This is a genomic window from Acidovorax sp. 62, from assembly GCF_002754495.1.
Taxonomy (GTDB): Bacteria; Pseudomonadota; Gammaproteobacteria; order Burkholderiales; family Burkholderiaceae_C; genus Acidovorax.
Window position 1 is genome coordinate 1,132,801 of the sequence record NZ_PEFJ01000001.1, and the last position, 454,283, is coordinate 1,587,083.

403 protein-coding genes, 3 tRNA genes, 2 pseudogenes and 3 riboswitches (2 of these 411 only partly in view) are annotated in these 454,283 nt (G+C 63.2%); of the genes and pseudogenes, 219 read left to right on the top strand and 189 right to left on the bottom strand.

Annotation, left to right across the window (positions count from 1 at the left end; genetic code table 11):
- The 5 genes from CLU86_RS05030 to CLU86_RS05055 form a co-directional block, all read left to right on the top strand.
- On the top strand, nt 1-690 hold the 3' portion of the coding sequence (locus CLU86_RS05030) for a LysR family transcriptional regulator (RefSeq protein WP_099743301.1). 264 nt of this gene lie to the left of the window's left edge; 690 of the gene's 954 nt are visible here — the last part of the coding sequence; the start codon falls outside the window, past its left edge; the stop codon is at nt 688-690.
- A 57-nt stretch (nt 691-747) separates the two neighbouring features.
- Nucleotides 748-1,980: a PA0069 family radical SAM protein gene (locus CLU86_RS05035; RefSeq protein ID WP_099740859.1), complete on the top strand. Its 1,233-nt coding sequence runs from the start codon at nt 748-750 to the stop codon at nt 1,978-1,980.
- Between the two features lie 256 nt (nt 1,981-2,236).
- On the top strand, nt 2,237-2,935 hold the full coding sequence (locus CLU86_RS05045; RefSeq protein ID WP_099740861.1) for an HAD-IA family hydrolase: 699 nt from the start codon (nt 2,237-2,239) through the stop codon (nt 2,933-2,935).
- Complete coding sequence (locus CLU86_RS05050; RefSeq protein WP_099740862.1) at nt 2,932-4,176, top strand: amidohydrolase; 1,245 nt, start codon at nt 2,932-2,934, stop codon at nt 4,174-4,176. Before CLU86_RS05045 ends, CLU86_RS05050 begins: the two co-directional genes overlap by 4 nt.
- A 68-nt stretch (nt 4,177-4,244) precedes the next feature.
- Nucleotides 4,245-4,598, top strand: coding sequence for a cupin domain-containing protein (locus CLU86_RS05055; RefSeq protein WP_099740863.1), 354 nt, complete (start codon nt 4,245-4,247; stop codon nt 4,596-4,598).
- 246 nt (nt 4,599-4,844) lie between these two features.
- Here the strand turns inward: CLU86_RS05055 and CLU86_RS23235 are convergent, their stop codons facing one another.
- Entirely contained in the window at nt 4,845-6,449 is a 1,605-nt protein-coding gene (locus CLU86_RS23235) for a methyl-accepting chemotaxis protein (RefSeq protein ID WP_304528976.1), read from the bottom strand.
- A gap of 247 nt (nt 6,450-6,696) precedes the next feature.
- Nucleotides 6,697-7,671 carry a LysR family transcriptional regulator gene (locus CLU86_RS05065; RefSeq protein ID WP_099740864.1) on the bottom strand — a complete coding sequence of 325 codons (975 nt, stop codon included), beginning with the start codon at nt 7,669-7,671 and terminating at the stop codon, nt 6,697-6,699.
- Nucleotides 7,672-7,956: 285 nt separating this feature from the next.
- Between CLU86_RS05065 and CLU86_RS05075 the strand changes: the two genes are divergently transcribed.
- The 4 genes from CLU86_RS05075 to CLU86_RS05090 all read left to right on the top strand — a co-directional run bounded on the left by CLU86_RS05075 (nt 7,957) and on the right by CLU86_RS05090 (nt 12,256).
- Complete coding sequence (locus CLU86_RS05075; protein WP_233195200.1) at nt 7,957-8,973, top strand: alpha/beta hydrolase; 1,017 nt, start codon at nt 7,957-7,959, stop codon at nt 8,971-8,973.
- Between the two features lie 10 nt (nt 8,974-8,983).
- Entirely contained in the window at nt 8,984-10,000 is a 1,017-nt protein-coding gene (locus CLU86_RS05080; RefSeq protein WP_233194806.1) for an aldo/keto reductase, read from the top strand.
- Nucleotides 10,001-10,106: 106 nt separating this feature from the next.
- Nucleotides 10,107-10,928 carry a carboxymuconolactone decarboxylase family protein gene (locus tag CLU86_RS05085; RefSeq protein ID WP_099740866.1) on the top strand — a complete coding sequence of 274 codons (822 nt, stop codon included), beginning with the start codon at nt 10,107-10,109 and terminating at the stop codon, nt 10,926-10,928.
- Nucleotides 10,929-11,113: 185 nt separating this feature from the next.
- Nucleotides 11,114-12,256 carry an aldo/keto reductase gene (locus tag CLU86_RS05090; protein WP_199175092.1) on the top strand — a complete coding sequence of 381 codons (1,143 nt, stop codon included), beginning with the start codon at nt 11,114-11,116 and terminating at the stop codon, nt 12,254-12,256.
- A gap of 390 nt (nt 12,257-12,646) precedes the next feature.
- Here the strand turns inward: CLU86_RS05090 and CLU86_RS05095 are convergent, their stop codons facing one another.
- Entirely contained in the window at nt 12,647-13,702 is a 1,056-nt protein-coding gene (locus tag CLU86_RS05095; RefSeq protein WP_099740868.1) for a sodium-dependent bicarbonate transport family permease, read from the bottom strand.
- A gap of 96 nt (nt 13,703-13,798) precedes the next feature.
- Between CLU86_RS05095 and CLU86_RS05100 the strand changes: the two genes are divergently transcribed.
- Nucleotides 13,799-14,698, top strand: coding sequence for a LysR family transcriptional regulator (locus CLU86_RS05100; RefSeq protein ID WP_099740869.1), 900 nt, complete (start codon nt 13,799-13,801; stop codon nt 14,696-14,698).
- A gap of 225 nt (nt 14,699-14,923) precedes the next feature.
- Here CLU86_RS05100 and CLU86_RS05105 read toward each other — a convergent pair whose 3' ends face one another.
- The 3 genes from CLU86_RS05105 to CLU86_RS05115 form a co-directional block, all read right to left on the bottom strand.
- Entirely contained in the window at nt 14,924-16,003 is a 1,080-nt protein-coding gene (locus CLU86_RS05105; RefSeq protein WP_099740870.1) for a porin, read from the bottom strand.
- Between the two features lie 202 nt (nt 16,004-16,205).
- Nucleotides 16,206-17,039: a substrate-binding domain-containing protein gene (locus tag CLU86_RS05110; protein WP_099740871.1), complete on the bottom strand. Its 834-nt coding sequence runs from the start codon at nt 17,037-17,039 to the stop codon at nt 16,206-16,208.
- Between the two features lie 68 nt (nt 17,040-17,107).
- A complete protein-coding gene (locus CLU86_RS05115; protein WP_099743306.1) occupies nt 17,108-18,082 on the bottom strand; it encodes a tripartite tricarboxylate transporter substrate binding protein in 975 nt (324 codons plus the stop codon).
- A gap of 103 nt (nt 18,083-18,185) precedes the next feature.
- Between CLU86_RS05115 and CLU86_RS05120 the strand changes: the two genes are divergently transcribed.
- Together CLU86_RS05120 and CLU86_RS05125 are read left to right on the top strand one after the other, a co-directional pair.
- Complete coding sequence (locus CLU86_RS05120) at nt 18,186-19,085, top strand: LysR family transcriptional regulator (protein ID WP_099740872.1); 900 nt, start codon at nt 18,186-18,188, stop codon at nt 19,083-19,085.
- Between the two features lie 211 nt (nt 19,086-19,296).
- On the top strand, nt 19,297-20,196 hold the full coding sequence (locus CLU86_RS05125) for a hypothetical protein (protein WP_233194807.1): 900 nt from the start codon (nt 19,297-19,299) through the stop codon (nt 20,194-20,196).
- 146 nt (nt 20,197-20,342) lie between these two features.
- Here the strand turns inward: CLU86_RS05125 and CLU86_RS05130 are convergent, their stop codons facing one another.
- The 7 genes from CLU86_RS05130 to CLU86_RS05160 all read right to left on the bottom strand — a co-directional run bounded on the left by CLU86_RS05130 (nt 20,343) and on the right by CLU86_RS05160 (nt 27,586).
- Nucleotides 20,343-21,527 (bottom strand): FAD-binding oxidoreductase, encoded by a 1,185-nt coding sequence (locus CLU86_RS05130; RefSeq protein WP_099740874.1) that lies wholly within the window; start codon nt 21,525-21,527, stop codon nt 20,343-20,345.
- Nucleotides 21,524-22,912, bottom strand: a complete 1,389-nt coding sequence (locus tag CLU86_RS05135) for an NAD(P)/FAD-dependent oxidoreductase (RefSeq protein ID WP_099740875.1) — start codon at nt 22,910-22,912, stop codon at nt 21,524-21,526. Before CLU86_RS05135 ends, CLU86_RS05130 begins: the two co-directional genes overlap by 4 nt.
- The gene (locus tag CLU86_RS05140; RefSeq protein WP_099740876.1) at nt 22,909-23,304 is read right to left on the bottom strand and encodes a (2Fe-2S)-binding protein; all 396 of its coding nucleotides are present in this window, start codon (nt 23,302-23,304) and stop codon (nt 22,909-22,911) included. The genes CLU86_RS05135 and CLU86_RS05140 overlap by 4 nt, the downstream gene beginning before the upstream one ends.
- A 124-nt stretch (nt 23,305-23,428) precedes the next feature.
- Nucleotides 23,429-23,923 carry an Lrp/AsnC family transcriptional regulator gene (locus CLU86_RS05145; protein WP_099658574.1) on the bottom strand — a complete coding sequence of 165 codons (495 nt, stop codon included), beginning with the start codon at nt 23,921-23,923 and terminating at the stop codon, nt 23,429-23,431.
- A gap of 96 nt (nt 23,924-24,019) precedes the next feature.
- Nucleotides 24,020-25,423 carry an aspartate aminotransferase family protein gene (locus tag CLU86_RS05150; RefSeq protein WP_099655145.1) on the bottom strand — a complete coding sequence of 468 codons (1,404 nt, stop codon included), beginning with the start codon at nt 25,421-25,423 and terminating at the stop codon, nt 24,020-24,022.
- A 276-nt stretch (nt 25,424-25,699) separates the two neighbouring features.
- On the bottom strand, nt 25,700-26,653 hold the full coding sequence (locus CLU86_RS05155) for a glyoxylate/hydroxypyruvate reductase A (protein WP_099740877.1): 954 nt from the start codon (nt 26,651-26,653) through the stop codon (nt 25,700-25,702).
- Between the two features lie 36 nt (nt 26,654-26,689).
- Nucleotides 26,690-27,586, bottom strand: a complete 897-nt coding sequence (locus CLU86_RS05160; RefSeq protein WP_099740878.1) for a GNAT family N-acetyltransferase — start codon at nt 27,584-27,586, stop codon at nt 26,690-26,692.
- A 300-nt stretch (nt 27,587-27,886) separates the two neighbouring features.
- Between CLU86_RS05160 and CLU86_RS05165 the strand changes: the two genes are divergently transcribed.
- From CLU86_RS05165 to CLU86_RS05205, 9 genes are all read left to right on the top strand, one after another.
- Entirely contained in the window at nt 27,887-29,368 is a 1,482-nt protein-coding gene (locus tag CLU86_RS05165; protein ID WP_099740879.1) for an aldehyde dehydrogenase, read from the top strand.
- A 210-nt stretch (nt 29,369-29,578) separates the two neighbouring features.
- Nucleotides 29,579-30,244 (top strand): haloacid dehalogenase type II, encoded by a 666-nt coding sequence (locus CLU86_RS05170; protein WP_099655149.1) that lies wholly within the window; start codon nt 29,579-29,581, stop codon nt 30,242-30,244.
- Nucleotides 30,245-30,294: 50 nt separating this feature from the next.
- Complete coding sequence (locus CLU86_RS05175) at nt 30,295-31,596, top strand: FAD-binding oxidoreductase (RefSeq protein ID WP_099740880.1); 1,302 nt, start codon at nt 30,295-30,297, stop codon at nt 31,594-31,596.
- Nucleotides 31,597-31,687: 91 nt separating this feature from the next.
- Nucleotides 31,688-33,307, top strand: a complete 1,620-nt coding sequence (locus tag CLU86_RS05180) for an ABC transporter substrate-binding protein (RefSeq protein WP_099740881.1) — start codon at nt 31,688-31,690, stop codon at nt 33,305-33,307.
- 37 nt (nt 33,308-33,344) lie between these two features.
- Entirely contained in the window at nt 33,345-34,301 is a 957-nt protein-coding gene (locus tag CLU86_RS05185; RefSeq protein ID WP_099655152.1) for an ABC transporter permease, read from the top strand.
- Nucleotides 34,302-34,381: 80 nt separating this feature from the next.
- Nucleotides 34,382-35,257, top strand: coding sequence for an ABC transporter permease (locus CLU86_RS05190; RefSeq protein WP_099740882.1), 876 nt, complete (start codon nt 34,382-34,384; stop codon nt 35,255-35,257).
- 10 nt (nt 35,258-35,267) lie between these two features.
- Nucleotides 35,268-36,914 (top strand): ABC transporter ATP-binding protein, encoded by a 1,647-nt coding sequence (locus CLU86_RS05195; RefSeq protein WP_099740883.1) that lies wholly within the window; start codon nt 35,268-35,270, stop codon nt 36,912-36,914.
- A 32-nt stretch (nt 36,915-36,946) separates the two neighbouring features.
- Nucleotides 36,947-38,035, top strand: a complete 1,089-nt coding sequence (locus CLU86_RS05200; RefSeq protein ID WP_099740884.1) for a tartrate dehydrogenase — start codon at nt 36,947-36,949, stop codon at nt 38,033-38,035.
- A 74-nt stretch (nt 38,036-38,109) separates the two neighbouring features.
- A complete protein-coding gene (locus CLU86_RS05205) occupies nt 38,110-39,597 on the top strand; it encodes an NAD-dependent succinate-semialdehyde dehydrogenase (protein WP_099740885.1) in 1,488 nt (495 codons plus the stop codon).
- Nucleotides 39,598-39,674: 77 nt separating this feature from the next.
- Here CLU86_RS05205 and CLU86_RS05210 read toward each other — a convergent pair whose 3' ends face one another.
- From CLU86_RS05210 to CLU86_RS05235, 7 genes are all read right to left on the bottom strand, one after another.
- Nucleotides 39,675-40,010, bottom strand: coding sequence for a hypothetical protein (locus tag CLU86_RS05210; RefSeq protein ID WP_143226660.1), 336 nt, complete (start codon nt 40,008-40,010; stop codon nt 39,675-39,677).
- Between the two features lie 293 nt (nt 40,011-40,303).
- The gene (locus tag CLU86_RS05215) at nt 40,304-42,061 is read right to left on the bottom strand and encodes a phosphoethanolamine transferase (protein WP_099743308.1); all 1,758 of its coding nucleotides are present in this window, start codon (nt 42,059-42,061) and stop codon (nt 40,304-40,306) included.
- A gap of 277 nt (nt 42,062-42,338) precedes the next feature.
- A complete protein-coding gene (locus tag CLU86_RS05220) occupies nt 42,339-43,745 on the bottom strand; it encodes an HD domain-containing phosphohydrolase (protein WP_099740887.1) in 1,407 nt (468 codons plus the stop codon).
- A gap of 48 nt (nt 43,746-43,793) precedes the next feature.
- The gene (locus CLU86_RS05225; RefSeq protein WP_099740888.1) at nt 43,794-44,765 is read right to left on the bottom strand and encodes an ATP-binding protein; all 972 of its coding nucleotides are present in this window, start codon (nt 44,763-44,765) and stop codon (nt 43,794-43,796) included.
- The gene (locus CLU86_RS05230) at nt 44,762-45,649 is read right to left on the bottom strand and encodes an HDOD domain-containing protein (protein ID WP_099740889.1); all 888 of its coding nucleotides are present in this window, start codon (nt 45,647-45,649) and stop codon (nt 44,762-44,764) included. Before CLU86_RS05230 ends, CLU86_RS05225 begins: the two co-directional genes overlap by 4 nt.
- Nucleotides 45,646-45,894 carry a hypothetical protein gene (locus CLU86_RS22545; protein WP_143226661.1) on the bottom strand — a complete coding sequence of 83 codons (249 nt, stop codon included), beginning with the start codon at nt 45,892-45,894 and terminating at the stop codon, nt 45,646-45,648. The genes CLU86_RS05230 and CLU86_RS22545 overlap by 4 nt, the downstream gene beginning before the upstream one ends.
- A 98-nt stretch (nt 45,895-45,992) precedes the next feature.
- Nucleotides 45,993-49,001, bottom strand: a complete 3,009-nt coding sequence (locus tag CLU86_RS05235) for an EAL domain-containing protein (RefSeq protein ID WP_158236309.1) — start codon at nt 48,999-49,001, stop codon at nt 45,993-45,995.
- A 285-nt stretch (nt 49,002-49,286) separates the two neighbouring features.
- Between CLU86_RS05235 and CLU86_RS05240 the strand changes: the two genes are divergently transcribed.
- Nucleotides 49,287-51,215, top strand: coding sequence for a PhoX family phosphatase (locus tag CLU86_RS05240; protein WP_099740891.1), 1,929 nt, complete (start codon nt 49,287-49,289; stop codon nt 51,213-51,215).
- 89 nt (nt 51,216-51,304) lie between these two features.
- On the opposite strand, the gene fghA is transcribed toward CLU86_RS05240, so the two are convergent.
- The 10 genes from fghA to CLU86_RS05290 all read right to left on the bottom strand — a co-directional run bounded on the left by fghA (nt 51,305) and on the right by CLU86_RS05290 (nt 60,118).
- Entirely contained in the window at nt 51,305-52,168 is an 864-nt protein-coding gene (fghA, locus tag CLU86_RS05245; RefSeq protein ID WP_099740892.1) for an S-formylglutathione hydrolase, read from the bottom strand.
- A gap of 114 nt (nt 52,169-52,282) precedes the next feature.
- The gene (locus CLU86_RS05250; protein WP_099740893.1) at nt 52,283-53,398 is read right to left on the bottom strand and encodes an S-(hydroxymethyl)glutathione dehydrogenase/class III alcohol dehydrogenase; all 1,116 of its coding nucleotides are present in this window, start codon (nt 53,396-53,398) and stop codon (nt 52,283-52,285) included.
- Nucleotides 53,399-53,548: 150 nt separating this feature from the next.
- Complete coding sequence (locus CLU86_RS05255) at nt 53,549-53,815, bottom strand: metal/formaldehyde-sensitive transcriptional repressor (protein WP_099655160.1); 267 nt, start codon at nt 53,813-53,815, stop codon at nt 53,549-53,551.
- Nucleotides 53,816-54,063: 248 nt separating this feature from the next.
- On the bottom strand, nt 54,064-55,374 hold the full coding sequence (locus CLU86_RS05260) for a citrate synthase (protein WP_099655161.1): 1,311 nt from the start codon (nt 55,372-55,374) through the stop codon (nt 54,064-54,066).
- 56 nt (nt 55,375-55,430) lie between these two features.
- Nucleotides 55,431-55,751, bottom strand: coding sequence for a succinate dehydrogenase assembly factor 2 (locus CLU86_RS05265; protein WP_099655162.1), 321 nt, complete (start codon nt 55,749-55,751; stop codon nt 55,431-55,433).
- A gap of 19 nt (nt 55,752-55,770) precedes the next feature.
- The gene (locus CLU86_RS05270; protein WP_099655163.1) at nt 55,771-56,475 is read right to left on the bottom strand and encodes a succinate dehydrogenase iron-sulfur subunit; all 705 of its coding nucleotides are present in this window, start codon (nt 56,473-56,475) and stop codon (nt 55,771-55,773) included.
- Between the two features lie 25 nt (nt 56,476-56,500).
- Nucleotides 56,501-58,309: a succinate dehydrogenase flavoprotein subunit gene (sdhA, locus tag CLU86_RS05275; protein WP_099655164.1), complete on the bottom strand. Its 1,809-nt coding sequence runs from the start codon at nt 58,307-58,309 to the stop codon at nt 56,501-56,503.
- Nucleotides 58,310-58,331: 22 nt separating this feature from the next.
- Nucleotides 58,332-58,697 (bottom strand): succinate dehydrogenase, hydrophobic membrane anchor protein, encoded by a 366-nt coding sequence (gene sdhD, locus CLU86_RS05280; RefSeq protein ID WP_099655165.1) that lies wholly within the window; start codon nt 58,695-58,697, stop codon nt 58,332-58,334.
- 63 nt (nt 58,698-58,760) lie between these two features.
- The gene (gene sdhC, locus CLU86_RS05285; protein ID WP_099655166.1) at nt 58,761-59,195 is read right to left on the bottom strand and encodes a succinate dehydrogenase, cytochrome b556 subunit; all 435 of its coding nucleotides are present in this window, start codon (nt 59,193-59,195) and stop codon (nt 58,761-58,763) included.
- 134 nt (nt 59,196-59,329) lie between these two features.
- Entirely contained in the window at nt 59,330-60,118 is a 789-nt protein-coding gene (locus tag CLU86_RS05290; protein ID WP_099655167.1) for a GntR family transcriptional regulator, read from the bottom strand.
- 203 nt (nt 60,119-60,321) lie between these two features.
- On the opposite strand from CLU86_RS05290, the gene CLU86_RS05295 reads away from it, so the two are divergent.
- From CLU86_RS05295 to CLU86_RS05315, 5 genes are all read left to right on the top strand, one after another.
- The gene (locus tag CLU86_RS05295) at nt 60,322-61,308 is read left to right on the top strand and encodes a malate dehydrogenase (protein WP_099655168.1); all 987 of its coding nucleotides are present in this window, start codon (nt 60,322-60,324) and stop codon (nt 61,306-61,308) included.
- 176 nt (nt 61,309-61,484) lie between these two features.
- Nucleotides 61,485-62,396, top strand: coding sequence for a CoA ester lyase (locus CLU86_RS05300; RefSeq protein ID WP_233194815.1), 912 nt, complete (start codon nt 61,485-61,487; stop codon nt 62,394-62,396).
- Nucleotides 62,397-62,424: 28 nt separating this feature from the next.
- Nucleotides 62,425-63,060: a hypothetical protein gene (locus tag CLU86_RS05305; RefSeq protein ID WP_099655169.1), complete on the top strand. Its 636-nt coding sequence runs from the start codon at nt 62,425-62,427 to the stop codon at nt 63,058-63,060.
- Between the two features lie 128 nt (nt 63,061-63,188).
- Nucleotides 63,189-65,780: a bifunctional aconitate hydratase 2/2-methylisocitrate dehydratase gene (gene acnB, locus CLU86_RS05310; protein WP_099655170.1), complete on the top strand. Its 2,592-nt coding sequence runs from the start codon at nt 63,189-63,191 to the stop codon at nt 65,778-65,780.
- Nucleotides 65,781-65,925: 145 nt separating this feature from the next.
- Nucleotides 65,926-68,484: an ankyrin repeat domain-containing protein gene (locus CLU86_RS05315; RefSeq protein ID WP_233194816.1), complete on the top strand. Its 2,559-nt coding sequence runs from the start codon at nt 65,926-65,928 to the stop codon at nt 68,482-68,484.
- Between the two features lie 102 nt (nt 68,485-68,586).
- Here CLU86_RS05315 and CLU86_RS05320 read toward each other — a convergent pair whose 3' ends face one another.
- A complete protein-coding gene (locus CLU86_RS05320; RefSeq protein WP_369803806.1) occupies nt 68,587-69,438 on the bottom strand; it encodes a helix-turn-helix domain-containing protein in 852 nt (283 codons plus the stop codon).
- Between the two features lie 135 nt (nt 69,439-69,573).
- On the opposite strand from CLU86_RS05320, the gene CLU86_RS05325 reads away from it, so the two are divergent.
- Nucleotides 69,574-69,975 carry a hypothetical protein gene (locus CLU86_RS05325; protein ID WP_099740896.1) on the top strand — a complete coding sequence of 134 codons (402 nt, stop codon included), beginning with the start codon at nt 69,574-69,576 and terminating at the stop codon, nt 69,973-69,975.
- Between the two features lie 96 nt (nt 69,976-70,071).
- Here CLU86_RS05325 and tolA read toward each other — a convergent pair whose 3' ends face one another.
- From tolA to CLU86_RS05375, 10 genes are all read right to left on the bottom strand, one after another.
- Complete coding sequence (tolA, locus tag CLU86_RS05330) at nt 70,072-71,091, bottom strand: cell envelope integrity protein TolA (RefSeq protein WP_099740897.1); 1,020 nt, start codon at nt 71,089-71,091, stop codon at nt 70,072-70,074.
- Nucleotides 71,092-71,114: 23 nt separating this feature from the next.
- Complete coding sequence (locus CLU86_RS05335; RefSeq protein WP_099655176.1) at nt 71,115-71,537, bottom strand: biopolymer transporter ExbD; 423 nt, start codon at nt 71,535-71,537, stop codon at nt 71,115-71,117.
- 9 nt (nt 71,538-71,546) lie between these two features.
- Nucleotides 71,547-72,251: a protein TolQ gene (gene tolQ / locus CLU86_RS05340; RefSeq protein WP_099655177.1), complete on the bottom strand. Its 705-nt coding sequence runs from the start codon at nt 72,249-72,251 to the stop codon at nt 71,547-71,549.
- Complete coding sequence (gene ybgC, locus CLU86_RS05345; protein WP_099740898.1) at nt 72,248-72,664, bottom strand: tol-pal system-associated acyl-CoA thioesterase; 417 nt, start codon at nt 72,662-72,664, stop codon at nt 72,248-72,250. The genes tolQ and ybgC overlap by 4 nt, the downstream gene beginning before the upstream one ends.
- A gap of 20 nt (nt 72,665-72,684) precedes the next feature.
- Nucleotides 72,685-73,869 carry a pyridoxal phosphate-dependent aminotransferase gene (locus CLU86_RS05350; protein ID WP_099740899.1) on the bottom strand — a complete coding sequence of 395 codons (1,185 nt, stop codon included), beginning with the start codon at nt 73,867-73,869 and terminating at the stop codon, nt 72,685-72,687.
- Between the two features lie 160 nt (nt 73,870-74,029).
- Nucleotides 74,030-74,611: a transcription antitermination factor NusB gene (gene nusB / locus CLU86_RS05355; RefSeq protein WP_099740900.1), complete on the bottom strand. Its 582-nt coding sequence runs from the start codon at nt 74,609-74,611 to the stop codon at nt 74,030-74,032.
- On the bottom strand, nt 74,608-75,072 hold the full coding sequence (ribH, locus tag CLU86_RS05360; RefSeq protein WP_099740901.1) for a 6,7-dimethyl-8-ribityllumazine synthase: 465 nt from the start codon (nt 75,070-75,072) through the stop codon (nt 74,608-74,610). Before ribH ends, nusB begins: the two co-directional genes overlap by 4 nt.
- A gap of 2 nt (nt 75,073-75,074) precedes the next feature.
- The gene (gene ribBA, locus CLU86_RS05365) at nt 75,075-76,196 is read right to left on the bottom strand and encodes a bifunctional 3,4-dihydroxy-2-butanone-4-phosphate synthase/GTP cyclohydrolase II (protein WP_099655182.1); all 1,122 of its coding nucleotides are present in this window, start codon (nt 76,194-76,196) and stop codon (nt 75,075-75,077) included.
- A 287-nt stretch (nt 76,197-76,483) separates the two neighbouring features.
- On the bottom strand, nt 76,484-76,774 hold the full coding sequence (locus CLU86_RS05370; protein ID WP_099740902.1) for a 2Fe-2S iron-sulfur cluster binding domain-containing protein: 291 nt from the start codon (nt 76,772-76,774) through the stop codon (nt 76,484-76,486).
- 72 nt (nt 76,775-76,846) lie between these two features.
- Nucleotides 76,847-77,473 carry a DUF938 domain-containing protein gene (locus CLU86_RS05375; RefSeq protein WP_099740903.1) on the bottom strand — a complete coding sequence of 209 codons (627 nt, stop codon included), beginning with the start codon at nt 77,471-77,473 and terminating at the stop codon, nt 76,847-76,849.
- Nucleotides 77,474-78,113: 640 nt separating this feature from the next.
- Between CLU86_RS05375 and CLU86_RS05380 the strand changes: the two genes are divergently transcribed.
- Nucleotides 78,114-79,022, top strand: a complete 909-nt coding sequence (locus tag CLU86_RS05380) for an SDR family NAD(P)-dependent oxidoreductase (RefSeq protein ID WP_099740904.1) — start codon at nt 78,114-78,116, stop codon at nt 79,020-79,022.
- A gap of 177 nt (nt 79,023-79,199) precedes the next feature.
- The gene (gshA, locus tag CLU86_RS05385; protein WP_099740905.1) at nt 79,200-80,723 is read left to right on the top strand and encodes a glutamate--cysteine ligase; all 1,524 of its coding nucleotides are present in this window, start codon (nt 79,200-79,202) and stop codon (nt 80,721-80,723) included.
- Between the two features lie 86 nt (nt 80,724-80,809).
- Here gshA and CLU86_RS05390 read toward each other — a convergent pair whose 3' ends face one another.
- Both CLU86_RS05390 and CLU86_RS05395 read right to left on the bottom strand, forming a co-directional pair.
- Nucleotides 80,810-81,055 carry an oxidoreductase-like domain-containing protein gene (locus tag CLU86_RS05390; RefSeq protein WP_233194817.1) on the bottom strand — a complete coding sequence of 82 codons (246 nt, stop codon included), beginning with the start codon at nt 81,053-81,055 and terminating at the stop codon, nt 80,810-80,812.
- Nucleotides 81,052-81,306 (bottom strand): hypothetical protein, encoded by a 255-nt coding sequence (locus CLU86_RS05395; RefSeq protein WP_099740906.1) that lies wholly within the window; start codon nt 81,304-81,306, stop codon nt 81,052-81,054. The genes CLU86_RS05390 and CLU86_RS05395 overlap by 4 nt, the downstream gene beginning before the upstream one ends.
- 178 nt (nt 81,307-81,484) lie before the next feature.
- Between CLU86_RS05395 and ylqF the strand changes: the two genes are divergently transcribed.
- Nucleotides 81,485-82,459, top strand: a complete 975-nt coding sequence (ylqF, locus tag CLU86_RS05400; RefSeq protein ID WP_099655188.1) for a ribosome biogenesis GTPase YlqF — start codon at nt 81,485-81,487, stop codon at nt 82,457-82,459.
- 125 nt (nt 82,460-82,584) lie between these two features.
- Nucleotides 82,585-84,867, top strand: a complete 2,283-nt coding sequence (locus tag CLU86_RS05405) for a bifunctional diguanylate cyclase/phosphodiesterase (protein WP_099740907.1) — start codon at nt 82,585-82,587, stop codon at nt 84,865-84,867.
- A gap of 165 nt (nt 84,868-85,032) precedes the next feature.
- Here CLU86_RS05405 and CLU86_RS22890 read toward each other — a convergent pair whose 3' ends face one another.
- The 3 genes from CLU86_RS22890 to CLU86_RS05415 all read right to left on the bottom strand — a co-directional run bounded on the left by CLU86_RS22890 (nt 85,033) and on the right by CLU86_RS05415 (nt 89,445).
- The gene (locus CLU86_RS22890) at nt 85,033-85,176 is read right to left on the bottom strand and encodes a hypothetical protein (RefSeq protein WP_162995987.1); all 144 of its coding nucleotides are present in this window, start codon (nt 85,174-85,176) and stop codon (nt 85,033-85,035) included.
- Between the two features lie 108 nt (nt 85,177-85,284).
- Nucleotides 85,285-88,578, bottom strand: a complete 3,294-nt coding sequence (locus CLU86_RS05410; RefSeq protein WP_099740908.1) for a hypothetical protein — start codon at nt 88,576-88,578, stop codon at nt 85,285-85,287.
- A gap of 63 nt (nt 88,579-88,641) precedes the next feature.
- A complete protein-coding gene (locus CLU86_RS05415) occupies nt 88,642-89,445 on the bottom strand; it encodes a pseudouridine synthase (protein WP_099740909.1) in 804 nt (267 codons plus the stop codon).
- A gap of 114 nt (nt 89,446-89,559) precedes the next feature.
- On the opposite strand from CLU86_RS05415, the gene CLU86_RS05420 reads away from it, so the two are divergent.
- Both CLU86_RS05420 and CLU86_RS05425 read left to right on the top strand, forming a co-directional pair.
- On the top strand, nt 89,560-89,895 hold the full coding sequence (locus tag CLU86_RS05420) for an ankyrin repeat domain-containing protein (RefSeq protein ID WP_099740910.1): 336 nt from the start codon (nt 89,560-89,562) through the stop codon (nt 89,893-89,895).
- Nucleotides 89,896-89,992: 97 nt separating this feature from the next.
- The gene (locus tag CLU86_RS05425) at nt 89,993-90,910 is read left to right on the top strand and encodes a DHH family phosphoesterase (RefSeq protein WP_099740911.1); all 918 of its coding nucleotides are present in this window, start codon (nt 89,993-89,995) and stop codon (nt 90,908-90,910) included.
- A gap of 168 nt (nt 90,911-91,078) precedes the next feature.
- On the opposite strand, the gene CLU86_RS05430 is transcribed toward CLU86_RS05425, so the two are convergent.
- The 4 genes from CLU86_RS05430 to CLU86_RS05445 form a co-directional block, all read right to left on the bottom strand.
- Nucleotides 91,079-92,065: an IS5 family transposase gene (locus CLU86_RS05430; RefSeq protein ID WP_099740912.1), complete on the bottom strand. Its 987-nt coding sequence runs from the start codon at nt 92,063-92,065 to the stop codon at nt 91,079-91,081.
- 151 nt (nt 92,066-92,216) lie between these two features.
- On the bottom strand, nt 92,217-93,428 hold the full coding sequence (locus CLU86_RS05435; protein ID WP_099740913.1) for a DUF1501 domain-containing protein: 1,212 nt from the start codon (nt 93,426-93,428) through the stop codon (nt 92,217-92,219).
- Nucleotides 93,429-93,537: 109 nt separating this feature from the next.
- Nucleotides 93,538-95,235, bottom strand: a complete 1,698-nt coding sequence (locus CLU86_RS05440) for a DUF1800 domain-containing protein (protein WP_099740914.1) — start codon at nt 95,233-95,235, stop codon at nt 93,538-93,540.
- Nucleotides 95,236-95,464: 229 nt separating this feature from the next.
- Complete coding sequence (locus tag CLU86_RS05445; RefSeq protein WP_233194818.1) at nt 95,465-96,766, bottom strand: MFS transporter; 1,302 nt, start codon at nt 96,764-96,766, stop codon at nt 95,465-95,467.
- A 474-nt stretch (nt 96,767-97,240) separates the two neighbouring features.
- On the opposite strand from CLU86_RS05445, the gene CLU86_RS23010 reads away from it, so the two are divergent.
- Together CLU86_RS23010 and CLU86_RS22555 are read left to right on the top strand one after the other, a co-directional pair.
- Nucleotides 97,241-97,438: a hypothetical protein gene (locus tag CLU86_RS23010; RefSeq protein ID WP_099740916.1), complete on the top strand. Its 198-nt coding sequence runs from the start codon at nt 97,241-97,243 to the stop codon at nt 97,436-97,438.
- Nucleotides 97,439-98,040: 602 nt separating this feature from the next.
- The gene (locus CLU86_RS22555; protein ID WP_143226663.1) at nt 98,041-98,325 is read left to right on the top strand and encodes a hypothetical protein; all 285 of its coding nucleotides are present in this window, start codon (nt 98,041-98,043) and stop codon (nt 98,323-98,325) included.
- Nucleotides 98,326-98,424: 99 nt separating this feature from the next.
- Here CLU86_RS22555 and CLU86_RS05460 read toward each other — a convergent pair whose 3' ends face one another.
- Nucleotides 98,425-98,829, bottom strand: coding sequence for a hypothetical protein (locus tag CLU86_RS05460; RefSeq protein ID WP_099740918.1), 405 nt, complete (start codon nt 98,827-98,829; stop codon nt 98,425-98,427).
- A gap of 580 nt (nt 98,830-99,409) precedes the next feature.
- Nucleotides 99,410-100,576: a hypothetical protein gene (locus tag CLU86_RS05465; protein WP_143226664.1), complete on the bottom strand. Its 1,167-nt coding sequence runs from the start codon at nt 100,574-100,576 to the stop codon at nt 99,410-99,412.
- Between the two features lie 518 nt (nt 100,577-101,094).
- Between CLU86_RS05465 and CLU86_RS05470 the strand changes: the two genes are divergently transcribed.
- Nucleotides 101,095-102,795, top strand: coding sequence for a flagellinolysin (locus CLU86_RS05470; protein ID WP_099740920.1), 1,701 nt, complete (start codon nt 101,095-101,097; stop codon nt 102,793-102,795).
- A gap of 29 nt (nt 102,796-102,824) precedes the next feature.
- Here the strand turns inward: CLU86_RS05470 and CLU86_RS05475 are convergent, their stop codons facing one another.
- Nucleotides 102,825-103,262, bottom strand: coding sequence for a thermonuclease family protein (locus tag CLU86_RS05475; RefSeq protein ID WP_099743315.1), 438 nt, complete (start codon nt 103,260-103,262; stop codon nt 102,825-102,827).
- A 407-nt stretch (nt 103,263-103,669) separates the two neighbouring features.
- Here CLU86_RS05475 and CLU86_RS05480 point away from each other — a divergent pair, with 407 nt between their 5' ends.
- From CLU86_RS05480 to CLU86_RS05495, 4 genes are all read left to right on the top strand, one after another.
- The gene (locus tag CLU86_RS05480; RefSeq protein ID WP_158236310.1) at nt 103,670-105,721 is read left to right on the top strand and encodes a DUF3857 and transglutaminase domain-containing protein; all 2,052 of its coding nucleotides are present in this window, start codon (nt 103,670-103,672) and stop codon (nt 105,719-105,721) included.
- Between the two features lie 387 nt (nt 105,722-106,108).
- Nucleotides 106,109-106,660, top strand: coding sequence for a DUF2242 domain-containing protein (locus CLU86_RS05485; RefSeq protein ID WP_369803874.1), 552 nt, complete (start codon nt 106,109-106,111; stop codon nt 106,658-106,660).
- Between the two features lie 129 nt (nt 106,661-106,789).
- Entirely contained in the window at nt 106,790-107,197 is a 408-nt protein-coding gene (locus tag CLU86_RS05490; protein WP_099740923.1) for a hypothetical protein, read from the top strand.
- 52 nt (nt 107,198-107,249) lie between these two features.
- Nucleotides 107,250-107,627, top strand: a complete 378-nt coding sequence (locus tag CLU86_RS05495; protein WP_099655201.1) for a hypothetical protein — start codon at nt 107,250-107,252, stop codon at nt 107,625-107,627.
- 226 nt (nt 107,628-107,853) lie between these two features.
- On the opposite strand, the gene CLU86_RS05500 is transcribed toward CLU86_RS05495, so the two are convergent.
- The 7 genes from CLU86_RS05500 to katG form a co-directional block, all read right to left on the bottom strand.
- Nucleotides 107,854-108,540 carry a pseudouridine synthase gene (locus tag CLU86_RS05500; RefSeq protein ID WP_099740924.1) on the bottom strand — a complete coding sequence of 229 codons (687 nt, stop codon included), beginning with the start codon at nt 108,538-108,540 and terminating at the stop codon, nt 107,854-107,856.
- Between the two features lie 74 nt (nt 108,541-108,614).
- On the bottom strand, nt 108,615-108,872 hold the full coding sequence (locus tag CLU86_RS05505) for a hypothetical protein (protein WP_233194820.1): 258 nt from the start codon (nt 108,870-108,872) through the stop codon (nt 108,615-108,617).
- Nucleotides 108,873-108,976: 104 nt separating this feature from the next.
- Nucleotides 108,977-109,864, bottom strand: a complete 888-nt coding sequence (locus CLU86_RS05510; protein WP_099743320.1) for a M23 family metallopeptidase — start codon at nt 109,862-109,864, stop codon at nt 108,977-108,979.
- 169 nt (nt 109,865-110,033) lie between these two features.
- Nucleotides 110,034-110,282: a hypothetical protein gene (locus CLU86_RS05515; protein WP_099655203.1), complete on the bottom strand. Its 249-nt coding sequence runs from the start codon at nt 110,280-110,282 to the stop codon at nt 110,034-110,036.
- 158 nt (nt 110,283-110,440) lie between these two features.
- A complete protein-coding gene (locus tag CLU86_RS05520) occupies nt 110,441-110,908 on the bottom strand; it encodes an SRPBCC family protein (protein WP_099740925.1) in 468 nt (155 codons plus the stop codon).
- Nucleotides 110,909-111,044: 136 nt separating this feature from the next.
- On the bottom strand, nt 111,045-111,365 hold the full coding sequence (locus tag CLU86_RS05525) for a DUF2322 family protein (protein ID WP_099655205.1): 321 nt from the start codon (nt 111,363-111,365) through the stop codon (nt 111,045-111,047).
- A gap of 163 nt (nt 111,366-111,528) precedes the next feature.
- A complete protein-coding gene (gene katG, locus CLU86_RS05530) occupies nt 111,529-113,757 on the bottom strand; it encodes a catalase/peroxidase HPI (protein ID WP_099740926.1) in 2,229 nt (742 codons plus the stop codon).
- A 230-nt stretch (nt 113,758-113,987) separates the two neighbouring features.
- On the opposite strand from katG, the gene CLU86_RS05535 reads away from it, so the two are divergent.
- From CLU86_RS05535 to CLU86_RS05545, 3 genes are all read left to right on the top strand, one after another.
- Nucleotides 113,988-114,770, top strand: a complete 783-nt coding sequence (locus CLU86_RS05535; protein WP_099740927.1) for a transporter substrate-binding domain-containing protein — start codon at nt 113,988-113,990, stop codon at nt 114,768-114,770.
- A 113-nt stretch (nt 114,771-114,883) separates the two neighbouring features.
- A complete protein-coding gene (locus CLU86_RS05540) occupies nt 114,884-115,858 on the top strand; it encodes a M14 family metallocarboxypeptidase (RefSeq protein WP_099740928.1) in 975 nt (324 codons plus the stop codon).
- Between the two features lie 393 nt (nt 115,859-116,251).
- A complete protein-coding gene (locus tag CLU86_RS05545) occupies nt 116,252-116,638 on the top strand; it encodes an SMI1/KNR4 family protein (RefSeq protein ID WP_158236311.1) in 387 nt (128 codons plus the stop codon).
- Nucleotides 116,639-116,832: 194 nt separating this feature from the next.
- On the opposite strand, the gene CLU86_RS05550 is transcribed toward CLU86_RS05545, so the two are convergent.
- Together CLU86_RS05550 and CLU86_RS05555 are read right to left on the bottom strand one after the other, a co-directional pair.
- The gene (locus CLU86_RS05550) at nt 116,833-117,354 is read right to left on the bottom strand and encodes a nucleoside deaminase (protein ID WP_099740930.1); all 522 of its coding nucleotides are present in this window, start codon (nt 117,352-117,354) and stop codon (nt 116,833-116,835) included.
- Nucleotides 117,351-118,370 (bottom strand): ABC transporter substrate-binding protein, encoded by a 1,020-nt coding sequence (locus CLU86_RS05555; protein WP_099740931.1) that lies wholly within the window; start codon nt 118,368-118,370, stop codon nt 117,351-117,353. The genes CLU86_RS05550 and CLU86_RS05555 overlap by 4 nt, the downstream gene beginning before the upstream one ends.
- Before the next feature lie 888 nt (nt 118,371-119,258).
- On the opposite strand from CLU86_RS05555, the gene CLU86_RS05565 reads away from it, so the two are divergent.
- Together CLU86_RS05565 and CLU86_RS05570 are read left to right on the top strand one after the other, a co-directional pair.
- Nucleotides 119,259-120,200: an isopenicillin N synthase family oxygenase gene (locus CLU86_RS05565; RefSeq protein WP_233195203.1), complete on the top strand. Its 942-nt coding sequence runs from the start codon at nt 119,259-119,261 to the stop codon at nt 120,198-120,200.
- 351 nt (nt 120,201-120,551) lie between these two features.
- Nucleotides 120,552-121,508 (top strand): transposase, encoded by a 957-nt coding sequence (locus CLU86_RS05570; protein WP_099740934.1) that lies wholly within the window; start codon nt 120,552-120,554, stop codon nt 121,506-121,508.
- A 91-nt stretch (nt 121,509-121,599) separates the two neighbouring features.
- Here the strand turns inward: CLU86_RS05570 and CLU86_RS05575 are convergent, their stop codons facing one another.
- From CLU86_RS05575 to CLU86_RS05610, 8 genes are all read right to left on the bottom strand, one after another.
- Nucleotides 121,600-123,303, bottom strand: a complete 1,704-nt coding sequence (locus tag CLU86_RS05575) for a diguanylate cyclase (protein WP_233194822.1) — start codon at nt 123,301-123,303, stop codon at nt 121,600-121,602.
- A gap of 333 nt (nt 123,304-123,636) precedes the next feature.
- Nucleotides 123,637-123,963 (bottom strand): hypothetical protein, encoded by a 327-nt coding sequence (locus tag CLU86_RS05580; RefSeq protein WP_099655214.1) that lies wholly within the window; start codon nt 123,961-123,963, stop codon nt 123,637-123,639.
- A gap of 164 nt (nt 123,964-124,127) precedes the next feature.
- Nucleotides 124,128-124,454, bottom strand: coding sequence for a hypothetical protein (locus CLU86_RS05585; protein ID WP_099740936.1), 327 nt, complete (start codon nt 124,452-124,454; stop codon nt 124,128-124,130).
- 284 nt (nt 124,455-124,738) lie between these two features.
- Nucleotides 124,739-125,539: a CPBP family intramembrane glutamic endopeptidase gene (locus tag CLU86_RS05590; RefSeq protein ID WP_199175093.1), complete on the bottom strand. Its 801-nt coding sequence runs from the start codon at nt 125,537-125,539 to the stop codon at nt 124,739-124,741.
- A gap of 140 nt (nt 125,540-125,679) precedes the next feature.
- Nucleotides 125,680-126,219, bottom strand: a complete 540-nt coding sequence (locus CLU86_RS05595) for a DUF924 family protein (RefSeq protein ID WP_099740937.1) — start codon at nt 126,217-126,219, stop codon at nt 125,680-125,682.
- A 2-nt stretch (nt 126,220-126,221) separates the two neighbouring features.
- A complete protein-coding gene (locus CLU86_RS05600; protein ID WP_099740938.1) occupies nt 126,222-126,935 on the bottom strand; it encodes a phospholipase D family protein in 714 nt (237 codons plus the stop codon).
- A gap of 111 nt (nt 126,936-127,046) precedes the next feature.
- The gene (locus CLU86_RS05605) at nt 127,047-129,248 is read right to left on the bottom strand and encodes a metallophosphoesterase (RefSeq protein WP_143226665.1); all 2,202 of its coding nucleotides are present in this window, start codon (nt 129,246-129,248) and stop codon (nt 127,047-127,049) included.
- 111 nt (nt 129,249-129,359) lie between these two features.
- Nucleotides 129,360-131,222, bottom strand: coding sequence for a glutamine--tRNA ligase/YqeY domain fusion protein (locus tag CLU86_RS05610; protein WP_099740940.1), 1,863 nt, complete (start codon nt 131,220-131,222; stop codon nt 129,360-129,362).
- 208 nt (nt 131,223-131,430) lie between these two features.
- Here CLU86_RS05610 and CLU86_RS05615 point away from each other — a divergent pair, with 208 nt between their 5' ends.
- The 5 genes from CLU86_RS05615 (at nt 131,431) to CLU86_RS05635 (ending at nt 135,352) form a co-directional block, all read left to right on the top strand.
- The gene (locus CLU86_RS05615) at nt 131,431-131,781 is read left to right on the top strand and encodes a hypothetical protein (protein WP_099655224.1); all 351 of its coding nucleotides are present in this window, start codon (nt 131,431-131,433) and stop codon (nt 131,779-131,781) included.
- A 224-nt stretch (nt 131,782-132,005) separates the two neighbouring features.
- Entirely contained in the window at nt 132,006-132,428 is a 423-nt protein-coding gene (arfB, locus tag CLU86_RS05620) for an alternative ribosome rescue aminoacyl-tRNA hydrolase ArfB (protein WP_233195205.1), read from the top strand.
- Nucleotides 132,429-132,568: 140 nt separating this feature from the next.
- Entirely contained in the window at nt 132,569-133,423 is an 855-nt protein-coding gene (locus CLU86_RS05625; RefSeq protein ID WP_099740941.1) for a class III extradiol ring-cleavage dioxygenase, read from the top strand.
- 178 nt (nt 133,424-133,601) lie between these two features.
- Complete coding sequence (locus tag CLU86_RS05630; RefSeq protein WP_099740942.1) at nt 133,602-134,276, top strand: alpha/beta hydrolase; 675 nt, start codon at nt 133,602-133,604, stop codon at nt 134,274-134,276.
- A gap of 173 nt (nt 134,277-134,449) precedes the next feature.
- A complete protein-coding gene (locus CLU86_RS05635) occupies nt 134,450-135,352 on the top strand; it encodes a DUF3014 domain-containing protein (protein WP_099743326.1) in 903 nt (300 codons plus the stop codon).
- A gap of 54 nt (nt 135,353-135,406) precedes the next feature.
- Here the strand turns inward: CLU86_RS05635 and CLU86_RS05640 are convergent, their stop codons facing one another.
- A complete protein-coding gene (locus CLU86_RS05640) occupies nt 135,407-136,672 on the bottom strand; it encodes an MFS transporter (RefSeq protein WP_369803807.1) in 1,266 nt (421 codons plus the stop codon).
- A gap of 75 nt (nt 136,673-136,747) precedes the next feature.
- On the opposite strand from CLU86_RS05640, the gene CLU86_RS05645 reads away from it, so the two are divergent.
- Complete coding sequence (locus tag CLU86_RS05645) at nt 136,748-137,779, top strand: AraC family transcriptional regulator (protein ID WP_099740943.1); 1,032 nt, start codon at nt 136,748-136,750, stop codon at nt 137,777-137,779.
- Between the two features lie 26 nt (nt 137,780-137,805).
- On the opposite strand, the gene CLU86_RS05650 is transcribed toward CLU86_RS05645, so the two are convergent.
- Entirely contained in the window at nt 137,806-138,276 is a 471-nt protein-coding gene (locus CLU86_RS05650; protein WP_099740944.1) for an Lrp/AsnC family transcriptional regulator, read from the bottom strand.
- A 102-nt stretch (nt 138,277-138,378) separates the two neighbouring features.
- On the opposite strand from CLU86_RS05650, the gene mdeB reads away from it, so the two are divergent.
- Nucleotides 138,379-141,063 (top strand): alpha-ketoglutarate dehydrogenase, encoded by a 2,685-nt coding sequence (gene mdeB, locus CLU86_RS05655; RefSeq protein WP_199175094.1) that lies wholly within the window; start codon nt 138,379-138,381, stop codon nt 141,061-141,063.
- 120 nt (nt 141,064-141,183) lie between these two features.
- Here mdeB and CLU86_RS05660 read toward each other — a convergent pair whose 3' ends face one another.
- From CLU86_RS05660 to CLU86_RS05685, 6 genes are all read right to left on the bottom strand, one after another.
- Nucleotides 141,184-142,014 (bottom strand): zinc-dependent peptidase, encoded by an 831-nt coding sequence (locus CLU86_RS05660; RefSeq protein WP_099740945.1) that lies wholly within the window; start codon nt 142,012-142,014, stop codon nt 141,184-141,186.
- Nucleotides 142,015-142,052: 38 nt separating this feature from the next.
- Entirely contained in the window at nt 142,053-142,844 is a 792-nt protein-coding gene (locus tag CLU86_RS05665) for a UDP-2,3-diacylglucosamine diphosphatase (RefSeq protein WP_099740946.1), read from the bottom strand.
- A gap of 20 nt (nt 142,845-142,864) precedes the next feature.
- Nucleotides 142,865-143,371 (bottom strand): peptidylprolyl isomerase, encoded by a 507-nt coding sequence (locus CLU86_RS05670; RefSeq protein WP_099740947.1) that lies wholly within the window; start codon nt 143,369-143,371, stop codon nt 142,865-142,867.
- A 45-nt stretch (nt 143,372-143,416) separates the two neighbouring features.
- A complete protein-coding gene (locus tag CLU86_RS05675) occupies nt 143,417-143,998 on the bottom strand; it encodes a peptidylprolyl isomerase (RefSeq protein ID WP_099740948.1) in 582 nt (193 codons plus the stop codon).
- Nucleotides 143,995-145,302: a L,D-transpeptidase family protein gene (locus CLU86_RS05680; protein WP_369803808.1), complete on the bottom strand. Its 1,308-nt coding sequence runs from the start codon at nt 145,300-145,302 to the stop codon at nt 143,995-143,997. The genes CLU86_RS05675 and CLU86_RS05680 overlap by 4 nt, the downstream gene beginning before the upstream one ends.
- Nucleotides 145,303-145,413: 111 nt before the next feature.
- Nucleotides 145,414-146,499: a tetratricopeptide repeat protein gene (locus CLU86_RS05685; protein ID WP_099740949.1), complete on the bottom strand. Its 1,086-nt coding sequence runs from the start codon at nt 146,497-146,499 to the stop codon at nt 145,414-145,416.
- A 214-nt stretch (nt 146,500-146,713) separates the two neighbouring features.
- Here CLU86_RS05685 and cysS point away from each other — a divergent pair, with 214 nt between their 5' ends.
- The 5 genes from cysS (at nt 146,714) to CLU86_RS05710 (ending at nt 151,284) form a co-directional block, all read left to right on the top strand.
- Nucleotides 146,714-148,090: a cysteine--tRNA ligase gene (cysS, locus tag CLU86_RS05690; RefSeq protein ID WP_099740950.1), complete on the top strand. Its 1,377-nt coding sequence runs from the start codon at nt 146,714-146,716 to the stop codon at nt 148,088-148,090.
- Nucleotides 148,091-148,135: 45 nt separating this feature from the next.
- A complete protein-coding gene (locus CLU86_RS05695) occupies nt 148,136-148,810 on the top strand; it encodes a DNA-3-methyladenine glycosylase (RefSeq protein WP_369803809.1) in 675 nt (224 codons plus the stop codon).
- 87 nt (nt 148,811-148,897) lie between these two features.
- The gene (locus tag CLU86_RS05700) at nt 148,898-149,875 is read left to right on the top strand and encodes an acetyl-CoA carboxylase carboxyltransferase subunit alpha (RefSeq protein ID WP_099655235.1); all 978 of its coding nucleotides are present in this window, start codon (nt 148,898-148,900) and stop codon (nt 149,873-149,875) included.
- Between the two features lie 138 nt (nt 149,876-150,013).
- The gene (tilS, locus tag CLU86_RS05705; protein WP_099740951.1) at nt 150,014-150,964 is read left to right on the top strand and encodes a tRNA lysidine(34) synthetase TilS; all 951 of its coding nucleotides are present in this window, start codon (nt 150,014-150,016) and stop codon (nt 150,962-150,964) included.
- Nucleotides 150,965-151,191: 227 nt separating this feature from the next.
- Nucleotides 151,192-151,284, top strand: a tRNA-Ser gene (locus tag CLU86_RS05710).
- Here the strand turns inward: CLU86_RS05710 and CLU86_RS05715 are convergent.
- Complete coding sequence (locus CLU86_RS05715; RefSeq protein ID WP_099740952.1) at nt 151,252-151,578, bottom strand: hypothetical protein; 327 nt, start codon at nt 151,576-151,578, stop codon at nt 151,252-151,254. The genes CLU86_RS05710 and CLU86_RS05715 overlap by 33 nt on opposite strands.
- 416 nt (nt 151,579-151,994) lie before the next feature.
- On the opposite strand from CLU86_RS05715, the gene CLU86_RS05720 reads away from it, so the two are divergent.
- The 28 genes from CLU86_RS05720 (at nt 151,995) to CLU86_RS05860 (ending at nt 178,568) form a co-directional block, all read left to right on the top strand.
- Entirely contained in the window at nt 151,995-152,294 is a 300-nt protein-coding gene (locus CLU86_RS05720; protein WP_099740953.1) for a hypothetical protein, read from the top strand.
- 215 nt (nt 152,295-152,509) lie between these two features.
- A complete protein-coding gene (locus CLU86_RS05725; RefSeq protein WP_158236313.1) occupies nt 152,510-153,382 on the top strand; it encodes a replication initiation factor domain-containing protein in 873 nt (290 codons plus the stop codon).
- Nucleotides 153,379-153,687, top strand: a complete 309-nt coding sequence (locus CLU86_RS05730) for a single-stranded DNA-binding protein (RefSeq protein ID WP_099740955.1) — start codon at nt 153,379-153,381, stop codon at nt 153,685-153,687. The genes CLU86_RS05725 and CLU86_RS05730 overlap by 4 nt, the downstream gene beginning before the upstream one ends.
- A 182-nt stretch (nt 153,688-153,869) precedes the next feature.
- On the top strand, nt 153,870-154,040 hold the full coding sequence (locus CLU86_RS22795) for a hypothetical protein (RefSeq protein WP_158236314.1): 171 nt from the start codon (nt 153,870-153,872) through the stop codon (nt 154,038-154,040).
- Between the two features lie 78 nt (nt 154,041-154,118).
- Nucleotides 154,119-154,337 (top strand): hypothetical protein, encoded by a 219-nt coding sequence (locus tag CLU86_RS05735; protein ID WP_143226666.1) that lies wholly within the window; start codon nt 154,119-154,121, stop codon nt 154,335-154,337.
- A 63-nt stretch (nt 154,338-154,400) separates the two neighbouring features.
- The gene (locus CLU86_RS05740) at nt 154,401-154,619 is read left to right on the top strand and encodes a hypothetical protein (RefSeq protein ID WP_099740957.1); all 219 of its coding nucleotides are present in this window, start codon (nt 154,401-154,403) and stop codon (nt 154,617-154,619) included.
- Nucleotides 154,620-154,843: 224 nt separating this feature from the next.
- Nucleotides 154,844-156,283 carry a hypothetical protein gene (locus CLU86_RS05745; RefSeq protein ID WP_143226667.1) on the top strand — a complete coding sequence of 480 codons (1,440 nt, stop codon included), beginning with the start codon at nt 154,844-154,846 and terminating at the stop codon, nt 156,281-156,283.
- A complete protein-coding gene (locus tag CLU86_RS22560; protein ID WP_143226668.1) occupies nt 156,284-157,885 on the top strand; it encodes a hypothetical protein in 1,602 nt (533 codons plus the stop codon). It abuts the gene before it with no gap.
- Nucleotide 157,886: 1 nt separating this feature from the next.
- Nucleotides 157,887-158,174: a DUF2523 family protein gene (locus CLU86_RS05760; RefSeq protein ID WP_099740961.1), complete on the top strand. Its 288-nt coding sequence runs from the start codon at nt 157,887-157,889 to the stop codon at nt 158,172-158,174.
- A gap of 3 nt (nt 158,175-158,177) precedes the next feature.
- A complete protein-coding gene (locus CLU86_RS05765; RefSeq protein ID WP_099740962.1) occupies nt 158,178-159,275 on the top strand; it encodes a zonular occludens toxin family protein in 1,098 nt (365 codons plus the stop codon).
- A complete protein-coding gene (locus CLU86_RS05770) occupies nt 159,272-160,618 on the top strand; it encodes a type II secretion system protein GspD (RefSeq protein WP_099740963.1) in 1,347 nt (448 codons plus the stop codon). The genes CLU86_RS05765 and CLU86_RS05770 overlap by 4 nt, the downstream gene beginning before the upstream one ends.
- Nucleotides 160,619-161,300: 682 nt before the next feature.
- Entirely contained in the window at nt 161,301-161,879 is a 579-nt protein-coding gene (locus CLU86_RS05780) for a recombinase family protein (protein ID WP_099740965.1), read from the top strand.
- A 223-nt stretch (nt 161,880-162,102) separates the two neighbouring features.
- Nucleotides 162,103-163,371 carry an HD-GYP domain-containing protein gene (locus CLU86_RS05785; RefSeq protein ID WP_099740966.1) on the top strand — a complete coding sequence of 423 codons (1,269 nt, stop codon included), beginning with the start codon at nt 162,103-162,105 and terminating at the stop codon, nt 163,369-163,371.
- A 173-nt stretch (nt 163,372-163,544) separates the two neighbouring features.
- Nucleotides 163,545-164,015, top strand: a complete 471-nt coding sequence (locus CLU86_RS05790; protein ID WP_099740967.1) for a Spy/CpxP family protein refolding chaperone — start codon at nt 163,545-163,547, stop codon at nt 164,013-164,015.
- 29 nt (nt 164,016-164,044) lie between these two features.
- A complete protein-coding gene (locus tag CLU86_RS05795; protein WP_099740968.1) occupies nt 164,045-164,353 on the top strand; it encodes a hypothetical protein in 309 nt (102 codons plus the stop codon).
- 9 nt (nt 164,354-164,362) lie between these two features.
- Nucleotides 164,363-165,049, top strand: coding sequence for a response regulator transcription factor (locus tag CLU86_RS05800; RefSeq protein WP_099740969.1), 687 nt, complete (start codon nt 164,363-164,365; stop codon nt 165,047-165,049).
- Nucleotides 165,046-166,542 carry a cell wall metabolism sensor histidine kinase WalK gene (locus CLU86_RS05805; protein WP_099740970.1) on the top strand — a complete coding sequence of 499 codons (1,497 nt, stop codon included), beginning with the start codon at nt 165,046-165,048 and terminating at the stop codon, nt 166,540-166,542. The genes CLU86_RS05800 and CLU86_RS05805 overlap by 4 nt, the downstream gene beginning before the upstream one ends.
- A 372-nt stretch (nt 166,543-166,914) precedes the next feature.
- Nucleotides 166,915-167,880 (top strand): ABC transporter substrate-binding protein, encoded by a 966-nt coding sequence (locus CLU86_RS05810; RefSeq protein WP_099743332.1) that lies wholly within the window; start codon nt 166,915-166,917, stop codon nt 167,878-167,880.
- A 21-nt stretch (nt 167,881-167,901) separates the two neighbouring features.
- Nucleotides 167,902-168,738: an ABC transporter permease gene (locus tag CLU86_RS05815; protein WP_099740971.1), complete on the top strand. Its 837-nt coding sequence runs from the start codon at nt 167,902-167,904 to the stop codon at nt 168,736-168,738.
- Complete coding sequence (locus tag CLU86_RS05820; RefSeq protein WP_099740972.1) at nt 168,735-169,514, top strand: ABC transporter ATP-binding protein; 780 nt, start codon at nt 168,735-168,737, stop codon at nt 169,512-169,514. The genes CLU86_RS05815 and CLU86_RS05820 overlap by 4 nt, the downstream gene beginning before the upstream one ends.
- A 14-nt stretch (nt 169,515-169,528) precedes the next feature.
- Nucleotides 169,529-170,410: a histidine utilization repressor gene (gene hutC / locus CLU86_RS05825; RefSeq protein WP_099740973.1), complete on the top strand. Its 882-nt coding sequence runs from the start codon at nt 169,529-169,531 to the stop codon at nt 170,408-170,410.
- 89 nt (nt 170,411-170,499) lie between these two features.
- Nucleotides 170,500-172,062 carry a histidine ammonia-lyase gene (hutH, locus tag CLU86_RS05830; RefSeq protein ID WP_099740974.1) on the top strand — a complete coding sequence of 521 codons (1,563 nt, stop codon included), beginning with the start codon at nt 170,500-170,502 and terminating at the stop codon, nt 172,060-172,062.
- A gap of 49 nt (nt 172,063-172,111) precedes the next feature.
- Nucleotides 172,112-173,854, top strand: coding sequence for a urocanate hydratase (gene hutU, locus CLU86_RS05835; protein ID WP_099740975.1), 1,743 nt, complete (start codon nt 172,112-172,114; stop codon nt 173,852-173,854).
- Nucleotides 173,855-173,934: 80 nt separating this feature from the next.
- Nucleotides 173,935-174,561: a HutD family protein gene (locus CLU86_RS05840; protein ID WP_099743334.1), complete on the top strand. Its 627-nt coding sequence runs from the start codon at nt 173,935-173,937 to the stop codon at nt 174,559-174,561.
- Nucleotides 174,562-174,632: 71 nt separating this feature from the next.
- A complete protein-coding gene (gene hutI, locus CLU86_RS05845) occupies nt 174,633-175,898 on the top strand; it encodes an imidazolonepropionase (protein WP_099740976.1) in 1,266 nt (421 codons plus the stop codon).
- Nucleotides 175,895-177,289 carry a formimidoylglutamate deiminase gene (locus CLU86_RS05850; RefSeq protein WP_099740977.1) on the top strand — a complete coding sequence of 465 codons (1,395 nt, stop codon included), beginning with the start codon at nt 175,895-175,897 and terminating at the stop codon, nt 177,287-177,289. The genes hutI and CLU86_RS05850 overlap by 4 nt, the downstream gene beginning before the upstream one ends.
- A gap of 26 nt (nt 177,290-177,315) precedes the next feature.
- Entirely contained in the window at nt 177,316-178,119 is an 804-nt protein-coding gene (hutG, locus tag CLU86_RS05855; RefSeq protein ID WP_099740978.1) for an N-formylglutamate deformylase, read from the top strand.
- Nucleotides 178,120-178,358: 239 nt separating this feature from the next.
- Entirely contained in the window at nt 178,359-178,568 is a 210-nt protein-coding gene (locus CLU86_RS05860) for a hypothetical protein (RefSeq protein WP_099658592.1), read from the top strand.
- A gap of 69 nt (nt 178,569-178,637) precedes the next feature.
- Here CLU86_RS05860 and asd read toward each other — a convergent pair whose 3' ends face one another.
- Nucleotides 178,638-179,483, bottom strand: a complete 846-nt coding sequence (gene asd / locus CLU86_RS05865; RefSeq protein ID WP_099658593.1) for an archaetidylserine decarboxylase — start codon at nt 179,481-179,483, stop codon at nt 178,638-178,640.
- 137 nt (nt 179,484-179,620) lie between these two features.
- Nucleotides 179,621-179,708, top strand: a riboswitch (cyclic di-GMP riboswitch).
- 140 nt (nt 179,709-179,848) lie between these two features.
- On the opposite strand from asd, the gene CLU86_RS05870 reads away from it, so the two are divergent.
- From CLU86_RS05870 to CLU86_RS05885, 4 genes are all read left to right on the top strand, one after another.
- On the top strand, nt 179,849-182,197 hold the full coding sequence (locus CLU86_RS05870; protein ID WP_233194828.1) for a S53 family peptidase: 2,349 nt from the start codon (nt 179,849-179,851) through the stop codon (nt 182,195-182,197).
- 381 nt (nt 182,198-182,578) lie between these two features.
- Nucleotides 182,579-182,833 (top strand): translation initiation factor IF-1, encoded by a 255-nt coding sequence (infA, locus tag CLU86_RS05875; protein WP_099655250.1) that lies wholly within the window; start codon nt 182,579-182,581, stop codon nt 182,831-182,833.
- A 179-nt stretch (nt 182,834-183,012) separates the two neighbouring features.
- Nucleotides 183,013-183,089, top strand: a tRNA-Pro gene (locus tag CLU86_RS05880).
- Nucleotides 183,090-183,244: 155 nt separating this feature from the next.
- Nucleotides 183,245-184,018, top strand: coding sequence for a heparan-alpha-glucosaminide N-acetyltransferase (locus CLU86_RS05885; protein WP_158236315.1), 774 nt, complete (start codon nt 183,245-183,247; stop codon nt 184,016-184,018).
- 173 nt (nt 184,019-184,191) lie between these two features.
- Here CLU86_RS05885 and CLU86_RS05890 read toward each other — a convergent pair whose 3' ends face one another.
- The 5 genes from CLU86_RS05890 to CLU86_RS05910 all read right to left on the bottom strand — a co-directional run bounded on the left by CLU86_RS05890 (nt 184,192) and on the right by CLU86_RS05910 (nt 187,837).
- A complete protein-coding gene (locus tag CLU86_RS05890; protein WP_099740981.1) occupies nt 184,192-184,977 on the bottom strand; it encodes a peptidylprolyl isomerase in 786 nt (261 codons plus the stop codon).
- Between the two features lie 67 nt (nt 184,978-185,044).
- Nucleotides 185,045-185,302, bottom strand: a complete 258-nt coding sequence (locus CLU86_RS05895; protein WP_099740982.1) for a BolA family transcriptional regulator — start codon at nt 185,300-185,302, stop codon at nt 185,045-185,047.
- Nucleotides 185,303-185,338: 36 nt separating this feature from the next.
- Entirely contained in the window at nt 185,339-185,878 is a 540-nt protein-coding gene (locus CLU86_RS05900) for a septation protein A (RefSeq protein ID WP_099740983.1), read from the bottom strand.
- 58 nt (nt 185,879-185,936) lie between these two features.
- Complete coding sequence (gene msrB / locus CLU86_RS05905; RefSeq protein ID WP_099740984.1) at nt 185,937-186,350, bottom strand: peptide-methionine (R)-S-oxide reductase MsrB; 414 nt, start codon at nt 186,348-186,350, stop codon at nt 185,937-185,939.
- Nucleotides 186,347-187,837: a YdiU family protein gene (locus tag CLU86_RS05910; protein WP_099740985.1), complete on the bottom strand. Its 1,491-nt coding sequence runs from the start codon at nt 187,835-187,837 to the stop codon at nt 186,347-186,349. Before CLU86_RS05910 ends, msrB begins: the two co-directional genes overlap by 4 nt.
- A 167-nt stretch (nt 187,838-188,004) precedes the next feature.
- On the opposite strand from CLU86_RS05910, the gene CLU86_RS05915 reads away from it, so the two are divergent.
- The 18 genes from CLU86_RS05915 to CLU86_RS06000 all read left to right on the top strand — a co-directional run bounded on the left by CLU86_RS05915 (nt 188,005) and on the right by CLU86_RS06000 (nt 208,650).
- Nucleotides 188,005-189,648, top strand: a complete 1,644-nt coding sequence (locus tag CLU86_RS05915) for a 3-(methylthio)propionyl-CoA ligase (protein ID WP_099740986.1) — start codon at nt 188,005-188,007, stop codon at nt 189,646-189,648.
- A 133-nt stretch (nt 189,649-189,781) separates the two neighbouring features.
- A complete protein-coding gene (locus tag CLU86_RS05920) occupies nt 189,782-191,014 on the top strand; it encodes a branched-chain amino acid ABC transporter substrate-binding protein (protein WP_099740987.1) in 1,233 nt (410 codons plus the stop codon).
- 68 nt (nt 191,015-191,082) lie between these two features.
- Nucleotides 191,083-192,036: a branched-chain amino acid ABC transporter permease gene (locus tag CLU86_RS05925; RefSeq protein ID WP_099655259.1), complete on the top strand. Its 954-nt coding sequence runs from the start codon at nt 191,083-191,085 to the stop codon at nt 192,034-192,036.
- 4 nt (nt 192,037-192,040) lie between these two features.
- Nucleotides 192,041-193,369 (top strand): branched-chain amino acid ABC transporter permease, encoded by a 1,329-nt coding sequence (locus tag CLU86_RS05930; protein WP_099740988.1) that lies wholly within the window; start codon nt 192,041-192,043, stop codon nt 193,367-193,369.
- Nucleotides 193,370-193,371: 2 nt separating this feature from the next.
- The gene (locus tag CLU86_RS05935; protein ID WP_099655261.1) at nt 193,372-194,157 is read left to right on the top strand and encodes an ABC transporter ATP-binding protein; all 786 of its coding nucleotides are present in this window, start codon (nt 193,372-193,374) and stop codon (nt 194,155-194,157) included.
- Nucleotides 194,158-194,160: 3 nt separating this feature from the next.
- Nucleotides 194,161-194,856: an ABC transporter ATP-binding protein gene (locus CLU86_RS05940; RefSeq protein WP_099740989.1), complete on the top strand. Its 696-nt coding sequence runs from the start codon at nt 194,161-194,163 to the stop codon at nt 194,854-194,856.
- 304 nt (nt 194,857-195,160) lie between these two features.
- On the top strand, nt 195,161-196,810 hold the full coding sequence (locus CLU86_RS05945) for an oleate hydratase (protein ID WP_099743335.1): 1,650 nt from the start codon (nt 195,161-195,163) through the stop codon (nt 196,808-196,810).
- A gap of 198 nt (nt 196,811-197,008) precedes the next feature.
- Nucleotides 197,009-199,108: a 3-hydroxyacyl-CoA dehydrogenase NAD-binding domain-containing protein gene (locus CLU86_RS05950; protein ID WP_099740990.1), complete on the top strand. Its 2,100-nt coding sequence runs from the start codon at nt 197,009-197,011 to the stop codon at nt 199,106-199,108.
- A gap of 39 nt (nt 199,109-199,147) precedes the next feature.
- Nucleotides 199,148-200,323, top strand: coding sequence for an acetyl-CoA C-acyltransferase (locus tag CLU86_RS05955; protein ID WP_099655265.1), 1,176 nt, complete (start codon nt 199,148-199,150; stop codon nt 200,321-200,323).
- A gap of 144 nt (nt 200,324-200,467) precedes the next feature.
- Complete coding sequence (locus tag CLU86_RS05960) at nt 200,468-202,339, top strand: acyl-CoA dehydrogenase (protein ID WP_099740991.1); 1,872 nt, start codon at nt 200,468-200,470, stop codon at nt 202,337-202,339.
- A 184-nt stretch (nt 202,340-202,523) separates the two neighbouring features.
- Complete coding sequence (locus tag CLU86_RS05965) at nt 202,524-203,321, top strand: SDR family oxidoreductase (RefSeq protein ID WP_099740992.1); 798 nt, start codon at nt 202,524-202,526, stop codon at nt 203,319-203,321.
- A gap of 171 nt (nt 203,322-203,492) precedes the next feature.
- Nucleotides 203,493-203,924: a PaaI family thioesterase gene (locus CLU86_RS05970; protein WP_099740993.1), complete on the top strand. Its 432-nt coding sequence runs from the start codon at nt 203,493-203,495 to the stop codon at nt 203,922-203,924.
- Between the two features lie 82 nt (nt 203,925-204,006).
- On the top strand, nt 204,007-205,023 hold the full coding sequence (locus CLU86_RS05975; RefSeq protein ID WP_099655269.1) for an NADP-dependent oxidoreductase: 1,017 nt from the start codon (nt 204,007-204,009) through the stop codon (nt 205,021-205,023).
- A gap of 142 nt (nt 205,024-205,165) precedes the next feature.
- The gene (locus CLU86_RS05980; protein WP_099740994.1) at nt 205,166-205,636 is read left to right on the top strand and encodes a GNAT family N-acetyltransferase; all 471 of its coding nucleotides are present in this window, start codon (nt 205,166-205,168) and stop codon (nt 205,634-205,636) included.
- A gap of 60 nt (nt 205,637-205,696) precedes the next feature.
- Nucleotides 205,697-206,629, top strand: a complete 933-nt coding sequence (locus tag CLU86_RS05985; protein ID WP_099740995.1) for a glutathione S-transferase family protein — start codon at nt 205,697-205,699, stop codon at nt 206,627-206,629.
- A 173-nt stretch (nt 206,630-206,802) separates the two neighbouring features.
- Nucleotides 206,803-207,711 (top strand): SDR family oxidoreductase, encoded by a 909-nt coding sequence (locus tag CLU86_RS05990; RefSeq protein WP_099655272.1) that lies wholly within the window; start codon nt 206,803-206,805, stop codon nt 207,709-207,711.
- 101 nt (nt 207,712-207,812) lie between these two features.
- A complete protein-coding gene (locus CLU86_RS05995) occupies nt 207,813-208,361 on the top strand; it encodes an MGMT family protein (protein ID WP_233194829.1) in 549 nt (182 codons plus the stop codon).
- A gap of 94 nt (nt 208,362-208,455) precedes the next feature.
- Complete coding sequence (locus CLU86_RS06000; protein ID WP_099740997.1) at nt 208,456-208,650, top strand: hypothetical protein; 195 nt, start codon at nt 208,456-208,458, stop codon at nt 208,648-208,650.
- A gap of 360 nt (nt 208,651-209,010) precedes the next feature.
- On the opposite strand, the gene CLU86_RS06005 is transcribed toward CLU86_RS06000, so the two are convergent.
- The 7 genes from CLU86_RS06005 to gabT all read right to left on the bottom strand — a co-directional run bounded on the left by CLU86_RS06005 (nt 209,011) and on the right by gabT (nt 216,488).
- Nucleotides 209,011-209,084: transfer RNA gene (locus CLU86_RS06005), tRNA-Gly, on the bottom strand.
- A gap of 68 nt (nt 209,085-209,152) precedes the next feature.
- A complete protein-coding gene (locus CLU86_RS06010) occupies nt 209,153-210,643 on the bottom strand; it encodes an NAD-dependent succinate-semialdehyde dehydrogenase (protein WP_099740998.1) in 1,491 nt (496 codons plus the stop codon).
- Between the two features lie 93 nt (nt 210,644-210,736).
- Nucleotides 210,737-211,555: an ABC transporter permease gene (locus tag CLU86_RS06015; RefSeq protein ID WP_099740999.1), complete on the bottom strand. Its 819-nt coding sequence runs from the start codon at nt 211,553-211,555 to the stop codon at nt 210,737-210,739.
- 42 nt (nt 211,556-211,597) lie between these two features.
- Entirely contained in the window at nt 211,598-212,860 is a 1,263-nt protein-coding gene (locus tag CLU86_RS06020) for an ABC transporter permease (RefSeq protein WP_099741000.1), read from the bottom strand.
- A 106-nt stretch (nt 212,861-212,966) separates the two neighbouring features.
- Nucleotides 212,967-213,998, bottom strand: coding sequence for an ABC transporter substrate-binding protein (locus CLU86_RS06025; protein WP_099741001.1), 1,032 nt, complete (start codon nt 213,996-213,998; stop codon nt 212,967-212,969).
- Between the two features lie 67 nt (nt 213,999-214,065).
- Nucleotides 214,066-215,163 carry an ABC transporter ATP-binding protein gene (locus CLU86_RS06030; protein ID WP_099741002.1) on the bottom strand — a complete coding sequence of 366 codons (1,098 nt, stop codon included), beginning with the start codon at nt 215,161-215,163 and terminating at the stop codon, nt 214,066-214,068.
- A 32-nt stretch (nt 215,164-215,195) separates the two neighbouring features.
- Nucleotides 215,196-216,488 carry a 4-aminobutyrate--2-oxoglutarate transaminase gene (gene gabT, locus CLU86_RS06035; RefSeq protein ID WP_099741003.1) on the bottom strand — a complete coding sequence of 431 codons (1,293 nt, stop codon included), beginning with the start codon at nt 216,486-216,488 and terminating at the stop codon, nt 215,196-215,198.
- Nucleotides 216,489-216,696: 208 nt separating this feature from the next.
- On the opposite strand from gabT, the gene CLU86_RS06040 reads away from it, so the two are divergent.
- Complete coding sequence (locus CLU86_RS06040) at nt 216,697-218,115, top strand: PLP-dependent aminotransferase family protein (protein WP_099655281.1); 1,419 nt, start codon at nt 216,697-216,699, stop codon at nt 218,113-218,115.
- Nucleotides 218,116-218,193: 78 nt separating this feature from the next.
- Here CLU86_RS06040 and CLU86_RS06045 read toward each other — a convergent pair whose 3' ends face one another.
- Complete coding sequence (locus CLU86_RS06045) at nt 218,194-219,558, bottom strand: CitMHS family transporter (RefSeq protein WP_099655282.1); 1,365 nt, start codon at nt 219,556-219,558, stop codon at nt 218,194-218,196.
- A gap of 325 nt (nt 219,559-219,883) precedes the next feature.
- Here CLU86_RS06045 and CLU86_RS06050 point away from each other — a divergent pair, with 325 nt between their 5' ends.
- The 6 genes from CLU86_RS06050 to CLU86_RS06075 all read left to right on the top strand — a co-directional run bounded on the left by CLU86_RS06050 (nt 219,884) and on the right by CLU86_RS06075 (nt 227,728).
- Complete coding sequence (locus tag CLU86_RS06050) at nt 219,884-220,687, top strand: response regulator transcription factor (protein ID WP_099655283.1); 804 nt, start codon at nt 219,884-219,886, stop codon at nt 220,685-220,687.
- A complete protein-coding gene (locus CLU86_RS06055; RefSeq protein ID WP_199175096.1) occupies nt 220,620-222,281 on the top strand; it encodes a sensor histidine kinase in 1,662 nt (553 codons plus the stop codon). The genes CLU86_RS06050 and CLU86_RS06055 overlap by 68 nt, the downstream gene beginning before the upstream one ends.
- Nucleotides 222,278-223,543, top strand: a complete 1,266-nt coding sequence (locus tag CLU86_RS06060; protein ID WP_199175097.1) for an ABC transporter substrate-binding protein — start codon at nt 222,278-222,280, stop codon at nt 223,541-223,543. Before CLU86_RS06055 ends, CLU86_RS06060 begins: the two co-directional genes overlap by 4 nt.
- Nucleotides 223,544-223,622: 79 nt before the next feature.
- Complete coding sequence (gene alaS, locus CLU86_RS06065) at nt 223,623-226,232, top strand: alanine--tRNA ligase (RefSeq protein ID WP_099741004.1); 2,610 nt, start codon at nt 223,623-223,625, stop codon at nt 226,230-226,232.
- A 158-nt stretch (nt 226,233-226,390) separates the two neighbouring features.
- Nucleotides 226,391-227,161, top strand: a complete 771-nt coding sequence (locus tag CLU86_RS06070) for a 2OG-Fe dioxygenase family protein (RefSeq protein ID WP_099741005.1) — start codon at nt 226,391-226,393, stop codon at nt 227,159-227,161.
- Nucleotides 227,162-227,290: 129 nt separating this feature from the next.
- A complete protein-coding gene (locus CLU86_RS06075) occupies nt 227,291-227,728 on the top strand; it encodes a universal stress protein (RefSeq protein WP_099655287.1) in 438 nt (145 codons plus the stop codon).
- Between the two features lie 370 nt (nt 227,729-228,098).
- On the opposite strand, the gene CLU86_RS06080 is transcribed toward CLU86_RS06075, so the two are convergent.
- The 4 genes from CLU86_RS06080 to CLU86_RS06095 form a co-directional block, all read right to left on the bottom strand.
- On the bottom strand, nt 228,099-229,088 hold the full coding sequence (locus CLU86_RS06080; protein ID WP_099655288.1) for a tripartite tricarboxylate transporter substrate binding protein: 990 nt from the start codon (nt 229,086-229,088) through the stop codon (nt 228,099-228,101).
- 70 nt (nt 229,089-229,158) lie between these two features.
- The gene (gene bktB / locus CLU86_RS06085) at nt 229,159-230,343 is read right to left on the bottom strand and encodes a beta-ketothiolase BktB (protein ID WP_099743341.1); all 1,185 of its coding nucleotides are present in this window, start codon (nt 230,341-230,343) and stop codon (nt 229,159-229,161) included.
- A gap of 89 nt (nt 230,344-230,432) precedes the next feature.
- Nucleotides 230,433-231,194: an SDR family NAD(P)-dependent oxidoreductase gene (locus CLU86_RS06090; protein WP_099655290.1), complete on the bottom strand. Its 762-nt coding sequence runs from the start codon at nt 231,192-231,194 to the stop codon at nt 230,433-230,435.
- Between the two features lie 94 nt (nt 231,195-231,288).
- Nucleotides 231,289-231,864, bottom strand: a complete 576-nt coding sequence (locus CLU86_RS06095) for a MarR family winged helix-turn-helix transcriptional regulator (RefSeq protein WP_099741006.1) — start codon at nt 231,862-231,864, stop codon at nt 231,289-231,291.
- 102 nt (nt 231,865-231,966) lie between these two features.
- Here CLU86_RS06095 and CLU86_RS06100 point away from each other — a divergent pair, with 102 nt between their 5' ends.
- A complete protein-coding gene (locus CLU86_RS06100; RefSeq protein ID WP_099741007.1) occupies nt 231,967-232,932 on the top strand; it encodes an EamA family transporter in 966 nt (321 codons plus the stop codon).
- Between the two features lie 157 nt (nt 232,933-233,089).
- On the opposite strand, the gene CLU86_RS06105 is transcribed toward CLU86_RS06100, so the two are convergent.
- Genes CLU86_RS06105 through CLU86_RS06125 form a run of 5 tightly spaced genes read right to left on the bottom strand, consistent with a single transcriptional unit; the run spans nt 233,090 to nt 238,158 of the window.
- Nucleotides 233,090-234,742, bottom strand: a complete 1,653-nt coding sequence (locus CLU86_RS06105) for a methyl-accepting chemotaxis protein (RefSeq protein ID WP_099741008.1) — start codon at nt 234,740-234,742, stop codon at nt 233,090-233,092.
- Nucleotides 234,743-234,796: 54 nt separating this feature from the next.
- On the bottom strand, nt 234,797-235,876 hold the full coding sequence (locus tag CLU86_RS06110; protein ID WP_099741009.1) for a sulfotransferase: 1,080 nt from the start codon (nt 235,874-235,876) through the stop codon (nt 234,797-234,799).
- A complete protein-coding gene (locus CLU86_RS06115) occupies nt 235,873-236,904 on the bottom strand; it encodes a hypothetical protein (protein WP_233194831.1) in 1,032 nt (343 codons plus the stop codon). The genes CLU86_RS06110 and CLU86_RS06115 overlap by 4 nt, the downstream gene beginning before the upstream one ends.
- Nucleotides 236,901-237,575 carry an adenylyl-sulfate kinase gene (cysC, locus tag CLU86_RS06120; protein WP_099741010.1) on the bottom strand — a complete coding sequence of 225 codons (675 nt, stop codon included), beginning with the start codon at nt 237,573-237,575 and terminating at the stop codon, nt 236,901-236,903. The genes CLU86_RS06115 and cysC overlap by 4 nt, the downstream gene beginning before the upstream one ends.
- Nucleotides 237,576-237,603: 28 nt before the next feature.
- Nucleotides 237,604-238,158, bottom strand: a complete 555-nt coding sequence (locus CLU86_RS06125; RefSeq protein ID WP_099655296.1) for an acyl-homoserine-lactone synthase — start codon at nt 238,156-238,158, stop codon at nt 237,604-237,606.
- A 232-nt stretch (nt 238,159-238,390) separates the two neighbouring features.
- Here CLU86_RS06125 and CLU86_RS06130 point away from each other — a divergent pair, with 232 nt between their 5' ends.
- Nucleotides 238,391-239,104 (top strand): autoinducer binding domain-containing protein, encoded by a 714-nt coding sequence (locus CLU86_RS06130; protein WP_099741011.1) that lies wholly within the window; start codon nt 238,391-238,393, stop codon nt 239,102-239,104.
- A gap of 87 nt (nt 239,105-239,191) precedes the next feature.
- On the top strand, nt 239,192-239,635 hold the full coding sequence (locus tag CLU86_RS06135; protein WP_143226669.1) for a DUF4902 domain-containing protein: 444 nt from the start codon (nt 239,192-239,194) through the stop codon (nt 239,633-239,635).
- A gap of 163 nt (nt 239,636-239,798) precedes the next feature.
- Here CLU86_RS06135 and CLU86_RS06140 read toward each other — a convergent pair whose 3' ends face one another.
- Together CLU86_RS06140 and CLU86_RS06145 are read right to left on the bottom strand one after the other, a co-directional pair.
- A complete protein-coding gene (locus CLU86_RS06140; protein WP_233194832.1) occupies nt 239,799-240,560 on the bottom strand; it encodes an RluA family pseudouridine synthase in 762 nt (253 codons plus the stop codon).
- Nucleotides 240,535-242,754 (bottom strand): ATP-binding protein, encoded by a 2,220-nt coding sequence (locus tag CLU86_RS06145; protein WP_099741014.1) that lies wholly within the window; start codon nt 242,752-242,754, stop codon nt 240,535-240,537. The genes CLU86_RS06140 and CLU86_RS06145 overlap by 26 nt, the downstream gene beginning before the upstream one ends.
- 412 nt (nt 242,755-243,166) lie before the next feature.
- Between CLU86_RS06145 and CLU86_RS06150 the strand changes: the two genes are divergently transcribed.
- On the top strand, nt 243,167-243,826 hold the full coding sequence (locus tag CLU86_RS06150; RefSeq protein WP_099741015.1) for an NAD(P)H-dependent oxidoreductase: 660 nt from the start codon (nt 243,167-243,169) through the stop codon (nt 243,824-243,826).
- Nucleotides 243,827-243,932: 106 nt separating this feature from the next.
- Here the strand turns inward: CLU86_RS06150 and CLU86_RS06155 are convergent, their stop codons facing one another.
- The 12 genes from CLU86_RS06155 to CLU86_RS22565 all read right to left on the bottom strand — a co-directional run bounded on the left by CLU86_RS06155 (nt 243,933) and on the right by CLU86_RS22565 (nt 257,291).
- Complete coding sequence (locus CLU86_RS06155) at nt 243,933-245,279, bottom strand: MFS transporter (protein WP_255408816.1); 1,347 nt, start codon at nt 245,277-245,279, stop codon at nt 243,933-243,935.
- A gap of 73 nt (nt 245,280-245,352) precedes the next feature.
- On the bottom strand, nt 245,353-246,399 hold the full coding sequence (locus tag CLU86_RS06160) for a MerR family transcriptional regulator (RefSeq protein ID WP_099741016.1): 1,047 nt from the start codon (nt 246,397-246,399) through the stop codon (nt 245,353-245,355).
- Between the two features lie 8 nt (nt 246,400-246,407).
- Nucleotides 246,408-246,809, bottom strand: a complete 402-nt coding sequence (locus tag CLU86_RS06165; RefSeq protein ID WP_099741017.1) for an FKBP-type peptidyl-prolyl cis-trans isomerase — start codon at nt 246,807-246,809, stop codon at nt 246,408-246,410.
- A 198-nt stretch (nt 246,810-247,007) separates the two neighbouring features.
- A complete protein-coding gene (locus CLU86_RS06170; protein WP_099741018.1) occupies nt 247,008-247,397 on the bottom strand; it encodes a hypothetical protein in 390 nt (129 codons plus the stop codon).
- 123 nt (nt 247,398-247,520) lie between these two features.
- A protein-coding gene (locus tag CLU86_RS06175) for an IS3 family transposase (protein WP_369803799.1) occupies nt 247,521-248,659 on the bottom strand; the annotation gives its coding sequence in 2 pieces (ribosomal slippage) (nt 247,521-248,410 and nt 248,410-248,659; 1,140 coding nt in all).
- A gap of 238 nt (nt 248,660-248,897) precedes the next feature.
- Nucleotides 248,898-251,810 carry an aminomethyl-transferring glycine dehydrogenase gene (gene gcvP, locus CLU86_RS06185; RefSeq protein WP_099741019.1) on the bottom strand — a complete coding sequence of 971 codons (2,913 nt, stop codon included), beginning with the start codon at nt 251,808-251,810 and terminating at the stop codon, nt 248,898-248,900.
- Between the two features lie 139 nt (nt 251,811-251,949).
- The gene (gcvH, locus tag CLU86_RS06190) at nt 251,950-252,324 is read right to left on the bottom strand and encodes a glycine cleavage system protein GcvH (protein ID WP_099655307.1); all 375 of its coding nucleotides are present in this window, start codon (nt 252,322-252,324) and stop codon (nt 251,950-251,952) included.
- Nucleotides 252,325-252,426: 102 nt separating this feature from the next.
- Nucleotides 252,427-253,584, bottom strand: a complete 1,158-nt coding sequence (gene gcvT / locus CLU86_RS06195) for a glycine cleavage system aminomethyltransferase GcvT (RefSeq protein WP_099741020.1) — start codon at nt 253,582-253,584, stop codon at nt 252,427-252,429.
- A 53-nt stretch (nt 253,585-253,637) separates the two neighbouring features.
- Nucleotides 253,638-253,768: riboswitch (glycine riboswitch) on the bottom strand.
- Between the two features lie 21 nt (nt 253,769-253,789).
- Nucleotides 253,790-253,881, bottom strand: a riboswitch (glycine riboswitch).
- A gap of 16 nt (nt 253,882-253,897) precedes the next feature.
- Nucleotides 253,898-255,175, bottom strand: a complete 1,278-nt coding sequence (locus CLU86_RS06200; RefSeq protein WP_099741021.1) for a TRAP transporter large permease — start codon at nt 255,173-255,175, stop codon at nt 253,898-253,900.
- A gap of 172 nt (nt 255,176-255,347) precedes the next feature.
- Nucleotides 255,348-255,842, bottom strand: coding sequence for a TRAP transporter small permease (locus CLU86_RS06205; RefSeq protein WP_099741022.1), 495 nt, complete (start codon nt 255,840-255,842; stop codon nt 255,348-255,350).
- Nucleotides 255,843-255,968: 126 nt separating this feature from the next.
- A complete protein-coding gene (locus tag CLU86_RS06210; RefSeq protein ID WP_099741023.1) occupies nt 255,969-256,940 on the bottom strand; it encodes a TRAP transporter substrate-binding protein in 972 nt (323 codons plus the stop codon).
- A gap of 51 nt (nt 256,941-256,991) precedes the next feature.
- A complete protein-coding gene (locus CLU86_RS22565) occupies nt 256,992-257,291 on the bottom strand; it encodes a hypothetical protein (protein WP_143226670.1) in 300 nt (99 codons plus the stop codon).
- Between CLU86_RS22565 and CLU86_RS06215 the strand changes: the two genes are divergently transcribed.
- Nucleotides 257,290-257,739, top strand: coding sequence for an Lrp/AsnC family transcriptional regulator (locus tag CLU86_RS06215; protein WP_099658598.1), 450 nt, complete (start codon nt 257,290-257,292; stop codon nt 257,737-257,739). The two genes, CLU86_RS22565 and CLU86_RS06215, sit on opposite strands and share 2 nt — an antisense overlap.
- 141 nt (nt 257,740-257,880) lie before the next feature.
- On the opposite strand, the gene CLU86_RS06220 is transcribed toward CLU86_RS06215, so the two are convergent.
- On the bottom strand, nt 257,881-259,581 hold the full coding sequence (locus CLU86_RS06220) for an electron transfer flavoprotein-ubiquinone oxidoreductase (RefSeq protein ID WP_099741024.1): 1,701 nt from the start codon (nt 259,579-259,581) through the stop codon (nt 257,881-257,883).
- Nucleotides 259,582-259,722: 141 nt separating this feature from the next.
- Here CLU86_RS06220 and CLU86_RS06225 point away from each other — a divergent pair, with 141 nt between their 5' ends.
- Nucleotides 259,723-260,505, top strand: a complete 783-nt coding sequence (locus CLU86_RS06225) for an SDR family oxidoreductase (protein ID WP_099741025.1) — start codon at nt 259,723-259,725, stop codon at nt 260,503-260,505.
- A gap of 91 nt (nt 260,506-260,596) precedes the next feature.
- Here the strand turns inward: CLU86_RS06225 and CLU86_RS06230 are convergent, their stop codons facing one another.
- Nucleotides 260,597-261,388, bottom strand: a complete 792-nt coding sequence (locus tag CLU86_RS06230) for a hypothetical protein (RefSeq protein WP_099741026.1) — start codon at nt 261,386-261,388, stop codon at nt 260,597-260,599.
- Nucleotides 261,385-261,966, bottom strand: coding sequence for a peroxidase-related enzyme (locus CLU86_RS06235; RefSeq protein ID WP_099741027.1), 582 nt, complete (start codon nt 261,964-261,966; stop codon nt 261,385-261,387). Before CLU86_RS06235 ends, CLU86_RS06230 begins: the two co-directional genes overlap by 4 nt.
- A 180-nt stretch (nt 261,967-262,146) precedes the next feature.
- Here CLU86_RS06235 and CLU86_RS06240 point away from each other — a divergent pair, with 180 nt between their 5' ends.
- A complete protein-coding gene (locus tag CLU86_RS06240) occupies nt 262,147-262,536 on the top strand; it encodes a carboxymuconolactone decarboxylase family protein (RefSeq protein ID WP_099741028.1) in 390 nt (129 codons plus the stop codon).
- Between the two features lie 29 nt (nt 262,537-262,565).
- Here CLU86_RS06240 and CLU86_RS06245 read toward each other — a convergent pair whose 3' ends face one another.
- Entirely contained in the window at nt 262,566-263,111 is a 546-nt protein-coding gene (locus CLU86_RS06245) for a PAS and helix-turn-helix domain-containing protein (RefSeq protein WP_099741029.1), read from the bottom strand.
- A gap of 114 nt (nt 263,112-263,225) precedes the next feature.
- Between CLU86_RS06245 and CLU86_RS06250 the strand changes: the two genes are divergently transcribed.
- The 6 genes from CLU86_RS06250 to CLU86_RS06275 all read left to right on the top strand — a co-directional run bounded on the left by CLU86_RS06250 (nt 263,226) and on the right by CLU86_RS06275 (nt 268,706).
- Nucleotides 263,226-263,933, top strand: coding sequence for a CoA transferase subunit A (locus CLU86_RS06250; protein ID WP_099741030.1), 708 nt, complete (start codon nt 263,226-263,228; stop codon nt 263,931-263,933).
- A 44-nt stretch (nt 263,934-263,977) separates the two neighbouring features.
- Nucleotides 263,978-264,619 (top strand): CoA transferase subunit B, encoded by a 642-nt coding sequence (locus tag CLU86_RS06255; RefSeq protein ID WP_099655319.1) that lies wholly within the window; start codon nt 263,978-263,980, stop codon nt 264,617-264,619.
- A gap of 173 nt (nt 264,620-264,792) precedes the next feature.
- Nucleotides 264,793-266,043 (top strand): MFS transporter, encoded by a 1,251-nt coding sequence (locus CLU86_RS06260; RefSeq protein ID WP_099741031.1) that lies wholly within the window; start codon nt 264,793-264,795, stop codon nt 266,041-266,043.
- 127 nt (nt 266,044-266,170) lie between these two features.
- On the top strand, nt 266,171-267,226 hold the full coding sequence (locus tag CLU86_RS06265; RefSeq protein WP_099741032.1) for a methionine ABC transporter ATP-binding protein: 1,056 nt from the start codon (nt 266,171-266,173) through the stop codon (nt 267,224-267,226).
- Between the two features lie 6 nt (nt 267,227-267,232).
- Nucleotides 267,233-267,898 (top strand): methionine ABC transporter permease, encoded by a 666-nt coding sequence (locus tag CLU86_RS06270; protein WP_099655321.1) that lies wholly within the window; start codon nt 267,233-267,235, stop codon nt 267,896-267,898.
- A 160-nt stretch (nt 267,899-268,058) separates the two neighbouring features.
- Nucleotides 268,059-268,706 carry a DUF1566 domain-containing protein gene (locus tag CLU86_RS06275; protein ID WP_233194835.1) on the top strand — a complete coding sequence of 216 codons (648 nt, stop codon included), beginning with the start codon at nt 268,059-268,061 and terminating at the stop codon, nt 268,704-268,706.
- 7 nt (nt 268,707-268,713) lie between these two features.
- Here the strand turns inward: CLU86_RS06275 and ybaL are convergent, their stop codons facing one another.
- A complete protein-coding gene (gene ybaL, locus CLU86_RS06280; RefSeq protein WP_099741033.1) occupies nt 268,714-270,450 on the bottom strand; it encodes a YbaL family putative K(+) efflux transporter in 1,737 nt (578 codons plus the stop codon).
- A 419-nt stretch (nt 270,451-270,869) separates the two neighbouring features.
- On the opposite strand from ybaL, the gene CLU86_RS06285 reads away from it, so the two are divergent.
- The 3 genes from CLU86_RS06285 to CLU86_RS06295 all read left to right on the top strand — a co-directional run bounded on the left by CLU86_RS06285 (nt 270,870) and on the right by CLU86_RS06295 (nt 275,393).
- The gene (locus CLU86_RS06285; protein WP_099741034.1) at nt 270,870-271,961 is read left to right on the top strand and encodes a DUF6817 domain-containing protein; all 1,092 of its coding nucleotides are present in this window, start codon (nt 270,870-270,872) and stop codon (nt 271,959-271,961) included.
- A gap of 104 nt (nt 271,962-272,065) precedes the next feature.
- Nucleotides 272,066-272,863, top strand: coding sequence for a MetQ/NlpA family ABC transporter substrate-binding protein (locus tag CLU86_RS06290; RefSeq protein WP_099741035.1), 798 nt, complete (start codon nt 272,066-272,068; stop codon nt 272,861-272,863).
- A 187-nt stretch (nt 272,864-273,050) separates the two neighbouring features.
- Entirely contained in the window at nt 273,051-275,393 is a 2,343-nt protein-coding gene (locus CLU86_RS06295) for a bifunctional diguanylate cyclase/phosphodiesterase (protein ID WP_099743347.1), read from the top strand.
- Between the two features lie 98 nt (nt 275,394-275,491).
- On the opposite strand, the gene CLU86_RS06300 is transcribed toward CLU86_RS06295, so the two are convergent.
- From CLU86_RS06300 to CLU86_RS06310, 3 genes are all read right to left on the bottom strand, one after another.
- On the bottom strand, nt 275,492-276,772 hold the full coding sequence (locus tag CLU86_RS06300) for a GGDEF domain-containing protein (RefSeq protein WP_099741036.1): 1,281 nt from the start codon (nt 276,770-276,772) through the stop codon (nt 275,492-275,494).
- A complete protein-coding gene (locus tag CLU86_RS06305; RefSeq protein ID WP_233194836.1) occupies nt 276,772-277,863 on the bottom strand; it encodes an ABC transporter substrate-binding protein in 1,092 nt (363 codons plus the stop codon). Before CLU86_RS06305 ends, CLU86_RS06300 begins: the two co-directional genes overlap by 1 nt.
- 308 nt (nt 277,864-278,171) lie before the next feature.
- Nucleotides 278,172-278,786 (bottom strand): FMN-dependent NADH-azoreductase, encoded by a 615-nt coding sequence (locus CLU86_RS06310; RefSeq protein WP_099658604.1) that lies wholly within the window; start codon nt 278,784-278,786, stop codon nt 278,172-278,174.
- A 227-nt stretch (nt 278,787-279,013) separates the two neighbouring features.
- On the opposite strand from CLU86_RS06310, the gene CLU86_RS06315 reads away from it, so the two are divergent.
- Complete coding sequence (locus CLU86_RS06315) at nt 279,014-279,961, top strand: LysR family transcriptional regulator (protein WP_099655325.1); 948 nt, start codon at nt 279,014-279,016, stop codon at nt 279,959-279,961.
- Nucleotides 279,962-280,132: 171 nt separating this feature from the next.
- The gene (locus CLU86_RS06320) at nt 280,133-280,999 is read left to right on the top strand and encodes an HDOD domain-containing protein (protein ID WP_233194838.1); all 867 of its coding nucleotides are present in this window, start codon (nt 280,133-280,135) and stop codon (nt 280,997-280,999) included.
- Between the two features lie 112 nt (nt 281,000-281,111).
- On the opposite strand, the gene argA is transcribed toward CLU86_RS06320, so the two are convergent.
- The 3 genes from argA to CLU86_RS06335 all read right to left on the bottom strand — a co-directional run bounded on the left by argA (nt 281,112) and on the right by CLU86_RS06335 (nt 284,938).
- Nucleotides 281,112-282,458: an amino-acid N-acetyltransferase gene (gene argA, locus CLU86_RS06325; RefSeq protein WP_099655327.1), complete on the bottom strand. Its 1,347-nt coding sequence runs from the start codon at nt 282,456-282,458 to the stop codon at nt 281,112-281,114.
- A gap of 115 nt (nt 282,459-282,573) precedes the next feature.
- Nucleotides 282,574-284,700, bottom strand: coding sequence for a peptidase M41 (locus CLU86_RS06330; RefSeq protein ID WP_233194840.1), 2,127 nt, complete (start codon nt 284,698-284,700; stop codon nt 282,574-282,576).
- Nucleotides 284,693-284,938, bottom strand: coding sequence for a hypothetical protein (locus tag CLU86_RS06335; protein WP_099655328.1), 246 nt, complete (start codon nt 284,936-284,938; stop codon nt 284,693-284,695). The genes CLU86_RS06330 and CLU86_RS06335 overlap by 8 nt, the downstream gene beginning before the upstream one ends.
- Nucleotides 284,939-285,284: 346 nt before the next feature.
- Between CLU86_RS06335 and hrpA the strand changes: the two genes are divergently transcribed.
- A complete protein-coding gene (gene hrpA / locus CLU86_RS06340; protein WP_369803810.1) occupies nt 285,285-289,382 on the top strand; it encodes an ATP-dependent RNA helicase HrpA in 4,098 nt (1,365 codons plus the stop codon).
- Between the two features lie 208 nt (nt 289,383-289,590).
- A complete protein-coding gene (locus tag CLU86_RS06345) occupies nt 289,591-291,282 on the top strand; it encodes a long-chain fatty acid--CoA ligase (protein WP_099741039.1) in 1,692 nt (563 codons plus the stop codon).
- Between the two features lie 88 nt (nt 291,283-291,370).
- On the opposite strand, the gene CLU86_RS06350 is transcribed toward CLU86_RS06345, so the two are convergent.
- Nucleotides 291,371-291,751 (bottom strand): PilZ domain-containing protein, encoded by a 381-nt coding sequence (locus CLU86_RS06350; protein WP_099655331.1) that lies wholly within the window; start codon nt 291,749-291,751, stop codon nt 291,371-291,373.
- A 582-nt stretch (nt 291,752-292,333) separates the two neighbouring features.
- On the opposite strand from CLU86_RS06350, the gene CLU86_RS23280 reads away from it, so the two are divergent.
- Nucleotides 292,334-292,477 (top strand): hypothetical protein, encoded by a 144-nt coding sequence (locus tag CLU86_RS23280; protein ID WP_158236316.1) that lies wholly within the window; start codon nt 292,334-292,336, stop codon nt 292,475-292,477.
- A gap of 112 nt (nt 292,478-292,589) precedes the next feature.
- Here CLU86_RS23280 and CLU86_RS06360 read toward each other — a convergent pair whose 3' ends face one another.
- The gene (locus CLU86_RS06360; RefSeq protein WP_099741041.1) at nt 292,590-293,660 is read right to left on the bottom strand and encodes an AI-2E family transporter; all 1,071 of its coding nucleotides are present in this window, start codon (nt 293,658-293,660) and stop codon (nt 292,590-292,592) included.
- 257 nt (nt 293,661-293,917) lie between these two features.
- Between CLU86_RS06360 and CLU86_RS06365 the strand changes: the two genes are divergently transcribed.
- From CLU86_RS06365 to CLU86_RS06385, 5 genes are all read left to right on the top strand, one after another.
- Nucleotides 293,918-296,794, top strand: a complete 2,877-nt coding sequence (locus tag CLU86_RS06365) for a 2-oxoglutarate dehydrogenase E1 component (RefSeq protein ID WP_099741042.1) — start codon at nt 293,918-293,920, stop codon at nt 296,792-296,794.
- A gap of 59 nt (nt 296,795-296,853) precedes the next feature.
- Nucleotides 296,854-298,116 (top strand): 2-oxoglutarate dehydrogenase complex dihydrolipoyllysine-residue succinyltransferase, encoded by a 1,263-nt coding sequence (odhB, locus tag CLU86_RS06370; protein WP_099655335.1) that lies wholly within the window; start codon nt 296,854-296,856, stop codon nt 298,114-298,116.
- Between the two features lie 102 nt (nt 298,117-298,218).
- The gene (gene lpdA, locus CLU86_RS06375; RefSeq protein ID WP_099741043.1) at nt 298,219-299,646 is read left to right on the top strand and encodes a dihydrolipoyl dehydrogenase; all 1,428 of its coding nucleotides are present in this window, start codon (nt 298,219-298,221) and stop codon (nt 299,644-299,646) included.
- A gap of 119 nt (nt 299,647-299,765) precedes the next feature.
- Nucleotides 299,766-300,863 (top strand): cell division protein ZapE, encoded by a 1,098-nt coding sequence (gene zapE, locus CLU86_RS06380; RefSeq protein ID WP_099741044.1) that lies wholly within the window; start codon nt 299,766-299,768, stop codon nt 300,861-300,863.
- On the top strand, nt 300,860-301,582 hold the full coding sequence (locus tag CLU86_RS06385) for a hypothetical protein (RefSeq protein ID WP_099741045.1): 723 nt from the start codon (nt 300,860-300,862) through the stop codon (nt 301,580-301,582). The genes zapE and CLU86_RS06385 overlap by 4 nt, the downstream gene beginning before the upstream one ends.
- 131 nt (nt 301,583-301,713) lie before the next feature.
- Here the strand turns inward: CLU86_RS06385 and CLU86_RS06390 are convergent, their stop codons facing one another.
- Nucleotides 301,714-302,511, bottom strand: coding sequence for a PP2C family serine/threonine-protein phosphatase (locus CLU86_RS06390; RefSeq protein ID WP_099655339.1), 798 nt, complete (start codon nt 302,509-302,511; stop codon nt 301,714-301,716).
- A 264-nt stretch (nt 302,512-302,775) separates the two neighbouring features.
- On the opposite strand from CLU86_RS06390, the gene CLU86_RS06395 reads away from it, so the two are divergent.
- Nucleotides 302,776-304,872 carry an ATP-dependent DNA helicase gene (locus CLU86_RS06395; protein ID WP_233194842.1) on the top strand — a complete coding sequence of 699 codons (2,097 nt, stop codon included), beginning with the start codon at nt 302,776-302,778 and terminating at the stop codon, nt 304,870-304,872.
- Here CLU86_RS06395 and CLU86_RS06400 read toward each other — a convergent pair.
- On the bottom strand, nt 304,835-305,635 hold the full coding sequence (locus CLU86_RS06400; protein ID WP_099741046.1) for an outer membrane protein assembly factor BamD: 801 nt from the start codon (nt 305,633-305,635) through the stop codon (nt 304,835-304,837). The genes CLU86_RS06395 and CLU86_RS06400 overlap by 38 nt on opposite strands.
- Nucleotides 305,636-305,818: 183 nt before the next feature.
- Between CLU86_RS06400 and dnaE the strand changes: the two genes are divergently transcribed.
- The 6 genes from dnaE to CLU86_RS06430 all read left to right on the top strand — a co-directional run bounded on the left by dnaE (nt 305,819) and on the right by CLU86_RS06430 (nt 317,584).
- Nucleotides 305,819-309,355, top strand: a complete 3,537-nt coding sequence (gene dnaE / locus CLU86_RS06405) for a DNA polymerase III subunit alpha (protein ID WP_099743353.1) — start codon at nt 305,819-305,821, stop codon at nt 309,353-309,355.
- Nucleotides 309,356-309,509: 154 nt separating this feature from the next.
- Complete coding sequence (gene clpS / locus CLU86_RS06410) at nt 309,510-309,878, top strand: ATP-dependent Clp protease adapter ClpS (protein WP_099655341.1); 369 nt, start codon at nt 309,510-309,512, stop codon at nt 309,876-309,878.
- Between the two features lie 59 nt (nt 309,879-309,937).
- Nucleotides 309,938-312,283, top strand: coding sequence for an ATP-dependent Clp protease ATP-binding subunit ClpA (gene clpA / locus CLU86_RS06415; protein WP_099655342.1), 2,346 nt, complete (start codon nt 309,938-309,940; stop codon nt 312,281-312,283).
- 564 nt (nt 312,284-312,847) lie between these two features.
- Nucleotides 312,848-314,158, top strand: coding sequence for a dicarboxylate/amino acid:cation symporter (locus CLU86_RS06420; protein ID WP_099655343.1), 1,311 nt, complete (start codon nt 312,848-312,850; stop codon nt 314,156-314,158).
- A 166-nt stretch (nt 314,159-314,324) separates the two neighbouring features.
- Nucleotides 314,325-316,241: an ATP-binding protein gene (locus CLU86_RS06425; protein ID WP_099741047.1), complete on the top strand. Its 1,917-nt coding sequence runs from the start codon at nt 314,325-314,327 to the stop codon at nt 316,239-316,241.
- A complete protein-coding gene (locus CLU86_RS06430) occupies nt 316,238-317,584 on the top strand; it encodes a sigma-54 dependent transcriptional regulator (protein ID WP_099741048.1) in 1,347 nt (448 codons plus the stop codon). Before CLU86_RS06425 ends, CLU86_RS06430 begins: the two co-directional genes overlap by 4 nt.
- 73 nt (nt 317,585-317,657) lie before the next feature.
- Here CLU86_RS06430 and CLU86_RS06435 read toward each other — a convergent pair whose 3' ends face one another.
- Nucleotides 317,658-319,049, bottom strand: a complete 1,392-nt coding sequence (locus tag CLU86_RS06435) for a lytic murein transglycosylase (protein ID WP_099743355.1) — start codon at nt 319,047-319,049, stop codon at nt 317,658-317,660.
- Between the two features lie 285 nt (nt 319,050-319,334).
- Between CLU86_RS06435 and sbcB the strand changes: the two genes are divergently transcribed.
- The 6 genes from sbcB to CLU86_RS06465 all read left to right on the top strand — a co-directional run bounded on the left by sbcB (nt 319,335) and on the right by CLU86_RS06465 (nt 325,926).
- On the top strand, nt 319,335-320,780 hold the full coding sequence (sbcB, locus tag CLU86_RS06440) for an exodeoxyribonuclease I (RefSeq protein WP_099743356.1): 1,446 nt from the start codon (nt 319,335-319,337) through the stop codon (nt 320,778-320,780).
- Between the two features lie 152 nt (nt 320,781-320,932).
- Complete coding sequence (locus CLU86_RS06445) at nt 320,933-322,177, top strand: cystathionine gamma-synthase family protein (protein WP_099741049.1); 1,245 nt, start codon at nt 320,933-320,935, stop codon at nt 322,175-322,177.
- 39 nt (nt 322,178-322,216) lie between these two features.
- Nucleotides 322,217-323,530: a protein kinase gene (locus CLU86_RS06450; RefSeq protein ID WP_099655349.1), complete on the top strand. Its 1,314-nt coding sequence runs from the start codon at nt 322,217-322,219 to the stop codon at nt 323,528-323,530.
- A gap of 129 nt (nt 323,531-323,659) precedes the next feature.
- Entirely contained in the window at nt 323,660-324,148 is a 489-nt protein-coding gene (locus CLU86_RS06455) for a hypothetical protein (protein WP_143226672.1), read from the top strand.
- Nucleotides 324,149-324,239: 91 nt separating this feature from the next.
- Nucleotides 324,240-324,863, top strand: a complete 624-nt coding sequence (locus CLU86_RS06460; protein ID WP_099741051.1) for a superoxide dismutase — start codon at nt 324,240-324,242, stop codon at nt 324,861-324,863.
- 67 nt (nt 324,864-324,930) lie between these two features.
- The gene (locus CLU86_RS06465; protein WP_199175098.1) at nt 324,931-325,926 is read left to right on the top strand and encodes a ZIP family metal transporter; all 996 of its coding nucleotides are present in this window, start codon (nt 324,931-324,933) and stop codon (nt 325,924-325,926) included.
- Nucleotides 325,927-326,027: 101 nt separating this feature from the next.
- On the opposite strand, the gene CLU86_RS06470 is transcribed toward CLU86_RS06465, so the two are convergent.
- Both CLU86_RS06470 and CLU86_RS22570 read right to left on the bottom strand, forming a co-directional pair.
- Nucleotides 326,028-327,257: a nucleoside recognition domain-containing protein gene (locus CLU86_RS06470; protein WP_099741052.1), complete on the bottom strand. Its 1,230-nt coding sequence runs from the start codon at nt 327,255-327,257 to the stop codon at nt 326,028-326,030.
- Nucleotides 327,258-327,412: 155 nt separating this feature from the next.
- The gene (locus CLU86_RS22570; RefSeq protein WP_143226673.1) at nt 327,413-327,667 is read right to left on the bottom strand and encodes a hypothetical protein; all 255 of its coding nucleotides are present in this window, start codon (nt 327,665-327,667) and stop codon (nt 327,413-327,415) included.
- On the opposite strand from CLU86_RS22570, the gene CLU86_RS06475 reads away from it, so the two are divergent.
- From CLU86_RS06475 to CLU86_RS06510, 8 genes are all read left to right on the top strand, one after another.
- Nucleotides 327,666-329,420 (top strand): methyl-accepting chemotaxis protein, encoded by a 1,755-nt coding sequence (locus CLU86_RS06475; RefSeq protein WP_099741053.1) that lies wholly within the window; start codon nt 327,666-327,668, stop codon nt 329,418-329,420. The genes CLU86_RS22570 and CLU86_RS06475 overlap by 2 nt on opposite strands.
- Before the next feature lie 404 nt (nt 329,421-329,824).
- A complete protein-coding gene (locus CLU86_RS06480) occupies nt 329,825-330,466 on the top strand; it encodes a peroxiredoxin (RefSeq protein ID WP_099655353.1) in 642 nt (213 codons plus the stop codon).
- A gap of 69 nt (nt 330,467-330,535) precedes the next feature.
- Nucleotides 330,536-331,132 (top strand): alpha/beta hydrolase, encoded by a 597-nt coding sequence (locus CLU86_RS06485; RefSeq protein ID WP_099741054.1) that lies wholly within the window; start codon nt 330,536-330,538, stop codon nt 331,130-331,132.
- 231 nt (nt 331,133-331,363) lie between these two features.
- Nucleotides 331,364-332,368 (top strand): sulfate ABC transporter substrate-binding protein, encoded by a 1,005-nt coding sequence (locus CLU86_RS06490; protein WP_099655355.1) that lies wholly within the window; start codon nt 331,364-331,366, stop codon nt 332,366-332,368.
- Between the two features lie 27 nt (nt 332,369-332,395).
- Nucleotides 332,396-333,265, top strand: a complete 870-nt coding sequence (cysT, locus tag CLU86_RS06495) for a sulfate ABC transporter permease subunit CysT (RefSeq protein ID WP_099655356.1) — start codon at nt 332,396-332,398, stop codon at nt 333,263-333,265.
- A complete protein-coding gene (cysW, locus tag CLU86_RS06500; RefSeq protein WP_099741055.1) occupies nt 333,262-334,167 on the top strand; it encodes a sulfate ABC transporter permease subunit CysW in 906 nt (301 codons plus the stop codon). The genes cysT and cysW overlap by 4 nt, the downstream gene beginning before the upstream one ends.
- A gap of 25 nt (nt 334,168-334,192) precedes the next feature.
- Nucleotides 334,193-335,317, top strand: a complete 1,125-nt coding sequence (locus CLU86_RS06505) for a sulfate/molybdate ABC transporter ATP-binding protein (protein WP_099741056.1) — start codon at nt 334,193-334,195, stop codon at nt 335,315-335,317.
- Between the two features lie 160 nt (nt 335,318-335,477).
- A complete protein-coding gene (locus tag CLU86_RS06510; RefSeq protein WP_099743358.1) occupies nt 335,478-336,014 on the top strand; it encodes a disulfide bond formation protein B in 537 nt (178 codons plus the stop codon).
- 301 nt (nt 336,015-336,315) lie between these two features.
- On the opposite strand, the gene CLU86_RS06515 is transcribed toward CLU86_RS06510, so the two are convergent.
- From CLU86_RS06515 to CLU86_RS06525, 3 genes are read right to left on the bottom strand one after another with little or no spacing between them, the layout of a single operon-like run.
- Nucleotides 336,316-337,548, bottom strand: a complete 1,233-nt coding sequence (locus CLU86_RS06515) for a GGDEF domain-containing protein (protein WP_099741057.1) — start codon at nt 337,546-337,548, stop codon at nt 336,316-336,318.
- A 14-nt stretch (nt 337,549-337,562) separates the two neighbouring features.
- A complete protein-coding gene (locus CLU86_RS06520; protein ID WP_099741058.1) occupies nt 337,563-338,258 on the bottom strand; it encodes a glutathione S-transferase in 696 nt (231 codons plus the stop codon).
- Nucleotides 338,255-339,271: a rhodanese-related sulfurtransferase gene (locus CLU86_RS06525; RefSeq protein ID WP_099741059.1), complete on the bottom strand. Its 1,017-nt coding sequence runs from the start codon at nt 339,269-339,271 to the stop codon at nt 338,255-338,257. The genes CLU86_RS06520 and CLU86_RS06525 overlap by 4 nt, the downstream gene beginning before the upstream one ends.
- A 112-nt stretch (nt 339,272-339,383) precedes the next feature.
- Here CLU86_RS06525 and CLU86_RS06530 point away from each other — a divergent pair, with 112 nt between their 5' ends.
- Nucleotides 339,384-340,988 (top strand): HD family phosphohydrolase, encoded by a 1,605-nt coding sequence (locus CLU86_RS06530; protein ID WP_099743359.1) that lies wholly within the window; start codon nt 339,384-339,386, stop codon nt 340,986-340,988.
- A 59-nt stretch (nt 340,989-341,047) separates the two neighbouring features.
- On the opposite strand, the gene CLU86_RS06535 is transcribed toward CLU86_RS06530, so the two are convergent.
- Nucleotides 341,048-341,701 carry a TetR/AcrR family transcriptional regulator gene (locus CLU86_RS06535; RefSeq protein ID WP_158236317.1) on the bottom strand — a complete coding sequence of 218 codons (654 nt, stop codon included), beginning with the start codon at nt 341,699-341,701 and terminating at the stop codon, nt 341,048-341,050.
- A 171-nt stretch (nt 341,702-341,872) separates the two neighbouring features.
- Here CLU86_RS06535 and CLU86_RS06540 point away from each other — a divergent pair, with 171 nt between their 5' ends.
- The 4 genes from CLU86_RS06540 to CLU86_RS06555 are packed head-to-tail and all read left to right on the top strand — an operon-like array spanning nt 341,873 to nt 348,337.
- The gene (locus tag CLU86_RS06540; RefSeq protein WP_099741061.1) at nt 341,873-343,093 is read left to right on the top strand and encodes an efflux RND transporter periplasmic adaptor subunit; all 1,221 of its coding nucleotides are present in this window, start codon (nt 341,873-341,875) and stop codon (nt 343,091-343,093) included.
- Nucleotides 343,094-343,114: 21 nt separating this feature from the next.
- Nucleotides 343,115-346,276 carry an efflux RND transporter permease subunit gene (locus tag CLU86_RS06545; RefSeq protein WP_099741062.1) on the top strand — a complete coding sequence of 1,054 codons (3,162 nt, stop codon included), beginning with the start codon at nt 343,115-343,117 and terminating at the stop codon, nt 346,274-346,276.
- A gap of 1 nt (nt 346,277) precedes the next feature.
- Nucleotides 346,278-347,702 (top strand): AdeC/AdeK/OprM family multidrug efflux complex outer membrane factor, encoded by a 1,425-nt coding sequence (adeC, locus tag CLU86_RS06550; RefSeq protein ID WP_099741063.1) that lies wholly within the window; start codon nt 346,278-346,280, stop codon nt 347,700-347,702.
- Between the two features lie 11 nt (nt 347,703-347,713).
- Nucleotides 347,714-348,337 (top strand): TetR family transcriptional regulator, encoded by a 624-nt coding sequence (locus CLU86_RS06555; RefSeq protein ID WP_099741064.1) that lies wholly within the window; start codon nt 347,714-347,716, stop codon nt 348,335-348,337.
- Between the two features lie 82 nt (nt 348,338-348,419).
- Here the strand turns inward: CLU86_RS06555 and CLU86_RS06560 are convergent, their stop codons facing one another.
- Nucleotides 348,420-349,349, bottom strand: a complete 930-nt coding sequence (locus CLU86_RS06560; RefSeq protein WP_099741065.1) for a LysR family transcriptional regulator — start codon at nt 349,347-349,349, stop codon at nt 348,420-348,422.
- A 138-nt stretch (nt 349,350-349,487) separates the two neighbouring features.
- Here CLU86_RS06560 and bla point away from each other — a divergent pair, with 138 nt between their 5' ends.
- Nucleotides 349,488-350,393 (top strand): class A beta-lactamase, encoded by a 906-nt coding sequence (bla, locus tag CLU86_RS06565; protein WP_099743360.1) that lies wholly within the window; start codon nt 349,488-349,490, stop codon nt 350,391-350,393.
- Nucleotides 350,394-350,494: 101 nt separating this feature from the next.
- Here bla and CLU86_RS06570 read toward each other — a convergent pair whose 3' ends face one another.
- The 5 genes from CLU86_RS06570 to CLU86_RS06590 form a co-directional block, all read right to left on the bottom strand.
- Entirely contained in the window at nt 350,495-351,544 is a 1,050-nt protein-coding gene (locus tag CLU86_RS06570) for a GGDEF domain-containing protein (protein WP_099741066.1), read from the bottom strand.
- Between the two features lie 33 nt (nt 351,545-351,577).
- Nucleotides 351,578-352,360 (bottom strand): tRNA (guanosine(46)-N7)-methyltransferase TrmB, encoded by a 783-nt coding sequence (gene trmB / locus CLU86_RS06575; RefSeq protein WP_199175099.1) that lies wholly within the window; start codon nt 352,358-352,360, stop codon nt 351,578-351,580.
- Nucleotides 352,330-353,319, bottom strand: coding sequence for a tRNA glutamyl-Q(34) synthetase GluQRS (gene gluQRS, locus CLU86_RS06580; protein WP_099741068.1), 990 nt, complete (start codon nt 353,317-353,319; stop codon nt 352,330-352,332). Before gluQRS ends, trmB begins: the two co-directional genes overlap by 31 nt.
- The gene (locus CLU86_RS06585) at nt 353,316-354,437 is read right to left on the bottom strand and encodes an NAD(P)/FAD-dependent oxidoreductase (protein WP_143226674.1); all 1,122 of its coding nucleotides are present in this window, start codon (nt 354,435-354,437) and stop codon (nt 353,316-353,318) included. The genes gluQRS and CLU86_RS06585 overlap by 4 nt, the downstream gene beginning before the upstream one ends.
- 87 nt (nt 354,438-354,524) lie before the next feature.
- Entirely contained in the window at nt 354,525-355,463 is a 939-nt protein-coding gene (locus CLU86_RS06590; RefSeq protein ID WP_099658614.1) for a LysR family transcriptional regulator, read from the bottom strand.
- A gap of 106 nt (nt 355,464-355,569) precedes the next feature.
- Here CLU86_RS06590 and CLU86_RS06595 point away from each other — a divergent pair, with 106 nt between their 5' ends.
- From CLU86_RS06595 to CLU86_RS06605, 3 genes are all read left to right on the top strand, one after another.
- Nucleotides 355,570-356,271 (top strand): pirin family protein, encoded by a 702-nt coding sequence (locus tag CLU86_RS06595; RefSeq protein ID WP_099655371.1) that lies wholly within the window; start codon nt 355,570-355,572, stop codon nt 356,269-356,271.
- An 81-nt stretch (nt 356,272-356,352) separates the two neighbouring features.
- Nucleotides 356,353-356,907, top strand: coding sequence for a flavodoxin family protein (locus tag CLU86_RS06600; protein WP_099655372.1), 555 nt, complete (start codon nt 356,353-356,355; stop codon nt 356,905-356,907).
- A gap of 95 nt (nt 356,908-357,002) precedes the next feature.
- Entirely contained in the window at nt 357,003-357,890 is an 888-nt protein-coding gene (locus CLU86_RS06605; RefSeq protein WP_099741069.1) for a pirin family protein, read from the top strand.
- 77 nt (nt 357,891-357,967) lie between these two features.
- Here the strand turns inward: CLU86_RS06605 and CLU86_RS06610 are convergent, their stop codons facing one another.
- The 4 genes from CLU86_RS06610 to CLU86_RS06625 all read right to left on the bottom strand — a co-directional run bounded on the left by CLU86_RS06610 (nt 357,968) and on the right by CLU86_RS06625 (nt 362,285).
- Nucleotides 357,968-358,726, bottom strand: coding sequence for a sulfurtransferase (locus tag CLU86_RS06610; protein WP_099741070.1), 759 nt, complete (start codon nt 358,724-358,726; stop codon nt 357,968-357,970).
- Nucleotides 358,727-358,900: 174 nt separating this feature from the next.
- Nucleotides 358,901-359,743 carry a MinD/ParA family protein gene (locus tag CLU86_RS06615; RefSeq protein WP_099743362.1) on the bottom strand — a complete coding sequence of 281 codons (843 nt, stop codon included), beginning with the start codon at nt 359,741-359,743 and terminating at the stop codon, nt 358,901-358,903.
- Nucleotides 359,744-359,753: 10 nt separating this feature from the next.
- Nucleotides 359,754-360,530, bottom strand: a complete 777-nt coding sequence (locus tag CLU86_RS06620) for a GGDEF domain-containing protein (protein ID WP_099741071.1) — start codon at nt 360,528-360,530, stop codon at nt 359,754-359,756.
- A gap of 69 nt (nt 360,531-360,599) precedes the next feature.
- Nucleotides 360,600-362,285, bottom strand: a complete 1,686-nt coding sequence (locus tag CLU86_RS06625; RefSeq protein WP_099741072.1) for a SulP family inorganic anion transporter — start codon at nt 362,283-362,285, stop codon at nt 360,600-360,602.
- 202 nt (nt 362,286-362,487) lie between these two features.
- Here CLU86_RS06625 and CLU86_RS06630 point away from each other — a divergent pair, with 202 nt between their 5' ends.
- The 4 genes from CLU86_RS06630 (at nt 362,488) to CLU86_RS23020 (ending at nt 365,505) form a co-directional block, all read left to right on the top strand.
- Nucleotides 362,488-362,988, top strand: a complete 501-nt coding sequence (locus tag CLU86_RS06630; RefSeq protein WP_099743363.1) for a BON domain-containing protein — start codon at nt 362,488-362,490, stop codon at nt 362,986-362,988.
- A gap of 67 nt (nt 362,989-363,055) precedes the next feature.
- A complete protein-coding gene (locus CLU86_RS06635) occupies nt 363,056-364,309 on the top strand; it encodes a PLP-dependent transferase (protein WP_099741073.1) in 1,254 nt (417 codons plus the stop codon).
- Between the two features lie 140 nt (nt 364,310-364,449).
- Entirely contained in the window at nt 364,450-365,268 is an 819-nt protein-coding gene (locus tag CLU86_RS06640) for a DUF2189 domain-containing protein (RefSeq protein WP_099741074.1), read from the top strand.
- A gap of 57 nt (nt 365,269-365,325) precedes the next feature.
- Nucleotides 365,326-365,505, top strand: a complete 180-nt coding sequence (locus CLU86_RS23020; RefSeq protein WP_099741075.1) for a hypothetical protein — start codon at nt 365,326-365,328, stop codon at nt 365,503-365,505.
- Nucleotides 365,506-365,648: 143 nt separating this feature from the next.
- Here CLU86_RS23020 and CLU86_RS06650 read toward each other — a convergent pair whose 3' ends face one another.
- On the bottom strand, nt 365,649-366,266 hold the full coding sequence (locus tag CLU86_RS06650) for an arylesterase (RefSeq protein ID WP_199175101.1): 618 nt from the start codon (nt 366,264-366,266) through the stop codon (nt 365,649-365,651).
- A gap of 72 nt (nt 366,267-366,338) precedes the next feature.
- Here CLU86_RS06650 and CLU86_RS06655 point away from each other — a divergent pair, with 72 nt between their 5' ends.
- From CLU86_RS06655 to CLU86_RS06670, 3 genes are all read left to right on the top strand, one after another.
- Nucleotides 366,339-367,034 carry an ABC transporter ATP-binding protein gene (locus CLU86_RS06655; RefSeq protein ID WP_099741077.1) on the top strand — a complete coding sequence of 232 codons (696 nt, stop codon included), beginning with the start codon at nt 366,339-366,341 and terminating at the stop codon, nt 367,032-367,034.
- Nucleotides 367,035-367,343: 309 nt separating this feature from the next.
- Nucleotides 367,344-368,093: a 23S rRNA (guanosine(2251)-2'-O)-methyltransferase RlmB gene (gene rlmB / locus CLU86_RS06665; RefSeq protein ID WP_099655382.1), complete on the top strand. Its 750-nt coding sequence runs from the start codon at nt 367,344-367,346 to the stop codon at nt 368,091-368,093.
- A 202-nt stretch (nt 368,094-368,295) separates the two neighbouring features.
- A complete protein-coding gene (locus tag CLU86_RS06670) occupies nt 368,296-369,462 on the top strand; it encodes an ABC transporter substrate-binding protein (RefSeq protein WP_099741079.1) in 1,167 nt (388 codons plus the stop codon).
- A gap of 129 nt (nt 369,463-369,591) precedes the next feature.
- Here the strand turns inward: CLU86_RS06670 and CLU86_RS06675 are convergent, their stop codons facing one another.
- Nucleotides 369,592-370,599 (bottom strand): DNA-binding protein, encoded by a 1,008-nt coding sequence (locus tag CLU86_RS06675; protein ID WP_099741080.1) that lies wholly within the window; start codon nt 370,597-370,599, stop codon nt 369,592-369,594.
- Nucleotides 370,600-370,689: 90 nt separating this feature from the next.
- Between CLU86_RS06675 and CLU86_RS06680 the strand changes: the two genes are divergently transcribed.
- A complete protein-coding gene (locus CLU86_RS06680) occupies nt 370,690-371,886 on the top strand; it encodes a tyrosine-type recombinase/integrase (protein WP_099655463.1) in 1,197 nt (398 codons plus the stop codon).
- A gap of 41 nt (nt 371,887-371,927) precedes the next feature.
- Here the strand turns inward: CLU86_RS06680 and CLU86_RS06685 are convergent, their stop codons facing one another.
- Nucleotides 371,928-373,361: a Shedu immune nuclease family protein gene (locus tag CLU86_RS06685; protein WP_099741081.1), complete on the bottom strand. Its 1,434-nt coding sequence runs from the start codon at nt 373,359-373,361 to the stop codon at nt 371,928-371,930.
- Nucleotides 373,362-373,429: 68 nt separating this feature from the next.
- On the opposite strand from CLU86_RS06685, the gene CLU86_RS06690 reads away from it, so the two are divergent.
- Complete coding sequence (locus CLU86_RS06690) at nt 373,430-374,482, top strand: DMT family transporter (RefSeq protein WP_099743364.1); 1,053 nt, start codon at nt 373,430-373,432, stop codon at nt 374,480-374,482.
- Between the two features lie 32 nt (nt 374,483-374,514).
- On the opposite strand, the gene CLU86_RS06695 is transcribed toward CLU86_RS06690, so the two are convergent.
- From CLU86_RS06695 to CLU86_RS06730, 8 genes are all read right to left on the bottom strand, one after another.
- Nucleotides 374,515-375,075 carry a hypothetical protein gene (locus tag CLU86_RS06695; RefSeq protein WP_099655482.1) on the bottom strand — a complete coding sequence of 187 codons (561 nt, stop codon included), beginning with the start codon at nt 375,073-375,075 and terminating at the stop codon, nt 374,515-374,517.
- Nucleotides 375,072-375,428 (bottom strand): hypothetical protein, encoded by a 357-nt coding sequence (locus CLU86_RS06700; protein ID WP_158235577.1) that lies wholly within the window; start codon nt 375,426-375,428, stop codon nt 375,072-375,074. The genes CLU86_RS06695 and CLU86_RS06700 overlap by 4 nt, the downstream gene beginning before the upstream one ends.
- Nucleotides 375,429-375,519: 91 nt before the next feature.
- Nucleotides 375,520-375,900, bottom strand: a complete 381-nt coding sequence (locus CLU86_RS06705; protein WP_099655484.1) for a hypothetical protein — start codon at nt 375,898-375,900, stop codon at nt 375,520-375,522.
- A gap of 63 nt (nt 375,901-375,963) precedes the next feature.
- Entirely contained in the window at nt 375,964-379,152 is a 3,189-nt protein-coding gene (locus tag CLU86_RS06710) for a CusA/CzcA family heavy metal efflux RND transporter (protein WP_099741082.1), read from the bottom strand.
- A 15-nt stretch (nt 379,153-379,167) separates the two neighbouring features.
- On the bottom strand, nt 379,168-380,784 hold the full coding sequence (locus CLU86_RS06715) for an efflux RND transporter periplasmic adaptor subunit (RefSeq protein ID WP_099655486.1): 1,617 nt from the start codon (nt 380,782-380,784) through the stop codon (nt 379,168-379,170).
- Nucleotides 380,785-380,786: 2 nt separating this feature from the next.
- A complete protein-coding gene (locus CLU86_RS06720) occupies nt 380,787-382,142 on the bottom strand; it encodes a TolC family protein (RefSeq protein WP_099655487.1) in 1,356 nt (451 codons plus the stop codon).
- Nucleotides 382,143-382,298: 156 nt separating this feature from the next.
- Nucleotides 382,299-382,658 carry a cation efflux protein, CzcI family gene (czcI, locus tag CLU86_RS23285; protein WP_099655488.1) on the bottom strand — a complete coding sequence of 120 codons (360 nt, stop codon included), beginning with the start codon at nt 382,656-382,658 and terminating at the stop codon, nt 382,299-382,301.
- Nucleotides 382,659-382,736: 78 nt separating this feature from the next.
- Nucleotides 382,737-383,075, bottom strand: a complete 339-nt coding sequence (locus CLU86_RS06730; RefSeq protein WP_099655489.1) for a DUF4148 domain-containing protein — start codon at nt 383,073-383,075, stop codon at nt 382,737-382,739.
- A gap of 158 nt (nt 383,076-383,233) precedes the next feature.
- Between CLU86_RS06730 and CLU86_RS06735 the strand changes: the two genes are divergently transcribed.
- The 3 genes from CLU86_RS06735 (at nt 383,234) to CLU86_RS06745 (ending at nt 387,921) form a co-directional block, all read left to right on the top strand.
- The gene (locus tag CLU86_RS06735; protein ID WP_099741083.1) at nt 383,234-383,920 is read left to right on the top strand and encodes a heavy metal response regulator transcription factor; all 687 of its coding nucleotides are present in this window, start codon (nt 383,234-383,236) and stop codon (nt 383,918-383,920) included.
- A complete protein-coding gene (locus CLU86_RS06740; RefSeq protein ID WP_099741084.1) occupies nt 383,917-385,254 on the top strand; it encodes a heavy metal sensor histidine kinase in 1,338 nt (445 codons plus the stop codon). The genes CLU86_RS06735 and CLU86_RS06740 overlap by 4 nt, the downstream gene beginning before the upstream one ends.
- 216 nt (nt 385,255-385,470) lie before the next feature.
- Nucleotides 385,471-387,921: a heavy metal translocating P-type ATPase gene (locus tag CLU86_RS06745; protein WP_255408819.1), complete on the top strand. Its 2,451-nt coding sequence runs from the start codon at nt 385,471-385,473 to the stop codon at nt 387,919-387,921.
- 65 nt (nt 387,922-387,986) lie between these two features.
- On the opposite strand, the gene CLU86_RS06750 is transcribed toward CLU86_RS06745, so the two are convergent.
- The 7 genes from CLU86_RS06750 to CLU86_RS06775 form a co-directional block, all read right to left on the bottom strand.
- A complete protein-coding gene (locus CLU86_RS06750) occupies nt 387,987-388,643 on the bottom strand; it encodes a thioredoxin domain-containing protein (RefSeq protein ID WP_099741085.1) in 657 nt (218 codons plus the stop codon).
- Nucleotides 388,640-389,041 carry a disulfide bond formation protein B gene (locus tag CLU86_RS06755; protein WP_233194846.1) on the bottom strand — a complete coding sequence of 134 codons (402 nt, stop codon included), beginning with the start codon at nt 389,039-389,041 and terminating at the stop codon, nt 388,640-388,642. The genes CLU86_RS06750 and CLU86_RS06755 overlap by 4 nt, the downstream gene beginning before the upstream one ends.
- Nucleotides 389,042-389,245: 204 nt before the next feature.
- A complete protein-coding gene (locus CLU86_RS23025) occupies nt 389,246-389,449 on the bottom strand; it encodes a hypothetical protein (RefSeq protein WP_099741086.1) in 204 nt (67 codons plus the stop codon).
- Between the two features lie 550 nt (nt 389,450-389,999).
- Entirely contained in the window at nt 390,000-390,590 is a 591-nt protein-coding gene (locus tag CLU86_RS06765; RefSeq protein WP_099741087.1) for an HAD domain-containing protein, read from the bottom strand.
- Nucleotides 390,591-390,682: 92 nt separating this feature from the next.
- Nucleotides 390,683-390,877 (bottom strand): antitoxin Xre/MbcA/ParS toxin-binding domain-containing protein, encoded by a 195-nt coding sequence (locus CLU86_RS06770; RefSeq protein WP_082836271.1) that lies wholly within the window; start codon nt 390,875-390,877, stop codon nt 390,683-390,685.
- Nucleotides 390,878-390,934: 57 nt separating this feature from the next.
- Complete coding sequence (locus CLU86_RS22810) at nt 390,935-391,111, bottom strand: hypothetical protein (protein ID WP_158236318.1); 177 nt, start codon at nt 391,109-391,111, stop codon at nt 390,935-390,937.
- 188 nt (nt 391,112-391,299) lie between these two features.
- A complete protein-coding gene (locus CLU86_RS06775) occupies nt 391,300-391,737 on the bottom strand; it encodes a helix-turn-helix domain-containing protein (RefSeq protein ID WP_099741088.1) in 438 nt (145 codons plus the stop codon).
- Nucleotides 391,738-391,917: 180 nt separating this feature from the next.
- On the opposite strand from CLU86_RS06775, the gene CLU86_RS06780 reads away from it, so the two are divergent.
- Nucleotides 391,918-392,355 (top strand): hypothetical protein, encoded by a 438-nt coding sequence (locus CLU86_RS06780; protein WP_233194848.1) that lies wholly within the window; start codon nt 391,918-391,920, stop codon nt 392,353-392,355.
- Here CLU86_RS06780 and CLU86_RS06785 read toward each other — a convergent pair.
- Nucleotides 392,352-392,654 carry a helix-turn-helix domain-containing protein gene (locus CLU86_RS06785; protein ID WP_082836262.1) on the bottom strand — a complete coding sequence of 101 codons (303 nt, stop codon included), beginning with the start codon at nt 392,652-392,654 and terminating at the stop codon, nt 392,352-392,354. The genes CLU86_RS06780 and CLU86_RS06785 overlap by 4 nt on opposite strands.
- 114 nt (nt 392,655-392,768) lie before the next feature.
- Between CLU86_RS06785 and CLU86_RS06790 the strand changes: the two genes are divergently transcribed.
- Nucleotides 392,769-393,221, top strand: coding sequence for an HAD domain-containing protein (locus tag CLU86_RS06790; RefSeq protein ID WP_099741089.1), 453 nt, complete (start codon nt 392,769-392,771; stop codon nt 393,219-393,221).
- A 247-nt stretch (nt 393,222-393,468) separates the two neighbouring features.
- Here the strand turns inward: CLU86_RS06790 and CLU86_RS06795 are convergent, their stop codons facing one another.
- The 5 genes from CLU86_RS06795 to CLU86_RS06815 are packed head-to-tail and all read right to left on the bottom strand — an operon-like array spanning nt 393,469 to nt 397,439.
- Entirely contained in the window at nt 393,469-393,810 is a 342-nt protein-coding gene (locus CLU86_RS06795) for a copper-binding protein (protein ID WP_099655467.1), read from the bottom strand.
- Between the two features lie 38 nt (nt 393,811-393,848).
- Nucleotides 393,849-394,334 (bottom strand): plastocyanin/azurin family copper-binding protein, encoded by a 486-nt coding sequence (locus tag CLU86_RS06800; protein WP_099655468.1) that lies wholly within the window; start codon nt 394,332-394,334, stop codon nt 393,849-393,851.
- A gap of 35 nt (nt 394,335-394,369) precedes the next feature.
- Complete coding sequence (locus CLU86_RS06805) at nt 394,370-395,782, bottom strand: multicopper oxidase family protein (RefSeq protein ID WP_099655469.1); 1,413 nt, start codon at nt 395,780-395,782, stop codon at nt 394,370-394,372.
- 17 nt (nt 395,783-395,799) lie between these two features.
- Nucleotides 395,800-397,233, bottom strand: a complete 1,434-nt coding sequence (locus tag CLU86_RS06810) for a TolC family protein (protein ID WP_099655470.1) — start codon at nt 397,231-397,233, stop codon at nt 395,800-395,802.
- The gene (locus tag CLU86_RS06815; RefSeq protein ID WP_233194850.1) at nt 397,230-397,439 is read right to left on the bottom strand and encodes a hypothetical protein; all 210 of its coding nucleotides are present in this window, start codon (nt 397,437-397,439) and stop codon (nt 397,230-397,232) included. The genes CLU86_RS06810 and CLU86_RS06815 overlap by 4 nt, the downstream gene beginning before the upstream one ends.
- Before the next feature lie 254 nt (nt 397,440-397,693).
- On the opposite strand from CLU86_RS06815, the gene CLU86_RS06820 reads away from it, so the two are divergent.
- The 4 genes from CLU86_RS06820 to fliE all read left to right on the top strand — a co-directional run bounded on the left by CLU86_RS06820 (nt 397,694) and on the right by fliE (nt 401,575).
- On the top strand, nt 397,694-398,380 hold the full coding sequence (locus CLU86_RS06820; protein ID WP_099655472.1) for a heavy metal response regulator transcription factor: 687 nt from the start codon (nt 397,694-397,696) through the stop codon (nt 398,378-398,380).
- Complete coding sequence (locus CLU86_RS06825; protein WP_099655473.1) at nt 398,377-399,783, top strand: heavy metal sensor histidine kinase; 1,407 nt, start codon at nt 398,377-398,379, stop codon at nt 399,781-399,783. Before CLU86_RS06820 ends, CLU86_RS06825 begins: the two co-directional genes overlap by 4 nt.
- The gene (locus CLU86_RS06830; protein ID WP_099655474.1) at nt 399,776-401,038 is read left to right on the top strand and encodes a type II restriction endonuclease; all 1,263 of its coding nucleotides are present in this window, start codon (nt 399,776-399,778) and stop codon (nt 401,036-401,038) included. The genes CLU86_RS06825 and CLU86_RS06830 overlap by 8 nt, the downstream gene beginning before the upstream one ends.
- A 228-nt stretch (nt 401,039-401,266) precedes the next feature.
- Entirely contained in the window at nt 401,267-401,575 is a 309-nt protein-coding gene (gene fliE / locus CLU86_RS06835; protein WP_099655475.1) for a flagellar hook-basal body complex protein FliE, read from the top strand.
- A gap of 142 nt (nt 401,576-401,717) precedes the next feature.
- Here the strand turns inward: fliE and CLU86_RS06840 are convergent, their stop codons facing one another.
- Nucleotides 401,718-402,242 (bottom strand): DUF4148 domain-containing protein, encoded by a 525-nt coding sequence (locus CLU86_RS06840; RefSeq protein ID WP_099658632.1) that lies wholly within the window; start codon nt 402,240-402,242, stop codon nt 401,718-401,720.
- Between the two features lie 1,004 nt (nt 402,243-403,246).
- On the opposite strand from CLU86_RS06840, the pseudogene CLU86_RS06845 reads away from it, so the two are divergent.
- The 8 genes and pseudogenes from CLU86_RS06845 (at nt 403,247) to CLU86_RS06875 (ending at nt 414,115) form a co-directional block, all read left to right on the top strand.
- Nucleotides 403,247-403,959, top strand: a pseudogene (locus CLU86_RS06845) (IS5 family transposase).
- Nucleotides 403,960-404,074: 115 nt separating this feature from the next.
- Nucleotides 404,075-404,314: a DUF2933 domain-containing protein gene (locus tag CLU86_RS06850; protein ID WP_233194853.1), complete on the top strand. Its 240-nt coding sequence runs from the start codon at nt 404,075-404,077 to the stop codon at nt 404,312-404,314.
- Nucleotides 404,315-404,352: 38 nt separating this feature from the next.
- Complete coding sequence (locus CLU86_RS06855; RefSeq protein WP_199173414.1) at nt 404,353-406,740, top strand: heavy metal translocating P-type ATPase; 2,388 nt, start codon at nt 404,353-404,355, stop codon at nt 406,738-406,740.
- Nucleotides 406,741-407,071: 331 nt separating this feature from the next.
- Nucleotides 407,072-407,413, top strand: a complete 342-nt coding sequence (locus CLU86_RS22575) for a DUF4148 domain-containing protein (RefSeq protein ID WP_143225942.1) — start codon at nt 407,072-407,074, stop codon at nt 407,411-407,413.
- A 211-nt stretch (nt 407,414-407,624) separates the two neighbouring features.
- Nucleotides 407,625-408,038, top strand: a complete 414-nt coding sequence (locus tag CLU86_RS06860; RefSeq protein ID WP_233194854.1) for a hypothetical protein — start codon at nt 407,625-407,627, stop codon at nt 408,036-408,038.
- A gap of 75 nt (nt 408,039-408,113) precedes the next feature.
- A complete protein-coding gene (locus tag CLU86_RS06865) occupies nt 408,114-409,439 on the top strand; it encodes a TolC family protein (protein WP_099741091.1) in 1,326 nt (441 codons plus the stop codon).
- 12 nt (nt 409,440-409,451) lie between these two features.
- Complete coding sequence (locus CLU86_RS06870; protein WP_099741092.1) at nt 409,452-410,969, top strand: efflux RND transporter periplasmic adaptor subunit; 1,518 nt, start codon at nt 409,452-409,454, stop codon at nt 410,967-410,969.
- Nucleotides 410,966-414,115 carry an efflux RND transporter permease subunit gene (locus CLU86_RS06875; RefSeq protein ID WP_099655479.1) on the top strand — a complete coding sequence of 1,050 codons (3,150 nt, stop codon included), beginning with the start codon at nt 410,966-410,968 and terminating at the stop codon, nt 414,113-414,115. Before CLU86_RS06870 ends, CLU86_RS06875 begins: the two co-directional genes overlap by 4 nt.
- A gap of 390 nt (nt 414,116-414,505) precedes the next feature.
- Here the strand turns inward: CLU86_RS06875 and CLU86_RS06880 are convergent, their stop codons facing one another.
- Both CLU86_RS06880 and CLU86_RS06885 read right to left on the bottom strand, forming a co-directional pair.
- Nucleotides 414,506-415,000 carry a hypothetical protein gene (locus CLU86_RS06880; RefSeq protein WP_099741093.1) on the bottom strand — a complete coding sequence of 165 codons (495 nt, stop codon included), beginning with the start codon at nt 414,998-415,000 and terminating at the stop codon, nt 414,506-414,508.
- Nucleotides 415,001-415,019: 19 nt separating this feature from the next.
- Complete coding sequence (locus CLU86_RS06885; protein WP_099655481.1) at nt 415,020-415,343, bottom strand: heavy-metal-associated domain-containing protein; 324 nt, start codon at nt 415,341-415,343, stop codon at nt 415,020-415,022.
- Nucleotides 415,344-415,605: 262 nt separating this feature from the next.
- Here CLU86_RS06885 and CLU86_RS06890 point away from each other — a divergent pair, with 262 nt between their 5' ends.
- A complete protein-coding gene (locus CLU86_RS06890; protein WP_099741094.1) occupies nt 415,606-418,644 on the top strand; it encodes a Tn3 family transposase in 3,039 nt (1,012 codons plus the stop codon).
- A complete protein-coding gene (gene tnpC / locus CLU86_RS06895; RefSeq protein ID WP_099741095.1) occupies nt 418,641-418,991 on the top strand; it encodes a Tn3 family transposase post-transcriptional regulator TnpC in 351 nt (116 codons plus the stop codon). Before CLU86_RS06890 ends, tnpC begins: the two co-directional genes overlap by 4 nt.
- Nucleotides 418,992-419,090: 99 nt before the next feature.
- On the opposite strand, the gene CLU86_RS06900 is transcribed toward tnpC, so the two are convergent.
- The 5 genes from CLU86_RS06900 to CLU86_RS06920 all read right to left on the bottom strand — a co-directional run bounded on the left by CLU86_RS06900 (nt 419,091) and on the right by CLU86_RS06920 (nt 423,014).
- Nucleotides 419,091-420,071 carry a hypothetical protein gene (locus CLU86_RS06900; protein WP_099743366.1) on the bottom strand — a complete coding sequence of 327 codons (981 nt, stop codon included), beginning with the start codon at nt 420,069-420,071 and terminating at the stop codon, nt 419,091-419,093.
- A 35-nt stretch (nt 420,072-420,106) separates the two neighbouring features.
- Complete coding sequence (locus CLU86_RS06905; RefSeq protein WP_099741096.1) at nt 420,107-420,712, bottom strand: chromate transporter; 606 nt, start codon at nt 420,710-420,712, stop codon at nt 420,107-420,109.
- Nucleotides 420,709-421,296, bottom strand: a complete 588-nt coding sequence (locus CLU86_RS06910; protein WP_099655385.1) for a chromate transporter — start codon at nt 421,294-421,296, stop codon at nt 420,709-420,711. Before CLU86_RS06910 ends, CLU86_RS06905 begins: the two co-directional genes overlap by 4 nt.
- Before the next feature lie 319 nt (nt 421,297-421,615).
- Entirely contained in the window at nt 421,616-421,903 is a 288-nt protein-coding gene (locus CLU86_RS06915) for a DUF6150 family protein (RefSeq protein WP_099655386.1), read from the bottom strand.
- Between the two features lie 151 nt (nt 421,904-422,054).
- Nucleotides 422,055-423,014, bottom strand: a complete 960-nt coding sequence (locus CLU86_RS06920) for a LysR substrate-binding domain-containing protein (RefSeq protein WP_099741097.1) — start codon at nt 423,012-423,014, stop codon at nt 422,055-422,057.
- A 92-nt stretch (nt 423,015-423,106) separates the two neighbouring features.
- On the opposite strand from CLU86_RS06920, the gene CLU86_RS06925 reads away from it, so the two are divergent.
- From CLU86_RS06925 to CLU86_RS06940, 4 genes are all read left to right on the top strand, one after another.
- The gene (locus tag CLU86_RS06925; RefSeq protein ID WP_099741098.1) at nt 423,107-424,528 is read left to right on the top strand and encodes a D-serine ammonia-lyase; all 1,422 of its coding nucleotides are present in this window, start codon (nt 423,107-423,109) and stop codon (nt 424,526-424,528) included.
- A gap of 74 nt (nt 424,529-424,602) precedes the next feature.
- The gene (locus CLU86_RS06930) at nt 424,603-425,586 is read left to right on the top strand and encodes a tripartite tricarboxylate transporter substrate binding protein (protein ID WP_099658619.1); all 984 of its coding nucleotides are present in this window, start codon (nt 424,603-424,605) and stop codon (nt 425,584-425,586) included.
- Nucleotides 425,587-425,605: 19 nt separating this feature from the next.
- Nucleotides 425,606-427,162 (top strand): amidase, encoded by a 1,557-nt coding sequence (locus CLU86_RS06935; protein ID WP_099743367.1) that lies wholly within the window; start codon nt 425,606-425,608, stop codon nt 427,160-427,162.
- Between the two features lie 14 nt (nt 427,163-427,176).
- Nucleotides 427,177-428,325: an FAD-binding oxidoreductase gene (locus tag CLU86_RS06940; protein WP_099741099.1), complete on the top strand. Its 1,149-nt coding sequence runs from the start codon at nt 427,177-427,179 to the stop codon at nt 428,323-428,325.
- 80 nt (nt 428,326-428,405) lie between these two features.
- Here CLU86_RS06940 and CLU86_RS06945 read toward each other — a convergent pair whose 3' ends face one another.
- Both CLU86_RS06945 and CLU86_RS06950 read right to left on the bottom strand, forming a co-directional pair.
- A complete protein-coding gene (locus tag CLU86_RS06945; protein ID WP_099655390.1) occupies nt 428,406-428,621 on the bottom strand; it encodes a YjfB family protein in 216 nt (71 codons plus the stop codon).
- 80 nt (nt 428,622-428,701) lie between these two features.
- The gene (locus CLU86_RS06950) at nt 428,702-429,298 is read right to left on the bottom strand and encodes a YigZ family protein (protein ID WP_099743368.1); all 597 of its coding nucleotides are present in this window, start codon (nt 429,296-429,298) and stop codon (nt 428,702-428,704) included.
- A 162-nt stretch (nt 429,299-429,460) separates the two neighbouring features.
- Here CLU86_RS06950 and CLU86_RS06955 point away from each other — a divergent pair, with 162 nt between their 5' ends.
- From CLU86_RS06955 to CLU86_RS07000, 10 genes are all read left to right on the top strand, one after another.
- Entirely contained in the window at nt 429,461-430,447 is a 987-nt protein-coding gene (locus CLU86_RS06955) for a LysR family transcriptional regulator (RefSeq protein WP_099741100.1), read from the top strand.
- Between the two features lie 13 nt (nt 430,448-430,460).
- Nucleotides 430,461-432,005: an NAD(P)/FAD-dependent oxidoreductase gene (locus tag CLU86_RS06960; RefSeq protein ID WP_099741101.1), complete on the top strand. Its 1,545-nt coding sequence runs from the start codon at nt 430,461-430,463 to the stop codon at nt 432,003-432,005.
- Nucleotides 432,002-432,979 (top strand): ABC transporter permease, encoded by a 978-nt coding sequence (locus tag CLU86_RS06965; protein ID WP_099741102.1) that lies wholly within the window; start codon nt 432,002-432,004, stop codon nt 432,977-432,979. Before CLU86_RS06960 ends, CLU86_RS06965 begins: the two co-directional genes overlap by 4 nt.
- Entirely contained in the window at nt 432,976-433,884 is a 909-nt protein-coding gene (locus tag CLU86_RS06970) for an ABC transporter permease (protein ID WP_099741103.1), read from the top strand. Before CLU86_RS06965 ends, CLU86_RS06970 begins: the two co-directional genes overlap by 4 nt.
- Nucleotides 433,881-434,900: an ABC transporter ATP-binding protein gene (locus tag CLU86_RS06975; protein ID WP_099741104.1), complete on the top strand. Its 1,020-nt coding sequence runs from the start codon at nt 433,881-433,883 to the stop codon at nt 434,898-434,900. The genes CLU86_RS06970 and CLU86_RS06975 overlap by 4 nt, the downstream gene beginning before the upstream one ends.
- Nucleotides 434,897-435,907: an ABC transporter ATP-binding protein gene (locus CLU86_RS06980; RefSeq protein ID WP_099741105.1), complete on the top strand. Its 1,011-nt coding sequence runs from the start codon at nt 434,897-434,899 to the stop codon at nt 435,905-435,907. The genes CLU86_RS06975 and CLU86_RS06980 overlap by 4 nt, the downstream gene beginning before the upstream one ends.
- 64 nt (nt 435,908-435,971) lie before the next feature.
- Nucleotides 435,972-437,540 (top strand): ABC transporter substrate-binding protein, encoded by a 1,569-nt coding sequence (locus CLU86_RS06985; protein ID WP_099743369.1) that lies wholly within the window; start codon nt 435,972-435,974, stop codon nt 437,538-437,540.
- Nucleotides 437,541-437,580: 40 nt separating this feature from the next.
- Nucleotides 437,581-438,900, top strand: a complete 1,320-nt coding sequence (locus CLU86_RS06990; RefSeq protein ID WP_099741106.1) for an acyl-CoA thioesterase/bile acid-CoA:amino acid N-acyltransferase family protein — start codon at nt 437,581-437,583, stop codon at nt 438,898-438,900.
- A 57-nt stretch (nt 438,901-438,957) separates the two neighbouring features.
- Nucleotides 438,958-440,163: a peroxidase-related enzyme gene (locus tag CLU86_RS06995; RefSeq protein ID WP_099743370.1), complete on the top strand. Its 1,206-nt coding sequence runs from the start codon at nt 438,958-438,960 to the stop codon at nt 440,161-440,163.
- Between the two features lie 307 nt (nt 440,164-440,470).
- Complete coding sequence (locus CLU86_RS07000) at nt 440,471-440,659, top strand: hypothetical protein (RefSeq protein WP_099741107.1); 189 nt, start codon at nt 440,471-440,473, stop codon at nt 440,657-440,659.
- A gap of 47 nt (nt 440,660-440,706) precedes the next feature.
- Here CLU86_RS07000 and CLU86_RS07005 read toward each other — a convergent pair whose 3' ends face one another.
- Together CLU86_RS07005 and CLU86_RS07010 are read right to left on the bottom strand one after the other, a co-directional pair.
- A complete protein-coding gene (locus CLU86_RS07005; RefSeq protein ID WP_099743371.1) occupies nt 440,707-441,219 on the bottom strand; it encodes a GNAT family N-acetyltransferase in 513 nt (170 codons plus the stop codon).
- Between the two features lie 18 nt (nt 441,220-441,237).
- A pseudogene (locus tag CLU86_RS07010) lies at nt 441,238-441,705 on the bottom strand (GNAT family N-acetyltransferase); the annotation flags it as partial.
- A gap of 197 nt (nt 441,706-441,902) precedes the next feature.
- Here CLU86_RS07010 and CLU86_RS07015 point away from each other — a divergent pair.
- Nucleotides 441,903-444,308, top strand: a complete 2,406-nt coding sequence (locus CLU86_RS07015) for a YgiQ family radical SAM protein (RefSeq protein ID WP_099741108.1) — start codon at nt 441,903-441,905, stop codon at nt 444,306-444,308.
- A 137-nt stretch (nt 444,309-444,445) separates the two neighbouring features.
- On the opposite strand, the gene CLU86_RS07020 is transcribed toward CLU86_RS07015, so the two are convergent.
- From CLU86_RS07020 to CLU86_RS07030, 3 genes are all read right to left on the bottom strand, one after another.
- Nucleotides 444,446-444,892, bottom strand: a complete 447-nt coding sequence (locus CLU86_RS07020) for a hypothetical protein (protein ID WP_233194857.1) — start codon at nt 444,890-444,892, stop codon at nt 444,446-444,448.
- 391 nt (nt 444,893-445,283) lie between these two features.
- Nucleotides 445,284-446,027, bottom strand: coding sequence for a DUF1294 domain-containing protein (locus CLU86_RS07025; RefSeq protein WP_099741109.1), 744 nt, complete (start codon nt 446,025-446,027; stop codon nt 445,284-445,286).
- Nucleotides 446,028-446,072: 45 nt separating this feature from the next.
- The gene (locus tag CLU86_RS07030) at nt 446,073-446,963 is read right to left on the bottom strand and encodes a CoA transferase (protein WP_099743373.1); all 891 of its coding nucleotides are present in this window, start codon (nt 446,961-446,963) and stop codon (nt 446,073-446,075) included.
- A gap of 148 nt (nt 446,964-447,111) precedes the next feature.
- On the opposite strand from CLU86_RS07030, the gene ygiD reads away from it, so the two are divergent.
- Nucleotides 447,112-448,014 carry a 4,5-DOPA dioxygenase extradiol gene (gene ygiD, locus CLU86_RS07035; RefSeq protein ID WP_099741110.1) on the top strand — a complete coding sequence of 301 codons (903 nt, stop codon included), beginning with the start codon at nt 447,112-447,114 and terminating at the stop codon, nt 448,012-448,014.
- Between the two features lie 73 nt (nt 448,015-448,087).
- Here ygiD and CLU86_RS07040 read toward each other — a convergent pair whose 3' ends face one another.
- Together CLU86_RS07040 and CLU86_RS07045 are read right to left on the bottom strand one after the other, a co-directional pair.
- The gene (locus CLU86_RS07040) at nt 448,088-448,717 is read right to left on the bottom strand and encodes a nucleotidyltransferase family protein (RefSeq protein WP_099741111.1); all 630 of its coding nucleotides are present in this window, start codon (nt 448,715-448,717) and stop codon (nt 448,088-448,090) included.
- Entirely contained in the window at nt 448,701-449,909 is a 1,209-nt protein-coding gene (locus tag CLU86_RS07045) for an amino acid aminotransferase (protein ID WP_099741112.1), read from the bottom strand. The genes CLU86_RS07040 and CLU86_RS07045 overlap by 17 nt, the downstream gene beginning before the upstream one ends.
- A gap of 105 nt (nt 449,910-450,014) precedes the next feature.
- Here CLU86_RS07045 and uvrB point away from each other — a divergent pair, with 105 nt between their 5' ends.
- From uvrB to iscU, 4 genes are all read left to right on the top strand, one after another.
- On the top strand, nt 450,015-452,105 hold the full coding sequence (uvrB, locus tag CLU86_RS07050; RefSeq protein WP_099741113.1) for an excinuclease ABC subunit UvrB: 2,091 nt from the start codon (nt 450,015-450,017) through the stop codon (nt 452,103-452,105).
- 245 nt (nt 452,106-452,350) lie between these two features.
- Nucleotides 452,351-452,887: a Fe-S cluster assembly transcriptional regulator IscR gene (gene iscR / locus CLU86_RS07055; RefSeq protein ID WP_099655408.1), complete on the top strand. Its 537-nt coding sequence runs from the start codon at nt 452,351-452,353 to the stop codon at nt 452,885-452,887.
- A 112-nt stretch (nt 452,888-452,999) separates the two neighbouring features.
- Entirely contained in the window at nt 453,000-454,220 is a 1,221-nt protein-coding gene (locus CLU86_RS07060) for an IscS subfamily cysteine desulfurase (protein WP_099741114.1), read from the top strand.
- Between the two features lie 27 nt (nt 454,221-454,247).
- A protein-coding gene (gene iscU, locus CLU86_RS07065) for a Fe-S cluster assembly scaffold IscU (RefSeq protein ID WP_099655410.1) crosses the window boundary here: on the top strand, nt 454,248-454,283 show its 5' end (the start). 360 nt of this gene lie beyond the right edge of the window; 36 of the gene's 396 nt are visible here — the first part of the coding sequence; the start codon lies at nt 454,248-454,250; its stop codon lies beyond the right edge, outside the window.

The following is a 454,283-nucleotide window of genomic DNA, read 5'->3' on the forward strand; positions in this document are numbered from 1 at the left end:
CGCGGCTTGCTGTCGGTGACGGCGCCCACGGTGTTTGGCAGGCAGCATGTGCTCAGTGCTGTGGCCAGCTTTTTGCACCGCTACCCCGACATTGAGGTGGACCTGCACCTGACCGACCAGATCGTGGACCTGACGGAACAGCGCATGGACGTGGCGGTGCGCATTGGCCTGCTGCCCGACAGTGACCTGTACGCCACGCAACTGGCGCAGGTGCGGCTGGTCACCTGCGCCAGCCCTGCCTACCTGGCCCACGCGGGCCGACCTGCCAGCGTGGCGGATTTGCTCAGCCACCAGTGCATCACTGGCGCAACCCCTGCGGCGCAAGGCATTGCCTGGCGTTACCCCGGCGTCAACCGCAACCAGCCGTTGCCGGTGCAGGGGCGGTTCCGGTCCGACGACAAAGACGCCATGCTGCAAGCAGCCCTCAAAGGCCTGGGGGTGCTGCACATCGCCACCTGGGTGGCGTGCAACCACCTGCGATCGGGGGAGCTGGTGGCACTGTTCCCGCAACAGGAGCGCACCGCACCGGCGCTGCCAGACATGCCATGCATCCACGCGGTGCGCTTGCCCGGCCGCAGCCATGCCACCAAGGCGCGGCTTTTCATGGATCACCTGCGCGCCGAGATCGGTGCCGAGCCGTGGTGGGACCGTTTGCTGCACGAGCCTGCTGTCAGCGGGGCTGCCGCCTGACACGGCTGGGCCATGGGTCTACCCATGGTTTTCAAATAACTGTATATTTATACAGTTATGAAAAGTCCTCCAGCACCTTCTGAATCTGCCGACTTCGCAGCGCCGGAGGAGATCCGCATCCCTGTGCAAGCCATTCGGGGGCGGGGCGCTGCATCGGCCCCGCCACACCGGTTTGCGCGCGATGTGCGTGAGGCCGTGGACGATGGCTGGGGCAACGTGGCAAGCCCGCAGGTGCAGGGGTTGCAGGCCCATGCGGGGGGCGAGGAGGGCGGGATGGCATCGACCTCTGCGTGGGGCGACGAGGGCGAAGGCGGCGCACCAGCCCTGGCCACCCGCGTGCACCTGGAGACAGCCCGCAGCGCTTTGTGCGCCAACGATTCGCCCGACATCTTTTTTGAACTCTCGGTGAATCCCTACCGGGGCTGCGAGCATGGGTGTGTCTACTGTTACGCCCGGCCCACGCACAGCTACCTCAACTTCTCTCCGGGGCTCGACTTTGAAACGCAGATCGTGGCCAAGCACAACATTGCGCAGGTACTGCGCCACGAGCTGGCCCAGCCCCGCTATGTGCCGCGTTTGCTCAATATCGGCTCGGCCACCGATTGCTACCAGCCCGTGGAGCGCGAGCTGCGCCTGACCCGCAGCGTGATCGAAGTGATGCGCGATGCGTGCCACCCGTTCTCGCTCATCACCAAATCGAGCGGGGTGGAGCGCGACCTGGACCTGCTCGCCCCCCTGGCCGCGCAGCGCCTGGCAGCGGTGTACGTCACCATCACCACGCTCGATGGCGACCTGGCCCGCCGCATGGAACCCCGCGCTGCGGCGCCCCACCGGCGGCTGCGCACCATCCGCACCCTGGCCGAGGCGGGGGTGCCTGTGGGCGTGAGCGTGGCGCCGCAAATTCCGTTCATCACCGAAGACATGGAGCAGGTGCTCGAAGCCGCCCGCGATGCCGGTGCCACCAGCGCTTTCTACACCGTGCTGCGCTTGCCGTGGGAGCTGGATGCGCTGTTTCGCGAATGGCTGCAGGTGCATTACCCGCAGCGTGCGGCCCGTGTCATGGCCCGTGTGCAAGACCTGCACAACCTGACGGATGCGCAGCGCAGCGCGGGCAAAACCTACGAAGCCGACTTTGCCACCCGCATGAAGGGCAGTGGCCTGTGGGCCGACCTGGTGCGCCAGCGCTTTGCCACGACCTGCCGCCGCCTGGGCTTGAACCGTGAGCGCGAGGGGTTGGACTTGGGCCAGTTCAGGCCTGGGTTGCTGCGAGGACAAGGCAGCTTGTTTTGACGCACTGGGTGCTGACGTGGTGGCACTGCGCAACGCACCATGCCAGTGATTGCACGCGCGCTTTGGTGAGCTTTGGCCTCACCTTGGTGCCTTTCTCACAATCTGCGCAGCAGGCCCCTGAAAACGCAATTCGCTGCTGCGCCAGCCCCTTGGTTCAGTGCCATGGCAAGGGCGCGCTCTCCTAAGCTTGGCATCTGATTTAGCCCCCGCTGCAGCCAGCCTGCAGCGCCCCCAATGCTGACTTGAGGAAACCCCCATGGCCCTGCGTGATTTCAAAGTGCTGACGTTTGATGTGGTTGGAACCCTGATCGACTTTGAGGGCGGCATGCTCGCCTACCTGCGCCAGGCCGTGCCTGGCAGCGATGTGACCGATGAGCAGTTTCTGGCCGCTTACCGCGCTGCCCGCAAAAGCCCCGACACCGACTGGTACCCCAACGACCTAGTGCGCTGCTGGCACGTGGTCGCCCCCCAACTGGGCCTGCCCGACAGCGATGCACTGGCCCAGGGCTTTCGCGACTCGGTCGCGCAGTGGCCCGCCTTCCCCGATTCCATCGAAGCGCTGGCCCGGCTGCGCAAGCACTTCAAGCTGGTCACCATGACCAATGCCCAGACCTGGGCGCTGCAGCACTTCCAGAAGACGCTGGGTTCGCCCTTTGACCTGCTGCTGGCTTGCGACGACGCCCTGTGCGAAAAGCCCGATGCCCGTTACTTTGCCTATGCCCGTGGCCGCTTTGAAGGCGCCTGGGGCTACAAGCAAGCCGACAACCTGCACGTGGCGCAAAGCCAGTACCACGACATTGGCATCTCCAAGAAGCTGGGTATCACCACCTGCTGGATCGAGCGCCGCCACGGCCTGGCCAGCTCCGGCGGCACCATCGAGTCCGAGCACACCGTGCCCGACTACCACTTCCACACCCTGGCCCAGTTGGCCGACGCGGTGGACGCAGGCCGATGAGCCAGGTGTTGAGTGCGGCCACCCTGGCCGCCGTGACCGCGCCTGTGCAAGACCTGCTGCCCGATTTGGTCGCGCTGCGGCAAGACCTGCATGCCCACCCCGAGCTGGCTTACGAGGAGCGCCGCACCGCAGGCATCGTGGCGCAATCCCTGCGCCTGCTGGGTTTGCAGGTGACCGAGGGCGTGGGCGGCACCGGCGTGGTGGGCACCCTGCAATGCGGCGGCGACAGCAGCGGTGTTGCAGGGCAGGGCCCCAGCGTGGGTTTGCGGGCCGACATGGATGCGCTGCCCATGGTGGAGCTGGGCCTGCGCAGCTATGCCAGCCGCCACGCGGGCAAGCACCACGGCTGCGGGCACGACGGGCACACCAGCATGCTCATTGGCACCGCCCGCCAGCTGGTGCGCACCCACCAGGCGCTGGGTTTGCGCGGCACGGTGCACTTCATCTTTCAGCCCGCAGAGGAAGGACAGGCCGGTGCGGCCCGCATGATCGAAGACGGGCTGTTTGAGCGCTTTGCGTGCGACAGCGTCTACGCCCTGCACAACTGGCCAGACCTGCCCCTGGGGCATGCGCAAACGCGCCCCGGCCCCATCATGGCGGCGGCCGACCGGTTTGACATCACCGTGCGCGGCAAGGGCAGCCACGCGGCCCAGCCCCAGCACACCCCCGATGCCATCCTGGCCGCCAGCCAGCTGGTGGCGCAGCTCAATACCATCGTCTCCCGGCGCATCGACCCGAGTGAATCGGCCGTGCTGTCGGTCACCCGCATCGAAGGCGGCCACAGCCACAACGTGCTGCCGGCCGAGGTGCAGATCACTGGCACCGTGCGCAGCTTTGATGCCACGGCGCAAGACCGCATCGAAGCCGCCCTGCGTGCCACCTGCCAAGGCATGGCCCTGGCCAGCGGTACCCAGGTGCTGGTGAACTACCAGCGCTACTACCCAGCCACCTTGAACACCGCAGCGCAGGCGGCCCTGGCTTTGGATGCAGCCCAGGCCGTGGGCCTGCAAGCCCAGGTGGCGCCCCGCGCCGCGTTCACGTCCGAAGACTTTGCCTTCATGCTGCAGCGCAAGCCCGGTGCTTACTTGTGGCTGGGCCAGGGCCGTGCAGACCCAGGCCCCGAAGGCGAACGGGCCTTGCACCACCCGTGCTACGACTTCAATGACGACGCGCTGCCTTTGGGCGTGCGCTGGTTTTGCGAAATCGCCGCCCGCGCGCTGGCTGCGCCTGGGCCCCGCTAAGGACGCATCACATCCTTGCTACGGGGGCGCCACGCCCCCGCTTCCTCTCCCCATTTCAGCACTGTCCCATGCGCATCACTGTCCTCAAAAACACCGCCACCCTGACGGACCTGCAGCCCCAGGGTGGCCCGGCACGCCCTGTCACCCAGCCACCTTGCGCCTTCAGTGGCATCGATGTGGATTTGGCTGGCGCAGCCCCGCACCAGACCGGCATCTGGGAATGCACCCCTGGCAAGTTCGAGCGCGTGCTGCCCAACGCCGAGGTCATGCACATCCTCACGGGCGCCTGCATCTTCACCCCCACCGAGGGCGAGCCGCTGCACATCCAGGCGGGCGATACGCTGTTCTTCCCGGCCCACACCACGGGGGTGTGGCACATCACCGAAACCCTGCGCAAGGTCTTTTTTATCGTGGCGCAGTGAGGGCGGTGGCCGCCTGCGCCTTCGGTGGGCGCCGCTGTGGAAATCTATCGGTCTTGAAATCGGGTTTGAAATGAAATAAGCCGCCAGGGCTTATTAAATAAGCGCTGGCAGCTATATTTTTGGTAGCGTTGTGCGAATGCCCGATGGGGCGGGGCACACTGCTTTGCTGGGGGCTCAGCCTTGTGCACGGTCGCGCATGCCGTCCACCGCCAAGCCCGGCGCGTGAGGGCGCAGGGCCTGCTGCGGTCAATGCCCCCCAGCGATGGCAAGCCGTGGTTCGTAGAGTCCCATCAAGCCGCCCGCATGGCTGTCCAGCTTGAAGGCGCGAACGGCCTCAATCAGTTGCTTGGACTGTGTCTCCAGGCTTTGCGCAGCGGCGGCGCTCTCTTCCACCAGTGCCGCGTTTTGCTGAGTGGTCTGGTCAAGTTGGTCGACTGCTTTGCCGATTTGCGACACACCCGTGCTTTGCTCGCTGCTGGCCGCGCTGATTTCGCCAACCACCTCCGACACGCGTTGGATCGCGCCCACCACCGCCGCCATGGTCTGGCCTGCCTGGTCCACCAGACTGGTCCCCGTGGCCACTTTTTCCACGCTTTCATGGATCAGTGATTTGATCTCCTTGGCCGCGCTGGCACTGCGCTGCGCCAAGTTGCGAACCTCAGAGGCCACCACGGCAAAACCCCGCCCTTGTTCGCCAGCACGCGCCGCCTCTACGGCCGCATTCAGCGCCAGGATGTTGGTCTGGAAGGCAATGCCATCGATCACACCAATGATGTCGGAGATCTTGCGCGAGCTTTCGTTGATGCCTTTCATCGTTTCGACCACCTTGGTCACGGCCTCGCCCCCTTGGGTTGCTACCTTCGAGGCATCCAGTGCAAGGTGGTCTGCCATCTTGGAGTTCTCGGCATTGTTGCGAATGGTGGCCGTGAACTGCTCCATGGTGGCTGCGGTTTGTTGCAAGGCGCTGGCTTGTTCTTCCGTGCGCTGGCTCAGGTCTGAATTGCCTATTGAAATTTCGGTGGCGCCGGTGGAAATGGAGTCAGACGCCCCACGCACCTTGACCACGATGTTGGACAGGTTCTTTTGCATCGTGCCCAAAGACTCCAGCACGCTGCCAGGGGAGGCGGTGTCGGCGCCAGGGATGTTGGTCAAATCACCTTCAGCCACTTTGTGTGCTGCATCGCTCAGGACGCTGGGCTCGGCGCCCAGTGCGCGCATCACGCTGCGAGTGATTGCCATGCCGCACACAAAGGCCAGCACCATGGCGACCAGGGCAAACCCGATCAACACATTGCGATGGGATTCGAAGTCTGTCTCTGACTCCGCAATCATCTGCTTGGTGGTGGCGTCCACCATGGCCTGGTAGCGATGGACGTCAGCGACCAGGGTTGCAAGCAAAGGGCGGCATTCGTCGTTGATCTTGGTGATCGCCTCGTCCCGCTGGTCACGCAACGCCAGGTCCACGATGCGCAAGGCCACGGGGCCATAGACTTTTTCTGTTTTTTCGATGGCCTCGAACTGCGCTTTCTCGTTGGACGGCACATTCGGTTTGCCCAACGCCGCCCTGAGCTGGTCCAGCCGCGACTGCACGTCTTCATGGGCCTTCGTTACCGCCAGTTTCTCCACATCGCGCTCGGCGGGCTTGGTCGCCAGCACCAGGTTGCGCGCAGCGATTGCCCGGCGGTCTACCGCAGTTTGAACCCCCCGCACCAACTCGGCGCGAGCACTGATGCCCGTGACAAAGTCGTGGAACTCCTGCTTCTCGTCGCTCAAGTCTTTGAGGGACAGACCCGATACGAACACGATCAGCAGCACCATCAGGCCGAAGGCAAGGCCCAGTTTTGCCTTCATGGTCATGGATTGGAGGTTCATCTCACACCTGATTAAATTGATACAAACGATATTTTTTGGTGCTCTGTATCTTTGTGTCAAATTTTTTTGTCGTTTTCAGGTTGAAGTTTTCAATTTTTTAAGATTTTCTTCAGGTTGGTGAAAATGGTTTGGTGGAGATTTGCGCTGGATGGCAGGCATGCGGGGGCAGATATCTTTTGGCCTTTCGACGGCGCTCGGCCGCGCACCAAGCTCGGCGTGTGGCTCGTTATCCCCTGCGTTGTGGCTTCCGTTTGGCGGTCAGCGCGGCTGTGGCGAGTTCTTTCGGGGACAGCACATAGTCCGGGCATTCAAGCAGCCGGGCGATGGCCAGGTCGATGAATGCCCGCACGCGCTTGGGCTGCGCCGTGCGGTTGCCGTAGTAGATGTGCATGCCAAGGTGCGCACTCAGGTGGGGAAGCAGCACGGGCACCAACCGACCAGCGCGGATGTGCTGGGCCGCATAGAAGTTCGCAAGCTGTCCGATGACCTGGCCGCTCAGCACGGCCAGCAGCTCTAATTCGGAATCGTTGGAGGCAAACGCCGGTGACATCTGCCGGTGCTCCACCTTCCCGTCGACGCTCAGATACCACGGCGAAACCCTTCCCGTCGTTGGGTGGCGATACACGCTGCACCGGTGGGCAACCAGCTCATCCAGCGAGCCAGGGACCCCATGCGCCGCAAGGTAGCTGGGCGCTGCACAGACGATCATCTGGATGGGAAACAGGGAGCGCCCAATGACGCCCTCGTTGGGAGACACACCAATTCTGAAACCCACGTCCACGCGGTCCTGCACCCAGTTGCCAATGCCATCATCGAGCTGGATTTCAGGCTGGATGCCCGGATAGGCCGTGCAGAACTCGTCCAGCAGCGGCATCAACAGGGGCGCAAATGAAGACTTGGGGCCGACGATGCGCAAAGGCCCTGCAATGCTCTCCTGGCCTTGCCGGGCCGATGCGAGCGCCCTGTCCAGTGCTGCCAATGCGGGCTGCGTGTTTTCAAGCAGGTTCTTGCCTTCTTCCGTCAGGGCCAGGTTGCGTGTGGTGCGGTGCAGCAGCCGCACCCCAAGGTGCTGCTCCAGTTGTGCAATCGTCTGGCTGGCGGCCTGCGGCGTCACACCCTGGGCAAGGGCCGCCTGCCGAATGCTCCCCAGCTCTACCGCTTTGGCAAAGGTGGAGATGGCTTTGAATTCATTGATGGGCATGGCGCGTAGGAAAGTGGGTATTTTTGGGGAGGATGGCCCGTATCAGTATCAACTTTTCATTGCGACTGGTGCAAGCTTTGTGTAGCTAGTAGCTTGCTGGTGATTTGCCTAAAGTGCGGGCCAAGGGCGATGGCCTGCGCCGCTAAAGCGCTGCAGCAGCGGCCTCTTTGAGCAGGTTCTTCGCCGCCGTGCCGCGTCGCCCGGATCTCCATCACCGTCAGGACAACCTGGACACAAACCATGCCCATGAAACACAAGGCTTTGGCGACCACCTTGGTCGCCGCGATGGTCGGCATTGCGGGGGCGGATGCCGCTGCCGCCGACTACAAGAAGAACCCATTCACTTTGGTTTACGAGGGCGCGATTGCCCGCAATGAGCCCGGCAAGGTGCAGATCCACCCCGTGCGCTACCAGCTCAATGGCCTGGACATTGCCGCCAACGTCTACACACCCGCGAACTACGACCCCACCAAGGCTTACCCCGCCTTGGTGGTTGCGCACCCCAATGGCGGTGTGAAAGAGCAGGTGGCCGGGCTGTATGCGCAGCGCATGGCAGAGCAGGGCTACATCACCATCGCCGCAGATGCCGCCTACCAAGGCGCCAGCGGCGGGATGCCGCGCAGCGTGGACAAACCGTCCAACCGCATCGAGGACATCCACGGCATGGCGGACTTCATCGGTCGCTACGCTGGCGTGGACGCGGCGCGCCTGGGCTTGCTGGGTTTGTGCGGTGGCGGTGGCTACTCACTGGCAGCGGCGCAGACCGACAAGCGATTCAAGTCGCTGGCGACGGTGAGCATGTTCAACAGCGGTCGGGTCCGCCGCAACGGCTATGTGGATTCGCAGCTCCACACGATCGGGGCGCGGCTGCAACAGGCCTCTGCGGCGCGGGCCCAAGAGGCCGCAGGAGGCGAGGTCTTGTACTCCGGCGATGCGAATCTGACGGACGAGCAGATCGCCCAGCTGCCGTTTGATCTTTACCGCCAAGGCTATGCGTATTACTGGAAGACGCACGCCCATCCCAACTCCACCTTCAAATACACCACCAGCAGCCTGATCGACCTGGTGCGCTTCGATGCCACGGACCACATCGAGCTGATCGAGCAGCCCCTGCTGATGATTGCCGGCAGCAAGGCCGACAGCCTGTACATGAGCCAGGACGCCATCGTCAAGGCCAAGGGCACCCGGGACAAAGAGCTGTTCACCATCGAGGGGGCCACCCACATCGAGACGTACTGGGTTCCCCGGTATGTGGACGCCGCCATTGGCAAGCTGGCCGCGTTCTACGCCCGCACACTTTAGGAGGATGGCCATGAACGAGAGCCAAACGCGCCACATGCTCCACCAGCGCGAACTGGGCCGGTCTGGTCTGCAGGTCTCGGCACTGGGCCTGGGCTGCATGGGGTTGAGCCACGGTTATGGCCCAGCCACGGACCGCAGTGAGGCCATCGCACTCATTCGTGCAGCGGTGGAGCGGGGGGTGACCTTCTTTGACACCGCTGAGGTCTATGGCCCATTCCTTAACGAGGACCTGCTCGGCGAGGCCTTGGCCCCCGTGCGCGACGAGGTCGTCATCGCGACCAAGTTCGGTTTCACCTTTGGCGACGACGGCAAGCAGCAAATCCTCAACAGCCGGCCGCAGCACATCCGCGAGGCGGTCGAGGGCTCGCTCCAACGCCTGCGCACCGATGTGATTGATCTGCTGTACCAGCACCGAGTGGACCCCGAGGTGCCCATTGAGGATGTGGCGGGCACCGTGAAGGACCTGATCGCAGAGGGCAAGGTGCTGCATTTCGGCCTGTCCGAGGCGGGGGCGCAGACCATCCGGCGGGCCCATGCCGTGCAGCCTGTGGCCGCATTGCAAAGCGAATACTCCCTGTGGTGGCGCGAACCTGAAGAGGCCATCCTGCCGACCCTGGAGGAGTTGGGCATCGGCTTTGTGCCGTTCAGCCCTTTGGGCAAGGGCTTTCTCACGGGAGCCATCGACCACAGCACGCACTTCGGCCAGGACGACTTCCGCAGCGTGGTTCCGCGCTTCAGCGCCCAGGCTCGGCAGGCAAACCAAGCGCTGGTAGATGCCTTGGGCACCATCGCAAAGACCAAGGGGGCGACGCCCGCCCAGGTGGCCCTGGCGTGGTTGCTGGCGCAAAAGCCGTGGATCGTTCCGATTCCTGGCACCACCAAGCTGCACCGCCTGGACGAAAACCTGGGTGCGGTTGATATGGCATTGAGCACTGCAGAGCGGGCCTCGATTGACCAAGTGTTGAACCAGGTGCCCATCCAGGGGGACCGCTACCCCGCTGCGCTGCAGGCGCGCGTGGGGCGCTGAGGCGCTTTGGTTCATCCCACACAAGCCATCCCGCGCGACCTTGGAACAAGGTCGTCGCACACGGTCGTCGCACGCGGCCATCCCACCCCCAACAAGGAACTTCACAATGAAACCATTCACGGTCGCTGCGCTCGCACTTTCGATGCTGGACGTTGCTGGTGCAGCAGAGTCCGAATTGCTCATCTCCCGCGCCGCATCGCGTCAGGTGCAGGTGGCGTCGGCGCAGAACTTCACCGGCAGCGTCAAAGTCGAGATGCTTCTCACGCCCACCGATGCCTCGCATCGCACGTCCGCTGGCAGCGTGACCTTTGCGCCGGGCGCACGCACCGCGTGGCACACCCATCCACTGGGGCAGACGCTGATCGTTACCTCGGGGGTGGGGCGGGTGCAGCGCCAGGATGGCCCGGTGCAGGAAATCCGAGTGGGTGATGTGGTGCACATTCCCGCGCACACGCGCCACTGGCATGGCGCAGCACCGGACAGCGCCATGGCGCACGTCGCCATTCAGGAGGCACTGGATGGCAAGACCGCAGACTGGTTTGAACAGGTCAGCGAAGCGGTCTATCAAGCTCCGCCCGCAGTGGCCGCGGCACCCCAAGCCGGTGCCGCTCAGCCATCGCGTGCCCAGCAACTGCTGGGGGACATAGCGCCCAAACTGGCCCAGTTGACCGATGACGTGCTCTTTGGAGACGTCTGGGCCCGGCCAGGCCTTTCGCCGCGAGACCGGAGCCTGGTCACCGTCAGCGCGCTCATTGCGATGAATCGCCCCGACCAGCTTCGCTCGCACATGGCCTTGGCGCGTCGCAACGGGGTGACCGAAGCTGAACTGGTCGAAGCCGTGACGCAGTTGGCGTTTTATGCCGGATGGCCCAACGCGGTGACAGCGGTGGGCGTGGCGCGGGACGCTTTCAAAAGCGATCCCCAATGATGGGAATGCGTTGTGCCTGCACGAAACCAATCTCCAGACCTGGCGTCACGATGCCCCGCGTTGGCAGCGGCTTTGATCAGGGTCTCAGCCCCAAGCTGCGATAGCGATGTGCTTTGGCTGCGGGCCAGGCGGCATACCGATAGAGCGATTGGCCCATTGAAACGTGAACTAGCAGAGGAATGAGCATGAACGAAACGAGTCAGCCTGGACGGCGCGGTTTTTTGTGGACAACTGGCTGTTTGGCCGCATTGCCGATAGCGGCGGGGACCAGTCAACCGGTGGCCGCCCACCCCTCCAACCCGATCTCAGCAGCAACGCCTGGACGGCGAAAGCTGGGCACACTCGATGTGTCCAGCATCGGCCTGGGCGTTCAGAACATGAGCCGTACGTACCAAACGACCCTCCCCAGCCGCCCGGAGATGCACAGGATCATCCAGGCGGCGTTCGAGCAGGGCGTTACCTTTTTTGATGCCGCAGAGGCCTATGGGCCGCACGAGGTGGAGCGCATCCTGGGCGAGGGCGTCCGGGCGTTTCGGGACAAGATCACCATCGCCACCAAGTTTGGCTGGAATATCGACTTACAGACCGGCCAGAGAATGCCAGGGCTCAATAGCCGACCAGAGCACATCAAGCGTGTCGTTGAGGGCATGCTGCAACGGTTGCGCACAGACCGCATTGATCTTCTCTACCAGCACCGTGTTGACCCCCAGGTGCCGATTGAGGAGGTGGCTGGGGCTGTGAAGGATCTGATGGCCCAGGGCAAAGTCCTGCACTGGGGGCTTTGCGAGATGGGGCAGGGCACGCTACGCCGCGCCCACGCAGAGCAGGCCGTGACGGCAGTCCAAAATGAATACTCGCTGCTTTGGCGCGGGCCAGAGCAATGGCTTCTTCCTCTGTGTGAGGAGCTTGGTATCGGCTTTGTGCCTTGGAGTCCGCTGGGTGTGGGTTTTCTCACAGGGGCCATCGATTCACAAACGCGATTCAGTGATGGCGATATTCGGAGGATCGAAAGCCGTTTCGCTCCTGAACACCTGCCTGGCAACCTGACGCTGGTAGACCTGGTCAAAGCCTGGGCGGCTCGAAAGAATGCCACACCCGCCCAGATTGCACTGGCTTGGCTGGGTGCTCGCAAGCCCTGGGTGGTGCCCATACCAGGCACCACCCAGATGGCGCACATGGTGGAAAACGTCGCCGCGGCCCAGGTGCAGTTCTCTGCAGCCGAACTCGCGCAGTTCGATGCCGCAGCATCTTCGATTGAAATTCGTGGCGCACGGTTGCCAGATGCGGTATTGGCTTTTTCTGATGTTGAGGCGCCGCCAAGGCGTTAGCGCGCCAGATGGTACGCGTGGAGACTACGTTGGCGGTTTCTTGGTGCGTGACGCACTTCGCTGCGCTGATTTGCACAGCCGCTGGGGTGCGTGTCCGCAAAGCCCACCGCATGCTGTTCTGCATCGCGGGGGCATGGACGGCACTCTAGAGAAATTATGTCTAGTTAGCGACTTGCCTCAGACGCTTTTTCTTCCCCACCCGTTCGGGCTGAGCCTGTCGAAGCCTTGCACGCACGCGGCAAGCCCTGGCTTCGACGGGCTCAGCCCGAACGGATGCAGGGGTATCTGAGGCAAGTAGCTAATCAGGAAAATATGCTGCTATCGCCTATGGATAAAGCGCTAGATGCTACGGAAGTAATAGCGTTTTGGCTGCGCGCCATACCACCTGTGCTATCCACCCCAGAGCCTCTGCACCGCCTGGGTATACGCTGGTATGCCCACCACGATGTTGAGCGGAAATGTCACCCCCAGTGAGAGGCTGACATACAGCGAAGGGTCGGCCTCCGGGATCGCATAGCGCACCACGGCAGGCACGGCGATGTACGACGCACTGGCCGCCAACACCATCAGCAGCACCGCATCGCCCGCCGGCACCGCGGCCAGCCATGCCAGTCCCAGGGCCAAGGTAGCGTGGGTGATGGGCGCCAGCACCGCGTAGGCCAGCAGCCAGGGCGACTGCTTGCGCACCGCAGGCAAGTTGCGTGCGGTAGACAGTCCCATGTCCAGCAAGAATAGGCACAGCATGCCCTTGAACAAATCGCCCGAAAACGGTTGCATGGCCGCCTTGCCCGCATCGCCCGTCACCAGGCCAATCACCATGGCACCGAGCAGCAGCAGTTGCGTGCCGTCGGTGAACGACTCGTGCAGGATCTTGCCGACAGACAGGTTGTGGGGCCCCTTGTTGCCCAGATGAGCGCCACCGCTGCCCATGCCCGCAACGCCCAGGGTGGCCGCGCCGCTGGCGGTCATGTCCACCACTTGCGTGGTGGCCACTGCCTGCTGTTGCCGCAGCGCATTGGCCAGCAGCACCGCCAGGATGATGGCGGGTGATTCCATCAACGCCATCGCGGCGGCCATGTAGCCGCCGTAGGCGATGTGTTGTGCCTCCAGGTACTGCGTGGCGGTCACAAAAGTCACCGCGCTCACCGATCCATATGTCGCCGCCACGGCTGCGGCGTTAAAGCCCGACAACACGCGCCGCAGCAGTGCATAGCCCACCAGGGGCACAACCACCGCGAGCAGCACGGCCAGCCCCAGGCTGCTGGCCACGCTGGGTGTAAAGCCCGATGCCGCCAGCGCAAAGCCGCCTTTCAAACCCAGTGCCATGAGCAGGTAAATCGACAGAAATTTGGAAATGGCTGCGGGCATTTCCAGGTTGGATCGCACCAGGCCCGCAAACACCCCCAGGGCAAAGAACAAGATCGCGGGGTCCAGCAGGCTTTGCATTTTTCTTCTCCGAAACGATGGCAGAAACCCGATGCTAGGGATGTCGCGATGCAAAGTAAAATCGATTTAAATGCAGTTATGTATAGATAAAAATCTATGAACATCACTTTTCGCCAACTGCGACTTTTCCTGGCACTGGCTGAGACCGGCAGCGTCAGTGCTGCCGCCAAGGTCATGCATGTCACGCAGCCCACGGCGTCCATGCAGCTGCGCGAGGTGACGCAGGCCGTGGGCCTGCCCTTGTACGAGGTGGTGTCGCGCCGCGTGCACCTCACAGAGGCGGGGCAAGCCCTGGCGCGTACGGCGCGCGCCATTGCGGGCGAGTGGGATGCGTTTGAGCAGCGCGTTTCAGGCGCCAAGGGGCTAACCAGTGGGCGCCTGAAGGTGGCCGTGGTCAGCACCGCCAAGTACTTTGTGCCGCGCTTGCTGGGCAGCTTTTGCAAGCTGCATCCGCACATCGACATCTCGCTCGAAGTGCTCAACCGCGACCATGTCATCACCCGCCTGCGTGCCAACCAGGACGACCTCTACGTGATGTCGATGCCGCCCAGCGACTTGCCACTGGAAGACCATATCCTCATGCCCAACCCGCTGGTCCTCATCGCCCCCGCAGGCCATCGGCTGGCCGCCAAAAAGCGCGTCCACATTGATCAATTGCAGGCCGAGCGCTTCATCTTGCGGGAGAAAGGCTCGGGCACGCGCATGGCCACCGATGCGCACTTGCGCCAGCTTGGCTTTGCGCCCAGCGCCGTGCTGGAGCTGGGCAGCAACGAAGCCATCAAAGAATCGGTGGAGGGCCAACTGGGCGTTTCCATCGTCTCGCGCCACGCCCTCGGGGCCCATCACGAGGGCCTGGCGGTGCTCAATGTGCAGGGCTTTCCCATCCAGTCGCAATGGCATCTGGTCTGGCCCAAGGGCAAGCAGTTGTCGCCGATTGCACAGGTGTTCAAGGGCCACTTGATGGAGGAGGCGGCGGGGTGGATGGAGGGCCGCTGAATGTGTGGGCCTGAGCTGGGGGCTGTCTCCGGTCGTGCGCTGCTTCGACTCCATTTGGATCGCAGTTGCTGCGTTCGCCATCTGCACTTACGCGGGTGTCCAGATCACAGAAATATATGAATGATTTTGGCTGCTGGCGCTTATTCTTTAAGCGCTAGCAGCTATTCTTTTGATAGTAATTTAGGCACATCAGCCACCGTGGCCAGGATGCCCCCGAGCCCGAAGTCAAAACGTGTGCAGCACCCCGGCCGTGATGCCCGTGGCGCGGTCGGGGTTGGCCGCCCCTTGGTAGCCCGCACGCCACTGGGTGCGGTCCAGTTCGGCATACAGCTTGGTGCGGCGCGACAGCTTGTACTCGGCAAACACCATGGCCCGGGTGTAGCCGTCGGCTTGCAGGCCGGTGCGCTGGCGGTTCATTCGGTACACAGCGGCGGTGAGGTCCACTGCATCGGTCACCGACCAGGTGGCGCCAGCGGAATGCACACGCTGCACCGTGCGGGCGGTGGCAGAGGTGTCGCCCTGGTGGCGTGCGGTGTTGACGGCCAGGCGCACGCTGCCCCACTGGTACGCCGCGCCCAGCGTGCTGGCCTGCAGCGGCAGCTCGCTGGCCGTTTTAAAACGCTGGTGCGCCCCGGAGACGACCCAGCCTGCTGCGGTGTAGGAGAGGCCTGCACCGACGGAGGACTGGGCCGAAGCGCGGCCGGTGTTTTCGCCAAAGCTGTACATCGCCCGGGCGGTGAGTGGGCCGAAGCGGCCGGTGTACTTGATTGCGTTGTCCAGTCGGTAGGAGCCGCTGGAGGAGCCTGCCGCACCGTACTCCACGCCCAGGCCATGGCTGCTCAAGGCAGCCGTGGCGATGTTGGGGTTGAACGAGGCGAAGCGCATGCCCACCGGGTCCACCGGGCTGATGGCGTCGGCCAGCAGGTTGGTTTGGCGCCCAGCGGTGACTTGCCCCCAGCCGCCGCCCAGCCCCACGGTGGACGCGCGGTCGAAGAACTTGTTGGCATTGGCGGGGCTGCCGGTGTCCAGGTTCAGCCCGGTCTCCAAATTGAAGAGCGCATGCAGGCCGCCTCCCAGGTCTTCTCGGCCGCGCAGGCCAAAGCGGCTGGTGTTGTTGACACCGCTGGCCACGCTGCTGACCGATGCGCTGCTGGGCGTGTTGGCTGCCGTCATGCCCGTGCTGTGGCGCACGCCGACATCGGCAATGCCGTAGAGGGTGAGGCTGCTCTGGGCGAGCGCGACAACAGGTGTGGCGAGTGCGGGTGTGGCCAGGGCGGCGGCCAGGGCCAGGTGCTTGGGGGTCATAGGTCTCATTGTTTTTGAATGTGGCTGCGGTCTGGGCGCAGCGCCGCACCAGGCTTTGCTGGTGCGCTGTGGCTGATCGGTTGGGCAATGGGGGGCGCCCACAGCGCGCCGGGTGATGCAGGTGCGCAGGACGTTGGCGCTGGGGATTGGGGGCAGGGCGCTTGGCGTAGGGCGCTAGGCACAATGGGGCCGCGCCCCAAGGTCAGCGGGCTGCCGCTGGCTCCATGCCGGTGCTGCGCACGATGGCGGCTGCTGCGGGGGCGGCCAGGAAGCGGATCAGGTGCCGGGCCGCCTCGGGGTTTTGCGCGCCCACGGCCACCCCGGCCGAGAAGAACACCCGCTGCTGGACTTCATCGGGCAAGGCACCCACGTAGTCCAGCTCCTTGAACGGCAGCAACTCGCTGACCTGCTGGAATCCGATCTCTGCATCGCCGCGCGCCACCACGGTGCCCACGCGCTCGCTGTAAATCTTGGTGGCCTTGTCCTTGATCTGCTCGGCCACGCCCAGGCGCTGGAACAGCTCGGTCGAGAGGTAGATGCCGCTGGCGCTGGCCGAGTAGGCGATGGACTTGGCGTTCAGCAGGGTTTGCTTGAGGGCTTCCACCGTGCTGATGTCGGGCTTGGGCGTGCCCTTGCGCACACTCATGCCAATCATCGACCGGGCCAGGTCCACACGGCTGCCGGGCTGCACCTTGCCCTGGGTAATGAGCGCTTCCAGCCCCGAGTCGGCCAGGATGACGATGTCGAACGCCTCGCCCCGGGCAAAGCGGCTGGGGATGGAATCGGGGGCGGTGCCCATGGAGGCGCCCCGCGCCGTGACCACCTTGTGGCCGGTGGCCTGCTCGTACAGCGGAATGAGCTGGTCGTAAGCGGCTGAGAAGCCGCCCGAGGTGATGACGCGGATCTCTGCTGCTTGCGCGCTGGACGGTGTGGCCGCGCCCAGGGCCAGGCCCAGGCTCAAAGCAGCGCCCAGCAGGGCTCCGATGACCCGACGGCGGGGCTGGGTGTGGGCGGTGGTGGTTGGAAGGGTTTGCATGGTTTGTCTCCGGGTCGTTGTTGTTGTCTGCGGGTTGGAATGGGCGGCGGGTAGCCGCCGCTGGGGAATCAGTCGGCGGTGATCTTGCGCTCGCGGATGATGCGGCTCCACTTGGTGTTCTCTGCCGCGATGAATTGGCCCAGCTCTTCGCGGGTGCCTGGGGCGGCCGTCTGGCCGTGCTTGAGCAGGTTCTCGCGCACCTCGGGGCTGTTGAGCACTTTCACCAGCTCGGTATTCCAGCGGTCCAGCAAAGGCTTGGGCGTCTTGGCGGAGGCCACGAACGCGTACCAGTTGGTGGCGTTGAAGCCTGGGAAGGTCTCTGCCACGGTGGGCACGTTGGGCAGGTAGGCTGGGCGGGTCAGGCCTGTGGTGGCCAGCGGGATGAGCTTGCCCGATTCAATGTGGGGCAAAGCCGTGGGGGGCGCCGCGTAGAACGATGCCAGACGGCCACCCAGCACGTCCTGCAGTGCGGGGGCGCCGCCCTTGTAGGGCACATGCACGGTATCGATCTTGGCCACGTCATTGAGCAGCTCGCCCGCCAGGTGGGCGGCGGAGCCGGGGCCGGTGGAGGCAAAGTCCAGCTTGCCGGGCTCGCGCCGGGCCTTGGCCACAAACTCGCCCAGGGTCTTGATGCCGGTGCTGGCGGGCACCACCAGCACGTTGGGGAAGGTCACGCCCATGGTGATGGGCGCCAGGTCCTTGAGCGGGTCGTAGCGAACGCTCATGAAATGGGGGGCAATGCTCAGGGGGCCGATGGAGCCAAACAGCAGCACCGTGCCATCTGCCGGGCCTGCTGCCACCTGGGCGTGGGCCAGGTTGCCCCCGGCGCCGGGCTTGTTGTCCACGATCACACTTTGGCCGATGTTTTCGCCCAGCTTCTTGGCGATCACGCGGGCAGCGATGTCTGCCGAGCCACCTGCCGCAAAGCCCACCACCAAGGTGATGGGCTTCTTGGGCGGGAAGTCTTGGGCTTGCGCGCCCGTGTGGGCCAGTGGGAGGCAGGCCGCAAGGGCGGCTGCCGCGATCAGGGGGCGTCGTTGCATGGTCAATTCCAGAAGGGGCCGAAACACGGTCGGCCGTGCGAAAGGCGCCAGTCTAGGTAGCGCGCAATAATCTGTGAATTGCAATTTATGAAGCGACTATTGCATGCAGCGCATTAAATTCGACCTGGGAGAACTGCAGGCCTTTGTGGTGACGGCAGAAAAAGAGAGCTTTCGGTTGGCGGCCGAGGCCCTGTGCCTGTCTGCCCCTGCCCTGAGCCGGCGTGTGGAGCGGCTGGAACTGGCCCTGGGGGTGCGTTTGCTGGAGCGCACCACCCGCAGTGTGGCGCTGACGGCCGTGGGGCAAGAGTTCTTGCTGGAAGCGCGTGCGGCCCTGGTGGGGCTGGACGAGGCGGTGCAGCGCGTGAGCGATCAGGTGCAACTGCGCCGGGGGCGCGTGGCGGTGGCTTGCATTCCCTCGGTGGCCACCCATGTATTGCCCCGCGTGCTGCGCGCCTTTGCGGTAGCCCAGCCCGAAGTGCAGGTGCATGTCATCGACGAAAGCGCCAGCCAGGTGCTGGACGCGGTGCTGCGGGGGGAGGCAGATTTTGGGCTGAGCTTTACTGGCAGCCAAGAGTCGGCGCTGCGCTTTGAAGCGCTGACCCGCGAACGCTATGTGCTCGCCATGCCACGCAACCACCGCTGGGCTGGGCGCGAAGATGTGGCCTGGTCAGAGCTGGCAGGGCAACGCCTGGTGTCGGTATCGCGTGACAGTGCCAACCGGCTGCTGCTAGACCAGGCCACCGCCGACTTGCCCGAGCAACCTGTGGCCTGGTACGAGTGCAACCATGTTGCCGGGGCCCTGGCGTTGGTGGAGGCGGGGTTGGGCCTGGCCGTGCTGCCGCAGCTGGCGTTGTCGTCCGATTCGCCACGGGTCTGCGGCGTGCCCATGACGGCACCTGACCTGTGGCGCACCTTGGGGCTGCTGCAGCGGCGCGACCGTGTGCTGGCCCCGGCGGCTGAAGCGCTGCGGCAGCGGCTGCTTCAACTGCGTGCGGTGGATTGAGGGATGGGCACAGGGCGCCATGGGGAGGCAGGCCTGGCGTGCATCGGTTGACCCTGCGTTAACGCATTCTTTACAAAATAGCCAGCGAATTTCCTGCCGAAATGCCTTTTGGTAGCCTCCGCGATACGCCGGTGTAACGGAGTGCAATGGCATGAGAATTTTGCGGCGCCTCGCATAGGCTACGCCCCTCTTTACACACAGAGGGCTTTCCGTGAATCTTCCAGAAACCAAAAATCCATCCAACATCTCTGGTCTCTTCATGTTCTCCAAAACCACCACTGCAGCGCTCTGCGCTGCCGCACTGTGCGTGCTGTCGGCATGCGGTGGTGGAGGCGGGGGCGGCGATACCAGCCCGACCACACCGGTCACGCCTGGCAATCCAGCCACCCCAGGGGACACCACCCCCGTGACCCCGACCCCAGTGGCGGATACCGGCTGTAGCGAAGACGGCCATGTGATGACGGTGGCCGGCAACACCGCCCAGATCGACGCCAACGTGTACCACACGGACGGCACCACGGTCATTGCCACCCAGCAGCGCAAGTTCGCAACGTCCAATGGCGCGAGCTTTCGCGGCAGGACGGGTCTCTTCCTGGTGAACCAGGTCAACACCACCACCTACAGCAATGTGGCCATCAACGGATCGTTTGGCGGCGCCGTCATGACGACGACCGAGAACAATTATTCGAGCGTGGTTGGCGATGTGCGGCAGACCTATGGATTGACCGTGTCGAATCTGTTCCAGGGCGCCACCACCACAGCCAGCAGCTATTTCACGCCGTATGCGTACACCGGCGGCCCGGTGAGCCCGGCTCTGAATACGCCTTATGTGGCCAGCTTCTCCACCACCACAGAAGTCGGCGGCGCCGCACAGCCTGCGCTGGCACAGACCAGCACTACCACCTACTCGGTCGAGTCGGTGACGGTGTTGGCTGGCACCTTCCCTGCGTGCAAGATCAAGGTCGAAGTCACGGGTGGTGCGACCACCGGCAACGTCAGCTACGCGTGGCTGGTGGCCTCGGGCCGATACAAGGGCTTGTTCTTGCGCTCGGCCAATGCCAACGGCGTGAAGACCTCAGAAGCCACGCGTCTGCTGCTGAACGGCCAGTAAGCCGATCAGCCCCCGGCATTGACCGGGCTTGCAGTGGCGCCTTGTGGTGGCTGCTGTGCCCTCAATCCAAAGCAAAAAGCCCCGCATGCACAGGCATGCGGGGCTTTTTTATGGGGGCTCTGGTCTGTCACATCATCCTGCCGTACTCAGGCGGCTTTGGCGGCCTCTGCCCTTTGCGCCCCAGGTCGGCCAATGAAGTAGGGCTCCAGCGGAATGTCGGTGCGTCCCGTTGCCATCAGCTCTGCCATGGTCTCGCCCACACCGGGGCTGATGGCAAAGCCCTCGCCATTGAAGCCAAACGCGTAATGCAGCCCCGGCACCTTGGCGCTGGGACCCATGATGGGCTGCCAGTCTGGGGTGTAGCCTTCAATGCCGCTCCACACACGGATCAGTTGCACATGCTCAAAAGCAGGCACAAAGCGGCGCAGTTCGCGCAGCTGGCGCAGGATGTTGTCAGGCTTGGAGTAGGCGCGAACGTGGTCTGCATAGGCCGGGCCTTTAAGGCCGCCCCCAAACACAATGTTGCCGCGCGATATCTGGCGGAAGTACAGCCCCTCGTGCTCGATGGGCGAGGACAGCCCGATGGACGGCCCGATGGCGTAGGGCAGGGGTTCTGTCACGCCCATCTGGGGGCCGCGCGGGTCCAGGGATACGCCTTCGCCAAACTGCTCGGCCATGCGGTTGGACCAGGCACCACAGGCCACCAGCATCTGCGGCGCACGGTAGCGGCGGCCGTCAGCCGTGTGGGCGGTGAACCCGTGGCCATCGTGCTCCACCTTCAGCACTTCGGCGTGCTCCACGATGTTCGCGCCTGCGCGGCGCGCAGCGCGGGCAAACGCAGGGCCCGCCAGGCGGGGGTTGGCGTGTCCATCTTCGGGTGAGTACGAGCCTGCCACCACCCCCGGTGCAAAAATGCCCCAGCGCTTGCGCAGTTGCTCGGCCGTCTGCATCTCCAGCCGCAGCCCGTAGGGCTTCACGTCGTGCGTGTGCTTTTCGATGATGGCGGCCTGCTTTTCGGTGTAGCACACGCGCAGGTGGCCGTAGGGCACAAACTCCGCGTCTTCGCCCAGCAGGTCCTTGATACGGCCCCACACCGCACGTGCGCGGTTGGCCAGGGGCAGCTGGTGCAGCTCGCGGCCCTGGCGGCGCACGTTGCCAAAGTTGGTTCCACTGGCCTGGCGGCCCACCAGCTCGCGCTCCAGCAGCGTGACGGACTTGCCATGCTGGCGCAGAAAGAACGCGGTGGTGGTGCCCATGAGGCCACCGCCCAGCACCAGCACGTCGCTTTCCTGTGTGGTGGATGGGGTCGTGTGAGGGTGTGCACTGCTCATGGCTGCACCTCGCGGGTGTTCATCATCAGGGGTTTGACGGGGGCTTGCGAGCGCAAGCGGCCCACTTGCTCCACAGGAATGTGGCAGGTGTGCGCGATGACCTCGGCGGCTGCATGGCCGCAAAAGCGCCCCTGGCAGCGGCCCATGCCCACGCGGCTGAAGGCCTTGGCGCGGTTGACTTCCTGGCTGTCCAGCTCGGTCGCGCAGCGGCGCAGCTCGCCCGCCGTCACGGCTTCGCAGCGGCAGACGATGGCGTCATCGGGCAACGCGGCGGCTTGCGCATGCGGCCAGGGAAAGGCATGCACCAGCCCTTGGCGGAAACGGTCCATGGTGGCCAGCGTGCCGCGCAGGCCAGGGGCCTGGTCGCGGTAGGCCGCTTGTCCTGTCGCGTGGCCTGCGTCACTCAGGGCGGCCAGTGCAGCCAGGCGGCCCGCCGCCTCGGCCCCATCGGCGCCCAGGATGCGCGTGCCGTCGCCCGCCAGGTAGACGCCCCTGGTGGTGCTGCGGCCATCTTCGTCGATGCGGGGCAGCCACTGGCGGCTCAGGGGCTCGAACGCAAATTCGCACTGGGCCAGATCGGCCAGTTGGGTTTCGGACCGCAGGTGCCAGCCCAGGCCCACAGCGTCGCATTCAAAGCGCTGCATGGCACCCTGCGCGGTGCGCACCGCCACGGCCCGTACGCCCAGGGCATCGTCACCGTCAATCTGCACCGGAGTGATCCCTTGCAGCACCGGCACGCCTGCAGCCCGCAGCCCGCGTATCAGCCCCAGACCACGCAAAGCCAGCGTGGGGCGGGCGAGCAGACCGGTGATGGCCTTCCAGGGTTTGCTTGCGGGCGCGGTGTCCAGCACGGCGACCACTTTGGCCCCGGCTTGCACGTACTGCGATGCCACCAGGTAAAGCAACGGCCCACTGCCCATGAAAACCACTTGCGAGCCAATGGCACAGGCCTGAGCCTTGAGGGCGATTTGCGAGGCGCCCAGGCTGTAGCAGCCCGCGCGGTGCCAGCCGGGCACAGGCATGAGCCGGTCGGTGGCGCCAGCGCACAGGATGAGTGCGTCATACGCCAGCGTAGCGGGCTCACCCTGGCTCACCACATGCAGCTCGCCTGCCGTGTGGTTCCAGGCCAGGGTGTCAGGCCGGTAATCGATGTGGGGGCGCAGGGCTTCAAAGCTGCTGTGCAGGGCCTGGGCTTTGGCCGCTTCGGTGCCGTAGAGCTTGCTGTAGGGGCGCTTGAACCCTTCAGGCTGGCGGCGGTAAATCTGGCCACCGTCGCGGCGGCTTTCGTCTACCACCGTGGGGCGCAGGCCTGCCTCGACCACCGCTTGCGCGGCGCGTACGCCGGCGGGGCCGGTGCCTACGATGACGATGCGGGGGGCTGTCATGCGGTGCCCTCGCTTGCCGATGTTGCCCGCACGGGCAGGGGTTGCCCATGGCGTTGCAGCGATTCGGCCAGGTCTTGCGTCACCGGCCAGTGCTGGGCCGGGGGCTGTGTCAGTACCGCCATGTTGGCGGCCACGGGGGTGGAGCAGGCTCGCAACCGTTCGCCCTGCGGTGTCCACACCCAGCAGTCCTGGCACGCACCCATCAGGCAAAAGCCCGCACGGGGGCCATCGCCAAATTCGCTGTCGCGGGCGCGGCGGCCGTTGCACATCAGGGCCACCAGCAAGGTGTCGCCCTCCAGTGCAGTGCAGGGCTTTGCATCGATGGTGAGAGGGACGGCGGGCCGGTTGGCCTCGGCCAGCCGCACAAAGCGCGGCGGTGGGGTGTATTCCATTTCTAAATCATCCGTGTCGTTGTTGCTTCGCCTTGCCGTGCTGCAGCACTGTCTGCGGCTTCGCGCCTAGACACAAATGATTTGGAAGTGGAATAGGCGGGTGCAGGCATGGGATATGGGCAAGTTAGCGCTGGTGCGGAAACAGGCGCTCGATAGGACAGTGCGTCTTGATGAAGGGTGACTTGATGACGATGTAGCTGAAGTACTTGGCAATGCCCAGGTTGCGCTCCAGCAGGTCTTCGATCACTTCCTGGTAGTGGTTGACGCCACGGGTCAGGAAGCGCAGCAGGTAGTCATACCCGCCGCTCACCAAGTGGCATTCCAGCACCTCGTCCACCTCGCGCAGCGCGGCCTCAAAGCGGGCAAAGTCTTCGCGGCGGTGGTCAGACAGGGTGACTTCGGTGAACACCGTGAGCGTGTCGCCCAGCTTTTCGAGCCGCAGGTGGGCACCGTAGCCTGCGATGTAGCCTGCCTGCTCCAGCCGCTTGACGCGGATGAGGCAGGGACTGGGCGACAGGCCTACTGCGTCGGCCAAATCCACATTGGTCATCCGGCCGTTCTTTTGCAACTGGCCCAGAATGCGCAGGTCCAGGCGGTCGATCTTGAAGGCTTCGTTCATCATGGTGTGCAGGGGCTTGAAGAAAAGAGTGCATCCATTCTGCGGCTGCGAAGGGGGCTGTAGCGATGTGGTTTACACGTGTTCTTTCGGTACGCTTCAGTCTTTCAAGGCGGCCCGCACATCGGGTGCGGCCAGCACATCGTCCAGGGTCTTCTTCAGGCGTTCAAACATCAGGCCGAAGTCCGACTCGGTGAACGTGAGCGCGGGCGCAAAGCCCAGGATGTTGTCGCCAAACGCACGGAACACGATGCCATTGCGGTAGGCCGTGGCGGCCATGCGGGTGGGCAGGTCCAGCGCGGCATCAAACCCCGTCTTGGTGGTTTTGCTGCTGACCAGCTCCAGTGCGCCCAGCAGGCCACGGTGGCGCGAATCGCCCACCAGCGGGTGGGCCAGCAAGTCGTCCAGCCCCTGGCCAAACGCGCGGGCCACGCGCTGGCCGTTGGCCAGAACGCCACCTTCCTCATACAGGCGCAGCACTTCCAGTGCCACGGCCGCGCTCACCGGGTGGGCCGAGTAGGTGGCGCCATGGCCAATGGGTGCACCCTTGGGTGCGCCATCGGCAATGGCTGCGTACACCTTGTCGCTCATCAGCGTTGCGCCCATGGGCACATAACCAGAGGTCAGGCCCTTGGCCACCGTCATCAGATCGGGTTCCACGCCTTCGGCATCGCAGGCAAACATGGGCCCCGTGCGGCCAAAGCCGGTGATGACCTCGTCCACCACAAACAAGATGTCGAGCGCACGCGCGGCCTCGCGCATGGCCTTGAGCCAGCCCTTGGGCGGCACGATGACGCCGCCTGAGCCCTGGATGGGCTCGCAAAAGAACGCGGCAACGTTCTCGGCACCCAACTCGGCCACCTTGGCCTTCAGGGCTGCGACGGACGCATCGATGATGGCTTGCCCATCGGCCGGATTGGCGGCGCGGTAAGGGTTGGGCGAGGGGATGTAGTGCTGCGTGGGCAAGGGCAGGTCAAACCCACGGTGGAACACTGGCAGCGCCGTGAGGCCTGCGCCGGTAGACGACGAGCCGTGGTAGCCGCGCTCCAGCGCGATGAAATGCTTCTTGCCCGGCTTGCCCAAGGCGTTGTAGTACTGCACGATGAAGCGCACGGCCGCATCCACCGATTCAGAGCCGCCCAGCGTGAGGTACACGTGCTGCAGCGACGCAGGCGAGATCTGCACCAGCTTGTCGGCCAGGCGAATGGCGGGCTCGCTGCTGAAGTGGAAATACCCTGTGGCATAGGGCAGCTTGCGCATCTGGTCGGCAGCGGCCTGCACTACGCTCTCTTGCCCGTAGCCCACGTTCACGCACCACAGGCCTGCGAATGCGTCCAGCAGTTGCTGGCCTTTGCCATCGGTCAGCCAAATGCCTTGTGCGGCGGTGAGGATGTTGGGGCCGCGCTCTTCGTGCGTGCGCCAGGGCGCTACCGGGTGGATCAGGTGGGCACGGTCCAGCGCGTCCAGCGCAGCGAGTTGGGGCAGGGCTTCAGAGTGGGTCATGGCATTGAAGGGTGGTGGGCAAGAGGCTTGCAAAGGTCTGAAATCAAGGGGCGCCGGGTGTTGCCAACGCGGCTTCATGAAGACAAAGGTTAGGCCGATTGCCCCTCAACTTGGTGCTGCAATGGGGGGCTTTGGCACAGCAGCCTGCGGTTGTTGCGGGCTCTACAGCAGATCGTTTGGTACGCCCAGGTGTGGTGCGCAGGCGCGTTGCATCGCCCCGAAATGCAGCAGCAGTGCACAAGGTTGAACGCCGATGGCTGCATGCCGTGGCCGCCTTCAGTAGCCGCGTGCGCGGTCCACCAGCCCTGTCATAGGCTGGCCTGCGTGAAAGCGGTGCAGGTTGTCGATCACCACCGCCGCTGCACTCAGGGGCTGGGTCATGCTCGCAATGTGGGGGGTGATTTGCACCTGGGGGTGGCGCCACAGCGGGTGCGCGGTGGGCAGGGGTTCGGGGTCGGTCACGTCCAGCACGGCTTCGCTGAGCTGCCCCGTGGCCAGGGCGGCCAGCAGGTCGGCGGTGACAAGCTGCGGTCCACGGCCCACATGCACCAGCGCAGCCCCTACAGGCAGACGGCTGAACAGGTCGGCGTTCAGAAAGCCGCGCGTGGCATCGGTCAGCGGCAGCAGGCACACCAGTACGTCGAGTTTTTCGAGAAACGCAGGCAATTCGTCGCTACCGGCGTAGCAGCAAATACCATCCATCTGGTGTTGTGACCGGCTCCAGCCTGCGCAGGCAAAGCCCAGGCCTTGCAGTGCCTGCAGCACGGCTTGCCCGAGCGAGCCCAGGCCCAGCACGCCGATGCGGCGCTGGCTGGCAGGGCGCACGGGCAGGGCCTTCCATTCGCCGCGCTGTTGTTGGCGGCGGTACTGGGGCATGTCGCGGTGCAGGTCCAGCACGGCGCGGGTCACGTACTCGACCATGCCTTGCACGATGCCGGGCTCCACCATGCGCACCACGGGCAGTGCGGGCGGCAGGGCGGCAAAGTTGAACTGATCGACGCCCGCACCCGAAGAGAACAACACCTGGAGGTTGGGAAAGCACTCCGAAATGTTCTCTGGCGGCTCCCACGCGGCCAGAAAGCGCACCTTGGCCGGATCGCCCATGTCGGGCCAGATGCGAAAGTCGATCTCGGGCGCCTGGGCACGGAAGACCTCGGCCCACTGCCGGCCTCGCACCGGGTCAGATTTGTAGACAAAGGTGGCGGCGGGCAGGGGGGCTTGGAGGCTCATGCGATGGTGTGCGGTAGCAAAGACGAAAAGGAGAAATCAGCCCACGGCCTGGGTGACGATGGCGAACAGCTTGGGTGCGTCTGTCGGGTGCTGCAAAGGCGTGCCACGCACCATGGTGGTGGGGGCGTCTACCCGCAGCAAGCCAATGCTTTCCAGCCATTCGGCCAAGCCCGAATCAAAGTCGATGTCAATGCGGGTGAAGTGACCCGCATTCATGCCCGCCAGGTGGGCAATGAGTGCCTTGGCGCTCTCGGCATCGGGGGCCACCACCGGGCCAATGGCGTGCCCTCGGCCAAAGCGGCGCAGCATGGCAAAGCCTTGTTGGGTGCCGTCATGGTCCAGCACCACGCAGGCATCGGCCTGGGCCAGCAGGTCTTCTATCAAGGCATGCCGGGGCATGCCACGCGCATCCGTGTCCAGTTGCTGCAAGGCGGCGGCTTCGTTCTGGCCTGCAGGGCGCAGGCGCCAGCCTGCGGGCAGGGCAATCAGCGGGGTGGGCTGCGCCACGCCCTGGTGTTGGCGCACTTCGCCCGTGCGCACAAAGCCCAGCCGTTCATACAAGCCCCGGCCTTCAGCCGTGGCGTGCAGCAGCACCGTGCAGTCGTCCAGGCCACCCAGCAGCGCGGTCATCAGCCGGTGGCCAATGCGGCGTCCCTGGCATGCAGGGGTGACGATCACGAGGCCAATGGTGGCGTGCGCGGGGCCCCAGCGCCAGCGCTGCGCGGTGGCCAGGATCTGGCCATCGCGCTCGGCGACCAGCCCCTCGGAGTGGGCAAACACCTGCTCCCAGTCGGTGGGGCGGTGGGGCCAGCGCAGCTCCGCTGACAGGGCATGGGCGCTGGGCAGATCGGCCTCGGTCATGGGGCGCAGCAGCACGCCGTCGTCGGCTGGAGCGGCGTTTTCCAGTGCCGAAAAAGGGGACTTCAAGTGCATGTACGGCAACCTCTTGTCAGTGAAATTGCTGCCTATCTTGGCCGACAACGCGCCAGCACACCAGCGCGAATAAGGGTTTGCCAGCAACTTGCAAGCTTCGTCTGTCCGGCCTGTGGCTTTTGCAATTCGCTGCGGCAGCAGGGTCGCTTACGGCGACAAATGCTGGGGCTTACTGCCTAGCATCAATGACGGATTCGGCCAGGGCTGAGGGGTGCGTTGCTGCAGCTCTTTTTGCCCCTGGCCTTGTGGTTGCTTTCCCTGCTATTTCGCTTTCTTTGCCTTCTCATTTTGGGTGCCCGTATGTCGTTATTTGATCCCCGCTCCATCGCTGTCAGTAGCGGCCACTTCATTGGTGGCCGCCTGGTGCAAGACACCCCACGCCTTGGTGTGCTGCGCCCCTCTGACGGGCAAATGCATGCCGATTTGCCACTGGCTGATGCCAGCACTGTGGATGCTGCGGTGCAAAACGCTTGGCAGGCCTGGCGCAGCAGCGACTGGGCGCGCCGAGCGCCGCGTGACCGTGCCCGCGTGTTGCGCCGCTGGGCTGATCTGATCGACGCCGATGTGGCCCTTTTGGCGCCGTTGGAGGCGGTGTGCTCTACCCGCCCGGTGCGTGACGCCACGGCTTGGGATGTGCCTTTTACGGCGGAGGGGTTGCGCTTTTTTGCCGAGTACGCCGACAAGCTGGGCGGCGACGTGGCTGCCACGCGGCACGACCACCTGGGGATGGTGGTGGCCGAGCCCTATGGCGTGGTGGGTGCCATCACGCCTTGGAATTTTCCGCTGGTGATGATGTCCTGGAAGGTGGGCGCCGCGCTGGCCGCAGGCAATGCGGTGGTGCTCAAGCCTTCAGAGATGACGCCATTTTCTGCTGTGCGTCTGGCTGAGTTGGCGGTGCAGGCCGGTGTGCCTGCAGGCTTGTTCAACGTGGTGCAGGGCGACGGGCGCACCACGGGCGATGCACTCACGCGCCACCCGCTCATTGCCAAAATGACGTTCACTGGCTCTACGCGCACAGGCGCGTCCATCATGGCCAGCTGCGCGCTGCAAGGCCCCAAGCCTGTGACGCTGGAGCTGGGTGGCAAGAGCCCGCAACTGGTGTTTGACGATGCCCCGGACCTGGACCGCCTGGCGGGGATCATTGCCGGGGCCATCACTGGCAATGCCGGGCAGGTGTGCGTGGCGGGCTCGCGCCTGATCGTGCAGCGCGGCATTGCAGAGGCCTTGGTGGATCGCATTGCGGCCAGGTTTGCCGCATTGCGCCCCGGGGCTACCTGGGATGCCGATGCCACGTTGCCCCCCATCATCTCTGCGCCCCAGGCAGCGCGCATCCTGGACATTGTGGAGCGCGCACGCGATGCAGGCGCGCAAGTGCGCTGCGGTGGTGGTCTGTTTGATGGTGGGCCGGGCGGTGCGTACTTCCAGCCCACATTGATGGAGGGCGTGACGGCCTCCAACCCTGCGGTGCAAGAGGAAATCTTTGGCCCGGTGCTCACGGTGCAGACCTTCGACACCGAAGAAGAGGGCCTAGCCCTGGCCGCGCATGAGCACTATGGCCTGGCCGCAGGCGTGCACACCGCAGACATCGGCCGGGCCCTTCGTGCCATGCGGGGCATCTCTGCGGGCACGGTTTGGATCAACCGCTACGGGCGCAGCGCCGACTTCGTCATCCCTACTGGCGGCTACCACCAGTCGGGCATTGGCAAGGACCTGGGGCGCCAGGCGGTCGAGGCCAATTTGCGCTTCAAAAGCGTGCTCATCGACTTTGCTGCAGCGCACTAATGGTGCGGGTCTGCACGCATGCAGTGCACACCGCACGGCATGCCGCAGCCCCCCACTCAAAGCGCAACTTTCTGGCGTGGACAGGGCCCATTTCCCAACATGTTCTGCGCCCTTGCATGCTCCAATGAAATTGTAATAACTCTGTCGCAAACGGTAATTAAGGGATGCGACCCGCTGCGGTCGGTGACCGTTCAAACTGGAATCGAGACCATGACTTTTCGCCCCAAGTACGTGACTTTTGACTGCTACGGAACGCTCACCCGCTTTCGCATGGGTGAGATGACACGTGAGTTGTTTGCAGACCGCATTCCTGCGCAGCACATGGAGCAGTTCATTGCCGACTTCACGGCCTATCGGTTTGACGAAGTGCTGGGCGACTGGCAGCCCTATGAGGTGGTGCTGAAGAACGCCGTGCGCCGCCTGTGCAAGAAGTGGAAGATCCAGTACTTCGACGCGGACGGCCAAAAGTACTACGACGCCGTGCCCACCTGGGACCCTCACGCAGATGTGCCTGCAGGCCTGGCCAAGGTGGCCAAGGAGATCCCGCTGGTGATTCTGTCCAACGCCGCTGACGACCAGATCCAGAAGAACGTGGCCATGCTGGGTGCCCCATTCCACCGGGTGTACACCGCACAGCAAGCCCAGGCCTACAAGCCGCGCCTCAAGGCCTTTGAGTACATGCTCGACTCGCTGGGTTGCAACCCGGAAGATGTGCTGCACGTGTCCTCCAGCCTGCGCTACGACCTCATGTCGGCCGACGACATCGGCATCAAGAACAAGGTGTTTGTGAACCGTGGCCACGGCCCTGGTAACCCGGCCTACGGATACACCGAGATCCAGGACATTGGCGGTCTGCCCGGTGTGGTGGGCCTCTGACGCCCGCAATGGCCCAGCCCCCTTCTTTGTATCGCTGACCTGCCCACACCATGAAGCTCGACTCGTACTGGAATGATGCCTTGCCCCTGTGGCCAGCAGGCGCTACGGGAGGCGCACGCAGCCTGCCTGACAAGGTCGATGTGGCCATTGTGGGCGGTGGCTTTACCGGCCTGTCTGCCGCACTGGCCCTGGCCCGCAAGGGCGCCCGTGTGGTGGTGCTGGAGGCTGGTCCCACCGTAGCGCCCGAGGCATCGGGCCGCAATGGCGGGCATGTCAACAATGGCCTGGCGGTGGACTACGCCGATGTCGCTGCCAAGGTGGGGGTGGAGAAGGCCCGCGCCTGGTACCACGCTTACGACGATGCGGTGAACACCGTGGCGCGCCTGGTGCAGCAGGAGTCCATCGATTGCGACTTTCTGCGCCACGGCAAGCTCAAGCTGGCCACGCGCCCCTACCAGATGGACGCACTGCAACGCAGTGTGGAACGCCTGGTGGCGGACGGTGTGGACACTGATGTGGAAGTGCTGAGCGCTGAACGTGTGCGCGCCGAGGTGCAAAGCGAGCGTTTTCACGGCGGCCTGCTGTACAAGCGCAGCGCGCAGATGCACATGGGCCGTTTTGCCCACGGGCTGGCCCAGGCGGCCGAGCGCCAAGGCGCCACCATTTGCACCAACACCTGTGTCAACCGACTGGAGCGCGTGCAAGGGCAGGTGCACCGCTTGCACACGGCGCAAGGCGTGGTCACGGCCCAGCAGGTGCTGCTGGCCACGGGTGCGTCGCGCCATGGCAGCTACGGCAGCTTTGGTTGGCTGCGCCGGCGCATCGTGCCCATTGGCAGTTTCATCGTGGTCACAGAGCCTTTGGGGGCGGAGCGTGCCCAGGCCTTGCTGCGCGAGCGCCGCACCTACACCACCATTGCCAACATCCACCATTACTTCCGCCTCACGGCAGACCACCGGCTGGTGTTTGGCGGGCGTGCGCGTTTTGCCATCTCCAGCCCGCAGTCAGACGCCGCCAGCGGCGAGATCCTGCGCGCAGGCTTGGCCGAGACCTTCCCGCAACTGGGCCCCGTGCGGCTCGATTATTGCTGGGGTGGTCTGGTGGACATGACCCAGGACCGCTTGCCGCAAGCGGGTGAGCGCGATGGCCTGTTTTATTCGATGGGCTACAGCGGCCATGGCACGCAGATGTCGGTGCACATGGGCGAGCGCATGGCCGAAGTGATGGCAGGCAATGTGGCGGCCAACCCCTGGCAGGGGCGCCACTGGCCCGCCATTCCGGGCCACTTTGGCCCCCCTTGGTTTTTGCCTGCTGTGGGCCTGTACTTCAGGCTCAAAGACCGTCTGGCGTGATGCCGCGTTTGCTGACAACCGTATTTGCCCCGCGTGATTTTTCAATAACCACAACCCTGACCCCCACCCCTTTTCAACCAGGAGAGCGACCATGAGCGATAGCCACAAACAGTTCGAGAACCTTGTCGGTCCCAGCGAGAGCATGCGAGTGATGGAATCGCTCAAACGCGGTGCGTCCCGCCGCGATGTGCTCACCATGCTCATGGCCTGCGGTATGCAGGCGGGCGCGGCGGGTGGCCTGGCAAGTTTGGCCACCTCGGCCCATGCGCAGACGCCCAAGCGCGGCGGGCGCATTCGCGTGGCCGGAGCCACGGCAGCCGCCACCGACACGCTGGACCCTGCCAAGCAGTCCAACCAGACCGATTACTCGCGCGGCAGCATGATCTACAACGGGTTGACTTCGCTGGACGGATCGCTCACTCCCCAGCCAGCGTTGGCTGAATCGTTCACCACGCAAGATGCCAAGACCTGGGTGTTCACCCTGCGCAAGGGCGTGGTTTTTCACGACGGCAAAGCCTTGTCACCGGCCGACGTGGTGTTCTCTATCCTGCGGCACAAAGACCCTGCCACGGCCTCCAAGGCCAAGGTGCTGGCCGACCAGATCGAGACGGTGCGTGCCAGCGGCCCCAATGATGTCACCATGGTGCTGTCCGCCCCCAATGCCGACCTGCCCGTGATCCTGGGTACCTTCCACTTTTGCATCGTCAAGGACGGCACCACCGACTTCAATGCAGGCATTGGCACGGGTCCTTACAAACTCAAGGAGTTCAAGCCCGGCGTGCGTTCATTGATGGTGCGCAATGAAGCCTACTGGAAGCCCGGCAAACCTTACCTGGACGAGATTGAGTTCGTCGGCATCGGGGATGAGACTGCCCGTGTGAATGCGCTGCTGTCTGGTGGCATGGACCTGGTCGCCTCAGTCAACCCCCGCTCGGTGGCCCGCGTCAAGAGCACGCCCGGCTACGCCATCTTCACTACGCAGTCGGGCCAGTACTCTGACCTCATCATGCGCAAGGACATGGGCCCCGGCATGAGCCCCGATTTCGCCCAGGCCATGAAGTACCTGTTCGACCGCGAACAGATGAAAAAGACCATTGCGCTGGATTACGCCGTGCTGGGCAATGACCAGCCCATCGACCCGACCAACCGCTTCCACTTCAAGGACCTGCCACAACGCAGCTTTGACCTGGACAAGGCCAAGTTCCACCTGCAAAAGTCCGGCGTCACGGGCAAGATTCCCATGGTGGTCTCGCCAGCGGCCATGTATTCGGTGGAGATCGCACTGCTGCTGCAGCAAGCAGGCCAGCGCATCGGGCTCGACATTGACGTCAAGCGCATGCCTGCCGACGGCTACTGGTCCAACCACTGGCTCAACAGCCCCGTGGGCTTTGGCAACGTCAACCCGCGCCCCAGCGCCGACACCATCCTCACGCAGTTCTTCAAGTCCGATGCGGCCTGGAACGAATCGCGCTGGAAGAGTGCACAGTTCGACCAGTTGCTGCTGGCATCGCGTGCCGAGACCGATTTGCCCAAGCGCAAGCAGATGTACGCCGACATGCAGACCATGATCCACAACGAGGCAGGCATCGGTATCCCGCTGTTCCTGGCCAGCATCGACGGGCATTCGACCAAGCTCAAGGGTTTGTCGCCCATTCCGCTGGGCGGCCTGATGGGCTACTCGTTCGCCGAGCACGTCTGGCTGGACGCCTGACGCGCGGGCCCCGGCACACTGCAATGGAAGGCTTTGCATGAACCGCGTGATTCTCTCGCTGCTGGCCAAGCGCCTGCTCATTGCGCTGCTGTCGCTGCTGGCGGTGTCGGTGATCGTTTTTTCGATCACCGCTGTGCTGCCCGGCGATGCTGCGCAGGAACAGCTGGGCCAAGATGCGACCCCTGAAGCCTTGGCTGCCTTGCGCACCCAGATGGGGCTGAATGTGCCCGCCCCTGAGCGCTACCTGAAGTGGCTGGGGGGCGTGGTACGCGGTGACCTGGGGCAGTCCGTAACCACGCAGATGCCGGTGGCCGAACTGGTCGGCAGCCGCCTGCCCAACTCATTGCTGTTGGCCGCAGTGACGGCGCTGTTCTCCGTGCCCATCGCCCTGGTGTTTGGCATTGCCTCGGCGGTGTGGCGCGGTTCGTGGCTGGACCGCATCGCGTCGAGCCTGTCGGTGGCCGTGGTCTCGGTGCCCGAGTTTCTGGTGGCCACGCTGGCGGTGCTGGTGTTTGCGGTGCAGCTGCGCTGGCTGCCTGCGCTGTCTTACGTGAGCGACATTGAATCGCTGGGCCAGATGCTGCGTGCGTTTGCCATGCCGGTGCTCAGCCTGTGCTGCGTGATCGTTGCGCAGATGATGCGCATGACCCGTGCCGCAGTGATCGACCAGCTGGAGGCCCCCTACATCGAGATGGTGCGGCTCAAGGGCGCATCGCCCATGCGCATGGTGCTGGCCCACGCACTGCCCAACGCGGTGGGGCCGATTGCCAATGCCGTGGCGCTGTCGCTGTCGTACCTGTTGGGCGGGGTGATCGTGATCGAGACCATCTTCAACTACCCCGGCATTGCCAAGCTGATGGTGGATGGCGTCACCCAACGCGATATGCCGCTGGTGCAAACCTGCGCCATGATTTTCTGCACGGGCTACCTGCTGCTGGTCACGCTGGCCGATGTGTGTGGCATTGTGGCCAACCCCCGTTTGCGCCACCGCTGATGAGCCCAGGAGCGAACCATGCGCACACAGAAACACCGGCACATGCCGCGCAATACAGTTGAAACAACGGGGACCTTTTGATGGACACACTTCCTTCTTTGCCCACCCAGGCTGCCCCCGCTTCACGCCGCAGCGGGGTGGGGCGTTGGCTGGCAGGCTTTGGCTTTTCCGGGTTGGTCGGGCTGGCCATTCTGGTGTTCTGGCTCGCCACGGCGCTGGTGGGGCCCGCGCTGCTGCCCAGGTCGCTGGTGGACTTGCAGGCGTCTGTGGTCTATGCCCCCATCGACGCAACCCATTGGCTGGGCACTGACTACCTGGGGCGCGACATGCTGGTGCGCGTGGTGCAGGGTGCCCGCTACACCGTGGGCCTGGCGCTGGTGGCCACGATGTTGGCCAGTGGCACGGGCACAGTGCTGGCGCTGCTGGCCGCGTCCAGCGGGCCGGTGCTGGATGCGGTGCTCAGCCGCATGCTCGACACCCTGACCTCCATCCCCAGCAAGATGTTTGCGCTCGTGCTGGTGGCGGGCTTTGGGTCTTCGGTGGGCATGCTGGTGTTTACGGCCGCGCTTATCTACGTGCCTGGGGCCTTTCGCATCGCCCGCTCGCTGGCCGTCAACATCAATGCGCTGGACTACGTGACGGTGGCCCGCACACGCGGTGAGGGCAAGCTCTACATCATGCTGCGCGAGATACTGCCCAACATCATTGGCCCCATGCTGGCCGACCTGGGGCTGCGCTTTGTGTACGTGGTGCTGCTGCTGGCCAGCCTGAGCTTTCTGGGCCTGGGCATCCAGCCCCCCGAGGCTGACTGGGGCTCTCTGGTACGCGAGAACATCGGCTCGCTGTCTGACGCAGGCGCTTCGGTGATTGCCCCCGCGCTGGCCATTGCCAGCCTGACGATTGCCGTCAATCTGGTGATCGACAACCTGCCGGGCCGTGCAGCCCGCGAACGCTAAGGAGCTAAGAATGGGTGCTTCCGTCATTGTCGAAGGCCTGCACATCACCGCAGGCGACCAGACCCTGGTCGATCATTTGAGCTTTGCCATCCAGCCCGGCGAGGTGCTGGCACTGATTGGCGAGTCGGGCTCGGGCAAGACCACCACGGCCCTGGCCTTGATGGGCTATGCGCGGCGCGGCTGCGCTATCTCCGGGGGCAGCGTGCGCATTGGCGATACCGATGTGCTGAAGCTCTCGCCCGCAGGGCAGCGGGCCATGCGCGGGCGCACCGTGTCGTACATCGCGCAGAGTGCAGCGGCGTCGTTCAACCCCTCGCGCACCATCATGGACCAGGTGGTGGAGCCTGCTGGCATCCACGGCACGCTGACGCGGCAAGAGGCCGAGCGCAAGGCCGTGGAACTGTTCCGCGAGCTGGCCTTGCCCAACCCCGACACCATTGGCCAGCGCTACCCGCACCAGGTATCGGGTGGGCAATTGCAGCGGCTGATGGCGGCCATGGCGCTCATCACCGACCCCGATGTGGTGATCCTGGACGAACCCACCACTGCGCTGGACGTGACCACGCAGATCGAGGTGCTGCGTGCCTTTCGGCGCGTGGTGCGCGAGCGGCAGGCCACGGCGGTGTATGTGAGCCACGACCTGGCCGTGGTGGCGCAGATGGCCGACCACATTCTGGTGCTGCGCGGCGGCAAGACACAGGAGGTGAACACCACCGCCCGCATCCTGGCCGAGCCCGCGCACGACTACACCAAGAGCCTGCTGGCCGCTGCCCGCCCCGCGCCGCGTGCCACAGAGCATTGCAAAGGGCAGGGCGAGCTGCTGCTCGATGTGCGCGAGCTGTCTGCGGGCTACGGCGCTGTGGACGCCAAGGGCCAGCCCGCCACGCTCATTTTGGAAGACATCAACTTCAAGCTGTACCGGGGCCAAGCCATTGGGGTGATTGGCGAATCGGGCTCGGGCAAGACCACGCTGGCGCGGGCGATTGCGGGGCTGATCGCGCCATGCAAGGGCTCCATGCTTTTCAACAACCGCGAGCTCAAACCTGACCTGGGGCAGCGCAGCAAGGAAGAGCTGCGGCAGATCCAGATCGTGTTCCAGATGGCCGACACGGCGCTGAACCCCTCACAGACCATCGAGCGCATCCTGGCGCGCCCACTGCAGTTCTACAAAGGCCTGCAAGGGCCCGCTTTGCAGCGCCGTATCCATGATCTGCTGGACCTGGTGCGCTTGCCACACAGCGTGGCCCAGCGACTGCCGGGCGGGCTCTCGGGCGGGCAAAAGCAGCGGGTGAACCTGGCGCGGGCCCTGGCGGCCGAGCCCGATTTGATCCTGTGCGACGAAGTCACATCGGCCCTGGACACGGTGGTGGGCGCTGCCGTACTGGATTTGATGGCCGACCTGCGCCGCGAGCTGGGCGTGTCCTACCTCTTCATCAGCCACGATCTGCACACGGTGCGTGCGGTGTGCGATGAAATCATCGTCATGCAGCATGGCCGCAAGCTCGACCAGGTGGCGCGTGCCGACTTTGACAAGGGCCCGCACCACCCGTACTACGAGCTGCTGGCTGCCTCGGTGCCCGAGCTGCGCCAGGGCTGGCTGGAAGAGCGTGACCCGCAGCGCCTGGCTGCCGCGCCTGCGCTGGCAATGGCTGCCTGATCCGTTCACAGGTCTTCAAAGAGGAGCACTCCATGATTCCCGCATTCCGCATCGCCGTACTGCCCGGAGACGGCATCGGCAAAGAAGTGATGCCCGAAGGCCTGCGCGCTGTTCAGGCCGCCGCCGCCCGCTTTGGCTTTGAGCTGCAACTGCACACCTTCGAGTGGGCCAGCTGCGACTACTACGCCCAGCACGGCAAAATGATGCCCGACGACTGGAAGGCACAACTGTCAGGCATGGACGCCATCTTCTTTGGCGCCGTCGGCTGGCCTGCCACCGTGCCCGATCATGTCTCGCTGTGGGGGTCTCTGCTCAAGTTCCGCCGCGAGTTCGACCAGTACATCAACCTGCGCCCCGTGCGTTTGTTTGAAGGCGTACCCTGTCCCCTGGCAGGCCGCAAGCCTGGCGACATCGACTACTACGTGGTGCGTGAGAACACCGAGGGCGAATACACATCGCTCGGCGGCATCATGTACGAAGGCACCGACCGCGAAATCGTCATCCAGGAATCGGTCTACTCCCGCCACGGCGCCAACCGCCTCTTGAAGTTCGCCTTCGACCTGGCCCAAAGCCGCCCCAAAAAGCACGTCACCCTGGCCACCAAGAGCAACGGCATCGCCATCAGCATGCCCTGGTGGGACAAGCGCGCCGACGACGTCGCCAAGGACTACCCCGAGATCACGCTGGACAAGCAACACATCGACATCCTGACCGCCCGCTTTGTGCTGCAGCCCGGGCGCTTTGATGTGGTGGCCGCCACCAACCTATTTGGCGACATCCTCTCTGACCTGGGCCCGGCCACCACCGGCACCATCGGTCTGGCCCCTTCGGCCAACCTGAACCCCGAGCGCAACTTCCCCAGCCTGTTCGAGCCCGTGCACGGCTCGGCCCCGGACATCTACGGCAAGAACATTGCCAACCCGATTGCGATGATCTGGTCGGGGGCGCTGATGCTGGACTTCCTCACGCAAGGCCAGGGTGCGGGGCGCCAGGCGCACGATGCGATCGTGGGTGCGATTGAAGAGACGCTCAAGGGTGGGCCGCGCACGCCGGACCTGGGGGGCACGGCCAACACCACGCAGGTGGGTGAGGCCATTGCAGCTTTGATTGCCCAAGGTTGATAGATTTTTACTCCTAAAACAATAGCTGCTAGCGCTTACTGGATAAGCGCCAGAGCCCCATTCCATTCAAACCCATGTCCGCCACTCCTTCCCCGTCTCTGCCCCTCACGCGCCCCGACCTGATCCGCAGCGCCAACTTCATCGCTGGCCAATGGACTGCCTTCACTGGCCCCCGCCTGGAGGTCACCAATCCCGCCACCGGCGCCGTCATCACCTCGGTCCCTGACTCGGGGGCTGCCGAAGCCCTGGCCGCCCTGAATGCCGCCCATGCTGCCTTTCCCACCTGGCGCAAAGTCCCCGCCAAGCAGCGCGCGGCCATCATCAAGCGCTGGAACGACTTGGTGCTGGCCCACCAGGATGATCTGGGTGCCCTGATCTCAATGGAGCAAGGCAAGCCCCTGGCCGAAGGCAAGGGCGAGGTGGCCTATGCCGCCAGCTACATCGAGTGGTTTGGTGAAGAGGCCACACGCATGAATGGCGAGGTCATTCCGGCCCCGGTGCCCGGTCGGCGCATGTTTGCTTTGAAGGAGCCCGTGGGCGTGGTGGCGGCCATCACCCCCTGGAACTTCCCCGCTGCCATGATCGCCCGCAAGATCGCCCCGGCCCTGGCAGCAGGGTGCACGGTGGTGTGCAAGCCTGCGGAGGACACGCCGCTGACGTCTTTGGCTTTGGTGCTGCTGGCCCATGAGGCAGGTGTGCCTGCGGGTGTTTTGAACATCGTCACTGCCTCACGCCAGAACACCCCTGCGGTGGTGGATGTGTGGCTGGACGACAGCCGGGTGCGCAAGATCACCTTTACCGGCTCTACTCCCGTGGGCAAGCACCTGGCACGGCGCAGTGCCGACACGCTCAAGAAGCTGTCTCTGGAGTTGGGGGGCAATGCACCTTTCATCGTGTTTGACGATGCCGATCTGGATGCGGCCGTGGACGGCCTGATGGCGGCCAAGTTCAGAAACGGTGGCCAGACCTGTGTGTGCCCCAACCGGGTGTTTGTGCACCGCAGCGTGTTTGACACCTTTGCCACCAAGCTAGCGGCCAAGGTGGCTGCCCTCAAGGTCGGCCCGGCCAGCGACCCGGCTTCGCAGATCGGCCCCATGATCAATGACCGGGCGGTGGAGAAGATCGAGCGGCATGTGCAGGACGCCGTGGCCAAGGGCGCCAAGGTGCTCACCGGGGGCCAACGCCTGGCGCACCTGGGCCCCAACTACTACGCACCCACGGTGCTCAGCGGGGCCGATGCCACCATGGCCTGTGCGTGTGAGGAGACCTTTGGGCCGGTGGCGCCGCTCACGGTGTTTGACGACGAGGCCGAGGTGGTGGCCCAGGCCAATGACACACCGTTTGGGCTGGCGGGGTACTTCTACAGCCAGAACGTCAAGCGCATCTGGCGGGTGGCCGAAGCCCTGGAGACGGGCATCGTCGGCATCAACGAAGGGGCGATTGCAGCAGAGGCTGCGCCGTTTGGGGGGGTGAAGGAGTCCGGCTACGGCCGCGAGGGCTCGACCCATGGGCTCGACGATTACCTGCACACCAAGTATGTTTGCCAGGGGCTGCTGGACTGAGACAAAGAGGCTGAAAAAAGGGGCCTCGCTGGCCCTTTTTTTGTGGCTGCTGCGATCAAGTGATGAGCCAGCTTTGGCTAGTTTGCATAGCTGATCTTGACTTCGCCGACCCAGGACTCCTGCTTGAAAACTTTTGCGGAACCGGAGCCCTCAATCAAGAGGCTCGAATCCGATATCCAACGCATTTGCAGTGGGGCTGATCCCTCAATCACAAGAGCATTGCCTCCTTCATCGGGCAATTGCGCTGCCATAGGCAATACAGAAACCTGTGTGTTGAAGCCCGTTGTCGCTCCGCAGTTTCTGTGAAATTCCACGGCCTTGGTCCTGCCAGATGGGGATGCGGTGTTCCCTGCGATCTCGTTTTCGCAGGCCGATTCACAGCCAGCGACCAACATCGCCAATGCGGCGCTCAAGAATATGACTTGGAAGACCCGCATGTGTACGAGCTACTGAATTGTGTTGGTTGCGAAATGCGCTTGAGTTTGGTGGCTGAGCGCCACCTTGGCGAGCGCATCGTCACTAGGAAGAGACTCCCACCATCATAGAACTGGCGCTGGGATACGCGGCTTTGCCGATACGGATTTGGGGCCTAGGTGTGATGCAGCGGGTTTCATATCGCCCAACCATGGTGGTTGGCGATGTAATGGGTGCAAGCCGTCCTGGTAGGCCGCGTGTTATGAGTGCGCTTTTTCGAGCAGCCTGCTTGCTAGCTCCGATGCGATCCCACGCTCTTGTTTGATGCCCCTGCCAGCGCCGCGTTCTTCTTGCAGCCCGCAAACATGTCCAGCTCAGGCTTGTACGCGCCGGTTTGCACGTCCATCAGCCCCAGCACCGAGTGGAAGTAGTTGTCGTGCGTGATGCGTTGCTCTGCCAGTTCTTTTTGCAGGCAAGGCGTGGTGGTGCCGTTGCGGGACTGCATGGCGGGCGAGAGCCAGGTGATCCAGGGGACGTGCTTTTGCACGTCTGGGGCGATGGAGTAGGGCAGGCCGTGCAGGTAGATGTTGTTTTCGCCCAGCGATTCACCGTGGTCTGCTACATAAATCATAGCTGGTTGCGCTTTATTTTCATGCCCTGCAAGCCAATTCAATACAGAATTCAGAAAGTGGTCGGTCTCCACGATGCTGTTGTCGTAGGCATTGATGACGGCTTGCTGTCCGCACTCTTGCAGCGCGGTGGAGTTGCATTCGGGCTGGAAGGGCTTGCGCTCGGGGGCTGAGCGTTTGGAGTATGCGGGGCCGTGGCTGCCCATCTGGTGCAGCACCACCACCGTACCGCGCTGGCGTTGGTCGGCGGGCAAGTTGGCCAGGCGCTGGTCCAGGTCTTTGAGCATGATGCTGTCCAGGCAGTCGCTGCCGGTGGGGCATAGCTCGGGGTCTTTTTGGGCCGATGTGTCGGCGTTGGGGATGCGGTCGCAGGTGCCTTTGCAGCCCGATTGGTTGTCTACCCACAGCACCGCCAGGCCTGCGTGTTGCAGCACATCCATCAGGCCTTCAAAGTTGGCGCTGCGCGATTCGTAGCCGCTGCGCCCCAGGTGCGAAAACATGCAAGGCACCGAAGCCGCCGTGCTGGTGCCGCACGACCATGCGTTGGGGGCGTTGACCAAGTCGTTGCGTGCCGAGAGGTGGGGGGTCGTGGGGCGGGCGTAGCCGTTGATGGCGAAGTTGCCCGCGCGCCCGGTTTCGCCCAGCACCAGCACCAGCAGCGGTGGCTTGTCTTGTTGGGCATAGCTGGCGCCCAGGCGGGCATCGCGGCCCAGGGGCAGGATGGTGCGGGTGTCCATGCGCAGCGGGCGGGTGGCAATGTTGCCAAGCGCGTACACGCTATTGAGCGGGTTCATCAGGTAGCGCAACTGGGTGTGGTTGCGCATGGTGGAGGCAAAGTCCTGGAACACCACCAGCACGCTGCACACCGCCACCAGCACGGCGGCCAGCAGCAGGACTGCGTTGTGCAGCACCTGGCGCAAAGGGGGCATGGCGCGCACGGGTTGGCGGGCCAGCCACACCAGCGGTGGCAGGGCCAAGGCGCCTACGGTCAGTGGCAGGCGCCAGTTCAGCAGGTCGCCCGCTTCCTTGACATCGGTTTGCAGCACGTTGGTGAGCATGCTGGCGTCAATGGCAATACCGTAGGCCAGCATGAAATAGGCGCCAAAGGCGGCCATCAGCACCAGCAGGGCCGCTACGGGCTTGAGTGTCCAGCGCCAGGCCAGCAGGCTGAGCAGCGCAGCATTGCCCGCCGTGACCAGCACCATGAAAGCCAGCATGAAAGCCCAGGAGCGCAAGCTGCCGTGCCCAGGCAGGTTCGCCAATTCGCGCCACAGGGGCACGTTGCACACCGCCGACATCCACACGCTGATCCACAGCACGACCCAACCTGGGTGCAATGCCTGTTGTGAAGCCTCTTGGGGGGAGCGCAGAAAACTAAAACGAGGGGCGTAGGGCAGCAGCCGTTGCAGGATCAGGGGCATGCTGACCATTGTTTTGAACCTCACTTAAAGCAACATTAAGGTGCTTGACTGGCTGCGGCGGCACGGGTAAGCCGAGCCAGAAATGGATGCTGCATTCACTGCTTCGTGCTTTAGAGCAAAGAACCCGGAGCCCTGGCATAGCGAGCAGAGGGCTGGCTGGGGTACGCGCCCCGAAAGCTCAGTAAGGATTTGTATCTGAATGTCTTGAGAATGTAAAGATTCTTGAAGCTATCGCTTTCCCCAGTTCTGCAATGGCTGGCCCTGGCTCGTGCCGCAATCAGTCGGCCGGGGGCACTCGAATGTCCAGGGTCAGGTTAAGTCCCTCGGTTTTCTCGTACTTGCGGATGCGGCTGATCATGTCGGCGGTCAGCACATGGCCTGCGGACAGCAGCAGCACGCCTTCTTTGGACAGCAGGTCTTTGCCCAGTGCCATGCCTGGCTGCAGGTGTTCTGGGGTGACGGGCTCTAGGCGCACCACCTTGGGTTTTTCCACCTGGGTGATGTGCAGGAAGACATCGATCACCTCGGGGTCGAACTGGGTGCCGCGCCCGTGTTGCAGCAGGGTGCGAGCTTCGGCTTCGGTCAGGGCCGCACCTGTGAGGTGCCTGTGGATAAGGTCGTCAAAGGTGTCGACCACCCCCAGGATGCGCGAGCCCAAGGGTATTTGCTCGCCCTGAAGTTGCTCTGGGTAGCCGGTGCCGTCAAAGCGCTCGTGGTGGGTGCGGATCAGGTCCGCGACACTCTGGTGGTCGTCCAGTGCCATGAAAGACTGTGCGCCCAGCGTCGGGTGGCGTTGGTAGCTGGCGAGGTCGGCGGCGGCCAGTTTGCCCACGGGTTTGCTCAAAATCGTGTCGGGCAGGGCCATGAAGCCCACATCGTGCAGCAGCCCCGCCACAAAGATGTCCTGCACCTCCTCCTCTGGCAACCCCATGGCGGTGGCTACTTTGCGTGCCCAGTGGGCGCAGCGCTTGCCGTGCCCTGCCAGCACGCCACTGCGAAGCTCCATGAGGTTGGAAAAGATCTTGATGCTGGTGAGGTAGTTGCGCCGCAGCTGGTCGTTGGCCTGGCGCAGCTCTGCCGTGCGTTCTTGCACTCGCGATTCCAGTCCCGTGTTCAGGGCTTTGAGCGCTTCGTTCTGGTGGGCTGTCAGGACTTGCAAGCGGTCACGCTCGCGGGCGAGCTGCTGGTGCTCTGCAGCCTGGCGCACGGTCAGGCGCAGCTCGGTTTCGTCCCAGGGCTTGTGGATATAGCGGTAGATGTGGCCTTCATTGATGGCGGCGACGGTGGCATTCATGTCGGCATAGCCTGTGAGCAGGATGCGCGCGGTGCCGGGCCAGCGGGAGCGTACCTGTGCCAGCAGCGCTGCGCCATCCATGCCAGGCATGCGCATGTCGCTCACCACCACATCCACGGCCTCTTGCGCCAGCATGGCCAGGGCCTCTGCGCCACTGCCCGCCTGTAGCACTTTGCAGTCCTCGGCACGCAGCACGCGCTTGAGGGCAGACAGGATGCTGGGCTCATCGTCCACGCACAGCACGGTCCAGGCGGGGGGGGGCTGCGGCCCAGCGGTCGAGCCAGCAGCAGATGCCTGACCTTGCTGGAGGGCATTGGGGGCCGGCGTGGGGGCTGGCGCATCGATGGATGCGTTGGCTGTTTCAATGGGGGCGGGGGTGAGGAATTCCATGGCAGACGGGTGGGTCAGGGTGGTGGCGTGCAGCGGTCTGCTTGACTGTCAGTGGGCTGGGGCGGTTGTCTGGTCTTGGGGCGGTTCGTGCTTGATCGGAATGGTGACGCGAAAGCGGGTGCCTACGCCCAGTTCGCTGCTGACTTCCATGCGTCCCCCATGTTTTTGCACGACGCCGTAGGACAGCGACAGCCCCAGCCCCGTGCCTTTGCCCACAGGTTTGGTGGTGAAGAACGGATCGAAGATGCGTTGCAGGTTTTCTGCCGCGATGCCTGTGCCGTTGTCAGCCACATCCACCCACACGTTCGGGCCTTCCGCCCCGGTGCTGATGGTGATGGTGCCGCGCTCCGCTGTGATGGCATGGGCCGCGTTGACCAAGAGGTTCATGAACACTTGATTGAGCTCGGATGGCAGGCATTGCACCTCTGGCAGCGGACCGTAGTGCTTGACTACATCGGCTTTGTATTTGATCTCGTTGTTGACGATGTTGAGGGTGGAGTCGATGCCGGCATGCAGGTCCACGCTTTCCCACTCTTGGCGCGCGTCAACCCGTGAGAAGTCCTTGAGGTCTTGCACGATCTTGCGCACCCTCTGGATTCCATCGCGTGACTCGTGCATCAGGTTGGGGATGTCTTCCTTGAGGTAGTCAATGTCCAGCTCTGCTTTGATGTTGCGAATGCGTGCCAGCGCTGCGGCATCGCTGATGCTGCCCTCGGCTTGCTCGTAGGTGTCCAGTATCTGAAACAGGTCTTGCAGGTATTGCTCTAGCGTGCCGAAGTTGGAGAAGATGAAGCCTATAGGGTTGTTGATCTCGTGGGCCACCCCGGCAGCGAGCTGGCCGATGGAGGCGAGTTTTTCCGACTGCATGAGCTTGCTCTGCGCTTCTGACAGTTTGGTGTTGAGTTCCTTGAGATCGTTGTTGGCCTGGATTAATTCGCCAACGATGACGCGGATCTGTTCGTCCGACATGTCTGCCAGTGTCTTGACGTGGGGCAGTGTCAGGAGTCCAGTTGGGGTCATACCACCTCCTTTGTTGGGCGCAATACGGCCAACAGATCATTGAATTCGTTCTCAATGTGCCCCAGCAATGCGGGCAGTTCATCCTCTTGCAAACTTATGCGGTTCCAGGCCATGGCGTGGATGCCGGGTACTGCTTCGGTGTTCGCCTTTGCTAGATCGAGGGCATGGGTGATGGCATCGGCCACATGCACTACGTCGATCAAGGAAACCCCACCCGCCGGAGGCGGCTTGTGATGGCACGCAATGGCCTCGATCACATCGCTGCTAAAGCGCCAGTGGCGGCACACCCACTCGCCCAGCTCTGTGTGGTCGATGCCCAGCAGGGTGCGCTCCGCTTCGCAGTGGGGCATGTCGTTTTGCTCTGCCCATGCAATGGCTTGGGCTGCCTCAAGGGGGTAGTGGCTGTCTACCACGAGCCGGCCCACGTCGTGCAGTAATCCCGCCGTGAAAGCGGCGGGCTCATCCAGCCCCGCACGCTGCGCTAACTGGCGCGCGGCAGCTGCGCAGCCAATGGAGTGGCGCCAGAAAGAGTCCATGTGCAGTGATTGGCCGTGGAGCTTTTCAAACTGCAGGGTGAGTGCTGCCGCAATCACCAGACTGGCCAGCTGGCGCATGCCCAGAATGTTGATGGCGTCGCGCACCGAGTCAATGCGGCCTGACAGGCCATAGAACGGAGAATTGGCCAGTTGCAGCACTTTGACGGACAGGGCTTGATCCAAGCGCAAGGTGTTGGTGACGACATCCAGCGGGGTATCTGCTTGGCGCACCAGCAGCATCAGCTCTTGCACCACCGTAGGCAATGAGGGCAGCGAACGGATATCGCGCGCCAACGCTTCACGGTCCAGTGCGAGTGGGGTGAGGGAACTGGGCAGGGGTAGTGTCATGGCAGCGCAACCCCCCGGTAGTCAAACAGCGCTTTCTTCAGTACATGGGTGTGCACCGTGGTGCTGCGCCTGAAAAGGTAGTGCAGGCGCTCTGCAGCCGCGCTTTGCACAGGATCGCTGGGCAAGGGCTCTGTAGCCGATGCACCTGTTGCTGACAACGCTGGGCTTGGCGTGCCGGGGGCTTGGGCTGGCAGGGTGCCGGACACAGGCGTTGGCCGTTGGCTTGATGGGGATGAGGTGTCCATGGCGTGTTCTCTGAGGCGGTGTGTGTTGGGTGGTGTCTGTGCGGTTGGGGTGCTTTCTCTGGGGTGGCTCTAGCGTGTCATTCAGAGGCATGCCTCGGCTACCCTGAAGGCCCCTTGGTGGGGGCTGGCCGTGAGGGCGGAGGTGCCGTGTGGCTTGTGTGCCGTTGTGTGAGCACGACCATGAGGCCGCGCGCTGGGGTCTTGCCCAGGGCTCTCAATTGCATGCTCCAGTGAGGACCTTGCCAGTGCAGGGGCGGGCTGTCGGGATCGGCGGACACCGCCATCGCCTGACCGGGCCACTGGCCCTGTGTTTCGTCGGAGATCGGTGGTAGCTCTTGCTGCAGCACGGTGCTGGCGGGCTCGCCCAACACGGCGGTGCTTCCACCCAAGGTGCGCTGGGCCTCCTGGTTGGCCAGCACAATGGTGCCATCAGGGTCTATGCCCAACAGGGGAACAGGTAGCAAGTCCACCATGTCGCGCACGGCGTTGGCACGGGCTGTTTCCTGGTCAATTTGCTGCTGCTGGCTACTGAGCACCAGCTCCAGCCTTTCGTTAGCGGCAGTCAGCGCTTCGCTGGCGGTGACCACCGCGGAGGCCAGGCGCTTGTTTTCGTCGGCCAACTCTTTGTGGGCAAAGGCTTCTTTCACGTGCACGGTCAGGCGCTCGTCGTCCCAGGGTTTGGTCAGGAAGCGGTAGATGGCGCCTTCGTTCACCGCGTCGGTGATGGATTGCAGCTCGGTGTAGCCCGAGAGCACCATGCGCACGGTGTCGGGGTACAGCTCTTTGGCGCGGCGCAGAAACTCCACCCCCGTCATGCCGGGCATGCGCTGGTCTGACAGCACCACGTCCACTTCGTATTCGGCCATGCGCTGCAGGCCTTCTGCGCCGCTGCTGGCCGTGACGATGCGATAGCCCTCGCGCCGGAACAGCCGCCGCAGGGCTGAGACGATGTTGGGTTCATCGTCTACCAACAGCAGGGTGCGCTCGCGCCGTCGGGCAAGCAAGTTGGCAGGCAGCCTGACGCGGCTGGCCAGCAGTTGGGCCAGGGTGTGGGCGTCCACCGGATCAGACAGTACGGGCCCCTGCATGCGGTCGCAGCCATTGGCGATCAAGAGTGTGAGTTGCCCGGCAGTTTCCACGCCATCGGCCAGCACCTTCATTTGCAGGCTGTGGGCCATGTTGATGATGGCGCGGGTGAGTGAGACGTCGCCCGTGGCTGCCGTCACGTCGGACACGCAAGAGCGGTGCACCTTGATCACGTCCACGGGCAGGCTGCGCAACAGCCCCAGGTTGGTGGCGCCAGCGCCGAAGTCGCTCAAGGAGATTTCAAGCCCAAGGTCTCGCAACTGCGTGAGGGTGCGCACCAGGGTGTGGGATGCATTGAACAAGGCCTGTTCACTGATTTCTATGCCCAACGATTGGGGCATGAGGCCGTGGCTGGAGATGCAGCGGCGCAGCTTGTCCAGCACATCGGGCTGCTGCAGCTCCAGCAGCGAAATGCGCAGCGCCATGCGGGGCGGGCGCACGCCTGCTTGCTCCCAGGCGCGCAGCTGGCGGCAGGCAGCGTCGCGCTTCCAGTCGCCCAGCATCACGATCAGGCCCGTTTGCATGGCCACGGGAACGAATTCGGAGGCGGGCACTTGACCCAGCTCCTGGCTGTGCCACTCCACACTGAGTTGCACGCCTGCGATGTCGCCCGTGGACAGGTCTGCCTGCAGCTGGAACGAAAGGCGCAGCTCGGCCCGCTCTGCAGCATGGCGCAGGCCCGATTCAATGGCCAGTTTGCGCAGTGCCGATGTGCGCGTTTCAGGGGTGAATACAGCAACCTGCTCGCCGCTGGTTTCAATGCCCATGCGTGCGGTTTGGGCGGCTTCCAGCAGCTCGCCTGCGGTTTGTGCGTCGGCGGGGAAGCGCGCCACACCCACGCGGGCGCCAGGCACGATTTCGGCGGCGCCAAGCCGCTCGGCCTTGGCCAAAGCCTGTACCACAGCGCGTGCGTGGCGGTGACCTTGGCTGTCCAGTGCACTGCTTTCGGGGCTGAGCAAGATGGCGAACTCGCCGCCATCCATCCGGGCGACGGTGTCACCCAGCTCGGCCAAGGCACACAGGCGCGCGGCCACAGCCATGGCCATGGCATCGCCCGCGCCGTATCCCATGGCTTGTTTGAGCTGGTCCACCTGGTCGACCTGAATGGACAGCAGCAGGAACGGCTGCGGATTCCACTTGGCGCTGTGCACCGCTGCGTCAATGCGGTCCAGCAACTGGGTGCGATTGGCCAGGCCGGTCACTTCATCGTGGTTGGCCAATTCCTGAATGCGCTGTTCGGCCTCGCGTTGTGCAGTGATGTCTTGCACGATGAGATAGCCATGGCGGCGCCCGGAAGGATCGGTCTCGACCATGCCGCGCTGCAATACCTCCAGCCGCGATCCATCACTGCGCACCAGCCGGTGCTGAAACTCAAACGGCTCATCGGGCAAGGCACCCCGCCAGATGGATGCGGCATAGCCGCGCTCCTTTGCGGGCAGCCAGCGCAGAAGGCGCCAAGTGGGCCGCGCTTCAGGATGAAAGGGCAGGCCCAGCAAAGCGTACAAGCCCTTGGAGAGCACCGCCTTGCCATCGTCCAGGTCCAGCTCCGCCGAGCCACTGCGCCCCATGGTCTCTGTCTGCTCCAGCATGCGGGCGCGCCAGTGCGAGGAAAAAGCGATTTGTGCGCGCTGCGGATCGTCGACCAAGGTGATGAGTTCTGCCCCCGGCCCGAAGACGGGCAGAGCGCGTGCATAAGCGCGGCCATTGAACACCTCTGCGGCCTGGTTGGTGCAACTCACGTGCCGCTGGCCCCGTCCAATGCCCTGGAGCTGCGGCCACAGCTCTTGCCACTGCTGCTGCAGCCATGCGGCAGGGCGGTCTGCATCGGTGGCGTTGGCACCCAGCAGTTCGGCAAACCGGGCATTGATGAGCTGCGGCACGCCGTGTACCAGCAAGCACAGGCCCATGGGTGTGGCGTCAAAGATTTGGCGCTTGAGATCGTCCACCGCCATGCCGGCGCCGGCTGCAGGCCCGCAAGGTGCCTGCGGGCCATCCGTGGGCAGGGATGGGATCGGTGTCATGCGTTCCTTTCGGTGCGGTGCGACCCTTGGCCGGTGCCTTGGGTGCCACGCACTGGTGCGTTGCATGCCCTCATTATGGAGATTGCCATTTTTTTATCAAGCAAATTTATCAAATAAATCATTTGAATGATAAAAATGTTTTTATGCATTGCCTTTGCATGCCACGGGGTAGGCCCGTCGCAGGGCGTATGCGGCGGGCTGTCACTGCGCCGTCACACGAAAAATCTACAAATGCGGCGCAGCTCTGCCATCCCTGGCAGCGCAGTTACAACCGAGAACAGCACGATGGCAAAAGACTTTTCCCTGATGGAAGACAGCAACACGTCTTCCAACCCCAGCATCCATGACGTGTCCGACCCCGCACGGCGTACCCTGTTGCGTGGTGGCCTGGGGGCCTTGGCTGGCAGCTTTTTGGCACCCTTGGGGGCCGTCGGTGGTGTTGCTGCGCTGGCAGGCTGCGCTACGGCGGGCGGTGCAGCGGGCCCGGCCCTGGGCTTTAAGAGCGTGGCCATTTCCACCGCAGACACGGTGACGGTGCCCGAGGGCTACACCGTGCAGGTGATTGCGCCCTGGGGCGACCCGGTGGGCATGTCGGGCGAGACGACGGCCTTCAAGGACGACGGCAGCAACACCACTGCGCACCAGGAAACCCAGTTTGGCATGCACCACGATGGCATGCACTACTTTGCGCAAGAGGGCTCGAAGACAGGGCTGCTGGTGATGAACCACGAGTATGTGGACCATGGCCTGCTGTTCCCCGACGGCACGGCGAACTGGAGCCTGGAGAAAGTGCGCAAGTCGCAAGCGGCCCATGGCGTGTCGGTGTGCGAGGTGCAGGAAACCAATGGCAAGTGGGAAGTGGTCAAGCCATCGCCCTGGGCGCGCCGCATCACGGCCAACACGCCCATGCAGCTCAGCGGCCCTGCCGCTGGCCATGCCCTGCTGAAGACCGCTGCCGACCCGCAAGGCACCAAGGTGCTGGGTACCTTCAACAACTGCGCTAGCGGCATCACGCCCTGGGGCACTTACCTGACGTCGGAAGAGAACTTCATCAACTACTTCAGCGGTGGCGACACGCTGAGCGCCCACGAAAAGCGCTGGGGCCTGAAGAAGGGCGGCGCGGGCTACCGCTGGCACGAGTTTGATGCGCGCTTTGACGCCACCAAGAACCCCAACGAACCCAACCGCTTTGGCTGGATTGTGGAGATCGACCCCAACAACCCCAGCTCTACTCCCATCAAGCGCACCGCCATGGGCCGGGCCGCGCATGAGGGTGCCACCGTGGCTGTGACGCGCGACAACCGCGCGGTGGTGTACATGGGCGAGGACTCGCGCTTTGAGTACATCTACAAGTTTGTGAGCCGCGACACCATCAAGCCCGGTGGCGCTGCCGCCAATGCCACGCTGCTGGACCACGGCACGCTGTACGTGGCCCAGTTCAATGCCGATGGCAAGGGCCGCTGGATTGCGCTGACCTACGGCCAGGGCCCACTGACGGCAGCCAATGGCTTTGCCGACCAGGGCGAGGTGCTGATCAAGGCCCGCCAGGCCAGCGACCTGCTGGGCGCCACCAAGATGGACCGCCCCGAGTGGATTGCCGTGGACAAGCAAGGCTGGGTCTACACCACGCTGACCAACAACAGCAACCGTGGCGCCGCCAACCAGCCGGGTGTGGATGCCGCCAACCCCCGCGTCAACAACACGCAAGGCAACATCATCCGCTGGAAGGAAGATGGCGACTTCAGCGGCCAGACCTTTGCCTGGAACCATTTCGTCATGGCGGGCGACCCATCGCTGGCGCGCGCAGAGGCCAAGGGCAACATCAAGGGCGATATGTTCTCGTGCCCCGATGGCCTGTGGGTGGACGGTCGTGGCGTGCTCTGGATCCAGTGCGACATGTCCACCTCGGCCATGGGCAAGGGCGACTTGAAGAACTTTGGCAACAACATGATGCTGGCCGCCGATGTGCACACGGGCGAAGTGCGGCGCTTTCTGGTCGGCCCCTCGGGTTGCGAAATCACGGGCCTCACGGCCACGCCGGATGGGCGCACCATGTTCCTCAACATCCAGCATCCTGGTGAGCCTGCCGACGAGATCAGCGACCCCAAGAACCCCCGTGCCGTGTCGAACTGGCCGGAGAAGAAGGCCAATGGCCGCCCACGCTCTGCCACGGTGGTGGTGCGCAAGGCCGATGGCGGTGTGATCGGCACCTGAGCCTGCGCCACTGGTTGATTGCGCAAGAAAAAAGGGCTGCCCTGTAGGGGGCAGCCCTTTTTCATAACAAGGTCTTGCGGCGATGTCGATCAGGCAGCAATGCCCAAACCCCGCGCGTGGTGCAGCAGGTGGTCGTCCATGAAGGTCTGGATGAAGTAGTAGCCGTGGTCGTAGCCCGCGTGGCGGCGCAGCGTGAGCGGCTGGCCGATGTGCGCGCAGGCGGCTTCAAACAGGTGGGGGTGGAGTTGCTCGGCCAGAAACTTGTCGGCCAGCCCCTGGTCGATGAGGATGCCGCCGGCATAGGGCGCCATGGGCTGGTTTTCCATCAGCACGGTGGCGTCGTGTTCGCCCCAGCTGGTGCGGTCTGCACCCAGGTAGCCCGTGAAGGCCTTCTCGCCCCAGGGGCAGCGGGTGGGCGCGCAGATGGGGGCGAAGGCGGACAGTGACTGGAAGCGGCCCGGATGGCGCAAGGCCAGCGTGAGTGCACCGTGCCCCCCCATCGAGTGGCCGAAGATGCCCAGGCGCTGGGCGTCGATGGGCAAGGCCGCTGTGCACAGGGGCAGCAGCTCGTCCATCAGGTAGCTCTCCATGCGCCAGTGGGTGGCCCAGGGGGTGGCCGTGGCGTCCAGGTAAAAGCCCGCACCCACGCCAAAGTCCCAGCTCTCGGCCTCGCCCGGCACATTGGCCCCGCGCGGGCTGGTGTCCGGGGCGATCAAGGCCAGGCCCAGCTCTGCGGCGCGGCGTTGGGCACCTGCCTTGATGATGAAAGTTTCTTCGGTGCAGGTCAGCCCGGCCAGGTACAGCACGGCGGGCACGGGGCCTTGGCTGGCCTGGGGGGGCAGGTACACCGCGAATTTCATCGGCAGGCCGATGGTGCTGGACGCATGCTGGTAAAAGCGCTGCTCTCCGCCAAAACTGGCGTGGCTGCTGAGCAGTTCGATGGATGTGGACATGAGTGCGCTCACAAAGTGATAGCTGGTCGCGCTTGTTTTAAGAGGGTTTTGAGATGTTTTGTTTCTCAAGTGCCGCCAAACCAGCGCAAGGCGCTTCTGTTTTGATAGTGGATGTCAGGCCGCGTACTTGACCACGGACCGGATCGACTTGCCTTCGTGCATCAGGTCGAAGGCTTCGTTGATGTCCTTGAGACCCATGGTGTGGGTCACAAAGGGCTCGAGCTGGATCTTGCCTGCCATGGCGTCTTCGACCATGCCGGGCAGCTCGCTGCGGCCCTTGACGCCACCAAACGCGGTGCCCAGCCACTTGCGGCCAGTGACGAGCTGGAAGGGGCGGGTGCTGATCTCTTGGCCCGCACCTGCCACGCCGATGATCACGCTCTGGCCCCAGCCACGGTGTGCGCATTCCAGCGCGGCGCGCATCACGTTCACGTTGCCAATGCACTCAAAGCTGTGGTCCACGCCCCAGGTCGTCATCTCGACGATGACTTGCTGGATCGGCTTGTCGAAGTCTTTCGGGTTCACGCAGTCGGTGGCACCGAAGGTGCATGCCAGGTCGAACTTGGAGGGGTTGGTGTCCACGGCGATGATGCGGCCCGCCTTGGCCAGCTTGGCGCCTTGAATGACTGCCAGACCAATGCCGCCCAGGCCGAACACGGCCACGGTGTCGCCCTCTTGCACCTTGGCAGTGTTCTTCACGGCGCCCAGGCCGGTGGTCACGCCGCAGCCCAGCAGGCAGACCTGCTCAGGGTTGGCCTTGGGGTTGACCTTGGCGAGCGACACCTCGGCCACCACGGTGTATTCGCTGAAGGTGCTGCAGCCCATGTAGTGGTAGATGGGCTGGCCGTTGTAGCTGAAGCGCGTGGTGCCGTCGGGCATCACGCCCTTGCCCTGTGTGGCGCGCACGGCCACGCACAGGTTGGTCTTGCCGCTCTTGCAGAACAGGCATTCGCCGCATTCGGCGGTGTACAGCGGGATCACATGGTCGCCCGGCTTCACGCTGGTCACGCCTTCGCCCACTTCCACCACGATGCCTGCGCCTTCATGGCCCAGCACCACGGGGAACAGGCCCTCGGGGTCGTCACCGCTCAGGGTGAAGGCGTCGGTGTGGCACACACCGGTGTCGGTGATCTTGATGAGCACCTCGCCCTTTTTAGGGGGGGCCACATCGATTTCGACGATCTGCAGGGGTTCTCCGGCTTTGAAGGCTACGGCGGCGCGGGATTTCATGGGGTGGCTCCTTGGCTAAAGGTGGGGTGGAAATAAAAAGGGCGTTGATCGGGGGGCTGGGCCTGCCTACTGCGGTGCTTCACCCCTGGCGTGGGTCAATGTCGTGACGCGGAGTGAGGGGCTCCCCGCACCCGAGGCGATGCACAGGGGTCATTTCAAATACGAACGCAGCAGGGCGAGGGTTTCGTCCACCGCTGGCTGGGAGGGGGCGGGCTTTTCAGACAGCACCTCGCGCACATGCCCGTCGAGCAGGTCGGCCATCAGGCCGTGCACCGCACCGCGCATGGCGGCCAGTTGCTGCAAGATGGGCGCGCAATCGCTGCCCGCCTCCACGGCGCGCTCCAGCGCCTCGGCCTGGCCTTTGATGCGGCGCAGGCGGGTGATGGCGCGCTGCTTGTCTTCTGCAGAGTGGGGCATGTGGGGCGGGGCTGTAAAGCCCTGCTGACGTTGTACTGGAGGGTAGTATAAAACGCTAGCGCAATGCTGGTAAGCGCTAGGGGTTTAAAAAATAGGCTACTAGGGGGGAGTATTGCCTATCATGCGACTCGGATGCACGCTATGCGCAGGTCGCATGCGCTGTCCGTCCACAAAGCAAAAAAGCCCACAGGCTGGGCCTGTGGGCTTTGTGTGCTGCCTGCGGGCGGGGCCGCGCAGGGATGAGTCGATCAGCGCTTGCCGATAGGCTGCACGTCGCGGCGCTCGGAGCCGGTGAACAGCTGGCGTGGGCGGCCGATCTTGTACTCGGGGTCGCCAATCATTTCGTTCAGTTGGGCAATCCAGCCCACGGTGCGGGCCAGCGCGAAGATGGCGGTGAACAGCGAGACGGGGATGCCGATGGCGCGTTGCACGATGCCCGAGTAGAAGTCCACGTTGGGGTACAGCTTGCGCGAGACGAAGTAATCGTCTTCCAGGGCGATCTTTTCGAGTTGCTTGGCCAGCTTGAACAGGGGGTCGTTTTCCAGGCCCAGTTCCTGCAGCACTTCGTTGCAGGTTTCTTGCATCAGCTTGGCGCGGGGGTCGTAGTTTTTGTAGACGCGGTGGCCAAAACCCATCAGCTTCACGCCGGAGTTCTTGTCCTTGACCTTCTCCATGAACTCACCGACCTTGGCCACGCCACCGTTGCGCTGGATGTCTTCCAGCATGTTAAGGCAGGCTTCGTTGGCGCCACCGTGGGCAGGGCCCCACAGGCAGGCCACGCCCGCAGCGATGGCGGCGAAGGGGTTGGTGCCCGACGAGCCGCACAGGCGCACGGTGGAGGTCGATGCGTTTTGCTCGTGGTCAGCGTGCAGGATGAAGATACGGTCCAGTGCGCGTTCGAGCACGGGGTTGACCTTGTACTCTTCGCAAGGCGTGGCAAACATCATGCGCATGAAGTTGCCAGCGTAGCTCAGGTCGTTGCGAGGGTAGATGTAAGGCTGGCCGACGCTGTACTTGTACGCCATGGACACCAGCGTGGGCATCTTGGCGATCAGGCGGATCGCGGCGATTTCGCGGTGCTCTGGGTTGTTGATGTCGGTGCTGTCGTGGTAGAAGGCCGACAGGCCGCCCACCAGACCGGTCAATACAGCCATGGGGTGCGCATCACGGCGGAAACCACGCAGGAAAAACTGCATTTGCTCGTTGACCATGGTGTGGTTGGTCACGCGGCTGGTGAAGTCCTTCTTCTGGGCTTCGTTGGGCAGGTTTCCATACAACAGCAGGTGGCAAGTTTCCAGAAAGTCGCAGTTCACGGCCAGCTGCTCAATGGGGTAGCCGCGGTACAGCAGCTCGCCCTTGTCGCCGTCGATGTACGTGATGGCGGATTGCGTGGCGGCTGTGGACAGGAAGCCCGGGTCATACGTGAACATGCCCGTTTGCGCATACAGCTTACGGATGTCGATGACGTCCGGACCGATGTTGCCCTGATAGACCGGCAGGTCCACGCTGGGGCTGCCGTTACTGAACGACAGGGTGGCTTTGTTGTCAGCTAGCTTCATTGTTACTTTCCTTAGGTTTGCCGATGTCAATCCGGTCTAGGGGCGCCCTGCGTTTGTCAGGCCCGCAGGGCAGGGGTGCCGCCGCTGGAGCGCAGCATGCTGAGTACTTCGTTCACTTCTGCGCTAGCCAGTGTCTCGTCTGGTTCGCGTCGGCAGAGCACCAGGTCCAGCAGATCGTTGTCCGCCAGCTCCATGAGCGCCGTCAGCCCTTGCGCGTGCCGCTGTGTCAGCTCGGGCTCAAAGCGTTTGAAGAACTGCTGAATGAACAGATCGTTCTCCAGCAAACCGCGCCGGCAGCGCCAGTGCAGCTTGCTCAGTTCGCGTTCGCTCAGCCGCTCGGAGGCAGCGGTGGGCGCAGTGATGACGGTGTCGCTCATGGTGTGTGCTCTGAAAAGATCAGACAGCGCGGCGCACCATCAGTTCCTTGATCTTGCCAATCGCCTTGGTGGGGTTCAGTCCCTTGGGGCAAACGTCCACGCAATTCATGATGGTGTGGCAACGGAACAGACGGTAGGGGTCTTCCAGGTTGTCCAGGCGCTGGCCCGTGGCTTCGTCGCGGCTGTCGGCAATGAAGCGGTAGGCTTGCAGCAGGCCTGCTGGGCCCACGAACTTGTCGGGGTTCCACCAGAAGCTGGGGCAGCTGGTGGAGCAGCTAGCGCACAGAATGCACTCGTACAGGCCATTGAGCTCTTCGCGCTCTTCAGGGCTTTGCAGGCGCTCGCGGTCGGGTGCCGTCAGGCTGTCGTTGATCAGGTAGGGCTTGATCGAGTTGTACTGCTTGAAGAACTGCGTCATGTCCACGATCAGGTCGCGGATCACTGGGAGGCCGGGCAGGGGCTTCAGAACAATCGTGCCCTTGAGGGTGTTCATGTTCGTGAGGCAAGCCAAGCCGTTCTTGCCGTTGATGTTCATGGCGTCGGAGCCGCAAACACCTTCGCGGCAGGAGCGGCGGAACGACATCGTGGGGTCTTGCTCCTTGAGCTTGACCAGGGCATCCAGCAGCATGCGTTCGTGGCCGTCGAGTTCGATCTCGATGGTTTGCATGTAGGGCTTGGCGTCCTTGTCCGGATCGTAGCGATAGATTTGGAATGTGCGCTTCATGATTCTGCTCTCGTGGGGCTACTGTTTAGAACGTCCGGACCTTGGGTGGAATGCTGTCCACTGTCAGGGGCTTGAGGTTGACCGGCTTGTAATCCAGACGGTTGCCTTCGCTGTACCACAGGGTGTGCTTCATCCACTCCTTGTCGTTACGGCCCAGAGGGAACTCTGCGTGGTCCGCAGGGTGCTCATAGTCGTACACGGTGTGGGCGCCACGGCATTCCTTGCGGGCTGCGGCAGACACCATGGTGGCCTGGGCCACTTCGATCAGGTTGTCCACTTCGAGGGCTTCGATGCGGGCCGTATTGAACACCTTGGACTTGTCTTGCAGCGTGACGCTGGACACGCGGGCGCGCAGTTCGGCGATTTTTTGAACGCCTTCGTCCATGCTGGCCTGGGTGCGGAACACGCCAGCGTGCTGTTGCATCGTGGCGCGGATGTCGCCTGCCAGGGCTTGCGAGTAGGTGCCGCCCTTGGAGTCTTCGAGCTGGTTCAGGCGCTGCAGCGTGCGGTCGGCCGCATTGGCTGGCAGGGTCTTGTGCTCTTTGTTCTTGTTGTTGAACTCGACGATGTGGCGGCCTGCGGCCTTGCCAAACACCAGCAGGTCCAACAGCGAGTTGGTGCCCAGACGGTTGGCGCCGTGCACGCTCACGCAAGCGCATTCACCCACCGCGTACAGGCCGTTGATCACGGAGTTGTTGATGCCGTCCTTTTGTTCCACGACCTGGCCATGGATGTTGGTGGGCACGCCACCCATCTGGTAGTGGATGGTGGGAACCACGGGGATGGGTTCCTTGGTGATGTCCACGTTGGCGAAGTTGACGCCGATTTCGTACACCGAAGGCAGGCGCTTGTGGATGGTTTCTGCACCCAGGTGATCCAGCTTGAGCAGGATGTAGTCCTTGTTGGGGCCACAGCCACGGCCTTCCTTGATTTCCTGGTCCATGCAGCGCGACACGAAGTCGCGGGGGGCCAAGTCCTTCAGGGTGGGGGCGTAGCGCTCCATGAAGCGTTCACCGTTGCTGTTGAGCAAGATGGCGCCTTCGCCGCGGCAGCCTTCGGTCAGCAGCACGCCAGCGCCGGCCACGCCGGTGGGGTGGAACTGCCAGAACTCCATGTCTTGCAGGGCGATGCCTGCGCGTGCCGCCATACCCAGGCCGTCACCGGTGTTGATGAAGGCGTTGGTGGAGGCGCCGAAGATGCGACCCGCACCGCCGGTGGCCAGCAGCACCGTCTTGGCTTGCAGAATGTGCAGATCGCCGGTTTCCATTTCCAGGGCAGTCACGCCGACCACGTCGCCGGACTCGTCGCGGATCAGGTCCAGGGCCATCCATTCCACGAAGAAGTTGGTCTTGGCCTTGACGTTTTGCTGGTACAGCGTGTGCAGCATGGCGTGGCCAGTGCGGTCGGCTGCAGCGCAGGCGCGTTGCACAGGCTTTTCGCCGTAGTTGGCGGTATGGCCGCCGAAGGGGCGCTGGTAGATGGTGCCGTCGGGGTTGCGGTCGAACGGCATGCCGAAGTGTTCCAGCTCGTATACCACCTTGGGGGCTTCGCGGCACATGAACTCGATGGCATCCTGGTCGCCCAGCCAGTCAGAGCCCTTGATGGTGTCGTAGAAGTGATAGTGCCAGTTGTCTTCGCTCATGTTGCCCAGCGAGGCAGACACGCCGCCTTGGGCTGCCACGGTGTGCGAGCGGGTGGGGAAGACCTTGGACAGCGAGGCCACGTTCAGGCCTGCGCGAGACAGTTCCAGTGCGGCGCGCATGCCCGAGCCGCCTGCGCCGACGATGACTACGTCAAACTTGCGCGTGGTGATGTTGGCTTTTGTATAGCTCATTTTGTACCTTCAATCGCGGGAATCAGAGACGCCACAGAACCTGGATGCCCCAGCCAGCGCAGCTGACGAGCCAGACAATGGTGAAAACTTGCAGGGCCAGGCGCAGGCCCACGGGCTGGATGTAGTCCATGAAAATGTCGCGGACACCCACCCACACGTGCCATGCCATGGCCACGATCACGGAGAAGGTCAGAACCTTCATCCATTGGGCGGAAAAAATGCCAGCCCACAGGTCGTAGCCAATCGGGCCCTTGGAGGCCACGAGTTGAACCAGAACCACAATGGTGAACAAAGCCATGAGGGCGGCGGTGACGCGCTGGCTCAGCCAGTCGCGCAGGCCGTAGTGGGCACCGACGACGGTGCGCTTGGAGCCGTAATTGACGGACATATCAGTTTCCTCTTTGGGGGTGGGGCGGTGCTGCCAGGTGCTGCACTTGCCTTATTGTTTGAATCAGTACAGACCGAACAGCTTGGCGCCAAGCACCAAAGCCAAACCAATGCTCACGGCCAAGGTGAAGACGGCGGATGACTTGCCGAATTCCTTGGTGACTGCTGCGTGGTTCACATCCATCAGCAAATGGCGCAGGCCTGCGATGAAGTGGTGCAGATAGGCCCAGATCAATGCCAAGGCCACCAGCTTGACGAACCAGCCGGGAACAAAATACAAACCGACATTGAAAGCCGCCTTGAATTTGGCGAAAGAGATTTCAGATGACAGAGACGTGTCAAACATCCAGAGGATGAAAGGCAGTAAAAGGAACATGATCACCCCGCTGGCGCGGTGCAGTATGGAAACCCATGCTGCTGGCGCCATGCGGTAGGTTGTCAGGTCCTTGAAGGCATTGATGTTGCGGAATTCAGGCCGTTTTTTGGCTAGTTCGGTCATGTCTGGTGCTTTCGTGGATGTAACTGCTCTGTAATTGGAAGATGCAAACAACACAAAATTCTATTGCAATGCAACAACCGGGGATTTGTGTTGGGTTGAATTTTTGACCTTTGCGCTCAGGTGCCAGCCTGCTGTCAGCTCAGTTCGTTACGGTAATGGTGCGTGTCTGTGAGGTACAAACCGCGGCGTAACTCCATCGGAACATCGTTGTAGGTGTAAGCGATGCGCTCTACGCTGAGCAAGGGGGTGCCGGTGGTTACTCGCAGCAAAGCGGCTTGGTCTGCGTCGGGCAAAACGGCCCGAATTTTCTCTTCGGCGCGCACCATGCGCACGCCAAAATCAATTTCAAACATGGCGTAAGTAGGGCCTTGGTAGTTCGCCATCTGCTCGCCCGTCAGGCCCTTGAAGGCATGGCCTGGCAGCCAGATGTCTTCCAAAATGGTAGGAACCCCGGCAAACGACAAAATGCGCTTGGCCTGTATCACGGCGTCGCCACTGCGCAGCGCCAAGGTCCGCGCAATTTCGGCAGAGGCGCGCACCCTGCGGCAGTCGATGATGTTGCGCTGGGCAGGGCCCTCTACGCTGGCATCGCCGGTGTCGGGCAGTAGCTTCAGAAATCGGTACTGCACATGCTGCTCGGCATGCGTTGCCACAAAAGTGCCTTTGCCCTGGCGGCGCATGACCAGATTTTCAGCGGCCAGCTCATCAATGGCCTTGCGGACGGTGCCTTGGCTTACGCGAAAGCGCGCCGCCAGTTCCATCTCGCTGGGGATGGCTTCGCCGGGCTTCCACTCGCCTTGCTGCAGGCTTTGCAGGATGAGCCCTTTGATTTGCTGGTACAGCGGGCTGAACGCAGGCGTGGACAGTCCGGTGGCGCTTTGCGGCGTGGCGGGATTGTCGGCGGCGAACGGGAGCGAAGACATGGCGCTGGTCGTGGGTGCTGTGGGGCAGGATGGCAATTTGAAGCTGCGCAATCATATCTTATATAAGACATAAGACAAATTGACCGAGGCCATGAAACAGGGGTAAACTCCAAGGCTGTTTGCGGGGCACGGGCTGCTGGTAACAGGCGCTGGTGCTTGCGTTGCACCTTTACCTGTTTTTGTCACTTCCTGGAGTTTTCACCATGAGCAAGAAGCCCGTCCGTGTTGCCGTTACAGGCGCCGCTGGTCAAATCGGTTACGCACTGCTGTTCCGCATCGCCTCTGGCGAAATGCTCGGCAAGGACCAGCCCGTCATCCTGCAACTGCTGGAAGTGCCGGCCGAAGGCCCCCAAAAGGCGCTCAAGGGCGTGATGATGGAACTGGACGATTGCGCATTCCCTCTGCTGGTGGGCATGACCGCCCACAGCGACCCCATGACTGCATTCAAGGATGCTGACTACGCTTTGCTGGTTGGCTCGCGCCCACGCGGCCCTGGCATGGAACGTGCCGAACTGCTGGCCGTCAACGGTGCCATCTTCACCGCACAAGGCAAGGCCCTGAATGCCGTGGCTTCGCGCAACGTGAAGGTGCTCGTGGTGGGGAACCCCGCCAACACCAACGCATACATCGCCATGAAGTCGGCCCCTGATCTGCCACGCAAGAACTTCACGGCCATGCTGCGCCTGGACCACAACCGCGCTGCCAGCCAGATCGCTGCCAAGACCGGCAAGGCTGTGGCTGACATCGAAAAGCTGACCGTCTGGGGCAACCACTCGCCCACGATGTATGCCGACTACCGTTTTGCCACCATCAACGGCGAAAGCGTTGCCAAGACCATCAACGACCAAGAGTGGAACGCCAACACCTTCTTGCCTACCGTGGGCAAGCGTGGTGCCGCCATCATTGAAGCCCGCGGCCTGTCTTCGGCTGCTTCGGCTGCCAATGCGGCCATCGACCACATGCGCGACTGGGCCCTGGGCACCAATGGCAAGTGGGTCACCATGGGTATTCCTTCGGACGGCCAATACGGCATTCCCAAGGACACGATGTTCGGCTTCCCTGTGACTTGCGAAAACGGTGAGTACAAGGTCGTTGAAGGTCTGGAAATTGATGCCTTCTCGCAAGAGCGCATCAACATCACGCTGGCTGAGCTGCAAGGCGAGCAAGACGGCGTCAAGCACCTGCTGTAAATCTGCCTGTGGTACCCGTGCCTGCCCCTTCTGAGTCCTCGGGTCTTGCGACCTCCGCTGCCCCAGCGGGCGGGGCAGGGCGGGCACAGGTGCATCCTCGCACCCTGCTGTTGGGTGCGCAGGCGCAAACGGGCTTATTGCCCGTTTGCGACCACTACAGCGGGGTTGAAGCGCGTATGCGCAAAAGCCTGCAGATGCAGGCCGAACTGACCCAAGAATTTGGCACCTGCGTGGTGGACGTCACCCTCGATTGCGAGGATGGCGCGCCGGTAGGGCTTGAGGCTGAGCATGCCCGCCTGGTGGGTGGGTTGGCTGCGCAAGCCCCTGCGGGCGCCCGTGTTGCGGCCCGGGTGCATGCAGCCAGTCACCCCGCTTTTGCCAATGATGTGGCCACCATTGTGGATTTGGCGGGTGATCGCCTGTGCCATGTGATGTTGCCCAAGGTCGAGTCCATTGACGATGTGTTGGCGGTGGACCGGGCGCTGGAGCGCGCAGGCGCCGCAGGCCTTCCTTTGCACGCACTGATCGAATCCCCCTTGGCCGTAAAGCATGCTTTTGACATTGCGGCCCACCCTCGGGTACAGAGCCTCAGCTTTGGCTTGATGGACTTTGTATCGGCCCACGGTGGCGCGATCCCTGCCCATGCCATGACATCACGGGGGCAGTTTGCCCATCCGCTGGTGGTGCGCGCCAAGCTTGAAATTGCCGCTGCTTGCCATGCCTATGGCAAAGTCCCTTCGCATTGCGTAGTGACCGAGTTCACCGACCCCGCCGCCATGCAGGCTGCCGCCACACAGGCATCGCAGGAGCTGGGCTACACCCGCATGTGGAGCATTCACCCGTCGCAGATTCGGCCCATCTTGCGTGCTTTCGCGCCCGCCATGGATGAGGTGCAGACGGCATCGCAGATTTTGTTGGCGGCTGAAACCGCGCAGTGGGCACCCATCAGCCATGGCGGGGTGTTGCATGACCGGGCCAGCTACCGTTTTTACTGGCAATTGCTGGAGCGCGCGCACCGCACAGGTGTGTCGCTGCCTCCCGCCGTCAGTCACTGGTTTGATGCTTGCGCATTGAACTCTTCTTTATAGCCTGACATTCCACAGGACCCACGACGCCATGAAAACTCTGATCGCTTCTGCAGTCATGCTGCTTGCTCCCGCATGGGTGATGGCGCAGGCCACTACGGCGGCCCAGCCCGCTTCCAAGACCGCATCCGCCAAGCAGGATGCGCCGGCAAAGGCCAAGCCAGCCCCTGCCGCCAAGGCCAGTGGCAATGCCAGTGCGCCCGCCAACAAGACCACGGTCGCCAAGGCACAGCAAACCAGCAGCCGCACCCAGCTCAAGAGCGCTGCCAACCAGGTAGCGACCGGCATCATTGCCGCAGAGGCCGCCCTGTCACCTGAAGAACTGGCCATTGCCGAGCGCGTGCATGTGGGCCGTATCCCCTGCGAATTGGGTGCTGTGGTCAATATCTCTGCAGACGCCGCCACGCCGGGTTATTTCCACGTGGAAGGCAAAGGCTTCAAGTACCGCATGACGCCAGTGGCTACCAGCACGGGGGCCGTGCGTCTGGAAGACCAGAAGGCCGGTGCTGTGTGGCTGCAGATTGCCAACAAGTCCATGCTGATGAACCAGAAGCTGGGCCAGCGCATGGCTGACGAATGCATGAGCCCTGAGCAGGTCGTGGTGGCCGAAGCCATCAAGAAGACTCCGCCACCCAGCGTGTTCGACGCGCCCAAGGGCAGCAAGTAAATCATCCGGGCAGTGCCTCTTGCCGTCTGGTTTGCCAGCACAAGACACTGCCTTAAAAACGTCGGTGCCGATTGCCTGAAAGGGCAGGCGCGCCATCGCCCCACTTTAGAAAACAACCGGAGAAAACCATGTTGAAAGCCTACCGTGACCACGTAGCCGAGCGCGCCGCCCTGGGCATTCCCCCGCTGCCCCTGGAAGCCAAGCAGGTTGCTGAACTGATCGAGCTGATCAAAAACCCACCTGCCGGTGAAGATGCCTTTTTGCTCGATTTGCTGACCCACCGCGTACCGCCCGGCGTGGACGATGCTGCCAAAGTCAAGGCCAGCTTTTTGGCCGCTGTGGCTCATGGTGACATCAAGGTAGGCCTGATCTCCAAGGCCAAGGCCACTGAGTTGCTGGGCACCATGGTCGGCGGCTACAACGTGCACCCGCTGATTGAATTGCTGGACGACGCCGAAGTGGCGGGTGTGGCCGCAGAGGGCCTGAAGAAGACCCTGCTGATGTTCGACTTCTTCAACGATGTCGCGACCAAGGCCAAGGCTGGCAATGCCAAGGCGCAGGAAGTCATCAAGAGCTGGGCCGATGCCGAGTGGTTCACCACCCGCCCTGAAGTCGAAAAGAAGATCACCGTCACCGTGTTCAAGGTACCCGGTGAAACCAACACCGACGACCTGTCGCCCGCCCCAGACGCCTGGAGCCGCCCCGACATCCCGCTGCATTACCTGGCCATGCTCAAGAACACCCGCGAAGGCGCGGCGTTCAAGCCTGAAGAAGATGGCAAGCGCGGTCCGATGCAGTTCATCGAAGACCTCAAGAAGAAGGGCCACCTCGTGGCCTATGTGGGCGACGTGGTGGGCACGGGCTCCAGCCGCAAGTCGGCTACCAACAGCGTGATCTGGGCCACGGGCCAAGACATTCCGTTTGTGCCCAACAAGCGCTTTGGTGGCGTGACGCTGGGTGGCAAGATCGCCCCCATCTTCTTCAACACGCAAGAAGACTCTGGCTCCTTGCCCATCGAAGTGGATGTGTCCAAGCTCGAAATGGGCGACGTGGTCGACATCCTTCCCTACGACGGCAAGATCGTGAAGAACGGCGAGACCGTGGTGGAGTTCAAGCTCAAGAGTGACGTGCTGTTTGACGAAGTGCGCGCTGGCGGCCGTATCAACCTGATCATCGGGCGTTCGCTGACCGCCAAGGCCCGCGAATTCCTGGGCCTGCCCGTTTCCGCACTGTTCCGCCTGCCAACCGCGCCTGTGGCCACAACCGCAGGCTTCACGCTGGCGCAGAAGATGGTGGGCCGTGCCGTGGGCTTGCCAGAAGGCCAAGGCGTGCGCCCCGGCACGTACTGCGAACCCAAGATGACCACCGTGGGCTCGCAAGACACCACCGGCCCCATGACCCGCGACGAGCTGAAGGACTTGGCCTGCCTGGGCTTCTCGGCCGATCTGGTCATGCAATCGTTCTGCCACACCGCGGCTTACCCCAAGCCTGTGGATGTGAAGACCCACCGCGAACTGCCTGCGTTCATCAGCAACCGTGGCGGCGTGGCCCTACGCCCTGGTGATGGCGTGATCCACAGCTGGCTCAACCGCCTGCTGTTGCCTGACACGGTCGGCACTGGTGGCGACTCGCACACCCGCTTCCCCATCGGCATTTCGTTCCCCGCTGGCTCCGGTCTGGTGGCGTTTGGTGCTGCAACGGGCGTGATGCCTCTGGACATGCCCGAATCGGTGCTGGTGCGTTTCAAGGGCGAAATGCAGCCTGGCGTGACGCTGCGCGACCTCGTGCACGCCATTCCTCTGTATGCCATCAAGGCGGGTCTGCTCACGGTGGCCAAGGCTGGCAAGAAGAACGTCTTCTCCGGCCGCATCCTTGAAATCGAAGGCCTGCCAGACCTGAAGGTTGAGCAAGCGTTTGAACTGTCTGACGCTTCTGCAGAGCGTTCTGCTGCCGGTTGCACCATCAAGCTCAACCCAGCGCCCGTCAAGGAATACCTCACCAGCAACGTCGTGCTGATGAAGAACATGATTGCCGACGGCTACGCCGATGCACGCACACTGCAGCGCCGTATCGAAAAGGTGGAAGCCTGGTTGGCCAACCCCAACCTGCTCGAAGCCGACAAGGATGCCGAATACGCGGCCGTCATCGAGATCGATCTGGCCGACATCAAGGAACCCATCCTGTGCTGCCCGAACGACCCTGATGATGCCAAGACCCTGTCGGATGTGGCTGGCACCAAGATCGACGAAGCCTTCATCGGTTCTTGCATGACCAACATCGGCCACTTCCGCGCTGCAGCCAAGCTGCTCGGCGGCAGCCGTGACATCCCCGTCAAGCTGTGGGTGGCACCACCGACCAAGATGGACGAAAGCGAGCTGATCAAGGAAGGCCACTACGCCAACTTTGGCGCCGCCGGTGCCCGTACCGAAATGCCAGGCTGCTCGCTGTGCATGGGCAACCAGGCCCAGGTGCGCGAAGGTGCCACGGTGGTGTCTACCTCCACCCGTAACTTCCCCAACCGCCTGGGCAAGAACACCAACGTGTTCCTGGCCTCGGCTGAGCTGGCCGCCATCGCGTCCAAGCTGGGCAAGATCCCCACGGTGGCCGAGTACCACGACGCCATGGGCATCGTGAACAAGGATGGTGCTTCGATCTACAAGTACCTGAACTTCGACCAGATCGAAGAGTACGCAGAAACCGCCAAGGGCGTGACCGCCTGATCCTTGCGTTCTTTGCGCAACACAAGCGGCCCTTCGGGGCCGCTTTTTTTTGCCCTGCCTTGGTTGTCATGCAGCTGTCATGAATTCGTCACTATGCTGGAGCCCAAAACAAGACATCCATAACAACAACAAAAAGGAGGCAAGCATGGACAACACAATGGGACGAGGGGTTTTGCTGGTTTTCTGCGCCATCTTTGCAGTGGCGTTTGGTGCCGGGGGGTACTGGGCAGGGCTGCGGCCTTTGGCTGAGACCGCGTCGGCGGCATGGGCTGTGCGCCAATGGCAGCCCGTGCCAGCCCAGGTGCTGGATGTGCAACTGAAGCAGCACGCGGGTAGCGAAGGCGGCACCACCTACCAGGTGCTGGCCCGGTACCGCTACACGGTGGCTGGGCAAGCTTACGAAGGGCAACGCGTGGGGTTGGACCTGCGCCCAGGCGCAGACAACGTGGGCGACTGGCAGGCGCAGTGGCACCGCACCCTGCGCCAGGCGCAGGAGCGGGGTGAACCCGTCACCGCCTGGGTCAATCCACAGGCTCCGGCCCAGGCACTGCTGGACCGAAGCATCCGCTGGCGGCTGCAAATTTTTCGACTTCCGTTTGCCCTGGTGTTCACCGGCGTCGGTGTGACGGCCGCATGGATGTTCCTGCGCATCTTGTTGCGCCCCAAGGAAGATGCGCAGGACCTTGAGCCGCGCCATTCCTTGGCCAAGGGGCAGGGGGCGTTGTGGTTCTTCGCGGTGTTTTGGTGTGGCATTGCTTTCCCCATGGCTGCTCTGTTCTGGTCGGATGGCAAGGCGCCGTGGTGGGGCAAGGGCTTCATGGGCATCTTTGTGGTGATCGGCGTGGGGCTGGTGGTGGCTGCTTGGCAGCACAGCCGCAAGGCCTGGCGCTACCAAGGCATGGGCATGACGGCCTTGCCATCACGGCCCACGGCGGGGCGGCCGGTCGAAATCACGCTGGTGTTGCCTGTGCGGGCCGTCCAGCAGGCGGGGGCCGAAAGCCTGCGCATGCAACTGGCGCAATACCGTGTGGACGAGTCCAGCTCGGGATCGCCCGAGCGCCGGGTGGAGGTGCTGGAGGCCACGGCGCGGCGCCAGCCGACGGGCGAGGGCGGCATGCGCCTGGTCGCGCGTTTTGAGCTGCCTGAGGATGCCCCCACCCATGGTGCGCGGCGCGGTGGTGAGCGGGTGGACTGGCGGCTGGAGCTGGTACGCGCTGAGGGCACGTTGGAACTGGCATATGACCTGCCGGTAGAGGCCGCAGCACCTTCGTGGTCTGAGCCCGCATCCGCGCCAGACCGCTTTGACCGGCGGGCACAGTGGACGCAAGAAGTCCCCATCGGGCCACCAGCCTTTGGGCAAGATGTCGCCCCTCCGGCCTTGGGTTCATTGGGCATGCTGGAGCCCGATGCGCTCCCGCGCTTTCTTCCCCCGGACATGCGTTTGACGGAGACAGCGGATGCCTGGTCGCTCGCGTTCGAGCAGACTGCGTGGCGCTGGTCTGCGGCTGTGGCGCTGGCTTTGCTGGCGCTGGAGTGGTGGGTGAACGACCGCATCCAGCCTGGCGCCCTGGTGCTGCCGAGCGGCTTTTGGGGCTGGTTGGCTTGGTTGGTTTTGCCTGCCTGGGCGTTGCATGCCGCCACCCGGCGGTGGACGCTGCGGGTGCAAGACGATGGCCTGGTGGTGCATCGCGGCTCTTGGGTGTGGTCTCGCGTTGCGTCGTTGCCGGGCGAATCCAGCCAGGCGCTGGTGCACAAGCTGCAGTTCACGGCTGGGACTCAGGCCTACCATGCGGTGTTGGGCAAGGATGCGTCAGGGCATCTGCAAAAGCTGACCCCGGGGCTGAACGGCACCGCCGCAGCGCAAGCCGTGGGCCAGGCGGTGGCCAGTGCCTGGCTGGACCGGCGGGGGCGCTTCACGCCGGGGGCGCAGCGGCCCCAGGTGGCTGCACATTCACGCCCAGCCTGGGGTGGCTGGGTTTGGCTCTTGGCCTTTGGGATGCTCGTGTGGTGGGCTTATGGCGGGCGCTCGGTGGTGGGCGCGGGGCGGCATGCTGTGTCGCAAGGCCCCGCCACGGTGGCGTCCTCGCGCATTTGGGCGCCTGCGGATGCCCGCTTGATGGATGCCCAGAATGCGGGCGATGCCAGCGCGCTGGTGCAGGCATTGCGCGATGGCGCCAACCCCAATTTGCTCGCGGACACGGGTTCCTCCGTGTTGATGCTGGCCGCCCATCGTGGGCAACTGGCACATGTCGAGGCGCTGCTGCAGGCCGGGGCCCAGCCCGATCTGCGGCAGATGGCCAAAGACAGTGAGCGCGGCGACACCGCCCTGCTGCGGGCTTTTTATGGTGGCCATCTGGCGGTGGCGCAACGCCTGGTGCAGGCGGGGGCCAGCCTGCAGGCACGCAACCGCTGGGACTGGGGCCCCGTGCACATGGCCGCGCAAAGCGGCTGCGTGCCTTGCCTCGATTGGCTGAAAGAACAAGGGCAATCCTTGACCGAACCAGCCCCCGCCAGCCGGGGCGAGACACCGGCCATGCTGGCGGCCGCCAAAGGCCACATCCCCGTGCTGCAATGGCTGGATCAGCAGCGTGTAGACCTGTGGGGCCGCGACCCGCATGGCAAGAATGTGCTGGATTGGGCGCGGTTTCGGCAGCAGCAGGAGACGGAGCAGTGGTTGTTGAAACGCCAGCCTGCGGGAACGTGAGCGTTGTTTCTTTCCGTGCCTCGTAGGCTTGCGGTTTGCTATTGAATTTATAGCTTGTTGCGCTTTGTCTGTAAGCGTTAGAGGCGATTTTTCATATGAATCTCAAACTTCGAGCGTGCTCTTTGCCGCCAGAGCGTGCAGGGTCTGCGCCGTGGCCTCGTCTCCAGGAAAAAACGTCTCCAGCGCCAGCTCTTGCAAGGTGATATCGGTGGGCGAGCCAAACACCGTGGTGGTGCTGATCAGGTTCAGCACGCCCCAGGGGGACTGGATGAGAAAAGGCATCAACACCCCCAGATGCTCTCCCGCCAAGTGGTGGGCTTGCTCGTCTGGCTGGCCGGGGTAACTTTGCAACTCGGTGAGCAGGGTTTGCAGTGAGGCGTCAAAGGTGTTGTGCAGTTGCTGCTGTAGGCGTGCAAACAGGTGCTCGCGCCATTGGTTCAGATTGACGATGCGCGGTGCCAACCCCTGGGGGTGCAGGCTCACCCGCAGCAGGTTGACGGGGGCTTGCAGCAGGGAAGGGTCCACCCCTTCGAGCAAGGGTTGCACCATGCGGTTGGCCAGCACCATGTTCCAGTGCCGGTCAAACGCCACGGCGGGCCAGGGGGCGTGGCGGTCGAGCAGGTGTTGCACGGCCTGGCGAGCGGCATGCATCGACGGGTCGTCGAGCGGCTGCTGGCGGTACATGGGGGCATAGCCCGCTGCGACCAGCCAAGCGTTGCGATCACGCAGGGGGACGGCCAAGCGCTCGCACAGGCGCAGCACCAGCTCGCGGCTGGGGCTGGCCTTGCCGGTCTCTACGCAGCTCAGATGGCGTGGCGAAAGGGCTGCGTCATCGGCCAGCTCCTGCTGGCTCAGGCGCCTTCGCAGGCGCCACTGGCGCAGGTGGTCGCCCACGGCCATCCGCCGGGTCGCGGCGAATGGGGCGGCGTTGGAAGGGTGTGTGTCGGATGCCATGGCCGTGATTGTGAGCAGGTTCGCTCCGCCATACCACCCCAAATGCCTGCGGTCTCATGACCTCCCAGGTCATCGACGCCATGACCGATGCTGCGGAACATGGGGCTCCTACTACTTGGTTCACAGGAGTCTCTTATGTTCACGATTCGTTCTTCTACCCTGCGCCGCGTGTTGTGGTTGGATGCCGCCTCTGGCTTGGGTATGTGCCTGAGCCATGGGCTGGGCAGTGCGCTCATCGCTCCGTGGATGGGTATCCCGGCCTACGTGTTGCAACTGGCTGCGCTGATCGTGCTTTCGGCTGCTTCGCTGGCGGCCTGGTTGGCATCGCGCCCGCAGTTGCCATCCACGGGTGTGCGCTTTCTGGCGCTTGGCAACTTTGCCTGGGTGGCTGCCAGTGCCTGGCTCGTCTGGGGTTCTGGCATGGCCCTGACCCCACTGGGGCAGGGTTGGGTCGTGTTGCAGGGGCTGGTGGTATTGGTGCTCGCCGAGTTGGAGTGTGCGGGTTCTAGCGTGTCCACGCCTCGCGCTGCGGTGTGATCTGTGTACAGGGGGGCTCTGGAATGGCTGAGGCCCCGCTTTCCACCCGGTCACGTGGTGACCGGGTGGGCGCGGTTGGAGAGTACAGGCTGTTTCTCAGTCCTGTGGCCGGAACCCGATTTCCAGCGACGAGGGGACGCGCCCATCTATGTCGCGCGGCAGTGTTTCGGTCTTGTCCAGCGCACGCAGCACGGCGTCATCCCAGGCCTTGTTGCCGCTGGACTGGATCAGCTTCTTGCCGACGATGGTGCCATCGGGGGCCGCACGCACTTCCACCACCGCGCGCGGGTTGCCCGAAATGGCATCGGGGTACACGATGTTGGGCTTGACCTTGGCCGCGACCTTGCCACCGTAGCTGCCCGATGGGCCTGAGGACACCTTGTCGCTACCCTTCGCGTTCTCACCGCCGGTGGCACCGGCCAGGCCTTGCATGCGGCGCAAGTTGGCTTCGCGCTGGGCCGCCATCTCTTTGGCCTGGGCGTCGGCGCGGCGCTTCGCATCGGCTTCTGATTTGCGCTTGGCATCCGACTCCGCCTCGGCCTTGCGTTTGGCGTCCGCTTCTTCCGCCTTGCGTTTTTCGTCGGCCTGCTTTTTCAGCTCGGCACGCTTTTGCTCGGCCTGCTTTTCTTTCAGCTCGCGCTCCTTGCGCTCTTGCTCCAGGCGTTCCTTCTTTTCCGTTTCCAGCTTTTCGCGGCGGTCGCGTTCACGTTTGTCGCGCTCTTGCTGCTCTGCGCGCTCGCGCTTTTCCTGCTCCAGCCGCTTCTTCTCGCGTTCGATGGCGATGTCTGCCTCGCGCGTGTCAGGCTTGTCCTGCGCGCGGGGCGGTGGGGGCGGCGGTGGAGGAGGGGGCGCAGGCACCGGCCTTGGAGGGGGCTCTGGCGGCGATGGTGGCTCGGGGGGCTGCGGCGGTGTGTTGTCTGCCGGGGCAGCCTGCTGCGGAACGGCGGACCACAACTCGGCTTCCACCGCCGGTTGGTCTACCGTGGTCTTCCAGTTCACGCCCAAGGTCAGGGCGCCCATCAGTGCGGCGTGCACCAGCACGGCCATGGCCACTGCGCGCAGGCGCCCTGGTGGCCGGGGGGGCGAAAACTGATCGCGGTCGTCTTGAGCGTGCATGGAGGATGGGGGCAGCAATGGGTTCAACCGCCTTGCTTGACGGACAGGCCAACACGTTGAACCCCCGCCTTTTGCAGGGCATCCATGGCCTTGACCACCGCTTCGTACTGAACGCCCTTGTCGGCGCTGATGATCACGGCGGTGTCCTTGCTCTGGTCTTTTTGCCAGCGCAGGGCCGCGTCGCCCACTTCGCGCTGGGTCACGGTGCGGGTGGCCTCGGGGGTTTTGAGCTGCAGCGATCCGTCCTTGTTCACGATGACCTGCGCCACCACCTTGGGCACGTTCTTGCCCTTGCCCACGCTGGGCACATCGATCATGCCGGGGGTGAGCATGGGGGCTGTCACCATGAAGATGATGAGCAGCACCAGCATCACGTCGATGAACGGCACCATGTTGATTTCATTGATGGTGCGACGGCCTTTGCCGCGAGACGCCATGGCGGGCATGCGGGCTCCTTAATGGCCAGAGGCCGATTGCGAAGGCTGTGCGCCCAGGTTGCGCTGCAGGATGTTGGAGAACTCTTCAATGAAGGTCTCCAGGTGCGTGGACACGCGGTCAATGTCGCGCGCAAAGCGGTTGTAGGCAATCACGGCAGGAATGGCAGAAAACAACCCGATGGCCGTGGCTACCAGCGCTTCGGCAATGCCGGGGGCCACGGTGGCCAGGGTGACCTGCTCCATGCCCGCAAAGCCTGTGAAGGCGTGCATGATGCCCCACACGGTGCCAAACAGGCCCACATACGGCGACACAGAGCCGACCGACGCCAGGAAGGACAGGCTGGATTCGACCACATCCATCTCGCGCTGCATGCTGGCGCGCATGGCGCGGCGGGCGCCGTCCAGCAGGGTGCCTGCGTCGGTGATGCGGCGCTCGCGCAGTTTTTGGTATTCGCGCATGCCGCTGGCAAAAATACGCTCCATGGGGCCTGCGTTCTTGGCGTTTTGCGCGGCGCTGGCGAACAAATCGTTCAGGCTGGTGCCCGACCAGAAGTCGCGCTCAAAGTCTTCGTTCAGCGACTTCACGCGCTTGAGCGCAATCAGCTTGCGAAAGATGGCGGCCCAGCTGGCGATCGACACGGTCAGCAGCAGCAACATCACCAGCTGCACCACCCAGCTGGCCTGCAGCACCAGGTTCAAGATGGACATGTTTTGATGGTTCATGAAAGTTGTTCCAGAAGGGTGCTCGGTATTCTTGCGGGGCGCATCGTTGCGGCGTCCACCCAGCCTATGCGGATGGTGCCTTCGCTCAGTAACGTGGGCTTGGCTTCGGTCATGTGCTCTGGTTTCAGGAGCGCTTGCTGCAATATTGTCAGCGATGCACGCCCCTTGTCTTGCAGGCTGGCGGTAACAATGAGTTCATCGTCCAGCCGCGCGGGCCGCAAGTAACGCAGCTGCGCGTCGGTTACGACAAACATGCCGCCGGTTTGTTCCCGCAATGTGTGCTGACCAATGCCCAAAGAACGCAGCCACTCGGTGCGGGCGCGTTCAAAAAACTTGAGATAGTTGGCATAGAACACGATGCCTCCGGCATCGGTGTCTTCCCAATAGATGCGGATCGGAAACTCAAAGGCCATGTGTGTGGATCCCACCCGCCTTAGGTCAGCAAGGTGCGCAGGCGCGCCACCGACTCTTGCAGCTGCGCCATGGAGTTGGCCGTGGAAAAGCGCACAAAGCGCTCGGGTTCGTGGCTGCCAAAGTCGCGCCCTGGGGTGATGGCAACGTGTGCGCGGCGCATCACCTCAAACGCGAAATCCCAGCTCCCAGTCACGCCCAGGCGCTGCGCCGCATCGGTGCAGTCGGCCCACGCATAGAAGGCGCCGTCGGGCATCACCGGCACTTGCAAGCCCAGTGATTGCAGCGCAGGGATGAAGTAGTCGCGCCGGGCCTTGAACTCGGCGCGGCGGCGCTCGTACTCGGCAATGCTCTCGGCCTCAAAGCAGGCCAGCGCCGCCATTTGCGAGACGGTGCTGGCGCAGATGAACAGGTTTTGCGCCAGCCGCTCCACCACGGGCACCATGGCCTCGGGCACCACCATCCAGCCCAGGCGCCAGCCGGTCATGTTGAAGTATTTGCTGAAGCTGTTGATGCTGATGATGTTCTCGCCGATGGCGAGGGCCGTGTGGCCAAACTCTTCTTCATACGACAGGCCCAGGTAGATCTCATCGATCATCGTGATGCCGCCATGGCCCTGCACCACCTCGTGGATGCGCCGCAACTCGCCCGGCGCAATCGAGGTGCCGGTGGGGTTGGAGGGCGATGCCAGCAGGACACCACGGGTTTTTTCGGTCCAGGCCGCGCGCACCTTGTCGCTGCTGAGCTGGTAGCGCTCTGCCGCCGTGGTGGGCAGCAGCACGGCCTTGCCCTCTGCCGCGCTCACAAAGTGGCGGTTGCAGGGGTAGCTGGGATCGGGCATGAGGATCTCGTCCCCTTTCTCGATCAGTGCCAGGCAGGCCAGGTGCAGCGCTGCCGATGCCCCGGCCGTCACCACGATGCGGCGGGCTGGCACCTGCACCCCAAAGCGGCTTTGGTACCAGCCGCTGATGCGCTCGCGCAGGGCGTCCAGGCCCAGGGCGTTGGTGTATTGCGTGGCGCCATCGCGCACGGCCTTGGCGGCTGCCTCTTGCACCAGGGGCGGGGCGGTGAAGTCGGGCTCGCCAATGTTCAGGAAGATCATGGGCTCGCGCGTGCCGGCCACTTCGCGGGCCAGGGCCTGTGCGGCCTTGGCCACTTCCATCACGTAAAACGGTTCGATCTGCTCTGCGCGGGAGGAAAACTTCATGGGGAGAGGTCCTGCGGCCCGCGCGGACGCGGGTGGGGCTCAAAAAAAGGGCGGGGCGGCGGGCTGTCGCCAGCCCAGTGCAGCGTGTGTGGCCACGCCTGCTTGGGCGTCGCCCGTTGTGTGAGGGGTCCTGCGTCGCAGCAAGCTTCGCAGGAGGGGCTCACTGGCCTTCGGCCTCGGGGGCTGCGGCGCTGTCCGCCGCGGGCTTGCCGGGGGCTTTCTCGGCCGATTTGTCCGAGGCCACTTCGGCAGCGCGCAGGCGCGGGGCCAGGCCGTTGAGCACGGCGTTCACATACTTGTGGCCGTCGGTGCCGCCAAACTCCTTGGCCAGCTCGATGCACTCATTGAGCACCACGCGCCATGGCACGTCCATGCAATGCTGAAACTCATACACGCCAATCCACATGGAAGCGCGCTCGATGGGCGAGATCTCGCCCAGCTTGCGGTCCAGCAATGGGGTGATCAGCGCATCCAGGTCTTCGGCCGTGTTGATGCAACCATGCAGCACGGCGTTGTAGTGGGCGGCATCGGCCTTGTGAAAGCCTGCCAAGTCGCGCGTGAACGAGTCGATCGCTGCCGCATCGTTGCGGCCCACAATGTGCTGGTACAGCGCTTGCAGGGCAAATTCGCGGGCGCGGCTGCGGTTGGACTTGGACGCTGCCTTGCGCGTGCCGTTGGCCTTGAGCCCGGTGCGCGATTGCTTGGGGGGGCGGGTATTGGACGAGGGGGTGTTTTCAGTCATGACAGGTCGTCCAGCAGGTTGGCCATCTCTACCGCAACGCGGGCGGCATCGGTGCCTTTTTCGGATTGGCGGGCGATGGCTTGCTCCAAGTTTTCGGTGGTGATGATGGCGTTGGCAATCGGGATTTGGTAGTCCAGCGACAGGCGGGTCACGCCCGCGCCAGATTCGTTGGCCACCAGTTCAAAGTGGTAGGTCTCGCCACGGATGATGCAGCCCAGGGCAATCAGCGCGTCAAAGTTGTCGCTCTCGGCCATGGCTTGCAGTGCCACGGGCACTTCCAGGGCGCCGGGCACTTGCACATGGGTGATGTTTTTCTCGGGCACGCCCAGGGCCTTGAGCTCGGCCAGGCAGGCGGCTGCCAGGGTGTTGGTGATGCTCTCGTTGAAGCGGGCCTGCACGATGCCGATGTGCAGCTTCTTGCCGTCCAGGCGGTCCGAGGTTCCTTTTTCTGCGCCAAACATGTTTATTCCTTGGGGATGAAGCCTGTGATTTCGAGTCCGTAACCGGTCATGCTGGGCATGCGGCGGGGCTGGCCCATGAGGGCCATTTTGTGCACGCCGCAGTCGCGCAGGATCTGCGCGCCGACACCGTAGGTGCGCAGGTCCATGCGGCCGCGCTCAGGCGCCTGAGAGGCACGGGCCGTGCCCTCAAACTGCGCCAGCAGTTGCGCGGCGGTTTCGCCGCAGTTCAGCAGCACGGCCACGCCTTTGCCTTGCTTGGCCAGGTATTGCAGGCTGGTGTCCAGGCCCCATGAGTGCATGGAGCGGTTGACTTCCAGTGCGTCAAACACCGACAGGGGCTCGTGCACACGCACGGGCACCACGTCGTCGGCCGTCCACTCACCCATCACCAGTGCCAGGTGCACGGCTTGGCTGGGTTTGTCGCGGAAGGCATGGGCGGTGAAGGTGCCGTAGGCCGTGTTCAGTGCGCGGCTGCCCACCTTCTCGACCAGGGACTCGTTGCGGCTGCGGTATTCGATCAGGTCGGCGATGGTGCCGATCTTGAGGCCGTGTTCTGCGGCAAACAGCTGCAGGTCAGGCAGGCGGGCCATGGTGCCGTCGTCTTTCATGATCTCGCAGATGACCGAGGCGGGGCTGCAGCCTGCCATGGCGGCCAGATCGCAGCCTGCTTCGGTGTGCCCAGCGCGCATCAGTACGCCGCCATCCACCGCCTGCAGCGGGAAGATGTGGCCGGGCTGCACCAGGTCGGTGGGCTGGCTCTTGCGGTCTACTGCCACTTGCACGGTGCGTGCGCGGTCGGCCGCCGAGATGCCTGTGGTGACGCCTTCGGCCGCTTCAATCGACACCGTGAACGCGGTGCTGTAGACGGTGCCGTTGCGAGCGGCCATTGGGGGCAGCTTCAGGAATTCGCAGCGCTCGCGGGTGAGCGTCAGGCAGATCAGGCCACGGCCAAAGCGGGCCATGAAGTTGATGGCTTCGGGCGTGACGTGGTCGGCCGCCAGCACCAGGTCGCCTTCGTTTTCACGGTCTTCTTCGTCCACCAAGATGACGATGCGCCCGGCGCGCATGTCGGCCACGATGTCTTCCACCGGCGAGATGGGCACTGGGGTCAGGGGGGTGTTCATGGGAGAGGGCTTTCGTTAGGGCCGCAGCAGGGTTGTGCAGCGCAAACCGCATGCCCCTCACTGGCCGGGGCGTTGAACGCCCCCAAAACCACCCAAAGAACATGCGATGCGGCGCTGCCGCACGGGGGGAGGCCAAGCGTGCAGCCTCCCGCAAAGCTGGCTATTTTAGTTCAGCCAACGGGCGCGGGCCGTGTGTTGCGTCAATGGCCTGCATATCCATATTCAGAATGTGCCGTTGCCCGGGGCGGCTCGCTGCCGTTCTGTGTCAGCGGGCGGTTTTGCAGCGATCAGATCGCAGAGCCTTGCAAAACGACGTCTGACTCGGGGTAGGCCACGCAGGGCAGCACGCAGCCTTCGGCCTTTTCTTCAGGCGAGAGGCCGGGCCATTCGATCTCGTAGCGCACTTGCCCTTGCACCAGTTGCCCGATGCAGGTGCGGCAGGTGCCGTTGCGGCATGAGCTGGGCCAGTCAATGCCGCCTTGCTCCATGGATTGCAGCAGGGGTTGCTGGGGCCAGGCATCGCACTGCATGCCGTCGGGCTCAATGTGGGCCGTGAAAAAGGGGGCGGCTTGGTTCATGTGAGGGAGGTTGTGGGAGGAAGGGCGGGCGCAGTGTAGCCAAAGGGGTGTTGTGCTTGAAGCGGTGGGGAATCACTGCGCGCGTTGCCACACCAGCAGCAAATTGTTGGCGGGCAGTGCGTGGCGCTGGGCCAGTTGCAGGCCTGCCGCCTGGGCCTCTGCCGCCACGTCTTCCACGGCGCGAATGCCCCAGCGCGGGTCTTGCGCGCGCAGGCTGGCGTCAAAGGCGAGGTTGCCCTCGGCCGTGGGCACGCCCTGTTCCAGGTACGGGCCGTAGGTGACGAGCACGCCCTGCGCGCCCAGGTGGCGGGCCGCGCCGCGCATGAGCCCGCCGCAGCACTCCCACGGAGCGATGTGCAGCATGTTGGCGCAATAGATCAGGTCAAACGGGGTGGTGAAGGCGGGGCCCTCGCTGGGCCATGGGCTCTGGGTCACATCCAGGCGCAGCGGCGCCTGCACATGGGTCGCACCCTGCTGCGCGCACCAGCCGGTGACGGAGGGGAACAGCGTGTCTTGCCAGTCAGTGGGCTGCCAGCGCCAGCCCGGCAGGGCGGCGCCGAAGCAGGCGGCATGCTGGCCGGTGCCACAGGCTATCTCCAGTGCAGAGCCGGTGGGGGCCAGCAGCGCGCGAAGCACCGCGAGGATGGGCGCCTGATTGCGCTCTGCGGCAGGGCTGTGGGCCAGTGGGGGTTGGTTCATGTTTTCATCAATAAAAATAGCCTCTAGCGCTGATTGGATAAGCGCTGGCAGCTATTGAAAGTGTAGCTAAATTGATGCTCGCTCCCGAGCAGAATGCTGCTTAAAAATTGGGCGTTATGTGCGAGTGCCTTGTAAATCAATCACTTACGCTGCCCATACAGCACTTGTCCAAGGTTATCCACAAGATTGTCCAGTGGCCTGCGGGATAAGTGGCACAAAAGCCGAGGGCTGCCGAGGTCTTGTGTTTTGCCTTTTATTTCAGCAGTGCGTTGAATGTTTATATAAATCAATGGGTTATGTGCTTCATACAGAACTTGTCAAAACTTATGCACAGGATTGTCCAGTGCCTTGCGGGATAAGTGCCGGTTTGTGAATAGATTCTGCTTAAAAATGAGGCGTCGGGTAGTCCTCCTTTGCAAATCAAGCACTTAGCAGTCCTATACAGGACTTCTCCACAGTTATCCACATGATTGTCCAGTGATGTCAGGGATAACCCTGAGGCTTACGCGTGGGCCTGTCTTGGTTGTCCCCCATGCAACCGGCGCGCCACCAGCCTTGGCTTACAGTGCTGCGCGCAGACGCAATTCAGCCCCTGGGCATTCCAGGGTGCGGCCACCAACCCATACAGGAGATCCATCGCATGACAGACATTGACTTCAAGGGCCGCGTGGCCATCGTGACCGGGGCTGGGGGCGGGCTGGGGCGCCAGCATGCGCTGGCCTTGGCGGCACGCGGTGCCAAGGTGCTGGTCAATGACCTGGGCGGGGCGGTGGACGGCAGTGGTGGCACGGTGGGCGCGGCCCAGAAGGTGGTGGATGAAATCCGCGCCGCAGGGGGTGAGGCACTGGCCAATGGCGCTTCGGTGACCGACTTTGCCGCCGTGCAGGCCATGGTGCAGCAGGCGGTGGACGCCTGGGGCCGTGTGGATGTGCTGGTGAACAACGCGGGCATCTTGCGCGACAAATCGTTCGGCAAGATGGAGATGGACGACTTCAAGCTGGTGGTGGATGTGCACCTCATGGGCGCCGCCCACTGCTGCAAGGCCGTGTGGCCCCACATGGTGGCGCAGCAATACGGGCGCATCGTCATGACGACCTCGTCCACCGGCCTGTACGGCAACTTTGGACAGGCCAACTACGGCGCGGCCAAGCTGGCCCAGGTGGGCCTGATGCAGACCCTGGCCATTGAAGGCGCCAAACACAACATCCATGTGAACGCGCTTGCCCCCACGGCGGCCACGCGCATGACCGAGGGGCTCATGCCCCAAGAGGTGCTGGATGCCCTCAAGCCCGAAGCCGTGGTGCCCGCCATGCTGGTGCTGGCACACGAATCCGCTCCCACGCGCACCATCCTGTGTGCGGGCGCAGGCACCTTCGAGGCGGCCCACATCACCCTGACTCAAGGCGTGCACCTGGGCGTGGGCAGCGACATCCCTGAGCAGCTGGCCGCGCGTCTGGCCGAGGTGGTGGACCGCACGGGCGAGCAAGTGCCGCAAAGCGGCGCGGCGCAGGGCACCAACGAAGTCGGCAAAGCCCTGGCGCGCCGCTGAGCGCGGGCCCCTGCAAAGGCCGACGGCGCCCGCTGCGCGGTAAAGCACAGCTGGCGCTATCGTGCGCCCCGCCGGGTTTTCAGCCGTTTGGGCTGAAGGACTTGCGCCCGGTCTGGGCGTGAGGCGCTGCGCCGTGCTAAGTTCCGGGCCAACGAGAAGATGGACCGGTATAACGATATGAGCAAATTGCAGGACAGACTGAGCGCATTCACCCCCGACGCCCTGCGCGGCATCCGCCGTGGGGTCGAGAAGGAGGGGCTGCGCGTGCAGCCCACGGGCGGGCTGGCACTCACCCCGCACCCCAAGGCCCTGGGGTCGGCACTCACGCACCCTCTCATCACCACCGATTACAGCGAATCGCAGCTGGAGCTGATCACCGGCGCGCACCGGGGCGTGCAGCAATGCCTGGATGAGCTGACCGAAGTGCACCAGTTTGTGCACCACACCTTGAAGGACAGCGGCGGCGAGCTGCTGTGGGCCTCCAGCATGCCCTGCGGTTTGCCCACCGATGAGACGATTCCGTTGGCCCGCTACGGTGGCTCTAACGTGGGGCGCGCCAAAAGCGTCTACCGCATGGGCCTGGGCCACCGCTATGGCCGCCGCATGCAGACCATTTCGGGCATTCACTACAACTGGTCGTTGCCAGGGGTGAGCAGCGAGCAGTATTTCTCGCTCATCCGCAACTTCCGCCGCCATGCCTTTGTGCTGCTGTATCTGTTTGGCGCATCGCCCGCGCTGTGCCCTTGCTTCGTGCAGGGGCGTGAGCACCGTTTGCAGCGCCTGAGCGACAGCGCCCTGTTCCTGCCGCACGCCACATCGCTGCGCATGGGGCGCCTGGGCTACCAAAGCGACGCGCAGGCCACGCTGGCCGTGAGCTACAACGGCCTGCAAGGCTATGCCAATTCGCTGCACGAAGCGTTGACCAAGCCTTACCCCGCGTATGAGACGGTGGGCGTGCGCAACCCGGGCGGTGACTACAACCAGCTGGGCACCAGCCTGCTGCAGATCGAAAACGAGTTCTACGGCACCATCCGCCCCAAGCGCACTGTGCGCACGGGCGAGCGCCCGCTGCACGCGCTGCGCGAGCGCGGTGTGGAATATGTCGAAGTGCGCCTGATGGACCTGGACCCGTTTGTGCCCGTGGGCATCACCGCGCCCACCATGCGGCTGCTGGACGTGTTCTTGCTGCACTGCCTGCTGTCGGACAGCCCGCCCGACACCCCTGCAGAAATCGCTGAGCTGCAGCGCAACCAGCACCTGACGGCCGAGCGCGGCCGCGAGCCCGGCCTGCAACTGCAGCGCAATAGCCAGAACGTGGCGCTGACCACCTGGGGCGACGAAGTGCTGGCCGCTTGCAAGCCCTTGGCCGCCGCGCTGGACGCCACCCACGGCACTACCGACTACAGCGCCGCGCTGCGCGACGCCCGTGCACTCATGCAGGCGCCAGAGCGCACCCCATCGGCCCGTGTGCTGGACACCATGGCCCAGCAGCACGCCAGCAGCTTCGAGGGGTTTGCCTTCCGCCAATCCGAGCACGCCCGCGACGCCTTGCTGGCCCTGCCTTGGAGCGCAGAGCAGCAGGCGCGTTACCTGGCCATGAGCGACGAATCCATCGCTGCCCAAAAAGCCATCGAAGCGGCCGACACCCTGCCGTTTGAAACCTGGCGCGAGCAGTACATGGCCGTGGAAGGCTTGGGCTGAGTCTGGATGTAGGGCGTTTTGCTATCGAATAAATAGCTGATAGCGCTTGCCAGTCAGGCGCTAGAGCCATTTTTTGCTTGAATCGGCTAGCCGTTCAGCGCCTGCAAAGCGTCCTGCCGCCAGTATTCGGCAGCGCTGAGGAACCCCTCCCACACACAGCCATTGCAGCCCCGGCCGCAACAGGTGGTGGGCTCTGACGGCGGCGGGCGCAGGGGCACGCCCTGGACCAGCGCCTGCGACTGCAGCACCGCAAACATCGCCAGGGCGCTGGGCCCGTCGGTGGCCTGGGCGGTGGTGCCAGCACCGGGACCGCTGGCAGGCAACGTGCTCATTGCCGATGGGCGCCGGCACGTACACGGCGCACCACGTATTGCACGATGAACGCCGCGCCCAGCACCAGCGCAAACCAGCCTACCGCAGCCACCTGGCCCATCAACTCGCGCACGCTGCCAGAGCGGGCAACGTAGGGCGCCAGCACAATCACCAGCCCGATCAGTGCGCAGGTGACGCCTTTGAACAGCATCTCCTTGTCGGCTTTGCTGGGGGGCGTTGGGGTGGAGGCAGAGGGCGGGCGTGGTGACATGTCGAACCTGAAGTGGGCGTGGGTGTGAGCGGGACGGGAATGAACGGTTTTCGCCTGGAACATGCCAGTGAATGGCCGGTGAACCCGGACCGCGATTATCCTTGCCCCCTTCTTCCAGGAGCCCGTTCAGTACCCTGAGCCGGCTTTTAGCCCCGAAAACACCAGAAAGTACCCCCGCATGGCCATCCAGTGGTTCCCCGGTCACATGCACCTGACCAAAAAAGCCATCACCGAACGCATCAAGGACATTGACGTGGTGATTGAGGTGCTGGATGCGCGCCTGCCGGGCTCCAGCGCCAACCCGTTGCTGGCCGAAATCACCGACCACAAGCCCAAGCTCAAGGTGCTCAACAAGCAGGACGTGGCCGACCCCGAACGCACCGCGCTGTGGCTGGACTGGTACAACGCCCAGAGCGAAACGCGCGCGGTGCCGCTTGATGCCTCTGACCCCGCGCCCGCGCGCAAGCTCATTGACGCCTGCCACCTGCTGTCGCCCAACCGGGGCGGCATGGCCAAGCCCATGCGCGTGCTGATCTGCGGCGTGCCCAACGTGGGCAAATCCACGCTGATCAACACCCTGAGCAACAAACGCCAGGCCAAGACGGGCGACGAAGCGGGCATTACCAAGCTGGAGCAGCGCATCACGGTGGCCGACGATTTTTACCTGTGGGACACCCCCGGCATGCTGTGGCCCCGCATCATCGTGCCCGAGAGCGGCTACAACCTGGCCGCCAGCGGCGCTGTGGGCCGCAACGCCTACGACGAGGAGCTGGTGGCGCTGGAGCTGCTGCGCCGCCTGCAGCAGCACTACGCGCCCTTGCTGGAGGCGCGCTACAAGCTCGGTCTGCCCGCGGGCGCTGTGGGCGAGATGCACGACGAAGAACTGCTCGAAGCCATCGGCCGCAAGCGGGGGGCCATGCTGGGTGGCGGCCGGGTCAACCTGCAAAAGACGGCCGAGATCGTGATGACGGACTTCCGCACCGCCACGCTGGGCCGCATTACCCTGGAAACCCCTGCAGAGTTTGAAGTCTGGCTGGCCGCCGGGCAGGCGCAAGACGCTGAACGCGCTGCCAAGAAGGAAGCCCGCACCAAAGCCCGGGGCAAGGGCACCGGCCGGCGCGACCCTCAATCGGGCGACGCTGCGACCGAGTAAGCCGCCCCTGCGTGGGCGGGCCAGCGGGTTGCTGCCGCGTTGCATCTCCACGTCACATCAGTGGATTCCCGGCTGCGGCCCTGGGGGGCGGCGTTAGGATGGAACGATTGTCCAAACCACGCACCATGGCAGACGTTTCACTCCTGAGCGCATCCGATCAGAGCGATCCCACCATCCGCAAACTGGTGCAGGTGACCGGGTGGGCGGTCACCCTGATTGGCTGTTTGGTCGCCTTGCTGCTGCTGCGAGACGATCCGGTGCAGTGGGGCAGGGTGGTCTTGAACCTGTGCGCCGGGCTTGTGGGGGTGGCGGCGCTGGCCCTGGTGCACCTGCGGCGCTGGCTGCTTGCCGCCCATGTGCTGGTGTGGGGCGTGTGGGTGTTTGTGTCGCTGGTGGCGGCGGGCAATGGGGGCGTCAAAGGCCCCAATTTGCTGAACTACCCCGTGCTCATCGTGCTGTCCGGCTGGCTGCTGGGTGGGCGGGCCACAATGTGCTTGCTGGCGTTGACGGGCGGGCTGTTTGGCTTCTTCCTCTGGGCCGACGCCCGGGGCGCACTGCCCGTCACACCGGCCAACAACCACTATGCCTATGCCGCCTATCTGGCGGGCATTGTGGGGCTCACGGCCACGGCCACGCTGCTGTCGCGGCGCAGCTACCTGGGCCGTGTGGGCGAGGCCCAGGACATGGCGGCCGACTTGGCCGCGCGAGACACCGAGCTGCGCAAACTGCTGCGCGTGGTAGAGCAAAGCCCCGAGAGCACCGTCATCACCGACCTGCAAGGGCGCATCGAATTTGTGAACGACGCCTTTGTGGCCCGCACCGGCTATGCGCGCAGTGAGGTGATCGGCCAGTTGTCCTCGGCCTTCTCGGGCAACGGGCTGGCCCCGGCGCAGCTTGCAGGCCTGCAAGAGACCCTGGCCCGTGGCGAGAGCTGGGCGGGCGAGCAGGCCAACGTGCGCAAGGACGGGGTCACCATCTGGGAGAGCGTGGTGGTGGCGCCCATTCGGCAGCCCGATGGGCGCATCAGCCACCACGTAGAGCTCAAGCAGGACATGAGCGAGCGCAAGCGCGCGGCCGAAGAAATCCACCGCCTGGCCCACTTCGACCCGCTCACCAGCCTGCCCAACCGCTCCATGCTGATCGAGCGGCTGACCGGCCTGCAGGCGCGCCACCAGCGCGCCCCGGATGCCTTGAATGCCCTGCTGTTGCTGGACCTGGACCGCTTCACCACCTTCAATGACGCGCGCGGCAGCGAGATGGGCGACCGGCTGCTGTGTGCGGTGGCGCTGCGCCTGTCGGAACGCCTGGGCGGGCAGGACCTGCTGGTGCGCGTGGCGGCGGACGAGTTTGGCATCGTGCTGCATGGCCTGAGCGCCGATGCCGCCGCCGCAGGCCGCCGCGCCCTGGTGTTTGCCGAGCAGGTGGCGCAGGCCCTGGCCCAGCCATTGCCCCTGGGGCTGCAGGCGGGCGACGCGGCCGAAGAGGCACAGCTGCAGGCCAGCATTGGCATCACCCTGTACCCACAGGGGGTGGATGACCTGCCACTGAACGCCATGGGGCGGGCAGGCACGGCGCTGCACCGCGCCAAGCACGGGGGTGGTGCCCGCGCGGCGTTTTTTGAGCAAGGCATGGGCGAGGTGGCGGCCCAGCGTTTTCACCTGGAGCGCGATTTGCGCCACGCCATCGGCGCGCAGGAGCTGCGGCTGTACGTGCAGCCGCAGGTGGATGGGCGTGGCGAGTTCACCGGGGGGGAGGCGCTGGTGCGCTGGCAGCACCCGCGCGATGGCTTGGTGCCGCCCGGCGTGTTCATCCCGGTGGCGGAAGAGTCGGATTTGATTGTGGGCCTGGGCGACTGGGTGCTGGCGCAGGCCTGCGCGGTGCTGGCCATGCCTGCCTTCAGCCAGCGGCGCTTGCGCATGTCGGTCAACCTCAGTGCGCGGCAGTTTCGCCAAGCCAGTTTTGTGCCCAACCTGCGTGCCTTGCTGGCCACCACGGGGGCCGACCCGACGCTGCTCACGCTGGAAGTGACCGAGGGTCTGGTGATCGAAGACTTTGACGACGCGGTGGCCAAGATGCGCGAGCTGGTGGCCATGGGCCTGGAGTTTGCGCTGGACGACTTTGGCACGGGCTACTCGTCACTGGCTTACCTCAAGCGACTGCCTATCCGGGAGCTGAAGATTGACCGCTCGTTCGTGACCGAGGCGCCCACCAATGCCGACGACGGTGCGCTGGTCGAAGCCATTTTGTCGGTGGCCAGCCACTTTGGCCTGCGCGTGGTGGCCGAAGGCGTAGAGACCCGCGAGCAGGTGCGATTTCTGGAGCAGCGCCAGCCTGACATGGTGTACCAGGGCTACCTGTTCGGGCGCCCCGAGCCCGTGGCGCAGTGGGTGGAGCGGCTCGCCCTGTGATGCAGGGGGGCGAGCGAGGCCTGAAGCAAAAATAGCTTCCAGCGCTTATTAAATAAGCGCTGGAAGCTATGTTTTTAGTAGCTATTTTCCGTTGCCTGGTGGCTGCTGACCGTTGGCTGAGGCTGGCTGCCTCTGCCGCCTTGTCTGGCGGCCACTCGCTGGGGGCTACTTGTTTTTGTCTTTGCCCTTGGGGAGCACCGTGGTGGTCGGTGGCATGGGGCGGTCGGAACCGCTGGATTCTTTGGGAAGGGAAGTGTCCTTTTTGGGTTTCTTCGCCATCTTGTTGCTGCGCTGTTCGCCTTTGGCCATGGGGCCTCCTGTAAAGGTCTCGGGATGGGACCGCCCCGGCATGGTAAGCCACAAATGCAGGCGCCCAGATGTGTTTTGCTCTTCCTTTGGGGTGCCGATGCAGGGCTGTTACCAGTGCAGTGGCGCGGCGTGGTCTTCCCAGAAAATCCAGCGGCCCACTTCGGCGTAGTCCGAGTTGCCGATGGCATAGGGGTCCGGGCCGGTTTCTACCCGCTGCAGCAGCACCAGATACCCGCTGTGGCTGGTGGCGATCAGGGTGCTGCCGTCCGGCGCCAGGTCGATGGCGGCCACCGCGCCGCCGATGTGGTGGTGCCACACGGGCTGCCCGGTGTCGTCCAGCCCGTGCAGCGTGCCGTTCGCATCGCCCAGCACCACCAGCCCGGCCACTGCGGCCGATGCCTCGATTCGCCACTGCGTCTGGATGGCTTGCAGGGCCAGATCGCCCCTTCCGGGCTGCATTCGCGTACCCAGGCTGTGGACTGGGGCCGTGCCGGTACTGCCTGCGTACAGGTGGCATGCGCTGGCCAGTAGCGTGGCCGATCCATGCGGGAAGGTGGTGTGCGTGAAGGTGGCGTGGCAAGGGTAGGCAGACAGGGGGGCGTAGCGCGCAAGCACCCTTGCCTCGGCCTGAATGGAGGTCTGGGTCTGAATCACGATATGCGCGCTGTCCTGGTCGCCCACGGCGATGTGTTGCTCGTCGGCAGACAAGGCCATGTGCACCATGTGCAGGCGCAGCATATGGCCGTCGGGGCAGGTCTGTTGATTCTTGGCCCAGGTGTAGGGGCCGTCTTCGTCCCATTGCAGGGGGTGCAGGCGCTGCACTGCATCTGGCGTGAGCAGGTATACGCCGGTGCTGTTGCGCAGCAGCACGCGCTGGCCGTTGTTGAAGGGGATGAGTTCGTCGCACGCCTGGCCCGTCGCACCAGCCGCCAAGCCCAGCGCAGGCGGTGTGCCCTCGTTGCCCTGGGGCAATGCAAAGCGGGCGATCACCGGGCCGTCCCACCCCGCGTGGGTGGTGATGTGGGTGCCGTCGCAGCGGGCAAAGCACTGGTGGTTGGGCGAGCGGCCTGCGCCATGCAGGCCGGGCAGGGGCTCGGCCTGCAGGCCCTGCAGCAACCACCACTGGGGTTGGCCAGACTGCACTGTGCGCACCACCACGCGGCTGCCGTTGGGCCCGCTGCCCAGCAGCAGCGCGGGCCCGGTGGCCTGGCCTGCGCGGTAGGCGTGCGCGGCAAACGCATCGGGCGCAAAGGCAAAGCGCTGGCGAAAGCGGGCAGACAGCTCCCCGTCTGCGTGCCGGTGCACCGCACGCGCCAGCTGCAGCACGGCATCGGCCAGCGGGGTGCGGGGGTCTTCGGGCAGGGCGGGGGCGTCATCCGCCACGTGAAAGGGTGACGGGAGGCTGGCCTGCCCGGCCACAGGGGCATCGCCCCTGGGCAAGGTGCCGTCCACCGGGCTTTGTGGGGCCTGCAGGTGCGCGCGCACGGTGCGCACATAGTCTTGCCCACGGCTTTGCCACAGGCCCGAGCATTCCATGCCTTTGGGGCCAAACACGGCGGTGTCGGGCAGGTTGAGCGGCAGTGGGGGCGTGGCCAGCAGCGGGAGTGCGGGCGCAGTGGTGGCGGGGCCAGCGGCTTGCAGCGCGGCCGAGCGGCTTTCAATGTGCGCCTGGGCCTGGCGGACCAGGCGCAGCAGCCGTGCCAGATGGTCTGCCGCGCAGGGGGGCAAGGGGCTGCGGTTTTCGCTTTGGCGCTGGGTGTACTGCACCAGAACCTGCGGTGGGCCTTCGCGTGCTTCGTCCAGGTCCAGCTGGTAAGCGGCGTGGGCATCGTCGGGCGGGTCGCCGGGGCCGTCTTCGCCGTTTTGCCAGCTCAGCTTGAAGGCGCGGCCCCAGGGCTCGCCTTTGTGCAGGCAAGGCTGGCGCGCCCCGATCCAGAGCTGCCCGGCCCAAAAGCCGTTTTTCTCAGCGTCCCACCAGTCGTTGTAGTGCTCAGTGAACAGGGGACCAGAGGTCAATGCCTCCAGCCGCGCCGGGGTGATCTCGGCCTGCAGCTGCGCCCACAGCGGGTAGCGTGCGCGGGCCTGGGCCGTGCCTTTGCGCACATAGTCCAGCACGCCGCGCCAGGCCTGTTGGCAGGCTTGCCAGGCCTGTGCGTTTTCAGGTGCTTCGGCAGCATCGGGTGGCAGCAAGGCTTGCCAGTCGCCGGGCTCGCCTTGGTGGTAAGGGCGGTACAGCAGGGTGAGCGGGCCTGCAGACGCCGCCTTGGTCAATGCCGTGGAAGGCACGTTGGGTGGAGCGCTGGGCGATGGTGGATGTTGCCTCCCCCATTTCAGCACCCCTTGCAGCGTGGCCAGTGCGCTGCCCAGCCAGCCTTGGTTGCGCTCGGGTCGGTCCACCGCCAGGTAAAAGTCCCACTGCTTCCACACCGTGATGAACACGCTGTCGTCGCGCGCATCGCCGTCGGCGTCCACATGCTGGCGGCACAGCGAAAAGTCGGTTTGCCCAAACCAGCCCGCTGCCGTGTGCTCTTTGTGCGCGATGAGGGGCGAGCGCACGGCGGCCAGGATGTTGGCGGCGCTGATGGTCTCGTCGGCGAACAAGCCAGGGGTGGGCAGTGGCGGCAGCAGTGCATGCACCAGCGCTGCGGGCTGGGTGAGGGGTTGTTGTGCCTTGGCGGCGCTCAGTACGGCGGCAGGGTCCAGCAGCTGGGCCAGGCTGCCGGTGCCCGTGTCGTCGGCGGCCAGGCAGTGTGGTGGCAGAAGCAGGCCCAGCGTTTCATGGTCTGCTGTTTCATGGTGCGCGTGCATGGGCTGTTCATGCTGGAGGCCCGGAGGGTCTTGCAGCGCAAATTCCAGATGGGGCGGCTTGTTCCAGTGCGGCGCGCTGCCCCGGGTGAACAGGCCCACCTGGGCGGTGCATTGCCCCAGCACCGTCAGCCCGCCTGGCGCGCCATCGCTCCACAGCAGCGTCTGCACGGCCAGGTCGCCCTGCACATGCAGATGCACGTCTTGCAGCACAGCGCTGGTCATGCGCGCATCGCCCATGACCAGCGCGTGCACGGGCAGCGGTGTGTGGGCAGGGGGGATACCCGCCATGGCCGTGGTCAAGGCGCCTTGCAGGTGCAAATGCCCGTTCACCCACAGCAAGGCCCCCTCGGGGTGCGGCGGGGTGGCGGGCAAGGCCGCTGCAGGGATGGGCGCTTGCCACTCGCCAGGGGGGCTGGTGCTGGGCTGGGCGCACAGCTCCAGCGCGGCCAGGTCCAGGTCGCCGTCCACCCACCACACGGGCAAGTCGGCCCAAGATGCCGCATCCCGCTGCAGTGCGGCAGCCAGCCAGCAGGTGGCAGGCAGGCGGTGGGCCAGTGCTGCCAGGTGGGTGAGGTGCACGGGGGGAAAGGGCATGGTGTGGAGCAAAGCGGGCTGGGCTGTGGGCTGGCGCGATGGTAGCCGTCCCGGGGGGGCGCGTCAGGCCGGGCCCGTGGCTGCGGCTTGGCGCACAGGTGGCAACCATTCCCACGGCCATTGGGTTTGCAAGTGCTGCCAGTCTGCCGTTGGCGTGGTGGCTGGCCCGCCAGGCTGGGGCGTGTCTTGCGCCATGGCAGGCAGTGCCAGCCCGCTGTGCAATTGCAGCCATTCGCCCGTTACCGGGTGCGGCAAGCTCAGCTGCCACGCGTGCAGCCACAGCCGCTGCTGGCCCAGGCGCTCGGCCCACCAGCGGTTGAGGGGGCCTTTGCCGTGCGTGGCGTCGCCAATGATGGGGTGTGCCAGGTGCTTGAGGTGGCGGCGGATTTGGTGGCGGCGGCCGGTGGTGGGCACGGCCTCGACCAGCGCGGCGCGGGTGGTGGCAAAGCGCGGGTCGCTGGCTTGCGGCAGGGTCAGCTGGGCCAGGGTGCGAAAGCGGGTGTGGGCGTCCTGCACGGGGGCGTCGGGCGGGGCGTCGTCGGGGCGCAGGGGGTGGTCTACCTCGGCCTCGGCGGGGGGCCAGCCGCGCACCATGGCCAGGTAGCGCTTGTGGGTGGCGTGCTGCTCAAACGCCTGCGACAGCGCCCGCGCCGCATCGCTGTGCAGCGCCATCACCAGCACGCCGCAAGTGCCTTTGTCCAGCCGGTGCACGGGGTACACATGCTGCCCCAGTTGGTCGCGCAGGGTCTGCATCACAAAGCGCGTCTCGCCTGCATCCAGCCCCGTGCGGTGCACCAGCCAGCCCGCAGGTTTGTAGACGGCCACCAGGTGCTCGTCTTGCCAGAGGATGTGCAATGGTGTGTGCATGGGCGTTGAAAAGGCGACGAGCGTTGCGGGCAAGTTATCAGGGAAGGCGCGGATTGTGCCGCACGCGGCGCTCACTACACTGACCCGATCGCGTTGCAGAAAGGATGCCCAGGGATGTCTGCCGGAGATTGGAAAGACATGTATGCCGCCGCTGTGGCGGGCGATCTGGCATTGGTGCGCCACCACATCAGTGCGGGCGTGAACCCCAACTACCAGCACCCCGAGATTTTGTGTACGCCACTGGTGGCGAGCCTCATCCATGGGCATCGCGAGATCGCGCACTACTTGCTGGCGCATGGCGCTGACCCCCAATTGCGCTCAGATTTTGACGACATGACCCCACTGGAAGCGGCACGCCGCTACCAGCGCAGCGAGTTCGTTGCGCTGCTGCAAGCGCGCGGCGCGAAGGAAGATCGCAAGCCCTTTTGGTGGCGCTGGCTGCCCGTGTAAGGCCTGGCTGCCTGGCATGCCCTGGCTTGCTGGCCTTGCCGCGCATAGTTTGCCTAAGGCGAAAACCAGGCAACGTGCAGGCGACAATCGCAGGGTCATGACGAAAAAAACCATTCTTCCCCTGCAACTGCTGGTTGCCCCCAGCCAAGACGACCCTTCTCCGCTGGTGCTCTACCATGGCCGCCGCTGCCCTGACGGCTTTGGCGCCGCGCTGGCCGCGTGGCTCTACTACGGCGACCGGGCCGAATATGTGGGGCTGGACCACGGCGACGTGCAGACCGTGGCCGACCTGCCTGCGCTGGCGGGGCGTGCGGTGTACATCCTCGACTTCTCTTTCTCCGCCGAGATCCTCACCGCCATCGACGCGCAGGCGGCCAAGCTGGTGATGCTGGACCACCACAAGAGCGCCGCAGAAAAGCTCACCGGCTTTGCCTGCCGCTGTGGTGTGGTGCATTTCGACATGAGCAAGTCGGGCGCCCGCCTGGCCTGGGAGTTCTTTCACCCCGAGCAGCCCGTGCCCGCGCTGCTGCAGTACGTGGAAGACCGCGACATCTGGAAGTGGGAGTTTCCGCAAAGCGCGGCCTTCCTCTCGGCACTCGATATGGAGGGCCAGGACTTCGCCCGCTGGAAGGAGATCGCCCATTTCACGCCCGAGCAGCTGGACGCCTTCATGGCCCGTGGCGGCGCCATGGACGAGAAGTACCGCAAGATGGCCCACGACATTGCCGAGGGCGCGCAGCCCCTGGTCTTCAACGGCATCACCGGGCTGATGGTGAATGCGCCGGGCATGTTCCATAGCCTGGTGGGCGACATTCTCTCGGCCAAGACGGGCACGTTTGCGCTGATGTGGAGCGCCAGCGACAAGGGCGTCAAGGCCGGCCTGCGTGCGCAGCGCAACTTTGACTGCATCGCCCTGGCCGAGAGCATGGGCGGCGGCGGCCACGCGCAGGCGTGCGGCTTTCGGATGGGGGTGGCGCGGTTGCCTGAGTTGCTGTCGGGCACCTTCAACGCTTGAGGGGCGTGTTTTTTCAATAAAACAGGCTCTAGGGAAACTCTGCACGAATCGGGTGTGGTTGTTCCACGGCGCAGAGCGAAGTTAAAAGCACTCACGTTGAGTAACTTCGGCCTGAGCAGTGCGCCCTCAGACGCTGCGCGGGGGCCATTGGCCCTTGATCTTTGGGCATCACGCCCCCTGCACACGCACCTGTCCCTGGCTGATCAGCAGTTTGTGCCTTGCCATCCACAGATTTGACAGCGCAAACAGCGTGACGATCTGCGCCGTGTTCTTCTTGAGCCCACGGTAGCGCACCTTCACGTACCCAAACTGCTGCTTGAGCACCCTGAAAGGGTGCTCTACCTTGGCGCGGATGCTGGCCTTGGTGCGTTCAAGTTGGTCGATCAGCGCCTCAAGAGGCTTGTCTTTGTCCAAAGCCCGACGCAGTCCTGGTCGCAGGGCCACATGCCAGCGGACACTCTTGTTAGCATCGGGCCGCTTGTCTACACCTTGATAGCCTGCATCACCAAAGGCATCCGTTTCTTGCCCGTGCAGCAGGCTGTTGGCCTCAATCACGTCGTTCACATTGCCACTGGTGCCGCGCACGCTGTGCACCAGCCCAGAGTCAGCATCCACCCCGATGTGCGCCTTCATGCCAAAGTACCACTCGTTGCCCTTCTTGCTTTGATGCATCTCGGGGTCTCGTGCTTTGCCTTCGTTCTTGGTGGACGTCGGCGCCGCAATCAGCGTTGCATCCACTACGGTGCCTGCCTTGAGTTGCAGCCCTTTGGCTTGCAGCAGTGCATTGATCGTAGCGAGTATCTGATCGGCCAGCTTGTGGCGCTCTAGCAGATGCCGAAAACGCAGGATGCTCGATTCACTGGGGATGTGTTCGTCCCAGTGAGACAGGCCGGCAAAGTCACGAAAGGCTGGCACATCGTGCAGCGCCTCTTCCATGGCTGGATCGCTGAGCTTGAACCACTGCTGCATGAAATGGATACGCAGCAGGGTCTGCACTGCAAAGGGCTGCTGGCCCCGGCGTCCGATCTCTGGGGCATAAGGCTCAATGAGCGAGACCAACTCGACCCAGGGCACCACCAACTCCATCGCATCAAGAAACTCACGCTTGCGGGTGCGCTTGGTGGTATTGCTCAGGCCCAGGCTGCTTTGCTTCATGAGCGTATTGTCCTCGCCTGCACACTGGCTCAAGCACATCTCAGAGGGATTCGTGCAGAGCATCCCTAGCGCTTTCATTACAAGCGCTAGCAGCTATTGAAAATATAGCAATCGGTGTCGCGCACCGTTGGGCGTGCAACCCCACGCCGCCTCAAACCAGCTGCAAATCCGTCCCCTTCATTCCCGGAAACACCCGCGCCACCGCCGCCGCGTTGAGCCCGTACAGGCGCGCAAACAGCCCGCCCAGAACGCTGCGGTAGTCGTTGAGCACGGGGTAGTCGCGGTTTTGGAACAAGGTGGTGGCCGTGAGGGCCTGCTGCTCGCCCGCGATACGCCCGCCCTGCAAGGCGCCGCCCAGCACCCAGAACACCGTGCCGTGGCCGTGGTCGGTGCCCCGGTTGCCGTTTTCGCGGAAGGTGCGGCCAAACTCGCTGACGACCACCACCACGGTGGACTTCCAGGCCGCCCCCATTTCGTCGGCAAAGCCTGCCAGGCCCTGGCCCAGCTCTTCCAGCCGGTTGGCCAGCGCCCCGGTGGCGGCCCCCTGCGCCACATGGGTGTCCCAGCCGCCCACGTCCACAAAGCCGATCTGGTAGCGCGCCTGCATCAGCCGTGCCATGCGCCGGGCCGTGCCCTCAAAGCCCTTGGTGCTCAGCGCGTTGCGGCTGGCGGCCTCCATCTCGCCTTGCATGGTGCGGGCCACTTCGTTGCGCGTGGCAAAGCCCTCGGCCACGGGTGTTGCCAGTGCCGTGCCTTGGTACATGGATGCGATGAGCTGGGCCTGCCGTGCATCCACGCCGCCCCGGCCAGCGCCTGCACTGAGCAAGGTGTTGGGCACATCGACCGCGCCGCGCAGCACCAGGGGCAGGGTGCTGGTGAAGGCCATGGGCTGCAGCAGCGCCGAGCGGGCACCGGCGCGTGGGTTCAGCTCGGCCACCAGCCGGTTCAGAAAGCCGGAGCGGTAGTCGCGCCGCCCACCCACGGGCTGGCCCAGTTCCATGCTGTCTTGCGTGTCGAAGTGGCTGCGCGAGAGATCGTCGGTGCCCGCAAAGGGCACAAACGCCAGCTGGCCCTGCTGGTACAGCGGCAGCATCGAGCCCGCCAGCGCAGGGTGCAGGCCCCAGTCGTGCGTGAGGGGCAGGGCACTGCCCTGCTGCCCTGGGCGGGCAATGGCGATGTTGGGCCGCGACTCGTAATAAAAGCTGCTGCCCGTGGGCACCAGCAGGCTGGCGCAGTCGTACCCACCACGCAAGAACACGAGCAGAAAGCGCACATCTTGTGCCTGTGGTGCGGCCAGCACGCCCGCGCTGCCAACGGCCAGCGTGCTGGCGCCCAGGGCTTGTAGAAGGTGCCTGCGAAGCATGGAACAGTCCTTTCAATAGCCGGGCGTATGGCTTCGATGGCGGCACATGGATTTGCACGCTCTGGCCCGGGGCGCTAAACGACTCAGGGGGATGTGCGCCATGGCGTCCTCACCCGTACATGAACTCAGGCGACGCGAGGAACAGCAGGTTCCATTCGCGCGGGGATGTGACTTGCTCCAGTGCCTGGCGCGTGGCGGCCGATCGGCTGGGCAGCATGGCCTGCACGTAGGCGCTTTGCGCCAAGGGTGGGGGCGTGCGGGCAGCAGCCGCAGGTGCAGACGCAGCCGCAGGTGCGCGCGACGGGGCCATGCCCATGTCCGGTGGTGCCGGGGCCGCCACGGCGGTGCCAGCACCTACGGCGCCCCCAGCCCCAATGGCCCGGGCGATGTCAAAACGGCTGGCCATTTGCCCTGACCCGGACCACGCGGCAGCGTCCAGCGGATAACCGTCGGGCATGACGCGGCCATACAGGGGCTCGGCCAGGCGCTGCAGCCAGCCCAGTGCGGGCTCCACGCTGGGCAGCACCGCGTCGCCGTGCGCCAGGCGCAGGCTGGCCAGCACGTAGTGCACCGGGTCGCGAAACCGCTGGCCCAGCGATGCGCGAAATTCTGCGGTGGCAAAGAGTGCTTGCAGCACGGCGGCAATGTCGCCATCGGTGCGCTCAAACGCGCGGGCCAGGGTCTGCAGCAGCGCGGGTGTGGGCTTGTCACCCACCATGAACAGCGCGATCTTGCGGGTGATGAAGCGTGCCGTGGCCGGGGCGCGTGCCAGCCGGTCCAGCGCCTCGTCCACCTCGGCCAGGCCCTCGGCTTTGAGGGGTTGGCCCAGCAGCGTCTTGGGGTCCCAGTCGTGGCGCTGGGGGTTGAACTCGAACAGGCCTTCGCGCACGTAGTAGCGGCGCAGTGCAGGCTTCATGCGCGGTGGCTCGTCGCCCAGCGGGCGCAGCGAGATGCCCACGCCGGTGAGCACGCGCGCCAGCTCTTGCACATCTTGCTGGCTGTAGCCGCCGTCCACGCCCAGGGTGTGCAGCTCCATCAGCTCACGGGCGTAGTTCTCGTTGATGCGGCCTGCGGCATTCTGGGCATTGTCCAGGTAGTGCAGCATGGCCGGGTGGCGCACGGTGGCGCCCAGCAGGTCGCGAAAGCGCCCCAGCGCATGCGGGCGCACGGCGCGCTCTTCGTAGTCGCCCACCAGGGCGCGCAGGTTGCCCTTGCCCGCGAAGACGTTGAAGTGGTTCATCCAGAACCAGGTCATCTTCTCGCGCAAGGGGGTGGGGGAGTACAGGGCGCGCAGCATGTGGCGGCTCGCGGCTTCTCGTTGCAGGGCGCGCATGTCCTGCTGCCAGGCATTCAAAGCCGCCTTGCGCTCGTCTTCGGTCGGTAGGGCTTTGGCCTTGCGTTGGCGGGCTTCCATATCGAGCGCCAGGGCTTCGATAGGCGTGCGCGAGATCACCATGGCGTCGATCTGCGCCTGGGCGGCAGCAGGCAGTGCCGCAGTGGTGCCCGCGCGCAGCTGCTGGGCCAGGTAGGCGCCGATGCCTCTGGCGCCCTGTGCGCCCAGGGCGTGCGCGCCCCGCGCCGTGCAACCCCAGGTGACACGGTCCAGCAGGCGCGCGGTGGTGCGCTCGTCGGCCACTCCCCAGGTGTCAGGGCCTGTGGCGCCGGCAGGCAGTGGCGCAGCGTGTGCACTGCGGGCGGGGCGTGGCGCGGTTGACGTGCACGATGCGCCCGAAGCTGCCAAACCCAGCAGGCTCACCAGCAAGCTGCGGCGGGCGATGGCGGTGGGGGGCGCGGAAGAAGGGGTCATGGGGCCTCACACAGGACATCTATGAACAGGTTCCAAGGGCTCTCAGCGCCTATGCTGCCGCACCTTGCCCGTGGCATGCAAGCCCGTGCCCACAGGCTTTACCTGCGCGACATGAAGGCAGCTGCAGCGGTTGCACTTTGATGCAGATGGGAGGGCTCTGGGCCCTGCTTGGGACCTGCGTTGTGGGACCCGTTGTGCGCCGCCTTCTGGCGACGGTTCTTTGTACCGCCTACGGTGCGTTGCCAGCCGCGCCAGCCGTGCTACTGGCGCCAGTCGCCTCGGCCGCTTCTTCAAAGCGATCCACCGTGCGCAGTTGCTTGAAGCCCAGCGTCCACCCGCCCACCACGCCCAGAGTGCACAAGCCGCCCAGCACAGCAGCGGGCACCACGCCCAGCCATGCGGCGCTGGTGCCTGCACGGAACTCGCCCAGCTCGTTGGACGAGCCGATGAACAGCATGTTGACCGCATTCACACGGCCGCGCATGTGGTCGGGGGTGGAGAACTGCACCAGCGCACCCCGGATGTAGACGCTGACCATGTCGGCCGCCCCCGCCACCAGCAGCGCGGCAAACGACAGCCAGAACCAGGTCGACACCGCAAACAGCAAGTTGGCCAGACCGAACACCGCCACGGCCACAAACATGGTGCGGCCCACCTTGCGGTTGAAGGGGCGCATGCTCAGGTACAGCCCCGCGCCCACCTCGCCCACCGCCACGGCGCTGCGCAGCGCGCCCAGGCCCGCCGGGCCCACGTGCAGCACCTCGCTGGCATAAATGGGCAGCAGGGCCACCACGCCGCCCAGCAGCACAGCAAACAGGTCCAGCGAGATGGTGCCCAGGATGATGGGGCGCGAGCGAATGAACTGGATGCCCGCGCCGAAGCGCTGCCACATGGTGCCCAGCGCGGGGCCCACGGGGCTGGCGTGGGCCGTGGCCACGCGCATCAGCAGCGCAGTGCCGATGGCGAAGCAGGCAAAGCACAGGGCAAAGGTCAGTTCACCACCGCCCAGGGCATACAGCACGCCCCCCAACAGCGGGCCGCCAATGCTGGCAGAGCGCATGAGCATGCTGTTGGCCGCGATGGCCTGGGCCAGCTGCTCGCGCGGCACCACCTGGGGCAGCAGGCTCTGCAGCGCGGGCCCCGAAAACGCCCGCGAGCAGCCAAACAGCACCAACACGGCGTACACGCCCGCCACGCCACTGGCGCCGTGGCCCGACAGCCACCACAGCCCGGCGCTGCACAAGGCCCCCACCGCCCAGCTGATGGCCAGGATGTTCTTGCGCGAGAAGCGGTCGATCAAATCGCCCGCAGGCAGCAACAGGCACAGCATGGGCAGGAACTGCGCCAGCCCCACGTAGGCCAGTGCCAGCGGGTTGCGCGTCAGGTCATACACCTGCCAGGCCACCACCACGGCTTGCACCTGGGTGGCAAACACCGCCATGAGGCGGGCGCTGATGAAGGAGAGAAAACCGGGGTGGCGGTAGATGCTGGCTGGTGCAGCCACAGGCGGGAGGGAGGTGGAAGACGTCACGTGAAGGGGCAGCACAAGCCGCGCATGAGATTGATTCGCATGCTAACGCTTTGTGGCGCAGCTTGCTGGGCGGGCCCTTGTGACAGAAATTGAGAAAACTGCCATCGCAGTGGGCTCGATTCGTCGGTATTTTCCGGGCTGAAGGGGAATATGAAGAAATGGCCTACTGCAAAGGCGTTTCAATCCTTACTAACCCATTGAGGCACCTTGCCTTGAATACCAGTTCTAGTTGCCCGCGCCAGCAAGTCAACCCGAATAGTTCTTTGTCTCTGTTTTCTGTGAGGCAGAATTCGGCCAAAAGCTGCCCTCCGAACCCGGACCAGAACCATGAAGAAGTTCAGACACCATTCGTACTTTGCTAAGCCGCGCCAAGAGCAGCAGTACCTGTTCCCGCATGTCTGCTTCTCGTGTTGTAAGTCCTTCAAAAAGCCAATGCGAGCGCTCCCTCGACTCTGCCCGCAGTGTCAAGGACCCATGGTGATGCTCAATCGCAAGTTCTCCGCACCCAAAATGACCGACGTTGACCAGTGGCGCAAGGTCGAGTATCTGGTCAGCCAGGGGTTCCGCTTTCAATCCATCCGAGAGCAGCCCAGCGGACTACTCGTGCAGTACCCTGCGACCTTGGCCGATGCGAAATTGTTCGTCAAGCGACACGCCGCCCAGGTCCGATAGCGGCCAAAACCGGCCCGTCACCGGCACCGCTCCGTTTGGCGAAAAGCGGTCACCCATCAAGGTCTGTCAAGGAACTGCCCCGCGTACTTTTGGAACTGTCTCTGAATGCACCTCGTAAAAATTGACCGAGAACGGCCGGACTTTAGAGTCTTCATTGATTTGTTATTCGGTCCTGGATGGAATGTCGATACGGAAGGAAACTCTCATCCAGTCAACAGCCGTACTTGGACTTCGCTCTACATCGCCGACCGAACAAACAATGAGCCTTCGGTCACGATTGAGGCGAGCGAAAACGACCTTGAACTCTTTGAGGTGGAGTCGGCATCCGCCCGACTTGAGGAACTAGCGGCCCTGTACCTCTTTTTGTGCAGCGGCTCCACCATATCCACGGCAGAGGGCGCGCTCGATAACTCCCGATGTATGGCACTGCAGGCACGTTACTCTGCCGAGCTTCAACGAGCGGCCTTGGCTCGATGGCACCAGTCATCCAATAGCAACCCGTATCCGAACTAGCAGCCTCCCGGCTCGACCTTGCTCGACCAACTTTCCCATTTGAGTTGCTCAATCAATAGGCTACAGTCGGCCATAACCATACTTTCGCCATGACGCCAGAAAATTACCCTGTTGTTGGCCGGTTCAAGAACGAGACGGCCAGCCTTCTGACGCTGTATCTTGAGATGGTTCCTGAGCAGGTAATACTTGAACCTGGCGATGAGGTTGAGCTTCTCGCGCGACCCGCTGACGACCTGCTGCCTCTCGATGTTGTGCGCGTGGACGATGGTCTTCACATACACGCAAACAAAGAGTGGGACCCGGATTGGCACGTCAGATTCCGGGGCCAAGTTATCAAAGCCGACCATCCGACCCGGCTTCTTGATTACCGCTGATGCTAAGTGTTTGCGATGCAGGCCTCACCACCGTACCGCGCCGGCCGAAATCGGCCACAAGCAGCCAGTGGTGGAAGGCGAAAACGGACACACAACGAGTTAGCTGAGCGGTGCGCTGCTTTTGCGCGTCCGCCTTGAACGTAATGTTAGGCCGACGACGGTACGAAGAACCACCGGATTGAGAACAAGAAATATGAACCAGTGCGTTGGAAACGCCCACCACGTGAGGAGCGTAGCGTAGCCTGCGCCGATAAAACCAGCCTGAACATGGGACGACGGTTTGTGCCATACCCGAAACAGCGTTTCGAGGGGTAGCGAAGCGGCTAGAACAACAACGAGAAGGAAGGGCGAGAAATAAAACGCGATTGCAGGATGCATGTTCGGTTCGTATTGCATGACGTCGTAATACTCAACGCGAAGGCCAATGAGCACCAGCAATCCAACGAATGCACCAACCGCAAGAGCAGGGAAAGACTTCCAGTATCCGAACGATTCGGTATGCATTAGTGGCCTAACGAATGAAAGGGACTTCCCCGTCCCGAGTGAACCGCACAGTTGCGCAATACGGCATCCAGGTGCCACGATGGGAAGTTCGATCTCTCATCAACTCACTCGTTTGTTGGAAGGGGAAGTCCATGACTGACATTGTCACTATCGGAATCGATCTGGCAAAGAATGTATCCCGCAAACCTTGCGGGACAAACTGGACCGCGCGGGATATTCTGGACATTGATTCCTCCTGAACGCGGCTTGCAGCTTGGGGTTGCAGGTCATGCGCTGTTCAAAAGTACAAGTGTAAAAATTCCGCGAAACCCGGTAAGTCTCACGTTGCCAAAATATAGCTTGCCAGCTGACAGGGACCGGACATTCCAACAGCACGTTTTGGACTGTGAGCCAGCGGGCCGTGAATCAGCGGCAGCTTCCGGGTGGCGCGGTTCAACGGCGGCTTCGGGCCCAAAGGCGCCGGTCCACGTGTCGATACCTCCCCTAGAACAGACATTTGAAGTCATACGCGAGAGAGGAGGGACTGTTGCCACAAAGCCATATGTTTGTCCTAATAAAAATCAGGAACCATGTAGATCTATTAGGTCATTGCATCAGGTAGTGAGGATGCAATTTTCTTTGCTTCTGGACCATTCCCCCATGTAATCACTTCAGCAATGCGCACTTTGAAAGATTCAGTAAAAGTCATCAAACCCAATTTTGAGCCGAAGCGGCGGAGCTCTTTAACTCTGGGCAACATTTCTTCCCAGCAGACTACAATCGGCTGTAGATATTGGAGAACGACTGGATTGGCGAGGAGGCCTTTGAGCAAGAACTGATTATCAAACTCGTGCTTCTCCGATTTAGTCGTTGACCAATACAACGTGGCCGAAAAAGCAGCTTTACCGCAAAGCAATACGAGTTCTCTGCGATCAAGGCCATGATCTACAACTTTCCCTATCAAGTCTAAGCTCTCGAAGATCTGAGGCACGATGATTTCCAATCGAACCAATGGATTTGGATGAGAGCCTTCGATGACCGCTGTCGGCAGTATTGGTTGATTGCCATTGAAGCGGAAGAAAATTAGAGAAAGACCACACACCATCAGGTATAGCAAGCCGGATAAAACTTCGGTTCGATTCTGGTCATCGACGGAATCTGAGTCTTTGACGTGTCGAATGAGATCGCTGACAAAGAGGTGCGTCGCTTCGAAGTCGGCTGCCAGTTCTGTAACATGAGAGACAAGCGCCTCTCTCCCAAAAAGACGTTTGTAGTTTGCAGCTTCAAAATCGTGAACGTCGGTAGCCGGCACTGAGTCGCTATGTCCCTCCGCGAACTCGGCGCGGATAACCCCATGCTCTTGCATGAGGTGGCCGATCTCGTGAAAATAAACCCATGTGATAGCCGCGAAGAATATGTTCTTGACTAGATCCTCATCTCGGAAGCCTTGGGGGAGCTTTACCCTATCGCCGAAAAAGTCATAGAGCTTATCAACGCCGGAATCTTTGGGAATACTTCGCAAGAACTTGCATAGATCCTCAGCATCGCGCCACACTTGGATTGCTAACCCATCGCAAATGGTTACTCGATGTTTCGGCGGTTCTCCCGCTTTACTTAACGAGGACGCGAAGGCGCCGAATCTTCTCTCCCCTCGCCAAGTAATCGTCAGCTCCCCTCCTAGTTTGGTGTATATGCTCTCATTGAGATCACGAGTGATATCTGCTAGGACTTGACTAGCTAATGCATTGATCTTGGCATCTTCCAACATGCACCTCCATATTGTGCAATTCACCCACTGGGGCAGGTCAAGGCAGTATTTTCTGCGACAAGAAGTACGCTCAAGACCTCCAAATTATGAATCGGCTGTCGTTCAGTCAGCTAGTGGATGTAATGCAGAGAGGGTGGAAAGCATCGGCTACACATCGGGCGGTCAGAAACGCGCCAAGGACCATGCAGAAAGCAGTCGCTCACGACCGACGGCTTATGGCCGGTTTCAGCCACTCGCAACCTTTGACCACTGGCGTGCGATCACGTCCTGCCGCTCCTACCGCCGCTCGTGACGCTTGAGTTCCGCCGCGCCATCGTCATGTCGGGTACCTGCACAGAAAAGTTGGTGCGACGCGTCCCTCACATTTCCCAGAAGTTTTCGCCCCAGCGTCCGATAACCCTCACAGAGCCGATCAAAGAGGGAGGTTCCACCGCTGCTGGCGCAGTGGAGCATGCGTCGTTGCGGGCCCCTGGCTGGAGCCCGCGCTGCCTGTCTGGAGACAAACCAAGAGAACTGCCATGGGGCTGAGCGTCAATACCAATGTGATGTCGCAGAGCGCGCAGCGCAGTCTGGGCCGTGTGCAGGGCGAGTTGGCCTTGTCCATACAGCGCCTGTCGTCGGGCCTGCGCATCAACAGCGCCAAGGACGATGCCGCCGGGCTGGCCATATCCGAGCGCTTCACCAGCCAGATCCGGGGGCTGAACCAGGCTGCGCGCAATTCCAACGATGCTCTGTCCCTTTTGCAAACGGCCGAGGGTGCGCTGTCTGGCGTCAGCGGCAATCTGCAGCGCATTCGCGAGCTGGCCGTGCAAGCGGCCAACGGCACCTACAGCGCCTCAGACAAGCAGGCCATACAGGCCGAAGTGGCGCAGCTGGCGGCAGAGATTGACCGGTCTGCCCTGGCCACCCAGTTCAACGGCATGGCGGTGTTTGACTCCAGCCGGGCCAGTGCGGTGGGGGACGAGAACCAGCTGGCTGTGTTTGATGGCATGACCAGCGTGGGCAGCTGGCTGGAGAGCAGCGAGCAGTTGATCTCCCGCCTGTATGGCATCCAGGCCGATGGGGCGGCGCTGGACATTCGCTACACCGGCTTTACTGACAACGCCGGGGGTGTGGCGGCCTACGTGCAGGCCACGGGCTTTGATGCCCAAGGCCGGGGCACCAATCTTGTCTTGCAGGTGGACATGGCCGACTTTGTGCCGCCCAACCTGCCCAACGGCGGCTCGGCCCCGTACTACAACGACCGCATCATTGCCCACGAAATGGTGCACGCCGTGATGGCGCGCGCCACCAACTGGCAGGACTTGACGGGCAACCACCTGTGGTTTGTGGAGGGCACGGCCGAGTTCATTCAAGGGGCGGAGGAGCGCGTCAAAGCCGACGTGGCCAGCTCCAGTGCCGCCGCTGTGGCGGCGGCCATCAATGGGCCGTCCAACACCAGCGCTTTTTACTCGGCCAGCTACTCGGCAGCGCGCTACATGCACAGCCGCATCAAGGCGGCGGGGGGCGAGGGCATCAAGGAGGTGCTCACCTACCTGAACAGCAACCCCGGCTCCACCCTGGACCAGGCGCTGGCCAACGTGTCCAGCGGGCAGTTTGCCAGCGCGGCCGATTTCAAAACCCAGTTTGCAGCGGCGGGTGCTGCGTTCATCGGCGCGTTTGACTTGAACAACGCAGACACCGGCGCCATCGGGGGGCTGGATGTGGATGGCGGGGATGTGAAGACCGCCACCAGTACGGTGCCCAACAGCGGCAGTAAATCGGGCACCAACGTGTTGGACGGCTTCACGGAGTCGTTCGAGGCGATTGCCACCTCGGGCGGCTCTACGACCAGCAAAGTGTTCCAGGTGGGGGCCAATGCCAACCAGACTTTGGAAACCCGGGTCGGCGCGGTCAACCTCAGTGCGCTGGGCTTGCGCAGCACGCTGGATGTGATGCTCTCGCCAGCCCAGGCCATCGTGGCGGTGGACCGGGCGCTGGACTACGTCAACGGCCAGCGCGCAGTGATCGGAGCCCAGTCTTCGCGACTGGAGACCACCCTGTCCACGCTGCAGAACACCAGCCAGAACCTGTCGGCCAGCCGCGCGCGCATTGTGGATGCTGACTTTGCGGTCGAGGCTGCAGCCCTGGCGCGCCAGCAGATCCTGCAGCAGGCGGGCTCGGCCATGGTGGCGCAGGCCAACCAGTTGCCCCAGGGCGTGCTGGCGTTGCTGCGCTGAGGGCCGCCGGGCAGGCCTGCAGATCTGAGTTAACGCGGGTGCTGCCGATGCCGGTACGTCCACGGCGCCTGGGGCCGCTTTTGCGACCACAGCCCCACATGCTGGGCCTGGGCGCGCTGTTGCAGCGGCTGCAGTTGCGGGTGTTGCTTGGCATACGGCGTGTACACCCAGGCCAGGCCCGCGCGCACCTGCGCGGCGGCAATGTCCTGGCCGCTGCAGCGCACATTGGCCACGGTGCGGCCGTAGTCGTCTTTTTGCAGGGGCTGCAGCATGGCTTGCTGCTTGAAGCACAGGCGCGCCAGGTTTTGCTTGGAGCGCAGGCCAAAGGCCTGCTTGCTCTCGGGCGCGTCGATGGCGGCAATGCGTACTTTCAGGGGGCGGTAGGCCCCGGCTTGGCCGCAGCGGGCGGTGAGGGTGTCGCCATCGCTGATGGCAATGACGAGGCAAAGCAGGGTCGTTACAGGCACAAAAATCCAAGTCTGTGGTGCCGTGCGGCAGCGGCGGCCCACATGCCAGCGCCTGCACCACCTGTTCAATTCAAAGGGCAAAGGGGCGCCACTATACGGGCTTCTTTCGTGGGGCCGCCCGTGCGCGTGAGGCCATTGTTAACGCTGCTTGCCGTTGTGTTTCTGGATGTTTCTTTGCGGCGTTTTTCGGGGTAAACGGCCCACTTCGCCACTAAGATGCCACCGCTTGCCTGGGCCCCTGACGGGCCTTGGGCGGGCTTTTTTGCGCAGGCACAAGGCGCCCCGCTGGCGAATGGGTATACCCGCGACAGCAGGAGTGACACCAGAAGCGATGGCTCGATCCATCCCGATGGATGCGTTCAGCGCCCCGGGCTGCCTCCAACCAATCACAGGAAACCGATCCGACTATGTTCAATTACCTCCAATGGGGTCGCCGTTGCTCGGCCGGGGCTTTGTGGGCCCTGGCGGTTTGGGGTGTGGGGGCAGGCGCCCAGACCACGCCGCCCAAGGCCGCAGCCGCTGCAGCGGGGGCCGCCGCTGGTGTGCCGGTGGTGTCGCAACTGTGGCATGTGGACTATGACGTGGCGGCCGATGGCAAGTCTTCGGTGTCTTACGCCACGCAGCACCAGGTGGCCCACGCCAGCGCGCTGGAGCGCATGAAGTCGTTCTCCTTCTCTTACAGCGCAGGCATCCAGTCCGCGCAGATTTTGGAGGCCTACACCCTCAAGGCCGATGGCCGCCGCATACCGGTGCCACCCACCAACTACCAGACCGTGGTGAGCGATGGCCGCGATGGCGCCAAGCCCCTGTTCTCTGACCGCACCCGCATCTCCGTGGTGTTCCCGGACCTCGCCGTGGGCGACTCGGTGGGCATGCGCTACCGCATTGATGACAAAGAGCCCATCTTTGCGGGCGCTTTTTCTGTCATGCAAGGCTTCTCGCCATACGGCGTGCACGAGGACAGCCGCATCACCATCCGCGCGCCCAAGGGCCTTAACCTGCGCTTTGAAGCCCACGGCCTGCAAGAGCAGCCCCCGGTGCAAGAGGGCGACGCCACCGTGCGCCAATGGCGCTACCAGAACACCACCCCCAAGGCCTGGGACGAGGCCGACGCCGGCATCTGGCGGCTGGACGAATCGCCCGTGCTGCTGGCGAGCACGTTTGCCGACTACGAGAGCATTGCCCGCGCCTATGGCGAGCGCGCCCTGCCCAAGGCACGGCCCACACCGCGCATTGAGGCGCTGGCCCAGTCCATCGTGGGCACGCAGACCGACCCGCGCGAGCGCGCCCGGCTGCTGTACGAGTGGGTGTCCACGCAAATCACCTACGGCGGCAACTGCATTGGCGTGGGGGCCGTGGTGCCGCGCGATGTGGACGTGGTGCTCGACAACAAAATGGGCGATTGCAAAGACCACGCCACGCTGCTGCAGGCCTTGCTGACAGCGGTGGGCGTGCGCAGCGAGCAGGTGCTGATCAATGCGGGCGAGCTGTACGACCTGCCCGCCACGCCGGTGGTGTCCACCGTCAACCACGTCATCAACTACCTGCCCGATTTCAAGATGTACCTGGACGCCACCGCCAAGCAGGTGCCCTTTGGCTACCTGCCCGGCAGTGCCTACGCCAAGCCGGTGATCCATGTGGGCGCAGACAAGGCGCTGGCCAGCATCCCGCCCGGCAGTGCCGACCTGACGGAGCAGCGTGCGCATACCAGCATCCAGATCGCCGCCGATGGCAGCGCCAGGGGCAGTCTGAAGGCCTCCTTCAAAGGCTTGGCTGCGGCCCAGATGCGCAGCTACATGGCCGATTTGCAGGGCGACGGCGAGCGCGACTTTGTGCGCAACATGCTGGCGAGCGGGGGCTTCAAGGGCCAGGGCGTGCTGGACCGGGGCGACCTGGCCCCAGCCAAGGAGCTGTCGGACAGCTACAGCTTTTCGATCACCTTCGAGATCGCCAAGTACCTGCAGGCAGGCAAGCGCGGCGCCTTTGTACTGGCACCGGTGCTGAACCTGCCCATGGGCATTGCGCGCCTGGCCGAAGCCGAAGAAAAGCACCTGCCGCGCCGCCGCACGGGCTGCTACGGCTACCACAGCTACGAAACCTATGACGTGGAACTGGGCGCGGGCGTGGCCTTCAACCGTGTGCCGCCCAACCTGCAAACCCGCAACCAGGCACTGAACTACAGCGCCACCTACCAGCGCACCGCCAATGGCTACCAGGTCAGCCGTGAGGTGCACGACACCACGCCGCAGGGCCTGTGCACGCCAGAGTACGCCGCGCAGTGGAACAACGAGGTCAAGCCCATCGCGCAAAACCTGCAAAGCCAGATTTTTTACCAGCGTGGCGAGCCCGCCAAAGAGCAGGCCAGAGGCCAGGCCAAGGGCCCCCAAAAGGGCCAGGCCAGGGGCGCCGCCAAGGGGCCAGCCAAAGCCCCGGGCAAGGTGCAACCCAAAAAGCGATGAAATGGGTTGAGGGTATTGAGAGTTTTTGGCCGCTAAGGCTTATGGATAAAGCGCTGGCAGCTATTGAAGTGATAGCGTTGATAGGCTGCCAGCCTGTGGCGCAGCCACGGCGGTGTGAACGGGCCGTGCGCAAAGAAGGGGAACTCCCGCCTCCCCTGGGGGCTCTGCCCTGGTGGGTTTCTTTGCTGTACGGCTGGGGGCTTTGGGGTGCGACAGCCCTAGGCTTCATGGGGCCGCCCCAAAAACAGGCTACCCTTTCACACCGGTGGGCCACGCAAGCCATCGGCAGGGCGCAGCACACGGCACATGCCCAGTTTGGAGAAAACGGTTTTGAAGCATCTTTTACGCGCACACGTTGGTGGCGCCTTGTCGGCTTTGGCGGGGCGACTGACGCCCTGGGCCGCCCTTGGTGTGGCGGCCCTGTTGGCAGGTTGCGCTGCCACCGGCCCTGCGCCCAAGTTCTATGGCCCGCAGGAGAAGTTTGGCTCGGTCGCCACCTATTCACGCCTGTTTGATGCCACGCCTGCGCAGACTTGCGAAGCCTCGCGCCGCGCCTTGCTCAGCCAGGGTTACCTCATCAACACCACCACGGCCGAGATGGTGGAGGGCAAAAAGAGCTTCCAGCCCAGTGCCGAGACCCATTTGCAAATGGTCATTCGGGTGGTGTGCGTGCCCGACTCTCCCAGCGGCAAGGTCAGCCTGGGCTTTGTGACGGCCCTGCAAGACAGCTACACCCTGCGCAAAACCAATAACTCGGCCAGCCTGGGGGTGGGGGCGCTGGGGTCGGTGTCCTTGCCCATTGCGGCCAGCAGCGACTCGCTGGTCAAGGTGGGCAGCGAGACCATTGCGGCTGACAGCTTCTACGACAGCTTTTTTGACCTGATCAAGCGCTACCTGGTGGCCGATGATGTGCCCGCCGAGGTCTCGGCAGGCAGTTAAAACGGATATTCGCCCCCTCCCCAGGGGCTCAACCCTGAACCCAGGCCAGGCGCGTTCACCGCCCTGGCCTTTACTTTTGGTGCCGATTGCGGGACGATTTGGTTTTCTGCACTGCAACAGGAGACAGCCATGGATTCCGTTCAGCCCCGCATCGACCCTGTGAGCCGCTACGGCGCGGTGAACCCCACCGACGGGGTGCAGCCTGCGGGCCGTGCCACGGTGGGCAACCGCAACGCATCGCAGGCGGCAGACACCACCGCCACCCCGGCCAGCACAACCACTGTGACCCTGAGCCGCCGAGCGCAAGAGCTGTCGGCCCAGCAGACCCGGGAAGAGTCCCGTGAAAACGTTCAGCAAGCCAGTGATGCTGCGCAGGCCCGCCAGGACGCTGATGACGCGGTGGCAGCCAGCGCGGTGGCCTCGCAGGGCAATGCCAGCGGCGCCAACAATGCCGACCGTGCCAGCGGCACCAACCCGCGCGATGCCCAAGTGCGCCGCGCCTACCAAGCCAGCGAGGGCGCGGCCTCTGTGGCCTGACCCATCCTGCCCCAGCCCCCACCGCACGCCACCCGCGCGTTAGGAGTTCACCATGGTCACCGCCGTCAGCAGCGCCGCAGCCGCGCCCAGCAACTCGTATGCCGTGCAGACCGCCCGGCGCGAAGCCCTGCAGGCTGAGCAAACGGCGCAAACCCTGCAAACCCAGGCCGAGGCCGCCCAGCGCAGCGCTGACCAAGAGCAGGCCCGGGCCGATGATTTGAGTGGCCAGTCGGCCGATGCGAGCCAGCGGTCGGTCAGTGCACGGCGCAATCTGGCGGCGGCCAACGACCCAGCCTCTCGCACGGCCAGCCAGTCCCAGACCCAGGCCGTGGCGCCTGCGGCACCTCCTGAAAATACCCGCTTGCTCAGTGCTTCCGGCCGCGTGGCCGGTGGCGTCAGTGCCGGGATGTTTGTGAACGTGTACGCCTGAGCGGGTTGCTACGGTCTTGCTGTGATGGATCCGGCACGGACCTTCTTAAGGCGTTCACGCTGAGCCCTTCGACGGGCTCAGGACAGGCTTGCCGAAGCGCTGCGCAGGGTTTCGACAAGCTCAACCCGAACGGATATTTCAAGTTCAAAGAAGCTCGCTCGATAGCACTGCAACACGCCCAAGGTCTTGTGGGGCCGTGGTCACTTTCGCCCCGGGGCCGTGCCTCTCACTCCATTCGCTGCACCGCCACCTGTTTCCATGCCCCCGGCGCCAGCCCTTCCAGCGTGTAGGGGCCCACGGCGGCGCGCACCAGCCGCAGGGTGGGGTGGCCCACGGCGGCGGTCATGCGCCGCACCTGGCGGTTGCGGCCTTCGCGTATCACCAGCTCCAGCCATGCGGTCGGAATTGACTTGCGCTCGCGGATGGGCGGCACCCGGGGCGCCAGGGCGGGGGCAGGGTCCAGCAAGCGGGCCTGGGCGGGCAGGGTGGGGCCGTCGTTGAGTTGTACGCCTTGGCGCAGTGCGGCCAGGGCAGCCTCGTCGGGCACCCCTTCCACCTGCACCCAATAGGTCTTGGCCATCTTGAAGCGCGGGTCGGCAATGTGGGCTTGCAGCTTGCCATCGTTGGTCAGCAGCAAAAGCCCTTCGCTGTCGGCGTCCAGCCGCCCGGCCACGTACACGCCGGGCAGGTCGATGTAGTCCTTGAGGCCCTGCCACTGCCCCTCGGGGGTGAACTGGCTGAGCACGCCGTAGGGCTTGTTAAAGCAGATGAGCTGTACCGCCTCGGGGGCGATGCGCTCGGTCACGGGCCTGCGCGCGGGCGCTTGGGACGGGCGCGTGGCTTTGGCCGGGCCTGTGCGCGGGGCGGCTGCAGGGCGCGAGAGTGTGGGGCGGCGTGGGGGCTGCGTCGTCATGCCGTTGCAAACGTGGGGCGTGCGGTGAGGGGCGTTTATTCCGAGCGAGGGGTGGCGCGGCAGGGTTGTAGCCCTCAGTCCTCGCCCTTGCCCACCACGGCCCGCACGCCTGCGGCGCCCACATCAACGGTCGTGCCCACCACAGTGGCACCCACCTTCACGGTGGTGCTGACCACTGTCACGGCGGCATCGGCCACGGCCACTACAGCGCAGCCGCTGCCCAGCAGGGGCGCGGCACATGCCGCGGCCCACAGCGCTGCACGGGGCCAGGGCCTGGCGGCGGGGGATACGGCTTGTGGTGTGCCTTTGGGGGCAGGGCGGGTGCTGGGCATGGTGGTGGCGGGTGAAGGGGGCGGAGCGGCAGGGGGCGAAACGTTGAAGGGCGTGAAGGACGTGAAGGACGCACAAAGCTGGCCCGAGGGCCGCTGCTGCATTGTCATTCAATGAACAGGGCCGGGTCCACCATGGTGCGGTTGAGCATCACGCCCCAGTGCAGGTGGGGGCCGGTGACGCGGCCCGTGGCGCCTACCTTGCAAAAGGCTTCGCCCGTCTGGACGGTGTCGCCCACGCGGACTTGAATGCTGCTCAGGTGGCAGTACATGGTGAGCAGGCCATGGCCATGGTCCATCCACACGGTGCCGCCGTTGAAGAAGTAGTCGCCCGTGTCAATGACGGTGCCAGGCAGCGGGGCCACGATGGGGGTGCCCGTGGCGGCTGCAATGTCCATGCCGCTGTGCGGGTTGCGCGACTGCCCGTTGAACACCCGCCGCAGTCCGAACGAGCTGGAGCGACGCCCCGGCACGGGCTGCTGCATGCGCAGCGATGGCAAAGCACCGCCTGCGGGCTCACTCCAGGTGGCCATCACGCGGGCCTGGTGGTCGCGCTCGCGTTCGTAGCGGGCCTGGTCTTCGGGCGCCAAATCCACCGTGCGGGGCGATACCTTGAGTTGCTGCTCGGCGTAGCGCTTGGGCGCCACGGTGTAGGGCAGTTGCCGGGCCTGCGCCAGCTGGGTGTCTGCTCCGCTGGCCAGCAGCGTGGCGTGGGCGCTGCCCACGGCGGCGGCCAATGGGATGCCCAGCACCGCTGTCCACTCGATGGCATCGCCCACCACCAGCACCGGCACGTCGGCATCACCCTGGCGCACCTGCACCCGGGGGCGCTGTGGTGCAGGCCCCAGCGACAGGCGTGCCACGCCGCCCGGCACCTGCAGCGCGTGCGGCCACACCACGGGCGCGGCGGGCTGCGGCTTGGCCGCCCAGCTGGCGCCCGGCAAAGACAAAAGACCCAGGGTGGTGAGCAGGGTGCGGCGGTGGGGGTAGTGCATGGAGTGCGAAGCGGTGAGGGTGCGGGAGAGCAGAGGTGGCTTCAAAGAAAAATAGCCGCCAGGGCGCATTTTATAAGCGCTGGCAGCTATCAATTTTGATGTGGTGGGAAGGCGCAGGCGCGGTGCACCGCATGGCATGCGGCACACCACCAGCCCCATCACAAGGACATCAGTGGGTGACGAACTCGTAGGTCACCGATTCGCTGTCCACCATGTCCAGCACGTCGTTGAGCACGTCGTCATCGTCAGTGCTGCTCCAGGTTTCTTCGGGGTTGGTGGCAAACAGGGGCTCGATGGCGACGTCCATGAAGGTGCCGTTGGGCAGCTTGAGCACAGGGGTGCCTTCCGAGGTGCCCACCAGCTCCCAGTCGTCGGGCACGGACATTTCAAGCTGGATGGTGACGTTGAGTTTTTTCATGGTGCATTCCTGAGGGTAAGGCGGCGAGGGTAACCGAATTTTGAATAAAAAGTGCCGCTAGCGCTCAAGGAATAAGCGCTGGCAGCTATAAAAAAAGGAGCTAATTAACCCAGGCTGCTTTGGGTGGGCGGGCTGCCTTGCCTTCGGTGCAGGCCGCTCTAGCCCGCAATGTTGGCCTCTACCAGCTGCGCCAGCAACTGCAGCGACTCTTGCCAGCCCAGGTAGCAGGCCTCGGTCGGGATCATGGCCGGGATGCCTTCTTGCACCGCCACCAGCTCGGTGCCCACCGATACGGCCTTGAAGGTGATGGTGGTGCGCATTTCACCCGGCAGGTGGGTGTCGTCAAAGCGGTCGGTGTGGACGATGCGCTCGCCCGGCACCAGCTCCAGGTAGCGTCCGCCAAACGCATGGGTGTGGCCCGAGGCCAGGTTGGTGAACTGCATGCGGTACACGCCGCCCACGCGGGCATCCATCTCCAGCACCCGGCCCGTAAAGCCATGGGGCGGCAGCCACTTGGCCATGGCGTCGGGGTCCAGAAAGGCGCGGTACACCCGCTCTGGCGGGGCGCGCAACACGCGGTGCAGGGTGACGGTGCCGGTGGATGCGGGGGCGTTGCTCTGGGTCATGTCGGGCCTTGGGTGGGGGGAGTGGTGGGGCGCCCATCATCCCCCAGCCCTGTGGCGCTGTAAACGCCTGCGCTTGCGGCTTTACAGGGTGTTTCCGATGGGCTGGGTTGGCCGCACAGCCATCGGGTCAATGCACTCAGGCCAGTGCCTGCACACGCACCGCGTAGCTCGTGCTGCCCTGGGCCCATTGCACCAGGCGGTCGATGTTGGGGTGCTTGCCAGGGTGGGCGTGGGCATCGGCGGTGTGCTCGGCATACCACTCCAGGCCCAGGCTGGCAGCGGCGGGCGTGATGTGGCCGCCGTACAGCGCGGCCAGTGCGGCATACAGCGCCAGCGAACCGGCCTGGCCGGGCTTGTTCTCCAGGGTGGCAAGCACAGCGCCGTCAGCGCCCAGCACTTGCAAGGAGGTGAGGTGGGCGGCAGAGGGCAGTTGCTTGAGGCGGTCAGCGAAGTTCATGGGTTCAGTTCCAGACGAAGAAAGGGCTGGCACATTGCTGCGCCAGCCCGGGTGATCCATTGGACTGCCTTTTCAGGGGCAGGCCAAAGCGCAGGGGCGTGAAGTTAACCCAATTTCGCGCCCTGCGCCGCATCCCTCACGGATGCCCGCTCACTTCTCCAAATCACTTCTTCAAGTCGAAGCGGTCCAGGTTCATCACCTTGGTCCAGGCGGCCACAAAGTCGCGCACAAACTTGGGCTGTGCATCGGCCTGGGCATACACCTCGGCCAAGGCGCGCAGTTGCGAGTTGGAGCCAAACACCAGGTCCACGCGGGTGCCGGTCCACTTCACGGCGCCGGTTTTGCGGTCGCGGGCTTCAAACACATCGTTGGCGGACGATGTGGGGGCCCAGGCGGCGCCCATGTCCAGCAGGTTCACAAAGAAGTCGTTGGTGAGCTGCCCGGCGCGCTGGGTGAACACGCCATGCTGTGCACCCCCCACGTTAGCGCCCAGCACCCGCAGGCCACCCACCAGCACCGTCAACTCGGGCGCGCTCAGGGTCAGCAGCTGCGCCTTGTCGATCAGCAAGGCCTCGGCGGGCACGCTGTAGGCCTTCTTCTGGTAGTTGCGGAAGCCATCGGCCACGGGCTCCAGCACGGCGAACGATTCCACATCGGTCTGCGCCTGGCTGGCATCGGTGCGGCCGGGGGTGAAGGGTACTTCCACCGCCTGGCCTGCGGCCTTGGCCGCAGCTTCCACACCGGCATTGCCTGCCAACACGATCAGGTCGGCCAGCGATACCTTTTTGCCGCCGCTTTGCGCCGAGTTGAACGCGGCCTGAACGCCTTCAAGCACCACCAGCACCTTGGCCAGCTGCTCGGGCTGGTTGGCTTCCCAGTCCTTTTGCGGGGCCAGGCGGATGCGTGCGCCGTTGGCACCGCCGCGCTTGTCCGATCCACGGAAGGTCGATGCCGAAGCCCAGGCGGTGGACACCAGCTCCGCCACCGACAGGCCCGACGCCAGCACCTTGGCCTTGAGTGCGGCCGCGTCCGTTGCGTCGATCAGTGCATGGTCTACGGCAGGCACGGGGTCTTGCCAGATGAGGTTTTCTGCTGGCACTTCAGGGCCCTTGTACAGGGCCTTGGGGCCCATGTCGCGGTGGGTCAGCTTGAACCAGGCGCGGGCAAACGCGTCGGCAAACTCGGCCGGGTTCTGGTGGAAGCGGCGGGCAATTTTTTCGTAGGCCGGGTCCATGCGCAGCGAAAGGTCGGCGGTGGTCATCATGGGCGCGTGCTTTTGGCTGGGGTCGTGCGCGTCGGGGATCAGGTGCTCTGGCTTCACATCCTTGGCCACCCACTGGTGCGCGCCTGCGGGGCTCTTGGTCAGCTCCCACTCGTAGCCGAACAGCATGTCGAAGTAGCCGTTGTCCCAGGTGGTGGGGTTGGGCTTCCAGGCGCCTTCAATGCCGCTGGTGGTGGTGTGCACACCCTTGCCGCTGCCCAATGTGTTGATCCAGCCCAGGCCTTGCACTTCAATGGCGGCGGCTTCGGGCTCGGCGCCCACCAGGGTCGGGTCACCCGCGCCGTGGGCCTTGCCGAAGGTGTGGCCGCCAGCCACCAGGGCCACGGTCTCTTCGTCGTTCATGGCCATGCGGGCAAAGGTTTCGCGCACATCGCGGCCGCTGGCCACGGGGTCGGGCTTGCCGTCCGGGCCTTCGGGGTTCACGTAGATCAGGCCCATTTGCACGGCGGCCAGCGGGTTCTCCAGGTCGCGCTCGCCGCTGTAGCGGCTGTTCGGCTTGTCGCTGGTGGCCAGCCACTGGGCTTCGGCACCCCAGTAGATGTCTTCTTCGGGTTGCCAGATGTCGGCACGGCCCCCGGCAAAGCCAAAGGTCTTGAAGCCCATGGATTCGAGCGCCACGTTGCCCGCCAAAATCATCAGGTCGGCCCATGAGATGGCGTTGCCGTACTTTTGCTTGATGGGCCACAGCAGGCGGCGGGCTTTGTCCAGGTTGCCGTTGTCGGGCCAGCTGTTGAGCGGGGCAAAGCGCTGGTTGCCCGTGCCCGCACCGCCACGGCCGTCGCCAGTGCGGTAGGTGCCTGCGCTGTGCCAGGCCATGCGGATGAACAGGCCGCCGTAGTGGCCCCAGTCGGCAGGCCACCAGTCTTGAGAATCGGTCATCAGTGCTGTCAGGTCGGCCTTGAGTGCTGCGTAGTCCAGTTTTTCAAAAGCAGCGGCGTAGTCAAAGTCTTCGCCCAGCGGGTTGGAGGCTGGAGCATGCTGGTGCAGGATGCCCAGGTTCAGCTGGTTGGGCCACCAGTCGCGGTTGGACTGGCGGGCCACGGCGGTCTTGGCGCCTGCCTGTGCGCCTGCGGCACTGTGGAAAGGGCATTTCGATTCGTTGCTGCTCATGGGGCTCTCCTTGGTAGTTGGCTTAAACAAGTGAACGAAGGATATTTCAATCAACTATCCATATCCATTGATTAAAACTAATCGCAGGCATGCACTGGCGCTATGCAATGGGGCGGCTGGCAAAGAGGCCTCCGTGGTAACCCCGCATTGGCATTCATCGTGCTTTGGCTTACGGTGCTTTCGCTATCGCGTTTTCCCTTCACCCTCGTCCTCTTCGGAGCCTTTTTGAAATGACCCCCCAAAAAATCCTCGCCATCGCCGCTGCCGCCGTCATCACCTGCCTGTCCTTCACCCAGGCGGCGCAAGCAGGCCCCCGGCTCGACAAGATCATGGAGGCCAAGACCATCCGCGTGGGCACGCCGGGCGACTACCGGCCCTTCGCCATCAAGACCGATGCGGGCTTTTCGGGCCACGACATTGATGTGATCGAAACCATGGCCAAAGAGCTGGGCGTGAAGATCGAATACGTGCAGACCTCCTGGCCCAACCTGGTCAAAGACCTGCAGGCCGACAAGTTCGACGTGGCCGTGGGCGGCATCACCCGCAACGTCACCCGCATGCGCCTGTTTGACATGCTGCCCGGCTACGCCCCGTTTGGCAAAGTGGCCTTGGTGCGCAGTGCTGACAAGGCCAAGTACACCAGCGTGGACGCCCTGAACCAGCCCACCGTGCGCGTCATCAAGAACCCCGGCGGTACCAACGAAACCTTTGTGCTGGCCAACCTCAAGGCCGCGCAGGTCAGCACGCACGACAAGAACGCCGAGATCCCTGCGCTGATCGCCGAGGGCAAGGGCGATGTGATGATCACCGAAACCTACGAAGCCCTGCACTACGCCAAGGCCGACCCGCGCCTTTACGCCGCGTTTGTGGACGCACCGCTGACGCCCAAGAACTACCTGGGCTTCATGGTGCCCACCGACGACGCCGACTACACCCGCGTGATGGGCTTTGTGTGGGGCTTGATCGAAAGCCGTGGCGCCATTCAGCAGGCCGCCACCAAGTGGCTGAAGTAACTTGCCCAGCGGGTGAGCTGCCGGCTTGATGGATCCCCGCCATACCCCTGCAAAATAAAGGCCCCGGCCACACGCCGCACACCCCTTCCGGCGTTGCCGCCGGGGCTTTTTTCATGACCGTACCCAGCACTGCGCCCACTACTGCACCCGCCTCGGCATTCCCTCCCGCTTCGTATCCCATTGGCACCCCCGGCCAGCCCTGGGGCGCTGCCGAGCTGGCCCAGTGGCGCGCGCGCCAGGTGCGCCAGCGCAGCTATGCCGACGACGTGCTGGCCGCCGTGGATGCGCTGCGCACCCGCTTTGATGTGACGAGCTATGGCGAAGTGGCCTACGGCGACGAACGCTATGCGCTGCAGGCCATTCGCCCCCGCGCCTGGGTGGCGGGCCTGCCCACCGTGCTGGTCACCGGCGGTGTGCATGGCTACGAAACCAGTGGCGTGATGGGCGCGCTGCGGTTTGTGGACCAGCACGGCGAGCGCTACGCAGGCCGGGTGAACTGGCTGGTGGCCCCCTGCATCAGCCCCTGGGGGTGGGAGCGCATCCAGCGCTGGAACCACGACGTCATCGACCCCAACCGCAGCTTTCGCCCCGGCAGCACGGTGCAAGAGTCTGCCGCGCTCATGGCGCTGGTGGCGCAAGTGGCCTCGCTCTGCGGCCCGTTTGCAGCGCACATGGACCTGCACGAAACCACGGATACCGACGAATCCGAATACCGCCCCGCAGTGGCCGCGCGCGACGGCAAGGCGTTTGAGCCCGGCAGCATCCCCGACGGGTTTTATCTGGTGGACGACACCGAGAACCCCCAGCCCGCCTTCCAACAGGCCGTGCTGCAGGCGGTGGCCCGCGTCACCCACATTGCACCGCCTGACGAGCGCAACGAAATCATCGGCTCGCCCATGACGGAGCCCGGCGTCATTCGCTACGAGCTGGCCGCCTGGGGCCTGTGCGCCAGCGTGACAGGCGCGCGCTACACCACCACCACCGAGGTCTACCCCGACAGTCCCCGCACCACGCCCGAGGCTTGCACCGCCGCGCAAGTGGCGGCGGTGTGTGCGGCGCTGGATTTTGTGCTGGCCAGTGGCCGCTGACCTGCGCATGGACGACGTTGCAAAGCACAAGCGCCAAGTGAGGGAAGCGCTGGCGCAGCGCGGCCTGGGCGCGTGGATGTCCTCCGTCGGCTCAGGGCCCTGGGCTGTCTGTTGGGAATGACACCCGTAAGCTGCCGTTGATTCAAAACAGATGGGTTGGTGCTAGAGAGCACGCAGTAGGTGAACGCGGTTGGGCTTACTGTCACGCTATAGTTCGCCGACTTAATGCTTGCCGGGTTTCATGAGAAATTTATACCTGATTATTTCCACAGCAACCAGGTTCGCAAGCCAACAGGCAAGCGGGTTGCGAGTCTTTGTCTCAAAAGATGTATCGTCACGCCCCGGATGTATCAACCGTGTTTTGCCGTCTACATTGAGTTGGGCGTCATTGAGATGAGTGAGATCGAACGCATTCTCCTTAACGGCAAGTCTGCGCGAGACGATGAAGTTAAGCCCGTACCCCCGAATGAATTGCGCGCGCTCGAAGAATTGCTGCGCTTCACTCTTCCGCCTAGTTACTGTGAGTTTGTAGCCTTAGGTGGCTTGGGTGAACTTCGGATCAACCATCGTGTGCTGAATCCGCAAGAAGTAATCGAGAGCATCCGCTATGTCGATGGCAGTCAGTATGTTCCGTTCGCCGACAATGGGTGCGGCGATCTTTACTGCTGGCCTCGCTCTGGTGAAGAGGAACCGATGGTCGTCTTCGCTGATCACGAAACGGATGAGTATTCCCAGGACGCCAAATCGTTTGCTGAATGGCTAGCCAAAAACCGGTTCTAACACGCCGATGACGCCCAACCCCTCCGTCAACCGGACCGCCTGCAAGCTGCGCTTGCAGGTTCGCTCCGGCCTTCGGCCTCCGCCGGCCGGTTACGTCGAACGTTGAGGTCAGCCAAAAATCAGGCTAAATAGGCTTCTGGCGCTTATGGATAAAGCGCTAGAAGCTATTGAAAACATAGCAATCTGCACCGCAGTCAAGCCTTCCATGCCCCCTGGTGCGATGCCGATGCCTCATCCACCAGCGCAGGCCCAATGCACTCGATGGCGTGGCCTGAGGTGTTGAACACATCGTGGCACGACAGCTCGGCATCGCGCTGGTCCAGCCGCTCGCCACGGAACACGCGCAGCCGCTCGGCGTCAATGCCGTACACCACGCGGCCAATGGCCGACCAGAAGATGGCACCTGCGCACATCACGCACGGCTCGCCCGACGAGTAGAGCGTGGCCTGGGTCAGCGCCTCGCGGCTGTGGCGCGGGCTGGCCAGGCGGATGGCCGAGGTCTCGGCGTGCGCCGTGCAGTCGCCCGTCTCGCCATTGGCGTTCCAGGCCTCGGCCAGCACCGTGTCGTCGGGCGCCACAATCACCGCGCCAAAGGGCCGGTTGCCGCGTGCGCGGGCCTGGTCGGCCAGCGCAATGGCGTGGCGCAGGTAGCGGCCATCGCGCTCGTGCAGCGGCACCTCTGCGGGCAGCGGGGGCTGTGCAGGCACTGCCGTCATGCCGCCACCTTGCGGTCTGCCGCAGTGGGCAAAAAGGCGGGGTTGAACACGCGCTCTGCCGCAGGCTTGCGCGCCAGGCCATACACGGCGGCCACCTCGTCCACTTGCTGGGCCAGCACGCTGGCCTGCACACCGCCCAGGCCCACGCTTTGCACCTCGGGCGCAGCCAGGTACTGGCGGGTGATGGCCCAGCGCTCGCGCTCCACATCCATGTTCAAGATGGGCTCACGCGCCTTGATGGCTGCCAGTGCGGCATCGGGGTTTTGCAGTGTCTCGCGCAGGGCGCGGTTGCTGGCGCGCAAAAAGGCTTTGGCCAGCTCGGGCTTGTCTTGCAGCAGCTTGCCCGCCAGCACGGCGTTGCCATACAGCTGCAAGCCCGCCTTGCCATATTCCAGAACCGCCAAATCCTTGGGCGGCATGCGCGCAAACAGCGACACGGCCGAGTCGTGGAAGTACGTGGCCGCGTCCACATCGCCGCGCACCATCACGTTGTCGCGCGCGCTGAAATCGGTGGTCACCCATTCAAACAGGTCGGGCGTGGTCTTGAGGCTGCGCGCCACCATGGGCCAACTGCGGCGGGTGGATTCCACCGCAGCCGCCGCCACGCGCTTGCCTTTGAGCGAGGCAAAGTCGCTGGTCACGCCACGGTCCTTGCGGCCAATGATGACGAAGGGCGCGCGGTTGTAGTACTGATAGATGGCCTGCACCGGCGTGTCGGGGTTTTGCGCGTGGAACTCGGTCAGCGAGCTGATGTCGCCCAGCCCCAGGTCATACGCCCCGCTGGCCACACGGGTGATGGAGGCCACCGACCCCGCCCCCACGTCAATGCTCACGTCCAGGCCTTCGTCCTTGTAGTAGCCCTTGGCCTGCGCCAGAAAGAAGGGCGATGTCTGGCTCGTCACCCGAAAGTCGAGCGTGAACTTGAGCGGCGTGAGCGGCCCCTGGGCATGCACCCACGGTGCCGCAAGGCTGATGGAAGAAGCGACAGAGGTCGAGAGAAACAGGCGTCTTTGCATGGCGGTGCCCCATTGAACAAGTGCTGCAGACCACCGACCGCACTCGCTGTGGGCGGGGCAGGGCGCGCGCCCCTGCACAAGGCAAACGGGCACCCGCACCAGCCTCCGGCACATGCCAGGCAGGTCGGCACGAAACTGAGCAATTTCCGGGCAACACAGGCGCGGGGCCTGTGTGCTGAACGCTTCTACTCAAGGGCATGCCAATGCATGAAGCGTGCCCGGCGCGCGACATGGTGGTGATGTTGCGGTGGTGATTCAGGTCGCTCTTGCTGCAGCGCAAAGGGTGCACGCTGCTTTTGTGGTGGCGGCTGCGCGGCCTGCTGGGCGCTTGCGTTGGCCTGAGCACACGGCGCTGCACCAGCTTGCGCACGCCGTTGTGGTGCAGCGCATCACCGAAGCGGGGCAGAGTATGGTGCTGCGCACCCTTGCATGGCACTTATGCGTTGTCTTTGCGGTGTCTTTGAGTGCTGTGAGTCGCTGGGAAGCCACCGCACTGCTGGCCCCTGAATTGCTTGGGTGAGGCCAAGAGTAGAAGCGTTCAGCGCTGCAGCGTCCGCCCACCAGGGTGCGGAGGCGGTAGGCGGGTCATTGCTCTTGAAGAGGGAAGCGGCCTGGCTCCGGCAGGGCCGTTGCCCCTGTCCACTTCAAGGGCGCCCAGGCGCATGCATGGGCCAGTGAACGTGTCTGCTGTGCGCCGCACAGAGATGGCAACGCTGGCCTGTGCAGGCCCAGCCCTTGTTGATTTTGTACTTTGGTACTTTGACAAGGAACACTGCCATGACCACCGCTATCGCTACCGCTGCTACCCAGCCACACAGCCTCTCCAACACGCCGTATTCCCCCTCCGTCGCGCCCGACGTGCTGGGCGAGCTGGCCAAAGAAGCCCGTATGGGCGACATGGGCCAGGAGACCCACGCGCGCGAAGTGCGCTGCATTGACCTGAGCGACTTTGAACATCGCAAGCGCGAGATTGCCGACGAGTTGTGGAGCGCGGCGGTAGACATTGGCTTCTTCCAGGTCAGCCACCACGGCATTGCGCTGCAAGACATTCGTGATGCCTTTGCGCGGGCCGAGGCTTTGTTTTCGCTGCCAGCCGAAACCAAAGCCCAGTGGCCCCTGTCCCGCAACGCGGGGTGGGAGCACAAGAGCCAGATCCGCCCCTCCACCCGCACGCCCGACCAAAAAGAGTCCTACCAAATCACCCGCCCCCGCATGCAGGGCCTGTGGCCCACCGATGCCGAGCTGCCCGGCTTTCAACAAGCCAGCCTGGCCTTTGAGCGCCAATGCTGGGGGGTCGCCATGCGACTGCTGTCGTGCTTTGCGTACAAGCTGGGGTTTGATGAAGGCTTCTTCACCCGCGCCCACAACCCCGAGGTGCCCAGCTACCAAAGCACGCTGCGCATGCTGCATTACTTTGCGATGGACCCGGCCCTCAAAGATGAACTGGGCCTGTGGCGCGCGGGCGCACACACCGACTTTGACTGCCTCACGCTGCTGTTCCAGCGCCCAGGGCAGGGCGGCCTGCAGGTGCTGCCCGGCAAAGAGATGGAAGGCCGCCAGTGGACGCCGGTGGAGCCCGCTGAAGGCGTCATCACCTGCAACATCGGCGACATGCTGACCCGCTGGAGCGACGACGCGCTGCCCAGCAACTTCCACCGCGTGCGCAACCCCCTGCCGCACGAATACCAGGGCGCCCGCTACAGCCTGGCCTTCTTCGCACAGGCCAACGAAGACGCCGTGATCGAAGGCCCCGGCAAAAAGTACCCACCCATCACCGGGGCGGAGTACCTGCGCCAGCGCATCAGCGCCAATTTTTCCAATCGGTATTGAGGCGGGCGGCAACGTCGGCTGCGACGTTATTGAGTCGGCATCTTTGAACTTGAAAAATCCGTTCGGGCTGAGCCTGTCGAAGCCCTGCGCAGCGCTTCGACAGGCTTGTATGGTTTAGCTCCCATCAACCAACCAGTAAGAAAGGGCGAGGAGCCGGGATGCAGGGACATCGACAGGCATCGGCAGTTGCTTCAGATCCAACTGACCGACCTACTGAGTCATTACCCCATCCCTGCGCCGAGCGTCGATAAGGAACCTGACGAGGGCAAGCTGCGCTTGGCAGCACCGATCGTCAATTCTTGCAAGCTCACGCCGACAGCAGGACACATCCCGGCGCTCGTATTTTGAGCGATGAACCCTCAACAAGCTACTGAGTTTGTCGGCGTGGATGTCGCCAGCGCCCATCTGGACGTGGCCGTGCAGGGCCAAGCCAGCGTGCGCAGGTTTGCCAATACACCCCAGGGCATTGCCCTGCTGCTGCGCACGTTGCGCCCTGCAAGCGTACTGGCGCTGGAGTCCACCGGCCGCTACCACGTGCCGCTTGCGCTGGCAGCGCACGCCGCAGGCCTGCATGTCTATGTCCTCAATCCCCTGGATGCACGCCGCTACGCCCAGTCCGTTGGCCAGCGCGGTAAGACCGATCGGATGGATGCGCTCGTGCTGGCACGCTATATTTGCCGTGAACACGCGCAACTGCGCCAATGGCAGCCACCCACCGCTTGCCAAGCCGCATTGCGCGAACTCCTCGCACACCGGGCAACTCTGGTGCGTCAGCGCAGTGCACTGGCTCAAGCCGGCTGCCACAGCAAGACGCTTGCACGCCTGGACGAGCCGGTGCTGGCAGCTCTGCAGCAAGCCATCGAACATATCGACGAGCAACTCGCCAGCACCGTTCAGGCCGATCCCGCAAGCCAAGAAACGTTCAAATGCATCACGTCTGTGCCCGGCCTAGGCCTGATCTGTGGGTCGCTGCTGGTAATGCTGTTTGGGCGTTTGCAAACACGCAGTGCGGATGCTGTGATCGCATTCACCGGGCTTGACCCGCGCCCCAATGACTCCGGCAAGAAGACGGGGCAAAGGCGCTTGTCCAAGAGGGGCTGGCCGGAGACAAGGCGTTTGATGTACGCAGCGGCCATGTCGGCGGCGCGCACAAAGACCTGGAACGGGTTTTACTGTGCTCAGCGTGACAAAGGCTTGAGCACGACCGCTGCACTTGTCGTGCTTGCCCGTAAGCTCTTGCGTGTGGCTTTCTCACTGTTCAAGCAGCAAGCTCTGTTCGATCCCGCGCTGGTCGCTGGCAGAGCTTGACGGGAACCATAGAACCTCAGCCCGAACGGTTCAAGTTGATTCAAGCCGACTCAATAGCTGCAACGAGGCGCGGTCCAGGCCCCGCGCCGCATCACCCCCCGGCGGTGTAGCGCACCACCCGGTTGCGCCCGTCGCGCTTGGCGCGGTACAGCGCGGCGTCGGCGTTTTGCACCAGCGCGTCGGCATCCTGCCCATCGTCAGGCATGCAGGCCATGCCCACCGATATGGTGATGGGCGGATGCACGTTGCCACCGTCAGCCACCGGGGGCATTTTCATCACCGCATCGCACAAGGCCTGGGCGCGCTCCAGCGCCACCTGCGGCGTGGTGTTGGGCAGCACCACAGTGAACTCCTCGCCGCCATAGCGCGCTACCAGGTCGCTCGCGCGCACCGTGTCGGTCAGGGTCTGCGCCACGCCGCGCAGCACCCGGTCGCCCAGCTCGTGGCCAAACTTATCGTTGAACTGCTTGAAGTGGTCCACGTCAATCATCAGCACCGCCAGCGGAGCATCGGGCTGCTCGGGGCCGCGCCGCTCGGCCCGCAAAATCTCGCGCGCCAGGGACTCGTCCAGAAAGCGGCGGTTGTACAGCCCCGTCAGTGCATCGCGAATGGACTGCTGGCGCAGCGACTCGCGCAGGCGCAGGTTGCCCAGCGACAGGGACACCTGCTCCAGCGCCGTCTGCCGCAATTGCGCCACCAGCGCATCGGGCAAGTCCACCCCTTGGCTTTGCGGGTCTAGCACCAGCATGCCGTTCAGGTCGCCGTGCGATGCCACCGGAAAGCACAGCGTGCCCGGTGGCGAGGGCACCTCGCACGCTTGCAAATGGCGGCAGGTGCTGGCGCTGCCTGCACCGGGCTGCGCGAAGGGCTGCCCCTTGCGAAGCGACCAGCACTCGTGCGGTTCGAAGAACTCTACAAAAGGCCGCTCACCCCAGGCCACGCAGCGGCGCAACTGGTTGCGCGAGGCCGCCATCAGGTACATCGCCCCAGACGTTGACCGCAGCAGCGCGGGCAGGCGCTCGGCCAGCAGGCCCTGGGCCTCTTCCATGTCTTCGCAGGTCTGCAAAAAGCGCCCCAACTCAGACAGCCGCTGCATGTGCGCGTTGTGCTCGTTGGTGCGCGCAGCCTGTGCCAGCAGCTCGGTGTTGCGGTTCATCAGGTCGCATTCGTTGGCGGCCGTTTTGCGCGCAAACGCCATGCTGCGTGCCAGCACAAACACTAGCAGCCCAACGCTGGTGAGCAGCGCCAGCCCCAGGGTGAGGTAGGTGTGGGTAATGGCCTGTGCATGCTCGGCCCGCAGGGTGCGAATGTGCTCCTCTTGTCCCGCAGAAAACTGCTGCGCCTTGGCACGGATGTCGTCCATCAGGTCGCGACCATGGCCGCTGCGCACAATGGCCGCCGCCTGGGCGCCTTGGCCGCTGGTGTGCAGGGCCACGGTCTCGGCCAGCTCTGCCAGCTTCTGGTCCACCTGCTGCATCAATGCCTCTAGCTGCAGGGTGTCTTGCGCATCGGGGCTCATGCGCTCTAGCTGGCGCCGCGTCTGTTTGATCTCAGACACCGCCACGTGGTACGGCGCCAGATACTCCGAGCTGCCCGCAATCAGATAGCCCCGCTGGCTGGTCTCCGCGTCTAGCATCTGCCGGATAAGCATGTCCTTGACGTGCACCGCGCGGTGGGCCTCGTCCAGCGCGCGTTGCGCACGCACCAGCTCCAGCAGGCTCTGCGCCGCAAGCCAGCCCGCCACCAAAATCGCCGCAAATACAGCGGCCAGCACTGTGCGTTGCACTCGGGACATTCCCGGTGTTGTTGGCATATTGTTTGAAGTCTCCGTGGGGGCGCGTGGCAAAAGTGCCGTCAGCTCGCCCCATTCTAAAAAGGCAGCGCCACCCCACAAGGCCACGCGCCCAAACCGCAGGGCCACCCAAGGTCTTTGGCCCCGCACTGGTGCAGGGGCCGCGAAACGGCCCGTACGTTTACATAAAAAACACCTGTAGCGCGCTCTGGATAAGCGCTATCAGCTATGAATATAGTAGCTAACTGTTGTTGCAGGCAAAGGGCAAATTTAAGCCCGCCCTCGGCGCACTTGTGTGGCTGCAAACCCTCATCCAGGGGGCCGCATCGCGCAACGTCAGGCCTGCCACACCCCAAACCCGGCCGATCGCAGGTCAATGCCTATCTCAATCTCCCGGTCCACCGCCTCTTCGTAGCGCATGGGGTTAAAGCCCTCGTACAAATCCGGCAGCAGCCACAGGCCATAGAGCATCACAAACCGGTTGGCCTGAATGCCCGCCTTGTGCTTGTCAAACCGCACATCCGGGTCCAGCCCCGTCATACCTACGTACACGCAAGGCTTGCCTTCGATGTAGCCGGGGTTGCAGCGGCGAAAGCGCGGTTCCAGCAGCACGTCTTTCGATAGTTCGATGACGTAGACGTGGTGGTGCGGGCGGCGGGGCATGGTGCGATTGAACGAAAAAAGTGGCCCTGCCGCAAGCGGATCAAGCGCTGGCAGCTACGGAAGTCATAGCGGCTTCAAGCGCAGCCTCTCTGGCTACGAGCCCTTAAGCCGCAGGCCCGTGGCAGCGCATGGCATGCACCCGCTTGCGTCCGCTGCTGACTGGTTTAGCCCGCGTGCCCCAGCGCCCCCAACAGCCGCGCGCTCACCTCGGCCGCATCCGGCGCGGCAAATGCCATGTTGTGCTGGTCCGTCAGCGGACCATGGCCGGGCTCCATGCGGCCTGCCGCGTCGTAGCCCATGGCCTTGAACTTCCACACCCCGCCTATCTTTTTGAGCGAACCCACATGCGCCCCCGTGGCCGTGTATACCGCCACCACCTCGGCGTTGACGGGCAGCAACTGCAGCGGCCCTGCCAGCGGGCCGGGCGGCACGGGGCCATAGGTGGGGGTGAATGGCGGCAACGGGGACGGCGTGGGTGGCGTAGAGAGCATGGCGGTGTTTGTATCGCAAATTGCGCAGCACCTGTCGCACTTGCAGTGCCGAGCGGATTGGGAGCCGCGCAGGCTTATCGCTGGCTATAGGTATGCCGGTATGCCCGCCGCCACGGTAGCTAGTCGGCACACCGGGGGCGGCATTGGCCCCATGCGGCACAGGTCAAATCAGCTTGTAGCGCATGCAATGCAAGCGCAGGCAGCTATGAAAAATGTAGCGGTAGAGTGGTGGATGGTGCAGCGAAGCCCCCATGACGGACCCATGGCCTGGCTTGAAAGCCCGCCTAAACCCCTGATGGGGTCCACAAAAGCGCACCCCCACTCAGCAAACCCATTCCAAACAGCGTCCAGTCGTTGATGATGTGCGCGCCCGTAGAAACCCAGAGGTTCTTGGTCATGATCCACGGCAGCGTCAGCACCAGCCTGGCGGTGCCGATGATGGCCAGGCACTGGACCACATTCCACCCATACGTAGGCAGATGCATTAGGCCAAACAGGGCCGCAGACAGGAGCCACGCTGCCACCACAGCGGTTTTGCGGCGGGCCCCCAAACGCTGGGTGAACAGCGCCATCAGCGCCAAAAAGGGCAGGATGGTGATCAGCTCCTCCCCCAGAAGCTGCGGAGCCATGTTGGCAAAGATGATGACGCGCTCCCACGGGCCGCTGGCCTGCAACATCGTCGCGCCAGGGTTGGTCGCCTGGGGCATCACCGATGTCAGCATCAACCCCACGGCCACCGTCACCACAATGTTGAGCAGCGCAAAGAAAAACATCCATAGCACATCGCGCGCAGACACCCTGGCAAACAAACTTTGCCAATGCCCCGGAGCCACCCAGCGCAGGCAAGCCAAGGGAATCAGCGCAAGCAGTACCGACGGAATCAGCCTGCCCGCAGGGGGCCAAGGCCAAGCAATTGGCAAAGTCACCACCAGCAACCCGGCAGCCGCCGCAGCCATCAGCAGCAGCCACTGCAGCCCAGAGATGCGGGCAGGCTGGTTGTTGAAGAAAGGAAACTCGCGCCCCGGCCGCTCAATCCAGCCAAAACGCTCCATCGCCACCGATGCTTGCCCGGTCGGTTTGTGCATTGCCACCCCCTCGTGAAAGCCAGCGAGCGCGCCCTCTGGCGGTTGAATACCCAAATTATGAGAGATATCTGGCTGCAGCGCATATAGATAAAGCGCAGGCAGCTATCAAAAGCATAGCGATTAGGCTGATGAGGGGCCGTTTAGAACGAAGACCCAGGCTCGTTCAAAAACGCCAGTTCTTCAGGCGTAGAGCTGCGGCCCAGGATGGCATTGCGGTGCGGGTAACGGCCAAAGCGGTCAATGATGGCCTTGTGGCGGCGCTCAAAGTCGAGATTGTTTTCCATGCCCGGCTGCGCAAACAGCTTGAGGGCTTGCTCGTGGATCACCGCCGATTCGCTGTGCATGTACGGCATGTAGGCAAACACGCGTTGCGCTGTGGGCAGGCTGCGGTCTTGCCCGCTGGCCACCAGCTCTTGCGCCAGGGCAAGGGCCAGCGCGTCTTGGGCAAAGGCGCGGACGGTGTCGCGGTGCACGTTGCGCGAGAACTGGTCCAGCACCAGGATTTCTGCCAGCCGACCCTCGGGCGTGGCGCGCCAGGGGAACAGTTCACAGCGGGCTGCGGCCTCTAGCGTGGGGGCGAAGCGGGTGCGGATGTTTTCGTCTAACGCTGCGTCTTTGGCGAAGTGCTGCTGAGGGGTTAGCTCGGTGAACCAGAAGTGGATGATGGACTGCGGCGCCATATTCAGACCAGATGGAAGTCTTGCGGCCACAAGAAGTACGGGCCGAACCGCGATTTGGCAACAAACTCCACGCCCGCCTTTTCGCCCTTGGGCGTGATGGTGTGTTTGTCGCCATCGGCAGCCAGATAGCCCAGCTCCGTTGCGCGATCCAAGAACTGTGCCGTTTTCAACCCTAGCTTTTGCCCAACCTTGGAGGACGTGAGCTTGTCTGTCGGCGCATCGGTCGCACTTTTATCGTCGTCTTTGCCACTTGCATCGCTGTCGCTGGTAATTCGTTCCAACGATATGCGCACCTCATCGCTGATGCGAATGATGCGCTGCGCCTCTTCGTAGGCGTCTTTGTAGAGCGGCCCGTCCTCGCTGCGCTGAATCAGGATGCCCATCTCGTTGTTATTCACCTGGCTGAATTCGTACAGATTCAGGCTGGTGATGATGCACATCTCTTCATTCATGTAGCACTTGGCATGCAAGTTCTTGCAGAAGCTGGTGCGTATGTAGGTCAGGCCGCGCAGCCATTCAATCTCTTGCGGCTGCAACTCGCTTTTGCCATAGACGATCCGGACGTCGATTTTTAGACGGTTTTTATCGGCCAGAAGTTCCTTCATCCGATCGTTGAGCTTAAGGAAAGGGCTGATCAGTATCAAGCGGTCTGATGCGCCTTTGATAAGTTCTTCAAGGTGGTAATTGGTGCCTGTTGTCGAAAGAAACTTAGCCATATATGTTATCTCCCATGAAGCGGAATGCGTATGGCCTATTGATTGCAGTCAGTATCGATAAAATTAAGAGAAGAATATTTTTTTAAATATTGGTGGATCCCGTTGATCAAATTATTCTTTATGCGCTTTTGAAACAGAGAAGGTTTTGGCGGGCTGTGCCTTCCATTCTTCCACGGCTGTATCGAAATAGTACTTTGTGACTTGAATTGCCACATTTTCCTTCATTAATTGAATCGCAATCCGATTGAATTGAAGAGGCTGGGAGCCGCGTTCAGGAACCACGACCGAACTACTTCCGCAACCAATAACAACTAGTGAATTCTCACCGTCACTCACCATCTCTTCGTGGCCTTGGTGTCGATGGCCATGCAGAGCCATGATGAACTTTGCTTTGTACAGCCGTTGTTTAACAGCAGGCGCATCGGTTAACAGAGCTTCTGCCCTGATCGTTGCTTCACCGGAATGCACAGGCACGAGATGGTGATGAAAAACTGCGATTCTTATAAATTGATTTAAAGGATCGAGTCGCGAGACTTCTTGCAGGGCATTGTCAAGTTGTGTTGTCCCGATATATCCTCGATCATCACCCTTCTTGATAAGGACGGCGGAGTTGAATGCCGCAACAATTACTCGAGCTCCATTGCTCTCAAACTGCCGAACTTCATACAGTCGCTCCGGGCTAATCGGAACGTCAATCCGGCTATGTGTAATCAATGCATTTCGAAAATTAATATAGGGTTGAAATGCCATCCCTGCGTCTGGATCTCCTTCTTGCAGGGCCCAGTTTACATCGTGATTTCCAGGTATTAATACAATATCTGGATTGCTGCCGTTTTCTGTGGCTGAGTTCAAGATGCCCGAAATTGCTGTCTTGGCAAGATTGAATTCCGTAGAGGTTCCCCTTTGAGTCAGATCGCCGCTGAATACGATGAGATTGGGTCTGAAATGCTCGCGTTCAATCGTTTGGCCTACGAATTTGTCCAATGACGGCTTATCTTCGTGCGGGATCGAATCTTGCGCGGAGGGCAATTTTGAAAAATAGTGCGCCTCGCCAAAATGCAAATCTGAAAAATGAAGAAGTTCAAATTCTTGCCCTGCTGCGCGTTTGAGAGTCGGGCTTGGGTCATCGCTTTTTTCGTGCGATAAGCGACGAGGGGTTGCCGAAACGTAGGCTTGGAAAAGTGAGTCTCGAAATGAGTAAACCTGCTCTTTGACTTTTCTCAAAGAACTGCCGAAGCTGTCTTTTTGCAGGTCTGCAACATAATAAGAAACGTTGGTTACTCCCTGTCCTTCGGCAATAGGGTAGGCCTGCGATGTATGAGCATTGGGACTGCAAGTGGCCGCAAATGCTCTAAGAACTATTTCTCGTTGATTAGAGTTTCCGATTGCCTTTAGGTATTGGTCCTCCAATACTGAATCAGTTCTTCGGAGTGCGATTTCGGATAGCGCGAAATTTAAATCTGTCAGTGAAATAACCTTCTTTTTTGATCGAAAGGCATTTAATAGTGATTCGCGGCCAATTAAATGAAGTAGGTATGGCTGGCCGGCAACTATGCGGATTAACTCTGTTTTTGCTTCGTCACTGTAGAGAATTTCGTGCTTAATTAGTCCTTCGGCTGTTGCCACAACTCTAAGCAGCTCATTTGGGGCCATTGGGCTGACAGGCAGTTTTCCAGTGGTTAGTTGCCGCTCAATTGATAGATGGTCGCGGACCAGCTCTCTTTCAGTAGTGGCAATCCCAGTAACAGCAAAGACGACCCCGTCAGGCGCTGCTTTGAGTAGGGATGAGAAGCCTTCATGTGTTTGAATTAGTTCGAATTCATCAATGAAAATAATTAACCCATCTTGAGATGATCCTGCAATCGCTTTGGCCCTTCGCCAAAAATCAGCAACTAACTTTGCATCAAGTTGGGCTCCTTGAGCATATTTTTGAACTTCTCCAAACTTTGAAAATAAAGAGTCAAATTTTCCAAAGCCTGTGTCATCGATCATTAATCGATATAGCAGTTGGTTTATGTTGTTGACTGATTCGTCGCGAGTTAAAAAGCATGTTGCAAAAGAGAACTGCATATCCTTTAGAGGAGAGTTAATTTCCTCGAGCAGCTCTGGGTTGCCTTTTGCGATTATTTCAAGTTGTCTGGCTAATGAGGATTTTCCAATGCCACGGGGTCCGTAAATAAAAACATGATTTTTGGCGGCGATTAATTCTGCGCCTGCCTCTAGCTCTTGACGTCTGCCTGCAAACCTCTTGGGGTCAGAAATCTCTTTTGCTGGCTGAAATGCAGTCAATATCCTCTTGTGATCAATGCTCACCGTTGACTCCCTTTGGATTTCGTGCCTGGTTGTTGACGTTGCAGATATCAAGATGCTTTAGCCTATTTGTTTTTCAGTCAGTTTCTATAAATTTCACGAATGCCCAAAGTTTTATTTCCCCCAACTATCCTTCAACCCCACCGCCAAGTTAAACACCGGCTTGCCCGCCGCGTGATTCACCCGGTCCGCCACAAAGTACCCGTGCCGCTCAAACTGAAACTTGTCGTCCGGCTTGGCATTGGCCAATGACGGCTCCACGATGGCGGTTACCACCTTCAGGCTGTTCGGGTTCAGGCTTTCGATGAAGTCTTTGCCGCCCGCGTCGGGGTGGGCGTCCAGGAACAGGCGGTCGTACATGCGCACTTCGGCGTTCACGCCGTCGGCCACGCCCACCCAGGTGATGGCGGCTTTCACCTTCACGGTGTCAGCGCCGGGGGTGCCGCTCTTGGTGTCGGGCACCACGGTGGCCAGCACTTCGGTGATGACGCCGTTAGCGTCTTTGGTGCAGCCGGTGCACTCAATCACATAGCCGCCCTTCAGGCGCACCTTGTTGCCGGGGAAGAGGCGCTTGTAGCCCTTGGGCGGCACTTCTTCAAAGTCTTCACGTTCAATCCAGACTTCTTTGCCGATGGTGAAGTGGCGCACGGGGCTTTCCACGCCTTCGGGTGGGTGGGGCAGGGCGGGCAGGGTGCAGGGCTCCAGGTGGCCGGCGCCCATCACTTCGTCCCAGTTGGTCAGCACCAGCTTGACGGGGTTGAGCACGGCCATGCCACGGTGGGCCTTCAGCTCCAGGTCTTCGCGCAGGCAGCCTTCCAGGGTGCTGTAGTCGATCCAGCTGTCGGACTTTGTCACGCCAATGCGGTCGGCAAAGGTCTGGATGGCGGCGGGCGTGTAGCCACGGCGGCGCAGGCCGACGATGGTGGGCATGCGGGGGTCGTCCCAGCCGCTGACCTTGTGGTCGTACACCAGCTGGGCCAGCTTGCGCTTGCTGGTGATGACGTAGGTGAGGTTCAGGCGCGCAAATTCGTATTGCTTGGGCGGGGGCGATGCCAGCAGGCCGCCCACAACGCGACCATCGGGAAGTGTTACCACTTCCGTCAAACGCTCCAGCAGCCAGTCGTAGAAGGGGCGTTGGTCTTCAAACTCCAGCGTGCACAGGCTGTGGGTGATTTGCTCTAGCGCATCTTCAATCGGGTGCGCAAAGGTGTACATGGGGTAAATGCACCATGTGTCGCCCGTGTTGTGGTGCGTGGCGCGGCGAATGCGGTAGATGGCCGGGTCGCGCATGTTGATGTTGGGGCTGGCCATGTCGATCTTGGCGCGCAGCACCATCGATCCGTCTTCGTGCTGGCCGTCGCGCATTTCGCGGAACTTGGCCAAGTTCTCGGCCGGGGTGCGGCTGCGGAAGGGGCTGTCTACGCCGGGCTTGCCAAAGTCGCCCCGGTTCACGCGCATTTCTTCGGGGGTTTGTTCGTCCACGTAGGCGTGGCCCGCTTCGATCAGGCTCTCGGCGGCGCGGTACATGAAGTCGAAGTAGTCGCTGGCCTGGTAGGGGGCTACGCTGTAGTCGCCCTGGCTGCCGTTCCAGTCAAAACCGAGCCATTTGACGGCGTCGATGATGCTGTTGACGTATTCGGTGTCTTCTTTTTCGGGGTTGGTGTCGTCAAAGCGCAGGTGGCACACGCCGCCGTAGTCGCGCGCCAGGCCAAAATTGATGCAGATGCTTTTGGCGTGGCCGACGTGCAGGTAGCCGTTGGGCTCGGGCGGAAAGCGGGTGCGGATTTTGGCCGGGTCGGGCTCGCCTGCGGTGTGGTGGGCGGCGTCGCCGGGGGTGCCAGCCCAGCGGCGGCTGGCGTAGGTGCCTTTGTCCAGATCGGCTTCAATGATCTGGCGCAGGAAGTTGCTGGGCTTGACGGATTCAGGGGCTGCGGCGGTGCCTGCAGGTAGGGTGTTGGCGGGGGTGGGGGTGCTCATTCGCCCATTTTAGGCGGCGGTTACAGGTTGGCGGGCCTGCGGGCGAACTTGGGCTTTGTGTGACGTATTTCTCTGGGCGCTAGTCAGTGTGTACTTCCAGAAACAATATTGCGGTGTTTTCATGACATCCTTTTGGTCACTTGGTGCGTTATGCACTGCAGAGGCCAACCCCACCCGTGGGCCGCCTCCCTTCAAAAAGGAGATTTCCATGACGAAAACCCGTTCTATCCAAGCCATGGCCGCTGCGGCTGGTGTGGCACTGGCGCTGCTGGCTGGCGCAGGCTCTGCCCAGGCGCGCGATGTCAATTGGTCGATTGGCGTGAATTCGCCCGGTGTGTCGGTGGGGGTGAGCAATGGTTATGGCTACGGCTACCCTGCTTATGTGGCCCCTGCCCCTGTGTATGTGGCCCCACGCCCCATTTACTACGCCCCCCCACCTCCACCCCCAGCGGTGTACTACGCGCCACCCGCACCGGTGTATTACGCACCGCCCCCCGGTTATTACTACCGTGAAGGGCACCGCCACCACCGGCACCACGGATACCGTGACTGGCGCTGATTGAGCGCTGGCGGTGGGCAGGCCCTGGCGGGCCGTGCCGCCACTTTCTGGTTCCCCTCGGCGCTTGTTTGCCCTGTTTCAGGGCTTCAGGCGCCTTCTCAACGCCCTGTGCATCGCGTATGCCAGGGCGTTTTTTTGCGCCTGCCTATGATGTGCCCCTTTGAACAGGTTCTTAAACAGGTGGTGGCGGAACACGGGGTGGGTATGAACAGAGTGGGGTGCGAATGATGCTGGCGGTGGCGCCTTTGCTGTGCGTGGATGAGCAGGAGGTGGAGTTTTCTGCCATGCGCGCCCAGGGGGCGGGTGGGCAGAACGTGAACAAGGTGTCGAGCGCGGTGCACCTGCGCTTTGATGTGCCCGCCTCTTCACTTCCTGAGCCGGTGAAAGAGCGCCTGCTGGCCCTGCGTGATACGCGCATCACCCAAGAGGGCGTGGTGGTGATCAAGGCGCAGCAGTTTCGCAGCCAGGAACAAAACCGTGCCGATGCGCTGGCGCGGCTGAATGCGCTGGTGCAGTCTGTGGCCGTGGCGCCCCGCACACGCCGCGCCACCAAGCCCACCTATGGCTCCCAGCAGCGCCGCCTGGCGGGCAAAAGCCAGCGGGGTGAGACCAAGGCGCTGCGGGGCAGGGTGCGGGGCGGGGATTGAGGCTGTGGCACTGCATGCAGTGTGCTGTTGCGCCTGCACTGCAGGATTGGCCCTGAAACTAGAACAATCCGTTGTGGGCGGGCTACTTTTTCGCTCGGGTGATCTCTTTTACAGTGGCTATTAGTTACCAAAGGTTCACCATGTCTACGTTGCCCTCCGCGCTGTCTGCCCCTCAAGCCATTTCTGCCAACGCCCCTGCCTTGGCTTTACCTGCGCTGTTTGTCTCGCACGGTGCACCGCTGTTTGCGGTGGATGCGGGCGAGACCGGGCCAGCATTGGGGCGCTGGGGGCAGGATTTGAAGGCGCAGTTTCCGGGCCTGCGAGGCGTGGTCATCATGTCGCCGCACTGGATGGCGCGCTCGCCCCTGGTCATGGCGGGCCCGCAGCCTGCCACTTGGCATGACTTTGGCGGGTTTCCGCCCGCGCTGTACCAGTTGCAATACCCTGCACCGGGCTCGCCAGCGCTGGCGGCCGAGGTGGTGGCGCTGCTCGGCGCAGCGGGCATGCCTGCGCAGGGCGATGCCTCCCGCCCGTTTGACCACGGTGCCTGGGTGCCGCTGATGCACCTGTTTCCGCAGGCCGATGTGCCGGTGGTGCAGGTGGCCTTGCCCGCAGCGGCTGGCCCGGCAGAGGTGTATGCCATGGGCGCTGCGTTGCGCAGCCTGCGCAGCCAGGGCGTGCTGGTGATGGGCTCGGGCAGCATGACGCACAACCTGTCGGAGTTTTTTGGTGGGGCCCGCGAGCCCGCGCCTTACGTGGTCGAGTTCAGCCGCTGGATTGAAGACGCCGTGGTGCGCGGCGACATGAAGGCGCTGCTCAACTACCGCAGTCAGGCACCCCACGCTGCGCGCGCCCACCCCACGGAAGACCACTTTTTGCCGCTGTTTTTTGCCCTGGGGGCGGCGGGCGACGATTTGCGCGCAAACTACCTGAGCCGCGAGGTGATGTACAGCATGCTGGCCATGGATGCGTTTGCCTTGCACCCAATTCACTGAGAGCGGCTCACAAAACTCCCCTGGCGTCGTTGTCTCGCCTTGTCGTACCGCTTGTACGGCCTGCGGCGAGACGCCTAGCCAGGGCCGCTTCGCTGAGTTTTGTTAGCTGCTCCAAGTGGTGCGTTTTTGCTGCACACACTTTTTTTGATCGATCCAAAATTGCCTCTGGCGCCTGAACATGCTTGATTTGCCGCTCACCTTTTTGCAGCGCCCCGCTGCCGCCTCCACTCCCCACCCCTGGCTGCTGGTGCTGATGCACGGCGTGGGCAGTAACGAGCAAGATTTGTTTGGCTTGGCGTCGCACATTCCAGACCATTTCCATGTGGTGAGCTTGCGCGCACCGTTTCGCATGGGGCCGGGTTCGTTTGCCTGGTTTGATTTTTCGATTGAGCCCAATGGCGAGCGCACCATCAACGAAGCCCAAGAATCGCAAAGCCGGGCCCTGGTGGCACAGGCTGTGGCCGCTGCGTCTGCCCAGCTCCACGTTGCCCCTGAGCGGGTGGTGGTGGGCGGCTTCAGCCAGGGCGGCATCATGGCGCTGTCGCTGCTGTTGACCCAGCCCGGCCTGTTGCATGCCGCCATGGTGTGGCACAGCCGCCTGCTGGCGCAGGTGGTGCCCCTGACGGCCCCGGCCGAGGCGCTGCACGGCCGCCAACTGTGGCTGAGCCACGGCACGCACGATAACGTCATCCCCATCGCCCATGCCCATGCTATTGCGCACCACATGGCGCAACTGCCGGTGTCGGTCACGTTCAAAGAGTTTCCGGGCGCGCACGAGATTCGCCCCGCAGAGCTGGCTGCCACGGTGGCCTGGCTGCAGGGACTGGGCAGCACGCCATCGGCCGTGCTGTAAAGCGGCGCATTCACCATGCCCCTTGCTGGTGGGCATGGGCCTGCCTGTGATTGGGCAACACGCTGTTACACCCCTGGGCAGGCTGTGCCCACCAACGTGTGTTCAGGCCGCTACATTGTTCGGATGCAAAAGGGCGCGTTGATGCTGCTCTTTTGAACCGATGAGGAATGCACATGCCTGACAAAGAAGACACCCGATTTCGTCCACCTCCGCGGCAAGCATCGCCCATGGTGCTGGCGGTGGGGGCTGGCGCCTTGGTATTGGCTGCGCTCGCGGGCGCCTGGGTGTGGTTCAAACCCGCACCGGCAGATGCCGTGCAGGCCGCAGCCCCTGCGCAAAGCTCTGCGCCTGCGGCGCCCAGTACAGCGCCGATCCCCGCAGGGGTGCAAAACCCCGTGGGCGTGCTGGGCCCGCCCGACACGGCCTTGCCCCCGCTGGCCGAATCGGACGTGATGGTGACAGAGTTGCTGTCTGAAGTGCTGGGTGCAGGCCAGGTGTCGTCGCTCTTGCAGACAGAATCGTTTGCGCGCCGCGTGGTGGCCACGGTAGACAGCCTTACCCAGGCCCACGCCCCCGTGCGTGTGTGGCCGGTGCACCCCACGCCCCAGCGCTTTTTGGTGGATGGCGAAGGGGCCGAGCTGGTCGCCGCCAAGCCCAATGCCGCACGCTATGCGGCCATGCTGGTGTTTGCCGAGTCAGTGCCCATGGACAACGCGGTGGCACTGTATGCGCGGCTGTACCCGCTGTTTCAGCAGGCGTATGAAGAGCTGGGCTACCCCAATCGCTACTTCAACGACCGGCTGGTGGCTGTGCTGGACCACCTGATCAAAGCCCCCGAGCCGCAGGGCCCGCTGCAGCTCAAGCTGACCAAGGTGCAAACCGAGCTGCCTGACCCGCGGCCCTGGCTGCGCTACGAGTTTGCCGACCCGGCGCTGGAGGCGCTGTCGAGCGGCCAGAAAATCATGGTGCGCATGGGCCCCGCCAACGAGGCCCGTGCCAAGGCCGTGCTGCGCGAGCTGCGCCGCCGCGTGGCGACGAGTGAGGTGGCTCGCAAGCCGGCCAAGTCAGCCCCCTGACTGCGGGGTGATGGGGCAGGGCGTGCCCCGCCCCAGGCTTGGCTCAGGCCTGTTTCAAGCTGCCACGGCGCGTGGCCCGCGCTGCCAGGTCAGCACCGTGCCCAGCACCATGGCCCCCAGGGCAAATGCAGGGCCGCCCAAGGCGCCCAGGTGGTCCACCATCAGGCCACCAAAGATGGCACCGCTGGCAATCGCAATCTGAAACGCCGCCACCAGCAACCCGCCCGCGCCCTCGGCCTGGTCTGGGGCGGCGCGCACCATCCAGGTCTGAAACCCCACCGGAAACGCGCCAAACGCAAAGCCCCACAGCGTGATGGCCACCGCCGTGATGGCCGCTGAATGGCCCGCAATGAGCAAGGTGGCCGCCAGCACGGCAATCACGGCGCCACCGGCCACGATGGCTTGGCGCTCGCTGCGCCCGGCAATCCAGCCGCCCACAAAGTTGCCGAAGAACCCGCCTACGCCATAGCCCAACAGCACGGCCGTGATGCTGGTCACCGACAGGTGCGTGACTTGCTCCATCAGAGGGCGGATGTAGGTAAAGCCCGCGAAGTGACCGGAGATGACCAGCAGCACTGCCAGCAGGGCCATGCGCACGGGTGGGCGGCGCAGCAGCTCGCCCAGCACCCGCAGGTTGGGGTTGTCACGCGGCGGCAAGGCGGGCAGGGCCAGCAACTGCACGGCCAGGGTGATCAGGCTGATGCCCCCGGCTGCAATGAAGGCGCTGCGCCAGCCCCACAGGTCGCCCATCCAGGCACCAATGGGTGCCGCACACACAGTGGCAACCGACACCCCGGTCAGGATGAAGGACATGGCCCGCGCAAACAGCGATGCAGGCACCAGCCGCATCGCCAGCGCTGCCGACATGGACCAAAAGCCGCCCAACGCCACCCCCAGCAGCACGCGTGCCACCAGCAGCATGGGCAGGCTGCTGGCCAGGGCAGACAGCGCGTTGGACAGCACCAGCAGCAGCGTGAAGGCGATCATCACGGCGCGCCGGTCCAGCTGGCGGGTGAGCAGCGGCAGCGAGGGCGCCGCCACGGCCGCCACCAGGGCCGTGACGGTGACAGCTTGGCCTGCTGCGCCGTCGCTCACCCCCAGGTCGGCGGCCATGGCCGTGAGCAGGCTGGCGGGCAGAAACTCTGCCGTCACCAGGCCAAACACCCCCAGTGCCATGGAGGCAACTGCCGCCCAGCGCGCCTGGATGGGCTCGTGGCTGGCGGGTTGCAGCGTGGTGTTTTCAGGGGCAGGGTGGGCGCCTGCCGCTGGGGCGCCTGTGGTGGCATCCAGGCAAACGGAGCAAGAAGATGGGGAAGACACAGGTAAAGGCCTTGGGATGAACGGACAGGCATCGTAGGGATAAGATGCAGGCGTTTCCATGCCATAAAAGCCTGAATGCTTGACTTTTTATCCAGCCCTGCCGAGGGGGCAACCCTGCCGCCTGCGGCCGTGGGCCCAGAGCCACCAGACCTGCTGACCCAGATCCTGCTGGGCCTGCGCCTGGACGGCGTGGAGTATGGCCGCTGTGTGATGCATGCGCCCTGGGCGGTGGCGTTCCCGGCGTTGCCGTCAGCGCGGTTCCACTTTGTGGGCAGCGGTGGCGCGTGGCTGCGCACCCGCAGCGCCGACTGGCAGCGGCTGCACCCTGGCGATGCGGTGCTGCTGCCCCATGGCAGCTTTCATGTGCTGGCCAGCGCACCCGATGTGACGCCGGTGGACATTGACTTGCTGGCACGCAGGCCGGTGTCTGAAAACATCTACCTGCTGGATGGACGAGACCCTGTGCACAGCGGCCATTTCGCAGGACAGGCGGGTGTACCGCAGGCACCCGGCCAAAGCCCGGACGTGGTGTTTTGTGGGGCCCTGCGCTTTAACCTGGACCCTTTGCACCCGCTCAGGGCCATGATGCCCGAGGTGATGCTGGCCGGTGACCTGGCCCGCCGCGATACCACCGTGCCCGTGCTGCTGGATGCCATGGAGCGCGAGGTGGCCCAGGACCGCATGGGCGCTTGCGCCATCCTGGCGCGCTTGGCCGATGCCCTGGCCGCCAGCATCATCCGTGCGTGGGTGGAGTGCAGCTGCAACAACCCCACGGGCTGGATTGCCGCCGTGCGCTGCCCGCGCATCGGCAAGGTAATTGCCGCCATCCACGCAGACCCGGAGCGCGACTGGAACGTGCCGCTGCTGGCCGACCTGATGGGCGCCTCGCGTTCACGCTTTGCCGAATCGTTCACGCGCACCATGGGCGAGAGCCCGGCGCGCTATGTGGCCAAGGTGAAGATGTCGCAGGCCCGCAGCTGGATTGCCCGCGATGGCATGCGCGTGGCCGTGGCGGCCCACAGGCTGGGGTATGAGTCTGAAGCATCCTTCAGCCGCGCCTACAAGCGTGTGATTGGGCAACCGCCCAGCACGGCCAGGGCGCAGTGAGCTTGGTGCAGGTTCTTGCTGCGAACCTAGCTTGCTTTGGGTAGTGGCAGCGCCGTTTTGTAGCGCACCTGCTTGAGCGCAAAGCTGGAGCGGATCTTCTCCACCCCCGGGATGGGTGAGAGCTGCTCCAGGATAAAGCGCTCCAGCGCCGCCATGTCGGCCAGGGCGACGCGGATCAGGTAGTCGCTGTCGCCGGTCATCAGGTAGCACTCCATCACCTCATCGTGCTCGGCAATGCGGCGCTCAAAGTCGGCGAGGGCCTCCTTGCTTTGGGTTTTGAGGCTGATGCTGATGAACACATTCAAGCCCAGCCCCAGCGCGGCGCTGCTGGCCAGTGCCACATAACGGCTGATGACGCCTGCAGCCTCCAGCGCCTTGACCCGCGCCAGGCATGGCGAGGGCGACAGGTGCACGCGCCGCGCCAGCTCCACGTTGGACAGGGATCCGTCGGCCTGCAGCTCGGCCAGAATACGCAAATCGATGGCGTCCAGTTTCATGTGCTGCAGTTTATGGTTTTTGCGGCACGCTGTGCTGGCACGTTCTGAATATAGAGCGATATCGGCAACTTATTTGGCGATGCCCTCACTACAGTGAACGGCATGAACGCCCCTACACCCCACACCCTGCTGCAAGCCGCTGATCCCGCCGCCCTCGATTGCACCCTGGGTGCGCCGGACGCGGATCCCCAAGAAACTGCCGAATGGCGCGACGCCTTTGTGGCCTTGGTGGCCACCGAGGGGCCAGAGCGGGCGCGCCACATTCTGGCCGAGCTGGTGCACCTGGCGCGCACCCAGCAGATTGGCTGGCAGCCCCAGCTCAACACGCCCTACGTGAACACCGTGGCGGCGCAGAACCAGCCTGCGTTTGCGGGGGATCTGGCGGTGGAAGAGCGGCTGGCATCCATCATGCGCTGGAACGCGCTGGCCATGGTGGTGCGGGCCAACCAGGCCTATGGTGAACTGGGCGGGCACATTGCCAGCTATGCCAGCGCGGCCGATTTGTTTGAGAGCGGCTTCAACCACTTCTTCCGCGCCCGCGAGGGCCTGGGCGAAGGGCAGCACCGGGGCGACTTGGTGTTCTTTCAGCCGCACAGCGCGCCGGGCGTGTACGCGCGGGCGTTTCTGGAAGGGCGCTTGTCTGAACAAGACCTGATGCACTACCGCCAGGAAATCACCGCGCCCGCCGCTGGGGCGCAGGGCCTGTGCAGCTATCCGCACCCTTGGCTGATGCCGGACTTCTGGCAGTTCCCCACCGGCTCGATGGGCATCGGGCCCATCAGCAGCATCTACCACGCGCGCTTCATGCGCTACCTCACGCACCGCAATTTGCTCAACTGCGAGGGGCGCAAGGTGTGGGGCGTGTTTGGCGACGGCGAGATGGACGAGCCCGAGAGCATGAGCGCGCTGACCCTGGCCGCGCGCGAGGGGCTCGACAACCTGGTCTGGGTGGTCAACTGCAACCTGCAGCGGCTGGACGGCCCGGTGCGCGGCAATGGCCGCATCATCGACGAGCTCGAGCGCCTGTTTGCCGGTGCGGGCTGGAACGTGGTCAAACTGGTGTGGGGCAGCGACTGGGACGGCCTGTTTGCCCGCGACCTGACGGGCGCGCTGGTGCGCACGCTGCAAGGCACGGTGGACGGGCAAATGCAGACCTTTGCCGCCAAGGACGGGCGCTTTAACCGCGACAACTTCTTCGGCCAAAGCCCCGAGCTGGCCGCGCTGGCCCAGGGCATGACGGACGAGCAGATTGACCGCCTCAAGCGCGGCGGGCACGACCTGGTGAAGATCCACGCGGCCTATGCCGCCGCCAGCGCCCACAAGGGCCAGCCCACCGTCATCCTGGCCCACACCAAGAAGGGCTACGGCATGGGCACAGCCGGGCAGGGCAAGATGACCACGCACAGCCAGAAGAAGTTCGACGATACGGATCTCATCGAATTCCGCAATCGCTTCAACCTGCCGCTCACCGACGCGCAGGCCACGGGCCTGGCCTTCTACAAGCCTGCTGAAGACAGCCCCGAGATGCAGTACCTGCGCCGCCACCGCCAGCAACTGGGCGGCTACCTGCCCCGGCGCGAGACGGTGTGCAATGCGCTGCCCGTGCCGCCCCTGGCCAGCTACGCGCAGTTTGCGCTGCAGGCCGATGGCAAGGAGATGAGCACCACCATGGCCTTTGTGCGCATGCTGGGCACGCTGCTGAAGGACGCCCAGCTCGGCCCGCGCATCGTGCCCATCGTGGCCGACGAGGCGCGCACCTTTGGCATGGCCAACCTGTTCAAGCAGGTGGGCATCTACAGCAGCGTGGGCCAGCGCTATGCGCCCGAAGACATCGGCTCGGTGCTGAGCTACCGCGAGGCGCTGGATGGGCAGATTCTGGAAGAGGGCATCAGCGAGGCGGGCGCGATTGCGAGCTGGACAGCCGCTGCCACCAGCTACAGCGTGCACGGCCTGGCCATGCTGCCGTTCTACATCTACTACTCGATGTTCGGCTTCCAGCGCGTGGGCGACGCCATCTGGGCCGCTGCGGACCAGCGCGCACGGGGCTTTTTGTTGGGCGCGACCTCGGGCCGCACCACGCTGGGCGGTGAGGGGCTGCAGCACCAGGACGGCACCAGCCACCTGGTGGCCGCCACCATCCCCAACTGCAAGGCCTACGACCCGGCCTATGCGGGCGAGATGGCCGTGATCATCGACGCCGGCATGCGCGAGATGGTGACCGAGCAGCGCGACGTTTTCTACTACGTCACGCTGATGAACGAGAACTACGCCCAGCCCGACCTGCCCGCCAATGCGGCCGAGGGGGTGCTGCGCGGTTGCTATTTTTTTAAGAGCTTTCAGCGCTTGCAGGACGGGCGTGAGCAGCCAATTACATCTAAATCAATCACCCTGATGGGCTCTGGCGCCATCCTGACCGAGGTGCTCAAGGCTGCAGAGCTGCTGGCCGCTGAAGGCGTGGAGGTGACGGTGCTGAGCGTGACCAGCTGGAGCGAGCTGGCCCGCGACGGCATTGCCTGCGAGCAGCGCGCCATGGACGGCGGTGCAGCCCCCGAGACCCCGTGGCTGGCGCAGCAACTGGCCGGCACCCAGGGCCCGGTGATTGCCGCCACCGACTACGTGCGCGCCGTGCCTGAGACCGTGCGCGCCTTCGTGCCCGAAGGCCGCCGCTACATCACCCTGGGCACGGATGGCTTTGGCCGCAGCGACACGCGTGCGGCGCTGCGCCAGTTCTTTGGTGTGGATGCGCAGGCCGTGGCCAAGGCGGCGCGCTTTGCGCTGGGTTTGTAGTCAAAATGGCTTCTGGCGTTTGAAATATAAGCGCTGGCAGCTATTGAAAATATAGCAATCTGGGCTTCGCAAGAAGGTGTGCTGGCCACCGTGGGCCCGCAGTCTTGCGGCGGGTGGGCCTCAGCCCGCCATCGCTTCGCGCCGGAAGAACGCATCCAGCACCGGCACCAGGCTGGCAAACTCTTGCGCAAACCGGGTGCGGTTCACAAAGTACGCCTCGCAGGCCACGGCAAAAAACTCGGACTGCGAGGTGGCTCCGTAAGCATCCAGCCAGGGCCGTTCGGCGCCAAAGCGCTCGGCCAGGATGACGCGTTCGCGGAACTCCTGGTAGGCGGGCTCCCACGCATTCCACCAGGCTTCATACGCCCCACGGCCTGTGCGGGCGCCCATGAAGCCTGCGGGCAGGGGCGGGCAGCCGTTGGCGGTGCCCGTGCGCATGTCCAGCTTGTGCACAAACTCGTGCACCACCACGTTGTGCCCGCGCGCGGTGTTCTCGTGGGCGTTGGCAATGTGCTGCCAGCTCAGCATCACGGGGCCGCGCTCCATGGCCTCGCCCAGCAGCACCTGGGTGTGTTCGTGCACCACACCGGCCTCGTCCACCGTCTGGCGGCGCGCCACGGCCTCGCCGGGGTGCACCACGATGGTCACGAAATCGTCGTACCAGCCCAGCGCCTTGGCGGCATCGCCCAGGTGCAGCAGTGGCAGGCAGGCCTGCGCCGCAATGTCGATGGCCATGGCATCGGTCACCGCAAGACCGTGTGCGCCGTGGAACTGTTTTTGGTCCAGAAACAGCGCGCTCAGTGCGCGCAGCTTGCTTTGCTCGTGCAGCGACAGCGCGGCCAAAAACGGGTAGCGCTGCAGCGTCTGCAGCCACAGGTCTGCCGAGATGTCGGGCACGGGCGCTACGGTGGCGCGCACATGGCGCCAAAGCCGGTTGAGGATGGGGGGCATGGCAGTGATCGGGCGGGGACGCGATCACGGCCCCTGAGTCAGGATGGCTGGTACATGGGGGCCAGGGCCACCCGTTCCAAGCCCGCTGCGGACAAACGCAGTGTTTCCAGCCGCGGGGGTAATGCGGCGGCGTCCCAGTCGCTCAGCACCACGCGCTGCAGGCCCGGGGCAAGGGTGTGGTCGGCAGGCCGGTGGGTGTGGCCGTGGATGAGGGTGTGGGCGCCTGCCGCCTGCAGCCAGGCGATGGCGCTCGCGTGGTCCACATCGGCATAGATGGCGCCGGACTGCTTGCGCGCCTCGCTCTCTTGCCGAATGCCGCGTGCCTGCGCGCGCCGCACGGCCAGGGGCTGGGACAAAAACTGTTGCTGCCAGGCGCTGCTGCGCGCCTGTACGCGAAAGCGCTGGTAGTCCGTGTCGTCAATGCACAGCAGGTCGCCATGGCTGAGCAGGTAGCGCTGGCCTGCAAAGGTCAGCACGGTGGGGTCTTGCAGGCCGGTGATGCCGCAGTGCTGCAAAAAGGCATTGCCCGCCAGAAAGTCGCGGTTGCCGTGCATGAAGTACAGCGCGCTGCGTTGTGCCGCGGCTTGCAGCTGGTCGCAGACCTGGGCCTCGAAGCTGCCAGGGTCTTGGAGGGCATCGTCGCCCACCCAGACTTCAAAAATGTCGCCGAGCAGAAAGATGGCATCGGCGGGAGTGGCCTGCAGGTAGTGCAGGCATGCGGCCACGGTGGCGGGCTCGCTGGCCTGCAGGTGCAGGTCCGAAATGAAATCGACCGTGCGCCAGTGCGCAGGAGCAGCAAGCTCCGCGAACGGGGGCACGGTCGGGGTCACGTGGTGACAGCGCGGCCTGCTTACAGGGCCACAGCCTTTTCGATGATCACGTCTTCCTTTGGCACGTCGTCATGGAAGCCCTTGCGGCCCGTCTTCACGGCCTTGATCTTGTCCACCACGTCGGTGCCCGAGACCACCTTGCCGAACACGGCGTAGCCCCAGCCTTGGGGGGTGGGGGAGGTGTGGTTCAGGAAGCCGTTGTCGGCCACGTTGATGAAGAACTGTGCGGTGGCCGAGTGGGGGTCGCTGGTGCGGGCCATGGCCACGGTGTAGTTCGCGTTCTTCAGGCCGTTCTTGGCTTCGTTCTCGATGGGGGCATCGGAGTTCTTCTGGTTCATGCCGGGCTCAAAGCCGCCGCCTTGCACCATGAAGCCGGGGATCACACGGTGAAAAATCGTGTTGTTGTAGTGGCCCTTGTTCACATAGGCCAGGAAGTTCTCGGTGGACTTGGGCGCGTTAGCAGCGTCGAGTTCGAGGGTGATGACGCCGTAGCCGGTGATGTGCAGTTCGACTTGTGGGTTGCTCATGGCAGTGCTTCTTTCAGAAAAAAGGTCTGGGGTAGGAATGCGAAATCACTTCACCACGGTGGCCGAAGTGATGGTGATGGGGGTGTTGGGCACGTTTTGGTGGCCGCCCTTGTTGCCGGTGGCCACGGCCTTGATCTTGTCGACCACGGCAGTGCCCTCCACCACCTTGCCGAACACGGCATAGCCATGGCCGTCGGGGTTGGGGGCATTGAGCATGGCGTTGTCCTTCACGTTGATGAAGAACTGCGAGGTGGCCGAGTTGGGGTTGCTCGTGCGCGCCATGGCGATTGTGTAGGTGTCGTTCTTGAGGCCGTTGCTGGCTTCCAGAGGGATCGGTGGCTTGGTGGGCTTTTGCACCATGTCGGCGGTGAAGCCGCCGCCCTGGATCATGAAGCCGTCGATCACGCGGTGGAACACCGTGCCGTCGTAGTGCTTGTCGTTCACGTAGGCGAGGAAGTTCTCAACCGACTTGGGGGCCTTGGCAGGGTCGAGCTGCACCACGATGTCGCCCATGGAGGTGGCGAGCTTGACCTTGGGGGCGGTCTGCGCGTGGGCGGGTGCTACTGAAACCATGGCTGCCAGCGCAATTCCTGCAAGCGTTAGCATCGATTTTCTTTTGGAAATCATCCAATCACTCCTTCAAAAAAGATTTGCCACTGCTGGCCGCGCCGCGTCCAGTACTGGCGTTTGATGGGGCCGGTGCGTGCGCCCTCGGCCACTTCGCCGAACGTTACCACCATGGTGTCGGCCGAGTCGGTCCAGCGCAGGTAGGCCTTGTCCTTGAGGTGGACGGTGCGGCCCTTGAGTGCCTGGGCCTCGGCTTGCAGCACGGCGGCCCATTCGCCCAGGGGCTTTTTCTTGTAGCTCTGAAAGTCGGGGGCGTAAAAGCCCAGCAGGCGGCTCATGTCGCCGTTGGACTTGGCAGTGCGCCAGGCGTTGAGCACTGTCTCAAACGACTGGCGCTCGGCCTGCATGCTCTGGGCTTGCACCCACTGCAGCTTCTGCGCGATGACCACGGGGGTGGAGCGTGGCTCCACCGTGCGCAGGATGCGCTCCAGATCGGGGTTGGCCAGGGCCACGCAACCATCGGTGGCCAGGGGCGCGCGCGAGAACTGGTCGGGCGGCGTGCCGTGCAGCCAGATGCCGCTGCCGGTCTTGCCCCGGCTCTGGTCCAGCGGGTTGGGGTAGTTGATGGGCAGGGCGCCCGCGCCGTAAAAGTCCTTGAGCGTGGCGGGGTCCAGGCGGCTGGTGATGAAGTACACGCCCAGGGGGGTGCGTTGGTCGCCTTCGGTGGCTTTTTCAATGCCCGACTTGCCCACCGAGGCGTAGTAGTCGGCCACCAGCTTCAGGCCCTTGTCCGTGTTCTCAAACAGGTACAGCCGCGAGCGCGAGGCGTCGATGGCAATGGCGTGCTTGTAGCGCGGGGCCAGCTCAACAAACTGCGCCGGGATGTGGGTGGAGGCCGGACGGGCGCGCTGGGCCTGCACGCGCTGGCGCGATTCGGTGCGCAGCTCATCGAGCGTGGCGGTCACTTCGGGCGGGTAGGGCAGGGCTGGCTCTGGTACATCGCCCAGCTGCTTGATGGGGCGCACGCGCGCGGCCAGCAAGTCGCCCACGGCCAGTTGTGCGAGTTGGAAATTGGGGTATTCGCGTGCCAGGCTTTCGGCCTGGGCCAGTGCCTCGCGGCCGCGCCCCTCGCTGGCCAGTTGGTATACCTTGAGCAGGCGCGTTTCGGCCTGACCGTCTTGCAGCGCCTTGGGGGCCACAGGGGTTGGGGCGGCGGGGCGCTTGCTTTTTGCGGCTGGCTGCGATGCTTGCGCATGCACCGGGGGGGCCGCTGCAGACTGCGCCGCCAAGGCGAACAGGGTCACGGCCGTGGCCGCGTGGCGAATCCAGAAGGGGGCTTGCACGCTGCAGTAAGGGGCTGGCACGCTGTGGCGCTGTATCAAGGGGCTGTCAGAAAAAACCGAAGAGCCAACGGCTTGCGCTGTCGGCCCTGTCAAAGGTGAGAGGTCTGGGTTGGAGTCAGGCGGCCAGTGGCATCAACCGCCTGTGGCTTCGCGCACGATGAGCCAGCGGCCGTTGGTCTCCACCAGGTCCAGCGTCTTGCGGCTGGTCACGTTGAGCGAGTCGGCGCTGTAGGCCTGGCGAAAGCGGGCCGTGGCCTTGCTGCCGTTCATCGACACGTTCAGGTCAGACACCTGCACGGTGATCTTGGACTTGCCCACGATGCGGGCTTCGCGTTCTTTTTCCCAGGCGGCGCGGGTTTGCTTGCCGGGTGGGTTGAATTCCTTGCCGTAGGCCGACAGGTAGCCCTTCATGTCCTTGGCAGCCCAGGCGGCGGCCCAGGCTTGCACGGCGGCAGAGACTTCCTTGGTGTCTTTGGCGGCCTCTTTCTTGGCCGTGTCGGCGGCGGGCGCTGCCGCAGGGGCCGCTGCAGGTGCGGGGCTGGCGGCAGGGGCCGCCGCTGCGGGCGCAGGGGCCGCAGTGGGGGCTACTGCTGGGGCTGGCGCCGGTGTTGCCGCAGGTGCGGGGGCGGGGCGCTGCGTGGCAATCACGGCAGGGGCTGGTGCGGTTGCGGCGGGTTTGGCGCCCTTGGCCGCGTCGGCGGAGAACAGTTCACGGATCAGCGCCAGCTTGGGCTTGAGCGATGTGGCGTTGGCCGCGTCCAGCTGCAGCGCCTTGTTGTAGGCCTGGCTGGCCAGCTTGGCATAGATGTCGCCCAGGTTTTCGTGCGCCGTGGCGTAGCTGGGGTTGGTGCGGATGGCCATTTCCAGCGCGGTGCGGGCCTTGTCCAACTGGTTCTGGTTGGCGTACAGCACGGCCAGGTTGTTGTAGGGCTCGGGCAGCTCTGGGTATTCCTCGGTGAGCTTGGTGAACGTGGCCACCGCGTCAGCGGGCTTGCCGGAGTCGGCTTGCGCCACGCCTTTGAGGAAGCGCAATTGCGGGTCGCGGGGGGTGGCGGACAATCGCTGGTCTGCCTTGGCAAGTGCTTCTGCGGCCTTGCCCGCCTTGAGCAACTGGGTGATGTCGGCGTAGTCGTTGGCCTGGGCTGCGCCGGTGCCGACAAGCGCCGTCAGTGCCAACAGGCGCAGGAGTCGGGGAAGGGTGCGGCGGACTTGCTTCATGGGGGTTCTGGAGGGGTTGAACGGCGTGAAACCCGGGCCGGGCTTATACTTCGGCGGATTGTAGCTGAGGGGGGTTGTCATGACGGTGCGCTGTTGCCGCTGGTGATTTCATAGGGTGTCCGGTGCCGGGCACCATCCCCCGCGTGGGGCTGTGCCTCCGCGCTGCAGGGCGATCCGCATCGCCCATCCTCCCCATTCCCGACACTGATACCCCATGAGTTTGCGCATCTACAACACGCTTTCGCGTGCATTGGAAGACTTTTCCCCGCTCGAACCTGGCCACGTCCGCATGTATGTGTGCGGCATGACCATTTACGACCTGTGCCACATCGGCCACGCCCGCATGATGATGGCCTTTGATGTGGTGCAGCGCTGGCTCAAAAGCAGCGGCTTGCGCGTGACCTACGTGCGCAACATCACCGACATTGACGACAAGATCATCAAGCGTGCGCTGGAGCGCGGCATCACCATCCGCCAGCTCACCGACGAGATGATTGCGGCCATGCACCAGGACATTGGCCTTTTGGGCATCGAGCCTCCAACGGTCGAGCCTCGGGCCACTGAATATGTGCCGCAGATGCTCTCGCTCATCAGCCAGCTCGAAGGCAAGGGCTTGGCTTACCGCGCTGGCAATGGTGACGTGAACTATTCCGTGCGCAAGTTTGACGGCTACGGCAAGTTGTCGGGCAAGTCGCTCGATGAGCTGCGTGCGGGCGAGCGCGTGGCCGTGCAAGACGGCAAGGAAGACCCGCTGGACTTCGTGCTGTGGAAATCCGCCAAGGCCGATGAGCCGGAAGACGCCAAGTGGGCCAGCGAGTTTGGCGCGGGCCGTCCTGGCTGGCACATCGAGTGCTCGGCCATGAGCTGCGCCACGCTGGGCGAAACCTTTGACATCCACGGTGGCGGGGCCGACCTGCAGTTCCCTCACCACGAAAACGAAATCGCCCAGAGCGAAGGCGCCACGGGCAAGCCGCTGGCCCATTTCTGGGTGCACAACGGCTTTGTGCGCGTGGACAACGAGAAGATGTCCAAGAGCCTGGGCAACTTCTTCACCATCCGCGATGTGCTCAAGCAGTACGACGCCGAGACGGTGCGCTTCTTCATCGTGCGTGCCCATTACCGCAGCGCCCTCAACTACAGCGATGCCCACCTGGACGATGCACGCCAGGCGCTCAAGCGCCTGTACACCGCGCTGAGCCTGGTGGAGCCCGCTGCCGTGGCGGTGGACTGGAGCAATCCCTACGCTGCACGCTTCAAGGCCGCCATGGACGAAGACTTTGGCACGCCCGAGGCGGTGGCCGTGCTGTTTGACTTGGCTGGCGAGGTCAACAAGACCCGTTCTGCCGAGCTGGCGGGCCTGCTCAAGGGCTTGGGCCAGTGCCTGGGCCTGCTGCAAGGCGACCCCAAGGCCTTCTTGCAGGCCGGTGCCGGTCTGGACGAGTCTGCCATCCAGGCCCAAATTGCCGCCCGCGCTGCGGCGAAGGCCGCCAAGAACTTTGCCGAGGCAGACCGCATCCGCCAGGCGCTGCTGGCGCAAGGCATCGTGCTCAAGGATTCAGCCGCTGGGACGACCTGGGAAGCTGCGCAGTGAACGTTTGTGTGAATAAAACCGCCATCAAGGCAGACTGGATGAGCGGTGGCAGCTACTAAAAAAATAGCATCAATCGATGCCCCTGAGGCTTCGCCCGTGCTGACGACGCCAGCTTACTGGGCCGAGGCGTGCAAGCACCTGGTCAAAAAAGACCGGGTGATGAAGCGCCTGATCCCCCAATTTGGCGATGCAGCGCTGCAAACCCGCCGCGATGCCTTCACCACGCTGGCGCGCAGCATCGTGGGGCAGCAGGCTTCGGTCAAGGCCGCACAGGCCGTGTGGGAACGGTTTGCCGCACTGTCGCGCCAACTGAGCCCGGCCAATGTGCTCAAGCTCAAGGTGGACGACATGCGTGCGGCAGGCCTGTCGGCCCGCAAGATCGACTACCTCGTGGATTTGGCGCTGCACTTTGACAATGGCAAGCTGCACGTCAAGGACTGGGAGTCCATGGACGACGAGGCGATCATTGCCGAGCTGGTGGACATCCGTGGCATAGGCCGCTGGACGGCCGAGATGTTCCTGATCTTCTATCTGCAGCGCCCCAATGTGCTGCCGCTGGACGACCCAGGCTTGATCACGGGCATCAGCCAGAATTACTTTTCTGGCGAATTGGTCAGCCGCAGTGACGCCCGTGAAGTGGCCGAGGCCTGGAAGCCTTGGTGCAGTGTGGCAACTTGGTATATTTGGCGGTCGCTGGACCCCGCACCCGTCGCCGATTGATGGTGGACAACTGACCGTTGCCCGGCATCGGTTACATTGCGTGCCATTTGTGGCCGCCCCGCAGTGCGCGACCTAAGGAGAAAAACGTTGGCGAAAAAAACCTTTCTGGATTTCGAGCAGCCGATTGCCGAACTCGAGTCCAAAATCGAAGAACTGCGCTACGTGCAGACCGAAAGCGCTGTCGATATTTCTGAAGAAATCGACCAGCTGAGCAAGAAGAGCCAGCAGCTCACCAAGGACATCTACAGTGAGCTGAGTCCCTGGCAGATCACCAAGATTGCGCGCCACCCCGAGCGTCCCTACACGCTGGACTACGTGCGCGATATCTTCACGGACTTTGTCGAGCTGCATGGCGATCGCCATTACTCGGACGATCTCTCCATCGTGGGCGGCCTGGCCCGTTTCAACGGCCACGCCTGCATGGTGATGGGCCATCAAAAAGGCCGCGACACCAAAGAGCGCGCCATGCGCAACTTTGGCATGAGCAAGCCCGAGGGCTACCGCAAGGCGCTGCGCCTGATGAAGACGGCCGAGAAATTCAAGCTGCCCGTGTTCACCTTTGTGGACACGCCCGGCGCCTACCCGGGCATTGATGCCGAAGAGCGCGGCCAGTCCGAGGCCATTGGCCGCAACATCTTCGAGATGGCGCAGCTGGAAGTGCCCATCATCACCACCATCATTGGCGAAGGTGGCTCGGGCGGCGCTCTGGCCATCAGCGTGGCTGATCAGGTCGTCATGCTGCAGTACGCCATCTACTCCGTCATTAGCCCCGAAGGCTGCGCTTCCATCCTCTGGAAGACCAGCGACAAGGCGCAGGAAGCGGCTGATGCCCTGGGCATCACCGCCCACCGCCTCAAGGCCTTGGGTTTGGTGGACAAAATCGTGAGCGAGCCCGTGGGCGGCGCGCACCGTGACCACAAGCAAATGGCGGCCTTCCTGAAGCGCGCGCTGGGCGATGCCTTCCGCCAAGTGGCAGACCTCAAGACCAAGGATTTGCTCGACCGCCGCTACGAGCGTCTGCAAAGCTACGGCCGCTTCAGCGATACCAAGGCCGACAGCCGCTGAGCGCACGCACATGACTGCGATGGGCTGTTTTCATCGCCCCCATGCCAAGGCCCCGCAAGGGGCCTTTGTATTTGTGTCGGCCTTTGTGGCTGTGTGGGTCAGTCCCTTGCTGGGCATGTCGGGAAGGGCGGGTTTAGCATGACGCTGTCTGTCGATGCGGCAATGGCCGCTTTCAACCCGGAGTTGCCCTTGGCTGTTGGACTGAGTGGCGGTGCGGACTCCACGGCATTGCTGGTGGCGGCGGCCCAGAAGTGGCCGGGCCAAGTGCGGGCAATCCACGTCAACCACGGCTTGCAGGCTGCGGCTGCGGTGTTTGAAGCGCATTGCGTGCAGTTGTGCAGCGCACTGCAGGTGCCCCTGGTGGTGCAGCGGGTGGATGCCCGCCACGCCAGCGGGCAGAGCCCTGAAGACGCTGCGCGCCAGGCGCGTTACCAGGCCTTTGACGCTGCATTGGCCGAAGATTCAGCGCTGGGTGCTATTAAATCGGTAGCACTGGCGCAGCATGCCGATGACCAAGTGGAAACGATGCTGCTGGCGCTCTCCCGAGGCGCAGGCGTCGCGGGCCTGGCCGCCATGCCCGCCCAGTGGCAGCGCGCAGGTCGGCCGTGGTACCGGCCCTGGCTGCAGGTGCCGGGCAGCGCAGTGCGCGACTGGCTGCGCCAGAGTGGGCAGACCTGGGTGGAAGACCCCAGCAACAGCGACGAGCGCTTTACCCGCAATCTGATCCGCGCACGCCTTTTGCCTGCGCTGGAGGCTGCCTTCCCCGCATTCCGCGACACCTTTGGCCGCGCCGCATCCCACGCCGCTCAGGCCGATGCATTGCTGCAAGAAGTCGCCCAGCAAGACTTGCTACTGATTGGCGCACCGCCACAGATCAAGGCCTTGCAAGCGCTGAGCCGGGCCCGGCAAGCCAATGTGCTTCGCCAATGGCTGCGTGTGCACCACCACACCACACCCTCAGCCGCCCAATTGGCCGAGCTGCTGGACCAAGTGGCCGCCTGCACCACCCGAGGGCATCGATTGCGGCTCAAGGTAGGGCGGGGCTTTGTTGTCCGTCAGGGGCCGATTCTGGATTGGTGTTGCACCTAGGCTTTGTAGGAGCGCCCGCAGGGGCGTGTGCTCATGGCCTGTGAGTGCGGGGTCAACGGCTGCAGAGGCTCTCGCTTTGGAAACTGCATCGCCAAAAACGATCAATGAAACACAGTCCGAGCAGATCGGATACGGGCTGCGCAACGCATTCGATCCAACGTCCGTCCGTTTGCCTGACGTTCGAGTTTCGCTGAGAGGCGCTAAAAATGAGGCATAATAGCTGGATTGGAAACGTGACCGAGTGGCCGAAGGTGCTCCCCTGCTAAGGGAGTATGGGGTGTAGAGCCTCATCGAGGGTTCGAATCCCTCCGTTTCCGCCAATCAGAAGGAAAAGCTGCAAGCATGGCCTCAAAACCATCTGCAGCTTTTTTTTCGTCCGCGTTCTCTGACGCGGCCAAGTCCTCGGCCATAGCAGCCACAAAAGCGTGAGTCGGGTCTTCACCCAGGATCACGCGCATATTTCCCCGCACCCTCCAGTTCGCGCTCCGTGTGCCTTGCTTCATCTGCGTGATGTGGCTTTTGTGCAGTCCTAGCAGTTCTGCCAGCTTTGCCTGGCTTCCTGCCGCTGCCGATGCTTCGTCTATCAGCGCTGCCAAGTTTTCAAGAGTTGCCATTTTGTAAACCTTTGGTGTACTATCCGGTTGCCAATTTGTGAACGTTTGCTTATTGGCAATTATCCATTGAGCCACCCGGTCAGCGCGCAGTGTTCAACAGCCCGACCTACCGCCAGAAGCAGGGCGGCTCCATGGATCACCTCTGGAGCCGCCATGTCAAACACCTATCCCCGCCACGGGGAACCCACTTGCCCGACCCCTGCCACTCAACAGCCCGGTGAAAGCTTGGCGGCTCCAGCCGACGCTGGGCAGGGGGCGGGCACCTTGCCTACAGCAGCAGACCCTGTTTATGGGCGTGCTGGCACTCCTTTCCTTGATGAGCTTGCCCAGCCTCTGGGCTTTTGGACTGTTGCTTGTTACGGCGAGTGCCTTGGCTACTACCACCCCTCGCGATCTGTCCGTGAGGCTCGCCGCGCATGAACCGCCGCCAGCTCGTCCAATCCGGCGCCGGGATGCTGTCCATGTACAGCGCCCCACGCAGCACCGCCCCCTATTGCTTCAACTGCAATTGCCCCATCGGTGACGACGCATGCAAGTGCACGGTGTTCACCGTTCACTGCCTGCCAGGCATGTTGGCCAACGGCCAGACCACGCGCACCTATACCAACCCCAAGGCCTTTAACGACTACGTCGCCGCCATTCGCGTGCTCGGCCTGGTCGTGTCCTTTGACTCCCCCCTGGTTGCTCGCGTGAGCAAACCAGCCGCCGCCCAATGACTACAGCCCAAGCCCTCCACGACTCCCCCCCATCCGCAGGGGCGGGGGTCTTGTCTTGGCGCCTGCGCCCGGTTTTTTCAGGCGCCGCAGCGCCTGCAACCCGTGCTGTAACACGGGTTGAAAGTTCTGTTTCCCGTGGCCTCGAAGGCACCACTGATGCGGCCCCTCTTGCCGCAAAGATCGACTGGTTGAACGCCACCTTCGACAAGCCCACGATGAGCCTCGCAGGCCTCATCAAGTTCATCAACGAACTGGTGAGCTGCACCATCACCACAGTGCTCGACGGCGGCCTATTCGGCTTCACAGAGCGCCACCGCCTGCAGGCGCGCCTAGACGATGGCGCGAAGGTCGAAATCGGCTCCATCGCCCTCGGCGGCGAATCACAGAAGGGCCGCTGGCTGCTCCAGCTCAACGGCAAAGGCTGCGGCATGGTCAACGACTGGCCCAGCCTCCAGGAGCTGCTGGAAGGCCTCGGCGCCACGCTCTCACGCGTAGACCTGGCAGTCGACTTCCTCAATGGCGAATACACCGTAGACGACGCACTCACGCTCTACGAAACCGGCGCATTTATCAACCGTGGGCGAAACCCTGAACTGGACACACAGGGCGCTTGGCACGAATCAGGCACGAAAGGACGCACCGTGTACGTTGGAAAACTCAAGAACGGAAAGACGCTTTGCGTCTATGAAAAAGGGCGCCAGCTCAACATGCCCGACAGCGACTGGACGCGCTACGAAGTGCGCCTCGGCAACCGCGACCGCGAAATCCCGCTGGACGTGCTCACCAACCCCGACAAGTACTTCACCGGGGCTTATCCAGCGCTCGCGCACATGCTGCAAGCAGCAGCCGAAGAAATCCCCACAGCACGCGAAGAAGCACGCGGCAGCCTGGCCCACGGCCTGTACCACGCACAGCGCTGCTACGGCAAATATTTCCACGCCGCCCAGGCGCAAACAGGCGTCAGCAGCGCCGACCTGGTCGAAGAAATCAGAGTCATTGGACTACCGAAAAAGGTAGAGCCCGCCGGAGCATCGTCCGGCCTCGCATGGCCCGAGTTGCAGGCCGAAATCAAGAGGAAAAAGCAATGAACGCAGCAGTATCCCCAGCCAAGATCGGCCCCATGCAAGTGCTCATCAAGGGCCGTATCGACGCCGTGCGCCGCCACGACAAGACCACCTACACGCGGATCATCACCCCCGCACCAGACCCTTACAGCCGCCCCCAAACCGTAGAGGTTCGCAGCAAGCAGCGCCTGGGCCAGCAAGGCGAAGAAGTGGCCCAGCTCGCCACCCTGGGCGGCTACGCCCGCAAGCCCTTCCGCAGCACCGACAAAGAGACCGGCGAAACCACGATGGTTACCCCCATCGACATGACCCTCGACGCTATCGAGTGACCAGGTGCCAGCCCTGCGCGCAGGGCTGTTGTATGGCTACTTGTATTTATTTCGAGGCTTCGGTCCCAGGCGGCGCTTCTGCTGCTGCTTCTGTGTCTGGCTATCGCGTGCTGCCTTGGTCGGTTGGTGATGCCACCTTGACGGCTGGTTCTTACCAATGCCCCACAGGTACACACCTGCTTATGACCACTGCCGAAGTTAACGCGATGCCAAAAACCGGCGTTCCTGATGCCGATTTGATGCGCGAAACCTTCTTTATGTCTTTCGGCCTGGTCATCGGCATCTGGTGTGCAGGCAAGTGCGTTGGCGCAGTGCTGCGGCTCATTAAGGGCGAAGAAAGCGAATTTTCTTGAACTGATCGGGGGTTTCAGATGTTGATGGATGCATTCACTACGTTGATTACAGGAGTGCTGCAACAGCACACCGCTTTGGTGATTCTGGCCGTTATGGCCGTGGCCTCCGTCATTGCCGGTTTACTTGTTTTTCAGCGTGGCGTCTCCGCCGTTTTGGACTTCATTTCCGGTGTGGACTCTTCGCGCCCTCGCGTGGGTTACCAGTACGAAGAGTACGACCAGGACGGTAAGGCCACCTACCGCACCTGGACCAAAAAAGACCAGTACTACTACGACAAATCGCGTAGTCGTCGGTAAAGCATTTGCGGCACCTGTCGCAAATTTCCCGCCCGCAAGGGCTTTCAACCTGGAGTTAGAAAAATGAAATTTCTCAAGCAAAGCGCCGTCCTGGCCGCTGTCTTCGGCCTGCTGTCTATGCTGGCTGGTCCTGCATCTGCAGCAAGTGCCTACGACCCGCTGACGTCCTCCGTCACCTTCGTGGAAGCTATCGCCGCCATGATGGCTGTGGCCGCTGTTGTCGCGGGTCTGTACGTGACCATGCGCGGTGTTCGCACTGTGCTTGGCTTCATCCGCCGCTGATCCACTCCCTCCCAAAACGACCCGAGCACCGAAGGCGCGCAGGGTTGATTTTGGGAGGGTTTTTTTTTGGACCTTCGCAATATGTACGACCTCTACATCATCAGCGCATGGGCCACTGGCCTGTGTGCCGCTGGCGCATTGATCAAGGGCTTGGAGTGGTGAAAGCCCTTGCTCTGTTGCTTGTGCTGGTTTGTTCTGCCTGGTCAGTTTTGGCACAGCAAACCATGCCCGAGCTGGACTCACAGCGCAAATACATGCCTTTTGGCGAAGCTGCAGAAAAGATCATCGCCGCCGCCGTCGCCAGGGCCAAGCCCGCACGAACCGAGAACATCGACCAGGCCGAGAGCTTCCGCCGCATCGTTCAATATGCCAAGCAGTCAGCCGTCAAAGCCAATGCCGATATTGGCGGCAATGCGTTTTCTTACATGTCCTTCGTGCCCCATTTGGCGGCGCAAAAAATCTACGGCGAAACCGTCTCCTACACCTTCGCCAGCGGCTTGCTCATGGTCGCCGTTGAGCGCGAAGCACGCGGCTTCACCTACCGCATGAAGCCCGCGTACAGCACCCCGTTCTATATCGGCCCACGCGGGGCGCCAGCTCGTATTTACGAGCCTGACAAGCAGTTTGCTTTCAAGAACCTACCTGCTCTTAAAAACGGGGTTGTTTCTTACACGAACCTCTGTACCAGCTCCACCGCCTCTTGCTCGGTACTCAGTAACTACACGCCAGGCACATACCGCTGGTTCTATCGAGATTCCGGCCAGCCCTGGATGGTCGCTTGCAATCAGGTCTCGGACTGTGTTCAAGCGGCTGTGTCCATGTTCTTTTACAACGCTACGTATAAGTACCGGCGCAGCGGTTACGACGACTTCGGCCAGTACTGGGGCAACTACAAGGTTTCCCCCTCCGGCACGTGCAACGACACCAGCGAATATGCATACCTGTCCTTTGGGATGATTACCGGCCTGACTTGCATCTATTCGCAGCAGTACGAATACACCACTTCCACGCTGTGGCACATGTTCACAGTGGCCGGGGACTTTGAAAGCTCTTTCCTCCGCTACATCTCGCTGAACCCCATCCCCATCACCTGCCCAGGCGCCACCAAATACCCGCAGTTCCTGGCCTGCGATCCACGCTTTGCAGACGATGTGCTTAGCCTCGATAGCCTGGTGCGCCTGGTTGACCGCATGTACTGGTGGGGCACCCAGCGCGACGGTTACCGGGGCGTCAAATACACCATCGTCAGCAAAGCCGACGCCCTGGCCGTGCTCGGCAACACGCTGGTGAAGGTATCCAGCCTGGCCGATCCGCTGGACCCTCCTGCGTCCACTGCACCAGCCGCGCCACCATCAAACCCAGGCAGCGGAACCGGTGGCAATGGCCTGGACCTCGGCCCTAATCCCGGCGTTCCAGCGCCAAGCCTTGAAGACATCAACGGCAGCACCGTGCTTGCCTCCCTCTGGAACCTTTTCCCGTCGCTCTCTGCCTGGTCACCTGGCAGCTACGCCATCAAGTGCCCCGAGTTCACCCCCTCGGTCTTCGGCTCCACGCTCCATGTCGATCAGCATTGCGCGCTGCTCGAAGGCCAGCGGGTAGCCCTTGGGGTGCTCTCCCTGTTTGCCTGGGCCTCTGCGGCCCTTCTCGTCGTTCTGAGGGCCTAAATGCTGCTCCTGCTCGCCTACCTCTGCCGCCGCTACTTCCGCCGCGTTTACCGTGGCTTCGTCGCCCACCTGGTGGCCTTCGCGCTCATCTGGAATCCGGTCATGCAGGCCCGTGCCGTTCCCGTGGCTGTTATCTTGATACCCGCCGCCACGATGATGGCCCGCGCTTTTGTCATCGCCGCTACTCGGGTTGGTGCACAGCTCACAGCAACCAATGTTGCAGCCGGTACCGGCCTGGCCTTGGTTGCCCTTGCTGGTGAGAACTGGACGGCAGTCGAGGGCTACACGATCAACGCAGCGGCCAACTTTCACGCGAACGTCACTGCAGGCGTCGCCACCCTGGCAAGCATGGCTAGCTCCGTTAACGTGAACACCATCGGTACCGACCTGGCTACGTTCTCGCTCTCGGCCACCTCCGGCAGTGTCTTTGCGAGTTACGGCAACACGCCCACCAAGCAATCGCTGCCCGCAGATCCGGGGGATACCTCGTTTCCCACCTCGCCCCGGTGGGATGGCCAGCCGGGTTACCTCCCCATCGCCGGGAGTAGCTTTTCGACGGTCTTCAACGCTTCGGGCTTTCGTACCTACCTCTGTCCGGTACTGAACGGCGGTACCGGCCCTGATGCATTGATAAACGCTTGCCGCAGCCTGCCGGAAATGCCTTCCAGCACTTTCAATTACGGCACGCAATATCAAAGTATTGGGGTGGGGTGCAACGACCCCAAGGAGTGCGCAAAAGCCTATGTCGCCGCCCGCCTGGTGGCCCTCTCCATGGTTACCACCAATCAGCCCGACGTGCAGGGCCGGGCCTTCTATGAAAGCATCATTTCCAACGTGTCCGTGGACTACGGCGGCTGCTACGACGCGCGATTTGCAGGCAGCTCGATTTTCAATAACTACCGCTGCCCCACTACCCTGAGATACCAGCAGCAGAGCTTTGACGGTGCCGGGTCTTACCTGTCTGCGCAGCCTGTCACAGAGAATTTCAACATCGATGTGGTCCTGAACCGCCCGACGTTCAGCCAAGCTCAGACGCTCAACGACTTTATCGAGCGGTATCCGCTCGCAGGCTCCCATCCGGTCACAGCGGCCAGCCTGGCGCAGATCGCTAACGCCATGTTCTCCGCAGCAGCCAACCGCGCAGGCTATCAAGGCATCAACTACTTCCCTATCACCGCCGCCGATTTCACCGCCGCCGCACAACCTGGTGAGGTGGTCCCCCTGTCGTCATTCATCACGCCTGTGAGCGCCGCGCCAGGCACCGGTACAGGCACTGGTACCGGCACAGGTACAGGAACCGGCACAGGCACAGGCAGCACCGTTGACTTAGGCCCTAATCCCGCCATTGCGCAGCCCACCTTAGAGGGCATCCCTACGGCCGCGCAGATCATGGCGCCCATCTTTGATTTGTTCCCCTCTCTGCGTAACTTTCAGGTGCCCGGACATACCTCGCAATGCCCGTCCTTTGTGGTTCCGTTCTTCGGCCAGGACCACGGAACAACCAAGCATTGCGAGCTGCTGGAAAGCCAACGCGGGCCGCTTGGCGCTGCCGCTCTGGTGGGCTGGTCCATCGCTGCGCTCATCATCGTTTTAGGGGCCTGACATGTACGGCATCTTGTTCTCGGCATTCAATGCCACCCTGTCGTTTTTGGTGCGCTCGGTCATCGCCAAGTTCTTCGTGTTCTTCGCGCTGTTCTTCGTTACCACCGAGTTTTTGTCTGTGTTGGTGGACCGCCTGCCCAACGGCCAGGCCATGTCCGGTGCCCTCGCTGGCATCCCGCCTGGCATGTGGTACTTCCTGGACCTGGTGCACTTCGACGTGGGCTTGCCCGCCATCATCAGCGCCTGGGTGCTTCGCTTCATGATCCGCCGCATTCCCGTGATTGGTTGACCCATGCCCATCAACGCATACACGGGCCTTATGGGCTCCGGCAAAACTTATGAGGTCGTTGGCTTCGTCATCCTCCCGGCCCTGCTTCGCGGGCGTCGTGTGGTCACCAACGTGGAAGGCCTGGACTACGAAAAGATCAGAGCCTATGTGCACGAGAAGCACCCAGACGCCGAGCTGGGTGAGTTGCTCCTGGTCACCAATGAACAGATCAGCTCCGATGATTTTTTCCCCTGCCGTGATGGCGATGAAAACGCTACGGTGAAGGGCGGCGACATGGTGTGCATCGACGAGGCCTGGCGCTTCTTCGGCACGTCCACCAAGATCAAGACCAGCACCCAAGTTTTCTTGCGTGAGCACCGCCATTACACGGACCCCGTAACCAAAGTGAGTTGCGACCTGGCGCTCATGCTGCAGTCCATTGGCGACCTGCACCGTACCGTGAAATCGGTGGTCGAGCTGTCATTTCGCACGCACAAGCTCAAGACCGTAGGACTGAACAAGCGCTATCGCCTCGACATGTTCGAGGGCACCAATCAAAAGATCAGCGCACGCGCTAACACCTGGCAGAAGGCCTACGACCCGGCTATCTTCGGCCTGTACAGCAGCTACGCCGCAGGGTCGGGCAAAGAGCTGGCGATCGATGGCCGCCAGAACATCCTCAAAGACCCCCGCAACTGGGCCATGGTCGCGGGTGTTTTTGTTCTCTTCGGGCTGGGTGGCTGGGGTATCAATCACCTTTATTCGAGGTACAGCCCAAAGAAGCCCGCACCCACTGAAGAGGCAACAGCCACGCCAGCAAACGGCCCTGCAGGCGCCGCAAAGACCACACCTGCACCCTCGGCACCACCGGCACCGCCCAAGCTCGTACAGAGCCAGGATTGGCGCCTCGCTGGCCGTATCGTTACAGCACGCGGCGAACGTGCCGTATTGACCGGCCAGGCTGGCCGCGTGCGCGTTGAAGACCCGGCCCTATTTGTCGGCTATGGATGGGATAGCCGCGCCATGGTCGAAGGCGAACAAATCAGCGCCTGGTCAGGTCCCGCAGCGGGCGCAGGTGGATCATCAGCAAATGAAAACAAAGCCTTCACGGTGGGCAAATGAAAAAGCGTGTTGCATCCCTTGTCTTTGGTCTGGCTGTTGCCTTTGGCGCAGCCGCCCAGACCACGCCACCAGGCGCACCCATTCCCCCGGAAAAGCTCCCTGTGGTCATCGACCTGCAGGCCGTCAGCCTGGCCCAGGTCGTGCACCTGGTCTACAAAGAAATCTCGCCCGCCAGCTATGTGCTCTCGCCTGACCTGGTAGCCGATCAGCGCCCCGTTTCACTGCGCTGGACTGGCCTACCTGGTCAGCTTCCCGGCTTCATGGATAGCTGGCTCGAAACCCTCGGCTACGCCACCAAAGACAAGGCTGGAACCCTCTTCATGTCGCGCCAGGCCGAAGCCATCGCGGAAGACAAAAAGGAGGAAGAAAAAGAGACCATGATCTATTGGCCCCGCTACCAAAGCGCCGCAGCTCTGCGCGAGCTGGCCGGGGGCGTCGTCGCTCCCGATGGCTTCACCTCGCACCGTGGCGTGTCCACCGCTTCCGCTCCCCAGCCCAGGGAACAGGGCCTAGCTTCCTCGGGCCGCAGCTCGTCGCGCACCTCCCAGCAACAACCCACCCAGGCCGCGCCAGGCTCCGCGCTCTCCGTGATGGACAAGGACGACCGAATGCTGGTTTTTCGTGGTACCCAAAAGGACCGACAGACCCTCACGGCGTTCCTGGAGCAAGTGGATCGCGCCGCCGAAGTTGTGAGCGTGCAGGGCGCCATCTACGAGGTCAGCACCAGCAAAAGCGAAGGCAGCGCCTTCCACCTGGCGGCTAACATCCTGCGCGGCAAATTTGGTGTCACTGCCAACCTCGGCACCCGCCCCGGTGGCGAGTTCCTGGGAGTCAAGCTCGGCGGCCTAGAGGCCGTCATGGGTGCCCTGAACACCGATGGCCGCTTTAAAGTGTTGAGCGCTCCGCGCCTGGCTGTTCGTTCCGGTGGCTCTGCCCGCCTGGTCGTAGGCCAGGAAGTGCCCACCGCTGGAGCTGTCACCACTAACGCCCAGGGCGGCACGCTGCAAAGCGTGGACTACCGGCAAAGTGGCATCATCTTTGACCTGGCCCCCCAGGTCTTTCGCGACGCCGTACGCCTTACTCTCTCCCAGCAGGTGAGCAGCTTTGTGCGCACTGATACCGGCGTCAACAACAGCCCAACGCTCTTAAAGCGCGAAGCAAAAACAGACCTGGACGTTTTTGGAGATGAGGTTGTTGTAATTGGTGGCCTGGTGGACACTAAGCACGATGCCAGCTCGTCCGGTCTGCCGTTCCTGCCTGGCTGGATGTCTTCCACCAGCTCGAATACCTCGGCCTCTGAGCTGTTGGTGCTCCTGCAGGTCATTCGCCAGCCGCAGCCCTGAATTCATTAAAAGGAGGTTCCCGTGTACGCTTCGCTTTTGTCTGTCGTGACTGATCTTTTTTATGTCGCCGGTCTCGCGGTCATTGCCGTTGCCGTGGCGGTTGCCGGGCTCCTTTTGGGGGGCGGCTCCATCCGGCACGTTCTCCGCTCTATTCGTGTTTTTCTGAGCTAGAGCGTCAACCCAGCCTTTTGATGGACAAACGGGGCATCCTTACAGGACGCCCCATGGCGGCGCGTCACAATGCTTCATGCCTTTTAACGTTTTAGCCTGCCTTCTGCTGTCCGGCTTTACCGCTGCCGTGTACGTTTTTCACTATTCCCGCGGTGGAGCGCGTGGCATAAGCGGCTTTTTCCTCGCCTTTGTCTCTGGCGCTTGTTTTGCTTCTTTCGTGTACCTCGCTCAGTTTGCCGAGATGTTCCGAATCCTGGGCGTTGAGCGCTGATTCGCCTCCTTCCTGATAGACAAATGGGGACCCGGACCGGAGACCTTGTGTCGCAGGTTTGGGGCGGGGGTATGGGGCCGCAGGGCACCATGTAAGGCCGTCGTGCAACCCGTACCCCATGCGAAAGACCCTTGCACACTGCTCTGACACCTGACTTAAAACTTACAGAACATAGGGCCGCCATTTCGACCGTTTCACAATTGGGAAGCAGTCTAAATTTCTTCCCATAAGGAGGGAAAAATGGCATTTATTGGGTATGCGCGAGTGTCAACACAAGACCAGGACACTGCGCTACAGCTTGATGCGTTGGCTAAGGCTGGGTGTACTGACATTTATCAGGAGAAGGCAAGTGGTGCCTCAAGGCGTGGGCGTCAAGAGCTGGCCAGGTGCTTGGCCAGCCTGGCTAAGGGCGACGTCCTGGTCGTCTACAAGATTGACCGCATAGCCCGAAGCCTTTTCGACCTGCTGGCCATCCTTCGCCAGCTCGAAACAGTCGGCGCAACGATCAAGAGCGTCACAGAGCCGCTGGACACCACCAACAGCATGGGCGTGTTTGTCGTTCAGATTCTGGGAGCGGTCGCCCAGCTCGAACGGTCAATGATTCGGGAGAGATCTATTGCAGGCCAGATAGCTGCAAGGGCGCGGGGGAGGTTGCCGGGAAGGGTTCGCGCATTGCCTTCCGATGATGAAGCGGCGCTTGTAGCGGAATACGCTGCAGGCGGCATAACGCAAGCGGGTTTAGCTACAAAATACGGAGTAAGCACGTCGGTTGTGAAGCGTGCGATCCAGCGGGTTAAACAGCTTGGCAAAGGTCGATAACATCCGTTTCCGCCAAGATAAAGCCCAAGTGATTCGTCACTTGGGCTTTTTTCTTTGCGCCTCCATTCTCCAGCATGGCCGCTCGTTGCTGTATCCGGGTTTGCGCTGGTTGGGGCAAACCGTTGTTGTGCGGCAAGGTGTGTGAGTGATTTGCGCGGCTTGGCTGATGCAATTGCGGTGCTCGGGCAGATAATCAGCGCACCAAGCTTTGGGGAGACTCTCCATGACGTCATCGACGACTGCAAGCCGTAGCGCATTTGGCACTGCCAACCCCCATGCGCTGGCCACGATTTTGGAAGCTGGCGAAACCCGCCGCATCATCTCGGCCACCGATATCTACGACATTTCCGGCGTGAAGCTGTGGGCGGGCAACCAGCCGGTGTCTGCTTCGTTGCAGCGCAGGTTGTTGGACCGCGAATTGCGCCAGCCACTGGAGACCAGCCTGATTGCCGAGGACGGCGTGTCGGTGGCGGGCTTGGTGCAGGCGGTGCAGGATGTGCTGCAGAGTGCGTCGCCGCTGGTGCCTGTGTTGCAGCCCCACGCCCCGCGTTTGCTGGCCTTGGTTGGTGGGCTCACGCTGCACCCTGTGGCCCAGTTGCTGCTGACGGCGGCCCAAACGGCACGGCCTGCGCACTACGCGCATGCCGTGGCGGCCATGGCGCTCAACGGGGCGTTGATGGCGGCGGATGGAGGGGACGACGCGGCCGTGCGTTTGGCCTTGCTCAGTGGCTTGTTGCACGATGTGGGCGAGATGTACATCGATCCGCTGCATGGCGAGGCCGAAGCGGACCGCGATTTGGACTTTGCCAGCTACCAGCAATTGGTCGTGCACCCCCATGTGGGCTATTTGTTGGTGGCGCAACTCACCAATTACCCGGCAGAGGTGGCGCGGGCGATTGCCGAACACCATGAGCGCCTGGACCAGTCCGGCTATCCCAACGCACTGGGGGGCGGGAAGATGTCTCCGCAAGGGCGTTTGCTGGCAGTGACCGAGGCCACGCTCAATGCGCTGCGCAGTCCGTACAGCCACTTGCTGCATGCCAGTGTGGCGCTGCGTGCGGTGCCTGGCGAGTTTGATTTGCATTGGGTGGGCAAGATCACCCAAGCGGCGGGCGCTCAGCCGCCGCAGTCTGCCGTGCTACAGGCCAGCGAGATTGAACAACGGCTGGCGGCGTTGGGTGATGTGCTGGCGGGCGCAGAGCAGCGGGTGCTGGCGCTGGCCCAAGTGGCCCAGTTGCCTGCCATGCAGACCGCGCTGGCTTTGGCGCAGTTCTTGTTGGGCCGCTTGCGCACGGGCTGGAACGAGAGTGGCTTGTGGAACCCGGCAGCCCTGCTCAGCGCGGACGCTGCCGAGGTGGAGGCGCTGGAGGACGAGTTGTACTTCCGCCTGCGCGGTGTGCAGCGTGCGACCTTGCTGCGCGCAGGCCAGTTGCCCGAGCCCGAGGCCGGGCAGTTGCTGGCGCTGTGTGACTCCCTGGCGATGGGGGCGTGACCCGGACCCGCGTGTGAGTGGCGGACAAGCCTTGAGGCAGCGCCTGCACGCAGCAAGGGCAACTGGGCGCTGAAACAAAACGCAATAAACCGAAACTGCCCAGAGACGACGGTTGCCAGCGCGGGCGGCACCATGGCGTTCATGTTCAACGCTGTGTTGTGAGGAGTCCTGTCATGAAGTCCTGGATCAAGAAATCCCTGTTCACTGTGTTTGGCGCCAGCATTGCCTTGGGTGGGCTCACGGCCTGCTCTAGCGCAAGGCCTTGGCACCACGATGCCAGCCCCGAGCAGATGGCCCAGATGCAGGGCAAGATGGTCGAGCGCATCGGCAGCAAGCTGGATTTGAATGCCGAGCAAAAGCAAAAGCTGCAGACACTGACCGATGTGCTGCTGGCCCAGCGCAAGGCCATGGCCGGTGCGGCAGGTGACCCCCGTGCGCAGGTGCAGGCTCTGGTAGCGGGCGAGCGGTTTGACCGATTGGCTGCGCAGTCCTTGCTCGACGAAAAGACCCGTGCCGTGCAGGCCGGTGGCCCCACCGTGATTGCTGCGCTGGGCGATTTTTATGACAGCTTGCAACCCGCCCAGCAGCAGAAAGTGCGCGACATGATGCAGCGCCGCCGTGGCTGGATGGCATCGCACGGCTGACAGTTTGAACAGCTTCTCAGGAGCGCACCATGCACCTTGCAATGCAACCGGTTCACCAGTTGGCCAAAGGCCTGCGCGCCCATGGCTCCCAGTTGCTCGCTGGGCTGGAGGAGCCACACGATGAATTGATGTCCCTGGTGTGGGGGCCCCGGTTTGATCGGGGCCATGCCATGGGCCTGGTGGCTCGCAGGCCCGATGTGGCGGCCAGCCTGCTGCCCGCTTTGCTGGACGCGGCCGACCACTTTGATCAACTCCATGGCACTGCGCAAGCCCGGCTGCGCCGTATGATTTTGCGGCACCGTGCGCTGGCAGGCGTTGCGGACATTGCCGCAGTGTGAAAATTCGGTATGCACCGCATTTTGCTCATTGACGATGATGAACAGCTGGGCCCCCCGCTGACCACTTACTTCCAGCGGTTTGAGATGGCGCTGACCCATGCCCTGCGCCCCAGTGACGGGCTGGCCCGGTTGGGGCAAGGCGGCTTTGATGCGGCCATCCTGGACGTCATGCTGCCGGAGATGGATGGCTTTGAGCTGTGCCGCACCATCCGCAAGCAAAGCGATTTGCCCATCGTCATGCTCACAGCGCGGGGTGATGTGATGGACCGTGTGGTGGGCCTAGAACTGGGCGCGGACGACTACCTGCCCAAACCCTTTGAGCCGCGCGAGCTGGTGGCACGCATGCAAACCGTGCTGCGCAGGCGGCGTGGCAACGGTGTGGGCGAGGCGGGGGATGTGATCCGGTTTGACGGCTTGAGCATCGATGCGGCCCGCCGCAGCGTGGTGCGCCAAGGCCAGACCTTGGAGTTGACGGGCACCGAGTTCGATTTGCTACACCTGCTGGCGCGCGAGCCAGGCCGCGTCTTCAGCCGCGACGACATTCTGAACCAGCTGCGCGGGCACGACGCCGAGCTGTACACCCGCGCCGTGGACATCGTGGTGAGCCGCTTGCGCAAAAAGCTGGAGCCGCTGGACTGCATCAAAACCCTGCGCAATGCGGGCTACTCGCTGGCCCTGCGCAGGGTGGTTGCATGAGCGACCAGCGAACTGCGCGGACCAGGCCCCCCCGTTGGCGCAGAGGGCGGTATGCGGCGGACCACCCCGGCGGTGAAGAAAGCGCCTGCGGCCCCGCACCCTTTTGCCCCTGGCACCGCCGCGCACGCGATGCCGTAGGGTATTCGCTGCGATTGCGGCTGGTGCTGGTGTTTTTGCTGCTGGCCTTGGCCATGGCCATCACCTTCATGGGAGGCGTTCAAAAAGCCATTGCCATCGGCTGGCGCGAGGCTGCTCGCCCGTTGCTCATGGACTATGTGGACCGGCTGGTGGAGGAGGTGGGCACCCCGCCCAGCATTGAGCGCGCCCAGGCCATCGTGGGGCGCTTGCCCATCCACATGCACATCGAGGGGCCGGTGGTGAAATGGGACTCGCACCCCGACCAGCCCCGGCCCGAATGGATGCGCAGGCAAGGCGCGACCGACAAGCGCTGGCTGTCCGAGGCCGATGGACACAAGCTGCTGCAACGCGTGACGGCCGACGGCCACACCATCGTGTTCGGCCTGAACGCCATGACCTGGGACCAAAAGCCCCGCATCGCCTGGCTGACGCTGACGGTGCTGCTGCTGCTGACGGCGCTGGCCTATGCCTACGTGCGCTACCTGCTGCGCCCGCTGGACGACATTCGCCGGGGCGCACAGCGCTTTGGCGCGGGCGATTTTGCGCAGCCGATTCCACTGCGCAGCACCCGCCGCCCCGATGAGCTGGGGCAACTGGCCGCCACCATCAACACCATGGGAGAAGACATCCACCAGATGCTGGAGGCCAAGCGTGCACTGCTGCTGGCCATGAGCCATGAACTGCGCAGCCCCCTGACCCGGGCGCGCCTGAACACCGAGCTGCTGCCTGAAAGCGCAGACACCCAGGCGCAGCGCGACGCCTTGCTGCGCGACCTGGGCGAAATGGCCCGATTGATCTCTGACCTGCTGGAAAGCGAACGCCTGGCTGGCCGCCACGCGGCGTTGCACCGTGAGCCGACCGACCTGGCCGCACTGGCCCGCGAGGTGGTGGAGGAACTGAGCGTGCGCCACGCCGCTGCCGCCCACATCCGGGTGGTGATGGACTGCGGTGGTCTGGCTGGCAAGCCCACCGAGGGGCGCGCGCCCCAGCACCCGGCCCCGCTGATGGCGCTGGACCGCTCGCGCGTGCGTCTGCTGCTGCGCAATCTGCTGGACAACAGCCTGCGCCACAGCGACCCTGCCGCGCCGCCGCCCGAGTTGCATTGCACGCTGGACGCGTCTGGCGGCGTGCTGCTGCGGGTGCGCGATTTTGGCCCCGGCGTGGCAGACGAGCACCTGGGCCGCCTGGCAGAGCCCTTCTTTCGGCCCGACACGGCGCGCCAGCGCGCCACCGGGGGCGTGGGCTTGGGCTTGTACCTGTGCCGCTTGGTGGCCCAGGCCCACGGCGGTTGGTTGCACATTGCCAATGCCAAGCCGGGCCTGGAGGTGCAGGTGGCGCTGCCACGGGTGGGGTAGGGCGCTTGTATGTGCCTCCTGGTCAGGGATGCAGCGTGGTGCGCCCTGGGCATGCACCTGCACGGTGCGCCATGTCTGGGCTGGGTGGCAGTGCTGTGCCCTCAGTTTTTCAATCAAAATGCCATGTGGCGCAATCAGAATAAGCGCTGGCAGCTATTAAAAACGTAGCGTTTTTTCGTTGGTGATCCCATGGCAGCCTGCGCGCGTTGGGCTGGCCCTGTTCTTGCTGAATGTGTTCACCCTGGATGGCAGGGCATTGTCGGTACTTACCCTGTATAGACAGGTATGGCTGCAATGCCATCATGGCACCCTGGTGCTGCGGCAACGCCGGGCGGGGTAGGCGATGGACTTTTATTCAGACAGGAGCAGATGATGACTCGATTGGTTGTGAAGATGGCAACGCTGGCTGCGGCCGCTGCTTGTGTCCTGACTGCGGCCCTGCCCGCACAGGCGCAAGACACCAAAATCGTGCTGGGCATGTCCGGTTGGACGGGCTTTGCACCGCTCACCCTGGCCGACAAGGCCGGCATCTTCAAGAAGAACGGCCTGGATGTGGAGATCAAGATGATCCCGCAGAAGGACCGCCACCTGGCCCTGGCGTCCAAGTCCATCCAGTGCGCGGCCACCACGGTTGAGACGCATGTGGCGTGGAACGCCAACGGCGTGCCCATCGTGCAGATCTTCCAGATGGACAAGTCCTACGGCGCCGACGGCATTGCGGTGCGCGGCGACATCAAGAACTTTGCGGACTTGAAGGGCAAGACCATCGGCGTGGACGCGCCCGGCACCGCCCCGTACTTTGGCCTGGCCTGGATGCTCAGCAAGAACGGTATGAGCCTCAAGGACGTGAAGACCACCACACTGTCGCCCCAGGCCGCCGCGCAGGCCTTCGTGGCAGGGCAGAACGATGCTGCCATGACGTACGAGCCCTATCTCTCCACCGTGCGTGACAACCCTGCCGCGGGCAAGATTTTGGCCACCACGCTGGACTACCCCATGGTGATGGACACCGTGGGCTGCGACCCCACCTGGCTCAAGGCCAACGGCAAGGCCGCACAGGCATTGGCCAACTCGTACTTCCAGGCGCTGGACATGATCAAGGCCGACCCGACCAAGTCCAACGAGATCATGGGCGCGGCGGTCAAGCAGACGGGCGAGCAGTTCGCCAAGTCGTCGTCGTTCCTGCGCTGGCAGGACAAGGCCGCCAACCAGAAGTTCTTTGCGGGCGAGCTGACCGCCTTCATGAAGGACGCCACGGCCATCTTGTTGGAGGCGGGCATCATCCGCAAGGCGCCTGAGGATCTGGCCGTCACGTTCGACGCGAGCTTCATCAAATAAGAGCAGGAAGAAGAGCGCGCCATGTCTGCTGTGCAACCCCTGTCTGTGACCACGCCAAAGGCCCCCGCGCGCCGACGCTCACTGGCCCCTCTGGAGCCCGTGAGCGCCCGTGCCCGCTGGCTGCTGGGCTTCGGTTTTTTTGTGTTGTTCGTGCTGGTGTGGGCGTTCTTCACGCTGGGCGGCTTCGTGTCGCCCACGTTCCTGGCCAGCCCTGTCACCATGGCCAAGGAGGGCTGGCTGCTGTTCAGCGAATACGGCTTTCACAAGGACATCGGCATGACGGTGTGGCGCGTGTTCGGCGGCTTCATCCTGGCCGCCGTTATCGCCGTGCCGCTGGGTATAGCGATGGGTGCCTACAAGGGCATTGAGGCCTTCTTTGAGCCCTTCGTCTCGTTCTGCCGCTACCTGCCCGCGTCAGCCTTCATTCCGCTGCTCATTCTGTGGGCGGGCATTGGCGAGGCACAGAAGATCCTCGTCATCTTCATCGGCTCGGTCTTTCAGATCACGCTGATGGTGGCTGTGACGGTGGGCGGTGCACGGCGCGATCTGGTGGAGGCTGCGTACACGCTGGGCGCGGGCCACAAGGGCATCGTCACGCGCGTGCTCATCCCCGGAGCCGCGCCCGAGATCGCCGAGACCCTGCGCCTGGTGCTGGGCTGGGCCTGGACCTATGTGATCGTGGCCGAGCTGATCGGCTCGTCGAGCGGCATCGGCCACATGATCACCGACAGCCAGTCGCTGCTCAACACCGGCCAGATCATCTTCGGCATCATCATCATCGGCCTCATCGGGCTGGTGTCCGACTTCGCCTTCAAGGCGCTCAACCACCGTCTGTTTGCCTGGAGTTTTGTGCGATGAGCCGCGTATCCATTCAAGCCGTTTCGCGCGTCTTCGAGACCGCCAAGGGCCAGCGCACCCAGGCGCTGCAACCGGTGGACTTTGAAGTGCGCGACAACGACTTCGTGACCATCCTCGGCCCCTCGGGCTGCGGCAAGTCCACGCTGCTGCGCATCGTCGCGGGGCTGGACCACGCCACCAGCGGCCGTGTGCTGCTCGATGGCGCACCGGTCGAAGGCCCCGGGCCCGAGCGCGGCATGGTGTTCCAGAGCTACACGTTGTTCCCCTGGCTCACCATCGAGCAGAACATCCGCTTTGGCCTGCGCGAACGCGGTATGCCCGAGGCGCAGCAGAAAGAGCGCGCCGCGTACTTCATCGCCAAGGTGGGGCTGCGCGGTTTCGAGCAGCACTTTCCCAAGCAGCTGTCGGGTGGCATGCAGCAGCGCACCGCCATTGCGCGCGCGCTGGCCAACGACCCCAAGATTTTGCTGATGGATGAACCCTTCGGCGCGCTCGACAACCAGACCCGCGTGCTCATGCAAGAGCTGCTGCTAGGCATCTGGGAGGCCGAGCGCAAGACCGTGCTGTTTGTCACCCACGACATCGACGAAGCCATCTTCATGGCCAACCGCGTGGCCGTGTTCAGCGCCCGGCCCGGTCGCATCAAGACCGAGCTGGCGGTGGACTTGCCGCACCCGCGCCATTACACGATCAAGACCAGCCCCGAGTTCATGGACCTCAAGGCCCGGTTGACCGAGGAGATTCGCGCAGAATCCATGGCTGCCGATTTGTACTGACCCCTGACCTGCCCATGCCTGCCCGTTCTCCTCGCCGCCCCGCAGTTTCTGCCAAAGCCCGCTCTACCACTGCGCCTGCTGCGCGGGCCCCGGTTGCATCGCCTGCCCGTGCGCCTGCCACGTCTTCGCGGGCGGACAAGCCCCGGGCTGCGGCGCCTGCGCCCGCAGCCACCCAGGCCATGGCGTTGTACGAGCAGGTCAAAGATTTCATCGCCCGCAAGATCCAGGAGGGCGCCTGGCGCGCGGGGGACCGGCTGCCGTCCGAGAGCGAGCTGGTCACCCAGTTCGGCATCTCGCGCATGACGGTAAACCGCGCTTTGCGCGAACTGGTAGAGCAGGGCCGTATCGTGCGCGTGGCCGGGGTGGGCAGCTTTGTGGCCGAAGACAAGCCCCAGTCCACACTGCTGCAGATTGCCAACCTGGCCAGCGAGGTTCGCCAGCGCGGGCATGACTACCGCTGCGATGTGCTCGCCGTGGAGCGGGTGTCTGCATCACTCGAAGTGGCGGCCGCGCTGGATTTGCGCACCGGCGAGTCGGTGTTCCATTCGCTGTGCGTGCACCGTGAAGACGGTCTGCCAGTGCAACTGGAAGACCGCCACGTCAACCCCCGCCAGGTGCCGCAATTTGCGGTGCAAGACTTTACGCAACTGCAGCCGTCGGAATACCTGGTGCGCAACGTGCCCTTTGACCAGGTCGAACATGTGGTTGATGCCGTCATGCCCACCGCAGAGCAGGCTGCGCTGCTGGAGATGCCTGCGACCGAGCCCTGCCTGCTGCTCACGCGGCGCACCTGGTCGCGTGGCGTGCCCATCACCGTAGTGCGCTGCCTGCACCCGGCGTCGCGCTACCGGCTGGGCAGTCGCTTTCGGGCCGATGGGAACCCGGCGGCTGGCTGAACCAGCACTGCTGCCACCACCACAGGTTTCACCCCTTTTCAAATGCCATTTTTTCGCTGATACTAACCTGTATATACAGGATGAGACTTATGACCACTTCCACACCTTTGGCCTCCCATTCCCCCGCCGCCATCACTCTGGTGCCGGGCTCCGTCACCCTGGCCGCGCTGCGCCGCATCCATGCAGGCGGCGTGGCCTTGCAGCTGGACGGGGGCGCCCTCGCAGGGATGCAGGCTGCCCAGGCCGTGGTGCAGCGCATCGTGGACGAGGACCAGGTGGTCTACGGCATCAACACCGGCTTTGGCAAGCTGGCCAGCACCAAAATCGCCCATGACCGCCTGGCCGAGCTGCAGCGCAATCTCGTGCTGTCGCACAGCGTGGGCACGGGCGATGCGCTGCCCGACGGCGTGGTGCGGCTCATCCTGGCCACCAAGGCGGTGAGTCTGGCGCGCGGCCACTCGGGCATTCGCCCTGCCATCGTGGATGCACTGCTGGCCTTGGCCAATGCGAATGTGCTGCCGGTGATTCCCGCCAAGGGCTCGGTGGGGGCGTCAGGCGACCTGGCGCCGCTGGCGCACCTGTCGTGTGTGTTGATTGGCGAAGGGCAGGCCAAGGTGAACGGCCAGGTCGTGTCGGGGGCAGAAGCCATGCGCTCCATCGGTTTGCAGCCCTTTGTGCTGGGCCCCAAGGAAGGGTTGGCTTTGCTCAACGGCACCCAGGTGTCTACCGCACTGGCACTGGCCGGGCTGTTTGGGGCTGAGAACGTGCTGGCCGCAGGCCTGGTGGCGGGCTGTCTGTCGCTCGAAGCCATCAAGGGCTCGGTCAAGCCGTTCGATGCCCGCATCCACGAGGCACGGGGCCAACTGGGCCAGATCGCCGTGGCCGCCGCTGTGCGCGGGCTGCTGGAGGGCAGCGAAATCGACCCATCGCACCCCAATTGCGGCCGGGTGCAAGACCCGTATTCCATCCGCTGCGTGCCGCAGGTGATGGGCGCTTGCCTCGATAACCTGCAGCATGCTGCACGCGTGCTGCGCATCGAGGCCAATGCCGCATCGGACAACCCGCTGGTGTTCACGGACACGGGTGAAGTCATCTCTGGCGGCAACTTCCACGCCGAGCCTGTGGCCTTTGCGGCCGACATCATTGCGCTGGCCGTGGCCGAGATCGGCGCCATCTCCGAGCGCCGCATGGCCCTGCTGCTCGATACGGGCCTGTCGGGCCTGCCAGCCTTCCTGATCCGCGACAGTGGCGTGAACTCCGGCTTCATGATTGCCCAGGTCACCGCTGCCGCACTGGCCGCTGAGAACCAGTGCCTGGCCAACCCCAGCAGCGTGACCAGCCTGCCCACCTCCGCCAACCAGGAGGACCATGTCTCCATGGCCACCTACGGCGCCCGCCGCCTGGCCGACATGGTGAACAACGCCGCGGTGGTGGTGGGCGTGGAGGCTATGGCTGCTGCGCAGGGCATGGAGTTCGATAGATCGCTGAAATCCTCGCCCCTGATCGAAGCGCAATTCGCCGCTATCCGCCAGCGCGTGTCCTTTTTGGAGCAAGACCGCTACCTGGCCCCGGACATCGACGCCATGCGCGAGTGGGCTCTGCAGGCCGATTGGCCCGCACCGCTGCGCGCCTGCCAGCCCAGCCACGCTTGATTGACTCGCCCGTTTCACGCCACTGAACCAGACACCCCAGGAGCCCACCATGAACGCCAACGACGCCATCATCGCAGCCGCCTCCCACGCCGACCCCCGCCACGACGCCAGCCGCGTGATCCGCGCGCCGCGCGGCAGCCAGCTCACTTGCAAGAGCTGGCTCACCGAAGCGGCCTACCGCATGATCCAGAACAACCTGGACGCCGAAGTGGCCGAGCGCCCGCAAGACCTGGTGGTGTACGGCGGCATTGGCCGTGCCGCGCGCAACTGGGAGTGTTATGACCAGATCCTCGCCTCGCTCAAGGACCTGAACGACGACGAGACCCTGCTCATCCAGTCCGGCAAGCCCGTGGGCGTGTTCAAGACCCACGCCAACGCACCGCGCGTGCTGCTGGCCAACTCCAACCTGGTCCCTAAGTGGGCCAACTGGGAGCACTTCAGCGAGTTGGATCAAAAAGGCTTGTTCATGTACGGCCAGATGACGGCGGGCAGCTGGATCTACATCGGCACGCAAGGCATCGTGCAAGGCACGTACGAGACCTTCGCCGAGGCCGGCCGCAAGCACTATGGCGGCTCGCTCGAAGGCAAGTGGATATTGACCGCAGGCCTGGGTGGCATGGGCGGCGCGCAGCCGCTGGCCGCCACCTTTGCGGGCGCAGTGTCGCTCAACATCGAATGCCAGCAAAGCAGCATCGACTTCCGCCTGCGCACGCGCTACGTGGACAAGCAGGCGCGTGACATCGACCATGCGTTCGAGCTGATCCAGCAGCACACGGCTGCCAAAGAAGCCGTGTCGATTGCCCTGCTGGGCAACGCCGCAGAAATCCTGCCCGAGCTGGTGCGCCGTGCCAAGGCCGGTGGCCTCAAGCCCGATCTGGTCACCGACCAGACCTCGGCCCACGACCTCGTCAACGGCTACCTGCCCAGCGGTTGGACGGTGGCGCAGTGGCGCGCCGCGCAGCAGGACGTGACGCAGCACGAGGTGCTGAAAAAGGCCGCCGCCAAATCTTGCGCCGTGCATGTGCAGGCCATGCTCGACTTCCAATCGATGGGCATCCCCACGGTGGACTACGGCAACAACATCCGCCAAGTGGCGTTTGACGAAGGCGTGAAGAACGCCTTCGACTTCCCCGGCTTTGTGCCCGCGTACATCCGTCCGCTGTTTTGCGAAGGCAAGGGTCCGTTCCGCTGGGTGGCCCTGTCGGGCGACCCGGAGGACATCCGCAAGACCGACGCCAAGATCAAGGAGCTGTTCCCCGAGAACAAACACGTGCACCGCTGGCTCGACATGGCGGGCGAGCGCATCGCGTTCCAGGGCCTGCCCGCACGCATCTGCTGGCTGGGCCTGGGCGAGCGCCACATCGCGGGCCTGGCCTTCAACGAGATGGTCAAGAGCGGTGAGCTGAAGGCCCCCATCGTCATCGGCCGCGACCACCTGGACACCGGCAGCGTGGCCAGCCCCAACCGCGAGACCGAAGGCATGCGCGACGGCACCGACGCCGTGAGCGACTGGCCGCTGCTCAACGCGCTGCTCAACACCTCCGGCGGCGCCACCTGGGTCAGCCTGCACCACGGCGGCGGCGTGGGCATGGGCTACTCGCAGCACTCGGGCATGGTCATCGTGGCCGATGGCACCGACGCAGCGGCTGCACGGCTGGCCAATGTGTTGGTCAACGACTGCGGCAGCGGCGTGATGCGCCATGCCGACGCGGGCTACGAGCTGGCTGTGGAAACGGCGAAGAAGCAGGGCCTGAAGCTGCCCATGGTCCCAGGTGCTTCAGGAGCACGCTGATGCCCGCCGCCGCTGTTGTGGAGGCCACGCCGCAGCCTGCGCCTGCTGAATCTGGTGCGGCTGCAGTCCAGGGCGAGGCCGTGCACTGGTTTGATCTGCGCACGGTGCCTGCCACCCCGTGGAAGAACGGCGGCGGCAGCACCCGCGAGCTGGTGTGCTGGCCGCCTGGCGCGGGCACCGATGCCTTTGGCTGGCGCGTGAGCGTGGCCCGCATTGCGGCCGCTGGGCCGTTTTCGGCCTTCACGGGGGTAGACCGGCAGATCATGCTGCTCGACGGCGATGGCGTGACGCTGCATGGCGAGCAAGCCGAGCTGTGCCACACGCTGCAGCAGCGCTGGCAGCCCTGGAACTTTGCGGGAGAGCAGCCGCTGGACAGCCGCTTGATCGGCGGGCCATCGACTGATTTCAACCTGATGCTGCGCCGGGGCCAGTGGCAAGGCCGCATGCAGGTGTTGCACGACACGGGCACGGTGGGCGCCATGGGTGCGGGGCTGTGCATGGTGCTGCAGGGCCAGTGGGCGGTGTTGGGTGGCGATGCGGCGCGCGTGCTGCAGCCTGGCCAGGGCCTGTGGTGGCCCGAGGCCATGGGCGCACGGGTGCTGCAGCCCTTGCAGCCGCTGTCGCCCGAGGTGGCCAACCCCCATCCGTTTGCGCCCGATGCGCGGCCTACGCTGGTGTGGGTCGATGTGGTGCCTTTGAATATGTAGTCAAATGGGCCTCTAGCGCTTGCCTAGTAAGCGCTGGCAGCTATCAATAATGTAGTAAAGGGCTGAGCGCCATGCGTGATTGCATTCCTTCCCCATCCGGCCCTGGCCCCAGCGCCGATGGCATCTGGCACGGCCTGCTGCCGGTGCAGGCCCTGGTGCAGCCCGATGTGCCTGTGCCGCCCGGCGCACGCGCCAGCATCGTGGTGCAGCAGGGGCAGATCCAGTGGGTGGGGCCCGATGCGGCAGTGCCCGCCGTTTGGCAGCACTTGCCGCGCAGGCAAGGCGCGGGTGCCTTGGTCACGCCGGGCTTGGTCGATTGCCACACCCATCTGGTGTATGGCGGCCAACGCGCCAACGAGTTCGCCATGCGCCTGGCAGGCGCCACCTACGAAGAGGTCGCCAGGGCGGGCGGCGGCATTGTGTCGTCCGTCAAGGCCACGCGCGAGGCCACGGAAGACGAACTCTTTGCCCAGGCCGTCCCACGCCTGAAGGCCCTGCTGGCTGAGGGCGTGTGCGCTATCGAGATCAAATCCGGCTACGGCCTGGCACTGGAACATGAGCGCAAGCAACTGCGCGTGGCGCGCCGTTTGGGCGAGGCCTTTGGCGTGACGGTGCGCACCACCTTTCTGGGTGCACACGCCTTGCCGCCCGAATACGCTGGGCGTAGCCAGGACTACATCGATGTGGTTTGCCAAGAGATGCTGCCTGCGCTGGCTGCTGAAGGCCTGGTGGATGCGGTGGATGTGTTCTGCGAACGCATTGCCTTCACGCTGGCCGAGACCGAGCAGGTCTTCCAGGCCGCTCAAAAGCTGGGCATCCCCGTCAAGCTGCATGCCGAGCAACTGTCGGACATGGGCGGCGCGGCGCTGGCGGCACGTTATGGCGCGCTGTCTTGCGATCACATCGAGCACTTGTCGCAAGCAGGCATCGCCGCCATGCAAGCCGCTGGCACCGTGGCCGTGCTGCTGCCCGGCGCTTACTACACGCTGCGCGATACCCACCTGCCGCCCATCCAGGCACTGCGCGATGCGGGGGTGCCCATGGCCGTATCGACCGACCACAACCCTGGTACGTCGCCAGCCCTCAGCCTGCTGCTCATGGCCAACATGGCCTGCACGCTGTTTCGGCTGACGGTGCCTGAGGCGTTGGCAGGCATCACCACACACGCAGCCAAGGCGCTGGGTTTGCAGGCAACGCATGGCCTGATCGCCTCCGGGCGGTCGGCCAATTTTGTGCTGTGGCCGCTGGCCGACGCGGCCGAGCTGACCTACTGGTTTGGCCACCAGCCCGCCTGCACCATCGTGCGGCAAGGGTGCATTCACGGAGCCCAGGCATGAACCAGATCTTTGCTGCCGACGCGCTGCTGCCCACCGGCTGGGCGCGCGACGTGCTCATCGCGTGGGACGGGGCAGGGCGCATCACCGCCGTCACGCCCAAGATGCAGCGCCCTGAAGGGGCTGCCTTGGCACCGGGCCCGGTGATCCCTGGCATGCCCAACCTGCACTCGCACGCCTTCCAGCGCGCCTTTGCGGGGCTGACCGAATACCGGGGCCAGGCGCAAGACAGCTTCTGGAGCTGGCGCAACCTCATGTACCGCTTTGCCCAGCGCATCACGCCACAGGCGCTGGAGGCCATTGCCACCTGGCTGTACATCGAGATGCTGGAGGCGGGCTACACCTCGGTGTGCGAATTCCATTACGTGCACCACGACACCGACGGCCGCCCTTACGCGGACGACGCCACGCTGTCGCTGGCCCTGCTGCGCGCCGCGCACACGGCGGGCATCGCCATCACGCTGCTGCCCGTGCTGTACCAGAGCAGCGGCTTTGGCGCCAAGCCGCCCCGGGCGGACCAGGCCCGGTTCATTCGCAGCACCGACAACATGCTCTCATTATTGGAGCGCCTGGCGCCCGCTGCACAAGCGCAAGGGGCTGTTTTGGGCCTGGCCCCGCATTCGCTGCGCGCCGTGCCGCCAGACAGCCTGACAGCTGCCGTGCAGGGCCTCACGGCGCTGAACCCCAAGGCGCCCATTCACATCCACATTGCCGAGCAGACGCAGGAGGTGGAGGACTGCATCGCCTGGAGCGGCCAGCGCCCCGTGCAGTGGCTGCTGGAGCACGCGCCGGTGGACGAGCGCTGGTGCTTGGTGCACGCCACGCACATGACGCCCGCCGAGTACGCTGGCGCCGCCGTAACGGGCGCCGTGGCAGGCATCTGCCCGACGACGGAGGCCAACCTGGGCGATGGCATTTTCGACATGCCCCTGTGGCTGCAGCACGGCGGGCGTTGGGGCGTGGGCTCGGACAGCCACGCCTGCGTGAACGCGGCCGAAGAACTGCTGATGCTGGAATATGGCCAGCGCCTGTCGCGCCGTCAGCGCAACGTGTTGGCCCACAGTAGCCAGCCGGAGGTGGCCACCGCCATGACCTTGCAGGCGGTTCAGGGCGGGGCGCAGGCATCGGGCTGCTGGGGGCCCGGTGTAGCAGCGGGCATTGCTGTGGGGCAGTCGGCCGACTGGGTCGTGCTTGATGCCCAGCATGTGGCCCTGCGCGGCCTGCCCGCGCCCGCCATGCTGTCGGCCCATGTGTTTGCCAGCCACCGCACTTCGGCCATTGACAGTGTGTGGGTGGGCGGAGCACGCCGCGTGGCCCAGGGCCGCCATGCGCTGCATGACCGAGCCGCCAGCGCTTTTGCCTCCGCACGCGCCAGCACCATTGCACCCGACTGACCCTGAACCTTTCTGATCCGATCTCCATGACCTCTATCGCCCCCCCACCGTTCGTTTTCCACCAGGGCACGCAGCCCTTACTGGTGTCCATGCCGCACGCGGGCACCTATGTGCCGCCTGCGCTGGCGGCCCGCTTCACGCCCGAGGCCCGCCAGGTGCCAGACACCGACTGGCACATGGAGCGCCTGTATGCCTTCGCCAAAGACATGGGTGCGTCCATCCTCGTGGCCACGCATTCGCGCTACGTGGTGGACCTGAACCGTCCGCCCGATGGCGCGAGCCTCTACCCAGGCCAAAGCGTCACGAGCCTGTGCCCGGTCGATACGTTTGACGACACCCCCATCTATGCCGCAGGCGATGTGCCGCAAGAGGCAGAGATCGCTGCCCGCCGCGATACCGTCTGGACGCCCTACCATGCGCAATTGCGCGCCGAGCTGGACCGCATCCGCGCCCAGCATGGCGTGGCCGTGCTGTGGGATGCGCACTCCATTCGCTCGGTGTTGCCGCGCTTTTTTGAGGGCAAGTTGCCCGACCTGAACCTGGGCACGGCCCATGGTGAAAGCTGCGACCCGGCGCTGGCACAAGAGCTGCTGCAGATTGCCGAGGCCGCCCCGGGCTACACCGCCGTGCTCAATGGTCGCTTCAAAGGAGGGCACATCACCCGCCACTACGGCCAGCCAGGGCAGGGCGTGCATGCCGTGCAACTGGAGATGACGCAGTGCAGCTACATGCAGGAATGCCTGCCGTTTGACTACCTGCCAGAGCGTGCTGTGCAGGTGCAGCCGCATCTGCAGCGCATGCTGGCTGCCGCCTTGGATTTTGTGCGGTGAGGTGTCGGGGCTTTGAACAGGTTCTTAGGGGTTGTGCCAGGCGGGCTTCATTGCGCGGCACTTTGAACCGGTTCTGCGCCGCAGCGGGCGACTGGGAAGACCGGGGTGCTTGATCTTGGGCAAGTTTCGCCCCTGGATTCGGGCTTTTACTGGGTGGGTGGTGCTACGATGCTCCCACACAGCCCTCTGCACTGGAGGGCGGGGTGGTTACACCACCCATGCGGAAGGAGCCGCACACCATGCGCGATGCGGCTTATTACTACATGCCTTTGTTCAGGCCGGGTGCGCCTGTCATGCTCGGGTCGCGCCACGAGACCGTGAGCCACGTGGTGGTGCGGCGTTACGCGATGATGGTCTATCTGGAGGGCCATGAAAACCCGGTGCACCCCGAATCTCTCAAGCTGGAACCCACGGCTTTTCAGCTCACCCGCAGGCCAGACAAGTACTGACGCGGGGATGCAAGGCCGTGAACAGGCGCTATTGCGCCTAGTTTGCTTTGTGGCGTGATCCGTGTCGGGTTACCCGCGTTGTGCCATGGTTTCGCCCAGCCGGATGGGACGTGCAGGCGCCCATTGTGGGTTGAACTGCATGGCCCCTTTGGGGAACAGCATCACCACGGTGGAGCCCAGCAAAAAGCGCCCCATCTCCTGCCCTTGCTGCAGGCTCACCTGGCCAGGGGCATAGTCCCACTGGCGCAATTGGCCCGTGCGAGGCGGGTTCACCAAGCCATGCCACACGGTGGCCATGCTGCCCACAATGGTGGCGCCCACCAGCACCATCACAAACGGCCCCAGATCGGACTCAAAAAAGCACACCACGCGCTCGTTGCGCGCAAACAGCCCAGGCACGCCCCGGGCCGTCGTGGGGTTGACCGAGAAGAGGTCACCAGGGGCGTGCACCATGTGCGTGAGCTGGCCAGCACAGGGCATGTGAATGCGGTGGTAGTCGCGTGGGCTGAGGTAAAGCGTGGCGAAGTGGCCATCGTCAAACACCGCTGCGCGGGCCGCATCGCCCCCCACCAACGCGGTGGTGGAGTACGAATGCCCCTTGGCCTGGAAGACCTGATCGCGCTCGATACGGCCAAATTGGCTGATGGCCCCGTCCACGGGGCAAATCCAGGTGGCACTGGCTTGCGGCCTGGCACCCGGTTTCAGCGCGCGGGTGAAGAAATCGTTGAACGTGGCGTAGGCGGCCGGGTCCGGGTTCTCTGCCTCGGACATGTTCACGTTGTAGCGTGCGATGAAGCGCTCAATGGCCATCGTCGTCCAGCGGCCCGCCCGGGCCCGGGCCAAGCGCCCAGCGGTGGAGGTCAAGGCTTGCTTGGGCAAGAGGTATTGGGGCAGAACGGCGAGGCGATCGGACAAGAGCACTTCCTTCACAGCAGGTGGTGCGGCGCATTCTAGGGCCTGTTCACCGGGCGGTGCGCTAAATGGCATTCATTTGCATTTGATTGAAATGATGTAAATGCTATTGACGCAATTGAAACAACTAATTACATTTGAATCATTCAAGGCACACCCGTTCGAAAGACGGGGTCGCAAAGCCACCGGTCTAAACCCAGCGATGGGCACGATAGCGGGGTTGCCAATACAGCAAGTGCGCTCGAAATGGAGCCTGTGCCGTGTTGTATCGCTTGCTTTGCGGCGGGCTGCGGTGCCTTGTATCCACACTGTCCTTTGAGGGGTGATACATGCGCTCAGTTTTGATTTCGAGTGACCGCCGGTCTTCCATGCGCAAAACGCAATGGGCTGTTTCTGGCGTTTTGTTGGCTGCACTGGGTGCCTGCGGTGGCGGCAGCGAAGACCAGGCCTCGCAAGCCCTGGCCCAAGCCGAAGTGGCCACAGCCACGACCACCCTGGCGCTGCAGGCCGATGAACTGTCCAGCGATGCTGGTGCACTCATCGCCCAGCCCACGTTCCACGTCGCCCCTGTGGTGTTGACGCCGCCGGATGACGCGGACGTCCTTAACGCCAATGCGTCTGCTACGCAAACCCCCAAATCGCAAGCGGTGCCCTCGGGCCTTGCGGCGCTCTCGACCAAACGCCTGACGCTGGACACGCTGGAGGCTGTTCGTACCAAAGGGATGCAGGCCGCACCTTCGTCTGCCGACGGTGAGCAGGCCGCGCCGTTGGCGGGCTCTGCGGTCACCACCTACACGGTGGCCCAGGTGCGTGCGGCCTATGGTTTCCCGGCATTGCCTGCGGTAGGAACCCAGCCCACAGCCGCCCAGGCTGCGCAACTGGGGGCGGGGCAAACCATCTACATCGTGGCTGCCAAGCACAACCCCAATGCGGCAGCCGAGTTGGCCGCTTTCAATCAAAAATTTGGCCTGCCCACCTGCACCACCCGAACCTTGGCCGCCAGCACGGCATTGCCACTGCCTGCAGCCTCCAAGACGGGTTGTGAGCTGGTGGTGGCCTACAGCAGCGCCACGGGCACGCTCTCCGCCACGGCGCCAGCCTACGATTCGGGTTGGGCCACGGAAATTGCGCTGGATGTGCAGTGGTCGCACGCCATTGCCCCCTTGGCTCGCATCGTTCTGGTCGAGGCGCCCGATGCGTCCGTGAACAACCTGACGGCTGCGATCCGCCTGGCCAATGCGATGGGGCCAGGGGTGGTGTCGATGAGCTTCGGTGCGGCGGAGGGCGCCTGGACTTCGACCTTGGACTCTGCGTTCTCTACCGCCAATATGACGTACCTGGCCGCCACGGGGGATTGGGGTGCGGGTGTGATGTGGCCTTCCGCATCGGCCAACGTTCTGGGTGTGGGCGGTACCACGCTGACCTACAGCGGCACAGGCTCTCGGTCTGAAGCGAGCTGGTCGGGCACCGGCGGTGGGATCAGCGCCTATGTGGCCACGCCCACCTACCAAAAATCGGGTTTGCCAGGCGTGGGCTCGGCGGTGCGCCGCACCGTGGCCGATGTGGCCATGAACGCGGACCCTGCCACGGGTCACTACTTGGCGGTGTTGTCTCCTGGCAGCTCGACCGTGCAGTGGCTGAGCGCTGGCGGCACCAGCCTCTCCTCGCCCATGTGGGCTGGGCTGGTGGCTGTGGCCAATGCCGCGCGAGTGCAGGCAGCCAAGCCGGTGCTGGGTGCTGCGCACACCACTTTGTACGGACAAGTCGGCGCGGTGCCGGGCAACTATGCCAGTGGCTTTGCAGACATCACGCTGGGGTCGCATGGCACTTGCGGTACTTGCTCGGCTCGGGTGGGCTATGACCAGCTGACCGGCCTGGGTACACCCAATGCCACCAACCTCGTCAACTTGCTGTCCGGTGCGTCAGCCCCGGCCGTGCCGCCCTCGGTGACATCCGCCACCATCAATGGCCAGGCGAATACAGCGCTGTCGTTCACCGTGTCGGTCACCGCACCGAACCCCGTGACCTATGCCCTGACAGGCGCGCCCTCCGGCATGGCCATCGGTTCTACCGGTGTGGTGACCTGGGCCGCGCCAGTGGCTGGCTCCTATGTTGTTACCGTCACAGCCCGTGACACCAAGACCGGGCTGAGCGGGCAGGGCGTGTACACCGTGGTGGTTGCCGCGCCTCCCAGTGCGCCTGTGGTCGCCGGTGGTACGGTGGCAGGCAAGGTCGGCGTCGCCCTGTCCTTCAATGCGACAGTGCCTTCGTCCAATCCCATGGCTTACACCCTGGCTGGGGCGCCTTCTGGCATGGCAATCAACGCCACTACGGGCGTTGTGACGTGGGGCTCGCCTGTGCTGGGTAACTACTCCGTGGTCGTAACGGCCAAGGACACCAAGACCGGGCTGTCCGGCAAGGGAACCTACACCGTGCAAATCACCTCTGGCGGCTTGACCATTACGGCACCCGCCATGGTTGGGGTGGTGGGCAAGCCGTTGACAGGCACCATCGCCATTTCGGCACCCGCAGGCACCTCGTTCTCTGTGTCCATCTCGGGTGTTCCTTGGGGCATGGGTTTCTCGATCAGCGGCACCACCATCACGGCCCTGTGGGCCGCACCTGTGGCTGGCAGCTACCAGCTCACGGTGGTGGCCAAGGATTCCGCAGGCCGCACCACGCAGGCCTTGGTGCCGATCACGGTCAGCGCCAAATGAGTTGATTAGGGCAAGCCCGGGAGGGCTGGAACTGGCGCGGCACAGTGGCGTTGAACACGCTCTGTGCCGCTTTGCTTTGGTGCAGTTTGTTCGGTGTGGGCGACAGGGCCGGGCGCATGCGGCAACGTCCATAGGCAAGATACCCACATCGCGCTACAATTGACAGGCTCATGCACAGCGCCTCGCCTGTTCATTGAAGCCGTCTCATCCAGGCCTCTTTTCTTTCTGATCTGCGCCCCGGGTGCAGCGACTCCCCCGCCCGCAAAGCACCGTGCCCAGAGATCCTTGAAGATCTGTCTTCAGGGGCCGCGTTGGCAGATGCCCGCATGTGCAGCGCGCAAACCACAGAATTTTGTTTTTAAGATCACGAGATAGAAAAACATGGCCAAAGAAGAACTCATTGAAATGCAAGGCTCCGTCACCGAAGTCCTGCCTGACTCGCGCTTTCGCGTCACCCTGGACAACGGTCACCAACTGATCGCCTACACCGGCGGAAAGATGCGCAAGCACCACATCCGCATTCTGGCGGGTGACAAGGTGTCGTTGGAAATGTCGCCCTACGACCTGAGCAAGGGCCGTATCACTTTCCGCCATCTGGCTGGACGTGGCCCAGGCCCTTCTGGTGGCAATCGTTAAAATTTTCAATGGGCTGGGGAAATCGGCCCATTTTTCAAAGTTATAATTTTTAGCTCTTTAGATTGTTGCCTTGGTGGCAATCTGGCTGACCTCTCGTAGGCATAGCAGGTTTTTAAAGTTTTTAAAAATTTGCTTGTTTGGTCAGAAGCCCGGAAAAACCGGGTTAGAATACGAGCTGTCGGAGCGTAGCGCAGCCTGGTAGCGCATCTGCTTTGGGAGCAGAGGGTCGCGAGTTCGAATCCCGCCGCTCCGACCATTGTTTTAAGGGTCTGCAACAATCGTTGCAGACCCTTTTTGCATTCTGGCGGGCTTTGCGGTGTGTATCTGCTTTGCCTCATGGGGCTGCGGCTTTTGGGCTCGCTGATCTGGCACTATCGTGTGTTCTGCTTCTGCGCCTCTTCCCGTGCTGTCATGCCCTTGAGTTCTGCCGATTCACCCCCTCCCACACCGCGTTATGCGTTGGTCGATGCCCTTCGAGGCTGTGCCATGGTGTGGATGACGCTGTTTCACTTCTGCTTCGACTTGGCGCACTTTGGTTTGTGGGCGCAGAACTTTCGCATCGACCCGGTGTGGACGACGCAGCGCACAGCCATCGTGAGTTTGTTTTTGTTTTGCGCTGGGCTTTCGCAGTCCATTGCCGTGCAGCAGGGGCAGAGTTGGTCCCGGTTTGGGTGGCGTTGGCTGCAGATTGCGGGGGGCGCTGCGCTGGTGAGTCTGGCCTCGTACGCCATGTTTCCCCAAAGCTTCATTTACTTTGGCGTGTTGCACGGCATGGCGGTCATGCTGTGCGTTGTGCGCTGGAGCGCCGGCTGGGGTCGTTGGCTGTGGTGGACGGGCGGCGCGGCGCTGTGCTTGCCGCCTCTGGCTGCCTATGTGTTTACCCACGGTGCTGAGGCCTTAGCTCCCTGGTTCAATGCCCCTGCGTTGAATTGGCTGGGCTGGGTGAGCCGCAAGCCCTTCACGCAAGACTATGTGCCCGTGTTTCCGTGGCTGGGTGTCGTGTGGTGGGGTATGGCTGTGGGCCAGTGGTTGCTGGTCAACAGGCCTCACTGGTTGCAACGGCCCTTGCCTGGTCTTTTAAAAGGCCCCGCAGTGCTGGGGCGTTGGAGCCTCAGCTACTACCTGCTACACCAGCCAGTGCTGATGGGTGGTTTGATGGCTTTCCTGTGGCTGGCCAAACGCTGAGGTGAATGCGGCTATGCAGTGGGCGCGATGAGCGCAGCGAGGTCGCTCAAGAGTTGATTGCAGTACATCGCGTTGGTCTGCAGGTGGCGACCTGCGGTGGGGCACAGGCATAAAAAAACGCGGCCTGGGCCGCGTTTGATGCTGAAGCGCCAAAACAGAGCGCTTTCGGGTGTTTACTCGACCTTGGCCTTGGCGCGCAGGTCTTCCTGGAACTTCACCAGCTTTTGTTGTTGCAATTGCTGGGCCACTTGAGGCTTCACTTCTTCCAGCTTGGGGAGTTCGGCTTGGCGAACATCCACCAGGCGGATCACGTGCCAGCCGAATTGGCTCTTCACGGGAGCGTCTGTGGTCTTGCCCTTTTCGAGCTTCAGCAGCGCTTCAGTGAATTCGTTCACGTAGCTGGAAGGGTTGGCCCAGTCCAGATCGCCGCCCTTGGCTGCAGAGCCGGGGTCCTTGGATTGCTTCTTGGCCAGGTCTTCAAACTTGGCACCCTTCTTCAGGGCGGCAATGATGGCCTTGGCGTCGGCTTCTTTTTCCACCAGGATGTGGCTGGCCTTGTATTCCTTGCCGCTGTTGGCTGCCACGAACTTGTCGTACTCGGCCTGGATTTCAGCGTCGGTCACAGGGTTGGTCTTTTGGTAATCGGCGAACAGTTCGCGGATCAGGATGGTCTGGCGGGCCAGTTCCATCTGGGCCTTGAAGTCTCCGGAGCCGTCCAGGCCGCGCTTTTGTGCTTCTTGCAAGAAGATTTCGCGAGCGATCACTTCTTCCTTGATTTGGCCTTCCACTTCAGGCGTCACAGGACGGCCTGAACGCTCCACTTGCTGGCGCAGCACTTCTGCACGCTCTTTGGGCACGGCCTTGCCGTTGACGATGGCAATGTTCTGGGCGGAAACGGGCAGGGCCATCGTGCCCAGCACGGCAGCGGCCACGAGGCCGGACAGGAGCTGTTTCTTCATGCGAGATCCAAAAAATGAGAAGGTGTTTGCTGGCTGAAAACCGGCAAGTGAGGAAACTGGGGCCGGCTCAGAGAATTTCAATGGCGAGTGCGTGAACGCCCCGGTCAATAAATTCTTGCAGCGCATCATACACAAGGCGGTGCTGTGCCACCCGTGACTTGCCTGTAAACAAAGGTGACGCTATGCGCACCCGAAAGTGGGTGCCAAAGTCGGTGCCGTTGGAGCCCGAATGCCCTGCGTGGGCGGCACTTTCGTCCAGCACCTCCAGGGCGGTGGTGCTCAGTTGTTGCGCCAACTGGTGGTGCATTTGGTCTGCAAGGGTCATGGTTTGCAAAAGGGTGGGGCGGCGGACAAACTAGGGTTACTGCGTGGGCTCATCACCCTTGATGTGGGGGGCGATGTAAAGGCCCTGACCCACCAAGAAGACCAGGGGGAAGGCGTAGCCCCAGAGCTTGAAGTCCACCCAGAACTCGGTGCTGAAGTTCATCACCACGTAGGCGTTCACCGCCGACATGAAGGCGCAGTACACGATCCAGGCCTGGTTCAATCGCATCCATACCGCATCGGGCAGGCTCAACTGGCCGCCCAGCAGCATGTGCAAGATATTCTTCTTCATCACCCACACGGCAACGGCCAGCGCCACGGCCATCGCGCCGTACAGCACCGTTGGCTTCCATTTGATGAAGCGGTCGTCCTGCAGCACCAGCGTGAGCGTGCCGAACACCACGATCAGCACCAGCGTGATCTTGTGCATGGTCTGCAGTTTGCGGTCGATGGCGTAGATCAGGCCCATCTGCGCCACGGTGGCGGCCATCAGCACCCCGGTGGCCACATAAATGTTGAAGAACTTGTAGGCGCCGAAGAACAGCAGGATGGGGAAGAAATCAATCAATATTTTCATAAGGCGAGGCCAGCGTGCTGGCGCGGCGGTTCAAGCGGCAGTTCAGCGGTTGAGCGGTTCAAGGGGCGTCGGGTTCAAAGTCGAGTGACGCAGAGTTCATGCAATAGCGCAGCCCGGTGGGTGCGGGGCCGTCCTCAAAGACATGGCCCAGGTGGGCCCCGCATTGTGCACACACTGTCTCGGTGCGCACCATGCCGTGGCTGCGGTCCACGATTTCGTGGATGGTTCCAGGGATAGCTTCAGAGAAGCTGGGCCAGCCGCACCCGGCGTCGAACTTGGTGAGCGACTCAAACAGTTTGGCCCCGCAGCAAATGCAGTGGTAGCTGCCGTCGGCCCAGTGGGCTTCGTATTTGCCGGTGAAAGGGCGCTCGGTGGCCGCGTGGCGGGTGACTTGCAGGGCGACGGGTTCAGCACCTTTGTCGCGCAGGATCTCTTGCCATTCGGTGTCGGTCTTCTGGATGGGAAAGGTCATGATGAGCAACTGATGGAAATGGAAGAAGCCCAGTCGGGCGGGAAGTCGGCATAGGCCTCGTGGCCCGGGTGTTCTTCAAAGGGCCGCTCCAGCAGGCGCTGCAACGTGGCCAGTTCTGAAAAGTCCCCCGCCTTGGCGGCGCGGATGGCTTGTTCGCCCAGGTGGTTGCGCAGCACGTACTTGGGGTTGGATTTGAGCATCAAATCACCCGCTAGCGCTTGATTATCAAGCGCTAGAAGCTCTGAATATGATAGCAACCAGGCATCCCACGCGGGCCGGTCGGCAAACAGGTCGCGCACGGGTTCGTACTGGCCATTCGCCACTGCGTGCGACAAGCGCCGCCAAAAGATGGTGTAGTCCACCGCATTGCGTGCCAGCAGTTGCAGCAGGTTTTCCACCAGGGCTTCATCCTCCGCACGGGTTTGCGTCAGCCCCAGCTTTTTGCGCATTTGCCCCATGAAGGCGCTGGGGAACACCGTCTTGTACGACTCCAGCGCGGCCAGCGCCGTGTCTTGCTCTTCGATGAGCGGCAGCAGCGCCTGGGCCAGGCAAAACAGGTTCCAGTACGCGATGTTGGGCTGGCGGTTGTAGGCGTAGCGGCCGTGGTGGTCACTGTGGTTGCAGATGTGGCCCGGCACGAAGGCATCGAGAAACTGAAACGGCCCATAGTCCAGCGTCAGGCCCAGGATGCTCATGTTGTCGGTGTTCATCACCCCGTGGCAAAAGCCCACGGCCTGCCACTGCGCCATCAAGTGGGCCGTGCGCTCGCTCACGCTGTGCAGCAGTGCGGCATAGGCATTGCCACCCCATGGGCCCGTGGCTTCCGTACTTCGGCATTCGGGGTGGTAGCGGTCGATGACGTAGTCGGCCAGGGCGCGCAGCTGTGGCTCTAGGTCGTTGGCCGCAAAGTGCTCGAAGTGGCCAAAGCGCACAAAGCTGGGAGCCACCCGGGTGACAACGGCGGCGGTTTCGATTTCCTCGCGCCGTACCGATGCAGGCGAGCCGGTGATGCACAGTGCGCGGGACGTGGGGATGCCCAGGCCGTGCATGGCCTCGCTGCACAAAAATTCGCGGATGCTGGAGCGCAGCACGGCCCGCCCGTCGCCCATGCGGGAATAGGGCGTGCGGCCTGCGCCTTTGAGCTGTATTTCATACCCGGCAGCGGTTTCGCCCAGCAAGATGGCCCTGCCGTCACCCAGTTGCCCGGCCCACACACCAAACTGGTGCCCGCTGTAAACGCTGGCCAATGGTTGCGAGCCTGCAAGCAATTGGTTGCCGGTGAAGGCCTGCAGCGCTTCATCACTCTGCGCCCATTGGGCAGGCAGCCCCAGCAGTTGCGCCACATCGGCGCTGGTGCCCACCCAGTGGGGGCTGGGCAAGGGGGTGGGGCGCAGCTCGGTCAAAAAGTCGCTGCCCAGGGCGCTAAAGCCACTTTGCCAGCGCAAGTTCAAAGGCTGCGCAAGGGGGTTTAGGGTGGGCTGGTTCATGGCGCCATTGTCTCGCAGCACGCTAATTCCTTCAGCTTCCGGGGCCTTGCTGGTGCCGTGGACTTTGCGTGCTCCATGAGGGATTTCACGAGCCCTTTGCGACACCGACAGCCTGCCCGGCGCAGTACGATGACCGTTTCGTTCACAACAACATCCAAGGAGTCAACATGCTGGGCCTGATGCAGAGCCAACCGCTGCTCATTTCGTCATTGATCGAGTTTGCAGAGCGCCACCACGGTGACGCGGAAATCGTCTCCCGCCGGGTCGAAGGCGATATCCACCGCTACACCTACCGTGATTTGGCGGCACGCTCGCGCCGCCTGGCCAATGCGCTGGATGCCATGAAGCTGCAGTTCAGCGACCGGGTGGCCACCCTGGCCTGGAACGGCTACCGCCACATGGAGATGTACTTTGGCGTGAGCGGCTCGGGTCGCGTGCTGCACACCATCAACCCCCGCCTGCACCCCGACCAGATCGCCTGGATCGTGAACCACGCCGAGGACCAGGTGCTGTGCTTTGATATGAGCTTTTTGCCCCTGGTGCAGGCCGTGCACGCGCGCTGCCCCACCGTCAAGCAATGGGTGGCACTGTGCGATGCCGACAAGCTGCCCGCCGACACCGGCGTGCCCGGCCTGGTGAGTTACGAGGCCTGGATCGGCCAGCACAGCACCGACTACGCTTGGCCCGAGTTCGACGAAAACTCGGCATCGAGCATGTGCTACACCAGTGGCACCACGGGCAACCCCAAGGCAGCGCTGTACAGCCACCGCTCCACCACGCTGCATGCCTATGCGGCCGCGCTGCCCGATGTGATGTGCATGTCGGCCCGTGATTCGGTGTTGCCCGTGGTGCCGATGTTCCACGTCAATGCGTGGGGCATCCCCTATTCAGCGGCGCTCACGGGTTGCAAGCTGGTGTTCCCCGGTCCTGCACTCGACGGCAAATCGGTGTACGAGCTGATCGAAGCCGAGCAAGTGACCTACGCTGCTGGTGTGCCCACCGTGTGGCAGATGCTGTTGGGCCACATGAAGCCCGAAGGGCTCAGGTTCTCCTCGCTCAAGCGCACGGTGATTGGGGGCTCGGCCTGCCCGCCTGCCATGATCACGGCCTTCCAGGAGGTGTATGGCGTCACGGTGCTGCATGCCTGGGGCATGACCGAGATGAGCCCGCTGGGCACCTTGTGCACCTTGAAGAACAAGCACCTCTCGCTGCCCAAGGATGAGCAGATGAAGATCGTGCAAAAGCAGGGCCGCGCGATCTACGGCGTGGACATGAAGATCGTGGGCGGCGATGGCGAAGAGCTGCCCTGGGACGGCAAAACCTATGGCGACCTGCTGGTCAAAGGCCCGTGGATCGTGGGCAGCTACTTCAAAGGCGAGGGCGGCAACCCACTCGTCAAAGATGCGCAGGGCCGGGGCTGGTTCCCCACGGGAGATGTGGCCACCATCGATGCCGATGGTTTCATGCAGATCACTGACCGCAGCAAGGACGTGATCAAGTCGGGTGGCGAATGGATCAGCTCCATCGACATTGAAAACATCGCCATGGCGCACCCTTCCATCCAGATGGCGGCGTGTGTGGGCATGCCCCACCCCAAGTGGGACGAGCGCCCCATCGTGGCCGTGGTCAAGCGCCCGGGCACCGAAGTCAGCCGTGAAGAGTTGCTGGCGTTCTATGAAGGCAAGACCGCCAAGTGGCAGATCCCGGACGACGTGGTGTTTGTCGATGCCATCCCGATTGGGGCCACCGGCAAGATGCTCAAGACCAAACTGCGCGAGCAACTCAAGGACTACAAGCTGCCGGGCCTTTGAGTTTTTGAGGGGAGCCGCACGCTGCGTCTTCGCTGCCAGTCGCGTGCGCGATAGCTGCTAGGGGCAATCCCTGAGCGTTCAGGGATTGCAACGCGGTACTCTGCGTCGTGTCGATTTACAAGGAGACAAGACCATGAGATTTGCTATCAAGGCTGTAGCGGCTTCCGTCCTTCTGGTGAGCGCTGGCGCGGTTTTTGCCCAAAAGGGTGAGACGGTCAAAATCGCTTGGCTCGACCCCCTCTCGGGCTTGATGGCAGCGGTGGGAACCAACCAGCTCAAGAGCTTCCAGTTCCTGGCCGAAGAGTTCAACAAAAAGAACCCTGCTGGCGTCAAATTTGAAATTATTGGAATCGACAACAAACTCAGCCCCCAGGAAACCACCAGCGCCTTGCGCTCGGCCATGGATCAGGGCGCACGCTATGTCGTGCAAGGCAACGGCTCGGGCCCAGCCCTGGCCATCATGGACGCGCTGGAAAAGCACAACGCCCGCAACCCCGGCAAGGAAGTGCTGTTCCTGAACTACGCGGCCGTGGATCCTGACCTCACCAACAGCAAGTGCAGCTACTGGCACTTCCGCCTGGATGCCGATACCTCCATGAAGATGGAGGCGCTGACCACCTACATGAAAGACCTGCCCGAGGTCAAAAAGGTCTACCTGATCAACCAGAACTATTCGCATGGCCAGCAGGTGTCGAAGTTCGCCAAAGAGATGATGGCGCGCAAGCGCCCCGATGTGCAGTTTGTGGGGGACGACTTGCATCCTCTGGCGCAGGTGCGTGACTTTGCGCCCTACATTGCCAAGATCAAACAGTCGGGTGCCGACAGTGTCATCACCGGCAACTGGGGCTCAGACTTGGCGTTGCTCATCAAGGCCGCCAACGATGCAGGCCTGAACAACGTCAACTTCTACACCTACTATGGCTCGGTCACCGGCAGCCCCACCGCCATGGGATCGGCTGCGGCAGGCCGCGTGTACATGGTGGCCTATGCCCACATGAACCTGCCGGGCGAGCTCAACAAGATCGTGGTGGACTACAAGAAGAAGTTCAACGACGACATGTACACCGGCTCGGTCTACCATGCCTTCACCATGCTGTCGGAAGGCTTCGTCAAAGCCAAGTCCACCGATCCGGTGAAGGTGGCTGCGGTGTTTGAGGGAATGAAGTTCAAGAGCTTCAACGGTGAGGTCGAGATGCGCAAGACCGACCACCAGTTGCAGCAAGGCCTGTTCATCTCCAAGTGGGAAAAGGCCAATGACAAATTCCCGATCGACTCGGAAAACACCGGCTACACCTTTGTGCCGGTGAAGTACTACGAGCCCTACGTGGCCAGCACGCCCACTTCGTGCCAGATGAAGCGCCCTTGAGTTTGGCGGCTTAGCTTCGAGGCCCGACATACTCGGGCCTTTTTTTTACCCAGCAATGAAAAATTCCCATGAATCTTGAGTTTTTCGTGATCTCTTTGCTCAACGGCGTCAGCTACGGGCTGTTGCTGTTCATGCTGAGTTCAGGCCTCACGCTGATCTTCAGCATGATGGGAGTGCTCAACTTTGCGCACACCAGCTTCTACATGCTGGGGGCCTATTTCGCGTTCACCATCTCCAGCGTGGTGGGCTTTTGGCCTGCGCTGGTGCTGGCACCCCTGGTGGTGTTTGCGCTGGGCGCGGCTTTTGAGCGCTACTGCCTGCGCCGGGTGCACAAGTTCGGCCATGTGCCAGAGCTGCTGGTGACGTTCGGGCTGTCGTACCTGATCCTGGAGCTGGTGCAGCTGGTGTGGGGCCGCTCCACCGTGCCCTACGGCCTGCCAGAGCAACTGCAAGGGCCGCTGTTCACGCTGTATGGCACGCAGTTCCCCAAGTCCCGCTCGTTTGTGATGCTGGTGGCCTTGCTGATGCTGGTGTCGGTGTGGTTGCTGCTCACCCGCACGCGCATTGGCCTGGTGATTCAGGCGGCGCTGAAGTACCCCGAAATGGTGGAGGCGCTGGGCCACAACGTGCCGCGCGTGTTCATGCTGGTGTTTGGCGGAGGCGCTGCGCTGGCCGGGCTGGCGGGCGTGATTGGTGGCAACACCTACGTGACTGAGCCCGCCATGGCGGCCTCGGTGGGCTCCATCATTTTTGTGGTGGTGGTGGTGGGGGGCATGGGATCGCTGGCCGGGGCGTTTTTGGCGTCGCTGCTCATTGGCCTGGTGCAGACCTTTGCTGTGGCGCTCGACTATTCGTTGATCCACGCCTTCAAGCTGGTGGGCGTTGCGGTGACCGAGCAAACTTTTGGCTACCCGGTGCTCAAGCTCACTATTTCGCAGGTGGCGCCCATCCTGCCGTACCTGTTTTTGGTGCTGATTTTGATCTTCCGTCCCAAGGGCCTGCTGGGCACCCGCGAGGACTGACCCCATGAATAACTCCAAACCCACAACGGCCGCTGCTGGCCCCGTGTCCTACTACCGCTTCAAGCCCTTGAACGTGGGGCGCTTCGTGATCTGGGCCCTGTTTGCCGTGGCACTCATCGTTGCGCCCATGCTGTTTCGCAGCAGCCTGGCGCTGACCATGCTCTCGCAGATCGGCTACCTCATCATCATCTGCCTGTCCTACAACATGCTGCTGGGGCAGGGCGGCATGCTCAGCTTTGGGCATGCGGTGTACACGGGGCTGGGCTCGTTCATCGCCATCCATGCGATGAACATGGCCACCAAAGGCTCGGGGGGTATTCCGCTGGTGTTGATCCCCGTGGTCGGGGGCTTGGCGGGGGCGTTCTTTGCCACCTTGCTTGGCTTTGTCACCACCAAAAAATCGGGCACCACCTTTGCCATGATCACCTTGGGTGTGGGCGAGCTGGTGGCGTCCATGGCGCTGATGTTCCCGGAGTTCTTCGGAGGCGAGGGCGGTATCACCACCGACCGGGTGTACGGCCAGTCGTTCTTTGGCGTCAGCTTCGGGCCGGCCATTCAGGTGTACTACCTCATCGCCGCATACTGCTTTGTGTGCACGGCAGCCATGTTTGCCTTCACCGGCACGCCGCTGGGGCGCATCCTGAACGCTGTGCGCGACAACCCCGAGCGTGTCGAATTCATCGGCTACAACACGCAGCGCGTGCGCTATTTCGCTTTCATCATTGCGGGCTTCTTTGCTGGCATTGGCGGCGGTTTGGCCACCATCAACTTTGAAATCATCACAGGCGCCGACAGCCTGAGCGTGATCCGCTCGGGCGGCTACTTGCTGTTCACCTTCCTGGGTGGGGCCACATTCTTCTTCGGCCCCATCATCGGTGCGGTGCTGCTGGTGCTGGCCTCGGTGCTGTTGTCCGAGCTGTCCAAGGCTTGGCTCTTGTACCTGGGGTTGGTGTTCCTGTTCATGGTGATGTACGCCCCCGGCGGCATTGCCAGCCTGATCATGATGAACCTGCGCCTGGCCAAGTACGGCAAGCTGCGCCCGCTGTGGTCGTCCTACCTGGGCCTGGCGGGCACGGGCCTGGTGGCGGTGATGGGCGCGGCCTGCATGGTGGAGATGACCTACCACCTGCAGCTCAATGCGGCCCTGGGGTCAGAGATGAACTTTCTGGGCGCCACCATCAATGCCAAGGGCCTGACCAGCTGGTTTGGCGCGGGCTTTGTGATGCTCACAGGTGGCGGGCTGTTTGAGCTGTGCCGTCGGCAGTTTGCCAAGCAGTGGGGCTCCATTCAGGAAGAGATTGAACATGAAATCAAGCGCGGGGAGGCTTTGTGACCATGGCGGCTGACAACGCAACCTACGCGCTGGAACTGCGCGACCTGCGCAAGAGTTTTGGCAAGACCGAAATCATCCGGGGCGCCAACCTGGCGGTAGCGCCGGGCGAGCGGGTGGCCATCATCGGCCCCAACGGCGCTGGCAAGTCCACGCTGTTCAACCTCATCAGCGGGCGCTTTGCGCCCACCAGTGGCGACGTGATCTTGAACGGCCAGCGCATCAACGGCCTGGCCCCGTATGAGATCAACCGCAAGGGCCTGTCGCGTAGTTTCCAGATCACCAACATCTTCCCCAAGCTGTCGGTGTTTGAAAACCTGCGCTGCGGGGTGCTGTGGAGCATGGGCTACAAGTACACCTTCTTGCGCTTTCTCTCCAATCTTGATGACGCCAACGAGCGCGCCAAAGAGTTGATGGAGATGATCAAGCTCGACAAGAAACGCGACACGCTGGCGATGAACCTGACCTACGCCGAGCAGCGTGCGCTGGAGATCGGCATCACCATCGCAGGCGGTGCCAACGTGATCTTGCTCGACGAGCCCACCGCAGGCATGAGCAAGAGCGAAACCACGCGCTTCATTCGCCTCATCAAGGAAGTGACCGTGGGCCGCACCCTGCTGACGGTAGAGCACGACATGGGCGTGGTGTTTGGCCTGGCCGACAAGATTGCTGTGGTGGTCTATGGCGAGGTGATTGCGTTTGATACCCCCGAGAAGGTGCGGGCCAACCAGCGCGTGCAAGAGGCCTACCTCGGCTCGGCCGTGGCAGACGCACAGGGAGCGGGACACTGACTTATGCTGAAAATCGACAACCTTCACGCCTACTACGGCAAAAGCCATGTGCTGCATGGTGTCAGCTTTGAGGTGCAACCCGGCGAAATCGTGGCGCTGCTGGGGCGCAACGGCTCGGGCCGTTCCACCACCGCCAAGGCCATCATGGGCCTGGTGGACTGGGAAGGCACGCTGCAATGGAAAGGCCAGGACCTTAACGGCAAAAAGGCCTACGAGATTGCCCACCTGGGCCTGGGCTATGTGCCCGAGAGCCGCGACGTGTTCCCCAACCTCACGGTGCACCAGAACCTGCTGCTGGGGCAAAAAGGCAGTGGCAAAGGCAGCCGCTGGTCGTTTGACGACATGTATGAAATGTTCCCCCGCCTCAAAGAGCGCCAGCACACCGAGGCGGGCGTGATGTCTGGCGGCGAACAGCAAATGCTGACGCTGTGCCGCACCCTCATGGGCGACCCCGACCTCATCATCATCGACGAGCCCACCGAAGGCCTGGCGCCCAAGATCGTGGAGCTGGTGGGACAGTACCTGCAGACGCTGAAGGCCAGGGGCATCTCGGTGCTGCTCATTGAGCAAAAGCTCACCATCGCCATGACCATCTCTGACCGCGCGCTGGTCATGGGCCATGGCTCCATCGTGTTCCAGGGCACGCCCGACAGCCTGCGGGCGGACAATTACATCCGCAAGGAGTGGCTGGAGGTTTGATTACCCCATCGGTTTGTCAGTGCGAGTGACTTCAAGCCTCGGCATCGCTGCTGGGGCTTTTTTTTGCCCTGCGCGCCTTTGTCTTGATCTGTGTCGGGAACTTGTTTTTTGGGCGCTGTGAAGTCATGGCAATGACCGCGCGCAGGCGTATAAATCCTCTATCGCCAGCGTTTGGCTCTTTGCCAACGGGCGACCTGGGCACCCGCAGGCCGCGCAGCCACAGGGCATGGCCACCCGCCTGATTGCCTTGAAGCCCCTCGGCGCTTCGCGGATGTCCAACCTACCCAAGGGACGTCAGAAGCACATGAAAAAGCACACCAAAAACCCATCTCACGCCAATCCCCAAACCGCCCAGCTGTGGATCGTGGGGGGCGGCATCGCAGGCATGTCTGTGGCCGCCTTTGCCATTCGTGATGGCAAGGTGCCCGCCAGCCACATCCACATTCTGGAAGAAACGGGCATGCCCGGCGGCTCGCTCGATGGCGGCGCCGCACCCAATGCACCCGCGCCCCAGACCTGGGTGACGCGCGGTGGCCGCATGCTGACCGACGAAACCTACCTGTGCCTGTGGGACTTGTTTGAGGGCATACCCTCGCTTGAAGACCCCACCGTGTCGGTGCGCGAAGAGTGCCGCCAGTTCAATGCGCGCGTACACACCCATGCCCAGGCCCGCTTGATCGATGCCCAGCATGTGATTGCCGATGCCCAGAAGCTGGGCCTGTCGACGGGGCACCGCGTGCAGATGCTGCGCCTGTTGGCCCTGACCGAGGCCCACATCGGCAGCCGCCGCATCGATGAGTTTTTTGACGAAGCGTTTTTCCAGACCCATTTTTGGCGCATGTGGCGCACCACCTTTGCCTTCCAGAAGTGGCACAGCGCCATTGAGCTGCGCCGCTACTTCCTGCGATTTGTGCAAGAGTTCTCGCGCATCCACACCCTGGCGGGCGTCAAGCGCACCAAGTACAACCAGTACGACTCGATGGTCGTGCCGCTGCAGCGCTGGCTGATGGAGCAGGGCGTGGACGTGCGCTTTGGCCACCGGGTGACCGACGCCACTTTTGCCACCCAGAGCGACGGCACACGCCGAGCCACGGCGCTTCAGGTGCAAATGGTGCAGGGCGGTGTCGGTGGTGTGGCCACAGACACCACGCTGGACCTGGGTGCAGACGACCTCGCCTTCTTCACACTGGGCTCCATCACCTCGGACGCCCGCTACGGCGGCAACGACGACGTGCCGGCCCTGGTGCGTGGCCGCGAGGACCATGGCTGGGCGCTGTGGGAAAAGATCGCGCAGAAAGCCCCTGACTTTGGCCGCCCCACGGCGTTCTGTGGCAATGTGGACGAGCACAAGTGGGAGTCGTTCACCCTCACCATGCGCGACGACCGGCTGCTGCAGCGCATCACCGAATACTCGGGCAACAAGCCTGGCACGGGCGCCCTGATGACCTGGTACGAGTCGGGCTGGCACCTGTCGGTGGTGGTGCCGCACCAGCCGCATTTTTATGGCCAGGCCGATGGCACTTACACCCTGTGGGGCTATGGCTTTCAAGTGGACAACGAGGGCGACTACGTGCGCAAGCCCATGTCGCAGGCCACGGGGCGTGAAATCCTCACCGAACTGATTCACCAGATGGGCTTTGGCGACCTGCTGGAGCATGTGCTGGCCACCACCGATGTGACCACGGTGATGATGCCCTATGCCTCGGCCCTGTTTGCCTGCCGCGCACCGGGCGACCGGCCCCTGGTGCTGCCCGAGGGCTCGCAGAACTTTGCCTTCCTGGGCCAGTTTGTTGAGATGGAGGACGACGTGGTGTTCACGGTGGAATATTCGGTGCGCTGCGCGATGGTGGCCACCTACCATCTGCTGGGCATTGAGCGGGAGATCCCCGCCATCTACAACGGCATGCTGGACCCCAAGGTGGGGTTGCATGCGTTGGAGGCGGCCTTCCGCTGAGACGACGCCCCCGAATGCACTGCACAAGCCCCTTGCGAGGGGCTTTTTGCATGGGCGCGCGGGTTCCATTTCCGCTGTCACCCTCAATCTTGTCCCGGGCGGGACAAACAGATACCCCCTGTCACTGGCAAAGTCACAGAGAGCCTCTACAATAAAATCGCACGACCGTTCTTTTTCATTCTTCCAAGGGACAACAGCATGACCGCTGAATACAAAGTCCACGGCTCTGTTGCCGTGATCACCCTGTCAAACCCTCCCGTCAACGGGCTCGGTCTGGCCACCCGCCAAGGCATTGTGGACGGGCTTGCGCGCGCCAATGCCGATGCGGCCGTGAAGTCCATCGTCATCACGGGCGCTGGCGGCGCCTTCTCAGGCGGTGCGGACATCAAGGAGTTCGGCACCGACAAATCGCTGCAAGAACCCAATCTGCTGTCGGTGATCCTGGCGGTTGAAAATTCGGACAAGCCCGTCGTGGCGGCCATGCACACCGTGGCCATGGGCGGCGGCCTGGAGCTGGCCTTGGGCTGCCACTACCGCATTGCGGCGCCTGGCTGCTCCATTGCGTTGCCTGAAGTGAAGCTGGGCCTGATCCCAGGTGCGGGCGGCACACAGCGCTTGCCCCGCGTGATCGGCGTGGAAGCTGCGCTCAACCTGATCGTGAGTGGCGAGCCCGTCAAGAGCGAAATGATCGCCGGTGTGCCCGGCCAAAAGCTGTTCGACAAACTGGCTGCCTCGCCAGAATCCCTGGCCGAAGAAGCCCTGGCATTTGCCCAAAGCGTGCAAGACGCCCGCCCCCTGCCGCTGGTGCGCAACTTCCCTTGCAAGCACCCCGAAGGCGATGCGTACTTCCAGTTCGCACGCAACATGGTCAAGGGCATGGCCAAAAACTACCCAGCGCCCGCCAAGTGCGTGGACGCTGTGGAAGCCGCCACCAAGAAGAAGTTTGCCGAAGGCATGCTGGTCGAGCGCGAGATCTTCATCAACCTGATGTGGACCCCCGAGTGCCGTGCACTGCGCCACCTCTTCGTTGCCGAGCGCGCTGCCTCGAAGATTCCGGATGTGCCATCGGACACCCCCAAGCGCGCAATCTCCGCCGTGGCCGTGATTGGTGCGGGCACCATGGGCGGCGGCATCGCCATGAACTTCCTGAACGCAGGCCTGCCCGTCAAGATTCTGGAGACCAAGCAGGAAGCCCTGGACCGTGGCATCGCCACGATCCAAAAGAACTACGAAGCCCAGGTCAAGAAGGGCAAGCTCAAGCAAGACAAGTACGAGCAACGCATGGCGCTGCTCAGCACCACGCTGAGCTACGACGACCTCAAGGACGCAGACCTGGTCATCGAAGCCGTGTTTGAAGAAATCGGTGTGAAGGAAGCCGTCTTCAAGCAGCTCGACGCGGTGATGAAGCCCGGCGCGATCCTGGCCTCCAACACCTCCACGCTGGACGTGGACAAGATCGCATCGTTCACCCAGCGTCCGCAGGACGTGGTGGGCATGCACTTCTTCAGCCCTGCCAACGTGATGAAGTTGCTGGAAGTGGTGCGCGGCAAGCAGACGGCCAAGGACGTGCTGGCCACCGTGATGGCGATCGCCAAGAAGATCAAGAAGACCGCTGTGGTTTCGGGCGTGTGCGACGGCTTCATCGGCAACCGCATGATCGAGCGCTACAGCCAGCAAGCTGGCTTTTTGCTGGACGAAGGCTGCACGCCCCAGCAGGTGGACAAGGCCGTCGAGAGGTTTGGCTTTGCCATGGGCCCCTTCCGCATGGGCGACCTGGCGGGCAACGACATTGGCTGGGCCATTCGCAAGCGCCGCTACACCGAAAAGCCCGACATGAAGTACAGCAAGACGGCAGACCTGCTGTGCGAGAAGGGCCGCTTTGGCCAGAAGACGGGCGCGGGCTGGTACGACTACGTGCCCGGCAAGCGCGACGCCATCCCCAACGCCGAGGTGGTGCAGATGATTGAAGACCACCGCAAGGCGCAAGGCATCACGCCGCGCAAGATTTCGGACGACGAAATCGTGCAGCGCCTGGTGTTCGCCCTGGTCAACGAAGGTGCGCACATCCTGGAAGACGGCATTGCCAGCAAGTCCGGCGACATCGACATGGTGTACCTCACCGGCTATGGCTTCCCCATCTACCGTGGCGGCCCCATGCACTACGCCAGCGAGGTGGGCCTGTTCAACGTGGTGCAAGCCATGAACCGCTTTGCCAAGAACCCGCTGGACGATGCCGCGTTCTGGACGCCTGCTCCGCTGCTGGCCAAGCTGGCCGCCGAAGGCAAGGCCTTCCAGTAAGCCGCACGCGCACCCTTCCAAAGAATCAAAGGAATTCACATGACATCCGCAGTGATTGTTTCCACCGCCCGCACCCCGCTTGCCAAAAGCTGGAAGGGTTCCTTCAACATGACGCACGGCGCCACCTTGGGCGGCCACGCCGTGCAGCACGCCGTGCAGCGCGCCGGCATTGACGGCGCCGATGTGGACGACGTCATCATGGGCTGTGCCACACCCGAAGGCGCCACCGGCAGCAACATCGCACGCCAGATTGCGCTCAAAGCGGGCCTGCCCATCACGGCCTCCGGCGTCACCGTCAACCGCTTTTGCTCGTCAGGTTTGCAGACCATCGCCATGGCCGCCCAGCGCATCATCGCGGGCGAGGCCGATGTGTTCGTGGCCGGTGGTGTGGAGAGCATCTCTTGCGTGCAGCAAGAGATGAACCTGCACATGATCCAGGACCTGGCCTTGGCCAAGCAAAAGCCCGAGATCTACTGGAGCATGCTGCAGACCGCCGAACAAGTGGCCAAGCGCTACAACATCGGTCGCGAAGCCATGGACGAATATGGTGCGGGTAGCCAGCAAAAGGCCTGTGCTGCGCAGGCTAACGGCCTGTTTGATGCAGAAATCGCGCCCATCACCGTCACCGCAGGCATTGCCGACAAGACGCTGGGCCTGATCACCAAGCAAGTCACCGTGAGCCGCGACGAAGGCACGCGCGAAGGCACGACGGTGGAGGCCATCAGTGGCCTGCGCTCTGCGCTGCCAGGCGGCCTGATTTCCGCCGGCAATGCCAGCCAGTTCAGTGACGGTGCCGGTGCCTGCGTGCTGACCAGCGAAGACTATGCGAGCAAGAAGGGCCTCAAGCCCCTGGGCCGTTTCCTCGGTTTTGCGGTGGCCGGATGCGAGCCCGACGAAATGGGCATTGGCCCTGTGTTCGCCGTGCCCAAGGTGCTCAAGAAGCTGGGCCTCAAGGTGGAGGACATCGACCTGTGGGAGCTGAACGAAGCCTTTGCCGTGCAGGTGCTGTACTGCCGTGACAAACTGGGCATTCCGGCGGACCGCCTGAACGTGAACGGCGGCGCCATCGCCCTGGGCCACCCCTACGGTGTGTCGGGCCAGCGCCTCACGGGCCACGCCCTCATTGAAGGCAAGCGCCGTGGCGCCAAGCGCGTGTGCGTGACCATGTGCATTGGTGGCGGCATGGGCGCTGCGGGCATCTTCGAAGTGTTCTGACCCCATGGTCGTAGAGACCCCGTGCACGGTCTGCTGTTTGCAGTGGCGCCGTGACGGGGTTTTTTATGGATTTGTTTGCTCCTGTTTTTATAGCTGCTTGCGCTTTATGGATAAGCGCTAGAGGCCATTTTTAATGTAAATGCCATGAGCCTGCGCCCCACCGTTGACTTCCTGCTGTACCAGTGGCTCGATGCCGAGAAGCTGCAAGCGCGCGAGCGTTTTTCAGACCACTCCCGCGAAACCTTCGACGCGGTGCTGGACACCTCCGAGCGCATCGCCCGCGAGAAGTACGCGCCGTTCAACCGGCTGGTCGATCTGGAAGAGCCGCGCACCGAGACCGAGCCCGATGGCACGCTGCGTGTGCTGCTGCCGCAGGCCACGCACGAGGCGCGCCGCGCCTACGCCGAGTCTGGCCTGCTGAGCGCCGCGCAGGACTACGACATTGGCGGCATGCAACTGCCCTACACGGTGGACGCTGCGGCCAACAGCTTCTTTGCCGTGGCGTCGATCAGCATTGGCTCCAACCTGCTCACAGCAGGCAATGCCAACCTGCTGATGGTGCACGGCACCGATCTGCAAAGGCAGGTGTTTGCGCTCAATGAATTCAATGGCCGCTGGGCGGGCACCATGTGCCTGTCGGAGCCGCAGGCAGGCTCGTCGCTGTCGGACGTGGCCACGCGTGCCGTGCCGGATGGGGCAGACTTTGAGGCCGACCCGCTGGGCCCGCGCTACCGCCTCAAGGGCAACAAGATGTGGATCAGCTCGGGCGACCATGAGCTGACGGAAAACATCGTGCACCTGGTGCTGGCCAAGATTCCGGGGCCAGACGGCAAGCTGGTGCCGGGTGTCAAAGGCATCTCGCTGTTCATCGTGCCCAAGAAGCTGGTGGACACCGAGGGCAAGCTCACTGGCGAGCGCAACGACGTGGCGCTGGCAGGCCTGAACCACAAGCTGGGCTGGCGCGGCACCACCAACACGCTGCTGAACTTTGGCGAAGGCAAGTACCCCGTGCGCGGTGCTGCAGGAGCGGTGGGTTACCTGGTGGGCAAGCCGGGCGATGGCCTCAAGTGCATGTTCCACATGATGAATGAGGCCCGCATTGGCATTGGCATGGCGGCGTCCATGCTGGGCCTGGCGGGCTACTACGCCAGCCTGGACTATGCCAAGAACCGGCCCCAAGGCCGCCCCATCCAGTCAAGCAGCGCCAGCGCTGCGGGCAAGGGCGGCAAGGACGCCAGCGCCCCCCAGGTGCGCTTGATTGAGCACGCAGACATCAAACGCATGCTGCTGGCGCAAAAGGCCTATGGCGAGGGCGCCCTGGCGCTGAACCTTTACTGCGCGCTGCTGGTGGACGAGCAACACACGGGCACGCCCGAGTCGGCCGACGAGGCCCGCCTGCTGCTGGAGGTGCTCACCCCCATCGCCAAGAGCTGGCCCAGCGAATGGTGCCTGGAGGCCAACAGCCTGGCCATTCAGATCCACGGTGGCTACGGCTACACGCGCGACTTCCCGGTGGAGCAGTACTGGCGCGACAACCGCCTGAACATGATCCACGAAGGCACGCACGGCATACAGGCCATGGACCTGTTGGGCCGCAAGGTGCTGATGGAAGGCGGGCGTGGCCTGCAGCTGGTGGCGGGGCGCATCAACGCCACCATCGAGCGCGCCATCCAGGTGCCTGCACTGGCGGTGCATGCCAACGCCCTGGGGGCCGCGCTGGCCCAGGTGGGCGCCGCCACCAAGGCGGCCTGGGCCACGGGCGAGCCTAACGATGCGCTGGCCAATGCCGTGCCCTACATGCAGGCCTTTGGGCACACCGTGCTGGCCTGGGTGTGGCTGGACTTGGCTCTGGCCACGCTGGCGCACGACGCCGCCCTGGCGCAGCCCGCCAGCGTGGGCCGCATGGGCGCCATGCAGTTTTTCTTCCGCTACGAGCTGCCCAAGATCGGGGCCTGGCTGCAGGTGGTGAGCACGCGCGATGCCACCTGCGCGCAGATGCCGGAAGACGCGTTCTGATGGGTGGATAGCCGCGCTGCGGGGCCGCCCCGCACGCCGCAGGATCGCGCAGGCGACATGGCTGCGCGGCCCGCTTCACCACAATGTGCGGCAACCGCCAAAAAGGTGGCACCGCCATCGGCGCCCATTCCCTGTTTGCCGTGCCTGTTTGCCCGATTCGTTTGCATACCCAAGGAGACACACCATGACCCATCGCACCATCCAGCAACTTTTTGACCTCAAGGGCAAGACCGCCCTGGTCACCGGCGGCTCGCGCGGCCTGGGCCTGCAACTGGCCCACGCGCTGGGCGAAGCGGGCGCCAAGGTGCTGCTCAGCTCGCGCAAGGCGTCGGACCTGGAAGAGGCCGCCTCCGAGCTCAAAGCCGCGGGCATTGATGCGCAATGGATTGCCGCCGACTGCGCCAACGAGGCCGACATCCGCAGCCTGGCCGACGAAGCCATCCGCCGCCTGGGCGGCCATGTGGACATCCTCGTGAACAACGCGGGGGCGGCTTGGGGCTCGCCCGCTGAAGACCACCCCGTGGACGCCTGGGACAAGGTGATGAACCTGAACGTGCGCGGCTATTTCATCCTGAGCCAGCACATTGCCAAGCACAGCATGATCGCCCGAAAACAAGGCAGCATCATCAACGTGGCGTCCATTGCGGGCCTGGGCGGCAACCCCAGCGGTATGAACACCATTGCCTACAACACCTCCAAGGGCGCGGTCATCAACTTCACCCGCGCGCTGGCGGCCGAATGGGGCAAGTACAACATCCGCGTCAATGCCATCTGCCCCGGCTTCTTCCCCAGCAAGATGACGGTGGGCACGCTCAAAGCCTTGGGCGAAGAAGCCCTGAAGGCAGGCGCCCCCCTGGGCCGCCTGGGTGATGATGAAGACCTCAAGGGCCTGTGCGTGCTGTATGCGTCGGACGCCGCCAAGCACATCACCGGCCAGTGGCTGGCGGTGGACGGCGGCGTGAGCGTAGTGACGGGCGGCTAGAGATAAAGTACAACCCCCTGAGGCGCTTTGCGCTTTCCCCCTTCTCTCGGCTGCGCCGGGAAGGGGGACACCGCCAGCTCGGCGGGGCGGTGCGGCCGGCGTAGGCCCTTGCGCGGCGGTCGCAGGCCTGGGCCGCGCCGGTTTTATCCGCTTCACCCTTGAGGAAATACTTTGCTGAAATTCGGCGTTGAAATCCCCTTTGTCAGCCACCTTGGCTTTACGTTGCACCGCATGGAAGGCGGCGAGTCTGAGCTGCACTACGAGGCCAAGCCCGAGCACCTGAACTCGTTTGACGTGACGCACGGCGGCGCCTCGATGACGCTGCTGGACGTGACCATGGCCACGGCCGCGCGCAGCGAGACACCGGAGATGGGCGTGGTCACCATCGAGATGAAGACCAGCTTCATGCAGCCCGCACGGGGCCCGCTGGTGGCCAAGGGGCGGTTGATCCACCGCACCGCCACCATGGCCTTCACCGAGGGCACCGTGTACGACGGGCAAGGCCGGGTGTGCAGCCATGCCACGGGTACCTTCAAGTACGTCAAGCGCCTGCCGGTGGATGGGCGCAGCGTCAACGGCCTCAAGGTCATCTCTACGGATTGACGTTTTGAGTCAAATAGGCTTCTGGCGCAATCAATATAAGCGCTAGCAGCTATCTTTTTAATAGTGTTTGAGGAGTGTTTCCATGCCACGCAACCAGCAGATCGTTTTGGACAACCGCCCCCAGGGCGAGGCCGTTGCCAGCAACTTCAAGCTTGTCGCCACCGACACCCCCGCGCTGCAGCCCGGCCATGTGCTGGTGCGCCACCACTACCTGAGCCTGGACCCCTACATGCGCGGGCGCATGAACGAGAGCAAGAGCTACGCCGCATCGCAGGCGCTGGGCGAAGTGATGATTGGCGGCACGGTGGGTGAGGTGGTGGAGAGCCAGAACCCCAAGTACGCCGTGGGAGACAAGGTGGTGGGCATGGGCGGCTGGCAAGAGTACAGCGTGGTCAATGCCGAGCAACCCGGCGCGCTGCGCAAGGTCGATACGACCCATGTGCCGCTGTCGCACTACTTGGGCGCAGTGGGCATGCCTGGCGTGACGGCCTGGTACGGCCTGGTCAAGATCATCGCGCCCAAGGAGGGCGACACCGTGGTGGTGAGCGCCGCCACCGGCGCCGTGGGCAGCGCCTTTGCCGCGCTGGCCAAGGCCCGTGGCTGCCGCGTGGTGGGCATTGCCGGGGGCGTGGACAAATGCCAGTACGCGGTGAGCGAGCTGGGCTTTGACGCCTGCATTGACTACAAGGTGCATGGCGACGTGAAAGCCATGTCCAAGGCGCTGAAAGAAGCCTGTCCCAATGGCATCGATGGCTACTTTGAAAACGTGGGCGGCTGGATCATGGACGCCGTGATGCTGCGCATGAACGCCTTCAGCCGCATCGCCTTGTGCGGCATGATCGCGGGCTACGACGGCGCACCGCTGCCCATGGCCAACCCCGCGCTCATGCTGATTAACCGCATGAAGGTCGAAGGCTTTATCGTGAGCGAACACATGGAAGTGTGGCCCGAGGCGTTGAAGGAACTGGGCACGCTGGTGGGCACCGGCAAACTGCGCCCGCGTGAGACGGTTGCCCAGGGCATTGCCGCCGCGCCCGAGGCGTTCTTGGGTCTGCTCAAAGGCAAGAACTTTGGCAAGCAACTGGTCAAGCTGGTATGAGGCACCCCCTGAGCCGCTTTGCGTCTTCCCCCTCCAGGGGGACGCCGCCCCTGCGGCGGGGCGGCCCTTGCACGGCGGCACTGGCCTGGGCCGCGCCAGTTGCGCAGTGCGTGCCCCATGAAGAGCACGGGGGAGCGCCGCAATGAAGTTGAGCTGGACCTGGGCCCGCTTTGACGACCTGGGCGTGCACGCGCTGCACGATGCGCTGGCCCTGCGCTGCAAGGTGTTCATCCTGGAGCAGGGCCCCTATCAGGACCCTGATGGGGCCGACAAGCAGTCGTGGCACCTGCTGGGCTACGACGCCGCCGGTGCGCTGCGGGCTTGCCTGCGTGTGGCAGACCCGGGCGTGAACTACGCCGAGCCCTCGATTGGCCGCGTGGTGACTGCGAAGGAAGCCCGTGGCAATGGAACAGGCCGTGCGCTGGTGGCCGAGGGGCTGGCCCGTTGCCAGCAGGTGTGGCCGGGCAGGGCGGTGCGCATCAGCGCACAGGCGCACCTGCAGCGCTTTTACGGCAGCCTGGGTTTTGTTGCCGTGTCGGATGAGTACCTGGAAGATGACATCCCGCACATTGAGATGCTGTACAGCCCGCCTGCGGTGCACGCAGACATCTAAGCCCCGCATTCGCGGGCACTGCGGTGGTTTTGTTGCGTTTGTTGCCAAGGAGCGTTCACCATGTCTGCCCTGATCCTTCACCACTACCCCACCTCGCCCTTCGCGCAGAAGATCCGTTCGGTGCTGGGCTTCAAGCAACTGGCCTGGAAGTCCGTCATCATCCCCAGCGTCAGCCCCAAGCCGGATCTGGTGGCGCTGACGGGCGGGTATCGCAAAACGCCGGTGCTGCAGGTGGGGGCCGACATTTACTGCGACACCGCCCTGATCTGTGACGTGCTGGAGCACACCCAGCCCGAGCCCGTGCTGTACCCGCCGCACCTCAAGGGCGTGGCGCGTGTGTTTGCGCAGTGGGCCGATACCACGCTGTTCTGGGCGTCTATGGCTTACAACCTGCAGCCCAAGGGCGCGGCCATGCTGTTTGCCAACCTGCCTCCAGCGGCTGCCCAGGCCTTTACCGAAGACCGCAAGGCGATGGGTGCGGGCATGCAGCGCCAGCGCCCGCAGGACGCCACCGCCGCCTACCGCTCGTACCTGCGCCGCATCGCCCACATGGCCGAGGAGCACGACTTTTTGTTTGGCGCCGAGCCCTGCGTTGCCGACTTTGCCGCCTACCACCCGCTGTGGTTCACGCGCCGCGTGGTGCCGCTGATGGACGACATCTTCAACGCCACACCCGCCGTGCTCGAATGGATGGACCGCATCGAAGCCCTTGGCCAGGGCCGCATGGAGAAGTTCAGTGCGGCGGATGCGATCACTGTGGCCGCCGGGGCCGAGCCCTTGCCGCTGCTGGACGATGTGTTTCAGGACGAGCACGGCATTGCCCTGGGCTCCCAGGTGCACATCGCTGCCGAGAGCTTTGGCCTGGAAGTGACCGAGGGCGAGCTGATCGCGGCCACGCGCACCCGCTACACCCTGCGCCGTACTGACCCGCGTGCAGGGGTGGTGCATGTGCACTTTCCGCGCATTGGTTATGTTTTAAGAGCATCCCCCTGAGCGGCTGCGCCGCTTCCCCCCTTCTCTCGAATTGCTGGTGCAATTCGGGAAGGGGGACGACGCCCTCGCTGCGGGGCGGCGCGGCCGGCCAGGCCCTTGCTCGGCGTCTCTGGCCCAGGCCCCGCCAGTTTCGACCGACGCTGTAGATACCAACGATTTCAAGGAGACAAAACATGATCGACAACTTTGCAGGCAAGACCGCCGTCCTCACCGGCGCAGGCTCGGGCTTTGGGCTGGAATGCGCCCGCATTGGCGCCCGCCTGGGCATGAACCTGGTGCTGGTCGATGTGCAGCAAGACGCGCTGGACGCTGCCGCGGCCGAGATGCAGGCCGCAGGCGCCCAGGTGCTGGCCCGCAAGGTCGATGTGTCCAACGCCGCCCAGATGGAGCAACTGGCCGCAGACGTGCTGCAGCGCTTTGGCGCCCCGCATCTGGTCTTCAACAACGCGGGCGTGGGCGCGGGCGGCTTGGTGTGGGAGAACTCCGTCAAGGACTGGGAGTGGGTGCTGGGCGTGAACCTGTGGGGCGTGGTGCATGGCGTGCGCCTGTTCACGCCCATGATGCTGGCCGCTGCGCAGGCCGACCCAGCCTGGCGTGGCCACATCGTCAACACCGCCAGCATGGCGGGCTTGCTCGACGCCCCCAACATGGGCATTTACAACGTGAGCAAGCACGCCGTGGTGGCGCTGTCAGAGACGCTGTACCAGGATTTGTCGCTGGTCACCGACCAGGTCAGCGCCAGCGTGCTGTGCCCGTTTTTTGTGCCCACGGGCATCAACCAGAGTCACCGCAACCGCCCCGGCGAGCTGGCGGCCGACAAGCCCACCCAGAGCCAGCTCATCGGCCAGGCCATGAGCGACAAGGCCGTGGGCAGTGGCAAGGTGACGGCGGCCGAGGTGGCGCAAAAGGTGTTTGACGCCGCAGCCCAGGGCCAGTTCTACATCTACAGCCACCCCAAGGCCCTGGCCTCGGTGCAGACGCGCATGGAAGACATCGTGCTGGGCCGCAACCCCACCGACCCCTTTGCGGGCAAGCCCGAGGTGGGCGCCCAGCTGCGCGCAGCCTTGCGCAGCGGCGGTTGATCCAGTGGTTAGGTGTTTTGTGCATTCAATGTGCCGCTAGCGCTTGATGTAAAAGCGCTGGAAGCTATAAATGTAATAGCAATGCGATGGGGTGCAATGCGGTGAATCCTGCCCTGGGTTACGCCTTGTTTGACACTGCTTTAGGCCGCTGCGCGCTGGCCTGGGGCGCAGCGGGCTTGCGTGCCGTGCAACTGCCCGAGGTGGACGATGCCGCCACCGTGGCCCGGCTGCTGCGCGCCAGCTGCCCGTGCGATGCGGCGGCGCCCACGGCAGAAGCGGCTGCGGCCATCCAAGGCATCCAGGCGCTGCTGCAAGGCCAGCCGCTGGATTTGTGCGAGGTGCGGCTGGACATGGCGCACCTGTCGGAGTTTCACCAGCGCGTGTACGCCCTCACGCGGGCCATTGCACCGGGGCAGGTGCGCACCTATGGCGACATGGCACAGGCGCTGGGCGGCAAAGGTTTGGCACGCGCCGTGGGGCAAGCCCTGGGCCTGAATCCCTTTGCGCCCGTGGTGCCTTGCCACCGGGTGCTGGCTGCGGGGTTCCATGCCGGGGGCTTTTCCGCCAACGGTGGGGCCCAGACCAAGCTGCGCATGCTGCAGATTGAAGGCGCGCACTGGGGCGAAACGCAGTCGTTGCCAGGGTTTTGAGGGGCCCGGTTGGGGTGTTGCAAAACACCGTCAACGCACCGATGCCGGGCGCCTGGCTGCGCCATACTGGTGGTCCATTTGACGGAGAGACACCATGAGCCAAGACCCGAACATCACCCTGGCGCGCGGCCTGTACAACGCGTGCACCCTGGCCACCGCGCAAATCCGCGAGGCGCAGAGCCTGGCCAAGGAAGTCTTTCCGGGAGTCGAGGCTTCGCGGGCCGAGGTGCTGGGCATCGCACAAATCATTGCCACCAACTACGCAGCCCAGTTGGGCAACAAGTCTTGAGCGGCATTGCCTCAGGCCTGGGCTGATCCACGCGAAACCGCACACGCCCACCCACGCAAAAAAACAGCCCGCACGAAGCGGGCTGCAAAGTTTTACCCCCTACCAAAAAGCACATGGGTTGTGGCCAGCTGCTGCGTGAGCAGCGCAGTGGCTTGCCGCCGTCCATGTGTTTCCAATGTAAGCCGCAGCCCCGGCATCGCCAAGGAACAAGATGGGCTATGCATAGACGGTTTGTGCATACCTGCATGGGCATGCCAAAGCGTGGTCTGGGCAGAGGGCTTTGGCGTTGATGGAGGCACCAACAAAAAAGCCTGATGGCGCGGGGCACATCAGGCTTCATCGGAATTTTGGGGAATCTGTTGGAGCGGGTGAAGGGAATCGAACCCTCGTATGAAGCTTGGGAAGCTGCCGTTCTACCATTGAACTACACCCGCACAGCACTCCATTATAGGCATGTCTGCGGCGCCTACCGATCAGGCGCCTCAGGCGCTGCGCGCCAGCCTTATTTCTGGATGTCGCCCAAGCACAGGTACTTGATCTCCACGTAGTCGTCCATGCCGTAGTGCGAGCCCTCGCGCCCCAGGCCGGATTGTTTGACGCCGCCAAACGGCACATGCTCGGTCGCCAGGATGCCCACGTTGATGCCGACCATGCCGTACTCCAGCGCTTCGCCCACACGGAAGATGCGGCCCACATCGCGGCTGTAGAAGTAGCTGGCCAGTCCAAACTCGGTGGCGTTGGCGGCGTCGATGGCTTCTTGCTCGGTCTTGAATTTGAAGACAGGGGCGAAGGGGCCAAAGGTTTCTTCGCGCGCGCACAGCATGTCGGCCGTGGCGTTGGCCACCACGGTGGGCTCAAAGAACTGGCCCGAGCCCATTTGGGTCAAGCGCTTGCCACCGGCCACCACCTGGCCGCCCTTGACCAATGCGTCGTCCACATGGCGCTGCACCTTTTCAAGCGCTGCTTCTTCGATCAGCGGGCCCTGGTTCACGCCGTCTTCAAAGCCGTTGCCTACCTTGGCGGTCTTCACCTTGGCGGCAAACTTGGCGACAAACTGGTCGTACACGCCTTCTTGCACGTAGAAGCGGTTGGTGCACACGCAGGTCTGGCCTGCGTTGCGGTACTTGCTGGCAAAGGCGCCTTCCACGGCGCTGTCGATGTCTGCATCATCAAACACGATGAAGGGCGCATTGCCGCCCAGCTCCAGCGACATTTTCTTGACGGTGGGGGCCGACTGCGCCATCAGGATGCGGCCCACTTCGGTTGAGCCTGTGAAGCTGATGTGGCGCACCACGTCGCTGGCGCAGAGTACCTTGCCGATGGCAATCGAGTTGGCACTGTCGGCGCTCAGGATGTTGAGCACCCCCGCCGGGATGCCTGCACGAATCGCCAGCTCGGCCGCCGCCAGGGCCGTAAGCGGCGTCAGCTCGGCCGGCTTGATGACCACGGGGCAGCCTGCGGCCAGTGCGGGCGCGACTTTGCGGGTGATCATGGCCAGCGGAAAGTTCCACGGCGTGATGGCCGCGCACACACCAATGGGCTGCTTGAGGACCAGCAGGCGCCGGTTGTTGTCAAACTGCGGCAGCGTCTCGCCGTTGACGCGCTTGGCTTCTTCGGCAAACCACTCCACAAAGCTGGCGCCGTAGGCCACTTCACCCTTGGCTTCGGCAAACGGTTTGCCTTGCTCGGCGGTCATGATGCGCGCCAGGTCGTCCTGGTGGGCCATGAGCAGGTCAAACCATTTGCGCAAGATGGCGCTGCGCTCCTTGGCGGTCTTGGTCTTCCAGGGGCCCCAGGCCGCGTTGGCGGCGGCAATGGCGGCCTCGGCGTCTTGCGGGCCCAGGTTGGCCACATCGGCCAGCTTCAGGCCGGTGGCGGGGTCGTTCACATCAAAGCGGCTGCTGCCTGCTAGCCACTGGCCGTTGACCAAGGCGTCGGTCTTGAACAGGCTGGGGTCGTTGAGCAGCGAAAGGGGGGAGGTCTTCATGTCCATGGGATACGTCCGGGTGAAGAAAAAATGGGTGGGGGTTGGGGAAAAAGGCTAGCGCGCGTTGCCGCCGAGCCCGTCAAGCGACTCAGGGGACCATCATCCACGTCGTCCGCGCAGCCACTCCAGCGCCAGCAGCAGGCCGGTGGTGAACAGGATCAAGAGCGTGGCCACTGCCGCAATGGTGGGCGAGATGTTTTCGCGGATGCCATTGAACATCTGCCGCGGCAGGGTGGATTGGTCGGCACCAGCCAGGAACAGGGTCACCACCACTTCGTCGAACGAGGTGGCAAACGCGAACAGCGCCCCAGAGATCACGCCCGGTGCAATCACCGGCAGCGTGATGCGAAAGAAGGTGTTGAACGGCGTCTCGCCCAGGCTCAGGGAGGCGCGCACCAGGTTGTGGTTGAAGCCCGCCAGCGTGGCCAGCACGGTGGTCAGCACAAAAGGGGCCCCCAGGGCGGCGTGCACCACGATGAGACCAAAGTAGCTGTCGGCCAGGCCCAGCGGTGCAAAGTACAGGTAGGTGGCTACGCCCACCACGATGATGGGTACCACCATCGGTGCAATCAGGATGCCCATGATCAGGCCCTTGAAGCGGAAGTCCGACCGCGATAGACCCACGGCCGCCAGCGTGCCCAGCACTGTGGCAATCAGCGTAGCGGCTGGGGCCACGATAAAGCTGTTGCGCGTGGCGCGGGCCCATTCGGGCGATTCGAACAGATGCTGGTACCACTTGAGCGACCAGCCGTGGATGGGGTAGGCCAGGAACGAACTCTCGGAGAACGACAGCGGCACCATCACCAGGATAGGGGCCAGCAGATAGGCCAGCACTGCCACACACAGCGCGCGCACGGCCCACCAGCCGAGCTTGTCGAGCCAGGTAGCGTAGAGGGGAAATTGGGGGAGGCGAAACATGGTCAGGGCCTTTATTCAGCGCGGGTATTGCTCAGGTCTCGTTCAGCCTAGGCTGAGCTCGGCCTTGCCGATGCGGCGGTACACGCCATACAGCAGCAGCGTGGCGGTGAGCAGCAGCGCGCCCAGTGCGCAGGCCATGCCCCAGTTGATTTCCACATTGGTGTAGCGGGCGATGTAGTAGCTCAGCATCTGGTCGTCGGCACCGCCCAGCAGGGCCGGGGTGACGTAGTAGCCAATCGACAAAATGAACACCAGCAGCGCACCCGCCCCCACGCCGGGGTAGGTTTGCGGCACATACACGCGAAAGAATGCGGCGATGGGCGAGCTGCCCAGCGAAACGGCCGCACGCAGGTAGGTGGGCGGCACGCTTTTCATCACGCTGTACAGCGGCAAAATCATGAAGGGCAGCAGGATGTGCACCATGGCAATCACCACGCCCGTGCGGTTGAACAGCAGTGCCAGGGGCTCGTTGATGACGCCCAGGCCCATCAGCCCCCGGTTGACCAGACCTTCAGACTGCAGCAGCACGATCCAGGCGGCCACCCGCACAAGGATGGACGTCCAGAACGGCACCAGCACCAGAATCATCAGCACATTGGCCGAGCGCGCAGGCAGCGTGGCCAGCCACCAGGCCAGCGGGTAGGCCAGTAGCAGGCAAATCACGGTGACCACCAGGCTGATGTGGAAGGTGCGCAGCAAGATGCCGCCAAAGGCACGTTGCTCTTCGGGCATGCGCTCGACTTGGCCTTGCGCGTCGCGCTGCAGGTCGACAGAGGCGAGCAGGTAGTCGGGCGTCCAGCGGGCGCCGTTTTTGGCAATGGCTTGCCACAGTGGGGCTTCGGCCCAGCGGGCGTCTTTTTCAATCAACTGGGCACGGATGGCGTCGGGGTTGCCCTCCATCGGCAAAGCACGGTAGGCCCCCATGATGAGCGAGCGTGCGCCGGGCAGATCGGTGTTGAGCCTGCGGGCCAGGGCCCCGGCGTCCGAGCTGTCGGGCAGGTGGCCCAGGTCTGCTATCAGTGCGGCATAGGCATTGGCTGCGGGGGCTTCCTTGCGGTCCCAGCCGTCCAGGGCGCGCACGGTGGCGGGCAGGGCGTTGGCTACCTCGGGGTTTTCCACGGCGCGTTGCAGCAGTGCCACGATGGGCACCAGCAGCGTGAGCAGCAGGAACACCAACAGCGGCAGTGTCAGCGCAAAGGCGCGCCATTTGCGCCGAGCTTCTGCACGGGCCAAGGCCTGGCGCAAGGCGCCCGGGGCTTCACCAGAAGGTGCACTGAGGGGAGGGGAGGCCAGGGTGGCTTGCATGGTGTCTTGCTCTCTGCGTTCCGATAACAGGGCCTGCGCCTGCTGCGCTGGTTCAACGGCCCGTGGTGGCCGAAGACTTCCGCTCAGCAGGCGCAGGCTGGGTGCCTTACTGCGTGGCCCAGGCGGCAAAGCGCTTTTCCAGCGCCTCGCCTTGGTCCGCCCAGAAGCCCACGCTGAACTGCAGGGCTTCTCTGGCGTTGGCGGTCGATGTGGGCAGGTCGTCCAGCACCTTCTTGTCCAGCGTGGCCAGGGCCTTGGTGTTGGCTGGGCCGTAGGCGATGTTCTGTGCGTAGGCGCCCTGTTGTGGGGTCTGCAGCGTGAAGGCGATGAACTTCACTGCGGCATCCTTGTTGGGCGTGCCCTTGGGGATGGCCCAGTAGTCCAGGTCATAGATGCCGCCGGGCCAGTAGATCTTGAGGTTGCGGCCTTCGCGGTTGGCTGCATCGATGCGGCCGTTGAACACGGTGGTCAGCGCCACATCGCCTGCGACCAGGAACTGGGGCGCCTGGGCACCGGCCTCCCACCACTGGATGTTGGGCTTGAGTTCCGTCAGCTTCTTGAAGGCGCGGTCGGCACCTTCCTTGGTGGCCAGCACCTTGTACACGTCGGCGGGCTTCACTCCATCGGCCAGCAGGGCAAATTCGAGGTTGTAGCGGGCGCCCTTGCGCATGCCGCGCTTGCCTGGGATCTTCTTGGTGTCCCAAAAGTCAGCCCAGCTGGTGGGCGGGGTCTTGAGCTTGTCGCCGTTGTAGGCCATCACGGTGGACCACACGAAGATGCCCACGGCACATTCGTTCACCGCAGCGGGCAGCAGGTCGGCCTTGGGCACGATCTTGCTGTAGTCCAGCTTTTCATACAGGCCTTCATCGCAGCCGCGTGCGGCGTCGGGCGATTCGACTTCCACCACGTCCCAGGTCACCTTCTTGGTTTCGACCATGGCCTTGACCTTGGCTTGCTCGCCGTTGTATTCCACGGCCACGATCTTGTTGCCCTGCTTTTCATAGGGCTCGTAAAACGCCTTTTTCTGTGCGTTGGCGTTGGCGCCACCAAAGTTCACGACGGTGATCTGCTGCTGCGCCAGGCTGGGCAGGGCGAAGCAGGCGGCCAGTGCGGCACAGGCAATCAGGCTCTTTTTCATGGTGCGTTTTCCTTGAGATAGAAGGAGGTGGACAGGGAACGGGAGACGGGGAAAAACCATGCGCTCGTCAGAGTGCATAGATGCGGGTGGAGACCGGGGGGAACTCCAGCTGCACCTGCTCGCCGGGCTGGGGATGCGGGTTGGCATCGGCACGGGTCAGGGGCAGCTTGACGGTGGCTTGGGCCTGCCCGGGGCCGATGTCGCACATCAGCCGCAGGTGGTCGCCGTAGTAGATGGCGCGTGCCACGGTGGCGGGCACGGTGTTGGGGCCCTTGCTGGCGCCGGGTGGGTGCAGCACGATGCGCTCGGGGCGGATGCTGGCTTCCACCGCTGCGCCTTGCAGGGCCTGGTTCACGTTCACCCCTTGCAGCCACTGGCCGCTGGGCAGCTGCAGCCCGGCTTGTTCGCCTTGGCTTTGCAGCGTGCCGGTGAGCACGGTGCTGTCGCCCACAAAGCCGGCCACAAAGCGGTTGCTGGGGGTCTCGTACAGGCTTTCTACATCGGCCAGTTGCTGGATGATGCCCTCGTTGAATACGGCCACGCGGTCGCTCATGGTCAGGGCTTCACCCTGGTCGTGCGTCACGTACACAAAGGTCACGCCCAACTGGCGGTGCAGCTCTTTGAGCTCAATCTGCATGTGCTCGCGCAGTTGCTTGTCGAGCGCACCCAGGGGCTCGTCCATCAGCACCAGCTGGGGATTGAAGACCAGGGCGCGGGCCAGGGCCACGCGCTGCTGCTGGCCGCCCGACAGGCGGGTGGGCAGCCGGTCGGCCATGCCCGACAGGCGCACCATGTCCAGTGCCTTCTTCACGCGCTCGGCCTGCTCTGCCTTGGGCACCTTGCGCACCGTCAGCGGGTAGGCCACGTTCTCGCCCACCGTCAGGTGGGGGAACAGTGCGTAGTTCTGGAACACCATGCCAAAGTTGCGCTTGTGCGGCGGCGTGCCGGTGATCTGTTTGCCGCCGAGCAGGATGTCGCCCGAGGTGGGCGATTCAAACCCCGCCAGCATCATCAGCGTGGTGGTCTTGCCAGAGCCCGAAGGCCCCAGCAGGCTCAGGAACTCGCCGCGCTGGATGTCCAGGTTCAGCGCGCGCACCACCAGCTGTTCGCCGTCGTAGGTCTTTTGCACGCCGCTGAAGCGGACGAGGGGTTCTGCGTGGGTCATGGTGAGGGGGATGCGTTCAAACGGGGGATGGGTCAGCCCACAGCGGCAAAGCTGTCGGCCAGGATGGCCAGGCCTTCGGCGAGCAGTTCGTCAGAGGCCGTCAGAGGCACGAGGATACGGATCACGTTGCCGTAGGTGCCGCACGACAGCAGGATGAGGCCACGCTTGGCGGCTTCGGTCACGACCTTCTTGGTCAGGGCTGCGTCGGGGCGGTGCGGGTCTCCGTTTTCAAACAGTTCAATGGCCACCATGGCGCCCAGGCCGCGCACGTCGCCAATGGCAGGCACCTTGGCGGCCATGTCCTTGAGGCTGCGCACCAGCAGGGCGCCCATGTCCTGGCTGCGGGCCAGCAGGTGTTCCTTTTCAAAGGCTTCGATCACCGCCAGGGCTGCAGCGCAGGCCACGGGGCTGCCGGCGTAGGTGCCGCCCAGGCCGCCAGCTGCAGGTGCGTCGATCACGTCGGCGCGGCCCACCACGCCCGAGAGCGGGAAGCCGCCTGCCAGCGATTTGGCGGTGGTGATCAGGTCCGGGGCCACAGGCCATTGCTCACAAGCAAACCACGTGCCCGTGCGGCCTGCGCCGGTTTGCACTTCGTCAGCAATCAGCAAGATCCCGTAACGGTCTGCAAGCGCCTTGAGGCCGGTGATGAACTCGGGGGGGGCCACATAGAAGCCGCCTTCGCCCTGCACGGGCTCGACGATGAAGGCCGCCACGCGTTCGGGCTCGATGTCGTTCTTGAAGATCAGCTCCACCGATTGCAGCGCCTGCTCCACGCTCACGCCGTGCAGCGCGTTGGGGAACAGTGCGTGGTACACCTCGCCCGGGAAGGGGCCAAAGCCCAGCTTGTAGGGCGCGACCTTGCCGGTCAGGCCCAGCGTGAAGTTGGTGCGGCCGTGGTAGCCGCCTGTGAAGGCGATGACGCCGGGGCGGCCGGTGTGCGAGCGGGCGATCTTGATGGCGTTTTCCACGGCCTCGGCGCCCGTGGTGAGCAGCAGGCTCTTCTTGGCAAACGCGCCGGGGGCCAGTGTGTTTAGGCGCTCGCACACTTCCACATAGGGCTCATAGGCCACTACCTGGAAGCAGGTGTGGGTGTACAGCTCCAACTGGGCTTTCACCGCGTCGATCACGCCAGCGTGCAGGTGGCCGGTGTTGAGCACGGCAATCCCACCTGCAAAGTCGATGAAGCGGCGACCCTCCACGTCCCACAGCTCGGCGTTGCGGGCCTTGTGCACAAAGATCTCGTGGGCCTGGCCCACGCCCCTGGCCACAGCGGCATGGCGGCGGGCGAGGAGGGCGGCGTTGGTGAAGTGGCGGTCTTGTTGCATGGTGTCAGCGGCTTGGTGAAAAGTGGGTGATGAGGGAATGGGGTGAATTCTGAAAGCCGCGCCACCCACCGTCCATGTACACCGCAGCGCAAATTGGCGCGGACTGTGCAGGTCTAAAATGCTGTACAGGCAATCCCTGATTTGGTGTGCGCCAACACGGTGCACAATTCGCCCCCTTTTTTCGTCGGCTCTTCTCTTTGATCGCTTGATGCTCACTCTCAGCCCAGACCTCCAGACACCTCTGGTCAGCCAGATCGTCGATGGGCTGCGTGGCCTTATCGTGGGTCAGGTGCTCAAGCCGGGCAGCAAACTTCCCTCCATCCGCGCGTTTGCGGCGTCGCACGGCGTCAGTGTGTTCACGGTGGTGGAGGCTTACGACCGGCTGGTGGCCCAGGGCTGGCTGGTGTCGCGGGCCAATGCGGGGTTTTTCGTCAAGCGGCGTGGGGACGAGGGCGCTGCACCGGCAGGGGGCGGGCTGGAGCGCCCGGTGCCCCGTTTTGATGCGCGCTGGTACCTCAAGCAAATTTTTGAAAACCGCAACCTGCCGCTCAAACCCGGCTGCGGCTGGCTGCCACACGACTGGTTGTTCGGCGACGCGGTACGCCGCAGCATGCGCCAGCTTTCCTCCGACGGGCCTGAGCTGGACGGCTACGGGCTGCCCCACGGCCACATGGCCCTGCGCATGGTGGTGGCCGAATCGCTGGCAGAGCACCACCTGTCGGTGGACGCAGACCAGGTGATGCTGACCCAGGGCTCCAGCCAGGCGCTGGACCTGGTGGCGCGCAAACTGGTCAAGCCTGGTGATGTGGTGCTGGTGGACGACCCCGGTTACCCCAATCTGACCTTCATGCTGCGCTTTGCCGGCGCGCACACGCTGGGCGTGCCGCGCACGGCTTCGGGCTACGACCTGGTGGCGCTGGAGGCCTTGCTGGCCGAGCACAAGCCCAAGGCTTTCTTCACCCAGCCGCGCCTGCAAAGCCCCACCTGCTCGGTGGCCTCGATGGCGCACCTGCACCGCCTGTTGCAGTTGGCAGAGCAGCACGACTTTATGCTGGTGGAGAACGACATCTACGCCGACATGGACCCGACCTCGCGCCCCTCGCTGGCCAGCCTGGACCAGCTCAACCGTGTGGTGTACGTGGGCAGCTATTCCAAGACCATTTCGCCCAACCTGCGCACGGGCTTTTTGTTGGCCCGGCGCGATTTGCTGGACGAGCTGGTGCAGCTGAAGATGGTGTCGGGCCTGACTTCGTCAGAAATCACCGAGCGCCTGACCTTTGGTGTGGTGACCGATGGGCGCTGGCGCAAGCACCTGAAGTCGCTGCGCGAGCGGCTGGCCGAGGCGCACCAGCAAGTGGGCCGCAAGCTCGACGGGCTGGGCTTTGAGCTGTTTCATGAACCCGAAGCGGGCATGTACCTGTGGGCACGCCACCCCGATTTGCCCGACAGTGCCGAGCTGTCGAAGGAGGCCACGGGCGCGGGCATCATGCTCGGGCCGGGCCAGCTCTTTCTGACCGAATCGCGCCCCACGGGCTGGTTGCGCTTTAACGTGGCCTTTAGCCTGGACGAGCGGCTGTGGAGCTTTCTGGACCAGAGCATGGTGCGCGCGCGCCAGGCTGCGCAGTAGGCTGGCGCAGCGGGCGCTGGGTGGTCCACATGGCCCTGCGCCTGGGCCATGTCCTTCCTCTTTTGACTGCTCAGCGCGTCAAGGGGTTGCAGTAAGTTGCCCCATGAGCGGGAACAGCCCCAGCAGCAGGCACGCCCCCATGAGCGCCAGGCTCACCACCGTGGCCCATTTGAGGCTGAAGCGTTGGTGGTCGCCAAAGTCCACACCCGCCAGTGACACCAGCAGGTAGGTCGATGGCACCAGTGGGCTTAGCAAGTGCACGGGCTGGCCGATCAGCGAAGCGCGGGCCATCTCCACGGGGCTGATGCCGTAGGCCTGTGCGGCTTCGTTCAAGATGGGGAGCACGCCAAAGTAGAACGCATCGTTGGACATGAAGAACGTGAGCGGCATGCTCAAGAGCGCCGTGATGGTGGGCATATACGGCCCCATGCTCTTGGGAATGGCCGCCAGCAGCCCGCGCGACATGGCCTCGACCATGCCGGTGCCTGACAGGATGCCGGTGAAGATGCCCGCTGCAAAAATCAGCGCCACCACGGCCAGTGCGTTGGTCGCGTATTCGCTCACCACCTTGCGCTGGTCGGCCACGTCGGGGTAGTTGATGACGATGGCCACGGCAAAGCCCATCATGAACAGCACGGGCAAGGGCAGCAGGCCCATGACCAGCGTCACCATCAGCGCGGTGGTCAGGCCCAGGTTCACCCACAGCAGGCGGGGGCGGCGCATGTCTGCGTTCTCCGGGCCTGTGATAGTGGGCAGGTGCTCGCCGGTGGCTTCTTCATCGGCCTCCATGGCGGCGCGGGTGTCGCTTTGCAGCGGCAGGCTCACAGTACCCAGCCGCTGGCGCTCGCGCAGGCCCAGGTAAACGGAGACAGCCAGCAGCGCCACGATGGCCAGCCCCATGGCCGGAACCATGGGCACGAAGACATCAGCCGGGTCCACATGCAGTGCGCTGGCGGCGCGGGCGGTGGGGCCGCCCCAGGGCGTGAGGTTCATGATGCCGCTGGCCACCACGGCCACGCAGGTGAGGCTCAGCGGGTTCATCTTGAGCCGCTTGTACAGCGGCAGCATCGAGGCCACGGTGATCATGTAGGTGGTCGAGCCATCGCCGTCCAGCGAGATCAGCAGTGCCAGCACCGCTGTGCCCACCACGATCTTGAGCGGATCGCCCTTGACCAGCTTGAGGATGACGCCCACCACCGGGTCGAACAGGCCCGCGTGGATCATCACGCCGAAGTACAGGATGGCGAACATCAGCATCACGCCCGTGGGGGCGATCTTGCGGATGCCGTCGAGCATCATGGCCCCCATGGTGGGGGCAAAGCCGCCGATGATGGCAAACACGATGGGGATGCTGATCAAGGCCACCAGGGGCGAAAGCCGCCGGGTCATGATCAGAATCATGAAGGTCAGCACCATGCCGAATCCAAGCAAGGTCAGCAGCATGGCAGGGGTCTCCGTGTGGGTGTCATGGGGTTCCGTTCAAAACGAGAAGAGGGCTGTGGCTGGTTTCCCGCCCTTTTTTGGTGCTGTGGCCGGGCATGCATGCACGGGGCATGAACGGTGCTCGCCACAGGGGGTGAACCTTAGATTTCCACTCTGTCGTGCGCCTGTCGTGGTGCAGGGGTTTCGTGTATTTACTAATAGGGTAAACCCTTGCACCGCATCGGTGCGTGGAACAATACGGGGCTTTGGCCCGGTGGTTTGTCGACTGTCGGTCGCTGGTTTTTTGTTGATGGCAACCGCATCTGCGTGCGGGAGAAGGTTTGAAATGCGCATCCTGCTGGTAGAAGACGACCCCGATCTGGCCGAGGCCGTGGTGCGCCGTTTGCGGCGCCAGGGCCATGCGGTGGACTGGCAGGGCGATGGGCGCAAGGCCTATGAGGTGCTGGGCTACACGCCGTTTGATCTGGTGCTGCTGGACATCGGCCTGCCGGGCATGGACGGGCTGAGCCTGCTGGCCCAGCTGCGCAGGCAGGGCAACAAGACCCCGGTGCTGATGCTCACCGCGCGCTCGGACATCGAAGACCGGGTGAATGCGCTGGACGAGGGGGCGGACGACTACCTGGACAAGCCCTTCGATTTCAGGGAGCTGGACGCCCGCTGCCGCGCCTTGCTGCGCCGCCCGCAAGGCCAGGTGGCCGGGCGCTGGGAGGTGGGCGGCCTGGTCATTGACAGCGCAGCGCGCCGGGTGAGCCTGCTGGGGGCCGAGCTGGAGCTGCCGCACCGCGAATACAGCCTGCTCGAAATCCTGGTGGGGCGCCTGGGCCGCGTGGTCAGCAAGGACGACATCGCCAGCCGCCTGTTCAACTTTGACGAAGACGTGGGGCTGAACGCCATCGAGGTGTACGTGGGCCGCCTGCGCAAAAAGCTGGTCGCCAGCGGCCTGCGCATTGCCACCGTGCGCAGCGTGGGCTACCGGGCCGATGTGGTGCCCCAAGAGGCTGTGGCCGATGCAGCGGCCCCTTCCGTTGCTGCCGATGCAGCGGACCTTCCCGTTGCGGCCGATGCCGTGGCTCATAACGCTGCGGCCGATGCCGCAGTGGCGCCTCAACAGCCCCCGCATGGTGCCTGAGGCTTTGCAACCCGCTGCCGTGCGCACGCTGCCTGCCGTGCGTCACACCCTGCTGCGCGCCATTTGCGCGCTGTTTGTGGTGGCCACGGTGGTGTTGTTTGGCGCGGCGCGCAGCTATGGCCAGCGGGCGGCCGATGGGTCTTACGACCATTTGCTCAAGGCATCCGCCTTGTCGATGGCCGACAGCGTGGCGTTTGCCCAGGGGCAGTGGCAGGTGGATTTGCCCTATGCCGCCCTTGACTTGTTGGCCATGGCCCCGGAAGACCGGGCCTTCTATCGCATTGCCGGGCCCGATGGCAGCACCCTGACGGGCTATCCCGATTTGCCCGCGCCCCCGGCAGGCTTGCCCCGCGAGGCAGGCCCTGCGCAAGCCCAGTTTTTTGACCAGACCTACCGGGGCGAATCGGTGCGATTTGCCGTGGTGCCCCGTTACATCGCCGGTGGTGCGGGCTCTGGCCTGGTGTGGGTGCAGGTGGGCCAAACGCGCCTGGCGCGCGATGCGCTGGCGGCAGACATCGCCTGGCGCGCCACGGCGGCCATCGTGGCGCTGATGGCGGGCGTGTTTTGCCTGCTGTGGCTGGGCGTGCGGCGGGCGCTGCGCCCCCTGGCGCTGCTGGAGCAAGAGCTGCTGGCGCGCCCCGCATCGGCCCTGCACCCCATGGCCAGCCCCGTGCCGCAAGAGCTGGCCCAGACGGTGCGCGCCCTCAACGGCTTCATGCAGCGCCTGGCGGTCAACCTGGACGCTTTGCGCACCTTCATTGCCGAGGCCGCGCACCAGATGCGCACGCCGCTGGCCGCGCTCATCGCCCAGGCGCAAGAAGGCCTGGACGACGATGACCCCGCCGCCCAGCGCCAAAGCCTGCAAGCGGTGGAGCGCAATGCGCTGCGCCTGCGGCGCTTGCTCAACCAGTTGCTCTCAGACGCCAGCGTGACCCACCAGGGCCACCTGCAGCGGTTTGAGGCCGTGGACCTGCTGGTGCTGCTGCAAGAGGCCCTGCACGACGTGGTGCCGCGTGCCGAACCCCGGCCTGTGGTGCGGCTGTGGTGGCGCTCCAGCGCGTCGCAGGAGAAAGTTTTGCTATCAAATAATGAGCTGCCAGCGCTTATGGATAGAGCGCTAGATGCCGAAATGATCATGGAAATGTCTCTGGCAAGCCACCCCGCAGCTGTGCTGCAGGGCGATGCACTCATGCTGCGCGAGGCCTTCAAGAACGTGGTGGACAACGCCCTCAAGCACGGCCAGCCCGAGCGCGGCCCGGTGGATGTGACTGTGCAGGGCCAGACCGACCCCGCCAGCGGCCAGCCCCAGTGGTGCGTGGTGGTGGAGGACTGCGGCCCCGGCGTGCCCGAGGCTGAGCAGGCCCGCCTGTTTGAGCGTTTTGCCCGGGGCGCGGGGGCTGCTCCCGGTGGTGCCGGGCTGGGGCTCGCGATTGTGCAGCGGGTGGTGCAAGGCCATGGTGGGCGCCTGGAGGTAGGCCATCGCGCCGAGGGCGGCTGGCGTGTGGCCATGGCCTTGCCGGTGGATTTGGCGACGGGCAAGGCTCCGGGCTTGGCGCCAGAGCCTGCGGCGATGGATGCGAGGGGGGCGGAATGACCTTGAAAGACTTGCCGCCGATGGCCCAGGTGCGTGCATGGCCCACATTGACCACATCGCCCACCCGCCGCCAGGCTTTGCGGGCCGCTGCCGCTGCCGTGCTGGCCGCGGCCTGGGGGCCGGGCAGGGCGCAGACTGCCGGGCCATCCACCAGCCCTCCGGCCGTCATGACCCGCTTTGCCGCCACGGCCCGCGAGGCATCGGTGCTGCGCATCGACAGCTCCACCGACACGGCCTTGTTTGCCCCCGCCATCCGCGATTTTCAGCGCCTGTACCCCAGCGTCACGGTGCAATACACCGACCGGCAAAGCCTGGACATCCATGCCCGCGCCCTGGCACTGGCTGGGGCCAGGGGAGCGGCCCCGGCGGTGGACGTGGCCGAGGCGCCCGACCTGCTCATCAGCAGCAGCCCCGACCTGCAGACCCAGCTGGCCAACGACGGGTATGCCTTGTCCCACCAGTCGCCCCAAACCCGCGAGTTGCCCGAGGGCGCCCACTGGCGGCGTGAAGCATTTACGCTGGGGGCCGACGCCGTGGTCATGGCCTACAACCCGCGCCTGTTGAACCCCACACTGGCCCCGCGCACCCGGGGGCAGTTGCTGGCTTTGCTGCGCCAAAGCGGTAGCCCGCTGCAGGGGCGCATCGGCACCTACGATGCCCTGCGCAGCGGCCTGGGCTACCTGCTGGCCACGCAAGACTCGCGCTTTGACAGCACGGCCAGCGTGTTGCTGGCGGCCATTGGGGCATCCAAAGCGCGGCTGGGCGACCACATCGAGCCGCTGCTGGACCGGCTGGAGCAGGGCGAGCTGGCGCTGGTCTACAACGTGCCTGCGTCCTATGCCCTGGCGCGCATGGCAGGCGGGTCCAGCCTGCGGGTGATCGTGCCCGAGGACTACACCTTGCTCACCACCCGCGTGGCGCTCATTCCCGCTTCAGCCCGGCACCCCGAGCTGGCCCGCCCGTTTCTGGACTACCTGCTGTCACCCCAGGGGCAGGCCGTGCTGGCACGCGACACGCGGCTGTTGCCCGTGCGCCAGGCCGTGGCCGCAGCGCGCGATGGCCGTGCCCTGGCCTTGCCGGGCCAGCCCGGCCCCTTGCCTGCGGCGGAAGGGGCTGCGCCCAGTGGCAGCGCCTGGCGGCTCTTGTCCCCCGGACTGGGTTTGCTGGTCTATCTGGACCCCCTCAAGCGGCAGCGGTTTTTGCAGGCCTGGGCGACCAGTCTGGGGGTGCCTGGCGCAGGCCATGGGGCAGGCGAACGGTGAGATAATCGAGGGTTTCGACCCCTCTTCCAACCTAGACGCAACCGCTCCCGGCATGCCGAGGCAGCGTAGAAAGACCCGGATGAAAGTATCTGAAATCCGCGCCAAGTTTCTCGACTTCTTCGCCGAGCGCGGCCACACCGTGGTGGCATCGTCGTCGCTGGTGCCTGGCAACGACCCCACGCTGATGTTCACCAACTCCGGCATGGTGCAGTTCAAGGACGTGTTTTTGGGCTCCGACAAGCGCCCGTACAACCGCGCTGTGTCGGTGCAAGCCTGCCTGCGTGCGGGTGGCAAGCACAACGATCTGGAAAACGTGGGCTACACGGCCCGCCACCACACCTTCTTTGAGATGCTGGGCAACTGGTCGTTTGGCGACTACTTCAAGCGCGAATCGCTGAAGTGGGCCTGGGAGCTGCTGACCGAGGTCTACAAGCTGCCGCCCGAGCGCCTGCTGGCCACGGTCTACCTCGAAGACGACGAGGCCTACGACATCTGGACCAAGGAAATCGGCCTGCCGCCCGAGCGCGTGATCCGCATTGGCGACAACAAGGGCGGCCGCTACAAGTCCGACAACTTCTGGATGATGGCCGACACCGGCCCTTGCGGCCCTTGCTCCGAAATCTTCTACGACCACGGCGACCACATCCCTGGCGGCCCTCCGGGCAGCCCTGACGAAGACGGCGACCGCTTCATCGAGATCTGGAACAACGTGTTCATGCAGTTCGACATGAAGGAAGACGGCTCGGTCACGCCGCTGCCCGCACCCTGCGTGGACACTGGCATGGGCCTGGAGCGCCTGGCTGCCATCTTGCAGCACGTGCACAGCAACTACGAAATCGACATCTTCGATCAGCTCATCAAGGCCGCTGGCCGTGAGACCGGTGTGACCGACCTGGACAACAAGAGCCTGCGCGTGATTGCCGACCACATCCGCGCCACCGCGTTCCTGGTGAGCGACGGGGTGATCCCCAGCAACGAAGGCCGCGGCTACGTGCAGCGCCGCATCGTGCGCCGCGCTATCCGCCACGGCTACAAGCTGGGCAAGAAGACGCCGTTCTTCCACAAGCTGGTGGCCGACCTGGCCCGCCTGATGGGCGATGCCTACCCAGCGCTGCGTGAGCAAGAGCAGCGCATCACCGATGTGCTCAAAACCGAAGAAGAGCGCTTCTTTGAAACGCTGGCCAACGGCATGGAAATCCTGGACGCTGCGCTGGACGGTGGTGCCAAGGTGCTGCCCGGCGAAGTGGCCTTCAAGCTGCACGACACTTACGGCTTCCCGCTCGATTTGACCAATGACGTGTGCCGCGAGCGCGACGTGGAAGTGGACGAAGCGGGTTTCAAGACCGCCATGGAAAAGCAAAAGGCCCAGGCCCGCGCTGCCGGCAAGTTCAAGATGGACAAGGCGCTGGAGTACACCGGCGATGCCAACCGCTTCACGGGCTATGAGCACCTGGCCGAGACGGCCAAGATCGTGGCCATCTACGTGGACGGCACCAGCACGGCTGCGCTGAAGGCGGGTCAGAACGGTGTGGTGGTGCTCGACGCGACGCCTTTCTACGCCGAAAGCGGTGGCCAGGTGGGCGATGAGGGCGTTATCACTAGCGGCTCGGCCCGCTTTGCGGTGGGCGACACGCTCAAGATCAAGGCCGACGTGTTCGGCCACCATGGCACGCTGGAAGAGGGCACGCTGAATGTGGGCGACACGGTGCAGGCCCAGGTCAACACCGCAGTGCGCGCCGCCACCATGCGCAACCACTCGGTCACCCACATCATGCACAAGGCCCTGCGCGAAGTGCTGGGCAGCCACGTGCAGCAAAAGGGCAGCTTGGTGAACGCCGACCGCACCCGTTTTGACTTTGCACACAACGCCGCCGTGAGCGATGCAGAGATCCGCGAGATCGAGCGCCGTGTGAACGAAGAAATCCTGGCCAACACGGCCACCGATGCCCGCGTGATGGACATCGAGTCGGCCCAGAAGACCGGCGCCATGATGCTGTTTGGCGAGAAGTACGGCGAGACAGTGCGCGTGCTCGACATCGGCACCAGCCGTGAGCTGTGCGGCGGCACACACGTGCAGCGCACGGGCGATATTGGCCTGTTCAAGGTGGTGGCCGAAGGTGGTGTGGCCGCAGGCGTGCGCCGCATCGAAGCCGTGACCGGTGCCAATGCGCTGGCCTACCTGCAAACCCTGGAAGACACGGTGAATCAAGCCGCTGGCGCCCTCAAGTCGCCCGTGGCCGAGCTGAACGCCCGCATTGCCCAGGCGCTGGAAAACGCCCGCACCCTGGAAAAGGAAGTCGCAGCCCTCAAGGGCAAGCTGGCTTCTGCCCAGGGCGATGAGCTGCTGACCCAGGCGGTGGACATCAAGGGCCTGAAGGTATTGGCGGCCGTGCTGCCAGGCGCAGACGCCAAGACCTTGCGCGACACCATGGACAAGCTCAAGGACAAGCTCAAGACCGCCGCCATCGTGCTGGCCGCCGTGGACGGCGACAAGGTGCAACTGGCTGCAGGTGTGACCGCCGACAGCATTGGCAAAGTGAAGGCCGGTGAGCTGGTGAACTTTGTGGCCCAACAAGTGGGTGGCAAGGGCGGCGGCAAGCCTGACATGGCCATGGCAGGCGGTACAGACGCCAGCAAGGTGCCTGCTGCCTTGGCATCGGTGCAGGGCTGGGTGGCTGAGCGCGTCTAAGCGTTCTGCGCTCGCCCAAGGGCTTCTTCAAGGGCTCTCCAAAGCCGCATCCGGTGCCACCGGGTGCGGCTTTTTTCTTTGATCTACCTCGTCGGCAGTGCGTCTTCTGCGACGCAACCTCGCAGCGGCGTGGCGCTGCAGTTAAGCTCTTGCGCTCTATGACCCAAGTCACCTTCCCCCCGCCGTTCACCCGCCCTTCACAGGTTTCAGAACAATTGCGCAGCGCCGGTTATGCGGTGCTGGCCCCGGCCGATGTGGCGGCGTGGGTGGGGTGCGATATGCACGAGCTGCTGGCACTCAACCCCGACTGGCAGGGCCTGCCCCCAGACGACTTTTTGAAAGACGGTGGGCGCTATCGCCGCCGCCGCCACGCCTGTTTTGTGGTAGACCACGGTGCGGTGCAGCAAGCGCCCCATCGCCCGCACTGGCAGCCGGTGGAATACAACGCGCTGCATGGCGGCATGCAGCGGCTGTTTGCCCCCATGCTGCCCCCCACCGTGGCTGCACCGGTGTGGAACAAGCTGCTGCAGGCCCTGGCTGGCGTATCGGACACCGTGTTTGCCGCCGAGCCCGCCGCCGAGCCCTGGTTTCTGGAAGCGCACCAGTTTCGCATCGACACCACCGACGGCATTGGCCGCCCCACGCCCGAGGGCGCGCACCGCGACGGCGTGGACCTGGTGGCGGTTTTTCTGGTGGACCGGCATGCCGTCAAAGGCGGTGAGACCCGCGTGTTTGAGGCTACGGGCCCGAGCGGTGTGCGCTTTACATTGACCCAGCCCTGGTCGCTGATGTTGCTGGACGATGCCCGCATGATCCACGAGAGCACGCCCATCCAGCCCCTGGCCGATGGTGCCTACCGCGACACCTTGGTCATCACCTGCCGCCGTGGCAACTTCCAGGGCGCGGATGTGGTGGACGCACCGCAATGAATGGATGTGGTGTGCACAGCTATTCGCTGCGAAATTTGATGCGAATCAAGATGCAGGGTATGGTGCCAGTTCACACTGTGGCTTGTATTCGGGCCACCGCCTGATTTCTATCACCCTAGGAGCAATACCATGTTCAAGCACATTCTGGTTCCCATCGACGGCTCGGCTACTTCCCTGCTGGCTGTGTCCAAGGCCACGGCTTTGGCCAAGACCTTTGGCAGCGTGGTGACGGCGTTGTATGTGGTGGACCCCTATCCCTTCACCGGCGTGGGGGCTGATTTTGCTTACGGGCAAGCGCAGTACCTGAGCGCTGCCACGGCCGAGGCCAACACCGCACTGGACGCCGCCCGCAAGGCCATGACCGAAGCGGGCGTGAACGTGACCACCGTGGTGGGCGAGGGCCATGCCGTGCACGAAGGCATCGTGCGTGCGCTGGAAAGCACCGGCGCCGACCTGATCGTGATGGGCTCGCATGGCCGCCGTGGGCTGGAAAAGCTGGTGCTGGGCAGCGTGACCCAGCGCGTGCTGGGCCTGGTGCATGTGCCTGTGCTGGTAGTGCGCGACTGACCCGTCAATCCGCCCCTTGCCGCGCATGCTCAACATGCGCTGAAAAACAAAATGGCTCCTGAGTGGAGCCATTTTTCATTTCATATCTTGCGCATCCCACAGATCGTAGAGCACGCACTCTCCCAACCAGTGCACCCGTGGAACTGGCTCTGCCAGGCCACCGGGTGCGTCCCCCTTCAGGGGGAAGGCTTAAGGATCCTCTGCACGAATCACCGCGCCGTGTGCATCTGCGGCATCGGGCGGTCTGCGTCGTTGCAAATGCTCGCAATAGCTGCGGCTATTGCTGCGCTTTGCGCCTAGCAACCCATCCCGATCCGCAGCGCACACTTTCCGCTCGATTCGTGCAAAGGGTCCTTAGCACCTCAGGGGGTTACTCAATCTTTGCGCCAGAGGCCTCCACGATGCCCTTCCACTTGGTGTAGTCGTTCTTGAGCAAGGTGCTCAGCTGGGCAGGGCTCATGGCCTGGGCCTCAGCGCCCTGGGCCTGGATGGCGGCCTTCATGTCAGGCGTGGCCAGCAGCTTGTTGATTTCGGTATTGAGCGTGGTGACTACGGCGGCTGGGGTGCCTGCGGGTGCAAACACGCCGTACCACGTGCTCACATCAAAGTCCTTGAAGCCAGACTCGGCCACTGTGGGCACGTCGGGCAGCGAAGAGCTGCGCTTGGCCGACGTTACGGCCAGGGGGCGCAGCTTGCCCGATTTGATCTGGCCCATGGCCGAGGGCAGGGATGACACCAGCAGGTCCACATTGCCCGCCAGGGCATCCATCAGCGCGGGGTTGGAGCCCTTGTAGGGGATGTGGCTCAGCTTGATGCCTGCTGCCTTTTCAAACAGATCGCCCGCCAGGTGGATGGAGGTGCCGTTGCCGGGCGATCCGTAAGTCACTGTGCCTGGCGAGGCCTTTGCGGCGGCCACCACATCGGCCAGCGTCTTGAATTTGGAGTTGGCATTGGTCACGATGATGACCGGGGTGTAGGCCACATGGGCCACAGCCGTCAGGTCTTTGGTGGGGTCCCATGGCAGGTTTTTGTACAGCCAGGGGCCGATCACCAGGTTGTCCTTCTGGCCCATGACCAGGTCGTAGCCGGTGGGGGCGGCCTTCACGGCTTCGGTGATGCCGATGGTGCCGCCTGCGCCCGCCTTGTTGTCCGCCACCACCGTCCACTTGGCCTGCTCGGTGAGCTTGGTGGCCACCAGGCGCGAGAGGATGTCGGTGCCCCCGCCGGGTGGGAAGGGCACGATCAGGCGCACGGGCTTGCTGGGGTATGCGCCCGCCGGGGCCGAGGCGGCTGTCTGGGCCTGCGCGGTGCTGCCCAGGGCCAGGGCCAAGGCGGTGAAGGAAATCAGTGCGCGAATCATGTGAGGGCGTCTCCGTCGGTTCAATGGTCGGTGTTCAATGGTCAGCGATCAGCGCTGATACAGGTGCGCGTTACAGGCGCTCAAAAATGGCGGCAATGCCCTGGCCGCCACCAATGCACATGGTCACCAGTGCGTAGCGGCCCTGGATGCGTTGCAGCTCATGGATGGCCTTGACGGTGATGAGTGCACCGGTGGCGCCGATGGGGTGGCCCAGCGAAATGCCCGAGCCATTGGGGTTGACCTTGGCCGGGTCCAGGCCCAGGTCCTTGGTCACGGCGCAGGCCTGGGCCGCGAAGGCTTCGTTGGCTTCGATCACGTCCAGGTCGTTGACGGTGAGGCCCGCTTTTTTCAGCGCCAGTTGCGTGGCAGGCACGGGGCCGATGCCCATGTACTTGGGGTCCACCCCCGCATGGGCGTAGGCCACCAGGCGGGCCAGGGGCTTGGCACCGCGCGCCTTGGCGGCACCGGCTTCCATCAGCACCACGGCGGCGGCGGCGTCGTTGATGCCCGATGCGTTGCCTGCGGTCACCGAGCCGTTTTCCTTGATGAAGACTGGCTTGAGCTTGGCCATGTCTTCCAGCGTGGCGCCGGGGCGGAAGTGCTCGTCGGTGGCGTACTGCACGTCGCCCTTCTTGCTCTTCAAGGTGACGGGGACGATCTGGTCCTTGAACACGCCAGCCTGCGTGGCGCGCTCGGCGCGGTTGTGGCTTTCTACGGCCAGCTTGTCCTGGTCTTCGCGGGTGATGCCCCACTTGGCGGCAATGTTCTCCGCCGTCACACCCATGTGGATGTTGTGGAAGGGGTCGTGCAGCGCGCCGATCATCATGTCCACCATCTTGGTGTCGCCCATGCGGGCGCCCCAGCGCATGTTCAGGCTGGCAAAGGGCACGCGGCTCATGTTCTCGGCACCGGCACCAATCGCTATGTCGGCGTCGCCCAGCAAGATGGACTGGCTGGCGTTGACGATGGCCTGCAGGCCCGAGCCGCACAGGCGGTTGACGTTGTAGGCGGGCGTGCCTTCGCCGCAGCCGCCTTGGATGGCGGCCACGCGCGAGAGGTACATGTCCTTGGGCTCGGTGTTGACCACGTGGCCAAACACCACATGGCCCACGTCCTTGCCTTCCACGTTGGCGCGGGCCAGGGATTCACGCACCACCAGGGCACCCAGCTCGGTGGGGGCCACATCTTTGAGGCTGCCGCCAAACGTACCAATGGCGGTGCGCACTGCGCTCACGACGACGACTTCACGGCTCATGATCAAGTCCTTTCAAATGAAATGGGCCGCTAGCGCTTTATCTATAAGCGCTAGCAGCTATAAAAAATGGAGCAAAAGATCGGGCTGGCTCAGCCCTCGCGCACATCGGCCACGGGTTGGGTGCCAAAGTCTGCGCGGTCCAGCCAGGCGAGCACGCGGGTGGCGGCATCGGCGGGCGAGGTCAGCAGCCCACCACTCTTGAGGTGGGCAAAGTTGGGTGCATCAGGGAAGTCTGCGGTGGGTGCGCCGCGCAGTTGCACCTGCATGTCGGTGTCGATCACACCAGGAGCCAGCGAGCATACCTTGGCGCCATGGGGCTTGGCCGCTTCGTCCAGTGCCAGGCAGCGGGTGAAATGGTCCATGCCCGCCTTGGCCGCGCAGTAGGCCGCCTGCGAGGCCATGGCCCTGCGGCCCAGCCCAGACGAAATATTGAGCACCTTGCGCGGCACGGCCCAGTCTGCGGTGGCGTGCAGGAAAGCCGCCGTGAGCTGCATGGGCGCCTCCAGCCCCACGCGCAGGGCATTGGCCAGGTCGGCGGGGTCGCTGTCAGACAAGGGTGCGATGCGGGGGATGACGCCTGCGTTGTTGATCAACGTGGCGCTGGTAAAGGCGTCGGGCGCCTGCTTCTTCAGCCAGGTCCGCAAATGCTCGGCAGCGGCCTGGCCGCGCGACAGGTCTTGTTGCCACTGTTCCAGCGCCACGTCAGAGGCCATGGCAGCGGCCGTCAGGTCTGGGTTGCTGTGGCGCGCGATGCAGACCACGGTGTGGTGTGGTTTGAGCAATTGCTGCGCCATGGCCAAGCCCATGCCGCGCGATGCGCCGGTGAGGATAAAAAGCTGTGTTGGAGGCATGCGAGCATCCTACCGTCATGTGCCGCATTTGCCGCATGGGGATTGCCCCCGCATGATGGCGCGCAAAGCGTTTCGCCCCTTGCCTTGGCTGCCTTTACTTCGTGCCCGCCGCCTCGGTCGGGCTGGGTAGCTTGTCTTGGCTTTGCGCTGGTTCATGGTCTGGCTCCAGCGTGTGCAGCAGCAAAGACAGGCGGTGCTCCAGGGCCGCAAGATCGGCCGCCTTCAGCGTTGCCAGCAGGCGGTGTTCGTTGGCAACGTGGGCCTCCACTGCCCGGTCGATCAAGTCCAGCCCCGCACTGGTGAGCTGCACCAGCGAGCTGCGCGCATCGCTGGGGTTGGGCAAACGTGCGACCAAGCCTCGGCCCTCCAGCCGCTGCATGCGGTGCGTCATGGTGCCTGAGGTGACCATGAGCGTGGAAAACAACGTGGTGGGCGCCAGGGTGTAGGGCGCACCCGAGCGGCGCAGGGCTGCCAGCATGTCGAACTCCCAGGCGCTCAGATCGAACTGGGCAAAGACCTCTTCCACCTTGCGCATCAGCAAGGCGGTGCAGCGGTTGAGGCGGCCAATGATGCCCATGGGACTCACGTCCAGGTCGGGCCTTTCTCGCTGCCACTGGGCCAGGATGTCATCGACCGCATCGGTGGGGCGGGCAGGGCGGGTGGGGGGCATGGTGATTGAATATTGTCTTGATTTCAAGATTTTATGGTATCGTTTTATCTTGAGATCAAGGTAATTAATGCCTTTGTCCATTTGCTTTTGAAACATCGACCCATGCACTCTCGGCCTTCCACCCTTACGCCCTCGCAAGCACCGTCGTCCCATGGGGTGGGGGCGGCTTCTGTACAGGCTTCGGCCACCGTGCGTGCCCCTGCTCACCCAGCAGCCGGCCCGCTGGATGTGCTGTTGACGGCACTGGCGCCACTCATCTGGGGATCGACCTACATCGTCACCACCGAGCTGTTGCCGCCTGACCGGCCCTTCACCGCGGCCGTGCTGCGTGCACTCCCTGCAGGCCTGTTGCTGGTGCTGTGGTGCCGGCGCCGGCCCGCAGCGCACAGTTGGCTGCGCTTGCTGGTGCTGGCGGCGCTGAACATCGGGTTCTTTCAAGCCATGTTGTTTGTGGCGGCCTACCGTTTGCCGGGTGGCGTGGCGGCCGTGGTGGGTGCGGTGCAGCCGCTGCTGGTGATGGGCTTTGCCTGGGGCGTAGACAAGCTGCGCCCCGCACGCACGGTGCTGCTGGCGGGCGCTGTGGGGGTGGTTGGCATGGCCCTTCTGCTGGTGGCCCCCGGCACGGTGTGGGACCCGCTGGGCGTGGCCGCCGCGCTGGCTGGCACGCTGAGCATGGCAGCAGGCACCTTTTGGTCACGCAAGTGGCAAACGCAATTGCCCGTGCTGGCCTTTACCGGCTGGCAACTGCTGCTGGGCGGGGCCATGCTGCTGCCCGTGGCTTGGTGGGCTGACCCGCCTTTGCCCGTGCTCACCGGCATGAACGTGCTGGGCTACGCCTACCTTTGCATTGCTGGTGCGCTGGTGGCCTATGCGCTGTGGTTTCGGGGCATTGCCCGCTTGCCCTCGGTGGCGGTGGCATCGCTGGGCCTGCTCAGCCCCGTGGCGGCCGTGGTGCTGGGCTGGGCCTTGCTGGGGCAAGCATTGGCCGGTTGGTCGCTGGTGGGGATGTGCACCGTGCTGGTCTGTATTGGCGTGGTGCAGTGGTCTGTATCGCGGCCCAAGCGATAGAGAACCTCTGCACGAATCACCGCACCGTGTGCCTCTGCGGTCTCTGGCTGCTGCACATTCCCCAACCTATTCAAAGTTGCCCGGCGCGGTGCCAACGGTAGTGTTGGTGCCACGCCCCTGAGCTGTTGGCTGGCTGGGGCCTCTTGGGGACAGGCCGTCAGCTCGCCGCAATCGCGCGTGGCCTGACCGAGGGGGCTGGCCGAAGCTGAGCTGTCGCCAGCGCGGGCGCGCTGGCGTGGTGGGGTGTGCGCGATGCCATGGCGGCGCTGCTCTGCTCCAGCCGGAACACCGCCACCGCATCCACCAGCTCTTGTGCCTGGGTTTTCATGCTGCTGGCGGCGGCGGCCATCTCTTCCACCAGGGCCGCGTTTTGCTGCGTGGCCTGGTCCATTTGCATTACGGCCTCGCCCACCTGTCCCACGCCGTCACTTTGCTCGGCACTGGCCGCGCTGATTTCACGAACAATGTCCGTCACGCGCCGGATTGAGGTGACCACCTCGGTCATCGTCAGGCCCGCCTTGTCGACCAGCGCCGTGCCTTGCTCCACGCGGGTCACGCTGGCAGAGATGAGTTGCTTGATCTCTTTGGCGGCTTCGGCCGAGCGGCCGGCCAGGCCGCGCACCTCGCTGGCCACCACGGCAAAGCCCCGGCCTTGTTCGCCCGCGCGCGCCGCTTCCACGGCGGCGTTCAGCGCCAGGATGTTGGTCTGAAAGGCGATGCCATCGATCACGCTGATGATGTCTGCGATTTTTCGCGAGCTGTCGTTGATGCCTTTCATGGTCTCAACCACCTGCGCCACCACTTCACCCCCTTGCACGGCCACGGTGTTGGCGTTTGTGGCCAGCTTGTTGGCGGCCTGCGCGCTGTCTGAGTTTTGGCGCACGGTAGAGCCCAGCTCTTCCATGGAGGCAGCGGTTTCCTCCAGTGCACTGGCCTGGCGTTCTGTACGGGCGGACAGGTCGTGGTTGCCCTGTGAGATTTCGGCACTGGCGGTGGAGACGCTCTCGGCGCTCTGGCGCACGTTGGACACAATCTCTGCGAGCTTGTTGCGCATGATGGCCAGCTCGGTCAGCAACTGGCCGGGTTCGTCCTTGGCCCCTTGCGGAATGGGGGTGGCCAGGTCGCCCGCAGCGATGGCGGTGGTGGCATTCACAGCCTGCTGCACCGGCAAGGTGATGGAGTGGGTGGTCCAGTACGCCAGGAACAAGCCCACCACAATCGCCAGCACAGTGCTGCTGCCCACCCACAACATGCTGTTTTGCGCTTGGCCGGTGGTTTCTTTCAGCGTTGCATTCACGCCTTCGTCCAGGGTCTGGGTGAGCTGCTGCAGCACGCCGGAGTATTGGTTGAACACCGGTGCGAGGTTGGTATCGGTTTGTGCTGCCACGTCCTGCCCGGCTTCCTTGGCTTTCACCAGCTCGGTGCGTTTGACCCGGTAAGCATCGCGCGCTGCAATGGCCTGGTCGTACAGGTCCTTCTCTTTGCCGGGCAGCAGGTAGTTGCGCACCTCGTCCATCCGCTTGCTCTGCACCTCCACCACGCCCGACATGTCTTTCTTGAGCTTGGCGGTGTACTGCGCGTCGTTGGCCTTGAGCAAGGCCTCGGTGCGCAGCCAGTTCATCTGGATGTCGGTCTGCCACTGCTGGACCAGGTCCTGGCGTTTGAGCTCTGAGGTTGCGATGTGTTCATTGCTCTTTTGCAATGCCGAGATGTTGGCGATGCCCATCGCTGCAATGCCGATGGTGATGAGCAGCAGCAGCCCAAAGGCTACTCCGAGGCGAATGCCCAGTTTCAGGTCTTTGATGCGCATGGTGTCTCCAGGGGGTACTCAGAAAGCAGAAGGGGCGGGCAGGTGGGTGGTGCGTCAGGCTGCGGGTTCCAGGCTGGTCTGGTCGGGGCTGTGGGCCAGCAGGCGTTGGTGCACCCGCTCCAGATACTCGGCCCGGACACGGCGGGCGGCATAGTCGCTGGGGGCGTTGAGCCGCAACTGCTCCCACGCCAGATGGCGCAGCCGTGCCGATTGCGCGCGGCATTGTTCGAGGACGGCGGCGTCAGGCAGCGGGGCTTGGGCAGGTGTCATGGGTTCGTAGCCGTAGTGCTGCATGTGTTCGCGCGCCAGGGTTTCGATGGTTTCGATCTCGTGCAGCGTCAGCTGCGACTTGAACTTGTCCTTGTTGGCCGCAATGGGGGCGAAACAGTTGGACTCCCACAGGGCCGACATGCTGGACAGCTCCCGGGCCTCTTGCGATGCGCCAATGTCCAGCATGGCGGGCAGGAATTCGAGGCCGATGAATTGGCAGACCCGCCGCAGGGTGCTCTCCTGGTCGCTCAGAAAGTCTTCGTAGCGGATGGTGAGCACGCGGTCTGGGTGGCTGGCGGCCAATGCGCGCCCGGCGCTGTGGGCCTTGACCCAGGCCTGTGCATTGAGCGTGGTGTCGAAGTCATGGATGATGGCGCGGTTCATGGACGCCACCTGCGCCCTGGGGTCGCGCACCACGTTCAAAAAGCGCATCTGCGGGTACAGCGCCATCAACTCGGACGCGTAGTGGATGCTGTCCAGGGACTTGTCCATGACCACGCTCGCGCCATGCTGCTCACCGCTGCGCAGCAGCAGCTCCCACACGATGCGGTGCACGCTGCGTGGCGCGTGGCGCAGTGCCTCAAAAATCTCGTCGGCGTCGAAGTGAACGCCGGGCCACTTCACCATGATGGCGGCTTGCAGGCCCACCACGTCTTTCACCAGCTGTCGGTAGGCGCCGTCATCGGCCAGGTCGCCATACAGCGGCACCAGGGGCATGAAGTCCACGATGTGCAGTGGGTAGGGCGAGTGGAACGCGGGGCTCACGTTCAGCCGCAGGCGCAGTGCATGGCTGCCGCAGCGCCGCAGCGGCACCATCAGCAGCGGAAGTGGCCTGGGGGATGTGGCATCCGTGGGGTGGCTCATGCGGCGTGCTCCTGTAGGTGTTGAAAAAGGTCTTGGATGAAGTGCTCCACATCGCCGGGAGGCAGCCGGTCAATGCCCCCCGCCGCGTGGCGCCCGCCGCCTGCGGGGTAGCGGCTGCAAAACAGATCGGCGCGGCGGGTGCTGGCCGAGCCCATGCGCAGGTTCACCAGAAAATGTCCGTCCGAGCGGGGCGTGAGCACGGCCACCGACTGCCCGCCATGGCCCGCCACCAGCTGGTTGGCCAACGACCCGCACAGGCGCCGGGCCCAGGGCTTGTCGGGCAGCACGTACACGCAGGCACGGGGGTGGCTGGCGTAGGGCTGCAGGTCGTGCACGGCACGCTGGTCGTCGGCATGGCCTTCCAGCAGGCGCCGGTATTCATAGGCTTTGGCGATGAAGTCCAGCGGGCTCTCGAAGCGGTGCAGCGAGCGGTACAGCTGCGTGGGGTGAAAGTGTAGGTCTTCCGTGCTCTCGCCATAGGCGTTGTAGTTCAGCAGGTAGCCCAGCTGCGCCAGTGCGCCCCGTGTGCCTGCGGTGCAGCCGTGCGTGCGGGCCATCTGGTCGGCCACGGCTTCCAGGTTGTCGCCATAGGCCGCCACGATGGCCCACTGGTGCATGGCACCCTTCAAATGCCGGTCTACCAGCATGCTGGTGCAGACCTGGGCAGACGTATCGATGTGGCTTTGCAGCCGTGGGTGGCGCACCAGTGTTTGCGCGGCGTGGTGGTCAAAATAGGTCACGCTGCCGCCGGCCTCCAGCACCTGGACTGCGCTGTGGGCATTGCGATCCCACGAAATATCCAGCGCTGTCACTTCCAGGGGGCACCCCTGGGGCAGCAGGTCAAACAGCGCAATGTCGCGCTTGGTGCCAGACAGGAGCACCGCGTCACGCGGCTGCAGCGTGCGCAACTGGTGCAGCGCGCACAGGCCATCGGCATCCCCGTTGAACAGGTCGTACGCCGTGGGCGCGGCCTGTGCTTGGGGCGGCGGCGTCGCGCCCTCGGGGCTGGTGTGGTCGGGTGTGGTCATGGCACGGGCATGAAGCCACGTTGGATGAGCAAGTTCAGCACCTGCTGGGTGGCGGATTCCAGGCTGATGCCTGCGGTGTTGAGCGTGAGGTCGGGGGCTGCGGGCGCCTCATAAGGCGCTGAGACCCCTGTGAAATGGGGAATGACACCTGCGCGGGCTTTGTCGTACAGGCCTTTGGGGTCGCGCTCCTCACACACCTCCAGGGGCGTGCTGACGTGCACCTCCATGAACCGCTCTGCACCCACGATGGCGCGGGCCATGGCGCGGTCCTCCTGCTGGGGCGATATGAGTGCGGTGAATACCATCAGGCCAGCTTCGTTCATCAGGGCTGCCACTTCGGCCACGCGGCGGATGTTCTCGGTGCGCTCGCGGGCGCTGAAGCCCAGGTCTTTGTTCAGGCGGTGCCGCAGGTTGTCGCCATCGAGCACAAAGCTGGCGTAACCGCTGTGGTGCAGGCGCTCTTCCAACGCATAGGCCAGGGTTGATTTGCCTGCACCGCTGAGCCCGGTGAACCACACCGTGACCGGGCGCTGCTGCAGCAAGTGCTGGCGCAGGTGCTCTGTGATGTGCCCAGCGTGCGGCACGATCATCCGCACTGGCGCAGCGCAGGCGGGCGCTGCGTCCGCAGCCGTGTCTATGGCCGAGCGTAGGGTGTGGGGCAGGGCATTCATGGGGGCGATGGGTGATGGGCTATTTGGGCTATTGGCATTGGATGGAGCAGGCAAACAAAGGCTGCTGATTGACGACCATGGGCGGGCCCAGCCGGTGTGACTGAAAGCCCGTGCGGCGCAGCAGGCGCTCCACCCCGAGGGGCGACACCGTCACCATGCGCTGCGCGCCCTGGGCCATGGCGCAGCGGCTGGCGGCATGCAGCAGGCCGGTGGTGATGGGGGAGGAGAACTGGTCCAGGGCCGAGCCGGTGGTGCCCCCAAAGTCCACCGCCGCAAAGCGGGACAGCTCCCACACGGTGGGCGATTGGGGTGGGTCTGCGCCGTTGAGCAGTACCGGAAACACTTCAGACAGCAGGTAGGGGCGCGTGGTGGGCAGCAGGCGTGCCGTGCCGATCACGTCGCCCGCTGCGTTCTGGGCAATCACATACAGGGTGTCGTCGCGGTCAAACTGGTCCCACTCCAGCGCATCGCGGCATTGCAGCTGCCAGCCCAGTGTTTCTACAAACACGCGGTGCCGGTAGCGGGCCAGGCGGGTCATGAGCGGAGGGCGCAGTTCTGCAGAACAACCCGAAGTGATGCGCATGTCAATTCCCTCTCAGATGTTTGAGTCATTAGAGAATTGCGCAAAGAGATTTGTAACTACCAACTTTGGTAGGTAGTGCTGGGCGGCCTGGGCTGCAAAAATCCACTCGCCAAAATGCGTTGCAAGCGCCAGAATGTTCTAAACGTAACAATTTGATAACGTTTTGCCCCGGCTGGTCATTGGTTTGCATGGCCCCGGCGTGCTGTGGTTTTGGCCCGTGGGTGGAGTCCCTATGACAAGCTGGCAAGAGGATTTGTTGGATGTGCTCGACCAGGCGCAGTCGGAGCATGAGGTGTTCCGCAGGATCGAGTCTGCTGCGCGGTCGTTGGGCTTTGACTACTGCGCCTACGGGCTGCGTGTGCCATTGCCCTTGTCCAACCCTCGCACCATCCTGCTCAACAACTACCCCGTTGAATGGCAGGAGCGCTATGCGCGGCAAGGCTATGTGCAGATCGACCCCACGGTGCAGCACGGCTGCCGCAAGAACACACCGCTGGTGTGGACTGATGAGGTGTTTGCACAGGCGCAGGATTTTTGGGAGGATGCGCGCTCGTTTGGTTTGCGCTTTGGGTGGGCCAAGGCCTGCATTGATGGGGGCGGGGTGCGGGGGATGCTGACTCTGGCCCGCTCTGGCGAGGCTTTGACTGCGCAAGAGGTGGACCACAACGAGATGAAGATGCGGTGGCTGGCGCACATGGCGCATGTGGTGCTGTCGCGGATTTTCACCACACGGCAAGCTGAGCAGATGCAGCCCAACTTGACCGCCAGAGAAATCGAGGTGCTCAAATGGACTGCCGATGGCAAGACGTCTGCCGATATTTCTTCGCTGCTGGATGTGTCGGAAAACACGGTCAACTTTCACGTGAAAAACGCGGTGTTCAAGCTGCAGACCACCAACAAGACGGCGGCCACCGTGCGCGCGGCCATGCTGGGTTTGCTGGGCTGATGGCCCTTGCTCGAAACCCGCGCAGCCCACGCGCCTTGCGTGGTGCAGGCGGCGTGCAGCGACCTCATTCACCACAGGCAGCGGGCCATGCAGCTGTCGTCTGACGGTCTGCTGCGCTTGTCGATTGACGAGCTGCTGTCTTTGCCTATCGCACACTTGGTGTCTGGGGTGGACACCGAATTGGCGGGCGCCTGCCCCGTTGCGCTGCGAGAGTGCGGCCGCGAGACCGTGATCAGCGGCTACACCGAGTGGGTCAGCACCTCGTCCCCTGCCGTCTCGATCGGCTGGGACTGGCAGCTGCAGTTGTCGCAGGCGCAACAGACGTTCCAGTGGGCCCGATTGGGGCAGCCGCGCACCAATGTCATGCTGGTTTATGCCGCAGGGGGCGACACGGGGTGGATCAAAAATCTGGAGTTGCTGGCCACGGTGGTGGATGCTCTGCCTTGGCAGGACCATTTGGTGCGGGCGGTGGGGCTATCGCCTGGGCTTGGGGTGGTGGATGCACCTGTGGGTCATTGCGCCGTGCCGTAAGGGGCTCTGTGATTGCGCTGTCGCTTGCTCTACGTCCCTTGGTTGCAGAGCACCAGCGGGGGACAGGGTCTCTGGGCTGATGCTTGACCCCGCCTGCTTGTCAATTTGCTATTGAAATAATAGCTGCTAGCGCTTGTATTTAAAGCGGTAGGGGCATAAAACGCTAAAACTCTTCTGCCACCACCACGTGGCACCAGGTAGCGTGCACCGGGTGGGCAAAGCCCAGTTCGCGTGCATGCAGCAGCAGGCGCTGGCCGGGGTGGTGCGGCGGTGGTGCATACAGCGTGTCGCCCACAATGGGGTGGCCCAGGGCGCTCAGGTGCACGCGCAGCTGGTGGGTGCGCCCGGTCAGGGGCTCCAGCTCCACGCGGGTGGTGTGCTGTGCGCTGTCGTAGCCCACGGCCCGCCAGTGGGTCTGGCTGGGTTTGCCGGTGGTGGCGTCCACCACACGCAGGGGGCGGCGCTCCCAGTCTGCGGCAATGGGCAGGTCAATCAGTTGCCAGGGGCCTTCGGGTGGGCACTGGGGCTGGCCTAGGGCACCGTGCACCACGGCCACGTAGCGCTTTTGCACTTGCCGCGTGGCAAACGCCTCGCTCAACTGGCGTTGCACCGCCAGGCTGCGGGCCATCAGCACCAGCCCGGATGTGGCTTGGTCCAGCCGGTGCACGATGAGGGCGCCGGGCCAGCGCACGTGCGCTCGGGCGCTCAGGCAGTCCTGCTTGTCCTCGCCACGGCCGGGCACGCACAGCAGGCCTGCGGGCTTGTGCAGCACCAGCAGGTGCTCGTCTTCGTACACCGCCTGCACCCCGGCAGGGACTGCCTGTGCTGGGGGGGCTGGGGGTATGGCAAAGGGCGCCGCAGTGGCGGGTTGCGCGGTGGCCCGTGCACCACCGTGCTCTTCAGCGAAGGGTCGCATTGTCGCCATGCACCAGCTGGTGCACGGTGGCACACAGCTCTTCCACATCATTGGGCTTGTGGATGAGGGCGCGTGCACCTTCAGCCAATGCCGCCTGTTCAATCTCTGCCGTCACATAGCCCGAGGCCAGGGCCACGGGCAGGTCAGGCCGAATCAGCCTGGCTTCGCGCACCAGGTCCACGCCGCAAAAGCCCGGCATGTTGTAGTCGGTCACCAGCAGGTCATAGTCCTGCGGCTGGGCCCGCAGCGCTGCCGTGGCTTCGTGGGGGTCTGTAAACCCGCTGACGCGGTAGCCCCGCCTGCGCAGCAGCCGCTGCACCAGAAACACCAGGGCCTCGTCGTCGTCCACGTACATGACGTGGTGGGCCCGGGGAGCCTGTGCGTTGGCAGGGGTTGTGGCTGGTGTCTCCGTGGCGGGCTCGGGGGCCGGGTTTGGCGCCTCTGGGCCGGGCAGGGCGGCGGCAGGTGGTGCTGCCTCTGCCGCCTGCTCAGGCCGGGCCACCGGAAAGTACAGCGTGAAGCGGCTGCCTTCGCCTGGCGTGCTTTGCACATCCACCGCGCCTTCGTGCGTGCGCATTACGCCGTGCACCACGGCCAGGCCCAGGCCCGTGCCCTGGCCTACGGGCTTGGTGGTGAAGAAGGGCTCAAAAATGCGCTGCAGCGTGGCGGCATCCATGCCGGGGCCGGTGTCGCGCACGCTCAGGGCCACATAGTCGGCGGTGGCCAAGCCTAGGCGCTCGCTCAGGCGCTGGTCTGGTTGGATGGCCACCGCTTCGACGTGGATGCTGCCTCTGGCGCTGCCCATCGATTGGATGGCGTTCGTGCACAGGTTCAGCAGGGCTTGCTCCACCTGCGTGGCATCTGCCAGCACCGGTGGCAGGCCGGTGGGCAGGTGCATGTGCAGCTCAATGGCCGGGGGCAGGGTCACGCGCAACAGGCGCTCGGTGTCGTGTGCCACTTCCGCCAGTGCCACGGCGGTGCGCCGGGGGGGCTCGTTGCGGCTGAAGGTCAGAATCTGGCGCACCAGGTCGCGCGCCCGTCGCCCGGCTTTTTCAATCTCCAGCAGGCTCTCCAGCGCGGAAGAACCTGGGCCGCAGTCGGCTTTGGCCAACTCCACGTTCCCCAAAATCGCGCTCAGGATGTTGTTGAAGTCGTGCGCGATACCGCCCGCCATGGTGCCCACCGCCTGCATCTTGTGGGATTCGCGCAGCTGCGCCTCCAGCTCGTTGCGGTGCGCCTCGGTCTTTTTGCGGCCCGTCAGGTCGCGCGCAAACACGGTGGTGGTCTCGCCCTCGGCATGGCGCTCAAACGACACGCTCACCTCCACCGCCAGTTCTTTGGCGCTGGCCGTGCAGGCCGTCATCTCGCCCAGCATGGCCTGGGTGGTGAGCTGGGCAAATGCCATGGCCTGCCCCGCTGCTGGCAAAAATCGCTCCAGCGGGCTGCCCAGTGCGTCTTGTGCGCTGCACTGGAACAGGGCCGCCGCTGTGGGGTTGAAGACGGTAATCAGCCCGTGCTGGTCTACGCAAATGATGGCGTCCAGCGCCGAGTTGATCACGGCCTCCAGCCGCTTTTCGCTGGCGTGGAGCTGTTCATTGCGTTGCTGCACGGCCAATGCGCTTTGCTGCAGCGCATGGCGCTCTGCCAGCAGCGGGCCTTGGTCAATCACGGCGCACAAAAACTGCAGCTGCACAGTACCGTCGTCCTGTGCCGCCTCGATGCGCGCAATGTGCAGGTCGCCGGTGATGTGCACCTGTGGGCCGATGGGGAAGACCACCTCGGTCACCTCACTGTGCCCCTCGGCCTGCGCTTGCTCGAACGCGGCGCGCACACGCGGTGCATCGGCTTCCGAGACAAAAGGCATCAACGCCGTGAGGGGGCGGTCGCGCTCGGAGGGCTGGAACGACCGGTGCGCCATTGAATTGGCCTGCACCACCATGTCGTATTCGTCCACCACCATCAGTGCCAGCGGCACGCTGGAGAACAGGGTCTCGAACCGCTCCGACGCACTCTCGGCCACTGTCTGGCTGTAGCGCAGCACCTTGTTCTGGCCTTCCAGCTCTGCCTGGGAGGCGCGCAGCTCGGCAATCAGTGCCGCCACCGAGCCCTTGGGGCGGTCGGCCTTGCGGCGCTCGGCAGGTACAGGTGGCTGGGCACTGCCTGGCTCAGCGTTCAGCAAAAAGGAGAGGTCCGGTTGGCTCATGGGGCTTGGCGCGATAAATCCCTGCGGTTGGGGCCTGCAAAGGGTCTCGGCAATGCCACCGCAACAGCTGTGCGGCCCGGGGTGGCGGTTGGCATGCCGGACCACCCGGGGGCTCGCAGGGGGCCGAGAGAATTGCCAGTGTACGTGCTTCACAGGCGTGCAGTGCCTTGGCCGAAGGGGCTCTGGTGCCGCAGCCATCGGCCGATGGATGGGGCGGTGGGCTTGAATCGATGCGTCTGTGCGCGGATTGGGCCCAAATTGGCCAATGCGCAGGGCGATTGTTGCTAGATCGCGAACAATATTTTTCCCGTTGCGGGCTATCTGCCTGGGCCGATGAAAACTACATTCCTCACCGTACCCCTTTGATACCCACTCGGTGTCTCTCCTCATTCTTACGGAAAGCCGCTTTCACATGACCACCACCCATACTGCCGCTGACAACGCCCTCATCGACAAACTGCAGTGGCGCTACGCCACCAAGAAGATGAATCCCACCAAGGTGGTGGCGCAAGACAAGGTGGAGCGCATCATTGAAGCAGCCCGCCTCGCGCCCACCTCGAGCGGCCTGCAGCCCTACGAGATTTTTGTGGTGACCGATGCCGCCGTGCGCGAGCGCATCAAGCCCATCGCCTGGAACCAGGCCCAGATCACCGATGGCTCGCACCTGCTGGTGTTTGCCGCCTGGGACGACTACACCACCGAGCGCATCAACGCCATGTTCGACTACACCAACGACGTGCGTGGCTTTAAGAACGAAGGCTGGGAAAACTACCGCAACATGCTGCTGAGCAGCTACCCCCAGCGCGGTGCCGAGGTGAACTTCCAGCACGCAGCGCGCCAAGCCTACATCGGCATGAGCGCCGCCATCATTGCCGCTGCCTTCGAGCAAGTGGACAGCACCCCCATGGAAGGCTTCGACCCCGCTGCCCTCGACGACATCCTGGGCCTGCGCGCCAAGGGCCTGCGCAGCGTCGCCATCCTGCCCCTGGGCTACCGCGCCGACGAAGGTGACTGGCTGGTGAACCTGAAGAAGGTGCGCCGCCCGTTGGAGCAATTTGTGACGGCCGTCTGAGTCCCGATCTGCCTCACCTGCCAAAAAGGCCGGGCGCATGCGCCCGGCCTTTTTGCTTTTCACGGCAGCTTTCGTCCGGGCCTTGGCCAAGGCGCTCAGGGCATTTTCAGCGCGCAGCGGGGGCCGTGTCCGTCACGCGGCGCATCGGCGTGAGCAGCAAGGCCAGTGCGGTCAGCACCACCAGCGTACCGCCGCTGGCCGCAAACAACTGGGCCAGCGTGATGCCCTTCATCACCCAGCCTGTCACTGCCGCAGAGATCGGCGCCAGGCCCATGAAGATGAACATGAACAGGCTCATCGCTCGGCCCAGCAACGCAGGCGGCACACGCTGCTGTATCCAGGTAAACACGCTCACTTGCATGAACCCGCCCAGCAGGCCGATGGCCAGCATCAGCCCCGCGCCCTGCCACACGGCCGTGATCAGCCCCAGTGGCATGAACAGCACCCCAATGACTGCGTCGAAGGCCAGGATCGTCAGGCCCAGGCTGCCGATGCGCAGCCGAGGCACCATGCCCGACACCACCATGCCCAGCAACGTGCCCGCGCCGTGCGCGCCGACCATGGTGCCAAACGCTGCCGCACCGAGTTGCGGCGTGCTGCTGGCCAGCACCGGAATGGCGATGTGGATGGGGCCCATGATGAACAGGGCGATGGCGCTCCAATACAGAAAGCAGGTGCGCAGCTCGTGGTCGCGCCAAAAGTGCGCCAGTCCTTGCGCTACAGATGCCAGCACCGCCTGCGGCGCTGCGGTGGGAGTGGCCGGCGCAGCATGGGTTTGCACTTGCGACAGCGTCCAGGCCGACACCGCAAAACTCAGCGCATCTATCGCAAAGGCAAGGCCAATGCCCGTGGCGTTTGCGCGCGTGGCTTCACTGGCGGCAGTGTCCCCGGCGCCGAACAACGCAATCAACAGTCCGGCGAGCAAAGGCCCCAGAAACATGGTGAGCTGGCGCAGGCCCAGGCTGATGCCATTGGCTGCCCGCAACTGCGGGCGTGCCACCACGTGGGGCATCATGGCCGTGCCGGCTGGGATGCTGAAGGCAGTGGCCAGGCCAATGCCCAGTGACAGGGCATACACCATCCACAGCGTCAGGGTGCCTGCAAGCACCAGCCCCGCCAGTGCGGCCAGCAGCACCAGGTTGACGTATTTGGTGACCATCAACACCTGCTTGGGCGAATGGCGGTCTACCAGTGCTCCGCCCACCAGGATGAACAGCGCACGCGGGATGCTGATGAGGGCCAGCACGGTGCCCAGCACCAGGGTGTCCCCCGTCATCTGCAGTACCAGCCAGGGCAGCGCGATCAGGGTGAACTGATCGCCCAGCATGGACAGGAAAGAGCCAGCCGTCATCCAGCGAAAGTTGGGGTCTTTGAACAGCGCGGCGCGCGGGTCTTTGGGAGAGGCAGGGCTAGGGCTCTGCGGCTTGTGGGGGGATGCTGTGTCAATAGTCATAGTTCGATCCATTCATGGGGACCCACTATGAACCCTCACGTTGCGTGAGGGTCAAGCACTCTTGAGCACTTTTTTACCCCTGTGCGGATGGCCGCGCTTCAGTCGATCCGTTGGCTGTGGCAGCGTGTGCCAGCGCCGCTTGCAGATACGAGCGCACGGGTGCGCTCAGGGGCGAACCCGCCTGTAGCAGCGGTTCGCTGGCAGACGCTGTGAGCAGCTTTTGGCGCAATTCGGGGCTGCTGCGCGTCAGTGTGTCGAACAGCGCGCCCCAGCGCAGCGCGGCGGCTGCAGCGTCAGGATGCTGGTGTGGTACGGCACGGGCCAGAAGCTGTTGCACATCGGCCTCCAATGCTGCCCAGTCGGTGTGCGGCACATGGCCCAGCGTGCGCAGGTCGTCGTGTGTCAGGTACTTTTCTAGGAGTGCCATGCGCAGCTTGATGGCCGTTTCGATGTATTCAATCATCTCGCCTGCGGGCGCATGGTTGCGCCCTTGCGTGCTGGGCTCGGTGCGGAACATGTGACCCCAACGCTCCAGCAGGTCCAAGTCGCCCCCCATCCAGTGCAGCATCAACCCCATCCAGCGGTAGGCCAGCGCCTGGACTTCGGGGGTGTCAGGTGGCAACTGGCGGTCCATGGCGCTTTGCACCAGGTCCTTCACAATAAGCCAATCCGCCTCAATCAGGTTCCAGCTGCTGAAGATCTGCTTGAGTTCGGCCGAGCTGAAATACTTGCCATAGGTGGTCATGAGCGCCAGCGCTTCGAGCCAGTTACCCATGTCAGGCTCGGCCCCCGCCATCAGGCCGTCGCGCAGCATGGTCAGGCGCCCGCGCAGTTCCGTGGCTTGCGCTATTTGCTGGTCCAGCGCGCGGATCTGCTGGCCGATGATGCGCTCGGGCGCCACGCTGTCACCCTCCAGCAGGTGGGTGATGTCATTGAGCGCCAGACCCATCTGGCGCATCGTTTGGATGGCGTGCAGCCGTTGCACGTCGACCTGGCCGTAAAGGCGGTAACCCGACTCTGACCTGCCCGAAGGCGTGAGCAGTCCAATGGCGTCGTAATGGTGCAGCGTGCGAACCGTCAGGCCCGCGCGCTGCGCCAACTCTCCCACCTTCAGCAGCATCTGGAAGCTCAGCGCTTCACAGAAATCAGCTCGATCTCAAAGTTCAGCGTGGCGTTGGGCGGAATCACGCCACCAGCCCCGTTGGCGCCATAGGCAATGCCAGGCGGGCAAGTCAGCTTGGCCTTGCCACCGGGCTTCATGCGCTGCACGCCTTCCGTCCAGCAGGGGATCACCCGGTTCAGCGGAAACTCTGTGGGTTCGCCACGCTTGTAAGAGCTATCGAACTCCTTGCCATCAGGGAACGTGCCTTTGTAGTGCACCTTCACCGTATCTGTCGCCTTGGGCGATTCGCCCGAGCCTTCCTTGATCACTTCATACACCAAGCCACTGGCCGTGGTGACGGGTTTGGTTTGTGCCATGGCGGCGGGGGCCAGGGCCAGAGAAGCGAGCAAGGCGAAAAGAACGCGCATGAAGAAAACTCCAAGAAAGAATGAAAAAGCTTATGTTAGGTTGTTTGTGCGGCGGTAAGGCATCTGGATGCAACATGTCGCATCTCACCTTGGAAAGGAAAAAAACTTGACGTTGCGCATCTGTATTGCAGATCGAGATGTGCACGTTTTGGTTGTTTCGTTGCTAAGGCCGATGGGTAAGTCCTGAGCGACAGGTAGTTAGATCGTCTGCTTGCGATGCTCCAGCTCTTCGAGCTCCAAATATCGATTTACCACACGTACCAGCGGAATCCAATTGGTGCCGTGTTGCCGGTCAGCGTACTTGTAGTGGCCGCGGTTTTTGAGCGTTGCAAGGTCCGAATTTGCAAGGGCGCTGAGCCCGCCTTCAAAACCAATGAAGTGATAGCCACTTTTCAATAACTCAGGGGCTTTTTCGAATAGCAGGCCGATGGTGGCTACGCGTCCTGCCTCATTTGAACTCGATTGGGCTTCCTTTTCGCTGCGCGCCATGCCGTCCTCGATGGCCTTGAATGCTTCGCTCTTGTCACGTGTTGGTTTTGTCTCGATCACGGGATTTTTGATCACCGCCAGTAACTCGTTCCATCTCATGTGCCTAAAGTCTTGAGGCCATTTCGATGCGTCTGAGAGTGGCATTACCGTCAGCGCGAGGTGAAGACATTTGCAAGCGCCGTATTCTGTGCGGTGGACTTCACCCGGTTTCGTAGACATATTTCAACTTCCGTTTCGAAGTTGTTCGAATGCCAGCGGACTCAGTTGGTCTAGGTGACTGTGCCGACGGATTCGATTGTAAAAACCTTCGATGTAGTCAAACACATCTGACTTGGCGTCTTGCCTGGTGGCATAGATATGGCGTTTGACTCTCTCCTTCTTCAAGCTGCTGAAGAAGGACTCTGCTACCGCGTTGTCCCAACAGTTTCCACGTCGGCTCATGCTTGGCACCAATTGGTTGTCCTTGCACCAGCGGGCGAAGTCGTCACTGCCAAACTGACTTCCTTGGTCGGAATGGATCATCACTGGACCCGTTGGGCGCCTGCGCCACACTGCCATCGTGAGCGCATCCAACACCAACTCTGTAGCCATGCTGGAGTTCATCGCCCAGCCGACCACCATGCGCGAGTACAGGTCAATTACGGCCGTTAGGTACAACCAGCCCTCATGGGTTCGGATATAGGTAATGTCGGTGACCCACACTTGGTTCGGTAGCGTGACCGTGAACTCACGTTGCAACCGGTTCGGTGCGGCAGTCGCAGGAAGACCGACTCGGTAGCGTGGCCGCTTGTAACCACGCACTGAGCGCAGTTGGGCCTGGCGCATCAGGCGTGCTACACGTTTTTGACCGCACGCCATACCGTCCTCTCGCAAGTCCCGCAGGATGCGTGGGCTTCCATAAATCCCATGGCTGTCGTCAAAGGATTGCCGAATGCTTGCCAGCAAAACATCATCGGCTAAGGCGCGTTTGGACTTTGGATTGGCCTTCCAAGCGTAATAGCCACTGCGCTGTACGCGCAGAACGCGGCACATGCTGCTGAGCCGGAACTGGCCTTTATGTTCGGCCATGAATGCGTACTTCACCCGGACAGCTTGGCAAAGTACGTTGCGGCCTTTTTTAGGATGTCGCGCTCCTCATTGGCCCTTTTGAGCTCCGCTTTGAGCCGGGATACCTCGGCCTTGAGCTGGCTTGTCTCTGCCCCCCCTGCGCTCGATTGCTCTTTGGCAAGCCGCACCCACAGGTACAGGCTTTTGTCTGACATGCCCAATCGATTGGCTACATCCACTACCCCATGACCACGCTCGGTCACCTGTTTGACGGCTTCTGCCTTGAACTCAGCCGGGTATCGCACTCTCTTCATTTCTCACTCTCCAGTTCAATTTCGACCTTGATAGGTGTCTATTGAACCGGGTGAAGTCCATATCGTGTTGGTGAAGTGTTTAGACAACGGGTGTTCCTTTGAATTCGTGCAATGAGTGAACCGAACGCCAAAAGGCTCAACGAGGGAATGTAAGCATGAAAAAAGGCCTGATCTCTCAGGCCTTTTTGCGTTTGCACCGGGGATTTCTCTGCTCAACTCGGAGCAGAAAAGTCTAGGCTTACGCCAACTCACTCACCGGCACACAGCTACAAAACAGATTCCGGTCCCCATACACGTTATCCACCCGTCCCACGGGCGACCAATACTTGGCCTGACGGAGCGCCGCCACAGGGTAGGCGGCGGCTTCGCGGGTGTAGGGGCGGGCCCATTCGCCACTCAGCAGGTTCTCTGCAGTGTGCGGCGCATTCTTCAGCGGGTTGTTGTCCTGCGGAAGCTTGCCCGCCTCAATCTGGCGGATCTCTTCGCGGATGGCGATCATCGCGTCGATGAAGCGGTCGATCTCGAACAGCGTCTCGCTCTCGGTGGGCTCTACCATCAGCGTGTTGGGCACGGGGAAGCTGAGCGTGGGGGCGTGGAAGCCGTAGTCGATCAGGCGCTTGGCCACGTCTTCAGCCATCACGCCGCTGGTTTCCTTGAGGCCGCGCAGGTCCAGGATGCACTCGTGCGCGACGTGGCCGTTTTCACTTGCGTACAGCGTGGGGTAGTGGTCCTTGAGGCGGGCGCTGATGTAGTTGGCGCTGAGGATGGCCGTCTCTGTAGCCGCTTGCAACCCGTCGGCGCCCATCATGCGGATGTACATCCAGCTGATGGGCAGCACGGCGGCGTTGCCCAGGGGGGCTGCGCTCACGGGGCCCACTGTGCCAGTCGCCGGGTTGCGCGGCTGGTCGCCCTGACCGGGCAGGCCGGGAAGGAAGGGCACGAGGTCTGCCACCACGCACACGGGGCCTACGCCGGGGCCGCCACCGCCGTGGGGAATGCAGAAGGTCTTGTGCAGGTTCAGGTGGCTCACGTCGCCACCAAACTCGCCGGGGGCGGCCACGCCCACCAGGGCGTTCATGTTGGCTCCGTCCACATACACGCGGCCACCGTGGCTGTGCACCAGGGCGCACAGCTCCTTCACGCTGGTCTCGAACACGCCGTGTGTGCTGGGGTAGGTGATCATCACGCAGGCCAGGTTGGCACTGTGCTGTTCGCACTTGGCCTTCAGGTCTGCCAGGTCCACGTTGCCGTTGGCGTCGCACGCCGTCACCACCACCTGCATGCCCACCATTTGCGCGCTGGCGGGGTTGGTGCCGTGGGCGCTGCTGGGGATGAGGCAGATGTTGCGGTGGCCTTCGCCGCGCGACTCGTGGTAGCCCTTGATGGCCAAGAGGCCCGCGTATTCGCCCTGGCTGCCTGCGTTGGGCTGCAGGCTGATGCCCGCGTAGCCGGTGGCCTGGCACAGCCAGGCGCGCAGCTGCTCGTCCAGCTCCTTGTAGCCCTGTTGCTGGTCGGCAGGGGCAAACGGGTGCATGTTCGCAAACTCAGGCCAGGTGATGGGGATCATCTCGCTGGTGGCGTTGAGCTTCATCGTGCACGAGCCCAGCGGGATCATGCTGCGGTCCAGCGCCAGGTCTTTGTCAGACAGCGCACGGATGTAGCGCAGCATGCCGGTCTCACTGTGGTGGGTGTTGAAGACCGGGTGCGTGAGGTAGCTGCTGGTGCGGCGCAGCGCGGCGGGGATCAGTGGCTCCACACCGTTTTCAAAGGCGGCGAACGTGGGGAGCTGCTGGCCGTCCTTGGCGAAGACCTTCCACAGCAGCTCGATGTCAGCACGCGTGGTGGTTTCGTCCAGCGAGATGCACAGGAACTCTTCAAAGTAAATGCGCAGGTTGGCGCCCATGGATACAGCGCGAGAAGCTATGGTTTTGGTAGCGGCGCCGGTGTGCAGGCTCAGGGTGTCGAAGCTGGCTTGTTCGCGCACGGGGGCGCCGAGTTGCTTCAGGCCTTGCGCCAGGACGGCGGTGTAGCTTGCCACGCGCTGGGCAATGCGCTGCAGGCCCTGGGGGCCGTGGTACACGGCGTACATGCTGGCGATGACGGCGGGCAGCACCTGGGCCGTGCAGATGTTGGAGGTCGCTTTTTCGCGGCGGATGTGCTGTTCGCGCGTTTGCAGGGCCAGTCGGTAGGCGGGCTTGCCGTGCACGTCCACGCTCACGCCCACCAGGCGGCCGGGCATGCTGCGTTTGAATTCGTCGCGGCAGGCCATGTAGGCGGCGTGTGGGCCGCCTGCGCCCATGGGCATGCCAAAGCGCTGGGTGGTGCCCACCACAATGTCCGCGCCCTGTTCGCCGGGCGGGGTGATGAGCGTGAGGGCCAGCAGGTCTGCGGCTACGATGAAGGCTGCTTGCTTGGCGTGGGCTGTTTCCACATCGGCGCGCAGGTTATCAATGCGGCCGCTGGTCGATGGGTACTGCGCCAGCACAGCAAAGTAGTCGCCCGCCAGCAGGGTGTTCCATTCTTCGGCTGAGTTGGCCAGCTTCACCTCCAGCCCCAAGGGCTTGGCGCGGGTCTGGATCACTTCGATGGTCTGGGGGTGGGCGTCGCCTGCCACCACAAACACGTTGCTCTTGCTTTTGACGGAGCGCTTGGCCAGCGTCATGGCCTCGGCAGCGGCGGTGGCTTCGTCCAGCATCGATGCGTTGGCAATGGGCATGCCGGTCAGGTCGCACACCATGGTCTGGAAGTTGACCAGGGCTTCCATGCGGCCCTGCGAAATTTCGGCCTGGTAGGGCGTGTAGGCGGTGTACCAGGCGGGGTTCTCCAGAATGTTGCGCAGGATGACGCCGGGGGTGTGCGTGCCGTAGTAGCCCTGGCCGATGAAGCTCTTGAGCACCTGGTTCTTGCCCGCGATGGCTTTGAGCTGCGCCAGCGCCGCGGCCTCGGTGGTGGCCGGGGGCAGGTCCATGGCGCTGCTGCGTGCGATGGAGCGCGGCACGATGGAGTCGATCAGCGCGCGGCGCGAGGCCTCGCCAATCACCGACAGCATGTGGGCTTCATCGGCCGCATCGATGCCGATGTGGCGGGGCAGGAATTCGGCAGCGTTTTCCAGCGCGGACAACGGCAGGGATGTGGACAGGGCGGCGGTCATGGCGGGCGTAGGGGTGCTATGAAAAGAGAAGCTGCTCGCGCTTGTATTCGGTGCGATTCAAGGACTTTTGCCTTGAAACTCAATGAAATCAAGCGCTGGCAGCTATGGTTTTTGAAACCGGAGAGTGGCCAAGTGCCAATCAGGCGTTGGCGGCGAAGGCGGTGTAGGCCGTTTCGTCCATCAGCTCGGCCAGCTGGCCTGCGTCGGCCAACTTGACCTTGAAGAACCAGCCAGCGCCCAGCGGGTCGGTGTTGGCCAGGGCGGGGTCGGCGCGCAGGGCTTCGTTCACTTCCACGATCTCGCCGGTGACGGGCATGTACACATCGGCAGCAGCCTTCACGGATTCGACCACGCCTGCCACGTCACCCTGGTTGAACGTTGCGCCCACCTCGGGCAGGTCCACAAACACCACATCGCCCAGCGCGTCTTGCGCGTGCACGGTGATGCCCACCACAGCGGCAGCGGTGTCGGCGGTGTTGATCCACTCGTGTTCTTTGGAAAATTTGACGGTCATGAGGGGCTCCTCGAAATGGGTTGAAAAGGGTTTGAAAAAGCGAAACCTGAATGTAGCGGCTGCAGCGGGGGCGGCGTATGACGCACCATCGCCCCGCTGGCTTCAGCCGCGGAAATAGTTGGCGGGCGTGAAAGGCATGGCGCGCACTTCCATCGGCACGGCCTTGCCACGCACGATGGCGTTCACACGGGTGCCGATGGCGGCAAACGCAGGCAGCACGTAGCCCATGGCCACGGGTTCGTTCACCGTGGGGCCTAGCAGGCCACTGGTGACTTCGCCGATCTTCTGGCCATCGGGGCTTTGCAGCTCGGTGTGCTCGCGCACGGGCACACGCTCCAGTGCGACCAGGCCGACCCGTTTGCGGGGCAGGGTGGCGGGGTTGTCGATCTGCGCCAGCACCTTGTCTGCGCCAGGGAAGCCACCAGCGCGTGCACCACCGGTGCGGCGCACTTTCTGGATGGCCCAGTTCAGCGCGGCTTCGGGCGGTGTGGTGGTGGTGTCGATGTCGTTGCCATACAGGCACAGACCGGCTTCGAGCCGCAGCGAATTGCGCGCGCCCAGGCCGATGGGTTTGACCTCGGGCTGGGCCAGCAGGGCGCGGGCCAGGGTGTCTGCCTGCGCTGCGGGCACCGAGATTTCAAAACCGTCTTCGCCGGTGTAGCCGCTGCGGGTCACAAAGCAGTCGCAGCCTGCGATGGTGAATGTGCCGCCGGTCATGAACACCAGCTTTTCAACGCCGGGCGCTAGACGGGCGAGGGCGGTGACGGCTTGCGGACCTTGCAGTGCGAGCAAGGCGTGGTCGGGCATGGGTACCACCTTGCAGCGCTGGCCGATGCGGGCCTGGATGTGGGCGATGTCACCCACTTTGCAAGCACCGTTGACGATGACAAACAGCGTGGGTTCGCCATCCACGGTGCCTTGGTTGAAGAACATCAGATCGTCGATGACCGTGCCCTCGTCGGTGAGCAACAGGCCGTAGCGTTGCTTGCCCACTGGCAGGTCGATCACGTCCACGGGCATCAGCGTCTCGAACGCGGCGGCGGCGTCGGCACCGATGAGCTTGAGCTGCCCCATGTGGGACACGTCAAACAGGCCTGCGGCGGTGCGGGTGTGTACATGCTCGGCCATCAGACCAGCCGGGTATTGCACCGGCATGGAGTAACCCGCAAAAGGCACCATGCGGGCACCCAGCTCAATGTGCAGGGCGTTAAGGGGCGTGGTCAGCAGAGTGGCTGCTGGGGTGGCGGTAGGGGCGGACATGCGGCAGTGACTCCAGGGCAAATAGAGGACGCAACCCACGGGGGGGTTACGACATTTGCCCTGCTGTCCGCTTTACCTGAGAGATTCACCGCAGCGCCCTGGCTGGCCGTGCGGTTTGCTCCTTCGGTGGATAGCCTCGCGCACAGTTTTCGTGTGGGGGCTATCTCTCTCCAGCAAGGGAACGCCCGCATCACTGCGGGCGGTTGTCAGTCCTTTTGCCTGAGCGTTTGGCTGCTGCCTGCGCCTTCGGCGGTGCCGCACGGCCTTGGGCCGCAAGGTGGGGCACTCTCTCCTGACGGGGCGGATTGTAAGCCTACTTTGCGTACACCAGATCGCGCAGTGCCAACGAAATCGACGGCACGTAGGTAATGACCATGAGGCATGCCAGGATCACGCCTACAAACGGCAGCAAGTGCCCCACGATGCGGTCCAGCGAGATCTTGGCCACCGTGCAGGCGGCAAACAGGTTCACGCCAAACGGTGGCGTGATCATGCCCAGCGCCAGGTTCACCACCATGATCAGGCCGAAGTGCACTGGGTCGATGCCAAAGTGCATGGCCACAGGAGCCAGGATGGGCGCGAGCACGATGATGGCGGCGCTGGTCTCGATGAACATGCCGATGACAAACAGTGCGGCATTCACGCCCAGCAGGAACATGGCGGGGGATTGCAGCACCGATTCCAGCCAGCGGCCAATGGCATCGGGCACACCAGCGCGCGTGATGAGGAACGCAAACAGCCCGGCGTTGGCGATGATGAACATGATCACTGCCGACGAAATGGCCGACTTGCGCAGGATGGCGTACAGGTCCTTGATCTTGATCTCGCGGTAGATCACCATGCCCACGACCAGTGCGTAGAACACCGCCACGGCCGACGCTTCAGTGGGGGTGAATACGCCGCCGTAGATGCCGCCCAGGATGATGACCGGCATGAGCAGTGCCCAGCCCGCTTGCAACGTGGCCTTGCCAAAGGACAGGCGCCCATCGCCATCGTTCTTGCCCCAGCCCTTGTATTTGCAGTAGGCCCAGACAAAAAGCATGAGGGCGCCGCTGATCAGCAAACCGGGGCCAAAGCCCGCGATGAACAGCTCGCCAATCGACACCTCGGCGCTCACACCGTACAGGATCATGGGGATGGAGGGCGGGATGATGACGCCCAATTCCGCACTGGTGGCCTGCAAGGCAGCTGCGTAGCTGGTGGGGTAGCCGTGCTTGATGAGCGCCGGAATCAGGATGGCGCCGATCGCAAACGTGGTGGCCACGGACGAGCCTGACACTGCGGCAAAAATCATGCAGGTGAGCACGCAGGTCATGGGCAGGCCACCTTGCACACCGCCCACAATGCTCTTGGCAAATTCGACCAGACGGCGGGAGATGCCGCCAGTTTCCATCAGGTTGCCCGCCAGGATGAAGAACGGAATGGCTGCCAGCGGAAATTTGTTGATCGAGGCGAACATTTCCTTCACCGAGATCAGCATGTTGGCGTTGGACACCTGGATGCCCAAAATGGACGCAAGCCCGATGGACACAGCCACGGAGACGGTGAGTGCAAAGCACAGCACCATGGTGCAGATCATTACGACGCTCATAGCGTGGCCCCCACGCTCGGCATGGCATGTCCTCGCTGCCCCCCAAGGGGGTCGTTCACTTGCTTGAGGCGGCTCGGCGCGGCGCAGGTGCTGGCCCCCACGCTCGGCATTGCATGTCCTCGCTGCCCCCCAAGGGGGTCGTTCACTTGCTTGAGGCGGCTCGGCGCGGCGTTCATTGGGCGGTCTCCAGTTCCATGCGCAGTGGGTCGATCAGATTCCCGACGATGCCGACGATGCAAAACAAGCCGCCTACAGGCATGGCCAGGTAGGCCCAGAACATCGACACAGACTCCAGCCCGGCCATGCTTTGCACACCGCCACGGCGTGCATAGTCCCAGCCAAACCAAACGATGATGAGGATGAGCGCCAGCGCCGCGAGCGTCACCACCCAGTCCAGCACACGTTTCATGCGCGGGGGGCTCCAGCGGTAGAGCACGTCCACGCTGACCATGGCGCCTTGGCGAAAGGCCGCCGGGATGGCGAGGAACACCATCCAGATCAGGCTGAAGCGGATGAGCACTTCAGTCCACTCGGCAGGCTGCTCCAGCACAAAGCGCATCAGGATCTGGAACATGCCCAGGGTGGAGGCCAGGGCCAGCATGGTGCAGGCCCCGAGCATGGCGATGGACGTGCTCCACCGCTCAAAGGTCAAAAAAGCATTTTTCATGGGGTGTGGCACGCCATTGAAGGGGATGGATTCGAGACAAAAAACGCCCGAAGGCGCAGGCGCCACGGGCGTTGTGTGAAGTAGCGGGTCAGGCTGTGCGCTCCCGCTGGGTGTTCAAGTGCCGAATCACTTGACTTCGCGGATCTTGTCGAGAGCGGCCTTGCCAAACTGCTTTTCAAACTCGGCGTTGACCGGGGCCAGGGCCGCGACAAACTTGGCCTTGTCCACGTTGTCGATCACCGTCATTCCCTTGGCGCGCAGGTCGGCCACGCCCTTGGCATCGTCTTCGTCCACGCGGGCGCGGTTGGCCTTGGCGCCTTCCTTGGCCGCGTCGAGGAAGGCCTGCTTGTCAGCAGCCGACAGTTTGTCGAACGACCCCTTGTTCATCACAAAAATGGCGGGTGAGTAGACGTGGCCGGTCAGGGACAGGTGCTTTTGCACCTGGTCGAACTTGGCGGAGATGATGACCGACAGGGGGTTTTCTTGCCCGTCCACGGTGCCTTGCTGCAGCGCGGTGAACACTTCAGGGAAGGCCATGGGCGTGGTGATGATGCCAAAGCCCTTGTACGCGGCGATGTGCACAGGGTTCTCCATGGTGCGCATCTTCAGGCCCTTGAGGTCGCCGGGCTCCTTCACATCGCGCTTGCTGTTGGTCATGTGGCGGAAGCCGTTTTCAGCCCAGGCCAGTGCCTTGAAGCCCTTGGCGTCAAACTTGGCCAGCAGGTCTTGGCCGATGGGGCCGTCCAGCACGGCGCGGGCATGGGCCTTGTCTCGGAAGAGGAAGGGCACGTCCAGGATTTTGGTCTCGGGCACAAAGTTGGGCACCGGGCCGCTGGAGCTGAAGGCCAGCTCTTGTGTGCCCAGTTGCACGGCTTCTATCGACTCACGCTCGCCACCCAGAGAGCCGTTGTAGAAGGTCTGCACCTTGTAGCGGCCACCCGTGCGCTTTTCCACTTCCTTGGCAAACGTGTCGATGGCTACGCCCTGGTGCGAGTTCTGGGCCGTAGAGATGCTGATGCGCATGGTGGTCTGCGCTGCCGCAGTGGCCACAAAGCCGAGCGCAAGGCTCAGGCCAACGACGAGTTTGGTCAATTGCATGGTGTCTCCTGTTGTGCGGCGCGCCCACGGTGGCACGCCGGGTCAGGTTCATTATGTTGGCCCGCCTTGCGCCGGAGCATCGGGGTTTGTGCTGGTAAGTGTGCTTATCAAGTCACATGGGCTACAGGCCATTGGCGCTGGCGTGGTGAGGGTGATACCCACCATGGCAAGCGCCCCGTGCTGGCGGTAACCAGCCGGGGCCTTGGCAGTTTGTGCGGCTCCGGTAAGAGCGCCTTGATGGAGCAAGTATGCGGATTGCTTCCTGGTTTTGTTTTCTGTTTTGTCTTTGATTTTTAAGAAATTCAGAAAAATCTTCTGAATAGTCGCCTGCGGCGGAATAATGCGCAGCATGGACAAGATAGACCGGAAAATTCTCGCGGTGCTGCAGGCCGATGCCCGGGCCAGCTTGCAAGAGATTGGGCAGGCTGTGGGGCTGAGCCCTTCGCCCTGCTGGGGGCGCATCAAAAAGATGGAAGAGGCGGGTGTGATCCAGGGCTACACGGTGCGCATCAACCCGCAGGCGCTAGACCTGGCCGACACGGTGCTGGTGCAGGTCACGCTCGACAGCCATTCCGACAACACGCTAGAGAAGTTTGGCGAGACGCTGGCCAGCATCCCTGAGGTGATCGAAGCGCACCTGGTGTCGGGCGACTACGACTACCTGCTGCGCGTGGTGGTCAAAGACACGCGGGACTATGAGCGCCTGCTGCGCGAGAAGCTCTACAAGATCAAAGGCATACGCCACAGCCGCTCCAGCTTTGTGCTGCGCACGCTGAAAAAGGCTGATTTGCCGCTATAGCGCTTATCAATAAAGCGCTGGTAGCTATTAATTTGAGAGCAATGGCTGCTCTCACCTGCAATTCGCCATGCCCTGCGTCGGCAGTGGAGGGGCATAAAAAAAGGCCCCCGAAGGAGCCTGAATGTGCAGGGCGCAGGCGCCTTACATGCCCGCGTAGTTGGGGCCGCCACCGCCCTCGGGGGTGACCCACACGATGTTCTGCGTCGGGTCTTTGATGTCGCAGGTTTTGCAGTGCACGCAGTTTTGCGCGTTGATCTGCAGGCGCTGGGCATCGCCGCCCTTGGCGGTGTCGGGCACAAATTCGTACACGCCTGCAGGGCAGTAGCGCGCCTCGGGGCCTGCGTATTTCGCCAGGTTGATGTTGACGGGCACGCTGGCGTCTTTGAGCGTCAGGTGCGCGGGCTGGTTCTCTTCGTGGTTGGTGTTGCTGATGAACACGCTGGAGAGGCGATCAAAGGTCAGCTTGCCATCGGGCTTGGGATAGTCGATGGGCTTGCACTCAGCAGCGGGCTTCAGGTACGCATGGTCAGGCTTGTCGCGGTGCAGTGTCCAGGGGATGTGGCCGCGCAGCACGAACTGCTCAAAGCCGTTCATCAGCGTGGCGGTGGTCAGGCCGTACTTGAACCAGTTCTTGAAGTTGCGGTCCTTGTTCAGCTCGGTGTGCAGCCAGCTGGCTTCAAATGCCTTGGGGTAGGCGCTCAGCTCGTCGTGCTGGCGGCCCGCTACGATGGCTTCGTAAGCCGCTTCTGCGGCCAGCATGCCGGTCTTGATGGCGGCATGGCTGCCCTTGATGCGGCCCACGTTCAGGTAGCCCGCGTTGCAGCCCACCAGCGCGCCGCCAGGGAACACCGTCTTGGGCAGCGCGTTGATGCCGCTGGCGTTGATGGCGCGCGCGCCATACGACAGGCGCTTGGCGGTGACTTCGCCCTTGTCGTTTTCGAAGTAGTAGCGGACGTTGGGGTGCGTCTTCCAGCGCTGGAATTCTTCAAACGGGCTCAGATAAGGGTTGGTGTAGCCCAGGCCCGTCACAAAGCCGACAGCGACCTTGTTGCCTTCGAGGTGGTAGAGGAACGCGCCGCCGTAGGTGTCGTTCTCCATGGGCCAGCCGGCGGTGTGCATCACAAGGCCGGGCTGGTGGCGCTTGGGGTCGATCTCCCAGAGTTCCTTGATGCCGATGCCGAAGCTTTGTGGGTCTCGGCCTTCGTCGAGGTGAAAGCGCGCAATCAACTGCTTGCCCAGGTGGCCGCGTGCGCCTTCGGCAAACACGGTGTACTTGCCCAACAGCTCCATGCCGAGCTGGAAGTTGTCGGTGGGCTCGCCTTCTTTGCCAATGCCCAGATTGCCCGTGGCGACGCCGCGCACCGAGCCATCGTCGTTGTACAGCACCTCTGCCGCTGTGAAGCCGGGGAAGATTTCCACGCCCAGGGCTTCGGCCTGCTCGGCCAGCCACTTGGTGACGGCGCCCAGGCTCACGATGTAGTTTCCGTGGTTGTGCGCAAAGGGGGGCAGCAGCGGATTGGGCACGCGAAAGCCCGACTTCTGGCTCAGGAAGATGTAGGCATCGTCGGTGACGGGCTGGTTCAGTGGTGCGCCCTTGGCCTTCCAGTCGGGGATCAGCTCGGTCAGGGCCTTGGGGTCCATGATGGCGCCCGAGAGAATGTGCGCGCCAGGCTCTGAGCCTTTTTCCAGCACGACCACCGAGACGTCTTGGCCCTTTTCAGCGGCCAGTTGCTTGAGCCGGATGGCGGTGGACAGGCCGCCTGGGCCGCCGCCCACAACGACCACGTCGTACTCCATGGATTCGCGGGGACCGTACTGGGCCAAAATTTCTTCGTTCGTCATGAGCGTCTCGTCGGGCGTTTGATAATGGTCTGATTTTGTACAGGCAGGAGTGTGAACCACTGTCTGGCTGGCGACTGATTGTATTCAAGGAATACAGACAATCGAACGACCGTTCTTTTTTGTGGAAATTGGAGGCTTTCAATGGCATACAGCATCGACTTGTCCGGCCGCGTGGCTTTTGTGACCGGCGCTTCCAGCGGGCTGGGCGCACAGTTTGCCCGCACCCTGGCGCGTGCTGGCGCGGGCGTGGTGCTGGCCAGCCGCCGCATCGAAAAGCTCAAGGAGTTGCGTGCCCGCATCGAAGGCGAGGGCGGCGACGCCCATGTGGTGGAGCTGGACGTGACGGACCACGACTCCATCAAGTCTGCCGTGGCGCACGCCGAGACGGAGATGGGCTCCATCGACATCCTGGTCAACAACTCGGGCGTGAGCACCACCCAGCGCATCCAGGATGTGACGCCCGAGGACTACGACTTCATCTTCGACACCAATGTGAAGGGCGCCTTCTTTGTGGCGCAAGAGGTGGGCAAGCGCATGCTGGCCCGCTCGCGCGGCGCGGCGCCCGGCAGCTTCACGGGGGGGCGCATCATCAACATTGCGTCCATGGCGGGCCTGAAGGTGCTGCCGCAAATTGGCGCGTATTGCATGAGCAAGGCCGCCGTGGTGCAGATGACGCGCGCCATGGCGCTGGAGTGGGGCAAGTTTGGCATCAACACCAACGCCATTTGCCCTGGCTACATCGACACCGAAATCAACCACCACCACTGGCAGACCGAACAAGGCCAGAAGCTGGTGAACATGCTGCCGCGCAAGCGCGTGGGCAGCCCCGAAGATCTAGACGCGCTGCTGGTGATGCTGGCCAGTGACCAAAGCCATTTCATCAACGGTGCGGTGATTGCAGCAGACGACGGCTTTGCGGTTTGAGGTTGCCTGCGCGCTGGCAAGCGCAGTTTGAGCAAAATGTGCTGCTAGCGCTTGTATAGAAAGCGCTGGCAGCTATTAAATCAGGAGCAATCTACCGCTGTGCAGCGGTGGAGGTAGCCGCAGCCTCGGGCAGCACCACGCAGTGCGCCAGCGGCATGCCTCGGTCTTTCACCACCCCCAGCAGCAGCACCCGGCGCAGGCTGGGCAGGTAGCGTATGGCGGTTTGCGGCGCCGTGTAGGCGGGGGTGTCGTTCAACCGCTCGGTCAGCTGCAGGCTGCGGCCTGTGGGCTGGTGGGTGATGGTCAGCGTGCGGGTGCCGGTGTACACGTCCTGCTGGATGGTGCCCTCCGTGCCGTAGAAACCGCCACCCACCGTGCGCGTGCGCTTCTTGCCCTCAAAGCTGGTGTGGATGCGCAGCACCCCGTCGATGCTAGTGCAGTCGTCGGTAAAGCCTGATGCGCAAGTCATGGGCAGCAGCTCGCTGTGCTGCACCACGCGCACGTCGGGCGCTTTGACATCGGCCATGGGTACGTGAACGAGGCGGGCGCCACTGGCCGTGGCTTCCACGCGCCAGGCGGTGGCCAAGGGGTGGTCGTCAATGCCCAGGCGCGCTATGCCCATGCCTGCAGTGATCCAGTAAGTGGGAGGCTGTGCGCCGTTGTGTAGCAGTGATGCGCTGGGCCAGGGCTGCAAGCGGCCCGGCTGCTGCTCTATCTCCAAGGCGCTCAGTGCCAGCGCGTTGGCCGGGCCAGGAGCCCACCGAAAGCCCTCTGGCAGCCCCGCTGCGTGGCCAAAGGCAGCGGGCAGCCCCACGGCCAAAAACAGCAGCCGGAGCAAGCGGCTCAACAGCCTGCCCACGGATCGCTTTGCAGTTTGGATCATTGGGGCGTCTTGGGCATGCGGCCCATCGCATAAAACTCGGGGTTGGGCATCATCCCGGCAAAGCTCGCCATGCGGTTGGAGAGGCCAAAGAACGCGGTGATGGCGGCAATGTCCCAGATGTCTTCGTCGTCAAAGCCGTGGGCGTGCAGCGCGCTGAAGTCGGCCTCTTCGATGGCGTGCGACTGCTGGCACACCTTCATCGCAAAGTCGAGCATGGCGCGCTGGCGCGGGCTGATGTCGGCCTTGCGGTAGTTCACCGCCACCTGGTCGGCCACCAGCGGCTTTTTTTCGTAGATGCGCAAGATGGCGCCGTGGGCCACCACGCAATACAGGCACTGGTTGGCTGCGCTGGTGGTGGTGACGATCATCTCGCGCTCGCCCTTGGTCAGGCTGCCTTCTTCTTTGAGCATGAGCGCATCGTGGTACGCGAAGAAGGCCCGCCACTCGGCCGGGCGGCGCGCAAAGGCCAGGAACACGTTGGGGATGAAACCCGCCTTGTCTTGCACCGCCAAGATGCGGTCCTGGATGTCTGGCGGCAGGGTGTTCAGATCGGGATGCGGGTAGCGGGGGGATGTCACCGTTTGTCTCCTCAAAGTCTGTGCGGGGCCATGTCGGCACCGGCCCGGCCATCCCGGCCATCATAGGGCGAAGGTGCCGCGCTCGCGTTTGACGAGGTCTGCTACACCACCTGCGGTGCGATGATCCGCGCTCTGAATGCGCGGCGGGCGCGCGTTCGCACCGCCAGAGGTTGCCACTGCATGACCGACACTTTCCACAAAGATTTTGACAAAGGGCTTGCTACGCGCAAGCAGGTGATGGGTGAGGAATTTGTAGCCAATGCCTTTGCCAATGCCACCGATTTCACGATGCCCATGCAGGAGTTCATCACCCGCAATGCCTGGGGCGACGTGTGGCAGCGCGAGGGGCTGGAGCTGAAGACCCGCAGCCTGATCACCGTGGCCTTGCTGACGGCGCTGGGCAAGCAGCATGAGCTCAAAGGGCATGTGCGCGGCGCGTTGAACAACGGTGCCAGCGTGCAGGAGATTCAGGAGGTGCTGCTGCACGCCAGCATCTACTGCGGTGTGCCCACGGCGGTCGACGCCTTTCGCTCGGCCGCCGAGGTGATTGACGGGCCCAAGCCGGGCTGAGGTGCAAGCCTGAGATGGGGCTTGCGGGATCAGTTACCTGCCAGCAGCTTGTGCACCAGGTCGGCCGCCGTCGACGCGTTGTACTTGCGCATGAGCCGGGCGCGGTAGATCTCCACCGTGCGGTGGCTGATGGCCAGCGTGCGGCCGATCTCCTTGGAGGTCAGCCCCTCCAGCAGGCGCGCGGCCACCTCGCGCTCGCGGCCGGTCAGTTCAGCACGCACGGGGCGTTGCGAGCTGAGGTCTTCAAAACTCCAGATGCCCGAGGCGTGGGGTTCGTCGCGGTTGAGCGCGCGGCCCGACACATGGCACCAGAACAGCTCGCCGTTGGCCCGCTTCATCACCCGGTTGTCTGCGTAGTGGCCTTTGGCATTCAAAATGGGGGCCATGTGGGCGCCCAGGCGCTCGTATTCGTCGGCGCTGGGGTATAGCACCTGGAACGACTGCCCCATCAACACCTCGCGCGAGGCGCCAAACATCTCGCAGACGTGGCGATTGCAGTCCACCATGGTGCGGTTGCGAGAAAGCACCAGCCCGACGGGGGCCATGTCAAAAGCCAAGCGGTAGTCAATGTCCATGGTCTGTGCTGTGATCGGGGAGGGCAGTGCTCCACTGCGGGCAAATCTTTACGGGGTACTACTTACAGGGGTACGTAGTATCGTAGTGCATCCAACATTCGCAAGGAGATCGTGGTGAACAAGTTATTTCCCTCAGCGGCCAAGGCGCTGGAAGGCGTCGTAGCCGATGGCCAGTTGCTGGCCGTGGGTGGCTTTGGGCTGTGCGGCATCCCTGAAGCCCTGATTGACGCACTGCGCGACTCGGCGGTGAAGAACCTCACCGTCATCTCCAACAACGCCGGGGTGGACGGCTTTGGCCTGGGCAAGCTGCTCGAAACCCGCCAGATCAAGAAAATGATCTCGTCCTATGTGGGCGAGAACAAGGAGTTTGAGCGCCAGTACCTGGCGGGCGAACTGGAGCTGGAGTTCACCCCCCAAGGCACGCTGGCCGAAAAGCTGCGCGCAGGTGGCGCGGGCATTCCCGCCTTCTTCACCAAGACCGGCGTGGGCACCATCGTGGCCGAGGGCAAAGAGCTGCGAGAGTTCGATGGCGAAACCTATGTGATGGAGCGCTCGCTGGTGCCTGATGTGTCGCTGGTCAAGGCCTGGCGTGCCGACAAGTCGGGCAACCTGCAGTTCCGCCTCACGGCGCGCAACTTCAACCCCGCAGCGGCTACCGCAGGCAAGCTTTGCATTGTGGAGGTGGAAGAGGTGGTGGAGACTGGCGCCATTGCGCCTGACCAGGTCCATCTGCCCGGCATTTACGTGCACCGCATCGTGCACAACCCCACGCCCGAGAAGCGCATTGAAAAGCGCACCATCACTGACAAGGCTGGCGTCTGAGCCCGCTGCAGCACAACAGTACAGAACAAGCTGGAGAAATCACTATGTCGTGGAGTCAAGACCAAATGGCGGCCCGTGCCGCCCATGAGCTCGAAGACGGCTTTTACGTGAACCTGGGCATTGGCATTCCCACGTTGGTGGCCAATTTTGTGCCCGCTGACAAGGAAGTGTGGCTGCAGTCTGAAAACGGCATGCTGGGCATTGGCCCGTTTCCGACCGAAGACGAGGTGGATGCCGACCTGATCAATGCGGGCAAGCAGACCGTCACCACCATCAAGGGCTCGTCCATTTTTGGCAGCGACCAGTCGTTTGCCATGATCCGTGGCGGCAAGATCAACCTGTCCATCCTGGGTGCCATGCAGGTCAGCGAAAAGGGCGACCTTGCCAACTGGATGATCCCCGGCAAGATGGTCAAGGGCATGGGCGGTGCCATGGATTTGGTGGCGGGCGTCAAGCGCGTGATCGTGCTCATGGAGCATGTGGCGCGCAAGAAAGACGGCACCGAAGACATGAAGATCCTGCCCAGCTGCACCTTGCCCCTGACGGGTGTGGGCGTGGTGGACCGCATCATCACCGACCTGGGCGTGATGGACGTGACGCCCGAAGGCCTGAAGCTGGTGGAGCTGGCGCCTGGGGTGAGCTTTGAGCAGATCCAGTCCAAGACGGGCGTGACCTTGCTGCGTTGAAGCCGCGCGCCGCTGCACATTGCCTCAAGGGGCCGACTGCCAAATAGGGCGGTCGGCCCTTGTTGTTTGGGCTGTTTCTTTTCGGTGCGGCTGGGGGCGTGCACGGGCATGCGAATGAAGGACATTCTGGTTTGCGTCAGCGCGCTGTTCACCAAGCCGTGACAATCGCCGCCATGCAGACCGCCCCCCAAGAAACCACCAAACGCACCTTGCGCTTCATGGCGCTGGCCGCTTTTACCAGCATGGCCTCCATGCGCGTGTGCGACCCCATGCTGCCCGCCTTGTCGCAAGAGTTCAGTGTCAGCACGGGCGATGCCTCGGCGGTGATTGCGGCGTTTGCTGTGGCCTACGGGCTGCTGCAGTTGTTTTATGGCCCCCTGGGCGACCGGCTGGGCAAGACCCGGGTGGTGATTGGCTCCACATCGGCGTGCGCGTTGTTCAGCGCCATCACGGCGCTGGCGCCTAACCTGACGGCGCTGGTGGTGTCGCGGGCGGCCATGGGTGCGTCGGCGGCGGGCATTATTCCGCTGTGCATGGCTTGGATTGGTGACCAGGTGCCCTACGAGCAGCGCCAGGAGACCCTGGCGGGGCTGATGGTGGCGACTGTCTCCGGGATGATGGCGGGCCAGTGGTTTGGTGGCTTTGCGGTGGAGGCTTTGGGCTGGCGCGCAGCGTTTGCGGTGCTGTCGCTGTTGTTTGCCGTGGCCGCCACGCTGCTGTGGCGGCAGGTGAGTGCCGTGGCTGCCCAGGCGCCAGCCGGTGCCACGCCGCAAGCCGCTGCGCCTTTTTCGCTGCGCACCTATTTGTCCAACACCCGCCAGCTGCTGGCCATGCCGCGCGTGCGTTGGGTGCTCACTGTGGTCACCATCGAAGGCGCCTTGGCCTTTGGCACGCTGGCGTTTGTGCCCAGCCGCATGGTCGAGGGGTTTGGCTTGTCGGCTGCCGCCGCCGGGGGCGTGATGGTGCTGTATGGCATTGGCGGTTTGCTCTACAGCCTGTTTGCGCGGCGCTGGTTGGCCTTGCTGGGTGAGCATGGGCTGGCCATGCTGGGGGCTTTGGCCATTGCCTGCGGCTTGTTGTTGCTGGCCTGGTCGCCCGTGGTGGCGTGGGCGGTGGTGGGTTGCTTCTTTGCGGGGCTGGGCTTTTACATGCTGCACAACACCTTGCAGACCCAGGCCACGCAAATGGCCCCCCACGCCCGGGGCATGGCCGTGACCTTGTTCGCGTGCCTGTTGTTCCTGGGGCAGTCGTGCGGGGTGTTTTTGGTGGCGTTGAGTGTGGACCGAGGCTGGCTGGTGCCGGTGTTCACGGCCGCCGCCCTGGGCGTGGTGGCACTGGGGGCTGTGATTGGCCGCTCGCTGCACCGAGCCCGTGCGATGGACGCCGCAGGGACCAAGGTAGCAGGGGCTTCGTCGGCCAAATAACCTGCGTGTCTTATGACGTAATTTTTTGATGGTTTGATTTTTTATAGCAAAGCAATACAGTTCAGCCCCTGACCCAACTATCCAGCGCCGCTGCGGGTGACCCACCCGGGCGGCGCGCTTTGTTTGCATGATTGAATTACGGGGCATTACCCAGACATACAGGGGCCCACAAGGCCCGGTGGAGGCCTTGCGAGGCATTGACCTGCACATCACACCCGGCGAGGTGTTTGGCATCATCGGGCGCAGCGGCGCTGGCAAAAGCTCGCTGGTGCGCGTTATCAACCTGCTCAACCGCCCCACGCGCGGTGAAGTCATCGTCAACGGGCGCGACCTGACGAAGCTGAGCGACGCCCAGCTGCGCGAAGCGCGCCGCGACATTGGCATGGTGTTCCAGCACTTCAATTTGCTGTCGTCCCGCACCGTGTACGACAACGTGGCCCTGCCGCTGGAGCTGGCGGGCATGGACAAAGCCGCCATCCGCGAGCGGGTGAGCCCGCTGCTGGAGCTGGTGGGCCTGGCCGCCCTGGCCGACCGCTACCCCGCCCAGATCAGCGGTGGCCAAAAGCAGCGCGTGGGCATTGCGCGGGCCCTGGCCAGCCGCCCCAAGGTGCTGCTCAGCGACGAGGCCACATCGGCGCTGGACCCCGAAACCACCCGTTCGATTCTGGACCTGCTGCGCCAGGTGAACCGCGAGCTAGGCCTCACGGTGGTGCTCATCACGCACCAGATGCAGGTCATCAAGCAGGTGGCCGACCGCGTGGCGGTGATCGAGGCCGGCCAGATCGTGGAGCAAGGCCGCGTGCTGGATGTCTTCACCCAGCCCCAGCAGGCCATCACCAAGAGCCTGATTGACGAAATCCTGCCGCAAGAGCTGCCCGCCAGCGTGCTGCAGCATGTGCGCCACTTGGCAGGCCAGTTGCGCAGCACGGCGCCGGGGCATGTGGGCCAGTTGCTGCGCTTGTCTTACGCGGGCGACAGCGCCTACCAGCCGGTGCTCTCGCGCATGGTGCGCGAGTACGGTGTGGACATGAGCATCCTGCACGGGCAGGTGGACGAGATTCAGGACCAGACTTTTGGCTCGCTGGCGCTGTACGCCACGGGCGAGCCCGCCCGCCTGAGCGGTGCGGTGGAGCACCTGCGCGCCAACGGCGTGCAGGTGCAAGTGGTTGAGAGCGGGGGTTAAAAAGCGATGTTTGCCAATTTCACTGAAGCCATGCTGGAGCTGTTTGTCACCTCGCTGTGGGAGACCCTCATCATGGTGGGCATCTCGGGCCTGGTGGGGGCCTTGCTGGGTGTGCCGTTGGGCGTTTTCTTGCGCCTCACAGACCATGGCGGTGTGCTGCAAAACGGCCCGGTCAACAAGCTGGTGGGCTGGGTGGTCAACGCCGTGCGCTCCACGCCATTCATCATCTTGCTGGTGGCCATCATCCCGCTCACACGGTTTGTGACGGGCTCGTCCATCGGTACCGCTGCTGCGGTGGTGCCGCTCACCATTGCGGCTGCGCCGTTTGTGGCCCGCCTGGTCGAAGCTGCCCTGCGCGAAGTGGACCACGGCCTCGTTGAGGCCGCCCAGGCCATGGGCGCCACCACCAACCAGATTGTGTGGAAGGTGCTGCTGCCTGAAGCGCTGCCCGGCATCGTGGCGGGCCTGACCATCACGTTCGTGAGCCTGACCGGCTACTCCGCCATGGCCGGCGCCATTGGCGGTGGTGGCCTGGGCGACCTGGGCATCCGCTATGGCTACCAGCGCTTCTTGCCCGAAATCATGCTGGCCGTGGTGCTGGTGTTGATCTTCTTTGTGCAAGCCGTGCAAAGCCTGGGTGACTGGGCGGTGCGCAAGCTGAGCCATCGCTGAGGACTGCCTGCGACGAATTCAGCGGTTGCTACTTTTTTGATAGCTGCTAGCGCTTGTTATTCAAGCGCTAGCAGCTATTTTTGTTTGTAGTGGCTGATGATGGCGCTGGTTGAGTCAGTACCCTTTGCCTGCGCGGCCCGGGCGTGGAAGAATGGGCGCCATGACACACACGACCCACTGCGCCCAAAGTCCGGCCCCATGGCTGGCACGGCAGGCCCGCGCCGCCTGGCCCTTGTTGGTGTTTTGCGCGTGGGGCGTGGGCGTTGGATGGCCCGTTGCCGGTGCACAGGCCCAAAGCCCTGCAGAGCCTGCGCCGGGCATGGTGGCATCGCCCGATGGCAGCTTTGTGGTGGACGAGCGCATGCGCCTGGCTTGGGCCCGGTGTGTGGAGGGCATGGAGTGGAATGGCAAAACCTGCACCGGCACGCCCTTGATGCTGGACCGCGCCCAGGCCCGGGCACGCGCCAATGAACGCTGGAAGGCCGAAGGGATGGACTGGCGCCTGCCCCGCGCGCCTGAGTTGCAGCACCTGGTGAACAAAGCGGCCCAGCCACCCGGGGTGGATGCGGCCTTGTTCCCCGCAACGCCGCCCGAGTGGCACTGGACATCGACCACCGATGTGAAGGCCGGGCAGGCAAACCAGTACACCTATAGCAACACGATGCAGAACCGCTCAGGCCAGGGCGAAGGCCAGATGTCTTACTTGCACGGCTGGGCCGTGCACATGCGCACGGGCGAGGCACGCAAGGACGTGGGCAAAGACTCCAAGCTGCCCGTGCGGCTGGTGCGCACCTGGGTAGCGCCGTAGCCCTGTGTCAGTGCTGCACGCCTGGGTGCAACGCGGCGGGCGCCGTGGCGGGGGCAGGGGCCACGCGTTCGAGCACATGGCGCGCCATGCTTTGGGCCAGGGCTTCGTCGCGCACCACCACGGTGCCAATGCCGTCTGCGCGCAGCAGGGCTGATTCTTCTTCGCTGTGGCTGCGCACCACAATCTCGATGCCCGGGTTCAAGGCCCTGGCCGTTTCGGCCATCTGGCGCACATGCAAGGTGTCTGGAATGGCGATGACCAGCATGGCCGCGTTGGCGATGTGGGCCTGGATGAGCACCTCGGGCTCGGCTGCGTTGCCCGACACGGCCGCCAGACCTGCATTGCGCAAAGACTCCACCAGCTCCCGGTTCTGCTCGGCCACCACATAGGGCACACCTTCGGCCCCCAGCGCTTTGGCAATGCTGCGGCCCACCTGGCCGTAGCCCACCAGCACCACCTGGCCCTTGAGGTATTTGCGCTCGGTGCTCGTGGGCAATTCGGCATAGGGGTCTTCGCGCCGGTCCAGTCGGCGTGCCAGCTCTGAGCGTTTGAGCAGCCAAGCCTGCAGCGGGGCAATGGCGGCAAACAGCAGGGGGTTCAGCGCAATCGAAATCAGCGCCCCGGCCAGCACCAGGCTCATGCCCACGGCAGGCAGCAAGCCCAGCGCGACCCCCAGCCCTGCCAGGATGAAGGAGAACTCGCCAATCTGCGCCAGGCTGGCCGCCACCGTCAGGGCGGTGTTGAGCGGGTACCGAAACGACAGCACCAGCGCCAGCGCCGCCAGCGACTTGCCCAGCATGATGATGGCCACCACGCCCAGCACTGGCAGGGGCTGTTGCACCAGCACCATGGGGTCAAAAAGCATGCCCACCGACACGAAGAACAGCACCGAAAACGCATCGCGCAGCGGCAGCGACTCTTGGGCCGCGCGGTGGCTCAACGAAGACTCGCGCATCACCGTGCCTGCAAAAAAAGCCCCCAGCGCAAACGACACACTGAACAGTGCCGAAGCCCCGTAGGCAATACCAATGGCCGCTGCAATCACCGACAGCGTGAACAGCTCGCGCGAGCCCGTCTTGACCACCTGCCACAGCAACCAGGGCAGCACCCGGCGGCCCACCAGCAGCATCAGCGCAATGAAGGCGGCCACTTGCAGCAGGGTCTGGCCCAGCGCCATCCACAGCGGGCGTGTTTCTTCGGCCTGGGGGGCGGTGCCGCCCAGCAGGCCTGCCAGTGGGGGCATTAGCACCAGCACCAGCACGCAGGCCAGGTCTTCCACCACCAGCCAGCCCACGGCGATGCGCCCGTTCATCGAGTCCAGCACGCCGCGCACCTCCAGCGCCTTGAGCAGCACCACGGTGCTGGCGCACGAGAGCGACAGGCCAAAAATCAGGCCACTGCCCACGCTCCAGCCCATCCACCACGCCATGGCCATGCCCAGCAGCGTGGCCACGGTCATTTGCACCACGGCCCCCGGCACGGCAAGTCTGCGCACCGACAGCAGGTCGCCCAGCGAAAAATGCAGCCCCACGCCAAACATCAGCAGCATCACCCCGATCTCAGACAACTGCGAGGCAATGTGCACATCGGCCACAAAGCCCGGCGTGGCCGGTCCAATCAAAATGCCTGCCAGCAGGTACCCCACCAGCGCGGGCAAGCGCAGCTTTTCGGCAATGAAACCAAAGACCAGCGCACCGCCGAAGCCTGCGGCGATGGTGGTGATGAGGGTGATGTTGTGGTCCATGCCGGGTGTCTGGGTTGGAGTGGGCTTGGTGGGGCTCGCTGGAACAGGGTGGGGTGGCAGCTTTGCTGCCCATGTTGCTTGTCAGTATCAGGCAAAGCGGCGGGCTGACCAACCCGGCGTGCCCACAGGGGGCTGCGGCGCAAGGGCTTTTGCAAATGGCCTGCGTGCCACACCCTTTGGGGAAAACACCCACGCCTTTGTCTCGCCTCGCTGCCAGCATGTGGCGCCATACTTATAGCGGCTAACAAAACTCTTCTGGCGTTGTTGCCGCGTCTTGTCGTACTGCTCGTACTGCCTGCGACGCAGCGCCTAGCCAGAACCGCTCCGCTGAATTTTGTTAGCCGCTCTTAGCGCAAAAGTGTGGACAGGCCCCGCCCAGGTTGCCCCGCACTGCCTTCAACCCAGGAGACCACACCGCCATGACCCTGCCGTTTCACCCCCTTGATGCCGACTTGTTTGCCCGTGCCCAGCCCCTGCTGGACGATGAATGGCTGACGCAGGACGCCGAGCTGGCTCCGGTGCTGCCCACCGTGCTGGCCCGCAATGTGGGGCAAGACTGGCACAAGGCGGGCACCTTCCGGCACCACCTGGTGGGCGTAACGCGCTCGCTCACCGTGTGGCAGCAGCCGCGCGATGTGCGCATGCTGGGGCTGCTGCACAGCGTGTATGGCAACGCGTTTGTGGACCTGGTCAAGTTCGATCCGGCCAGCGAGCGGGCCCGGCTGCGGGAGTTGGTGGGCGAGTCGGCAGAGCATCTGGTGTATTTGTTCTGTACCCAGTCGCGCACGCAGTTTGTGCAAAAGGTGCTGGGCCACGCGCTGGAGGCCGACGGCGGCCTGCTGCTGGACAAGGACGGCGCTCAGCACCGCCTGAGCCCGTACGAGGTGGCCGCCTTCATCATCGTGAGCATGGCCGACACCATCGAGCAGTGGTTCAGCTGGCAAGACGACATCTATTCGCGCTTTCCGCACGTGCAGCACCGCCCGCAGGCCGTGCACTGGGCGGCATCGCTGTGGCCCGGGCCCATGCGGCCCACGGGGCGCATGGTGCACCAGATCAACGGGCTGGCCAAAGCCCTGCAGCACCCGGGGCTCAAAGACCTGCTGCCCATGCCGCCCGTGTTTGCGCACTGCAGCCAATACCTGTCTGCCGCCAACGAGGCAGCGGCCGCCTCGCTGTACTGGTCCGTCATCCAGCAAGACCAGCCCCTGGTGGACCTGGACGTGGCCACCGGCGTTCTGGAGAGCGCCGTGCGCCACAACCCCTGGGTGGGCGAGCCGCAAATGGTGCTGGCGCAGCTTTACCTGGCGGCTGGGCGGCAGGACGATGCCAAGGCGGCTGCCACCAGCGCCTTGCACCTGTTTAGCGCCTGGGGCAATTCGTGGGACAAGCGCGTGCAGTGGGACGCCTGGGTGGCCTGGACGCGCATCCTCTTGCAAGCCGCCAACGGCGGCCCTTGGCCCGAGCGGCTGGACAAGCTCAACAACGTGGCGCTGCGCAGTGGCGCATGAGTCTCTATATATGCAGGGATGGCTAAGATAATTAAAACTTATTCTTTTGAGTTTTAATCGAAGCTGCGTACGATCTGAAACATCTCAATTTGAAAGGTGTTTCTGTGTACAAGCGTTCTTTGCTGCAATCTGCCCTCGCATTGGCCCTGGCTGCCGGTTTTGTGACAGGCGCCTCGGCCCAGGACAAGCCTGTGAAGATTGGCGTGACCGGCGGCCCCCACGCGCAGATTTTTGAAGTGGTGAAGAAGGTTGCTGAAAAAGACGGCCTGAAGATCCAGGTCATCGAGTTCAGCGACTATGTGCAGCCCAACGCCGCACTGGCCTCGGGCGACCTGGACGCCAACAGCTACCAGCACAAGCCTTACCTGGACCAGCAAGTCAAAGACCGCGGCTACAAGTTCGTCTCAGCTGGCTACACCGTCAACTTCCCCATCGGCATCTATTCCAAGAAGGTCAAGAGCCTGGACGAACTGAAGTCGGGCGCCAAGTTTGGTATCCCTAACGACCCCACCAATGGCGGCCGCGTGCTGCTGGTGCTGCAAGACAAGGGCCTGATCAAGCTGCGCCCTGAAGCGGGCCTGAAGGCCACGCCCCTGGACGTGACCGACAACCCCAAGAAGATCAAGTTTGTGGAGCTGGATGCCGCCCAACTGCCCCGTTCGCTGGACGACCTGGACGCCTCGGCCATCAACACCAACTACGCTTTGTCTGCCGGCCTGAACCCTGGCAAGGACGCCATTGCCCAGGAAAGCGCCAAGAGCCCTTACGTCAACCTGATCGCCGTGCGCGAGGCTGACAAGGACAAGCCTTGGGTGGGCAAGCTGGTCAAGGCCTACCACTCGGAAGAAGTGCGCAAGTTCATCCAGACCGAGTTCAAGGGCGCTGTGATCCCTGGCTTCTAAGCCGCTGGGTGGATCGCACCCATCTGGAAATCAAAGCGGGCCTTGGCCCGCTTTTTTTATGGGCTGGCGGGCAACCAGCCATGGGGCTTGGCTTGCTGCGGTGAAAACGCGGACACCGTCATCATGTAAGCTTATGTAAACGCATGGCTTAACCTGAATGGAGAGCTGTTTGCCGATGCAGATGCGGATGCCCCAAGCTGAGAAGTGGCTGGTTGCTGGCTGTACAGCCCTGACGGTAGGGCTGTTCGCCGCTGCATTGTTGGCATCTGACCGTGCCGCCCAGGTTTTTTTCGATAACGCCAGCTGGACGCTGGCGTTTTCGCTTTCGGCCTTTTTGGCGTGGCGGGGCAGGGTGCAGGCGTCGGTGATGGACCACAGCCTGCACAACGGGTTGCTGCTGGGGGCGCTTTTGATTCTGGCGGGGCAGTTGATGTGGAATGTGCAGGTCGCCACGGACTGGAACCCGTTCCCTTCGCCTGCCGATGCTTTATTTTTGGCCGCAGGGCCCGTGTGGGCGCTGACGGTGATGCGCGTGACCTTTCAGCGCATTGCGCCCGACCGGGTCTACCCCGCATCACTGGACTTTGGCGGCGCCGTGCTGGCCCTGCTGGCCGTGACGCTGGTGGTGTATGTGCCCAGTGGCGAGCTGAACACCCTGTTGGTGGGCGCGGTCATGGTGCTGTACCCCGTGAGCTTTCTCACGGCGGCCAGTGTCACGGCGCTGGCGGTGCCCAGCGTGGGGGTGCGCTGGCGGCTCTCGCATGGGCTCATCATTGCGGGCATGGTGTGCTACGGGCTCAGCTGGATGCACTGGAACCTGCTGGCGCTGCATGGCGAGCTGGCGCCGGGCAGCTGGTTCAACGGCTTGTTCTCGTTGGCTGCGCTAGCCCTGGGCTGGGGTGCGCGGTATTTTCAGGCCGAGCTGAGCAACGATGCCGCCTACCGCCACCGCTGCGAGCAGGTGGTGAACCTGGTGCCCCTGGCCACCATGCTGATGGCCAGTGCAACGCTGTGGCTGCTGTTTGCGGCGGCTGGCGCGCGCAGTGTGGTCTACGCCTTGATTTTGGGCTGCTGCCTGTTGGTGCTGGTGCTGGCGGCCCTGCGCCAGGCCATTGTGGTGAGCCTGCTGGACCGCTTGCGCATGGCCGAGGCGGCCATCTTGCGCAACGAAGAGCAGCTCTATCACGTCGCCCACTTCGACACGCTGACGGGTTTGCCCAACCGCCGTTACTTTGAAGACGCGCTCGACCAGGCCGTGCAACTGGCGGTGCAGCAGGGCCCCCAGAGCGGGCAGTGCGTGGCGGTGCTGCTGCTGGACCTGGACCACTTCAACAACGTGAACGAAACCTTTGGCCACCGCACGGGCGACAAGCTGCTGGTGGAGGCCGCCAAGCGCATTGCCGATCACCTGCAAGGGCGGGGCTTTCTGGCGCGGCTGGGCGAGGACGAGTTCATGGTCATGCTTGCGCGCTCGCACACCCGCAACGAGGTCGCGCAACTGGCCGCTTCGCTGGTCGAGAGCTTCATGCAGCCCTGGCAGCTGCCGGGCGTGGGCGCGCAGTTTGTGGGTGCCAGCATTGGCATCAGCCTGTTCCCTGACGATGCCCCCGATGCCCTGGCACTGGTGCGCAATGCGCACACCGCCTTGCATGCCACCAAAGACACGGGGCGGGGGACCTACCGCTTCTACATCGACGAGTTCACCCGACAGGCACAGGGCCGCCAGGCATTGCGCCGCCGCTTGCACCAGGCGTTGCAGGCCGGAGAGCTGAGCCTGGAGTACCAGCCGCAGGTAGACAGGCGCCAGCAACTGGTGGGGGTGGAGGCGCTGATGCGTTGGCGCTTGGACGGGCGCATGGTGCCGCCCGATGAGTTCATCCCCATTGCCGAGGCCAGTGGCCTCATCGTGCCGCTGGGACGCTGGGTGTTTGAGACCGCCTGCCGCCAGGCCGCAGTGTGGGACGCTGCGGGCTTCGTGGTGCCGGTGATCTCGGTGAACATCTCCACCATCCAGCTGCGCGAGCCGCAGTTTGCCCAGTCGCTGCTGGCCTTGGTGCATGAGGCCGGGCGCGCACCCGCTGATTTCGTGCTGGAGATCACCGAGTCAGAGCTGTTGGACGAATCCTTGTATGCCGCCGCCGTGGATTTGCGGCACATGGGGTTTGCTTTGTCGATTGACGACTTTGGCACCGGCCATTCATCGCTCATCAAGCTCAAGCGCTTGCCTGTGGGTGAGCTGAAGATCGACAAGGCGTTTGTCAGCGACATCTGCGAAGACGCCAACGACCGCGAGATTTGCGCCACCGTGCATGCCCTGGCCCGCACCCTGCAACTGGAGGTGGTGGCCGAGGGCGTGGAGACGCAGGCGCAGTTTGACCTGCTGGTGGGCATGGGCTGCCACCGGTTTCAGGGGTGGTTGTTTGCCAAAGCCCAGCCGCCCGAGACCTTGCAGGCGCAGTGGTTGCAACGTGCCGGAGCCCGGCAGCCCCCGCAGGGGGATGAGCACGATGCGATGGATGCCTGTATTTGAAGGTTTTGATCAAAATGCCCCTAGCGCTTGCAGATAAAGCGCTAGCAGCTATTGTTTTGATAGTGATTGCATGGCGGTTTCTGCCCCCGCCTAGTGGCTCAGGCCCGGCCCACCACCTGCTGTCTGCCACGGGACTTGGCCTCGTACACCAGCGCATCGGCGCGTGCCAGCAGGGCGCTGGTGTTTTCCCCCGCCCGGTAGGCCGTGACCCCAAAGCTGGCGCTGATGGTCAGCGGTGGCACGCTGCCCCCGGCAGGGCGTGCCATGCGTGCTGACTCCAGGGGCTGCTCGGGCAGGCTGCGGCACAGGCGCTGGGCGGTGGCCATGGCGGCGTCCAGCTCGGTCTCGGGCAGTACCACCACAAACTCTTCACCGCCGTAGCGCGCCACCCAGTCCACCCCATGGCGCAGGCTGGCGCTGACATGGCTGGCCGCATTGCGCAGCACCTCGTCGCCTAGGGCATGGCCATGGGTGTCGTTGAACTGCTTGAAGTGGTCGATGTCCATGAAGATCACCGACAAAGCCCGGCCATAGCGCTGGGCACGGTCGATTTCTGCGGGCAGCCTGTCTTGCAGCGCGCGCCGGTTGAAGGTGCCTGTGAGCCCATCGGTGACAGACAGGTGGCGAATCTCCTCCAGCAGCCGCTCCAGCTGCTCGGTGCGCTCGGCCACCAGGTCATCAAGGTTGTGGATGTGCTGTTGCAGCGCTGTCTGCAGTTTGATGACGCCCGTCTCCAGCTGGTCGATTTCATCACTGTGGGCCTGGGGCGGGCGGTTCAGCCGCAGCGGGGTGGTTAGGTGGCGGGGGCAAACGTCGTTGGCAAATTCGGCCACGGTCGACAGCGGCTTTTGCAGCAGCTGTTTGAGCATGAAGGCCATCAGCGCGCAAATGCCTGCGGTGAGCAGGCTGTAGCCCAGCAAAATGCGCAGCCCCTCGGCACGCAGTCCTTGCCACAGGTAGTCGGGGTTGCCTGTGAGCTCCAGCACCCCCAGCGCTGGCGCACCCTGGGCGGGCTGGGGTGGCGGGATGACAATCTGGCGCGACACCCCCTGGGCGAGCAGGGCGGGGTTGCCTGCCTCAAAGCGCTGGCCACCCGCTGCTTGCAGGCGTGCGTAGCCAATCTCTGGCTTCTGGGCAATGCGCTGCAGTTGCGCGGCAATGGCCTGGGTTTCTATGTCCCACAGCGCCACGGCCAGCAGCGGCACGCTGGTGTTGGCCACATCGTTGATCGCCATCTCAAACTGCTTTTGGTGCTGGGCGCGCAGCAGCCAGCTTTGCACGCCAAACACCAGCAACATGCACAGCACCGCCAGCACGATGGTGCGGCGGATGAGCACACTGGCAATGGAGCGGAACGGACGCTGGGGCATGTGGGGCATCAAAGCAGCTGGGCAAAGCCGAACTGGTAGCGTTGAACGTTGGGGTTGAGCACCTTGCTGTAGGGGCGCACGTCCAGCCGATCAAACCCCTGGCCAAAGCGCTGCTGGTAGCGGCGGGCCATGGCCGGGGTGAACAGCGTGAACATGGGGCGCTCCAACTCCAGCCCCTCGCTCGCAAAGTCGCGGCCATGGTGGTAGTCGTACAGCATCACCAGCGCCCAGGCGCCGGCGATGAAATGGCCGCCCGCCAGCGCCGCCAGTTGGCCGCTGCGCAGGCTTTGCAGTGCTTGCAGTGAGGTGTTGACCGAGCTGAACCAGACGGTGCGGCCCGGCTGCCCAGCGCCAGCGGCGACGAGTGCATCCATGGCGCCAAAGGCCATCAGGTCGCTGCCGGTCCACACCAGCCGGGCCTGGGGGTGGCGCTGCAGCAGCCAGCCCATTTGCTCTTGCGCCTTGGCGCGTGACCAGCCCGCGTACACGGTTTGCTCCAGCACCACATCGGGGGCTTGCCGCACCGCGCGCTGCATGCCCTCGTTGCGCTGGATGGACGAGTTGGTGGATCGGTCTCCGGCAATGGCCAGCAGGTGCAGCTTGCCGTCGGGGCCATGGGCGCGCATGGCGCGGCCTTTGGCCATCAGCGCTTGGGCGGTGAGGTAGCCCGCGTCTTGCGCGCGGGGCTCCAGCGAGCCGATCCAATCCTTGAACTGCTCCCGTGGGCCTCCGTGTTGCACGCGCTCCGGGGTGGTGAGCGTGCTGAACGCCATGAAGCTGCGAATGCCCGTCCCGTCAAAAATGCGCAGCAGCTCCGGGCCTGTGCCGTAGTCGTTGGTCAGGATCACGTAGTCCGGCCGCTCTGCGGCAGGGCGTGCGGCGATGGCTTTGGCGATGGTGAACACGCTCAGGTGCTGGCGCTCGGCAAACTGCTCTTCCAGCCGCATTCCCAGGCTGCGCGATGCGGCGTGCATGGATTCGCTCACCGTGCGCCAAAAAGGCTCGTCTTTCTTGCCCGGATTGATGAACGCAATCGTTTGCGCTTGCGCCCACAGCGGCAGGCAGCACATGCAGCACAGCAGCCATCGACGCAGAAACATACAAGCCAATCTCAAGTCCCAGAAGGGCTACCAAGACGCCTTTGCAGCCGTTGACGGGCCAAAGCACCTCGGGTCACCCTGAAAACCGCACGCCAACAAGCCAAAGTGCCTGGAGCACGTCATACCGAATTTACATTAATACACAAATGTCTCGGCTTGGGTCAGCGACTGGGCAGACTTGAAGATTGTTTGCAATCCTGCAGTGGGCGCAAAAAAGCCCCGGCTTCCTGGGCACGCATGGTGCGTTGCCAGGAAGCCGGGGCTGCAGAGCGCTGTGCTCAGGGGCAATGCGCGCTGTTTCGGGCCGTTCAGGCGGCGGTGTGCGTGCTGATTTGCTGGGCCACAGCGGCCAACGCCTGGGCCTTGGCGTCAGGGCCCATGGAGACCCCTTCAGCGCGCACAAAGCGCACATCGGTCACGCCGAAGAAGCCCATCACGGTTTGCAGGTAGCTTTCCTGATGTTCCATCGCGCGGCCACCTTCGCTGGTGGAGTACACACCGCCACGGGCCGAGGCAATGATCACGATCTTGCCCTTGGCCAGGCCTTCGGGGCCGTTGGCGCCGTACTTGAAGGTGCGGCCGGGCTGGGCGAGGCGGTCAATCCAGGCCTTGAGCTGGGTGGGGATGCCGAAGTTGTAGAACGGGGCGCCAATCACCACCACGTCTGCCGCCAGGAACTGGCTCACCAGTTGTTCGGACACAGCGTTTTCGCGCAATTGGGCTTCGCTCAGGCCATCGGTCTGGCCGGTGCGGGGGGCCATGGCGTCCATGGTGAAGTGGTTGGGGGCACTGGCCACCAGGTCCAGGTAGCTCACCTGGGTGTTGGGGTGGCTGGCCTTCCAGGCATCCACCACCTGGGCAGTGAGCTGGCGAGAAACCGAGGCGGCGCCGGCGATAGACGAGTCGATGTGAAGCAATTGCATGGTGTTTTCCGTGATGTCGATGGTGGATGCCGCCAGACTTTGCGGCCATGGGTGAATTGTGATGGGGCTCACAAAGATTGATAAGCTGCCGCAAATGCGATAGATTGTTCTAAAAATGGAACAATCGGAGTGAATGCATTGGGGCTGTGCGCGTGACTTTGCAAGCCGCAATACATGTTCCCTGCGCTTGATTCCTGTCCTTTTTAACCCTTGTGGACGGCTGGCCCATGCAAGACCTGAACGACATGCTGTACTTTGCCGAGGTGGTCGAGCGCGGTGGCTTTGCGGCCGCCGGGCGGGCCCTGGGCATCCCCAAGTCGCGCCTTTCGCGCCGGGTGTCTGATCTGGAAGCCCACCTGGGTGTGCGCCTGCTGCAGCGCACCACGCGCAAGCTCTCGCTGACCGAGGTGGGCGAGGCCTATTTGCGGCACTGCCAGGCCATGCGCGAATCGGCCCAGGCCGCAGCCGACACCGTGGCCCAGGTGCAAACCGAGCCGCGTGGCACGGTGCGCGTGAGCTGCCCCGTCACGCTGGCCCAAACCGTGTTGGCCGAGCTGATGCCCGCGTTCTTGGCGCAGCACCCGCTGGTGCGGGTGGAGATGCAGGTGAGCAACCGGGCTGTGAATGTGGTGGAGGAGGGCATCGACGTGGCTTTGCGGGTGCGCCCTTCGCTGGAGGACAGTGCCAGCATGGTCGTCAAACGGCTGGACCGGGCCACGCAGGTGCTGGTGGCCAGCCCGGATTTGCTGATCCGCCAAGGTACCCCTCAAACCCTGGAGGACCTCGCCCGCATTGACAGCATTGCCATGTCCGCCCCCGACGGGCGAGCCACCTGGAGCCTGATTGGCCCAGGCGGTGTGCACCAGGTGGTGCACTACACACCGCGCTATGTGGCCGACGATTTGCTCACGCTCAAGTTCGCTGCGCTGGCGGGCACGGGCATTTGCTGGCTGCCCGACTACATGTGCCAGGAGGAAATGCGCGAGCGGCGCCTGGTGCGCGTGCTGCCCGACTGGGCGCCACCGCCAGCCATCGTGCACGCGGTGTTTGCCTCGCGCCGGGGTCTGTCGCCTGCTGTGCGGCGCTTTCTGGACTACCTGGGCGAGACCATGCCGGGGCGCAACAGCCTGGCCACCCGTGCCGATTTGCAGGGCCTGGAGGGCGCTGGTATCTGAGCGGGAGCTGCGCTTGCCGCACCATGAGGGGCTTGGCAAGCGGATTGTTGGCAGCGTTGTTCTGGGTCTCATTGCGTGGCGTGGGGCTGTTTTGGCGGCACAATGCAACCAATTGAAACCGTATCGAAGGGCGTCTCCATGTCCGCTTCGGTGTCTGCACGCCAACCTGCCGTGACCTCTCATTTGATCGACCAAGACATCCAGAAGGCCCGGGCGCATCCCAGCGTGCGGGCGATTGTGATTCCGCCATGCCCCGAGTCACTGGTGCGCCTGCAAGAGATCATTGCCGCGCCCGAGCTGGACTCCGCCGCCATGGAGCAGTTGGCGTCTTCGGACGTTGCCATGGCTGCCGCCTTGATCCGCACCGCCAACAGCCCCCTTTATGCCCTGGCGCAACCCGTGCAAACCGTGGGCATGGCCCTGACGGTGCTGGGCCTACAACCCTCGGTGGAGTTGTTGTCTGCCTTCATCACCCGCAATGCGCTGCATGTGCGCACGCCGCTGCTGGAGCATTTTTGGGAAAGCTCGCAGCGCAAGGCCATTGCCTGCGAGCACATTGGCCGCCAGCTCTACAGCTTTGACCCAGGGCTGGGCTACAGCTTTGGGCTGTTTTGCCATGTGGGCATGCCTGTGCTGGTGAAGGCGGTGCGAGGCTACGCCGGCACCGTGACCGAAGCCCTGGCCCGCAAAGACCGCACCTTCACCCAGACCGAGAACGCATCCCACCGCACCGACCATGCAGTGATGGGCGCCATCGTGGCGCGCACCTGGCACCTGCCGCCCGAGGTGGCGCAGGCCATTTGGTTGCACCACGACTTTGCCTGCCTGAACGATGAGCGGTTTGACGCGACCGTACGGCACTTGGTCGCTCTGGGCTTGCTGGCTGAATTTTTGGTCAACCACCATGAAAACCTCTCGCCCACGCGCGAGTGGCAGCAACACGGTCAGGCCTGCATGGAGCACCTGCACGTAACGCAGGACGAGTTGGACCACTGGATTGACGAGCTGTACGCCGCCTTTGAAGGCGTGATGCAGTAGCTGCTTCGCCCCCCCCACCTTGCCTAGCTGGCATGGGCGGCGGGCCCGCCAAAGCAAACGGCCTGCGTTGTGTAACGCAGGCCGTTTCAGTTTTGGGGGCGTAGAAGGGCGTTTACAGCTTTTTCACCAGCACCTGGCTCTTGCGGTCCCAGTTGTATTTGCGCTTGCGGGCATCGGGCAGCCAGTCGGGGTCCACGGGCTGGAAGCCGCGTTTGATGAACCAGTGCATGGTGCGGGTGGTCAGCACAAAAATGCTTTCCAGCCCCATGGCGCGGGCGCGTTGTTCGATGCGCTTGAGCAGCTTTTCGCCGTCGCCCGTGCCCTGGCTTTGGGGCGATACGGTGACCGCAGCCATTTCGGCTGTCTTGGCCTCGGGGTAGGGGTACAGCGCGGCGCAGCCAAAAATCACGCCGTCGTGGTCGATGATGGTGTAGGTGGCAATGTCGCGCTCGATCTCGGTGCGGTCACGCTTGACCAGCGTGCCGTCCTTTTCAAACGGTTCAATCAGCTGCAGGATGCCGCCCACATCGTCAATCGTGGCTTCGCGCAGTTCTTCGAGCTTTTCGTCGATGACCATGGTGCCGATGCCATCGTGCACATACACCTCCAGCAGCAACGACCCGTCCACCGCAAACGGCAGAATGTGGCTGCGCTCCACCCCGGCTTTGCAGGCCTTGACGCAGTGCTGCAGGTAAAAGCCGGTGTCTGACGGTACCTGGGCGCTGGGCAACTGCGCCAGCAGGGCCTGGGCTGCGGCCAGTGGCAGCTCGGTGTCGATGGGGTTGTCTTCGCTCTCGGGCTCGCCGGGCTGCATGCGGATGCCAGGCACTTCGGTCAAGAAGATCAGCTTGTCGGCCTGCAACTCAATCGCCACGCTGGTGGCCACTTCTTCCATGCTCAGGTTGAAGGCCTCGCCGGTGGGCGAAAAGCCAAAGGGCGAAAGCAGCACCAGCGCGCCCATGTCCAGTGTGCGGGTGATGCCCGCCACATCCACCTTGCGCACCAGGCCTGAGTGCTGAAAGTCCACCCCATCCACAATGCCCACGGGCCGTGCGGTGAGGAAGTTGCCCGAAATGACGCGCACCGTAGCGCCTGCCATGGGCGTGTTGGGCAGCCCCTGGCTGAAGGCGGCTTCAATTTCATAGCGCAGTTGGCCAGCGGCCTCCTGGGCGCAGTCCAGCGCCACCGAATCGGTGATGCGGATGCCGTGCGAATACTTGGCCGCATGCCCCTTGGCGGCCAGCTGCTCGTTCACCTGGGGCCTGAAGCCGTGCACCAGCACGATCTTGACGCCCATGGCTTGGATCAGCGCCAAGTCTTGCGCAATGTTGTGCAGCTTGCCCGCCGCAATCGCCTCACCCGTCAGCCCGATCACAAAGGTCTGGTTGCGAAACTTGTGGATGTAAGGCGCCACAGAGCGAAACCAGGGCACGAAAGTGAAGTTGAAAACAGCGGACATGGCAGTGGGACGGGGCCTCAGGGTGGGAGCATGGCAGACGGCGAAAGGCGACCGCTCTGGGTCGCCAAGTCGCGCATCATAAGCATGCAAAGCAAGTTTGTGCGTGACAAACCGCTCATTGCGCCGCGCACTGGCCCTGAAATTGGGCCAGCCGCTGCGCAAAGGGCTCCAGCACCAGCGTTTCATCGGCCCCCACCGGGGCACTGGTGCGAATCTGAAGCCCTTGGGCCCACAGCAGTTGCTGCATCTCGGTCTGGACGATCATGCCGTGCTCCATCAGCGCGCTGACCAGGGCGTTGAGCGCTGCCTGGTGTTCGCTCAGCAGTGCTTGCGCACGCTGGTACTGCGTTTGCAGCAGGGCTTCAATCGCAGCGTTGCTGGGCGCCACATCGGTGTTGATGTGGTTGTCCATTTCCAGCGTCACATCGGTGCGGCTGATGCGGCCATCAAAACCCAGGTGCCTGACATAGCGGGCGGCTTCCGCCGTGACCTGTTTGTAGTCCTGCTCGGCGCCCGTGGTGCAGGCCATCTCGCCAAACACCATGGCTTCGGCCACGCGCCCGGCCAGGCCCACGCACATCATGTCCAGCGCGTTTTGCCGCGTGGTGACCTTCAGGCCCGCAAAGCTGTTGTAGCCGCCCTCGAACGATGCAATGTTGATCTTGACCTCTTGTGGCGCCTGGCCAAACAGCAGGCAGTACACCAGCGCATGACCCGCCTCGTGCACCGCCAGCAGCGCCCGAAAATCGGCATTGGCCCGCTGCTTGAGCCGGTTCAGCTCCAAAGAGACCGCAAAGCGGCTCTCTTGCTCGGCTCCGCTGGCGTCCCGACCGGACACCCGCAACTCGCGCTTGTCTGGGCTCAGTCCAATGGCAAACGTCTGGGCCAGGGGCAATTGTTGTTCCAGCACCCACAGCGCTGCATTCACCAAGTTGGCGCTGAGGATGGCGTGCACCGAAGAAAACAGCGGCCGCGTGCCTTGCGCCGGAAACACTGCGTTGGCGTACAGCTCATCGCGCAGGTCTTGCCCGATGTAGAACTGCACACCGCATTGGGCCGCAATGTCTTGCACGTAGCGGTGGCACAGGTTCTGGATGAGGCGCTCGTACGTGGCTTTGCTGAACGAGGGATAGATAACATGCTCGTTGCCCAGCCGCGCAATTTGCTCGGGCTTGAAGCGTTCGCCCAGCGCCTTTTTCACGTCGATGAGCGAGAGCTTGCGGGTCAGGCGGTGAAAGATATCGGCGTCGGTGTCGCAGTCTTCCACCCGCTGTGCGGTCTCGTGATACATCTCGTCCAGGTTGCCGCAGACAAACACCAGCAGCTTGCTGTAGTCCGTCTCCCAGGCTTGGCTGGACTGCTGGAACCGGGTGTACAGCGACTGCACCTTGCCGGGCGGCCACTGCATGATCTCGCCCAGGGGCTCTTGCAGCTTGAGCATGCGTTTGAGTTCCTGCGCGTCCCACGCGTCCAGCTGAAAGCGGTAGGCCGCCTTGCCCGCGCGTTTTTCGTCTTCGTCATCTTCGGCCCGCTCCGCGTCGTACTGGGCATCGGCCAGCTTGCGTTCGATGTTGGACAGTGCGCTGAGCGCCGGTGGTAGGCGCCCGTCTGACAGCAGCGTCCACACGTCCTGGTAGCGCTCTACCTTCACGTCGCCACCTTTGATGTCCACCGTGCGAAAGCGCTGGAACTCGTCCAGCACCAGCATGCCCGGTGCGCCTTCGTGGATGCCGGAGTCACCCAGCATGCCCGAGATGGTGGAACTGCGGTAGCTGGCGCCGTGGCTGAAGCCATCCATCTGCACTTCAACAAAGCGGTCGTAAAAGCCCAGCAGCTGGGCCAGGCGCCGCGTGAGCTGGGTCTTGCCCGTGCCCGTCAGTCCCCACAGGCAGACGATGACCGGGCGGCTGATGAGCTGTGGCAGCACGTACCAGGCCCGGATGGCGTCGATGACACGGTCAATCACCTCGTCAATGCCAAACAGCTCTGCCTTGAGCTGCGCAGCGGCATGGGCCAGGGTTTGCTGGCGCAAGGCCAGCGTGGCTGTGGTGGGTGGGTTGTGCGAGATGGGCTGGCCAGATGGGTCGGATGGACTCTGTACAGCTTGGGCTGCCGCAGCACCTGCCTTTGCCTGCGCAGCCCCTGCGGGCTGGTGAGGGCCGAAGCCCTGGGTGAGCCGCCCCTGCAGCCCGTGGGCTCCATGCAAGAGCGACCCGTTGGAGTACGGATTCGTTTCAGTCATTGAATATCTGGTTTTGAATCGCCTTGCGCAAGGCGACGTTGTCCGCACGGCGCTGGGCACCACGGGTTCGGATGTGCTTGCCCGCTGCACTGGACAGGCTGCGTTGGGCCATGGCGGCGGCCACAGGGTTTCGGGGCGGGCCCGAGGCTTCGAGTTTCAGCACCAGGGGCTGCTTCATGCGGCGCAGCTTTTTGATTTCACCCTGGGCGTAGGCCCGAGACAGTTTTTTTGCACTCATACGTTGTGCGTTCCACAAACAAAAAACCCCGGCGATGTAGCCAGGGCTTGTGGAGCGCAAACGAAAGCGCTGAGCCGTGGCTGAACTGAGTGTGCACAGTCCAGCCGGGGCGGTGGACTGTGGTCAGGTGTGTGCGAAGAAGTTGGCAGACATATCGGGACCTCCAGGGCTTTCAGCGCCGGGCCGGGGTGGCTGGCTTTGCTTGAAAGAAGGCGCGATTGTGGCGGCGCAGTGCCTTGCCTGCAAGCCAAATGGCCCGAACGAGGCTAAAAATGTCGCGCCAAACGCACAAAACGGACGGGCAGGGCGCCTTGGCACAGGGGCGCGCTGCCGATAATGCGGGGCTATGTCTTCTTCTGATCCGCGTTTGTCCGAGTCTTCCCCCGCTTCCGCCCCGCCTGCTGCCCAGTCCGCAGCCCCTTTGCGCATCGAATTCCCCGAATCCCTGCCCGTGTCGGGCAAGCGCGACGAGATCATGGAGGCCATCACCCAGCACCAGGTCATCATCGTGTGCGGCGAAACCGGCTCGGGCAAGACCACGCAGTTGCCCAAGATTGCGCTGGCGCTGGGCCGGGGCAAATGCAACGCCAAGCCAGGGCAGAAAGGGCAGCTGATTGGCCATACCCAGCCACGCCGCATTGCCGCCAGCAGCGTGGCCAAGCGCATCGCCGAAGAGCTGAAAACGCCGCTGGGCGACGTGGTGGGCTTCAAGGTGCGGTTCCAGGACCGCCTGAGCCGGGATGCCTCCGTCAAGCTCATGACCGACGGCATCTTGCTGGCCGAGACGCAGACCGATCCTCTGCTCAAGAATTACGACACCATCATCATCGACGAGGCGCACGAACGCAGCCTCAACATCGACTTCCTGCTGGGCTACATCCGCCAGATCCTGCCGCGCCGGCCTGATCTGAAAGTCATCGTCACCTCGGCCACCATCGATGCCGACCGGTTCGCCAAGCATTTCGAGGGCGCCAAGGGGCCAGCGCCGGTCATCATGGTGTCGGGCCGCACCTTCCCGGTGGAGCAGCGCTACCGCCCGTTTGAAGACAGCCGCGACTACGGCCTGAACGAGGCCATTGCCGATGGCGTGGACGAACTCTGGCAGGGCAATGCGGCGGGCGACATCCTCGTCTTTCTGCCCGGCGAGCGCGAAATCCGCGAGGCGGCCGACCACCTTCGCAAGCACCTCTCGCACCAGCCCGTGATGCGCAATGCCGAGGTGCTGCCGCTGTTTGCGCGTCTGTCGCAGGCCGAGCAGGATCGCATCTTTGACGGCCACACGGGCCGCCGCATCGTGCTGGCCACCAACGTGGCCGAAACATCGCTCACCGTGCCTGGCATTCGCTACGTCATTGACGCAGGCACAGCGCGCGTCAAGCGCTATTCTTTCCGTAGCAAGGTGGAGCAACTTCTGGTGGAACCCATCAGCCAGGCTGCCGCCAACCAGCGCGCAGGCCGCTGCGGCCGCGTGGCCAACGGCATCTGCATCCGTCTGTACGACGAGGCCGACTTCAACGGCCGCCCGCGTTTCACCGACCCGGAAATCCTGCGTTCATCTCTGGCAGGCGTCATCCTGCGCATGAAGTCGCTGCACCTGGGCGATGTGGTGCAGTTCCCATTCATCGAGGCGCCCTCGGGCCGTGCGATTGCCGACGGCTACCAGTTGCTGGCCGAGCTGGGTGCGGTGGACGATGCCAACGAGCTGACCCCCATGGGCACAGAGCTGTCGCGCCTGCCGCTCGACCCCCGCGTGGGCCGCATGATCATCGAGGCGCGCGACCGCAAGGCGCTGGAGGAGGTGTTGGTGATTGCCAGTGCCCTGAGCGTGCAGGACGTGCGCGACCGGCCGCTGGAAGCCCAGCAACAGGCCGACCAGGCACACGCCAAGTTCGACGACGACAAGAGCGAGTTCAGCGGCTACCTCAAGCTGTGGAAATGGATCAACGAGGCCCGGGGCGGGGCACCCAGCCTGCCGTCGGCCCGCGCGCAGAAGGCCATGGCCGCGCACAAGGCGCCCTCACAGGCCTTTTTGCCCGTGGCGCAGCGCAGTGGCGGTGGCAGCCCTGTGGCCGCGCCTGCCCCATCCACTGCCGCCCCAGCCGCTACCCATAAGCTGAGCAACCGCCAGTACGAGCAGCTGCTGCGCCAGAACTTCATCAGCATCCGCCGCCTGCGCGAGTGGCGCGACATTCACACCCAACTGCTCACCGTGGTGACCGAGCACAAGTGGCAGATCAACACCCAGCCTGCGAGCTATGAGCAACTGCACCTGTCCATGCTGGCCGGGCTGTTGGGCAACGTGGGCGCCAAGGGCGACGAGGAAGACTGGTACTTGGGCGCGCGGGGCATCAAGTTCTACAAGCACCCCGGTGCGCACCTGAGCAAGAAGCCCGGGCGCTGGATCATCGCGTCGGAGCTGGTCGAGACCACGCGCCTGTTCGGCCGGGGCATTGCCGCCATCGAGCCGCAGTGGCTTGAGCAGATGGGCGGGCACTTGCTGAAGAAGCAGCTGCTGGACCCGCACTGGGAAAAGAAGTCGGCCGAGGTGGTGGCGCTGGAGCGCGCCACGCTGTATGGCATCGTGGTCTACAACAACCGCCGTGTGAACTTCGGCAAGGTCGATCCCTACGCGGCACGCGAGATCTTCATCCGCGAGGCCCTGGTCGGCAGCAACTGGGAGACCAAGCTGCCCTTCCTGGCCGCCAACCAGAAGCTCATTGCCAAGGTCGAAGAGCTGGAGCACAAGTCCCGCCGCCAGGACGTGCTCGTGGACGACGAACTCATCTACGCCTTCTACGACCAGCAACTGCCGCCCGAGGTGTGCAGCGGCCACAGTTTTGAGGCCTGGTACCGCGAGGAAAGTAAAAAGCGGCCCGAGCTGCTCAAGCTCACCCGCGAGGAGCTGATGCGCCACGAGGCCGCAGGCATCACCACCAACGCGTTTCCCAAAACCGTGCGCCTGGGCGGCGTGGACTGCGCCGCCACCTACCTGCACGAGCCCGGCGATGCGCGCGATGGCATCACCGTGACCATCCCGCTCTTCGTGCTCAACCAAGTGAGCGACGAGCGCTGCGAATGGCTGGTGCCCGGCATGCTCAAGGACAAGATCCAGGCCCTGCTCAAAAGCCTGCACCAGCGCCCGCGCAGCCGCTTTGTGCCGCTGCCTGAATCGGCCACGCGGCTGGCCGAGCTGTTCAACGCGCCCGAGCGTTTTGGCACCGGCAGCCTGACGGACGCACTGCTCAAGCAGGTGCGCGATGAGACCTCGCTCGACGTGAAGCGCGCAGACTTCAAGCTCGACATGCTCAGCCCGCACTTGTTCATGAACTTCCGCGTGGTCGATGAACATGGCCGCCAGCTCGGCCATGGCCGCAACCTGGGCGCCCTCAAGGCCGAATGGGGTGCCAAGGCGCGCGGTGCGTTCCAGGCGCTGGCAGGTCTCAAGTTGGGTGCTGCGGCGGCACACAGCGAGAAATCTGAATCAAATATGCCTCCAGCGCTTGATAATAAAGCGCAAGCAGCTATCAAATCAGGAGTAAAAGGCGCAAACCCCGTCTCGGCAAAACCGGCAAGCGCTGCGCCATCAGCCCCGGCAGGCCAGCGTTACACGACCTGGACGTTTGGTGAGCTGCCTGAGCTCATGGAGATCAAGAAGGGCGGGCAGACGCTGGTGGGTTTCCCGGCGCTGATCGATGGCGGCGATGGCGTCACCATCGAGGTCTTCGATGAACCCGAGGTGGCCGCCGCCAAACACCGCGCGGGCCTGCGCCGTCTGTTTGCGCTGCAGATCAAGGACGCGCTCAAGTACCTCGAAAAGAACATCCCCGACCTGCAGAAGATGGCCGTGGCCTACATGCCGCTGGGGACGCAGGAAGAATTGCGCACCCAGATCATCGACGTGGCGCTGGACCGCGCTTTTCTGCTCGACCCCCTGCCCACCGATGAGTTCGACTTCAAACGCCGCGTGGACGAAGGGCGAGGGCGCCTGACCCTGATCGCCAACGAAGTCGCACGCCTGGCCGCCACCATCCTCACCGAATACGCTGCTGCCGCCCGCAAGATCAAGGACACCAAGAACGCGCCTGACGCGACAGCGGACGCCTTGCAGCAACTGCAACGCCTGGTGCCCAAGAACTTCATCGCCGTGGCGCCGTGGGCGCAGCTGGCCCACTACGCGCGCTACCTCAAGGCCATCACCCTGCGGCTGGACAAATACCGCGCCGACCCCGCCCGCGACGCCGCCAAGCTGGCCGAGCTGCGCCCGCAAGAGCAGCGCTACTGGCGCCTTGTGGCCGAGCGCAAGGGTGCGGTGGATGCGCGCATGCAAGAGCTGCGCTGGCTGCTGGAGGAGCTGCGTGTGAGCTTCTTCGCGCAAGAGCTGCGCACGCCCCAGCCGGTGAGCGTGAAGCGGCTGGATAAGCTGTGGGCGCAGATACAGAGCTGATGGTGCGTTGGCTTTCTGTGGCCTGGGGACGGCCTGCTTTTCGCCACTGTTTGACCACCGCGAAGACTGCAGTGCGCGCGTGCGGCAAGGGCTGACGCAGGCCGCAGTATCGCTTGCGGTCACCTTGGCGACGCAGGCGCGGGGCATCCCCCATTGCTCCCCGCTGGCGAGGCCTCTAGGCTTGCAGGCTCAAGGAGATCTGTAATCCATGCGCCCTCACTACCAGTTCTGGCCCCATCGCTTGCCCAAATCCATCACTGTCCCATCGACTTCGCTTTGGGACAACTTGGCGATCAGCGCGCGCCGCTATCCAGACAAGGCGGCCCTGGTCTTCTTTGGCCGGTCGCTGAGCTATCGGCAGTTGATGGAGGGTGCTGAGCGCATGGCAGCCCGGCTGGCTGCGTTGGGCGTGCAGCGGGGTGATCGCGTGGTGCTGTGCATGCAGAACTGCCCGCAACTGGTGATGGCGCACTTTGCCATCTTGCGGGCCAACGCGGTGGTGGTGCCCGTCAACCCGATGAACCGGGCTGAGGAGCTGAAGCACTACATCACCGACCCGGACACCAAGGTGGCCTTCACCACTGGAGACTTGGCGCCAGAACTGGCCAAAGCCAGCAACGCGCTGCCACCCGCTGAGCGCCTCGCGCACCTGGTGGTGGCGCAGTTCAGTGATGCGTTTGATGTGGATGTGGCGGGCCCCGATGCTCCGCCTGAGGCTTGGCGCGAATGGCTGGGCACGCGCCACCCCCTGCCAGTACTGGACGGTGGACAGGCCCATGACTGGACGGAGGCTCTGGCCTGTGCCGATGCGCCACCAGAGCTGGTGGTGGGGCCGAATGACCTGGCGCTGCTGCCCTACACCAGCGGCACCACGGGCCTGCCCAAGGGGTGCATGCACTTGCACAAAAGCATCATGCACAACGCTGTGGCCAGCAGCCTGTGGGGCACGGGCTCGGTGGACAACGTGACGCTGGCCGTGGTGCCCATGTTCCATATCACTGGCATGGTGAGCGTGATGCACGCATCCATCTACAGTGCAGCCACCATTGTGGTCATGCCGCGCTGGGACCGGGACCTGGCTGGGCGCTTGATATCACGCTACCAAGTGACGAACTGGACCAACATCCCCACTATGGTCATTGATCTGCTGGGCAGTCCGAACTTTGCGAGCTATGACCTATCGAGCCTGGTCTACATCGGCGGCGGCGGGGCGGCCATGCCGCAGGCGGTGGCGCAGCGTCTGCTGGAGCAGTATGGGCTGCGGTACGCAGAAGGCTACGGTCTGACGGAGACGGCGGCGCCATCGCATTCCAATCCGCCCGACCACCCCAAGCAGCAGTGCCTGGGCATTCCGTTCATGAGCACCGATGCAAGGGTGATCGACCCCGACACGCTGCAGGAGCTGGCTGTGGGTGAGCAGGGCGAAATCATCATCCACGGCCCCGAGGTGTTTGAGGGCTACTGGAAGCGACCGGATGCCACAGCGTCGGCTTTTATCGAGTTCGAGGGCAAGCGCTTCTTTCGCTCAGGTGATCTGGGGCGCATGGACGAGGAGGGCTACTTTTTTCTGACCGATCGCTTGAAGCGCATGATCAACGCCAGCGGCTTCAAGGTGTGGCCTGCCGAGGTGGAGGCGCTGATGTTCCGCCACCCTGCCATCCAAGAGGCCTGCATCATCGCGAGCAAGGACAGCTATCGGGGGGAGACGGTGAAGGCGGTGGTAGTGCTGCGTGCATCGCACAAAGACACTACCGAGCAGCAGATCATGGACTGGTGCCGCGAGAACATGGCGGTCTACAAGGTGCCGCGCATTGTGCAGTTGGTGGATGCGCTGCCCAAGAGCGGCAGCGGCAAGGTGATGTGGCGCACCCTTCAAGAGCGTGAGGTAGCGCCGAGTTGATGGGGCTCGCGCTGCTCTTTCCTTGGCTTTGGGTGAAATGACGGGTTCAGCAGAGCCAACGGCTGGCGCTTGTCAGGTGTGAAGTGGGTCAGTTGCCTGAGCTGACCGATACCTGGATCAGTTCTGCCAAGTCTCGCTCCAGCAGAGCGGGGTCACCCAGCTGCAGCTCAATCAGGCGCCGCAGGTGGGTGACGCTGTCCAGGTCAATGCTTCGGCACAGCAGCCCAGCATGGTTGCCGTCCACATGGGCAATGCCGGCGGTCATGGAGATGTGGTCGCCCGTTTCTGCCAGCGGCACCGTGAGCTGGCAGGGCATGCCTGCGGGCACCATGGCGTTGTCGGGCAGGGTCACCAGTGCGCCTTTGAGCGATAGGTCAAGAACTTGCACGCTGAAGGCTGCGGTGGCGATGGTCAACAGCGCTGGTGCGTCAAATTGCACGCGCACGTAGTGGCGGCGTTCGTGGGGCATGTGCGGTCTCCTGGGCCGGGATGGTGCGAACCATCCTAATCCAAAGCCCCTTCGTCCTCCAGCACTTTTCCCAGGGTTTCATCGAATCCGGCTCCATGCACAAAAATGGCCCGCACGCCCCGACAAAGAGTCAAAAACCCTGTGGTTACAAAAAAAGCAGGTCAATTGCCATGCTTTGGCTCAGGGCTGGTTACAAACGGGATGAATTGAAATCATTGGAGTGAGTGATGGGTTTTTTCAACCGCGCATGCCCCGCTGTGGGCGCCTCTATCGTATTGCTGCTGGCGGCGGGTGGCGCTAATGCACAAGCCTATGTGAACGCCACGGTGGATGGGCAGATCGTTCCGGGCGTTTATGGCCGCATCCAGATTGGTAATGCAGCGCCCCCGGCATTGATCTATGCCGAGCCTGTGATCATCCACCGTCCCCAAATGCCGGTTCAGCGTGCGCCTATTTACATGTACGTACCGCCTGGGCATGCCAAGAACTGGGGGAAGCACTGCGCGCGCTACAACGCCTGTGGCCAGCCCGTGTACTTTGTGCAGGAGCCGCCCCGCCGTCAGCCGCCCCGTGGCCCCCACTATGGCGGCCCGTCCCGCGGGGATCGACATGACCACCACGATGAGCGGCCTGGGCGTGGTCGTGGCCACGACCGAGGGGACCATGATGACCACCGTGGCCACGGGCGTGGGCATGGCGGTGGTCACAGGGACTGAGAGCAGCTAACAAAGCTAAGCGAAGCGGCCCTGGCTAGGCGTTTCGCCGCAGGCAGTACAAGCAGTACGACAAGGCGAGGCAACGACGCCAGGGGAGTTTAGTTAGCCGCTCTGAGTGAGTCTCAGGCGGCAGGTGGGGCTTGCTGGCTTTCCTCTGAGGAAGCCAACAAATCCCAGCTGGCCATGAAAAGGGCTGCAATGGTGGGGCCAATCACGAAGCCTGTCAGCCCAAACATCGCCATCCCGCCCAATGTGGAGATGAGCACCACGTAGTCGGGCATTTTGGTGTCTTTGCCGACCAAAATGGGGCGCAGGATGTTGTCTACCAGCCCGATCACGCACACGCCAAACAGCGTGAGTACGACCCCCTGCCAAACCGCGCCAGTGGCCAGAAAGTAGATGGCGACGGGCACCCAGATCAGGCCAGCACCCACGGCGGGCAGCAGGGACAAGAAGGCCATCAGCACGCCCCACAGCACGGGGCCCTGGATGCCCAGAATCCAGAAGATCAAGCCACCCAAGGCGCCTTGTGATGCGGCCACCACGATGTTGCCCTTGACGGTGGCGCGAATGACGGTGGTGAATTTGGTGACGAGCTGTTTCTTGTGCTCGTTGTCCAGAGGGGTGGCTTGCCCAATGCGCAGCGCCAGGCTGCGTCCGTCACGCAGCAGGAAAAACAGCAGGTACAGCATGATGCCGAAGCCCACCAGAAACTCCAGGGTGTTTTGTCCGATGCTGACAGCCTGGGTGGCGATGATTTGGCTTGCCTGTACGGCCACAGACGACAGCTTTTGTTGAATCTGGGCCACGCTGGTGAGGTTCAGACGCTCCAGCAGCCCGACGGCCCAGGTCGGCAAGGCCGCGACGATTTGCTGGAAGTACGCACCAAAATTGAGCTGCCCAGAGCGCAGCCGTTCGTAGATGGCGTTGGCCTCTTGGACCAGCGAAACCGTGATCAGCGACATGGGCAAGATCACCACCACCAAGCACAGGCCCAGGGTGCATAGGGCAGCCAGGTTTTCACGCCGGGGCATACGCCGCAGCATTTTGCGGTGCAATGGGGCGAACAGAATGGCCAGCACCATGCCCCAGAAGATCGCACCGTGAAATTGCCAGAGGATGGCGCCAAACGCAACGGTGACGAGCGTTAGCAAAAGCAGAAAGGTTTTTTGCTGGAGCGGGTGTTGGGTCATAGAGCCTTTGGGGGCAGGGTGATCAAAAGCACAAGTGCAAAACCCGCAATGTACGACACCGATGCCAGTGAATGGGCTGGCGCACCGGGACGCCTTTGGGCTTGATCTTGGTTAATGCCGTGTTCGGTGGCACAATTGCGCCCGCAACCCTAGGCCCTTCCCCAGCCACAGTCGCATCCGCCAATCGGTTCAGCCGTGTCGCGGAAGGTTTCTTAACCAGCTAATGCTTTCCCAAGGAAAGCGGAGGTCAGCGGAATATGAGCGATACGACATCCGTCTATCAAGCCTACCAAGGCAACACCTATCTCTTCGGCGGCAATGCGCCCTATGTCGAAGAGATGTACGAAAACTACCTTGCCAACCCTGGCAGCGTGCCTGACAACTGGCGCGAGTATTTTGATGCGCTGCAGCATGTTCCCGCAGTAGACGGTAGCAATGCCAAGGACGTTCCGCACCTGCCTGTGGTCAATGCCTTTGCCGAGCGCGCCAAGGCCGGTGGCACCAAAGTGGTGGTCGCCAGCGCCGACGCCGAAATGGGCCGCAAGCGCACAGCCGTTCAACAACTGATCGCCGCATACCGCAACGTTGGCCAACGCTGGGCCGACCTGGACCCCCTCAAACGCACTGAGCGCCCACAGATTCCCGAGCTGGAGCCGTCGTTCTACGGCTTCACCGATGCCGACCAAGAAACCGTGTTTGACACCAGCAACACGTTCTTCGGCAAAGACAAAATGGCCCTGCGCGAGCTGCTCAATGCGCTGCGCGAAACGTACTGCGGCACGCTGGGCGCCGAGTACATGTACACATCGGACCAGAACCAGAAGCGCTGGTGGCAGCAAAAGCTGGAAAGCATCCGCAGCAAGCCGAATTTCACTGCCGACAAGAAGCGCCAGATTCTGGACCGCCTGACCGCTGCCGAAGGCCTGGAACGCTTCCTCCACACCAAGTATGTGGGCCAAAAGCGTTTCTCCCTGGAAGGTGGCGAGAGCTTTATTGCCTCGATGGACGAACTGATCCAGTCTGCTGGCGCCAAGGGCGTGCAGGAAATCGTGATCGGTATGGCCCATCGTGGCCGTCTGAACGTGCTGGTGAACTCCCTGGGCAAGATGCCCAAGGACTTGTTTGCCGAGTTCGACCACACCGCACCCGAAGAACTGCCTGCCGGTGACGTGAAGTACCACCAAGGTTTCAGCTCGGACGTGTCCACCGCTGGTGGCCCAGTGCACCTGTCGCTCGCTTTCAACCCTTCCCACCTCGAAATCGTGAACCCTGTGGTGGAAGGCTCGGTGCGCGCTCGCATGGACCGCCGTGGCGACCCCAAGGGCAGCCAAGTGCTGCCCGTACTGGTGCACGGCGACTCCGCCTTCGGCGGCCAAGGTGTGAACCAGGAAACCCTGGCGCTGGCACAGACCCGTGGTTACACCACTGGCGGCACGGTGCACATCATCATCAACAACCAGATCGGTTTCACCACGTCCGACCCACGCGACATGCGCTCGACCGTGTATTGCACCGACATCGTCAAGATGGTCGAGGCCCCGGTTCTGCACGTCAACGGTGATGACCCAGAAGCCGTGGTGCTGGCCACCCAACTGGCGCTGGAGTTCCGCATGGAGTTCCGCCAGGACGTGGTGGTGGACATCACCTGCTTCCGCAAACTGGGCCACAACGAGCAGGATACCCCTGCATTGACCCAGCCGCTGATGTACAAGAAGATTGCCCAGCATCCCGGCACGCGCAAGCTGTATGCCGACAAGCTGGCGGCTCAGGGCCTGGGTGCTACTCTGGGCGAAGACATGGTCAAGGCCTACCGCGCTGCCATGGATGCCGGCAAGCACACGGTGGACCCTGTGCTGACCAACTTCAAGAGCAAGTACGCTGTGGATTGGTCGCCCTTCCTGGGCAAGAAGTGGACTGACGCTGGTGACACGGCAATCCCTCTGACCGAGTGGAAGCGCTTGGCCGAAAAGCTGACCACCATTCCTGCCACCGTGGCACCGCACCAACTGGTGAAGAAGGTGTACGACGATCGTGCAGCCATGGGCCGTGGCGATGTGAATGTGGACTGGGGTATGGGTGAAACCATGGCCTTTGCTTCGCTGGTGGCCAGCGGGTACCCAGTGCGCCTGTCGGGCGAAGACTCGGGCCGTGGCACGTTCACGCACCGCCATGCCGTGATTCACGACCAGAACCGCGAGAAGTGGGATACCGGCACCTACGTGCCGCTGCAAAATGTGGCCGAGAACCAGGCTCCGTTTGTCGTGATCGACTCGATCCTGTCCGAAGAAGCCGTGCTGGGCTTTGAGTACGGCTACGCTGGCTCTGACCCCAACAGCCTGGTGATCTGGGAAGCCCAGTTTGGCGACTTTGCCAACGGTGCACAGGTTGTGATTGACCAGTTCATCGCCTCCGGCGAAGTGAAGTGGGGCCGTGCCAATGGCCTGACCATGATGTTGCCCCACGGCTACGAAGGTCAGGGCCCAGAGCACAGCTCTGCACGCCTGGAGCGCTTCATGCAACTGGCCGCCGATGCCAACATGCAGATCGTGCAGCCCACCACGGCCAGCCAGATCTTCCACGTGCTGCGCCGCCAGATGGTGCGTGATCTGCGCAAGCCGCTGATCATCTTCACGCCCAAATCGCTGCTGCGTAACAAGGACGCGACCTCGCCGCTGTCTGAGTTCACCAAGGGTGGGTTCCAGACGGTGATTCCTGAACAGGATGACGCTATCGAGAAGAAGGCCGCCAAGGTCAAGCGCGTGATCGCTTGCTCGGGCAAGGTCTACTACGACCTCGTCAAGAAGCGTACCGAGAAGGAAGCCGACGATGTGGTCATCATCCGCGTCGAGCAGTTGTACCCCTTCCCGCACAAGGCTTTTGCTGCCGAGCTGAAGAAGTACCCCAACGCGACCGACATCGTGTGGTGCCAGGACGAGCCACAGAACCAGGGTGCCTGGTTCTTCATCCAGCACAACATCCACGAGAACATGCTCGAAGGCCAGAAGCTGGGTTACTCCGGCCGCGCTGCTTCGGCATCGCCTGCCGTGGGTTATTCGCACCTGCACCAAGAGCAGCAAAAGGCTCTGGTGGACGGCGCGTTTGCCAAGCTCAAGGGTTTTGTACTGACCAAGTAAGGCCAGCCAGCCCATTTTTAAAAACTGTCAGAACAAACCCCATTCCCGAAAGAATTGATATGGCTATCGTAGAAGTCAAAGTCCCTCAGCTGTCCGAATCCGTGGCCGAAGCCACCATGCTGACGTGGAAGAAAAAAGCAGGCGAGGCCGTCACTGCCGATGAAATCCTGATCGAAATCGAAACAGACAAGGTGGTGCTGGAAGTGCCTGCACCGTCGTCTGGCGTGCTGTCTGAGATTGTTCAAGGCGACGGCGCTACCGTCGTGGCTGAGCAGTTGATCGCCCGCATTGACACCGAAGGTAAGGCGGGTGCAGCTGCTCCGGCAGCTGCAGCCCCCGCGGCACCCGCTGCTGCACCTGTGGCCGCCGCCGCTGCAGTCACCGGTGGTTCCAAGGCCGATGTGGCCATGCCTGCAGCAGCCAAGCTGCTGGCCGACAACAATCTGTCGGTAGGCGATGTGGCTGGTTCTGGCAAGGACGGCCGCGTGACCAAGGGTGACGTGCTGGCGGCTGTGGCCGGTGGTGCCAAGCCAGCTGCGGCGGCACCCAGCGCCATTCCCACCGGTGTGCCCACGAAGGTGTTGCCCCAGGTGGCCGCTCCTGCGCCCGCTAGCCTGGGCGATCGCCCAGAGCAGCGCGTGCCCATGAGCCGTCTGCGTGCCCGCGTGGCCGAGCGTCTGCTGCAGTCGCAATCCACCAACGCCATCCTGACCACGTTCAACGAAGTGAACATGGCCCCCGTGATGGACATGCGCAAGAAGTTCCAGGACGCGTTCACCAAGGAACACGGCGTGAAGATCGGCTTCATGTCCTTCTTCGTGAAGGCGGCTGTGCACGCCCTCAAGAAGTACCCTGTGCTGAACGCCTCGGTCGATGGCAACGACATCGTCTACCACGGCTACTTCGACATCGGTATCGCCGTGGGTTCGCCCCGTGGCTTGGTGGTGCCCATCCTGCGCAATGCAGACCAGATGAGCTTTGCAGATATCGAGAAGAAGATCGCTGAATTTGGCCAAAAGGCCAAGGACGGCAAGCTGGGCATTGAAGAAATGACCGGCGGTACCTTCTCCATCTCCAATGGCGGTACGTTCGGCTCCATGCTGTCCACCCCCATCATCAACCCCCCACAGTCGGCCATCCTGGGCGTGCACGCCACCAAGGACCGTGCAGTGGTCGAAAACGGTCAGATCGTGATCCGTCCGATGAACTACCTGGCAATGTCTTACGACCACCGCATCATCGACGGCCGTGAAGCCGTGCTGGGCCTGGTTGCCATGAAGGAAGCGCTGGAAGACCCATCGCGTCTGCTGTTCGACATCTGATCGAGCCCTGAGACCTGAAACCCACCTGTGAAGCCTGGGCGCAAGCACTGCGCGGCGCTCTCATCGGTGGGTTTTTCTTCAACTGAATCAAAGAGATTTCCTATGAGCAAGCAATTTGATGTGATCGTGATTGGTGGCGGCCCCGGCGGCTACATCGCCGCCATCCGCGCCGCCCAGCTGGGCAAGAACGTGGCCTGTATCGACGAATGGAAGAACGACAAGGGTGGCCCCGCGCCAGGCGGCACTTGCACCAACGTGGGCTGCATCCCCTCCAAGGCGCTGCTGCAATCGTCTGAGCACTTCGAGCATGCCAACAAGCACTTTGCCGACCATGGCATCACGGCCACCGATGTGAAGATCAATGTGACCAAGATGATTGGCCGCAAGGATTCCGTGGTGAAGCAGAACAACGACGGCATCCTGTACCTGTTCAAGAAGAACAAGGTCAGCTTCTTCCATGGCCGCGGTTCGTTTGTCAAAGCCACCGAAGGCGGCTACGAGATCAAGGTGGCGGGTGCCGCTGAAGAAACCTTGGTTGGCCAGCAAATCATCATCGCCACCGGCTCCAACGCCCGTGCGCTGCCTGGCACGCCGTTTGACGAAGAGCTGGTGCTGTCCAACGACGGCGCGCTGCGCATTGGTGCCACGCCCAAAAAGCTGGCACTGATCGGCTCTGGCGTGATCGGCCTGGAAATGGGTTCGGTGTGGCGCCGCCTGGGTGCTGACGTGACCATTCTGGAAGGCCTGCCTACCTTCCTGGGCGCGGTGGACGAGCAGATTGCCAAGGAAGCCAAGAAGGCTTTCGACAAGCAAGGCCTGAAGATCGAGCTGGGCGTAAAGGTTGGCGAGATCAAGACGGGCAAGAAGGGCGTTTCGATCGCTTACACCAACGCCAAGGGCGAAGCCCAGACGCTGGACGCCGACAAGCTGATCGTCTCCATTGGCCGTGTGCCCAACACCATTGGCCTGAACACCGAAGCCGTGGGCCTGGCCCTGGACGAGCGTGGTGCCATTGTGGTGGACGGCGATTGCAAGACCAACCTCCCTGGCGTGTGGGCTGTGGGTGACGTGGTGCGGGGCCCGATGCTCGCGCACAAGGCCGAGGAAGAGGGCGTTGCCGTGGCCGAGCGCATTGCTGGCCAGCATGGTCACGTGAACTTCAACACCATCCCCTGGGTGATTTACACCAGCCCCGAAATCGCTTGGGTGGGTCGCACCGAGCAACAACTCAAGGCCGATGGCGTGAAGTACAAGGCGGGCACGTTCCCCTTCTTGGCCAACGGCCGCGCCCGCGCGCTGGGCGACACCACGGGCATGGTCAAGTTCCTGGCCGATGCAGCCACGGACGAAATCCTGGGCGTGCACATCGTGGGCCCGATGGCCTCCGAGCTGATCTCTGAAGCCGTGGTGGCCATGGAGTTCAAGGCGAGCGCCGAAGACATCGCGCGCATCTGCCATGCCCACCCCTCCTTGAGCGAAGCCACCAAGGAAGCGGCCCTGGCGGTGGACAAGCGCACGCTGAACTTCTGATTTCAGAGTTTCAGTCAAAATGGCCTCTAGCGCTCTATATATAAGCGCTAGCAGCTATTGATTTAATAGCTAACCCTCGCGCCATCGCGGGGGTTAGCCTTTTCTGAGGCATCAACACCGTGAGTGTCAAACAGGCGTACCTGGCCGAGCTGGCCGCCAAGGGTTTTCAAAGCGATCCAGCACAGCTACGTGCGGTCGATGCTTTGCAGCGCTGTGCCGACGACTGGAGCACCTACAAGGCCAAACGCTCCAACGCGTTCAAAAAGTTGGTGAACCGGCCGGACATTCCCAAGGGCGTGTACATGTACGGCGGGGTGGGGCGGGGCAAGAGCTTTTTGATGGACTGCTTTTTCAATGCGGTGCCGCTCAAGCGCAAGGTGCGTCTGCACTTTCATGAGTTCATGCGCGAAGTGCACCGGGAGTTGGCGGCGCTGCAAGGCACGGTGAACCCGCTCGATGTGCTGGGCGAACGCATCTCCAAGCGCTACAAGCTCATCTGCTTTGACGAGTTCCACGTGGCCGACATCACGGATGCCATGATCCTGCACCGCCTGCTGGTGGCGTTGTTTGAGAACGGCGTGGGGTTTGTGACCACCTCGAACTTTGAGCCCAATGGTCTTTACCCAGACGGCTTGCACCGTGACCGCATCCTTCCGGCGATTGCGCTGCTCAATGAGCGCATGCAGGTGATCAGCGTAGACAACGGCACCGACTACCGGCGCCGTACGCTGGAGCATGTGAAGCTGTACCACACGCCCTTGGGCCCTGAGGCCGACGCGGCGATGGACGATGCCTTCAACCAGCTGGCCGAGGTGCACGACGAAGACCCGGTGCTGCACATCGAAGCTCGCGAGATCCGCGCGCGGCGCAAGGCGGGCGGGGTGGTCTGGTTTGACTTCCAGACCCTGTGCGGTGGGCCACGTTCGCAGAACGACTATCTGGAGATAGCCACGCAGTTCCACACGGTGTTGTTGTCGGGCGTGCCTTACATGCCGGTGAACATGGCGTCACCCGCACGGCGCTTTACCTGGCTGGTGGATGTGCTGTACGACCGGCGGGTGAAGCTCATCCTGTCAGCCGCTGTGGCCCCTGAGCAGTTGTACACCGAGGGTCCTTTGGCCCATGAATTTCCGCGCACAGTGTCGCGGCTCAACGAAATGCAGTCCAAAGAATTTTTGGACTTGGAGCGGCGTTTGGTGGATACGGGGCTGACATGAAAAAGACCATTGCATCGGTATGGGGCCTGGCGGCGTGCGTCGCTGTGTTGTCTGCAGGCCAGGCGGCAGCCCAGCCTCGTGACGCAGATCTTTCCCCGCATGAGGCGCTGCGCGCAGCATCCGCGCAGCGGGCGGCACAGCGTTCGGGTATCGAGCAAGAGCGCAAGCAGAACCTGGCACAGCGCAAGCAGACAGAGGTGAAGTGCTACCGCCTCTTTGCTGTGGAGGATTGCTTGCGCGATGCCCGCAACGAGTGGCGTCAGGTGGAAACACGGCTGCGGGCCCAAGAGGTGCAAATCAACGATGCGGAGCGCAAGGAAAAGGCTCAGGAGCGTCTGCGCCAGATTGAAGACAAGCAGTCCTCTGCTGCCGATGCCTTAGGGCCTGCAGGCGCAGCGTCTGCATCTTCTGCCACGGTGCGCAACCCACCGCAGGGGGGGGGGAAGCCAGCGGCCCGAGAGAAATCTCCAGGCACGGTGGTGCTGCGTGACCGTGAGGCCCAGGAAAGGGCCAGCCAGCAGCGGGCTCGCCAGTCTTCGCAGGCCGCTGAACAATCAGCCCGTGAAAGAGAAAGTGCCGAGCGCGCAGCCAAGGCCCGCCAACGGCGGTTGGATGCGGAAAAAGCCTCAGAGGTGCGCCGGGCCCGGCGAGACAAAGAGCAGGCCCAATCCGCCGCGGATGGGCACAAGCCCGCAGCACCTTTGCCCACGCCACCGTGAATGGAGAGCCATTGGTCGGGGCCGAATGACCGGTGGCCCTTGCTGATGGCCCAGCCTTGAGCGATGCAAAGCAAAACGGCCCGCCAGAGAACTGGCCGGGCCGTTGGGTGGCTGTGACGGTTGGGGTGGGATCAGGGGGTTGTGCTTACCAGCCTGGCGTGCTTTTTCTCTTCAGCCAAGGCTTCGATCTTGACAATCACCAATGACAGGTTGTCGCCGCCCCCACGGGCACGTGAGCGGGCTTTTTCAATCAAGAACTCCGTGGCTTCGCGCGGTGACAAGGACTCCACCACCGAGGCCAGTTCGGTGGGCGAGAAGTAGTGCCAGACCCCGTCGCTGCATGCCAGCAGGACATCACCAGGGCGCAGTTGCGAAATCATGTGGGGTGTTGCTGGCGGATCGCTCTCGGTGCCCAGGCAACCCACCAGGATGTTGGAGTGAGGGTGGTTGTTGGCCTCGGCTTCGGTCAGCTCGCCCCGGTCTACCAGGGCTTGCACATAAGAGTGGTCGCTGCTGCGGTGGATGAGCCGCCCGCCTTGGAAGTGGTAGATGCGCGAATCGCCTGCGTGCACCCAGTGGCAGTCACCACGGGGGTTGATGAGGAAGGCAGCGATGGTGCTGTGAGGCTCTTGCTCGGCGGAAATGGCCGTCAGCCGGATGACGATGTGGGCCTCTTCCACCATGGCTTTGAGCATGGCGGCAGGGTCGTCTGTCTCTGGGGAGTAGCGCTCAAACAGCTGACGGGCCGTCATCATGACCTGGTCGGAGGCTTTGCGGCCCCCGCTGCGCCCGCCCATGCCGTCGGCCACCACGCCCAAAACACAGCCGTTGTGCCGATTGTGTGAAATCAAGGCCACTTGGTCTTGCTGGTATTCCCGGTCACCTTTGTGGATGCCGGTGGATGCGATGAGACGGAACGCTTTGGTCATGCTGGGGATTGTGGTGCGTGGTAGAACGCTGCCGGTCATTATGAAGCGCTGAGCCGCGTATTATCCGCCTGCCTGTGGCGTTTTTGCCATGGCGGGGCTGCCGCACAGCTTTGCGCACTGTTTGGGATGCATTGTGTTGTGGCGCCAGGCTGCGCAGGGCGGTGCGGGGTCTGGAGATTTTTGCTCCGCTTGCGCGGCCGCTGCGTTGGGCATGTTTCGAATGCCCCAGTGTCTTCAGCCTTTCCACTTTCTTTTTGTTGAGCCATGCCACAGGACTCCGCTGCGCCTTTGTCTTCCCCTTCGGTTTTGGGCGCGGTGGTGGAGTCCGTATTCGTGGGCGACGGCCTGCTGGCCCGGGCGGACCCTTTGTATCGGCCGCGCGCGGGGCAGGTTCAGATGGCGCTGGCGGTGTCTGGCGCCATCGAGTCAGGTGGCGCTTTAGTGGTAGAGGCAGGCACGGGCGTCGGCAAAACCTATGCGTATTTGGTGCCCGTGTTGCTCAGTGGGGAGCGGGCTTTGGTCTCCACGGCCACCAAGGCTTTGCAGGATCAGCTTTGTTCGCGCGACATCCCCAGATTGCTGGAGATTTTGGGGATTCCGGCGCGCATCGCATTGCTCAAAGGGCGAAGCAGCTACCTGTGCCTGCATCGCATGGCGCTGGCGCGCCACGACATGGCCGTGCAAGGTGGACAAATGGTGCGTGTGCTGGCGAAGGTCGAAGACTGGTCGCGCAGCACCCGCTCGGGTGATCTGTCTGAACTCACGGGCCTGGATGAGCGCTCGCCAGTGATCCCACTGGTCACCTCCACCCGTGACAACTGCCTGGGCTCGCAGTGCCCCAGAGCCAAAGAGTGCCATGTGAATCTGGCGCGTCGCGAAGCCATGGCGGCTGACGTGGTGGTGGTCAATCACCACCTGTTCTTTGCCGATGTGGCTGTGCGAGAGTCGGGCGTTGCCGAGCTGCTGCCCTCGGTGCGCGTGGTCATTTTTGACGAAGCACACCAACTGAGCGACACCGGTGTGCAGTTTTTGGGGGTGCAGCTGACGTCCGGGCAAATCCAGGAATTTGCGCGTGATGTGCTGGCTGCAGGGTTGCAGCATGCGAGGGGCTTTGCTGATTGGTTGGGCCTGCACGCTGCGCTGGAAGAGGCCGCGCGCCGATGGAGCGAAGTCGCCGGGGCAGACGGGACAATGCCATCCAGGCGCGGCTGGTGGCATGGTGCGCCAGAGGGCCTGGATCTGCCACGCTGGCAAGCGGCCATGGAGGGGCTGGAGCAGGTATGCGCACAGGCGCAGAACGCTGTTGAGGCCTTTAGTGAGGTCGCGCCAGATATGGCCCGGCTGGCCGAACGGGGGGTGGCGCTGCTGTTGCGGTTGTCCAGGTTTCAGGGGCTTTGCCCGGAGGGCTATGTGCGCTGGCTGGAGGCAGGAGGCGGCTTGCGCTTGGTGGAGTCGCCGCTGGACATTGCCGAAGCCATGCGCACCCGTTTGCTGGCCACCGCGCAAGAAGCGGTGGATGAGGATGGATGGCCTGCGCCAGCTCGGGGGCCCTCACGCGCCTGGGTGTTTACTTCAGCGACGCTGGGGCACGATGCCGAGTTGTCCTGGTTTGTGAAGCGCTGTGGGCTGGAGGGCGCTCGCATCTTGCGGGTGGAGAGTCCGTTTGACTACAGCAGCCAGGCAGGGTTTTTTGTGCCGCAGGACTTTCCTTCGCCGTCAGATCCCCAGCACGGCCCGTCGGTAGCCGCCTTGGCAGCCCAGGCTGCAGCGACTTTGGGCGGACGCACCCTCATCCTCACCACCACGCTGCGGGCGCTGGGCGTCATCGCATCCACGCTGCGTGAGCAACTGGCCAAGCATGGGGCACTGCTGGAGGTGCTGGTGCAGGGCGAGTGGCCCAAGCGCAGATTGATGGAGCGTTTTCGGGCGGGCGAGGCGCAGGGGCAAAAAGGCTGCATCCTGATCGCGTCCATGGGCTTTTGGGAGGGCTTTGATGTGCCTGGCGATGCGCTGCAGTTGGTGGTCATCGACAAGCTGCCCTTTCCTCCGCCGGGGGACCCGCTGGTAGAGGCGCGCACCCAGCGCATTGAGGCAGCGGGTGGCCGAGCGTTTCAAACTTACGCTTTGCCCGAGGCGGCTGTGGCCCTCAAGCAGGGTGCTGGCCGGTTGATCCGGCGCGAGTCGGACCATGGCATTTTGGTGGTGTGCGACCCACGCTTACTGACCAAGGGCTACGGCAAGCGGTTGGTGGCGGTGCTGCCGCCCATGCGGCGCCTGCAAACCCCCGAATCGTTTCAAGAGGCGCTGCAGGCGCTGGCCGAGATCACCAGAACTTCCACCAAGGATCTGACTTGGTCTTGAAGCCACCGTCGCGCAGGTAGCTGCTTTGGGGGTAAGACGTGGCCATGACGCGGCGAGCGTCATCGCGCAGTTGGGTCATGCCCAGGGCATCGTAAGAGCGAACCAGGATGTACAGCGCTTCTTCCAGTGCGGGGACATCCTTGTAGTCGGCCAGTGCAACTTGTGCCCGGCTCACGGCTGCCACATAGGCTCCGCGCTCGTAGTAGTAACGTGCCACATGCACTTCGTACTGGGCCAGCGAGTTGACGATGTAGGTCATGCGCTGGCGAGAGTCCTGCGCATAGCGGGATTCGGGAAAGCGGGTGACCAGATCACTGAACGACTCGAAGGAGTCCTTGGCCGCCTTTTGGTCGCGTTCTGAAAGGTCCTGGCGAGAGATCCATGAGAACAGACCCAGGTTGTCATTGAAATTGACCAAGCCTTTCAGATACAGCGCGTAGTCCAGCGCGGGGCTGGCGGGATGTAGCTTCATGAAGCGATCCAGGGTGGCGATGGCCTGGGCTTTTTCGCCTCCCTTGAATTGGGCGTAGGCCTTGTCCAATTGCGCTTGCTGCGCCAGGGGGGTGCCAGCGGCACGGCCTTCGAGCTTTTCCAGCAGCGGCACGGCCTTGTCGTAGGCACCGCTGCTCATTTCATCTTTCGCTTCCGAGTGGATGCGGTTCGGACTCCAGCCGGCGGTTTTGTCTTCCGGGGTGCTGGAGCAACCGGCCAGCACCAGGGACGCTAGCAGTACAGAGCAAAGAGGCAGTGGGGCAAGACGCATCGCAAGCAGCTTTCAGGCAATTAGAAGAACCTAATCTTCCACGAGTGGGGCGGGGCGGACTGCCAATGCAATCCTCCTGCCGGGGGCCACAGATTGAAGCGGCATTGTAATGGCCTCATTTGTCCCCTCAAATTCCTCGGCGCTGGCGAATGGAAGCGTGGGCGCCTTTCTACAATGGAGGGCATGTACGTTCACTTGCGCCTGCACACAGAGTTCTCCGTCGTTGACGGTACCACCCGCATCGATGAGGTCGTCAAGGCCGCTGCGGCAGACGGGCAGCCCGCCCTTGCCATCACCGATCTCAACAATCTTTTCGGCGCCATCAAGTTTTACAAAGAAGGGCGCGGCAAGGGTGTCAAGCCGGTGCTGGGCGCCGAAATCTATCTGGAGGGTGAGGCGGGCGCGGACCCCACACGGTTGCTGCTGCTGGTGCAAAACAAGCAGGGTTACCTGAATCTGTCGGAATTGCTGGCACGCGCCTGGACCAAGAACATTGTCAAGAATCTGGCGGTGTCCACCTGGGCGTGGCTGCAGGAGTTGTCCGATGGGCTGATCGCCTTGTCAGGTGCGCAGGCGGGGCCTGTGGGCCAGGCTTTGCTCAAGGGCGACGAGGCGGGGGCTTCCGACCTGGCGTTGAGGCTGGCGGGTATTTTCACCCACCGGTTCTACGTTGAGTTGCAGCGCGCAGGCCGTGCGGACGATGAAAGCCATGTGGTGGCTGCCGTGCAATTGGCCGCTCGGCTGAACTTGCCTGTCGTGGCCACGCATCCCGTTCAGTTTTTGACCGCCGAGGACTACGAGGCCCATGAAGCCCGGGTGTGTATCGCTGGTGGGGAAATTCTGGCCAATCCGAAACGGGTACGGCGTTTTACGCGCGAGCAGTATTTCAAGACTGCTGAGCAGATGCAGGCGTTGTTCTCGGATGTGCCGTCGGCGCTTGCCAACACCGCAGAAATTGCCAAGCGGTGCAGCCTTACCCTGGTGCTGGGCAAACCGCAATTGCCTGCGTTTCCCACGCCCAACGGCATGCCTGCCGAAGAGTACTTCCGCTTCGCATCGTTTGAGGGTCTGGAAGAGCGCCTCAAACACTTGTTCCCTGACGAGGCCAAGCGCGACAAGGAGCGCCCGCGCTACGTGGAGCGACTGGAGTTTGAGCTGGGCACCATCCTCAAGATGGGGTTCCCAGGCTACTTCCTCATCGTGGGCGACTTCATCCAGTGGGCCAAGGCCAATGGCTGCCCTGTAGGGCCGGGCCGGGGGTCGGGTGCGGGCTCGCTGGTGGCCTATGCGCTCAAGATCACCGATCTGGATCCGCTGGAATACAACCTGCTGTTTGAGCGTTTCCTGAACCCCGAGCGGGTATCGATGCCCGACTTTGACATCGACTTTTGTCAGGGCAACCGTGACCGGGTGATCGATTACGTGAAGGAAAAGTACGGCAAGAATGCCGTGAGCCAGATTGCAACGTTCGGCACCATGGCCGCCAAGGCCGCGATCCGCGACGTGGGGCGGGTGATGGACATGAGCTACACCTTCTGCGATGGCATCTCCAAGCTGGTGCCTGGCAAGCCGGGCATGTCCTACACCTTGCAGTACCCGCCCGAGGTGAAGAAAGAGGGCGACAAAAACAACTACGCGCTGGAGCTGGAGCCCATGCTCTACGAGCGTGTGCGCAAGGAAGAAGACGTCAAAACCGTCATCGAGATGGCGCAAAAACTCGAAGGCATGACGCGCAACATCGGCATGCACGCTGGGGGCGTGTTGATCGCGCCGGGCAAGCTCACTGACTTTTGTCCGCTGTACCAGCAGCCCGGCAGCGAATCGGCCGTGAGCCAGTACGACAAGGACGACGTGGAGGCCATTGGCCTCGTGAAGTTCGACTTTTTGGGTCTGGCGACGCTCACCATCCTGGAGATTGCGCGCGAGTTCATCATGAAGCGCCACAAGGGTCAGGAGGGCTTTGCCTACGAGAACATTCCGCTCGACGATGGCCCCACCTACCGGCTTTTTTCAGAAGGCAAGACCGAGGCCGTGTTCCAGTTTGAAAGCCGGGGCATGCAGGGCATGCTCAAAGAAGCCCGCCCGAGCCGTCTGGAGGACTTGATTGCGCTCAATGCGCTGTATCGCCCGGGTCCTATGGACCTGATCCCCACCTTCGTGAACCGCAAGCACGGCAAGGAGCCGGTGGAGTACCCCCACCCGTTGGTCGAGCCTGTGCTGGCCGAAACCTACGGGATCATGGTGTACCAGGAGCAGGTGATGCAGACCGCCCAGGTGTTGGGGGGCTACAGCCTGGGCGGCGCCGACATGCTGCGCCGCGCCATGGGCAAGAAGAAGGCCGAGGAAATGGCCGAGCACCGGGAGATCTTTCGCAAGGGGGCTGCGGAAAAGAACATCAGCCAGGACAAGGCTGACGAAGTGTTCGACTTGATGGAGAAGTTTGCGGGCTACGGCTTCAACAAGTCGCACGCTGCTGCTTATTCGCTGTTGGCGTATCACACCGGCTGGCTCAAGGTGCACTACACCGCTGAGTTTTTCTGCGCCAACATGACCGTTGAAATGGACGACACCGACAAGCTCAAGGTGTTGTACGAAGATGCTTGCAAGAACTTTGGGCTGAGCTTTGAGCCGCCTGATGTCAATCGCGGCTTCTACCGGTTCGAGCCAGTGACCGACAAGGTCATTCGTTACGGGTTGGGCGCCATCAAGGGCACGGGTCAACAAGCCATCGAGGCCATGGTGGCCGCGCGCGAAGGGCGCGGAGAGGGGCCACAGGGCAGCACCAAGGGGCCTTTCAAGAGCTTGTTCGATTTTTGTGTGCGGGTAGACAAAGGTCGGCTGAACAAGCGAACGCTGGAGGCGCTGATCAAGGCCGGGGCCTTTGACTCCATGAACATGAATCGGGCCTCGCTGGTGGCGTCGATTGACCGCGCCTTTGACTTTGCTGCGGCCACGCTGGCCAACGTGAACCAAGGCGGTCTGTTCGACATGATGGGCGATGACGCCCATGGCTCCAGCACGCAAGAGCCCGATTTGGTGGACGCAATCCCCTGGGGCATCAAAGAGCGACTGACCCAGGAAAAAACAGCGGTGGGTTTCTATCTCTCAGGCCACCTGTTCGATGAGGTGGCGGGGGAGGTGCGCAAGTTTGTGCGCACCCAGATCGATGAATTGCTGGACAGCCGCGAGCCGCAGGTTTTGGCAGGCATCATCAGTGATTTCCGGGTCATCAATGGCCAGCGCGGCAAGCTGGGCCTGTTCAAACTGGACGACAAGTCGGGAATGATCGAAGCCTCGGCAGATGAGGCACTGCTCAACACCTACCGCAATCAACTCAAGGAAGACGAGTTCGTGGTGATGATGGGGCGCCTGCAAATGGACCACTTCAGCGGCGGGCTGCGCGTGAAGGTGCAGCAGGTGTGGGACCTGGCCGGTGCACGGTGCCGTTTTGGCAAATACCTGCACATTGCTATGGGCGACACCCAGCCGGATGTACGCCGTTTGGTGTCAGAGTTTCCGCCCCACAAGGAGGAAACTGAGTCGGGCGACATTTTGCATGGGCTGCGCGTTCGCATGGGCGTGCGTTGCCAGTCTGATGCCGGAGGGGCCGTTGCCGAGTTGCAACTGGGTGAGGGCAGCCGGTTTTTTCCCACCGATGCTGCGCTGGCCGCCTGGAGTGCGCAGGCTGGCAGTGGCACCACCACGGTGGTGTACGAATAGCCGTGATTGGGGCGTTGATTCACCGTGAGGTGATCCTTTTGAAAAGGACGGCGGCACGCTGGACGGGCCGCCGCAATATTTGCAGCCAGGCCTTGAAAAATAGACGCCAATCATCAGATTTCTTAGGCGACAACCGGGCTTCGGGATCGCTAGAATGAATTTCATGGCAACAAAACCACCCTCTCCCCCCACCGCGCCGCCTGTTTCTCGGCCAGCGCGGGATGACGGCGGTTCGGTCGTGCTTGAGCGGCGCACCCAAAAGACCCAGCCCCCGCAGATGTACCAGGTGGTCATGCTCAATGATGACTACACCCCCATGGAGTTTGTCATTGTGGTGCTGCAGGAATTCTTCAGCAAAGACCGTGAGCAGGCCACCCAAATCATGCTCAAGATCCACCTCGATGGCAAAGGCGTTTGCGGCGTTTATTCGCGCGACGTGGCTGCCACCAAGGTGGAGCAGGTGCTGGATGCCGCCGCAAAAGCGGGTCACCCCCTGCAATGTGTCAGTGAGCCTGTTGAATAACAGGTCTTTGACCCTGAACTAAAGTTATTCCTACCCCGCAAGCACAAAGGAGTTCTCAAATGATTGCCCAAGAACTGGAAGTCAGCTTGCACATGGCCTTTGTCGAGGCCCGCCAGCAACGCCACGAATTCATCACCGTGGAGCACCTGCTGCTTGCACTGCTTGATAACCCTAGCGCCGCCGAAGTGCTGCGTGCCTGTTCGGCCAACATCGATGACCTGCGGTCCTCGTTGTCGAACTTCATCAAAGACAACACCCCACAGGTGGCTGGCACCGACGAGGTGGACACCCAGCCCACGCTGGGCTTTCAGCGCGTGATCCAACGCGCCATCATGCACGTGCAGTCCACGGGCAATGGCAAGAAGGAAGTCACCGGTGCCAACGTGCTGGTCGCCATTTTTGGCGAGAAGGACTCGCACGCCGTGTACTACCTGCACCAGCAGGGTGTTACGCGCCTGGATGTGGTGAACTTCATCGCCCATGGCATCAAAAAGGGCGAGCCGCCAGAGCCCACCAAGGCCGAAAGCCCTGCAGAGAGCGAAGAGGGCGGTAGCGAACGGTCCGAAAAAGCCTCTCCCCTGGAGCAGTACACGCAGAACCTGAACCAGGCTGCGAAGGACGGCAAGATCGATCCCTTGATCGGCCGCCATTACGAGGTGGAGCGCACCATTCAGATCCTGTGCCGCCGCCGCAAGAACAACCCGCTGCTGGTGGGTGAAGCGGGCGTGGGCAAGACGGCGATTGCCGAGGGCTTGGCATGGCGCATCACGCAAAACGATGTGCCCGAAATTCTGGCCGAGGCCGTCGTGTACTCGCTGGACATGGGCGCCTTGTTGGCAGGTACCAAGTACCGTGGCGATTTTGAGCAGCGCCTCAAGGGCGTGCTCAAGGCGCTCAAGGACAAGCCCAACGCGGTGCTGTTCATTGACGAAATCCACACCCTGATTGGCGCGGGCGCAGCCTCGGGCGGCACGCTGGATGCATCCAACTTGCTCAAGCCGGCGCTGTCCAGCGGCCAGCTCAAGTGCATCGGCGCGACCACCTTCACGGAGTACCGGGGCATCTTCGAAAAAGACGCCGCGCTGTCGCGCCGCTTCCAGAAGGTGGACGTGGTCGAGCCGACGGTGCAGGAAACCATCGACATTCTGAAGGGCCTGAAGTCGCGCTTCGAAGAGCACCACAGCGTGAAGTACGCTGCAGCGGCCCTGCAGGCCGCGGCCGAGCTGAGTGCCAAGTACATCAACGACCGTCATCTGCCCGACAAGGCCATTGACGTGATCGACGAGGCGGGTGCTGCGCAGCGCATCATGGTGCCGAGCAAGCGCAAGAAGACCATCGGCAAGGCCGAGATCGAAGAGATCGTGGCCAAGATCGCGCGCATTCCGCCTGCCAACGTCTCCAACGACGATCGCGGCAAGCTGCAGACACTGGAGCGCGACCTCAAGAGCGTGGTGTTTGGCCAAGACAAGGCACTCGAAGTGCTGGCGTCGTCGGTCAAGATGGCGCGCTCGGGCCTGGGCAAGGGCGACAAGCCGATTGGCTCGTTCCTGTTCAGCGGCCCCACGGGCGTCGGCAAGACCGAAGCGGCCAAGCAACTGGCCTACATCATGGGGATCGAGCTGATCCGCTTTGACATGTCCGAGTACATGGAGCGCCATGCTGTGAGCCGCCTCATTGGCGCGCCTCCGGGCTATGTCGGGTTCGACCAGGGTGGCCTGCTCACCGAAGCCATCACGAAGAAGCCGCACGCGGTGCTGCTGCTCGACGAGATCGAGAAGGCGCACCCGGACATCTTCAACGTGCTGCTGCAGGTCATGGACCATGGCACGCTGACGGACAACAACGGCCGCAAGGCTGACTTCCGCAACGTGCTGATCATCATGACCACGAACGCGGGCGCCGAGACGATGAACAAGGCGACCATTGGCTTTACCAACCCGCGGCAGGCGGGCGACGAAATGGGCGACATCAAGCGCCTGTTCACGCCCGAGTTCCGCAACCGGTTGGATGCGATCGTCAACTTCAAGGCGCTGGACGAGCAGATCATCCTGCGCGTGGTGGACAAGTTCCTGCTGCAGCTCGAAACCCAGTTGGCCGAGAAAAAGGTGGAGGTCACCTTCACCGACCAGCTGCGCAAGCACCTGGCCAAGAAGGGCTTCGATCCTTTGATGGGTGCTCGCCCCATGCAGCGCCTGATCCAGGACACCATTCGCCGTGCGCTGGCCGACGAGTTGCTGTTTGGTCGCCTGACGGAAGGTGGTCGCTTGACGGTGGATATCGAAACCAAGACCGACGAAAAAGGTGTGGAGACACCCGAAGTCTTGTTGGACATCCAGCCCTTGCCGAAAAAGGAGCGCTCAGCCAAGGCGGAGCCTGCAGAGCCTGAGGAAGCGACCGCCGATTGACCCGGTAGACGCAGGTGCCGCACGGGCATCTGTGTCCTGCTTCTCCACAAGCCGACCCGATGGGTCGGCTTTTTTTTGCCTCGCCCCCGCCCGCATGGTGCAACCCGTTGTGCGGGGTGATGGATGCACTCCGATCTGCGCGGCTGTTCGATGGTTCGGACGGTGGTGCGTTTTGTTGTTCGGTTTTTCGAATGCCTTTGGGCGGCCGCCATGTGCTTTGTCTTTGCAAATCAATGACTTGGATCGGTAGCAGGCATTGGCACATTGCATGCAAAGGCTAGGGCAGGCTGCGCGAGACGTGGCCAGTTACCCATCGGAGACAAGCCATGCAACATGCCACCCACGGTGGTCCCATCCGTCTGATCGGGAAGGTCCGTCCATCCCCTGGGGCGCGCGATTGCCCAAATCGCCTGACGGGGTCTCGCCACAGCTTGCGTTGTGGTGCGTGTGTGCCGTTCGCGCTATTTGCAATGCAGTCTTAGCCCATTCCTTGAGTGCGGCGATTTCTGAACCAGGAAACGCCGCATCGCGGGGTATTTCCTTTTTCAATCCATAGAAGATCGCATGAAACTCAATCGTTTGACCACGATGGTCATCCTGGCCATGGTTTTGGGGGTATTGGTCGGGTACGCCTGCCACACCTGGGCGCCCACGCCTGAGGCTGCCAAGGAAATCGCAGGCTACTTTGGTCTGCTGACCGACATCTTCCTGCGCATGATCAAAATGATCATCGCGCCCCTGGTGTTTGCGACCCTGGCGGCGGGCATGTCCACCATGGGCGATTCGCGCACCGTGGGGCGCATTGGTACGCGCGCTCTGGCATGGTTCATGGGGGCATCCCTGATCTCTTTGGCGCTGGGCTTGGTCATTGCCAACCTGACCCAGCCGGGCAGTTCGTTGTCGATCCCCTTGCCCGAGGTGGGCACCGCCACACAGCTCAAGACCGGTGCCTTGAATCTGCGTGACTTCATCACCCAGGTGTTCCCCAAGAGCATTGTGGAGTCGATGGCCAACAACGCCATCCTGCAGATCCTGGTGTTCTCGCTGTTCTTTGGCATGGCGCTGGGGCACTTGCACAACCAGGCTGCACGCACCCTGGTGGCCACGTTGGACGAGGTGGTCCATGTGATGCTCAAGGTGACCGACTACGTGATGCGCTTTGCCCCGGTGGGCGTGTTCGGTGCGGTAGCTGGCGCCATCACCACCCAGGGCCTGGGCATGTTGGGGGTGTTTGGCAAGTTCATGCTCAGCTTCTACCTGGCCTTGGCGGCCTTGTGGGTGGTGCTGGTGTTTGCTGGCTACCTGGTCTTGGGGCGCGATGTGTTTCGCCTGCTCAAGCTGATCCGCACGCCCATGCTCATTGGTTTCTCTACCGCCAGCAGCGAGTCCGTGTATCCGAAGCTGATGGAGCAACTGGAAAAATTTGGCGTCAAACCCAAGGTCACGGGCTTTGTGCTGCCCCTGGGCTATTCCTTCAATCTGGATGGCTCCATGATTTACACCACGTTTGCAGCCATCTTCATTGCCCAGGCCTATGGCATTGACATGCCTCTGTCCACGCAAATCACCATGCTGCTGGTGCTCATGGTGTCCAGCAAAGGCATTGCCGGTGTGCCACGCGCTTCGCTCGTGGTGGTGGCAGCGGTGCTGCCCATGTTCCATCTCCCTGAAGCCGGTGTGCTGCTGATTCTGGGCATCGACCACTTCCTGGACATGGGGCGCACGCTCACCAACGTCATGGGCAACGCCATTGCCACGGCGGTGGTGGCCAAGTGGGAGAAAGCCATTGACCCCGTCCCCGACACCTTGGCCGAGCGCGAGGAGATGATTCCTGCCGTTGGTGACGACGAGGCCGCCGCCCAGCCTGCAACGTAACGACAGAGGCGGCTGTAGCAACGCGGCCGCCACCTGTTGGCTCAGGTTCTCATCGCATCTGAAGGGCTGGCCCGTGCCAGTCCTTTTTTGTTGGGCGTGTCCATGGCTTTGCCACCACCGCCATGCCCTGCGTGCAGCACCTGCACTGCTACCATTTCACCCCTTCATGCCATCGCCACGATCCTTGCGCCGTCTCACCGTTTTGCTGCTTTTGGGCGGTGTGCTGCTTTGCGGGGGCATGGCCTACCTGCTGGCCCAGCGCATGGGGCAGGCGCAGATCCAGGCCACGGGTTTGCACCGGCTGGAGCTGTACACCGCCAGCCTGCAGCGCGAGATCAGCAAATACGCCTTTCTGCCTGGCACGCTGGAGCTGCAAAAAGACGTGTTGGCGCTTCTATCGTCCCCGTCAGACCCATCGGTGCCTCGTCGTGCAGACAGCGTCAATGCCTACCTGGAGCAGCTCAATGAGCGCGCTGGCACGCTTTCCATCTATGTGATCAACCTGCAGGGCCAGGTGGTGGCCACCAGCAATTGGCGCAGGCCTGACAGCTTCATGGGTGAGGACCTGCGGTTTAGGCCTTACTTTCAAGACGCGCTGAGCACCGGCACTGGGCGCCTGTTTGGCATTGGCACGACCCGGGGCGAGCCGGGGTACTACCTGGCGTCCGCCTTGCTGGATGGCAGCCGTACCGTGGGGGTGGCCGTCACCAAAGTCAGCCTGGACCAGCTGGAGCAATCCTGGTCCACCGTCGAGGCGCCGGTCATCGTGACCGATGAAAACGGCGTGGTGATCTTGGGCTCGGTGCCCGACTGGAAGTTCACCGCGCTGCGCCCGCTGGACGAAGCCACACGTAAGGCTTTTGACCAGACCTTGCAATACAACCGCAAGGCACTCACCCCCTTGGGCATGAAGGTGCTGAGCGACCTGGACCAGGGCGCGCGGCTGGTGCGCGTGGCGCGCGAGGGCACCGAAATGGCCTCGGTGTACCCGGTGACGGGCCGCTTCCTGACCCAGTCGCGCGCGTTGCCCGGCACACCCTGGACGCTCACGGTGTTCTCGCACCTGGCGCGGGCCGATGAGGCGGCGCAAAGCGACGCCCTGATCGCCACCATCGGTGCCGCCTTTGTTGCGCTGCTGGGGTTCATGTTCAACCAGCGCCGCCGCCACGAGCGCGACCGTTTGCGCGACCGCTTGGCTGCGCGCGAGGCGCTGCAGGCCGCACACGATGAGCTAGAGCGCAAGGTGCAGCAGCGCACGGCCGATTTGTCGCGCACCAACGAACGCCTGCAGTCTGAAGTGCAAGAGCGCATTCGCGCCGAAGGCACGCTGCGCGCCGCGCAGAACGAGCTGGTGCAGGCGGGCAAGCTGGCGGTGATTGGCCAGCTGTCTGCCGGTGTGGCGCACGAGCTGAACCAGCCGCTGACGGCGCTGCGCACCCTGTCGGGCAACAGCGTGCGGTTTCTGGAGCGGGGCGATTTGCCTACGGTGCGCGTCAACCTGGAGCGCATTGCCCAACTGGCCGACCGCATGGGCCGCATCACGGGCGAGCTGCGGGCCTTTGCCCGCAAATCGACCGGCGAGCCACGGCCCGTGCCACTGCGCGCTGCACTGACCAACGCGCTGGCGGTGCTGGAGCCGCGCATCCAGCAGACCAGCGCCCAGGTGCAGCTGGACATGGCCGAGCCAGAGCCTGTGGCCTGGTGCGATGGCAACCGCCTGGAGCAGGTGCTGGTCAACCTCATCAACAACGCTTTGGATGCAATGGCAGGGTGTGCCACTTTGCGGGTCGAAATTCGCTGCGAGCAATTGGCCTCAACGGGGGGCGAGCAGGTGCATGTGCAGGTGCGTGACCTGGGCCCGGGCCTCACCGAAGAGGCCCAGGCCCATCTGTTCGAGCCATTTTTCACCACCAAGGGTTCGGGGGACGGGCTGGGCCTGGGGCTGGCCTTGTCGGCGGGCATCGTGCGCGAATCGGGCGGCACGCTCAGTGGGGCCAACCACCCTGACGGCGGCGCTGTGTTCCACTTGGCCTTGCCCGCAGCCCCTCGCCCAGACGCTGATACCGCTCCAGACCGCCCATGACCCCCGACCTCAAGGTCCTCATCGTTGAGGACGACCCCGACATCGTGCTGGGCTGCGAACAAGCCTTGCAACTTGAAGGCATTGCCACCGAAAGCGCCCCCAGTGCCGAGCTGGCCCGGTTGCGCCTGGGGCGTGACTACCCAGGTGTGGTGGTCAGCGACATCCGCTTGCCGAAGATGGACGGCATGGCCTTTTTGCAAGAGCTGATGGGCATGGACCCGGAGCTGCCCGTGGTGCTCATCACCGGCCATGGCGATGTCTCCATGGCCGTACAGGCCATGAAGGACGGAGCGCACGACTTCATCCAAAAGCCCTTTGCCCCCGAGCAGCTGGTAGGCGCCGTGCGCCGCGCCCTCGACAAGCGCGGCCTGGTGCTGGAGGTGCGCCAGCTGCGCAGCCAGCTCGCGCAGCGCGATGCGATCGAGCGCCTGGTGATGGGCCGTGCGCCCAACATGCAGCGCCTGCGCGAGGTGCTGGCGGGCCTTGCGGCCAGCACGGTGGATGTGCTCATCCACGGCGAAACCGGCACCGGCAAAGAGCTGGCCGCCCGTTGCCTGCACGACGCCAGCCCGCGCAGCAAAGGGCACTTTGTGGCCATCAACTGCGGCGGCTTGCCCGATACGCTGTTTGACAGCGAAATGTTTGGCAACGAGGCCGGGGCCTTCACCGGGGCGGGCAAGCGCCGCATCGGCAAGATCGAACACGCCAGTGGCGGCACGCTGTTTCTCGATGAAATCGAAAGCATGCCCTTGGCCATGCAGATCAAGCTGCTGCGTGTGCTGCAAGAGCGCGTGCTGGAGCGCCTGGGCTCCAACACGCTCATCCCCATCGACTGCCGAGTGGTGGCTGCGACCAAAGTGGATTTGCTGGAGCTGTGCCGCCAGGGCAAATTCCGCGAAGACCTGTACTACCGCCTGAGCGTCGCCACGGTGGACTTGCCCCCGCTGCGCGAGCGGCGCGAAGACGTGCCGCTGCTGCTGGAGCACTTTGTGATGGGTGCTGCCGCCCGCCACCAGCGCCCGGTGCCTGAGCTGGCCGCTGGCCAGTTGCACCAGCTGCTGGGCTACCACTGGCCCGGCAATGTGCGCGAGCTGCGCAACGTGGCCGAACGCATTGTGCTGGGCATTGCCGCAGGCGCCGCGCCTTTTGCCGGGGCGGCGGGCGATGCCGGTGACGCAGCACAGCCCCAGGCGCTGGCGGCCACGGTGGATGCCTTTGAGCGCACCCTGATCGCCGAAGCCCTGCGCCAGCAGGGTGGCAGCCTGGCCCGCACGGCCGAAGCGCTGCGGGTGCCCAAGACCACCTTGCACGACAAGATTCGCAAATACGGCCTGGGCACTTGATCGCCCTGGTGCCCTGTCACCAGCCCTGCAGATCGGACCAATGGGGGGCAGGGCCTTACTGCTCCTTCGCTGCTTACTTGGTAGGCGTGCCGTTCACCAGGCCCTGCAACACTTCCAGCGTGGGATAGCCATCGGCCACCAGGCCCTGGCTTTGTTGGTACTTGCGCAGCCCGGCGCGGGTGGCGGGGCCTTGCACCCCGTCGGGCGTGCCGGTGTCAAAGCCGCGTGCGTTCAGTGCCGTCTGCAATTGGCGCGTTTGCTCGCGCGACAGGGGTTGCAGGTCGCGCGGCCAGTCGGCCACCACGCCGGGGCCACCATCGAGCCGCTGGGCCAGCAGGGCCACGGCCAGTGCGTAGCTGGTGGAGTTGTTGTAGCGCAGGATGGTGCGAAAGTTCTGCCCCACCAAAAACGCCGGGCCGCGTGCGCCCGCAGGCTCCAGCACGGCGGCCGATGCCTGGTCTGGCAGCGGGCGGCCATCCATGGTTTGCACATCCTCTGCCGCCCACTGGGCCGAGCTTTGGCGCACCGTCAGCTCGGCCCGGGCATGGTCAAAGCCTGCTGGCAAGCGCACCTCGGCACCCCAGGTTTCACGCGGCTGCCAGCCTTCGGCCGCCACAAATTTGGCGGTGGATGCAAGCACGTCCGGGATGCTGCCCCAGATGTCGCGGCGCCCGTCGCCATCGGCATCCACCGCGTGGGCCAGAAACACCGAGGGGATGAACTGCGTGTGCCCCATGGCACCTGCCCAAGAGCCCACCATGGCCTCGGGCGCAATGTCGCCCAGGTCGATGATGCGCAGCGCGGCCAGCAACTCAGACTGCGCCCATACCTGGCGCCGGCCTTCGTAGGCCAGGGTGGCCAGTGCATCCACGGCGCGGAAGTTGCCGAAATTGCCGCCGTAGTTGCTCTCTATGCCCCAAAAGGCGGTGAGGATGCTGGCGGGCACGCCGTAGCGTTGGGCCGCAGCCTCCAGCGGTGCGCGGTGCGCCGCCATTTGTGCTTGCCCTTGCGTCACGCGCTGGCGCGACACGGCGCTGTCCAGGTACGCCCAAGGGGTGCGGTTGAACTCGGGCTGTGAGCGGTCCAGCTCGATCACGCGGGGCTGCCAATGGGCCTGGCCCAGCACGTCGCGCACGGTTTGTGGGCGTATGCCTGCGGCCAGTGCCTGGGGCGCAAATGCCTCGCGCCAGCGGGCAAAGCCCTGCGCGTGTTCTGCGTCGGCAGCATTCAGGGGCGTGGCCGACTGGGCCGATGGCTGGGCTGCTGCTTGCGTTGGGGTTGGCGCGGGGGGCGTCACGGTGGTTGTCGCCGTGGCAAGGTTAGGGGCGCTGCCTGGCCCGCTGGCGCAGCCCGTCAGTGCTTGTGTGAAGGCCAGTGCGCAGGCCAGTGCCGTCCAGCCCAGGCGCGTTGGGTGGGTGCGTTCAGCGGCCTGGGCCGCCAAGGAAGTAAGGTGTGTGCGGTGCATGCAGCATTGTCCCGCGTTGCCTTGGGCTGCGGCCCCGTGCATGCCTTCGGGATGTATCGCTGTGTGTGCATGGCGGGCGTGCAATACGGGTTATCTGCTATATGTTTTATAGCTGCTAGCGCTTATCCAATAAGCGCTAGGTGCCAAAATGAATTGAAATCGGGTTACAGTTGGCGCTTTCGCCAAACCCCTGCACTGGCTGTGGACCTGGTGCGCGGATTTCACCGCGCCCGCCCTCTGCGACCGCTTCAGCAACTGTATTGCGACCGTTTCACTGCGACCACCATGGCTTCACACACCTTTCTCTGGCACGACTACGAAACCTTTGGTGCCAACACCCGGCGCGATCGCCCGGCGCAGTTCGCTGCCATCCGCACCGATGCCGACCTCAACGAGATCGGCGAGCCGCTGATGATTTACTGCCAGCCGGCCAACGACTACCTGCCCGACCCACAGTCCTGCCTCATCACCGGCATCACCCCCCAGCTGTGCCTGGAAAAAGGCCTGCCCGAGCGCGAGTTTGCCCACCGCATTGAGGCCGAGTTCGCCCAGCCCGGCACCATCGGTGTGGGCTACAACACCATCCGGTTCGACGACGAGATCACGCGCTTCCTGTTCTGGCGCAACCTCATCGACCCCTATGCACGCGAGTGGCAAAACCAGTGCGGCCGCTGGGACTTGCTGGACGTGGTGCGCATGACCTACGCGTTGCGGCCCGACGGCATCCAGTGGCCCCAAAAGGAAGACGGCACGCCCAGCTTCAAGCTCGAACACCTCTCCAACGCCAACGGCCTGCTGCACGAGGCCGCGCACGATGCGCTGTCGGACGTGCGCGCCACCATTGCGCTGGCGCGCCTGATTCGCCAGCACAACGCCAAGCTGTTTGACTTTGCCCTGGCGCTGCACAAAAAAGACCGCGTGGCCACCGAGCTGCGCCTGCCCGCCACGGCCATCACGGCGCGGCCGTTTCTGCATGTGTCGGGCATGTTCCCGACCGAGCGCGGCTGCCTGGGCGTGATGTGGCCACTGGCCAGCCACCCCACCAACAAGAACGAGCTGATCGCCTGGGACCTGGCCCACGACCCGCGCGAGCTGGCCGCGTTGAATGTGGACGACCTGCGCCTGCGCATGTTCACCCGCGCTGCTGACCTGCCCGAAGGCGTCACGCGCCTGCCCATCAAAACCATCCACCTCAACAAGTCGCCCATGGTGGTGGGCAATGTGAACACCCTCACGCCCGCGCTGGCGCAGCGCTGGGGTATTGATCTGGCCCAGGCGGCAGAGCATGCCGAGGTGGCGCGCAGCCTGCCCGACATGAGTGGCATCTGGCCCGCCGTGTTTGCCCGGCCTGCCGAGCCCACGCCCGATGTGGACCAGGACCTGTATGGCGGCTTTGTGGGCAACAACGACCGGCGCTATTTGAACGAGCTGCGCGAAATGTCAGGCGCCAAGCTGGCCACGGCCCGCACGGGCTTTGATGACCCACGCCTGGCCGAGCTGGTCTGGCGCTACCGGGCGCGCAACTTTCCGCAAACCCTCACGCCTGAGGAACAAGAGCGCTGGGAAGCCCACCGCGCCGCCTGCCTGTTTGATGGGCAGGGCGGGGCGCGCACGGTAGAGCAGTTGTTCACCGAAATCGACCAACTCTCCGAGACCGCCGACGATGACCGCACGCAGGACATCCTGGGTGCGCTGTACGATTACGCCGAACACATCGCGCCTGAACGGTAGAGCCTCCCTGAGGCGCTGCGCGCCTTCCCCCTCAAGGGGGGCGCACCCAGTGGCCTGGCAGAGCCAGTTCCGTGGGTGCGCTGGCCTTGGCGCACGCCAGTGTCCATCGCCCAGCCTTGCATGTAGACCCGTAGACATAGCCTTTGAGATTTATGACGACACCGCACAAACCCAACTTCACCACGCAAATCGTTCACGCCGACCGCTGGGGCGGCGCAGAAAAGGGGGCCGTGCACCAGCCCATCCATTCGTCGGTGCAGTACGGCTACGACACGGTCGAAGACCTGATTGCGGTCTTCCAGGGCACGGCCAAGGGGGGCTTTAACTACGCCCGCCAGGGCACGCCCACCACGGCGGCGCTGGAGACCAAGATCACCCAGATGGAAGCCGGTGTGGGCACCATCGTCTTCTCTACCGGCATGGCCGCCTTGTGCGCGGTGTTCCTCACACTGCTCAAGGCAGGCGACCACCTGGTGGCCAGCAAGTTTGTGTTTGGCAACACCAACAGCGTGTTTGGCACGCTGGCCGACTTGGGCGTGGAAGTGACCACAGTGGACGCCACTGACACCGCCCAGGTGCAAGCGGCGGTGCGCCCCAACACCCGCATGGTGTTTGTCGAGACCATTGCCAACCCCGGCACGCAAATCCCTGACCTCGAAGGCATCGGCGCACTGTGCCGCAGCAAAGGCCTGCTGTACGTGGTGGACAACACCGTGGCCTCGCCCTACCTCTTTCAGCCCGCCACCGTGGGGGCTGGGCTGGTGATGAATTCGCTCACCAAGAGCATCGGTGGCCACGGCGATGCGCTGGGCGGCGCCATCACCGACACGGGCTTGTTTGACTGGGCCACATACCCCAACATCTTCGCGGCCTATCGCAAGGGCGATGCCAAGGGCTGGGGCCTGCAGCAGGTGCGCAAAAAGGGTCTGCGCGACATGGGTGGCACGCTGTCGTCGCACAGCGCCCACCAGATCGCGCTGGGCGCAGAAACCCTGGCCCTGCGCATGGACCGCACCAGTGCCACGGCCTTGGCCCTGGCCCAGTGGCTGGAGCAGCACCCGGCCGTGGCCAAGGTGCATTACCCGCTGCTGCCCTCGCACCCGCAGTACGAGCAGGCGCGCAAGCACTTCAAATCCGGCTCCTGGCTGCTGTCGTTCGAGCTGAAGGACGCTGCCCAGTGCCTGCCGCTGTGCAACCGTCTGCGCCTGCCCATCAAGGCCACGGGGCTGGCCGACACGCGCACGCTCATCATTCCGGTGGCCCACACCATCTTCTGGGAAGCGGGCCCCGAGGTGCGCGCCAACATGGGCATTGGCGACGGCATGATCCGCCTGTCGGTGGGCCTGGAAGATGCGCAAGACCTGCTGGCCGATTTTGAGCAGGCCCTGGCGGGCTGATCGCCCCTTGATTCACACCACTTGCCGCAGGCTGACCCCATGAGCCATCCCACCGATTTGCCCTTTCACATCGGCAAGTACCAGGTGCAGGCCGAACTGGGGCGGGGCGCCACCGGGGTGGTGTACCTGGCGGTGGACGGTTTCAAGGGCCGCCAGGTGGCCATCAAAGAGGTTCACGCCCACCTGCTGCGCAAGCCTGACGATGCCGAGCGCTACCGCAAGCTGCTGCGCAACGAGGTGATGCTCACGGCCCGGCTGCGGCACCCCAACATCGTGCGACTGCTCGATGCGGACGAGCAGGCGACCCAGCCTTACCTGGTGCTGGAGTATGTGGATGGCCAGCCCCTGTCGGCCTTCACCACGCCCGACACCTTGCTGCCCGTGGCCCAGGTGCTCGACATTGCCTACAAGTGCTGCAACGCGCTTGAGCATGCCCAGCGCGAAGGCCTGGTGCACCGCGACATCAAGCCCGCCAACGTGCTGCTGTCGCAAGAGGGCGAGGTCAAGCTCACCGACTTTGGCGCCGCCCTGGCGGTGCGCAGCGATGCCACGCAACTGGCTGGGTTGGTGGGCTCGCCCTCGTACATGTCGCCCGAGCAGGTGCAAGAGCAGGACCTGACGCACCACAGCGACATGTTCTCGCTGGCCGTGGTGGTGTACGAGCTGCTGACCGGGCGCCGCCCGTTCGATGCCGAAACCGACTTCGCCACGCTCTACCGCATCACCCACGAAGCGCCCACCGCACCGCGCCTGCTGCGCACCGATTTGCCCGAACACCTGGACGCCGTGCTGCTGCGCGCCCTGGCCAAGCAGCCCCAAGACCGCTTTGCCACCTGGGCCGACTTTGCCAACGCCTTGCTGGCCGTGCAGCACGCGCTGCCCGCCCAGCGCTCGCAAGACTCTGAAGCGCAGCGCTTTGCCTTGCTGCGGGCACTGCCGTTTTTTGCAGACTTCCACGACGTGGCGCTGTGGGAGTTGATGCGCCTGGGCCGCTGGCGCTGGGCCCCCAAGGGCAAAGTCATCCTGTTTGAAGGCCAGCCTGGCGACTCGTTCTACGTGCTGGTGGAAGGGCGCGTCAGCATCACCCGGGAGGGCTGGCAGCTGAGCACGCTGGGCCCGGGTGTGACGCTGGGCGAAATGACGTACTTGCAGCCCGAGCACAAGATCCGCAGCGCCACCGCTGTGGCCGAGACGGATGTGCTGGTGCTCAAGGTGCGTAATCCCTCGCTGATGGAAGCCTCTGCCGATCTGCAGTCGCGCTTTGACAAGGCGTTCATCAAGGTGCTGGTGTCGCGCCTGGTGGCCACCAGCAAGCAGCTGGGCGCGTGGGAGTTGAGTGCGCCGCAGGATTGAAGGGGTTGTCGAAATGGTGCGGGTGGCTAACGCCCTCCCGTAGACATTGTTTTTGAGAATCGTTATCATTTAATGGCCTGAGTACGCCACACCCCGTCCAACGCAAAAGGCTCCACCAGGAGCTGCGTGATGGACCTCCAAGCCTCGATTTCTTCAGCCCTCCCATGGGCCCCAGTGCCCACCAGCGCTACGCTGGCCGATTGGGAGCGCCTCATGCGCCGCGCAGGCGCTGCCTTGCAGATGCAGCAATGGCGCATGGCGCTCGGCTACCAACGCCAGGCCCTGGCTGTGGCGCTGGGCATTGCCCACCACCCACCCGCAGGCCGTGAGGACGATTGCGTGGCCGCGTTGGTGGTGTCGCATCTGAATCTGGCCGATCTTTCGCAGGAGGCGGCAGCACCCGGTGAGTCCGCACGCCTGCTGTGCCACGCCCACGCCACGCTGCTGGCCTGGATGGCAGACCCCACCGCCACGCCCGCGCTGCAGCAAGCCGCCTGGCGCCACAGCCGCGAGACACACGCTGCACTGCTTCGCCATGTGGCCCAGCACGGCCCGCAGGCCGATGTGACTCGCTTGCTGCAGGCCAGCCACCCCCAGCCCGGCACGCGCACGCATTGAGCGTCCGTGGGCACTGCGGCCCACCAACTCGCCTTCTTTGCGTTGCCACGCATCGCCCCTCTCACTTTTCATCGCTTTTGAGGAGACTCCTTTGCCCTACGAACTGCCCCCGTTGCCCTATGCCTACGACGCGCTGGAGCCGCATGTGGATGCCCGCACCATGGAGATCCACCACACCCGTCACCACCAGACCTACATCAACAACCTGAATGCCGCGTTGCAAGGCACACCGCATGCCGACTTGCCGATTGACGAGCTGGTGTCGCGCCTGGTGCTGCTGCCCGAGGCGCTGCAGCCCGCCGTGCGCAACAACGGCGGCGGCCATGCCAACCACAGCCTGTTCTGGCGCGTGATGTCGCCCACCGGCGGTGGCTTGCCGCAGGGCGATTTGGCCCGCGCCATCGACGCAGAGCTGGGCGGATTTGATGCGTTCAAAGACGCCTTCACCAAGGCCGCCGTCAGCCGCTTTGGTAGCGGCTGGGCTTGGCTCAGTGTGTCGCCGCAGGGCTCGTTGGTCGTGGAGAGCACGGGCAACCAGGACAGCCCGCTCATGTCTGGCCTGATGTCGGGCAACACCCCCATCCTGGGGCTGGACGTGTGGGAGCACGCCTACTACCTGCACTACCAAAACCGGCGCGCCGACTACATCGCCGCTTTCTACAACGTCATCGACTGGCCCGAGGTGGCCCGCCGCTACGCGCAGGCGCGGGCCTGAGAGGGCCCCGCCCTTGCATGGCCCTTGCCATCGCGCCCGTCTTCTGATCTTTTGCGAGACCACCACCATGTCTACACCGCATGCTTCCCACGCGCCATCCCAAGCACCGGTGGCTGCAAGCCCCGCCCCAGCCTATGTGGGGGCGGGGGAGGACGGGGAGGGCGGTGATGGCACCGTGCAACCCGCCTATCTGCGCTGGCAGGGCCACTGGCGCCAGCGCCTGGGTTTGGGCATCGTGCTGTTGGGGGCGGTGGTGCTGGCCTTGCATGGCTGGCGCATGGTGGCCACGCAGCCATTGGTGCGCGATGCCTTGCTGGGCGGGCTGCTTGCGGCCTTGGCCACTGCGCTGGGGGCCGTGCCGGTGTGGTTCTCGCAGCAGTTGTCTGCCCGCGTGCAAGACACTTTGTTTGGCTTTGGTGCGGGCGTCATGCTGGCGGCCTGCTCGTTCTCACTGATCTTGCCGGGCCTGCAAGCCGCCCGCGCGGCGGGTGCCGGGGGCTGGGCTGCTGGGGGCACCGTAGGCGCGGCCATTTTGCTGGGCGCTACGGCACTGCTGTGCCTGGAGCGGTGGCTGCCGCACGAGCATTTCATCAAAGGGGTGGAGGGCCAGGCCTCGCGCACGCTGCGGCGCACCTGGCTGTTTGTGTTTGCGATTGCGCTGCATAACCTGCCCGAAGGGCTGGCCATTGGCGTGGCCTACGCTGGCGGCGATGCCTTGCGCGCCGGTGCATTGACCACAGGCATTGCCATCCAGGATGTGCCCGAGGGGCTGGTGGTGGCTGTGGCGCTGCTGGCTGCGGGCTACCGGCGCACGCTGGCCGTGGGGCTGGGCATGGCCTCGGGGTTGGTCGAGCCCTTGGGGGCCGTGCTGGGGGCGGTGGTCATCAGCCACGCGGCCAGCCTGCTGCCCTGGGGCCTCGGCTTTGCTGCGGGGGCCATGCTGTTTGTCATCAGCCACGAGATCATTCCCGAATCCCACCGCAAAGGGCACGAGGCCTGGGCCACGGGCGGGCTGATGTGGGGCTTTGTGCTGATGATGCTGCTGGACACCGCGCTGGGTTGATGTCTCGCATCAGTGTGGCGATGAATGCTATTTATTTAATAGCTGCTTGCGCTTGATTGGTAAGCGCTGCAGGCCAATTTGGCTTGAATTGCGGTGGGCCTTCAACCAAAAAACTGGTAGCACACCGCAATGGCCGCCACCACCCCGGCCAGCTCGGCCACCAGCGCACAGGCCACGGCATGCCGGGCGCGCTGAATGCCCACGGCCCCAAAGTACACCGCCAGCACGTAAAACGTGGTTTCGGTGCTGCCCTGGATGGTGGCCGCAGCCAGCGCGGCAAAGCTGTCTACGCCCTGTGTCTGCATGGTCTCGATCAGCATGGCCCGCGCCGCGCTGCCTGAAAACGGCTTGACCAGCGCGGTCGGCAGTGCGTCCACAAACCGTGCATCCACCCCCAGGGTGTTCACGCACCAGCGAATCCCCTCCAGGGCATACCCCAGTGCCCCCGATGCCCGCAGCACGCCCACCGCACACAGCATGGCTACCAGGTAGGGCAGCAGCCCTTTGGCCACATCAAAGCCCTCGCGTGCGCCCTCCACAAAGGCTTCGTACACCGGCACCTTGCGCCAGGCGCCAATCGCGACAAACGCCACCACCAGCCCAAACAGCGTGAGGTTGCCCAGCAGCGAGGACAACTGCGCCAGCGCCGCAGCACTCAGGCTGCTGAGCAGCGCCATGAAGCCGCCCAGCACCAGCGCCAACGGCAGCAAATACGCCAGCACCACCGGATGCCACAGCGGCAGCCGCTGCACCACGGCCACGGCCAGCAGCCCCGCCAGGGTGGATGCCGAGGTCGCCAGCAAGATGGGCAAAAACACCAGCGTAGGGTCGTGCGCCCCTTGCTGCATGCGGTACATGAAGATGGTGACGGGCAGCAGCGTGAGCGACGAGGCGTTGAGCACCAGGAACAGAATCTGCGCGTTGGTGGCAGTGGCGGGCTCGCGGTTCAACTCTTGCAGCGCGCGCATCGCTTTGAGCCCCATGGGGGTGGCGGCGTTGTCCAGCCCCAGGGCGTTGGCGGCAAAGTTCAAAGTCATCAAGCCCAGCGCAGGGTGGCCACGTGGCACCTCGGGCATCAGGCGGGCAAACAGGGGCGCCAGCCATCGCGCCAGCACATCCACAATGCCGGCCTTTTCTGCAATGCGCAAAAAGCCAAGCCACAGCGTGAGCGTGCCAAAGAGCAGCACCATCACCTCCACCGAGAGCTTGGCCATGGCAAACAGCGACTCGACCATGGCCGCAAACACCTGGGCTTGGCCACCCAGAAGCCACTGGGCCAGCGCGGCAACGGCTGCTGTCAGGAAAAAGCCCAGCCAGAGGGTGTTGAGCATGTGACGTGATGGGGCGGATTGGATTTAGAGGCTGCTGGGAAAGGCCGGGCGCAGCGATATGCGAGGCAGTTTAAGGGAGGTTCCAAGCCCGGGCTGGCTGCGGCTGTGCGTAGGTGTGGCAAGCAACATGGGCCAGCTCTCGGATTTGCCTGAAATCAAAACTCGGTTGTTTTTATCATTTTTGCTGATTTTGTGATAAATTCGCGTTGTTGCTTTGGGCTACAAATTCGGGCGTAATCGCAAAAATGAGATTGCCCGACGGCGTTGCAAGCTGCAAGCTTGAGCGCCGTGTAGCCAAGGAGCGTCGCGGTCTTCGCCAACAGCGCGGTTTTGTGGCATGCGATGCATGCGCCGAAGCTGGCACAGGATGATGAGCGCAAGGTTTCAAGTCGTCTAAAAGAGGGTTCCATGAAAAACTTGAAGATTTCCACCCGCCTGTCTGGCGCGTTTGCGTTGTTGGTGTTGATGCTGATCGGCTTGGCCGTTGCAGCGATGACCCAACTGTCGGCCATGCGAGCAGCCACTGCCGAGATCACCGAAAACTGGTTGCCCAGCGTGGAGGTGATCAATGCCATTGATGCGCAAACGTCCGATCTGCGCCTGATTGTGCTCACCCACATCATGAACACGGATGAAGCTGCCATGGCCAAGATCGACCAGCAACTGCTGGCCGGGCGCGCAAAGATGGCGCAGCTGCGTAAAACCTACGAGCCGCTCATCAGCAGCCCCGAAGAGAAAAAACTCTACGACGATTTCGCCGCCAACTGGACCAAATACATTGCGGTGAACGACACGGCACTGGCCCACTCACGCAAAAATGAAACCGAACAGGCTCGGGCCATTGTGGAAGGCGAGTCCGCCAAGCTGTATGTGATCAGCGGTGAAATGCTGGACAAACTCGTCAAGCTGAATTCCGATGGTGCTGCCGAAGCCAAAAAAGTCTCCGAAAGCACCTACGCCACAGCCCGCAACACCCTGCTGATCGTGGCCGCGCTGGCCATCGCCCTGGCCATTGCCGCCGCCCTGTGGCTCATCCGCTCGATCACCGCCCCCCTGTCCCGCGCCGTAGAAGTGGCCGACCAAGTGGCCGCAGGCGACCTCAGCGCCCACATCGAAGTCACCTCCACCGACGAAACCGGCCAACTGCTCGGAGCCCTGCAACGCATGCAGCAAAGCCTGGTGCGCACCGTCTCCGTCGTACGCCAGAACTCAGAAAGCGTGGCCTCGGCCAGCGCCGAGATTGCCTCCGGCAACAACGACCTGAGCGCACGCACCGAACAACAAGCCAGCGCCCTGGAAGAAACCGCAGCCTCCATGGAAGAGCTGGGCTCCACCGTGCGCCAAAACGCAGACAACGCCCGCACCGCCAACCAACTGGCCATGAGCGCATCGACCGTTGCCACGCAAGGCGGAGAAGTCGTGGCCGAAGTGGTGGAGACCATGAAAGGCATCAACGCCAGCAGCAACAAGATTGCAGACATCATCAGCGTGATCGACGGCATTGCCTTTCAGACCAACATCCTGGCGCTGAACGCCGCCGTGGAAGCCGCCCGGGCCGGAGAACAAGGCCGAGGCTTTGCCGTGGTGGCCACCGAAGTACGCAACCTGGCAGGACGCAGCGCAGAAGCGGCCAAAGAAATCAAGAGCCTGATCATGGCCAGCGTAGAGCGGGTAGAGCAAGGCACCCTGCTGGTAGACAAAGCCGGCAGCACCATGACCGAAGTCGTCACCGCCATTAGGCGCGTGACCGACATCATGGGAGAGATCAGCGCGGCCAGCAGCGAACAAAGCGCAGGGGTAGGCCAAGTGGGCGAAGCCGTGACGCAAATGGACCAGGCGACCCAGCAAAACGCGGCGCTGGTGGAAGAAATGGCGGCAGCGGCCAGCAGCCTCAACGGCCAGGCGGGCGAGCTGGTCAACGCCGTGGCAGTGTTCAAACTGGCGCACGATGCCAGCTACAGCGCCCCGCGTCCAGGCAATACCAGTAGCTTCAAGCCCGTTGGCAGCAGTGCGGCCCGCCCTGCGCTGAGCAAGCCCAAGGCGACAACGGCCAAAGCGCCAGCCCAAAGCAAGCCAGCGGCGAGCCTGGCGGCCCCTCAAGCAGCGCCAGCACCCAAAGCCGCCAAGGCCGGTGGCAATGACGATGAGTGGGAGAGCTTCTAAGTTGAGCTGAGCGGGGTTGGGTGTGCGAGGGCGTGGGGGAGGGCATTGCCTTCCTGCTGCCACCATGCCAGCCGCTACCAAAGCACGCCCATGGGCGTGCTTTTTTTGTTTTCGCCTCGAACATGGGCTGTGGGCACGGGCAGAGCGGTGTGTCAACGCGCAGAGGGGCTGGCTGCCATGGTGAATTCCCCACACGAGCAGACTTGATGAATATCAAGAAAATCAGCTTCTCCAATCATTTTGAAATGGTGAAATTGATATCAAAAGGCTCCACTTCTTTGCCCAGTCATCTCCCCGCGCACACAAATCAAAAGATCATTTGGTGATTAAGTAAAAGCTATATATTCGTTTGGGTTTTATAGACGCAGTCCCAAAATCAGGCTCCATTCACGAAGGAGCTTTGCATGACCACGCTGCGCCTGGGCGACACCGCCCCTGACTTCACACAGGAATCCACCGCTGGCCCGATCCGCTTCCATGAATGGGCGGGTGGTTCCTGGGTGGTGCTTTTCTCGCACCCTGCCGATTTCACGCCGGTGTGCACTACCGAATTGGGCAAAACAGCGGCATTGGCCAGCGAGTTCGCCAAGCGTGGCGTCAAGCCCATTGCGGTGAGCGTGGACCCCGTGGATTCGCACCAGAAGTGGGTGCACGACATTAACGATACGCAGAACACCACGGTGAACTTTCCCATCCTGGCCGATGCGGACCGCAAGGTAGCGGACCTGTACGACATGATCCACCCGAACGCTTCGACCACGGTGACGGTGCGCAGCGTGTTCATCATCGACCCGAAGAAGGTGATTCGCACCACCTTCACCTACCCGGCCAGCACGGGGCGCAATTTTGACGAAATCCTGCGTGTGATTGACTCGTTGCAGCTCACCGACAGTCACAAGGTGGCCACCCCTGCCAATTGGAAAGATGGCGACGACGTGATCATCGTGCCCAGCCTGCAAGACCCGGCCGAGATCGCGCAGCGCTTTCCCAAGGGTTTCAAAGCCGTGCGCCCCTACCTGCGCATCACCCCTCAGCCCAACAAGTAAATAAAGGGCTCCGTCGCCTCTGTGGCCCGCCTTTCAAGGCGGCTGCAAGTGGCCGGGGTAGTTCACGCTGTGACCTCCACACCCATCATCATCGTGCCCGGTTGGCGCGATTCCGGCCCCGGGCACTGGCAAACCCTGTGGGCAGACCGCCTGCCTGAGGCGCGCCGTGTAGTGCAAGACGACTGGATCACGCCCACCCGCGCCGCCTGGGTCGCGCAGCTGGAGAAAACCGTGCTAGCGCAGGAGCAGCCGGTGGTGATCGTGGCGCACAGCCTGGGCTGCATTGCCACCACCCACATGGGGCCCGAGGCTGCGGCGCGGGTGCGCGGTGCGCTGCTGGTGGCCCCGGCAGACCCCGAACGCCGTGCCATCCTCAGTGACTTTGCCCCTGTGCCTTACGCAGCGTTGCCGTACCGCAGCATTCTGGTGGCCAGCAGCAATGACCCGTACTGCCCGATTCGCTTGGCCGGCGCCTATGCCCGAGCATGGGGCAGCGAGTTTGTGCGCATGCAGAACGCAGGCCATATCAACGTGGAATCCGGGCACGGCGAATGGCCTTTGGGCCGGGCGCTGCTGCAATCGCTGACGGACGAGGGCGGTGGCGGTACTGAGTGGTCTGCATCGCCTGCCCAAGTACCCGAGTCGGTGGCCGCCAATTTGCTATGAAATGAATAGCTGCTAGCGCTTTATCTGATTGCGCTAGGGGCATATTTTGTCTAAACCCTGGGAGGCGACAGTGGCGCAGTGTGCTCCACAGGCCTCGGGCGCGTCACGGTGCACAGGCTGTACGCTTTTCTATATTCCACAGTTTGATTAATTTAAAAGAATATATTCTTTTGAGTTTTAAGAGGCTGTTGTACACAATGTGACACCTTCAGCTTTTTTGAGCGACGCGACATGACTTCTTTGAAACTCAAGACCCTTTTGGCTGCTTTGGCCCTGACTGTCAGTGGCGTGGCTGGCGCCCAGAACGCGCTGCTCAATGTGTCATACGACGTGGCCCGTGAGTTCTACAAGGACTACAACGCCGCCTTCATCGCCCACTACAAGAAGACCACCGGGCAAGACGTGAAGGTGGACCAGTCGCATGCAGGCTCCAGCGCCCAGGCGCGTGCCGTGAACGACGGCCTGGCGGCTGATGTGGTCACCATGAACACCACCACCGACGTGCAGTTTCTGGCCGACAGCGGTGTGGTCGCGAAAGACTGGACCAAGAAATTCCCGCACGACGCATCGCCCACCACCTCGACCATGCTGTTCTTGGTGCGCAACGGCAACCCCAAGAACATCAAGGACTGGGAAGACCTCATCAAGCCCGGCGTGCAGGTGATCGTGGTGAACCCCAAGACGGGCGGCAACGGCCGCTACGCCTACCTGGCCGCGTGGGGCGCCGTGCGTGAAAAGGGCGGCACCGAGGCGCAGGCCGCCGAATTTGTGGGCAAGCTCTACAAGAACGTGCCCGTGCTGGCCAAGGGCGGGCGCGATGCCACGGCCACCTTCCTGCAGCGCAACCAGGGCGATGTGTTGATCACGTTCGAGTCCGAAGTCGTGTCGATCGACCGTGAGTTTGGCGCGGGCAAGGTCGATGCGGTGTACCCCTCGGTGAGCGTGGTGGCCGAGAACCCCGTGGCAGTGGTCGAGCGCACGGTGGCCAAGAAGGGCACCGGCGCATTGGCCAAGGCTTACCTGGACTACCTGTACTCTGAAGAGGCCCAGGAAATTGCCGCCAAGCACGCCATCCGCCCCCGCTCGGAGGCCGTGCTCAAGAAATACGCCGACACCTTCAAGCCCCTCAAGCAATTCACCGTGGCCAAGTACTTTGGCTCGCTGACCGAAGCGCAAAAAGTGCACTTCAACGACGGCGGTCAGTTCGACAAGCTCTACACCCCGGGTGCCAAGTAAGGCCCGCGCACCTCACTACCTCTTCATATGACCACTGCGAATGCTGTGGCCGCAGCCCCGGCCGGTCGGCGTGCGCCCAAACGCGTGCTGCCCGGCTTCGGGCTGTCGCTGGGCTACACCCTGTTTTATCTGAGCATCATCGTGCTGATCCCGCTGTCGGCACTGATCTTCAAAACCTTCACGCTCACCTGGGAGCAGTTCTGGGCCGCCATCAGTGCGCCGCGTGTGATGGCGTCGTACCGGCTGACCTTCGGCGCCTCGTTCCTGGCGGCGCTGGTCAATCTGGTGTTCGGCCTGCTGATCGCCTGGGTGCTGGTGCGCTACAAGTTTCCGGGCAAGAAAATCGTGGACGCGCTGGTGGACCTGCCTTTTGCGCTGCCCACCGCCGTGGCGGGTATCTCGCTCACGGCTTTGCTGGCGGGCAATGGCTGGGTGGGCAGCATTCTGGAGCCCATGGGCATCCAGCTGGCGTTCAAGCCTGCGGGCATCGTGATTGCGCTCATCTTCATCGGCCTGCCGTTTGTGGTGCGCACCGTGCAGCCCGTGCTGGAAGACGCCGAGAAAGAGCTGGAAGAAGCCGCCACCTGCCTGGGCGCCACGCGCCTGCAGACCTTCACCAAGGTCATCCTGCCCTCCATCACCCCTGCGCTGCTCACCGGCTTTGCCATGGCGTTTGCGCGGGCGGTGGGTGAGTACGGCTCGGTCATCTTCATCGCAGGCAACATGCCCATGGTTTCTGAAATCACGCCTTTGATCATCATCGGCAAGCTGGAGCAGTACGACTACGCAGGCGCGACCGCCGTGGCCGTCGTCATGCTGGTGATCTCATTCATCTTGCTTTTGGTCATTAACGCATTGCAGGCCTGGCAACGCCGGCACACGGGGGCACCAGCATGAGCGGCAGCAACTCCCGAACCATTCGCCGCGCGCAAGCGGGCACGACCGAAGCGCCCTGGGTACGCTACACGCTCATTGCCGTCGCACTGGCCTTCATGCTGCTGTTCCTGGTGCTGCCGCTGGCTGCGGTGTTTGCCGAGGCGCTGCGCAAAGGCTTTGGCGCCTACCTGGAGGGCCTGCGCGAGCCCGATGCCTGGTCGGCCATCAAGCTCACGCTGATCACCGCGCTGATTGCGGTGCCGCTGAACCTGGTGTTTGGCGTGGCCGCCGCTTGGTGCATTGCCAAGTACGAGTTCAAAGGCAAGGCGTTTTTGACCACGCTGGTGGACCTGCCGTTCTCGGTGTCCCCCGTGGTGGCGGGCCTGATCTATGTGCTGATGTTTGGCGCGCAGGGCTGGTTTGGCCCGTGGCTGCAGGCGCACGACATCAAGATCATCTTCGCCGTGCCCGGCATTGTGCTGGCCACCGTGTTTGTGACTTTTCCGTTCATCGCCCGCGAGCTGATCCCGCTGATGCAGGCGCAGGGCAACGACGAGGAGCAGGCCGCCATCGTGCTGGGCGCCACCGGCTGGCAGACCTTTTGGTACGTGACGCTGCCCAACATCAAGTGGGGTCTGCTGTACGGCGTGATCTTGTGCAACGCGCGCGCCATGGGCGAGTTCGGCGCGGTGTCCGTGGTGTCCGGCCACATCCGGGGGCAGACCAACACCATCCCGCTGCACGTTGAGATTCTCTACAACGAGTACCAATCCGTGGCTGCGTTTGCCGCAGCCTCGCTGCTGGCCTTGCTGGCCCTGGTCACCCTGGTCATCAAGACCGTCGCCGAACACCGCAATGAGCAGGCATTGAAGGCTGCGACCGACTTGCCGCCCGAGCGTCCTGCCGACGCCGCTGCCCGTTGAACTGCCCGCTGAAGGAAGAAACACCATGAGCATTGAAATCCGTAACGTCAGCAAGCAGTTTGGCGACTTCCATGCCCTGCGCGATGTGAGCCTGGACATTGCCTCCGGCGAACTCATCGCACTGCTGGGCCCCTCGGGCTGTGGCAAGACCACGCTGCTGCGCATCATCGCGGGGCTGGAGACGGCTGACGTCGGCACCATCCATTTCAGCGGCGAAGACACCACCGACGTGCATGTGCGCGAGCGCAACGTGGGCTTCGTATTCCAGCACTACGCACTGTTCCGCCACATGACCGTGTTTGAGAATGTGGCCTTTGGCCTGCGCGTGAAGCCCCGTGGCGAGCGCCCGAGCGAAGCGCAGATCAAGCAGAAGGTGATGGACCTGCTCAAGCTCGTGCAGCTCGACTGGCTGGCCGACCGCTACCCCTCGCAGCTGTCCGGCGGCCAGCGCCAGCGCATTGCGCTGGCCCGCGCCCTGGCGGTGGAGCCCAAGGTGCTGCTGCTCGATGAGCCCTTCGGCGCCCTGGATGCCAAGGTGCGCAAAGAACTGCGCCGCTGGCTGCGCCGCCTGCACGACGAACTGCACGTGACCAGCATCTTCGTGACCCACGACCAGGAAGAAGCCTTGGAAGTGGCCGACCGCGTGGTGGTCATCAACCAGGGCCGCATCGAGCAAAGCGGCTCGCCCCAGCAGGTGTGGGACCAGCCCGCCAGCCCGTTTGTCTATGGCTTTCTGGGCGACGTGAACCTGTTCCACGGCCGCGCCCACGAAGGGCTTGTGCACCTCGACGGCATGCAGATCGACTCGCCCGAGCACAGCCAGGCGCAAAACGCCAAGGCGTTTGCCTACGTGCGCCCGCACGACCTGGATGTGGAGCGCTACTCACCGGGCGCCGGGCTGGACGCCGAAGGCCGCCCACGCGGCATCGTGGCCCAGCTGAGCCGCGCCATTGTGGTGGGCCCCATCGCGCGGTTGGAACTTATTCCCTCCCAAGACCACAAACCAGCGGACAATGCGTCCCCAGACTCCTTGATCGAAGCGCAGATCCCTGCGCAGCAGTTCAAGGAGCAGGGCTTTAAAGAGGGCGAAACGCTGGTGGTGACACCGCGCCGCGCCCGCGTATTTTTAGATCACGCTGCGGGGATCTGAGCCGGTTTTCTTAGGAAAGCTGCTCGCGATGCAGTGGCTTTCAGCGGATGGTGATTCGACCGCATAACTAGGCGGGGCGCCGCAGACAGTGCTTTGGCACGGCAAGGCGCCCCAACGACGTTAGGCGGTTGAAGGACCATACGCCACAAGGATAAGAATGATGGTGTTGAACTGGATCGATCAGGCCCCGCGCCGTGTGCTGGCACTGATCAGCGTGGCTTGCGTGGCAATGCTGGCCTTTGGCATGTACTTGCAGCATGTGGTGGGCCTGGAGCCTTGCCCCATGTGCATCGTGCAGCGGTATGCTCTTATTTTGGTAGCTGTCTTCGCTGCATTGGCGAGCGCCAGGGGCGCAAAAGGCTGGTGGATGGGCTGGACTGTCCTGGCCGTGGTGGCCTCGGGTTTCGGCGCCTTCGTTGCCGCCCGCCAAAGCTGGCTGCAGTGGTACCCGCCCGAAGTCGCCACCTGCGGCCGCGACTTCTACGGCATGATCGAAAACTACCCCATCGGCCGCGCCATTCCCATGATTTTCCGAGGCTCGGGCGACTGCACAGCCATTGACTGGACCTTCCTGGGTGGCTCCATCGCCAACTGGTCGTTTATCTGCTTTGTCGGCTTTGGGCTGGTGCTGCTGGCTTTGCTGGTGCGCGGCTTCAAGGGTGGCCGCCGCAGTGCTGCAGGGTACTCGGCGGCTTGAAAAGTCTGGCGGGTACCGACTTGGCAAAAGGCGCTCTGTAGAGCGCCTTTTGTTTTTGTCCGCACGCTCAACGGCATCCTTCCGCGTGCTGATGGGTGAGCCTGGGCTGGCATTGCAGCGGTGGACAGCAGGCGGGTCGAGAAGGGAGGCTGGTTTGTCAGCGGCGCCAATGCCTGGCTGGTCGAGCTGCTTCGCAGGCCTGGTGCCAACGACCAGCTTTGCAATGCCGCGGGCACGCTGCCTGTAGTTGCGGGCTGTCAAGGGCACACGGTGCCACCAATGTGCACGGGGGCAGTCTGGGCTATTCCGCTGCTTTTGCCGCTTCCATCTGGCCCGCAGTGAATGGGCTTGCGCCCGGAGTCAGAAAGGGGGCGGAAGTGCCAGCCGACTCAACCCGATTGCGTCCTGCGGCCTTGCCCCGGTAAAGCGCTGCATCGGCGGACCGCATGGCGCCCTCCAGTTCCGGGAGGCTGGAGAAATCGCCTGAAACCCCGATCGTGACCGTGCAGCGCAGCGGTTGGTCAGAGCCGCTGATTTCGATGGTTTGATTTTCAACCGCCTTGCGCACACGCTCTGCCAGCTGCAGGACACCCGCACCATCACTGCCTGTGCAGATGGCGATAAATTCTTCGCCGCCGATACGGCCTGTCAGATCGCCACGGCGCACTGTGCCGCGCAGCACTTCTGCTACGCGGCACAGTACGGCGTCTCCGATCTGGTGGCCATGGGTATCGTTGATGCGTTTGAAATGGTCGACATCCAACAGCATCAAGAAGGCCGGAGTCGCCTGGCGGAGATTGAAATACCGGTCCAGCGCTTCGGAGAGCCCTCTGCGGTTGAGCAGTTGCGTCATCGGATCACGCGCTGCCATGTGGCTCAAATCATCGGTCAGGCGCCGCAGCACCAGCCAAACGATGGAGGGCGGCACTACGGTGGCCAGGGACGACATGTAGATGTAGAACACCATCTGGAAATGGCTGTCCATTTGCAATGCGTCCAGGCCACCCTCCAGAACCTTCACGCATTTGATGGCGTTGAGTACACAGATGCCTCCGATCAGGAACGCAAAAAATGCCATCTCCCAATGCAAATGCTTGGCAAACGTGCGAACACCGTAGAGGGCCGTCAGCGCCATCACCAGGAACAGCAGCGCCGACATTCCTGACAGCAAGGCGTAGCGCGCCACAGGCCCCAAGCTCCACTGCACCAGCACCTGCAAGGTGGCGTACGCGATGGCAAATGCAATCAACGGCCGCAACAGGGGGGCGGGGTAGCCAAAAAACCGCATGACCCCGAGCCCGTAGGCAATGGGAGAGGCCAGCGTGAGGGTGTGGTTGAGCACGCTCATCACGCTCCAGGCGGGGCCGCCCTCCACCAGCTGGAGCACATAGGCCAATCCCAGCAGGAGGTTGCCCAGGGCAAAAAAGTCCATGCCCATCTTCTTGCCGTGCAGGCGTTTGCTGATGAGCAAAAACATGACGGCGAAGCACAGCAGGTGTGCACACAGCATGCCAACGAGAACGTATGCAACCATCTGGGCGTGACTGGTCAGTGATGGAGCCCGGCGCTGTCGCAGGGGGCGAAAGTTGTCACAGGATGGGGAAACAACACCCCCTCCGTCCCATCTACCCACGCAGGCAGCTTGTGCATCACGCTCTCCAGCAGCTCGCTGGCCTGCCAATGCGCAAGCCATGCCTGCAAATGGGGCCAGGGCTGCGCTTGCCACCACGTTGCATCAATGCCCGCAAACTGGCGCACAAACGGTGCGATGGCTATGTCTGCCAGGGCCGCGCGATGGCCGAACAGGTGGGGGCGGGTGGCCAGGCGGGTGTCCAGCACGCTCAACCAAGCCACGGCGGTGGCACGCGCGGCACTCACGTCGGCGCCGGGGTAGCGGTTGGGGTATTTGCAGCGGTCCAGCGCCTGTTTGAAGGGGCCGTCGCATTCGGCGATCAGTGCCTGCATGTCGGCCCGCGTGCCTTCGATGGGAGACAGCCAACCGTCGGGGTCGTGTTGCGCCAGGGCCCAGAGCATGATGTCCAGGCTTTGCTCCAGCACGTGGCCATCTGGCAGCACGAGCACGGGCACGGTGCCTTTGGGCGAGGCTTGCAGCAGGGCCTGGGGCTTGTTCTTGAGGACCACCTCGCGCAGTTCGCACGCCTGCCTGCTCACCGCCAGGGCCAGCCGGGCACGCATGGCGTAGGGGCAACGGCGAAAGGAGTAGAGAACGGGGAGGGCGGTCATGCAGCGTCTTCCGTGTCGCCTGCGTTGTCTTTGCCTTCTTTGACTTCTTGCGTGCTGGGCCGTGCAGAGCTGCTGGGCTGGCGTGCGCCGATGTGTTCCTGGCCGCGTTGGGCCGCCAGCTGCATTTGCCGCTCGCGCTCGGCCAGGGCGCGTTCTTGCTCGGGCGTGCGGGTGCCGTGGCAACAGGGACAGCTCACGCCTGGCACGTAGTGCGGGTGTGCCAGCTCGGCTTCGCCCAGCGGCATGCGGCATGAGCGGCACAGCTGGTGCGGGCCGCGCACCAGGCCGTGGCCTACGGAGACCCGCTCATCAAACACAAAGCACTCGCCCTGCCAGCGGGTGGCTTCCTCGGGCACGGTCTCCAGGTATTTGAGGATGCCGCCCTCGAGGTGATAGACCTCGTCAAAGCCTTGCGACTTGAGGAAGGCGGTGGATTTTTCGCAGCGGATGCCGCCAGTGCAGAACATGGCCACCTTCGGGTTGCCTGCCAGCACGCCGCCGGGCTGCGATTGTTGCGCCACCCAGTCCGGAAACTCGGAAAAGCTCTTGGTGTGCGGGTTGATGGCGCGCTCGAAGGTGCCGATGCCCACTTCGTAGTCGTTGCGCGTGTCGATGACCACCACGGCCGGGTCGTCGATGAGGGTGTTCCAGTCGCTGGGCTTGACGTAGGTGCCTGCGTTGCGCGCGGGGTTCAGGCCGGGCACGCCCAGGGTGACGATCTCTTTTTTGAGCCGCACACGCATGCGGTAGAACGGCAGGGTGCTGGCGGGCGCCTCTTTGTGCTGCAGGGCTGCAAAGCGGCTGTCGCTGCGCAGCCAGGTCAGCACGGCGTGCACACCTGTCGGGGTGCCTGCGATGGTGCCGTTGATGCCTTCGTGCGCCAGCAGCAGCATGCCGCGCACGCCGTGGGCCTCGCACAGGCTTTGCAGGGGCCCTTGCAGTGCGGCAAAGTCGGGCAGGTCGACGAACTGATAGAGGGCGGCGGTGATGAAGCGGGAAGTGACCGGGTCCACGAGATGGGCGGGTAGAACGCGAGTAGGTGGCGAAGATGGATGAACCGGAGGATGATAGCCGTCACCTTTCGTTACGATGTCGGGTTACCAACGCTGCCGCCAGGTGAATCGCATGAGCAAGGAATCCACTATCCATCTTTTTCGCCGGCTGGAGCAGCTCAATGGCATTGGGGCGGCATTGTCGCGCGAGCGGCACATTGAGCGGCTGCTGGAAAACATTTTGGAAGCCGCCAAGACCATTACTGGGGCGGATGGCGGCACGCTGTACAGCGTGACGGAAGACCAGGCGGCCCTGAAGTTCGAGATCTTGCGCACCGACTCGCTGGGCATACGCCTGGGGGGCACCACGGGCAAGCCCATTGATCTGCCTTTGCTGCCCCTGCGCACCACCGATGGGGCTCCCAATGACTCGCTGGTGGCGGCGCACTCGGCCATCCACGACCGCACAGTGAACATTGCCGATGCCTACAGCGAGCAGGGCTTCGACTTTTCCGGCACACGCGCTTTTGATGCGCGCACAGGGTATCGTTCGCAGTCGTTCCTGACGGTGCCCATGAAGAACCACGACCGTGAGCTGATTGGCGTGCTGCAGCTCATCAACGCACGCGACCCGGAGACGGGCGAGGTGATGGCGTTCTCGCAAGCCGACCAGAGCCTGGCCGAGTCGCTGGCCTCGCAGGCCGCTATTGCACTCACCAACCGGCTGCTGGTGTCGCAGCTTGAGCGCCTGTTCGAGTCGTTCGTGAACCTCATCAACCTGGCCATCGATGAGAAATCGCCCTACACCGGGGGCCACTGCCAGCGCGTGCCAGCGCTGACCATGATGCTGGCCGAGGCGGCCCATGCCGTGCAAGAGGGGCCGCTGGCCCACTTTGCCATGACCGACCGCGACCGTTACGAGCTGAAGATGGCCGGGCTGCTGCACGACTGCGGCAAGATCACCACCCCTGTGCACGTGGTGGACAAAGCCACCAAGCTGCAGACGCTGTACGACCGCATTGGCACGGTGGACACGCGCTTTGAAGTGCTCAAGCGCGATGCCGAGCTGGCCGCCCTGCGGCGCCAGTTGGCGCTGCGCCCGGTGGTCGATGCGGCGGCCGAAGCCCAGGTGCAGCAGACCTTGCAGCAAGAGCTGGCTGCGCTGGACGCCGACCGTGACTTTTTGCGCAAGGCCAATATCGGGGGGGAGGCCATGTCGGCGGCAGACCAGCAGCGCGTGCGCGACATAGGTGTGCAGCGCCAGTGGCGCAACCCGCAGGGCCTGCAGACCAGCTTCCTGACGGCCGAAGAGGTCGAGAACCTCACCATCCGCTCGGGCACGCTGACGCAGGCCGAGCGCGACATCATCAACCACCACATCGTGGCGACCAACAAGATGCTGGAGACGCTGCCCTGGCCGCGCCACCTCAAGAACGTGCCCGAATACGCGGGCGGCCACCACGAGCGCATGGACGGGCGCGGCTACCCCAAGGGCCTGACGCGCGACCAGATGTCAGTGCAGGCGCGCATGATGGGCATCGCCGATGTGTTTGAAGCCTTGACGGCCGCTGACCGGCCCTACAAGAGCGGCATGAGCCTGTCGCAGGCGCTGGGCATCATGGCCAAGATGCGCGATGGCGGGCACATCGATCCGGACCTGTTCGACGTGTTCGTGTCCGAGGGCGTGCACCTGCGCTACGCGCAGGAGTTTTTGGAGCCTGCGCAGCGCGACATGTGACGGGTTTTGCATGCCGATTGCTATTAAATGTATAGCTGCTAGCGCTTGTAGGTAAAGCGCTAGGCCGTCTTTTTACTCTTGGCTTTGGGCTTGCTGCCTGCCGCCTGCGGCGCATAGGCACGCAAGAAGGTTGCCACAGCGCGGTCGGCCAGGGCCTGGATCTCCTCAGGCGGCAGGGGGGGCAGGTCTTTGTAGTACCAGCGCACCTGGATTTCGCACTGCACCAAGGCCCCGAACTGTAGCGCTGCGACAAAAGGCGCATCCTGGCGCAGGTGTCCATGCTCCATGGCGCGGGTGAAAAAGGCTGAGATTTCACCCATGCCGCGTTTGGGGCCCGCCTCGTAAAACAGCTCGCCCATGTTGGAGTGTCCGGCCTCGGCCAGCACCATGCGGTGGGTGGCAATCATCTCCTGCCGGCACATGAAGGTCGCCAGCTTTTCTCCAAACCGGCCCAGCACCTCGGCAATGCCTTGCTGCATGTCGTGCGCAGCAAGCTCTGCAAAAGACGCCTGGATGTGCTGTTCGCCCGCAGCCTGCGTCACGGCCTGGAACAACGCCTCCTTGGACGGGTAGTAGCCGTAGATGGTGGACTTGGAGCCGCCAATGCGGCGAACGATCTCGGCCATGGATGCGCGCTCAAACCCGAACTCCAGAAAGACCTGCGAGGCGATTTCCAGAATCGCCTCGCGGCGTGCTTCCGTGCGAACTTTCATGCCGTACTCCTGTGAATAACGCTTAACCGTACCGATGAGTCCATTTTTGCTTGACAGACTGAATGTGTCAACTTGATAATCGGCAATACCGTACCGTTCGGTACAGTTAAATCGTGTTTTCAATTTGTCAGGTCGGGCGTGCCAAAGCGCCTGGGCCGAGGAGCCTTGTTCATGCGCTTGCATCCTGCTATTCAACGACCCGTGGCCGTATTGGCCGCCGTTTCCGCCCTGGCACTGGCCGCCTGCGGCGAAGCACCCCAGCCCCCGGCCACTGGCGGCGGGGGCGTGCCCCAGGTCCGGGTCATCACCGTGCAAGCCCAGCGCCTGCCGCTGACCACCGAGCTGCCCGGCCGCGTGGCCCCGGCGCTGATCGCCGAGGTGCGCCCCCAGATCACCGGGCTGGTGCTGCAGCGCCGCTTCAAGGAAGGCAGCGATGTGAAGGCGGGCGATGTGCTCTACCAGATCGACCCCGCCACCTACCGCGCCAATGTCGATAGCGCCCAGGCCACCCTGGCCAAGGCCGAGGCAAACCTGGTCACGGTGCGCCTGAAGGCCGGGCGCTTCAAGGAGCTGTCGGCCATCAAGGCCGTGAGCCAGCAGGATGCCGACGACGCCGCCGCGTCGCTGCTGCAGGCCGAGGCCGAGGTCAGCGCCGCCCGCGCCACGCTGCAAACCCAGCGCATCAACCTGGACTACACCCGCATCACCTCGCCCATCAGCGGGCGCATCGGGCGCTCCAGCGTCACGCCCGGTGCGCTGGTCACGGCCAATCAGGCCGGTGCCATGGCCACGGTGCAGCAGTTGGACCCGATCTACGTGGACGTGACGCAGTCCACCAGCACGCTGCTGGCCCTCAAGCGCTCGATGGACGCAGGCACTCTCAAAAGCGGTACCGCCAAAGTGCGCCTGGTGCTGGAGGACGGCAGTGTGTACGCGCAGCCCGGCAAGCTGCAGTTTTCGGACGTGACGGTGGACCAAAGCACGGGCGCCGTGACGCTGCGCGCCGAGTTCCCCAACCCCCGCGCCGACTTGCTGCCAGGCATGTATGCCCGCGCCGTGCTGGAGGAGGGCGTGCTGGAGCAAGCCCTGCTGGTGCCCCAGCCCGCTGTGGGCCGCGACACCACCGGCAAGCCCTACGTCTTTGTGGTGGATGGAGAAGGCAAGTTGCAGCAGCGCAGCCTGACTGCCGACCGTGCCGTGGGTGACCAGTGGCTGGTGACGGATGGCCTGAAAGCAGGCGACACCGTGGTGGTGGAAGGCCAGCAAAAAGCGCGTGCTGGCCAGCCGGTGCAAACCCAGCCCTACACCCCCGCCGCCTTCAAAAAGACGGAAGCCGTGCAGAAGATGGCCGCCGCGAGTAGCGCCGAAGCTGCCCCCTCCAGCGCCCGTTGAACACCCCGCAAAGAGAATCCCATGGCCCGTTTTTTCATCGACCGCCCCATCTTCGCGTGGGTGCTTGCCATCATCACGATGCTGGCAGGGGTGATGGCAGTGCTGACACTGCCCATCGCCCAATACCCCACCATTGCGCCGCCCGCCATCGCCATCTCGGCCACCTATCCGGGCGCCTCGTCCAAAACGCTGGAAGACACCGTCACCCAGGTCATCGAGCAGAAGATGAAGGGGCTGGACAAGCTCTCTTACATCGCTTCGACCAGTGAGTCCTCGGGCAGCGTGACCATCACGCTGACGTTTGAGAACGGCACCGACCCCGACACTGCCCAGGTGCAGGTGCAAAACAAGCTGGCCCTGGCCACGCCGCTGCTGCCGCAAGAGGTGCAGCAGCAGGGCGTGCGCGTGACCAAGTCGGCCAACAACTTCCTGAACGTGCTGGCCTTTGTGTCGGAAGACGGCAAGCTCAACGGCTCGGACTTGTCCGACTACGTGGCGGCCAACGTGCAAGACCCGATCAGCCGCGTAGAAGGCGTGGGCGACACGACGCTGTTTGGCTCGCAATATGCGATGCGCGTCTGGCTGGACCCGAGCAAGCTCAACAGCTTCAACCTGACGCCGCTGGACGTGAAGAACGCCATCCAGGCGCAGAACGCGCAGGTGTCTGCCGGGCAGCTCGGCGGCCTGCCATCCACGGCCAACCAGCAGCTCAATGCCACCATCACGGCGCAAACGCGCATGAAGACGGCCGATGAGTTTGCAGGCATCTTGCTGCGCACCCAGGCCAACGGCGCCGCTGTGCGCCTGAGCGATGTGGCGCGCATTGAGCTGGGCGGCGAGAGCTACGCCACGGTGGCCCGTTTCAACGGCATGCCCGCTGCGGGCCTGGCCATCAAGCTGGCCACCGGTGCCAATGCGCTCAACACCGTCAAGGCGGTGGACGCCAAACTGGCTGAGCTGGGCAAGTTCTTCCCGCAGGGCATGAAGGTCATCAAGCCTTACGACACCACGCCGTTTGTGCGCATCTCCATCCAGGAAGTGGTCAAAACCCTGGTCGAGGCCGTGGTGCTGGTGTTTGTGGTGATGTACCTGTTCTTGCAGAACTTCCGCGCCACGCTCATCCCCACCATTGCGGTGCCGGTGGTGCTGCTGGGTACCTTTGGTGTGCTGGCGGCGTTTGGGTATTCGCTCAACACGCTGACCATGCTGGCCATGGTGCTGGCCATTGGCCTGCTGGTGGACGATGCCATTGTGGTGGTCGAAAACGTAGAGCGGGTGATGAGCGAAGAGGGCTTGTCGCCCCTGGAAGCCACGCGCAAATCCATGGGCCAGATCACCGGCGCGCTGGTGGGGGTGGCCCTGGTGCTGGCCGCCGTGTTTGTGCCCATGGCCTTCTTTGGCGGCTCTACGGGTGTCATCTACCGCCAGTTCACCGTCACCATCGTGTCGGCGATGACGCTGTCGGTGCTGGTGGCCATGATCCTCACGCCCGCCTTGTGCGCCACGCTGCTCAAGCCCATTCCCAAGGGGCACGGGTTGGCCACAAAAGGGTTTTTTGGCGCCTTCAACCGTGCTTTTGACCGCAGCAACCGTGGCTACCAAAGCCTGGTGCAGCGCATGCTCCAGCGCGGTGGCCGCTGGATGGTGGGCTACGCCATTTTGGTGGTGGCCGTAGGCTTTGTGTTCACCAAAATCCCCGCAGGCTTCTTGCCTGAGGAAGACCAGGGCACGCTGTTTGCCATCGTGCAACTGCCCCCAGGCACCACGCAAAGCAACACCGAAAAGGTGCTGGACCAGGTGCAGCACCACTTTCTGGAAGAGCAAAAAGACGCGGTGGACTCGATCTTCACCGTGGCGGGCTTCAGCTTTGCGGGCAGTGGGCAGAACACGGGCTTTGCCTTCGTCAAGCTCAAGCCCTGGGGCGAACGCACGGCGCCGGGCCTCAAGGCCCAGGCCGTGGCCAACAAGGCGATGGGTGCTCTCTCGCAAATCCGCAATGCCTCGGTGTTCGCGTTTGCGCCGCCTGCGGTGTCTGAGCTGGGCAACGCCAGCGGGTTCGACCTGATGCTGCAAGACCGCGCCAACCTGGGCCACGACGCCCTGATGGCCGCACGCAACCAGCTGCTGGGCGCGCTGATGCAAGAGAAGGGCCTGGTGGCCGTGCGCCCCAATGGCATGGAAGACGCGCCCGAGTTCCGCCTAGACATTGACGAGCACAAGGCGGGCGCGCTGGGCCTGTCCATGGCCGACATCAACAACACGTTTTCGGTGGCGTGGGGCAGCAGCTATGTCAACGACTTTCTGGACAAGGGCCGGGTGAAGAAGGTCTTCTTGCAGGCCGATGCGCCGCACCGCATGGCGCCCGAGGACATTGGCAAATGGTTTGTGCGCAACAGCAGCGGCACCATGGTTCCGTTCAGCGCGTTCTCCACCTCGGGGTGGATCACCGGCTCGCCCCGCCTGGAGCGCTACAACGGCGTGCCCTCGGTGGAAATTCTGGGCATGGCCCTGCCGGGCGCCATGTCCAGCGGCCAGGCGCTGGACTTGGTGGAGCGCCATGCGGCCGAGTTGCCCGCGGGCATTGGCTTTGAGTGGACGGGCGTGTCGCGCCAGGAGCGCGAGGCGGGCGGCCAGGCCATGCTGCTGTATGCCGTGTCCATCCTGGTGGTGTTCCTGTGTCTGGCGGCGCTGTACGAGAGCTGGTCGATTCCGTTCTCAGTGCTGCTGGTGGTGCCGCTGGGCGTTCTGGGCACGCTGGCGGGCGCGGTGCTGACGTGGAAGATGAACGATGTGTACTTCCAGGTCGGGCTGCTGACCACGGTGGGGCTGGCGTCCAAAAATGCCATCTTGATCGTGGAATTTGCCAAGGAGCTGTATGCGCAGGGCCACTCGCTGGTCGAGTCGGCCATCACGGCGGCACGCATGCGGCTGCGGCCTATCTTGATGACATCGCTGGCGTTCATCTTGGGTGTGCTGCCGCTGATGCTGAGCAAGGGCGCGGGCGCAGGTGCGCAAAACGCGCTCGGCACGGCCGTGGTCGGTGGCATGGTCACCGGCACGGTGCTGGCCATCTTCTTCGTGCCGCTGTTCTTCGTCATCGTGCAAAAGCTGTTTGGGCGCCAAAAGCCCGCCTCTGGTGCTGATGTGCACGCTGCCACCCCTGTTTTGTCGGAAGGCCACTGAAATGCCCCGTTCCCTGACTTTGTCCCTGCTGGCCGCCGCCCTGGTGCTGACCGGCTGTGCTAACCTGGCCCCCACCTATGAGCAGCCCGCTGCGCCCGTGCCGGCGGCCTACCCGGATGCGGCCGACGGCGGCACTCCACAAAGCGGCGCTACCGGCGACATCGACTGGCGCACGTTCTTTGCCGATGCCAAGTTGCGCAGCCTGATTGAGCTGGCCTTGGCGAACAACCGCGACCTGCGTGTGGCCGTGCTCAACATCGAACAGGCCCGCGCCCAATACCGCGTGCAAGATGCGCAAACCTTGCCCACGGTGAACGCCACGGGCAGCGGCACGGCAGCGCGCACCCCGGCCAGCCTGTCGGGCGCAGGCACGGCCATCACCAGCCACCAGTACAGCGCCAACCTGGGCGTGAGCGCGTATGAGCTGGACCTGTTTGGCCGCGTGCGCAACCTCAGCAACCAGGCGCTGGAGCAGTTTCTGGCCACCGAGCAGGCCCGCCGCACCACGCACATCAGCCTGGTGGCCGAGGTGACCACGGCCTACCTCGCCTGGGCTGCCGACCTGGAGCGCCTGGCTTTGGCGCAAGAGACCTTGCGCAGCCAAAGCGAGTCGTACCGCCTCACCCAGACGCGGTTTGAGCTGGGCGCAGCCTCGGCCCTGACGCTGCGCCAGCTGCAAACCAGTGTGGAGAGCGCCCGCGTGGACGTGGCCCGTTACACCGGCCAGGTGGCGCAAGACCGCAACGCCCTGGCGCTGCTGCTGGGCACGCCAGTGCCTGATACCCTGGCGCCTGAGGTGCTGGGCGACACGCTGAACGCCTTGCCTGCGCTGCCTGCGGGGGTGCCGTCCGACCTGCTGCTGCGTCGGCCCGATTTGTTGCAGTCCGAGCATCAGCTCAAGGCCGCCACCGCCAACATTGGCGTGGCGCGGGCGGCGTTCTACCCGCGCATCAGCCTGACGGCCACGGCGGGCAGTAGCAGTGCGGACTTGTCGGGCCTGTTCAAGGCGGGCTCGGGCAGCTGGAGCTTCATCCCCCAGATCAGCCTGCCCATTTTTGATGGCGGTGCCAACCAGGCCAACCTGGACAGCGCCAAAGCCGCACAAGGCATTGCGCTCGCGCAGTACGAAAAAGCCATCCAGACCGCCTTCCGCGAAGTGGCCGATGCGCTGGCCCAGCGCAGTGCCGTGGGCGACCAGTTGCAGGCGCAAAACGCCCTGGTGCAGGCCAGTGGCGAGGTGCTGCAGATGTCGCAAGCCCGGTTTGACCGGGGCGTGGACAGCTACCTGGATGTGCTGGACGCCCAGCGCTCGTGGTACGGCGCGCGCCAGACCCTGATCGGCACCCGCCTGGCCCAGCTGACCAATGGCGTCACGCTGTACAAGGCGCTGGGGGGCGGTTGGTCGGGCAGTGCGTCCACCCTGTAGCGCACGCCCCCATGGCCCGCAGAACGCAGGAACAGGCGCAGGCCACCCGCCAGCGCATTCTGGAGTCTGCCGCGCAGCTTTTTGCGGAGCGTGGCTGGGCGCACAGCGCCATGCAAGAGGTGGCCCACCGCGCTGGCGTGACGCGTGGTGCGGTGTATTGGCACTTCAGGGACCAGAGCGACTTGCTGGAGGCGTTGCTGGACGAAACGCAGCTGCCCTGGCAAGTGGTGCGGCCCTTGCCCAGTGCCGTGCAGGCGGGCAGCCCTTTGGCGTTGCGGCAGGCGCTGGTGCGCCTGGGCACAGCGCCTTTGGCCTGGCTGGAGGCCTCCGTGCCAGCCCAGCGCTTGCTGTGCATCCTGGGGCCGTGGAGCGTGGGGCAGGGCCACGAGCGGTTGGTGGAGGTGCAGCAGGCCCACCGCCAAGCGGGCCTGCTGTGCTTTCAAAACGCATTGGCCCAGGCCGCCGCCCAAGGCGCGCTGCGCCCAGGCATTGAGCCTGCGGTGGCGGCCTTGGGCGTGTTCGCTTTGGTGGAGGGACTCATGCAGCAGTGGCTGCGCCAGCCAGGGGCGTTTGGCCTGGCAACCGTGGGTGCCAGCGTACTGCAGACGCACTTGGCAGGGGTGTTTGTGGGCTGACGGGCCACAGCTTTTCAAAGATGTTTGCTATCAAAAGCGTAGCTTCTTGCGCTTATTTATTAAGCGCTAGAGGCCTATTTGGTTAACTGTCTTCAAAGGGCGCCTGCTTTGCTTCAGGCACCGCCGCATCGGGCGCGGGCAGGCCTGCGCTGGCCGAATGGGCTTGCGCCAGCAGCCACTGTGCAAACGCCTGCATGGCGGCTGTGGCGCCGCGCGACTGCAGGTGGGTGAGCCAGTAGGCACCGCGCTGCAGCTCTAGCGCAAAGGGTTGCACCAGCCGGCCTTGCTGTAACTCGCGGGTGAAGAGGGCCACCGGCAGCAGGGCCACCCCGGCGCCTTGGGCGGCGGCTTCGGCCAGCGTCAGGGACGAATCAAACACCGCGCCCCGCAGCACCGGGCAGGGCAGGCCCGCCGCTGCAAACCAGGCGGTCCACTCGTCGGCGCGGTAGCTGCGCAGCAGGGGCAGCCGGGCCAGGTCGGCGGGCTGCTGCAGGCCCTGCGCCAGGGCGGGTGTGCACATGGCCGACAACGGGGCTTGCAAAATGCGCTCGGCGTGCGTGCCATGCCAGGCCCCGTCGCCAAAGCGAATGGCGTAGTCCAGCCCTTCGCCCGCCATATCGACCCGGTTGTTGTGGGTGAGCAGGCGCAAGTCCACAAACGGGCAGCTTTGCTGAAAATGCCGCAGCCGGGGCAGCAGCCAGCCTACGGCAAAGGTGCCCACCACGCCCACCGTCAGCACCTCGCGCGGGCGGGGGTCGCGGATCTGCTCCAGCGCGGCTTCCATGCGGGCAAAGGCGTCGCTCAATGTGGGCAGCAGCGCCTGCCCCTCATCGGTCAAGGCCAGGCCACGCGGCAGGCGGCGAAACAAGGGCTTGCCCAGGCGTTCTTCCAGGTTGCGGATGTGCTGGCTCACCGCTGTTTGCGTCACATGCAGCTCTTGCGCCGCACGGGTCAGGTTCAGGTGCCGGGCAGATGCCTCAAAGGCACGCAGGGCGTTCAGAGGCAGGTGCATGGCGTGGTGGCAACTGCTGGCGCAGGTGCAGGGTGATGCATAAGTTTTTCTGGGGGCTGGGTGCAATTATTGCCGCTGGTGGGGGCCTTGCATCCCCCGTATCGTTCGCATCTTTCTCAAACGAGGTGAATGATGGCGATGCAAAGACGAGAGTTTTCCTGGGGGCTGGCAATGGCTGCACTGATGCCCCTGTGGGGTTGTGCTGCAGCGCGCACACCCGGTGCGGCCGTGGCGCAGCAGTGGCAGCAGGCCCTGGCCCAGATCGAGCGCAACGCACAGGGGCGGCTGGGCGCAGCCCTGCTGGACACGGGCAGCGGCCTGGCGCTGGGCTGGAGGCAGGACGAGCGCTTTGCCATGTGCAGCACCTTCAAGCTGCCCCTGGCGGGCTGGATGCTGGCGCTGGTAGACCAGGGCAAAGAGCGGCTGGATGCCCGGGTGCAGTACCCGGCCAGCGAGGTGGTGGACTATTCGCCGGTGAGTGGCTCCAAGGCCGGGGCCGGTGGCGGCCTGACGGTGGGCGAGCTGTGCTCTGCCACCGTGAGCCTGAGCGACAACACCGCCGCCAATCTGCTGCTGGCACGCCATGGTGGCCCCAGCGCGCTCACGGCCTACCTGCGCACCCTGGGCGACACGGCCACGCGGCTGGACCGCAACGAGCCCACGCTGAACGAAGCCGCTGTAGGCGATCCACGCGACACCACCACGCCCCTGGCCATGCTGCAGACCATGCAAAAGCTGGTGCTGGGCGATGCCCTCACGCCCGCGTCTCGCGCCACGCTGCAGCGCTGGCTGGTAGAAACAAGCACGGGCGACAAGCGCCTGCGGGCAGGTGCACCGGGCTGGAGGGTGGGGGACAAAACGGGCACGGCGGGCAGCAGCGGCACTACCAACGACATCGGCGTGCTGTGGCCCCAGGGCGGTGGTGCGCCCGTGCTGCTGACCTGCTACCTCACGCAGTCCAAGGCCAAGCCCGAACAACGCGAAGCCGCCATTGCCGAGGTGGCGCGCAGCGCCTTGGCCGCATTGGCGGCGTCAGCCGTGTAAGGCTCCAAAGCACTGGCAAGCGCAGCGGTCGTTGTCCTGCCGGGCGGGGGCAGAGCGTGGAAAGTGAAAAGGACCAAGGCGAGCCAAAACGGGCCCGCCGATCAGAACAGTTCTACGTCGTCGTTGGCCACCTTGGTGGCCAACTCGCCTGAGGCAATCAGGTCTTCATAGAACCGAACCTGGTTGCGGCCGTGCTCTTTGGCGTAGTACAGGGCTTGGTCGGCCTGGCCCAGGATTTCCACCGGGGAGCCGTGCGAAGTGCCCACAAAGCCCAGGCTCACCGTGACGTTCCCTACTTGCGGGAAGTGGTGCTCTTGCACCGTCTCGCGGAAGCGGTTGAACACCTTGTGGGCTTTGCTCAGGGTGGTGTTGCGCAGCAGCACCACAAACTCTTCACCACCAAAGCGGAAGATGCGGTCGTGCGAACGGAAAGACGTGCGCAGGATGTTGGCAATCAGGATCAGCACTTCGTCGCCGTACAAGTGACCAAACCGGTCATTCACCAGCTTGAAGTGGTCAATGTCCACCACGGCCAGCCAGTTCTGCACCGGCTCGCTTTGGGTGAGCACTTCTTCCCCAATCATGGACTCCGCGTTCTTGGGCCGGTTGCTGCTCAGGCCTGGCGAGGCGGTGCGCGCAAATTGCTCGTCAAACGTCTTGCGGTTGAACAGGCCTGTGAGCGCATCGCGCTCGGAGTAGTCGAGCAGGCTCTGGTAGTTCTGGTAGACCAGGAACACGCCTTTGAGCACATCGAGCTTGTGAGCCGAGAAGGGGCGCGACTGCGTGATTTCCAGGCAGGTGCTGACCTTTTCGTGCATCCACACCGGCAGCCACAGGGTGTGGCGACCGGGGCGTGGGTTGGCCAGGGCACTGTCGCCTTGCTTGGTTACGCATTCAAACAGCTCGGGGTAGCGTTCCAGCGGCTCCTTGCGGGGGTCTGCTGCGGCTTCAGAGTCGGTGGATACCAGCTGCCCCTCTTGTACCCAGGTGCGTGGCCGGATGTGCGGCTCGCCCTGGTCGGTAAAGAGTTCCAGCGCCCGCACTTCCTTGATGCTGCTGAGCTTTTGCAGGGTGGAGAGCACCGACACTTCAAGCCGCAAGTGATCGCGGTGGCCGGTCATTTCAACCAGGTGTTGCAGTATGGGCTTCATAGTCAAGGAAGTACGTACAGCCGTGTCAGGGCATTAATTGCGGCGTGTGAACACGATATCCCACACCCCATGCCCCAGACGCAAGCCGCGGTTTTCGAACTTGGTGAGTGGACGGTACGCAGGTTGCGGGGCGTAGCCTTCGGCCGTGTTGACGAGCAAGGGCTCCTGGCCCAGCACTTCAAGCATTTGCTCTGCGTAGGGCTGCCAGTCGGTGGCGCAGTGCAGGTAGCCACCGGGCTTGAGGCGGGCGGCCAGCTTGGCCACCAAGGGCGACTGGATCAGTCGGCGCTTGTTGTGCTTGGTCTTGTGCCAGGGGTCTGGAAAAAAGACATGGACACCATCGAGCGTACCCAGGGGCAGCATGTGGTCAATGACTTCCACGGCGTCGTGCTGGAGGATGCGGATGTTGGTGATGTCGTGCTCGCCAATGCGCTTGAGCAGCGCACCCACGCCGGGTTCGTGCACTTCGCAGCACAGAAAGTTGTCATCGGGGCGCACGCGGGCAATGTGAGCGGTGGCCTCGCCCATGCCGAAACCGATTTCCAGGATCAAAGGTGCGGCGCGGCCAAAGGCGGCGGGGGCATCCAGCGGCGCGGCTTGGTAGTTCAGCAAAAAGCGGGGGCCCAGGTCTTCAAAGGCCTTGGCCTGGCCTGTGGTCGTGCGGCCAGCGCGGCGCACGAAGCTCTTGATGGTTTTGGGATAGGCCACACCAGCGGGGGCAGCGCCCGCTGTGGACGTGGGCAAAGCGGTGGGCTCTGCGTCAAGGGAAATATTGTTCTGTTCGATCACGATGCGCCATTGTAGATTCGCGGCCATGCCTTGGCCCACAGCGCCAAGGCATCTGCTACAGAAATGTTGTGTGGATGTGCCAGCGCAGGCAAACCCAGGGCCTGCGCGGCTTGGCGCAGTGCGGCCAGTGGGTCGCTCAGGTCCAGTGCCGCTGCACCGTTTTGTTTGGAGAGCTTTTCGCCATTGGCACCCAGCACCAGCGGGGTGTGCAGGTAGGTGGGGGTGGGCAGGCCCAGGGCTCGTTGCAGCAGGATTTGGCGGGGCGTGTTGTCGGCCAGGTCCTCGCCCCGCACGATGTGGGTGATGCCTTGCTCGGCATCGTCGACCACCACGGCCAACTGGTAGGCCCACAGGCCATCGGCCCGTTTGAGCACAAAGTCGCCCACGGCTTGGCAAACATCCTGGGCTTGCTGGCCCAGCCTGCGGTCGTGCCAGATCAGCGTGTTGGATGCTATTGAATTGATAGCTTCTTGCGCTTTTTCTGCGCGCCCTGGAGGGTGTTTTTCGATAAAACTCTCCGTGTGGAAGCGCCATGCCCTGGCCGGGCGCCCGTGCAGCCCGGTGCGGCAGGTGCCGGGGTAGGGCAGCGCCGCATGCCGCTCTTTGGCATGGCCGCGTGCGGTGTGGGCTTCTTCAATTTCTTTGCGCGAGCAGGCGCAGGGGTAGGCCAGCCCCTGAGCGCACAGGGCGTCCAGTGCAGTTTGGTACAGCGTGCCGCGTTGTGATTGCCAAACCGGCGGGGCATCGGGGTGCAGGCCGCAGCGCTCCAATTGGTGGAGGATGGTCTGGTCGGCCCCGGGGATGCAGCGCGGGGTATCGACATCCTCCAGCCGCACCAGCCATTGGCCTTGGGCGGCGCGCGCATCCAGCCAACTGGCCAATGCGGCCACCAAAGAGCCCGCATGCAATGGCCCGGTGGGCGAGGGTGCAAAGCGCCCCACATAGCCACGGGTATTTGCAACGTTCGTGCCTCCAGCCAGGGTCATTTCACGGCGAGCGCCAGCTCCAGTCCGGAGATGAAAGCGTCTTCCAGGCGATGTCCCAGGCACCAGTCACCACAGGCACCCAGCCCCAGGCTGGCATCCCAGACATGGCTTTTGCCCAGTGCGTGGGTGGTTTGGGCATAGGTCCAGCGCTGCAGGGCGGCGTGGGCAGGCTCGGCGCGCAGGCCGGTCACTTCGGCAAAGGCTTTGAGCAGCTTGGCCTGCACGCGGGCCTCGCTGTCTTGCAGATGCTCTGCCGACCAGGCGGGGTTGGCCTGCACCGTCCAGCGCTCAACAGAGCCTCGGCCGGGTTTGGACGATTCACGCGCCAGCCAGGCAATGCGGTGGTGGGTGCTGCGGGCCACGTTCCATTGGGGGCCCAGCGTAGCCAGATCCGGGCGCACTGCCTGGGGGTAGGCCAGCATCAGTGTCCAGCAGGGCGCAATAGCGACCTTGGCCAGCGATGGGGTCAGGGTGCTGTCAATGGCCGACTTGGCCAGCAAGGCTTGCGTTGCGGTGGCTGGCTGGCTCAGCAGCACGGCATCAAAGCCTGCGTACACATGCTGCGAGCCGCCGGGTCCCTCGGTGCGCACCTGCCAGCCGATGGGGTTCAACGAATCCCTTTCAATGCGATGGACTTGCGCGTTCAGCTGGATGCGTCCGGCTTGCTCCAGCGGCTGGGCCCAGGTGGCCACCAGCGACTGCATGCCGGGGCTGGCCACCCAGTGCGCTTCGCGCGACAGCAGCCCGGGCGAGGTGACGCGGCCCGAAGCGTCCAGCACGCGCACGTTGTTGGCACTCCAGGGCTTGCACAGGCCGGGCACGGTGTCGATGGCGCGCGCAAAGCGCGGGTCGCGCACCGTGAAGTACTGGGCGCCAGCATCAAACGAGCCAAAGGCGCTATCGACAGTGGCCGTGCGCCCGCCGGGGGCGGCAGCCTGCTCAAACACCGTCACCTGGTGGCCAGCCTGGACTAAGGTGCGGGCGCAGGCAATGCCTGCCATGCCTGCGCCAATGATGGCGAAGTGGCGGGCGCCTCGGCCAGGGGCGGCGGCTGTGGCCGGGGAGGATGTGTCGGTGCGTCGGGGCCGCTTGGCGGGGCGAGGGATGGTTTTGCTCATGGGTTGCCTTTCGGTGACAGCGTAAGAAGACGGTCGACAATGAAATCCAACAAGGCCCACTCTACACGCGTGCCAGGGTGTTTCGGGTCAGAAATGGTGGTGGTTTTCCAGCAGAGCCTTGCGAGTGGCGGGGCTTTGCAGTTGCTGCAGCCACCATTGCAAGGCCCGCCCCGGCGCTGTAAAACCTGGGCCGCCCCATGCGTAGTGCAGCCGCACATAGCGCTCAGGGCGCGCCACGCGCTTGGCCACCAGGCGGCCTGCTTCCACATAGGGGCGCACCATGGGCTCGGGCAAAAAGCCGCCACCCAGGCCCCGCAATTGCACCTGCACCTTGGCCTGCATGGTGTCCACTGTCAGCACGTCTTGCCCGCCCAGCAAGCCCATGGTCATGCCGCCCCGCAAGGCCGAGTCGGCCACGGCCACGGCGCGGTGGCGCAGCATGACGGCATCGGTGATGGGCTCGGGCATGTTGGCTAGGGGGTGGTGTGGGGCCACGACATAGATGAACAGCAAGTCGCCCAACAACTCTTGCTGCAAACCCGCGACATCTGAGGCCATGCCAGACACGCCGATGGCGAGATCGGCCCGCCCGGAGGTCAGCGCCTCGCGGGTGCCGGTCATGATGCCGTCGCGCAACTTGAGCCGGGTGGGGGGCGACATGGCGTAGAACGCATCGACCAGCTCCAGCATGGTGTGGGGGGAGATCACGCCGTCGATAGAGAGTGTGAGCTGTGGCTCCCACCCCGTGGCCACGCGGCGCACGCGGTTGGCCACCGCATCGATGTCTTGCAACAGGCGATTGCCCTCGCGCAGCAACTCGGCCCCGGCCTCGGTTGGCTTGGCTTGCCGGGCGCTGCGGTCAAACAGCAGCACATCCAGCGCATCCTCAATCTGCCGTACCCGGTAAGTGAGTGCGCTGGGCACCAGCCCCAGTTGGCGCGCTGCGGCGGCAAAACTGCCCGCCTCGGCAATCACTTGCAGCATGGTCAGGCTGTCCGGGGTCAGGACATCGCGTGCGTTTTGCATGGTGGGCTTATTTTTGTTCAAGCATTTTGAATGATGCCATCAATCGATCAGAGCCAGAAGGCCGCAGGCGAGGCCTACAGTGGAGGCATTGAAAGGAGCAATCACCATGCTGACTGTTCGTAAATCCCAAGACCGAGGCTACGCCGACCATGGCTGGCTGCAGTCGTTCCACAGCTTTTCATTCGCAGGCTACTACGACCCACAGCACATGGGTTTTGGCAACCTGCGCGTCATCAACGAAGACCGTATTGCCCCTGGCACGGGCTTTGGCACCCATGGCCACCGCGACATGGAAATCATCAGCTATGTGCTCTCTGGCGAGCTGGCCCACAAAGACAGCATGGGCAATGTCAAAGGCATTCCGCCGGGCGATGTGCAGCGCATGAGTGCGGGCACGGGCGTGATGCACAGCGAGTTCAACCATGCCGAGGGGCAAACCACGCACTTCCTGCAGATCTGGATTGAGCCCAATGTGCGCGGCATTGCGCCGGGCTATGAGCAAACCGGTTTTTCTGCGGCTGAAAAGCGCGGGGCCTTGCGCTTGGTGGCGTCGCCTGACGGAGCCTTGGGCTCTGTCACGATCCACGCCGATGCATCGCTGTATGCTGGCCTTTTTGACGGCGCAGAAACGGCCACCTTGCCATTGAAGACCGGGCGCAAGGGTTATGTGCACGTGGTGCGCGGGCAAGTGCAGGCCAATGGAGAATGCCTGCGCACCGGCGATGCCGCCATGCTGGTGGACGAGCCGTTTGTCACCCTGTCCGCAGGGCAGGACGCTGAGGTGCTGGTGTTCGACCTGGAAGGTTGACGCCTGCATGGGCCCTTCATTGCGCAGGGCCCGCTTTGAAGTTTGTTTCGTTGTCAGTCGTTTTTCATCACAGGAGCTTTCATGTCTCAAATCGTTGTGGTTTATCACTCCGGCTATGGTCACACCCAGCGCGTGGCGCAACTGGTGGCCGAAGGGGCTGGCGCCCAGTTGTTGGCCATCGATGCCGACGGCAACCTGCCCGAAGGGGGCTGGGACACTCTCAATGCTGCCGATGCCATCATCTTCGGCACCCCCACCTACATGGGTGGCCCCAGCTGGCAGTTCAAAAAGTTTGCCGATGCGTCGTCCAAAGCCTGGTTTTCACGCGCCTGGCAAGACAAGGTGTTTGCCGGCTTCACCAACAGCGCCAGCTTCAATGGCGACAAGCAAGTGACGTTGGTGTACCTGCAGACCCTGGCGTCGCAGCACGGCGGCCTGTGGGTGAGCCTGGGCCTGATGCCTGCCAATGCCAAAGCCGCTACGCGCAATGATGTGAACAACCTGGGCGGCTCGGTGGGCTTGCTGGTGCAGTCTCCCTCCGATGCCTCCGTGGCTGAAATCCCCCAGGGTGACCTGGACACCGCCAAGCTGTTCGGCAAGCGCGTGGCCGACATCGCGGCGCGTTTCAAGGCTTGATTTGTCTTTGACGTGAGTGCGTGGCTGGGCGGCCGTGGTGCCGCCCAGCCACCGTACTCCGCCTCAACGCCTCACCTCTGAACTAAAGGGCCGCCATGACTTCCATTGAACGCATCCACCCCCATGACAAAGACCTGGGCGGCGGCTTTAAAGTGCGCAGGCTGCTGCCTGCCATGGCGCGCCAGTCGGTGGGGCCTTTCTTGTTTTTTGACCACTTTGGCCCTGCCACAGTGGTGCCGGAGTCCGAGCACGATGTGCGCCCCCATCCGCACATTGGCTTGGCCACGGTGACTTATCTGTTTTCGGGCGCTATCCTGCACCGCGACAGTTTGGGCTGCGTGCAGCAGATTGAGCCGGGCGCCATCAACTGGATGACCGCAGGGCGCGGCATCGTGCATTCCGAGCGCCGCCCGGACTCCCTGGCCAACGCCACCTATGTGAACCACGGCATTCAACTGTGGGCGGCGCTTCCACCGGAGCAAGAGGAAGCTACCCCCAGTTTTGTGCACACGCCTGCCGATGCCATTGCGCAGTTGCAAGTGGACGACGCTACGGTGCGGGTGCTGGTGGGGCAGGCCTGGGGGGCGCAGTCGCCTGTGGTCAGCTTGGCCCCGGCGTTGTACCTTGACATCCAGTTGCCTGCCAACGGCCAACTGAGGCTGCCTGCAGGCATGGCGCAGGAGTTGGGCCTGTATGCGGTGGACGCAGCCGTGGCTGTGGCCGATGAGACGCTGGAGCCGCACACCATGGCGGTGTTGCCCACCGACCGCCCCCTGGCCTTGCGTGCGGGTTCTGCGCCTGTGCGCTGCATGTTGGTGGGCGGCGATGCCTTGGCGGAACGCCGCCATATCTGGTGGAATTTTGTCTCGTCCCGCAAGGAGCGGATCGTGCAGGCCGCCAGCGACTGGGAAGCGCAACGCATGGGGCAGGTGCCTGGTGAGACAGAATTCATTCCCTTGCCAGCACACCGCTTCAAGCCCTGACGGGCGTGTGTCTCACACAGTCAATTGTTTTTTTGCCAAAAAATGCCTCTAGCGCTTTCTGATAAAGCGCTAGCAGCTCATTTTTTGATAGCGATATCGGCCGATTCTGGTGCCGAGAGGTCGGTGGCCAATACAGCCCGCTCATCAAACACGAAGCAGCCGCCGTGGTAGTGCGCACCATCGGTGTGCTCAAAGTACTTGAGGATGCCGCCTTCGAGCTGGTACACATGCTCCAGGCCCTCCTCTTGCATCAGGATGGCGGCTTTTTCGCAGCGGATGCCACCCGTGCAAAAACTCACCACGGTCTTGTCTTGCAGGGCGGCCTTGTGGGCTTGGAGTGCTGCGGGAAACTCGGTGAACTTGCCAATGCGCCAGTCAATCGCGTTGTCGAAAGTGCCTGCGTCCACCTCAAAAATATTGCGGGTGTCCAGGGTCACCACTTCGCGGCCATCGTCGTCGTGGCCTTGCTCCAACCAGCGGCGCAGCGTCGCGGGGGCAACGGCCGGGGCGCGGCCTTGCGCGGGGCGGATGGTGGGGTGGTCCATGCGAATGATCTCGCGCTTGACCTTGACCAGCATCTTGCGAAACGGCACCGTGTCTGACCAGCTCTCCTTGGGGTCCAGGTCCGCAAACCGCTCGTCGCCACGCAGGGTGTCGACAAAGCCCCGCACAGAGGAGGCATCGCCCGCCAAAAAGAAGTTGATGCCTTCTTCGGCCAACAAAATCGTGCCCTTCAAGCCCAAAGCCACCGCGCGGGCGTGCAACTGCTCGCGCAGCACCTCTGCGTCAGGAAGGGGCACAAACTTGTAGCAGGAGATGTTGAGAACAGCAGTCACGGCAAGGCAGGTGTTGGGTACGAAAGGGAATCTTGAAAGAGGTTTGCGGCGCTCCATCACACTTCGCCATGGGCATTGGCCACTAAGCCAGAGCGAGCCCGCGGGAAAGGGCTGTATGCCAACAAGCGCAGGCCGCAGTGATGCAGCCCGGCTAGCGGGTGGGCTGGCGCCGGACTATGCAGTCTGCGTCAGCAGCGCGGTTTCGATCTTGTTGGCCAGCTGCGAGATCGCCAGGGCCGCAGGGCAGCCTGGGGTGTTCAGCAGCAGCAGTTGCCTGCGCATCACGGCGTCGCGCACCGAGGGGTCAGCAGGGATGTCGCCCATGTGAATCAGCCGCACCGGGCGGCCCGATTGGGTGCTGACAAAACGGTCCAGCACCTGCTGCAACTGGCTGGTGATGGCCCGGCCATCGCCAGGGCGTGCAGCCTGGTTGATCACGATGCGCACATGCTGGCGCTTTTGCTGCATCGCCAGCACCTTGATGGCTGCGTAGGCGTCCGTCAGTGAGGTGGGCTCGGGCGTGGCCACGATCAGCACTTCAGACGCCAGGGAGATGGAGAACAGCACCACATCGGAAATACCCGCGCCAGTGTCCAGCAGCACCACATCGTACTGGGGGGTCAGCGCCTGGATGACGTTCAGAAACTGGCTGCGCACTTCGGGCGTGAGGCGCGAGTACTCGACCATGCCCGAGCCTGCCAGCAGCACAGAAAAGCCGCCGGGCGCCTTGATCACGGCTTCGTCCAATGTGGCTTTGCCGGTGAACACATCGTGCAGTGTGATCTTGGGGTGCAGATTCAGCACCACATCCAGGTTGGCCAGGCCCAGGTCAGCGTCCAGCACCAGCACACGCTGGCCTCGGCGGGTCAGCGCTGCGGCCAGGTTGGCGGATACAAATGTTTTGCCCACACCGCCTTTGCCGCTGGTAACGGCGATGATGCGTGCACCCGCCGCAGGAGCAGCCTGCTGCGGCGTGGCGTTGGGTGTAGTGGGTTGGGGGGACAGCGCGTCGCTCATCATCTAACTTTCAGTAGGCGCTGCCTGTTGCATCCAGGGGAGGCGGAAGATCGCCCCAGCCAGAAGGTGAATACAGCGGGCCAAACAACAAGCTCTTCTCTTCGGCACTGACCGTGCTGTCGGGCTGCTCCTCGATGCTCACGCAGTTGCGTCCGGCCGATTTTGCCTGATAGAGCTGGTGATCGGCGCGGTCAATCCACAGCAATGTGGTGGAGCGAATCCATTGAAGGGCAAACGCCCCGCCAATGCTCACGGAGACGTTGAGTTCAATCGACGGGGAAATGCGAATCGGTGTGTTGGCCACAGCGCGGCGGATGCGCTCGGCCACCACGGTGCCAAAGGCAGATTGGCAAGCGGGCAGCACCACGGCGAATTCCTCGCCTCCGTATCGGGCCAGGGTGTCCATGGGGCGCACGCAAGCGGCCAAGGTGCGCGCTACAGACTGCAGCACCATGTCGCCAGCTAGGTGGCCGTGGGTGTCGTTGACCTTTTTGAAGTGGTCGATGTCCAGCATCAACAGCAAGGCGGCTTCACCTGAACGGGTCACGCGGTCGATCTCGCGCTCCAGCACGGCCCGAAAATGGCGCCGATTGGCCAAGCCCGTCAGCGGGTCTTTCAGCGAAAGTTCGCACAGGCCGTCGATGACGCCTTGCAGGTATTGACGGGGGTGAGAACGGTCCAGGCTGGGCGCTGCGCTGCTGCCGGTTACTTGGGCAACCAGGGCATGGGCAGTATCCAGGCGCAGATCGCGCAGGTCTACGAGGTGAGGGGCCGCCGAGTCAGACACAAATGGTTGCTTCTAAAGTTGATTGAGTGTATCAGCGGGGTCGGTCGTCCGATTGCAATTTCTGCACGATCACAGAGGTGTTACCCGGGGTGGGAGTTGCTGCAGGGCGACAAGGGCGTCGGCATCGGTGCGGTAGGTGACCAACCCGGCGGCCGCTGGCAGCAGGCCCGCTTTGCGCAGTGCCGCCTCGACCGGCAACTTGAGTCCACTCACATGCAGGCAACCACCCCGCGCCAGCATCTGTGCATGCAGTTGGGCAAAGGTTTCCAGGCCGGTCACGTCGATGCGGTTGACGGGTTGGGCCATCAGGCACAGGTGCTTGATCTCGGGGTGGGCGCTCAAGTGCTCCATCACCCAGCGCTCCAGGGCGCTGGCAGAGGCAAAGTCCAGCTCTGCATCCATGCGCAGCGCCAGCAGTTCGGGCGCCAGGGGGGGCAGGTTCCACAGGTGGCGGTCGCGCAGGCTACCGTCCGGGTGCAGGCCTACCTCGATGATGCGGGGGTGCAGGCGCTGGTACAGAAAGTGGCACAGATTCATCACCAAACCGGCCAAAACACCCCAATACATGCGTGGTGCGGTGGCCAGGGTCAAGGCAAAGGTGACCAATGCGATGACCGACTCCACCCGGGATGTGCGCCACAGGCGGGTGAAGGTGGCTGGTTTGACGAGGCTGAACACCGCCGTCACCACAATGGCCGCCAGGGCCGATTGCGGCACGTAGTACAGCGCCGGAGTAAGCCACAACAGCACCACCAGCACCACGAGGATGGAAAACACGGTGGCCCAACCACTTTGCGCGCCTGCATACAGGTTGATGGCCGAGCGAGAAAACGATGCGCTGGTGGCAAAGCTGCCGCACAGCCCGCTGCTGATTTTGGACAGGCCCTGGCCAATCAGGTCCTGGTTTTCGTTCCAACGCTCACTGGAACGCTGGCTCTCGACCTTGGCGCTGGAGGCAGTCTCCAAAAAGCTCACCAGGGTAATGACCAGCACAGGCATGAGCAGCGAAGAAAAGTCTGTCCAAGGCAAAAGCCCGGGCCACTGCAAGCTTGGCAACCCTTGCGGCAGGTGCCCCACCACCGCGCCACCCGCATCGGCGTAGCCGCTGATCCAGCTGATGCCGCCCGCCAGGCCCACCACCACGATGGCGGCCGGAAAGGTGGGTTTGAGCCGCTTGGCCAGCCACAGCGCGACCACAGCGCCCAAGCCGAATGCCGCCGCCGTCAGGTCAAAAAGCCCCAGAGAAGGCGTGTGCAGCAGCGCACTGAAGTCGGCCCGCAAGCCGGTGAGTGCCCCTAGCTGCGAAGACAAAATCAGCAAGGCAGCGGCCTGTGTAAAGCCGCTGAGCACGGGCGAGGTGACCACATTGACCACCCAGCCAAAGCGCACCAAGCCCATCACGCACTGCAAGGCCCCACAAAGCAGTGCAATCCACACGGCCATTTGCACCCACTGGGCGCTGCCGGGCTCGGCCAGCCCGGTCAGCGATGCGCCAATGAGCAGGCTCGTCAAGGCCGTGGGGCCCACGCCCAGCCGGGTGGAGGCGCTGAACAGCACCGCCACCAAAGCAGGCAACAGCGATGCATAAATGCCCGTGACCAGCGGCATGCCCGCCAGCGCTGCATAGGCAACCCCCTGGGGCACGAGCATGAGGCCCACCGTCATGCCCGCCCAGAATTCGCCGCGCAGTAACGCAGCGCTGGGCCGGGGCCACGCCAAAAAAGGCAACCAGGAGCTGAAAGAAATGCGAGGCATGCAGTGATTGTCGCGCTGTGGGGCCTTTGGAGATGGCTGGGCGTGACAAAACGCGCAGGGATTGCAGTGTTTTGTCCTACACGCCTTTCCGCGCCGTCTGACCCGACGGGGCGGGGCAGCTGCCTACAGTTCAGCTATGTCTTTATCCGCAAGGAGATTTCTGATGCAAACCACCGAGATGAACCAACCCACCGTCCAGACCATGGGTGTGACTTCCAAAGCCACCCGCGTGGCGTCGATGTTGGCTGTCAGCGCGCTGGCCTTGGGCCTGATGGCCTGCAGCAAAACCGAAGAGCCCACCGTGGGCCAACGCCTGGATTCGGCCGTAGAAAAGACAGAGCAAGCCGCCGCCGATGCCCGAGCCAAAACCGAAGCCGCCATGCAAAAGGCCGAAGTGCAAGTGGAAAAGGGTGCTGAGCGGGCCGAAGTGGCCGCGAAGGACCTGGGCGATTCAGCCAAGCAAGCTGCCAACACCGCGATGGAGAAGGTGGACGATGCCTCCATCACGGCCCAGGTGTCTGCGGGGCTGGCCAAAGACCCTGATCTGAGCGCCATCAAGATCAATGTGGACACGCAGGGGGGCGCCGTCACACTGAATGGCCCCGCCCCCAGCCTGGCCGCCAAGGACCGCGCCCAAACCATTGCCAAGAGCGTCAAGGGCGTGACTTCAGTGACCAACCTGCTGGTGGTTTCGGCAGGCTGATGCTTGCATACCCGACGCCCAGGGCCTCCGTTGACGAGGCCCTGGGCCAGGGTGCTGAAGCGCTACCATGCGCGGCATGAAGCAAGAAGACCGAGCCCCTGATATTTCCACCCAGATCGTTCACCACTGCTACCAGCCGCCCGCAGATTTTGCGGCCCCCCAGCCGGGGGTGTTCAAGGCCTCTACCGTGATTTTCCCCAACGTGGCTGCCATGCGCAGCCGCGAGTGGAAGGACAAGACGGGCTACACCTACGGCCTGCACGGCACCCCCACCACCTTCATTTTGGAAGAGCGCTTGTGCACCCTGGAAGGCGGGCACGAATGCGTGCTGGTGCCCAGTGGGCTGGCTGCCATTGCCTCGGTGAATCTGGCGTTGCTCAAAACGGGCGACGAGGTGCTGATCCCGGACAACGCTTACGGGCCAGGCAAGGATTTCGCGGCCGTCGAGCTGGCACGCTACGGCATCTCGCATGCGTTTTACGACCCACTGGACCCTGAGGACCTGGCCCGGCGAATCTCTGCTTCCACGCGCTTGGTGTGGCTGGAAGCCCCAGGGTCTGTGACCATGGAATTCCCGGACCTGTGTGAACAGGTGCGTATTTGCCGGGCCCGGGGCGTGACCACGGCGCTCGACAACACTTGGGGCGCGGGGCTGGCTTTTGCGCCGTTTGATTTGCTGGGGGATGGCAGCCTGGGGGTTGATATCTCGGCGCATGCGCTGACCAAGTACCCCAGTGGCGGGGGCGATGTGTTGATGGGCAGCGTCATGACCCGCTCGGCGGCTTTGCACATGAAGATCAAGCTCACCCACATGCGCCTGGGGCTGGGGGTAGGGCTGAACGATGTGGAGGCTGTTTTGCGCTCTCTGCCCAGCGTGGCATTGCGCTATGCCGCCCACGACCGCTCTGCGCGTGAACTGGCCACCTGGCTGCAATCGCAACCGGCCATTGCGCAGGTGCTGCACCCGGCGCTGCCTGGCTCGCCCGGCCATGCCCACTGGCAGGCCTTGTGTGGCGGATCCCAGGCGGGGCAGGGCGCTGCGGCGGGCTTGTTCAGCGTGATGGTGGACGCCCGCTACAGCCAAGCCCAGGTGGATGCGTTCTGCGATGCTTTGCAGCTGTTCAAGCTGGGCTACAGCTGGGGCGGCCCCATGAGCCTGGTGGTGCCTTACCACCTGCGCAGCATGCGCGAAGGGGCCACGCCCCATCTGCGCCCTGGCACGCTGGTGCGGTTTGCGATTGGGCTGGAGGCTGCCGAAGATTTGCGCCAGGACCTGCTTCAGGCCCTGGCGGTGATGGAGCGCACTGCGCACGCAGGTTGAGCAGGCCGCATTGAAAATGCGCAGGGCGGGGTGGTAGTTTCCTCAGTGGCGCGCGGTGGTGGGCTGGATTACGGTGTGGTGGCGTCTGTTTCGCTCCCCACCTTGTGTGGGGTGGATCTTTCCACTTCGCTGCACTCCTCATGCCCGACACATCCGTTACTGAGGTCGCCACCGCCCGCGACACGGCGCCCATCACCTTGCAGCCGCTGACGCTGGCGGACCCTTTTCGCTGGCTAGCGCGCGGCGCGCACGATTTGAAGGCCGCACCCGGCATTGCGGTGTTCTACGGCCTGTGTTTCTGGTTCATGGCCTTGGTGCTGGGATGGGTGTTTCGCACCAAACCGGAGTACACCATGTCGATTGCCAGCGGCTGCCTGCTGTTGGGCCCCTTTTTGGCGATGGGCCTGTACGACACCAGCCGCAGGCGTGAGGCCGGGCTGGCGCCGCAGCTGAGCGAATCTCTTACATGCTGGGACAGCCACATGGGCAGCATGGGCATGCTAGTGCTGGTGCTGGTGGTGCTAGAGCTGCTCTGGGGGCGGGCATCGCTGGTGGTGTTTGCGGTGTTCTTCAACACAGGCATGCCGTCGACCACCGGGGTCTTGCAGGCGGTGTTCAACCCCGAAAACTGGAGTTTTGTGGCGGTGTATGCCGTGGTGGGCGGGGTGTTTGCTGCCCTGGTGTTTTCTACCTCGGTGGTGTCTATTCCAATGATTCTGGACCGCGACACCGACGCACTGACCGCAGGCATCACCAGCATGCGCGTGGTGCTGGAGAACCCCTTGGCCATGGTGCTGTGGGGCGCTTTGATCACTGTTTTGGTGGCGGCATCGCTGTGGGCGGGCAGCGTGGCCTTGGTGCTGGTTGGGCCCTTGCTGGGGCATGCCAGTTGGCACGCTTACCGGGCGGCGGTGCAACGCTTGCCAGCCGATACGAACGCGGCGCCAGAGCCGGTTTGAGGCTCAGCGCGCGGGGCTAGCTGTTACAGTGGACCTCTACTTCAGAAAGCAAACACCTTGGCAACACCTAACTACGGATACGAAAAACGCCAGCGCGAACTCGCTAAGAAACAAAAGAAAGAAGAGAAGCTGAGAGCCAAAACACAGCGCCGGCCTGACGATCCGCACGCTGGGCCAGATGCTGGTGACCAGGCCGCTCAAGCGCCTTCTGCACCGGTGGACCCCGCGGCCAGTTAATGGCGGGCACTCATGGCTTGGCTGATGTCCCACTCAGAAGCCATTCAATGGAATGACCCACTCAAGAGCCCGTGCGCTGCCTTTTCCAAAAAAGGCAGCGCACGGGCTCTTTGTTTTTGCTTGTCAGTGCCTGCCCATGGCGCTCAGCGCAGCAGCTTTTTCAGCTCTGGCCACACATTGGCCAGCATCTGTGGATGGGCCTCGGCCTTGGGGTGGATGCGGTCGGCCTGAAACAAGCGCGTAGGGTCTGCACCATCGGCCACCCCTTTGAGAAAGAACGGCACCACCGCCGCCTTGTGCGTCTTGGCCACCCCCTCAAACACCGCTGCAAAGCGGTTGGCATAGTCGGTGCCGTAGTTGGGCGGCACCTGCATGCCAATCAACAGCACCTTGGCCCCGGCTTTTTGGGCCGACTGGGCCATGAAGCCCAGGTTGTCTTGTGTGTTTTGCAGCGGCAGGCCACGCAGCGCATCGTTGCCGCCCAGTTCGATCACCACCTGGCTGGGCTGGTGCTGTTGCAGCAGTGCTGCAATGCGCGAGCGGCCGCCCGAGGTGGTCTCACCGCTCACACTGGCATTGATGACCTTGGCGTTGATCTTTTCTTGCGCCAATTGTTTTTCCAGCAGGGCCACCCAGCCGCTGCCGCGTGGCAGGCCGTATTCCGCACTCAATGAGTCGCCCACCACCAAAATCACGGCGGGCTTGCTTGCCGCCGCCTTGGGGGCGCCTTGGGCAAAAACCCCCGGGCTGGAAATCCCCATGGCAAGGGCGGAGGCCGTGGTCAGGATAAAGTGACGCCGATGCAGATTGCGAATCAAAGTAAAGAGCCTTTCATGTCCGAATCCCCCTCATCGCCCGTGACACCCATTATTGCGGTGGAGCATGTTTTCAAGTCGGTGACGGATTCCACCGGCACGCTCGACATTTTGCGGGATATCGATTTCCGCCTGGCGGCCAGGGAAACCGCAGCCATCGTGGGCGCGTCGGGCTCGGGCAAGAGCACCTTGCTGTCCATCATTGCCGGGCTTGACACCCCCACGCGGGGCACCGTGCGGCTGGACGGCCACGATCTGTTCGCGCTGGACGAGGACGACCGTGCCGCGCTGCGGGCGCAAAAGGTGGGGTTCGTCTTCCAGAGCTTTCAGCTCATGGGCAACCTCACGGCGCTGGAGAACGTGATGCTGCCGCTGGAGTTGGCCGAGCGCCGCGATGCCCGCAAGGCCGCCACCGAGATGCTGCAGCGCGTGGGCCTGGGGCAACGGCTGGGGCACTACCCCAAGGTGCTCTCAGGCGGTGAGCAGCAGCGCGTGGCCTTGGCCCGTGCGTTTGTGGTGCAACCGGCCTTGCTGCTGGCCGACGAACCCACGGGCAGCCTGGACTTCGCCACGGGCGAATCCATCATGCAGCTGATGTTTGAGCTCAACCGAGAGCAGGGCACGACACTGGTGCTGGTGACCCACGACCGGGGGATTGCCGCGCAGTGCGAGCGGCGGATCACCATCGACGCCGGACGGGTGGTTGAGGATTAATTTCAAGGAAAATTGGCTGCTAGCGCTTATTGAATAAGCGCTAGCAGCTATTGAATTGATAGCAATTGGAAGCGCGTGACGCAAGCCCTTGGCAGCTTCTCTGCCTGCGCCTTGGGGGCCAAGCTTCCCAAGGGGGAGATTCGTTTCATAAAGACGCCGAGAATCGCCGCGACGCTGCGTTGCAAATCCTCGCGATAGCCACGGCTATCGCGAGGATTTGCGCCTTGCCAGACGACGATTTCGACCTCTTTATTTCATTAACGAACTTCCAACTTGGGACACTGCCGGCCGCGCAACGATAATCCCTGCATGTCCTCCCCCAAAGTTCTTTTCGGCTTTCACGCCGTGGGCGTGCGCCTGAAGACGGCGCCCCAATCCATCATCGAGATTTATTACGAGTCCACACGCCGTGACGCGCGCATGCGTCAGTTTCTGGACCGTGCCAAGGAAGCCGGTGCCCGCCTGATCGAAGCCGACAGCGTCCGCATCGCCAAGCTCGCGGGCAGCCACGGCCACCAGGGCGTGGCTGCACGGGTGGAGCCCGTGGCGCAGGTCACCTCGCTGGACGAGCTGCTGGAGAACCTGGAAGCCGCAGGCATAGAGCAGCCCCTGCTGCTGGTGCTGGACGGCGTGACCGACCCGCACAACCTGGGTGCCTGTCTGCGCGTGGCCGATGGCGCGGGCGCCCATGCCGTCATCGCCCCCAAGGACCATGCCGTGGGCATCAATGCCACGGTGGCCAAGGTGGCCAGCGGGGCTGCCGAGACCATGCCTTACTTCATGGTCACCAATTTGGCCCGCACGCTGGGCGAGCTCAAGGAGCGCAATATCTGGTGCATTGGCACCAGTGACGATGCGCCCAAGACGGTGTACCAGGTCGACCTCAAGGGCCCTGTGGCCCTGGTGCTGGGGGCCGAGGGCGACGGCATGCGTCAGCTCACCCGCAAGACCTGCGATGAGCTGGTCAGCATCCCCATGAAGGGGGCGGTGGAGAGCCTGAACGTGTCCGTGGCCAGCGGGGTGTGCCTGTACGAAGCGCTGCGCCAGCGATCACTTTGATGTGACGGTGGGGCAGGGCGACAAGGGCGACGCCACTGCAGGCCGCCAGCAGCGCGGGGCGTGCCTGCCCCACTGTCCTGCAACCCCTGTTCACTATCTTTCACATTGTGTGGGTTGTGTAGCGAATTGTCGCCTAGTCGACTCTCATTCGTTGATCTAATGGTTAACCTGAGTGGTTTTGCACTATCCGGGCTAACTGCATATGAGTCGTCGTCACTTTCTTTTGCGAGCCACCCAAGCTGTGGCTGCTGCGGGTTTGCCCGCCTGGTCCCACCCCGTTCTGGCGGCAGAAGAGGCCCTGTCTGCCAAGCATGTCACCCTGGGTTGCTCCATTGCCCTCACCGGCCCGCTGGGCATTGCGGGCTCTGAGCAAGTGGCGGGCATGAAAGCGGCCTTTGCCGAGGTGAACGCCGCCGGCGGCGTGCATGGCCGTGAAATTCGCCTGGATGTGAAGGACGACGCCTATGTGGCCAGCCGCACCGCGCAGAACGTGACGGGCATGCTGGAAGCACAGTCCATCTTCGCCCTGATTTCGCCCCTGGGCACGGCCAACACGGCCGCCATTTTGCCCATGGTGGAAAGCAAGGGCATTCCTACCGTGGGGCCGGTGACGGGCGCCACGTCGCTGCGCTCGGCTGAGCAACGCAACGTGTTTTTCCTGCGCCCGAGCTACCGCGAAGAATCCCTGCGCCTGGTCAAGCAAGTGGTGGAGATGGGCCTCAAGCGCATTGCCGTGGTGTACCTGGACAACCCTTTTGGTAAGGAAGTGCTCAAGGACATGTCCAAGGCGCTGGACGATGCCAAGGTCGAACGTTCGGGTGAATTTGCCCTGGCGGTCGATGGCAAAAATGCGGCTGAGCTGGCCGACAAAGTGGCCGCAGACCGCCCCGGTGCGGTGCTGCTGGCCACCACAGGCACGGCCAATACGGCGTTTGTGCTGGCGTTTCGCACCAAGGCCCAGGGCGTGCCGTTGGCTGGGTTGTCTGTGGCCGTGGTGTCGTCCGAGCTGCCCAAGTTGGCTGCCGCCACCCGCGGGCTGGCGCTGGTGCAGGTGTTCCCAGACGCCAATTCTCAAAAATCGGTGGTGGTGCGCAAGTTCCAGTCCACGATGAAGGCCACGGGGGCCAACCCTGCTCACCTCAACAGCACCAGCAGCCTGGAAGGCTGGCTGAACGCGCAAGTGATGATCGAGGGCCTGAAGAACGCGGGCAAGGAGCCCACCCGTGACCGCCTGCGCAGTGGCTTGGCCAACATCCGTGCGCTGTCGTTTGGCGACTTCAGCGTGGGCTTTGGTGGCAAGGCGCCTTTTGTGGGCTCTGACGCGCTGTACCTGGCCGTCTACGCAGAGAACGCCCGCCGCATCAGCTAAGCCTGTTGCCGCCACTGAGGGCAAGCCAGGATACGGCCAGTTTTGACTCATAAGCCTTTTGGTTATTAAAGAATCGTCATTTATTCCTTCTTGTATCGACGCGTCACCCTTGACTCGCCAGAGGCCTGCTCACTTGACTTCTGGTGCTTCACCACCACGCTTTTTACGAGAAGATTTCTGCGTCGGTCTGAACTGCTCCACCAGTTCACGCAAGGTGCCAGCTTCGGCCTTGTGCTGTGCAACTGCCTGAAGAGCTTGCTGTAGCTCGGCTGATTGCGCCTGGTGCGCCCTGGTAATTTCGGCCAAGGAGGCGCGAGCACCGGCTGCTTCTGCCGCCAACCTGCTCTGTGCAGCATTGGCTTCGAGTAGTTTGGCGTGACAGTCGCGTTCGGTCTCTGTCAGCTTGCCTCGCAATTGCTCCAATTGCTTTTCCGCCTGGGCACGCGCGGTTCGCTCTCGGTCAATTTCCCGAAGCGCCCGGTGCTCCGCTTCGGTAGATCGCTGGGCGGCTTCATCAATAGCTGCACGTCCTTTTTCCAACTCGGCGCTGAAATGCTGCCTGCTTTTTGATTGCTCCAGCTTCAGCTCATCCACCTGCCTGGACAGCGCCTCACCTCTCGCTGTGCTCGCAGCGTGCGCACGCCGCTCTTGCTCCAGCTCTGCAGCAAGGGCCTGAACTCGGGTCTCCAGTTCGGTGACTTTGGTCTGTGCGGTCTGTATCCGGGCCTCCAGGAGGGCGCTTCGCTGCACAGCCTCCTGCAGGTCTGCCTGGGCACTCTGGGCTTCTGCGTGTGCCTCGACGCGCAGGACTGATAGCTCCTCGCGCGCCAACTCCGTTGCCTGGGTCCACAGCACGCTGACCGCCTGGCCTGCGGCCACTTTAAGCGCCTCCGGTAAGTCGGGGTGATCGATCTCCACCCGGGCCTTGCCGCGCAGATCCTCCCAGAACTTGGCCAGCGCTTCGGCCGGGGCGCTCATGGAGCCCTTGCGCACATGCTGATAGAGCTTGCTGGCTGTGGGCGTGATGCCGTATCGGAAGAACAGCAACGCGCAAACCTCGCGGTACAACGCTTTCGTATCGCTGAAACGCTCCCGCAGGGCTTCAACTTCGGCTTGGATTTCGGATTCTTCGCTCATTCTTAAATAATACAACGTATAACGTATAAATCATTGAATTAATTTTCAATCTCTGGACATAATTATTCTAATGTCCATAGAATTAGCTCGATGAGCAGTTTGATCGTCGCACCGGCCGTTTTCTCGCATCTTGAGCCTTTGGAGGGCTTGGTGCTACCCCTTCATCTGTCCGGAGAGCGCGGCCGCAATCGGGCCCAGGGCCTGCCCCAAGTCGCGGCCAATGACGACCGCTCTGCGGTTTTGGCCTGGCTGGCGCGCTACAAAGATTCACCGGCCACGTTGGCCAGCTATCGCAAGGAGGCGGAAAGGCTGCTGCTTTGGTGTGTGCATCAGCATGGCAAGGCCCTGTCTGATATGACCCACGAGGACTTCCTGGCCTATGAGTCCTTTCTGGAAGATCCTCAACCGGCTGATCGATGGGTCATGCAGGTCGCTCAGAAGGCGCCGAGGTCCTCGCCCCACTGGCGTCCGTTCGCCAAGCCGCTGGACCGACAGAGCCAGCGCCAGGCACTGTCGATCCTCAACAGCCTCTTCAATTGGCTGGTTCAAGCCGGGTATCTGGCAGGCAACCCTCTAGCTCTGCGCCGCCGCAAATCCGTGGCGCGACCCGCCAAGACCAATAGGTTCCTGCCCCATGAGCACTGGGCACAAGTGCGTGCAACGATTGAGTCCCTTCCCGCCAGTACGCCTCGTCTTGCCCTTCAAGCAGCCCGACACCGATGGCTCTTCTCCCTTCTCTATATCGGGGGCCTGCGGATTTCAGAGGTCTGCAACAACTCGATGGGCGATTTTTACTGGCGACGGGGGGCCGACGGACTGGAGCGCTGGTGGCTGGAGATTCGTGGCAAGGGCGACAAAACCAGAGTGATCCCCGCGACGGACGAGTTGGTCTCGGAGCTGATGCGCTACCGAAGGTCGAATGATCTGGGACCTTTACCTCGTGAGGGCGATTCCGCCCCATTGCTCCTGCCGTTGATTGGTGGGTCTAAGTCTATGGGACGCAGCGCTGTGCACGAACTGGTCAAGCATATCTTTCGTGAAACCGCAGCCCGCCTGCGTGCCCTGGGTCCTGACCACGAAGCTGCAGCCTCTCATGTGGAGCAGGCCTCCGCACACTGGATGAGGCATACAGCGGGCACTCATCAGAGCGACAACATGGATCTCAAGGTTGTGCGCGACAACCTGGGACACGCAAATATTTCCACCACCAGCATCTACGTGCATACAGAAGACGATGCGCGCCATGACCAGACCACAAAAGCTCACAAGCTCGGCTGGTCAGTTTGATCGCGGTACGTCTATCCCGTCCATCAATTGCGTGAGATTCTTTAAAAAGGCACCTCTTCGGGAACTGGTTGCAGGTGCTGCTGAAGGTATTCGAGTTTGGCCAACAGTTCGTCAAAGGTAATCACCTCCACGTCCTTGCAGGCGTTGCGGAAAACCTCAAAACAACGCATTTCATGCTCTTCAATAGGCCGACGCCCAGCAAGCACAACGCATTTGACTACGTCCGCCCGGGAGGGGCGCAGGGACGGGTTATCGAAAACATGCGTCTGCCACCGCGTACGCAACTCGCTTTGTTGATGCAGCACCTGGGTGATAGCGCCACTCAGTTGCGAATGTGGGCCGAAAACATGCGGTGTTCTGTACGGCGTGGCATGCATCAAGGGTGCATCCGGGGTTTTGATTTCCACAATGGCAAGTGCTTGCCCTTGCTCCTTGAACAGGAAGTCCCCAATGTGCGCGCCTGACCCCGTCAGGCCTGACCCTTGTGCATGAAACTGCGTGTGAGACAACTCGACAGGTCGAGCAAAAGCCAAACTCAAGACGAATTTATGCTGTTCAAAGAAACGTTGCCAGAGGTGTTCACCGAGCTTCTTCTCCAGCATATCTCGGTACTTGCCGATCATCGCTGTAAGCGTGGCTCGCTCGATTTCCGCGTGTAGTTTCAAGAGCTCAGTAGGTGCCTCGGCCGCCAACTCATCGACCTGCTTTCGCACTGTCTGAACATTGGCTCGACGCTCCGCGCGCTCGCGACTGGAGGTCTGCGCGGCGCTTTCGCGTCGTACCCGCACCAAAGGTGGAGCAACCCGCTCGATCCGTTGGAACTTCTCGGGATTGATTCTCGTGAGCACGTCGTCATAAACGAGGCCCTGCTGGATCCTTTGGATCAGGCTTCGCCCACGGGTCTTGGTCCTGTTGAAGGCGCGGCGCAGGCTGTCCAGTTCACTCTGGTCGATAAACACCGTGCGCCCATCCAGGCGCATTTCTGTTCTTTTTCCAATGGAAAGAATGTCAGCCTGCTGTACCAGCGACAGGGCCCGCCAAACCGTGTCGAGATCTTTGATAAGGCCAAGCCCGTCACCAGGCAGATCAAAAATGCTCGATGCCAGTCTCAATGCGACGTGAGCTGCCGCGTCCTGCGGGTCGCTTGGCAAATCGCTACGGGCGCCATCTTCGTAAATAACGGTCGTGAAGCGACCATGTTTTGGCTTCAGATAGCGCTTTGTGTGTGGATTCGCATGTATTGGATACATGATGATCCTGTTTGCCAGGATGGTCGCCAGCAAGGGCCACTCCGATTCGGGTCTTGCTTGCCATATCTGCATGTCCCGGTCGATGGGTTGGAACGTCTTCAAATACAGCTTCTGCGCGGGCTCGCCGTTCTCGGTTGCTTCTTGCAACTTGAACTGCGCCACCATCACGTCATCGCCACTGAGAATCTGCTGCCCCTCGGCTATCGCTCCCACATCGGTTTCCATAGTTGTGCCCCTCCATGAATCGCTACCCAATGGTAGGCCATGGACTTCATGGTGAAATCACTCGCACTATGACCGACTTTTTGCACCTTCCAGCCCTGCGCGGCGGCCTGTTTGCACTGCTGGCAGCAGCCCTGTTCGGCATCAGCACGCCTTTGGTACAAAAGTTGGGCGTTGGATTGGGCGCTTTCAGCACGGCGGCGCTCCTGTATGCAGGAGCGGCCCTGATCGGGTTACTGTCGCTGCGGACTGCTGCGCATGAAGCGCGGGTGCAGAGATCCGACATTCCGAGCCTTCTGGCGATGGCTGGCTTTGGCGCGGCGCTGGGGCCGGTGGCCCTGGCCTGGGGCCTGCAGCACACGAGCGGGGCCAGCGCATCGCTCATGCTCACGTTGGAGGCGTTGTTCACCGCGACGCTGGCATGGTGGCTGTACAGCGAAACCATGGACCGCCGCGTGTGGGCCGCCATGCTCTTGCTGCTCGCAGGAGGAATGGCGCTTGTTCTGGACCAGGGCCTACAGGGAGGAGTTCAGCTGATGGGGTTGCTTGCCGTGTTGCTGGCCACGGTCGCCTGGGGGGTAGACAACACTTTGTCCCGTGGACTGGCTGAGCGCGACCCCAGCCAGGTGGTGATGGCCAAGGCTACCTTGGGAGCCGCAGTGACGGCTGTATTGGCGGTTTCGACTGGGGAGCCTTGGCCTTCGTTATCCGCAGCACTAGGACTTCTCGCCGTGGGAGCCACTGGCTACGGCCTGAGTCTGCGCTTTTACCTTCTTGCCCAGCGGGCGTTTGGCGCGGCGCGCACAGGCTCGGTGTTTGCTTTCGCGCCCTTCATCGGTGCTGCCGTGGCCTTCGGTTTCGGGGACCGCTCTGCGGGATGGTTGATGCTGCTGGGCGGGGTATTGATGCTGGCGGGAGTGGTACTGCACTTGGCGGAAAGCCATGGTCACGAGCACACACACGAAGTGCTTGAGCATGAGCATGCCCACCGGCACGACGATGGGCACCATTCACATGTGCACTTTGTGATGCCAAAGGGCAGCCACAGTCACAAGCACACCCATGAACCTATGACCCACGCTCATCCCCATGCTCCTGACGTGCACCATCAACACGTTCACTGAACCCCAGGGATTTTTTGTCTGCTCCCCCGAGGTCACTTGACCGTCAGGTCGGCGACCAGGCGAGCCTTGTAAGCCCTTTCCCGAATAGCATCCTCGCCGTCAGTCGCCCATACAAACGTGCTCTTCCATGCCCAAACCGTTCCATCGATCCGAAGAAATCGTAGGTCACCAGCTTTGCCATCCACGGTTGCGACTTGACGCTCTCCTTCGAAATCCAAGGTGAACGTATGCGTTCCTGGCTTCAACTTGAAGCGCACCATCGTGTTGGGGAGAGTCTCGGCGGCCATTTCGTTATCCGCGCTGATCTTCACAAACCGCCCGCCATCTCCCCAGTTGCGCCGTACGACGTAGACGGTGAGCGCATTCGGATCGGGAGTAAAGCGCTTCGCCTGAGCGTCGGCATTCAGGCTGGGGGCGGGTACCCGAGTGCACGCGACTACTCTGCCCTTACTGGTCTTGTAACAGTATGGCGCTTCGGCGGAAGGATCGGCCCCAGTAGGGGTGGCACAACCCGCCAGCAAGCTAGCAACCAGCACAGAAGTCAGGATCACGCAGAGGCGGCGGGTGCCTGAATGTGGAGGAATTTTTGTCATGGATCTGATTCTTTGCTGTGGAGGTTGTTGATCAGCGACTGCAGGTTTGTCAGCGACTCCGTCACTTTTACCCACGGTCTGCCTCCTTGGATTGCATCTGGCGGTGCCGCGATTTCGGTGTATTTCGGTATTTCAAACGCATTGCCTGTCGATCCCTCAGTCTCTTGGTCAAGCGTCGGCTGTACTTGACTCTCACCGCCATTGGCGGGTGGCGTTTGAGCCAGATACGCCGCAGCCTCCAAAACACAAACACGGAGGTCAACAAGCCGATCCAAATCCAAAACAGCTTGGCAAAGAGCGCGACCTGTGCCGCCTGCATTGACATGGATCGCTCCTTTTTTGGCCTCCAGCACAGGTCAGCTGCTTTGACGTGAACGGACTTCGGAAAGTGGGATCACTTCTGGAGGCGTTGCGAAGGCGATCCACCCAGCCGGCCTTCGTGTACTACTTCAGCGTGAAGCGGACGGAGGCAACCGACTTGCCGGCCTTTGAGACGGCGACAACGGCTTTGGTACCTGCGGGAACCTTGAAGCTGCCCGACGCTTCCAGCTTGCCGTCGCTGACCTGGAGCTGAACTTCCTGCTTCTCGCTGCCAGCCAGCAGAGTGACCTTGGCGGTCATCCCCGTCACAGCAACGGGCTTCCCGTGGTCGCGCATATAGAGCTGCAGTTTGTCGGCGCTAGCAACGAATTCGTACTCGACCTCCTTGGCTTCTGCAACAGCACCACCGTGCATCGGCTTTAGGTCGTGACCGTGATTGTCCGCAGCGAAGGCTGCGCCCGAGATCGACACTGACAGGGCGAGAATAAGTTGGGAGAGTTTCATGACAGTTCCTTTGGGGTTGGAGAAAAGGGACGGTCCCACGATCAGCGAGCGGGACCGTTTCAACTACGCGGACGCGGACACGTCTGGGGGATGCGAGGGCTCAGCGGACACGTCCTCATCTTCCTCATCGGGCCGGTGGGCCAGACGGTAAAGAATCGGCAGCACGAGAAGCGTGAGCAGCGTGGACGAGAGAATTCCGCCGATCACCACGGTGGCCAGGGGACGCTGGACTTCAGCGCCAGTGCCTGTCGCAATGGCCATGGGAATGAAGCCCAGCGAGGCCACCAGGGCAGTCATCAGAACCGGCCGTAGCCGGGTGAGCGCGCCGTCACGGATTGCTTCGTCAAGACCAACGCCGCCTTCCCTCAAGCTGCGGATGTACGAAATCATCACCAGACCATTGAGCACGGCCACCCCAGAAAGCGCGATGAAGCCGACAGCCGCAGAGATAGACATCGGAATGTCGCGAAGCCAAAGCGCCAGGATGCCCCCCGTCAAAGCGAATGGGATGCCAGTGAAGACCAGCAGACCATCCTTGACGTTGCCGAACATAGCGAACAGCAGCACGAAAACCAGCAGCAGGGACACCGGCACGACGATCTGCAGGCGCTGCGTGGCCGACTGCAAGTTCTCGAAGGTTCCGCCCCAGCTCGTCCAATAGCCGGTAGGAATCTTGATCTGGGCCAGGCCTTGCTCAGCCTCTGCGACGAAAGAGCCCACATCGCGCCCGCGCACGTTGGTGCTCACGACGATGCGGCGCTTGCCGTTTTCTCGGCTCACCTGGTTGGGGCCAGGAGCAAGCTCGAATGTTGCTACCTCGCCCAGCGGGATGAAGTTCGTTTTGGCCTCTGTCCCATTGGCAGAACGCGGCAGCGGGATAGGAAGGCGCTTCATCCCTTCGAGATCGTTGCGCAGGGATTCAGGCAGACGAACCAGGATGTCGAATCTGCGGTCGCCCTCGAACATAGTGCCGGCCTCGCGTCCACCGATAGCGGTGGCCACGGTGTCTTGAATGTCGGCAACGTTCAGACCATAGCGAGCAGCCTTCTGGCGGTCGATGTTCACGGTGAGCATCGGAAGCCCCGTCGTCTGCTCAACCTTCACCTCAGAAGAGCCCTGAATCTTCTGCAGCATTGCGGAGACTTCTTCTGCGGACTTGTTCAGGACATCCATGTCGTCACCGAAGATCTTCACGGCTACGTCACTGCGCACCCCGGAGATCAGCTCGTTAAAGCGCAGCTGAATGGGCTGGGAGAACTCATAGTTGTTGCCCGGGATTTTCCCGATGACTTCCTGAATCGCCGCGAGTAATTCGTCGCGGGTTTTTCGAGGTTCGGGCCATTCTGCCATTGGCTTGAGCATGATGTACCCGTCCGAAATGTTCGGCGGCATGGGGTCCGAGGCAATCTCCGCAGTACCGGTTCTGGCGAAGATGCGCTCGATCTCGGGGAATTTCTCTTTCAAGGTCCTTTCAATTTGCTGCTGCATTTGGACTGACTGGGAAAGGCTGGTGCCTGGGATGCGCAGCGCCTGGATCGCAAAGTCGCCTTCATTGAGATTGGGTACAAACTCGCTGCCCATACGCGTGGCGATCAACCCGCACAAGATCACCGCAACTGCAGCTGCGGTCAGTACGACCGCCTTGGCGGCCATGACACGGTCGAGCAGTGGACCATACAAGCGCTTGGCATGGCCCAGCAGGAAGTTTTCCTTCTCGCTGACCCGATTGCCGATGAACAGGGCCACCGCTGCGGGGATGAATGTCACCGACAGAACCATGGCGCCCAGCAGTGCCGCGACCACCGTGAATGCCATGGGGTGGAACATCTTCCCTTCAACGCCTGTCAGCGCGAAGATGGGCAGGTACACCACCATGATGATGAGCTGTCCGAACAGCAATGGACGCCTTGACTCCTGGGATGCCAAAAACACCTCATGGAAGCGCTCAGCCCGCGTCAGTGGCCGACCGTGGTGCGCTTGTGCATGGGCAAGTCTCCGTACGCAGTTCTCAACGATCACCACCGCTCCGTCGATGATGATGCCGAAGTCCAACGCTCCCAGGCTCATCAGGTTGGCGCTCACCTTGTACTGAACCATACCCGTGAAGGTAAAAAGCATCGACAAGGGGATGACCATTGCCGTGATGATGGCGGCACGGATGTTGCCCAGAAAGAGGAACAGGATCACGATCACCAGAACCGCGCCTTCCAGCAGGTTCTTCTTCACCGTACTGATGGCTTTGTCAACAAGCACGGTACGGTCGTAGACCGTCACCGCGTGTACTCCGTCTGGGAGGCTCTTGTTGACTTCCAACATCTTCTTGTCCACCGCCTGCGAGACAGTCCGGCTGTTCTCGCCGATCAGCATGAACACCGTGCCGAGGACCACTTCGCGCCCGTTATCGGTTGCTGCACCGGTGCGCAGCTCTCGGCCAATGCCCACCTCAGCCACGTCGCGCACGCGCACAGGGACACCGTTGGCGCTGCTCAGGATCACGTTGCCAATGTCTTCCAGGGATTTGACTTGGCCGGGTGCGCGAATGAGGTACTGCTCGCCGCGCTTTTCGATATAGCCCGCGCCCACGTTGCCGTTATTGCGGTCCAGCGCAGTGACCACGTCCTGCAACGTCACGCCCAGGGATGCCAGTCGTTCAGGGATGGGCGCGATCTGGTATTCCTTGGCAAAGCCGCCAATGGAATTGATCTCGGTCACGCCAGGAACATTTCGCAGCTGTGGCTTGATGATCCAGTCCTGAATCTCGCGCAGGTCTGTTGCGGTATAGGGTGAGCCATCGGGCTTCTTCGCCCCGTCCTTGGTTTCGACAGTCCAGAGATAGATTTCGCCCAGCCCGGTCGAGATGGGCCCCAGCGCTGGCGTGATGCCGGCAGGCAGCTTGTCGCGCGCCTCCTGGATACGCTCGTTGACGAGCTGCCGAGCAAAATAGATGTCGGTTCCGTCTTTAAAAATGACGGTCACCTGCGACAGACCGTATCGCGAAAGCGACCTGGTCTGCTCCAGGTTTGGCAGGCCAGCCATGACCGTCTCGATGGGGTATGTAACCCGCTGCTCAGTCTCCAAAGGCGAGTAGCCTGCGGCCTGGGTGTTGATCTGAACCTGGACGTTTGTGATGTCAGGGACCGCATCGATGGGCAGTTTTTGGTAGCTGAAGACGCCAAGGGCCGCCATGCCCAACGCCGCCAACAACACCAGCCATCGCTGCTCGATCGAGAATCGAATGAGTTTTTCAAACATGTATGCGCTCCGCGATCAGTGCGTGTGTTCGGCAGATCCCTTGCCGAGTTCAGACTTCACCACGAAGCTGCCGGTCGAGGCGTAGGGCATGCCGGCTTTGAGACCCGAGAGGACTTCGACCCGCTTGCCATCGCTTCGGCCCAGCTTCACGGGTTGGGCGATAAAGCCGCCGTCGACTCTGAGAAAGACCACCGGCTTTTCCCCAACGTTTTGGACGGCGTCTGCTGAGATGGTTACAGGCGCAGCCGTCTCTTCGGACACCACCTCGACATTGACGAACAGGCCGGGGCGCCAAGCGCCCTTAGGGTTGCCAAGAACCACGCGGGCTTTTGCCGTGCGGGTTTGCTCGCCAATGAGCGCTCCTACAAAAGCGACAGTGCCTGTAGCGGAGGCGTCAAAGGCGGTGGCCTTGATCGTGACCTTCTCGCCCACACGCACCGCTGGTAGGTCTTTTGCCGGAACGTTGATCTCGGCCCACACCTGGGATAGGTCCGAGATGGTGAAAACCGCAGCATCTTCCTTCACCGCCTCGCCGAGACTCAGGTGCTTCTCGATGACGATGCCGTCAAAGGGCGCACGCAGCTCTATGCGATTGAGACCAGACACTGACGAGGCGGACAACCCCATGGCGCTCAGCTTCTGATGGGCGTTGGCGACGGCAACCTCCGCTTCGCTCAAGGCCTGCTTGGCCTGCAGATAGTCCTGTTCGGCAGACACCTTCTGCTCCCACAGCTTTTTCTCTCGCTCGTAGGTGGTTTTGGCCAGCGTTAAGCGCTTTTGGGCCGTCTGCAGCTCGCTGCGTTGCTCGGAAGCAGTCGGGCTCGCGATCACCGCCAAAACTTGCCCTTTCTTGACCACTTGGCCCAAGCTGGCATTGACGCTTTCCACGACTCCCGCAAGCCGGGGAACAACGTGAGACGTGCGGTCTTCGTTCAAGCGTATCTCGCCGGGAAGAAGCAAGGCCGTCTTGATGTTGGCTTTGACCGCATTGTCCAGGCTGATGGATGCAGCCTTTATCTGGGCATCGGTCAGTTCGATCTTTCCTTCTTCCTTGCTCATCACGAACATGAAAGGCTCTGTGGCAGTCTGCGCAATGATCTCTATGTCGAACGCATGGGGTTCAGCAACGATCTCCCGGCTGACAAGACTGTCTTTTTCAGCGGCAAACGTCAGTTTCTGCTTTTCATCTGTCGGGCGGGTCACAGTTGCCGTGACCGTTGCAGCATTCAGGGGCAGCGGTTTATCTTTGTCGGACAGCCAGATTCGCAGTCGAGGCTCGCCACCGTCTTCAGACAACAATGCTTCCAAGCTGAAGTCGCCTTCCTTGAACACGGTACCGCCATGTGGTCCCTTGGCTTCGCTCTTTTCATGGTGTTCACCATCGGCATGCCCCTTGTCATCGTCGTGGCCCTTTTCGCCACCCTTGCCATGGTGTTCACCGTCGCCGTGTCCCTTCGCTTCAGTATGGCTGCCATGCCCGTGGCCATCGCCCTCGGCGGTCGCAGCTTTGGGCTTGCCGCCACCTTGCAAGATGAAGGTTCCCGCGCCGACCCCTAGTGCGAGGACTACTGCAATGGCGATCAGGTGTTTTTTACTGATGGTGGATTTGCTGGAGTTCATGTTCATGGTCATGCTCAGTGTTGCGTTGCGATCAGGCCGGAAACCATGCTGGCCCCGAGCAGGCGGTCGATATCAGCCGCTGCACGGTGTGCTTCGCCAAGGGCTTTGAGGTACTGGGATTTGGCGGTGAAGTAAGTGCGTTGGGCATCGAGCACTTCCAGGAAATTGAACTTACCGTTCTCGAACCCAATGGTGGCGGCGTCATAGGCCGACTTCGCACCGGGCAGAACTTCCTGCTGCAGTGACTGAACCTCTGCGGTGATCGTGGAAAGGCGCTCTCGTGCCTGCGCCACTTCGCTGTGCAGGCGCACGGTGGCTGCTTGCAGCTCATCGCGGGCCTTGTCCTCAAGTTTCAGCGCCTCCAGGAGGTTGCCTTGGTTGCGGTCGAAGACGGGAAGAGGCACAGAGACCCCGAAAAGAAGGACGTTGCGCTGCGTCTCGTTGCTGCGCTGCATGCCGACGCTGACGGTGACATCGGGGACGCGCTTGCTTTGTTCCAGGTCGGTCAAGGCCTTGCGCCGATCCACCTCGATTCGCGCAAGTACCACGCCTGGCGAAGAAGCAATCAGGGGCTGGAGATCGACGAGGCTCGGGACCGAGGGCAGGTTCTCGGCCTTGCCCTCCAGGACGGTGTACGGCGCATCGATCCGTCCCAACAGCGCGAAAAGGCGAGACAGGGCATTGCGTTGTTCACTTGCGGCCTGGGCCAGTTCAACGCGCACGCCGGCTTCGGCAACCCGGGCCTTGGACTCTTCTACGGGTGACACCTTGCCGGCTGCAACGCGCTTGGCGACAGTGTCCGTTGACGACTTGGCCAGCGCAGCGCTGTCTCTAGCGAGCGCCAGTCTTTCCTGCGCAGTCAGAACATCAAAGTAAGCTGCAGCGACATTGGCCCGCACGGTGGCCTTGAGCTCAGCGAGTTGGGCTTGCGCTTGTTCGCGGGATTTTTCGGCGGCCTTGGTACGAGCCGCTCGCTTTCCACCCAACTCCACTGGCAGGTTGAGTTGCCAACTTTGCGTACGTGTCTGGGAACGCGCGTCTTCCAGGGAGTATGCGAGCTCGGGATTGGGGCGAGAGCGTCCTTGAAGAACTTGCCCTTCGGTTGCCTCGAATTGGCGCGTCGCTGCCGCCACTTCCGGATTTCCCTCCAAAGCCAGTTCGATGGCTTGGACCAGAGACAGTGGCTCACCAGGTAGCCCTGCAGCCGTTTGAGCGGATCTCTCTTCGGCGGCTGGCCTTTGGGACACGCCTTGAGCAAGGGCTCCGCCCGAGGCCGTAAGCAATATGGCTGCGGCTCCTGCCGCAAGCCTGAATTTTGGGTGGCCACGCCATGCGCGCCGGGTTTCTTGAAGGTAAAGACCCTTGAACATCGGATTCTCCAGTGGTTTCAAAACACGAAGGAATCGGCGGACTGGCAACCGTACAGCTGCCTGGCAACTCGTCAGTCATTGCATTCATGACACGCACAACTGCGTCCGCCTAGGGCGGACAAGACTGACCAAAAAGAAGGAGAGATGCCCCGCCGATCAGGCGAGGACGGGCCACTGAGGGCGATCAGGAGGAGTGGGCGTTACAGCAGCCAGGCGCTCGCCAAGCGGCGAACCCACTCGACGGTCGTGGGAGATGCTTTGCTTGGCACAGGACCAGTTGAGGGCCCCGATACCAGCTCCGTGGCAAACCGAACAGTCGATATCGGACATGTCCGCGCCTCGGTCAGTTTTATCCACTTGGCCGACTTCGCTTTTGACATCGTGTTCGTGTTCGTGATGCCCCACGTGTTGCGCCTGGGCGGTCGAGCTCTCATGCGCGCAGTACGCAGCGACCGCTGACCAGCTGAACTGGAACGGGAGCAAAGCGAGCATGAAAACAGCTATCAAGCGATACATTTTTTGAGTCTAGCATGGGGCAAAGAGAGCTTCGCGTGACGTCTCTCGGAGCACGGATGAACTCGGCACTGTCCCGAATTAGCCCCCCGTGCCGTACAGTTCCTTGATCTGCTGCTTCTCTTCTGCAGACATGTTCAGGTATTCCTGCCGCACCTGCTCACGGGTCTTGGGGGAGCTAGTGGCTTTGATAGGCAGGGATCCGCCGCGCGAAAGGGCCGCCAATGAACCGTCCTTGCGCGCAATCTCAACAGACCGAAGCACGTCATCACGTGACACCGTGCTTTGCACGTGATCGGGATGGGTGGTCACGCCAACCTCTCCGTCAGCAGCGTGATACAGCGAGGAGGCAGATGCTAGGCCTGGGGCCGTAATGGCGAGGGCGATCAGGGAGAGCGCGAGGGGTTTGCGAATGTTCATGGTTTTGTCCCTTGATTCAAGTAAGCCGTCGGCGATATGCCAGCAGCTATGCCTTTCGACACAGAGGGAACTTTAGAAATTGGCCCACAACAAGACGCCAACAGCCAGATGACAAATTCGTAATCTGCGAACAGGTCGCATTCTTCGAGAATGACCTCATGAAAATTCTGCTCATTGAAGATGAAGTCAAGCTGGCCGAGTACCTCCGAAAGGGTCTCGGAGAGGTCGGCTATGTGGTGGATGTCGCCCACAACGGTGTGGACGGCCTGCACATGGCCCTTGAAGGCGGGCACGACCTGCTGGTACTAGATGCAATGCTCCCTGGGATCGATGGCTTCAGCCTGCTGGCGGCCTTTCGCAAGACGAAGCAGACTCCCGTCTTGATGCTGACGGCCAGGGTTAGTGTCGAGGATCGGGTACTAGGCCTTCAGACAGGCGCTGACGACTATTTGGTCAAGCCCTTCGCATTTTCCGAGTTGAGCGCCCGCATCCAGGTTCTGCTCAGACGTACCTACGGTGCAAGGGATACGGTTGAGCCCACGCAGCTGCGGTTGGCCGACCTTGAAGTCGACCTGATGCGGCGTAAGGCGTCCCGAGGCGGTCAGCGCTTGGACCTGACTGCCAAGGAGTTTCTGCTGCTGATATTGTTTCTGAGAAGAAAGGGCGAAGTTCTCTCTCGAACGGAGATTGCTGAACAGGTTTGGGACATGAACTTCGACAGCAATACCAATGTTGTTGAAGTCGCGATCCGGCGTCTGCGCACCAAGATCGACGTACCCTTTGACACAGCACTGCTGCACACCATCCGTGGCATGGGATACGTCATGGAGGAGCGCAAAGAATGACTACGCTGAGCCGGCATCGCTCATTGCGCCAGCGATTGTCGTGGTGGCTGGCACTGCAGAGCTTTGCCGGGCTCGGGCTGGTTTGTCTAGCCGTGTATCTGGTGACCGAATTCAGTTTTCGAGATCGGCAAGAGGAAACGCTAGCGCAAAAGGAAAACGTCATTCGGCACCTGCTGCTTGACGGCAAGGAGCACGGGGACTCTGAAGGCCTTGCGCACAAACTTGATGATTTCTTGGTGGGGCACGGAGATCTGTCGCTAGAGGTTGCGCAGGCCGATGGGTTTGTCCTCTACGTCCGTACACGAAACGAGACTGCGAAGACGGTGTGGCGCCAAAGGCAGTTTGAGGTGCCACAGACCACAGGCCAAACGCCATCAAAGGGTTTGAGCGTCAAGCTGTCGCTGGACATCCAAACCGACAACCAATTGCTGCACCGGCTTGCAGTCACCTTGCTGGTGGCCGCCATCGGTGGGAGCATCGTGGTGTCACTGGGCGGATTTTCCCTGGTCAATCTTGGCCTGGCACCTGTTCGAAGACTGGCCAGCCAGACGTGCGCAGTGTCGGCTGACAATCTGCATCAACGGCTCGACAGCGCCGAGCAGCCCCTTGAGCTAGTGCCTCTGATCGACCAGTTCAACGCACTCCTGACCCGCATCGAGAAGGCCTATTCCCAGATGGAAGGCTTCAATGCGGACGTGGCGCATGAGTTGTGCACGCCGTTGGCCACGCTCATTGCCAACAATGAATTGGCGCTGCGGCGCCCTGAGCAAGCGGATATTCGCGAGGTGCTGGCGTCCAACCTGGAGGAGCTGCACCGCCTGACCGGCATCGTCAATGACATGCTGTTCCTGTCCCAGGCCGATCGAGGTGTGGGAGCGCGTCGCGCGCCTGTGGCGAGTCTTGCATCAATGGCTGCTGACGTACTGGACTACCACGAGGCCGCACTGGCCGAGGCAGGTCTCACCGCTAAAGTAGTCGGTGATGCGCATGGCGCCTTCGACGTGCCATTGCTGCGCCGGGCCCTGTCGAACTTGCTCGGCAACGCCACTCGATACGCGAGCTCTGGCTCAATCGTCCAGATAAACCTCAGAGCCATCGATCAGGACCGTGTGCTAGTCAGTGTCACCAACTACGGCAGCACTATCGATCCCGAGATACTCCCGCAGCTGTTTGACCGATTCTTCCGTGCAGATCCGTCTCGTAGCCATGGGCAGAGCAACCATGGCCTCGGGCTGGCCATAGTCGCTGCTATTGCACGCATGCATCAGGGCAAGCCAGTCGCATCGTCAGAGAACGGGGTGACGAATGTAGGAATCGAAATCCGTCCTAACTGATGGCGATTTCGACAGACTGGGATCGCTTGTGACGCTGCCACGTAGCGCGGCGCGTTCAAGAATCCGATTTACGTAGGACGAAGCAGCGATATCTTTATTGCCGCTTGACTTTAAAGTCACTTTAAGGTTTCCAATTGCGCTATGAAATCAGAAACAAGCACACCTCCTACCACTGTTGACACCTGCTGCTCCTCGGGCTGTTCCAGTACCGCAGCAGTGGTCCCTGCAGCCACAAGCAGCCCGGGCCAGGGCAAGCTGTTCCGAATCGCCACCATGGACTGCAGCGCTGAGGAGTCGGAGATCCGGCGGGCGCTGGAACCTCTGGAGGGAATCCGCTCTTTGGGCTTCCAGCTCGGCGCGCGCACGCTGAAGATTGATGCGGAGGATCGCACATTGCCCCTGGCGCTCGATGCCATCCGCAAGGCGGGCTTCGATCCGCAGCCGGTGGCCACTGCGGCGAACACCCAGGGTAGCCAGGGCCGGGTGTTTCGCATTGCGACCATGGACTGCAGCGCCGAGGAGGCGGAGATTCGCCGGGCGCTGGAGCCTCTGGATGGGATCCGCTCTCTGGGTTTTCAGCTCGGCGCGCGGACGCTGAAGATCGATGCCGACGAAGGCACCTACCCGCTGGCCCTCGACGCCATCCGCAAAGCGGGCTTCGATCCGCAGCCAGTGGCCGGCGCCAATGGCTCCGAGGGCGGACAGGCGGGCGAACCAGCCGAAGGCGACGACCATGGACATGGTTTTGCAGGCGGCATCTCCCGTTTGGTGGCCGCGCTGGTGTTCGCCACGGGGGCTGAGGTCCTCTCGTTCTTTGCTCCAGACCAGATGGCCTGGAAGGTGGTGGGCATGGCCATCGCCGCGCTGGCTATCTGGCTGGCCGGGATCGACACCTACAAGAAAGGCCTTGCGGCGCTGCTGCGCGGCAAGCTGAACATCAATGCGCTGATGTCGGTGGCCGTCACCGGCGCATTCCTCATTGGTCAGTGGCCAGAAGCCGCGATGGTGATGGCTTTGTACGCGATTGCGGAGCTCATCGAAGCCAAGGCAGTGGACCGGGCCCGAAACGCTATCAAGGGCTTGCTGGAACTGGCGCCCGAAGAGGCTTTGGTACTGGGCACCAACGGAGCGTGGACCGCTACACCGGTGGCTTCGGTGGCCATCGGAGCGACCGTGCGCATCAAGCCGGGCGAACGCGTGCCGCTGGACGGTAAGGTGACCAAGGGCAATGGCGCCATCAACCAGGCCCCCGTGACTGGCGAGAGCATCCCCGTGGACAAGGCACCTGGCGACCAGGTGTTCGCCGGCACGATCAACGAGACTGGTGAGCTGGAGTTCGAGGTCACAGCCTTGTCGAGCAACACCACCCTGGCCAGGATCATCCAAGCCGTTGAGCAGGCGCAGGGCACGCGCGCTCCGACGCAGCGCTTTGTGGATCGGTTCGCCTCCATCTACACCCCCGCAGTCTTCGCCATTGCCGTGGCGGTGGCGGTCCTCACTCCTTTCCTGATGGGACTTACCTGGCTGGAGGCGCTCTACAAGGCCCTGGTCCTGCTGGTGATCGCCTGCCCATGCGCTCTGGTCATTTCCACGCCGGTCACGGTGGTCAGCGGATTGGCCGCAGGAGCGCGCCGTGGGATCTTGATCAAGGGCGGAACCTACTTGGAAGATGCCCGGCTTCTGAAGGCGGTGGCGCTGGACAAGACCGGCACCATCACCGAAGGCAAACCCAAGCTGGTGAAGTGGAAGGTGTGGGGTGCCGGTGACGAGGCAGCAGTCCAGCAGATGGCTGCCAGCCTGGCGGCTCGTTCCGACCACCCGGTTTCCAAGGCGATTGTCCAGGGCTTGGATGTAAAGGGTCCAGAAGCAGAAAGCTTCAAGGCCTTGCCTGGGCGCGGCGTCGAAGGCATGGTCAATGGTGTGCGCTTGATGCTGGGCAATCACCGACTGATACATGAGCTAGGACTGTGCGGTCCGGAGCTGGAGGCGGAGCTGGCCACCCATGAAAAACAAGGCCGCACGGTCACTCTCCTGGCGGACGAATCGCGCGTCCTGGCGCTGTTTGCGGTAGCGGACACCATTCGCGAGACGTCGAAGCAGGCCATCGTCGACCTCAAGGCGCTGGGAGTGACGTCGGTGATGCTGACGGGTGACAACACTGCCACGGCAAAGGCCATCGCTGCCCAGGCCGGCATTGACGATGCCCGTGGCGATCTGCTGCCCGAAGCCAAACTCGATGCCATCAAGGAAATGCAAAAGCGCTATGGCGCCACCGGCATGACCGGCGACGGCATCAACGATGCGCCGGCGCTAGCGCAGGCCGACATAGGTTTTGCCATGGGTGCGGCGGGAACCGACACGGCCATGGAAGCAGCCGATGTGGTCATCATGAACGATGACCTGCAGCGCGTCGCCGAGACAGTGCGTCTATCCAAGCGCACCCACGCCATTCTCTGGCAGAACATCACCCTGGCGCTGGGCATCAAGAGCGTCTTCCTGGTGATGGCGGTCGTTGGCACGGCCACCATGTGGATGGCGGTCTTCGCGGACATGGGAGCGAGCTTGCTGGTGGTAGCCAACGGACTGCGTCTGCTTCGCGGTACACGGGTGGAGCCAGCCGCCAAGCCAAGCCGCTCAGAAACCAAGGAGCATGCGCATTCCCACTGAGCGTTCGTCAGCGCGCGCCAAGTCCACCGGTGGGCTTGCGGAGCGCTTACTTGAATGTCCCGCTTTCATTTCTTGGTTTTGGAGACCTCTTGCGCCACTAGGTCAGTCAGCTGTTTGTGGCCAAAACTGGGCAGCGGGCGCCCGTTGACAAAGAAGGTCGGCGTCTTCTCGACCTTGAGGGCGGTCAGGTCCTGCACGTCCTGTAGCACCACGGCGTCCAATGCAGGGGCTGCGATGTCCGCCCGCGCCCGTTGCATGTCCAGCCCCGCCTGTTCAGCCGCCTTGTAGGCCAACTCCAGGTTGGGGGCTCCATGGTCCGCCCACTGCGGCTGTGCGGCCAGCACCGCTTCCAGCACGGCCAGGTACTTGTCCTGCCGCCGGGCCGATTCCAGTAGCTTGACCACCTGCTCCGAGCCTTGGTGGAAAGGCGCGTAGCGGATGACCAGCCGCACTTCGGTGGGGTACTGCTGCATCAGTTCCTTCACCACCGGATAAAAGGCGCGGCAGGTCTCGCAGGCGGGATCGAAGAACTCGACGATGGTCACGGGTGCCTCACGGGGCCCGATCACGGGTGAATGCATGCGGACCAGGCGTTCGGCTTGTCCTGCCACCTGCAGCTCCTGTGCACTTTGCACGCGGCTCTGGTACAGATTCACGCCGACAAGGAAGGCCACAAAGGCCATGCCCAGCACGAGGAAGATGATGAGTTTTCGGTGTTTCATTTGTCTGTTTTTCGCAGATAGAGGGAGAGCGAGACGGCGATGGCAATGAACGCCGCCAGTGAAAGCCAGGGCAACTCAATGCCGTAGAGGATGTCGAGCTTCTGATCGGCGCATGACACGCCGGCGCCGCAGGGGACCCAAGCCTTGGGCACCAGGCCTGCCGCCAAGAGGCTGTGGTAACCAGCCACGACCGCACCCGCCAGCGCCAGAGGCAAGGCATAGACAGCGCCCCGGCGGTCGTCGCTGTAAAAGGCCATTCCAAGAAGCAAGGCCAGCGGGAACATGGCAATGCGCTGGTACCAGCACAAGACGCAAGGAGCCATGCCCATGACTTCGCCGATGAACAACGCACTGCCGGTGGCGGACACAGCCAGCAGCCAGGCGATCAGGAGCAGCACCGAGGGCCGGCTCATCGACGCCTCCTTGAACAACGGTTCTGGCAGGAGGCACCGATCAAGGCACAACTGCGTGTGTAGATTCCAGAGCCATTCGACCCGACAGTGGAGGACATGGAAAGATCCCGAAGGCATGCTAATGAGGCCAGCACACGCTGTGCTGGCACGCTTGGCGGGGATCGGAGACGGTGGTGACCGATGCCCTGGTCAGGCCAGGGCGGGCCACTGCGGGCGTTCGGGGCGACTGACGGACTCTGAAGACGGCCACCCGCGCGTGTCGGTGTAAAAGCGCCCCAGGGGAAAGGCCGGCAGTAGATCGCGTTGCGCCTGAAAGGCTTCGGTGCCCTGCAGATGGCAGGAACCACAGTCCACGCTGGGCGCTGCATCGCCAGCTCGGGTGGATTCATCCATTGCTCCGTCCCGCAGCTGGGCGTGCTCGCAGCAATGCATTGCCACAGGAGGCAAGGAGCCCGGTCCTTCATCTTTGCAGTACGCGCCCACTGCCGCCCAGCACAGTTGCAGCGGCAACAGTACCAAGAGGAAAACAAGCAGTCGGGTGCGGGAGTGCATCCGGAAAATTGTAGTGGCATCCCAGGCGGAACGACCACTTTGGAGCGCCGGCCGATGCCATGCCCGGCAGTGTCGAATCGATCACACAGCCAGGCGCGACAACATAACAAACTTGTAATCCTGCGGTGCGCAAGCTGTCGGCATACGGTCAGCAAACTGTCACACGTGACCCGTCGGCTGGCTAGGCGTTGGTGCAGTTTCCGGGTCACGTGCATTCAAACCCAAGGAGATACACATGACACTGTCAAGATTCATCGGCGCCAACATCAATGTGGGCAAAGCCCAGTGTCAGCACATAAACAGAGTAGCAGTCAGCAGTATGCCAATTACCACGGGCTGCAAAGTGTCTGCTCTCGCCGCCCGTCCCTCGTCAGCTGATTGTTTATAGAAACTACAAGTGGTTGTCGGACAGAGCCGAAAAGCAGCAGCGCAACTTCTCCCCCAGCTCCTGTTGGACTCCGGTGTCTGACAAGCCCGTTGTTCCATCGCATGCGACCAGGTTTTGCCAACAAGAGTCAGGCCAATCCTCCAGATCGTCATCAAGAGCTATCCACTGCCGGGGTTTTCTGCGCTGAGCGTCCTCTTGAACTTGCACGCCCCGGGGGGTGGTGCGGAACATGGACAGGTTCCAGGGATCCACGCCATGCACACGCCTGTGGTATGTCCCACCAATAAACCGGGCACGCAAGGAGGCAGGAAGGCGCTTAAGGGTTGCGCTGTACCCTGGGCGGATGCACCAGGTGCTACTCAGTACCAGGGCGACTGCCGGGTGGGGTTGGAGCACCGACTCCAGGAATGGAACCCATTCGAACAGCGAATGTCCTGCAGCCTCATACGGGCTCATGTAGATGCCCTTGCGTGGATGCCAGAGCACTTTTTCATGGTGAACAACGCCATCGAGATCGAGGTACAGGACGACGTCCGCGCTGCGTGGAGTGGACGCAGGGAGATATGGGGAAATTTGGCCAGAGGACAGAGCCATATGTTGGGACTGGACTGTGCTTGGTGGGGATATAGTCAAGGAGGACGGCGGGGCCAGAGCGGACTCAGAACTTGCCAGCCACGTGCGTATTCCTACGAGAACGCACCAGACTGGACACGCATGAGCAAGCTCCGCACCACCTCAAGGCCGCCGGGCTCTTTGAGCACATCGAGAGGCCTTCGATCACCCAACGCTGGGACCACCCCCACGAGCCAGTGATTAAGCCAGGTCTGTGCGTCGAAACCAGTTGGGTCACCAGACTCATCAACCATGCGCCGCACAAGCATAGTGAGAATAGCGATGTGGTCTTCTAGGGCGATGGGGGCAGAATTCGTGTCCACAAGTTACCGATCAGTCCCGTTAACAATGGCACAGCGGCGTCGCCTGAGTGTCGGATCTTTGGTTGCATCGCCCGAGCGCGCATATTCCCTTGCGGTGATGACAGGAAGAGCGTGCTTGACCTTGATTGTGATGACGCGCTTCGCCTTGCGGGCAGCCTGACCTGTGCGGTGCAATTCCATGGCGCGGTGATCTCTCAAGAGCTGTCGCGAGCTTCGGAGAGAGATTTCATCAAAGTACCTCTCAGAAAAACGTCGCCCCCGGGGGCATGCTTTCGCAGAGGTCGCACCGGGGGCTTGCTTTGCGCTAATGATAGCAACGAAGTTCAAACTCATCGCGGGGTTGTATCGGTAGGAGAACCAGCGCTGACTCACCAAAGGCCACGCTTGCTCACTTTTACCAGCGCACTCGTAAGGGCCATCAGCGTCTCTGCATCTGTCAGCACCTCCGCCCCCTTCAACGTGGACGGCAACGCAATTCCAGCGATGTCTTGAGTACGGTTGAGCACCTGCTCCACCAAACTGGTTCGGGGAACAAACATGTAGTGCACTTCACAGTCCAGGCCATGAGCCAAACGTGCAAGCGTATTCAGCGTGATAGTGCCGTTGGCCTCGGCCTGCTCCAGTTTGCGGACTCCCTGCGCCGTCATGCCCAAGCGCTCACCTAGCGCTTTGGAACTCATGCCCAAGGCCAATCTCACCGTCTTTGCCCAGCCACACCTGGGCGTGGCATTCCGCTGCAGCTTCGCGAAATCGCAAAACTGCCGATCAAGTTCGGCCAAGCGGGTGAGATCCAGGCGGTTTTTCAAGGGGGCAAACGCATGAGGCAACAGACTGGTTGCCTCTTTAAGCAGATCTGGGCAACCGGTTTATTTCCATTGGGAGACGGACACACTTGGAAAACAAAAATGGCATTCCATTCAGCTATCTTCGCACGCCACGGCCCCAAAAGGGACCAATTAGTCTCATATTAACTTGAATGAAGAATGATGCTGCGTTTGGAAAAAGCGACCCTAGGAAAATTTGGAGCACAGGACATGTTGCGCCTGATCACGTCACGGGGTTGGGAAGCCATCCTGCCGGATGCGCTGGATGACAACCACCTATTGTTGATGTCAGACCAACTCCGAGACCTTCTGTCTGGCTCGGATTGGAGCGGGGATCACGATCCCGCTAGTGCAGCCTTACCGCTCGCCCTGTTGCTTCTGACCAAGGCGGGAGCCAAACGTTCAGGCGACAGCTTGGAAGTGGGCCTCGAAACTCTGCAAGAAGCACTGTGCTTGCTCAGCACTGCTGTGGATCGGGAGATCGTCAATCGGATGTTGCACCGCCAAGATGCCACACCCATTGGCACCGGTCTGATACAAGGGCTTCAAATGCTGGTTCAGTATGCCAAGGAACAGGCCGAATCGGAATGCCAAGCCTAGTCTGAAATGATGCCCTTGAAGTCCGCTTTGACGGTCCTGAGGAGTTCATTGACCAAGTTCGTGTCCAGGTCTGGGCAGTACGCGGTAGCAATCAAGGTTAAAGGGTGGATCTGCATCTGCTCGGCCAATACCTCGATGGTGCGGATACTGGGCACTTGATGTCCCTGCTCGATGCGACTGATGTGTCGGCGGCTCGTTGCCAGCAACATGTCTTCCTGAACCAAGCCGCGTGCCGCGCGCAATTGCTGCAGCGCCCGACCAAAGTCGGCTTGGGGTGGAACACGCTTTCGGGAAGACATCCACCCGATTTCCGTCCAATGAGACTAAAAAGACCACGACCAAATAGTCTCATAGGCTCGCTAACTCGAAAAAATATTCAGCCCCTGTTGGAAATCTGTTTCTGAAGTCGCGCTGTGCCCATACTCTTTCTGGATTTTGATGGGGTCCTGCACCCAGAGCACTGCCACGAGTCGAGGCACTTCTGTTGCCTATCGATCTTGGAAGATGCGTTACGACAGGTGCCCGAGTGCCAGATCGTGATCACCAGCACCTGGCGCCTGGAACAGGCCTATGAGGATCTATTGGAAAGGTTCTCTCCGGACATTGCCGCCATGATCGAAGGCGTTACCCCCAGATATTGCGATCTAACGAACGTCCCGAATACGCTGGTGGGGTACGAGCGGGAGGCCGAGTGCCATGCCTGGCTTTGGGCCAACGATGTGCCACATCGCAGATGGGTGGCGGTGGATGATCGATCGTGGCTCTATCGGCCGTTCTGCAAGTCGTTGTTTTTGGTCGATGGGCGAACGGGACTCACGCAGGCCACCGGTTCACAACTGACAGCTCGTCTTCAAACCACACTTTGAAAAGACTGCCAGGAGGGCAGACCACCTGACCTCAGAAAACACTAATCTAGGGTTAACCCGAGCGTCCTAACCGGGTAATCTGCACCGAAAGTGAGATCACCCCGATCCTGCACAAAAACCGAGACTACCCCTATCACCCTGATATGCGGATAGCCTGACTGGCGAACTTGGGCCGTTTTTTCTTGGTTGATTTGCACATATCCGAAGAGTGCCTCCCATCTTGAATAGGCGGGAGGCACTCTTTTGCTTACTTGGCAGGCTCGATGGCCGTAACGACCATTTTTCCGCCCTCGCTGATCACCATGAAGCGGATCCTGTCGCCAACTTGCACCTTGTCGAGCAAAGCCTTGTCCTTGGCTGCAAAAACCATTGTCATCCCTGGCATTTCCAGGTGCTTGATGTCGCCATGCTTGATGGTGATCTTTCCGGCTTCCTTATCGATCTTTCGCACTTCTCCATCGGTCATAGATGCTTCGGCCATGGCGGCGGGCTTGCTAGCGTCTCCAGTAGCCTGCGCCATAGCCGAGACAGGCATAAGGGCGCCGAGAGACAAGATGGCGCCAATCAGCAGAGTGTTTGCGTTTTTCATATCAATTCCTTGCTCAATCGCGTGCGAGGATTCCCCGATTACTTCTTAACCACGGTGACCTGGCCCTTCATGCCTGCGTCGTAGTGGCCCGGATAGAGGCAGGCAAACTTGACTTCACCAGCCTTTGTGAACTGCCAGATGATTTCGCCCTGCTTGCCGGGGGCGAGCGACAGCTTGCTGGGTTCGTCATGCTCCATATCCGGGAATTTCTTCATGGTTTCGTAGTGCTCCTTCAGCTCGGCGTCGGTTCCCAAGCTGAACTCGTGTTTGACCTGCCCACTGTTCTTGATCACGAACTTGATGGTCTCACCCTGTTTGACGGATATAGCCGCAGGTGTGAATCGCATGGTGTCTGCCATGTCAACATTGATTGTGCGACTGACTTTTGCAGCTTTGCCTGGTTCTCCGATGGCTGAATCATCGCTTCCGTGGCCGTGGCCGCCGCTGTGGGTGCCGCCTGCAAAGCTGTTGAAAGACAAGGCCATCAGGGTGGAGGTGGCGATCAGGGAAAGAGTGCGTTTCATAGTTACCTTAGGTTGTGAGCGTGAAATGGATGGGATCAGTGGCCGCTGTGTGAAGACGGTTTTCTGACCTGAACAACAGTGTCGGAGCTGCGCTTTTCTTTAAGAGGCATGGATTGGCCACCTTCGGCCTTAAAACGGGAAGGCTCAGCAATCGGGCCGGTGTACTCATAGGCCACCGTGCCCTCAGGGTTCTTGTACCAACCCGGGTTCGTGTAGTCGCCCGGTTTTTGGTCGCGGCGCACCTTCAGGACGCTGAACATGCCGCCCATCTCGACCGATCCGAAGGGGCCTTCCCCCGTCATCATGGGGATGGTGTTGTCCGGAATGGGCATCTCCATCTCGGTCATGTCTGCCATGCCCCGCTCGCCCATGACCATGTAGTCGGGGATCAGGTTGTTGATCTTCTTGGCCACACCCCGGTGGTCCACGCCAATCATGGTGGGAATGTCGTGACCCATCGCGTTCATGGTGTGGTGGCTCTTGTGGCAGTGAAATGCCCAGTCACCTTCTTCGTCCGCTAGAAACTCGATCTGGCGCATCTGGCCCACGGCCACATCGGTGGTCACCTCATAGAGACGGGTGCTCTTCGGCGTAGGACCACCGTCCGTGCCTGTCACCAAAAACTCGTGTCCATGCAGGTGCATCGGGTGGTTGGTCATGGTGAGGTTGCCCACGCGGATGCGTACCTTGTCGTTGAGCCGGACGTTCAAGGAGTCGATGCCAGGAAAGATGCGGCTGTTCCATGTCCACAGATTGAAGTTCGTCATCTCTGCAACCTTGGGCGTCGCCGCCCCGGGCTCAATGTCATAGGCACTGAGCAGGAAACAGAAATCGCGGTGCACTTCATCGATCAGCGGATGCTTGGCCTTGGGGTGTGTGATCCACAAGCCCATCATGCCCATGGCCATCTGGGTCATTTCATCGGCATGCGGGTGGTACATGAAGGTGCCAGGACGGCGTGCCACGAATTCGTAGACAAAGGTCTTGCCAGGCAGAATGGCGGGTTGGTTCAGGCCCGCCACGCCATCCATGCCATTGGGCAAGCGCTGACCATGCCAGTGGATGCTGGTGTGTTCAGGCAGTTTGTTTGTCACGAAAATACGAATGCGATCACCCTCCACCACTTCGATGGTGGGGCCAGGGCTTTGGCCGTTGTATCCCCACAGGTGCGCCTTGAAACCTGGGGCCATCTCGCGCACCACCGGCTCTGCCACTAAGTGGAACTCCTTGACCCCCTGGTTCATGCGCCAGGGCAGCGTCCAGCCGTTGAGCGTGACCACCGGGTTATAGGGGCGCCCGGAGTTGGGAACCAGCGGCGCCATGGTCTCAGGGCTTGTCTGGTACACGGGCTCTGGCAGCGCGGCCATTGCCACACGACTCACACTCGCTGCGGCCACCGCCCCTCCGGCAATGCCCGCAAACCGGAAAAAATCTCTTCTTGAATTCATGTTGGTTTCCTTGGGGATCAGTGACCTGCACCAGCTTCGGCAGCTGCTGCGCCGCTGCCAGAGACGCCAGCGCTGGTGGGCTTGCCAATGAGAGATGCCTGAAGGGCGGCATCCGCCAGCCAGAACTGCTGTTCGGCGTTCAGTGCCGCCATCACAGAGTTCACCTGGTCACGGGAGTCGGCGAGCAACTCAAAAACGCTGATCAGCATTCCGTTGTAGCGAAGCTGGTTTTCTTCGGATATGGTTTTGCGCAGGGGGATCACCTCGTCGCGGTGGTGACGCGCGATGTCATATGCCGTGCGGTACGCGGAGTAGCTCTCCCGAAGGTTCGAGCCCGCTGCGCGTGCGCTTGCTTCGAGTCGGTTGGCTGCAGCCAAAGTTTGTGCGTTCATCGCATCGCGTCGCACACCACCCCAGTCGAAGATCGGCAGCTGCAGACTGATCTCGAAGCCGCGCCGCGTGGAGTGAGTGTTTTCGGCGGCATCAAAGACTGAGTCTCGCCGCACGCCCAACTCGATGTCTGTGAAGGTTGTAATCGTGTTCCAGCCTTGCGCGCGTACGGCTGCGTCGTAGTCGGCTTTCGCGATCTGCAGATCCAGGCGCCCCTTGGATGCCTGACGGCCAGCGTCCAATGGGGAAAGCGGCTCCTTGGGCAGCGCGGGCAGGCGCTCAGGCAACTTGAGCTGCTGGGCTTGGCTATCGTCCAGGCCTAAAAGCCGCACCAGCTCCTCATGGGTCGCCGTGACCTGGTGCTGGGCGCTGGCCAGTTGGGTCGCCGTATCGGCATAGAACGCTTGCTGGCGTGCACGGTCAAGTTTGTTGAAATTCCCCACTGCCTGCATGCGCTTGGCTAGTTCGGCACTGGCCTGCGCGCTAGCGACGACCTGTTGGGTGTAGGCCAGGGTCTGTTGCGCAGCAACGGCGCGGACCCAAGACTGTCGTACCTGTGTGACTTGATCCACCACATCGCTACTCAGGCGCAACTGGGTCTGCTTGATGCGTCGCTCGGCAATGCCCTTGCGCGTCGGCAATGTCAGCAGATCCAGCAGGCCGAAGGACAGGATGCGACCGATTTCCGTCTCGCTGCCCAAGCGCACGCGCTCCAGGCTCAGAATGGGATTGGCGATGCGTCCGGACTGGGCTGCCGTAGAAGCGTCCGCCCAGTTTTGGGCCACGAGGGCCTGTAGGGATGGGCTATTGACCAGTGCGAGTTGCACGGCATCCTTTTGGCTGAGCGGTTTGGCCAGCAAATCCGAAGCGCGCTGGTGCAACGCGTCACGCTCGGTCTGGTCCCGAGCCAAGGTAAGCTGGCCATCCGTAAAACCGCTTGCGGCGTCATTGGCGCTGGAGATGTTCTGCTCCAAATTCACGCTTGCGCAGCCAGACAAGACCACCACTGCAGCCACGGCGATCACGAGTTTGGCGCGGGGCATGTGCAAGGGGCGGCTCATTGTTTGCCTCCGTGGTGTGCGTCATGGCCTTGGGTGGGTTGGTCCTGGCCGGCTGCGGGTGCTGTCTGGCGCATTTCCTTGGCATAGGTGCGCCATCCTCCGATTTCCCCCACCTTGTCATTGGCCGCCTTCCAGGGCTGAACGGCTTGCTCTTTGTAGGTGTCGTAACCCGAGAGGGAGGAGCTGTACGAAAGTTTGTAGTCCACCTTCGCGGATTCGCCCTCTGGCATCTGTGCCAATGCCAGCGAGGGCGCTATTAGCGCGGCGGCAAGCCAGGGGGTTGAGGTAGGTCGTGAAAGCCAGGAATTTCTCATAGGTTCACCATGCGTTCTTGATGCAACGCATTGTGTGAGCCAACAGCTTCCGACGACATAACAGCTTCATTACATCTTTGTCATGTTCAAGAAAGCCTGTGTTCTAGAGGCACACTTGCGGCCATTCGCAGTGCTGGGGAGATCCCGTGAAGATATTGATCGTCGAGGATGAAATCAAAACAGGCGAATACCTGCGCCAGGGGTTGCGTGAGGCGGGGTTCAACGCCGATCTGGTTCACAACGGAGTCGATGGCCTGCATCTGGCCCAGGAAGGTGACTACGACCTAGTGATTCTGGATGTGATGCTTCCAGGGATGGACGGCTGGCAGGTTCTCACCAGTCTGCGTCGCCGGGGCCTGGAGATGCCCGTACTGTTTCTCACGGCCAAGGATCAGGTGCAAGACCGGATCAAAGGATTGGAACTGGGGGCGGACGACTACTTGGTCAAACCGTTTTCCTTTGCCGAGCTACTGGCGCGAGCGCGCACCATCCTCAGGCGTGGTCGCAATGGCACCGAGGTGACGGTCCTCCAGGTGGCCGATCTAGAACTGGACCTCTTGCGGCGGCGAGTCAGCAGATCTGGCAAACGCATCGACCTCACGGCCAAGGAGTTCGGACTCCTGGAGCTGCTGATGCGCCGCCAAGGGGAAGTTCTGCCGCGCTCGCTGATCGCGTCGCAGGTGTGGGATATGAATTTCGATAGCGATTCCAACGTGATTGAGGTGGCGATGCGCAGGCTTCGGGCCAAGATTGACGATGCCTATGACGCCAAGCTAATCCAGACGGTGCGGGGGATGGGGTATGTGCTTGAAGCGCCGCAGGAGCGTGCGTGAAAGCCCGGTACTCGCTCACGACACGGCTGACGGTCTTTTTTACTTTGGCGTCCGCCCTGGTGCTGATCGGCCTGGGGACTCTCGTGGCGATTTCCATCGACCGGCATTTTGTGGAGCTTGACCGCGATGCGCTGCGTGACAAGGTTCACCTGACGCGTGAAGTCATCGGTAAATCGAAGTCGCCGCAGGATCTGAAGACGCGGCTGGATGACGTTTTGCACAGCCATGAGGGCCTCTTCGTCACCGTGCTTCGCAATGGGCAATCGCTGTACTCGACAGAGGATTTTGAGTTTCCTGCGGACTTGAGCGTGCGGACCCTGCATTCCCGCTTGGGGGTTGCCTCGTGGCGAATCAAGGACCGTGAGTACCGGGGAATGTCCGAAGCCGTGACGCTGCCAGGTTCCGCAGAACTGCCGCTGCAGGTCTGGGTGGCCGTGGACATTGCCCACCACAAGCACTTCATGTACGAATTGATTTGGGTGCTCGGGGGCTACGTAGCATTGGCCACGCTGGTGGCCGGGGTCCTGGGTTGGTGGGCCGCAAAGAATGGTCTGGCACCGCTTCGGGCCATGCGGTCTCGGGCCATGGCCATCACGGCACAGCGACTGGACGAGCGAATGCCAACCCAGGAGTTTCCGGTGGAAATGGCCGACTTGGCGACTACCCTCAACGAGATGCTGCGGCGCCTGAAGGAGGAGTTCGACCGCCTGTCCGAGTTTTCTTCGGACCTGGCTCACGAGCTGCGTACACCGATCAACAATCTGATGACGCAGACGCAAGTCACGCTCAGCCAGGCTCGTTCCTCCGAGGAGTACCAGGACATATTGGCCTCCAACGCCGAGGAATACCAGCGCTTGGCCCGCATGGTTGCTGACATGCTGTTTCTGGCCAAGGCAGACCACGGGCTCATTCTTCCTAGTACGGAGAAGATCGCTGTTCACGATGAAGCACAGGCCCTGTTTGATTTCTACGAGGCACTGGCCGAAGAAAAGCAGGTTCGTCTGCAGTTGACCGGGGCGGCGGAGATCATTGGCGACCGGTTGATGCTGCGCCGGGCGCTGAGCAATCTCCTGTCCAACGCCATTCGCTACACCCCGCCAGGCGAGCAGGTGGCCGTAGACATCCAAGGGGACCTGCACGGAACCACCGTGGATGTTGTCAACACCGGGCCTTCCATTGATGAACAAATGATCCCTCGCCTGTTTGACCGCTTCTTTCGGGCAGACAAGTCGCGCAAGCAGCTGGATTCCGATGGCGCGGGCTTGGGCTTGTCCATCACCCAGGCGATTGTTCACGCGCACCGGGGGCGGATTTCCGCGAGTTCGGCCGGTGGCAGAACTTGTTTTTCGATGTATTTCCCCAGTGCACAGAGCATTGGCAAGCACCTCACGACAAATGCATGACCCCCTGGCAACCCTCATAGACTGCTGGAAGGCAGATCCGAGCAGCACCTACAACACCTGGTTCCTGTGGGATCAGCGGATCAAGAACTTCCGCTCCATTCGCCGAGGCATTGCGCAGGTGGTGCAGGACATCCGAGGCGGAACATTTGGCAACGCCTACCGAGGCTCCTCTCTGGAGACGATCGTTGGTTCCGTGGCAGAGCAGCGCCAGATTTTCAAAGGAGCGGACCACGCATTCCTCTGGAAGCCCAAGCTGCGGATTCCGGACATCTACGAGAACACGGATAATCAGCTCGCCTTCGCAGACCTTCTTCACACTTGTGATCACTGCGACTGCGCGGAAGACGTGGTGGCCGCCATACAGCGCATTGATGCAATTGGCATCAAAGGCTTGGGCCCAGCGGTCGCCAACTTGCTGTACTTCATCCACCCAACGCTGGTCTCTCCCTTTAACACGGCCATCGTCAATGGTTTCAACGCGGTGACCGGGGGGCGCGTGAAGCTCGGGCGCTGGGGCCACTATCTCTCCATGCGGGAGGGCTTGCTGCGCTTGAACGCGCAGTACCGGCTAAAGCTGTCGAATGATTTGGGTGCAATCGCGGGACTCATGTTTGACATTGGCAGTGGCCGATATGCAGCGCCGCCACCAGCCATGGATGCGGCGGCGACAGCTCTCTGGCAAGAAGACCTTGAACGTGTGCGGCAGGAATCCACCGCATTGCAACGGGAACTGTCCCAGGCGACCGAGAGCGATGCGACCCACACGGGTGTCCAGGCTTCGCTGCGCGACCTGGGAAAGGCCCTCGGGTTTGAGGTCTGGATCGCGTCCAACGACCGGGGCCGCGCCTATGGAGGGGGGCTGCTGGGAGATGGATGCCTCGCGCAGCTGCCCGCCAGCCTGGACCGGGGTTTGGAGTCTGTGCGACTGATCGATGTCGTATGGGTTGATCCCCAGACCTCGCAATTCGCTGCGGCATTCGAAGTCGAACACACCACGTCCATCTACTCGGGGATTGTGCGCATGCTCGATCTCGCCCTGGGTACGCCGGTTGCAGGCAACTGCGCGCTGTTTCTGGTGGCGCCAGACAATCGCAGAGACAAGGTCGCTGAGCAACTTCAAAGGCCCGCCTTCTCCAGGGTGTCAGAGCTGGGAATCCGGTATTTGCCCTACAGCCAGCTGGAGCAGAACCATGCCTCCATGAGCCGCTTTGGGTCCAGCATCAAGCCGCTGCTGGAGATTTCGCAGCGGCTGTGAGCCACGGCTACTTCGTGCGGCGCGCGGCCTTTTGGACCCCAGGGATGCGGCAACCCACGGTGATGTCGGCAAGATGAAGTTTCTGTAATCCCGAACGGCGGGATTGACGGGTAGCGCCTTGCGTTGCGAAAACTACAGATCGAACTCCAATCTCTACGATTGGGCATCGCCTCGGTTCAGATTTCGAGGCAGAACTTCGCAAACTCTTCACCCCCAGAAAGCCTCGGCATGAACGTTACGACAAAGCCATTGGATGCACTATTGCCTGTCAGTTCGCTGGGAAACTCTGTGTCCAAAGCACCGAGCCTCCAGGGAGGTGGTTTTCTGGACGCGATGAAGCAGGCGCTTTCAACCACAAGCCAGTTGCAAAGTGAGTCTGGCCGCCTGAGCCGCGAGGTCACATTCGGCAATCCCACGGTCAGTCTGGAAGAAACGATGCTCGCTGGCGTCAAGTCGAACATCGCGTTTCAGGCCACGCTTCAGAGCCGCAACCGCATTGTTCAGGCCTACACCGATGTGATGAATATGCAGGTCTGATGCTCGGAGGTCAGAGCAATGTAAAAGCTGATGTCGCACGCACTTGCTGCTGGCGCCGCAGACATGCATGGCGAGCCAACTGGAGATGGGCCTGTTTCGAAAGCCCTCTCCAGATCAGCAACCGACCGCCCGGAGAACCTGTTTAGAACCGAGGAGCCTTGACGGATTCGTCAGAGGTGGCGGCCACAGCAGCATGGTGAGCAGCGCGGTAGCGGTCGGGATAGATTTCGTTGAGTTTACGACCGTCTTCTCCCACGGAGACGATTTCACCTTCGCGTATGGCGCGAGCCAGCTCACTCTTGACCTGATCGCGGGTTTTGGACGGCGCGTTGGCCACTACGGGGTAACGGCTAGGCACGATCTCATTGAGCTTGGCCCCCGATTCGCCGCCCACCAGGATGTCGCCCGTGCGGATTGCTTGTTCCAGTTCTGCGCGCACTTGGTCTCGCGATTTTGTGGCCTGTGCAGACGCAGTCGCCGGATACGCACCGGGGTTGAGTTGTTTGAGCGTCAGACCGGATTCACCGAAAGCAAGCATGTCACCGCTTTGCATGGCCTGGGCCAACTCGGCCTGCACTTGTTCACGTGTCTTGCTGACCGCTTGGTCTGATGCGAAAGCGGGAGCGGCGATGAGAGAAAGGATGATGAGGGCGGACTTGAGTTTCATGATGGTCTCCTGCTGCGCTGGATGCACGGTATGGTTCATCCAGGTGGCGTTTTCTGCGCCACGGAGAGAAGTCTAGAAATCGCGTCCCCACGGCGAGGTGACCCTTTGATTACGCTTTTGAAAACAACTGGCAATGCATGCGCATCCGAGCGAAAGGCAGCATCATTCTCGGAGCAAATCAGAGTGCTCTCACAGCGGCGGTTCTTTGCATTACAAAAATGTCATCCATCCATCATCTTCCGGTGATTGACCAAGATCGAAACTGCCCCTCAACACGACGCGCACGGATTTCTTAAGGCTGCGTGACGTGAGGTCGTCAGCCAGGCTGACGTTTCAATGACCTATGCGAGGGCCAAAATCATGTCCAACAATCTATTTGCTTCTGTCTTTGCCGCGGCTCTGTCCCTGGCTTCCGCAGCCTCTTTCGCGGCGCCCACAGATGTGGAAGTGCACGATCAAGCGCCGCCAGTCAAAGAGCAGGTTGGAGAAGGCAAGACGCGCTACTGGAACCATCCCAGACTGGGCATGGTCAAGGTTGACGCTGCGGGCCACATGCTCACGCCTCGCTTGACCACGGCTGACGTTGGGCGCCCCGCCGTTCCTTCTGGACAACCATCGACCCGCACACCTTGAAGAGCTTGACTGAGGCAATAAGGCATTCGTTCGACACCTGGACTGTGCAGGCGTTCGGAGGGCAATTGACACGACAGAAGGCCAGTAGCAGCTATTTGCGCTGGTGGGAACGACGTTTGTGCGTTCGCGGGTGCGATCCAGAAGTACGCCCCGTGCTTGGCCGCTCATTCCTGTTGTAGGTCTGTTTCCCGTCTTCCTTGACGAACTCTAAAAGGCCCTTTTTGGCAATGAACTGCACAGCGTGAAACCAGGACGCTTGCGGGTGTCGCCAGCTAGGGGCTGTTGAGAATCAAGCACAACGGCTCGGAGGGCTGTGATGCAATAGGCGCATGAGCATTCGATGGGTACTGACAGACGAACAATGGGCCAAGATGGAGCCTCAATGCCTTGGCAAGCCAAGTGATCCTGGACGCAGCGGCACAGACAACCGCCGCTTCGTTGAGGCAGTGCTGTGGATTGCCCGCACAGGCAGCCCCTGGCGAGACCTGCCGCCAGAGTTCGGCAAGTGGAACACGGTGTTCAAACGCTTTAGAGACTGGGTTAAGGCCGATGTGTTCCAACGTCTGTTCGATGCAGTGAGCGAGCAGCCGGACATGGAATATGCGATGGTGGATGCCACGATTGTGAAAGTGCATCGGCACGGCCAGGGAGCAAAAGGGGGACTTCGGGCCAGGCCATAGGCCACTCGAGGGGCGGCATGACCACGAAGATACTGGCGCTGACAGATGCATTGGGCAATCTGGTGAAGTTCGTCTTGATGCCAGGGCAGCGCCACGACACCAAAGGGGTCAGAGAGCTGATTGCCGATGTGCGCTTTGATGCCTTGCTTGCCGACAAGGCCTTCGATGTGAATTGGCTGATCCAGGAGTTGGGTAAGCGCGGGGCGCAGGCGGTGATCTCACAGATGCCGCGAAGGAGAGCGCCACTGGAGATTGACCTGGAGGTCTACAAATGGCGCCACTTGATCGAGAACTTCTTTTGCAAGCTCAAGGAGTTCAAACGTATCGCAATGCGCAGCGACAAGACGGATAGCAGCTTCGCAGCGATGATCTATCTCGCAGCTGGGGTTATCAACTCTCGCTGATTCTCAACACGTCCTAGAGCATTTCTATTTTCAGGCTTGACATTGCCACGGTGTTAAGCCCTATCGTTTTCACCGTGACCATCATTGTCTCGATGGTCACTTCTTGGAGATCGCTATGAACCACGACCACACCACAGGGCATTCAGAAGGTGCCAACGCCAGTCGAGGCAGTCGTAAATTGATAGGCGCCGTAATCATGATTGCGCTCATCGGGGCATTCTTCGTGCTCAGAGAGCATTGGTCGCACATTGCGGGCTACTGGCCATATCTGCTCTTGCTGGTTTGCCCGTTAATGCACCTCTTCCATGGGCATGGGGGGCACGGCTCTCACGAAAGCGATTCGAGCAAAAAGTAATCTCGCAGGCACACAAAACATTTGCAGGGAGGCCATTCATGTCCAACGCGGAACCGCACGATCACACCCACCATGGCCATCATTATGAGGGGCCCCACAGGGAGGCACCGCCGCTTACGACGGGACTTAGAGATCCAGTCTGCGGTATGGACGTGACGGAACAATCGCATCACACAGCGGACCACGAAGGACAGCATTACTACTTCTGTAGCTCCAAGTGCCGGACGAAGTTTGCTGAGGAACCAGGCAGGTACGCTGTCACGCCTCCTGGTACCGAGAAGGTTGTGCGTGAGCCTGCAGCAACTCAGCCCGGCACTATCTACACCTGCCCAATGCACCCGGCGGTGCAGCAAGACCATCCAGGAAACTGCCCCAAATGCGGCATGACGCTGGAGCCCATGTTGCCCACGCTGGATGAGGGAGAAAACGCCGAACTCGTGGATTTCCGGCATCGCTTCTGGTGGACGTTGCCACTGACCGTGGTGGTCACCGTCCTGGCCATGGTGGGGCACAGGCTGCAGTGGTTCGAAATGGCCACCCAGAGCTGGATTGAGCTGGTGCTGACGGTTCCCATCGTGCTGTGGGCTGGCTGGCCCTTCTTTGTGCGCGGCGCTCAGTCCATCGTGAACCGCAGTCCCAACATGTGGACGCTGATCGGCCTGGGCACGGGGGCCGCTTTCGTCTACAGCGTGGTCGCCACCGTGGCGCCTGGGGTGTTTCCAGCCTCATTCCAGGCTATGGGCCGCGTGGCGGTGTACTTCGAAGCTGCAGCCGTCATCATCTCTCTCACGCTGCTGGGTCAGATGCTGGAGCTCAAGGCGCGCTCGCAGACTTCGGCCGCCATCAAGTCGCTGCTGGGCCTGGCCCCCAAGACCGCGCGGCGTATTGACGCCAACGGTCAGGAGAGTGATGTTCCCTTGTCCCATGTCCATGTGGGAGATCTCTTGCGCGTGCGCCCTGGTGAGAAGGTGCCGGTGGATGGCGTGGTGGTCGAGGGGAGCAGCGCGGTGGACGAAGCCATGCTCACTGGCGAGCCGGTGCCCATCGTCAAAGGGCCTGGTGATGCCGTCATCGGTGCCACACTCAATACCAACGGGGCACTGGTGATCCGGTCCGAGCGGGTGGGCTCCGCTACCATGCTGTCGCAGATCGTTCAGATGGTTGCGCAGGCACAGCGCTCACGGGCCCCCATGCAGCGCATGGCCGACCAGGTGGCGGGGTACTTTGTCATGGCCGTGGTGGGTATCGCGTTGCTCACGCTGTTCGCGTGGGGCCTGTTTGGTCCGGAGCCACGCTGGGTCTACGGCCTGGTCAATGCAGTTGCGGTGCTGATCATCGCGTGCCCTTGTGCGTTGGGCTTGGCAACGCCCATGTCCATCATGGTGGCCACAGGCCGGGGGGCGACCAGCGGCGTGCTGTTCAGGGACGCGGCAGCCATCGAGAACCTGCGCAAGGTGGACACGCTGATCGTGGACAAGACTGGCACCCTCACCGAGGGCAAGCCCTCCTTTGAACGTGTGGTGGCTATGCCTGGCCTGTCCGAGGACGAAGTGCTGCGCCTGGCAGCCAGTCTGGACCAAGGCAGCGAGCATCCGCTGGCCGATGCCATTGTCCAAGCGGCCCGAGCCAAGGGCCTACCTCTGGACAAACCCGAGGACTTTGAGTCCGGGTCGGGTATCGGTGTACGCGGACAGGTCGCTGGACGCCAGCTCGCCCTGGGCAACACGGTCCTCATGGAGCAGGTGGGCGTTTCTGCGAATCCGTTGCTTGCGCAGGCAGAGGCCTTGCGCGCCACAGGCGCCAGTGTGATGTACCTGGCGGCCGACGGCCAGCTTCAAGGCCTGCTGGCGGTCTCGGACGCCATCAAGGCAAGCACGCCGGAAGCCTTGGCAACGTTGCATGCGGCAGGACTGCGCATCGTCATGGCCACGGGCGACGGCATGACCACCGCCAAGGCGGTAGGTGCAAAGCTGGGGATTGATGAGGTCCACGGCGAGGTCAAGCCTGCGGACAAGCTGGCTCTGGTGTCCCGACTACAAGCCGAGGGCCGTGTCGTTGCCATGGCTGGAGACGGCATTAACGATGCGCCAGCCCTTGCCAAGGCAGACGTGGGGATCGCGATGGGCACTGGCACTGATGTGGCCATGAACAGCGCGCAGGTCACCCTGGTCAAGGGCGATCTGCGGGGGATTTCCACGGCGCGGGAACTGTCGGAGGCTACGGTAGGAAACATGAAGCAAAACCTGATGTTTGCCTTCCTCTACAACGCGCTGGGCATACCGATTGCCGCAGGGCTGCTCTATCCCTTCACTGGCTGGCTGTTGTCGCCAATGATCGCAGCCTTGGCAATGAGTCTTAGCTCAGCTTCGGTCGTTTTCAACGCTTTGCGTCTCCAGACTCCATTGATAGTTCAGCCGCGTAGGTGAAAGTGGAACTCTGCATCGGCGATCCGCTTTGACGGGAGGCTTTTGGGCCTAATCTGCAGGTGGCACTACTTGATCGAGACTTCTTCGGAAAATTCAAGACCTTTATGTCCATCTGTCTCATTCAGAGACAAGACGGATGCGAGCTTCGGTCGCTGAAATTCTCTTTGTTTCGGCCGTTCTCAAATCACGCAATCTTTCAAAAAACCAGAGCTTTCCAACTTGTAACGTGGCGGTCACCGTTGAGTCGATACGACCTTCATACAGTTGACATCACGACACGGAAATTCCAGATCCGGAGTCGATTTTCAATCTTATGAAGGAGTTTTTTTCTATGTCTCGCATTAACACTTTGCTGTCGGTCGCCTTTGTATCGATGATTTCTGCGACCTCTCTAACAGCATTTGCCAGCAGTGGTTTTACCCCTGCAGCAACTGAAGTCGGCGGTGCATCCCACGCGATGCCAGTGACCCAAACACGAGCCCAAGTTGAGTCGGAGTTGCAAGCCGCGCGCGCAGGCGGCTCGCTTGCAAAAATATCTAGCGAGGCTGGCTATGCCCCCGAATTTGAAAAAACTACCCAAGGTGGACTCACACGAGAAGCGGTTCTTCAAGAGTTGCGTCGCGCTCAGGAAGACGGATCAATGCGTCGCATCAACAGCAATCGAGGGTACTAAACTGCGTTGACATGTCAACATGTGGAAAGAACTGTGAGCGACACATTAATTCGACCACACGTACACCTCATGAGCCAGCAAGGGGGTGAGCATGGTCAGCGATTCTCAGCGTTGCGCTAATTTGACCTTGGTCAAATGAGTATCGCCACCAACTGCCTAATATCTGATTATGATTTTCTTCAGGAGTACCGTATCGCGACAAGGGCGCTGGATGACCAGTGTTCTTGCCACAGCGTTGCTTCTGATGCAGTTCGCGTTGGCTGTGTACGCCTGCCCCAAGCTGGATTCGACCGCCCACATGGCATCGATGCAAAAAGCTGGGATTGACATTGAGAATGCCGTTGGCATGCCCTCCATGCCCGATTGCCACGCGATGGCAGGTACTATGGATGAACAAGATCCACAGCTGTGCCGAGCCCATTGCAATGGCGACAGCCTGTCGTCCCCCTCGCAACAGGGCCTTGAATTGCAGTTGATCGCGGCGCACGCAATTTGGGTTGCCTATGTGCTCCCGGTTGTGCTCGAATCAGAGCGCGATACTGACCCACGGGCTGTCTACGCAGAGTTGGACAGTCGAGCGGGCTCCCCCCCCATCTATCTGACCCATCAGGTCTTTCTGAATTGATCGTGCACGGCGCGTGCGCTGCCTTGCAGCGTGCGCGCAGGTCTGACTTCGTGCCCATCAATTTCGAGGACCACCATGCCCATCATTTCTTTCGACGCTCCCGGCGAGCGTCTGTCTGCGCAGCTGCGCATTCTTCCCATCTCACACGACAGCCAGGCGCGCAATATCTTCCATCTGCGCCGGAGCGCTCTGGGGTTCCTGCTGGCTGGCATCGGTTTGGCTGGCGGCCAGGTACATGCCCTCAGCTTTACCGATGCCCTAGACCTGGCGGAGCAGCACAGTCCCCGCATCACTGCCCAGCGGCTGCAGATTGACGCGGCCAGCAGTTCCCAGAAGTCGGCAGGAACGCTGCCGGACCCCAAGCTGTCGGTTGGTGTAGAGAACTTCCCTATCAGCGGCATGGACCGCTTCAGTCTCACGCGCGAGTCCATGACCATGCAGCGCTTGGCGCTGATGCAGGAGGTGCCCAACCGCGCCAAACGAGATGCCCAGATTGCCAGTGCACAGGCCAAGGTGGAGCGTGAACGCGCCACCCTGGCGGTCCAGCGCCTGCAGATTCGCCAGGAGCTGAGCCAAGCGTGGATCATGGCCCAGGCCATTGAACAGCGCGACCAGGTACTTGCCGATTTAATGAGTGAGAACCAGCGCCTCCAAGACAGCCTGCCTGCCCGCATTGCGGGGGGGACGGCCCAGGCGGGAGACCTCCTGATGGCCAGGCAGGAGGCGCTTGCGTTGTCGGACCGCAGGGACGATCTGCAGCGGGATCGGTCCAAGGCCAGGGCGATGTTGCGGCGCTGGGTTGGCGCCCGTTCCGACGAGGTACTGCAGGGCACTCCAGGGCCCTTGAGCCGCCCTCTGGACCAGCTGCGTTCGGAGGTACACCGCCATGCCGAACTGGCGCAGTATCCCGCCATGCAGGGCATGGCCTTGGCGGAGACGCGCGAAGCCCAGGCAGAAACCAAGGGTGATTGGTCCTGGGAAGTCGCATACAGCCGCCGTGACCGCCGCTGGGGCGACATGGTGTCCTTCCAGGTGACTTTTGATCTTCCCTGGCAACAGGAGCGGCGTCAGGGACCCCAGATCAAGGCCAAGCAGCTGGAACTGCAGCGCCTGGAAGCCGAGCAGGAAGACGTGACCCGCAGGCACCTGCAGGAACTGGAGGACAGCGCCTCAGAGCTGGCGGCACTGAACAGTCAGATCGAGCGGCTGCAATCGACTGGCATGGGCTTGGCACAGGGGCGTGCCGAACTCGCGTTAGCCAATTACCAGTCTGCCAAAGGCGACTTGAGCGCCGTGCTGGCGGCTCGGGCCCAAGTGCGGGAGACGCACTGGCGGCTCATTGATCTGCAGGCACAGCGGGACACCGTGATTGCCCGCCTGAACAGCCTGATTGCCGACTGAAGGGAGAACCACATGACCAATACCGTTTTCAAGAAGACCGCTGTGGCCGTGGCACTGGTGGCTGCTGGCATCGCCCTCGGCTGGGGCGTCTCCCAATGGCGCACCGCGAACAACCGCGCACTGGGAGCCAGTCCCGCATCGACAGAAGCAGCAAAAGCCGACCGCAAGGTGCTGTACTGGTACGACCCGATGTCGCCGACGCAGAAGTTCGACAAGCCAGGCAAGTCCCCCTACATGGACATGGCCTTGGTACCCAAGTATGCGGATGAGGACACTCAGGAAAGCTCCGGCCTGAGCGTCTCGGCCCAGGCCGTGCAAGCCCTCGGCCTGCGCACCGCCCTGGTAGAGCAGCGAGACATTGGGTCCGATGTGGACGTGCTGGGCACGGTCCAGCTCAATGACCGGGATGTGAGCATCGTCCAGGCCCGCTCGGGCGGCTTCGTGGAACGCGTCTATGCCCGGGCCCCGGGCGACGTGGTGGCCGCAGGCGCGCCATTGGTGGATCTTCTGCTGCCTGAGTGGGTGGCTGCGCAGCGCGAGTTTCTCGCGGTCCGGGCGCTCAAGGACGAATCGCTAACGGCAGCTTCGCGCCAGCGGCTGTCACTGCTGGGCATGCCTGCCTCGCTCGTGGCCCAGGTGGAGCGCACGGGCGAACCTCAGGGCCGCTACACGGTGACCTTCCCACTAGCAGGGATGGTGGCCGAACTGATGGTGCGCCAGGGCATGACGGTCTCTGCGGGTGCCAGCCTGGTGCGCGTGAACGGCCTGGCCAGCGTCTGGATCGAGGCTGCAGTTCCCGAAGCGCAAAGTGGTCCCTTGCAATTGGGACAAGACGCCCAGGTCCGACTGGCCGCGTTTCCGGGCGAAACCCTTAAAGCCCGGGTTGTGAGCATCCTGCCGGAGGCCAACCGGGACACCCGCACAGTGCGCGTGCGCCTGGAGCTTCCCAACCCCACCCAGCGCCTGAAGGCGGGCATGTCCGGACAGATCGTCCTGGCTGGACGTACACAACCAGCGCTGCTGGTGCCCAGCGAAGCGGTGATCCGCACCGGCAAGCGGGCGTTGGTCTACGTGGTGGACAGTCCTGGAAAGTACCACCCCGTCCAGGTGCAACTCGGTGCGGAAATCGATGACCGCCTCGTCATTCAAAGCGGCCTCACCGCAGGGCAACAGGTGGTCGCCTCGGCACAGTTCCTGATCGACTCGGAAGCCAGCCTGCGAGGCATCATGCCCACACAGCCTCCAAGCAGCGGCGTACAGCCGATCAACGAACAGGGGTCTTCAAAGTCTGCTGCTCCGGCATCGAAGAGCTTTACGGTGCGAGGGGTGGTCGATGAGGTCACGCCAACCGAGCTGACCCTTACCCATGAGGCCGTGCCTGAACTGAAGTGGCCCGGCATGACCATGCCATTCAAGCTGGCAAACCCGGAGCTGGCCAAGGCCCTGAAACCCGAGCAGCAGGTCAAGTTCACCTTCCAGCAGCAAGGCAAGGACTTCGTGATCATCGCCGTGGAAAGGATCAAGCCATGATCGCGCGACTGATCCGCTGGTCGGTGGCGAACCGATTCCTGGTTCTGCTGGCGACCGTGATGCTCACGGCCTGGGGCGTGTGGGGTGTGCGCAGCACCCCCGTGGACGCGCTTCCCGATTTGTCGGATGTCCAGGTCATCATCCGCACCGCCTATCCCGGCCAGGCGCCGCAGATCGTGGAAAACCAGGTGACCTACCCACTGGCCACCACCATGCTGTCCGTCCCGGGTGCCAAGACAGTGCGCGGCTTCTCTTTCTTTGGCGACTCCTTCGTCTACATCCTGTTCGAGGACGGTACGGACCTGTACTGGGCGCGTTCCCGCGTGCTGGAGTACATGAATCAGGTGCAGGGACGACTACCCGCCACGGCCAAATCGTCGCTCGGCCCCGACGCCACCGGGGTCGGCTGGATCTACCAATATGCGCTGGTGGACCGCACCGGCAAGAACGATCTCGCCCAGCTGCGGGCCCTGCAGGACTGGTTCCTGAAATTCGAACTCAAGAGCCTGCCCAATGTCGCGGAAGTGGCGTCGGTGGGCGGCATGGTCAAGCAGTACCAGGTGGTGCTTGATCCGATCAAGCTCGCAGCCCAAGGGCTGACCCAGGGGCAGGTGCGCGAGGCCATCCTGGGCGCCAACCAGGAAACGGGCGGGTCGGTGCTGGAGTTGTCCGGAGCCGAGTACATGGTGCGCGCCAGCGGCTACCTCAAGACGCTGGACGACTTCCGGGCCATCCCGCTGGTGTCGCGCGCCGGGATTCCCGTGCGCTTGGGTGATGTCGCCACACTCCAGATCGGTCCGGAGATGCGGCGCGGTATCGCTGAACTCGACGGCGAGGGGGAAGTGGCCGGTGGCGTGGTGGTCCTGCGCTCGGGCAAGAATGCCCAGGAAACCATAAAAGCCGTCAAGGCCAAGCTCAGTGAGCTGCAAAGCAGCCTGCCCCAGGGCGTTGAGATCGTGACCACCTACGACCGCAGCGCACTCATTGAGCGGGCGATCCAGAACCTCACCACCAAACTCATCGAGGAGTTCATCGTGGTGGCTGTGGTCTGTGTCTTGTTCCTCTGGCACCTGCGCTCCGCGCTGGTCGCCATCATTTCTCTGCCTCTGGGGATCATGGCGGCGTTTCTGGTGATGCGCTACCAGGGCATCAACGCCAACATCATGTCCCTGGGCGGGATTGCGATTGCCGTGGGCGCCATGGTCGATGCGGCCGTGGTGATGATCGAGAACGCCCACAAGAAGCTGGAGGCCTGGCAGCGCAAGCATCCAGACCGCCAACTGGTGGGGGAAGAGCGCTGGAAGGTGATCACTGAAGCTGCCGAGGAGGTGGGCCCCGCGCTGTTCTTCTCGCTGCTTATCATCACCTTGTCCTTCGTGCCCGTTTTCACGCTGGAAGCACAGGAAGGTCGCCTGTTCGGACCGCTGGCGTTTACCAAGACCTATGCGATGGCCGCAGCAGCGGCTCTCTCGGTCACGCTGATCCCCGTCCTCATGGGCTACTGGATCCGAGGGCGTATCCCTGACGAGCAGAAAAACCCGATCACGCGCGCGCTGATTGCCGTGTACCGACCTTGCCTGGAATGGGTTCTGCACCGCCCCAAATCCACACTGGTCATCGCCGTGCTGGCGCTGACGACCACGATCTGGCCCCTCTCGCGGCTGGGGGGCGAGTTCCTGCCCAGGCTGGACGAAGGTGATCTGCTGTACATGCCGTCGGCGCTTCCGGGTCTGTCGGCGCAGCGGGCCACCGAACTGCTGCAACTGAGCAACCGGATGATCAAGACGGTGCCCGAGGTCGAGCGCGTCTTCGGCAAGGCGGGCCGCGCGGAGACCGCCACGGATCCGGCACCGCTGGAAATGTTCGAGACCACGGTGAAGCTCAAGCCCAGAGACCAATGGCGTCCAGGAATGACGCCCGAGGGTCTGATCGAGGAGCTGGACAAGGCCGTCAAGATTCCTGGCCTGTCAAACATCTGGATTCCGCCCATTCGCAACCGGATCGACATGCTGGCCACCGGCATCAAGAGTCCCATCGGGGTCAAGGTGACCGGCAACGACCTGAAGGTGATCGACGGGATCGCTGCCCAGGTCGAGCAGGTCGCCAAGGGCATTCCGGGAGTGACTTCGTCTTTGGCAGAGCGCCTGACGGGGGGGCGCTATGTCGATGTCCGCATCGATCGCACGGCCGCAGGGCGCTACGGGCTGAACGTGTCCGAAATCCAGGCCGTGGTCTCCGGGGCCATCGGTGGTGAAAACGTCTCGGAAACGGTCGAGGGCCTGGCCCGCTTCCCGATCAACCTACGCTATCCGCGAGAGTGGAGAGATTCCCCAGAACGCCTGGCCCAGTTGCCTCTCTCCACCCCCATGGGTCAGCAAATCACGCTGGGCACGGTGGCCAGCGTTTCTATCACCGATGGACCACCCATGCTCAAGAGCGAGAACGCCCGCCCATCGGGCTGGGTGTATGTCGATGTGCGGGGGCGCGATCTGTCATCGGTGGCCAATGACCTGCGCGATGCGGTGAGCCGCCAGATCAAGCTGGAGCCCGGGGTCAGCATCACCTACTCGGGCCAGTTCGAGTACCTGGAGCGGGCCAATGCCCGCCTCAAAGTGGTGGTGCCTGCCACCTTGCTGATCATCTTCGTGCTGTTGTATCTGACCTTCTCGCGCATGGGGGAGGCGGGACTGATCATGGCGACGCTGCCATTTGCGCTCACTGGGGGCATCTGGTTCCTGTACCTGATGAACTACAACCTCTCGATCGCCACCGGTGTGGGCTTCATCGCCCTGGCGGGGGTCGCGGCAGAGTTCGGGGTGGTCATGCTCATCTACCTCAAGCACGCACTGGCCGAGAGATGCCCAGACGGCAGGCAGCCTACGCTGGAAGAGCTGCTGGACGCGATCCGCGAAGGTGCCGTGCTGCGCGTGCGCCCCAAGGCCATGACCGTGGCTGTCATCCTGGCGGGCCTGGTGCCCATCGTGTGGAGCAGCGGGACAGGCTCGGAGGTCATGAGCCGCATCGCGGCCCCCATGCTGGGCGGCATGGTGACGGCGCCGCTGCTGTCCTTGTTCGTGATTCCTGCGGCCTATGTGCTGATGCGAAGGCCGAGTAAACACGATCAGCTGGACACTGATGCTTCGTGAAGCTGGCTTGGGGCGCCCCCTTGGGGGCACCGAGTTTGCCAATCGAGAGGCTGGGTGGCGATGTTAGGCAATGCCGCCTCAATCGAACTGACCTAATGGCCTGTGTGGCGCTCAAAGCGGCGCTACTGGGTCAGCGGCGCAACCCTGTTGTTGAAAACTGAAGACCCGGTAAAAGCACCGTCGCCGCTGTCAATGGCATCCAGTTGAGCTATCGATCAACCATTGATACAAAAGAACCGAACGCATTCCCACTTCTGATGTGCGTCGTGCTTGGGGGCTGCAGCAACGGGCTGAGGGCTTAATGCGCCTTACGCTGGTTGATTCAGGAAGGCGATCTACAGAATCTCAATGAGATTTTGTGGCGAGCGCCCCTCAGGACGCTCGCGGGGGCTATTTGGATGGCATGGCCGCTTGGCGGTCCACCATCATTTGCATCATCTGTTCCATCATGGCCATGCGGCGCTCCATTTGAGCGTACATGCCCATCATGCCCGAGGTTCCAGAGGCGGCAGGTGCGGCAGGTTTGGCCTGCGCCCCTTGCTGCATCATCCCCATACCCGTGCCACCAGAATTACCAGCACCCATCATGGCCGTGCCGGACTGCATGAGCTTCATGTGCTCGTCCATCAGAGCAGAACGTTCGGCGGGAGTCTTGGCAGCCTGCATTTTTTTGTGCATTTCCTGCATCGCCTTCATCTGACGATCAAAGGCGTCGGGTGCTGGCGGGGTAGTAGCTGCTGGGGCAGACTGGGTAGCTACGCCACCGCTCTGCGCATCACCGGGGTGGTGGCCTGCGTGTTCGTCCGCAGGTTTAGGAGATTGCGCGACGGCACCGCCCGCCACGAAAAGGGTTGTCAACAGCCCAGCGACGATATTCAGACGCATGATTGGTCTCCTTGTTGGTTCAACTGCAGCATGACAACGTACGGCTCGCAGTGTCTTGATTCACGTCAACCGAGGTTGTGGGCCGAGACGCACAGCAGCAGCCACCGGATGTTCGGTGCGGTGATGTGGCCACCACTGCGTCTGCTTTGTATCCGGCACGCGCAATTGCGGAGCGGACAAGCTGCACAGTGTCGTCTTCGGCTTGCCCAGGAACGCGGACCTGCCGCGCGGCCACATCGATTGCTACTTCGACGCCCGCCAGCATTGGGGCCTGCGCTATTGCACGACGAATGCGCTCGGCGCAGCCCCCGCACGTCATATCAGGAACATTGAAATGGACCATGTGAGCCTCCTTTGGTTGATTCACGGTTTGACTATGAACCTTGCCATGATGAGAAGGTCAAGTCCCGTCACGAGAATCCGGCGCACCGCGAAATCAAACGCTGCAGTCGCACAGTGACTTATCAGAGGTGCCGATGCAAAGCTAACTAACTGGCGGTCAAGATTGGGTCAGCCCAGGCAGCCGAAGAGGTCTGAGTGCGCTCCCAGGCCATGAGCTACCCTGTGTGCCTCGAACTAACCCGGTGTCAAGGGAGCTTTGCGCTATGGCGAGCATTGAACGTACTGCATACCCTCGATTTCCTCGAACGTTGACGCTCAAGGACCTGCAAGCATCCTTCACGCCAAAGCCCGAGGAAATTGAGTGGGCTCAGCAACACGCGCGCACGGCTGATCGTCGCTTGGCGATCCTCGTTTTGCTCAAATGCTTTGAGTTTCTACGCCACTTCCCGGCGCTCGACGCTATTCCTGCCGAGGTTGTTGAGCATGTTTCGGCCACGCTGGGGATGGCACCGACCGACAAAATCGAGTTCGCGTCGCTGGCTACGCTGTACCGCCACCACAAGGCGATACGGGAATTGCTCGGTGTCAGGCCCTACACCGACGGCCAAACCAGAACGCAAGCTATCCAGATAGCCCAGCAAGCCGCAGGTATCGTGGAAACCCGTGTTGACATCATCAACATCACTATTGAGGAATTGGTGCGACTGGGTTATGAACTTCCGGCGTTTCGCACGCTCGACGAAATCTCCGAGCAAGCCCATTCGGCTGCGGAGGCCTCCCTGCACAAGAGAATCACCCAGCGCCTTACTTCAGCCCAGAGTTCATGGCTTGATCGGTTGCTGACGTCCGAGTTGCCAGCGAGGCGATCCCTGTACAACCAGATCAAAAAATCGGCAAGAAAAGCCTCACGCAAGCACCTTGATTTGCTGCTTGACCAGTTGGTCTGGCTTGAGTCATTGCCAGACAGCGATGCGCTTCTCGACGGTGTGCCTGTAACCAAGCTGAACTACATGGCGGGCATGGCATCGGCACTCGATGCAGGTGACATGAAAGATCTGCTACCAGCCAAGCGCTACGCGCTGATCCTGGCATTGATTCGTCAAATGCGCGTTAGAGTTCGCGATGATGTCGCCGAAATGTTCATTCGCCGCATCGGAGCCATCCATAAAAGTGCCAGGGAAGAACTTCAGGTTATCCAGGCACGCCAACGCGAACTGAGCGAAGAGTTGGTCGCAACACTGGAGCAGGTGCTGGAGATCCTTGCCGAAAACCTGGATGACGCGAGCACTGGTCAGCGTGTTCGAGATCTGCTCGCTCCGCACGGCAGTCTTGACCAGTTGACGATGGACTGTGCGGCAATTCGCGTGTGGAGTGGCGGCAACCATTTGCCGTTGCTCTGGAAAGCTTTCAGCAGTTGGCGTGCAGCGATGTTCCGGATGGCCAAGGCATTGCGCTTCGTGGCGGCCACTCAGGACCACAGTCTGCTGGATGCCCTGCAAGTCGTGCTTGCCAACGAGCATCGCAAAGTAGAATGGGTTGAGGACGATCTGGCGCTTTCTTTCGCCTCTGAACGCTGGCGCAAGCTGGTGCGCCGCTCGCATGGGCTGGGCCACCCCACGAACCGCCGCTATCTCGAAGTATGCGTCTTCAGCTATTTGAGTAGCGATCTGCGGTCAGGCGATGTTTGCATTGAAGGTTCGGAGTCCTTCGCTGACTACCGTTTGCAGTTGTTGCCCTGGAACGAGTGTGAAGCTCTGCTGCCAACTTATTGTGACCGTATCAGCATTCCGGCGACTGCGGATGAATTCGTAGACGGCCTCAAGCGATTGCTCACGGAGACGGCCAAAAAAATCGACGAAGAGTTTCCGCAACATGCTGGCGATGTGGTGATTGGAAGCACTGGCGAACCGACACTGCGGCGAGTCGCTGCGCGGGAAGTGCCGGCGTCAGCAATTGCTTTGCACGCTGCCATTGAAAATCGCACGGCGCCGCGCAACCTGCTGGATGTTCTGGCCAACATCGAGCACTGGACTGGGTTCACGCGCAATTTCGGGCCGCAGTCGGGTGACGATCCCAAACTTCGCAACGCACGCGAGCGCTACTTGCTCACGGTGTTTGCTATGGGCTGCAACCTGGGGCCCAACCAAGCTGCGCGTCATCTGTCCAATGGGGTAACACCGCATCAACTTTCCTATGCCAATCAGCGGCATATGAGTTTGGACCAGTTGGACAATGCTTGCCGGGATCTGACTGAGCTGTACCTGAGGCTGGAGCTACCCAAACTGTGGGGCGAAGGCAAAAAAGTCGCGGCTGATGGTACCCAGCACGACTTCTATGACCAGAACCTGCTGGTGGGCATGCATTTCCGGTACCGGCGCATGGGAGCCGTGGCTTATAGGCATGTCGCCGACAACTACATTGCAGTGTTTCGCCATTTCATTCCACCAGGGGTACTGGAAGCTGTCTACGTCATTGAGGGCCTGATGAAGGCAGGCTTGAGCGTTCAGGCCGACACCGTGTACTCGGACACCCATGGCCAGTCGGAAACTGTGTTTGCCTTCACACACCTAGCGGGCATCCAATTGATGCCGCGCATCCGAAACTGGAAGGATCTGCGTTTCTATCGCCCAGAGAAGGGGATGCGATTCAGGCATATCGACCGCTTGTTCAGCGACGTCGTGGACTGGAAGCTCATCCGCGACCATTGGCGAGATCTGATGCAGGTGTCCATATCGATTCAGGCCGGAAAAATCGCATCGCCAATGCTTTTGCGCAAGCTTAGCCAGGAAGGGCGTCACAACCGACTCTTTGCTGCGGCCCGCGAACTCGGGCGCGTACTGCGTACGGTCTACTTGCTGCGTTGGATTTCCAGTAAGGAAATGCGACAGGAGGTGAGCGCGACAACCAACAAGATCGAGTCGTACCATGCCTTCACGAAATGGCTGGACTTCGGCGGCGACGTGATCAATGAGAACGATCCAAACGAGCAGCAAAAACGGGTGCGCTTCATCGACTTGGTCGCCTCGTCTGTGATCCTGCAAAACACAGTGGACATGATGCGGGTGCTTCAGGAAATGTACGCGGATGGGGAGCCCGTTTCTGCTGCCGATGTCGAGTACCTGAGTCCATACATGACCTCGGGTATCAAGCGCTTTGGCAACTATCACCTGGACCTGAAGCGGCCGCCGGAGCCATGGGTCAAGGAATCACAGTTTCGTGAGGCGGCCAAGCGCGCTCGCGCAGCAGCAGCAGCCATGGCAGCGGAGGCGCAACGTGTTGGTCAAAAGGGAGTGGGAACATGAGCGATTTTGACCCCACGGTCCTCACTGTCTATGGTCGACTGGACAGGGCTGCACTAGCCCGCGTACGGGGCAGCTACGACACCTCCGCATTGTTGCGGTTAGTTGACGAACTGGACAGCATCGTTGGGCATGCCCAAGCTCCGGGCGGCCTTAGAGATGTACTGTTGCTGCTTCACGAGATGACGCATGTTGTGGTGAACGGCGCCGGATTGTCAGGATCTGCAGATAGAGGGGGCTTGCCCGAACTTGCTTCTGACGCTGCCTCTGAGATCAGACAGGCGATAGCTAAGCTGCAGGAATGGGTGAAGTTGATTGAACCGCTGGAAACACTACAGCCGATAAGTTGAATGTTGGGCTTGAATATAAAAGCAATCCAAAATAACTAAAAAGCTTATGAGCTAAAACTGGCCGTATCCTGGCTTGCCCTCCACTGGCCAATCTGGCCGTCAAGCCAGTGGCAGGTTTGGCTGCAGGGCCTGGCTCAGCTCGTCGTGCAGTGCCACCACGGGCTGCACCTCGGGGTGCACCGTGCCGCTGCCCACATCGCCCAGCCACCGGCAGGCGGCGTAGGCCTGGGCTTTGCGGTCGTATGCATGCGTCCAGGCGGTGCGCTGGGGCATGGCTTCGGCCCGCACCGGCCACACGCCTGGGCGGGGGCGCATGGGGCTGTCTATGCCCATGCGCCAGGGTTTGCCGCTCACACGGGCGCGAAAGCAATGCTGGTTGTTGCACATGCGCACGTACATCGGGTCGGCCTGCACTTGGGCAAAAAAGGCCTGCACCAGTCCGTCGGCGGGCTCTGCCACGGTGTGCGTGACCAGCAAGCGCAGGCCAGCGGGTGTGCGATACAGCCGCAGGTTCCAATCTGGGTGCTCGGCCACAAAGGCTTGTAGCTTTTTGCGGGCCAAGGCCTCGTGCCCGCCTTGGTAGCCTATCCACAACCGGTACAAGGCTTGGGCCGCAGGCGCCGACACAAGCCCACCCAGCACCACGGCCATCGGCCAAACCCAGCCGCCCACGTAGGCTCGAGTGGTGGCTACGACGGCGAGCGCCAGTAGCGCAAACAGCAGCCAGGCCATTCGCGCAGGCGCCTGGGTGGCAAAGTCCACATCGGCAAACACCACATCCGGCGTGTTCAGGCAATGCGCCCCATAGGCATTGCGGGTGATGACGGTGCTGCCGTGGCGCGCCAGCACTTCTTCGCGGATGGGCACGCCCTGCGCGCCGTTGTAGGCCTGCTTGCGCTCGCGCCGCGCCACGGTGTGGCCAGCCTGCAGGTCCGCCATGGCCTGCGCGGCCCGTGCATCGGCCATCGCTTGCGCGTCGGCCTCGCTGGTGTCAGACCATCCCCAGCGGCGCACTGTGGCTTGGCGCTTGCCGAGGGGCTGTTGCAGGCGGGCTTCAGCCCAAAAGTCAGGGACGATCATGATGGCGGTATCCGTTTGCGGGAGGGGCACCGTTGCTACACCCAGCCCATGGCGCCCAGCAGTGCACCGGCCCCCAGCATCCACAGCAAGTGGAGTTTGGTGCGCCACACCAGCAGGGCGGCCATGGCAGTCAGGGCCCACAAGGGCCAGTTGCGCAGTGACGAACCCTGGGTGCGTGTCAGCACCCAGGCGGTGGCCAGCAGCAAACCAATCACCACCGGTGCCATGCCTTGTTTAAAGGCCCGCACGCTGCGCCGGTTGCGATTGCGGTGGCCCCAGCGCGTGGCCTGCCAGGTCAGCACGCTGCTGGGCAACATCACGCCCACCATGCACACCACAATGCCCAGCAGGCCCAGGGCCCAGCCCATCATGCCCGGGCCTCCGGCATTCAGGCCCACGTTCCAGCCCAGCAGTGCGATGAACAGCACATTGGGGCCGGGCGCGGCCTGCGCAATGGCAATGGAGGTGTTGAACTGCGTATCGGTGAGCCAGGCGTTGCGGTCCACCAAAAAGCGGTGCATGTCTGGCGCCGTGCTGATGGCGCCCCCCACGGCCAGCAGCGACAGGGACATGTAGTACATGAACAGGTGAAACCAGTCGAGCGCAGACAGCGCGGCCAAGGCGGGTGCGGTGGATGTCATGGGGTGAGCTTTCTCCAGGTCAGCACGCAGGCCAGCAAGCCCACGGTGGGCAGTGTCCAGAACAGGGGCCAGCGCAGCACCGCCATGGCCACCACCGTGAGGGCCGCCAACCCCACGCACACCCACAAGCCCAGGGGATGCTTTTTCAGCGTGGACGACAGCTTCAGGCCCATGCCCGCAATCAGCCCAGCCGCCACCGCGCCCATGCCGCGCAGCGCGCCTGCCACCGCAGGGTGATCGGCAAACTGCGCATAAACCACGGCCAGGGCCAACACCAGCACCATCGGAAACGCCAGCATGCCCGCCAGCGCCGCCAGTGCGCCGCGCCAGCCAAAGTAGCGCTCGCCAATCATGATGGAGAGGTTCACCACATTGGGGCCCGGCATGATCTGCGCCACGGCCCAGTCTTCGACAAACTCTTCGTTGGTCATCCAGCGCTTTTTGTCGACCAGCTCGCGTTGCACCACGGCCAGCACGCCGCCAAAGCCTTGCAGCGCCAGCCAGGTGAAGGACCAAAACAGGTCAGAGCAGTTGCGGGGCTGTGGGCGTGCGCTGGCGTCGGCGGCTTCGGTCATAAATGGCATTTAGCATAAAAACTGCTGCTAGCGCTTTATTTAAAAGCGCTAGCAGCTATCAAATCAGGAGTAAATCACTGGGGCATCCCGCAAGTATCTGTGCGAAACCGGCACCTGCCGGGGCGGCAGAGTCCGCACCGCTTGCTGCAGGGTGATTCTCAGTACGCCATGGTACGCGCGGCCGCCCTGCGCCAGGCGGGCCTTGCCATCGCAGACCGGAAAGGGCGGGGCACGCGTTGGTGCATGCCAAGAAATACGGGGCAGTGCGTGGGGCGCACCGAGAGCGCGGGTGGAGCAACAACTTAGCTCCGCCGATCCGCAGGGCTTGTTACTTACCCAAGGTGCCTTGCAGCTTGTGCTCTTGCACCCGCCAGCCTGCTTGCTCAAGGTACTTCACCTTGAAAATGCGCAAATCGGCCTGTGCCTCGTATTTGACCTTGAAGATCTTGAAGGTCGCCTGGCTTTCGTAGTTCACCAGATGCCATACGGCGTCGCCCGTGGCTTGCTGCTCGTAGGGTACTTCCAGCACCGCTAGATCCGCCTGGCTTTCATAGGGGGCCTCAAACACCTTGGCATCGGCTTGGCTCTCGTATTTCACAACCAGTATTTGCGCCATGTCAGTCCCTTGTTGGTGGTATGCGGTCTGGCGCCCCCTGCGCAGGCTCGCCGTGTTGGGGCCCGAGGGTATCCAAAAAAGCCAGCCAAATCAGCCCTGGCAGACAGGCGTTACGTCTTGATGCTTTATCGGTGTGCATGTCCCTTGGGTCTCATGGTCCCTGCACCGCAGGCAGCAGCATCTCCCGCTCAGTGCAAAAGCGCTTGGCTTCTTCTTCCAGCCAATCGCGCACCTGTTGCATGGCGGGGCTGGGGTGGCTGGAGGTGACAAACGAGTAGGCGGCGCGAGACAGCACGCTGCAGCCCAGCAGCGGCACGAGCCGACCAGCCTTCACGTCTTGCAGTACCAGCGCCGCGCGGCCCATGGCAATGCCTTGTCCGGCCAGCGCCGCCCCCAGAGCCAGTTGCGACAGGTTGAATTGCTGCCCGCCCGCCCATGGGGGCGGCGTGGCACCCCTTTGGGTGAACCAGTGTTGCCATTCTTCGTAGGTCTCGGCGCCTTCCCATGCGCTGCTGTCGTGCAGCAGCCAGTCGCTGCGCAGGTCTTCGGGGGTATGGATGGTGGGATGGCGTGCCAGGAAGTCGGGGCTGGCCACGGGAATGAGCCATTCGTCCAGAAACACCGTGGCATTCAGGTCGGGATACAGGCCCAGGTCAAACCGCACGGCTGCTTCGATGCCGTCGCGCACCATGCGGGTGCGGTCCAGCGTATGGAATTCGCCAAACACGCGCAGCCCGGTGCGGGGGTATTGGCGAAAGAAGTCGCCCAGCCGAGGGGTGAGCCAGCTCATGGCGAACGAGGGGGAGCAACTCAGCGTTGCGGTGGTGGCCTCTGCCGGCTGGCGCATTTGCGCCAGTGTGCTTTCAATGGCGTCAAAGCTTTCGCGCAGCACCACCGCCAGCCATTTGCCTTCGGGTGTCGGAACCAAGGCCCGGGGCGTGCGCAAAAACAACGGACGACGCAGCCAATCTTCCAGTTGTTTCACCTGTTGGCTGACCGCACCCTGGGTAATGCACAGCTCTGCCGCAGCTTTGGTGAAGCTGCCATGGCGTGCAGCGGCATCAAAGCTGCGCAGCCAGGCCAGCAGGGAAGGGGAGAGTCGAATGTCCATTATTAATACTAATGTCTTTCTCAATATAAATGCGTTGTGACAGCGGCGTGGCCCACTAAAAATGCAGTCAGTTAACAATGACACAAGTACGCATGACATCCCTTGAGTGCCAGCCTGCAGTGCCTTCCTTGCCCCCAGACCTTCGCCAGAACCCGATCCTTGCGGTAGATGCCTTGCTGTCAGCACGCCTGCGCAACGCCCAGCCTGCGCTTTGGACCAATGCCGCTGTGGAGGCTCACCCTGCGCCCGTGCTTTCGGCACTAGGGAGAACCATTAGTCTGGATGATACGAAAGCAGCTGCCGCCCGGTTGGCCCGCTTTGCCGGGTTGCTGGCGCAGGTGTTTCCCGAGTTGGCTGAGACGGCGGGCCAGGTGGAGTCGCCCTTGCTGCCCGCCGATGCTCTGCAGGCCGCCATCGGAATGGCCGAGGGACAAGGGCGTTTGTTCATCAAGGCTGACCACCGTTTGCCTGTGGCGGGCTCCATCAAAGCCAGGGGCGGCATGCACGAGGTGCTGGAGTTTGCCGAGCAACTGGCGCTGCAGCACGGGCTGGTTGAGGAAGGCGGTGATTACCGCACCCTGGCGACCCCGGCCGCGCGCGAGGTGCTGGGGCGCTACCAGGTGGCGGTGGGCTCCACGGGCAACCTGGGGTTGAGCATTGGCGTGGTGGCATCGGCCCTCGGGTTCAAGGCTGCCGTGCACATGTCGGCCGACGCCAAAGAATGGAAAAAAGACCGCTTGCGCCAGCGGGGTGTGCAGGTGGTGGAGCACCAGGGTGACTACGAGCGTGCCGTGGCGGCAGGTCGCGCCCAGGCCAGCGCCGACCCGATGTGCCATTTTGTAGACGATGAACAGTCGTTTTCGCTGTTGCTGGGCTACAGCGCTGCGGCCTTGCATTTGCAGACCCAACTGGCAGAGCAAGGGGTGACGGTGGATGCCGAGCACCCGCTCATCGTGTACCTGCCTTGCGGTGTGGGCGGTGCGCCTGCGGGCATTGTGTTTGGCTTGCGCCAACTGCTAGGGCCACACGTGCACTGCTTTTTTGCCGAGCCCGTGCAGTCGCCATGCTTCATGGTGCAGATGCTGGCGGATGCCACGCAGGGCCCAGGGCAGCACCCGTCGGTGTACGACTGGGGCCTGACCAACCGCACAGAAGCCGACGGCTTGGCCGTGCCGCGCGCCTCGTTGCTGGCCGCAGCGCTGATGCAGCCCTTGCTGTCGGGCGTGTTCACCGTGGCCGACGACACCTTGTTTGCGCACCTGGTGCAGGTGCTGGATGCCTTGAAGGAACGCATCGAGCCGTCTGCTGCTGCGGGCTTCAGCGGCCCCGGCATGCTGGTGGGAACCACGGCCGGGCAGGCCTGGTTGCGCAGCACGGGCGTGGATGCCGTGCTGCGCCAAGCCACGCAGCTGGTGTGGACCACCGGTGGGCTGCTGGTGCCCGATGCGCAGTACCAGGGCTTTGTGCAGCGCGGGCGCGCTGTGCTGGCAGGGCGCGGATCGCTGCCGTTTTGACGGGGTGCGCCCCCTGTTTCGATCACTTGATTTTTACTTTTTCCTTTACTTTTGTGACCTTTGGAGAGAACGCCATGAACCGCAAGAAGCTGCTTTTGTCCGCCATGATGTGTGCCATGGGGGCTGCAGCATGGGCCCCCGCCATGGCGCAAGAGGGCAACTACCCCACCAAACCCATCACGCTGGTGGTGCCCTTTCCTGCAGGCGGTGCCACCGATGTGCTGGGCCGTGTGATTGCCAAGAAGCTGGGCGACAAGCTGGGCCAGAACGTGGTGGTAGACAACAAAGGCGGCGGTGGCACCACCATTGGCGCCGCCTATGTGGCCAAGGCGGCCCCGGACGGCTACACGCTGCTGATCAGCTCGGGCACCACCTTCACGGTGAACCCTGCGGTGCGCCCCAAGCTGCCTTACGACCCTGTCAAGAGCTTTGAGCCCATCGGCATCACCGGCCGCACAGGCCTGATCCTGCTGGCCAACAAAGATGTGCCGGTGGCCGACGTGAAGCAGTTTGTGGCAGCGCTCAAGGCCGCGCCTGAAAAGTACTCCTATGGTTCGTTTGGCGCGGGCACCACCTCGCAGTTCGCGGGTGAAATGTTCTTCCACGCTGCGGGCGTGAAGATCCAGCATGTTCCCTACAAGGGCAGTGCCCCAGCCATGACGGATTTGATTGGCGGGCAAATTCCCTTCACCGTGGACACGGTCTCAGCCGCCTTGCCGCACCTCAAGGACGGCAAGGTCAAAGCTATTGCCGTCACCACCGCCAAGCGCACTTCCTTGCTGCCTAAGGTACCTACGCTGGCGGAGAGCGGCTATCCCGGCCTGGACATGGACACGTGGCTGGCCGTGGTGGCGCCGCGTGGCCTGCCACCAGCTGTCAAGTCGCGCCTGGAGCTGACGCTGGCACAGGTGGTGTCTGACCCGGAAACCCGCGATAAGCTCCTGAGCATGGGCTTTGAGCCCGCCTATGGCTCGTCCAGAGCCCTCGGCGAATTGATTGACAAAGAGCTGCCCTTGATGCGCGCCATTGCCCAGCGTGCCAGCATCACAGCAGACTGAAGAAAGCGACACGCCTGACATGACCACACACAGCCCTTTGGTTGAGCTAACCGCGAACGAATTGCGCGAGCGCATCGGCACCCGCGAGGTGTCGCCCGTTGAATTGCTGGAGGCCTGCATCGAGCGCATCGAGGCGATCAACCCCCACATCAACGCGATCACGGCCACTTGCTACGACCGTGCCCGCACCGAAGCCAAGGCGGCTGAGCAAGCGGTGCTGCGCGGCGAACCACTGGGCTTGTTGCACGGCTTGCCGTTGGGCGTGAAGGACCTTGAAGCCACGGCTGGCCTGCTGACCACCTACGGCTCGGAGATTTACCGCGACCATATCCCCGCGCAGGACAACGTGCTGGTGGCCCGCCTGCGTGCGGCGGGCGCCATCGTGGCAGGCAAGACCAACATTCCTGAAATGGGAGCGGGTGCCAATTCGCGCAACACGGTGTGGGGGGCCACGGGCAACCCTTTCAACCCCAATTTGAACGCAGGCGGCTCGTCGGGCGGCTCTGCGGCTGCGCTGGCCTGCGACATGTTGCCCGTGTGCACAGGGTCCGACACAGGCGGCTCGCTGCGCATTCCCGCATCCATCTGCGGCGTGGTGGGGTTCAGGCCCTCGCCGGGTGTGGTGCCCAGCTCGCGCAAGCTGCTGGGCTGGACGCCCATCTCGGTCGTCGGCCCCATGGGCCGCACGGTGGAAGAAGCCTGCCTGCAACTGGCCGCCACAGCAGGCATGTCGGCGGGCGACCCGCTGAGCTACCCGCTGGACCCGAGCAGCTTCCTGCTGCCCGAAACCGTAGATTTGAGCCGCTTGCGCGTGGCCTACACCGAGGACTTTGGTGTCTGTGCGGTGGACGACGGCGTCCGCAGCGTCTTCCGCAACAAAGTGCAGGCCATGAAGCACCTGTTTGCGAGCTGCGATGCCATTGACGTGGACCTGGGCGACGTGCACCGCTGCTTTGATGTGCTGCGCGCTGAAGCCTTTGTGGCCAGCACGCGGGATGCTTACGAACGCGACCCTGCCAGCCTGGGCCCCAACACCCGCGCCAATTACGAAATGGGTGCGGCCATGACGCTGCTGGACAGCGCCTGGGCGCAGGCGGAGCAGACGCGCATCCTGGCGCGGTTTCAGAAGCTGTATGAGCACTACGACGCGATCCTAGCGCCCACCACGCCAGTGTCACCATTTGCCTGGACGCAACTGTTTGCCAGCCACATCAACGGCGAGCCACAGGCCAACTACTACCGCTGGCTGGCGCTGACCTATGTCACTACGCTGACCACGCACCCCGCGCTGAGCCTGCCCTGCGGGCTGGATGCGCAGGGCATGCCGTTTGGCTTGCAGATCGTGGGCCGCTTTCGTGCAGATCGGCACACGCTGGGCGTGGGGCACGCGCTAGAAAAAGCCTTCAAGGGCATTGCCGGGCTGGCTCGCCCCAGGCCCGATTTGGCCAAACTGCGGGCCACCCGTGTTGAACCCGCATTGACCTCTATAGCCACAGGGGCACCCGACCCGCGTGATGCGCGCAGCCTGCCCCGCGACGACCGTGCGGCCTCGGCTGCGCTGGTGTCTGCGGTTTGATTGGGGGGTAGACCATGCAAACCCTACAAAAGGCAGATTACATCGTCATCGGCGCAGGTATTGCGGGTGCGTCGGTGGCTTGGCAGTTGGTGCAAGAAGAGGGGCAGGGCGCGAGCGTGCTGTTGCTTGAGCGCGAATCCCAGCCTGGCTACCACACGACGGGGCGCTCAGCGGCCCTGTACATGGCCACCTACGGCACGCCCAACATCCAGGCGCTGACCCGGGCCAGCCGCGCGTTCTACGATGCGCCACCGCCGGAATTTGGTGACGACCCCATCCTTTCGCCGCGTGGGGTGGTGTACGTGGCAGGGCCGGACCAGCTGGACTTGCTGCGCCAGACCTATGACGAGGCCCGGGCTGCCTCGCCCAATGTAGAGTGGGTGGAACAGGCGGCCTTGCTGGCCCAGCTGCCATGCCTCAAACCCGAAGCAGTGGCTGCAGGCATGAGCGAGCCCGAAGCCGCCGACATTGACGTGCACGCCCTGCACCAGGGCTACTTGCGGGGGCTGCGCCAGCGGGGCGGGCAGGTGCTGACCCACGCAGAGGTCACAGCTTTGCAACGCCAGGGCGATGTTTGGCAAGTCACGCTGGCCGATGGCAGAGTCTTGGAGGCCAAAACCATCGTCAATGCTGCGGGCGCTTGGGCCGATGTGGTGGCCGGTCTTGCGGGCGTGCCCCCCATTGGGCTGGAGCCGCGCAGGCGCACCGCTTTCACCTTTGCGGTGCCCGAGGGCATGGATGCGCACCAATGGCCCGCCGTGGTGAGCGTGGACGAGAGCTTTTACTTCAAACCCGATGCGGGACAGCTGCTGGGCTCCCCCGCCAACGCCGACCCCACCCATCCACACGATGTGGTGTCTGAAGAATTGGATGTGGCCACAGGCATTTACCACATTGAAGAGAAAACCACCTTTCAGATCCGCCGCCCATCCCACACCTGGGCTGGGTTGCGCTCTTTCGTGCCTGATGGGGACATGGTGATTGGCTGGGACAACCATGTCCCGGGATTTTTCTGGCTGGCCGGGCAGGGCGGCTACGGCATTCAAAGTGCCGCAGGTGCATCGCTGCTAGCGCGGCAACTGCTGCGCGCCGAGCCACTGGCCGACAGCCTGGTCCGCGAAGGTGTCTCCGTCGAAGGCCTGTCACCCACGCGCCTGCGCTAGCCTTGTGGCACTGTGCCAAGAGTGGGGGGAAGGGGCCTGTGGCCCCTTTTTGGGGTTACGCCTTGCTTGGCGCAGCGCGCTCAGGCAAAAGTGTTGACCTGGGTGCCCAGTGTGCCGCTGGTGGCCAGGGCGGGCTGCGGCATCGATTGCTGCATGGCATTGAGCATGGTGCTGGCCGATGTCGCCTGAATGTCCAGTGCTTTCTTGAGCACCACCATGTTCAATGCGTCCGATGTTTTGGCACTGGCCAGCGAAGTGGCGGTGCTGACAATGCTGTTGGTAAGTGCCACGTCCATGGTGATTCCTTGGGTTAGTGGTTGGTTATCGGCAGGTAGGTGCTCGGTATTGAGCTCTTTTTGAGGGGGCTGGCGCGTTGTTACATCTCGCGGGCTTCAATCCATCCCACCCGGCCCTGGCCGCTGTCATTGATGCGCTGTTGGCAAGCTGCGGCCTGGCTTTTCGGTAGCCTCCACTGCAGTGTGACCAGTGAACTGTGGTCCACCCGCAGCAGCTCCGCCCCAGCCGCGTCAATTTCGCGGCGCAGCAGCCCCTCTAGCGAATAGGGCACGCTGCATTCGAGTGTGGCCATGGCCTGTAGCACCACCTTGGGGGCGGTCAGCAGCGCCTGGGCCACGCAGTCGGTGTAGGCCCGCACCAGGCCTCCAGCGCCCAGCTTCACGCCGCCAAAGTAGCGCACCACGGTGGCCAGTACACCTTCCAGGTCCTGGTGGCGCATCACGTCCAGCATGGGGCGGCCGGCCGTGCCGCTGGGCTCGCCATCGTCTACCGCAGCCGACTGCCCGCCGGCCAACAGTGCCCAGCACACATGGGCCGCGCCGGGGTGTTGCTTCCATAGCGCATCCACCACAGCCTGCGCACTGGCCCGGTCAGGCATGGGCTGCACGCAGCCGATGAAGCGGCTTTTCTTGATGATGAGTTCGCTGTGGGCCGGGGCGGCCAGGGTCTGGGGCATGGGGGCCTGAGTGTAAAGCGCCACCACGCCTGCCCCGCTGGTGCCGCTGCGGGCGGGCGGGCGGAACACTACAGCGCATTTCTTCGCATATGCACATGCGGTTTTAGTATTTGTATTTGGCATGCTTGATGCATCATGATGCGTAAATCTTATTCATGTGCTATGGAAATTCGCCAACTTGAAGCCTTCGCGGCTGTGATGACCTCCGGGAGCGTGACAGGCGCCGCCCGCTTGCTCGACCGCTCTCAGCCCGCCATCACGCGTTTGGTGCAAGAGCTGGAGGCGGAGATTGGCTACGCCCTGTTTGTGCGCAGTGGCCCCCGTGTCACCCCCACCGAGCAGGCCTACCTGCTGTATGGCGATGTGGAGCGCGCCTTGGGGGGCTTGCGGCACATCCGTGCCCGCGCTGCAGACATCGCGCGGGGCAGTGCCGCGCAACCCCTGGTGCTGGCTGCCACCTCGGCACTGGCCGTGGGCTTGATGCCGCAGGCCTTGCGGGCGCTGGAGGCCCGCAACGGAGTGACGCCAGTGCGCCTGCGTTCGGCGGCGCCCGAACAGGTGGTGCAAGACGTGCTCAACGGCGTGGTGCAGTTGGGCGCCAGCAGCCTGCCTTTGGAGCACAAGGGCCTGCAGGTGTTATGGCTGGGCCAGGCGCCCTGCGTGGCAGTGCTTGCGGCCAGCGACCCGTTGGCCGCGTTGCCCGTGGTGCCACTGGCGGCCCTGGCGCAGCGCCGCATCGTGACCATGAGCAACCCCTACCGATTGCGCCACCGGCTCAACGCGGTGTGGCCCCAGGCTGCGGGCGCAGCAGATGCCGCGCTGCAGCAGCCCTTCATCGAAACCAACTCCTCCATCAACGCCCAGGCCTTGGTGCGCGCCGGGCTGGGCGTGGCGGTGCTGGAGCCGCTGACCGCGCTGGGCGCGCCCGCCGAAGGGGTGGTGGTGCGGCCGCTGGATTTGTCCATACCGTTTGACTTTGGCGTGGTGGTGCCAGCGGGCCGCCCCGTCAGCGAGCCCGTGCAGGCGCTGGCCAACGCGCTGCTGCTGGCCGCCCAGGCCGTGCCGGGCTTTGTGCAGCACAGCGCTGCTGAGCAGGCGCGGCTGCTGCAAGGCAAGCCAGCGGCGCCTGAATTGACCGACAACTTTTGACTGTGACGACCCTATGACATTACCGTCCCCCTCTGAACCCTCCGCCACGACCGCCGTGTCTGGCGACGCCCTTGGTTTGCCTGCCCTGGAGGCGCGCCTGCGCCAAGACCTGCAGTGGCTGTGCCTGCCTGCCAAGCCCTGGGTGCCTGCGCGCACGGTCGATGGGCAAGAGGTGCTGGACGTGGCCATCGTTGGCGGCGGCATGGGCGGGCTAGCGCTGGCCGCTTCGCTGCGCAACCTGGGGGTACAAGCCCGCATTTTTGACAAGGCACCCGTTGGCTTTGAGGGCCCTTGGGCCACCACGGCGCGCATGGAAACCCTGCGCAGCCCCAAGGAGCTCACGGGCCCTGCGCTGGGCCTGCCCGCGCTGACCTTCCGCGCCTGGTTCGAGGCCCAGTTTGGCCTGGAGCAGTGGCAAGCACTCGACAAAATTCCGCGCCTGCAATGGGCCGACTACCTGCGCTGGTACCGCCAGGTGCTGGGCCTGGATGTGCGCAACCACCAGCATTTGCAAGATGTGCAACCGCGTGGCGACGGCGTGGTGCAACTGAGCCTGCGGGACGAAACCCCGGGCGCAGCGCCCCGGCCCTACACCGTGCTGGCCCGCCATGCCGTGCTGGCCACCGGGCGCGACGGCCTGGGTGGCCCTTGGCTGCCCGACTGGGCCACCCAGGTGCCGCGTGAGCGCTGGGTGCATTCCTCACACGAGTGGGATGGGGAAGCACTGCGCGGCCTGCGTGTGGCCGTGATTGGCGGTGGCTCGTCGGCCATGGACGCCGCCGCAACGGCGCTGGAGCATGGCGCTGCACGCGTGGATTTGCTGATCCGCCGCGCCGAGCTGCCGCGCGTCAACAAAGGCAAGGGGGCAGGCAACCCCGGCATGTCCCAGGGCTTCTGGGCCCTGCCTGACGAGTGGAAGTGGCGCTTTCGGCGGTACATCAACATCTCGCAAGTGCCGCCACCCCATGGCAGCACACTGCGGGTATCGCGCCATACCAACGCGCATTTCCACCTGAACACCCCCGTGACCGGCGTGCAGCAGCGCAGCGATGGCGTGCTGCGCATCGACACCGGCAAAGGCCCACTGGCCGCCGACTTTGTGATTTTCTGCACCGGCTTTCGCACCGACTGGGGCCAGCGGCCTGAGTTTGCGCGGCTGGCTCCCCATGTGCGCACCTGGGGTGATCGGTTCGCGCCAGCCGATGGTGTGCCCGATGCTGAGCTGGCGGGCTCGCCCGACCTGGGGCCGGTGTTTGAGTTCCAGCCGCGCACGCCGGGGGCCTTGCCGGGGCTGGAGCGCGTGCATTGCTTCAACTACGCCGCAGCGTTGTCGCAAGGCGCGGGCGCTGGCGACATTCCGCAAATCAGCGATGGTGCGCAGCGCCTGGCCCGTGGGCTGGCGGCAGGCCTGCTGGCGCAGGACGTGCAAACCCATTACAGCGCCATGCAGGCCTATGCCGAGCCCGAGCTGGACGGCACGGAATGGACACCCGCTGAGTTTCCGCCCTACGACGAAGCCGTGCCAGCCGGTGCGGCTGAACCGGTGGCACAGGCATGACGCTGGGCTGGCTGCTGCGCCGCTTGGCCCAGGCCGCGCTGGTGGTGTGGGTGATGACGATGATCGTCTTTGTGGGCCTGCACTCCATTGGCAACCCGGTGGACATCCTGGTGGGCGACGACATGAACCAGGCCGAACGCCTGGCGGCCATTGCCCGCCTGGGGCTGGACAAGCCCCTGTGGCAGCAATACCTTGCGTTTGTCGAGGGTGCCGTGCGTGGTGAGCTAGGCAAGAGTTTCGTCTACCAAGAAGACGCTGTGCGTCTCATCCTGCACCGTTTGCCCGCCACGCTAGAGCTGGCCGTGGCCGCTTTGCTGCTGGCGGTGGTGCTGGGTGTGCCGCTGGGGCTGTGGGCGGGTATGCGGCCCGAGCATCCGCTGTCCAAAGGGCTTATGGCGGGCAGCATTGTGGGGTTCTCGTTGCCTGCGTTTTGGGTGGCGCTGATGCTCATCATGGTGTTCAGCGTGCAACTGGGCTGGCTGCCCGCCAGTGGCCGGGGCGAGACACGCTCTCTGCTGGGCGTGCAATGGTCCTGGCTGACGTGGGACGGGCTGCAGCACCTGGTGCTGCCCGCGTTCAATCTGGCGCTGTTCAAGATTTCGCTGGTGCTGCGGCTCACACGCGCCGGGGTGCGTGAGGTGCTGCCGCAAGACTTTGTGAAGTTTGCGCGCGCCAAGGGCCTCTCGCCCCTGCGCGTGGTGCTCATGCATGTGCTACGCAACACGCTGATTCCACTGGTCACGGTGCTGGGCCTGGAGCTGGGATCGACCATCGCTTACGCAGTGGTCACCGAGTCCATCTTTGCCTGGCCGGGCGCGGGCAAGCTCATTTTGGACAGCATCAATTCGCTGGACCGCCCCGTGGTGGTTGCTTATCTCATGGTGGTGGTTGTGATCTTTGTGACACTCAATTTGCTGGTGGACGTGCTCTACCGCCTGCTTGACCCGCGCGTGCGGCTGGAGGGCGCAGCATGAGCGGGGCAACACCTACCCCTGCGGTCAGAGACCGCTCGATCTGGTGGCGCGTGGGCACGGACTTTGTGCAATCGCGCGTGGCCCTTGGCGGCTTGGTGGTGCTGGCCCTGGTGGCCATCGCCGCCCTGTGCGCGCCCTGGATCACGCCGCAAAACCCCTACGACCTCATGCAGCTGGATGTGATGGACGCGCGCCTGCCCCCCGGCAGCACCAGTGCAGAGGGCGGCTACCGCTACGTGCTGGGCACCGACGGGCAGGGGCGTGACCTGTATTCGGCCATCATTTACGGCCTGCGCATCAGCTTGCTGGTGGGCGTGGGATCGGCCCTGATTGCGGCGGTGCTGGGCACCCTGTTGGGCCTGCTGGCCGCCTACGCTGGAGGCAAGGTCGATGCGGCGCTGATGCGGTTGGTGGACTTGCTGCTGTCGTTTCCCACCATCCTCATGGCGTTGATGATCCTGGCCTACATGGGCAAGGGCATTGGCAACGTGGTGCTCACGCTGGTGCTGCTGGAATGGGCCTACTACGCCCGCACCGCCCGGGGCCAGGCCCTGGTGGAGGCGCGGCGCGAATACGTCGAAGCAGCTCGGGGGCAGGGCATTGGGCCCTGGCGCATTGTCACCGGGCACATCCTGCCCAACTGCCTGCCGCCGCTGCTGGTCATTGGTGCGCTGCAGGTGGCACGCGCCATCACGCTGGAGGCCACGCTGTCCTTCCTGGGTCTGGGCGTGCCCATCACCGAGCCATCGCTCGGGCTGCTTATCTCCAACGGCTACCAATATCTGCTGTCCCACGAGTACTGGATCAGCTTCTTCCCGGGCCTGGCGCTGCTGGGCACCATCGTGGCCATCAATCTGGTGGGTGACCAATTGCGCGATGTGCTGAACCCAAGGCTAGAAAAATGACCGACTCTCTTCTTGAAGTGCGCAATCTGGTCACCCGCTTCCACACCCGCGCAGGGGTGCTGCCGGTGGTCGATGGCGTGTCGTTTGTCATTGGGCGCGGCAAGGTGCTGGGCCTGGTGGGGGAGTCGGGCTCTGGCAAGTCGGTCACCGGTTTTTCCATCATGGGCCTGGTCGATGCGCCGGGGCGCATCGAGGGTGGGCAGGTACTGCTGAACGGGCAAGACACTACCCAGCTGAGCGAGGCCGAGCGCCGTGCGCTGCGCGGCAACCGCATGGCCATGATCTTTCAGGACCCCATGGCCACCCTCAACCCCGTGCTGCGCATTGACGTGCAGATGATGGAGACGGTGCTGGCACACCGCAAGGTGTCCAAAGCCCAGGCGCGTGAGCAGGCCGCACAGACGCTGGCGCTCATGGGCATCCCCAGTCCGCACGAGCGGCTGCTGGCCTACCCGCACCAGCTCTCGGGCGGCATGCGCCAGCGCGTGGCCATTGCCATTGCCATGCTGCATGGGCCCGACCTCATCATTGCCGACGAACCCACCACGGCGCTGGACGTGACCATCCAGGCCCAGATACTGTCTGAGGTGCAAAAACTGGTGCGCGAGCGCGGCACCTCGCTGATCTGGATCAGCCACGACCTGTCGGTGGTGGCCGGGCTGGCAGACGAGATTGCCGTCATGTACGCCGGCCGCATCGTGGAGCAGGGCACGGTGGACCAGGTGCTGGACCACCCCCAACACCCCTACACCCAGGGCCTGATTGGCAGCCTGCCCAGCGCCAACCGGCGCGGCGCGCGGCTGCGGCAAATCCCGGGCATGGCGCCCCAATTACTGAACATGCCCGCAGGCTGCGCCTTTGCCCCCCGGTGCGACCGGGCCAGCGCGGCTTGTGGCCAAAAGCCAGAGTTGTTGGCGGTGGCGTCGGCAGCGGGCCAGGGCGATGCTGGCACGCACCGTGTGCGTTGCTTTCACCCCGGCGCTGGCACGGCGTCCCCATTGGCGGAGGCCGCATGAACGCAACCACCCCTTTGATTGAGCTGCGCGGCGTCGCGCAGCGTTTTGGCAAGCAGGCGCCTAAAGGCCCGGTGAGCCAGGCCCTGCAGCGCCTGGGTCTGGCGAAGGCACCCGTGGTGACGCACGCGGTAGACGGTGTGGACCTGCAAGTAAACCCTGGCGAAGTCGTGGGGCTCGTGGGCGAGTCCGGCTGTGGCAAGTCCACCCTGGGGCGCATTGCCGTAGGCCTGCTGCAGCCCACCGAGGGCGAGGTGCTGGCCCAAGGCCGTGCGCTGCATAGCCTGCAAGGGCCAGAGCGCACCGCGGCGCGCCTGGCCACGCAAATGGTGTTTCAAGACCCGTTTGGCAGCCTGAACCCCCGCCTGCGCGTGGCGCGCATAGTGGGCGAGGCCGCCCGGCTGCACGGCCTGACCGATGCAGCGGGCGAGGACGACTACGTGTGCGCCCAGCTTGCACGTGCGGGGCTGGACCCATCGCTGCGCTTTCGCTACCCGCACCAGTTCAGCGGCGGCCAGCGCCAGCGCATTGGCATTGCCCGGGCGCTGGCGGTGCAGCCCACGCTGCTGGTATGCGACGAGGCCGTAGCAGCACTCGACGTGTCCATTCAGGCGCAAATCCTGAACCTGTTCATGGACCTGCGCGACCAGTTGGGCCTGGCCTACCTGTTCATCAGCCATGACCTGGGCGTGATCGAGCACCTGTGCGACCGGGTGGTCGTGATGTACCTGGGCCGCGTGGTGGAAACCGCGCCGGTCGAAGAGCTGTTTGCCCGCCCCAACCACCCCTACACCCGTGCCCTGCTGGCAGAAATCCCGCGCATTGGCAACCGGGGCACGCACTTTGGCGCGATTCGGGGCGAGATTCCCAGCCCCATCCACCCGCCCTCGGGCTGCCACTTTCATCCGCGCTGCCCGCAGGCCATGCCGCGCTGCGCCACCGAGGTGCCCACGCTGCGCGGCATTGCCATCCAGCACGCCAGCGCTTGCCACCTCAATGACGGCGCCTGAGCATTTTTCAAACCGCTTCCACACCGTTTTCGCCCTTGACCGCATTCAACCGGAGATTGTCCCCATGACCCCATTCCGTCTTGCCGTGATCGCTGCGGCCGCCTTGCTGGCCGTCAGCGCCCAGGCCCAGAACCTGTCCATCGCCTTTGCCGACCCCATCTCGTCGGTGGACCCGCAGCTAAACAACCATGCGGGCGACCGCTCGTTGGCGCTGCACTTCTGGGATTCGATCATTAACTCGCGCGACGGCGGCAAGCTGGAGCCCGCACTGGCTTCGAGCTGGAAATCGCTCGATGAAAAGACCTGGGAGTTCAAGCTGCGCAGCGACATCCAGTGGCAAGACGGCAAGGCCTTCTCGGCCGACGACATCGTGTATTCGTTCACCCGGGCGCGCAACGTGCCGGGCTCCGTCGCGTCGTATGCCGGTGCGCTGCGCACGGTGGAATCCGTCACCGCCAAAGACGCCCACACGGTCATCGTCAAGACCAACACCCCCAACCCCATGCTGCCGCTGGAGATTGCCTCCATCTACATCGTGAGCAAGCATGTGGGCGAGAAGAGCAAGACCGAGGACTACAACGCAGGCCGCGCTGTGGTGGGCACAGGCCCATACAAGTTTGTCTCGTTCACGCCGGGCGACCGCACCGTGTTTGAGCGCAACCCTGGCTACTACGGCCCCAAGCCCGAGTGGGAGAAGGTCACCTACCGCTTCATCAACAACGGTGCCGCCCGAACTGCCGCACTTCTGGCGGGCGATGTGGACGTGATCGACAAGGTGGCCGTGACCGATGTGGAGAAGCTGCGCAAGACGCCCACCGTGAGCGTGTACACCTACCCCGGCCTGCGCGTGCTGCTGCTGCAGCCCAGCTTCAAGCCCGGTGCCAACGAATTCATCACCGACAACGCGGGCAAGCCACTGGCCGAGAACCCGCTGCGCGACCAGCGTGTGCGCCAGGCCCTGTCGGTGGCCATCAACCGCAAGGCGTTGGCCGACCGCGTGCTGCAAGGCACCGTGACCGAAGCCAACCAGTGGATGCCCAAGGGCAGCTTTGGCTACAACCCCGAGGTCAAAGACATTGCCTACAACCCCGAGCAGGCCAAGAAGCTGCTGGCCGATGCGGGGTTGGCCCAGGGCTTTCAGATCACCATCCACGTGCCCGGCGACCGCTACCCCCAGGCGCCTGAAACAGTGCAAGCTGTGGCCCAGTTCTGGAGCCGTGTGGGCGTGAAGACCAAGGTGGAGGTGGTGCCATGGGCCGCGTACTCCAGCCGCGCCAACAAAAACGACTACGCCGTGAGCGTGATCGCCTGGGGCAATGGTACGGGCGAGGCAGGCTATGGCCTGCTGCAAACCCTGGCCACCACCGACGCCAAACGCGGCCGGGGCGCCAACAACTGGGGGCGTTACAGCAATGAATCGGTGGACAAGGCGCTGGATGCTGCCACGGTGGAATTCTCGGCCGACCGCCGCTCCGCCATTTTCCGCCACGCGGCCAAGCTGGTGACGGACGACGTGGGCCACATCCCGTTGTTCCACTACCAAAACATCTGGGCCGCCAAAAAGGGCCTGAAGGTTACCCCGCTGCTGAGCGACCGCACCACGGCGCTGCAGGTCACGCGCGCGGCCAAGTAATCGGCCCACATCACAGAACAGCACCAAGGCGGCACCCCGTATGACGGCTTTGCTCACCATCACGCCGCGGCACGCCTTGATCGACGTGCCGCGCCGCATCACCGTGCAGGGCCTGGCGCCCGGCGAGCGCATCACCCTGCACAGCACCACGGTGCGCGGCCCGGGCGTGCACTGGCGCGCCCAGGCCGACTTTGTGGCCGATGCGCAGGGCCAGGTAGACCTGCAGCGCGATGCGCCTGTGGAAGGCAGCTACGAGGGCGTATCGCCCATGGGGCTGGTGTGGTCGCAAGTGCCAGAGGGGGGCCGCGCCCCGCGCGAGCTGTTTGCCACCGAGCCCTCGGCTGCACTGACCACCACCATCAGCGCCACACGCCAAGGCGCTGGCGCAGGCTCAATCGCTGAAGCTGACCTGGTGCAACTGCTGGCAGGCGAGGGCGTGACGCGGCGCGAGGTGCGCGAGGACGGCTTGGTGGCCACGTTGTTCACCCCCGCACCGCGTGTGGATGGCCTAGCGCCGCCAGTGATCGTGGTGCTCAACGGATCGGGGGGCGGGCTCAACGAGCCGCGTGCTGCGCTGTATGCATCGCACGGCTACGCAGCCATGGCGCTGGGCTACTTCAAGGCGCCGGGCTTGCCCGACTACATCTCCAACACACCGCTGGAGTATTTTGAAAACGCCCTGCAATGGGTGCATAGGCATCTGCAACCCCACCGGGGGCAGGTGGCGCTCAGCGGGCAGTCGCGCGGTGGCGAGCTGGTGCTGCTGCTGGGATCGATGTTTCCGCAATGGGTGTCTGCCGTCATTGCCTACGTGCCCGGCGCGGTGGTGCACAGCGCACAAAACGCCTGCGACCCGGCCCTGGGGCCCGACAGCCGCAACGGCCCCGCCTGGCTGTACCGGGGCCAGCCCCTGCCGCATCTGTGGCAAGCCAACCGCACGGCCACCTGGCAGCCATGGGACGAAGGCCCTGAGCCGCGCCGCCATGCCAACGCCTTGCTCACGGCGCTGCAGGATGCCGATGCGGTGGAGCGTGCTGCCATCGCGGTGGAACGCATTGCAGGCCCGGTGCTGCTGCTGTCGGCCAGCGACGACGGTTCTTGGCCATCGAGCCTGTACAGCCGCATGGTGGCTGACCGGCTGGCCCGCCACGGGCACCCCCATGCCGTGCAGCACCTGGACTTTGAGGGGGCAGGGCACTCCATCCTGTTCCCGTTTGTGCCCACCACGCAGCTGGTGTACGCCCATCCGGTGTCGGGGCGGCTCAGCACCACGGGCGGCTCGCCCGGGCCCAATGCTCGGGCCGACCAGCAGTCGTGGGCTGGGGTGCTCTCGTTTTTGAAGCAATCTTTCGGCGTCTGATTTGCGCTGGGGCCTGATTTTGTTTGAATTTTTTGATTGATTTTGGAGATCGAACCCATGTCCACCCCTGTCCCTTTATCCACTCCAGCACAGACTTCTGAGGACGTGATCGACCGCTTGCTGCAATGGCCCGCAGGCCACGCCACCCTGGCCGTGCGGCACCAGCGCGACAAAGTGGTGGTGGCCACGCAGGGCAGTTACGACGGGCTGTTCGATGCGGCGCTACCGGGCCCCAGCCTGGCCGAGCGGCTGCTGGTGGCGCTGAGCATTGCCGAGCTCTCGGGCAGTGCGGTGCTGGTGGCGCACTACCGCGCGCAACTGCAAACGCTGGCGGCTACGGCACCGCTCACGCCTGCGCAGCAGGCTGCGCTGGAGGGGCAGCCCCAGGATGGCGTGCAGGCAGACACGCGGCTGCATGCCATCCTGACCTTTGCCCGCACCCTGGCCCTGCGCCCGGTGGAGGGCGACAAGGCGGCGCTGCTGCGCCTGCCCGCCGCAGGCCTGAGCACCCCCGAGGTGGTCGCGCTGGCGCAGCTCATCGCGTTTGTGGCCTACCAGGTGCGCGTGGTGGCGGGCCTGCAGGCGCTGGCTGCCTTGCCCGTTGGCGGTGAGGCAGCGCAGACGGCGCCGGCGGCCGCTGAAGCCCCCTTTGTGCACCCCGCCCATCTGCCCAAGCCCGGCGAGCCCGTGCGCGTGAACGGCTACACCAGCGAGACCCTGGGTTGGAAGGCCTGGCTGCCCGTGCTGGCGCTGGAGCAGGCTTCGCCCGAGCAGCTGGCGGTGCTAGAGGCCAGCCACCCGGCCGCCAAGACATCGGACTACTACCTCACGCTGGTGCACCAGCCGCGCATCCTGCAAGAGCGCTCGGTGGCCTTCAACGCCATCATGTACGCGCCCGGTGGGCTCTCGCGGGCCGAGCGCGAGCTGGCCAGCGCCGTGGTCTCGCGCATCAACGGCTGCGTGTATTGCGCCTCCGTCCACGCCCAGCGGTTTGAGCAACTGGCCAAGCGCAACGATGTGATCTACCAGGTGTTCACCGATCCCCACGGTGCAGGCACCAACGCCCGCGAGCGCGCCATCGTGCAGGCATCGATCGACCTCACGCTGAACCCCGGCCAGTTCGGCGCAGCCCAGCTGCAAGCTGTGCAGGCGGCTGGCTTGTCGGCGCTGGAGGTGCTGGACCTCATCCACGCCGTGGCCATCTTTGCCTGGGCCAACCGGCTGATGCTGAACCTGGGCGAGGCGGTGGTGCCCGGCGGCTAAGAGCGGCTAACAAAACTCCCTGGCGTCGTTGTCTCGCCTTGTCGTACTACTTGTACTGCCTGCGGCGAAACGCCTAGCCAGGGCCGCTACGCTGAGTTTTGTTAGCCACTCTAAGAGGTGGCGGCAGGTGTGCATTGGCGTGAACGCTACACAGGCTGAGCTAACGCATTTGGGTGATAGGCAGGGCGGCGCTTTCGGTTCATAGTTTCACCACAGCATGCGCCTGCTGCAGTTTGCGGTGGCATGTGCTGATAAAGGCCTGAGGACTTGTTCGAAGAAAAGGTCTAGCCCAACCGAAGGAGACGCCATGTTCGCCCTGCCTTTTGTCAACACCCTGCACCATGCTCTCACCAACCACGCCTTTGGGCGTGGAGACCCCCAGCCCGCTAGCCCGGCGCCAGCGCCCGTTCCTGCCGCCGCGGCGGTGGCAGCCGACCGGGCAGGGGATGAAGCCCCGGACCTGGCGCAGCGGGTGCGGGATGTGGGCGAGTGGTAGCCCGCTTGATGCCCATGGGCAGCAGCGGCATGGCATAGCCAGCCGCGTTACAGCGGTTGCGCCATCACCACGCTGGGGTAGTTGGTGAAGGGCCTCCAGTCACACTCACCCACCACGCGGTAGCCCCAGGACGCGTACATGGCAATCAGCGCGGTCGCGGGCTGGGCGGTGTCCAGTGCCAAGGTGGTGGCGCCTGCTTGCCGCGCTGCGTCCAACAAGTGGGTGTGCAGCAGCTTGCCGTAGCCCTTGCCTTTGGCACTGGGGGCAATGCAGAACTGGCTGAGCGACCAGACCTGCGGGTCGCGGTACAGCACCACGGCAGACTCGGGCTGGGGCCGCCGCAGGGTGGCGGTGCCCACATAGTCGTCACCCTCCAGCATCACCAGCCCAATGCCCATGGCAAAGCGTTTGGCCGTGTCTTCTACCGTTTGGTGGGTGCCCCAGTAGCGCAAACCCTGTGCCGCATGCGGTGCGTAGGCTGCGTGGATGAGGGCGGTGATACTAGTCAGGTCGTCTTCAGCGCAGACGGGGCGAATCAACGGAGATGGATCTAAAGGCATGGTGGTCTGCACCGACGGTTAAAGCTTCAACGCCCAAGTCTCGCCAACCAAGTGCTGACCGAAACCATCGTAAGGCTCGGACTTGAGCAGCACAAAGCCGCGCCGCGCGTAGATGTGGCGGGCGGTGGTCAGGCAGCTGTTGGTCCAGAGCACCATTTTTTTGTAACCCTTGGCGCGGGCGAAGGCAATGCACTCGTCGGTGAGCCGTGACCCCAGCCCCAGGCCGCGTGCCGATGGCGCCAGGATCAGCATGCGCAGTTGGGCCACCGTGCGGCTTTTGCGCACCACAAACACGGCGCCCAGGCGTTCGCCGTCGCGTTCAGCGATCCAGCAGTGCTCCCACTGCGGCTGAAACTTGCGCACAAACTGCGCCGCAATATCGGCCACCAGGGCTTCAAACTGCCCGTTCCAGCCGTACTCGCGGGCGTACACCTCGCCATGCTGCTGCACCACCCAGCCCAGGTCGCCGGGGGCCAGCGCGCGAAGGGTGACGGGGCCGGGGGGCGTGGGGTGTGTCATGGTGGGCGGCAGGGTGTGGGTGGTCCATCAGTATAGAAACAGGCCCCCAACCTGAGGGGCCATCGGCCTGAACAGCGACAAAAACAGGCGGGCGCCGTAAAATCGCGGCCTCCCCACGATATGACTGTGGCCGCCAAGCTTCTTCGGCGGCCATTTCCATTTGCATGAACGCCCCCGTTGACGTCTCCTTTTTTGCGCGCGCCGCAAAGCCTTTGACCAGTTACCGTCCGTACTGGGCCAAACGCTTTGGCACGGCCCCGTTCTTGCCAATGAGCCGCGCCGAGATGGAGAAACTGGGCTGGGACAGCTGCGACATCATCCTGGTCACCGGCGACGCCTATGTGGACCACCCCAGCTTTGGCATGGCCGTGATCGGCCGCACGCTCGAAGCCCAGGGCTTTCGCGTGGGCATCATCGCCCAGCCCGACTGGCAAAGCGCCGACCCTTTCAAGGTGCTGGGCAAGCCCAACCTGTTCTGGGGCGTGACGGCGGGCAACATGGATTCGATGATCAACCGGTACACCGCTGACCGCAAGATCCGCAGCGACGATGCTTACACCCCCGGCGATGTGGGCGGCAAGCGCCCCGACCGCGCGGCCATCGTCTACAGCCAGCGCTGCCGCGAGGCGTTCAAGGACGTGCCCATCATCCTGGGCGGCATCGAAGGCAGCCTGCGCCGCATCGCCCACTACGACTACTGGAGCGACAAGGTGCGCCGCTCTATCGTGGTGGATGCCAAGTGCGACCTGCTGCTGTATGGCAACGCCGAACGAGCCCTGGTGGAGGTGGCCCACCGCCTGGCAGCGCGTGAACCCGTGGAGCAGATCACCGACGTGCGCGGCACGGCCTTTGTGCGCCGCCCCGACGACGAAAGCGGCAAGGGCTGGTTTGAGATCGATTCCACCACCGTGGACGAGCCCGGCCCGGTAGAAGCGCACATCAACCCCTACATGACCACCAGCGAGCAAGCCGCCTCGCAAGGGAGCACTTGCAGCAAAGAAGATGCTCCTGATTCAGGAGCTGCCAGCGCTGGTGGGACGGGCGCTAACGGCCAAATTGATGCCAATCCGGCGATCCAGCCCATCCAGTTTGTGCCCAACCCGGCACTGCGGGCCAAGCTGAAGGTGCCCCCGCGCGAGAAGACCGTGATCCGCCTGCCCAGCTACGAGCAGGTGAAAAGCGACCCCGTGCTCTACGCCCACGCCAACCGCGTGATGCACCTGGAAACCAACCCCGGCAACGCCCGTGCCATGGTGCAGGCGCATGGCGAAGGGGTCACGGCGCGCGACGTGTGGCTCAACCCGCCGCCCATCCCGCTGACCACGGCCGAGATGGACTACGTGTTTGATTTGCCCTATGCACGCGGCCCGCACCCGAGCTATGCCGACGAGAACGGCAGCCACGACCACGGCACCAAGATCCCCGCGTGGGAGATGATCCGCTTCTCGATCAACATCATGCGCGGCTGCTTCGGCGGCTGCACCTTCTGCTCCATCACCGAGCACGAAGGCCGCATCATCCAGAGCCGGTCCGAAGATTCCATCATCCAGGAGATCGAGGACATCCGCGACAAGGTCAAAGGCTTCACCGGCACCATCAGCGACCTGGGTGGCCCCACGGCCAACATGTACCGCCTGGGCTGCCGCAGCCCCGAGATCGAAGCCGCCTGCCGCAAGCCCAGCTGCGTGTACCCCGGCATCTGCCAGAACCTCACCACCGATCACGGCCCGCTCATCAAGATCTACCGCCGTGGCCGCGCGCTCAAGGGCATCAAGAAGATCCTGATCGGATCGGGCCTGCGCTACGACCTGGCCGTGAAATCGCCCGAGTACGTGAAGGAGCTGGTGCAGCACCACGTGGGCGGCTACCTCAAGATCGCGCCCGAGCACACCGAGCAGGGCCCGCTCACCAAGATGATGAAGCCGGGCATCGGCAGCTACGACAAGTTCAAGCAGCTGTTTGAAAAGTTCAGCGAAGAGGCGGGCAAGAAGCAGTTCCTGATCCCGTACTTCATCGCCGCGCACCCAGGCACCAGCGACGAGGACATGATGAACCTCGCCATCTGGCTCAAGAAGAACGGTTTCCGTGCCGACCAGGTGCAGACCTTCTACCCCAGTCCCATGGCCACGGCCACGGCCATGTACCACTCAGGCCGCAACACGCTGACCCGCGTGCGCCGCCAGATGCGCGACGCGGCCGAAGAGTCGGTGGACATCGTGCGCGGTGAAAAGCGCCGCCGCCTGCACAAGGCCTTCTTGCGCTACCACGACCCTAACAACTGGCCGCTGCTGCGCGATGCGCTCAAGGCCATGGGCAGGGCGGACTTGATCGGCAACGGCAAGCACCACCTGATCCCGACCTTCCAGCCCTTGACGGACGGTGGCTACCAAAGCGCACGGCGCAAAAACTCCACGCCTGTGGGCAAGCCCGCTGTGGCAGCTGTGCAAGGCAAAGCTGCAAAGCCCAGCCCGTCAGGCCAGCCCCAAAAGGGCCGCTTGCTCACGCAGCACACCGGCCTGCCGCCCCGTGTCACCGGTGGCGGCAAGCCGCCGGCACGCAAGCCCCGCTGATTGCACACGCAGCGTTTGCTATCAAAAAAGAAGCTGCCAGCGCTTATTAAATAAGCGCTGGCAGCTTCTTTTGCTTAAACCCTGCTGAGCCGGCAACGCCTTGTGGGGCGTCGCGCTACAGGGCTGCGCCGTGCGGTTTAGGCCACCGCTACCTGCGGGGTGGCATCGGCACTGGCATCGGCTAGCAGGTTGGCAATGCGAAAGCTCAGGTAATGGAATGCGGCTGTGGCACCAGCGGCTTGCAGCACGTTGGCCAGGGCCTGGGTGTCGGCCTCGGCGTCGCTCACGGTGATGAGCAGACCGTGGTGCCCCTGGCGGGCCAGGGCGCCCATGCGGCGCAGGTGTTCGCCCTCCAGCCCCGTGGTGGGCAAGGTGCCGCCCGCGGCCCCTTCGGTGCGCACCAGGTCTTGCAAGATGATTTCTGGGCGGGCGTAGGCGGTCTCACCGGTGTTGGGCAGGGCTTCCAGCTCTGCCGCCACCTGGCGCACACAGCCTTCGTCCGGAAAGAGGGCAAACACATGGCCTGTGGGGTAGAACATGCCGCCAGCCTGGGTCAGGGTGGAATCGATGACGAGGGGTTTCATGGGCGTCTCCCGTAAAGGTTTCAGAACCTTGGATTGGATCGTGGGAGGGCGCCGGGCTATGTAGGCCAAGAGGCTGGACGCTTGTCGGCGGCAAGCACCTAGTGTCCTGAGTGGGAGATTCGTTTCATAAAGATGCCGAGAATCGCCGCCATGCTGCGTTGCAAATCCTCGCGATAGCTACGGCTATCGCTGCGGTTTGCGCCTTGCCTGACGACGATTTCGACCTCTTTATTTCATCAACGAGCTGCCAACTCAGGACACTAGCGCCTTCAGCACTGCATGTGGGGAAATCCTGCAATATTTGCCTCTAGGGCTTATGCAATAAGCGCTGGCAGCTATCAATTTTGAAAATAGGCTAGCACTGCCCAGTGCACGCCGCCGGGGGGGCGGCTTAGCCCAGCTGTGAACCCAGCCAGCCACTCACCCACGCCCCCAGGGCCGCGCAGTGCAACACGATGGTGAGCCAGTACATGGCGCGGAACGCCGCCTTGCTGGATTTGTGGCGCATGCTTTGTTGCGCGAGCCAGGCCGCGGGCCAGCCGCCCAACAGGCCGAGGGTGTGCAGGTTTTTCTCCGAGGTGCGCCAGCCGTCGCTCTGGGCAGCATTTTTGTCTGCTGCATACACCCACAGGGTCAGCGCATTCAGGGCCACCAGGGCGCCGAGCACCCACAGGGGCAAGCGCTGCGTCCACAGTCCCCAAGCGAGCATGCCCGCCCACAGCAGCATGAGCGCGTAAGCCAGCCCAGCGCCCGCCGCGGGTCGGCCGCCGCCCGCACGGGCTCGGGCCGATGGGTGCAACGGGCGCGCTGCCGAGCGAGGGGCACGGGCGGTATCGGGGTGGGGCAATGCTTTGCTGGCGGTGGGGCGTGGGCGTTGCCCGTTACGCGCAGCACCCGGCGAACGGGGGCTGGGCGCCGCAGTGGCCATAGCCCCCGCGGGCTGCACCGCCACGGCACGTGGGCCTTTGCCGCCCACATGCACGTCGTCATACACCACCGCCATCCCCTCGCGTGGGGGTGTGGTGCTGCGAAAGTCCTTGAGGTGAAAAAACACATCGGCCGTGCCGCCAGGGCTGCGAATGAAGCCGAACGCGCGGGTGCTGTCCCAGCGGGTGATGGTGCCTTGCTTTTGCATGCCGAAAATACGGAGAACAGGGTTGAAGGGGGGCGCAATCTGTGCTCAAGGCAGCGTGTGCAGCGGAATGTCCTGCGTTTGCGCCAGCGCATCCAGTTGGGCGCGTGTCTGGGTGGCGATGAAGGCGGCCACCGCCACATGGGTGGCTGGGGCGCGCAAGGTGGCGGCATCGCCCTGTGCGGGCAGGCCTGCGGCGGCACACAGGCGGGCGGCAAAGTGGGGTTCCAGCGCAGCCACGGCCACGCGGCCATTGGCGCAGGGGTAGATGCGGTAGCCCGCGTGCGCTCCGCCCACGTCACCGTCTGGGGTGGTCAGCCCCCAGTGGTGTGGCTGGGCCAGCCAGGCTGCAGCGTCGGCCAGGGCCACTTCCAGCTGCTGGCCTTCGCCGGTCTGAGCGCGGCCCAGCAGGGCTTGCAGTACGGCCTCGCTGGCCATCAGGGCGCCGCCCATGTCGGCGTAGAGCGTGGGGGGCATGTCGGTGCCTGCCAACAAGCCTGCGTCGGCCAGGTAGGTGAGGTCGTGGCCGGGCTCTTCGGCACGCGTGCCTGCGGCCCCCACGATCTGCACCACCGATAAGCGGGGGTAGCGCGCATGCAATGCCGCCCAGCCCAGGCCCAGCTTGGCCAGGGCCGATGGGCGAAAGGAGGTGATCAGCACGTCGGTGCGCGCCAGCTCGGCATGCAGCGTGGCCTGGCCGTCGTCCGTCTTGAGGTGGGCCTGCAGCACGGCGATGCCCTGGTGCATGTCGCTGTAGGCCTGGGGGCTGTACAGCGCCATGGGGTCAGCGCTGGGGTGGGGCGGGGTGGCGGGTGCTTCGAGCTTGGTGCAGATGGCGCCCATGCGTGCACAGCGCAGCAAGGCGGCGGGGCCAGGCAGGTTGAGCGCCAGGCTCAGGATGCGGGTGCCGCGCAGCGGCTGGAAGGGCAGGGTGGGCATGGCAAATGGGGGAATGGCGGGCAATTGAAGGGGCTGAGAACCCAGTGAAAGAAGGAACTTTGCCTGGGGCGCGGCGTCCTTCACCGGGTTATACATAATTTGTTACGGTAGCTCCCTTCGCCTTTGCCCTATGCAACGCAGAACCTCTTTGGCCGCCCTGGCAGGGCTGGCCGCTTCCTCGGGAGCCTTCATGACCTCTTTGTCCAGCGCAGCGGGCTTGCCGCTGCTGCAAGCCCTCAAGCCATCGCCCCGCATGCCGGTGCTGTTTGTGGGCCATGGCAGCCCCATGAACGCCATTGAAGACAACGCGTGGCGCCGCAGCTGGCAGGCCGTGGGCAGCGAGCTGCTGGCCCGCGCCGTGCAGCCGCAGTTGATCTTGTGCGTATCGGCCCACTGGCTCACAAGCGGCGGCTGGCAGCTCACGGGCATGGCCAGCCCCAAGACCATTCACGATTTTGGTGGCTTTCCTCAGGAATTGTTTGACCAGCAGTACCCAGCCCCCGGTGCCCCTGCCGTGGCCCGTGGCCTGGCAGCTGAGCTGAAGTCTCCTGCCACCGGCACGGCACTGGGCGTGGATGAGAGCGAGTGGGGTCTGGACCACGGGACTTGGTCGGTGCTCAAGCCCATGTTCCCCAAGGCCCATATCCCGGTGCTGCAGCTGAGCATGGACTACAGCCGCCCGCCTGCCGAGCATTACGCGCTGGGCCAGCAGCTTCAACGCCTGCGCGAGCGCGGGGTGCTGATTGTGGGCAGCGGCAACATCGTGCACAACCTGCGCGTTACGCGCCGGGGCAGCGCCGCCAACGAGGCTTATGACTGGGCTGCCGAGTTCGACACCGTGGTGCAAGAGCAGATCAAGAAAGGCCAGCTGGGCGCGTTGCAGGACTTTCTGGGCCTGGGTGCCGTCGCCAAACAGGCGCACCCCACGCACGAGCACTACCTGCCTCTTCTGTACGCCGCAGGCGCTGTGCAGCCCACGGAGATGCCACGGTTTTTCAACACAGGCTACCAGTCGGCATCGATTTCGATGCGGTCGGTGCTGTGGGGGTGAGGGAAGATTGCTCTTTTTTTGATAGCTGCTAGCGCTTATGTTTAAAGCGCTAGTGGCCTAAAAGACATAAATTCTATGAGTGGCTGGGCTGGTCATCAGCCAGCGTCTCCTGAATGTCCAGCCAAGTCCAGCGCTCTTGGTAGCTTTGCGCCTTGGCCTTGAACAACGGCAAGTGTGGGCACTGCGGGTTGGGGCGCAAAATGCCGCTATACAACTCCTGCAGACCATAGGGCGCATACAGGGCAGGCGCTGCGGCCCGCGCTGCGGGTTGCAAGCCTACGCAGGTGCAGGGCACCAGAAACCGCTCAATCCCCTGGCGGGCAGACTGCAACGCTTCGTAGGGGTAGCCGAACCACTGTTCGTACCAAAGGTGCACGCGGGCCTGGTTCTTGGCCTCCACGGTGATGGGAAGGTCGGCAAAGAGGGCGGAGACACGGGCTTGCACCTGCTGCTCTGCCGCTTCAGACATATCTGACGCATCAAAGTAAAACAGGTCGTAGTCCTTGATATGCGCCGTGGGTGCAAAGCCGCAGTGCAGGTTCCACACTGTCTGAAAGAGGCAGCCAGCCACCAACCATGCATCCGGCAGGCCCAAAAGCGGCAAACGCTCCAGAATGGCCGCGTTGTGCGGGTTCTGGAGCGTTTCGCTCGTGAATCGGCGCCGAAGCGCCGCTTCTTCAGTCAGATCAGATGACCTTGGCAATGGCCTGGCAGACGTAGTCGATGTTCTTGCTGTTGAGCGCAGCCACGCACATGCGGCCTGTGTCCGTGCCGTACACGCCGAACTCGCTGCGCAGGCGCACCATTTGGTCTTTGGACAGGCCGGAGTAGCTGAACATGCCGATCTGGGTGGTGATGAAGGACATATCCTTGGTCACGCCAGCGGCCTTCAGGCCATCAACCAGCTTTTGGCGCATGGCCTTGATGCGCACGCGCATTTCGCCCAGTTCCTTTTCCCACAGGGTGCGCAGTTCGGGGTTGCCCAGCACAGCGGCCACGATGGCGCCACCGTGGGTGGGTGGGTTGGAGTAGTTGGTGCGGATGGCGATCTTCAGCTGGCTCAGCACGCGGTCGGTTTCTTCCTTGCTGCTGCCGACCACGCTCAGGGCCCCCACGCGCTCGCCGTACAGGCTGAAGCTCTTGGAGAAGCTGGTCGACACGAAGATGTTCAGGCCGGCGGCCACGAACTTGGCGATCACGGCGCCGTCTTCAGCGATGCCGTAGCCAAAGCCTTGGTAGGCCATGTCCAAGAAGGCAGTGAGGTTGCGTTCCTTCACCACGGCAATCACTTGCTCCCATTGGGCAGCGGTGATGTCGTAGCCGGTGGGGTTGTGGCAGCAAGCGTGCAGCAGCACGATGGTGCCCGCCGCAGCGGCCTTCAGCTTGGCCAGCATGCCTTCGAAGTTGATGCCGCCCAGGCCGCCGTTGGCGCTTTGGTCGAAGTAGGGGTAGGTGTCCACCGGGAAGCCGGCGTTGGTGAACAGCGCGCGGTGGTTTTCCCAGCTGGGGTCAGAAATCAGCACGGTGGCGTTGGGGCTGATCTTCTTGAGGAAGTCGGCACCGATCTTCAGGCCGCCGGTGCCGCCAATGGCTTGCACGGTGGCCACGCGGCCGCTCTTGACGACGTCGGACTCAGCGCCGAAGACCAGGCCCTTCACGGCGGCGTCGTAGGCAGCAATGCCGTCGATGGGCAGGTAGCCACGGGCGGTGGGCTTGTCCATCATGGCTTTTTCAGCGGCTTGCACGCATTGCAGCAGGGGCAGCTTGCCGTTGTCGTCGAAATACACGCCCACGCCCAGGTTGACCTTGTTGGGGTTGGTGTCTGCGTTGAATTGTTCGTTCAGACCCAGGATGGGGTCGCGGGGGGCCATTTCGACGGCGGTGAACAGAGACATGAAAATCCTTGAAAGGTTGTCAGTAGCGAAGAATCCGGGCGTGGTGTACTGTGCCGGGTTCCGCCGATTTTAACGGCCTGCCCACACCAACCGTTGACGACATCCATGCTGGAATTGACTGAATCCATACCGCCCGCGCAAGAGGGCGAGTTCGTTCGCTTTCCTGATTCGCCTTTTGAGCTGTTTCAGCCGTACCCCCCTGCGGGCGACCAGCCCGAGGCCATTGCCAAGCTGGTAGAGGGGTTGCGGGATGGTGAGGCGTTTCAGACGCTGCTGGGTGTGACGGGCTCGGGCAAGACCTTCACCATGGCCAATGTGATCGCACGCATGGGTCGCCCCGCCATTGTGTTTGCGCCCAACAAAACACTGGCGGCGCAGTTGTACAGCGAGTTTCGCGAGTTCTTCCCCAAGAACGCTGTCGAGTACTTCGTGAGCTACTACGACTACTACCAGCCCGAGGCCTATGTGCCGCAGCGCGATCTTTTCATTGAGAAAGACAGCGCCATCAACGAGCACATTGAGCAGATGCGCCTGTCGTGCACCAAGAGCCTGATGGAGCGCAAAGACGTGGTCATTGTGGCCACGGTGTCTGCCATCTACGGTATTGGCGAGCCAGAGAGTTACCACCGCATGGTGATGACGCTGCGCAGCGGTGACAAGCTGGGCCAGCGCGATGTGATCGCCCAGCTGATCCGCATGCAGTACCAGCGCAATGAGGCGGATTTTTCGCGCGGCAAGTTCCGCGTGCGGGGCGACACCATCGATGTGTTTCCGGCCGAACATTCCGAGCTGGCCATCCGCATCGAGTTGTTTGATGACGAGATCGAGACTCTGCAGTTGTTTGACCCGCTCACGGGGCGCGTCAAACAAAAGATCCCGCGCTTTACCGTGTACCCCAGCAGCCACTACGTGACGCCACGCGACAAGGTGCTGGCGGCGGTGGAGACCATCAAGGTCGAGTTGGCAGAGCGCCTTAAGCAACTGGTGGGCGATGGCAAGCTGGTGGAGGCGCAGCGCCTGGAGCAGCGCACCCGGTTTGATCTGGAGATGCTGAGTGAAGTAGGGCACTGCAAGGGCATTGAAAACTACACGCGCCACCTTTCGGGCGCAGCGCCCGGCGACCCGCCCAGCACGCTGACCGACTACATGCCCAAAAACTCTCTGATGTTCCTGGACGAGAGCCACCAGATGATCGGGCAGCTCTCGGCCATGTACAACGGCGACCGGGCGCGCAAGACCACGTTGGTCGAGTACGGGTTTCGCCTGCCTTCGGCCATGGACAACCGACCCCTTAAGTTTGAAGAGTTTGAGCAGCGCATGCGACAGGCCATCTTTGTGACGGCCACCCCGGCCGACTATGAAAAGACGCACTCCGGCCAGGTCGTGGACCAGGTGGTGCGACCCACCGGGTTGGTTGACCCGATTGTGGAGGTGCGCCCCGCCACGCACCAGGTGGACGATGTGCTGCAGGAAATCCGCATCCGCGTTGAAAAGCACGAGCGCGTGCTCATCACCACACTGACCAAGCGCATGGCCGAGCAGCTGACGGACTACCTTACCGACAACGGGGTGAAGGTGCGCTACCTGCACAGCGATGTGGACACGGTGGAACGGGTGGAAATCATCCGCGATCTGCGTCTTGGGGCCTTTGATGTGCTGGTGGGTATCAACTTGCTGCGCGAGGGGCTGGACATTCCAGAGGTCTCGCTCGTGGCGATTCTGGATGCCGACAAAGAAGGCTTTTTGCGCGCCGAGCGCAGCCTGATCCAGACCATTGGCCGGGCGGCGCGCAACCTCAACGGCCGGGCGATTCTGTACGCAGACCGCATCACCGAGTCGATGAAAAAGGCCATGGGGGAGACGGAGCGCCGACGCATCAAGCAGATTGCGCACAACGAAGCCCACGGCATCACACCGCGCAGCATTGTCAAGAGGGTAAGAGACCTGATTGACGGGGTCTACAGCGAAAAAGCGGGCAAGGATGCCGAGCGGCTGGAGCAAGAAGCCATGCAGCGCGCCCAGGTGGAAGAAATGTCAGAGAAAGACATTGCCAAAGAAATCAAGCGCCTGGAAAAGCTGATGCTGGAGCATGCGCGGAACCTGGAATTTGAGCAGGCAGCCCGCGTGCGCGACCAATTGAGTCAACTCAAGGACCGCGCTTTCGGGGCGCATGGCGGAGACTCCGTGGCGCTGTGAGTCCCGGTCTTGTCCAGGTCAATACGTGGCTGGCGAATTCGTGACCCGTTGGTTTCTTAATCCGACCAATTCGATAGGGATTTGTGGTATACTCTTACAAAATACTCAAGAACAAAGCCCAACGATGAAGGGCTCCGTGGCAGGCAAAGCTGTGCGGAGTAAGGGGCGGAGACGGTGCCCGTGCTGACCACTCGCCAGCGCAGGCAGTTTCTTTAACGAACGAGCCTCAGCACAAGGAGCTTTCCATGCGTCTCACCACCAAAGGCCGGTTTGCAGTCACCGCCATGATCGACTTGGCCCTGCGCCAGAACAACGGCCCCGTCACACTGGCAGCCATCAGCCAGCGCCAACAAATTTCCCTGTCTTACCTTGAGCAGTTGTTCGGCAAGCTGCGCCGCCATGAATTGGTGGAATCCACCCGTGGCCCTGGCGGTGGATACACACTGGCCCGCAAGGCGGGCGAAATCACTGTCGCCGACATCATTGTCTCTGTGGATGAGCCCATTGATGCCACCCAATGCGGCGGCAAAGAAAACTGCCTGGGCGAAGCCGGTCGCTGCATGACCCACGAGCTGTGGGCATCGCTGAACCAGCGCATGGTGGAGTTTCTGGATTCGGTCACCCTCCAAAAGCTGGTTGATGAGCAACTGGCCAAGGGCGTGCAGATTGAAGACAAGCCGGTGGTGCGCCGCGCTATTTCCACCACGCCCGTGGTCAAACCCATCCGTGTGAACGCCCCCAACTCGGTGTTTGCACTCGGCAACGTTTTCGCCAAGTCCTGATGGGGCTGCGCTGAACAGGGCCTTGGGGCCGGCAGCGCCTTGAACGTTTTTCACTGTTTTCTCAACGCCAACCGTTTTTTGCTGCCAGCCAGAAACGCCAACTGAGCCAGCGATCCACATGACTCCTCACTTTCCTATTTATCTCGACTACGGTGCGACCACCCCTGTAGACCCACGCGTAGTGGATGCGATGATTCCCTGGTTGCGTGAGCATTTCGGCAACCCGGCTTCCCGCAGCCATGCCTGGGGCTGGGAAGCGGAAGAGGCCGTGGAAAACGCACGCGTCCAGGTGGCCGACTTGATTGGTGCCGACCCCCGCGAGATCGTCTGGACCAGCGGCGCCACAGAGTCGATCAATCTGGCCCTCAAGGGCGCAGCCCAGTTCTACAAAGGCAAGGGCAAGCACCTCATCACGCTCAAGACCGAACACAAAGCTGTGCTCGACACCATGCGTGAGCTGGAACGCCAAGGTTTTGATGTGACTTACCTGGATGTGCAGGAAGACGGCCTGGTCAACATGGACGCGCTGAAAGCGGCCATCCGCCCAGACACTATTCTGATCAGCATCCTGTTCGTGAACAACGAAATCGGCGTGATCCAGGATATTCCGGCCATCGGCTCTCTGTGCCGCGAAAAAGGCATCCTGCTGCATGTCGATGCTGCGCAGGCGACAGGGCGTGTGGAGATCGACATGGCCACGCTGCCGGTTGACCTGATGAGCATGACAGCTCACAAAACATACGGCCCCAAAGGCATTGGTGCTTTGTATGTGCGCCGCAAGCCCCGCGTGCGCCTCGAAGCCCAGATGCATGGCGGCGGTCACGAGCGCGGCATGCGTTCGGGCACCTTGCCCACGCACCAGATCGTGGGTATGGGCGAGGCCTTCCGCATTGCCAAGGAAGAAATGATCGAAGGCAATGCCAAGGCGCGCGCATTGCAGCAGCGCCTGCTGGACGGCCTGAAGGACATCGAGCAGGTGTTCATCAACGGCAGCATGGAACGCCGTGTGCCGCAAAACCTCAACATGAGCTTCAACTTCGTTGAAGGCGAATCGCTCATCATGGGCATCAAGGGCTTGGCCGTGTCGTCGGGCTCTGCTTGCACATCCGCCAGCCTGGAGCCCAGCTATGTGCTGCGCGCCCTGGGCCGCAGCGACGAATTGGCGCACAGCAGCTTGCGCATGACCATCGGTCGCTTCACGACCGAAGAAGAGATTGACTACGCGATTTCCACCATCCGCGAGAACGTGGCCCGGCTGCGTGAACTCAGCCCCCTGTGGGAGATGTTCAAGGATGGCGTGGATCTGAGCACCATTCAATGGGCCGCGCACTGAGCGCCCAAACCGACCAAAGGACTTGCCATGGCTTATTCTGACAAAGTGGTTGACCATTACGAA

Bases quoted from the DNA above. Each gene is read 5' to 3' on its own strand.
- cysS (WP_099740950.1), top strand. From the start codon at position 146,714: ATGAGTTTGCGCATCTACAACACGCTTTCGCGTGCATTGGAAGACTTT.
- CLU86_RS06910 (WP_099655385.1), bottom strand. From the start codon at position 421,296: ATGCCATTTATGACCGAAGCCGCCGACGCCAGCGCACGCCCACAGCCC.
- CLU86_RS05230 (WP_099740889.1), bottom strand. From the start codon at position 45,649: ATGACACTACCCCTGCCCAGTTCCCTCACCCCACTCGCACTGGACCGT.
- sdhA (WP_099655164.1), bottom strand. From the start codon at position 58,309: ATGAGCTATACAAAAGCCAACATCACCACGCGCAAGTTTGACGTAGTC.
- CLU86_RS05470 (WP_099740920.1), top strand. From the start codon at position 101,095: ATGGGGCTGAGCGTCAATACCAATGTGATGTCGCAGAGCGCGCAGCGC.
- CLU86_RS06630 (WP_099743363.1), top strand. From the start codon at position 362,488: ATGGGTGTGACTTCCAAAGCCACCCGCGTGGCGTCGATGTTGGCTGTC.
- CLU86_RS06805 (WP_099655469.1), bottom strand. From the start codon at position 395,782: ATGAATTCAAGAAGAGATTTTTTCCGGTTTGCGGGCATTGCCGGAGGG.
- CLU86_RS06010 (WP_099740998.1), bottom strand. From the start codon at position 210,643: ATGGACATGAAGACCTCCCCCCTTTCGCTGCTCAACGACCCCAGCCTG.
- CLU86_RS06605 (WP_099741069.1), top strand. From the start codon at position 357,003: ATGACTTCCATTGAACGCATCCACCCCCATGACAAAGACCTGGGCGGC.
- CLU86_RS06090 (WP_099655290.1), bottom strand. From the start codon at position 231,194: ATGCCTCCAACACAGCTTTTTATCCTCACCGGCGCATCGCGCGGCATG.
- CLU86_RS06350 (WP_099655331.1), bottom strand. From the start codon at position 291,751: ATGCCCCACGAACGCCGCCACTACGTGCGCGTGCAATTTGACGCACCA.
- CLU86_RS05100 (WP_099740869.1), top strand. From the start codon at position 13,799: ATGAACATCACTTTTCGCCAACTGCGACTTTTCCTGGCACTGGCTGAG.
- hrpA (WP_369803810.1), top strand. From the start codon at position 285,285: ATGTCTTCTTCTGATCCGCGTTTGTCCGAGTCTTCCCCCGCTTCCGCC.
- CLU86_RS06865 (WP_099741091.1), top strand. From the start codon at position 408,114: ATGCCCATCATTTCTTTCGACGCTCCCGGCGAGCGTCTGTCTGCGCAG.
- CLU86_RS05045 (WP_099740861.1), top strand. From the start codon at position 2,237: ATGGCCCTGCGTGATTTCAAAGTGCTGACGTTTGATGTGGTTGGAACC.
- CLU86_RS05920 (WP_099740987.1), top strand. From the start codon at position 189,782: ATGAGATTTGCTATCAAGGCTGTAGCGGCTTCCGTCCTTCTGGTGAGC.
- CLU86_RS05745 (WP_143226667.1), top strand. From the start codon at position 154,844: ATGCCCGAGCTGGACTCACAGCGCAAATACATGCCTTTTGGCGAAGCT.
- CLU86_RS05370 (WP_099740902.1), bottom strand. From the start codon at position 76,774: ATGAACCAAGCCGCCCCCTTTTTCACGGCCCACATTGAGCCCGACGGC.
- CLU86_RS06995 (WP_099743370.1), top strand. From the start codon at position 438,958: ATGTCCACCCCTGTCCCTTTATCCACTCCAGCACAGACTTCTGAGGAC.
- CLU86_RS22565 (WP_143226670.1), bottom strand. From the start codon at position 257,291: ATGCTGCGCATTATTCCGCCGCAGGCGACTATTCAGAAGATTTTTCTG.
- CLU86_RS06905 (WP_099741096.1), bottom strand. From the start codon at position 420,712: ATGACATCCACCGCACCCGCCTTGGCCGCGCTGTCTGCGCTCGACTGG.
- CLU86_RS05260 (WP_099655161.1), bottom strand. From the start codon at position 55,374: ATGAAGCTAGCTGACAACAAAGCCACCCTGTCGTTCAGTAACGGCAGC.
- CLU86_RS06920 (WP_099741097.1), bottom strand. From the start codon at position 423,014: ATGGACATTCGACTCTCCCCTTCCCTGCTGGCCTGGCTGCGCAGCTTT.
- cysC (WP_099741010.1), bottom strand. From the start codon at position 237,575: ATGAATGCCCTGCCCCACACCCTACGCTCGGCCATAGACACGGCTGCG.
- CLU86_RS05165 (WP_099740879.1), top strand. From the start codon at position 27,887: ATGTCGTTATTTGATCCCCGCTCCATCGCTGTCAGTAGCGGCCACTTC.
- CLU86_RS05685 (WP_099740949.1), bottom strand. From the start codon at position 146,499: ATGAAGCAAGTCCGCCGCACCCTTCCCCGACTCCTGCGCCTGTTGGCA.
- CLU86_RS06395 (WP_233194842.1), top strand. From the start codon at position 302,776: ATGCCACAGGACTCCGCTGCGCCTTTGTCTTCCCCTTCGGTTTTGGGC.
- CLU86_RS06300 (WP_099741036.1), bottom strand. From the start codon at position 276,772: ATGCCCCACATGCCCCAGCGTCCGTTCCGCTCCATTGCCAGTGTGCTC.
- CLU86_RS07000 (WP_099741107.1), top strand. From the start codon at position 440,471: ATGTTCGCCCTGCCTTTTGTCAACACCCTGCACCATGCTCTCACCAAC.
- CLU86_RS06800 (WP_099655468.1), bottom strand. From the start codon at position 394,334: ATGAAACGCACTCTTTCCCTGATCGCCACCTCCACCCTGATGGCCTTG.
- CLU86_RS05175 (WP_099740880.1), top strand. From the start codon at position 30,295: ATGAAGCTCGACTCGTACTGGAATGATGCCTTGCCCCTGTGGCCAGCA.
- CLU86_RS06695 (WP_099655482.1), bottom strand. From the start codon at position 375,075: ATGACAAAAATTCCTCCACATTCAGGCACCCGCCGCCTCTGCGTGATC.
- ybaL (WP_099741033.1), bottom strand. From the start codon at position 270,450: ATGGACCACAACATCACCCTCATCACCACCATCGCCGCAGGCTTCGGC.
- CLU86_RS05085 (WP_099740866.1), top strand. From the start codon at position 10,107: ATGAAACCATTCACGGTCGCTGCGCTCGCACTTTCGATGCTGGACGTT.
- CLU86_RS06030 (WP_099741002.1), bottom strand. From the start codon at position 215,163: ATGACCCACGCAGAACCCCTCGTCCGCTTCAGCGGCGTGCAAAAGACC.
- CLU86_RS06305 (WP_233194836.1), bottom strand. From the start codon at position 277,863: ATGTTTCTGCGTCGATGGCTGCTGTGCTGCATGTGCTGCCTGCCGCTG.
- CLU86_RS05925 (WP_099655259.1), top strand. From the start codon at position 191,083: ATGAATCTTGAGTTTTTCGTGATCTCTTTGCTCAACGGCGTCAGCTAC.
- rlmB (WP_099655382.1), top strand. From the start codon at position 367,344: ATGTCCTCCCCCAAAGTTCTTTTCGGCTTTCACGCCGTGGGCGTGCGC.
- CLU86_RS06675 (WP_099741080.1), bottom strand. From the start codon at position 370,599: ATGAGCGAAGAATCCGAAATCCAAGCCGAAGTTGAAGCCCTGCGGGAG.
- CLU86_RS06985 (WP_099743369.1), top strand. From the start codon at position 435,972: ATGACCCCATTCCGTCTTGCCGTGATCGCTGCGGCCGCCTTGCTGGCC.
- gcvP (WP_099741019.1), bottom strand. From the start codon at position 251,810: ATGACCGCCGCCCTGTCCACATCCCTGCCGTTGTCCGCGCTGGAAAAC.
- CLU86_RS06050 (WP_099655283.1), top strand. From the start codon at position 219,884: ATGCGCATCCTGCTGGTAGAAGACGACCCCGATCTGGCCGAGGCCGTG.
- CLU86_RS06310 (WP_099658604.1), bottom strand. From the start codon at position 278,786: ATGCAATTGCTTCACATCGACTCGTCTATCGCCGGCGCCGCCTCGGTT.
- sbcB (WP_099743356.1), top strand. From the start codon at position 319,335: ATGGCTTCACACACCTTTCTCTGGCACGACTACGAAACCTTTGGTGCC.
- CLU86_RS06560 (WP_099741065.1), bottom strand. From the start codon at position 349,349: ATGCACCTGCCTCTGAACGCCCTGCGTGCCTTTGAGGCATCTGCCCGG.
- CLU86_RS06390 (WP_099655339.1), bottom strand. From the start codon at position 302,511: ATGACCAAAGCGTTCCGTCTCATCGCATCCACCGGCATCCACAAAGGT.
- CLU86_RS06330 (WP_233194840.1), bottom strand. From the start codon at position 284,700: ATGACTGAAACGAATCCGTACTCCAACGGGTCGCTCTTGCATGGAGCC.
- CLU86_RS06400 (WP_099741046.1), bottom strand. From the start codon at position 305,635: ATGCGTCTTGCCCCACTGCCTCTTTGCTCTGTACTGCTAGCGTCCCTG.
- CLU86_RS05765 (WP_099740962.1), top strand. From the start codon at position 158,178: ATGCCCATCAACGCATACACGGGCCTTATGGGCTCCGGCAAAACTTAT.
- CLU86_RS05050 (WP_099740862.1), top strand. From the start codon at position 2,932: ATGAGCCAGGTGTTGAGTGCGGCCACCCTGGCCGCCGTGACCGCGCCT.
- CLU86_RS07005 (WP_099743371.1), bottom strand. From the start codon at position 441,219: ATGCCTTTAGATCCATCTCCGTTGATTCGCCCCGTCTGCGCTGAAGAC.
- CLU86_RS05790 (WP_099740967.1), top strand. From the start codon at position 163,545: ATGAAGTCCTGGATCAAGAAATCCCTGTTCACTGTGTTTGGCGCCAGC.
- CLU86_RS05670 (WP_099740947.1), bottom strand. From the start codon at position 143,371: ATGAGCAACCCACAAGTCGAACTGCACATCACCGGCTACGGCGTCATC.
- CLU86_RS06465 (WP_199175098.1), top strand. From the start codon at position 324,931: ATGTCTACACCGCATGCTTCCCACGCGCCATCCCAAGCACCGGTGGCT.
- CLU86_RS05625 (WP_099740941.1), top strand. From the start codon at position 132,569: ATGTCTACGTTGCCCTCCGCGCTGTCTGCCCCTCAAGCCATTTCTGCC.
- CLU86_RS06055 (WP_199175096.1), top strand. From the start codon at position 220,620: ATGCCGTGGCTCATAACGCTGCGGCCGATGCCGCAGTGGCGCCTCAAC.
- lpdA (WP_099741043.1), top strand. From the start codon at position 298,219: ATGAGCAAGCAATTTGATGTGATCGTGATTGGTGGCGGCCCCGGCGGC.
- CLU86_RS05810 (WP_099743332.1), top strand. From the start codon at position 166,915: ATGACTCGATTGGTTGTGAAGATGGCAACGCTGGCTGCGGCCGCTGCT.
- arfB (WP_233195205.1), top strand. From the start codon at position 132,006: ATGATGCTGGCGGTGGCGCCTTTGCTGTGCGTGGATGAGCAGGAGGTG.
- CLU86_RS05270 (WP_099655163.1), bottom strand. From the start codon at position 56,475: ATGAAGCGCACATTCCAAATCTATCGCTACGATCCGGACAAGGACGCC.
- CLU86_RS06710 (WP_099741082.1), bottom strand. From the start codon at position 379,152: ATGTTTGAAAAACTCATTCGATTCTCGATCGAGCAGCGATGGCTGGTG.
- CLU86_RS05425 (WP_099740911.1), top strand. From the start codon at position 89,993: ATGACGAAAAAAACCATTCTTCCCCTGCAACTGCTGGTTGCCCCCAGC.
- CLU86_RS06965 (WP_099741102.1), top strand. From the start codon at position 432,002: ATGACGCTGGGCTGGCTGCTGCGCCGCTTGGCCCAGGCCGCGCTGGTG.
- gabT (WP_099741003.1), bottom strand. From the start codon at position 216,488: ATGCAACAAGACCGCCACTTCACCAACGCCGCCCTCCTCGCCCGCCGC.
- CLU86_RS05090 (WP_199175092.1), top strand. From the start codon at position 11,114: ATGAACGAAACGAGTCAGCCTGGACGGCGCGGTTTTTTGTGGACAACT.
- CLU86_RS05965 (WP_099740992.1), top strand. From the start codon at position 202,524: ATGACCCATCGCACCATCCAGCAACTTTTTGACCTCAAGGGCAAGACC.
- CLU86_RS06100 (WP_099741007.1), top strand. From the start codon at position 231,967: ATGCACTCTCGGCCTTCCACCCTTACGCCCTCGCAAGCACCGTCGTCC.
- uvrB (WP_099741113.1), top strand. From the start codon at position 450,015: ATGCTGGAATTGACTGAATCCATACCGCCCGCGCAAGAGGGCGAGTTC.
- CLU86_RS05250 (WP_099740893.1), bottom strand. From the start codon at position 53,398: ATGAAATCCCGCGCCGCCGTAGCCTTCAAAGCCGGAGAACCCCTGCAG.
- CLU86_RS05570 (WP_099740934.1), top strand. From the start codon at position 120,552: ATGAACCCTCAACAAGCTACTGAGTTTGTCGGCGTGGATGTCGCCAGC.
- CLU86_RS05105 (WP_099740870.1), bottom strand. From the start codon at position 16,003: ATGACCCCCAAGCACCTGGCCCTGGCCGCCGCCCTGGCCACACCCGCA.
- CLU86_RS05870 (WP_233194828.1), top strand. From the start codon at position 179,849: ATGCGCAAAACGCAATGGGCTGTTTCTGGCGTTTTGTTGGCTGCACTG.
- CLU86_RS23025 (WP_099741086.1), bottom strand. From the start codon at position 389,449: ATGGATGAATCCACCCGAGCTGGCGATGCAGCGCCCAGCGTGGACTGT.
- CLU86_RS06335 (WP_099655328.1), bottom strand. From the start codon at position 284,938: ATGAGTGCAAAAAAACTGTCTCGGGCCTACGCCCAGGGTGAAATCAAA.
- CLU86_RS06735 (WP_099741083.1), top strand. From the start codon at position 383,234: ATGAAAATTCTGCTCATTGAAGATGAAGTCAAGCTGGCCGAGTACCTC.
- CLU86_RS05520 (WP_099740925.1), bottom strand. From the start codon at position 110,908: ATGACCCAGAGCAACGCCCCCGCATCCACCGGCACCGTCACCCTGCAC.
- CLU86_RS05565 (WP_233195203.1), top strand. From the start codon at position 119,259: ATGGGCGACATGGGCCAGGAGACCCACGCGCGCGAAGTGCGCTGCATT.
- CLU86_RS06740 (WP_099741084.1), top strand. From the start codon at position 383,917: ATGACTACGCTGAGCCGGCATCGCTCATTGCGCCAGCGATTGTCGTGG.
- ribH (WP_099740901.1), bottom strand. From the start codon at position 75,072: ATGTTTGGCGCAGAAAAAGGAACCTCGGACCGCCTGGACGGCAAGAAG.
- CLU86_RS06200 (WP_099741021.1), bottom strand. From the start codon at position 255,175: ATGAGCGTCGTAATGATCTGCACCATGGTGCTGTGCTTTGCACTCACC.
- CLU86_RS06165 (WP_099741017.1), bottom strand. From the start codon at position 246,809: ATGCGCGTTCTTTTCGCCTTGCTCGCTTCTCTGGCCCTGGCCCCCGCC.
- CLU86_RS06025 (WP_099741001.1), bottom strand. From the start codon at position 213,998: ATGAAAAAGAGCCTGATTGCCTGTGCCGCACTGGCCGCCTGCTTCGCC.
- CLU86_RS06875 (WP_099655479.1), top strand. From the start codon at position 410,966: ATGATCGCGCGACTGATCCGCTGGTCGGTGGCGAACCGATTCCTGGTT.
- CLU86_RS05800 (WP_099740969.1), top strand. From the start codon at position 164,363: ATGCACCGCATTTTGCTCATTGACGATGATGAACAGCTGGGCCCCCCG.
- sdhC (WP_099655166.1), bottom strand. From the start codon at position 59,195: ATGACCGAACTAGCCAAAAAACGGCCTGAATTCCGCAACATCAATGCC.
- CLU86_RS06770 (WP_082836271.1), bottom strand. From the start codon at position 390,877: ATGCTTGTGCGGCGCATGGTTGATGAGTCTGGTGACCCAACTGGTTTC.
- CLU86_RS05440 (WP_099740914.1), bottom strand. From the start codon at position 95,235: ATGACCCCTTCTTCCGCGCCCCCCACCGCCATCGCCCGCCGCAGCTTG.
- CLU86_RS05770 (WP_099740963.1), top strand. From the start codon at position 159,272: ATGAAAAAGCGTGTTGCATCCCTTGTCTTTGGTCTGGCTGTTGCCTTT.
- CLU86_RS06075 (WP_099655287.1), top strand. From the start codon at position 227,291: ATGTTCAAGCACATTCTGGTTCCCATCGACGGCTCGGCTACTTCCCTG.
- CLU86_RS05900 (WP_099740983.1), bottom strand. From the start codon at position 185,878: ATGAAAATATTGATTGATTTCTTCCCCATCCTGCTGTTCTTCGGCGCC.
- CLU86_RS06705 (WP_099655484.1), bottom strand. From the start codon at position 375,900: ATGAAACTCTCCCAACTTATTCTCGCCCTGTCAGTGTCGATCTCGGGC.
- tilS (WP_099740951.1), top strand. From the start codon at position 150,014: ATGACGCTGTCTGTCGATGCGGCAATGGCCGCTTTCAACCCGGAGTTG.
- CLU86_RS06945 (WP_099655390.1), bottom strand. From the start codon at position 428,621: ATGGACGTGGCACTTACCAACAGCATTGTCAGCACCGCCACTTCGCTG.
- ybgC (WP_099740898.1), bottom strand. From the start codon at position 72,664: ATGGCCTTTGAGTTTCCGATCCGCATCTATTGGGAAGACACCGATGCC.
- CLU86_RS06780 (WP_233194848.1), top strand. From the start codon at position 391,918: ATGCTGCGTTTGGAAAAAGCGACCCTAGGAAAATTTGGAGCACAGGAC.
- CLU86_RS06155 (WP_255408816.1), bottom strand. From the start codon at position 245,279: ATGACTATTGACACAGCATCCCCCCACAAGCCGCAGAGCCCTAGCCCT.
- CLU86_RS05540 (WP_099740928.1), top strand. From the start codon at position 114,884: ATGACCGTACCCAGCACTGCGCCCACTACTGCACCCGCCTCGGCATTC.
- CLU86_RS05300 (WP_233194815.1), top strand. From the start codon at position 61,485: ATGCGCAAAAGCCTGCAGATGCAGGCCGAACTGACCCAAGAATTTGGC.
- CLU86_RS06930 (WP_099658619.1), top strand. From the start codon at position 424,603: ATGAACCGCAAGAAGCTGCTTTTGTCCGCCATGATGTGTGCCATGGGG.
- CLU86_RS06105 (WP_099741008.1), bottom strand. From the start codon at position 234,742: ATGCGCATCAAAGACCTGAAACTGGGCATTCGCCTCGGAGTAGCCTTT.
- CLU86_RS05205 (WP_099740885.1), top strand. From the start codon at position 38,110: ATGTCCGCCACTCCTTCCCCGTCTCTGCCCCTCACGCGCCCCGACCTG.
- CLU86_RS22545 (WP_143226661.1), bottom strand. From the start codon at position 45,894: ATGGACACCTCATCCCCATCAAGCCAACGGCCAACGCCTGTGTCCGGC.
- CLU86_RS06450 (WP_099655349.1), top strand. From the start codon at position 322,217: ATGAGCCATCCCACCGATTTGCCCTTTCACATCGGCAAGTACCAGGTG.
- CLU86_RS06020 (WP_099741000.1), bottom strand. From the start codon at position 212,860: ATGCAAGCCACCCTGGCCTCCCCTCCCCTCAGTGCACCTTCTGGTGAA.
- CLU86_RS22555 (WP_143226663.1), top strand. From the start codon at position 98,041: ATGACGCCAGAAAATTACCCTGTTGTTGGCCGGTTCAAGAACGAGACG.
- CLU86_RS06900 (WP_099743366.1), bottom strand. From the start codon at position 420,071: ATGATCGTCCCTGACTTTTGGGCTGAAGCCCGCCTGCAACAGCCCCTC.
- CLU86_RS06615 (WP_099743362.1), bottom strand. From the start codon at position 359,743: ATGAGCGACGCGCTGTCCCCCCAACCCACTACACCCAACGCCACGCCG.
- CLU86_RS05555 (WP_099740931.1), bottom strand. From the start codon at position 118,370: ATGCAAAGACGCCTGTTTCTCTCGACCTCTGTCGCTTCTTCCATCAGC.
- CLU86_RS06140 (WP_233194832.1), bottom strand. From the start codon at position 240,560: ATGGCGACAATGCGACCCTTCGCTGAAGAGCACGGTGGTGCACGGGCC.
- CLU86_RS06860 (WP_233194854.1), top strand. From the start codon at position 407,625: ATGACCAGTGTTCTTGCCACAGCGTTGCTTCTGATGCAGTTCGCGTTG.
- CLU86_RS06080 (WP_099655288.1), bottom strand. From the start codon at position 229,088: ATGATTCGCGCACTGATTTCCTTCACCGCCTTGGCCCTGGCCCTGGGC.
- CLU86_RS22570 (WP_143226673.1), bottom strand. From the start codon at position 327,667: ATGGAACCCTCTTTTAGACGACTTGAAACCTTGCGCTCATCATCCTGT.
- CLU86_RS05675 (WP_099740948.1), bottom strand. From the start codon at position 143,998: ATGATTTCCAAAAGAAAATCGATGCTAACGCTTGCAGGAATTGCGCTG.
- CLU86_RS05415 (WP_099740909.1), bottom strand. From the start codon at position 89,445: ATGCACACACCATTGCACATCCTCTGGCAAGACGAGCACCTGGTGGCC.
- CLU86_RS06070 (WP_099741005.1), top strand. From the start codon at position 226,391: ATGACCCAAGTCACCTTCCCCCCGCCGTTCACCCGCCCTTCACAGGTT.
- CLU86_RS06915 (WP_099655386.1), bottom strand. From the start codon at position 421,903: ATGGCGCAAATACTGGTTGTGAAATACGAGAGCCAAGCCGATGCCAAG.
- CLU86_RS06655 (WP_099741077.1), top strand. From the start codon at position 366,339: ATGTCCGAATCCCCCTCATCGCCCGTGACACCCATTATTGCGGTGGAG.
- CLU86_RS05065 (WP_099740864.1), bottom strand. From the start codon at position 7,671: ATGCCCATCAATGAATTCAAAGCCATCTCCACCTTTGCCAAAGCGGTA.
- CLU86_RS06270 (WP_099655321.1), top strand. From the start codon at position 267,233: ATGTTTGCCAATTTCACTGAAGCCATGCTGGAGCTGTTTGTCACCTCG.
- trmB (WP_199175099.1), bottom strand. From the start codon at position 352,360: ATGGCCGCGAATCTACAATGGCGCATCGTGATCGAACAGAACAATATT.
- CLU86_RS06960 (WP_099741101.1), top strand. From the start codon at position 430,461: ATGACATTACCGTCCCCCTCTGAACCCTCCGCCACGACCGCCGTGTCT.
- CLU86_RS05975 (WP_099655269.1), top strand. From the start codon at position 204,007: ATGCCACGCAACCAGCAGATCGTTTTGGACAACCGCCCCCAGGGCGAG.
- CLU86_RS05430 (WP_099740912.1), bottom strand. From the start codon at position 92,065: ATGAAGCAAAGCAGCCTGGGCCTGAGCAATACCACCAAGCGCACCCGC.
- CLU86_RS05890 (WP_099740981.1), bottom strand. From the start codon at position 184,977: ATGAAGAAACAGCTCCTGTCCGGCCTCGTGGCCGCTGCCGTGCTGGGC.
- CLU86_RS05740 (WP_099740957.1), top strand. From the start codon at position 154,401: ATGAAATTTCTCAAGCAAAGCGCCGTCCTGGCCGCTGTCTTCGGCCTG.
- CLU86_RS06540 (WP_099741061.1), top strand. From the start codon at position 341,873: ATGCGCTTGCATCCTGCTATTCAACGACCCGTGGCCGTATTGGCCGCC.
- CLU86_RS22575 (WP_143225942.1), top strand. From the start codon at position 407,072: ATGTCTCGCATTAACACTTTGCTGTCGGTCGCCTTTGTATCGATGATT.
- CLU86_RS05940 (WP_099740989.1), top strand. From the start codon at position 194,161: ATGCTGAAAATCGACAACCTTCACGCCTACTACGGCAAAAGCCATGTG.
- CLU86_RS06130 (WP_099741011.1), top strand. From the start codon at position 238,391: ATGACAAGCTGGCAAGAGGATTTGTTGGATGTGCTCGACCAGGCGCAG.
- CLU86_RS05325 (WP_099740896.1), top strand. From the start codon at position 69,574: ATGTTCACGATTCGTTCTTCTACCCTGCGCCGCGTGTTGTGGTTGGAT.
- gshA (WP_099740905.1), top strand. From the start codon at position 79,200: ATGAGCAAATTGCAGGACAGACTGAGCGCATTCACCCCCGACGCCCTG.
- CLU86_RS05080 (WP_233194806.1), top strand. From the start codon at position 8,984: ATGAACGAGAGCCAAACGCGCCACATGCTCCACCAGCGCGAACTGGGC.
- CLU86_RS05170 (WP_099655149.1), top strand. From the start codon at position 29,579: ATGACTTTTCGCCCCAAGTACGTGACTTTTGACTGCTACGGAACGCTC.
- CLU86_RS07025 (WP_099741109.1), bottom strand. From the start codon at position 446,027: ATGCAAAAGCAAGGCACCATCACCCGCTGGGACAGCACCCGCGCGTTC.
- CLU86_RS06145 (WP_099741014.1), bottom strand. From the start codon at position 242,754: ATGAGCCAACCGGACCTCTCCTTTTTGCTGAACGCTGAGCCAGGCAGT.
- CLU86_RS06490 (WP_099655355.1), top strand. From the start codon at position 331,364: ATGACTTCTTTGAAACTCAAGACCCTTTTGGCTGCTTTGGCCCTGACT.
- CLU86_RS05460 (WP_099740918.1), bottom strand. From the start codon at position 98,829: ATGCATACCGAATCGTTCGGATACTGGAAGTCTTTCCCTGCTCTTGCG.
- CLU86_RS06785 (WP_082836262.1), bottom strand. From the start codon at position 392,654: ATGTCTTCCCGAAAGCGTGTTCCACCCCAAGCCGACTTTGGTCGGGCG.
- CLU86_RS05955 (WP_099655265.1), top strand. From the start codon at position 199,148: ATGACATCCGCAGTGATTGTTTCCACCGCCCGCACCCCGCTTGCCAAA.
- CLU86_RS05885 (WP_158236315.1), top strand. From the start codon at position 183,245: ATGCCCTTGAGTTCTGCCGATTCACCCCCTCCCACACCGCGTTATGCG.
- CLU86_RS06585 (WP_143226674.1), bottom strand. From the start codon at position 354,437: ATGAGCAAAACCATCCCTCGCCCCGCCAAGCGGCCCCGACGCACCGAC.
- CLU86_RS05215 (WP_099743308.1), bottom strand. From the start codon at position 42,061: ATGCCCCTGATCCTGCAACGGCTGCTGCCCTACGCCCCTCGTTTTAGT.
- CLU86_RS06955 (WP_099741100.1), top strand. From the start codon at position 429,461: ATGGAAATTCGCCAACTTGAAGCCTTCGCGGCTGTGATGACCTCCGGG.
- argA (WP_099655327.1), bottom strand. From the start codon at position 282,458: ATGTCCGCTGTTTTCAACTTCACTTTCGTGCCCTGGTTTCGCTCTGTG.
- CLU86_RS06600 (WP_099655372.1), top strand. From the start codon at position 356,353: ATGTCTCAAATCGTTGTGGTTTATCACTCCGGCTATGGTCACACCCAG.
- clpS (WP_099655341.1), top strand. From the start codon at position 309,510: ATGAATTTCATGGCAACAAAACCACCCTCTCCCCCCACCGCGCCGCCT.
- CLU86_RS06215 (WP_099658598.1), top strand. From the start codon at position 257,290: ATGGACAAGATAGACCGGAAAATTCTCGCGGTGCTGCAGGCCGATGCC.
- CLU86_RS05600 (WP_099740938.1), bottom strand. From the start codon at position 126,935: ATGGCTAAGTTTCTTTCGACAACAGGCACCAATTACCACCTTGAAGAA.
- CLU86_RS05220 (WP_099740887.1), bottom strand. From the start codon at position 43,745: ATGGAATTCCTCACCCCCGCCCCCATTGAAACAGCCAACGCATCCATC.
- CLU86_RS06885 (WP_099655481.1), bottom strand. From the start codon at position 415,343: ATGGTCCATTTCAATGTTCCTGATATGACGTGCGGGGGCTGCGCCGAG.
- CLU86_RS05720 (WP_099740953.1), top strand. From the start codon at position 151,995: ATGAACCGCCGCCAGCTCGTCCAATCCGGCGCCGGGATGCTGTCCATG.
- CLU86_RS05505 (WP_233194820.1), bottom strand. From the start codon at position 108,872: ATGCCCAGCACCCGCCCTGCCCCCAAAGGCACACCACAAGCCGTATCC.
- CLU86_RS05110 (WP_099740871.1), bottom strand. From the start codon at position 17,039: ATGCAAACCCTTCCAACCACCACCGCCCACACCCAGCCCCGCCGTCGG.
- bla (WP_099743360.1), top strand. From the start codon at position 349,488: ATGCAAAGACGAGAGTTTTCCTGGGGGCTGGCAATGGCTGCACTGATG.
- CLU86_RS06345 (WP_099741039.1), top strand. From the start codon at position 289,591: ATGCGCCCTCACTACCAGTTCTGGCCCCATCGCTTGCCCAAATCCATC.
- CLU86_RS06980 (WP_099741105.1), top strand. From the start codon at position 434,897: ATGAACGCAACCACCCCTTTGATTGAGCTGCGCGGCGTCGCGCAGCGT.
- CLU86_RS06890 (WP_099741094.1), top strand. From the start codon at position 415,606: ATGGCGAGCATTGAACGTACTGCATACCCTCGATTTCCTCGAACGTTG.
- CLU86_RS06810 (WP_099655470.1), bottom strand. From the start codon at position 397,233: ATGAGCCGCCCCTTGCACATGCCCCGCGCCAAACTCGTGATCGCCGTG.
- CLU86_RS06230 (WP_099741026.1), bottom strand. From the start codon at position 261,388: ATGATCCAAACTGCAAAGCGATCCGTGGGCAGGCTGTTGAGCCGCTTG.
- CLU86_RS06110 (WP_099741009.1), bottom strand. From the start codon at position 235,876: ATGAGCCACCCCACGGATGCCACATCCCCCAGGCCACTTCCGCTGCTG.
- CLU86_RS06520 (WP_099741058.1), bottom strand. From the start codon at position 338,258: ATGACCGCCCTCCCCGTTCTCTACTCCTTTCGCCGTTGCCCCTACGCC.
- CLU86_RS06940 (WP_099741099.1), top strand. From the start codon at position 427,177: ATGCAAACCCTACAAAAGGCAGATTACATCGTCATCGGCGCAGGTATT.
- CLU86_RS06880 (WP_099741093.1), bottom strand. From the start codon at position 415,000: ATGCGTCTGAATATCGTCGCTGGGCTGTTGACAACCCTTTTCGTGGCG.
- gcvT (WP_099741020.1), bottom strand. From the start codon at position 253,584: ATGTCCGCCCCTACCGCCACCCCAGCAGCCACTCTGCTGACCACGCCC.
- CLU86_RS06990 (WP_099741106.1), top strand. From the start codon at position 437,581: ATGACGGCTTTGCTCACCATCACGCCGCGGCACGCCTTGATCGACGTG.
- CLU86_RS05380 (WP_099740904.1), top strand. From the start codon at position 78,114: ATGACAGACATTGACTTCAAGGGCCGCGTGGCCATCGTGACCGGGGCT.
- CLU86_RS07020 (WP_233194857.1), bottom strand. From the start codon at position 444,892: ATGAAACCCCTCGTCATCGATTCCACCCTGACCCAGGCTGGCGGCATG.
- CLU86_RS05395 (WP_099740906.1), bottom strand. From the start codon at position 81,306: ATGTCACCACGCCCGCCCTCTGCCTCCACCCCAACGCCCCCCAGCAAA.
- bktB (WP_099743341.1), bottom strand. From the start codon at position 230,343: ATGAGCCGTGAAGTCGTCGTCGTGAGCGCAGTGCGCACCGCCATTGGT.
- CLU86_RS05820 (WP_099740972.1), top strand. From the start codon at position 168,735: ATGAGCCGCGTATCCATTCAAGCCGTTTCGCGCGTCTTCGAGACCGCC.
- CLU86_RS05815 (WP_099740971.1), top strand. From the start codon at position 167,902: ATGTCTGCTGTGCAACCCCTGTCTGTGACCACGCCAAAGGCCCCCGCG.
- CLU86_RS05115 (WP_099743306.1), bottom strand. From the start codon at position 18,082: ATGCAACGACGCCCCCTGATCGCGGCAGCCGCCCTTGCGGCCTGCCTC.
- CLU86_RS23280 (WP_158236316.1), top strand. From the start codon at position 292,334: ATGGCGGCCCGTCCCGCGGGGATCGACATGACCACCACGATGAGCGGC.
- CLU86_RS06205 (WP_099741022.1), bottom strand. From the start codon at position 255,842: ATGAAAAATGCTTTTTTGACCTTTGAGCGGTGGAGCACGTCCATCGCC.
- CLU86_RS05095 (WP_099740868.1), bottom strand. From the start codon at position 13,702: ATGCAAAGCCTGCTGGACCCCGCGATCTTGTTCTTTGCCCTGGGGGTG.
- CLU86_RS05295 (WP_099655168.1), top strand. From the start codon at position 60,322: ATGAGCAAGAAGCCCGTCCGTGTTGCCGTTACAGGCGCCGCTGGTCAA.
- CLU86_RS05780 (WP_099740965.1), top strand. From the start codon at position 161,301: ATGGCATTTATTGGGTATGCGCGAGTGTCAACACAAGACCAGGACACT.
- iscR (WP_099655408.1), top strand. From the start codon at position 452,351: ATGCGTCTCACCACCAAAGGCCGGTTTGCAGTCACCGCCATGATCGAC.
- CLU86_RS05960 (WP_099740991.1), top strand. From the start codon at position 200,468: ATGAGCCTGCGCCCCACCGTTGACTTCCTGCTGTACCAGTGGCTCGAT.
- CLU86_RS06255 (WP_099655319.1), top strand. From the start codon at position 263,978: ATGTCGTGGAGTCAAGACCAAATGGCGGCCCGTGCCGCCCATGAGCTC.
- CLU86_RS05595 (WP_099740937.1), bottom strand. From the start codon at position 126,219: ATGGCGCCGCAGTCCATCATCCACTTCTGGTTCACCGAGCTAACCCCT.
- CLU86_RS05145 (WP_099658574.1), bottom strand. From the start codon at position 23,923: ATGAACGAAGCCTTCAAGATCGACCGCCTGGACCTGCGCATTCTGGGC.
- CLU86_RS05075 (WP_233195200.1), top strand. From the start codon at position 7,957: ATGGTCGGCATTGCGGGGGCGGATGCCGCTGCCGCCGACTACAAGAAG.
- CLU86_RS05785 (WP_099740966.1), top strand. From the start codon at position 162,103: ATGACGTCATCGACGACTGCAAGCCGTAGCGCATTTGGCACTGCCAAC.
- CLU86_RS06455 (WP_143226672.1), top strand. From the start codon at position 323,660: ATGGACCTCCAAGCCTCGATTTCTTCAGCCCTCCCATGGGCCCCAGTG.
- alaS (WP_099741004.1), top strand. From the start codon at position 223,623: ATGAAAGTATCTGAAATCCGCGCCAAGTTTCTCGACTTCTTCGCCGAG.
- CLU86_RS06295 (WP_099743347.1), top strand. From the start codon at position 273,051: ATGCCCCAAGCTGAGAAGTGGCTGGTTGCTGGCTGTACAGCCCTGACG.
- CLU86_RS06670 (WP_099741079.1), top strand. From the start codon at position 368,296: ATGAGTCGTCGTCACTTTCTTTTGCGAGCCACCCAAGCTGTGGCTGCT.
- CLU86_RS06640 (WP_099741074.1), top strand. From the start codon at position 364,450: ATGCCCGACACATCCGTTACTGAGGTCGCCACCGCCCGCGACACGGCG.
- CLU86_RS05575 (WP_233194822.1), bottom strand. From the start codon at position 123,303: ATGTCCCGAGTGCAACGCACAGTGCTGGCCGCTGTATTTGCGGCGATT.
- CLU86_RS06470 (WP_099741052.1), bottom strand. From the start codon at position 327,257: ATGCTCAACACCCTCTGGCTGGGCTTTTTCCTGACAGCAGCCGTTGCC.
- CLU86_RS06855 (WP_199173414.1), top strand. From the start codon at position 404,353: ATGTCCAACGCGGAACCGCACGATCACACCCACCATGGCCATCATTAT.
- CLU86_RS06315 (WP_099655325.1), top strand. From the start codon at position 279,014: ATGCAAGACCTGAACGACATGCTGTACTTTGCCGAGGTGGTCGAGCGC.
- hutH (WP_099740974.1), top strand. From the start codon at position 170,500: ATGACCACTTCCACACCTTTGGCCTCCCATTCCCCCGCCGCCATCACT.
- CLU86_RS05255 (WP_099655160.1), bottom strand. From the start codon at position 53,815: ATGCCCCACTCTGCAGAAGACAAGCAGCGCGCCATCACCCGCCTGCGC.
- CLU86_RS05860 (WP_099658592.1), top strand. From the start codon at position 178,359: ATGCGCGATGCGGCTTATTACTACATGCCTTTGTTCAGGCCGGGTGCG.
- odhB (WP_099655335.1), top strand. From the start codon at position 296,854: ATGGCTATCGTAGAAGTCAAAGTCCCTCAGCTGTCCGAATCCGTGGCC.
- CLU86_RS06420 (WP_099655343.1), top strand. From the start codon at position 312,848: ATGAAACTCAATCGTTTGACCACGATGGTCATCCTGGCCATGGTTTTG.
- CLU86_RS05320 (WP_369803806.1), bottom strand. From the start codon at position 69,438: ATGGCATCCGACACACACCCTTCCAACGCCGCCCCATTCGCCGCGACC.
- CLU86_RS05945 (WP_099743335.1), top strand. From the start codon at position 195,161: ATGAAAAAGCACACCAAAAACCCATCTCACGCCAATCCCCAAACCGCC.
- dnaE (WP_099743353.1), top strand. From the start codon at position 305,819: ATGTACGTTCACTTGCGCCTGCACACAGAGTTCTCCGTCGTTGACGGT.
- hutG (WP_099740978.1), top strand. From the start codon at position 177,316: ATGACCTCTATCGCCCCCCCACCGTTCGTTTTCCACCAGGGCACGCAG.
- CLU86_RS06365 (WP_099741042.1), top strand. From the start codon at position 293,918: ATGAGCGATACGACATCCGTCTATCAAGCCTACCAAGGCAACACCTAT.
- hutC (WP_099740973.1), top strand. From the start codon at position 169,529: ATGCCTGCCCGTTCTCCTCGCCGCCCCGCAGTTTCTGCCAAAGCCCGC.
- tolA (WP_099740897.1), bottom strand. From the start codon at position 71,091: ATGCACGCTCAAGACGACCGCGATCAGTTTTCGCCCCCCCGGCCACCA.
- infA (WP_099655250.1), top strand. From the start codon at position 182,579: ATGGCCAAAGAAGAACTCATTGAAATGCAAGGCTCCGTCACCGAAGTC.
- cysW (WP_099741055.1), top strand. From the start codon at position 333,262: ATGAGCGGCAGCAACTCCCGAACCATTCGCCGCGCGCAAGCGGGCACG.
- CLU86_RS05350 (WP_099740899.1), bottom strand. From the start codon at position 73,869: ATGAAGTTTTCCTCCCGCGCAGAGCAGATCGAACCGTTTTACGTGATG.
- CLU86_RS05375 (WP_099740903.1), bottom strand. From the start codon at position 77,473: ATGAACCAACCCCCACTGGCCCACAGCCCTGCCGCAGAGCGCAATCAG.
- CLU86_RS05805 (WP_099740970.1), top strand. From the start codon at position 165,046: ATGAGCGACCAGCGAACTGCGCGGACCAGGCCCCCCCGTTGGCGCAGA.
- CLU86_RS06135 (WP_143226669.1), top strand. From the start codon at position 239,192: ATGCAGCTGTCGTCTGACGGTCTGCTGCGCTTGTCGATTGACGAGCTG.
- CLU86_RS06765 (WP_099741087.1), bottom strand. From the start codon at position 390,590: ATGGCTCTGTCCTCTGGCCAAATTTCCCCATATCTCCCTGCGTCCACT.
- CLU86_RS07015 (WP_099741108.1), top strand. From the start codon at position 441,903: ATGAACGCCCCCGTTGACGTCTCCTTTTTTGCGCGCGCCGCAAAGCCT.
- CLU86_RS05950 (WP_099740990.1), top strand. From the start codon at position 197,009: ATGACCGCTGAATACAAAGTCCACGGCTCTGTTGCCGTGATCACCCTG.
- ribBA (WP_099655182.1), bottom strand. From the start codon at position 76,196: ATGAACACCCCCCTGACCCCAGTGCCCATCTCGCCGGTGGAAGACATC.
- CLU86_RS06840 (WP_099658632.1), bottom strand. From the start codon at position 402,242: ATGAAACTCAAGTCCGCCCTCATCATCCTTTCTCTCATCGCCGCTCCC.
- CLU86_RS05305 (WP_099655169.1), top strand. From the start codon at position 62,425: ATGAAAACTCTGATCGCTTCTGCAGTCATGCTGCTTGCTCCCGCATGG.
- CLU86_RS06095 (WP_099741006.1), bottom strand. From the start codon at position 231,864: ATGCCCCCCACCCGCCCTGCCCGCCCCACCGATGCGGTCGATGACATC.
- CLU86_RS05500 (WP_099740924.1), bottom strand. From the start codon at position 108,540: ATGACGACGCAGCCCCCACGCCGCCCCACACTCTCGCGCCCTGCAGCC.
- CLU86_RS05235 (WP_158236309.1), bottom strand. From the start codon at position 49,001: ATGACACCGATCCCATCCCTGCCCACGGATGGCCCGCAGGCACCTTGC.
- CLU86_RS05580 (WP_099655214.1), bottom strand. From the start codon at position 123,963: ATGCCCCGCCGCCCGCACCACCACGTCTACGTCATCGAACTATCGAAA.
- CLU86_RS06150 (WP_099741015.1), top strand. From the start codon at position 243,167: ATGACCACCACCCATACTGCCGCTGACAACGCCCTCATCGACAAACTG.
- CLU86_RS06535 (WP_158236317.1), bottom strand. From the start codon at position 341,701: ATGAAAGTTCGCACGGAAGCACGCCGCGAGGCGATTCTGGAAATCGCC.
- CLU86_RS05985 (WP_099740995.1), top strand. From the start codon at position 205,697: ATGTCTGCCCTGATCCTTCACCACTACCCCACCTCGCCCTTCGCGCAG.
- CLU86_RS06000 (WP_099740997.1), top strand. From the start codon at position 208,456: ATGAGCCAAGACCCGAACATCACCCTGGCGCGCGGCCTGTACAACGCG.
- CLU86_RS06690 (WP_099743364.1), top strand. From the start codon at position 373,430: ATGACCGACTTTTTGCACCTTCCAGCCCTGCGCGGCGGCCTGTTTGCA.
- CLU86_RS05645 (WP_099740943.1), top strand. From the start codon at position 136,748: ATGCTTGACTTTTTATCCAGCCCTGCCGAGGGGGCAACCCTGCCGCCT.
- CLU86_RS06515 (WP_099741057.1), bottom strand. From the start codon at position 337,548: ATGGTTGCATACGTTCTCGTTGGCATGCTGTGTGCACACCTGCTGTGC.
- CLU86_RS05290 (WP_099655167.1), bottom strand. From the start codon at position 60,118: ATGTCTTCGCTCCCGTTCGCCGCCGACAATCCCGCCACGCCGCAAAGC.
- katG (WP_099740926.1), bottom strand. From the start codon at position 113,757: ATGAGCAGCAACGAATCGAAATGCCCTTTCCACAGTGCCGCAGGCGCA.
- CLU86_RS05190 (WP_099740882.1), top strand. From the start codon at position 34,382: ATGGACACACTTCCTTCTTTGCCCACCCAGGCTGCCCCCGCTTCACGC.
- CLU86_RS05225 (WP_099740888.1), bottom strand. From the start codon at position 44,765: ATGACCCCAACTGGACTCCTGACACTGCCCCACGTCAAGACACTGGCA.
- hutU (WP_099740975.1), top strand. From the start codon at position 172,112: ATGAACGCCAACGACGCCATCATCGCAGCCGCCTCCCACGCCGACCCC.
- CLU86_RS06715 (WP_099655486.1), bottom strand. From the start codon at position 380,784: ATGACCATGAACATGAACTCCAGCAAATCCACCATCAGTAAAAAACAC.
- CLU86_RS22560 (WP_143226668.1), top strand. From the start codon at position 156,284: ATGCTGCTCCTGCTCGCCTACCTCTGCCGCCGCTACTTCCGCCGCGTT.
- CLU86_RS05180 (WP_099740881.1), top strand. From the start codon at position 31,688: ATGAGCGATAGCCACAAACAGTTCGAGAACCTTGTCGGTCCCAGCGAG.
- CLU86_RS06285 (WP_099741034.1), top strand. From the start codon at position 270,870: ATGACCCTGCCGTTTCACCCCCTTGATGCCGACTTGTTTGCCCGTGCC.
- CLU86_RS05980 (WP_099740994.1), top strand. From the start codon at position 205,166: ATGAAGTTGAGCTGGACCTGGGCCCGCTTTGACGACCTGGGCGTGCAC.
- clpA (WP_099655342.1), top strand. From the start codon at position 309,938: ATGATTGCCCAAGAACTGGAAGTCAGCTTGCACATGGCCTTTGTCGAG.
- CLU86_RS06505 (WP_099741056.1), top strand. From the start codon at position 334,193: ATGAGCATTGAAATCCGTAACGTCAGCAAGCAGTTTGGCGACTTCCAT.
- CLU86_RS05515 (WP_099655203.1), bottom strand. From the start codon at position 110,282: ATGAAAAAACTCAACGTCACCATCCAGCTTGAAATGTCCGTGCCCGAC.
- CLU86_RS06210 (WP_099741023.1), bottom strand. From the start codon at position 256,940: ATGCAATTGACCAAACTCGTCGTTGGCCTGAGCCTTGCGCTCGGCTTT.
- CLU86_RS06680 (WP_099655463.1), top strand. From the start codon at position 370,690: ATGAGCAGTTTGATCGTCGCACCGGCCGTTTTCTCGCATCTTGAGCCT.
- CLU86_RS06040 (WP_099655281.1), top strand. From the start codon at position 216,697: ATGCTCACTCTCAGCCCAGACCTCCAGACACCTCTGGTCAGCCAGATC.
- CLU86_RS05160 (WP_099740878.1), bottom strand. From the start codon at position 27,586: ATGCACTTGAAGTCCCCTTTTTCGGCACTGGAAAACGCCGCTCCAGCC.
- CLU86_RS05525 (WP_099655205.1), bottom strand. From the start codon at position 111,365: ATGAACTTCGCTGACCGCCTCAAGCAACTGCCCTCTGCCGCCCACCTC.
- CLU86_RS05135 (WP_099740875.1), bottom strand. From the start codon at position 22,912: ATGACAGCCCCCCGCATCGTCATCGTAGGCACCGGCCCCGCCGGCGTA.
- CLU86_RS06975 (WP_099741104.1), top strand. From the start codon at position 433,881: ATGACCGACTCTCTTCTTGAAGTGCGCAATCTGGTCACCCGCTTCCAC.
- CLU86_RS05200 (WP_099740884.1), top strand. From the start codon at position 36,947: ATGATTCCCGCATTCCGCATCGCCGTACTGCCCGGAGACGGCATCGGC.
- CLU86_RS06730 (WP_099655489.1), bottom strand. From the start codon at position 383,075: ATGAACATTCGCAAACCCCTCGCGCTCTCCCTGATCGCCCTCGCCATT.
- CLU86_RS06445 (WP_099741049.1), top strand. From the start codon at position 320,933: ATGACGACACCGCACAAACCCAACTTCACCACGCAAATCGTTCACGCC.
- CLU86_RS05585 (WP_099740936.1), bottom strand. From the start codon at position 124,454: ATGCTCTCTACGCCACCCACGCCGTCCCCGTTGCCGCCATTCACCCCC.
- CLU86_RS05465 (WP_143226664.1), bottom strand. From the start codon at position 100,576: ATGTTGGAAGATGCCAAGATCAATGCATTAGCTAGTCAAGTCCTAGCA.
- czcI (WP_099655488.1), bottom strand. From the start codon at position 382,658: ATGTATCGCTTGATAGCTGTTTTCATGCTCGCTTTGCTCCCGTTCCAG.
- mdeB (WP_199175094.1), top strand. From the start codon at position 138,379: ATGAACGCCCCTACACCCCACACCCTGCTGCAAGCCGCTGATCCCGCC.
- CLU86_RS05490 (WP_099740923.1), top strand. From the start codon at position 106,790: ATGGATTCCGTTCAGCCCCGCATCGACCCTGTGAGCCGCTACGGCGCG.
- CLU86_RS06750 (WP_099741085.1), bottom strand. From the start codon at position 388,643: ATGAAACACCGAAAACTCATCATCTTCCTCGTGCTGGGCATGGCCTTT.
- CLU86_RS06425 (WP_099741047.1), top strand. From the start codon at position 314,325: ATGCCATCGCCACGATCCTTGCGCCGTCTCACCGTTTTGCTGCTTTTG.
- CLU86_RS05615 (WP_099655224.1), top strand. From the start codon at position 131,431: ATGACGAAAACCCGTTCTATCCAAGCCATGGCCGCTGCGGCTGGTGTG.
- CLU86_RS06850 (WP_233194853.1), top strand. From the start codon at position 404,075: ATGAACCACGACCACACCACAGGGCATTCAGAAGGTGCCAACGCCAGT.
- CLU86_RS22890 (WP_162995987.1), bottom strand. From the start codon at position 85,176: ATGGCCAAAGGCGAACAGCGCAGCAACAAGATGGCGAAGAAACCCAAA.
- CLU86_RS06625 (WP_099741072.1), bottom strand. From the start codon at position 362,285: ATGCCTCGCATTTCTTTCAGCTCCTGGTTGCCTTTTTTGGCGTGGCCC.
- CLU86_RS06240 (WP_099741028.1), top strand. From the start codon at position 262,147: ATGACCGACACTTTCCACAAAGATTTTGACAAAGGGCTTGCTACGCGC.
- CLU86_RS06060 (WP_199175097.1), top strand. From the start codon at position 222,278: ATGACCTTGAAAGACTTGCCGCCGATGGCCCAGGTGCGTGCATGGCCC.
- CLU86_RS05895 (WP_099740982.1), bottom strand. From the start codon at position 185,302: ATGACCCTTGCAGACCAAATGCACCACCAGTTGGCGCAACAACTGAGC.
- CLU86_RS05510 (WP_099743320.1), bottom strand. From the start codon at position 109,864: ATGCACTACCCCCACCGCCGCACCCTGCTCACCACCCTGGGTCTTTTG.
- CLU86_RS05910 (WP_099740985.1), bottom strand. From the start codon at position 187,837: ATGAACCAGCCCACCCTAAACCCCCTTGCGCAGCCTTTGAACTTGCGC.
- CLU86_RS06430 (WP_099741048.1), top strand. From the start codon at position 316,238: ATGACCCCCGACCTCAAGGTCCTCATCGTTGAGGACGACCCCGACATC.
- CLU86_RS05410 (WP_099740908.1), bottom strand. From the start codon at position 88,578: ATGCCCTTTCCCCCCGTGCACCTCACCCACCTGGCAGCACTGGCCCAC.
- ylqF (WP_099655188.1), top strand. From the start codon at position 81,485: ATGGCCATCCAGTGGTTCCCCGGTCACATGCACCTGACCAAAAAAGCC.
- CLU86_RS06720 (WP_099655487.1), bottom strand. From the start codon at position 382,142: ATGTTCAAGGGTCTTTACCTTCAAGAAACCCGGCGCGCATGGCGTGGC.
- CLU86_RS06650 (WP_199175101.1), bottom strand. From the start codon at position 366,266: ATGGGGATTTCCAGCCCGGGGGTTTTTGCCCAAGGCGCCCCCAAGGCG.
- CLU86_RS06170 (WP_099741018.1), bottom strand. From the start codon at position 247,397: ATGAGATGGAACGAGTTACTGGCGGTGATCAAAAATCCCGTGATCGAG.
- CLU86_RS06635 (WP_099741073.1), top strand. From the start codon at position 363,056: ATGCGCGGCATGAAGCAAGAAGACCGAGCCCCTGATATTTCCACCCAG.
- CLU86_RS05140 (WP_099740876.1), bottom strand. From the start codon at position 23,304: ATGGAATACACCCCACCGCCGCGCTTTGTGCGGCTGGCCGAGGCCAAC.
- CLU86_RS05935 (WP_099655261.1), top strand. From the start codon at position 193,372: ATGGCGGCTGACAACGCAACCTACGCGCTGGAACTGCGCGACCTGCGC.
- CLU86_RS05265 (WP_099655162.1), bottom strand. From the start codon at position 55,751: ATGAGCGACACCGTCATCACTGCGCCCACCGCTGCCTCCGAGCGGCTG.
- CLU86_RS05550 (WP_099740930.1), bottom strand. From the start codon at position 117,354: ATGACGGCAGTGCCTGCACAGCCCCCGCTGCCCGCAGAGGTGCCGCTG.
- CLU86_RS05420 (WP_099740910.1), top strand. From the start codon at position 89,560: ATGTCTGCCGGAGATTGGAAAGACATGTATGCCGCCGCTGTGGCGGGC.
- gluQRS (WP_099741068.1), bottom strand. From the start codon at position 353,319: ATGACCCTGGCTGGAGGCACGAACGTTGCAAATACCCGTGGCTATGTG.
- hutI (WP_099740976.1), top strand. From the start codon at position 174,633: ATGCGTGATTGCATTCCTTCCCCATCCGGCCCTGGCCCCAGCGCCGAT.
- CLU86_RS06570 (WP_099741066.1), bottom strand. From the start codon at position 351,544: ATGAAGCCCATACTGCAACACCTGGTTGAAATGACCGGCCACCGCGAT.
- sdhD (WP_099655165.1), bottom strand. From the start codon at position 58,697: ATGTCCGTCAATTACGGCTCCAAGCGCACCGTCGTCGGTGCCCACTAC.
- CLU86_RS05590 (WP_199175093.1), bottom strand. From the start codon at position 125,539: ATGCACAAACCGACCGGGCAAGCATCGGTGGCGATGGAGCGTTTTGGC.
- CLU86_RS22810 (WP_158236318.1), bottom strand. From the start codon at position 391,111: ATGGAATTGCACCGCACAGGTCAGGCTGCCCGCAAGGCGAAGCGCGTC.
- CLU86_RS05545 (WP_158236311.1), top strand. From the start codon at position 116,252: ATGAGTGAGATCGAACGCATTCTCCTTAACGGCAAGTCTGCGCGAGAC.
- CLU86_RS05795 (WP_099740968.1), top strand. From the start codon at position 164,045: ATGCACCTTGCAATGCAACCGGTTCACCAGTTGGCCAAAGGCCTGCGC.
- CLU86_RS05035 (WP_099740859.1), top strand. From the start codon at position 748: ATGAAAAGTCCTCCAGCACCTTCTGAATCTGCCGACTTCGCAGCGCCG.
- CLU86_RS06590 (WP_099658614.1), bottom strand. From the start codon at position 355,463: ATGCAAAACGCACGCGATGTCCTGACCCCGGACAGCCTGACCATGCTG.
- gcvH (WP_099655307.1), bottom strand. From the start codon at position 252,324: ATGACCGTCAAATTTTCCAAAGAACACGAGTGGATCAACACCGCCGAC.
- CLU86_RS05930 (WP_099740988.1), top strand. From the start codon at position 192,041: ATGAATAACTCCAAACCCACAACGGCCGCTGCTGGCCCCGTGTCCTAC.
- CLU86_RS06115 (WP_233194831.1), bottom strand. From the start codon at position 236,904: ATGACCACACCCGACCACACCAGCCCCGAGGGCGCGACGCCGCCGCCC.
- CLU86_RS06595 (WP_099655371.1), top strand. From the start codon at position 355,570: ATGCTGACTGTTCGTAAATCCCAAGACCGAGGCTACGCCGACCATGGC.
- CLU86_RS05435 (WP_099740913.1), bottom strand. From the start codon at position 93,428: ATGCTTCGCAGGCACCTTCTACAAGCCCTGGGCGCCAGCACGCTGGCC.
- CLU86_RS06275 (WP_233194835.1), top strand. From the start codon at position 268,059: ATGACACACACGACCCACTGCGCCCAAAGTCCGGCCCCATGGCTGGCA.
- CLU86_RS05240 (WP_099740891.1), top strand. From the start codon at position 49,287: ATGGCAAAAGACTTTTCCCTGATGGAAGACAGCAACACGTCTTCCAAC.
- CLU86_RS05915 (WP_099740986.1), top strand. From the start codon at position 188,005: ATGCTGGGCCTGATGCAGAGCCAACCGCTGCTCATTTCGTCATTGATC.
- CLU86_RS22795 (WP_158236314.1), top strand. From the start codon at position 153,870: ATGACCACTGCCGAAGTTAACGCGATGCCAAAAACCGGCGTTCCTGAT.
- CLU86_RS07030 (WP_099743373.1), bottom strand. From the start codon at position 446,963: ATGCCCACCCTGCCCTTCCAGCCGCTGCGCGGCACCCGCATCCTGAGC.
- CLU86_RS07045 (WP_099741112.1), bottom strand. From the start codon at position 449,909: ATGTCTCTGTTCACCGCCGTCGAAATGGCCCCCCGCGACCCCATCCTG.
- CLU86_RS05610 (WP_099740940.1), bottom strand. From the start codon at position 131,222: ATGAGCACCCCCACCCCCGCCAACACCCTACCTGCAGGCACCGCCGCA.
- CLU86_RS06685 (WP_099741081.1), bottom strand. From the start codon at position 373,361: ATGGAAACCGATGTGGGAGCGATAGCCGAGGGGCAGCAGATTCTCAGT.
- CLU86_RS05990 (WP_099655272.1), top strand. From the start codon at position 206,803: ATGATCGACAACTTTGCAGGCAAGACCGCCGTCCTCACCGGCGCAGGC.
- CLU86_RS06795 (WP_099655467.1), bottom strand. From the start codon at position 393,810: ATGAAAAACGCAAACACTCTGCTGATTGGCGCCATCTTGTCTCTCGGC.
- adeC (WP_099741063.1), top strand. From the start codon at position 346,278: ATGCCCCGTTCCCTGACTTTGTCCCTGCTGGCCGCCGCCCTGGTGCTG.
- CLU86_RS06260 (WP_099741031.1), top strand. From the start codon at position 264,793: ATGCAGACCGCCCCCCAAGAAACCACCAAACGCACCTTGCGCTTCATG.
- cysT (WP_099655356.1), top strand. From the start codon at position 332,396: ATGACCACTGCGAATGCTGTGGCCGCAGCCCCGGCCGGTCGGCGTGCG.
- CLU86_RS06545 (WP_099741062.1), top strand. From the start codon at position 343,115: ATGGCCCGTTTTTTCATCGACCGCCCCATCTTCGCGTGGGTGCTTGCC.
- CLU86_RS05760 (WP_099740961.1), top strand. From the start codon at position 157,887: ATGTACGGCATCTTGTTCTCGGCATTCAATGCCACCCTGTCGTTTTTG.
- acnB (WP_099655170.1), top strand. From the start codon at position 63,189: ATGTTGAAAGCCTACCGTGACCACGTAGCCGAGCGCGCCGCCCTGGGC.
- tolQ (WP_099655177.1), bottom strand. From the start codon at position 72,251: ATGAACCATCAAAACATGTCCATCTTGAACCTGGTGCTGCAGGCCAGC.
- CLU86_RS05650 (WP_099740944.1), bottom strand. From the start codon at position 138,276: ATGAAACTGGACGCCATCGATTTGCGTATTCTGGCCGAGCTGCAGGCC.
- CLU86_RS06360 (WP_099741041.1), bottom strand. From the start codon at position 293,660: ATGACCCAACACCCGCTCCAGCAAAAAACCTTTCTGCTTTTGCTAACG.
- CLU86_RS06125 (WP_099655296.1), bottom strand. From the start codon at position 238,158: ATGCGCATCACTTCGGGTTGTTCTGCAGAACTGCGCCCTCCGCTCATG.
- CLU86_RS06830 (WP_099655474.1), top strand. From the start codon at position 399,776: ATGCATGACCCCCTGGCAACCCTCATAGACTGCTGGAAGGCAGATCCG.
- CLU86_RS06530 (WP_099743359.1), top strand. From the start codon at position 339,384: ATGAGCAAGGAATCCACTATCCATCTTTTTCGCCGGCTGGAGCAGCTC.
- CLU86_RS23235 (WP_304528976.1), bottom strand. From the start codon at position 6,449: ATGAAGGCAAAACTGGGCCTTGCCTTCGGCCTGATGGTGCTGCTGATC.
- CLU86_RS05120 (WP_099740872.1), top strand. From the start codon at position 18,186: ATGCAGCGCATTAAATTCGACCTGGGAGAACTGCAGGCCTTTGTGGTG.
- CLU86_RS06475 (WP_099741053.1), top strand. From the start codon at position 327,666: ATGAAAAACTTGAAGATTTCCACCCGCCTGTCTGGCGCGTTTGCGTTG.
- CLU86_RS05715 (WP_099740952.1), bottom strand. From the start codon at position 151,578: ATGGCAACTCTTGAAAACTTGGCAGCGCTGATAGACGAAGCATCGGCA.
- CLU86_RS05315 (WP_233194816.1), top strand. From the start codon at position 65,926: ATGGACAACACAATGGGACGAGGGGTTTTGCTGGTTTTCTGCGCCATC.
- CLU86_RS05730 (WP_099740955.1), top strand. From the start codon at position 153,379: ATGAACGCAGCAGTATCCCCAGCCAAGATCGGCCCCATGCAAGTGCTC.
- CLU86_RS05335 (WP_099655176.1), bottom strand. From the start codon at position 71,537: ATGCCCGCCATGGCGTCTCGCGGCAAAGGCCGTCGCACCATCAATGAA.
- CLU86_RS06385 (WP_099741045.1), top strand. From the start codon at position 300,860: ATGAAAAAGACCATTGCATCGGTATGGGGCCTGGCGGCGTGCGTCGCT.
- CLU86_RS06480 (WP_099655353.1), top strand. From the start codon at position 329,825: ATGACCACGCTGCGCCTGGGCGACACCGCCCCTGACTTCACACAGGAA.
- CLU86_RS05185 (WP_099655152.1), top strand. From the start codon at position 33,345: ATGAACCGCGTGATTCTCTCGCTGCTGGCCAAGCGCCTGCTCATTGCG.
- CLU86_RS06435 (WP_099743355.1), bottom strand. From the start codon at position 319,049: ATGCACCGCACACACCTTACTTCCTTGGCGGCCCAGGCCGCTGAACGC.
- CLU86_RS05725 (WP_158236313.1), top strand. From the start codon at position 152,510: ATGAGCCTCGCAGGCCTCATCAAGTTCATCAACGAACTGGTGAGCTGC.
- CLU86_RS06160 (WP_099741016.1), bottom strand. From the start codon at position 246,399: ATGCTGCTGAAGGTGGGAGAGTTGGCGCAGCGCGCGGGCCTGACGGTT.
- fghA (WP_099740892.1), bottom strand. From the start codon at position 52,168: ATGTCCACATCCATCGAACTGCTCAGCAGCCACGCCAGTTTTGGCGGA.
- CLU86_RS06225 (WP_099741025.1), top strand. From the start codon at position 259,723: ATGGCATACAGCATCGACTTGTCCGGCCGCGTGGCTTTTGTGACCGGC.
- CLU86_RS05495 (WP_099655201.1), top strand. From the start codon at position 107,250: ATGGTCACCGCCGTCAGCAGCGCCGCAGCCGCGCCCAGCAACTCGTAT.
- CLU86_RS06935 (WP_099743367.1), top strand. From the start codon at position 425,606: ATGACCACACACAGCCCTTTGGTTGAGCTAACCGCGAACGAATTGCGC.
- CLU86_RS06950 (WP_099743368.1), bottom strand. From the start codon at position 429,298: ATGCCCCAGACCCTGGCCGCCCCGGCCCACAGCGAACTCATCATCAAG.
- CLU86_RS05130 (WP_099740874.1), bottom strand. From the start codon at position 21,527: ATGAGCAGTGCACACCCTCACACGACCCCATCCACCACACAGGAAAGC.
- CLU86_RS05195 (WP_099740883.1), top strand. From the start codon at position 35,268: ATGGGTGCTTCCGTCATTGTCGAAGGCCTGCACATCACCGCAGGCGAC.
- msrB (WP_099740984.1), bottom strand. From the start codon at position 186,350: ATGACCTTTCCCATCCAGAAGACCGACACCGAATGGCAAGAGATCCTG.
- CLU86_RS05660 (WP_099740945.1), bottom strand. From the start codon at position 142,014: ATGCCCCCCATCCTCAACCGGCTTTGGCGCCATGTGCGCGCCACCGTA.
- CLU86_RS23010 (WP_099740916.1), top strand. From the start codon at position 97,241: ATGGTGATGCTCAATCGCAAGTTCTCCGCACCCAAAATGACCGACGTT.
- CLU86_RS06925 (WP_099741098.1), top strand. From the start codon at position 423,107: ATGACATCCCTTGAGTGCCAGCCTGCAGTGCCTTCCTTGCCCCCAGAC.
- CLU86_RS05635 (WP_099743326.1), top strand. From the start codon at position 134,450: ATGCCTGACAAAGAAGACACCCGATTTCGTCCACCTCCGCGGCAAGCA.
- CLU86_RS06970 (WP_099741103.1), top strand. From the start codon at position 432,976: ATGAGCGGGGCAACACCTACCCCTGCGGTCAGAGACCGCTCGATCTGG.
- CLU86_RS05850 (WP_099740977.1), top strand. From the start codon at position 175,895: ATGAACCAGATCTTTGCTGCCGACGCGCTGCTGCCCACCGGCTGGGCG.
- CLU86_RS05055 (WP_099740863.1), top strand. From the start codon at position 4,245: ATGCGCATCACTGTCCTCAAAAACACCGCCACCCTGACGGACCTGCAG.
- CLU86_RS06510 (WP_099743358.1), top strand. From the start codon at position 335,478: ATGGTGTTGAACTGGATCGATCAGGCCCCGCGCCGTGTGCTGGCACTG.
- CLU86_RS05405 (WP_099740907.1), top strand. From the start codon at position 82,585: ATGGCAGACGTTTCACTCCTGAGCGCATCCGATCAGAGCGATCCCACC.
- CLU86_RS06045 (WP_099655282.1), bottom strand. From the start codon at position 219,558: ATGCTGCTGACCTTGCTTGGATTCGGCATGGTGCTGACCTTCATGATT.
- CLU86_RS06870 (WP_099741092.1), top strand. From the start codon at position 409,452: ATGACCAATACCGTTTTCAAGAAGACCGCTGTGGCCGTGGCACTGGTG.
- CLU86_RS06555 (WP_099741064.1), top strand. From the start codon at position 347,714: ATGGCCCGCAGAACGCAGGAACAGGCGCAGGCCACCCGCCAGCGCATT.
- CLU86_RS05630 (WP_099740942.1), top strand. From the start codon at position 133,602: ATGCTTGATTTGCCGCTCACCTTTTTGCAGCGCCCCGCTGCCGCCTCC.
- CLU86_RS06265 (WP_099741032.1), top strand. From the start codon at position 266,171: ATGATTGAATTACGGGGCATTACCCAGACATACAGGGGCCCACAAGGC.
- CLU86_RS05155 (WP_099740877.1), bottom strand. From the start codon at position 26,653: ATGAGCCTCCAAGCCCCCCTGCCCGCCGCCACCTTTGTCTACAAATCT.
- CLU86_RS05535 (WP_099740927.1), top strand. From the start codon at position 113,988: ATGACCCCCCAAAAAATCCTCGCCATCGCCGCTGCCGCCGTCATCACC.
- CLU86_RS05390 (WP_233194817.1), bottom strand. From the start codon at position 81,055: ATGAGCACGTTGCCTGCCAGCGGTCCCGGTGCTGGCACCACCGCCCAG.
- fliE (WP_099655475.1), top strand. From the start codon at position 401,267: ATGAACGTTACGACAAAGCCATTGGATGCACTATTGCCTGTCAGTTCG.
- CLU86_RS06220 (WP_099741024.1), bottom strand. From the start codon at position 259,581: ATGACGAACGAAGAAATTTTGGCCCAGTACGGTCCCCGCGAATCCATG.
- CLU86_RS06245 (WP_099741029.1), bottom strand. From the start codon at position 263,111: ATGGACATTGACTACCGCTTGGCTTTTGACATGGCCCCCGTCGGGCTG.
- tnpC (WP_099741095.1), top strand. From the start codon at position 418,641: ATGAGCGATTTTGACCCCACGGTCCTCACTGTCTATGGTCGACTGGAC.
- CLU86_RS05150 (WP_099655145.1), bottom strand. From the start codon at position 25,423: ATGACCCACTCTGAAGCCCTGCCCCAACTCGCTGCGCTGGACGCGCTG.
- CLU86_RS06015 (WP_099740999.1), bottom strand. From the start codon at position 211,555: ATGTTTCGCCTCCCCCAATTTCCCCTCTACGCTACCTGGCTCGACAAG.
- nusB (WP_099740900.1), bottom strand. From the start codon at position 74,611: ATGACTGAAAACACCCCCTCGTCCAATACCCGCCCCCCCAAGCAATCG.
- CLU86_RS05480 (WP_158236310.1), top strand. From the start codon at position 103,670: ATGTTCAATTACCTCCAATGGGGTCGCCGTTGCTCGGCCGGGGCTTTG.